Genomic DNA, 461,373 nt, shown 5'->3' with positions numbered 1-461,373 from the left:
ATCAAGTACACGACCCCGTTTAGGTACGGAAGCAAACCGGGCTAATAATACGGCATCCATCGAAAAACTAAACACTTCATCACTTTGAATGATTCTTAGATCATGAGAGAGCAGATCATCAATCCGCTCTGACTCATGTAACACAACTTCATTTGCTTTCATATGTTACGCTCATCCTCCGGTACTCTATATCTCATGTTCGTTTAGTTTAGGTTTATAACCTTGAAAAAAAACCGTAGGGGATCCCTACGGTCACTTCATTTATTCAAAAAAGACAGGCAGAACAGACAATCGCCTTCCGTCCGCAAATGTCCATAATAGACGTTGCAGATATGGAAGCCTTCGTGATACAACCGAGCCAGATTATCATACCCTTCACCCACAACATCCTCGCCTGTAGCCGGACCTGCTGGTCTTGCTACAGGAGCGAGTGCTGAGGAGATCGGCAGATCTGCCGGAGCCTCACGTTTGAGCAGTTTGCGTAACTGCTCATTCTCGATGGTAAGCCGCTGATTATCCTCAAGCAGCTCCTTCACAATCATTTTTAACTCTCCTAAATCACCGTGCAACTGACCCAGTTGGGTTTCCATTTCATGAATGTGCGTAAACAGATTTTTCTTTTCCAAGTTTCCACCCCGAAGCAACCTTTATGGTTTACTTGATAACGACGTCATCCAGCGGAAGTTCTTTGACTTTACTGATGTCGAACAGTTGAACATGGACTGTGCGGCTACCGGCATTAATTCCGACAACTTTTCCTTCACCCAATGAGGTGACGACCAATTTGCCTACAGCTGGCAGTTCTTCTCTCACACTTTCATAGTTATCATGCTCAAATTTCAGACAGCACATGAGTCTTCCGCACAACCCTGAAATTTTCGTCGGATTCAGTGACAGGCTCTGATCTTTAGCCATCTTGATTGATACCGGCTCAAAGTCTCCCAGCCAGGAAGAACAACACAACACACGGCCGCAAGGTCCGATTCCGCCAAGCATCTTCGCTTCATCACGTACACCAATCTGTCTCAGCTCGATTCGTGTCCGGAATATGCTTGCCAGATCCTTGACCAGCTCCCGGAAATCAACTCTTCCTTCAGCTGTAAAATAAAATATAATCTTATTGCGATCAAACGTAAATTCCACATCGACCAGCTTCATTTTGAGGCCATGGTCTTTGATTTTATTTAAACAAGTACCGAATGCTTCCTTCGCTGCACGCTTGTTCTCATCAACCACACGGGCATCTGTCTCGCCCGCAACGCGGATGACTTTCTTCAGCGGCAACACCACATCGGACTCGCCCACTTCCTTCTTACCTACGACAACCTTACCGTACTCAACCCCCCGCGCTGTCTCCACGATAACGCAGTTTTCTTTCTCAATGGGAAGGTCCAGGGGATCGAAGTAATAAATTTTGCCCGCTTTTTTGAAACGGACACCCACTACACTGTACAAAAAATTAACCCCCTTGTAAGCCAACCCCACTTCGTCTGAAGCCCCGTCTTCTTAGGGAACCGGCCGAAGTTATAACCGTTTGCATATGATTGGAGCTAACTTTGCCCTCTCCCAGTCTTATGCCAAACCGATCAAAAATTGCTCCAGACAAAGCTGGCCATTGACGTTGAAACGCAATTTTTTTCTGCATGCTGCGGCCATATCCATATAGGAGACCCACTGCTCTGTGCTGCGGGTATGTGCCAACTGAGATAACATGTCTAACTGATCTATAAAAACGATATGTTCATGCCTATCGTACTGAACATACAGCATGTCCCTAAACCATAGATGGAACAAACTAAGTAACATGTCCAGGTGTTCAGAGAGTCCGGTTTTAAAAAGCTTCTGCTGTGCAGAGATCAATGATGTACTTCCTCTACCCAGGGACTCCTTCCCTAATTGTAACATTACGTTTCTAATTTCTGCAAACCAATTCTGCTGGAGAATTTCTCTACATGCTTCCAATCCTGACGCTAAATGGACGGCAGAGCGAGCCAGATTGGCAGGGTGCCCTTCCTCAATTAGTGATTGCAGCATCTCTTCCGGATTCAGTGCGCTGAACGGCACCAATTGGGAGCGTGAGCGGATCGTTGGCAACATGGCCTGTCCATTATCTGTAATCAGGATGCCGACTGCTGGTACCTGCGGTTCCTCCAGAAATTTGAGCAAACTGTTTGCTGCCTGCACCGTCATTTTCTCGGCTTGTTCTATAATATATACTTTGGGATGTCCTGCCTCAGATCGGTATGAAAAAATACGCTGCAGATCCCGGATTTGATCTATTTTAATGTTGTTTCCATCTGGCGCAAGCATGGTTAGATCCGGATGGTTACCGTGATCTACCTTACGGCATTCAAGACACTGCCCGCATGCGTCATCTTCAAGCTCTGTACAGAATATTGCCTTGGCAAAAGTAATTGCCGTCTTCCGTTGCCCGCTACCAGCTGGACCGCTAAACAAATACGCATGGCTTATTGCCTTACGTCTCAAACTGCTTTGTAACATTTGCTTGGCCGCTTGTTGACCCATAATCTGTTGAAAGGACATACTTCCTCCTCAGAAGCTTAAATTAATAAGCATCCCCCGAATTTCGCCTACTTGTTGTAATAGAGAGATTTTTCCTTCTTCTGTATCCAGCAGTGCATCAGCCATGGATAACAGAGCGGAGTCAATTTCATCAATCAGCTTATACCGCTTGCCTCTGCCACGACGATCCCAACCCCTTGTCTCTTTCATGGATACACCGCGACGAACGGTCTCTTCCAGGAACCTTTTAACAAGTTGCTTATACGCCTTCAGTTCACGAATCGTCATGGAACGTGCCAAGCGATCGCCCTGAAGCTGGATTTCACTAAACCGGCGATTCAGTTCAGCTTGTGAGGCCCGTTCCCCCTGGTGATTCATCATATCAGAGAAATTTTTGGATTGAACCGGTTTGGAACCTGAATCAGTAGAACTGATCCCGCTCTGAATCGGTCTGAATCCAGGATTGATTTTCATGGATACGCCCGCTTTCTATCATAGATAGCCAATCGCCCATCAGCACAGTGCGCGTTGCGCCTGTGCGTGAGAATGAGGCTTTTATATATGCTGATCACACTCTATATATAATGGTAAATACACATCACCATCAAGGACTTGTTCTTTGTAGTCAACCTCTTTCCGAGATGAACCATTCCCCAGCTAGGAAATGCTCATCCGGAAAGAGTATGCTGATTCTTCTCGTCAAGAAAGGCGTTCCGTAAGTGGCACGCACGAACGCTGTTAACTCTTCTTACATCCATCGTTTCCAACATGCTATCGATCATGAAGGATCCTCATAAGATCCATGCAATAGGTTTAATTAGAAATGTTCGAAGCGATCTACCGGGAGAACAAATACAGTAGCTCCGCCTACTTGAACTTCAACAGGTAGCGGCAGGTAAGAGTCGGTTGTTCCACTCATCGGTGTGACCGGAGTCACGAGCTGTTCACGAACCTTACAGCTGCTGCGAATGACGTTCATTACGGATTCGACTTGACCATCATCGACACCGATCATAAACGTCGTGTTGCCTGCCTTCAAAAATCCGCCCGTACTGGCAAGCTTTGTTGCCCGAAAGTTTGCTTTGACCAATGCGCTGGATAATCGGTTGCTGTCTTTATCCTGTATAATCGCAACAATCAGTTTCATCCTGCATAACCTCCTTTAGAATAAGCACCTTTATCAAATGCCCTGTCTATATATTAGACAATTACTCGTCAAAATCCTTCAAAATCCCTGTCTCCAGCGACAAAATCATCGCTGCCAAAACATCCTCCTGCTTCATGGAAGCATCGATAACTCTGATTCGTTCCGGGAACTGCTCTTTTAATAGGAAGTAACCCTCTCGTACTTTACGGTGAAACTCCAGATTTTCCAGATCCAGACGGTTCACTTCGCGGCCATCATGAGCATCGATCCGGGCAAGCCCCACTTCAGGCTCAATGTCCAGATATAAGGTTACATCCGGCATGAGATCACCAATCGCAAAGCGATTAATGGCCCATACATTCTCTATCCCGAGTCCACGGGCGTATCCTTGATAGACCAGACTGCTATCGACAAATCGGTCACAAATGACTGCTTTTCCAGCTCTCAGAGCAGGCTCTACTTTCTCCGCCAGATGCTGGCTGCGTGCAGCTGCATACAATAGTGCTTCGGTTCGAGCATCCATTGCCGTATGAAGAGGGTCCAGAATAATGGAACGTATTTTCTCCGCAATCTCAATTCCACCAGGCTCTCGCGTAACTACGTAAGGTATACCCCGTTCTTCAAAATAAGAACCTACTCTACCGATCATCGTTGTTTTACCGGAACCCTCTCCCCCTTCCAGCGTAATGAATTTACCTCTGCCCTGCATATGCTTCCCTGCTTTCTATGTCGATAATTGCATCTATTGCTGCTGTAATTGAATATGCTTAGACCCTCTTGCTACAAGATATGATATCCCCCGCCCAGAGGTGTATAGCTACAGCTATATCGGTACGTATTAATAACACCAAGATCATACAAGCTTGTTTCTTTCTATCATACTATAGGTCAGCGGTTACTCCAACATGAACAACAAAGTAAAGCGTTCAACCGTAGATAATCCATACCCATAATGGAAGCATAATTGATCCGGCAATAGCACTGACAATCATGGAAACTGAACTGAGGGCTACCGCATTCTCTCCATATTCAAAAGACCTTGCCATGCCGAGGGCATGAGATGCTGAACCCAGTCCAATTCCATAGGCATGTTTACTGCGGACCTTGGCCCATTTCAAGAGCATCGGCCCCAATAATATCCCTGAGAATCCTGCAATCATCACAAACAGCGATGTAAATGAGGCATTCCCCCCAACCTGATTAGCGAGTTGAATAGCCACAGGAGTTGTCACTGATTTTGGCAATAAAGCGATGACCATCTCTTGCGGATAGCCGAGCAGAATGGCGATTAAAGCGCCTGTAGCGATACCTGTAATACTGCCTCCGATTGTTCCACCCACAATTGGAATGATATTTTGCTTCAGCACATGCAGATGTCTGGACAAGGGAAAGGCGAGAGATACAACTGCTGGGCCCAAAAGCTCCTGTATCCATTTGCCACCCAGCATGTACGTATCCAGCTTTATACCGGAGATCACCAAAATCAGGATCAGTATGGCAGTCGTTGTGAGTACAGGCATAAGTATCGGCCATTTCAGCCTTTTATATAGACGAGTGGCTGGAATATATACAGCGATGGTTAGCGCGATCATTCCAATTCCGAGGATGAATGCTGACAAGTGATCGCCTCCTTTTTGCCTGAATGAGACGATCTCCATGTCATAAGCCATTCACTTAATTTGGCAGATATCAGACAGGTGATTAATGTGCTAACAATCAAACCAAGTACCAATAACAATGTGTTGGCTCTAAAAAAATCAAAATGATTCATAATACCCACAGTTGGGGGGATGAACAACAATTGCAGATGAGATTGAAGCCACGTCGACCCTTCTTCTCCCCAGCTCATTTTGATCCATCCCAGTTGAATGGTGACAAACAATACGCCTGTTAACGGCAGATGTAATACAGCTTGAATCAAGTTGCCAATCCAATAAAAACCGTACATCAACAAGACTTGCAGGACTATTCCTGTATATTTTTTTAGCGGAATACCCAAAGTGTTCCCTTCTTTCTTATGTCTATCTATATAAGTTGAACTAAATCGTGTCTTCAAACTGAATGTGTCTGGAGCAGGGCACGGAGCGGGAGGGCTAGCTATGATGAACGTAACCGCAAAAAATAGCCCTCCATATTGCTGCACATCGTAGGTTAAAATGGACAGTAAGAAGACCACCATTTCAGAGCTACACAGCAAAGGAGAGCTATCCCTATGAAGTCTACCACAAAATTCATTGGTTTAGATGTATCCAAAGAAAAAATTTCTGTCGCTATTGCTGACGAGGGTCAAGACAAGCCGCGGTATTACGGCACCATTGCTCATGCGCCTGCTGCCTTACGCAAACTCATCAAAGAATTGGGTCCGGCAAGCTCCCTCTCGTTTTGTTATGAGGCCGGTCCTACAGGATACGAAACCTACCGCTGGATCGAATCCATGGGGGCCCATTGTGTCGTCATTGCCCCTTCACTCATCCCCAAACGCTCCGGCGATCACGTGAAAACCGATCGACGGGATGCCGAGCAACTGGCACGTCTGTTCCGTGCAGGCGAGCTTACGCCGATTTACGTTCCAGCACGTGAAGATGAGGCGCTTCGTGAATTGGTTCGGGCACGCGAATCGGCAAAAGAAGATGCTCACCGGGCTCGTCAACGCGTGCTCAAATTTTTATTGCGTCACCAGATCCATCCGCCTGAACAAATCAAACGTCGCTGGACGAAAAAATATCGCGTATGGCTTGGACAACTGACCTTCCCGAATGCGCCTATGCAGATTGCGTTTACGGAGTACCTTCATGCCATGGACGAGATCGAGCAACGCATCGGTCGACTGGAAAAAGCCTTGATTGAAGAGGCGGCGACCAGCTCTAAAGCCGATTTGATTCAAATTTTACAGTCTCTGCGTGGCATTGGATTTCTCACGGCCGTCACGCTTGCTGCGGAGATTGGTTCCTTTGCCCGTTTCCGTTCCCCTGCTCAGCTCATGGCTTACTTGGGCCTGGTTCCGCGTGAGCATTCGTCTGGAGTCCGTACCCAACGAGGCTCGCTCACCAAAGCGGGAAATGGACGATTGCGTCGCACCTTGATTGAATCGGCATGGAGTTACCGCCATCGGCCTGCGATTAAAGGGGACTTGGCCCGCCGTTTGGAAGGTCTGCCTGCGGACATACAGCTCATTTCCTGGAAAGCTCAGGAACGGCTGCACCGAAAATTCCGCCGTTTAGTTTATGGATTAAACAAACACAAAAATGTCGCGGTCACCGCGGTGGCCAGGGAACTGACCGGGTTCATTTGGGCGGTCGCCCGAACGTTGGAGCTACCGAACGCTCAGTAATCTGTTATTCATCTTGAAGAGACGGATGGTTTAAAAGGAAAAAGGGGAAAACTCCGGAGCCTTAGGCCCGGGAGTTCATGGAAGGTTCAGGAGAGAATGTACGAGGTTCGTTTGCACTAGGCTTTTAATGGGCTGAACGTGCGTGGCTAGCTTGTAAAAGCTCTCCTTGACGAAGGCATACCATGTGGTAACCAACCCACGGATAGCAGCGTGCCAACCGTCGCTCGCATATGGACTCCCGCGCTTAGGGCTTCGGGGAAAAGCAGCTTTTTGTGATGGGCTTGACAAAAACGTTCATAGCAACGACCCTGTGACGTCTTATTCAGCGATTTGAAGCGCCCGCAGCAATCTAAGGAATCTGAAACACGGTATATTGGAATAACCAGCCGTTTACAGCGTGTTTGTTAGGTCAATATGGTTAATAACGTGTCTCAGGTTCCTTACAAAATAAAAGGAGGACTCGAAGGCTAAATAAGACGTCCTCGGTTTCTTAGAAAATCGTCTGGACAATTCGCCAGGATCAGCAATCCTTGACTTCAAGCTGTTGGACCCTGACATCCTTCAACGTATTGCATGCCTGATTATGAAGACACACCCTAGCAACTAGATTAATGACTAAGAGACCCTCACATGTGTAGGGTCCGGTATCGCTATCCGTATTGGTCATATTGCCTACCTATTGGTGAATGCAATTCAGATCCTCATGTGTTCCCTTCATTCCTTCATAACCTTCAATGACTGTAGAGATGCATCGGATACCCCATGAAACTTTGCACCCTCATCCCGCAGCAGTTGTATACGAGCCACCATCGATGTACTAATACGTTCACCCGGATATACAAGCGGAATCCCTGGAGGGTATGGAATAACCATCTCGGCTGATCGACAACCCGCGCTTTCTTCTATCGGGACATTGATCGTATCCGTCTCCACAATCGGTTGCAGTGTAAAGGGGATCGGTTCCGAGTAGCGAGTTTTTTCTTGTAAATTGTTCCACGTGGAAATATAATGCGCCGAACCTTTCGCAAGCTGATGAGATGACTCTGCATTAGATTGGACCTGCTCATGCCCATCGGCAGAGCTGATATGGTGTAAAGCTTGCAACAGGTGCTGAGCATCTTGCACCGTTGAGCCCAGGCTGAAGAGCAAGACGACGTACCGTTCGTCGCTCATCTCGGGCACACAGCCGCATGCTTCCAGCTGTTGCTGTAGCCCATAACCGCTCAGCACCCCTGCGCCGTCATAGATGACGGCCTTGAATGGGTCCTGAGCGGTATACCCCGCGGCAGATGGCATTGCCGCCGCGGTCAGGCCCTTCCGTGTCTGCTGCGCAGCGGACACGGGCATGCCAGCCGGCTTCGCAGCTCCGGCTGGCGGTTCTGGCTGCAGCGGCTGTGCAGGCTGCAGCAACTGGAAGCGCGGCAGCTCCGCGAGGCCGCGCTTAAAGGCATTCACGGCGGCGAACCCCGCCGTGAATGTGTTCGCGCCCTGCACGTGCAGCAGCCGGCGCGCCAGATCAAGCGAAGCCATCACCGGGTATGATGGGCTTGAGCTTTGCACCATGGCTAGGCGTTGCCTTAACAGGGACCGGTTTAACAGTGGTCCCTGAATGTGCAACATGGCACCCATGGTGAAAGCCGTCAGCATCTTATGCGTCGACTGCACGACACCGTCTGCTCCGCACGACAGTGCAGAGACAGGCAGCTCCGGATGCTGCCCATAATGCGCGCCATGCGCTTCATCCACGAGCAATGGTATGCCAGCGGCGTGGCATACCTCGGCTATGGGCGTCAGATCAGCGCCCATGCCGTAATAATTGGGCAACGTGACTAATACTCCCTTTGCCTCAGGATAGGACTGGACAGCAGCCTGCACCGTCTCCACAGACGGCATGACCGCAAGTCCAGACACAGGATCGACCCACGGCTCCAGAAATACAGCTCTTGCGCCTGCCAGCATTAACCCGTGAATAACGGATTTGTGCACATTCCGTTGCACCAGTACAATACTGTTTGGCTCATCACACACAGTTAGCAATAGAGACAAATTACCTGCCGTACTGCCTCCCACAAGGAAGAAACTCTCCTCAGCACCAAAACAATCTGCCGCCAGCTCCTGTGCTTCCTGGATCACACCTTCCGGATGATGCAAATCGTCGGTGCCCGTAATCTCCGTAACATCCATCTCCATCATCTCCAGAAATGAACGATCTGGCACCAATCTTATTTCCGAATGAGCCCCTTCGTCACCAAAATGTTTCCCACTCTCCGGATCAGCCCCATGTTCATCCACCGAACTGAAACGCTCTACCTTCTGGTTAACATTCTTTTCTCCATTATTCTGAATCTCGCCGTTGTGCTGGTGTTCCTCATTGACGATATCCTTAACAGGAAATTGTCCTGCTTCTGCTTGTTCCAGCAAATGTCGGTAAGCTTGTCCATTTTTATGCCCAGGCACATGAAAGGAACGCTGCTTCGAATCACGATACGCAAGCAACGCTTCATATAAAGGGGCACTACTTAATTTATTTTTATGTTCCATGAAATAACCATCCTGTACATATATAATGTGCGCCCTATGCGCTCCAAAAGCTTCCTAATCCAAGGAACGCTCTTTTTCCCTATCTCCACACGCATTACTGCAAATGATCTATACCATTATATCAGCATACGCCTTCCCAAGATGGCAAACAAGACATTCTCTCCTCTTAAAAACAGAAAAAGGCCCATTGGGCCTCTATACACATCAGCATCGTTACAATGTGTTGTTTCGCTTCTACTTCTATTAGCAACATTCATTATGCGTTTTTTTGTACCCAAATTTGCTTCATTTGATGAATAAAATAATTGTACTTGGCATCCTGCGCGTCGGTATGAACCATTTCTGCTTCACAAGTGTCACATATGAATTCAGATACAATAAAAATGCCTTCTCTTTTTCTTTGCTCGCAGATAATACATGTGTGTTCGGCATGTTCTTCCATGAACCATCCCACCTTGTTTTACGTTTACTATCAGTATTGCACAGTTTCTATTATTTTAAACATTTTCATAGTGCTTTCTTTCTATAAAATATATATATTCGCCCACCCCCTCTTGGGTGTCTGTACCGAAAAATACATTCATTCTCCCTACAAGAACATTCACCTGCTTATGTATATACAGTTATCCTGCATTCCATCGCATTTACCTCTACATCACGTATCCCTTGGCCTGACTCAAACTTATATTCGATTTCCTTAAAAAAACATGGAATCCCAGCCGATATATAATACATGATAACGATATCAAAGCCTGACAGTCCGTGTATTCGGGAGTATACTGAGATAAGCTCCGTCGAATCTCAATATCTTGTACAATCGTCATGGCGTGAGATACAAGGTTCATATATACATACATGTATGATTCATTCTCTTTTACTCGTGTAAGAAAAACGAATACCTACCCCACACAACGTGAATCCGAAGGAGGATATATAATCGTATGATCGCCGAACCGGAGAATAAAGCAACATTTTATCAATACCGGCTTCTGAAAAAAAAGGCTATCGCCCGCAGTGTCATTTACAGCTATCTGTGTCTGCCGGTCATCATGCTCTTATTCAATCTACTCGCATTCTCCTGGACTGGCCTCTTCTTTTTTGTACTGGCAGGTCCAATCACCATCTGGATTCATTATGTCATCGCCAGAACGATATTACTTCTGGTCCGTACCTCTTACGCCAAACGCTGGCGCTGGAATATGCGTATGCCCTGGTTAGGTTATATCCCTGATCAGCATTTTAGCTTCCGTATGTTTGTCCGGGTACACCTTAACATGAGCTGGATTGGATTATGTATCATTACAGTATGTTTGATATGGTCGCCATTGTCCTTCACCCTCTCGCTGATCTTCTGGCATTTGTGGTTGCTGGGTCCTCGCTTGTATGTTGTAATGGTGCTCTCCCGTGAGCGCAAAGACGGACTCATCAAATTGAATGAACAAGATGTCTCATACTATCTGCAATAACGCTCCCTCGTTTATGCAATACTCAATGAACCTCACTTACCTGTAATACATAACCGCTGAGCCCTTCGAATAATCTGTTACAAAAACATAATCGTGTATCGTTCAATTGACTCAGCCTCACATGCTCAAATAAAGGTTATCCACAGTGGATAACCTTTATTTATTGTTCCTTTCTCATCCATTATCCACAGCATGGGTATAGTTAAATGAGTTATCCCCACTCGAGGCTCCGTTCTTCTCTTCTTTTCCTCCCGCTGCTCCATATCCTCATAACCCCAGATATCTCGTAGAACTTACGCCTTGAGCGATCTCTCACTCAGTCTCAGCTCTATATGTCCTCAAGCTCTTTCCATCAGAAATTCATTACCTCAATACCTTTATGCAACATATATCTCTCCCCCTCTACTTTTAGCGCTCTACACTCCCCTATGCTTCAAGCACACATACCACCTATACATGTACGGAAGAAACTACTCATTCCTTCCTTCTGTACCTTTATGACCTCTGATCCACCATACGTGATGGGTTCTCCCATCATTACTAAAGCCTACTTCTCTAAATAACAAAAAGCCCCCGATCAAGTACACGGGAGCTTTACTATATTATAAGGAACATCACAACGTTAATTAATCATATGCAACCTTACCCGCAACAGCTCAATCGTCTTCAGCCAATGATTTAACTGTCGCTTGAGTAGCATCATTTCTAGGAACCATTAGTGTAAAGGAACCATCATGTACTGCTAAATGCACAGTATGTCCTTCCTTTGCAAATACACGCAAGGTACTGGATTCATTGGATGTACCCTTGGCTTGCTTCTCTGTCCAACCCCAGCTTTTAATCTCGTCTAGATATACCTCAGGCAAGCTAGTACTCTCACTAATACCAGACAGCGTATATCGAACATAATCCATATCCGAATTATTTTCAGACTGGTCAGATTTATTCGCTACTTTCGGCACCGGAAAACTCTTCTCGTTCACCGCACCTTCATATGAAGTCCATACAGATCCTGAAGCTTCACCGCATCCTGCTAGAACAACGGTCAAACAAAGCAACAGAAATGATTGTAGTCCAAGTCTCCGCCAACTTAACACACACACCCTCCTTTTCACAGCTGCACATTCCAGCTCTGTGGTCAGGTACTTTTAGCATATTTAACATAGTCCTATTATACTGGTTTTGCCGCTGTTATCCGTAACAAAAATGTTACCTTCCAGTATCGATCGTGTCAGAGCTTCCGCTCATCGTTTCTAATCCTTATAAACAAATAAAAACCACCACCGAATAACATCGGCAGTGGTTCTTTGCTTGGCGGCGTCCTACTCTCCCAGGACCCTGCGGTCCAAGTACCATCGGCGCTAGAGGGCTTAACGGTCGTGTTCGGGATGGGTACGTGTGGAACCCCTCCGCCATCGCCACCAAACGCATAGCTTAGCTTACATTTCAGAGATCGTTCTCTGAAAACTAGATTCGAAACGAAACACGCGAATTACAACTTGCTATTGGATAAGCCCTCGACCGATTAGTACTGGTCAGCTCCATGCATTGCTGCACTTCCACCCCCAGCCTATCTACCTCGTCGTCTTCAAGGGGTCTTACATACTGGGAAATCTCATCTTGAGGGGGGCTTCACGCTTAGATGCTTTCAGCGTTTATCCCGTCCGTACATAGCTACCCAGCGGTGCTCCTGGCGGAACAACTGGTACACCAGCGGTACGTCCATCCCGGTCCTCTCGTACTAAGGACAGCTCCTCTCAAATTTCCTACGCCCACGACAGATAGGGACCGAACTGTCTCACGACGTTCTGAACCCAGCTCGCGTACCGCTTTAATGGGCGAACAGCCCAACCCTTGGGACCTACTTCAGCCCCAGGATGCGATGAGCCGACATCGAGGTGCCAAACCTCCCCGTCGATGTGGACTCTTGGGGGAGATAAGCCTGTTATCCCCAGGGTAGCTTTTATCCGTTGAGCGATGGCCCTTCCATGCGGTACCACCGGATCACTAAGCCCGACTTTCGTCCCTGCTCGACTTGTAGGTCTCGCAGTCAAGCTCCCTTATGCCTTTGCACTCTTCGAATGATTTCCAACCATTCTGAGGGAACCTTTGGGCGCCTCCGTTACTCTTTAGGAGGCGACCGCCCCAGTCAAACTGCCCACCTGACACTGTCCCCGCACCGGATTACGGTACCAGGTTAGAACCTAGATACGATCAGGGTGGTATCCCAACGTTGCCTCCACGCAAGCTGGCGCTCACGTTTCAAAGGCTCCCACCTATCCTGTACAGATCGTACCCAAATTCAATATCAAGCTGCAGTAAAGCTCCATGGGGTCTTTCCGTCTTGTCGCGGGTAACCTGCATCTTCACAGGTATTAAAATTTCACCGGATCTCTCGTTGAGACAGCGCCCAAGTCGTTACGCCATTCGTGCGGGTCAGAATTTACCTGACAAGGAATTTCGCTACCTTAGGACCGTTATAGTTACGGCCGCCGTTTACTGGGGCTTCGGTTCACAGCTTCGGATTGCTCCTAACCACTCCCCTTAACCTTCCAGCACCGGGCAGGCGTCAGCCCGTATACTTCGCCTTACGGCTTCGCACAGACCTGTGTTTTTGCTAAACAGTCGCTTGGGCCTTTTCACTGCGGCCCCCTCGTGCTATTCACACTACCGGGGCACCCCTTCTCCCGAAGTTACGGGGTCATTTTGCCGAGTTCCTTAACGAGAGTTCTTCCGCGCGCCTTAGAATACTCTTCTCGCCTACCTGTGTCGGTTTGCGGTACGGGCACCTTCACCTGGCTAGAGGCTTTTCTTGGCAGTGTGAGATCATGACCTTCGCTACTATAATTTTCGCTCCCCATCACAGCTCAGCCTTACAATGTGCGGATTTGCCTACACATCAGCCTTACTGCTTAGACGGACATCCATCAGTCCGCGTCACTACCCTACTGCGTCCCCCCATTGCTCATAACGGCTTACGGTGGTACAGGAATTTCGACCTGTTGTCCTTCGACTACGCCTTTCGGCCTCGCCTTAGGTCCCGACTTACCCTGAGCGGACGAGCCTTCCTCAGGAACCCTTAGGCTTTCGGCGGATCAGATTCTCACTGATCTTTTCGTTACTCATACCGGCATTCTCACTTGTATAATGTCCAGCGCTCCTTACGGTACACCTTCAACCCTTATACAACGCTCCCCTACCCCTGATGCAAAGCATCAAGCCATAGCTTCGGTGGTGTGTTTAGCCCCGTTACATTTTCGGCGCAGAGTCACTCGACCAGTGAGCTATTACGCACTCTTTCAATGGTGGCTGCTTCTAAGCCAACATCCTGGTTGTCTGTGCAACTCCACATCCTTTCCCACTTAACACACACTTGGGGACCTTAGCTGATGGTCTGGGCTGTTTCCCTTTTGACAATGGATCTTAGCACTCACTGTCTGACTCCCGGAAGTAAGTCTATGGCATTCGGAGTTTGACTGAGCTTGGTAACCCTTGCGGGCCCCGCACCCAATCAGTGCTCTACCTCCACGACTCTGTTTTCCGAGGCTAGCCCTAAAGCTATTTCGGGGAGAACCAGCTATCTCCGAGTTCGATTGGAATTTCTCCGCTACCCCCACCTCATCCCCGCATTTTTCAACATGCGTGGGTTCGGGCCTCCAGTGCGTGTTACCGCACCTTCACCCTGGACAGGGGTAGATCACCCGGTTTCGGGTCTACGTCCACGTACTAAGTCGCCCTATTCAGACTCGCTTTCGCTGCGGCTCCGGCTCTTCACCTTAACCTTGCACGGGAACGTAACTCGCCGGTTCATTCTACAAAAGGCACGCCATCACCCCTAAAACGGGCTCTGACTTTTTGTAAGCACACGGTTTCAGGTTCTATTTCACTCCCCTTCCGGGGTGCTTTTCACCTTTCCCTCACGGTACTGCTTCACTATCGGTCGCTAGGAAGTATTTAGCCTTGGCAGATGGTCCTGCCGGATTCATACGGGGTTTCACGTGCCCCGCACTACTCGGGATCCGTCTCGGAGGGAACAGACTTTCAACTACAGGGCTTTTACCTTCTTTGGCGGGCCTTTCCAGACCTCTTCGCTTAACCGGTTCCTTTGTAACTCCATGTGAGACGTCCCACAACCCCAAAGAGCAAGCTCTTTGGTTTGGGCTTCTCCGCGTTCGCTCGCCGCTACTGACGGAATCACTATTGTTTTCTCTTCCTCAGGGTACTTAGATGTTTCAGTTCCCCTGGTATGCCTCTACACAACCTATGTATTCAGTTGTGAGTAACTGGAAATTACCCCAGCTGGGTTTCCCCATTCGGACACCCCCGGATCAAAGCTTGCTTACAGCTCCCCGAGGCAGTTTCGTTGTTCGCCACGTCCTTCATCGGCTCCTAGCGCCTAGGCATCCTCCGTGTGCTCTTAGTAGCTTAACCATTTTGTTCCGGTTTCGGTCGTTCGCTTCCCTTGGTTTGGACTACGTCCAAATCCAAAAGTCGCTCTCACCCGATACCATCACAAAAGCAATTTAACTACCTTTATAAACACTTCACTTGTTTACACAAGATCAGCTTAAAGGAATGTTCTAATTCGCGTTTGTTTCGTTTCGATATCTAGTTTTCAAAGAACAAGCTCCATGCAAAAGCAAGCTGTTTGAGAGTTTGAGCTCTCAAAACCGAACAACGAGTGAGTGTTTTTGCAGCTAAGCTGCATATTTGAATGTTTCCGTTGCAGGAAACGATTCTCCATAGAAAGGAGGTGATCCAGCCGCACCTTCCGATACGGCTACCTTGTTACGACTTCACCCCAATCATCTATCCCACCTTCGGCGGCTGGCTCCTTGCGGTTACCCCACCGACTTCGGGTGTTATAAACTCTCGTGGTGTGACGGGCGGTGTGTACAAGACCCGGGAACGTATTCACCGCGGCATGCTGATCCGCGATTACTAGCAATTCCGACTTCATGCAGGCGAGTTGCAGCCTGCAATCCGAACTGAGACCGGCTTTGTTGGGATTGGCTCCATCTCGCGATTTCGCAGCCCGTTGTACCGGCCATTGTAGTACGTGTGTAGCCCAGGTCATAAGGGGCATGATGATTTGACGTCATCCCCACCTTCCTCCGGTTTGTCACCGGCAGTCTATCTAGAGTGCCCACCCGAAGTGCTGGCAACTAAATATAAGGGTTGCGCTCGTTGCGGGACTTAACCCAACATCTCACGACACGAGCTGACGACAACCATGCACCACCTGTCTTGAATGTTCCGAAGAAAAGGTACATCTCTGCACCGGTCATTCAGATGTCAAGACCTGGTAAGGTTCTTCGCGTTGCTTCGAATTAAACCACATACTCCACTGCTTGTGCGGGTCCCCGTCAATTCCTTTGAGTTTCAGTCTTGCGACCGTACTCCCCAGGCGGAGTGCTTAATGTGTTAACTTCGGCACCAAGGGTATCGAAACCCCTAACACCTAGCACTCATCGTTTACGGCGTGGACTACCAGGGTATCTAATCCTGTTTGCTCCCCACGCTTTCGCGCCTCAGCGTCAGTTACAGCCCAGAGAGTCGCCTTCGCCACTGGTGTTCCTCCACATATCTACGCATTTCACCGCTACACGTGGAATTCCACTCTCCTCTTCTGCACTCAAGTCACCCAGTTTCCAGTGCGATCCGGGGTTGAGCCCCGGGATTAAACACCAGACTTAAATGACCGCCTGCGCGCGCTTTACGCCCAATAATTCCGGACAACGCTTGCCCCCTACGTATTACCGCGGCTGCTGGCACGTAGTTAGCCGGGGCTTTCTTCTCAGGTACCGTCACCTTGAGAGCAGTTACTCTCCCAAGCGTTCTTCCCTGGCAACAGAGCTTTACGATCCGAAAACCTTCATCACTCACGCGGCATTGCTCCGTCAGGCTTTCGCCCATTGCGGAAGATTCCCTACTGCTGCCTCCCGTAGGAGTCTGGGCCGTGTCTCAGTCCCAGTGTGGCCGATCACCCTCTCAGGTCGGCTACGCATCGTCGCCTTGGTGAGCCGTTACCTCACCAACTAGCTAATGCGCCGCAGGCCCATCCCCAAGTGACAGATTGCTCCGTCTTTCCAATTTCCTTCAGGCGAAGAAAACAATTATTCGGTATTAGCTACCGTTTCCGGTAGTTGTCCCAAACTTGAGGGCAGGTTGCCTACGTGTTACTCACCCGTCCGCCGCTAACTATCAGAGAAGCAAGCTTCTCTTCAAGTCCGCTCGACTTGCATGTATTAGGCATGCCGCCAGCGTTCGTCCTGAGCCAGGATCAAACTCTCCAATAAAGTATTGAAAAGAGCGATAAGCTCATTTTGAATCTGACGAGATTAAAAATCTCATTTGTGCTCCAGTCGATTCAAGCCAAGGCTTGTCTCAAACTTTCGCGTTCATTCTGCAAGCAGAATGTTTACTCACTCGTTGTTCAGTTTTCAAAGATCAAACTTATTTCGTTACCGAATGTCGTTCTCTTCAGCAACTTTTATATCTTATCACATCCGAACCAACTTTGCAAGCTCTTTTTTTAAGTTTCTTTCGAAGCTTATTTCATTTGCTTGCCGCACCGTGTAAACCGTGTTTTCTTGGCCGGAATTAGAATATACCATGTACAGATATTGAATGCAAGTCTTTTTTATTAATTATATATCTTTCTATAATCTTTTTGTTTTTTTCTACATTTCCACATTTATCTCACGTAAAAAGCCTCTCTATAAAAGAAAGGCTCTCTCATCAAGTTACTTTAATATCTATTGTTATCCGATAACCTCTTGGATGTGAAGCTGCCGTTGCTGCATCAGGTTAATGATGGTTCCTTCTACTGACACCATAGGCCGTGTAGGATGATCTCGATCAGAGAATACGATCTCTCCAATCTGGTTATTGCTGAGTTTCACTCGGATGCCATTATGGATCTGGGTCGACCGTTGAACAAATACACTTACGATTGCAGGGTCCAATTTCCCAAATGCCTCACTTTGGATCTGTTCTAGGACTAGGTATGGTGATTGTGCCTTGCGGTAGATCTTCTCCAGCGTCATGGCGTGGAAAATATCAGCGATAGCTACAATCTTGGCATAAATATGAATCTGCGTCCCACTAAGCTGCAACGGGTAGCCTGAACCATCCACTTTTTCATGATGTTGCAAAGCTGCAAGTCTGGCTCCCTCATTAATGGCCTTTGCCTGTTTAAGGATCTGATAACCATATTTCGTATGCTGACGAATCTCTTCCTGCTCTGTAGCCGTCAACGTGGATGGTTTATGGAGTATCTGCGGATCTACCTTGTTGTTACCAATATCATGGAACAAGCCTGCAAAAGCCACTTGCATCCAATCCTTGGAGGGGAGATCGATCCATTGAGCCAGTTGATAGGATGTGATCGCACTCAGTACGGCATGGTGATATACATAATCATGTTCTTGCATTACTCGTGGACTGAAGGTAAGCACATTATATTGTTTGAGATGTGCAAACACAGCCTCCAACTGTGTACGTAACTCATAGACCGGTAATTCAGCCGCCAGAGAGGACAGGAAAGCATTTTTGGTTAGTCCGATCATCTTCTCATACTCATCCTGCAAAGACGTTACTACAGGAGCTGTGGTGACGTTCCCTGTCTTCCCTGTCCGTTCACCATTGTTGTCATTGGCAGAACTTCCTGCGGACACAGATGCACCTTTGATTCCTGTACTACTCGACACCGTTCTTTCTTGTTCAATATCTACCTGTTGAATCATAAAGGCTCTGAGCACTTCCATATCCTTGGGTAAAATGACTTTTCCCTTCTGAAGCAGAACGTTGCCGCGAAGTGTTTGCACATCACTCCCAAGTTTGAGTCCTGGTTTGACTTCTGACAGGGTGATTAATCCCATGTGTATTCCCCTCACTCATCGTTCTTCTATGTTAATACAAACAAGACCATAGTCCCGGTTTTTCATGATATTTCCCATTATATTACTCAGGAATCAGGCTGTACATCCCAGATTCGGAAGAATAAAAGAAGAGATCCCTTTATACAAACAAAAGGGCTCCCCGTGGGAGCCCTCGCAATCTTCTTCCAATCTCAAAGAGATCAGTCTTTATAAAATTCTATTTTATGCTTCCGAACCGGAATCGTCGTCGCCCTCAACTTCATTAACCTCAGCGTCAGAAACGGTGCCTTCTTCCAAGCTTACTACCGGAGCTTGGGACTCCTCGCCTTCCAAGCCTTCAAGCGACTCATCGTCTGGTTCCTCTTCATTTTTGTCAATTCGGCTGACTGTAGCTACTGAATCCTCGTCACGAATATGAATCAGCTTCACACCCTGCGTGTATCGACCCATAGTGGATATGCCTTCCATGCTCATCCGGATCAACGTACCGCTAGACGTGATAATCATCAGATCCTCTTCGGTTTTAACCATTTTGAGGCTGACTACTGAGCCGTTCTTCTCAGTGACATTAATAGTCTTGATCCCTTTACCGCCACGAGTCTGCATCCGATAATCATTGACAGGTGTACGTTTACCGTAACCTTTGGCTGTAACGATCAGAACATCAAGCTCTTTATCAACTACATCCATGCCGATAACAGCATCCTGTTCATCCAATGTAATCCCTTTGACCCCGGTTGCGCTACGTCCCATGGAACGTACATTACCTTCCGAGAATCGAATAGACATTCCGTGAGCTGTACCCATGATGATCTCTTGCAATCCATCGGTCAGCTTAACATCGATCAGAACGTCATCATCACGTAAGGAAATACCGATCAAGCCGCCTTTGCGGATATTGGTGTAATCCTCAAGTGGCGTCTTCTTCACAACCCCTTGGCGGGTAGCAAAGAACAAATATCTGTCACTTTCGAATTCCTGGACCGGAATTACGGCATTGACCGATTCGCCCTGCTCGATCTGGATCAGGTTGATAATCGGCGTTCCCCGAGCGGTACGTCCAAGCTCTGGAATCTCGTAAGCTTTGAGACGGTACACTTTACCTTTGTCAGTGAAGAACATGAGGTAATTGTGGGAGTTGGTCACAAACAAATGCTCGACAAAGTCGGTATCTTTCGTATCCATACCCACGACCCCACGTCCACCACGTTTCTGGCTGCGGTATGTGGATACCGGCAGACGTTTCACGTAGCCTGTATGAGTAATCGTAATGATAACCTCTTCACGTGGAATCAGGTCCTCATCCAGAATGCTCTCTTCGCCTACAGTGATCTCTGTACGACGATCATCGCTGAAGCGGTCGCGGATCTCTTGCAGCTCCGTACTGATAATCTCAAGCACCAGATGCTCATTGGCCAGAATTTCGCGATACTCTCTGATTTTGACCATCAGTTCGTTATATTCATTTTCAATACGTTCGCGTTCCAGACCTGTGAGTCGTTGCAGACGCATATCGAGAATAGCTTGAGCCTGATCATGACTGAGTGAGAAGCGCTCAATCAAACCTTCTCTTGCTGCATCCGCATTACTGGATGAACGAATCAACGTAATAATCTCGTCGATATGATCCAGCGCAATACGTAAACCTTCTAGAATGTGTGCACGAGCTTCAGCCTTTTTCAGTTCAAACTGCGTACGTCTGCGAATAACCTCAATCTGATGCTGCAGATAGTGATACAACACTTCACGCAAGTTCAGAATTTTAGGTTCTTTATTAACAATCGCAAGCATGTTAATCCCGAAAGTGGATTGCATCGATGTATGTTTGTACAGGTTGTTCAGGACAACCCCCGGATTCACGTCTCTGCGAAGTTCAATTACAACCCGCATACCATTACGGTCAGACTCATCACGAAGGTCAGTAATACCATCAATCTTTTTATCACGTACCAACTCGGCGATTTTCTCAACAAGTCTCGCCTTGTTTACCTGATAAGGCAACTCTGTAACGATAATTCGCGCCTTGTTGTTGTTCTCTTCGATGTTGGTTTTAGCCCGCATCGTTACTGAACCACGTCCGGTCTGATACGCCTGGCGAATGCCTGAACGGCCCAAAATGTAGCCGGACGTAGGGAAGTCTGGTCCTTGAATGTAATCCATGAGTTCCATGGATGTAATGTCCGGATTTTGAATCATGGCCTGTACACCATCAATGACCTCACCCAGGTTATGAGGAGGAATATTGGTAGCCATACCTACCGCGATCCCGCCGACCCCATTGACAAGCAAGTTAGGAAAACGAGCAGGCAGAACGATTGGCTCATGTTCTTCACCGTCATAGTTTGGTTGGAAATCAATCGTATCCTTGTTGATATCTCTGAGCATTTCCATAGCAATCTTGGACAAACGTGCTTCGGTATAACGCATGGCTGCTGCCATATCACCATCGACCGATCCAAAGTTACCATGTCCATCTACATGCATATAACGCAGGGAGAAATCCTGTGCCATCCGTACCATCGTCTCGTAAACAGCAGAGTCACCGTGTGGGTGATACTTACCGATAACTTCGCCGACGATTCTGGCTGATTTTTTATGTGGTTTATCGGGTGTCATGCCGAGCTCTGACATCGCGTACAGAATACGCCGGTGAACCGGCTTCAATCCATCACGCACGTCAGGTAAGGCACGGCTAACGATGATGCTCATCGCATAATCCATAAACGATTCACGCATCTCGACGCCTATATCCCGATCTGTAATCTGAGAGTTCATTTCTTCCGCCATGCTGGACCTCCTTCTTGTCCTTCAACAAACGTTCCATTCCGTCATGCAAAAAAGTTGATTATATGTGAAAAGCCTAACAAGGCTAAAACCGCGCAAGAACGCTACTCTTTATTATATTACTTTCACAAAAGTTACACAATTAAACGTCCGCTGGGCAATAGCCTTTCTTCCGGGAACTTCTGCGTGTCTGGGGATACGCCCTGCCTTCCTCCCCAATTGCACATACAATGCTAGAAAAACGGCATATGTACTGTGCCTACCGAGGCTAAAGCCATTCCCGTCCTACGATCAAACTGCAAATTGTGCAGCTCATCGCACAAAACGCCATATTTCTCTATTATACCACTGAAATCGTCTCTTGTCCTTTGATTTCTCCGTGTCTGGTCCCTCTTTAGAACTGAAAAACATGAAAGGACTGATGAATCTTGGGTATCCAACGCGTCTCCAGCAAATGGGCCAAAACAGCCGTGTTACAACGCAGTCGCATTGTGAATGAATATATCCCAGTGACCCGAAAATATAGCCGTCAAACTCTGGAACGAATGACTGAATTATTTGAGTCCAACTATATCAAACCGGACCGTGGCACTTACGGTAATGGCGTTATGCGGGTGAGAACAACCCGTTTATACGAACCTGTTGTTAATTCCGAAGATTCCACCACAGATGCAGAGGTTTCGGAAGAAACCAATGATCGAAACCTGGCTGATGAACCCGAAGCAAGTGCTGTTATCTCCAGAGCTACCTATCTCACAACAACATATCATCTCCAATACGGTACAGAGGAGAGATCATTTCATTCCCTGGACGAACTCGAACGAGCACTGAATGATCGCATTCAGGAACGTGAATATATCATTCAACAGGGAATCTCGCTGATGAAGCATGAAAATTTGCCTTTTGACTTGCGTGTGTTAACTCAGAAAAATCTGCTACACAACTGGGAAACAACAGGTGTTCTGGGACGTGTTGCTGCCCCGGGTAAAATCATCACCAACATTCATGGCGGTGGGCGATTGGCCACGTTTGAAGAACTCGTACTCCCCCATCTTCATCAGGATGGCTTCAAAAAACTTCGCACTGAGCTGTACCGCTTAGGTATTCATACCGCTGTGCAATTGCAAACATCATTTCCAAGACTTAAAGAGATTGGTATTGATATTGCGCTAGACGAAGCAGGGCGTCCCTGGATTCTTGAAGTCAACACACTGCCAGGCATTTACGCCTTTGGCTTATTACCGGACAAGGAGGCGTACCGGAAGATCAAACGTTATGCGATTGCGTACGGTCGTTTGCCCTCCAAAAAGGGTAAGAGCTCCCGGCCATCCCCTAAAGCACAGGCTTCATCTGCCAAAAAACGTGTACGCAGATAACAAAGGGATATGGAGATCTAAGTATACGCCTTCCCTGTTCCATAGCTTCCCTAATATAAAAAAGGCGCCCTCTCAGGCGCCTCTTCGAATATGTTAAATGTCGAGGTTTTTCACGTATTTTGCATTTTCTTGGATAAAGTCACGACGCGGTTCAACGTTATCCCCCATCAGGGTGTCAAACATGGTATCAGCAAGTATGGCATCATTAATCGATACTTGCATCATGGTCCGGCTCTCCGGATCCATCGTCGTTTCCCACAATTGTCCGGCATTCATCTCGCCAAGACCTTTGTAACGCTGAACGTTGAATTTCGCATTTTCGCCGAGCGTTGCAATAATTTCATCGCGCTCTCTCTCGGAACCGGCATAACGAATCACTTTGTTACGCTCAATCTTGAACAATGGCGGTTGTGCAATATATACATAACCTGCCTCAATGATTTTACGCATGTACCGATACAGGAATGTCAGCAATAGTGTTCGGATATGAGCACCATCAACGTCGGCATCGGTCATCAAAATGATTTTGTGATAGCGTGCTTTGGCAATATCGAAGTCATCACCAATACCCGTACCCATTGCCGTAATAATTGCTCTAATCTCCGCATTACCCAATATTCGGTCAAGACGAGCTTTTTCCACGTTCAAAATCTTACCACGCAGTGGCAAAATCGCTTGGAAATGACGATCCCGACCTTGCTTTGCTGATCCGCCTGCAGAGTCACCTTCGACGATGTACAATTCGCTGATTGAAGCATCCTTGGATGAACAGTCTGCCAGTTTACCTGGAAGTGAGCTCACTTCGAGTGCACCTTTACGACGTGTCAGTTCACGGGCTTTACGGGCAGCTTCACGCGCACGTGCTGCTTGCAGCCCTTTTTCCAAAATGCGACGGGATACGGAAGGATTCTCTTCCAGGAACTCCTGCAGCTTCTCGGCAAACAAGGATTCGACAATCCCACGCACTTCGCTGTTGCCCAGCTTGGTCTTTGTCTGTCCTTCAAATTGCGGTTCCGGAATCTTGACCGAAATAATAGCTGTCAAGCCTTCACGCACGTCATCCCCGGAAAGGTTCCCCGTGCTGTCCTTGATTACCCCAGCCTTACGGGCGTAGTCATTGATAATCCGCGTAAGGGCACTCTTGAAACCTGATTCATGCGTTCCGCCCTCATGCGTGTTGATATTGTTCGCGAAGGAATAGATATTCTCGGTGTAGTTGTCATTGTATTGCAGGGCAACTTCCACCTGGATGTTATCTCTGGAACCTTCAACGTAAATTGGATTTTCATGCAGTACTTCGCGCTTCTGGTTGAGGAAGGAGACGTATTCGATAATGCCGCCTTCATACAGGAATGAGTTGGTTGCACCTGTACGCTCATCCGTCAGTGTAAGACCAATACCCTTGTTCAGGAACGCCAGCTCACGAATACGGGCCAGCAAGATGTCATATTCATAAACTCTTGTTTCCGTAAAAATTTCAGGGTCCGGATGGAATCTAACCGTTGTTCCTGTTTCGTCGGTTGTACCGATCACTTTCAGGTCGTACTGTGGAGCTCCACGGCGATATTCCTGTTGATAGATATGTCCCTCACGTTTAACCGTTACAACCACTTTTTCAGAGAGTGCATTCACAACGGACACACCAACACCATGCAAACCACCGGATACTTTATATCCGCCGCCGCCAAATTTCCCCCCTGCATGGAGGACAGTCATAACTACCTCAAGTGCAGGACGTTTCATTTTGGTATGTTCGCCGACAGGAATACCCCGTCCGTTATCGACTACAGTCACGCTATTGTCTTCATGGATACTGACCTCAATGTGGTCGCAGTAACCTGCAAGCGCTTCGTCAATACTGTTGTCCACTACTTCCCAGACCAGATGATGCAGGCCCTTGGAACTGGTGGAACCGATATACATGCCCGGACGCTTCCGTACGGCTTCCAATCCTTCAAGGACCTGAATTTCATTCGCATCATATGACGGTTGATTCATAGACATGCCTTTCACCTACTTCTATAGATTCAATATCGTAAATATGCGTTAACTAATAATTGTTTGCTGAAATAGGCAACGTCCTTCATTTCAGCAGCTATTCAAATTTAAAGACAAGCAGCAAAAGAGACATCTTTTATGCCACACAACGCTAGAGATCCGGAAAAATGTGAGCCCGCTTTTTCAGCGTGGCTGAGGAAATAGGCGAGTAGTACACAATGTTTTTGGTCACCACAATGGACTTGGCTTCCTCTTCGCCGATGTGTTCCACTGTTTTTTCCTGCTCGGCATGCGTGACATACTGCTTGGAGATCTTTGAGGATTTTTCAATCGATATATCAAAAATAGCGACCAATTCGGAAGAACGGATGATCTTCTCACCGCCCAGATGAATGTACATAAGCCCCTCACTCCTTAGCGTTCAACCTGTCCGGCATGAACGTGATAAATACTGGCATCTTTGAGCTTGTCAACGTTCAGGCTCTCGATCCCCGTAGCCGTAATAAAGGTTTGCACCTTGCTCTGGAACGTTTCGATCAGCTGCGTCTGGCGAAAAGGGTCCAGCTCGGACAGAACATCATCCAGCAACAGAACTGGATATTCTCCGATTTCTTCATGAATCAGTTCAATTTCCGCAAGTTTAAGGGACAACGCCGTTGTGCGCTGCTGCCCCTGCGAGCCATATGTTTGTACTTCCCGATCGTTAATGAAAAAGGACAGGTCATCCCGATGCGGCCCACTAAGGGTTGTGCCTCGGCGAATCTCCTGCTCTTTCATTTGTGATAATTTTATCATAAATTGGTCCATTAAGACAGCTTCATCTTCCTCAGCGGCTTCGCTGAAGGAAGGAAGGTAGGCCAGCCGCAAGACTTCTCCGCCTCCGGTGATCCCCTGATGAATCGTTTCTGCCCACTTTTGCAGTTTCTTTATGAATTGTTTCCTTTTTTTGACGATTTTAACACCATGCTCGACCAGTTGTTCGTTCCACACCTCAAGCATAGTCTGGGCCGATGCCCCTTTTCCCCATAACTGCTTAAGCAAATTGTTTCGTTGGACGAGCACTTTTTGATATTGCTGCAGGTGGTACAGGTAGCCAGGTGCAACCTGTCCAATCTCCATGTCAAGAAACCGGCGGCGGACCCCCGGTGTGCCTTTTACAATCTCCAGATCCTCCGGTGCAAACATCACAACATTGAGCGCTCCGACAAAATCACTTAACTTGCGCTGCTCCAGGCCGTTAATCTTTGCTTTTTTGCCTTGTTGCGACAAAGATAGTTCAAGCTTGACCGATCCGTACTTTTTGTCGACCTCTGCTGCAAGTCTGGCACGTTCCTCACCGAAACGAATCAGCTCCTTGTCACGAGATGTACGGTGGCTCTTGGTGAGTGCAAGGACAAAAATCGCCTCTGCAAGATTGGTCTTTCCTTGGGCATTTTGCCCGATCAACAAGTTTACGGGACCAAAAGAATCCAGTCTCAGATGTTCATAATTGCGGAAATTCTGCAGATCAATGCTGTTCACAAACACGCGGTAACCTCCCTTTTATCCCGTCCGTCAGGAGGCAGCAGGATCGAACTGGTCTTCTTATTCTGCAGCAACTTCGAATGTGCCTTCTCCGTCCACTTCAACGATATCCCCAGGGTATAACTTACGTCCCCGGCGTTCCTCAGGCTCTTTATTCACACGTACAAGTCCTTCCTGAAGCAAAGCTTTGGCCATACCTCCAGTTGGGATGCAATCAGCCAGTTTCAAAAATTGATCAAGCTTAATATATTCCGTACGAATCGTAACTTGGTTCACTGTGATCTTCCTTTCGTTAGTTGGTCGTCCGATATGGCAATATCACGTAAAGGCTGTGACTGTCATCCAGCGGTTTCAAGATAATTGGACTCATGACTCCTGTAAAAGCGATCATCAGCTGCTCACTTTCAACAACTTTCAGCACATCCAGCATGTATTTGGAGTTGAACGAGATTTTTAACGGATCTCCTGTAAACTCGGCAGGTTCGATTTCTTCTCTTACTTTACCTAGCTCGGAAGAGCTTGAAGAAATTTCAACGGATCCTGAATCCATCGTTTGCATACGCACGATGTTTGTTTTCTCTTCACGCGACAGCAAATAAGCCCGGTCAATGGATTCACTTAATTTTTTTGTATCTAAAACAAGTTCTGTTTTGTATGACGTTGGAATAATTCTAGAAGTATCCGGATATGTTCCGTCCAAAATACGGGAGTAGAACAATACACGGTCGATTTTGAACAGGACCTGGTTATCTGCAACAACGATATCCACAAGGGTATTTTGATCCGGAACAATTTTGCTGAGCTCGTTCAGCGTTTTACCGGAAATGACCACGTTGTTGAAGCGGATACCTTCTGCATTATCCAGCATTGCTGATCGAGTAGCAAGACGGTGACGGTCTGTTGCCACAAATTTCAATTCGTTGTCACCCAAACTCCAGAGTACACCTGTCAGGATTGGAGTAGTCTCATGTGTGGAAATGGAGAAAACCGTTTGTTTGATCATATTTTTCAGCAAATCTCCTGGAATGGAGACCGTTTGGTTTTCTTCGATGCTTGGCAGTACCGGGAATTCTTCCGGATCAAGACCTACCAGTTGAATTTCGGTAGCACCTGCGGAGATAAAGGTGTTGAAGTTCTCTTTGACTTCCATGTGCACTTCTTGCGATGGCAGCTTCTTGATGATCTCCACGAAAAACTTGGCTGGCAAAACTACACTGCCCGGTTGATCTACCTGAACTACGCTTTTATCTCCATCTTCAAGCGGGATGAAGGATTGAATGGATATATCGGTGTCACTTGCTGTCAACGTTACACCTTGATGATTCACGTCGAATTTGATACCGCTCAGAATCGGAATCGTCGTACGGCTCGAGATCGCTTTGGATACTTGCTGTATGGAATCGTTTAAGTAGTTTTTCATTATGCTGATTTTCATGGTTTCACTCCTAGCTGATTTTTTGGGTGTTGGGGTGTTAAAAGGTGTTTTTCAAAGGCCGAAGGCTAAGCTCCGAAATGGCTATTTTGGAGATGATATCTTTAAGATCTTTTTAGTAATAATAGTAATAGGGGCACTGAATATGTGGATAAGTGGGTATAAACCCGTACACCCAAGCCTATCCACATGTGTATACGTTGTGCATAGGCTTGGGACTTGTTCAGGTTGGATTCTTAATTTTTTCGGTTAAGTTGTTGATAACTTTATAGAGATCCTGATCGTTTTTAATCGCTTGGGAGATTTTTTCGTGAGCATGTATGACAGTGGTGTGATCTCGTCCTCCGAATGCTTCCCCAATTTTGGGCAGAGAAAAGTCTGTCAGTTCACGAGAGAGATACATGGCAATCTGTCTTGGAAAAGCAACTGCCTTGGTCCGTTTCCGTGCTTTGAAATCTTCAAGCTTAAGGCTATAATACTCGCCGACCTTTTGTTGGATGTCATGAATAGTGATCATTTTGGGACGACTGGAAGGAATAATATCCTTCAGTGCTTCAGCTGCCAGATGAGTGGTTACATCTTGATTAGTCAGTGAAGAATAAGCAACGACCCGAATCAGGGCGCCCTCCAGTTCACGGATGTTGGTGTCAATCTGGTTGGCAATGTACATCATCGCTTCATTCGGAATATCCAAGTTTTCCGCACGTGCCTTTTTCCGCAAAATTGCGATCCTTGTCTCCAAATCTGGAGGCTGGATATCCGTGATTAACCCCCATTCAAAGCGAGAACGAAGCCGTTCTTCCAATGTCGGAATTTCCTTCGGTGGTCTGTCGCTGGAGATGATAATCTGCTTCCGTTCCTCGTGCAGCGCATTAAACGTATGGAAAAATTCCTCTTGTGTTGATTCTTTTCCCGCCAAGAACTGAATATCATCAATGAGCAAGATGTCGACGCTCCGGTATTTGTTACGGAAGCTCTCCCCGCGGTTATCACGGATCGAGTTAATGAATTCGTTCGTGAATTTCTCAGACGACAAATAAACGACTTTGCTGCCCGGATCATGCTCCAGAACATAATGTCCGATCGCATGCATTAAGTGAGTTTTACCGAGACCTACTCCTCCATACAGAAAGAGAGGATTGTAAGCTTTGGCGGGCGCTTCAGCGACCGCCAGCGATGCGGCATGGGCAAAACGGTTGCCCGGCCCGATGACAAATGTATCGAACGTATATTTCGGATTGAGCATGCTGAGTACGGCTTCTTCCTGTACAACTGTAGGCGTTGGCGCCGGCAGTTGCGGGTCCGGTTCAGCAGGCTTGTTCTCTTCGATGACAAATTTCACATCGACTTGCTTGCCAAGCAACTCGTATACCGTCGAGCCAACCAATTTGGTGTAACGGCTCTCCAGCCATTCGACGGCAAACGTGGTTGGTGCGGAAATGACGATTGAACGGTCATTCAGCTTGGTGGCTTTGGTTGCTTTGAACCAGGTGTCAAAGCTGGGTTTGCTGAGTTTGTTTTGTATGATTGATAAAATTTGCTGCCATAAATCAGAAGTATGGCTGTCCACAGACTGTCACTCCTTTTACATGTTCCAAGTGTGGCTTAAGCCATGATGCAGTGTCGAAATACGAGATATATTGTTGAATTTATCCCCAAACCCCCGCAGGTCGAAAACAAAAAAAGTATGAACAACGGAAAATTGTTCACAACTTTATCCACAGGCTGTTGATAATATTATGGGTCAGATCACATATTCACATCCAAAAGTAATACAATCATAGCAAAAGAAACCCCGCATTTCAACGTATCGCGTGATTTTATCCACAAATTCAATAACTTGTGTATAATTTTTAGTCACAACACAATATATTGTTTATAAACTGTTTAATTTTCGACAGAATGACCCAAAAACCAAAAATGTTTTATACACAGGTTATCCGTCAAATGATGCCAAATTGTGTGTAAAAGTATTCTTCGTTTGTGAATAACCTGTCTGTGGATAACCGTGAAGTGAAAACGAAGCATGATTGAGATCGGAAAAAGAGCGACCTCTCACCCTCGTGTTTTTCTTGCCAATGGGGCGATGGTGAAAGCGACGAATTCAGTGTCTGGATGGGAGACGGAGAGGGGAGTAAACTCATGCTTTTAATTGAACAAGATCAGTGGTGTATTTTCTAAGTAGATGGTAATTCTGTGATGACAATGTATAAGGATAATGGACATAGATGACTTCATTTTGAGACATATGTAATGAAAATTATCAGGATCAAGAGGTAAGCTGATGCTCGAATATGGAGGTTGAAGTGTATGAATGTATAATATGAAATCAAAGGATAGATTATGCGTGTATAGCAAAAGAGGGTGTCCTCTAAAACCGATTTTTGGTTTTAGAGGACACCCTCTTTTTTTGGTGCAGGGACGAAGTATGGATTGATGATTTAGAGACGGGGAAGGGACATCTTACGCTGGAATTCAGCGATATCTGCGTATTCCTCTTCCAGTTTGCGAGAGATCCGAATAAAGATGGGCAGCAGCTCCTGGTAAAGTACAGCATTCTCTTTGACAGGGGTATGCCGATGCGTTGTACCGACCATGGAAGAAACGGCATGAAGCGATTGGATCCGCCCTGTAGCGTACAAACCAAGCACGACGGCACCCAAACAGGAACTTTCGAAGCTCTCGGGTACAACCACTTCCTGATTGAAGATATCAGACATCATCTGGCGCCAGAGAGGAGAGCGTGCAAATCCACCTGTGGCTTGAATGGAGGTAGGTTGCCCAATCTGTTCTTCCATGGCGAGCAGTACCGTATATAGGTTGAAAATAACCCCTTCCAGGACAGCACGAATCATATGCTCTTTCTGGTGATGGAGTGTTAAGCCAAAAAAGGAGCCACGGGCATCCGGATTCCATAAAGGGGCACGTTCGCCCGAAAGGTACGGATGGAACAGAAGCCCTTCCGATCCCGGCCGGACACGTTCGGCAATTTTGGTCAGTACATCATAGGAATTGATGCCAAGTCGTTTCGCTGTCTCCACTTCAGACGCGGCGAATTCATCCCGCACCCAACGAAACAGCATGCCACCGTTATTCACAGGTCCACCAATGACCCAAAGATTCTCTGTGAGGGCATAACAGAAGGTTCGACCTTTGGGATCGGTAACCGGACGGTCCACGACAGTGCGAATGGCCCCGCTGGTTCCGATGGTTGCTGCGACAACACCAGGTTCAATGGCATTTACGCCGAGATTGGATAAAACCCCATCACTTGCGCCAATAACAAAGGGCGTAGAGGGGGAGAGAGCCATTTTTTCAGCCGATTCGTGATTCATTCCTTCTAATATATGTGTTGTAGGTACAAGCTTCGAGAGATGGTCGGGTGTAATGCCTGCAACCTCAAGGGCCTCTGCGTCCCAGTCCAGTTGTTCCAGATTGAGCAAACCTGTGCAGGAAGCGATGGAATGGTCGACGACATATTGTCCGAATAGACGGAAGAACAGATATTCTTTAATCGAAATAAATTTGGCGGTACTCTCAAAAAGTTCAGGTTCATCGTGACGCAGCCACATTAATTTGGTCAGCGGTGACATGGGATGGATCGGTGTACCTGTGCGCAGATAAATGCGATGGCCCAATCCATTCTCTTGCAGCTTGGCAGACCAAGCTGCACTTCGATTATCCGCCCAGGTGATGCAACGGGTTAAGGGTTTATTATCCTGTCCCATGGCAATGACACTATGCATAGCCGAGCTGCAGGATACAAACAGGATCTGCTCGGCAGCAACACCACTCTGATCCATGACTCCTCGTACAGAGCGGAGGGCCGCTTGTACAATCTCTTCAGGGTCCTGCTCGGCAACATCGGGTGCTGGGGTATACAAAGGATATTCCTGCGTTGAGGTACTGACGACAGAGCCTTGCTCGGTAAATAATACGGATTTGGTACTGGTGGTACCAATATCGATCCCAATCATATAGTTGTTCATATATTTAATCCTTCTTTCTCTAGAAAGCGATGAGATTTTAATTTCTTTCTACTATAGATACTCCATTTATACCACTGTACTCAGGAGCAAAATAAAGATCAGTCCCACTACAGATAATAGTGTTTCCATAACGGTCCACGTTTTCAATGTCTGGGAAACGCTCATATTGAAGAATTCTTTGATCATCCAGAATCCTGCATCGTTTACATGAGACAAGATGAGTGACCCCGCACCTGTGGCGAGTACAACCAGCTCAATATTGGCCCCTGGTGTGAGTGCAAGCACTGGAGCGACAATACCGGCGGCTGTTGTCATGGCTACGGTTGCTGAACCGGTAGCTACACGAATGAGCCCAGCGACAAGCCAGGCAAACAGGATCACGTTGATGTTGGCATGGGTAGCGACTTCAGCAATGGCGTTACCTACACCACTATTGATCAATACCTGTTTGAAGGCACCGCCTCCGCCAATAATGAGAATGATGGTCGCCGTAGGCGCCAGACATTCACTGGTGAAACGGGAAATATCGTGTTTGGTGAATCCACGTGCAAAGCCGAGTGAAAAGAGGGCAAATACAACTGAAATGAGCAAAGCAATGATCTCATGACCGATAAATTCACTAAAAACGGTGAAACCGCTCGTAGCATTTGGGTCAATGATGCTTGCTATGGAACCAATCAGCATCAAAATAACCGGCAGCAATATGGTAAACAGGGTAATACCAAACCCAGGCATGTTGCTGTTTGTTTTGGTTGCGAATTGTTCAGCCAGTTCTGCTGGCGGTTCGGTGTGTATTCTTTTGCCAATAAATTTACCAAACAAGGGACCTGCAATAATCGCTGTAGGAATACCAACAATAAGAGAGTACAAAATGGTTTTACCCAGATCCGCGCTGAAGGCTTCAATTGCTATCATTGGCGCTGGATGGGGTGGAACCAAACCGTGTACAGTCGACAGACCCGCCAAAATGGGAATACCAATCTGCAGCAAAGACATGTTGGTTTTACGTGCAACGGTGAAAATGATGGGGATCATCAAAATCACGCCAACTTCGAAGAAAACGGGAATACCAACGATAAATCCAACAATCATCATGGCCCAGTGCACACGTTTCACACCGAACCGATCAACCAATGTAGTTGCAATGCGCTCGGCACCGCCAGATTCGGCCATCATCTTACCAAGCATTGTACCGAGCGCAATAACAATTGCGATGGTTCCAAGTGTGCCGCCAAGTCCCCCGGTAATGGAAGAGATTACATCGGCAGGTTTCATACCTGTAAGCAAACCGAGCATTAATGCGGACAACAGCAGGGTGATAAAGGGATTCCATTTATACTTGGAGATCAAAACGATCAGAAAAACGATCGCAATTAACGTCCAAACCAATAATGTTGCGTTGTGGGATAGTCCAAAAAGAGTGCTCATGATGTTGTGTGCTCCTTTATTTCTGATATAGAACGCTTACAAGTGAAATTATCGTCAACAAATAAATGTGTACCAGTATCGCAGAAGGTGTTGGCGAAAAATGTAGTTTTATCATGCCCAAATTTGAAACAAAATCGCATTTTGTATACTTGTCGACAAGTTAAGCCGCAATCATTCACGACGGATATGATTGCAAACACCTGCACCCATTAGGAATCAAAGCTTTCGTGCAGGGTTTTGCCAGAATCTTGGAAATACGTGCGGACTCCAGCCTGAATGAGCATCTTGTCACCTGATTCAAGTGCTTCAACGAGCAAACGGTGTTTCTCAATTACAGCGCTTACTTTCTGCTCACCTTGAACAAATACTCTGCGCGTTGTAAGCAGCATAACGGTCATCACAACATATCGAATACTCTTCCATAGATGTGAAATACGGGAATGCTGAGCAGCTTCAATGATGGTCTCGTGGAAAACGAGATCCTGATAGGCGAATTCGACGGCGTCCTGATGCCGTCCAGCAAGTTGCATTTTGTCGATCACGTTACGCAACTGGGTGATTAATGATTCTGGGACATCACCAGCAAGTCGTTGCTGCACAAAACTTTCAATCAGGAAACGGACATCATACAATTCTTCGACATCCTTGATTCGTAGTCCAATGACAACGACACCCATACGTTCAAGTCGAATAAGTCCTTCATTGGACAATGTTCGTAACGCTTCACGGACAGGTGAACGACTGCTGTCAAAATCAGCCGCAATTCGGTTTTCCGACAAAATCTCTCCAGGTCGTAGGGTACCGCTGATGATCCGCAGCCTTAATTCGCAGGCAATGGCTTCACCACGGGAAGCCCCTTGAAGCCAGGAAGAAGGAAATAACATATGGCTAACGCTCCTATTAATAAGTAATCAGTTCATTACTGATCATAGCATAACTATTTTGCGGACTGGACATTTGGACTGGACATTTGTTTGAATCTTAAAATGTACTGCATCTAGTAAGTACTCTTTCATTGAGAATTTTCAAAATTATGGGCCCTTTCACTCATTGCTGCCCATACAATGTTAAGTTCAATGAAATACCCTATAGGTATACTTGTATTTTTTATAATATTGCTTTTCAAGGAAATTGTAAATCTTCATTTTCCATTAGAAAATATTAATTTTAAAATTCAACGTAAAAAATATAAAGATATAACCAACTTTTCTTAAATACAATTGTTTACTAAATAGGTTCTGAAATAAAATTTGAGAATATTTATAAGGTAACTAAGGAATCTGTAATCATTATAAACTTAAATTCAAACTTTTTTCAGCAGTATATTACTTTGGTTTATTGATAAAAAAAGAAAATGTTTGAAAAAATACAATATAGTGTTAATATAATAATGTAATAACCATAAAATATTTTATTGGAGGTATTTGTATGAAGAAAAAGATACTATGTTCTATATTGTCACTAGGATTAGTTGGCTCTTTCGCACTATCTTCTGTCTCAGCTGAGAACTTATCTGAAGGTGTACCAAGTGAAGTCGCAGCTAAAAGAGCTTTTGCAGAACAGTACAGCCACGAGTTAAAAGTAGATTTGAGCTCAAAAGAAAAAGTAGAATATAGGGAAGAACTTGATTCTACTATTGCTAAACTGGTTGCTCAGGGAGCAACAGAGAACGAGATAGATAAGGTAATTCGTCAATTTAACGCTCACGTTTTCAAAACTGAAACTAACCCAGATAAAAATGAAGTATCACCGTTCTCACAAGCTTCTAATGTTACATTAACCAAACCAATAATAACTTATTCTGGTACAACTGGTGAATGGACAGTAACAGGTGGCGGCCATTGGAATAATGAAGCTTGGAAAGCAGATACACCTGGTGTATGGGTTCCTATTACAGGCCAAACAAAAATAATTGGTGGGCCTGACTCTATTGGGTTAACTTATTACAATAAGAGTGGAACCTATAATGCTAAAGTCCTTAGATCAGCGGGTTATTTATATGATGGTAGAGGGAATGAGGTTAAAAATCCAAATCCTACTTATGGGAGTGGTGCAGCAGGAGTCGCCTTTGAAATTCAAGATTATATGAAACTTGTTAATGCAGGGACAGTTGATGTCGCTTACATGGGTAACAATTTTGCTGCCCAAATAACATATGATTCCAATTTTAAGAATTTACACGGAAATGCTCGAACAATGTATGTACACACATGGGACACAGCGAAAATAAGTAGTATTAATTTAGGTGTGTCTGGTGGTAACTTCGGGGCGAACGTAACAATTTCTAACGCTGCAAAAAGTTTCACAGTGTTTAATAATGCTGATGCAAGTTTTTAAAGTTATGTAGATAATATGGTTTTTACTCATATTAAGATAGCGTTTGGTTACAAAGCTATATTTTTAGTGTAGCTATCATTTATAAAAATATGCAAAATGAAGCCTCCAAGCCCGTTTAAAAAAATGGATTTGGAGGCTTTAGTGTATAAACTTATTGTGATTAAAATATTTATAAGTTGAGTCAAGTTGAAATTCTATTTCGCCTGAACTCGGAGATATATCGAAAATTATAGTGTGGATAATATCTAACTGTATTAAGTTATCCACATGTTAATAATTTTTTCTAACTGTGTTCAATCCCCATAGTTGACTTTTATAGATAGGTCATGATAAGATTTATAAAGGTGTTTTCTGTGAAGATGAAAGTGATTCATCACATAAGTATTTCCTTGTGAGGAGGTGCAATACATTGAGACCTACATTCAAACCGAACGTTAGCAAACGTAAAAAAGTTCATGGTTTCCGGAAAAGAATGAGCACGAGCAACGGCCGTAAAATTCTGGCTGCACGTCGCCTTAAAGGCCGTAAAAACCTGAGTGCTTAATGCATTGAAGACCACCGAGGTGGTCTTTTTTTCTTAGCTCAAATTAGACTGGATGCTGGTACAGGTCAGGTCTGAATGGTCTGCGAAAAAGTTCTGAAAACACACGATGTATGTTGAGTGAGTTTTCCATTGTTTCGAAAACTTACCTTATATAATGATAAACGTTTATACGGTTTAATTAACCAAGTAACAATCATTCCAAATGAAGTTATCGCCAAGACGGTTTACCGTTATTTAAGAAAGCCTATACTAAATCAGTAATGAGGCCTCCGTCAATAACATTGGTGGAGAAGAGCAAGGAGAAGCGCCGTGTATAAAAGACTGCGTCTACGAAACCGGGCGGACTTTAGCCGTGTATACCGGTATGGGAAATCGTTTGCCAATCATCAATTCGTGGTGTATGGCTGTCGCCGTAAAGATACGGAACAATTTCGGGTTGGCGTATCATGCAGCAAGAAAATCGGAAACGCTGTCGTACGCAACCGGATGAGACGCATGATCAAGGAAATTGTTCGTCATCATGAGCATGAAATTGTCACGCAGATGGATCTGATTTTTATCGTCAGAAAAGGTGCACTGGACATGCCCTATAAGGAAATGGAAAAAAGCCTGCTACATGCGATGCGAAAGGGCTCTCTTTTGAAGTCGAGCAAGCGGTAAGCTTCGGTTTATTTGTCCTCCTAATTATGGTATGATTTACGGTGGAATGGAATGGTTAAGAGAGGGGTTATGAAGTGTCGCGATTGAAGACATCAAAAGGGAAGTGGATTCTCCTCATTGCAGTCATTGCAATGGTCACCGTACTAGCCGGTTGTACTCCACAAGGGACAGTTGGAGTCACCACGGAAGATCTAAAGAACAGTGAGTCGTTCTGGAAAAGTAATGTCGTTTATTGGTTTTCCTTAGCACTTGACGAATTTGCAAATTGGTTCAATGGTGAATACGGTCTCTCAGTTCTTCTAATGGTTTTAATTGTAAGAACATTAATCTTACCGTTAACTATGAAGCAGGTACGGAGTTCCAAGGCGATGCAGGCTATCCAGCCGCAACTGAAGGAGATCCAAGCCAAGTATAAAGATACACCTGAGAAGGTTCAGCAAGAAACAATGAAGTTGTTTCAGGAGAACAAAGTTAATCCGATGGCGGGTTGTCTGCCACTTCTGATCCAGATGCCGATTTACATTGCACTTTATAGTTCAATTAATGGAAACTCCAGTCTGAGAACACATGATTTCTTGTGGCTCCAGCTCGGATCACCCGATCACCTGTTTATTTTGCCAGTGCTGGCTGCCATCACAACATTCATTCAAACATGGATGATGATGCGTATGAACCCTGCACAGCAAGTGGGTCCGATGCAGTTTATGCTGTGGGTGTACCCGATTTTGATCTTCGTGATGTCTTATCAGTTCCCGTCAGCACTTCCGCTGTACTGGTTCTACAGTAACATCTACACGATCGTGCAAAACTATTTCCTTTACCGGAATAATGATAAAATCGTGGCTGAGGTCAACGTGAAGCAGAATAGCTCTTCCAAAAATGGAGCTAAACGCAAAAACGGTGGCAAAGCGACCGTATCTGGAAAAGGGTCGAAAGGGGCCAAAAAATCGAAATGACCAAAGTCATTACGTCAGGAAAAACCGTTGAAGATGCTGTAAACCAAGGATTGACCGAGCTTGGCGTAAGTCGGGACAAGGTCGAGATACAAGTGTTAGAGCAGCCGTCAAAAGGATTCCTGGGTTTGTTCGGGGTGAGGGCGGCCAAAGTTGAAGTGAAATTATTGCCTGTACCGGAAGTTGTTCCACAGCCGATCAAACCAGCTGCATACAAATCTGAAGTAGATGCATTACTCGAGGATGTTGCAGCTAAAAATCCCTATGAAGAAGCGGCTGCTTTCTTGAAAGAGGTCGCAGCAGGTATGGGACTGGATGTTGAAGTGCATATCAAAAAACAGCGGGATGGACATATCTTCAATATTGCCGGCGAAGATCTGGGCATGATTATTGGCAGACGTGGACAGACGCTGGATGCGCTTCAGTATCTAACGAACATTGTAGCGAACCGATATTCGGAAAGCTTCGTTCGAATTGTGCTCGACGCGGAGAATTTCCGTCAACGTCGGCGGAAGACACTGGAGGATCTGGCTGAACGGTTGGCTGGACAAGCAATCCGTACCGGTAAGGAAGTTGTACTGGAACCAATGCCTCCGCTCGAACGAAAAGTCATCCATGCAAAACTGCAAAATCACCCGCAGATTAAGACGTTAAGTAAGGGCGAGGAGCCTAATCGGCGTGTGGTTATTACGACGAAATAACACGAAATTGAAGACGCAATGGCTTCCTGCCCGGTGCAGAAGCCATTGCTTTTTTCGTACAGAAGCAATTTGATAAGGTGCGTAGAACAAGTAAAGAGTGAACTTAATACGATAAGCAGCATGTCATATTTTATATCATTAATAGATTTGAAAATGGATATGGCGCCCCCCAGAGGGACGGCAATTTAAAATAGAGCAAGGAGAGATAACTATGATCAGTGATACGATCACAGCGATATCAACGGCTGTCGGAGAGGCGGGTATTGCCGTGATCCGGGTCAGCGGCCCGGAAGCAGTGTCGGAGACGGAAAAGATTTTTCGCAGCAAAACCCCTTTAACTCAGGCAGCATCTCACACGGTTCATTATGGTCATATCATAGATCCCGTTAATGGGGAAAAGATTGAGGAAGTATTGGTTACGGTCATGCGAGCACCACGCTCGTTCACAACAGAAGATGTGGTGGAGATCAGTGCGCATGGCGGTGTAGTGTCTGTTAAACGGGTCATGGACCTGTTGTTGCAGCTTGATATTCGTCTGGCTGAACCCGGTGAGTTCACGAAGCGTGCTTTCCTTAATGGGCGGATTGACCTGTCTCAGGCGGAAGGTGTCATGGATCTTATTCGTTCCAAGTCGGACCGAGCTTTCTCGGTTGCGCTGAAACAGGTTGAAGGCAAGCTGTCCTCCAAATTGCGTGATCTACGATATACACTGGTGGAAACACTGGCACATATTGAAGTGAATATCGATTATCCCGAGCATGATGTGGAATCGTTAACGTCTGATTTTATTAAAGAAAAGTCCAGTCAGGTTATGACTGAAATTGATAAATTGCTGACTACAGCAGAGCAAGGAAAGATCCTGCGAGAAGGTATCACGACGGCTATCGTTGGACGACCTAACGTAGGTAAATCCTCATTGATGAACACACTCGCTCAAGATAATCGGGCTATCGTCACGGACATTCCAGGAACAACTCGTGATGTGATCGAGGAGTTCATTACGATCAATAATATCCCGCTCAAGTTGCTTGATACGGCAGGAATACGGGAAACGATGGACGTTGTAGAGAAGATCGGGGTAGAACGCTCTCGCTCTGCGGTAAGTGAAGCCGATCTGATCTTGATGGTTGTGAATGCTGCGGAGCCACTTCATCCCGATGAGATTGAATTATTGGAACAAATCCGCGGTAGACAATCGATAATCATTATGAATAAAATGGACTTAACGCCACAGGTAGAACGTGACGTGCTGCTTCGTTACATTCCGGAAGAACGGCTTGTACCGATGTCGGTGAAAGATGATCTGGGTGTGGATCGACTGGAAGATGCCATCTCTACGCTATTCTTCAGTGGTAAACTGGAGTCCGCAGATCTGACCTATGTCAGTAATGTGCGTCATATTGCTTTGCTCAAAAAAGCGAAGCAGTCTCTGGTTGATGCCTATGAAGCAGCAGAGCAGTTCATTCCGATCGATATGATACAGATTGATGTTCGTTTGGCGTGGGAGCATTTGGGCGAGATTGTTGGAGATACAGCACATGATGCATTAATTGATCAGATTTTCTCCCAGTTCTGTCTAGGAAAGTAAAAATAATATACTGCCGATTGAGTTAAATCGTAGTGTATGATGGAGAGGTACAATTTCTGCCTGTTGTCAAAGGATAGAATGATATTGTAGCCATTACGTGTTGGTTTCATATAGATAGGAATGCAAGTTCCGATGAACGGTTAGAAGTAGTTTCATTATTGTAGAACATGATCCGTCTGCGTGAGTTACACCAAATGCAGCGGAATAAGGAGGTAAACGGGAATGGCTTTTGATGGCGGCAGTTATGATGTAATCGTCGTTGGTGCAGGGCATGCTGGTGTGGAATCCGCGCTGGCCGCAGCTCGTATGGGGTCCAAAACACTAATGATTACGATCAATCTGGATATGGTGGCTTTTATGCCTTGTAACCCATCTATTGGGGGACCGGCTAAAGGACATGTTGTCCGTGAGATTGATGCACTTGGTGGAGAAATGGGACGGAATATCGATAAAACCTTTATTCAGATGCGGATGCTTAACACGGGTAAAGGGCCTGCTGTTCACGCGCTTCGTGCTCAGGCAGATAAATTCTCCTACCAGCATAAAATGAAGGAAACAATGGAGAATGAACGTAATCTGACGATGCGTCAGGGTATGGTTGATTCACTGATCGTTGAAGACGGAAAATGTGTAGGCGTTGTGACTCAGACCGGAACAGAGTATCGGGCCAAAGCGGTCGTTCTGACAACAGGCACATACTTGCGCGGTAAAGTGATCATGGGTGAGTTGATGTATGAGAGTGGACCGAACAATCAACAACCCTCTCTTAAATTGTCAGAGAATCTGCGTGAACTGGGCTTTGATCTGGTTCGTTTCAAAACGGGTACACCACCACGTGTGCATAAGGATACGATTGATTTTAGCAAAACCGAAATTCAGCCTGGCGATGACAAGCCGAAGTTCTTTTCCTATGAAACAGAATCTTCCGATAATGAGCAGTTGCCTTGCTGGTTGACGTATACATCTGTGGATACACATCAGATTATTAATGATAATCTGCATCGTGCTCCGATGTTCTCGGGTCTTATTGAAGGAACCGGACCACGTTATTGCCCTTCCATTGAAGATAAAATTGTTCGTTTCAGCGACAAGCCGAAACATCAGATATTCCTTGAGCCGGAAGGCAAGAACACATCCGAGTATTACGTACAGGGGTTGTCTACGAGTATGCCAGAAGACGTCCAACTGGCTATGCTGCGTTCAATTCCAGGTATGGAAAAAGTGGAAATGATGCGTAATGGTTATGCGATTGAATACGATGCGATAGTGCCTACACAATTGTGGCCTTCACTGGAAACTAAACGTCTACCAGGTCTGTTTACGGCGGGTCAGATTAATGGTACCTCCGGTTATGAAGAAGCAGCAGGACAAGGTGTTATGGCTGGAATCAACGCTGCACTCAAAGTACAGGGGAAAGAGCCGGTAATACTGGATCGTTCCCAAGGTTATATTGGCGTGCTGATTGATGATCTGGTGACAAAGGGTACAAATGAACCGTATCGTCTGTTGACTTCACGCGCTGAGTATCGTCTGTTGCTTCGCCATGATAATGCAGATATGCGTTTGACGGAAATCGGACATGACATTGGCCTGATCCCTGAAGAGCGTTATGCGAAATTCCTGGATAAAAAGGCGAAAGTCGAGCAGGAAGTTGCACGTCTGAAAGTGGCTAAAGCTCGCCCAGTTGAAGTAAATGCCAAGCTGGAAGAGTACGGATCTACACCTATTCAGGATGGCAGTACGTTGCTTACCTTGCTGCGCCGCCCGGAGCTGGGGTATGAACTGATTGAACAGCTCTCACCATCTGAGGTAGAACTGACAGCAGATATGAAAGAACAAGTGGAAATACAAATTAAATATGCGGGTTATATTGAGAAACAATTGATCCACGTGGAACGTTTGCAAAAGATGGAGAAAAAGAAAATTCCGGACACCATCGTATATGATGAGATTCATGGTCTTGCTATGGAAGCCAAACAGAAGCTCGCTACGATCCGTCCAATCTCGATTGGTCAGGCTTCTCGTATTGCTGGAGTTACTCCTGCCGACATCTCCATTCTGCTGGTCTACCTGGAGCATTATAACCGTGTAACCGCAGCAAGGGGACAATAATGGACGATATTCAACAGCAACTGCAGCGGCGGTTAAAGAAACATGGATTAGAGCTGGGCGAACTCCAGTTGGAGCAATTCGAACTGTATTATCAGGAACTGGTATCCTGGAATGAAAAGATGAATCTGACGGGCATAACGGATCGGGAGCAAGTGTATACCAAGCATTTCTATGATTCGGTATCGCTGGCCTTTTATACAGACATGACCAAAGTGAATAAGCTTGCTGACATTGGATCTGGAGCGGGTTTTCCTGGATTGCCACTGAAAATCTGTTTCCCGCACATTAAGCTGACGATCATTGATTCATTAAATAAACGGATTGGCTTCCTACAGCATGTGGTAGATATCCTTGGCCTGACAGACGTGGAGTTGGTCCATGGACGTGCTGAAGAGATTGCACGCAAAGAAGGGTATCGTGACAGCTACGATCTCGTTACGGCGCGTGCAGTAGCCAAGCTGGCTGTGCTGAATGAATTCTGTCTTCCTTTTGTTCGTAAAAGTGGAATATTCGCTGCCATGAAGGGCGGAGACCCGCGTGAAGAAATGAAGGAAGCGGAGTTCAGCTTCAATCAGCTGAAAGGAAGGGTTAAGGCCGTTCATCCTTTCCAGCTGCCGGTTGAAGAATCAGAGCGTCATATCATTCTGATTCAGAAATTTGATAAGACACCATATAAGTATCCGCGCAAACCAGGCACTCCAATGAAGACTCCGCTGATATAGCTGTGTGATGGTTTTGAAGTGAGTCAAAACAAAATAGAATTTTAGACATAGATAAAGAGGATGTTTCACGTGAAACATTCTCTTTTTTTTGTTTTCTGAAATGGAGGACTCGATCAACATCGCGGACACTCCGTATTACATATCTCTTAAAGAACCTGTAATGATGAATTTCACGCACAGTAGCTCATGAACAATTTCATTAATTGAATGTGTGCAAGTCGTCATATTTCCAATATTCACAAAGAAAAAGCAGGAAAATTAGCAGAGTTTAAAGAATAGGTAAGCATAGGATTATGATAGAAAAGATGATAGAATAGAAGTATCCGATCCTGGGTCACAGCGATCATAGATTATATGTATAGATAGATGGATATGCGTTCGATGTTGCATGACAGAAAGCGTTATGAAAGGCAAAACTTATTCCAAGAACGATGCATGTGAAAGGTCGCTTATTGAATAAGAAGCACCTGCAAAGACTGTGGGAGCTATTACGAAACTAGGTGGTAATCTGCGGAATGAAAGAACAATTTTCGAAGTTGTTTGGTTTGGCGGAGCGCAATAACGGAGATGAGATCAAACAGATTCCGGTTAATGAAATTGTGAGCAGCCCATATCAACCCCGTACTATTTTTGATGATGATAAAATTGATGAGTTGTTGCAGACGATCAAAACACATGGTGTAATTCAGCCTATTGTCGTTCGCGTGCGAAATGGATCATATGAGATTATTGCCGGGGAACGTCGCTGGCGTGCAGTCCGAAAATTGGGTTTGGATACGATTCCGGCTATTGTGCGTGAATTCAACGACTCTCAGGCCGCATCCATTGCACTGATTGAGAACTTGCAGCGTGAAGGATTGACCTCAATTGAGGAAGCTGTCGCTTATCAGAAGCTGATCGACTTGCATCAATTGACACAGGAAAGTCTGGCACAACGACTCGGCAAAAGCCAGTCAACCATCGCGAACAAAATTCGTTTGTTACAGCTTCCGGACGGCATTAAGGCCGCATTGATGGAACGCAAAATTTCTGAACGGCATGCAAGAGCATTACTTTCTCTGGATACGGAAGAACTGCAGATGAAGTTGCTCGGTGAGATTATCGAAAAAGAATTGAATGTGAAACAGACAGAGGCACGTGTTGCCTTCTACAAGGAATCTTCCAAGATTAAAAAATCTAGACGTGTTTCCTTTACCAAGGATGTAAGGCTCGCACTTAATACAATTCGCCAATCCATTGATATGGTAACTGGCTCTGGTCTGGACATCAAAACCAAAGAAGCAGACCATGAGGATCATTATGAGATCGTTATCCATATTCCAAAACGCAAATAATTGAAGCTTATGGCGGCAAAAGGCCGCTTTTTATGTCTATAAAGCAAGTTAGGTCTGACATGTTTAAAGAACGGTCGGTATATTGATGGAACGGTAGTTGTTGTTTGTGTGGACGATAGCCGCCTGCTTTTTGTTAACAATATCTCACAACCTACAGAAAAGACTCCTATTTTATTTGAGGTGAAGTAATTGTCTAAGATTATGGCCGTAGCAAATCAAAAGGGCGGTGTGGGGAAAACGACGACATCTGTTAACTTGGGTGCAGGACTAGCTTCACTCGGGAAAAGAGTATTGCTTGTCGATATTGACCCTCAGGGGAATACAACCAGCGGAGTCGGAATCAATAAAGCAGATGTGGCTAATTGTATATATGATGTCATTATTAATGAGGTTCCTCCTCAAGAAGCAATTTTGGAGACTCAGATTGAAGGCCTTCATATCATACCTGCAACGATTCAGCTTGCCGGAGCCGAGATCGAATTGGTGTCCACGATATCACGGGAAGTTCGCCTGAAAAAATCACTCGCCATGGTGAAAAAAAACTATGATTACATACTGATCGATTGTCCACCATCTCTTGGTATGTTAACGATCAATTCGTTGACTGCTTCCGATTCGGTGATTATTCCGATTCAGTGTGAGTATTATGCACTTGAAGGATTAAGTCAGTTGCTCAATACAGTTCGTCTGGTACAGAAACATCTGAATACATCCCTGCAGATTGAAGGGGTATTGCTGACGATGTTTGATGCGCGGACCAATCTGGGGATTCAGGTTATTGAAGAAGTGAAAAAGTATTTTCAACAAAAAGTATATCAAACGATTATTCCGCGTAACGTACGGCTTAGTGAAGCACCATCTCATGGTCAATCCATTATTACGTATGACCCTCGTTCAAGAGGGGCGGAAGTGTATTTAGAGCTCGCAAAGGAAGTGATTTCTTATGAGTAAGCGGCTTGGAAAAGGTCTTGATGCCCTCATTCCTTCGCTTTCAATTAATGACGATGATAAAGTCGTAGAAATCCCGATTAGTCAACTGCGGGCTAACCCCTATCAACCACGTAAAGTATTTGATGAGGGCGCAATACATGAACTGGCTGAGTCCATTCGTCAGCATGGTGTCATACAACCCATTATTGTTCGTCCTGTATTACGAGGTTATGAGATTATCGCCGGAGAACGACGGTTCAGAGCTTCGCAATATTGTGGTAATGCCACGGTACCGGCTGTAGTCCGCAACTTCAGTGATCAGCAGGTAATGGAGATTGCATTGATCGAGAACCTGCAACGGGAGAATCTGAACGCCATGGAAGTTGCAGTTGCTTATCAGGGGTTAATGGATCAATTCGCGTTGACTCAGGAAGAGTTGTCTGTAAAAGTAGGTAAATCACGTTCTCACATTGCTAACTTCTTGCGTCTGTTATCATTACCCGAAGAAGTAAAAGACCATGTTTCACGTGGAACATTATCTATGGGACATGCACGTGCGATCGTGGGTGTGAAGGACGAGGTTATGGTGAAGCAACTTGCGAAACAGACCATTGATCAGCAATGGAGTGTACGTGAGTTGGAGGAAGCTGTTCAACAACTGGATCGCTCCAAAACAGGTGAGTCTAAAGCCAAATCGAAGTTGAAAAAGAAAGATCCATTCATTGATACATTGGAAGAATCTCTTCGTGAACGTTTCAAAACCACAGTGAAAATTAAGCACAATAAAGATAAAGGTAAAATTGAGCTCAACTACTACAGCCAACAGGATCTGGAACGGCTATTGGAATTGTTACAATAACAGTCGGGTCTATGATTCATTAACAACATGCGGGGCTTACTCATGTCATGACATATCGCCTCTGTACCATGGAGAAACGATATGTCATTCTTTGTTTATAGGGTTATATGTGCAGTATGTGCAGGCGAATTATTAATTTATGGGACAGAGGTGGTTGTGAGGTGGAGGGAGTTATCTATCTAGATCATGCAGCAACATCTTGGCCCAAACCACCTGCTGTCGGTGATGCGATGTTGAGTGCATTGGAGATTGCCGGAGCTAATCCTGGCAGAGGAAGTCACCGTATGGCTGTTCAGGCAAGTCGTGTATTGTTCGAGGCGAGAAAATCCATATCCAATATCTTTGGAATCAAAAATGCGAATGATATTGCATTCGGATCAAATACGACAGAAGCGCTAAATCTAGCTATTCAAGGCTCGCTCAGAGAGGGCGACCATGTGATTGCCACCATGGCTGAACATAACTCAGTCAGACGACCACTAGAGTATATGCGCAGACTCCGAAATGTGGAGATTGATTATGTACCTGTTAATGCTTCGGGAGCCATTGATCTGATGCAAATGGAACGTATGTTTCGTTCCAATACCAGATTGGTGGTATGTACACATAGTTCGAATCTGCTTGGCAGTATTCTTCCTATTGGAGAAATTTCGCTCCTATGTCGTAAACATCAGGCGATCTTATTGGTAGATGCAGCTCAGAGTGCTGGGGTTATACCTGTGAATGTACAACAATTGGGCATGGATATGTTGGCTTTTCCAGGGCATAAAGGACTGCTTGGTCCTCAGGGTACAGGGGGCTTGTACATTGCTCCAGAGCTCGATATAGAGCCTTTACTTCATGGAGGAACAGGAAGTCAGTCAGAAGCTCTGGAGCAGCCAAAGGTGCGTCCTGATCGGTATGAAGCGGGGACGCCGAATACAGTCGGGATCGCAGGGCTGAATGCGGGTGTGAAACATGTACTTGAGATGACACCCGCGTTCATCTACCAACATGAGTGGGAACTGACCCAACATATAATGGATGGGCTGTCATCCGTTAAGGGTATACGAATGCTTGGTCCAGAGATTGGACAGCCACGCACTGGATTAGTATCTTTTACTGTAGATGGGTATGATTCAGCACAACTGGCCTTCCGTTTAGATCGGAATTATGGGATTGCGGTTCGCTCCGGTTTTCATTGCACACCGCTTGCACACGAATCTGCTGGTACAACCGCTACCGGAGCAGTAAGGGCCAGTGTGGGGTACAATTCAACTAGAGAACATGTGGAAGCACTCGTTAAGGCAGTGTTGGAATTGACTGGGGCAGACTAGATTAGAGTTGAAATGATGAACTCATTTGATATAGGGTTGCTTGATTAAGCTTATGGATATCGGGTTGATTTATAATGAATGATAATATTACAGGACAGACGTTAATCTGATCAAAAATATAGAGGGGTAGTTGCAATTACATGGCTGAATTAAACGAGCTGATTCTGGAACAGCTGTTATGGATTATTGGCGGAATGGCATTACTTACGGTGATCTTGCTGATTGTGAGTATTGTTCAAGGGGCAAAGTTACGAAAGTTTAAACGTAAATATGAAGCCATGATGGCTGGCAGTGGAGTAGAGGACCTGGAATCGTTGCTGGTTAATCTGAAAATTCAGATGGACAGCATTGAGGATGAACACAAACTGCAAACGAATCAGCTGCAAGTTGTCATGCAAAAGCTGACCCGCATTCAAGGTAAAGTTGGCGTGAAAAGGTACAATGCATATGGAGAGCGTGGCAGTGATCTGAGCTTCTCAATGGCCATGATTAACGATAGCCAGGATGGCATGATCCTTACGGGGATATATAACCGTGACGGTTCTTACGTATATGCCAAACCTCTTAAAGGGGGAGAGTCCACGTATACTCTGTCCCCAGAGGAAAAGGAAGCTATTACTCTGGCACAGCAAGCAGAGTAGAACGTGTATGCCATTCCCGGATGGCCGAGTACAGACTGCTGGATATAATCTCGGACATGCGCATAACAAGACTGAGCCGTGTGTTCTGTAGAACAAAGTATTCCATAAAGCCGCCGACGTTAACGATACCTGTCAGATGGATATCGCCGACCGGCGGTAATTCTTTATTTACCCCCGCACCCGGCTTGAGTGGACCATTCACAACTTGAATGCATCCCACACTGGATGATTGTCCAAGACAGGCGTCAATGCCAATCACATAAGGGTTATGGTGTGTTTTCTGTATATTATGGAGTGTATCTTGCAGGTTCATCGCATGGACTGGTTCATCCAAGGTACCATATAGATGGAATAAAGGGCTGTCCCACTTGGAAAGGGCTGATCCGACCAGAGGACCAAGGCAGTCGCCTGTTGAGCGATCTGTGCCGATGCAGACAATCACTACATTTTGCAGAGAATGGGCTTTATAGAGATGGAACATTAAACGATGGGTAATGGCCGAGTGAATACCTGGATCGGTATGGGGGATTTTCAAACTGGTCATGTCTTGTGATGAAAAGGAACGCGAAGTAGGATTCATAGGATCTATCCTTTCCCTTGGAATAGTAGTAACAGTATATGGAAAGGTAGAGCGTTTTATACTTCACGAGGACAAGCTTTTTCTCTAGGGTTGGACGTATGGCGAAAGGAGCCGGACATGGACGAATGGATTAACGATTGGATGCTGATTGCATTTGATTCAACCCAGCAGGCACTGCGTGCTGAAATGCTGCTGGAGTTTGCCGAGATAGAGATTGATTTGTTCCCTACACCAAAAGAAATTACAGCAGGGTGTGCGTTATGTATCCAGTTTCCAAAGGAGGATCTGGAGCGAGTGCAAAAGATCATTCTTAACGAGTTCGTAGAGATTCGAGGCCTCTATTTCAAAACAGAAGACAGCTATGATAACATACCGATGTAGAGGAGGAATGATGAATGTTGTCATTTCAGTTTGCTCAAGGGGATGATGGCGGCGGTGCGGTAGCGGCCGTCGGTGAAGCCCTTCGATGGACGGATAAAGTATGGAACAAAATTGCAGATCCAGAAATGTGGCTTAATATTATGTTCAGCTCAATCCGGATCATCATTATTTTTATCATCACCCGTATTGTCATAAAGGTCGTATATCGAATTATAGATCGTTCCATGGAACGCAAGCAGGAAGGCAAGATTCGCGTGAATCCGCGCAGATTCGTAACTGTAGGGGAACTGTTGAAAAATGCGACCTCCATAACATGTAATTTTATTATGATTCTGCTACTGTTATCTGAGATCAATATCCAAGTTGGGCCGCTACTGGCGAGTGCCGGTGTGCTCGGGCTTGCCATTGGTTTCGGTGCACAGGGTTTGGTCAAGGATGTTATTACGGGTTTCTTCATTATATTGGAGGATCAATTCGCTGTGGGGGATGTTATTCAGACGGGAACCTACAAGGGAACGGTTGAAGTGATCGGACTTAGAACAACGAAACTGGTCAGCTGGCAAGGTGAAGTGCACATTATCCCAAACGGGGCGATTGCAAGTGTAACGAACTACTCCATGTCGAATTCGCTGGCTGTAGTGGATATTCCGATGAAGGCGGACTTGAGTCTCGATGAGTCTGTACATCTGGTGAAAAAGTCTTTGGTCGGGATTGAAGAGCGTGACCTAAATATTGTGAAGGTGCCGGATGTGCTCGGTATACAGTCAATGTCTACATCTGAGTATGTGGTGCGAATTGTGGCTGAATGTATGCCTAACTCTCGTGCTTCGGTGGAACGTCAGATTCAGGGCGATGTGAAAAAAACGCTGGAGTATCATGAGATGAGCAATCAAGCCGTATTGGAACAGGCAGTAGCTTTGGAGAAAGATGAGGGGGATGGCACAGGTGGAGCGTAAAAGTTTCCAGCTTGGGGATATCGTGCAGATGAAGAAGCAGCATCCCTGTGGCAGCAATGAGATGGAGATCATTCGTATGGGTATGGATATTCGGATTAAGTGTGTCGGATGTAAACACAGCGTGTTGATTCCAAGAGCGAAATTCGAGAAAAACATGAAGAAGGTACTGCGTTCAGCCGAAGATTCCACTGAATCCTGAGCTTGCAATAATTCGGTATGCAGTATGCATAATAACGTTTACATGCAGGCTCCGTAGGAGTATTGCGTTCTGTAAATGATCATGCTATAATCAATATTGCTGCGGAAAGGTACCCAAGAGGCCCAAGGGGGCTGACTCGAAATCAGTTAGGCGTGTCACAGCGTGCGTGGGTTCGAATCCCACCCTTTCCGCCACTTCAATTGTAACTTACTCAATACACATTGAGTTTAATAAAAAGATCGATAAGAAGACTTTCCATTAGGAAAGTCTTTTTTTTGTATAACGTTTTATTGAATATGTATTGAACATGTATCCATATCAGATGCATCATTAATGACTCGAACGAAAAACAAAGAGCCCCGAAGGGCTCTTTATCCGGCGGTGCATTTGTTTGTTAGGAAACAATCGGTCGTAACAATCAGACACTTGGTGTACTGCACGTAGCAATACGCGTGCTTCAGACGAAGGGCCTTACTACACATAACCACTTGCTTCTTAAATTACGTGATGAATCTCCAACAGCGAATGATCGGCTTCGTTGTCCAACGGAACCACACCTCTCTCGTGCACCGCCTGATTGTATTATGTGCTTTATTCCGTTTTATATACATGGATCGTAAAAAAAGTATTGCGATTAATGGACGCGGGCTTTGGTCAGCTTCTTCCACTTGCGATTATGATTGCTTGTTTCGGGAAAAGCTTCACCTTTTTGCAGCGTTACCCGCTTAGGGTTCTGAATTTCCGTGACAAAGCTTTTTTCCCCAACTTCCGTATACTCTCCATCGTTTGGGGCTTTGTCTCCTGGTTCAAACTCGGTTTTTTCACCCATGATAAAACCTCCTCTGCAGATTATGTTACTTTGTTGCTTCTGTAGTGTGCTCCATAGCCGGGCTGATCATGTGCCAATATGTACAGGGAACGTTTGCTTGCACTTTGACTCGGTATTTGTTATATTAATATAGTTCGAGTTTGTGCTCGTTCCTTGCTCTCAACCTAGATTGAGGGCCAGAGTCCATAAGGAGGTGAAAATTATGCGCAAATATGAAGTGATGTACATTATTCGTCCTGACATTGAGCAAGAAGTTGTTCAAGCTACAGTCGATAAATTCCAAGGCATCATCTCCAACGGCGGTGGTGAAGTTACAGCTCACGACGTTATGGGTAAACGCCGTCTTGCGTATGAGATCAAGAAATTCCGTGATGGTTTTTATGTTCTGGTACATTTCACTGCTGAACCAGCAGTTGTAACTGAACTTGAGCGTCTCATGAAGATTTCTGACGAAGTAATTCGTTATCTCATTACCAACGACGTTAAGTCTGCTTAAGACTACTCGTGATTAACGCACCAATACGCTCTGAAGGAGGGGATTACATTGTTGAACCGTGTCATTCTGATCGGACGGTTAACCCGGGATCCTGAGTTGCGTTACACTCCAGCAGGAGTGGCAGTTACGCAATTTACTTTGGCAGTGGACAGACCGTTTACAAGCCAAGGGGGAGAAAAGGAAGCCGATTTCATTCCGGTCGTAACCTGGAGACAGCTTGCCGAGACCTGTGCGAACTACTTGCGCAAAGGACGCCTGGCTGCAGTCGAAGGACGCATTCAAGTACGGAACTACGAGAATAACGAAGGAAAACGTGTATACGTGACCGAAGTCATTGCCGATAATGTCCGTTTCTTGGAGTCAGCTAACCGTGATAATAGCGGTGGCGGCGGTGGGCAACCAATGCGTGAAGAGCCTTCTTATGGAGGCGGCGGACGCGCGAACAATAACAATAATTCGCGTAGCAACAATCAGGATCCTTTTTCCGATGACGGAAAACCGATTGATATATCGGATGATGATTTGCCATTTTAACATGAACTGATACTCTTAGGAGATATGGGTTACATGATAGGAAAGGACTGAAAAGCATGGGCTTCAAGCAAAGAGAAGGCGGAGACAACGATAAAAGACCGGCACGTCGTGGCGGCCGTAATAAACGTCGTAAAGTGTGCTTCTTCACAGCTAACAAAATTACTCACATCGATTATAAAGATACGGACTTGCTTCGTAAATTTATCAGCGAACGTGGAAAAATTTTGCCACGCCGTGTAACAGGTACTAGCGCTAAATATCAACGCATGCTGACGATTGCAATCAAACGCTCCCGTCAAATCGCATTATTGCCATACACAACTGAGTAGTTTTTACTCAGCTTGCATACGAAGCAGTCGGCTTATAGCCGGCTGCTTTTTTGTATATAAATGAAGTAATAGAAATAACAGATCCACTCTAACAAATGGAAGAATTCAATACTGTGGTGATAGAAGCATTCATGGCTCAAATGAATTATAATAGAGTCTAATCTACTGAAAAGGTTCAGGCAGCAGGAATAGCTGTTTATTTCAGAATAAACACCAGGAGTGGATATGAATACATCAAAACGTAAAGGCAAACAGAGAAAAAAGAGCAGTCTGAAAGCCTGGATTATAGCTACTCTTTTACTTTCCATTATATATGTATGGTTACAGCAAAAAGGTGATATAGATAACATGTGGCCCGGGACAACAATCCAAGAAGCTCTGCCAATTACCGGCCTACATCCTGTGGTAGCAGAGAATGAGAAATTATTGGTACGTAAGGCAGCCAGACGTGGAATAGAGATTATCATCACCCACGGCTACCGAAGTTCCGAGGAACAAGATGCACTATTTAACCAAGGACGCTCAAGCGCAGGCAATATCGTTACTAATGCGCGTGGTGGTGAGTCATATCATAACTACGGATTAGCAATTGATTTTGCATTGAGGACGCCTGAGGGTGATGTGGTGTGGGATATGGAACGGGATGATAACGGCAATGGCAAGGCAGACTGGATGGAAGTTGTGGATCTCGCTAAAGAGTTAGGTTTCACTTGGGGTGGAGATTGGGCAAACTTTCCGGACTATCCTCACTTGCAGATGGATTTTGATTTGAGTATTAATGAGTTAAAACGTGGTAAAAGACCTCCTGACTCTCAGTAAAAGGTGTTATATATACATTTAAATGAATAATTATTAGATAAGCTCTGCATTTTGCAGGGCTTTTTTCTTTCTTTTGTAAAATAAATGATAAAAGATGACAATTTGGTCTTTACATTAGCAAATAAATAAAACTATACTAGATTAACTAGATTTTTTACTCTGATCGCACATATTATTTCAATTGTAAGCATAACGGCTCCGGTTCAATAAAATTCAGCTATAGATTGAGATATAATCATCACTCATATATGTAACATTTACCTCACGCAAAATTAAGAATGTCTACTTAAATCAAAGCATACACATACACTAGATGTAACTATTATGTTATGTATATGTTATTTTGACCATTTGCCTATTTTCACCTCACAGCCAAAAACAAGATAACACCTCTCAAAATTCCTGCTATATGCCTTTATAGTATTACTAATATCCAAATCTGTAGTATAAAAAACATTTATACCAAAAATCTCAAAATAAGCATTGACGTTAGCTAAAATTACACGTATGATTACATTAATTATTTTGATATATAATTCCGCTAGGAATTATCAACATTAATTGACCAATGGTCTAAATATAAGTCTCTTAAACTTGTTTCTCCTAACAATTTGGTATTTTGTATAAGCTATTGTTCGTTATCTTCAAGAACTTGGAAATATACAGTGGATGCATTTCTCTACACACGAATACAATCTACGGAAATTATGGGGTTAGGGTGATTGATTTGAATACAGAGCTATTGGAAGTCAGAAATCTAACAACATCATTCAGAATTGAAGATGACTATTATGCAGCAGTGGATCACGTTAACCTTACGGTGAAGAAAAATGAAGTGTTGGCGATTGTAGGTGAATCCGGGTCAGGTAAAAGTGCTTTTGCATTCTCTCTTATGGGTTTGCATAACAAAGCAAAGATCGAAGGCCAGATCCTCTATAAAGGACAAGATATTGCCAACATCTCCCCAAGCAAGTTAAACAAGCTACGCGGCAAAGAAATGGGCATGATTTTTCAGGACCCATTGTCCGCACTAAATCCTCTAATGATTATTGGTGAACAGATTGAAGAGATTCTCACACTTCATCAGTCCAAGCTGTCTTCCAGAGAGAAGAGAGAAAAGGTCATTCACTTATTGAATCAAGTAGGGATTCCACGTCCCGAACAAATATACAAGCAGTATCCCCACGAACTATCTGGTGGTATGAGACAGAGAATTGTTATTGCCATTGCGATTGCCAACAAACCGGAATTACTCATAGCCGATGAACCAACGACGGCGCTTGACGTTACGATTCAACTACAGATTCTGGAGCTGATCCGTGATCTGAAGAATGAAATTAACGCAGGCATTATTCTGATTACACATGATCTGGGTGTCGTAGCTGAGATGGCTGATCGCGTTGCAGTTATGTATGCAGGCGAAATTGTTGAAGTCGCAGATATCTTCACATTGATGAACGATGCGAAGCATCCATATACCCGCTCACTGTTGAACTCTATTCCCACACTGTCTGAAGAAAGATCCAAATTACATGTCATCCAAGGCATCGTACCATCACTCAAAAATCTTCCTCGCAAAGGGTGCAGATTCAAAGCCCGAATTCCATGGATTAGTGAATCGGCTCATGAAGAGAACCCGCAGATGCATGAAATTGCACCAGGTCACTTTGTAAGGTGTACCTGTTACCAGCACTTTCATTTCCCTGACCAAAGCTGAGGAGGAATAACATAATGGCATTACTCGAAGTAGAAGGGCTTAAGATACACTTTCCGATTCGCGGTGGATTGCTTAAACGGGAAATTGGCAGTGTAAAGGCTGTTGATGATGTTAGCTTCTCCATTGAACAAGGACAGACCTATGGTCTGGTTGGCGAATCAGGTTCAGGAAAGACAACAACAGGCAGAGCCATTATTGGGCTAAACCATGTCACTGACGGAAAGATTCTGTTTAACGGCAAAAATCTGGCTACGGAGCGACGTAAGAACAGGCAGCTCCAGCGGGATGTACAAATGATTTTTCAAGACCCTTATTCATCATTGAATCCAAAGAAGCGGGTTATCGATATTATCGCTGAGCCGTTTCGTAACTATGAGCGTCTTACAGCTACCGAGGAGAAAAGACAAGTAAGAGAATTACTTGAAAAGGTTGGCCTGAGTCCGGAATCAATCTACAAATATCCGCATGAATTCTCCGGCGGACAGCGTCAACGGATTGGCATTGCACGGGCTATTGCACTGAAGCCGAAGCTAATTATCGCGGATGAACCTGTATCTGCACTTGATGTATCGGTACAGGCCCAGGTACTCAACTTCATGCAGGAGATTCAAAAAGAACTAAATCTGACCTATCTGTTCATCAGTCACGATCTCGGCATCATCCGTCATATGTGTGATCAGATTGGAATTATGTATAAAGGTCGATATGTGGAACAGGGCACAACAAATGATATTTTTGAGAATCCACAACACATCTATACCAAACGTCTCATTGCAGCCATTCCGGATATGGACCCAACCAAACGAGAGGAAATGGTAGCCTTCCGTCAACAGGTCAAATCCGAGTATGAACATTCATACCGAAATTTCTTTGATGAGGAAGGGCTTGCATACTCGCTCAAATCCATTTCCGATACTCACCGAGTAGCTCTACCTCAGAAAGGTTGAAGGCCATATGTGGAAAATAATAGTACGAAGAATCATGATTATGATCCCTCAAATCTTTTTACTAAGTCTTTTGGTATTTTTGATGGCCAAAGCCATGCCAGGAGATGCACTAACCGGATTGCTCGATCCAAGTATTGATCCTAAAGCTTTGGATGAACAGAGGGAACGACTTGGACTTAATAATCCATGGTATGTACAGTATTGGGACTGGATCAGAAATGCCGCGCAGGGCGACTTCGGACAATCTTTCCGATTCAAGATGCCAGTATCTGATCTGATTGGTCAAAGGATTGCAAATACATTTTGGCTGGCTTTTGCAACACTTGTCTTCACATATTTAATCGCGATCCCACTTGGTATTATCAGTGGTCGTTATAATGATACTTGGTCTGACCGATTAATTACGGGTTACACCTATCTGGGGTTCGCAGCACCGTTGTTCATTTTTGCGCTGGTTATGTTATGGATTTTTGGTTTCCACTTTGGGTTATTCCCAACGGGGGGAAGCGTGGCACCTGGACTTACACCAGGAACATTCAGTTACATTACAAGCAAATTCTATCATCTGTTATTACCGGCATTATCCATGGCACTGATTACTACGGTATCAACCGTTCAATACTTGCGTAGCGAAATTATCGATATCAAGCATAAAGAATTCGTTCTTACTGCGCGAGCCAAGGGCGCTTCGGAGTCACGAGTTTACAACAGGCATATTTTAAGGAACTCTCTACTGCCGATTGCCGCATTCTTCGGTTATGAGATTACAGGACTTATCGGAGGTACTATTTTCATTGAGAGTATATTCAGTTACCCAGGCATGGGGCAGCTGTTCCTTAACTCAATCTCTCTTCGTGATTTCAGTGTTGTAACCGCACTTGTCCTGCTATTTGGTATAGCTACAATCCTGGGTTCGCTGTTATCTGACATTATTCTGGGATTAGTAGATCCGCGTATACGGATCAAGTAAGAACTTGAAGATTTCGGGGTGAATAAGATGAGCAAGGCCAATGATGTCGTTGTAACTTCACAGAAGATTGATAAGAGCCCCTCCAGCTTGAGTATCTTATGGAGAGAGCTTGTCCGGGATAAGGTGGCACTAATCTCGCTCATATTTTTGGGACTGGTTTTATTAATAGTCTATGGAACTGCTCTGATCCTGGATCAAGATGAAATTGTTAAAGTGGATCTATTCGCTTTGTATGAGCCGCCTTCTGCCCAATACTGGTTAGGAACAGATTACGGAGGTCGTGATGTATTTGGACAACTAATCATCGGAACTCGGAACTCGTTATCGATTGCCATTCTAGTTACGGTAATGACAGGTTTCTTGGGGATCGTAATCGGTATACTGTCTGGTTATTTCGGAGGACTGATTGACAATGTATTCATGCGTATCGTGGATTTCTTCATGATTCTTCCGTTCATGATGATTGTTATCGCGTTTGTTACAGCAGTACCCAAATATAATATAGTTTCGTTCTCGCTAATCATGACTGCCTTCCTATGGATGGGAATTGCTAGATTAATTCGGTCTAAGGCACTGCAGGAGAGAGAACTTGAATATGTAAAAGCTTCAAAAACATTGGGATCATCCCATCTCAAGATCATTTTCTCACAGGTTCTTCCGAATCTAAGCTCTATTATTATCGTAACGATGACATTGAATCTCGCTGCCAACATTGGCCTCGAATCAGGGTTATCTTTCCTGGGATTTGGTTTTCCCGAAAGTACGCCTAGTCTTGGAACACTCGTAAGTTATGCACGTAATCCGCAAACCCTGGAATCCAGATGGTGGATATGGCTACCCGCATCGGTACTGATTCTGGTATTGATGTTGAGTATAAATAATGTCGGTCAAGCCCTAAAGCGTGCGACTGATGCAAGACAAAGAAGAGGTTAAAAAAAGGGAGGAAAGGTTCATGAAAAAGGGATTATTTTCACGGGGACTATTTTTCACGATGATGTTGGTCTTTGTATTGGTGCTCGCAGCGTGCTCTGAGAAAGAAGCAGCTACTCCAGCTCCAGCTTCCAACACAGAAGAGGGAAAAACGGAGGAAAAACCTGCTAATGAAGAGGGCGTTTACTCCATTGAAGACTTCAACAATGTCAAAACGAATGAAGGTACTGCGATCGAGGGTGGATCAATTACATTCGGACTTGTATCGGATACTGCTTTTGAAGGTACACTGAACTACAATTTCTATTCCGGTAACCCGGATGTACAGGTTCTTCAATGGTTCGACGAAGGCTTGCTGACTTGGGATAAAGACTATGTATATACCAACGATGGTGCAGCAACATATGAAACTTCTGAAGATGGCAAAACGTTCACACTGACTATTCGTGACAACGTAAACTGGCATGATGGCAAGCCGGTAACGGCTGAAGATCTGCAATTTGCTTATGAAGTAATCGGTAGCAAAGGCTATGATGGTCCTCGTTACGACTCCAACTTCACTAGTGTAGTAGGTATGGACGAGTATCATGCTGGAAAAGCAAAAACAATCTCTGGTATTAAAGTGCTGGGCGACAAACAAATCAGCATTACGTATAAAGAATCTACTCCGTCCCTGCTGACAGGTGGCGTATGGACGTATCCACTGGCTAAACATATCTTCGGCGATATGGATGTAGCAAAAATGTCTTCTTCCAAAGAAGTACGTGAAAAACCAATTGGTTTTGGTCCATTTAAAGTGGATGTCATCACTCCGGGTGAGTCTGTAACTTATGTTAAGAACGAAGACTACTGGCGTGGAGCTCCAAAACTGGACAAAGTGACTCTGAAAGTTATCAACCCGACAACGGTTGTTCAAGAACTGAAATCTGGCGGGGTAGATCTCGTGGATGCATTCCCGACAGATCAATACAAAGATAATGCTAACCTGTCCAACGTAGAATTCCTGGGAGCAATCGATCGTGCTTATACGTACATCGGTTTCAAACTGGGTACGTGGGATGAAGAGAACGGAAAAGTTGTAAGCAATGCCGAAGCAAAAATGGGCGATAAAAACTTGCGTAAAGCAATGTGGATGGCTGTAGATAACGATCAAGTAGGTAAACGTTTCTATAATGGCCTACGTTGGAATGCAACAACCTTGATTCCACCGTCTCACCCAGAATTCCATGATTCCAGCAATCCGGGTGTAGCATATGATCCAGAAGCAGCGAAAGCATTGCTCGACGAAGCTGGTTACAAACTGGATGGTGAATTCCGTACGAATCCGGATGGAACACCACTCGAAATCAACTTTGTATCCATGACTGGTGGCGACACAGCTGAACCATTGGCTCGTTATTATGTTCAATCATGGGCAGCTATTGGTTTGAAAGTAAACCTGGAAATGGTTGAGTTCAACAGCTTCTATGACCGTGTAGGTAACACGGGTAAAGATGATCCAAAAATTGATGTGTATCAAGCAGCATGGGGCGTTGGTATTGACGTAGATCCATCTGGTCTGTACGGCCGTGATGCACTCTACAACTTCTCCAGATTCTCCAGCGAAGAGAATGACAAATTGCTGGCACAAGGTATCTCTGCTGAAGCATTCGATGTAGATAAGCGTAAAGAGATCTACAATCAATGGCAGCAATACATGGTAGATGAAGTTCCTGTATTCCCTACACTGTATCGTGCAGTTGTAGCACCAGTTAACAAACGTGTAATGAACTATGCGATTGGTGATGGAACAGGCGTTTACCTGAGCGACCTGCAAGTTAATGCCGACAAAGCAGTTGTAGCTGAGTAACACATTCTTGAATTAGCAGCTGTAAGGATTGGGGTCCTTTAAGAAGTCGGTTGCTAGATTATAATGAAGAATTCTCCTGGGAATTTGAATAAAAGTGTCTTTAAAAACATGGATTCTGTACACTCTGGCATGGGTGTATGGGGTTCATGTTTTTTTTGTAACCAAAAAATAAAAAAAATTTAACTTTTTTTCAAAAAAGTGCAGACAAAATGCCTCTTTACTTCGTCTATATAGGTAAGAGGTGATCATCTTATGAAAAAATGGTGGAAACGGGCAGGTATGCTGCTAGCTCTCTTGCTTATTATATATTTGGGTGTGAAACCGGACATGCTGGTAGGCAAACCGGGAATTAAAGCTGAATCTGCGGTATTAATGGATATGAACTCTGAACAGATCTTAATGGATTTTAACGGCTCCGAAGAGATTGCTCCGGCAGGCGTCAGTAAGTTGATGACAGAACTGTTAGTAATGGAGGCCGTGATCAATGGTGATATAGGCTGGAATGATCTTGTTAATGTGAGTCTGTATGCCAGCTCCGTGGGGGGCAGCCAACTGACCCTGAAACAGGGAGAGCAATTCACCGTTCAGGAGTTGTTTGAGATCGTAGCTGTCTATTCAGCCAATGATGCAGCGGTTGCTCTGGCTGAACATATCAGTGGTACAGAGCAGAAGTTTGTGCAACAGATGAATCAAAAAGCAACTCAGATTGGGCTGTCTGAGGATACACAATTCACGAATTCAACGGGCCTCAGTGAAAAGCTGCTTGGTCCTAACCGTCCAATGGATATACAAGGGCAGACCTTAATGACGGCTATAGATGCATGCAAGCTTGCGCGATATCTGCTGAATAACCATCCCGAGATTTTAAGAATCTCCAGTCAAATGCAAGTATCAATGCACCAAAAAGGGATGTACATGAGTAATACGAACTGGATGTTGTCCTCTATTGGTGGGCCGTATGCTTACGATGGGAATGACGGATTAAAGACCGGGTATGATGAAGATTCCGGATATCATTTTGTGGGGACAGCTGAACGTGATGGCAAAAGACTGATATCAGTTGTATTTGGAACAGATACTCGTGAAGGGCGTTTTGTGGAGACTCGGAAGTTGTTCAACTATGGGTTTTCGGGCTCAAAATGAAAGGGCGTACATAGGCATTATCAAAGAGACCTTCAGGGCGCCATTGATCCACGTGTCAAACAAACCGAGTCAGACCAGATCATTGATGCATTACGCAAGCGTTAGTACGTTAGATAAGATATGAGGGCTGTCTCACAGGTTCGCCCGAACCTATGGCAGCTCTATTTTATCGAATCGGAGGTAAATTGATCCATATAACCATATTATTAAATTGACATATGGTTTTCTTTTGTTTTAAAATGACCAGTGAGTCATTATTATTCAACTAGGTTTAATATATATGTACCAAACCAACTGTACGATACTGAATTTACGATCTGATCGGGAGGTAACATGTGATGCCAAAAAAAATGAAATGGCCGCTAATCCTGTTCGCCATAGGGGTATTTATGGCTGCGCTGGACAACGGGATCATCACCTCTTCACTGACCACCTTAAATGCATCATTTGGTGTGTCGCCAACATGGGGAGCATGGACAATTACGCTTTACACACTTGGGCTTGCGGTGAGTGTACCTATTGCGGGCAAACTGTCGGACCGTTATGGTCGCAAGAAACTATTTTTGATTGAAGTGGCGTTGTTTGGGATCGGGTCCCTGCTTGTCGCGCTGAGCACATCGTTTACCTTTTTTCTAATTGCTCGTGTCATTCAAGCTTTGGGCGGTGGTGGGATTTTTATCATTGCCAGCTCATACGTATTAAGCAAGTTCCCGGCGGAGCGACAAGGTACAGCCCTGGGTCTGCTGGGAGGGATGAATGGTGTTGCCGCTATATTGGGACCCAATGTCGGTGCTTTTATACTGGACCTTACGGGCAACTGGCATTGGTTATTCCTGATCAACGTGCCTATCGCCATACTGCTGTTCATTGCAGGTATTCGATTTATTCAGGAAGAGCAGGAACTGAATCGTGCAGCAGTGGACTGGAGCGGTATTGCTGTCCTGACGTTGGGTGTACTCAGTTTAATGTATAGCTTCAGCAATCTGGACGGTGTGAACATGCTTCAAAGCCTGGGATCACCGATGTTCTACGGCTTTTTCTTGGCAGGTGTGATCATTCTGGTACTCTTTTACTTCATGGAAAAAAGGCTGGAAGGCTCTGAACGTGAACCTGTTGTATCGACACAGCTTCTGGGCATTGCGTCCTTTCGCTGGACGCTGTTGATTGCCTTTTTCTCCGGAGCCATTCTGGCCTCGGTGATCTTTATTCCCGGATTTGTTGAACAATATCTCGGCGTATCCAATACAGCTTCCGGGTACTGGTTTACTCCACTCGCGCTGGCATCCGGCATCGGGGCAGGTGGAGGTGGATACCTCGTTGACCGCAAGGGGCCAATCTGGACGTTATCGGTTGCGGGCCTGCTATCTGCCATTGGATTCCTGCTGTTCCCGCTATGGGTGGAGCATATCTGGCAATTTGTCATCGCGAGTACACTCGTAGGTATCGGTTTCGGCATGATGCTTGGTGCGCCAGTTAACGTACTTGTCACGGAACAGGCGGGGGAGAACAACAAAGGCATCGCGGTAGCGACCAGCTCGTTATTCCGCCAGATGGCGATGGCTATTGCACCTACCATTTTCGCTGGATTCCTGGCACGTTCTTTCATTAATCTGGGGTCCAACATTCAGGCAGGATTCGCTGACAAAGGCATTCAGGTGCCGCCTGAAATGCTGGAGCAATATGCCTCGGGTGGAGCATCAGGGAGTGATGTCTCCAGTCTGACAGAGGGCCTGTCCCAGATTCCTGATGAAGGTATCCGTGATGTGTTGCTCCAGGCAGTGCATCAAACCACAGGACAGGGTTATAATGGCCTTTTCTGGTCTGCGGTGGTATTCAGTGTGCTTACGCTGGTAGCTGCTCTTATAACGGGACGTCTGCGTCAAAAAGAGAAGAGCCAACATGTGGAAAGTATATCCACAAACTGATTCGATAACGTTAGAAATAAGAGAACAGTGTACCTTTTGTAGCTAAAAAGGTACACTGTTCTTTTCAATTTAACCGGATTGTAACTTTTCTTGCTCTCGCAATGATTACAATAGAACGAGCGTAAGCGGTGTCTTGATTCCAGAGAGAGAAAACTTCAGAGAACACCGAGTCACAAGGCATCCCAGACGTTTAATTGGTATTATATAAGTTGAACGAATCGTTACACTTCATCACTGCGAGTTCAGAATAACCTTCCGATCGCTGTTATCCCCAGATTTTTTTTAAACTACCTTATTCAAAAGGTAAAAATCCGTTGATAAAGGCGAAGCGTATTCTTTCGATGCAGCTTTCTTTCAGAAAGCTTTTAGCTACGCTTCTTCAGGTTTTTTCTGACCTCTCCGTTATTAGTGTAAATATTAGATGAAACTTATATAGAAGAGGCAGTATCATTTCGATAGTGAAGAAGGAATCGATGGATGAAAAGCAGAACTAAAGATAAGAAGAAGAAAAGAAGAAAAGGCCTATATATAACGCTCGTTTCACTTGTTGTTTTGTTATTCGGAGGTTATTTGTTCCGTCAGCAACTGGCTGTAGCGGCATTTGATCTGTTTCTCGCCGGTTCGGTAGAAGATCAGTTATCCCGTTCTTATGTACCGCAAGAAGGCAACAACACGCCTGATCCAACGGTATACCGTAAGGAACCATTCTCCGTATTACTGCTCGGTTCGGATAAACGAGCCTATGAGAAAACGCGTGGACGTTCCGATACCGTCATCTATGCTGTAGTTCGTCCCAAGGAATCCCGTGTGCTGTTGGTATCCATTCCACGTGATACGTATGTGCAGATTGTAGGACGGGATGCCAACAAGGACGGAGAAGATGATTATGATAAGCTGGCGCATGCCTATGCTTTTGGTGGGGAGAATATGTCCATCAATACCGTGGAGAAATTTCTTGATGCTGATGTGGGTTATTATGCAACGATCAACTTCGATGGAATCAAAAAAGTGGTTGATGCGCTTGGTGGTGTAAAACTGCCAATTGATGAGGACATTGTGAACAAGAATCCGGATCACGTGCAATTCACGATTGAAGGTGGTAAGCCGATCTATGACGGGCAGGAAGCACTGTATTATGTAAGATACCGTGAGGATAGCGATTTTAATCGTACCAAGCGGCAGCAGATTTTCCTGAACGCGATGGCGAATGAGATGCTGAATTTGAATCAAATCGCCAAAATTCCGGAATTGATTCAGATCATGGGAGACAGCTTCCAGACGGATATGCGAGCTTCTTTCATTATTGATCTGGCTAAACAAGTGCTTACTCAGGAGAAACCACAGATTTCAAGCTTCACCATCCTGGGTGAGGGGATGAAAAAAGACGGTATCTATTATGGTCAGGCTGACGAGAAAGATGTCCAATATGCCAAAGAGCTGATTAACAACTGGATGGATCAATCGACCCCAGCCGGTGAAGTAATGATCCCTGACCGGCAAAAGATTGAATAACCAATTCCATACCAATGATGTGTTGTAGACCACAATCAGCAGTACGTTTATTCGCGGGCTGCTGTTTTTTTTCTTTGTATTGAGAACTATTATCCTTTTGGAACATCCTGCGTTCTAATCCGTATAATATAAGTTGAGCGAGATAAGTTGAACGAAGAAATTCACAAGGAGGATACACAAGGGTATGAACATCGCATTTTTTTTGCTACCCAAACAAGAGGTTACGTGCGTGACGTCGGATTCTACGCTGCGGCAAACGTTGGAACGGATGGAATATCATCGTTTTACGGCGGTACCCATTTTGAATAAAGAGGGCAAATATATTGGTACGGTGACCGAAGGCGACTTACTGTGGTATATGAAGAATGCCGAGGGAAAGATTTCATTTGAAAACGCTTCAAAATTCTTGCTCAAGGATGTTCCCCTTCGCTTGGATATTAAACCTGTATCCATTAACGCCAACATGGAGGACCTGATTAATCTGGCTAAAGTTCAGAACTTTGTTCCTGTAGTCGATGATATGGATCGGTTCATTGGTATTGTCAGACGGAGTCAGATAATTGAGTACTGCGAGGGCATTGTAGCCAAAGAATCGATCAAGGCTAAGTAAGGCTGTTACGAATTTAAACATTATTGTGTCATGAGGGATAATCACAGCCGTCCGGTATCATGTTAAACTTAAGAAGTCCTGAACCAGGGGCGCATTTGAAGTTTTTTAACAAATATATAGGTCGATAGGATGTACGGAGGACTCCGCATAAGTACCTAACATCAGTTTCGGAGAACTTCTCCGTTTTTTGGGGTAATTTTGCGGGCCCTCTTTTTATGCTATAATCGAGAATAAAGCTTTTTCGGGGGAGAGTGACTTTCGCCAATATGCCTAAAGAACTGGATGTAGCCAAACGCGCTAAAGTGATTGAATGGCTGAAAACCGAAGTACTTGATCAGGTATCCCGATTATTCAAGGCGTTATGGGAAGGCAGTACAACTCGAATCGGGGACAGTCTTGCCAGTTTGATTATGAGTAGTTACATATTGGGCCGCAGGCTCGGTATTCCTTTCAAGGATCTGGATGCACTGCTAGTTGAGAAGTTGAAAAAGCATAAACAGGAAGGTCACCAGCTTGAAGACTGGTACCAGGATATTTCCGCGCTAGAAGATCATATGCGTAAGAGGTGAATTTGTTGAAATTTAGCTTTAAATCAGCTGTTTGGAGCGCAGTCTATCTGCTCTTGCTACTTTCGCTGTTAACTCCTTTATCGGTACTTGCCATATTTTTTATGATGATTCCGGGAGTTATTTTGTATGCTTCATTATCTTTAAAATCATTTATATGGCATCTCGTGCCCGTAGCCGTTATTTTGGTCGTATTCCACCCCATCTATCTGTTACTATTGCTCATCTTTACCCTGCCTGCAATCGTTATGGGTCACGCGTATAAAACACGCAAATCGGCCCTGTTCGCCCTGATGGCGGGAAGTGGCATGATGTTGGCAGAATACTTGTTGTTGCTCTTGGTCGGCAGTGTCATTTTCCAATTCGACCTGTCCAGTTATATTGAAGATGTGGTCAAATTGACCATTGAACCGTTAACCAATACATCGAATCAGATGATCAACGGGTTTGCATGGACACCTGAGATGACCGAGGATGTTGCCAAACAAACACAGCTTATGATTCCGTTTGCTCTCGTTGTCACGTCGATGGTAATGGCCTTTATTACACACGCCATAGCTCGTCCGATTCTGAACGTGATGGGTGTGGTGGTATCGAAGCTTCCACCAGCGAGAGAGTGGCGTATGCCGCGTGCATTGATCTGGTATTATTTCCTTGCTCTGTTGATCGAAGTGATCTCCAGACAAAGTGATGGAACATACTGGACCATGATTGCCATGAATCTGTCCCCGTTAATTAATCTGGGCTTCATGATTCAAGCGATCGGTTTCTTCTTCTTTCTCTCACATACAAAGAAATGGAATCCGGTTATACCATATTTCCTGGCGGCAGCGGTCTTCTTCATTGGTCCGCTTCGGATTATCGGAATTATCGATCTGGCGTTCCCGCTTCGTGAGGCAATATCGAAATCAAAACGATAGGGTGATGAGTCATGCCTAAATTTCTGAAGAAACGCTGGCACGGCTACTATACCGTATGGGCGTTCATACTGCTGCTGTTGCTCGTTATGTTCGTTACCATTTATAACTGGACGCTTGGTTTGATTAGTCTGATACTGGCTTCGGCGCTGGGAATCGTCATGATTAAGGCGGAGCTCGCGTTCCGCCGTGAGCTTAACGACTACATTAATGGCCTATCTATTCGGATCAAACGGATGGAGGGGGAAGCGGTCAGCATGCTTCCATTCGGAATTGTGCTGTACAGCGAAGATCGTACGGTAGAGTGGCATAACCGCTTTGTCGCGGAGATGTTCCAGGAGAAGACAATGGTGGGTAATCCGCTACTTAATTTGTTTCCCAAACTTCCTCAGCCTAAAGAGAAGAAGGATGGGACGAAGGAACATTCATCCAAGGAGTTCCATGACGAATTCCAGTTGGATGATCGGCATTATGGAGTAATTCATAACCCGCAGGAGCGGTATGTATATGTATACGAGATTACGGAGTTAGCCATTCTTCGTGATAAATATGAAAATGAACGCCTTGCATTGGGAATTCTCGTTCTGGATAATCTGGACGAGGCTGCCCAAGGCATGGACGATCAACAGCGTACAGCACTGATTGCCCGAGTGACCAGCGAAATTACGTCTTGGGCCAAGCGGTACGAAGTGTACCTGCGCCGTCTGTCTTCTGATCGTTATCTGTTGATGCTGAATCATAAGTCTTTGCAGGAACTGGAGCAGAGCCGATTTGTCATTTTGGATGAAGTTCGGGAGATGACTGCTGACCTCAAAGTGCCAATGACACTCAGTGTTGGACTGGCGTTTGGATCGGATAGCATCAGCGAGATGGGAGAATTGGCACAGTCCAGTCTGGACATGGCACTTGGACGTGGTGGTGATCAGGCTGCCGTGAAGTCCGGACAACGCCTGTCTTTCTATGGCGGTAAGTCTAATGCAGTGGAGAAACGGACACGGGTAAGAGCCCGCGTTATTGCGCACGCGTTGCGTGATCTGATGCAGGAGAGCGATCGGGTGCTCATCATGGGGCACAAAATTCCGGATATGGACGCGATCGGCGCATCCATCGGAGTGTGGAAAGCGGCCAGTCTGTACAATGTGGAAGCACGGATTGTTCTGGATGGAATTAATCCATCGATTGAACGCATGATGGAGCAAGTGAACAAGGACGAGAAGTTGTCCAAAGCATTTGTATCACCGGAACAGGCAACCCAGATGATGACCGAGCACACGTTGCTGGTGGTGGTGGATACCCATAAGGCCTCCATGACCATGGAGCCAAAACTGGTACAGTCTGCTACCCGTGTCGTAGTAGTGGATCACCATCGCCGGGGCGAAGAGTTCATCAATGACGCAGTGTTGATCTATCTGGAACCTTATGCGTCCTCTGCTGCCGAATTGGTAACCGAACTCTTGCAATACATTCATGATAAGGTACAATTCACTCCGCTGGAAGCTACGGCTCTACTTGCCGGGATTACAGTGGATACGAAGCATTTTGCATTGCACACGGGGTCCAGAACGTTCGAAGCGGCAGGCTTCTTGCGCCGTAGCGGTGCGGACACCATTATGATCCAGCGGTTGATGAAAGAGGATCTGTCAGAATATATTGCTAAGGCAGAAATCATAAAGCATGCTAAAATGGTATACGGGAACATTGCGCTGGCGGTCACGGACCCTGGCAGCAAGATTCCACAGATGATGATCGCCCAAGTGGCGGACACATTGCTGAATATGACCGACGTGGTCGCTTCATTTGTGATTAGTGAGCGTCCGGATGGACTGATTGGCATCAGCGCGAGATCGCTGGGGCGCATGAATGTTCAGGTTGTCATGGAACGACTGGGCGGTGGCGGACATTTGACGAATGCTGCCGTTCAGCTTGAAGGAACGCTTGGAGAGGCAGAAAAACGGCTGACGAACGTACTGGCTGAAATCGAAAAGGAAGAGGGGCTGTTCGAATGAAAGTCATTTTTATAAAAGATATGAAGGGTCAAGGCAAGAAAGGGCAAGTGAAAGAAGTATCTGAGGGTTACGCACAGAACTTCCTACTGCCACGGGGAATCGCACGTCTGGCATCAGACGGCAACATGAAGACACTGGACAACCAGAAGGCGGCTGAAGAAAGACTCAAACAGGAAGAGAAAGCGGAAGCGGAAGCACTTGCCAAAAAGCTGGAAGCAGAAGTGACTGAACTGAAAGCGAAGTCCGGCGAAGGTGGTCGTCTGTTTGGCGCCATTACCAGCAAACAGATCGCAGAAGCTTTGTCTAAAAAGGGTCTGAAAGTAGACAAACGTAAAATTGAGCTGGACGAGCCTATTCGTACACTCGGCGTAACACAAGTAACTGTCAAGGTTCACCCTGAAGTGAAGGCAACCTTGAAGGTACAGGTAACGGAAGAGTAAGATGGGCGGAGAAATGTTATTCGACCGGATTCCCCCGCAGAACCTGGAAGCCGAACAGGCCGTGCTGGGTGCAATCCTGTTGCAGGGCGAGGCCCTGATTACAGCGATGGAACGGGTGCAAACCGAGGATTTTTATGATAAGCCCCATCAATTAATCTTTGAAGCGATGATCCAGCTTGGTGAGGGAAATCAACCGATTGACCTCGTGACACTGACTTCGCTTCTGAAGGATAAAGGTGAGTTGGAGGACATCGGGGGCGTTAGTTATCTGGCTAAGCTAGCCCATGGTGTACCTACAGCCGCGAACGTAGACTATTACGCTCAGATTATCGAAGAGAAATCGATGCTGCGTCGCCTGATTCGTACGGCAACACAGATCGTGAGCGAAGGATATACAGGCGGCGAAGATGTTGCAGCGATGCTCGGAGAAGCTGAACGTCGCATTCTGGAGATTTCCAACCGTCGCTCCAGTAGTGGTTTTATAGCCATTCAGGACGTACTGATGGAAGTATTCGATCGTGTGGAAACACTTCATCAGAACAAGGGAACAACGACAGGTATTCCGTCCGGGTTTATCGATCTGGACAAGATGACTGCCGGATTCCAGCGCAGTGACTTGATCATTGTAGCGGCCCGTCCTTCCGTAGGTAAGACGGCCTTCGCCCTGAATATCGCTCAGAACGTTGCCATTCGGGCACAGGAGACGGTAGCCATCTTCAGTCTGGAGATGTCAGCTGCCCAGCTGGTGCAACGTATGATCTGTGCGGAAGCCAACCTGGATGCCAGCGTGATGCGTATGGGTGATTTCAAGGGTGATGAAGACTGGCAGAAGCTGACGATGGGTATTGCAGCTTTGTCAGAAGCCAACATCTTCATAGATGATACGCCAGGGATTACCGTAGCGGATATTCGTGCCAAATGCCGTCGTCTGAAGAAAGAGAAAGGCCTTGGCATGATCCTGATCGACTATCTTCAACTGATTAGTGGACGTGGTAAAGCAGGGGAGAACCGTCAACAAGAGGTATCCGAGATCTCACGTACACTGAAACAGATTGGCCGGGAACTGGAAGTTCCGGTTATTGCCTTGTCCCAGCTGAGCCGGGGTGTAGAGCAACGTCAGGACAAACGTCCAATGATGAGTGACTTGCGGGAATCGGGTTCGATCGAGCAAGATGCCGACATCGTAGCGTTCCTGTACCGGGATGACTACTATAATCAGGAGACCGAGAAGAAAAATATTATTGAGATCATTATCGCCAAACAGCGTAATGGTCCGGTAGGTACGGTGGAACTGGTCTTCCTGAAAAACTTTAATAAATTCGTCAATTACGAGAGGGCGCACAATGACGCCTTCGCGATGTAACGGGCAGGTGCTGACGGCTTCGATCAGGAAGCAAAATCGTCTGTCCCGAAGATCAACCATTAGAGTAACTGAACGCAAACATGTCTTATAAATACCAGATATAGATTCACATTGAAATGGGTATCCTTGAACCGGTGATAGCAGTCAAGCAAGCTTGGACTGAAGTCTCCGGTTTTTTGTGTCGAAATAATGGGTAAATCCCGAACATTACGGTTGTACTATATCTAATTGTTCGCCATTTGATTTGACTTTGAAAAAGGGTACTGGTACACTAATACTGCTGCGTTAAAGCAGCACAAACCTTCCCTTGAATGTAACGGAAGGACATTTTTACTGTCCGTTAGCACGCTTCTCAGTCGGTTTATTGCGTAACACGCCTGCCGGGATAGAGGACGGACAGACCAATACAAAGGTGCGCAAGGCACCCACGGAGGAATGTTAACTATGTCAACGGTAGTTGTAGTGGGAACGCAATGGGGAGACGAAGGAAAAGGTAAAATTACGGATTATTTGGCGGAGAGCGCTGATGTGGTGGCTCGTTATCAAGGTGGTAACAATGCGGGTCATACAATTCTGATTGATAACAAAAAATATAAACTGACGATGATTCCATCAGGGATTTTCTACACGGATAAAGCGTGTGTGATTGGTAACGGAATGGTTATCAACCCGAAGGCACTCATCGAAGAAATTAATTATATTCATGACAATGATTTCACAACGAAGAACCTGTCCATCAGTGAGCGCGCACATATCATCCTGCCATATCACATGGTACTGGATGCACTCGAAGAAGAGAGCAAAGGTCCGAACAAAATTGGTACGACTGGCAAAGGAATTGGCCCATGTTACATGGACAAATCAGCCCGTATTGGTATTCGGATGGTTGACCTGCTGGATGCTGAAGACTTCGAACTGAAACTGCGTCATCTGGTCAAAGAAAAGAACCGTGTCATCGAGCAAGTCTATGGCGGCCAGCCTGTTGATGTGGAAGAGATTCTGCAAGATTACCTCGGATATGCTGAAATTCTGCGTCCTTACGTACGTGATACATCCGTTGTTCTGAACGAATATATTGATGAGGACAAAAAAGTATTGTTTGAAGGTGCACAAGGCGTTATGTTGGACCTTGATCAAGGAACTTATCCATTTGTTACATCATCCAATCCGTCCGCAGGTGGCGTATGTATCGGTTCTGGCGTAGGCCCGGCTCGTATTCAGCAAGTCATTGGGGTAGCGAAAGCTTACACAACCCGTGTAGGAGATGGCCCATTCCCTACGGAATTGCATGATGCAATCGGTGACCAAATCCGTGAGACTGGACATGAGTACGGTACGGTAACTGGACGTCCACGTCGTGTAGGTTGGTTCGATAGTGTTGTTGTTCGCCACGCGCGTCGTGTCAGTGGAATTACAGGTCTGTCCCTGAACTCTCTGGACGTAATGACAGGTCTGGAAACCGTAAAAATCTGCACAGGATACAAATTCCGCGGCGAGGTCATTACACACTATCCGGCAAGCCTCAAAATGCTGGCAGAATGTGAAGCGGTATACGAAGAGATGCCAGGCTGGAGCGAAGATATCACTGGAGCGAAGAAACTTGAAGACCTGCCAGTGAACACACAGAATTATGTAAAACGTGTATCCGAACTGACAGGCATTCCAATTGCCATCTTCTCCGTTGGTCGTAACCGTGAGCAAACGAATCAAGTTCTTCCAATCTACGAGTAATCGAAGAAATAGAGAGATTGTTTTTTGAATTATAAAATAGAATCCTCTGCCGACTTAGGCATGTTAAGCCTCCAGTTGTTGCTTTTATAGCGATGACTGGAGGTTTTTTGTATGTTTATCGGATATAATCCCGAGATTTCCGTCAATACTGGTTAACAGTAGAGTCACAGACCCCGACATGCGCATGTTAGACGGGTGGGATAATCGGAGGGAGAGAACGGAATGAAGTTGCTTGTGTGGTTTGTTAAAATCGTGCTAACCGTGTTGCTGGTCAGTTCACTGACACTGCTCACGACCGGATTAATTGTACAGTCATATGCGAAGTCGCTACTCGCGAGTTTCAATATTCAGTGGGAAGGTCAACCCATGGGGTTAACCGCCATTTTCCAAGGTGCCTTGGGCGGTAAAACTAGCGAGGGGAACAAATCAGGAAATGGGACAACAGATCAGCCGACAGGAGCGGACGAAGAGCAGGTTCCGGAAGATGCTGTTTCAGTTATGGGGAATGGGACAGAGAACGGTCAATCTGGCATAGATGCGGGCAACAATGCGTCCCAAGGGAGCGGCTCAAACGAGGGCACAGGGGAAGGTTCAGGTACAGATACGACCGTAGGATCAAACTCAGGCACAAGTGCAGGCAATGGGACGGATACGGGCACGGGTAATGACTCAGGAACAGATCAGGGTAGTGGTTCAGCTTCAGGGAACGGAACCGGAGCGACCAGCGGCGGTGCTTCTTCAGGCAATGATGCCATTGTTGTATCACCGGATGACATTACAGGAGCGAAGGACAAGCTGCCAGCAGAGGAGAAAGAAAAAATCTTCAGTCTGCTCATGAACAAGCTGCCGCAGAAAGAAATGCAACAGATCTCAGGCGCCATGGAAGGTGGCCTAACGGAACAGGAATTACGTGAGATTGAACAGGTGATCTCGAAGTACCTGACCAATGAAGAGTACGACAACCTGATGGAAGTGCTGCAAACAGAATAAGATTGGAAGGTAAAGCAGGCGTGCTCCTAGACGGGTATCGCCTGATTCATAATGTAATGGACTTGTCGAGGATGATTGAATATAATTTATTTAAATAAATACTGGAAATGCCTGTAGGAGGGAACAGTGTATGAAATATAAAGGTAAAGAACACAACATATAAAAACGTTCAGGCAACATTGCAGAAACCTCCAGTCCAATTCGTGGACCTCCGTTCATAGATGCATTCAAGAGATCCGGTGGACTTGTGTTTATGAATACACTAATTGGAGGTTGTATTGAACATGAACTTATATCATTCTAATTCAGAACCATCATTAAAAAAGTTTACCGAGGCGACGAATGAGCGATACGAGCAAGGGTTGCGAGAGGCGGATCAGCCGTTTATTGGCTGGGATTTTAGCTATGTAACAGGGAGTGGGCGGCTCCAGAGCGGAATGTTGCCTTGGTCATATGGAACAATGGCGCGCCGATTGTTGAATCAAACAGAACGATTGCTCGACATGGGGACTGGTGGAGGAGAAATGCTGTCCAGACTCCTTCCACTTCCTCCATACACATGTGCGACCGAAGGTTATCTCCCCAATATACCGATTGCAGAGGAACGTTTACAGCCGCTCGGTGTGAAGGTGCTTCCAGTGACTGATGATTCGCAGCTTCCTTTTAAAGATGCGGAATTCGATCTGATTCTTAATCGGCATGAGTCGTATGATGAGCAGGAAGTTAAGCGGATTCTATCGGTAGGGGGAATGTTTCTAACTCAACAGGTAGGTTGGTCAGATTGCAGGGAGATCAATGATCGGCTCGGCATTCCTATGCCAGTGGATTACGATGGATGGGAGCTGGATCGTGCCGTTCTTCAGCTGGAACAGTGTGGATTCCGTATTCTGGAGCAACGGGAAGCAACTCCCGCGCAGCGTTTCTATGATATAGGCGCACTGGTCTATTATCTAAAGACTATCCCGTGGCAAGTACCTGATTTCAAAGTGGAACAGTTCCGTCAGCCGTTAATGGATATTCATATGGAGATGGAGCACAATGGATTTTGGGAAGTACAGCAAAAGCGATTTGTAATTCTTGCAGTCAAAGAATAGAGACATAAAAGTTAATTTCTATTGTGGCATGAGATGAAATCCAGTTTAAGATAAACCACAAACAGGTTGTTTACGTAATCCCTTATCAGAGTTGATCTGGTGAGGGATTTTATTTGTATTTTTATGAAAAATAAAGCATATTTCACTGGGTCTTAGAACCTAGTCTTAATTTGCGAACAAAAGTACATAGTACAGCGGATGTTGAGGCATAATGGGTGATGGACCAGCCGTACTATCTTATGGATAATTTAGGGAAAGCAAGCGGGGCGTGGCTTTGCGGTGTGACGTGTAGAGTTGAAATGAGTGTAAAACCTGTGTTAAAGTATACGGGTGTAATAAAAGGTTAAAATTTTGACACTTTTACGAGCGCAGCTAAAGTCCTGATTTTGCGGACACCCAATACAAGTATCAACGAGCAGGGGACAGACACGATGGGTGATGTCTTGACAGAAATGCGAACTGAGAAGTGCTGAAAAGGAGAGAATCATGAAAGGTTTCAGAGGCATACGCCAACCGGGCAAAGACCGGGTACACGAACAATCCGGGGAACACCGGACGGCCGAAGACAAAAACAACATGAGCATGTCCACCTTCAGTGTGAATAAGAAGCGCGTTCTGGCCTCGCGCAAATGGATCATTACAGCAGCATGTGGTGTATTCATCGCAGCATCGCTCGGGTTCGCAGGCAAACAATATGTTACTGCAAACACCGTACCGTACTATAAAGTAATGGTTAAAGGTAGCGAGATTGGTACCATTGCAGATGAGGCACAATTACAACAACTATTTACAGACAAAACTGAGGAATATCAACATAAATATCCGGATGCAGAGATGGTGCTGAACACAGATGGCATCACAACCGAAACGGTAAGAGCGTACAAACCTGAAGTGAACAGTGACGAGACGCTGGACAAACTGGGTGACATGCTGACAGCCTACGCCAAAGGTGTGGAGCTTAAGGTAGATGGTGAAGTCATTGGTATTGTGAAGGATCAGGCAACAGCTGATGCAATCCTGGAACAAGTGCAGAGCAAATACATATCGGCATCGGCTGTGCGAAGTTCGCTTAAGACGAAGTCGGTATCGGCTAACTCCTCGAAGAAAGACGAGGGACCAAGCACAACCCTGAAGTCGGTAGGCATCAAGGAAGATGTAGCGACAGATGTGGTGAAGGCTGATCCAAATAAAATATGGGATGTGTCCGAGGCGGTTAAAGCTTTAACCGTTGGTAAAGACGCGCCTGTAACTTATGTGGTTCGTGAAGGAGATACGATCTCTTCGATCGCTGCCAAGTATGAAATAACACAAAGCGAGATTCGCCAGCATAATCCGGGCATCAAGGAAACGTCGCTTCAAATCGGAGACGAACTGACCTTGACCGTTCCGAAACCGGCGGTAACCGTTAAATCGGTTGAGCAGGTTGTTGAACAGATTGAGATCAAACCACAAGTGGAAGTGCGCAAAAGTGACGAGTTGAAAGCAGGTACAACAAAAGTCGTGCGCCCAGGACAAAGCGGCTTGAAAAGCATGCAGTACCGTATAACCAAAGAAAATGGTGAAGTGGTTCAGGAAGAGTGGCTTGGTCAGGAAGTGATTAAAGCAGCTGTAACTGAAGTAGTCCTTAGCGGAACAAAAGTTGTTGGTGAGGGCACAGGTGAATTTGCTTGGCCGGTATCAAATGCAACGATGAGTAGCAGCTTTGGACAACGTTGGGGTCGCCAGCACAAAGGTGTCGATCTGGTAGGTAACCGCGATGTGAAAGCGTCTGATGAGGGTGTAATTACTTTTGCAGGACAGAAAAGCGGTTATGGTAATGTCATCATTATTAACCACCGTAACGGATACGAAACACTGTATGGACATTTGAACAGCATTGGCGTTAAGGTTGGACAAGTGGTTGAAAAAGGCGAGAGTATCGGCGTTATGGGCAACACGGGTCGTTCGACTGGAACACATCTGCATTTTGAGATTATTAAGAATGGAACGGTAGAAAATCCGTTAACGTATTTGAACTAATATAGAGCTTAAGTGGAGCAAGGTTGGCTATAATGCTGGCCTTGTTTTTTGCTGCTGTAAAAAATTTTCAGATGAAAGACCTTCCAAGCCCCTGATCGGGATGTGACGGTGCTTCAGGTATGTTAAACTAGAGAGTATAAACAACAAACTAGAGAAACCAATCAAGTAGGCTTGGTACAAGCTAAACATAGAAGAGAGATATAAACGCTAATGCGGATTAAGCAGGATATAGGGGTGAACTTAGCCGATGCAGGGGAAGATTTTGGTGGTGGACGATGAACAGCCCATCGCGGACATTCTGAAGTTTAATTTGGAAAAAGAGGGGTACGAGGTCATCTGTGCATTTGATGGCATTCGTGCGGTTGAACTGGCGTTATCCGAGAAACCGGATCTGATGCTGCTGGATCTGATGCTCCCGGGCAAGGACGGTATGGATGTCTGTCGTGAGGTGCGCGCTCATCTGGAGATGCCGATCATTATGCTTACCGCCAAGGATGGCGAGATCGACAAGGTGCTTGGTCTGGAACTGGGTGCGGATGATTACGTGACGAAGCCATTCAGTACGCGTGAGCTGCTTGCACGGGTGAAGGCACAGATGCGCAGACGGCAAAAGCTTGCGATTACGGCCGAAGCGCCGGAAGATGAGGAAAAGCAGGTCATGCGACTATTTGATCTGGCGTTTGATATGGACATGTATACGGCTTACAAAGGCGGGGAACCGCTCGATCTAACCCACCGTGAGTACGAACTTCTCTATTATATGGCGAAGCATTCCGGCAAGGTTATGACACGAGAACATCTGCTGCAAGCGGTGTGGGGATATGAATATTTCGGCGATGTACGCACCGTGGATGTTACGATTCGTCGTCTGCGTGAGAAGATTGAGGAGAATCCGAGCAAACCGGAAACGATTCTGACTCGCCGCGGGCTCGGTTATCTCGTGCGCAGTGCCAAAAGCGTGGGGATATAATGGGCCGATTCGCGCGATTCTCGTTCTTCCGAACGATTCAGGCGAAATTGATCATTATCTATGTACTGCTGATTCTGATTGCGATGCAATTGATCGGGGTTTATTTTGTGAGCGCGATGAAGAACTCACTAACGAGCAACTTTACGGAAGACTTGCAGGCGCGTGCGGAGATGCTGTCGGTTCTCGTGGGGGAGACGATGGCGGGTGGAGAAGCAGAAGCTGGCGAGGACAAAACGGAAAATCTGCGTGTGCTGGTGAACAATCTGTTCAACATTAATGGTGCCGAGATTCAGGTGCTGGATGCCAGCGGCAAGGTACTCACGACCTCGCTAAGTTCACATTCGGATTATGTCGGGCGCAAAAACACCCAGACCGTCGTCAGCCGTGCGCTGCAAGGCATTCGGGACAATGAGGAATATATCGTGGACGAGGATAATGTTCGCAAAAAGGTCGTCGCCAAGCCGGTGCTGTCCGGCGGTAAGATCATTGGTGCGGTCTACATCGCGGCATCCATGAACGAGCTGTATTCCACGATGGAGGGAATCAACAAAATCTTTATCTCCGGCATTCTGATTGCCTTGTTGTTAACGGCGGTGCTTGGCGTGATCCTGTCCCATACGATTACACAGCCGATTAAAGAAGTCACTCGGAGAGCGACAGCGGTCGCAGAAGGTAACTTTGATCAGCAGACACCTGTATTTGGCACGGATGAGATTGGTCAGCTCAGTCGGGCTTTTAACTATATGACCAGCCGGCTTCGGGATGCACTTTCACTGAATGAAGAGGAGAAGGAGAAGTTGACCTCCATTCTGACGAATATGAGTGATGGTGTGGTGGCTACGGATGAGTACGGTAAAGTCATTCTCGTAAACCGTCGTGCCAGCAGCATTCTGGGTATGCATCCTGCGGATATTGAAGGAAGACACTTTGCCATATTACTCGGCATTGATCCGGAGGATGCGGAAGCCCTCGCGAGTGGCTTCACAGGTTCAACGCTGCTGCAGATTGCACCCGCTGGACAAGAAGAGCCTGTGGTTATTCGGATGACGTTCACACCGGTTCATCGACGTGAACGGGGGATCACGGGAACCATTGCCGTACTTCAGGATGTTACTGAGCAGGAAGAACTTGAAGCATCCCGGCGTGAATTCGTAGCCAATGTATCCCATGAACTGCGTACACCACTGACCACGATCAAGAGTTACGCGGAAGCACTGGATGACGGTGCACTGGAAGATCCGCAACTTGCCGGTCGTTTCGTTGGTGTTATTCAGAACGAGACGGAGCGAATGATACGACTGGTTACGGATCTGCTGCATCTATCTCGGCTGGATTCCAAAGAGGCTTTGCTACGTAAACAGCCAACCGATATCCTGGAAATGCTGGAGGAAGTGACGGATCGATTCTCGTTTCAGATGCATCAGAAGGATATTCAGCCTGTGCTGTCTGTAGAGAATGATATTCCGGCTGTTCCGCTGGATCGTGACCAGATTGATCAGGTGCTGGATAATGTCGTATCCAATGCGCTGAAATATACATTGGAAGGCGGCACCATTACGATTGCGGCTAGACGCAGTGATGAACACGCACTTGCCATCTCGGTATCGGATACCGGAATGGGTATCCCACAGCGCGATCTGGATCGCATTTTTGAGCGGTTTTATCGGGTGGACAAGGCTCGTTCCCGCAGTATGGGAGGCACAGGGCTAGGACTGTCCATTGCCCGGGAAATTGTGAAGGCACATGATGGAAGCATCTCTTTGGAGTCTGAAGTAGATGTGGGAACGACAGTAACGTTCACACTGCCGATGCGGGAGAAAGGGGGTGAGCACCGTGAAGGAACGGATTAAATCCTTGGTGCTTGCTGCCCTTGTTGTAGCCAGTCTGGTTCAGAGTTGTTTTCTGATCTACCGTTTGCCCGGAGGCGGGGATTCCATTGTGACGTCAGAAACGAACTATGTGAAGACGGAAAATATGGGTCAGGAACGCAATATTGAAGAATTGATCTTCCCTGATCAGATGATTATTCATCTGGGTGAGGATAAACATACGGTGTTTTACCCTGGCAATACGTTCTATCAGTTAATCTATTCGCGGTTACAGGGGCGGGCGTTCGATGATTTTCAGCGCCGCAGTGTGCAATCGGTGAACTGGGATCAGATTCGCAAGGAGAACCCTGGGTTTGAGCTATTGTTCAAAGAAGGTATTCCCGTAGCATTGTTACAGCGGGTGATGAGGCTTGGGACGGATTCCTTATTTCAAGGGGAGACGATTAACCGAATTTCGATCTATACGTCCAAAAATGAAACGAAGGCCCATGCGCTGTTCTTCAGCGCCAAGGGAGACGTGGTATACGAAGCAACGCAGGCGGACCTGACAGTACAAGACGTGCAACAGCATGTTGACTTCGGTACGAACTGGACGCCATATACGCTGATGGATGGCGGGTATTATATCCCAGCCGAAGCTCTGGAGACGATTGAGGCAGATGTGCCGACAGGGCAGTTCACGGTTGAGCAAATGCAGCGTAGTCTGTTTTTCGATCCAAGCATGACCCGGAATATCCGGGAAAAAGATGGATCGGAGATCTACACGGATAGTAAACGTAGTCTGCAGGTAAAACAGGAACAGCGCTGGATCAGTTACACCGATCCGGCGGCACCGCCTGCGGGACAGATTGATCCCGCGAAGGATGCGTTGTCTGCGGTTGACTTTGTGAATCAGCATGGTGGCTGGAAAGGCCGTTCGCGCATGATGCTGGAGACCGCCGACAGCAAGACGCAGCTTGAATTCCAACAGTATTATGGTAGCTATCCGATTATGGATTCCATGCAGTTCCGCTTTGGCACGATCAGTATGGAGATGCAGCAGGAGACGGTATCCAGTTATGAGCGATCACTGGAATACCTGAACGAAGGTGCAGAGACGAAGAAATCGGTAAAGTTGCCTGGCGGAGACAAGCTGAAGGCTCTTATTAAAAAGGTCGCAGGTGAGAATCGTCAGGTCGTAGACGTGTACCCGGCATATCGTCCTTCTTCGATTGAGGACGGACTAAAGCTGATCCCGGTATGGGTGATCCGCTTTGGAAACGGGGAGGAAACTACCGTATCTTGATAGGTTATAGTCTTTGAACCAAAGAGTAGCTGTACTTTATCACTACGCGTGCAGAATAACCTTCCGGTCTATAGATGTGAACTGCCCAAGTGGGATGATAGGTTCCCTTGGGCAGCGGGCTAATGGCTAGCTATGATGAACGTAACCACAAAAAAATAGCCCTCCATATTGCTGCACATCGTAGGTTAAAATGGACAGTAAGAAGACCACCATTTCAGAGCTACACAGCAAAGGAGAGCTATCCCTATGAAGTCTACCACAAAATTCATCGGTTTAGATGTATCCAAAGAAAAAATTTCTGTTGCTATTGCTGACGAGGGTCAAGACAAGCCGCGGTATTACGGCACCATTGCTCATGCGCCTGCTGCCTTACGCAAACTCATCAAAGAATTGGGTCCGGCAAGCTCCCTCTCGTTTTGTTATGAGGCCGGTCCTACAGGATACGAAACCTACCGCTGGATCGAATCCATGGGGGCCCATTGTGTCGTCATTGCCCCTTCACTCATCCCCAAGCGCTCCGGCGATCACGTGAAAACCGATCAACGGGATGCCGAGCAACTGGCACGTCTGTTCCGTGCAGGCGAGCTTACGCCGATTTACGTTCCAGCACGTGAAGATGAGGCGCTTCGTGAATTGGTTCGGGCACGCGAATCGGCAAAAGAAGATGCTCACCGGGCTCGTCAACGCGTGCTCAAATTTTTATTGCGTCACCAGATCCATCCGCCTGAACAAATCAAACGTCGCTGGACGAAAAAATATCGCGTATGGCTTGGACAACTGACCTTCCCGAATGCGCCTATGCAGATTGCGTTTACGGAGTACCTTCATGCCATGGACGAGATCGAGCAACGCATCGGTCGACTGGAAAAAGCCTTGATTGAAGAGGCGGCGACCAGCTCTAAAGCCGATTTGATTCAAATTTTACAGTCTCTGCGTGGCATTGGATTTCTCACGGCCGTCACGCTTGCTGCGGAGATTGGTTCCTTTGCCCGTTTCCGTTCCCCTGCTCAGCTCATGGCTTACTTGGGCCTGGTTCCGCGTGAGCATTCGTCTGGAGTCCGTACCCAACGAGGCTCGCTCACCAAAGCGGGAAATGGACGATTGCGTCGCACCTTGATTGAATCGGCATGGAGTTACCGCCATCGGCCTGCGATTAAAGGGGACTTGGCCCGCCGTTTGGAAGGTCTGCCTGCGGACATACAGCTCATTTCCTGGAAAGCTCAGGAACGGCTGCACCGAAAATTCCGCCGTTTAGTTTATGGATTAAACAAACACAAAAATGTCGCGGTCACCGCGGTGGCCAGGGAACTGACCGGGTTCATTTGGGCGGTCGCCCGAACGTTGGAGCTACCGAACGCTCAGTAATCTGTTATTCATCTTGAAGAGACGGATGGTTTAAAAGGAAAAAGGGGGAAACTCCGGAGCCTTAGGCCCGGGAGTTCATGGAAGGTTCAGGAGAGAATGTACGAGGTTCGTTTGCACTAGGCTTTTAATGGGCTGAACGTGCGTGGCTAGCTTGTAAAAGCTCTCCTTGACGAAGGCATACCATGTGGTAACCAACCCACGGATAGCAGCGTGCCAACCGTCGCTCGCATATGGACTCCCGCGCTTAGGGCTTCGGGGAAAAGCAGCTTTTTGTGATGGGCTTGACAAAAACGTTCATAGCAACGAATCTGACACGCTTTAAATGCCGAATTAGCCTAGAACGCAAAATCTAACGAACCTCAGCGACGTTATTCCGGCAGAAAACGAGTGAAAACCGATGGAATGCCTATGAATGATTGAAATAACTTCTCTCAGATTCGTTAGATTACAAACTTGCGGAAAATGGAGCATATAAGGCGTGTGCAGTTCGTTAGCGAGCAGGCTAACGTGGATAGAGATCAATTTTCCAAGAGTGTTTGAAAGTATTTCAGCCAGTTAACTGAGGGAGGTGAACGTTTTGGATTGGGGACGGGCGAAAAATGTGTTGATCTATGCCTTTCTGCTGCTCAATCTGGTGCTGGGATACCAGATCTGGATGGATGCGCGGGAGACGGCCGGAGCCAATCTGGACTTCACCTCACTGGCAGATAATACACAGCAGGCGATGGAAGAGAAGGGCATTCAGGTGCTGGCTCCGATTCCGAATGAAACGCCGAAGCTACCGAAGTTGTCCTATGAGTTCATTGAAGAGGACAAGGCTGGCGTGGATATGGAACTGGAACAGCCTGTAGATAGCAAATTGATCTTCTCGCAGAGTGAGCTGGAAGATGCATTAGAGCGTGAGATTCCACAGATCGGGACATACCGGCTGGATCAACTGATGGCCGAGGATGGGGCTTTTGTGCTTCACCCACTGGTGGATGGCAAATGGCCGCTCTTCAATGTGAGTCTGGAGCTATTCTACAGCGACCAGAAAATAACGGGTTACCGTCAAACTCCAGTGCGGATTACAACCGCAGAGGAGAGCGATCAGCAGGTGCTTCCGGCGTCGAAGGCGCTGGGAACGCTGATCGAGAACTTTTTGCCAAATGATGCAATTGTCAAAGATATTCAGCTGGGCTATTACGGCCAGTTGTTCAATTCAGATATACAGGTAGCGATGCCGGCATGGCGGTTCGTGCTGGAAAGTGGCGAAGTGTTGTATGTGCAGGGCATCAGTGGGGATGTATTCAGTCCCAAGACAGACAAACCAGGGGAGTAATGCGTTATGGGGATATATTTTACCGTGTTATCCAGCGGTTCGACAGGTAATGCCACAGTCATACAGCATGGGGGTACCTCTCTCATGATTGACGCGGGTCTTAGTGCGAAGCGATTGGATGCACTGTTTCAGGAAAGGGAGATTTCTGGGGCAGAACTGGACGGGATTCTGGTTACACATGAACATTCCGATCACATTAAAGGACTAGGCGCGATGTCTCGGAAATATAATTTACCAATCTACGCGAATCTGAATACGTGGGCGGCACTGGAGAAGTCGGTTGGGGCGATTCCAGAGGAAAACCGGAGGGTATTTGAGACGGGTGAAAAGCATGATTTTGGGTCACTGCGCGTGGAATCCTTCGGGATCTCGCATGATGCGGCTGAGCCGGTAGGGTACACATTCGATGATGGTACGGAGAAGCTGTCTGTTGCAACGGATCTCGGGTACATGAGCGACAAGGTTCGCGATGCAATCTCTGATTCCGACGTGCTGGTGCTGGAGGCGAATCATGATGTCGAATTGCTGCGTATGGGGCGTTATCCATGGAACACCAAGCGCCGGATTTTGAGCGACATTGGGCATCTGTCGAACGAAGCGGCAGGTGCAGCGCTTAGTGAACTGATGAACGGACGCATCAAGCGCACGTATCTGGCACATCTTAGCCGAGATCATAATATGATGGACTTGGCGAAAATGTCGGTGCGCGACGCGATGGAGAGCCGTGGATGTTTTTATCGGGATCATGAGTTCAAACTCTGTGATACGTATTACGACCGTCCTACGCCATGGGATAGGGTGGGTGAGCCATAAAGCTGTCGAGTTCGGCGGCTTTGCGCTCGACTTCCTCACGGGTCAGAATGCCTTTATCGATAAGTAGTTCAATGATGGTACTGAGTGCAAGCGTGTTGCGATAGTGCTCTTCCTTGAGATCGGCCAGCTTGGCCGCCATATGAACTTCATCCATGGCTGTGAGTGTACGTGTGCGATCCATATATATCCTCCTCTATGAAGCTTCGAATTGTCTTTTACTATTATTGTAGTCAGGCTTGATGGAAAACATTCCTCTTTTTGCCGCTAACATTTGTGTGATGAGACCTGTATGCTGAACCTGTGACTATGCAGGGGTGAAAAAGTTCTTCAAATTTGCCAAAATGGCGCTTAGCGGACCGGATTTTGTGGTGATAGATACTATGGACCTTTATTGTTAAGCGCGTTATAGCGGAAATTTGCTTTAATTTTCGTAAATATGCAACTTTTTGTGATTTGACGTGTTTAGTATATGAGGAGCATTGTGATTTTGGCTGTTTTGCGTGTGAAATGGCATGTCATAGAATGCGAGAGCATGATTGATAGAGTCACTGACAGAATGGCGTGTCCGTTCTGTTGTACATAGACGCTGTATCTTGATTTGATGCCGGGATGCGGCGATATGCAAGACCATTTTATAAAATTGCAAAAAAGCATGGGAAAACGAGAGGTTATTTACGGTACGCACGTAACGAAAGACACAGAACGAAGCTGGAGAAGCGTAGCGTTCGCCGGAAAGCTTTCTGAAGGAAAGCTACTTCGAGAGCATACGCGATGAACAAATTTCACCCTGAAAGTGGGATGGGAGTTTGTGAGTAACAGCGATCGAAAGCTCGGCTGTGGCTGGAGTGGGGTAACGTAAGAACACCATCGTTGATCCATGCGACAACTTAGGCGGCAGTCAGGGTCTTGATGCGTGACAACGAAGGGGAGAGGATCACGATGGGATTGTTTGGAGACGATTTTTATTCAACCAAAGTATCAAGACGCGCCGAACCTGAACAGAAAGGCAAACTTCAGATCATCCGCCCTGGAGGCAGAGCACGTGGACGTGACCGCTGGAGCAATCCGCGCAGATCACGTACGGGAATCAGTTCCACAGTTAAGGTAGCTGTGATTAGCTCAGTGATCAGCTCCATCGTGACCGTCATGCTGTTTAGCTTCATCACACAGCCCGCTTCGTTACCGCTGGCTAATGCTACAGGTAATGGTGGTGGAGGCGGTGCACAGACAGCGCAGGCAGCTGATCCATACGACCGGATTATCCAGGCAGCAGCACACGTTCGTCCTTCCGTGGTGAGCATTGTGAACCATAAAACGGGTAGCAGTCTATCGATGGAAGATTCGGCGCTGGGCTCAGGGGTCATTTTCAAGAAGGAAGATGGCAAAGCTTATATTATGACCAACCACCACGTTGTGGAGGGTGCGAGTGATCTGGAGATTGTGACCGTAGATGGGGAGACACACAAAGCGAAGCTGGTCGGTAAAGACCGTGTAAGTGACATTGCTGTACTATCCGCAGAGGATAAAGGGCTGGGTGCAGTGGCGGAGATCGGTGATTCCAGCAAGCTTCAGCGTGGTCAAACGGTGCTGGCGATCGGAAATCCGCTCGGTCTGGGTGGTACGCTTACATCCGGTATTGTCAGTTACACGGATCGTATTCTACCGGTATCGATTAATCAGGACGGGGTGTACGACTGGGAGCAAAACGTGATCCAGACGGATGCGGCGATTAATGAAGGTAATAGCGGCGGTGCACTCGTCGATCTGAACGGCAAAGTGGTCGGCATCAACACGATGAAGATCTCGGATACCGGCGTTGAAGGTCTTGGCTTTGCGATTCCGATGAACGAAGTGATGAAAACGGTCGATTCTCTGTTACTGAACGGTAAAGTATCTCGTCCATATCTTGGCGTGTACACGGTGGATCTGAGCAACCCTTATGCACCACTGGATGACGAGCAGCGTAAGGATCTGAAGCTGCCATCTCATGTGGACAGCGGTGTGGTTGTGCTGGAAGCATCTGGTCCAGCATCCGAAGCCGGCATGAAGCTGAATGATGTCATTACGGAATTTGACGGGCAAAAAATTACCTCCACGCTGGATCTACGGAAATATCTGTACGATGAGAAGAAGATTGGGGATACGATTGAAGTGACCTTCTACCGGGATGGCAAAGTGGAGAAAGTATCGGTGAAGCTGACGGATAAACCGGAGTAGGGGAGATCAACGAGCGAGCCCATACTGTTGCGTGGATTGAAATAGGGAATGCTAGAAGAGTGATCAGATCAACTGACCACTCTTTTTTAGTTGTTGGATGATGAGCATTACGCAATGCTTGGTTGTAAGGGGTGAGCTAGATTGTAATTACATAAGTCAGGACATCGAAATAACACTGGCTGTAATAGGGATTGGACGTGTTCGTTCGACAGTAAATGAGTAGATTAACCATTTACATCTTCCCATGATCAGTTAGACCCGGAGCCAAAGGAGCAGATACATAAGACTTGTGCTGTGGTAAACTGTTGTCAATATGTTGGAGACGGTCGCTGATGCAATAACATCTGTTTGTCGATCTGATTTTATTTCAGAATGGAAGGGGTATTTCTAATGAAACATTTGAAGAAAAAGATGCTTGGGGGAACGAGCTTGGCGCTGTCACTGTTTGTGCTGTCGGCCTGTGGATCTGAGGTAGCTACGACAGGAGCATCTGTAGATACAAGTGCTCTGCAAGAGAAGATTGCAGGGCTTGAGAAGAAACTGGTGGAGCAGGGAGCCAAGAGCGTTGAGCAGGAGCAAAAAATCGCAGCACTGGAGACCAAGTTGAATGAACTGAGTACAAATGTGATTGCGGTGGGTGAGGCTGGTGGTCAAACGCCTGTAACATCGGGAAACAACGGATCGGCTGGGAAAGGCGATGGGGTGCTGATTACCTTTGCCCAGTATGAGAAGCTTGAGGTTGGCATGTCGGTGGGAGATGTCATCGAGATCCTCGGAGGCGAAGGTGAAGCGCTGAGTGAAGCGGAGAATATGGTGGTGTACAACTATAAAGGCACTGCTGGCAATGGTGCCAATGCTGTTATTGCTTTTCAAGGTGGGAAGCTGTTGACGAAGGCGCAGTCGGGGTTGAAGTAAAGAGTTCGGGATAGAAACAATTCATAGATTGGAATGGAACAGGGCAATAAGTAACTCTGTATTCGTAATTCAGGGGCAGGAGCAAGATTCATTCGCTATGTGAAGTGATTGTTAATGTTATAAGAGCATTCTTTTCGTAGTACCGTAGAGGTATCGGGAAGGATGCTTTTGTGTTCTTTTACGGTGAATGGAGAGGTTTGGTGGAGGTTGGGCACGATAAATTAGGGCTGGGGGTTTCTTTTCGGCGGCAGGTGTGATAGAACTGAGAAGTGGCTATCCTGTAATGGGATAAGCGGTTGTGAATCGGGAACATAGCTGGTTACAGAAAGGATGCTTAACGGATGTACGTTGTATGCAAAGAACACGTGGACATTGCCATCGATATGTTTGTCGATGAGTATGAGGACGCTCCAGATATCGTTGATTTGAAGGAGACGGAATTTGCCGACTGGGACCCGCCTGCGAAGTGCGCCGAGTGCGAACAGCACGCGGAATTCCTCGTCGTTTAGCGTACTGTAGGACTTAGACGGCTGGAGGCGTGACTTAAGGTGGCGCTTCGGGCTGACTTTCCATCCGGTATGAACATCACAGCAAGAGGCCAAGGAGAGCGTGATGAGCGCTCTTTTTGTCTTTGTGTGGGCAATTGGTGGTGATTGTTAGGCAGCGTGGAGCTGGGTGGGGACGTAGGGGTTAACGTGGGAGTAGGCGAGGGTAAGGGAAGATTAAGGTAGGTAGGTGCCGAGTTCCGAGTTGGGAGTGAGCTAGGTTGTAGTAAAGGTGCAAGTTGTAGGTAAGTAGAAATGGAAGCTGCTGGGGCGTGAGGAAAGTAAATTTGGGTGACAGCAATGTGGTTAAGGATGTAGGTTTGGTTGGGCCGAGTAGCTATAACGAACCGGAGACGCCTTATTTGAGGCAAACACCGCCTGGTTGAAATCTAACGAATCGTAGACACGTTATATTACAGAAACGGCCTCGAAAGTGGTGGGGAAAGCTCGATTTGACTGGGATAGCGTGTTTCAGATTCGTTAGATTTTAAAGTAGCCGAAATGGGGCTGATTAAGGTGTGTGGGATTCGTTAGAATTTGGAGAAATGTGTAGTATAGGTATAATACAGTTGGAACGAACGATGCGATGAAGCATCTTACTTATAGAATATCTCGCAAGACAATTTAGGAGGAATGGGTTGTTATGTTTATTCAGATTATTGGCGTAGGCAAATTGAAGGAAAAATATTTGACGCTGGGCATTCAGGAATATGCCAAGCGCCTCGCCCCGTACATCAAGTTTCAGATGATCGAGGTCGCAGACGAAAAGGCGCCCGATACCCTGAGCGAAGCTGAGGTTCGGGCGGTAAAAGAGCGCGAGGGCGAACGCATCCTCGCGCATGTGAAGAGCGAGGCGCATGTTGTTGCGCTCGCGTTGGATGGCCAGCTCTGGAGTTCCGAGGAGCTGGCATTGGAGATCGACAAGCTCGGCACGTATGGGACGAGCCATGTCGTATTTGTCATCGGAGGAAGCCACGGGCTCTCCGATGAGGTGTTGCGCCGCGCGAAGCAGCGCTTGAGCTTCGGGCGCATGACCCTGCCGCATCAGCTTATGCGGCTGGTGCTGGTGGAGCAGATTTATCGCGCTGTGAAGATTAATCGCGGGGAACCGTACCATAAATAGGACGAAAAGTTGAGTTGAAGGTTGAAGCTTTAATGCTAAATATATCAGGAATAATTCTCCATCATTTGATATAAATAATTTCGAAAGTCTTCAACATAGGACTTGGGCTCTACAACTTTTAGATGAGTGCCGAAGCTTGCTAACAATTGAAATCCCATATGATTTTGTGGGACATAAATAGTTGCTAATAAAGATCCACCATTATGGTCTTCAATACTTCTTCGACCATACCTTTCGATGATTTGATCTTTTATGCTAGGCGATATCCATGCCTTAATCGTGACGAATTGCGGTAGATAACTTGCAACGCGACCTTGCTCTGACCAATCGTCTCTAGGATTAAACGTACGTTCATCCATCGTAATATGATCGATCCGCGATAACTTGAATGTTCGATATCCCTGTCGATGTAAACAGAATCCTTTCAAGTACCAACTCGATTCGTTGAAATGCAGCTCATAGGGCTCGACCATTCTATTCGTTACAGCCCCGTCTTTATCTGTATAATCAAACGAAACCAGCCTTTTTTTAGAAATGGATTCTTGACATATCTTTAAGGTTTCAAGAATCTCGGACCGACCTTCCCAAACATAAAACGACAGTTGAATGGAACGATTCAGAGACAATGGACTAACCATTGCCTCTATTTTTTTATCGTTCTTTCCACTTCTTCAGTAAGGAGGAGTTGTTCCAATCCGCCGAGCGCAACCAATATATTCTGTAAATCGGAGCTGCTTAGAAGGCGTTTATCGACCTTGTATTCGTCCATTATGCCGTAGCCGCCTTTGACGCCATTGACAGAGTAGATTGGGATGTTCGATAAGCTCAATGTTTCCATATCGCGAAGGATCGTTCTTTTGGAGACATTGAATAGTTGTGAGAATTCCGTTGTAGAAACAATCTCTTTCCTCAGCAATATCATGATAATCGAAATGAGTCTCTCCACTTTGTCCATAATTGCCCTCTTTTTTTACATGATTTTATAAAGGTGACACTAAGGTGTCACCTTTTATCCATTATACTACATGTATTACAAGAAGGAGGTTTTAATTCAATGTTTAATCCAACCGATTTTCCCAAGCCCACCCTTATTTCAGTCAACAGTGTGGAACTCGAAGTGTTTGAAGCAGGCCGAGAAAACGCTGGAAAACCTATTGTACTCTGCCACGGCTGGCCAGAGCATGCCTATTCTTGGCGCCATCAGATGGACGCACTTGCCGCAGCAGGCTACCATGTCATCGTCCCCAACCAGAGGGGTTACGGCAACTCATCCCGTCCAACCGAAGTGACAGACTATGACATTGAACACTTGTCGGGTGATCTCATCGCGCTTCTCGATCACTATGGATACGAGGATGCTACCTTTGTCGGTCATGACTGGGGTGCATTCGTCGTTTGGGGACTGACCTTGTTGCATCCAAACCGCGTCAATAAAGTGATAAATCTGAGCTTGCCTTATCAAGAGCGCGGAGAAAAACCCTGGATCGAGTTCATGGAAGAAATACTTGGCGGCGATTTCTATTTCGTCCACTTCAATCGACAGCCAGGCGTCGCGGACGCCGTATTCGAAGACAATACATACAGGTTCCTTCGCAACCTTTACCGGAAGAACGAGCCTCTCAGAGCACCTGAGCCAGGTATGGCGTTGATCAATCTCGCCAGAGCAGAAACACCGCTCGGTGAGCCCGTATTGAGCGAAAGCGAGCTGGCCGTTTACGTCTCCGCTTTTGAAACATCAGGGTTCACGGGCAGCATAAATTGGTACAGGAACCTTGACCGCAACTGGCGCTTATTGGCGAAAGTGAACCCAATCATCCAGCAGCCGACCCTCATGATCTACGGCGACCGGGATGTGGTTGCGAAGTCTGAAAACCTGACAAAGTTCGTGCCCAATGTGGAAGTGGTTAATCTGGATTGCGGTCATTGGATCCAGGAAGAAAACCCGGAAGAAACAAACCAAGCGATTTTAAAATGGCTGGAACAATGGGAGATGTAGTTTTTTTCAAAAACCAAGAAGAGTTTAACGATTGGTTAGAAGAACATTATGCTGAAGCTAGTGAAATTTGGGTGGGCTATTTTGGGATAAGTACAGGGCATGCAAGCCTTACTTGGTCTGCATCAGTAGATGCCGCTCTTTGTTTTGGGTGGATTGACGGTATACGAAAAACCATTGATAAACAAAGCTATAAGATTCGCTTTACTCCGCGCAAAGTAAATAGTGTATGGAGTGCTGTGAACGTAAAGAAGGTAAAAGCACTAATACAGCTTGGAAAGATGAGACCAGAAGGAATGCACGTCTTTAACAACAGAACCGATGCACAAGGCTATTCCTCTGAACAAAGAAACGTGGAACTTGCCAAAGAATATGAAGAACAAATCAAGGCAAATCAAACAGCCTGGTTATTCTTCACTAATTTATCACCATCCTATAAAAGAGATTCTATCTTGTGGGTAATGAGCGCCAAGAAAGAAGAAACACGATTAAGAAGGCTTGGAATGTTGATCGCTTCATCTGAAGAAGGGTTAAAATTTCAACATTGCAAAAAAATATATTACAGAATAAGGAAATATAAATAACAAAAGAATCGTTAAAAGGGATTTTTGGTACTACTTACATCTGGGTCTATTGTTTCCCAGATCTTTAGGAGAGAGGAGCTACTGTATTTCTCAAACAATTAGGGCGAAGGTCTTTCCTACGAAAGTATTGAAGAATCATTTACTCAAGAACATAGATTCATTTGTAAGTCACCTCGAGTTTTCCGATGTGACTTTTTGTGTGAAAGTTGATTCTAATCAAATTCTGCATATATCTCATTTGGCACCTCTTGTTACCATAGAAGTAAAGGGGAGAAATTATATGGATAAAAAGATTAAACTACTATTCACAAAAGATATATTGAAAGAGTCCGCACAATGTTTTGGAATACGTGAGAACTCCATTATCGAATTAAATGGGTTTCAAAATTTCGTTTATTCCGGCGTCGTTGGAAATAGAGAAGTCATTTTAAGAATTACGCATGTCACCCATCGAAATGAATTATTAACAAGAGCGGAACTAGATTTCATCATGTTTCTGGCTGATCGCGGAATGAAAGTAGCAAGGCCTATTCAATCTTCATCAGGGGATCTTATTCATATCATTGACGGGTCCTTTATCGTGACAGCTTTTGAGAAAGCACCAGGCAGAAATGCAGTAATCGCCGAGGAGAGCAATACGTTTTATGAAAATATTGGACAAATGGTCGGGAAAATACATAAGTTATCGCTTAATTACTCGACCCAAAACCCACGCCATGAATGGAGTGGTAATACTCTATTAGAATCTTTTAAGAAGTATTGTCCGTTAGAATTACACAGTAACTATGATCGTTTAATTAATGAAATTAGTGCCCTGCCCAAGGAAAAAAATACATACGGTCTTATTCATGGGGATATCAGCCCTGGCAATTATCTTAATGATGGGGACAAAGCCTTTATTATTGACTATGATGAGGTGGAATATAGCTGGTTTGTTTCTGATATTGCTACACCATTATTTTATGAAATCCCAATTCCTTGGGTTGTGTCTGGAGATGTGAGGAAGGAGATTGCAAAACGCTACTATTGCAACTTCTTAAATGGCTATTGCAAGGAATACACTCTAAGCCAAAGCCAGTTAAACAAAGTTCCACTATTTATAAATTTAAGGCAAGCTAGAGTTTTAGCTGCGCTCTATAGAAGCAGAGACTTTAACGCTCCTGATTGGACTGAATGGTATGAGCAAGCCCGACGCTTTTACTATGAAAATTTATTAAATAACACGCCTTATATTGATATGGACTTTTTGAGTTAACCGGTGAACCCTGTCACAATTAGCGGAGTAGAGGCTTTACACATGATAAAGATCCAATCACCTAAGATGACTGGATCCTCAAGAATAAACTAAATTTCAAAATCAATCGTACCCTGTTCGGTTATTTCAAAGGGACCAGGTGTGACAACTGCATCGGGTCTCTTTGTTCCGAAGAAATCAGAGTCAAAATGATATGGAGTGCTGTCCGGCTCCTCAAACTTCATGTTGGCGTGATAAGTCTTTCCAAGCAGATTCGTGGTAACTAACATTGCAGAGGTTCCCCGAAGCAGTTCGGGCTCATTGATTTGAATGTGCACCCTACCTTGCGTAGGGTCAATCTCAATTTTTACGCCCTTCTGTGCAACTATCTTCGCTTGGGGTTCGTGACGACTTGGAACCGCATCGTTAAGATATAAATTTCCGCCCATAGCCACCGGAAGAACGGCATTGCCTATAAAGAAATCCTTCGCCGCATCGCCAAGCTCAAGAAGCTCCTCTTTGGTGTATTCCCACCATTTTTTATCTTTCACATCAGGATGTTGATCGTAGCCGCCAAGTCCCACAGCATGCAGATAACATATGGAATTGTCCGGAACACCATCCATGACCGTCTTCCCGTCCTCTCCAACTTCATCTCTTGGTTTAAGCGGAAGATGCTCAAAAAAGGTGATGGGCACAGGCTCCTTATTAGGATCATTGTCACCTATAAAGATATTGTTGTAGTACCTGTCATCGCCTCCAGTGATATTAGAGTATCCGGCCATAGCCGTTTCGTGAGGGAAGTGATATGGCGTAATACGAGTAATTTCGGAACGAACTACAAATCGGCCTGCAAACAAATTATGAGCAAATGCCCCGCCCTGAGCCATATTTCTGAAATTCATCGGAGAGAGAAATAGGTTGTGATCGACCATATACGGACCATGGCAAACCTCAACGAAGAGGTCCTCCGAAAGATTGTCAAAAAATACATTACGGCTGATGCGAGTGCCCTGTGCCTGCCAGTCCAGCCAAAGCGCACGGTAACAGCTATACATTATATTTTCGCTAATTTGAGTATCCAGTGAAGCATGCAGTTTAATTCCCGCAACTTCGGCACCGTGTCTGAGTCGTTTGTGGTGAATATTATAAATACGGTTTTGATAAATGCGGCTGAAGACTGCTCCCATATGACCCACAATGCCTGCCTGTTCACAATCATGAATCACATTACCTCGAACGATGTGACTGCCGATGTTATCCTTATGCCAGCCGGAGCGTAATGCTCGTAAAATAACCTCCTGCTCGCGTTGAGTACCGCCTTTACTATGCTTCTCCAAAGAGTTGCTGTGACCTGTACCGATTTCGGTACCCAGACTAATACCAACGCATTTGGATTCACTGATTATATTGTTTTCAATAATCCAGCCCTTGCTCCAGTGAGGTCCAATCAATCCTTCCTGGTAGTCTGTAGGTGGCGCCCATTGGGGGGAGGCCTGACGAAGAGTGAAACCGCTTACGGTAATGTAGTTAACTCCCGGTTTCTCAGGCCAGAAGCAATAAGGACGTACATTAATTTCTACATTTTCCTTACGAGGATCCTTTCCGCCAAAATGGGCCCATATTTTGGTTGTCGTAGAACCAACCTCGGCATACCATTTTAACAATGAATCCTTGGGATACTTGGCTTCAGACCAAACTATAGGGTTGTGAACGCTTTCAATACTATCGCATTCATACAATGATTTGCCATCCAAATAGACATCGCCGAGATGAATTGGGAAGGGCCCGTCAAACAACCAGTCTCCACTGAGCTCTACCTCATAGGGATTGCGAACGGAAAAGAGGGAATTGAGCACTTCTGTGCTCCAGACATGGTTTCCTTCAGAATTCCAGTTGGTAATCTGTTCAGCTCCTGTAATCACGACTTCCCCGTCTCCTGCGGATCGATATACGATTCTATGCTCCGCTGTTCCTCCATTAGCCGGGTTAACCCATTCCCTGTATACTCCCGCATGAACAATAACTGTATCACCGGCCATGGCATGAGCCGCAGCGCGTGATATGGTACGAAGGGGTTGATCCGCTGTTCCTTTTCCTTGATCATTCCCATGTATGGATACATGATATTCCATAACAACTCTCCTTCTATTTTAAAATTATTGTTGTATCCCGTTATTATACTAGAAAATAATTATAATGGCAGAGATAGGAAGGTGTATGTTAGCCTGAATTGATATTGATAAAAGGTAAAACCACATCCACTACCCTATGAAGTTGTGGATTTTTGCGTATTAAAGTTTTCTAGCTATTGTTAAAAGCTATGACTAGCCATGCTTTTTTCATATAACAAGCATTCCTTTCCATCATGCTATACTCATTAGACTAAAAAGTTAGAAGGAGAAATAGTTATGATACCATTTCGTAATGATCATGTAGGTAGCTTTCTACGTCCTGCAGATTTAAGTCAGGCACGTGAACAATATAAATCAGGCAACATCACATATGAGGAATTAAGAGCTGTGGAAGATAAAGAGATTACTCGAATTATTGAAAAGCAAAAGGAAAATGGCGTATTGGCAGTTACGGATGGTGAATTCCGCAGAAGCTGGTGGCATTTTGATTTTCTGGGCGGCTTGGATGGCGTAGAGTTGTATGAGCAAATAGACGGACCGAAATTCCATAATATGCAAACGCGCAAGGGCGGGATTCGTGTTGTGGGTAAAGTTGATTTCTCGAGTCATCCCTTTGTTGAGGATTTTGAGTTTTTGAAAAAGCATGCAGGTGACGCAGTGGCGAAACAGACCATTCCAAGTCCCAACATGCTTCTATATCGGTTGGAAAATGGCGCCAATATCTATACGGACCGGGAGCAATTCCTTCAGGATACGATTGCGGCGTATCAAAAAGCCATTCAAGCTTTCTATGATGCGGGGTGCCGATACCTGCAATTAGATGATACCGCTTGGGCAGACCTATTCTCAGAAGCTGGTCATGATAAGCTGCGTGCCAAAGGTCTGGAACCGGCAGAAGAGTTGAAAACGATGCAGCGAATGATTAACGAAACTTTGGCTCATAAACCGGCGGATTTAGTTGTGACGATGCATATTTGTCGTGGTAACTATAAATCAAATTATTTCTCAACGGGTGGTTACGAGTACGCTTCTGAAGTTATCTTTGGTGGCTTAAACGTAGATGGATTATTCCTGGAATTTGATGATGAGCGCTCAGGTGGCTTCGAGCCTTTACAATATGTGAATCGAAAAGATTTGAAAATCGTGCTTGGTTTACTTACTTCGAAAACAGGCGAGTTAGAGGATAAAGAACAGATTAAAGCTCGGATTGCAGAGGCGGCAACCTATGTACCACTTGAGCAACTTTGTTTAAGCCCACAATGCGGCTTTTCTTCCACGGAAGAAGGCAATATTTTAACGGAAGAACAACAATGGCGTAAACTTCGTTATGTGAAGGAAATTGCAGAAGAAGTTTGGAATTAATCCATCTAAATAACGGAGGGGATGCAAAATGACGACGCAAGCAGACCAAGAGACAGTTATCGTTGAAGCGTTCATTAATGGTCAAAATGTAAAATCCCTTTCGCAGTTAGCAAAAGAGAATCCGACAAACCCATCCGAGATCGTAGGCTATTTCCCTGTTACTACGAAAGAACAAGCGGTTGAAGCGATTGAAGCAGCGGCAGGGGCTTTTAAAACATGGAAGCAGACCTCTATTGATGAACGCATTATTATGATGCGAAATGCGATCGAGAAGATTAGAGCAGCTGAGAATGAAATTGTTCATTTGCTGTCCAGAGAGCATGGCAAGCCCCTGTATGATGCACACGGTGAAATTTATGTTTCGTTAATGTGGATGGAATTTGCTTGTAATGAAGCCAAATCGGCTTTACAGGAAGAGATCAAAGAGCATGAGAATGGTAAAACGATTCTTTCCTATGATCCAATTGGTGTGGTGGCAGCGATTAGTCCATGGAACTATCCCATTGCTTTATCTACCATTAAGATCGCTCCTGCCTTGCTTGCGGGCAACACGATTGTGCTTAAACCAAGCCCGTTTGCACCACTGGCGGCAGCGAAGGTAGCAGAGATTATTGCGAGTGAGTTCCCGGCTGGTGTAATCAATGTCGTTCATGGTGATGCGGATGTAGGCGTTGAATTGACTACCAATTCTCATGTCACAAAGATCGCCTTCACAGGTGGCACCGCGACCGCTAAGCATATTATCAAAGCAGCTTCGGAAACGATTAAAGATATGACGCTTGAGCTTGGTGGTAATGATGCGGCTATCTTCTTGGAAAGCTTTGATGTTCATGATGAGCGAGCAATGCGCCGCATTGTCATTTCTAATTTCTTGACAGCAGGACAGATCTGTATGATCGCCAAACGTGTGTATGTACACCGTTCTATTTATGATGAGTTTGTGGAAAAATATATCGAGGCGGCTAATCGCTGGATTCGAATCGGTGATCCATTTGATCCAAATACGACAGTAGGTCCGGTTAATAACCTGAAGCAGAAAGATTACGTGCTTGGTTTGGTTGAAGATGCACAAAAGCGCGGGGCTAAGGTCATCCCTCTCGGTCAAATTTTGGATCAGAAGCTGTTTGACCAAGGTTACTACCTACAACCTACGCTTGTTCTGGGTTGCGATGTTCATGATCCGATTGTAGTAGAGGAACAGTTTGGCCCTACGGTTCCGATTCTGCCATTTGACGATGAAGAGCAGGTTATTCATCTACACAATGAAAGCATATATGGATTGACGAGTTCTGTGTGGGGCAAAGAAGAGGATGCCATCTCCGTCGCACGTCAACTCGAAGCGGGAACGACAATGATCAATACTGCTGCTGTTCAAGGTCTGGATGTTCGCTTCCCTTTCGGTGGGGTTAAGCAATCTGGTATTGGTCGTGAATACGGCGCGGAAGGTATCCGCACGTATACAGAAAAGCATGTCATCAACGTTCCAAAGACACTGGATCTTCCTTATATACCAGAGTAAATCTTATAGCACACAACTTTGACATCGTACGAGGAATGTACATGTGAAATTAAATGTAGGCTATTTCAAAGTGCTAAAGAGTGAGATGAAATCTGGTGACAATCAAAATAATAAGAAATAAAGAAGCCACTCCATTTTTTTGGAGTGGCTTTGTATTCAGCTATGTTACGGTGAACGGCGGCTATCTTCTACCTAGTGTCTCCCAAATTCCATGGAGCCAGGAGTCGAACTCAGCATCTTTGTCGCCCTCGTAAGTATCATAGAGATCCAGACGTGTCTTTTGCAGTTTTTCCTTAAATTCCTCAAATGTATGACCTTCAGGAAGGCTTTTTTTGATCCGCAGCAAAATTTTGTTAGTACCTTTAAACAGCTCGCCTTTGTTTTTGGCAGGCATTTGTACATCTTCATCCAACTGTTTCAGCTTGTGATATGCGGCTTCACGCACCTGGAACACTTGATCATTTTTCAAAACATGCTGAAGTAACTTAATGGTAGGGGCTGTATCCCAGTTTCCCAATTCGTTCACCGCATTCAGTCTGTCTCTCCAGCTTGACGTCCGGTTAGCCGCTCGTTTGAGCTCTTCAAAGTTCTCCGGTAGTTCGTTCACTGCTCCAACTTCATGGTTGTTCGTCAAAATTCAATCTCCTTAATCATCGCCATCTCGGCAGAATGATGAATGTTATTAAACACTATTATAGCACGAACCTGACTAAACTACTCCTATGAAGCCGATTGGTTAGCCTTTTCCTTAACGAAGTCTACCATGAACACCCAACCAATCAGTCCACATAAGACAAAACCAAACGCATGCAGAGCTCCGTAAATGGGAATGAAATCGCGTATGGTTAATGAGTACATATTTTTCAGTAACGGATAGAAGATGGAAATGACAACCACCGTGTAAAAGGCTAGGCAAGAAAGGCCTAAAAAGATGGTTGCCTTAATATCCAAAGCGTTTTTCCTCAAGTAAGTAAGGAGATAAGCGGTGTAAACCACAATATTACAGGCGAACAAAGCGACACCAATGTATTCAATCGGCTTGGAGAAAATCATACCAATCGCAATCAAGATGGGTCCGATGATATCGATGGCAACAACCCAGGGATACCAGCTTTTCTTCATCATGATGCGTCCCAGTTCACCAATGAAAATTGGAACGATTGCAGATGAGAAATGAAAGTGAACCGAGCTTAACGCGTGCGTTGCAGGATTAGCTTGGAAAAGGTTCAATTGATATTGATATAAGGTAAACCAAATGCCCCCGATGAAAAAATAAACGAGCCCCGCACCAATTGCTATTTCCGCTGCTTTTCCTTTAGCGATCACAATAGTGGTCAAGCCATAGATGCCAAGCAGCAGTGTGAACAGTAGCCACCCAAGGGACAGAATTCCTGGGATTGCCGTACTTTCTAACCCCCACACCTTACTACTCATTACCGAAGCTAGAGTAAGAAGCGCAGCGGGAAATTGAAGCCACTTCATAGCAACATACATCAATCGTTGATATATATTCTTCGCGTCATGATCCAAAAGTAAAATCACAAGAGGCACAATAACGAAAGCCGCAAACAGCAGAAATTTTTCAACAAGTTCGAATTGAAAGTAATCTAGATAAAATATCAGAATGGTTATGATCCCACCGGGAAACGCTGGTGTTAATAATGAATTCATTAGTTGTTTCAAGGAACTATTCATGGGGCTTCCTTTCTAACTACGTTTATCGTAATACTTGCCTGCATCCAGTTGTGTAGCGTTCTATAGTATAGATCGGCAATTCTTCTTTTAGTAGTCTAACATATTTATTTGTCAATATATGCAAATAAGCTTATCTTACTGCGAGAAGGATCGATATGGGGGAATATCAGTCAGATTCGTTGAATGGTGTACTGAGACTAAACTAGAGTGATTTTTTTTGTCTCTAGAATCGGTGGAAAAACGTTTAAAAGTGACCTTGTGCTACTCTCTTTTCGCATTTTCACTATTTTTATATGTAAAATCAACATTTTCTACTTTACAGTATAAAAATACCAGTTATATAATGGAAAATGTATCTTTTGTCCTAGTTAGCAGTGAAAATAGTATCATTATCATAGGAATGAGGAATGATAGAATTGCAAGAATGTAAGAAATGTGGGTCAACAGTCATGACTGGATATAGGTTTTGTAAAAGCTGTGGGACCCTAATCGATGTAGAAGAAGTAAAATCAGCACCTCATCACGCAGTAAACCATGAGGTAGAAGTGATAACTTCTTCGTCGGAACCGAAGCTTGACCAGGCAGCAACCAAACAAGTGGAGAATATGTCAATCAAATCCACGGATAATCTTATCCCGTCAATTGTATCAGAGTCCAGTCCCGTATTCCGTAAAGGAAAGCTGCGTACAAGAATCATTTGGGTAGTATCCCTGTTTCTATTTGCAGTATTGCTATTAGGGGGTTACCAACTTGGAAGCTACTGGACATCGGATGGAAGGCTAATTAGCCAATTCGAGAAATCGATCCAATCACAAGATTATAAAGCAGTAGCATCTATGTTTACTTCCGATGAAGAGAAACTGGTTATTAACGAGCAGACTGTTAAGGGTTATGTAGATTACTTGAAGGGAAATAAGGACCTAGTAAGCGATGTAGTAAAAGATTTAAGGAAGCAAGCTTTCGCTCTTAAGAGCGGCGGCGAAACGGACAGCAACATCAGTCATGAAGTACTGCTTCAGCAAGAGGGGAAGACTGCACTTATTTTCAAAGAATATAAGCTTCGTATCATACCCGTACATATCAATATTACAACTAATTATAAAGACACGATTATTAGAATCAATGGTGAAGAAGCTGCTGTTACAGATAAAGCTAGTTTTGATCAAACCTTCGGCCCATACTTCCCTGGCACATTCGAGCTTGAAACGGTGCTGCGTACAGATTGGATCGATCTGGAGCGAAAAGAAATGGCGACAGTTATGAGTGGATGGCAGGATTATATCGCAAACATGGAGCTGGACGGCACAGAGGTTACAATCAATACCGGCTATTACGATGTATCGACTCTTAAGGGAGACCTTCTTGTGAACGGCACTTCAACGGGCTTAAATCCATATGAAAAACAGACCTTCGGACCAGTTCCTACAGACGGCACTGTGAAACTATCAATTGATACGGAGCTACCATGGGGAAAAATGCGAACGGAAGAAGTACCAGTCGAGAGTAGCGTTGTGTTAATTAACATAGGAGATTTTCAAGATACTGCTTTCGAGAATGAAATGATCGAGCAAATCGTACAGTTTAATCGTGATGAGGTAGAAGCTATGGCGACAGGTAATTTGGCCTTGCTGGGCTCGGTAACGGATAGGATATTAAGCTATGAACAGACGATCGTGGATCAAAACAGGCAGAGCACAACACCGCATCGAGTGACCTATTTAAGCTCGACATTTGATCTGGATTCCTTTGTTATCTATCAGATTGATGGAGTATGGCAAGTAAGAGTACAAACGACAGGCAAGTACAACTATGAGTACAAAGAAGGGGGAGAATGGGGAGGTGGTGTTGAAAATTCGCAAGGCAGATATTTCACGCTAATCTATGATGAGAATCGGAAACAGTGGCTGATGGATGCTGTAGATATCTTCTACGATGGTGGAGAGTTCAGCGACAACCTCAAGGAGTTCGTTGAGCAAAAGGCGGTTGCGCATGAAGCCGCGGTACAAAGTACGTCGAAGCAGGCAGACCTGCCGTCTTTGGAAATGTTTATACATGACTATCTGACATCATACGTAAATGCTATCAACAGCAGAGATTTCAGTCTAGTATCGGTACTATTGGATACAGCAGGTCCTGCATACAAGGAGTCGGAGAAATATATCTCCTATTTGGAGAAGAAGGGCATTACAGAAGAGATTCTGAATGTAGAAGGCGTTTCTTTCCGTGTATTAGATGAAACAAGCGTTGAGGTCAGGACCAATGAGACCTTTAACATTATAGATAAGGACGGCAATCTGAAGGAAAAAAGCTACGTGAGTACATATAAACTTGTATCGCATAACGGTAATTGGAAGGTTCATACGCTGATTGAAACAAAAGAAATATAATTTTGAATAAGGTGGCTCATAAAATGTACTGCGGACAATGTGGAAACAAACTTCAAGAACATGCGAGGCAATGCGACAACTGCGGCAAACTGGTTAGGAAATCAGCTGAGGTTAAGATAACAACAATTAATTTTAAAAAATGGGGTATAATCGTCGTTGCTGCTATTTTGGTCCTCATCTTTATTCCAAAAATGTTCAGCATTGGAGGGGATATGTCCAGTCCTAAGGGAACGGTAGCAGGATTTATTAAAGCTTTCCAAAAACAGGATGTCGACAAGATGTACAAGTTCTTTGTTCCGGATAAAGATATCAACCAGTCTGATCTGGCTTTTTTTAAAGATCAATTGAAAGAAATGATCAAGGAGCAATCCAACCAGGTCAAGGATTATAAAATCCTTGATGTGGAAATCGAGGGAAAAGAAGCGACGGTTGACTATATGATTAAGTTTCAGCGTGGGGACGAAGTGAAAACGACAGAGGACTCTTTTGATTTAATAAATGTAGGAAGTAAGTGGTACATTAATGACAGTTTTTCTAACTTTTAATCTCAAGGAGGAACAATAATGCAGCAGTTTTCAAAAGTAGTAACAGAACTGGGCAACTGGTTCCAGACAATGAAGTGGTACCCGTTCATAAGGGCAATCGAACTGCAACTATTATTTGGAGCATTGGTCATTAAGCTGCTACGGGAGTTGTTGTATACTTTCCTACCGGTAAGCACATTTAGTACATTGAACACGATTTTCTATACTATCCCAGTAGCGGCGCTGGTACATGTTGTGTTTTTACTTACAGTATGGACGACGCTTGTGTCGAATAATGCAAAATATACACCTTATGCATTGTGGGCCTATGCATTTATTATGCTATTCCCTTTTACGGGTCTTTCCTTGTCGGGCATGATTACGCCAGCTGTATATGTATACTTGGGTTATGCGTTGTTTAGGTATTCTGCGTCATCCTATGCCTTGAAATAACGAATAGAGTTGGAGGATTAGATGATGAGCTTCTTGAATAAAATGAAATCAGGTATGAATCAGGTAAAAGATAAAGCTGCACAAACGGTAGAAATTACCCGCTTAAGCTCACAAATTTCAAGCATTCACAAAGAGAGAGCTTCCCAGCTGGAGAAGCTTGGGGAGATTGTTCATCAAGCAAATCAAAGAGGAAGGATGCAGGAATCAATAGAGCAAATTCAGCAGCATTCTAATGCTATCACACAGGTGGAGTTAGAGATTGAATCGTTGGAAGCGCAGTTACTTAGAGTCAAAGGGGGGAAACAGTGTAACTGTGGTGCTGTAATCCCCGCAGAATCAAGGTTTTGCAATACTTGCGGCAGTGAATTTAAAGCAGAATACGTTGTATCTGAACCAGCTCAGGTTGAAGCAGAGCAGCAAACGAATACCTTTTGCACCGGCTGCGGTTTGCAGCTAGAGAGCGATTCCGTATTCTGTACCTCTTGCGGAGCGAAGACAGAATAATCGCAATAACCTTAATCCGCCATATTTGTTATGGATCGGGTTGGGGTTATTTTTTTGCTGCGAAGTTAGAAGAGGATGGAGAGAGTGAACGATGAGAAAAGGACTATCAATGATTTTATTTACTTTGTTTATAGCAGCGGCGATCATTTACCCGATGGTTGAGAACAAGAATAAAGCGATTGAACAGACGATTGAGCCGTTCGATTATGATGAATGGCTCGCCACACAAGATGAGGTAGTCGAAGCCAAGCTCCCTTTTGAAGCAGAAATTCCGATCTTCTATATGGAAGAATTGAATCTGGGCGGACTATCTTCTCAGTACCAGGGCTCGGTAGTTTCGGAGCAGACATCTTTTAATAGTGATACGAAAGCCCTCTATTTCTACTCAGACCTTTATCTGCCCACAGAGGATACTCAGTTCTTGGTTCTCAGCAAAACATATGCAATGGACATCCTGCTTGAGGACAACGTGTATAACATGAATCAAAAGGGAGACTTTAAGGTTGCTCCTATTGAGTTGGAAACTTCGGATATGCCTAATCCGATTAGGAATGAACAGAGATTATTGTTGAATGCCATCTATGAAGTGAAACTTGCGGATAACGGAGTGGATATGATCGTTAACTGGTCCTATGGTGAGCAAACCAAGCAGATTATCCTTCAGCCTGGACAAACTGAGGTAATTAATCGGGAGGACAAGGGACTTCGTTCTCGTATGCTGTTTATTAATTATGGCAAATGGAATACCTCCAACATGACCTATGTAGAGAATACACCAATATAACCTTCAAGGAGGGAACATGGTATTAACCACACTTGGCAGTAGATGATTCTATTATATAAATAGAAAGGTGGGGCAGGGCTTGAGGAAAATAGGCATTTTGTTAATATGTTTTCTGCTATGGAACGCAACCATACCTTTGTCGTTCGGAAATGTACAGGCATCAGGTAGTAAAATCGTGCCGGTAGTCATGGTACATGGCTACAATAACAACGCAGAGGACTGGTCGGGATCGGATTTTAAAAAGTGGCTCGTTCAAAACGGTTATTCCAGCAACCATCTCTTTTATGTGGATTATGGGGAACACAGTCGCAATGATGTTACGGGCACAGCTGCGCAGAACATCATTGATGAGACTATAAGGAGTGCAATTAGCAGAAGTAAGGCGCTTGGCAACAAGGACGGCGAAATCGATATTGTCGTACATAGTATGGGCGGGTTGATTACAAGGTGGTACTTGTATGACCAGAAGGATGAAAAGCTGTTCGATAGCATTCGCAAGGTCGTTTTCATCGGCACGCCGAATCGCGGTTCTCAAGTTGCTTTCTACAATCGTGTATCCGATATGTTTGATGATCCGTCTGACTATTTCGGTAGCCTGGAGGATTCTAGCAATCCGGATGCACAAGATATCAAGAGGTATACGGAACTGTACGCGGAATACATAGACTTCACCTTTCAGAACCGGAAAGCGCTGAAGACATACGAAGAATGGCTTTACGATACCCATACCGAGGTCATAGCAAGAATCAAAGGACTTGAGAAAACAGGCGCAAATCCGTATAAGCAGATTGGTACGAAACCTCTGGATAGCGGGTATGCATATCGGTATTCAAAAGGGTTCGCTGAATATGTCAAATTGATGTATGGGCGTATGCTAACGAAGAATCAACTGTTAGAGATAGAAACTTATGACGTCTATACTGATAAGACGGCTTATCCGGAATCAAGTAATATTGATGAAGGTACTGGGACGATTGAGTATATAAAAGGAAAAAAACAAAGCAGTACTGCAAAAAATATTGTACAGGACCGATTGATGTCGGAATCCTTCTCGATTTTTACCCAACTCAACAAAAAAGGCCAGAAGGAACGAGATGTTATTACGGCCAATCTGTTCTTGGATACCTTGAATCGAAGCGAGGCGGCCTATCGGTATGAGCGGGTACGGTCGGGCAAGACAGTGCCTCAGTATATTACAATAGCGACTAAGACGGATCATTGGGGGACGTGGTTACCGAATCTGGACTACATTGTTGTGGAGGCGTTCATGGACAATCAGCGCTGGGGTTTATGGAATTATACGCTCGACAGTGTAATCCATCATGATAGTGTGGTACCAATAGGTAATGTACATCTGCCACACGTGCTGACAGATCGGCATGTGTATAATGCAAATTTGGATATCCTACACAGCGATCAACGGGATGCGGTTGGGCTACTGTCTGCTCAAATGCTCCATCCGTTGACGGGTTATAATGACGATGCCAAATTGATGACGGTTAGTGAAGGCCAGCCTAGTGTGATGGATGCCCCGCTGATAGTCGTCTCTGCGGATGATACGTTACGAGGCCAGAAGGTGCAGATCAAAGTCAGGAGCAATAGCTATGGTGCACTGGGTGCCTACGTGTTGGGAAGAGACAAGGAGGGAGTGGTACGTCATATTAGTCTGTTCAACAGATGCAGTACATGTACTGTGTTTTCTGCAAATGTTGAATTGGACTTTCAGCAATATGAGGATTACGTCATTCTCAATCCCGATAGCGATGATACATCTATGAGCAATGATCTATTTAATGACCACCTCCGTTATACGGTGGAGTACTCAGGGCAAGCAGATGAGAAGAGTAAGGACGTGGACTTGACCTTGATTCGCGACGAAATAAATAATGGCATTCGCAGCATTACTGTTAAGGCAACAGACCCTATAACTGGGGAGCCACTGAAGGATCTGATTACGGATGATTTTGATGTTGACAATGGATTGAAATATTACGTGAATCGTAAGCAGTGGGCTGCGATTAGCAGGGATGGTAGCCTTGCAGTCGTTTTGGATTATTCTAGCAGTATGGATGGATTGCCCCTTGCCCAGTCGAAGCAGGGAGCAGAGCAATTTGTGATGAACTTGCCCAAAGACATCAATTTAGGTGTTTATGGATTTGCAGATACAACAAAGCAGCTCATTGATTTTACGTCGGACCATGAAGCGGCAAGCCACTCGGTATATGCCAACTTCACCGGAGGCACTGCCATTTACGATACGATTGAACGTGTTGTAGCTGATTTGTCCGAAGAACCCGGTGAGAAGTCAATACTGCTCATGACTGACGGCGCGGACGAGAGCAGTAGCACGACATTGGAATCTGCCGTTGCAACGGCAGCGGCTCATCATGTCGCTATTCATGTTGTCGGCTTAGGCGATGTGGATATTCCGGTACTTACTGAAATTGCTAATCGGACGGGAGGATTACTCTTTTTTACAGCTGATCCGGGACAGTTAGCTGCAATTTATGAGACAATCGCTGATTCCCAGTCATTGACCTACGATATTGTCATGCCTAGCGATAGCCAGTCGAAGCAGCAAGGACTGAACATTACGCTCGGCGGCGATAAGCACAGCATGCTCAGCCTAGGAGGATCAGAGGATGGCTTGCTGAATATTGCGAAAGATGAGGGGCCTGCGAGCAGTTTGCAACAAATAGGGGGGAGGTTGACACTGGGATGGTGGAAGTAATGGAAAAAACATCGCAAGGACGGCTAAGTAGGCTCGTACGATTGGTAGATGAGCGCATGCTGTATAGCTCGATTTTGATTGGGCTTGCGACGTATTTTCTAGGTCTAACCATAGGGATTTCACTTTATTTTCTTCTATTTATTGAATTGACGGTGAGAACCAAAGCCTCGCTTCACATGCTGATTACATTCATGGTTGTTTCCGGTGTAACTTTACTGTCGATAACACAGTTTCGATACAGGGAGATTACGTATATTGCATTGCATCTCTGGGCTGTTATTATCATTCTGTGCATTATACGCTGGATAGCGGACCTAAAGGTGTTTTCCTATCTCGGAGCCGTCATTGCTAGAACAACAAGACTTGATCGGCTAGGCGGCCACATCGCTGCTTGGGCGCTGGCGGGTATTGCGGTCGGATATGGCACGGTACAGCTATGGTACAATACGACCACCACAGACTGGGGAGTTCTTACGATCATTGCGGTATCGCTACTACTGCCTGCTGAATCCCGGATGGTGACTCTGTTCCTTTATACGAGCGTGGGTGTTTATGCGCTACTCACAACATTGATACTGTGGAAAGGTTTACTGATTATTCAATCCGATTTTTTGTTTTTTGTTCAAAGTTACTTGCCCGACCTCATGCTGCCATTTTTGCTGGTATTCAGTTATTCGAGACTGTCTTCGAAAAATAAACGCGGAGACTATCAGAATAAAAGTGTCGAAGATTATAAAGTTGATATAAATGAGTAACATGTGTAATTTCCTCTATGTAGGAAAAATCCCTCAAGAAAATGAAAAATTCAAATGCAACGCGCTATCAAGCGCGGAAGGTGGATCTACGTTCTGGGAAGACCTCTTTTCAATTTGTGGTAAATCTATCAACTTCCTTGAAAAACAAAAAAGAGCCGCGCACCATGCGGCTCTCCCTCTAATTTTAGCGCCCACCCGTATTGGAAGCCCAGACAGGAATCCAACTGTTCGGATAATAATCATTGGTCAGGGTTGTGTTATAGAGAACCAAATTCCCATCACTTTGCATGATCAGTGTATCACCTGTTGTGTTAGTTGGTAAGCTGCTTCCGTGATGACCCGGAATCCATGAGGTGGTATTGGGAGACCAAGCAGCTACTTGTACAGAAGTATCGATCACCAAAACTTTATCCCATCCCCAACCGGTGTAATATTCGAATTTACCTGTAGCCGGATTAAAACCAAAACGATAACCATATTGGTAAACATCTTGATATTTCATTCCATATTTATACATGACAGGTTTCCCGTATTGTGGTTCAAACTTGAACGAGAGAGCACCGCTGTTACTAGTTCCGCTACTCCAGAGAGAAGAACCGTTTTGATAGATAACGAAGTTCCCGTCATTTTGCCAAATGGCTGAGAACCTGCCATCTTGGGAGGTAAGATAGTCACCCTTTGCCATGCTTTGGCCGATCGTGAGTTTATCTCCAAGATAGCCAGCAGAAGCCGTTGCTGGCACGGCAAATGCAAGAATCAACAAGCAAGCCATAAGAATTCGAAAAGATCTGGGGAAAAGTTGTTTGTTCATTGGACACGCTCCTATGTTTTTTTAATGGTTGAAGCTAAATGCATAGAACTACAAATCCTTACAGCTATTACATGTTTCTGCGTTGTATTCAGTCAGGAGCGGTGAGGTAACACGTCCCCATCTGGTGTAAAACGGGAACTAAGATCTAAAATGCTCCCAACGGTCACCTCCTTTAATAGAAGTGTGAAAATCTTTGATACATATTATGTAATGGGATGTGTGTTTTAGGAGATGGAAGCTAAGCGTTTTTTAGTAGAGGAGTTATATCATCAAGTGAAAATACATACTTTATTTTCCATTATAGCAACAAAAAATATAAAAGCCATATTTTTCTATATGAAATTTTGAATCTATTACTTACGTTCAATGCGTCATAACTTCTCGTCTCCTATACCAGAATAAAACCTAGTAATCGCTTGAATAAATTGAAGCTAAACACTAATTTTGGTGCAGATCGAGACATAGGTATTCATCTCCTCTATCAATCTCCCAACTTTTTTACATACATTTTATATATTTTATGATTTTTATGAATTGAACTATGGTAAAATATCTCAGGATCTAAAATTGGAGAGGGGTTTTTTCATTCATGTTTTGGAAAAAAGTTTTGGGTAAAAGCACACTGCGTGTAGCTACCGCTGCACTATTACTCACGCAACTATTGGGCGCAGCGGGTTCTGTCTCTGCCGCAGGTAACGATGTAGAAGTACACTTGATTGGAATCAATGATTTCCACGGTCAGTTAGATACCACATCAATCGTGGGTGATAAGAAGGCAGGAACGGCTCCAATTCTAGCAACCTATCTCAAAGAAGCGCAAGCCAAATATGAACACTCCCTACTCTTCCATAATGGAGACTCTGTTGGTGCATCTGCTCCAGCCTCATCTTTGGATCGTGACGAGCCTACCATGGAATGGATGAATATGATGGGCTTTGATGTAGGCTCCTTGGGTAATCATGAATTTGACCAAGGTGTCGCTGCTTTGAAAGCACAAATCTTTGGTGGCCTTGATCCAAAAGAAGGAAAAGTAACGCATGCCGGTGCAAAATTTGATTACGTCAATGCAAACGTGATTGAAACTGCCACAGGAAAAACATTGATTAAGCCGTATGTGATTAAAGAAGTGGGCGGAGTCAAAATTGGATTTATCGGACTAGTGACGAAATCCACACCTGCCAAAGTATCTCCATCTGGGACAGCTGGCGTACGTTTCTTGAGCGCAGAAGAAGAAGTGGAAGCTGTTAATAAATATGCTAAAGAATTGCAAGACCAAGGCGTAGAAACGATCATTGTTTTGGCACATGATCCAGCAACAACCAAAGAAGGCGTAACTACTGGAGAAGCAGCTGATCTGGCAAAAGCTTTACCGGCGGATTCCCCTGTTGACGTTATCGTTGCAGGTGACAATCATGCATTGGCTAACGGTGAAGTGAATGGAAAGTTGATCGTTCAAGCTTATTCCTATGGTACGGCGTTTGAAGATATCAAGTTGATGATTGACCCTGCTACCGGGGATGTAACTGAAAAATCAGCGACTGTTACAACGACTTTCCAAGAGGGTGTAAAAGAAGACCCTGAATCTTTAGCTATTATTAAAAAATCATTGGACAAGCATCCTGAGCTGACGAAGCCAGTAGGTACAACGGATGGTTCTGTTACCCGTACAGATGCTTATAATAACGAAGCCCCTCTAGGCAACCTCATTGCAGATTCAATGCGTGAAGCAGACTTTGGGGATAAGGCAAGTGCTGCTGACTTTGCATTTATGAATCCAGGCGGTATTCGTGCGGATCTGCCACAAGGCGATGTGACCTTTGCTGATCTTGCCAAAATCCAACCGTTCGGTAACACTCTAGTGAAGCTGGAACTGACTGGCGAACAAATTAAAACTTTGTTGCAACAACAATGGGGTACCAACGCTGACGGTACACCTAATACCAAAACACTTCAAATCTCTGGTTTGAAATACACTGCAGATTTCAATAAGCCGGTCGCAGAACGTGTTACTGGTCTTAGTCTTGAAGATGGTACACCTATTGATCCTGCAAAAACATATACGGCTGTAGTTAACAACTTTATGGCTGCAGGTGGAGATAACTATAAAGTGCTGCTGGATGCTAAATCATCCCTGGCAGGTCCTATCGATCTGGATGTATTCTACCAGTACATCGTAGATACGTATAAAGGCGGTAGCATCGAAGCTAAAAATGAAGGACGCATCACAAACCTGGCTGCATCTACCGAGCCAACAGAAACACCTGTAACAACAGAAGTCATTTCTCGTGCTGAATTTGTAAGTGCTCTGGTCGACATGTTGAAACTTAACAAAGTAACCACAGCACCTGCATTCAAGGATGTTGCCGCTAATGCTGCATATGCAGATGCGATTGCTGAAGCTACGCATGCTGGATTTATTCAAGGGTATGGTGGAAACTTCTATCCTGATCGGGATATTACGCGTGAAGAAGCTGCTACCATTCTTGCTAAATTGGTAAAAGATCAAGCGACTGATAAAGACGCTGCTACGATTATTGCTAGTTTCGAAGATGGTAAATCGGTGTCTGCCTATGCAATTAAACCTATGGCAAAATTGATTGACAAAGGTATTTTTGCTGGAACAGATAAAAAATCACTTCAACCTAAACAAGGTCTTACTACTAACGATGCAAAAGCATTGATTGAAAAAGCTGTTGCAGCAAAAGCTTCATAATGTAGAACTTATTCAAACTTTATATGAGAACAGGAAAACACATCCAATTGGGAGAAGTCTATATCCCAATTAAGGATGTGTTTTTTTCATGCTTACATGTGGTCGACCTCTTCTACGCTGCTGGGCAGGATATTGAATATGCTCCTAGAATTATGTTTTGGAAGGCTGTTTATCAATATTGATGTTGAAAGGATAGGGCAAATGACTGAATACAGAATGGCAACTCCAGATGAGCGTGAAGAATGTATCGATTTAGCCAACTATGCTTTTCACTTGGATTTTGAAACCCTGATACCCAAAGGGTACGGGAAGAATGTAGATTCTTCTGCCATGCATAAGGTTGCTGTAGATGAGGAAGGTAGGCTGCGCGCGCAGGTAGCTGTTTTTCCAGAGCCTCTGACGGTATGTGGCTATACCCTGCGAACCGGCTATTTGGGTACTGTATCGGTCCATCCACGGGCGCGTGGCGAAGGACATATGAAGGTGCTCATGGACATGTGGCTTGAGGAACTGCGCAATACGTGTGATATGGTTGTATTATATGGTCAGCGGCAGAGATATGAGTATTTTGGCTTCACGCTTGGTGGTGTAAAGCTTAAGTATATTGTGGGAGAGGCCAATGTGCGCCATGGCTTAAAACATGTGAACGACACAGGAATATCCTTCAGGCCGTTCTTCGAGATTGAAGGAGCAGAGTCCGTTGCACTTAGCATCAACACCTCGCGGCTTGCTTATGTTGAACGTACAGTGCAGCAATTGCCGCTTATTTTCAGCAGCCTCCATCAAAAGGCGCTGGGCGTTCTGGATCAAGGTAAACTGATTGGGTATCTAATTGTAAATGAAACAGGCGATGAAATATCTGAATTTGCGTTGGAAAATGAGGCAGATATTTCGCGGACGATTAAGGCTTATATGGTACATAGCAGATCGGATCGTATATCTATATTTACGCCGGAATATGACATTCCGCTGAATACGACACTTGGCAACATTGCGGAAGACTATGTTATTGAGACATCGGATATGTATCATATTCTGGACTTTGCCAATGTATTGGAGGCATATCTGACACTCAAATTCAAAACCACAGGGATAGTGGAGGGAGAATTCTCAGCAGTTATGGACGGTCAGCCGATTACTGCGCGAGTGGATGCGAGTGGTGTGACTGTCGAGCGATCTGCTAAGACCGATGCCGTTGTCCTTGATAAGCGGCAGGCTCAGGCGCTTCTACTTACACAACATGGCCGTTATATGGCAGTTGCTGCGCCCATTGGGTGGTTTCCACTCCCGATATTCTGGTACAAGATCGATAAATTCTGACGAATCCAACGAGTATTAAGGATATATAAATTAGAGATGAGGACATGAAGGCCACTCCACGTTGGGTGGTCTCTATGCTAATCAACGATGCGGACAGGATGGAGACACTTTTGATCATATTATGGGGTTATATCGACAAAAGGATGTTTCTATGATAGGGTGGAGGCATCCCATAGGCATTCTACTCTTCGGAGTAGAGTGCCTTCATGTATATTATGGGAGCTTACATTAAATGTATTTTAAAATCAATTGGATCGTATATGGAGGTGGTGATGCTATGTTTCTCTCTTTAGCCCCAACAGGGGATGGTTGGATGAGTATTAAAAATGTGAAAATATCATTTAATAAAGAGGAGCGAACATAGCATGACTACTAGTTTTCAGGCGGAGACCCGCATTCCATTAAATTCTTCTCGACTTAAGGATCTACGTAAATCCGGGCGTTTGCCAGGTATTGTTTTTGGCAGAAATACGGAGAATGAGATGATTCATATTCCAACAATAGAATTTCAAAAGTGGTTGAAGCAAGGAGCGTCTGGTTTTATCGAATTGCAGTTTGAAGAGAAAGGCCCATTGACCGTATTATTGGAAGACCTTCAACGTGATTCGGTTACACGTGATTTGATTCATGTGGATTTTCAACAGGTGCAGACCAATGAGATCATGCGCACTAAAATTCCTGTCAAGTTCAACGGCACACCGATTGGCACAAAACAGGGCGGTGTCGTGCAAGTTCAATTAGCTTCTATTGAAGTGGAGGCATTGCCGAGACACTTGCCAACGTCGATTGAATTTGACATTAGTACTATGGAACTTGGAGAAACGTTACATGTAAGTGATGCAACGTTTGCTCCAGATGTAACGGTGATCTCTGAGGGGAATGAGTCTCTTCTCTCTGTAGTTAAACCTTAACAATTCCAAATTCGCAGAGCTGAATAAGTCAAAATTAGCCGTACGGGTGATCATCCGTACGGCTAATTTGTGCTGATCACGATATGTTGGCGTGCCCCCATCCTCACAAAGCGGGTAATCTAAAATTCACCTTACGTATGTCTTTTGCTTGCGTACAGGCGCAATGATCCTGATATTTCGATACCCTTTCAAAGTTCATTCGCAAAATTCAGGTGTAAAGTAGGTAGACTCAGGAAAGGTAATCACTATAATGGAAATAAGATACATATAAGTTGATATATAAGAACAGATGTGGATGAATTAACGCTCAATATAGAGATAGAGATAGAGATAGAGATGAGGAAGAGCGGTGGGTAAACCTGAACTGCTAAGGTCAATGGCATAACATTTCTAAACAGGGCGGTGAGCGAAAAAAAATGGACAAATTAAAGAATAGCGGATTCTATAAACTGAGATTCTTCATCACTCCTGAAGAGTTTAAAAGCCTTTTGCAGCTTTTGGAGCATCGGCAAGCGCAATTCTATCGTACCAATGCTGCCCGAACAGAGCATGATTATAATCAGGTGTACGAGGAGTATCAGACGTTCTATCAGTATTTTGTGGCAGGAGAAAAGAGAGATGACATCCATCCCTTCTTTGTTTACTCTATTTCTATTGCATCGGATCAAGAAAGTTCAGGATTTTTTGTGAGAAATGAAGGGGTTTCTTTTCCATATCACGGACAATGGGCAGAGGATGAACTGCCGTGTATCTTGCTTTCATTTCCGAAAGGTTTTCAAGTTAATTTGGAAGATGAAAAAGGAAAGTACTATATATATGAGGATATCCGGGACCATAAGCCGCTAACCTATGCGCTTTTCGATGAAATAAGAGACTCGATCAAAAAAATGACCAAACCCCTTCGCTTCTCAGCCCATGATGCAGATGCGATGAAGGAGCAAAAGCCCTCTGTGCGTATAAGCCATGATGCAATGCACGACTTGAGTCAATCGTGGATATTCAGTAAATATGGTCTTGTGATTCATGGCAAATAGGAGGGGGACGAAATGATGTTCGCCCTAAAGCTTATCTGTACCTGGGTACTGCTAGTTGCCTCATGTTGCGCAGTGTGGTGGAGCTTTAGAACAGAGAAGCTTATAACCATCTCATGGCTGGCATTTCTGCTACCGGCTGTCTTCCAGCTCGCTACCGCTTTCCGGATCGGTCCAGGCCAAGCAAAGTCACTCATCGTGTTCGGCTGCATTAATCTAGTGTTTGCTATCCTTGTGGGTGCGGGTGTCTGGTATCTAGTCCAAATAGCCAATTCATATCGAAGGGGCAAATGATCAACGAATGGAAAGGGGAACTCCAATCATGAAGCCAATGCAAGAAATAGAGACACTGGCCATAGAGATCGCTGCTGCCGCCAGAACGTCTTTTTGCACTCTTTTTGAAAATGGTGAACGTTACTATTATTGTACGTTATACACTACTGGCGAAGGACATGCGCCAAGCATCTCTGCCTGGTCGTGGGAAGCTTTGGCGTTGGAGTCGGCTAGGCAAGCAGAGGAAAGTGATACGCCGGTCTCCACGATTGCGGATCTCATCAAATGGTCGTATGCGGATTCGCCCTATTGTTGTTTTCAGGATGATCACTTTGACGATGTCAAACAACGATATAACGAGCGTCCTTTCATTGCGGAACTGGAGAATGATGATTGGAATCGCGAGTTGGATGTGAGGTTGAGCGCTATGGAGCTGGCGATGAAAATGCTCGATGATGAAGGCATATTTGCCTTAAATCAACTGCGAGAGTCGGTATGTATCCTTGTTGAAGTCATGCCGCCGGATAAGATCAATACCGAAATTGCTTTACGTTTGAATCGGGCAGAATCTCCGGTGTTGCAAGCATGGTTGGCGGAGGCGGCAGAATAAGATGATTATGATAATAGGACTATAATTCTCGAACCACCTTTGCACATGAAAGGGTGGTTCTTTTTTATGTCTGCGCCCCTCGGACAAACACACTTTTTCTGCCTTGTCCACATTTATACCTCACCAAAACTATTTAATTGCATCTAATAGATTATCAATAAAAAGGAGGTTTTGAGAATGGGAAATAGAAGACCTGGAGCACCTAGTGGTTATGACCCTGTTCAGATCTATAACTCGACTTCGTTTAATGCGAGTGGAGTAGTGGAGTATGCATCCATTTTTTGTAGCAACGATAGATATAGTGTTCAGCGTGATGAGACTTGGAGATCTTCCGGCCGTGGTGTGTGCCTGGTAACTAGAATCACTGCGACGGTTAGAACACCGAGTGGAAATATTGAGGCTGAACCGTATACCTCTTCTGGTACTTCATACAGCCAGTTCGCCATTATACAGGTAGGGGTAAATCAGTTCCGAGTGACACGTGTTACAAGTGCGATTAGAAAATGCCGGAAATAACCGAAGAGGGTTAATATCAAGAACAGGTACTAAACAGGATGAGACGACTGGCCATGAGTAAAAGGCTGGTCGTCTTCTTTTGCTTTAATGTTCTTTGTACCATAATATTCTGCGGTGCATCGAGGAATCTTTTAAAAGTCGGAAAGGCCGTAAGGCTGGTTGATAATTGCCTTCGATAATCCAAATTCGCCGTTTCTTGTCGATGGCTATATCGAATCCAACTTGTCTAAGCATAGGGTAATGCTCTCCCAATCGTTTGGCAGCTAATCGTGCAACTTGTTCCGCTCTGACAAGTAAGCGCCGATCTCCAATTCGAGCCAGTCTCAGTGCTTTAAGAACTGGAATGGGGCGGTTATTCACATTGGTGACTTGGTATCCTTGTGCAGCGACTTTAGCATAGGAACCGGTCACGTTCCAAGTGGACGAGGAACCCTTTTTGCGCTGAACCATGATCCGAATGTCGAAAGGCCTGTGTTTAATTTGAGCAAGCTGCAGACGCTTTTGGACAATATATTCATCACTTTTGATTGTTTGTTCGAACCATTCCAGTAACTGCTCGTTGTCTCTCATGGTGACTGTGTTATTTTCATTTTGAATACGATAAGCATTTGCACCGCTTCGTTTAATGAACAGGATACCCCTTCCGTAACTGCCATTACGAGGTTTCAGTACAACGCTGGGATATTGAAGAAGCATCTTCGTTAACGTATCCTTCTCAAGCAACTGTGTTTCTGGCAAACGTTCAGCGAGAGAGGGCTCATCGCGCAGAATGCCATACTGCAACCATTTGTCTCTTTCGAATAATATTGGAATCACAGCCTTTTAACAGACTTCTACGGTAATTCTAATTCAAATCAGTGATCAGCATAAGCGGCCATTCGTCTATATTTATGATCAAAGGATCTCACCGATCATCATAGATGTGCTCTGCAATTTATTGAAGGTTGAATCACAGAACCGGATCTCACGAAAAGAGCAGCACGAGGTGGGAGTCACCCGTGCTGTTCTTTGTTCCAATACGCAGACTTCTGAATCACAGGGAATCAGACTCGAAAACGATCCTCCCAAGCTGCATGTTAAGTACTTGCGGTATAAACATCCGCAACAAAGGATAGCCCGGCAGGGTCGGGATAGGACATGTATTGAAGATAGTTTACAACTGTAAAGGAAACGATCACTTTATATTCGCCAGCAGGGAGCGGACCAGTGGGGATAGAATAAAAGCGTATATTTTGCCAATTGAAGGGGAAATCGAGAACGACAGGTGTGGGGTCCATGCTTCCATCTAATAGTAAGACACCTAATGGTGGTGTCGATATAATGGTATTCGTTGTTGCGTCCACCAGATCGATCTGTGCCTCCATGGCATTATCAGCGAATGCCGTTAAATTAATCAAAACTTCCCCTGTGGCAGCTAACGTAAAGGAATCTGTGGTTGCGGCAAAGCCAAACACTTGTCCCGGAGCTGTCGTTGCATCCCATACTATAACTGGATTGGGAACGGCTCCGAATACAGGATTATTGTCATTATTAAATTCCGTTAAGATGCTCCAAAGCGGAAATTGGGCCACCTCTACAGCCAGCGTACCGGTTCCCAAATTAGCAGCGGCTACGGCTGTATCACGGTCTGCTGCTACATATACATTCGTTGCACTGCTGCTTAGTCTCTGGACAGGGGCGATAAGTGAAGTTGGGATAAACGGGTTTTCAACAAGAAATGGAATATACAGAGTTACCAAGTCTGGATCGATGATTGCTTGACCCGTACCTGGTCCCCCACCGTTGACGTTGGGTCCACTCGGATCGCCCCACCAGTTATTCGTGGCATCGAGATTCAAATTCGGCGCTGTATTATTGTAACTTCCTGTAGCTACAGTTAAGCCAGCCACCGTATTCCCTACGATACTGTTATGTTTGACGCGGATATTAGAATTGAGGACAGCGGTAAAATCCAGTTGAACGTTAATTGCGTTGCCCGTATTGAATTGCAAGATATTGTTCAAGATCGTAATTCGATCATTTCCACCCGATAAAAAAATGCCGTCAGACGTATTGTTACTAATCGTATTATTTAGAATACTGATGTTTTGACAAGTAAGCATAAAAATTCCGCCATCCGTAATAATCTCATTGTTAGAAATGATAACATTCTCGAAGGCCGTAGTTTCACCACCTAATAAGGTCATCGTCCCCTGATTATTGGTAAATTTATTATTGTCGATGAGGGCATTGGAGAATCCTTGATCGGAATAAATACCGTTTCCGCCCCCGGGTCCTGCCTGATTGTTGTTGTTAATAAGATTTTGTTGCACCAAGCATTCGATGGAACCGTTCGAGTTTAGGTATAAGCCGATGGTATTGTTCTGAATGATGTTATTGAGAAACCAGAACCCCGACTGGGCTCCATTGGCGTTGATTCCGGTACCTAACGTATTGTTTTGTATGGTGAACCCGTCGATGACCACACTACTGCTGTCAACGCTGGAAATAAGGAAGAAAATGCCTGAATCTGTACTGCTTTGTACCACAGATTCTTCAGCAGGATTACCTGAGCGGGTACGCGCGTCAACCCCATATTGAGCACCGTGCAGTTGAAGTGGCTTATCGATATCAACGGATTCATTATAGACTCCAGCCGCTACCTGTACGGTTCCTTGGGGAGCTACTGCAGCTACGCCTTCTGTAATTGTACCGAATGCATTAGTTCCAATGATCATTCCCGGACCTACCACGGTCCCAACGGGCAGTCCGATCCATGCGCTATTAACAAAAACCTCCTGAGGCATTCCTGTGCACTCCTCTCATGACTACCTTTTTGTAAATCCATCGGATTACAGATTGAATAGATGAAATTTAATGTCCACTTTGTTCATTTTATGAAATGGTAAATGAAAGAATACATCATATTTATCGCTATAGCATTGAACAGACAACCAACATTCCACAGTCCTATTCCTAGTGCTTTTTACCTATAAATTAGCTTATAAAAAGTGCGACTTTTTTACCAATATATATACAAATTATTCGTTTACTGTATGCCTTTTCGATGTTATACTCACAATATTCAAAAAAAATGTTGAAATATGTCGAATTGAGGCTTATCACGATGATTATGGGTAAACAAAACGGCGAAACGATCATCCTCATTCCATCACTTGAACCGGATGAGAAACTTCCAGCCTATGTACGGCAATTGCGAGAGTATGGCTTCAGCAATATTGTTATTGTGGACGATGGATCAAGCGAGGCCTACCAGTCGATTTTTGAGGAGCTTCGTGAGAACGGTTGTGCTCTGCTGACACATACGGAAAATCAGGGGAAGGGTGCAGCACTCAAGACCGGATTTCAGTATATTGGGAAGCAATTCGACGCATCTTCCTTCGTCGTAACCGCTGATTCAGACGGACAACACGCAGCTGAAGATGTATACCGCATAGCCCAAGAAGCAAGGCTTCATCCGGATTCGTTGGTGCTCGGGGTAAGGAACTTCAGCGAGGGGAATATACCCCCAAAGTCCCTGTTAGGCAATCGGATGACCTCCTTTATTTTTGCCATGCTGTATGGTAAAAAACTGTCAGATACCCAGACTGGGCTTCGTGCCTTCGGTCCAGGGTTACTTGCGTTTATGCAGGATGTTCGCGGCACTCGATTTGAATATGAGCTGCAGATGCTTATCTCGTGCATTCAGTCTGGCATACCGATTCATACCATGCCAATCCAAGTCATTTATGAGAATGGCAATGCAGGCACTCATTTTAAAGCGATCCAGGATAGTGCTCGGGTCATGGGGGTGTTGTTCTCCAATTTCCTGCGGTTCATCTCATCGTCGGTGGCCAGTTCTGTTGTGGATTTGGGCATTGCCTGGTTTTTGATCGACGCGTTGCGGCCCGTGTTGGGTGAGCAGCACTATTTAAGAATTCTGCTTGCAACCGTGATTGCGAGAGTTATTTCCATTGTGGTCAACTATGTACTGAACAGACACTTTGTATTCCGCAAGGAGGATAGCCAGGGCAGTCTATGGCGTTATCTAACGTTATGCGGAGTGGTGATCTTGCTGTCCAGTACCGGTGTATATATATTCCATACCGTTCTCTTCGTAGATGAGAAATTGGCGAAATTCGTCTGTGATGCCTTGCTGTTCCTGCTCAGTTTCCAATTGCAGCGAAGATGGGTATTTGCAGCAAGGAGGAAGCAGTTGTAGTGCAAAACGAAAAAAGGCAGAATATCTTTTTTGTCATCACGATGATCCTGATGTCGATTTATTTGGTATGGCGTACGTTCTTTACGTTGCCATGGGGGGAAGGCGTTCTAAACGTCATTTTTGGTATGCTGCTGATTGTGGCTGAAACGGTCACCGTACTGACAACCTTTGAATTATTCTTTCAAAAGATGCAAAAAGAACGTACACAGCTCGACTTTCCAACCGTTCCGCCGGAGTATTATCCGGATGTGGATGTATTTATTACTACGCATAATGAGCCTGTTGATCTGTTATATAAAACCGTTAATGCCTGTACGTTCATGGATTACCCGGACAAGCAGAAGGTTCATATCTACCTCTGTGACGATGGAGCGAGACCAGAGGTGGAGGAGCTTGCCAGACAGTTTGGCGTGGGATATCTGGGTTTCCCCGGAAACAAGGATGCCAAGTCTGGTAATCTGAACAATGCACTGAGCAAAAGCTCTTCGCCGCTCATTGCAACGTTTGATGCGGATATGATTCCACAGCACACCTTTTTGATGAAAACGGTACCCTATTTCATGCTCTCCACGTTTATTAAGGAGAATGAGGTATGGCGTCCTCGCCGAGAGGACGAGATGGACCCTAAGTTCAAGCTTGGTCTGGTACAGACCCCGCAAAGCTTCTACAATCCGGATCTATTCCAGTTTAACCTGTATGCAGAGCAAGGTATTCCGAATGAACAGGATTTCTTCTCCAGAGAAGTGAACATCCTGCGTAATGCCTCCAATGCGGTAGCCTATACAGGAAGTAATACGATCATTTCCCGGCAGGGCATGGAAGATATCGGAGGTTTTCCACTCAATACAATCACCGAGGACTTTGAGACAAGCATCCGCTTGCAGCAGGAAGGTTATATTACCTATGCGACTCAAGAGGTTCAAGCTGCCGGGCAGACAACAACAACAGTGAAGAGCATGATTAAACAACGGATTCGTTGGGCACGGGGTATCATTCAGAGCCTGCAGAATACGCGTGCACCCTTGTCTGGCAAGCTTCCTTTCTGGACGAGAGTGACCTACTTAAGCAGTTTCTTATACTGGTGGTCCTTCTTTAATCGGTTGATTTTCATTTTGGCACCTATTTTATTTGCGTTATTCGACTTCCAGATTGTGAACACAACCTTCTGGCAGATCTTAATATTCTGGCTTCCCTCTTATTTCTTCTACAGTGTATCCATGCGATATCTGTCCAGCAATATTCGGAATCAGCGCTGGAGTCAGGTTATCGATACCATATTCATGCCTTATCTGATCTGGCCGGTTCTCCTGGAGACGCTGGGTATTCGTGAGAAAAAATTCAAGGTTACCAACAAAAGCAGAGCAAGCGGTCGACAATGGATGTCTGCTCTGTTATATGCACTTCCGCATATCTTCTTGCTGTTGCTATCCATTGCAGCCGTGATTCGGTATGTGAATGGCAAGTACGGCATCGCGCTGTTCTTCAGCAGTATCATTATTTTCTGGCTGATTCATAACATGATTGCGCTGTGTTACGCCCTGTTCTTCATGATCGGCCGCCGTGCGTACCGGGAGACAGAGCGGATTCGGGCGCAGGAAGATGTCACGATTCACGACCAAGCCAACAATCTGCGTTATCAGGCTAAGACGGTGGATGTATCCGAACAAGGTATTGCCTTTTATGTCCCTTATCCCATTTATTTGGCTGAGCAAAAGATCATCTCTCTGGTCGTCAAAACCGAGCGATATGAGGCCAACCTCGATGCAGTCATCGTTTATGTGAAACAGGATGGAGAGGGCTGGCGTTACTCCGCAACGGTTCAGCCGATTGATGAGAATGATAACCGCCAATACATGCAAATCATCTACGACCGTAAACACTCATTGCCAGAGCAGATGAATCTGTGGGATACGGCTTATGACGATATGTTACGTAATGTGAAAAAACGGATTGTTCAACCCAGATCGGATCAGCGAAAAATGCCGCGGCTTTCCCTTCAGCTTCCAGTTCATTTCACCAATGATGCTAGCTGTACGCTGCGCAGCTTCAATTATCGTTTCTTCTCCGCGACGGGTTTCCATGGTGATATTGCGGCAGGAGCGGTCGTTACTTTTTATACAAAGAGTAATATTGAAGTCATTTTGCAACATACGGGAAAAACGACAGCCCGTGAGCGCGAAGTGCTTCTCTCGGTGGAGAATATCGATGATATTGTGGAGAAGGGCCTGATCGACCAATTGCTGACGGATCTGATTCAGCCACATTCCGATCGTTCCACCAGAGAGGGTTAGGAGAGATAGAGATGCTCATTGTGCTTCATTTTGTGATGGGAGTTTTATTGATATTCTCCTTTCTTGGTTATATGCAGTTTGTACGGAAGGCACTTTCACTACGTTGGGAGTTCATCCCTGTATTCGTGTTTTCATCGATTGCCTGCTTTGTATTTCTGAGTGGTTTGGCAGGGCAGCTCTTTACGGGCAGCCTTGTCATCCTGATTGCAGGTTTGCTTTTGTATGGGGGAATGTTGTTTCTCAGGCTGCGCCGAGGGGCATCATTACGTATGTCCTTTTCCATATTCCAATTTTCATTCCTGGCAGGAACTTTTGTTTTCTTGCTGGTACTCTTTCAGAACCAAATAACACATTACGATAATTTCTCACACTGGGCTATCGTATTGAAGCAGATGTTGAGTACAGATGCCTTTCCGACGCCAGACTCCAACCTGATTGATTTTAAAAACTATCCGCTGGGGACTTCGTCGTTTATTTATTATGTCTGTCGCTTCATGGGGCACTCCCAGTCCGTAATGCTCTTGGCACAGGGATTGCTTATCTTTTCCTGTTTTTATGCTGTGTTTGGCATCGTTTCGGAGAAGAAACGCTTTCTTTTGTACGCTTTTCTAGGACTTGGTTTATCTACGCTTTCGTTTTTCAATCTTACGATTCGGATCACCAATCTGCTCGTGGATTTCTTGCTTCCGATCTACGCACTCGCGATCTTGGCGGTGATCTACCAATATCGTAATGAGATCCAAAAGGCATGTATTGTCGTTCCTCCGCTTGCGGGATTACTGACCATTATCAAAAGCACGGGTATTATTTTCGCCGCGATCGGTCTGATATTCCTAGTGTATACATGGCTAAAACATAAACAAAAGTTCGATTGGAAAACAGCGCTCGCTGTAGTGGGTACGATCTGCGTTGCGCTCATTCCCTACTTCGGCTGGAGCTGGCGAATGGCAACGGTGTTCCAAGGGATTGATAACAAGTTCGATGTGGCTACCTCGGGGATACAGGCTGGCAAAACGCCAGAGCAGATGCGTGATATTCTGTGGACTTTCCTCAAGGCCAGTACGGATTTGACGACACGGCCAGTGATCGGCATTGTTATTTTCCAGCTTATCGCAATTGCAGCATCTGTATTTGCCATCGTTGTGCTTAAGAAGAAGTGGAACTTGTGGAAAGCATTGATTGCACTGGACGTTGTACTGTTACTGTACTATGCGGGTATTCTGGCGTTGTATCTCTTCTCCATGCCATTGGATGAAGCAATTGTCCTGGCTGGATTTGAGCGTTATGCGTCCAGTATAGTGGTACTGTTCGCCGGTGGGCTGGTGTTGTGCGCTGCGATCGACCTGGAGCGATCATTCCACTATCGGATTGGTGAAGTGCCTGATTATCAGTCCTTTAAGACCGTTGAGACAAAAGGTCATTATCAAAAAGGCATCATCGGTTGTATGGCGGTTGCGGCCACCATCCTTTTGTCCGAATATAATGGTATCGTGTCTATCGCCCAAAGTTATGATACAACGCTCCCTTACAAGATTCATGCGGTTACTGGTGATCGGTGGTACTCAGGTGGACAAGAGGATAATAACAGATATCTCTTCTACGCCTCAGACAGGGACCAACAGGTCACGAACTATTACATGCAATATGTAGGGAAGTATTTCTTGTATGCTCCTCATGTGGACGGGATTGTGTTGTTCTATGAGGATAATATGGACAACCTTCTGAGCGGCTACGATTATCTGGTGGTCGTCGAGACGGATCTCAACGCCAAGTGGTTGCTGAAAAAGCATTATGGTATCGACATGCAAGAAGGTATCTACAAAATCACTCGTTCCGGGGATCAGATCGTTCTTACGTTGACCAAGGTATAGCTTGAGTAGGTCATAAGCGATAGCTTATTGAGAATAGCCAGATGTCATCAACAACGATTCCATATGAAAGAGGCAATTGTGCGTAATAGCGTGCAATTGCCTTTTTTACTAAAGTTGCCTCTGAATCGAGTACATGGCGCGTAGGTTCACAGGCAAAAATGATAACAAATATATTATATTGACTGTTCGAGCAAACAGTAATACAATAAGATCATAAGTTGACTGTTCGAACAAACAGTATAGGAGTGAATACGTCATGACTAACATCCAACCGCCCAATCAAGACGAGCGAAGAAACGCGATCATGCAAGCGGCTTTTACATTATTCGGTCAAGTGGGCTACACTAAATCAACAATGAAAGAGATTGCAGCGAAGGCGGGTGTAGCCCAAGGGCTGATCGGATATCATTTTGGCACGAAAGAAACGCTATTGGTGGAAGTGGTCAGAGAATGGATGATTAATAAAGGGATGAAGGCTGCCTTCTCGAAGCTGGATTTGGAGGTATCTCCTGCAGAAATTCTTCAGCAGGGGTTACTGCACGTAGTCGAATTTCGAAAAGAAAATCGGGAATGGTTCACCTTGTTGATTAACCTCTGGACGGAGAGTGTCAACAACGAGAAACTTGCCACAGAGTTGGTGATGCTATATAAGGAAATGAAGTTGGGCATAATGGAGATCATTGATCGGATGGCACTGCCATTGAACACGCACGAAAAAGAGATGCTAGTGTCACTGATTCAGGCTGTATTCGATGGCTTGACACTTCAGGCACCTGTAATGTTGTCCGCAGAGCCTATCAACCACGAGCAGGTATCACGGGGTATTGGATGGATGCTTGATGGCATTACCATGCAGAAAAAAGGGGAATGACATGAATAATCAAATACTGATTAAGATAGAAAATGCTATCGTTGCCGCGCTGGGCACTTATTTCTACTTTTCCTACGGTTACAGTTGGTGGGTTTTCCTGCTTTTGCTGCTTGCTCCCGATATATTTATGTTCGGATATGCATTTGGCAACAAGGTAGGAGCATACGTGTATAATATAGCTCATACGTTCGTAACGCCGGTGCTCTTGCTATTGGCAGGACACATGTTCTCTATCTCATTCCTGACTATGATCGGCTTCATCTGGTTAGTTCATATTGGTGTGGATCGCACGGTGGGCTACGGTTTAAAATACACAACCGATTTCAAAAATTCTCATATCCAAAGAATATAGTCTTCATTGCCATCACAGTAAGATGCGATGGAAATGGATTTTATTGAAATCCCCTGGCAGCTTTTATATGCCAGGGGATTGGTTCATTATAGAAGGACGCTCCATAAGCTGGATGTGTGCACAGTAGCTATTAGTCTATTTTGCATGATATCGCCCTCTCGGCACTACCATGGGTGATCTCGAGGGGTTCTAATAATTAGGATGAAGATAATATCCATGTATTACATTCCAGATCATGGTATATTTGTAGTATTAAATAATGTAAGGAGATTCTACATGCATAATCAATTCATCAAAAAGTTGATCGTACTTTGTTTGGTTTTTGTATTATTACCGGCAACGAGCGTTTTGGCTGCGTCGTCGCTTATTAAGGACCCGGTCTTGGCCAAAGTTATTCGAGCAGATTTGAAGTTATCGGCTAAGAAGGAAATAAAGGTTGCCGATTTGAAAAAATTAAAATCCCTATATGCTATGGAAACAAAAAGTAAGATTTCTAATCTACAGGGTCTTGAACATGCCGTTAATCTGACGGATTTATTCTTGCCTGGTCAAAATATAAAAAATATTAAGCCACTCCACAAGTTAAAGAAATTGACGTTCTTAGCTGTTGAAGGCAATCAGATTGCAGATATCTCACCACTTTTAGGTCTGACTAATCTGAAAAATCTGGTTATGGACAATAACAAAATAAAAAGCCTGGCTCCATTAAAAAATATGCGTAAGCTGACCAGTTTACTCGCCAGTGGGAATCAGGTGACCGATCTAAGTCCTCTTCAAAAATTAAAGTTGGAATGGGTCATTATGAATGATAATAAAATTCAGGATCTGACACCTTTAAAGAACCATCCAACCTTGGAGTATCTATATGTAGAAGATAACCTCATTGAGGATATTTCAGTGCTCGAAACCATCCCACATCTAACAGAGGTATATTTGGCTAATAATCCGTTGAATGAGCGTGCAGAGCAGGTTGTGAAAAAATTGGAGAAGAAAGGCGTCGTTGTAAGTCTGGTAAGCGAAGAAGCGGATCAGTCGAAGTAGTTTCGATTAGAGAAGATGTATATGTATATGTAAGAAGAAGTAATCCCTCATTAATAGTGAACAAAAACAAAGAAGGCCGCAGATATTCTGACGACCTTCTTTAAGCATGTTGGAAAGTGACGCTCGGTAACAACTTAACGCCCATCCCGCAACAATATTATTCCACTACGATCTCCTTCACCGTCTCTCCCTCAACCAGTACGGGCTGATAGTAGGTGTTTGTCGGCAGATCCTTTTTGCCTTGCAGGTTCTTGATCACCCAGTCGGCAGCATCGCGGCCCATTTGTTCTTGGGGATGGGTTAGCGTTGTTAGCCTGATGTTGGCGTTCTTGGCGATGTACGAATTGTCCTGCCCAATGATGGATAACTCATCCGGGATCGAGATGCCCAGTTGCCTGCAGGCGTTCACGACCTCCAGTCCCACCTCATCGTTGTAACAGACAATCGCGGTGAGCGAATCCCTGTTTTCGTCCAGATACGTTGCTACATTAGAGGATAAATCCGGTTTCGATGCGGTATCAAAGGAAAGCACTTGCTCAGGATGGAACCGTAACTTCGCTTCACCCAGCGCCTTGATGTACCCCTTCATTCGGTACTTGCCTTGTAGATCATCCATTTTGGCAATAATGCCGATCTGGGTATGGCCTTTGGCGATCAATTCCCGTGTGGCAAGATAACTGGATTGCACGTCATCCAGGCAGAAGAACGGAACCTCCAGCTCCTCATAAAATGCATTAATCATCGTAAACGGCACATCCTGCTCCTTGAACGACAGGTAGTACGCAATATTGGGATTATACAGATTACTTTTGGTCGGTTCGACAATCAGGCCATCCACGCCGTAGGAGAGCATCATTTCGAGTGCTTTTTTCTCCTGTGCTACATCATTATTAGTACTGGCCAGTAGTAAGGAGTAGTTGTCCTCATTCAGACGACTCTCAATACCGCGAATGATGGACGGAAAGATGTAATCCGAGATGTATGTCGTGATCACACCAATCGTTTTCTTCGATGTATTGCCACCTGATCGTGATCGATACTGATTGCTAACGTAAGTTCCTGAACCCTTTTCGCTTCGTAAAAACCCTTCGTTCGATAACTCCAAAATAGCCTTCCGCACCGTCTGGCGACTTACGGTGTAGCTTTCCTGTAATGCCAACTCGGTGGGGATCTGTTCGCCTATGCTATATGTCCCCGAGAGGATATGACTCTTTATATCATCAATGATGACCTGATATTTTGGCTTCACGTAGTCCACTTCTTTCATCGTTACTCATCTATATAAACGTTGTTGTTCAAATAGTTGTACGTACATATTTTAGCATGATTCAGATAGGATGAAAATAAAACCGAACATTTTTCGAAATAAACCGTACATATCCAGCCTTTTTGGATGGAGGTGTACTTTACAGCATAGCCATTTTATAGCCATATAAGACCTTTGAATGGTCAAATAGAGTACATTTTGTGTCCTATGTAAGTATAACTATTATATATTATTGACAAATGTACGTACAAAAAATATACTAAGGCTGTCAGAAAAGGAAAGCGCATTCTTTGAAAAACACAACAGGAAGCATGTATACAAAATTCATTATTAGCTACTGCCATAAGTAAAAGCTTCACCTTATATATACATCCTTTGGGATGTGAAATCGCGACCGGAGAGGGGATACACGTGATTATGAGTCAATTGGACTTGAAAGAAGCCATTACCAAGGGCGCTACTTCACTTGGAATTGAATTTGGATCAACGCGGATTAAGGCGGTGTTGATTGACGAACGTTTTGAAACCATCGCGTCAGGCAGTTATGAATGGGAGAACCTCCTGAAAGATGGATATTGGACGTACAACCAGGAGGATATCATCACAGGTCTGCAAACGGCTTATCGTGAGATGAAGCAAGATGTGGAACAGAAATACGGAATCACGCTGCGCACGGTCGGGTCTATCGGATTCTCGGCCATGATGCACGGATATATCGCTTTGGATAGCGCTGGTGAACTGTTGGTACCTTTCCGCACGTGGCGTAACGCTACGACGGGAGCAGCTGCAAGAGAGCTAACGGAACTTCTGCAATTCAATATTCCGGAACGCTGGAGCATTGCCCACTTGTATCAAGCGATTTTGAACGAAGAGGTGCATGTGCCACAGATCGATCACCTGACAACTTTGGCTGGATACATCCACTGGTTGCTGACGGGCAATAAGGCGATTGGGATCGGCGATGCTTCAGGCATTTTCCCAATTGACGAGTCTACACATAACTATCACCCATCCATGATCCAACAGTTCGATGAACAGATCGCAGGCAAAGGCTATTCGTGGAAGGTTGAAGATCTTCTTCCCAAAGTGTATCTCGCTGGTGAGAATGCAGGTGAGTTGACGGAAGCGGGAGCCAAGTTGCTCGACCCTTCACAAGATCTGCAAGCAGGCATTCCGCTCTGCCCGCCAGAAGGCGATGCAGGAACGGGTATGGTGGCAACAAATAGCGTGAGAAAACGTACGGGGAACATCTCCGTCGGTACATCCGTATTTGCGATGATTGTACTTGAGAAGGAATTATCCAAAGTGTATCCCGAGATCGATATGGTCACCACGCCGGATGGCAGTCCAGTAGGGATGGTGCATGCCAACAACTGTTCCAGTGATATCAACGCTTGGGTAGGACTGTTCCGTGAATTTTCTCAAGCGATGGGATATGAAGTGGATAACGCCAAGTTGTTTAGCGTGTTGTTTAACAAGGCTTTGGAGGCAGACCCTGATGGTGGTGGCTTGCTCAGCTACGGTTACTACTCAGGCGAGAACATTACGGGACTTGAGAAAGGCCGTCCATTGTTCGTCCGCTCCCCGGAAAGCAACTTCAATCTGGCAAACTTCATGCGGACACATCTGTTCAGTGCATTTGGTGCACTCAAGCTGGGTATGGACATTTTGACGGAAGAAGAGAATGTAGCCATTGACAGCATTTTGGCTCATGGTGGCCTGTTCAAAACGCCTGTCGTCGGGCAACGGATTGTAGCTGCTGCGATGAACGTACCGGTGTCGGTAATGTCTACCGCTGGTGAAGGCGGCGCATGGGGCATGGCGCTTCTGGCATCGTACATGATCAACAAGGATCAAGAGGAGAGCCTGGATGTGTTCCTGGAGCAGAAAGTCTTTAACGATGTGGAGGGTGTCGAAGTGGCACCGGATGCATCGGATGTGAAAGGGTTTGAAGCATTTATCGAACGCTACCGGAATGGGCTCACAATTGAGCAGGCAGCTGTAGATCATCTGGTAGAGGTAGTTCAAAAAGACCGCTTTTGATTACGAAGGATGCCTAGTGGCATCATCAACATCGAATATGGAATTCAGCCGAAATGTCCGTGGCTCACGTAGCTCTATCTACGCTCCGCTACTCCATTTCTAGCTTCATCCCATCTTCTCGGTACTGAAAACCGACTTTTTGAACACGCACTATTAGAGAACGGGAGGGAATAACATGTTAGAACAACTGAAAGAAGAGGTATTCCAGGCGAATCTGGAACTGCCAAAGCATGGACTTGTAAAATTCACATGGGGTAACGTCAGCGCAATCGATCGGGAAAGCGGTCTGTTCGTGATCAAACCAAGTGGCGTTAGCTACGATACGATGAAAGCAAGCGACATGGTTGTAGTTGATCTGGACGGTAATGTGGTGGAGGGTGAGATGAGACCTTCCTCGGATACCGCAACACATGCCGTACTATATAAGCATTACTCGGAGATTGGTGGCATCGTGCACACACACTCCACATGGGCGACCATCTGGGCGCAAGCCGGACTGGACGTACCTGTAATGGGAACCACACATGCGGACACGTTCTATGGAGCAGTGCCTTGTGCACGTTTCCTGAATCAGGACGAGGTTGATCGCGGATACGAAGCGGAGACAGGACGCGTCATTATTGAAACGTTTGAACAGCGTGGGATTGATGTTATGGCAGTTCCGGCAGTATTGCTCCATGGTCACGCGCCGTTTACATGGGGGAAAGATGCCAAGTCTGCGGTGGTGAACAGTGTCGTGCTGGAGGAAGTGTGCAAAATGAACCTGTACGCGCGGCAATTGAATAACTTCGCGAAGGAACTGCCACAAGGCATTTTGGATAAACACTATCTGCGAAAACACGGAAAAGACGCGTATTACGGACAGAAGTAATTAGGTTATAACAGTGACTGGAAGCATGTTCTGGCTTCCAAGTGGTTTAGTGTGGGAATGATTTGTTCAACTATACTTTTTACACGATAACGGAGAAGACAGAAGAAAGCTGGAGAAGCGGAGCGTTCGCCTTTATCACAGGATTTTCCCTTTAAAAAAAGGGAATCAAAAAAATCCGGGGATAACCAGCGATCGAAAGATTTTTCTGGCTGCGCAGTGTGCTAGTGTAAACCCATTGGTTCAACTATAAAATAATGAAATGAGGATGATTATATGTCAGCAGCAAAAGAATTCTGGTTTGTCGTCGGTTCACAGCACTTGTACGGAGAAGAAGCACTGGGTGAAGTAAAAGCCAACGCACAGAAAATCACGGATGCGCTTAATGCAAGTGGCGTACTGCCGTACCCGCTCGTATTGCAGGATCTGGCGGTAAGCGCAGATAAAATCACGAGCACGATGAAGGAAGTCAACTATCGCGACGAAGTAGCAGGTGTGATCACGTGGATGCATACGTTCTCCCCGGCGAAAATGTGGATTCGTGGTACGAAATTGCTGCAAAAACCTTTGCTGCACTTGGCAACCCAATTCAACGAAAGCATTCCTTGGGCAACCATCGATATGGACTTCATGAACTTGAACCAAGCGGCACACGGTGACCGCGAATATGGCTTCATCAATGCCCGTCTGAGAAAACAAAATAAAATCGTTGTTGGCTACTGGGAGCGCCCAGAAGTGCAACAACAGGTTGCTGACTGGATGGACGTAGCGGTAGCTTATAATGAGAGCTTTAACATCAAAGTAGCGCGCTTCGGTGACAACATGCGCAACGTGGGCGTAACCGAAGGTGATAAAGTAGAAGCACAGATCCAATTCGGATGGACGGTTGATTACTTCGGCATTGGCGACCTCGTGCAATACGTGAACGCTGTAACAGAGCAGGAAATCGATGATTTGATTGCTCAGTATGGAGACCTCTACGAATTCGATTATGGCACGAACAGCAAGGAAGCTTGGGAAGCCAGCGTACGTGTGCAAGCGAGTTATGAGATTGCGATCAAACGTTTCCTGGACGAAGGTGGATATACTGCCTTCACTACGAACTTCGAGGATCTGCATGGCATGAAACAACTTCCGGGCTTGGCAGTGCAACGCCTGATGGCTCAAGGGTACGGATTTGCCGGTGAGGGTGACTGGAAAACAGCTGCGCTGGATCGCTTGCTGAAAATCATGGCTCATAACGAGAACACAGGCTTCATGGAAGATTACACATACGAGATGGCTGCTGGACAGGAAGCGATCCTGCAATCTCACATGCTTGAAGTAGATCCTACACTCGCCAGCACCAAACCGAGAATCATCGTGTCCCCACTGGGTATTGGTGATCGTGAAGATCCGGCACGTCTCGTATTCGATGGTAAAGCAGGCGAAGGTGTCGTGGTATCCATGGCAGACTTCGGTACACATTACAAATTGTTGATCAATGAAGTATCCGCATTTGAGCCAACCGTTCCAGCACCGAACCTGCCGGTAGCACGTGTTCTGTGGAGCGTTAAGCCAAACTTCCAGGACGGGGTAAAAGCATGGATCGAAAATGGTGGTGGTCACCATACGGTTGTATCCTTGAACTTGACGACAGATCAGATCGTGACGTATGCGAAGCTGGTGAATCTGGAGTACGTTATTATTAAGTAAAAGTGGATTGGTAGCTACTGCCTGAACTCATACAAATTCTTTCTCTGTGGCCGGGGGTTAACCCTCGGCCCTTTGTTTGTTATGCTGAGAAGCATGATGTGAAGCTGAGCAAGGATTTGCTTTTTCATCGAAAGGATAAGAAATGAAGGAGGAAGGACATGTATACAAAAGAAAGCTTGATACAGCAATTAGAGCAGCTCGGTTTGGATGGGCAAGGCACGTTGCTTATTCACTCTTCAATGAAAAGTATAGGCGAGGTTGACGGTGGAGCAGACACGGTGTTGAATGCCTTTAGCGACTATATGAAAGAGGGATTGTTGGTGCTTCCCACTCATACGTGGTCTACCATTAATGCGGATAACCCAGTGTTCCACGTGGAAACTTCTTCCTGTTGTGTGGGTATTCTTCCTGAACTATTCCGTAAACGTCCGGGCGTGGTTCGTTCGTGGCACCCTACACACTCGGTAGCGGCACTGGGAAGGGACGCAGAGGCATTTACGAAGGACGATCATCTCTTCGATACACCGTGTGCGAGAGGTTCAGCATGGGGGAAACTGCTTGACCGTAAGGCGACCATTCTTCTGGTAGGCGTTGATTTGAAGCGGAATACATTCATTCATGGGGTCGAAGAGTGGGTGGACATACCTGGCAGAATGACAGACGAGCATGAGATGCTGTATACAGTTTTACCGGATGGAAGTCAGATTTCAGTACCATCCCGCAGACATTGTGGGTTGCCATGGTCAGAGCATTTCTGGAAAGTAGACGAGGTATTGGTTCGCGAAGGTGCGATGCGTAAAGGAAAGCTCGGTGATGCGGTTGTTAGAGTGTGTGATGCGACTAAGACAGCAGAGGTAATTACGGAAATGCTGAAGGATAACCCCGATCTATTCACGGACAACCTCCCTCTAAATGCAGTAACCGAATGATATAAGGGCCGTCCGATAGCCGGATGGCTCAATATGAATTACTTGATGATGTCTAATACCTCCCGAGCAGATGATGTACTCTCCTGTTTTGTACTCCAAACCTTCAAAAGCATTCACAAATAATCAGAAATAGATCAGTATTTCGATCAGAGGTTGGTCGGACTTCCAGTGTATGGGCTACTCACCCTTATGGTGGTGTGATAAGATATGGTTAAATTAACCAATAAGTTTGGCGTAGCAGTATTGTATAGGTGTTTATTGAAGTTATATATAAGTATCACATAGAATCATGAACAACCACGTTGTCATTGTAGCATCTAAGAAGGAGAAGATTCGTGAACCCATTAGTATGGTATGATCTCTTTTTATTTGTCCTATTGTTCGGTGTAGGTGTATATGTGTTTGCTACGGTTAGAATTACGAACTTACATAAGGTGTACTTTTTGTTTCACGGGTTGATGATGCTCTGGCCTTTCTGCCAATTTGCGAGTACACTCACGGACGATTCCGGTCTGCAGTTGTTCTATGTGACGTTATCTTTTGTCGCGGTCTCCTTGCTTGGGAGCGGGTGGCTTCTACTGACGATCTTTATTACCGGTTATTCAGAGCGGTTGAGTGCAAAAGGAACGTTCCTGCTATTTGTCCCTGCGGTGATCGGGGCTATAGGCGTGGTCGCAAATCCATGGAACGAATTCGTCATTCCACTGGAGGGCGGGTACATCGAGCGGGATTACGGCCTTTGGTTCTGGGTTGTGATGACTATTCTGGTGAGCTATTTCTTGACTTCTCTCGTGGTTCTATTCCGGGCGGTGTATTCTTCGCAGACGTCTGCCATGATCAAAAAACAGGTGAGAATCACCCTGTTGGGCATCCTGGTCTTGGCTGTCTTTGCAGCGATTGATGCGATTCTGAATGTCGTTCTAGCCCGGTGGTTGCCGATCATTCCTGGCATGACTTCGCTGGGGATCTTCCTGTCGGACCTGTTCTTTGTCTATGTGATCAAAAGATACAATGTGTTCGATCTGGTCTCCATCGCCCATGAGGATGTAATCAATACCATTCCATATGGCATCCTGGTACTGGATGAGAATGAAGTCATTGTTGAAGCGAACAAAGCCTCACGATCCTTTATGGATCTGCATGTGGGAGATTCTTTTGATATGGAAGCCTTTCTGGAGTCTGTTCATGTTGTGGGCAGTTGCCGGGAGTTCGTGAATCACTATAAGAAAAAAGAAAATACCCTCTCTCACATTGAAGTGATCGTGGAGCGGGACAACAATATCCGGCACTATATCCTGCAATCTTCTCCGATTGTGGATTCGGCTCTTGTGCCGATCGGTCATATTCTCACGTTCCAGGATGTCTCGCAGGAGCGTTTCTACGTGAAAGAGATGAATCGCCAGAACGTAACGCTACAGGAGCGAAATCAGGCGCTAGACCTGATCCGTCAGGAGTTATCCGAGGCCAATCGCAAACTGGAGGAACTCGCGCTGACGGACAGTTTAACCAACTGTTACAACCGCAGATATCTGACCCAACATCTTAACCACGAGGTCATTACCAATATTCAATACAAAACACCATTCTCACTCCTGCTGCTCGATATCGACTACTTCAAAGCGATCAATGATCGCTACGGACATGTCATCGGGGATGAAGTGCTCGTCCGCACGGCGGAGGCCGTTAAACAATCGATTCGCAGTACGGATATCCTGACGCGTTATGGCGGGGAAGAGTTCATGATCTACCTTCCGCATACCGAGCATGACTTGGCGAACCAAATCGCAGAGCGCGTGAGAACAGCTGTGGAGTCCAACCACATTATGGTGGATCACGAGATTATGCAAGTGTCGATTACGATTAGTATTGGGATTCTATCCTTTGAGGACTTTGAAGTTGTGCATGTGCCGGACAATCCGGAGGGGTATTTGACCCAGCTGTTCGCTGCGGTGGATAAGGCCTTGTATCAGGCGAAGCAGAATGGGCGTAATCGGATTGAGTTTGCGGCGTTTGAGCGGGGAGTTGTATAGGTCATAAGAGCAATGACGTTTTATGGATGCAAAGAATATAATGAAAAATAATCTATATTGTATATTTCTGGATTGGTTACTCCCTGCCAAGGGAGCCACTTATGATGGTGGACAATGCATTAAAAAAGACTTAGGAAGAATATTTCGTTACAAAAAAAGTGAATTTAATTTACTTCAAAATTTTAGATGTGTTAATGTTTAGAATGGAATAAAAATGTTATACTTATGATAGGATCCAAGGAGTGTTGTGAACTTTATTTTCATTTGGATCCCGAAGGAGAGGTGAAATATGAGATATCAACATAAAGACTTTTGGGTTCCTAATATATCAAATATTCCAAACACAAAGGGACGTTTATATAAACTTCTAAGTATATTTGATTCTGAGTGTTATTCAATGAATGAGTTATACAAAAGAGATTTTCCAGAGGAGTTTAAATTAAGTAATGAAACTTTTAGGAAAATGATTAATCATAGTGCAATATTCGGGATACTTACTTATCACGATCAACTTTACAGCTTATCAGAGCAGAGTTTGAAGTTTTTGAGGAAAGAGATTAATTCAGAGAACTACTTTATTAAACTTATCAAAGAGAATGATCAGATTTTTAGAGTCGTTACAATAATAATATTACTTTTAAAGCTGTTTTCTCCCTCATTAAAGATGAAATCTATTTACTCGATATTTACTTATATAGGAAAAGATAGATTAGACGAAAGTGCACAAGCATCTACTGGTAGGAATTTAAGGGCTATTATGTCATTTCTGAAAATCATGAATTTAATTGCTAAAAAAGGTGACGAAGTTTATATCAATGATGGGTTACTAGCTGAACATTTTTTGCCAAGTGATGTATCAGCATTAAAAGATAAATTTAAAAAAGACATAGTAAATGTAAATGAAATTTCAAGCTATCTATATAATTTTTTTGATAAGAATAGCACAGAAAAATTATTGTCTTGTGTTTCCACATACGAAATTTCAAATTTTATATGGTCTAAAAGTAGCCTTTATAAAAATAATGGTGAAATAAAAAACTTTTATGGAGAGTACATTATGACAGTAATTATAAAAAGGGGGATTTAAAAATGAGCACTGTCTTAGAATCATTGAAAAGATCTCTGGATAGGACTGTTCCTATATCAGATCCAGATTATATAGTTGGAGAGAAAGAGTCTTTAAGTGCCTTCGGTGGTTGGGTAAAGAGCTGTATGGAGGGACAACAAGGATTTATAGGGACTGTAATTCTAGGTCAGATCGGAAATGGGAAAACACACTTTTTAAGGTTTATCAGGAAGAATGAAAAAGAAAATATGATAGGTATATATATCCCAAATATGTTTATTAGTGGCCCACTAGTTGATGCTTTAAATGATCTTTACAAATCCTTTTTTTATGCACCTGGAAATAACTCATTAAAGAGCTTTTACTCTGACTGGGAAAAGTTTAAGAATGCCAGTGGGGAATTGACTATTGAAGGATATGGAAATCAAATATTTAGATATTTGCTCCGGTGTAATAATAAGGAAGAGGCTGAGGTGGTATTAGATTATTTCTCAGGATTGGACCTCTTTCCAGATCAACTTAAGTTTCTAAAAAACAAATTTGGTGCAAGAAAGAGTTTTATCGTTAACGAAATTGATTTTGCACAAGCCTCAGGGGATGCTCTGCAATTTATTCAACTAGTTAGTGAGAAACCTATTTTATTATTATTCGATGAAGTTGATAAGGTATATTCTTTCGAGACAAATTCGGTGACTCTTACAAGAGTTGGTTCTCGTATCCTAACATCGTATCGAGCCCTATTTGACCATTTAAATACCAAGAATTTAAGAGGCATAGTTTGTGTGGGAGCGACACCTGAAGCATGGGATGTACTGTCAAAACAAACTGCTTTTGAGCGTCGCTTTAAAGATAGAAAGTTACTTCTTAAAGTGCCAAAGACAAAGGAAGATTGTTTGGATTTTGCAATAAATCGTTTAGAAGAAATAAATTACTCACCTAATCCTATTGAAGTAGCTGTTATAAAAGATGTTATTAGTGATTTAAATGAAGAACGATTGAAAACTTGGGCTGATGTGATTTCTTTATTACGCACAACTCAGGAAAATAAGTCAGAGATGAAAGTTACAGAAGACCCTGCGGTAGAAATTTTGGGGATTTTAGATAATTCCATAGTACCTCTAACGTGGGCCAAAATACTTGAAAGGAGTACATTGCTACAGAAAATGTACCCCAAGTCTCAGCCAACTCCCGTATTAAACAAGTTAGTTAAAGAAGGAAAGGTGATTGTTAGTTCCGGCCGGCCTAAAACTTATGAGTCTTCTTCTTTAAGTGAGGAATTTTAGAAATGGATATCAGTGAAACGAGAAACGAAACAATTTATGAATCAGATATTATCAGACGCAGAGTAGCAAGAATGCTGGGCGAGGAGAGCATTGAGAGTTATGTTGGTGAAAAATATGGGCCAGCTGTAAAAGAATGCTTAGATATTTTGGATATAGGTTATACTGTTACGGCAGTAGGTGTTTTAGGAAAAGCTTTGGAGCTATGCACTAAGGAATATTGCGAAATGAAAATTAAGAGGAAAACGGCATTTATTTTAAATTCAGCCAACTTACCTATCAGCTCTATACGTAAAAAATTTTGGGGGAGCAAAAGTAATCAAGAATCGCGTCTAAAATTACTTAATGGGCAAGTAGTAGTAGCTAATACAAATTCTTTCAAAGTTCGGAAGGTACTTTTAAAAAAAGAGTATTATGATGCACTGGAAAATATTAGATCTGCAAGGAACAACGCCTTCCACGGATGCACAGAGGATGAATTTAAAGAGCTCGAAGCAAAATCAGGACACTTTATTGAACACGGTATTATAATACTGGTTAAGTTGGTAAAAGAGATTTCTTAAGATATAAAGACCCATCTGGAATTTATGTTTAATCTCATATATATTTAGCATTTGATAAAGTAAAAAATTTCACCCTTTAAAAGCCTGTTCCATTCCGGAATAGGCTTTTAAATTTATGGTAATAAAAGCATTTTTTAAAATATAGATTCTTGTTTTGTTTATAGCAGAACATAAAATGTCTGTGAGTAAGGGGGAGGGAATATAGCTCACGTATTGACGAGAAAGTAAGTACATTAAAGGATTAAAAACAGTAGGACAAAGTAATAGAATTGACTATTTGAATGATTTTGAAATTTCTTGGTTAATTTTTATTATTGCTTCGATTTGATGATCTTTTAGTCCGTTAATAATTGTGATGAATTCGTCAATAGATTTTTGGCGTAGATCTTCTTTTTGAATATCACTAGAAATCATTAGTTCTGATAAATTTATATCTAAGGCAATTAAAACTTTCTCCAAAGTATCAATGGAGAAGTTTCTTTCGCCTCTTTCTAATGCTCCAATATATCTATAATCTAACCCAGCAATATCAGCCAGCTTTTGTTGAGTAAGTCCTTTGGCATTTCGCATTGCTCTAATTCGTGTACCTATTAATTGGCGTAACTCTGACATTTAAATCACCTCATACATAAGCTTAGATAAGATGAGTCATAAAAGTCAGGTTAAAATATATAGCAATAATGGTGTTATTTACGCATTTTAAGTAGTATAATGAACTGATATCGTTACTTCTCAGGAGTAATTAGAAATTCTGTTCGCCTATACTATCAAAGGAGTGCTTCTCTTTGCGTAAATCTATCCTAAAATCACTCAAACCGGACATCATTGTTGAAATGTTGGACATGGCTGTGGCTTTTGAAAATTGGAACAAGGTGATGGAGAGGGCGGACATGTTATATCTATGTGTGCAGTCGATCCATGAAGAGCGGCAAGAGTATCAGTCAAAGGGGATACCTACTCCGTATATACATACCGAGCGCCCATTGGTCTACTATTACGGGTTCAGTCATTTAATGCGGGGTATGGCTCACCGGAAGATGGGACAGGTAGATCAGGCGCGGGCATGTATCGATCAGTATGCAGATCTGGGATGGATGGAGGATCTGGATGAGGTAGGTATGCAGGTGGTGCAGGAGTTCAAGCATAAGGCACAGGTGAATCGGTATGCTCTTGAGATTGAAGCCGGGCAGGTGCAACTGCTGGAGGAGTTTGTGAACTTTTTGCTTGAGCATCCGGAGGAATGGTTGGTGGGTCTGAAGGTGATTACGGAGGCAGCAGTGCGGCATAGATGGAAGATTGATCGGGTTTTACAGGTGTTTGAGGATCAGATACAGGGCGATGGCATAGAAATGGATTCTTTAAACAACGACGATATGTACCATTACTGTTATCAGAGGGCTTTGTACGAACAGTGGAAGGGAAGGCCACAGGAGGCCGTGGAATTCATTTTGCAGGCGATTCGGTTAGCGGATAAGCTTGGGATGGATCGGTATTTTATAAGGTGCATGGCATTGTTGGAATCATTGCGGGAAGAGGCGACAGCGGAGCAGATTGGGCGGTATCGGGCGATGTTGGAGGAAATGAAGTAGGAAAGGTATTTACTGAAACTGGTAGGATATGCCTTGAAGTGGGTATATGCATATAGGACCATAGCACCGATGAGGAGCACAGCTTGTGTTTTTACCATGGTGAAATCAGGATGTTAGCCGGATAGTTTACATATTACACTTCTGCTAACATAGGATAATCCTATTTCAAATGAGCGGAGAAACGTATGAGTACAATCAAAGTTACCCCTGAACAACTACATCACGTATCAAATCAGGTGGATCAAGCCAGACAACAGTTGGAGAGTATACGAAGTGATCTGACGAGACAGATCATGTTCGTTCAGATGATGTGGATGGGCGCGACGCAGGAGCGATTTTACTATGAGTTCGAGCAGTCACGACCTATACTGGATAAAGCGCTGGAGAGTATGGTGAAAACATCGAAGGAATTGACGGATATCGCCACGCGATTCCAAGATGCAGATGCTCAGAAGGTAAGTCTGGGTGGTGCGATTGGAGCAGTCGGTGCCGCAGCTATGATGACCAAATCAACAGGTGATTCAGGTTCGGGTGACAAGGGCTATCGGATGGCGCAAATCAATATGTTTGGTAAATTGCTATGGATGCCTGTCAACGAGAATGGTGTTGCGGATCAGGCTGCTCTTCAGGCGTATCAGAGGGATCAGGGAAATCTGGACTTTAATCGCATGCAAGCTGTGAACGTTGAACCGCCTGGGGAAGATATTTTTGCGTTACAGATCAAGGCATTTGAGATGGGGATTCATCCTACGACGGGAGAGCCTGTATCCGATAAGTATGCTCAGATGATGGTGACCTCTCTGAAGTTTAGTCAGATATTCATGGCGATTCAGATGGTTCGTGGGAGTATGCCGGGCGGTAAAGGACCTCATCGATTGCCTGCTTCTAATCCCGCAGTGGCGAAGATTAAGCAGCATATTGAGGCTGCTAAGGCGAAAGCAGAGAAAATCCAGACAGACTCGAATGAGAGAACAAAGGCGGGTCAGAAGTTCACTGGATCGGGAATGAGAGATTATGACAAAGCAGCAGAGGCAGAGTATGAATCAATAAGACAATTGAAAATGAAAGATGTCGATGTTGTAGCTTCCAATACAGGAATGAGCGTTAATGAAATAAGAAGCATGAAAAAGCACTTGTTCTTTGGCAAACATCAAGTTCCCCAACCTGGTGGTAAAGAGTATAAAATGGAACGCTTTATTGCTGATGATGAAATAGCATATGCATGGAAAACGGCACAAAAGGGTGAGCTATCTATTGAGCAAAAAGCATGGTTCAAGCAATTGGCTGAACATGAACTTGCTGAACGAAAGTTTATGTCACAAGGCCAAAAGTATCGTACGTTAGAATCATGGAATCACGAAAAAGGGAGATATGATGGATTTCCACCAGGAGCCCACGAGAACGCACCGAAACAACCTAATAATGCATTTCCTGGTTACGAAGAATATTTCTTTAATAAAATGTTTAAATAAATGGAGGATTGTATGGGGCATTTATTAAATAAAGCTGTAGAACGTTTATCGTTCATTCCATTTGAAGATTTAGGGAAAAATTCACTAGAGTCATACCATGTTCTAATTAAAGAGTACCTTAGACGGGTCAATCATTTCTTAAATGAGATGGATACGTCAGTAGATCGATACCCCGTATTTAGTTTCGCTAAAACTATTGGTGAAACTGTAGATGAAAAAGTATATCAAGCCTGTCCGAGTCTTGGTATTCTTCAAAATCCGTATATGAAGGCAATTTGCTACTGTTATTTAGAGATTACAGAACTAGCAGATCAAGGCACAAATCAAGCAATTAAATATCTTAACTTGTATGAACCCATTATAAAATTCATAGAAAGAGGCGGGAGCTTCACGATAAAACAAGGTGAAATGATAGTAGGTAATGCTGCGTATCCATTAACTTATTGGAGAGGTCTGGATATTGAGGAACAGGATATCAGTGATATTGCTTTAGAGAGAGTTGATAATAAAGGGATATAAATGAAGTTAAGTTTGCATGGACCGTCATGATTGTATTAAATCGGAGACGGTCCTTTTCTTTGGACACGAGTGGACACCAGTTCTATGTAACAAAAAACATGAAGAATCCGCTCTCATCCGAGAGTCGGATTCTTTCTCGTTCTAACACCAATATAACTCTTGTCAAAACGTAATCATTACGATATGATAATACTCATTGTTTAGATCATAATGATTACGATTAAGAGAGAGGGGCATTACCTTGAATAAAAAGACGCCACTGCTAGCGCTGGTCTCCTTGGCCTTGAGCGTTGGACTGTTGAGCGCCTGCGGATCATCTGAGTCCAGTCCCGCTGCGCAACCATCCACCGATAATAAAAATGTTCATTTCCTATATAACTTCTCCACCAGTTCGCTAGATCCACATGTGGATTCCAGCTATGTGCCGCTGCGCGCGGGCATTACGGAAACGCTGGTTCGTCTCGATGAAGATAACCTGACGGTTGCTCCATGGCTCGCCGAGAGCTGGGAGAGCGAAGATGGGCAGCATTGGACGATCGACCTGCGAGATGATGTGAAATTCCAGAACGGCAAGCCAATGACGGGTGAATCCGTTAAGGCATCCCTTGAGCGGGCACTGGAAGAGAATGTAGCCATCCAGAACGCGCTGAAGATTGATACGATTGAAGCCGAGGGCGACAAATTGGAGATCACTACAACTCAGCCGTTCCCGGAGTTCGCTTCGGAACTGGTGAACCCCAACACGGCGATTATCGACGTGAGTGAGCCGGACATTGTGAACAAGCCCATTGGTACGGGCCCGTTCAAACTGACCTCTTTTACCCCAGGCAGCAAGCTGCAACTGGATCGCTATGATGAATATTGGGACGGAGCATCGCCTCTGGATTCCATCACGTTCTCATTCAATGAAGATGCCAATGCCCGCACACTAGCGCTCAAATCTGGGCAGGTAGATATCGTATACCGTCCGGAAGTCGAAAGCCTCGAATCGCTCAAAGCGATGGACGGCATGACCGTTGAATCTACATCGACGTTCCGCGTGCATCAACTAACGATGAACATGCAGCGGGAGAGTATGAAGGACCTTAATGTTCGTCGTGCGCTGGACGCGCTGATTGACCGTCAGGGTATCGTGGACACGATCCTGCTCGGCTATGGCGAAGCAGCCATCGGGCCGTTCCTGCCATCGCTGCCATTCGCACCAACCTATACGGATACAGCAACGGAATCCGGAGCTGATGTCGCTGTAAAATATCTCAACGAAGCAGGGTACACGCAGCAAAACGGCTTGATGACCAAGGATGGCAAACCATTGCAGCTGACGTTGCTGACATATTCAGCTCGTGCCGATCTACCACTGATCGCTCAAGTTTTCCAATCTGATGCGAAGAAGATCGGTATCGACGTGCAGATTCGTCAGATTGACACGCCAGAAGATTATATGGCGTCTAATCGCGACTGGGATATTGCAACGTACAGTAATTTGACGGCCCCTCGTGGAGATGCTGGTTATTACCTGAATGCAACATACCATCCGAAGGGTGCCCTTAATTTTAGCGGATCGGAAGATCCAGAGCTGACCAAGATCATCGACGAACTGAATCACACAGTTGCACCGGAGAAGCGCGCAGAGCTTGCCGAGAAGGCAGCCAACTATGTGCATGATAACGTACTGAATTCATTCGTGCTGCATCCAGGTACGATCGTTGCCTACAACGGCAAGAAGATCAAGAACTGGGTTACCACTCGCAGTGAATATTACATGATTACCAATAAGCTGGATGTGATGTAATGTTTCGCATTTTGCTTCGGAAGTTCCTTGAGGTATTTATCTTTCTGTTGTTCATTATGTTTGTGAGCTTCCTGTTCATTCGCCTGGCTCCGGGTGATCCCGTGCTGACGATATTGAACGTGGACGAACTGTCCGTTAGTCAGGAGCAGGTCGAAGCTGTACGCGAGGAGATGGGCTTCAATGAATCGCTTCCTGTCCAGTTCGGCAACTGGTTGCTCGATTTTGTCCGTCTCGACTTCGGCGTATCGTATTCAACAGGCCAGCCAGTTATGCAGACCCTGATGCGTGCGCTGCCTGCTACGGCTGAACTGACGATTGGCGCACTGCTGGTCATGCTTGTTATAGCTATCCCGCTCGGCTCGCTATCAGCACTCCATCGTGACAGTTGGATTGACCGGGGCAGCCGGATGCTCTCCATTGTGGGTGCGGCGGTGCCAAGCTTCTGGCTGGGTCTGATCCTAATCGACATGTTCGGCGTACGCTTTGGCAATCTGCCGACCATGGGCCGGGATGGATTCACATCACTTATTCTGCCATCTCTGACGCTGGGACTTGCCATCTCCAGCGTTTATGTGCGTCTTTTGCGTTCCAGCCTGCTAGATTCTCTTAGCCAGGAGTTCGTTCGATCCGCCCGGGCAAGAGGGTTATCCGAAGGCCGGATCTTCATGCTTCACGCCTTCCGGCACAGTCTGCCGCCTGTCATTACAGTATTCGGCGTCAGTCTCGGTAGCCTGATTGGCGGAGTTGTTGTAATTGAAGTGTTGTTCGCTTATCCGGGTATTGGCAAGCTTGTCGTCGACGCCATCCGCCAGCGTGATTATCCACTGATTCAGGGTTACATTCTGATCATGGCTATCGTGGTATTCCTCGTGAATACAGCGGTTGATCTGTCTTATCGTTATTTGAATCCCGAAATGAAACTGAAGGAAAAGGAGGCCAACCGATGAAAACCATACCCCTGCCCATTCCACCTACAAAATTTAAAAAACATAGCTGGCAGGCGATCATTGGTCTGCTGTTTGCACTGCTGGTCATCGCGGCCTCCTTGTATGCTTTTTTAGTTCTGAAACATGATCATACTTTAACCGATCTGCGCGGACGATTGCAGGGCGCAAGTGCTCTTCATCCGTTTGGCACCGACCACCTGGGCCGCGATGTACTGACACGTCTGCTGCTTGGCGGCGGCCAAACAATGGGTTATAGCTTGCTGGCAATCGGTGCTGCATTGCTGATTGGCATTCCGTTTGGTTTGATCGCGGGTTACAAACGTGGCTGGGTCGATAAGTTGTTCATGCGGATTGCTGATGCCTTTCTTGCTTTCCCTGATACCATCGTGGCGATTGTGCTAAGTGGCTTGCTTGGCGCGGGAATCGGTAATCTGGTATTGGCGATTGTGATCGTAAAGTGGGTCAGCTACGCCCGTCTCGTTCGGAGTACAGTTTTATCGGAGTCCCAAAAGGATTACATTCGCATCGCCCGGACCAACGGATTGTCTGACGGTCGTATCATGAGAAAACATCTGCTTCCACATATCGCAGGCCATGTGCTTGTGCTGGCCAGTCTTGATCTGGGTAAAATTATTTTACTCATCTCATCATTGTCCTACATTGGCCTTGGCGCACAGCCGCCAACACCTGAATGGGGTGCGATGCTGAACGACTCACGGCCTTACTTCCAGTCTCGGCCGGAGCTGATGATCTATCCGGGCCTTGCCATTGTCTCGGTAGTGTTGCTCGCCAACATGCTGGGCGACTATCTAAGAGACCTGTTTGACGTGAAGAAAGAGGTGCAGCCATGATTCTCTCCATTGAGGAACTGAGCATCTCTAGTCGGGATCGTACGATTGTAGATCAAGTCTCTCTGGCTGTTCGCGAAGGCGAGTTCATGGCATTGGTTGGACAGAGTGGTAGTGGCAAAAGCTTGCTCTCGCAAGCGATTGGTCGTCTGCTGCCGCCCAACCTGCATGCGTCGGGGCGAGTCATGTTCGAAGGTAGCAACCTGCTCGAACGGAAGCCAAAGGAGATGCGCGCCCTGCGGGGAAGCCGCATCTCATATATTTTTCAAGACTATCAGGGAGCATTTACGCCCTTTCGCAGTATTGGTGGGCACTTTGATGAATACCAGAAGGTACACGGGGAAAAGTCTTCAGCCATCCGCAAGAAACGAGCGGAGGAAGCGCTGGAATCGGTTGGCCTTGGCGCTGAATTGCTGCGCCGCTATCCGTTCCAGTTGAGCGGTGGACAGCTTCAACGGGCATCAATTGCCACATCGCTGATGCTGTCTCCTCGCCTGTTGATTGCTGACGAAGCAACAACGGCACTGGACAGTGTGTCTGGGCATCGCGTGTTGGAACTGCTGGCACGCAAACAAGCGGAGACGGGATGTGCCATTTTGTTTATCACGCATGATTGGCGCCATGTACGTCGCTATGCCAACCGCTTGGCTGTGATGAAGGAAGGGCAGATCGTCGAATCTGGCGGGAAGCATCGCATTCTCGATCATCCCCAACATGAATATACGCGCCAGCTGATTGATGCGGCTCCCGTTCTGAGTCGTTCGCTGAAGTCGGGATTGAAGGAGGCAGGAACCGAATGAAGACAACCGCAAATGATGAACACCGTGGACTCATGCAGTCCGAAAAATCTGGTGTGCGAAGCCAAGATTTTGCTAAAGACTTAAACCATGTAGACACAGACAATGTAATCATAGATACTGCGGGTACAGATCATACGGATATAGATGCGGATATAGATATTGCCGGTTCAGACAATGCTTCATCGCTCAGCACCCCTGGCAATCCTGTGCTTCACGTGGAACATCTGAGCCGAACGTACGCAGGTGCAGACCGACCGGCTGTGAATGATATTTCCTTCGCCCTGAACCGTGGCGAATGCCTTGGCCTGGTTGGCGAGAGCGGCTGTGGCAAGAGTACACTCGCCCGCTGTCTGTTGAGGATCGAAGATGCAGATGCAGGCTTGATTACACTGGTTGGACAGGATATTGCACGGCTGAGCGGCCGACGGTTGCGGCCACATCGCCGGAAGATTCAGATTGTTTTCCAGAATCCAATGGCAGCACTAAACCCGAAGCTCAAGATTGCCGATTCGCTAATCGATCCGTACGAACAACTTGGACGGAACGCCGAGTTGTCCCACTTTACCTACACATCGAAGGAGGCATACGTCCAAAAGCTGCTTGAAGCGGTCGAGCTTCCAAGCGATTTGGCTGGGCGATATCCGCACGAGCTAAGTGGTGGACAGCGTCAGCGCGTCACGATTGCACGTGCTATTGGCATTGAACCGGACGTTGTCGTTCTGGATGAACCGACGGCCAGCCTGGACGTGATCTCGCAAGGAGCAGTTTTGCAGTTGCTCACCGATCTGCGCACATCGCTTGGTCTGTCATACGTGTTCATCTCGCATGATCTGGCTGCGGTACATCGCATGAGCCAGCGCATCATCGTTATGCGGGAAGGTCAGATTGTTGACCGCTTTGGTGCAGATGCGTTGTTCGCTGAAGAACGCCATCCGTATACGAAAGAGTTAATTTCGATCTTCTGAGTACTCCCGGAGACGCCGGGGGTGGTAATCGTTAATTTATATATGAAGCCGCCTTACGAAGAGATTCGAGAGCGGCTTTTAGTGCATCCATTTGATCACCCAAGTCCCCCTAAGACCGGGTTCCTTTCTTTGTTTTGAACAAATATATCTTTCAGGCCTATAACCGGGCTAACGTTCCGATGTAAACTAGCGTATACTGATGGAATAGCAAATATCTTGAAATTGCATATTTAAATTGCTCTATATTATTGATACACTAGATCAAGGTTATAATCATTCAGAGAAGGTGCGATCCCGTTCAAGAATGGGCTTGCTGCAAATGCCAAATCGATAACGCTTACATCCTTTTGGCAAATATAGGATATAAGGACGGTAGACATGAGCCAGGGACAAACGAGTACAGATGTTATCTTGATTGGTGCCGGAATTATGAGTGCAACTTTGGGAACTTTGCTAAAAGAATTGGCACCAGACTGGAATATTAAGGTTTTCGAAAAGCTAGCCACTGCAGGAGAGGAAAGCTCCAACGAATGGAATAATGCCGGAACCGGGCATGCTGCATTGTGCGAACTTAACTATACCGTTGAACGACCAGACGGAACCGTAGATATTAGCAAAGCGATTAAAGTGAATGAACAATTTCAGATCTCAAAGCAATTTTGGTCCTATCTCGTCAATAGCCGTCTGATTCGTAATCCGCGGGACTTCATTATGCCGATTCCTCATTTGAGTTATGTACACGGAGAGAGCAATGTCCAGTTTTTGAAAAGACGTTATGACTCCTTGTCGAATCACCCGTTGTTCGCAGGCATGGAATTCTCGGATGACAAGAAAGAGCTGGCGAAATGGATGCCGCTGATGATGAAAGATCGTACCAGTAATGAACCTGTTGCAGCGACCAAAATTGACTCCGGTACGGACGTTAACTTTGGTGCTTTAACGCGTATGCTGATCAAACATTTGAAGGAACAACACGTGGGCATCCACTACCAACATAGCGTGAAGAATATGAAACGCACCAGCGATGGACAATGGGAATTATCCGTGAAAAACCTGAAGAGTGGTGCAGTCGAACGCCATAAGGCAAAATTCGTCTTTATCGGCGCGGGCGGCGGAAGTTTGCATTTGCTCCAGAAGACGGGCATTCCGGAAGGTAAACATATCGGCGGATTCCCGGTCAGTGGGATCTTTATGGTGTGCAAAAATCCAAAAGTCGTGGAACAGCATCATGCCAAGGTATACGGCAAGGCTTCGGTAGGGGCTCCGCCGATGTCCGTTCCGCATCTGGATACCCGTTTTATCGACAATAAAAAATCACTGCTGTTCGGGCCGTTTGCGGGGTTCTCACCGAAGTTCCTGAAGACGGGTTCCAATGCCGACTTAATCACGTCGGTTAAGATGCATAATTTGCTTACGATGCTCGCAGCAGGTGTCAAAGAAATTTCTTTGACCAAGTACCTGATCCAACAACTGATGTTATCCAAAGAACAACGTATGGCAGAATTGCGTGACTTTGTTCCGGGTGCGAAGAGCGAGGATTGGGATATGGTTCTGGCGGGGCAGCGTGTGCAGGTGATCAAGGATACCGTTCAAGGTGGCAAGGGAACGTTGCAATTTGGTACGGAAGTGGTCACGTCTGCAGATGGAACGATTGCGGCTCTGTTAGGTGCATCACCGGGTGCATCCACTGCCGTTCAGGTCATGCTTGAGATTCTTCAGCGGTGCTTCCCGCAGCATATGGAGGCATGGGAGCCAAAGATCAAGGAAATGATTCCTTCTTATGGCATATCCCTTGTGGAGAATCTGGATCTCCTCAAAGAGGTTCATTCTTCAACAGCCAAGGCGCTGGGGTTATCGGATGAAAAACATGTCCTGCACGTATAACGTTTAGCTTATCGTGTTAGATCATAATGAAGCCATAGAAAAGAGAGCTAAGCCGGGACGAAACCCGTGCTAAGCTCTCTTTTGGTTTATTTGGTATGTCAGAACCTGAACTTGAACTCGAGCCTGGGCTTGAACTTGAGCTTGGAATTGAACTTGAACATGTCCGCTATCATCGCTTTCCCCGCTTTCCCCGTAGACCTTACACAAAGCAAACGGATATGGATCGTACAGTATGCCGCTGTAGAGTTATAGAACGATCTTATCTCTCAGCCTCTCATGCTGCGGTCCAAAGGGATGACAAAGGAAACTTTCGTACCTTGGCCCGGCGAGCTGACGATGGTCAAACCTTGTCCATACATCTGGGTCAACCGGCGATGTGTATTGGTTAATCCAATGCCTCCAGTTCCACCGGGACCTTTCTTGGGCCACGCTAGTGCCCGTTCGATCTGCTCGGGCTGCATCCCCACACCGTCATCCTCGATCTCAATCAAGGTGGACGCTGTTTGGTTGATGATTCGGATATGCACGGTTCCACCCTCAACTTTGCTGAGAATACCATGTCGAACAGCATTCTCAATGAGCGGTTGAATGGTGAGTGGCGGCAGAGATAGATCAAGATCATCGGGAATATCCCAGATGACGTTCAACCGATGCATGAATCGTTCTTTCTCAATGTAGAGATAGGCGCGGGAGAGATCCAACTCATGAGTGACCTCAACCATTTTCTCCGAATTAACAAAATGAAAACTGGTCTGAAGGTACTCGATAAAAGCATCGCCCAGTTTCTGCATTCGCTCCGTGTCCATCTCACTAAGAACCATGATTGAATTGAGCGTATTAAAAAGAAAATGGGGCTGAATCTGTGCTTGTAAGTAAGCAGCCTCCATGCGCAGTCGCTCATCAATGGATTGTTTCAGTACGATCAGAGACCCGATGCGATGCCTTAATTCAACGGCATCCACGGGCTTGGTGACATAATCCGTAGCACCGGCCATGAATCCGGCGTATACATCCGCTGGTTCGTTACGGGCTGTCAGCAACAGGATGGGAAGCTCGGATACCGAATAACGCTTGCGTACGTTCTCGGTCAGTTCATAACCGGACATATGAGGCATCATGACATCGGCAATCAGTAAGTCCCACGGCTCTTTATCCAGTAACTCGAGTGCCTCAAGCGCCGAGGCCGCGGGTTGAATATGATACGGTTCATTCGCAAGCATGGAGATCAGTACTCGCAGGTTTACAGGATCATCATCGACGGCAAGAATTCTTGCGGCAGTCTTATCTTGAGAGACGGTCTGCTGCTGCGGCTCTGCAATCGCAATTTCATCGAAGCTGTGAGCGTCCCATTGCTGCTCAGTCTGGTCCGATAACGATGCGGTGTCTTCCCGTGGAAGCGAGATCTGGAAGGTCGATCCTTGCCCAGGTACGGATTGCACGGTGAGTTGGCCGCCATGGAGTTCTGTGAGCTGCCTGCTGATATTGAGACCGAGGCCGATTCCTCCGCTTAAACGAGCCTCTGGGGTCCCCTGTTCATAGGCCTCGAATATTCGCTGTTGTATCTCCTCACTCATACCAACACCTGTATCTGAAACTTGAATCAAGACGTACTCTCCATGTTCACGAACGGACACGGTAATTGTACCCTCATCGGTAAATTTGAGCGCATTATGCAACAGGTTGTAGAGCACCTGAACAAGTCTTCTCTCATCTGCCTGAATCAACGGCAGTGATTCTGGAATATCCACCTGCATATGGATGGGCTTGCCCTCTGCCATGAATCGGAACATACCGATCACGCCTGGAATGACAGATGCAAGAGATAAAGGTTTCTTCTGAAGCGTAATACGTTTTTCTTTCAAACGAATGACATCAAGGAGGTCATCCACCAGTTGGGACATGCGTCGGCCGATAGTAACTAACAGCTTCATGTCTTCTGCCTGCTGCCCACCTGATTTACGACGTTCACGAACCGCGATGCTCTCGGCGATATTGATGATCCCGTGCAGCGGTGTACGCAATTCATGAGCCGTATTCACAAGAAACTGATCCTTCTGGCGATCCTCTTCTTTGAGCTGTTCGTACAACTTCTCGATCTCACTTGAATTGCGGAAGTATTTTCTGAACCAATAGGCGGAGAAGCCAAACATGGCCGCAATCACATCGATCGGATAATACACGTTGGTAATTTCGCTATGTGAGTTCACAATTCCCCATAACACGCTTGATAGGCTGCTAGTAGCCGCAAAGAGCAAAAAGCTTGCGTCCCTTCGTTTCTCGGCTGCCATTCGGAAGAATAGGTACACAGACCAGCCGATGGCAAACAGATAAAGGAAATCAGAGAGCCCAATCTCAAGTACATGATAGATCAAGGTCACTGGTGCGACGAGTAAAAATAAACAGTAAACGCCAAGCACGCTGGCATAGATACGGAACAGTTTACGCCATTGTAGACTATGGGAGAAGCTTCTAGCCATCTGTAAAAGAAAGAATGCGAACAACGGATAGGACAACGCTTTGGCCTTAACGATCCAAGTGAAGTTGAGTGGAATCCAACTTAATAACAGATTGTCATGGTCGGAAGCGACCGTTAGGGCAGCTACCAGCGTTAGCATCGAGAACGTCAGCAGAGCTCGTTCCTTCCGGATAAACAGAAACATGACAAAAGCGTATAGGCTGTGCAAAAGCAATATAGCGAATGTAATCTTTTGCAAGTCAATGGATAGCCCTCGTTCACTGCCAATGGCTTCTGGAGAACCAAAATAGAGAGAGCGCGTGATCCCTCCGCTATAAGGATCGTCAAAATTGGCTGTTTGCACCAAAAGATTGAGTTCGGTAGAACCGTCAAGCACATAGGAAGTTGTAAATGCAGTCCTTTCTGGTCGATAGGCTTCGGCATGAGTGGCAGGTTGGCCGAATTGAGCAACAATGGTCCCGTTCATCTCGATGATCGATGATGTCTGGATTTTCTGAGCCCAGAGAGAGACTTCCTCCACAGATGGATCTAAAAGTATACGAAGACGGTATGTCCCATATCCAAACGACGATGAGGATTGTGGTAATGCATTACGCCAGTCACCGGGAACTTGAATCGGTGTGGATGGGTTATCCGCTATTTTCACGTCACGATTAGAGATTAACGTCTGGGGATAAAACTCCCATTCTCCATCCAGGGATATAGGTGAAGTGTTGGCTAGGTCCCAGCCTCGAAGGTCTAACAAGCCTTCAATGGGTTCAGGATGTGCGGGTATAGTGAAAGTCTCGGACCATATCCAGCGAAAGCCAAGCAAAATAGTCAGGAATAGAATCGACAGCACTACATATCGGGGTATCTTTTTATAGGTTATTGGTTTCATGGCAGACTTTAGTTTTCGACAGTTTACTTCAAATTCCTGCATGCCCTCTGCCAAAGATGAACATTTTTTTGAATACCGGAACATAGATTCTATATTTAAATGATAGCGGTCCCACGTCAGGATTTATGGTAAAATTATAGATTAAAGGGTGATCAGTGAGCCAGAGGAGTTGTGCATATGAGAGTGATTTTGGTAGATGATGAATATCTCGCTCTGAGCAGGTTGAACAAACTGTTGCAAGAGAGAGAGGATTGCGAAGTTATCGGCTCTTTTCTGACGGCACAGGAAGCCATAGATCAGATCGAAATTCATCTGCCGGAAATCGTCTTCATGGACGTTCAAATGCCGGGGATGAACGGGATCGAGGCGACCGAACGTATCCATGAGGTTTCTCCTGGAACAGAAGTTATTTTCACAACCGCATATAACGAACATGCACTGACAGCCTATGGGCTTGAAGTGCTGGACTATATTATGAAGCCTGTAACGCGTGACCGTTTGGAAAAAACGATGAAGATGTATCAACGCCGAACGGTGTCAGCAAGTCTGAATATAACAGAAGGGCCATCCATGTTGATCCGTTGTCTGGGGATGCTCCAAGTCCAAGTGCACCCAAATGAGCCACCAAAACATATGAAGTTCAGAACAACCAAGATTAGAGAGTTATTCGCCTATTTGCTCCACCATCGGAACAAACCGATTAAACGGGATACGCTACTTGAACTGTTGTGGCCAGAGTTGGATGAGCGGAGAGGTATATCCAATCTGCACAGTGGGATCCATCGCTTACGCAGCATGATGAACGAATTCATGGGTGAGGACAAGATGGTCATTCGTTATCAACAGTTTGGTTATCTATTGGAAACGGGTGAATTCAGGATTGATGCGGAAGAATGGGAGAGTCGTCTTACCCGATTGCCTCTATTATCTTCGTCTACAATAACTGAACATCGGCAGACCTCAGATCAATATGAAGGCAAATATTATGGTGAGGACGATTACGTATGGGCTGAACTGGAGCGTCAGCGCTTGCATGCACTATGGCGTAATCATGCCATGCAACTTGCACAATATTACATCGAACTGGGACAGAATACGGAAGCACTCACGTTATATTACCGGGTACAGCAATTTGAACCATCATTGGAGGAAGTCGGACTGGCCTTAATGAAGACCTACGATCGATTAGGCAATAAAGATCCTGTGGTCGCTCAATATAATCAGTTGGTTATCGCTTTAGAACAAGAGGCAGGAATACGTCCTGGCCTGGAAGTTGAGTTATGGTACCAACAATGGAAAAATTCGAATAGTTAATTGGAAATATACAGCCTTGCAGCTTCATTTGCAAGGCTGTTTTTTGTTGTATTTGCTAGTGAAAGGTTTGGTAAGAGTTTGGTAAGAGGCCATGTGTAGAATAAGCAAGATGAGGGTAGATATGATGTTTTGAGTCAGTAAGCAGTCCAAAAATAACATATTAAGTAGGAGGAAACTATGTACACAGCAAAAATCCGGAAGAAACCATGGCAAAGAATTTCCATGCTGGTTCTTTCCTTTATTCTAGCGATTGGAACGTTGCCCATGAGTTTGGCTCAAGCGGAGTCGACTAACCAGACTCCTGTTGGTCCGGGCGGAGTTGGATCCCCTTCACTATGGCTACGACCAGAGCGGGTAAGCGGAGTTGCCAGCGGCGAAAAGGTGAGTATCTGGGAAGATCAAGGCAGTAAAATAAACAATGCAACCCAAAGTACGGAAGCTAATCAACCGACCTATTGGGATGATAAAAATCATAATATCAATTTCAATCCGGTATTGGAATATAACGGCACGAGTAGTTTTATGAATCTGGATGTAAGTAAGCTTCCTCAAGGGAAGAGCCCCAGATCGATCATTACCGTTAGCAAAACCAATAAAACGGGAGGCCTCAATTATATTATTTCATGGGGAGTACAAACACCGAATGCTTATACGGGAATGGGGATGCTTCAGAATAATACAAGGGGCGGCTTGACGACATTTAACAGTGATAGGAACCAAACATTATACACCCCTGAAGGATTCTTGGGCACGACTTTCCCGAACGAGCAATTTGTTACTTGGACAGGCGGAGATACTGGTATAAACCAAGCTAGATTGTACAGTAAAATGAAGCAGGTACAGCAACTAAATGACTGGGGAAAAGATAATGTTAAGCTATGGGATACTGGTAACTCTGGCGGAGCAGTAGTCGGTAAGCTGATCCCAGCAGCTACGGGCATTGAACATTGGCAGGGTACGATTGAAGAAATTATCGTATTTGACCATGCTCTTACGGACGCAGAACGCCAAAAAGTCAGCACATATCTGGCGATCAAATATGGCTACACGATGGATCAGACGACAGCAAATTCATATGTCGATTCAAACATGGCTACGATCTGGGATGCCCAGGAGAACGCAGTCTATACCCATCGCATTACAAGCATCGGTCGAGATGATCAGAGTGGCTTGATGCAGAAACAAGCCAAAGCGCAGGCACTGGGGTCCGTAGTGACGATTGCATTGGGCAACAGTATCGAGGAAACAAATTCTGCTAATGAAAATGAATTCTCAAACGATTCTTCTTTCTTTACGTTTGGTGACAATGGAGCAAGTACTGAATTCAAGAAGCCAATTATGAAAGATGAGAAAAAACTGCTTGGGATGGAGCGTATCTACAAGGTACAGAAAGCAAACTGGACTGAATCACAGATTACACTTCAGGTAGCCGAAACGGGAGGTAACCCGGCGTTACCTCAATATGTTGTAATCAGCGATGATGCTCAATTTGATGACCAAGACTCATACCATTTAATTGAGAACGACCAAGTAACCCTTAATACCTCAAATTTCGGTCCAAATTCATACTTTACCATTGTGACTGCTGCCACTCCTTTGTCGGCGCCAGACATCACACTGACTGACGATGAGTTGAAATGGGAAGCAGTTGAGCATGCAGATAAATATGAGGTGACAATCGAACTGGAAGACGGCACAAAGCGGACAGTGGAGGTGCCTGGAACGGTACTTAACCTTTCGCAATTGGACCCGCCGCTGGAAGCTGGAGCCTACACGGTGACAGTAACAGCGAAGACGAACAATCCAGCATATGCAGATTCAGAAGCATCAAATACGAAAAGTTATGTTGTTGTAATTGATAAGGCGAAGTTGAAAGCCAAAATCGATGAGATTAAAGATAAGATCGAAACAGGTGAACTGGACGAAGAGGAGTACACACCAGCGAGCTGGACAGCACTGGATAATGCGATGAATGAAGCAAATCGAGTGTTGAATGATCTGACAGCGACCCAAGCGCAGGTAGATAAGGCACTTCAGGATCTGACAGATGCAAGAACGGGCCTAATCCCTACAACATCTGTACCCGTTGTCGATAAATCAGTTTTGCAAGCGAAAGTAACTGAAATTACAGGTGAAAGCCTGGAAGAGTCAGCGTACACACCAGCGAGCTGGGAAGCACTCAAAGATGCGATGAATGAAGGAAATCGAGTGTTGAATGATCCGACAGCGACCCAAGCGCAGGTAGACAAAGCACTTTTGGATCTGACTGATGCAAGAACGGGCCTAATCCCTACAACATCTGTACCAGATGTAGATAAATCAGCTTTGCAAGCGAAAGTAACTGAAATTACAGGTGAAAGCCTGGAAGAATCAGCGTATACGCCAGCGAGCTGGACAGCACTGGATGATGCAATGAACGAAGCAGAGCGAGTGCTGAATGATCCAACGGCAACCCAAGCGCAGGTAGATGAGGCGCTTCTGGATCTGAGTAATGCAAGAACGGGCCTAATCCCTACAACATCTGTACCAGATGTAGATAAATCAGCTTTGCAAGCGAAAGTAACTGAAATTACAGGTGAAAGCCTGGAAGAGTCAGCTTATACACCAGCGAGCTGGACAGCACTGGATAATGCAATGAACGAAGCAGAGCGAGTGTTGAATGATCCGACAGCGACCCAAGCGCAGGTAGACAAAGCACTTTTGGATCTGACTGATGCAAGAACGGGACTTACAAAAGTGATTGGTAATGACATATCAACGTTACAAACGCTGGTCCCTTCCGTGGGAAGTTTGTCCCCGGCATTTGATCCAGCTAAAGATACGTACACCATCTCTGTACCGAATAGCGTATATCAATTCCAGTTAACGCCAACGGCACTTGATCCAGTTGGGAAGATTGAAATTGCTGTTGGAGATGGAGAATGGAACGAGGTTACAAGTGGTAGTGCAAGTGAGAATCTACCTCTTCAAGTTGGCGGAAATAAGATCGTTGTTAGAGTAACGGATTCAATTGGCAATGTTACGACGTATAAAATCAACGTGACTAGAGCATCCAGTGACAATGGAAACAACAATGGAGGCAACAATGGCGGCGGTGGAAATACAGGAGGTAACAGTGGAAGTACACCAGCACCTACACCTACACCTGCGCCAGTACCAACGCCAACTCCGGCACCCGTGAAGGATAATCTGGAAACAACTCGGGATGGTAACCATCAACCATTTGCTACATCCAAACCATCTGACAACAAAGAAACATTGGTTCAAGTTGATCCAGCCAAGCTGAATGTTGCCATGTCACAAGGCACAGGCCAGCAGTTCGCCATTCATTCACCGAATGATGGGGATATGAAGGTGGACGGTTTAACCCTCGAAACACTGAAACAATTAGTGGATCAAGGTTCCAAACTAAACATTAGCAATCCGCTGGCAATCTATCCGGTACCTGGCGGTAAAATGGACGTGAATGGTGTGTCCAGACAGCTTGGCAATGCAGCGTTGAATGATATTGATGTCCATGTTGATATCGCACGTTCCTCGGATGCTTTGATTGACAGCGCCGAGACAAGAGCCGCATCCCAAGGATACGAGCTACTTGTTACACCGGTTGATCTGGATCTAACGTTTACGAAAGATGGACAGACCGTGCGATCCGGCCAGCTGAACGGTTATGCACCGAAGTATATTGCACTTCCTGAAGGTATCGACCCGAACCGGATTACAACAGGCGTGATTATCAACCCGGACGGTAGCATTTTCCATGTACCAACGGTTGTTACGAAGATCAGTAGTCGTTACTATGCGCTCATTAATGACTTGCGTAGCAGCGGAAGTTACTCGGTAATCTGGAATCCACAGGATTTTGAAGATGCCAGATCCCATTGGGGCAAAACCGATGTGAACAACATCGCTGCGAGATTAGATCTGCAAGGTAACGGAGATAACACATTCTCACCGAACCGTCAGGTTACTCGTTCTGAGTTTGCAGAGATTGTTGTGCTTGGACTGGGCTTAATGCGTCAGGATGCACCACAGAATCTATTCCCTGACGTTAACGATTCCGCATGGTTCCGCTTTGCGGTAGCTCTTGCAAATGAATTCGGTATCGTTCGCGGTTACGATAATGGGAATTTCAACGGTAATCAGGAGATCACACGTGAGCAAGGATTTGCTATGGTTGCTCGTGCCTACCGTCTGATTGAACCGGAAGCGGCAATCAGCCCGGATCAGATGAACTCTGAACTGGAACGTTACAGTGATGCAGCCGATGTATCGAATTGGGCAAAAGAAGATGTAGCCCAGTTGATTGCAGCCGGAATCATCCAAGGTAATGGGCCGGAGGTGCTGAGTCCGAAGACCACGATGACTCGTGCCGAGGTCACTGCATTGATTGCAAGAATGTTGAAGGTAACAGACTTGATTGATCAATAAACACAATCTAAAATGAAAAGCCTTTGCTGACATTGGGGGTCGGCAAGGGCTTTTTTCTTTTTTCATTAAATTCTTAAATTCATGTCGTAATACTTTCGCCCTGTTGGCAGATCGTGGAATTTGAGATGATGGGTTCACCAGAGGTTCGGGTGACAAACTTCGAACCGCTGGTCTTCAGGCTATTGCGATCCTTCCTTCTAACTTCATTGGCGAAAATAGGGTCGTAGCTCTCCTGAAGATTTCATTTCAGAGAGGAGGCGTCCAGGCTATCACATTCCTTCCTTCTAACCCTAACCTTTCATGTTATATAGGGATGTGGCTTTCCTGGACTCTTTTATCATGAACAATACAATCTATTTGCGCAGAGCGAACAAACTCATTATCGAATCAAACGAAGGGAAGCATCAGTTGCCGAAGACACACCTCGCGACTGCCCTCAAAAATATTGAAGCACTCGGATACACCTTCTCGGATGAGTTAATGCAGGCGATGCGGCAGCTGTCCAAGGAGCAATTTGAAGCGGTATATATTCAACTTGTGGCTGATCTGAGAGTGATGGTTGGCGCACATGTGAAGTACACACCGATGTATGCAGGATTCCCAATGCAGGTGATGCAAGCAGATGAGGCCGAGTTATATCTCAATGCGATTATTCATTATCTGACCAACCTGACTGTGGTCTATCCGGATCAACAATCTGTGGAGAGAATGCCTTTGCTGGAGAAGACGGACTTGAAAGTCATTGGACTGGGAAACCAGCAAGCATTCCAGACACTCATCCGTCAGATCATTGAAGCAAAAGGTTCCATCTCGGAAACAGACAAGGCGGATATCGACACGGTATTGGAGCATGCGGACCCGGAAGACGTGGATGCGCTATTACCCGCTGAGATTCCGTTCAAAGAAAATGTGGGCTTCGTGGTCGCCTCGCTGTTGAAGCATGAAAAAGCGAACATCGACCGGATGGGTCCATATTTCAAAACGGCAAGTGATGTCCTGCGTCTGGCTGTTGCCTGGTCCGATGGTGATGTCAGCCTCGCAATGGCTTCTCCCTTCCGAAAATTCAAACGCCGTGAGAGACGCCTTTTGCTCGGATTATTGGAGCAATGCGGCTCCATCACGGAGGATATGCTGCGATATAAGGATCGCTGGATACGCCTTGGCGAAATTCTGCATCCTTCGGAATATAAGCTTCGGTATCCGCAATGCGAAGAAGCCTTTGCTATTTTGCGTAATAATAAGCCTTATTCGACCTTCAACGGAAGTGTGGAGCTTGCCTTCCAATATCGGAATGTCTGGAGTCTGATCGATCTGTTGTCACAGCGTCCAGGTGAATTCGCGAGAAGACTGGATCACTTGCTGCGGATGACCGAAGATGAAGCGTATGTACTGCTGGCATTTGTTGAGGTACTGGAGCAAGTCTCTACCCCGGTGTTATTGCAGGTGAGACAGCATTTTGCACAGCGTAATGAACCGCAGGATCTGCGTGTCTTCTTCCCGAAAGGCAATGTAGCCAAAGCTTTTGCTGTTCCCAATGAGCTGCCAGAGATCGATGAAGCCGCGTGTCAGAATGTCGTGCAATTGTGCGAACAGGCATTGGTAGAGCGCTTCGCTGCCCTTGCCCCGCTTGGAAAGACCTATGTCGATCCGCAGCTTCATGATTATCTGGTGCCCTTTTCCCAGAGATCGGCGAGCAAGGCTCTGCATACTATCGTACGTGGGAGTCGTGTGCCGATGGCCGAGGGAGATACGATTCGTTTCTTCAACTGGTGGAAAGAGGGGGACGTGGTTGGCAAATCTACAGGGCGCGTGGACATTGACTTGTCTGCGGTGATGTACGATAAGGATTGGAACTATGTGGAGCATATTTCCTATACGAATCTGCGATCCTCTAACTATAAGGCTGTCCATAGCGGAGATATCGTGACTGCACCTAACGGAGCAAGTGAGTTCATTGATCTGCATATTCCATCCATTGTGGCTTATGGTGGGCGATATGTGGTGGCGACACTGCTTTCGTTCACGAGTCACCCGTATTGTGATCTGCCGGAATGTTTTGTGGGCTGGATGATGCGGAAGAAGCCGGGTTCTGGCGAGATCTTCGAGCCGTCCACCGTAGCGAACAAAATCGATATTACCGCGGATACGCAGATTGCGATCCCTGTCATTATGGACCTGGTTGAACGTAACGTCATCTGGACAGACCTGGCGCTGACAAGCCATCCGGATTACTACAATAACGTAGAGGGGAATCAGAAAGGTATAGTCCTGATGGGTAAAGCACTAACGACTTTACGCAAACCCGATCTGTATGACTTGTTCATGCTGCACGCCAAAGCGAGAGGTGAGCTGGTGGACACGAAGGATCAGGCCGATACCATCTATGCGGTCGATGAAGGCGTGACGCCATATGATATCGAGCAGATTATGGCGGAGTATCTTGCCTGAGCAGTGTGGGACGAGTTGGAACAGAGTGGTGTGATTACAACTGAATAAGTGGAAACACGACTAGAGTTAGACCTAATTACAGATATGGAACAAATATTTGTTGTAATTCATTAAGAAAGAGAATGCACCTTTCAGTATTTCCTTGGGTGTATTCTCTTTCCGGCTTACTCACAATTAATTAGAAATATATCCTCCATAGGTAACTGTCCAAGTGTAGCCAGTTTGACGGTCCATTGATAACAACTGCAAAACACCATACATGTCGTTTTCAGCATAGTTCAATGTTGTAGGGATATCCCCGAGAGTAGGATATAGAGACTTCGGTAAAATTTGTTGAATTTTAACATATTTAGTGGCGAAAGGAGCAGCATGTACACTTTCCACAGCGTTGTTGTTTGGTATAGTGACACTAGTTGCAAAAGAAGTTGAACCAATAGTCATGCATGCAACGGCAGTTAACAGACCAATCATAATCTTCTTTTTCATCTTAATCTCCCTTTCTTTATTTGGAATACAAACCCAGTATATAGCATTATTATCCATAAATATATACGTATTAACATATAATTTTTATTCAATGAATAATGTGTGAACTAACAGGAAATAAGGAATTTCTGTTTAATTATTATAGAAAGAAATGCAAAGTTTTATCTGGATTCTAAGAAATGCCCGACAGAAACTAGCGAAGAAGGAGTAGCCGCAAGGTAGTTCCTTTTTGGCTGACTCAGAAGACAGAGGATGAAAAGAAATATAGTCAGAAGATAAACAAGAACATATCGAATGAGAGATTCATTTTCATCTGACATACAAGCTAATGAAACGTGGAAAATCGAATTGTGATTGATTGCAGCCCTCGGGTTCCACATGCTGACGTTCCACTGTTAACATGACTTCATTTGACTACGAATTCCATTTTATAGTAACCTTGGCGTGACTATGAGGTTGTTGCTTTCTTTTTCAAAGGAGTGATCTACAATGAACAAAAATACAATGATGGATTCCATATTGAGCCAGTATGCATTTAACGAGCATTCATCAACTCATGAGTTGATAGAGTATACATTAAAATCACTGCGAGACTTGTCGCCACTCACTGGCTTCAAGTTTATCAAATCCCGCAAAGCACTCGAGATGAAAACGCAGGAATTGTTGCTATCCATCTATCTTCAGGGAACAGATATAATGCAGCAGGAACGAGTATAGAAGTTATGGTGCACTGTAAAGTTACGCATAACAAGCGAAAGTCACATGCAGGTCTGCCGGAGAGCTACTATCAGCATTCGGAGCTGACATGGTATGAATTATTCGGAAAAGAGGCATTTAAGGACAGCATCCTATCGATTACTGATTATATTACACAGCACGAAATGCCATTGATCGAGCAGCTTGTATCTGATCCTTCATGTGTCATAGAAGAAAAGGAACAGATGCCCAAATGGATACTCAGCCCGTATTTTTACTATCGCTACGGCACAGAAGTGCAGTTCGAACAGGCGAGACAGCGATACATTGCGAGTTTAAGCGAGATGCAGAAACAGCAGTATGACGATGCGGTCATCAAGTTTCAAGACGATGGAAGCAGTCCGATCAGGCGTGGAGAAGATTGGGCATATGTGACGGTGGCCAAGGCGGCGGGGTATGAAACATGAGTACCGTTCCTGTCTTTCTAGCCGCGGGAGTTGATATGTTTTTCTGACGGTCAATGCCGTTGTGGTAATATGGAATATAATGTATTATAGTGTTGTGATTGTAAGTAGTTCATTCGATCAGCCCATAAAATACTTGGAACAGGGGGGACAGGTGGCAAAGATGCAAACGAGTAACATGTAGTGGTTCTGTAATATCTGACCTCATATGAAACGCGTCTATGGGAGACACACAGAAGATCATCCTAGAAGCTCTGCTATACACTTAAATGTAAGCGCTTCATTAATATGATCTATCAGGAGGGTATTTGCGTGACTCAACGTTTCGTTAAAAAGGGAATAGGTATGCTTTTGCTCATCGTCATGTTTTCCACGATCCTGGTTTTCCCTGCCTCCACAAGCCATGCAGCCACCATCCAGGTCACAGACAATGGCTCCAGAATTGAAGTAAACACTGGTTCAGGGTTAGTCTATGTGGTGAACAAAACCAATGGGGATATTATCTCAGCCAAAATGAACGGTACGGAGCTGAACAGCAATAGAGGATCACACATCGGTTCAGGTTTGGGTTCCTCCGCCAATGTGACGTGGAATACCTCTCCTTCAGGATCAACCGTGTTAATCACGGTTTCCACAAGCACACTGACTCACTATTATGCTTCGCGTGGTGGCGAGAACATCATTTACATGGCAACGCATATCACGGCTCAACCTTCGATCGGGGAGCTGCGATACATTTTCCGTGGCAATGGTAGTGTGTTGACAGGTGTTCCGGCGAATTCCAATAATCGGGGTAACACTGGAGCGATTGAAAGCCAGGATGTGTTCGGGTTTGCAAATGGACAGTCGGCCTCCAAATATTATGGAAATGATCAGGCCAAAGACTTATCCGTTCGTGGAGTTACGGGTAATGGCGTCGGTGTATTTATGGCCTACGGCAATCGGGAAAAAAGCTCTGGTGGTCCATTCTTCCGCGACATCCAATTCCAAAGTGGAACCGAGACGGAAGTATATAACTATATGAACTCGGGACATGCACAGACGGAGAATTGGCGCCTGGGTCTGCATGGGCCGTACGCTTTAATCTTTACAACCGGAGGTACGCCAAGTGTACCCGACTTCAGTTGGATGTCTGGTCTGAATCTGCAGGGTTGGGTATCCAGTCGGGGGAACGTAGTGCTTAATGGCCTCTCCGGGATGGATACGGGTTATGCATACACAATTGGCTTCGCCAATAGCAATGCCCAGTATTGGGTGGGGGCGTCTTCAAGTGGGGCCGCCGCCAAATACAGTATGATCCCGGGCACGTACACTATGACAGCCTATAAGGGAGAACTGGCCGTATATACGGAAACGGTTAATGTCACCGCAGGGCAAACGACAACACTGAATACACGTACGATCAACAATGACCCGAGTAAAGCCTCTAACATCTGGCGAATCGGTAACTGGGATGGTACACCACGGGAGTTCCTGAATGGACAGACGATTCCGATCCGTCACCCTTCCGATAGTCGCAACCCAAGCTGGGGACCTGTCACCTATGCCACCGGTAGCGCGACCAATCGATTCCCGGCAATCCAGTTCCGTGGTCAGAATTCTCCAACCACAATAACGTTTAATTTGAATGCATCTCAAGCGGCATCTTCTCATATGCTCAACATCGGTATTACCGCAGCTTACAATAATGGCAGACCTAGTGTAACGGTTAATGGACATGCTTTAACCAATCCTGCTGCATCTTCACAGCCCAATTCTCGTAGCTTCACCATTGGTACGTATCGTGGGAACAACACAACCTTTAGCTGGAATGTTCCAGCATCCTACTTCGTGAATGGTTCCAATACCATCACGATTACGCCGATCAGCGGTTCCAGTGACTTAGGTAACTGGTTAAGTGCAGGCTGGGTCTATGATTGTGTTGAGTTGCTGAATTGAATGAAGAATTCAATATAGTGGAAGGAATAGAGGAGGTAGCCTGCCTGGTTTTCTTAACCGGGTTCAGGTTACCTCTTTTAGCTTTGTCATCCGAAATGAAAAGATATCGATTCATGAGATCCCTAAGGATCTTGCTTTGCTGGAGATGGTGATCCGGATAGTGGTATAATTTTCAATACGTAATCATGAGTGAATGAACGGGGAGGAAAAAGGAATGAGAGACGATCTGTTGGTTCAATTGCAAGAGTGGCATGAAGAAGATGAATTTCAGGAAATTGTAGATGCAATTCAAGCAATTCCTGTGGAAGAAAGAGATTATGAGCTGGTTAACCATTTGGGACGAGCGCTGAATAACCTGGAACAGTATGAAGAAGCGGTTGAACAATTCCTGACGGTTGCTAAAGAGGGCACAGGTGACCCACTCTGGCATTATCGGATTGGACTGGCTTATTATTATCTGGAGCAATATGCGCATGCACTGCAGGCGTTTGAAAGAGCGGATGAATTGGACCCTGAAGATGAAGATACGCTGGAGTTTCTGGAATGGATTCGAAGCAAGACAGCAGAGGAACCCACAGAGGTATCCGCAGAGAAGCTCGTGGATAACGTCCCATCTGTCTATGAACTCTCAACCCCACCTGTTAGCGTTAGCCATCTGGAACCAATGGGTTTTTGGAATGACAGTGCTGAAGCCGTGGATAAATATGTGTTGGCCCCGCCTACCGATGAACAGGTCGAGTCAATGGAGGAGCAGTTGGTGTTCAAGCTGCCAACTTCCTATGTTAACATGATGAAATTACATAATGGGGGTGTTCCCCACTATAGGCATTTTCCTGTTAAACAAGCAGAGGCTGCCAAGAAGGTCCGCGTTGAGGTCGCGGGTATATTGGGTATTGGGCGGGAGAAAGCACATTCGTTAGGTGGTGAAGCTGGCAGCCGATTTATCATCGAGCAGGGGGGTTACCCCGAAATCGGTGTTGTTATCTGTGAGTGCCCTTCTGATTCGGAGGTGGTGATGCTGGATTATCGTGAATCCGGCAATGCTGGTGAGCCCGAGGTTGTTCATGTGGATAAAAAAGAAAGCTACAAGATTACTTGGCTTGCGCCCAATTTTGAAACCTTTATTCAAGGTCTGTTGAATGAGGAAAATCAACCTGCAAACCTTGAAGGTTCACTGTAAGTAAGGGTATGAGCTTCTCTTGATACGAAACGTTGAAAAGGCTGCATCCGTAATGACGGATGCAGTTTTTTTGTTGCCTAGTTATGCGCGATAAGTCGGAAATGTCGCCCAAACCGAGCTTTTTTCAACTGCGTTAGCTTCGCTAAGATATCCAAAATAAGTATATAGAGCTGTACTCGTTGCATTAAGGCAGTTACTTTGCTAGTATTTAGACATGTAATAATTAGTCATCTAAATATTATATGTCTAAATACTTTGGTTTCTTCAAGAAAGGGGCTTATGCATCATGTTAAAAATGAAAGACAAAGTAGCCCTTGTTACTTACAAATAAATAAAATACGTTAGGAGTAATTCACATGGGAAAATTAGAGAATAAAGTAGCCATTATTACTGGCGGAGCCTCGGGAATCGGGGAGGGCATGGTTGATCTTTTTGCGCAGGAAGGCGCCATCGTCATTGCTGCAGACATTAATGAGGAAGCACTGGAGAGAGCAAGCCAAAAAGAGAATGTGTACGGACTGAAGTTGAATGTATCTTCGGATGAAGATTGGCAGGCACTGGCGAAAGTAGTGAATGAACGTTTTGGGAAAATTGACATTTTGGTCAACAATGCAGGAATTTCTTCGGAGAAACCATTTGAGGAAATCAATGCACAGGATTGGCAGAAAATGCTTTCCATTAATGGTTTTGGCCCATTCGCTGGCATGAAACATGTCACTCCTTATATGGCAGCCCAGAAGAAAGGTTCCATCGTCAATATCTCATCATACACCGCTTTAATTGGACAAGGCTTTAACCATTACTCGGCATCTAAAGGCGCGGTACGTGCATTATCCAAAGCCGCTGCGACCACCTTCGGACGTCAAGGTATTCGGGTGAATGCTCTTTTTCCTGGGATCATTGAAACACCTATGACCCAATCCTTGAACACATCAAAGGAACTGCTTGAACGATTAATTCAGGCAACGCCTTTGCAGCGTCTGGGCCAGGCTATCGATATTGCCAAAGCAGCGTTGTTCCTGGCGTCGGATGATTCTTCGTACATTACAGGATCTGAACTGGTGATCGATGGTGGCTACTCAGCCCAATAGCGTGTAAAATGATGACAGCCCTTAAGTTAAATTAGGGCTGTTGTTTATTTTTTCGAGGAGGATCTAATGGAAGAACAGAACATTTTTGAGCTTATACACAACATGGATAATTTCACTAATAAATTGATCATACAATGGAACAAATCATTCAATGAGGACCTCGGTGTTTCTCATGTGCTTGTACTCAGCCATCTCCATCAAAATGGAAAAAGCCGACCTTCGGATATTGCAAAAATGTTAGGGTTCACTCCGCCTACACTCAGTTATTTATCTGACAAGATGGTAGCCAAGGAATTAGTCGTCAGAATGGTAGATGAAGCGGACCGTCGCATTATTTATTTGAACATTACGGATAAAGGGGCCGAAGTCCTCGGAAGAGCAATATTGGAGGGCCAGAAGCTGCGCAAGAATTTATTCCAGAAATTAAACGAAGAGGATCGAGCGCAACTAGTCCATATTTTTGAGAAGATGAATCGGGAAGATTGATCAATAGCTGGAAGGGAGACAGAAGGTGATATGGAGGAACCGCTCAAAGTATATAACACCGCAGTGGAAGCTTTTCTTGAAGTGATCGGAGGAAAGTGGAAGCCTGTTATTCTATTCCATCTTACCTTTGGTAAGAAACGTAATGGTGAGCTGATGAAACTGATCCCTGCGATCACTCAGAAAGTGTTGACTCAGCAACTTGGTGAACTAACGGAGGCGGGGGTCATTGTCCGTATTTCCCATCACCAGGTCCCGCCTAAAGTGGAGTATGAGTTAACAGAGTATGGGTGTAGCCTTAAAGAGATTCTTCATCTGATGTGTAGGTGGGGCGATATACACGTGGAGAATGTTTATGGTGATCGAGGAAAAATTCTGTTTAAGCCTCCGACTACTACGGACCGTTGAGTGACATTTATAAGCCGACTCTGAAATTCAGGGATCGGCTTATTATGCATTTTGTTTAATTTACGGAAGGATCTTGCGATCACGTAGATTTCTGAAAATATCCATAAACATAGTCTCAGTGTCAATGAAATCATAGAATCCGAAGCGGCGAGCTTTGGAACCATCTGCGAAGAAATCGTAATCCCACGAGAAGACAAAGTCACCAAATGCCCAAGAAGAGACATCATCATAAGGGGTGTGTACCAAACCATACTTTTCAATCATGGACTTCCAAAGATTTTCTTTATCTGTCATCACTGTTGCAAGTGAAAGGGGTAGTGGAGGTGCTGTTTCCAATTCGAAAAACGCAGCGATTTTGGGCCATAGCTCATTCCAGCGAAACAGATCACCATTGGTGATATTAAATGCCTGATTGGCACAGCGAGGTTCGGTTGCTGCCCATACGGTTGCATGAGCCAGCAATGTCGCATCAGTCATTTCAAGAAGCGAATGATACGCTCCTGGTTTCCCAGGAAATCGTAATGGCAAGTTAAGCTCCTTGGAGATAGACGCATACACGCCAATAACCATGGCAAGGTTCATTGGATTACCCAGGGCGAATCCACATACCACAGAAGGGCGCAGAGCTGACCAGGTCCAGCTGCTTCCGGGTTGCCGATCCTCGAGAAACTGTTGCTGATCGACATTGAATTCAGGGGGCATATGATATGCGTCCGTTTCTTTGGCAGGTGTTTTGAAAGGACCCAGATGTGCGCCGTACACTTTATATCCTTGCATTAGGCTAATATGTTCGAGATTTGGAGCGATCGGTTCGATGGTATTCACCACATTAACGAGCATGGCCAAGTTGGGCTGTACCAATTCGGCCCAAGTTGGACGATCCTGATACGCGGCGTAGAAAATATGCGTAACGGTCGTTAAATGACTCAGTTTGTCTTGTGTGTCTGCTTCGTTCAGTAAATCAGCTGATATATAACGTAACCTAGGGGCATCTTCCCCTCCGCGGCGAGATACACCAATGACATTCCATTGCGGAAGTGTCATCAGATAGTCAATAAGGTTTCTTCCAATGACGCCTCCGGCACCAATGACAAGTGCGGTGTAACGGGTAACGGATTGTTCGGGTTTCAATGGACATGCTCCTCTCTTCTTCTGTTCATATTGTGGGTCAGAAAAAGAAGGATGAGAAGTACGCACCTCAAAGTCATATACGTACTTTGAAGTAATATATGAGCCTGGAGCAGGATATGAGCGTTATAATTGCACTTCAATGGATGTTACTTGCCTATAACCACAAGAAGCTGTAAAAGGACCAATCTTCCTTTCACAGCTTAGAGGTGTGTGTATATTCGTCCAATAGATCTGTTGGTAAATATCGTTTACGCCGGGAACCCGCCACCTGGAGGCGGCCATGCGCCGTAGAAGCGACGCAGCAGAACAATCTCACCCAGATGGTACGAGTTATGGGATGCGATATTGCGTAGAAGCCCTGCTTTAGTTTCACCCGGGAAATAGAGCAGTGGATCATCCAATTGTGCAGTTTCTGCAATGGCTACGGCTTGATCAACCCCATCCAAGAATGCCTGAATATCTGCCTTCCACGTGGCTTCGTCCTGTGGACTCTTCTCCTCAGGCCAGCTCTCACTCACGTTAGCAGGGAGCTGTGGCTTGCGTCCTTCCAAGTGTTCTAGCATGAATTGCTGCCAATAATGCATGTGCTTCACCAACTGATAGATCGTATATGGCATAGCATCGTGCGTACGAGCAGCAAGTGTGACATCGATATCGGGTAGAGCACGGGCGATGCGGATATGACCGCGTTCCCCCACTAATGATTTGACAAGGGCTTGACCAAAGCTTTGATTAGCATCTGACATATGGTACCTTCCTCTCTTCCAAGACTGGATCTGATAACCTGTCTTCTATTTAGTATTATACAATTAAATTGCTAAAAATTAAAAATGGATAACGAAGAACCCTAAATACTTAAAATGCCTATGATATAATAGTGAAAATAAATCTCAAGACCTCAGGGTCGAGGAGGAAGCTCCTGTGAAAGTGATATTGGTTGACGACGAACGTCTAGCGTTGATAGGCCTTCAAAAATCACTAGAAAAAGAAGTAAGCGGCATTGAAATTATCGCTACATATATGAATCCAACAGAGGCTGTGGCGGGTATTGTGGAGCACCGTCCTGATGTTGTATTTCTGGATATTCATATGCCGGAGATGGATGGTATGGATCTGGGAAGACAGATTCAGGCGGCAACACCGGGTATCGAAATTATATTTGTGACCAGTTACGATCAATATGCGGTGCATGCTTTCGAACTACAGGCTTTGGACTATGTGATGAAGCCCATCCAAAAGGATCGATTGAAGCAGACAGTGAGCCGAGTCCGGGAGAAACTGAGCGTAAAACGGGAGCAGCGGTCAAAGGATACAAATGTACCTTTAATTTTATGTTTTAATCAGATTCAGTTTAAGCTTCCAGGAAAGGATATTCAGGTTGCCAAATGGCGTACAAGCAAGGCGCAGGAGCTGTTTGCATACTTGCTTCACCACCGGAACCAGGTTATCCATCGCAGTGTCCTGCTGGAGCTTCTGTGGCCGGGAATGGAAGAGGAGAAGACGGCACACCAACTTTACACTGCGATGTATCATGTCCGCCAAACCCTGAAAACTTGCAACATGGATATGATCACGATTCAGAGTGGACACCTGGAGGCAGGTTATCGACTCGAACTGGGTGAGGCTCAGTTGGATAGTGAGCAGTGGGAACGGGAAATCAGGCAATGGAAAGTCGTAGACGCAAGTACGGTTCATGCCTATGAGCAAGCGCTTCATCTATATAAGGGTACCTATCTTGGCAATTATGAATACATGTGGGCTGAACCTGAGCGGGAAAGATTACGCTATCTGTGGCTGTATCATATGAGACAACTAAGTCTGTATTACCAGCAGCATGGGCTGGCGGAAAAAGTAATTGAGAGTACACGACGTATTCAGCATATGCTTCCGGATGAGGAAGAAAGTTATTTTATTCTAATGAAGTTATATGATGAAATGCACAACGATCTCGGTGTGGAGCAGCAGTATCGTCTCTTAACCACCAGAATGGAGCAAGATTTGGAGATACCGATCAGTGAGGATATTACCGAATGGTATCAGGACTGGAAGCTCGGTTTAACCAAAGTCATGAAAAAATAATTAATGAAATTACTTCAAACGAAACGTATGGACCGTTACAGATATTTGTTCATTATGCTGATCATTTTTGCATTGTTAATTGGCATGCGCTCGGTATGGTCTGAGCTATTCCACACAGTAGATGAGCATCGCGCCGTTAACGGGGTGCTTGATTTGAGAGATGTGGATCTGGATCAGTCCCCTGTCATGTACTTGAATGGGGAATGGGAACTTTACCCGGATGAGTTGCTGACCCAACAAGATATTGCGAAGAGGGATGGCGGTGCGAAGACCGTTCAGGTCCCTGGGGACTGGAAGAGTGGACAGAGTCAGGAACAAGAGAGTTCGTTCGGATACGGAACGTATCGATTGCGCATTTTGACAGATCCACTTCAGAATCCGGTAACCTTCTGGTTCAAGGGAATCCGAAGTTCATCCGAGGTTGAGATGAATGGAGACGCGGACGGGGGCATGGGTGAGGTCTCCACGGATAGCAGTACATATATACCCAGAAGCACTTCATATACAGCGACCTACGATCAGGAAGGAACAACCTCCATTGAATTATTGGTCCGTGTAGCCAATTACGACAGCCCGTATATGGGCGGAATTAGCAAACCTGTTCGCTTTGGTTCACAGGCAGCTGTTGATTTTTCGCGTTGGTATTCCATTGGTTTTCAGATGCTCACCTTTCTGGTTATGCTCCTCCACGGCATGTATGCCTGTATTCTTTACGCATTTAATCGACAGGAACGTTCCTTGCTGGTTGGAGCCGTATTAACTTTATCTGTTGGCATCACGGTTACGATGGGTCATGACAATATATTGATGTTATGGCTTCCAATTAATTATACCTGGGGCATTAAAATTCGATTGATCTCATTGTTGCTGCAAAATGCTTGTATCCTTCTGTTATTCCAGAGATTAACGATGGTTCATGTACGAAAGGCATGGCTACAGTGGCATGTTGTCATGACCTTGATCTATACGGCCGTGATTGTGGTGATGCCCATTCATATTACATATGCCATGATCCATTACAACGTCATTAACCTATTCTTTCTTGTCTCCATGATCTGGTTTCTATACATCGTCGGAACGATGATCTTCAGGAAACAGGCGGACCGGGATATTGTTTTTCTGCTGCTTACTGCAGGAGGCATTACATCCAACCTGATATGGAGTGTGGCCGAGACAGCCAAAGATGTGACAACTGTCTATTATCCTATCGACATCATCTTTGCGATTACGGGCTTCTCTGCCTATTGGTTCAAGAAATACTTCAGGAATGTCAGGGAGAATATGAAGCTGAATACAGAGCTGCAGAAGGGCGACAAAATTAAAGATCAGTTCTTGGCGAATACATCACATGAACTGCGGACTCCACTGCACGGGATCATTAACATCGCTCACAACGTGGTCACCCGAGAGAAAAACAGGCTGGATGAACGGAGCCTGGAGGATATGGAGTTGCTGATTACGATCGGTCGACGGATGTCACATCTCCTTGGTGATCTACTGGATGTAGTCCGGCTGAAGGAGCACCGCATTGAGTTACGTCAGGGGCCTCTTTCCATACAGTCTGTTGTGCCTGGCGTTATCGCCATGCTGCAATTCATGGCAGAACGAAAACCGGTTCGCCTTCATATGGAGATTCCAGAATCGTTCCCTCAGGTCATGGCTGATGAAGAAAGGCTCGTTCAGATTTTGTATAATCTGCTGCATAACGCGCTTAAACATACAGAGGAAGGAACGATATCCGTAAGTGCCGAAATTCGTGAAGGACATGCTCTGATTCATGTAACGGATACAGGCATTGGCATGGATGAGGATACACGGATGCGTATTTTCCTTCCGTATGAACAAGGGTCGTATGGAATCAGTGATGGACAAGGCATCGGGCTTGGACTGAACATCTGCAAAGAGCTTGTAGAACTGCACGGCGGGGCACTTACGGTTCGCTCGGAACTCGGAAAGGGCTCGGTATTCAGCTTCGATCTACCACTCGCGGATGAAGCCGCCGATCAGGCTCAGTCGCAGCTACCTCTAATTTGGGAACAGGCCGCGGAGATGATGGAAGATGCACCTAGCGGATTCCTGTTACCCCGCCCAGGTATGGGGGACGCGGAAGCCTTGGCGACAGCAGAGATGGCTCCTTTGCTAAAAGAAGGGAGAGCTACCATTCTGGCTGTCGATGATGATCCGGTGAATCTGGATGTGCTGGTCAGCATCCTTTCGACGGAACCATACGATATAACTACAGCAGGTTCGGGTCAGGAAGCGATGGAATTGCTCGGCACACGTCAGTGGGATCTGCTCATTACAGATGTGATGATGCCCAATATGTCCGGATATGAGTTAACCCAGAAGGTGAGGGAACAATTCTCAATGTCTGAGCTTCCTGTGCTGCTGTTGACGGCACGAAGTCAGCCGCCAGATATCTACACGGGGTTTGCATCGGGGGCCAATGATTATGTCACGAAGCCTGTAGATGCGGTGGAACTAAAATATCGGATACGTGCATTGACCATGCTAAATCAGTCTATCCAAGAGCGCCTGCGCATGGAGGCCGCTTATTTACAGGCTCAGATTCAGCCTCACTTCCTGTTTAATACGTTGAATTCACTTATGGTTTTAAGTGATATTGATACAGAGCATATGCGGAAGCTTGGCGATGCTTTTTCATCCTATTTACGGATCAGCTTCAACTATCTCAATACAGGCGAACTGGTGAAATTATCATACGAGCTGGAACTCGTGGAAGCCTATCTTTTTATTGAAAAAACACGATTTGAAGATCGATTGTCGGTGGTATTAAACGTAGAGCCGGACCTTCCGTTGCTTCTCCCGCCGCTATCAATTCAGCCTTTGATTGAAAATGCCGTCAGACACGGTCTATTAAGCCGCAATGTAGGCGGTACGTTATGCCTATCCATCACTCGTCATGAGGGTTATACCCGTATTGAAGTGAAGGATAATGGCAAAGGAATGGAACCGGAGAAGGTTGCAGAGCTGTTACATGCTACGCCAGGTGGAAAAGGCGGAATAGGTATTGTGAATACAAACCGCAGATTGTTGCAACGGTATGGTCAGGGATTATCAATCGTAAGTGAGCCGGGTGAGGGCACGATGGTATCATTTGATATTCCGGATGAGATATAAGGAAAAGGCCGCAGAAGTGAAGACTTCCGGCCTTTTTGTGTTGATTGCATGTTCATTCCCTAATTTTAATTATTTCTAATGCATCTTTCATATGTTAGTATATTTAACATTAGAAGCGCGGGTTCCGGCATTGCGCGCTAAACGTTGTTATAGTGGGTGAAAAGATCGATGCGCAATTGGGTCAAAAATGAGAATGTACAGATGACGGCCATTGCCTTTGCCACTGCGGTAGGGGCGCAATTCAAGATAAATCCGTTCCGGGAAGATTACTTCCGAATCGGGCTGGGGGTTAGCATCCTTTTATTTCTGCTGATGATCATGCCACACTTGTCTTATGTGAAGACAGGAATCCTGACAGGCATCGCGAATTTGCTGTTTCAGTCGGCAGATCTCATCAATCATGTACAGACCGTGTCCATTCTGGAAAGCATGCGGGACAATCTGGGGGCAGGCGTATATTATGTGGTCTTTGCCTATGGGCTTAGCAAGTTCAAGCATCGATTCCATGAGATGCAGCCTCTTCTGCTCGGCGGGTTAATCACATGTATCGATTTCTCCTCTAATCTTGTTGAGCTTCTTCTTCGCGGAATGTTAAGCGGGACCAATATCTTTTATATGAAGGAATGGTTGTATCTGCTTGTGGTAGGCGGCCTGCGAAGTTACTTTGTGATTGGGCTCTATAACAGCTTTGCGGTGAGGCAGATGCGGCTTTTACATGCAGAACAGGAGAAGCGGATGGAGCAGATGCTGAGTGTGAACTCGGGTCTGTATGGCGAGGTTTTTTACCTCAAGAAAGCGATGAATACGATCGAAGGCATTACGGCAGACAGCTATGATCTATATCGCGATCTCCGAGAGCACGACATGAATCAATACAGTCAGCGCACGCTGGGCATCGCTCAGCAGATTCATGAAGTGAAGAAGGATTCACAACGCATTCTCGCGGGTCTGCTGAAGCTGTATGATAACGAAAAAGCGGTTAACATGAGCTTATCCGAAGTGCTGAACTTTGCCAGTAAAGCAAACCGAAAATATAGTGAGATGCTGCATAAGCAGGTCGAGATCAACATCGAGCAACAGTATGATTGTGAGTCTCCGTATTACATTCCTCTTCTAACGGTAATGAATAACCTGATTGCCAATGCGGTAGAGGCGATTGAGCGTGACGGGACGATCCGAATTCGTGTGTATGAGCAGGACGATGACGTGCATTTGGTTGTGATGGATACTGGAAAAGGTATACCTGAAGCCAAACGGGATGTTATCTTCGAACCGGGCTATACAACAAAGTTCAATGAAGTCGGCATTGCCGCGACGGGCATTGGCCTGTCCCATGTACGTGATATCGTTCAGTCGTTGGCGGGACAAATTAAGGTAGAGTCGGCGCCTCAAGGAGAGACAGGGACAACATTCGCTATAACTATTCCCAAAATGAATCTAATCAAGGGGGCCGATGTCGATGACACTTTCTATCATGATCGTGGATGATGATGTGGTGAGCCGGAGTATGCTGCATGATATCATTGAATCCTGTGGAATCGGCGAGCTTGCAGGCATGGCAGAGGGCGGTATAGAAGGGGCGCGCATGATTATGGATCTGCGTCCCGATGTGGTGCTGATTGATCTGCTGATGCCGGATCAGGACGGGATTGAGACGGTAGCGAAGCTGAAGCACGGCGGTTATACCGGGAAATTCATCATGATCTCTCAGGTGGAGAACAAGGAGATGGTAGGGGCGGCCTACCAGAACGGCATTGAATTTTTCATTCATAAACCGATTAATCGGGTGGAAGTGGAGCATGTGCTCAGCAAAGTGAATGAACAGTGGAAGTATGAACGTTACGTGCTGGAGATTAAACAGTCGATGGCCCGATTGAATCTGGTGGAAGCGACGGCCCCTGCCCAAGGTCGTACGGTGCGAGAGGCGGCACGAAGCATTCTGATGGATCTCGGGATCATCGGGGAAAGTGGTAGCAAGGATATTGTGGCCCTTATTGAGTATGCGATTGATCAGAAGCGTGCCGGGGAGTGGCCGCCACTGAAGGAGTCGTATGAAGCGGTGGCCCAGACGTACAAGTCTACGCCCAAGGACGTGGAGAAAGAGTGCAAGTCGATGGAACAACGTATTCGCAGAACGGTAATTGCCGCACTGACCAACATGGCCTCGATTGGACTCACCGATTATAGCAACCACAAGTTCGAACATTATGCTCCCCTCTACTTCGACTTCCAGGATGTTCGAATGAAGATGAGAGCGATGGAAGAAGATCAGGCAGGCGACAAAGGCAAGGTTAATATCAAAAAGTTCCTGCATGTGTTCTATATGGAGACGATTGAAAAGATGAATAATTAAACAACTGAATAACTAAATAGTAACTGAGATATTCTTTCTCTTATCCAAAAGCCGGATTCCCGAAGGTAACACCTTCACGGATTCTCGGCTTTTTTGTTTTTTACTTTCCTTATTGTTATATAACCTTACATAAAATATCGAAATCGGATCTTTTTTTAGCGATTTTTGCACGTTTTCCTATCTTAAAACATTACATGTTAATTTAAATTTCATAAGTTGTAATTATTTTGTGTAGGATCATGTAAGTTGGCGTAGGGAGCGAACTACAATACGTACATAAATACAAATGGTCGATTCGGTCGATCCCAATCTAATTCGGAAAAGGGGTTTTTCTATGAAAAAGGTAGCATCCATTGTAATGGCGTCAGTTCTTGCTCTAACACTTAGTGCCTGCGGTGCAGCAAAGTCCGGTGAAGAGAGCAATGCACAATCGGCAAATGGTTCAGCTGTTGAGAAATACATATTTGGTACCGATGCAACGTATCCCCCTTTTGAGTTCCAGAAGGACGGTAAATATGTAGGGATCGATATTGACCTCATGAACGCAATTGCGGAAGAAGAGGGCTTTGAAGTAGAGATCAAACCTATGGACTTCAAAGGCATCATTCCGGCTATTACGGCGAATCAGTTAGACGGAGCCATTGCAGGCATTAGCATTACGGACGAACGTAAAAAAGTCGTGGACTTCTCGGACCCGTATTATCAGGCCGGTCTGTCCCTAATCGTACATGAAGATAACGCGGACATCCAAAGTCCTGAAGATTTAAAAGGAAAAATTATTGCGATTAAAAAAGGAACCTCAGGTGCCAATCTCGCAGATGAATATGCGAAAACCTATGGGGCAACCGTGAAATATTTTGATGACAGCCCATCGATGTATCAGGAAGTCGCGAACAAAAACGCAGATGCTACGCTGGAGGATTTCCCGGTCATCTCCTATAAGATTGCCATCGATCCGAACGCCAAACTCAAAATCGTTGGAGACCGATTGAATGGTGACTTCTATGGTATTGCTGTTGCCAAAGGCGATGCGGAGTTGCAGAAGAAGATTAATGATGGACTGAAAAAATTGCAGGAAAGTGGAAAGTACGACGAGATTGTTGGCAACTATCTCGGAACAACGGCTAAATAGAAGGGAATGTGGTACGGATGGACTCCTCCTTACAAGTCATAATAGACGCACTGCCTCTTCTGTTAGAGGGTACAGTCGTTACGTTAAAACTAGTCGTGATCTCACTCATCATTGCGATGGTGATCGGTTTGATCTCAGGTCTGATGAGCACTTCTTTGAATCGATTGTTGCGGCTGGTAGCTACACTTTACGTGGATATCATCCGTGGTACCCCCCTTCTGGTGCAGGTATATTTCATCTACTTCGGGCTGCCTGTGTTCCTGGATATGCGTATTCCGGCGATGACCGCAGGGATTATTGCAATTAGTCTGAATGCCGGAGCGTACATCTCGGAGATTTTCCGGGCGGGGATTAATTCAATTAGCAACGGGCAGCATGAGGCGGCGCGATCCCTGGGCTTAACGCGTTTCCAGACGATGAGGCTGGTTGTGTTACCCCAAGCAACCCGGCGCATGATTCCTACCTTTGTGAACCAGTTCATTATTACAATTAAGGATACCTCGCTGCTGTCCGCGATCGGTATCGCCGAATTAACACAGAGCGGGGAGATTATTATTTCCTCCAACTTCCGGGCATTCGAAATCTGGGGTGTGGTGGGTATATTTTACCTGATCATCATTGTGCTGTTGTCCCGGGCTTCCCGGTTCATTGAGAGGAGGTATGCGATCCGATGATTACCGTACAAAACCTGAAAAAGCAGTTTGGTGCCAATGAGGTATTGAAGGACATCTCCACAACGATTCAGGAGAAAGAAGTTGTATGCGTCATCGGGCCTTCCGGGTCTGGTAAAAGTACCTTCTTGCGTTGTCTCAATCTGCTAGAGGGTGTGACGTCTGGAAAGGTGACGATTGGTGGTATTGAGGTCACTTCACCCAAGACGGATATCGATCAGTTACGAACCAATGTGGGCATGGTGTTTCAACAGTTCAACCTCTTCCCGCATCTGACCGTGCTGGAGAATATCATGCTCGCGCCGAAGCATATCAAGAAACTGAGTAAGGCTGAGAATGAGAAGAAATCAATGGAACTGCTCGGCAAGGTTGGGCTGTCTCAGAAGAGGGAGGCTTATCCCGAGCAGTTGTCGGGTGGACAACAACAGCGTGTGGCCATTGCGCGTGCACTTGCCATGAACCCAAGTGTGATGTTGTTCGATGAACCTACATCTGCACTGGACCCGGAGATGGTTGGAGAAGTGCTGCAAGTCATGAAAGACCTCGCTCATGAGGGAATTACGATGATTGTTGTTACACACGAGATGGGCTTTGCCCGTGAGGTGGCGGATCGGGTGATCTTTATGGATGGCGGATATATTGTGGAGGAAGGCACGCCTGAAGAGCTCTTTCAGAATACCCGGCATGAGCGGACCAAGGCATTTCTGGGTAAGGTTTTATAACGTATATATGAATGAATAGAAATAGCCTTTCAAATAAAGTCCTCCAAGGGACTTTGGTTGAAGGGCTTTATTTTGTATATGTTCTTTTATAGTTCAGAAGTAGATGTGTTGCCCGTCTTCAGGAATCACAACCGAATCTAATAACTGATGCAGTTCTATGTAGTGTGACAGGTGCTCTCTTGATGTGGTGCAATGACTAATGGCATCCATATGTACGGCCACGACTTTGGTTGAGGGTGAAATCTTCAGTATGGTAACGACATCCTCAGGCGTCATCGTAATGACGGAACGGAGTAACAGTTTAGCACTTGGTGCGTTTACGATGCAGATCGGAGGTCTGTGCTGGTCGAACACGTGTTTAATCTGTTCCGTAAGAACACAATCGCCCACAATATATAGCGATCCTTCAGCGGGAGTGTTCAAAATAAAACCGGATACGGGACCTAGCAGTCTGGAGATGTTCCCTTTTGCGTGTTGCCCCTGAACTCTTGTAAAATGAATGCCCTTCCAGTTCCTAGTCTCCTCTATAGGGAATACATTCTTGAACCCCCAGGAAGTAATGCGTTGTTGATCCTCCGGCTGGCACAGTACAGGAATCTTTTTGTTGAGTATTTTCTTTGCCGTTTTGTCGAAATGGTCAAAATGTAAATGTGTAACGAGTATCGCATCAATATGTTCAAAAGTTTCAAGCGGTACAGGCAATGGGGCGGTAGGGTTCCTGCGAATTTGATGTGTGAAGGGGACAGGTGGAAGCTCTCCCGTGTCACTTAACATCGGATCGAGCAGAATAGTTTTCCCTTGTATGGTGATTAGGGAGGTGGCATTACGAATATGTTGAATGGCTAGCGTCATGGCGGAAATTCTCCTTAGATATAATATGTATTTGCTTAAATAATACCGACCGGTCTGTTTAAAATAACATAAATCGTACCTCTCATGCAAGGGACTTCCGTTTCATGTATTTCATACGGATTCATGCGTGCTTGTGTTCTTTGATAGGCGTATGATATTTTAAGACCAATTGGTATGAATAGAAAAGGAGGGAGTATTTTGCGCAAAGGCCAAATCACCAAAGAACATATTATTCGTGAGTCGGCAGCACTTTTTAACACCAAGGGATATACTGGTGCCTCCCTGTCTGAGATTATAGAACGTTGTGGCATTCGCAAGGGCGGAATTTATAATCATTTTGAAAGTAAAGATGAGATAGCACTGGCTGCTTTTGATTATTCGGTATCACAGATGCTGCAATTTCACTCACAGGCTCTGGAAGGCGTCAAAAGCTCCAAAGACAAACTACTCGCCATATGCGGTGTTTATATTGATATGATGGAAAACAATACGCTGGAAGGGGGATGCCCCCTATTAAATACAGCCGTTGAAAGCGATGATGCACACCCGTTGCTGAAAGAAAGAGCACAGCTTGCCATGACCAATCTGCTGAATGAACTGACACAAGTCTTGATTCAGGGTATGGAGCAAAAGGAATTCAGAGCAGATATTGCACTGGAGGAAGTGAGTAGTAATATCATCGCCATAATCGAGGGAGGTGTTATGTTAAGCAAGCTTTATGAAGATAGCAAGTATATTCGAAATGCTGTAAATCATATTACTCAATTTATGGATGACCGAATGTTGGTCAGGTAATTACACTATGAATAACGCAATGAAAAACTTATTTTCTTTTTGAAAACAAGGAGGAATGCATTGTGAAAGGTAATGAGAAAATGATGACGTACGCATTGTCCGATGTTCATAACCTCAAAGTGCATGGCAGAACAACTGGAGAGTTGTCACCGTTGACATTATTTTGGACGGGGAGTGCAGTTGAACTCAATGTACGGGGCTCCGAACTATGGGTTGAGGTAGAGTCGCAGTATGACATGTATGAGTCATGGATAAGCATTCTGATCAACGATGTTCCGGTGAGCAGACAGATGTTAATGGCGGGAAGGTACTGGGTCTGTGTATTCCGGGGCATGAACGCAGATGTGGTGAAGAATGTACGGATCGTCAAAGATGTTCAAGCGATGAGTGGTGACCCGGGTTGTGCCTTGCAGATTCATGCGGTGAAATCGGATGGAGCGTTCCTGCCTGTGCAGGAAAAACCGTACAAGATCGAGTTCATTGGTGACAGTATTACATCTGGCGAAGGTGCGATTGGAGCGAAAGCGGAGGAAGATTGGATTCCGATGTGGTTTAGCGCTATACATAATTATACGTTTATGACAGCAGAGGCATTGAATGCAGAGTATCGGGTCATCTCGCAAAGTGGCTGGGGTGTGCTGACAAGTTGGGATAACAATCCAAAAGGGAACATCCCCGAGTATTACGAGCAGGTCTGTGGCTTGCTTACTGGTGAGCGTAACGAAGCGCTCGGTGCAGGAGATCAGCATGATTTTGGTTCGTGGCAGCCGGATGTGGTGGTCGTGAACTTGGGCAGCAATGATGGAGGTGCATTTCAGTCACCTGAGTGGAAAGATCCCGACACTGGCAAGGTGTACAAGCAGCGTTTGAATGAAGATGGTACATATCATGAAGAGGATCTGACCGCTTTTGAGAAGGCAGTGGAGCAGTTCCTGTTCAAACTTCGGAAAAACAATCCGGATGCACAACTCGTATGGGCTTATGGCATGCTTGGTTTTCCCATGATGCCTGCCATCTACCGCGCGGTTGATGCGTATACAAAGGGGACAGGAGACCGAAAGGTCTCAATCATCCAGCTTCCTGATACAACCGAAGAGACGGTAGGGGCGCGCACCCATCCAGGCGAGTTATCTCACCGTAGGACGGCAGATGTGTTAGCGGAATATGTACGAGGAATGCTAGGATAGCTTGATACTTGATACTTGATACTTGATACTTGATACATGGTAATGGAAAGACCACTCTTTCATGAACGGTACCCCAATGGTTAGATGTGTCTCACGGAATGGGGGCCCTTCATGATAAGAATGGTCTTTTTCCTTTTCTACTTATCTAGACATTCGAAGGTGTGTCCGCTGTGCCGGTGTTCTGTACCTCATAACGAATCGAAATGATCTGTCCCAGCGTCTGGGTCCGGACCATTTTGAAGTGACTGGGCACAGTGCCTGTCGGGAATAAGGGGATGCCTTCACCAAGAATTTTGGGAATGATGGCGACTTCAATCTCATCCAGTAATTTTTTGGCTAACACAGCTTGAACCAATATGCCGCCACCCACAATCCACACGTCTCCATCAGAAGTTTGTTTTAACTGGGGAATGAGTGTATCTACCTCCTCGGTTGTAAACTGTACATTCGGAGCGGGCGGCTGTTCCGAGCGAGAAAGCACATATGTTGGCCGATCCGCATAGGGGAAATCTTCGGAAAGTGTGAGCACCTCTTCATACGTATAACGTCCCATAACAACGCTACCGATCGTTTCATAAAAGGCAGCATATCCGTTATCTCCTCCGTCACCCTCCACATCAAATAACCAATCTACCGAACCGTCCAGTCTTGCGATATATCCATCCAAACTCATAGCAATGTACAAAATTGTTTTGTTATCAGACATGTTCATCGCTCCCTTCTACAATGTATGATACACTTTAACTATGACAAAAGTTGACGTAGTTAGGATGTTGAATAAATGAATCATCGGAAACTGGCGATCATGCGCCTGATGGATTCCAGACAGAAGTTCACTGCTAGAGAACTGGCAGAACGTTTCGACGTCTCGGTTCGTACCATTCAGCGAGATCTGGATGCATTGCAGGCACTGGGTTTTCCCTTGTACACCGAAGTTGGCGTGAACGGTGGATACCGGGTATTGCCCAATCGGATTTTGCCACCTCTTCAACTGACACAGCAGGAGGCATTAGGGCTGTTTATGATGCTGGAATATCTACAGCAAGTCCCGGATTTTCCATATGGATCAATGCGTGGACATCTGGCTGAACAGTATTTCTCTACTTTGCCTGAGGATGTACAGGATCTGATTATGCGAATGAGGGAGCATATCACCTTTGTCCAGCACCCCGGTGGGCATTCCGAGCTTTTAACAACCGAGATATTGGGTGCAGCGGTAGAAAAGAGAGAAATTGAATTTATGTATCATGCCCGCAATGGGCATAAAAAAGTCCAGGTCTTTCCCTATGGTATCTACTATGAACAGGGACATTGGTACATGCCAGCCCGAAATAAGGACCGCGTATTATTGTATCGGGTGGATCGCATGCAGCAATTGACGGTTATGGAATCAGTGGATAAATCTGTTCCGAGCCTGAAGGCATGGCTAGATGCCAAAGAAGATAGAGCAAGCGTAGAAGTGGTGCTGCAATTCACGGAATTTGGAGCAAGGATTGCTGCGTCAGATGTGTTGTTCAAGTCGGTTCAAGATAACGAATGGCGCGGACTTGTTCCGCCGGAGGAGTTTTCTTTTACAGCCCGGAAATTACTCTCCTATGGGCCGGAAGTGAAGGTGGTGTCTCCGCTCGAACTGCAACAGCAGGTTAGAGGGATGCTGGAACGGAGTTTAAGCCAGTATGGTGGGGGATAAGAGCTTTCAAACGCTGGATATTAGGGTATCAAGGAAGAGATAAGAAAGGTGTGTAGATAAATGAGCGAAGTTTGGACTAAAGACATCATCCCAACTGTATCCGATAAAGTAGTGATTGTGACAGGTTCGAACGGCGGGTTAGGGTATGAAACGGCATTAGCGTTAGCTGAAAAAGGCGCAAAAGTTATCATTGCAGTTCGTAATCTGGAAAAAGGTGAAAAGGCAGCTAATAAAATAAAGTCGTCTGTGCATGTAGCTGGAGAGGTAATCGTTATGCAGCTTGACCTTAGCGATTTAGCTAGTATTCGTAAGTTCGCAGCCGCTTTTCTTGAGCAATACGATTCTTTGTCCATTCTCGTTAATAATGCAGGAATTATGAACCCTCCATTCCAGTTGACGAAGGATGGCTTTGAATTGCAGTTTGGTAGTAATCATCTAGGCCATTTTGCGCTTACGGGTCTACTATTAGCTCGATTGATCTCTACTCCGAAATCGAGAGTTGTCACTGTAAGTAGTATGGCAGCTCATAATGGTGCGATTGACTTTAATAATTTAGATGGCTCCAAAGGATATAATCCCATGAAGTTCTACAGTCAAAGCAAGCTAGCCAATCTGATGTTTGCGAGAGAGCTGCAGAATAAATTTAATTCCGCCCATATTGATTCCATGAGTATCGCCGCTCATCCAGGAATTTCGCATACCAATCTATTTTCCTTCGGTTCGGGGAAACAGACCAATATATTCATGCGCAGTCTTTTGAAAATCATTAGTCAACCGGCACATATGGGGGCATTACCTACCTTATATGCTGCAGCAGATCCGACGATCACGGGAGGGGAGTATATTGCTCCTAGTGGTATGGGCGGCACTAAGGGCTATCCCAAGAGCGCTAAGATCATCGAAAAATTATATGATGCTAACATCTCAAACAAGCTATGGAGCGTATCAGAAGAATTAACAGGGGTATATTACAGATTCGACGTGTAGATTTTGCCATGAAGGAAAGTAAACCTTATTATGGTATAGACAGTTAAAAGTTCTTCAGCACGAATAAGATTAACTGAATGGGGGGCTACCATGATTCGATTCATAAGAAGTTTCACGATCCGCTCTATGCAGAGTCCATGCGATGAACAACGGCGGTTGTTTGTATAGAGCGTGAAATCCATTTCCGCCATATCATTGTAGTGCATATCCAATGTGTTCATTGTACGACTCTGCTGCCTTAAAGATTTTAACTTTTAAGGAGTGGAGCAACGTGAAATATATTAATGCGGATACAATCTTCCCGGAAGAATTACTCAAAGAAATACAGCGTCATATCTCTGGTGGCTTGATCTATATTCCGAGGCCCAAGGATGCCCACAAGAAGTGGGGCGAGAATTCGGGTGGCAGAAGGATTGTCCGGGAGCGGAACGACGAGATCCGCCAGCTTTTTGCTGCCGGAACAACCATCGATCAGCTTGCGGACCAATACTGTTTATCCATCGATAGCATCAAGAAAATTGTGTATTGCAAAAAGGGATGAAACTATAGAAGCCATGTTCGAGCAATCGAATGTGGCTTTTTCCTGTAAGGATAAAAAATGGTTATTAAAGGTTTTTTATATATTCGAGGTTGTTAACTGCGCGTACAATTCATTTGATGGTGCAAGGATGCGCGATGAGAGTTCTTGAAATAAGTTTTCAAATCATCTGGTAAGGTTGGTGAATATGAATATAGAAGTGAAATTAACGAATAAAGATGAGGCGTATGTGATTAAAAATATGTACCCGCTATACCTTCATGATCTATCCGGACATTATGGTCCAGGTGGAGAGCATACCCCGAACGAACATGGCATTTTTGAACCAGGTCCTGATTACAAAACGTTACAGGATCAGTATGATGTACAGAACATTTGGTGGGAAAAAACGGAGTGTCTTTATCCGTTCCTCATGATTGTGGATGGCATACCGGCAGGTTTTACGTTCATAGCTACTCCGCCATATTGTTCACAAGGCACGAATTTCTTTGTACATGACTTCTTTCTGATGCAGCCGTTTCGAGGTGTAGGCGTTGCTGAACACGTGGCATCAACGATCTTCAGCATGTTTAGAGGAAACTGGGAGTTGTTCACCAATCCATCGGAGAAAAATAAGATTGGCCAATCTTTCTGGCGAAAAACAGTGGATAATTATACTAAAGGTAACTATCGGGAGATGTACGGGCAAACGTTCGATGGTTATAAATTGATTTTTCAATTCTCCAATATATAAAAAGAGAGACCGTCTCCCTTTGCAGAAAACGATCTCTCTCTACTGCCTTTTATAAACTACCGTTGAAATAGTGATACTCAGAATTCACTTCAAAACCAACACTGCGGTACAGATTCAAAGCACGTTTGTTCTCGGTAACAACGGATAAGCGAATATCTGTGTAACTTTGTTTCCTTAGGAGATCAACCAGGATGCTAAGCGCAGTGCGCCCCAGTTTCTGTCCCTGATAAGCAGGCAAGATACAGAAGTTATGAATAAATGCGGTTGTTGCATTAATAGAGTTGACCCGTACCAGCCCAACAGGCAGTTGATTCTGCCATGCAATATAGGTGACTCGGCTGGGTTCATTTGTTTGCATAAAGTACTCGCGTGTCCAGTCCTCCGAATCTCCAAAGGCTTGGGAGGAGCAAGTGACCATAAATTCCATATCCTCGGCTTCTGCCAAGGACAACGTTAGTTCAGGCGGCTCCACAACCAAAGGGACCTCATTCACAAATTGCATCGAGTATTCCGCACGATCATAAATGGCTCCGAGGGATTGGGCAGTATGAACACCCGGAGATAAGCCCTGAGGAACGCGATAACTGAGTTGGTTAATTCCTTGTGGTTTCATATCCAGGATGGCTCTTTTCAGTAGGCTGCCGAACACACCTTGGCGACGAAAATCTGGGTGTACGATGGCATTAATATTCCCGGTTACGCCGTCGGATGGATACCAACTGAGGAGTCCTACCAAATCACCGTGGCGATAACAGAGGAGTGCATGGTCTCCGTCTTTTTTGCTGATATGGTCAAGGTCTGCCTTTAGATGAATGGAATCAAGCTGTTTACATTGTTGTTCGAGTAAAATAATAGCTTCAATCTGTTCCTTGGAATCATAGATCATAGGAACGACTTGATAAGTTGACATAGCTTTCACACCTTCATTGTTGAAGGAAACACGCAGTTATTGGACCCGCAGGCGCTATCCTTCGAGAGTTGGTCCAGTTGTAATTTTGATCATCATCATTATCTCCTCCAAATCACTTCCCGATGACTATAACACAATCTATGATGAAGATGACACCCAATGGATGTAATTCACTGGGTGTCTGTTCAGATGTGTCCAATAACTGGACATTATATCCTATTGAAGGGATAATTGAGAGTAATACTGACGAGAAAGGGAGGGGTTAACCATGCGCAAGTTGGCATATGTGATGGGTATATTATTTCTTTCCGCCGCCATGTTAATGGGATGTACATCATCTGAACCAGCGGAAAGCACTGAACCCGTCACTCCACCAGCAACGGAACAGCCAAGTGATACGGGGGACCAGAAGGCGACTGCGGAGGAGCAGCAACAAGCGCTCGAAATGTCACTGGAGTATAAGACAACAGAACTCACTGTGGATGGCAAGGACTATGAGGATACGTTAGAGATGGAAGGGTTATTGGCCAAAGGAGACACCATGAAGCCGTTCCTGACCTCCAGGAATTATGAGGCTTATATGGCTAATCGATATATTGTCTTGCCTCTTCAGGTTGCACACATCGAACAAGCGAAACTGCATCCTGAAAATATACAAACCAAGATCAAAGATAACAAGAGCGACTGGATTCTTGTGGAGTACACGCTAGATCTGAAATTTACAGACGAGAACGGCAAGGAGTTCAAGTCTATTCCGTTATCGGGCGATATCACCTTTTTGCAGGATCAGGGAGAATGGCGGATTCAGGATGATACGTACAACATGAAGCCCTTCACAGAAATCATTAATAATTCACTGTAGTTCATGAAGTGTCTGTGAATCTGGCAAACACCTGCTCTTTGGTTTGTCCGCAACCCAAAGAAGGCTGCTTCTCAGAAGATTCTGTTCTGAAGAAGTGGCCTTTCTTGGTTAAGACGTAGATTCTGGTGTCCAACGTTCAGTTCATCCCATTACCATCCAGTTAGTTCATTAGAAATTGGTTCGCCCAAACGTAGCATCACTCTTCACAGTCGAGCTGCTGGATGCGGTGATCGCATCGAGCTGTAACACGTAGTCATAATGCCGGATGTAATATCCGGGTTGACTGTACGATTGAAGGGATACTTTGGTGCTATCAGCCCAACCAGGACTGCTTAGGAACGTAGTATCTCCCTTATAGGCAGCGGTGTTGGCGTAAGCTTCAAGTACAATTTTGTTGCTGGCATTACGCTTCAGAAAGTAGCCTGGGAAGTTAATGGACTCCAATGAAATTCCCGTGGAGCTTGCAAGACCTGGTACGACGCGGAACTGTGAATCCAGAACAGGGGAGACGTTGGCATCCACGCGAGCGGTGTAATTGGCATGACGGATGTATCGATCCGGAACGTTGTGTGAACTGAAACGGCTGTAACCTGTGGCTTCCGGTGTTGCAGGACCCAACATTTTGACCTCGTGCAGGGTTGGGGTGTACCAGTTCCCCGGATTATTCCATAAGACCGCGTTCACCATATTAATCCGCACATAACGGGCTGTGAAATGCACAGCATCGGTCGTAAAGCCATAGGTCAGATTGTTGGTGCGATCCAAGGTGGAGTAATTGACTCCATCGTTGCTAATTTCAATTTTGTATTTGTAGTACCCTTCGGAACCTTTATACATAAACCAGGACGTATCGATCTCGGTGATCGTCTTCGGTGCGCCGAAGTCCACCTGCCACCAGGCAGGCCAGCTATTGGAGGAAGCCACCCATGAAGTCTGGTAATTGCCATCATTGACGTTGGATGCAGACGAACCGGAGGCTGTGGAGATAGCGGTAGCTGTTTTGCCTTGGGCATGGTTGACGAGGGCAGGTGGTGTTACTGCACCCGTTACTGCATCGATATTCCATGTTGTATACCACTCCAGTGATGCTGTTCCGTTCGAATCATTCAAGTTTAGCGGCAGCCAGATATGTTTGTGCTCTCCGAGGTTCATCGGATTCCAGCGATCCCCCATGTAGATGTAGGATGTGGAGTTGCTGCCTGTAATCGTGGCAATATCATGAATCTGCGAACCGAAGGCAGATGGATTGCCATATGGCGTAAGCGCAGTCCATGGACCCGTCATGGAAGTTGCTGTAGTATAAGCACCCTGATTCGGATACCAGCCAGCGGCTTGGGAGGTGAAGAGGTAGTAACGGTTGCCTTTTTTCACAACGGCAGGTGCTTCACGGTAGGCGTTCTCGAACAGCCAACCCTCGAAGGATTGTATTCCGGTATAACTTGCATTCATTTTAAAAATAGCCATCGTATCATTGGCACCGCCATTCTTGCGTGAAGCAGTAACCAGATAACCGGTGCCATCTGTATCAACAAAGACGGTCATGTCACGGGATTCATAATTCATTGGGCGGAAGCTGCCTTCATACGTGAATTTGCCATTCGGGGTATTGCTTGTTGCGACCGCTACACGCCCGAGGTTGTAGTCCGTACCGTTCTCATAGTGTGCCCAGAGCACATACTGGTTAGTGGAGGCGTTATAGATGACTTTGGGGCGTTCAATTTTGCTGGAGGCCAGCTCGGTTGCAGAATCTTTCGTCAGGATGGCGTTGCTGAAAGTCCAGTTCTTCAGATCGGTGGAGGTGTAGACGTTCACGCTGTCGAACCTGCCGCCCACCGCATGTTCACCGTACAGATAATACGTCGAGCCTACCTGCAGAATGTTGCCGCTGTTCGCATGGATGGGGTTGCCTGCGGTATCGAGCCAATCGGTACCGTTGGTTATCGTGATACTTGCTGCGCTTGTCCGTTCAGGATGAAGTCCAAACAGGGTGAACGTGAGTGCGAAGACCAGAAACCAGACGGCTTTCCTGTTACCCATTACATACACCTCCCGAAAGATATCAGATTAAATGTAGCGCTTTCATTTACATTTTAGTTGGGTCAGACTCTTTTTCAAGTGAACAATCCATCCATTGCTGAACAAACCGGCATTTCAACGGGGCTGAGCGGTGAGAGCAGAGGAAATGTTCCTAAATATCAAGTACGATGATGTAGAGAGGATCAGATACACACGTTAAAATAAAGCTAGACTGAATTCACATCATGGTTGGAGGGTGGACCGTCATGAACAAGTTTATTGTAGATGAAGACCTTCAAGTAAAATTGCATAATGACGAGGATGGAACGAACACTCCGATTAAGGGAGGCATTACCGCTCAGGATTTTGAAGTCATCTCTACTTATCAAAAGGGATGGTTGACCTTCGCCTATCTGCGTGATCGTCAGGGAATATGGTGGTTCAATGCCCGCAAGAATAAGGCGAGTTTGTTCAGCCAAGATACGGAAGCTCTTCGTGTGATCGATGAAGATTACTGCTGCGACTCTCAGTACGTCTATCTGGAAGATCAGGCAGTGCCTGACTCCGATCCGAACAGCTTCCGGCTGTTGCCGGATACGCCCTACTTTGCTCAGGACCAACGTTATTTATATGTGAAGAGCAGCACGCATTTTCATCTATTTGAGGATATCGATACAAATGCTGTGATTGCTCATCACGATTATTGTACCGACAAGGACCACTTGTTCCATCTGTCCAGCTCTCTTCGTTATGCGAATGGGGAAAAAGATGAGGTGAGGGCATGGCTGCAAGAACATCATGCCGACGTACATGGCTGGTGGCATGCGCATTATGCCCACAGTGCAGAGGGCGCTACACAGATCACAGGGAATTGGGTTGAGACTGCGTCGTCTATTTTTTATAAAACAGAATGGGGCGGTACGGCTCATCGAGAAGCAAAAGCGGTATTCAACCTTATTCGTGGAGCAGAAAGGTCTACCTTTGAACCGTTGGATGAGCAGTTTGCTCGGGACCGGGAACGTGTTTATTTTCAGTGGCATACTGTAAAAGGAGCAGACCCGGATACGTTCCAGTCACTAGGTGGACCTTTTGGACGTGACCGCAATCATGTGTATTACAACGGATACCGTGTCGACGAGGCAGATGCTCAGCATTTTGAAACTTATGCCGGAACGGAACACCTTGGCCTTTCCAAAGATCAGCATCATGTGTATCGTGCCGAGGTTGTTCGGACAAGTCAGCCCTTCGGTCATCCTGACGATGTGCTTCAGATTATCAAGGGGGCAGATGCAGCAACGGTTGAGTTAATAACACCTTCCGGTAGCTGGGCAGTGGATGCCAATCGTGTGTATCTATGGGGTAAACCAAATAAACATATCGATCGAGCCAGCTTTACACATCTATTCGATGCCGATCCCCAGAGTTGGGCCACGGACAAGAATGGTCTGTATAATGCCAATGGAAACCGCACAGTGAAGGGAGTTAACGGCAGTACATTTGTCATGCTGAATCAATATTGGGGCAAAGATGAGCGTGTGGTGTTCAGCTTTGTGACGGGCGGGGTTTATAAGTCGGGAGATGCAGCGACGTTTATGGTTACGGATGATATCGGGGGCGCCGAAGATGCGCTATTTCGGTATACGGTGGAAGGCGGTACAGTGCGGAAAAAGAAGAGGTAATGAAAAAAAGGGATGGTAGACTTAGAAAAGAATCCACTATCCCTGTTTGAATTTCTATTTATTTGACCGTGTTTACCAAACTATTTGTGACCTTTGCGAACCTTGAGCTGCATCTTTTTGATCGTTGTATTCTGCATGAGCTCCAGTACGAGGGGGCCTTTGCCGTTCAGGATCTCTACATCCGTCACATTATCCAGAATCGTAATGATCCCGATGTCGTCTGCGGTTACACCTTCAAGCTTGGCGATGGTACCTACAAAGTCAACAGCGCGCAGTTTCTTCTTCTTGCCTCCGTTGAAGTTCAGCTTCATGATCTGTTGGTTCAACTGTTCACGCTTGTCCTTTTTGCGTTCAGGCACAATCTTCAATCGCTTCTCAAAATCTTCTCTGCGGCGATCTACAGCTTCTTCGGAAGGTGCTTTCACGACAGGAATTTGGAATCCGATATAGGATTCAATCTCGGCGAGACGTCTGCCATCTTTCGGTGTAATCAACGTAATGGCTTTACCTGTTTTGCCTGCGCGACCCGTACGGCCTGTGCGGTGAACATATCCCTCTTTTTCCAAAGGAATATCGTAGTTGATGACATGAGTAATATTGGTGATATCAATACCACGTGCAGCTACATCTGTCGCGATCAGATAACGGAATTGTCCACGTCGGAATGCGTTCATTACTTCGATCCGCTCATCCTGCTCCATGCCACCATGGATACGATCTGCTGGGTAGTCCAGGTCAGCCATGACCCGGAACAGTTTATCCACATTCTCCTGCGTACGGCAGAACACAATGCAGCTATCGGGATTTTCCACAATGAACAAGTCCTGAAGCAGCGCGGTTTTGTTCACCTCTGGCACGTTAATCACAGCATGTTCAATCGTGGCTGTTGTCAGTCCACTTGCCTTGATCTCGATCTCTACCGGTTTGTTCATGTATTTGCGTGACAGCTTGGCTACATCTTCAGGGAACGTAGCGGAGAACAACATCGTTACTCGCTCCTGCGGCAGTTTCTGAATGATGGACTGTACTGTCTCAATAAAGCCCATATTCAACATCTCATCGGCCTCGTCAATGACGAGATAGGCAATCCGTTCGAGTGGCAGCGTGCCGCGTTCGATATGATCCAGTACCCGACCTGGTGTACCAACAGCCACGTGGGTTCTTTGTTTTAACTCTGCTTTTTGGATATGAAAAGGGGACTGTCCGTATAGTGCGGTTGCTTTAATACGCTTAAAGCGGCCGATATTCGTAATATCTTCGTTAACCTGCAAAGCCAGTTCCCGGGTTGGTGTAAGAATCAAAGCCTGTGGCTTATTCTCATTCCAATCCACCAGCTCACAGAGCGGAATGCCGTAGGCGGCTGTTTTACCACTGCCTGTCTGTGATTTGACCACAAGATCCTGATTCTCCAGTGCTACCGGAATAACTTTAGTCTGTACCTCGGTTGGTGTCTCATAGCCCAGACTGTCCAGTGCTTTTACGATCTCTTCACCAAGTCCATAATCTTTAAATTGTTGCTCGCTCATCGTTTACCTCTTTTGCGTTAGTTTTGAATACTCTACATACAAGCATTGCACCGTACATTTATCGTATACCTCTTCATTATACTCTATATGCAGGCAGGCTAACGGAGTAAATTGAAATGGATCATTAGATTATTAGGTACGTTCCGCGTGAAACGAAATGTAGCAGCTCAATTATCGTTTTGTTTATCCGAGTTGGAATGGAAATCGGAGTATGCTAAGTGTCAGTGTTTAACAGAACAGAAGGATGCGTGTGATCCAGTATTCTGATTGAGATAGCTTGGCCAAAACTAAGTTTGCGAGTCTACGTACAGTCTGTGTGCAGCTAATCGTGTTCGAATGGTAAATTACATTTATGTAACTAGTCATAAAAGAATCACTTTGACATTAGTAGTTCTTTAAAATACTACATTATGTATAACGAGCATTAGATACATCTAATATCTATATGAAATGCTAGGCATGATTGTCTTTGTTTATTTAGGAAAAGGGAGTATACCTGACATGACAGAGTTTACTTTAAATAAGCATCTTAGATATCAAAAGAAATTGCTGGGTCTTGGCTGGACAAGGAACTTCTTATCGCTGCAAAATCCTTAAGAGTCAAAGAGTAAAGTGTGGATTTTGTAGCTTTGTGACCGATTAATAGGACAACAGTTATATGCCAGTCGGTTTTCTTTGCTCTACTATGAAAATTTTCAAAAGAAATATTAAGTGTAATGTTTGGAAATTAAATATAATTTATGGTATTGTGAATTTTCTAATAATAGTTATAAATCAGATAATAACGAGGGAGGGAAGATGGTTTTGAATTTGATTTAAAATAGAATGGGAGAGAACTCTGTGGATAAACCTAGTCGGACAAATAGCTCTGAATTCGAGAATTTCCTCGAAAGACTGACGGTACAAGTCAATAGATTAAAATCAACATACCCAACATTGAAAAAAATTTACAATGGCCCGTACTCAGTTTTGAAAATAATAGCTTCAATAATAACGTTATTCTCATCCTTGTTCTTTTATTTTTACATATTGGGTTATTGTTTTATTTATGGATATTACTTTTCGGGAAATATTGAAAACCTTCCTTCAATTTTGAACATCACTATAAATCCAGTACCGATTAAGTTTCACTCAGTTTCATTGATTTCAATATTTTTATTTTTAGCTTTTATTAGTTTATTTTCTTTAATGAATATTTCTAAGTTGAAAAATTTATTTGCTATTTTGATGAGTGCCATATTGATAATCTTTGTTTTGCATCTGGGAATATCGATTTTTTTTGTTCCTGGAAACGACGTTATTAATAGATTTGTAACTTTCTTACCTGTTTGGATTATCCCGATTCTACTAGCGGGGTTAATTATGTCTACAGTAGTAATGATAAAAAATCCAATGATGTTTTTTTCCGGAATAGTATATGGAATCTTTATTGTGATTTTATGTATGAATGTATTTGAAAAAATATTTGGCATGGTAGATTCGTTCTCATACTTTATGGAAAAGGCATCAATTCTCATTTTAATTATATCTTTTTGCGTAGCCTCTATTTTTGTTATTTTGGTCAATAAAATAAATAATCTCAGAGTAGTTGTATCAATTGCTATATTCCCATTTATTTATATTGTTTTTTTTGTTTTGAATCATTACTTCACTCTAACTTTGCTTAAGAGAATAGACATATATCCTGTAGGGATAATTATTACTTTTATCATCTCTTGTTGCGTTTCTTTTTATAGTTCAAAAATAGTTCTTTTTACTAGAAACAAACTTTTCAATTCCGACGATACAATTGCAAACAATGAACCCAACGAGAGTTTTAAGAAGAATTTAAGAATTTTAATAATGTGCACAATCCCATGTTTTATAATTTTTGTGAGTGTTGTATTTTCATATATTTCTTTGATTACTGGGAACTATATTAGAACTATGTCTCCGGAAGGATTCAGACAGTTTGAATTAATTGAGGATTATAGAGAAGGGAAAATAATAAAAGGTAATACTATTAAAAATGATGAGAATACATACTACATCTCCAATGAAGAGTGGGAACTTGAAATTTTGCATAGTGATCATGTGCATATTAGAAACAAGGATTAATAGTTTGATGTTATTTAAAAAGAAAGTGGTCCCATTATATAGGAAGGATATCCACTTTCTTAATTCTTAAAATTTATAGCGTACTACTTCAAAATACTCACATATTTCCCGTATACAAATGCTACACGTCCATCCAGCTTCACTTTTACCCAGCCATATTTGTCTGTACTGATCACCTCAAGTAGGGTACCTTTCGGTACGGCAGCAACGACCTTCGCTTTGGATGAAGCGCCAGCGCGTACGTTCAGGTAAGACGCTGTAACCTTGGCTTGTTTGCCTTTGGTGACAGTTCCTGGTTTACCCGTGCTTGGTGTGGATGGTTTACCAGGTTTCGACGTGCCTGGAGTTGGTGTTGGTTTTGGTACTGTTGGCGTTGTCGGCTTCTCAGGTGTAGGAGTAGTTGCTCCCTCACCACTACCTACTGCTTTGCGAGCCTTGTTCAGCTGTTGATAGAATGCTCCCTTGTTTTTCACGCCTGCGAATTGTGCTGCACTCACACCTGCTTTGGCAGATAGTGTATCAATCTCTTCTTGAGTCACCTCATCCAAAATGTTAATGGAGGCAATGTTGGTGTACTTGCCATCTTCCGTTGTTGCCACAGACATAATGCCATCGTTAATTAACTCGACCACATCTGCACGCTCTGGTGCAGTCAGGTCTACGCCAGTGATTTTCCAGTTGTGTTGAATCTTCGGTTCGTAGACACCTTTCATGACATCTTTCAGATAGGCGATGGACAGGTTGCGAATCGTGCCTTGAATCTCACCGAATGCCGAGGCATCCTTGGAGGACCAGAGCTGCTTGAACTTACGTCCTTCCATGGCACCGCCTTTGGCAATCAGAGCTTCCATCCGGTAGGCATTCATACCGAGCTTTAGCGTATCGTCTTCTTTGACAACGGATCCATTGCTGTACTTGAGATTCGTAATCCGACTGCCGTATGGCTTGGTCAGGTCAATCTCATACGTCACGCCGCCGAAGAAATCATCGGTGCTGTATTTGGAAGCACGTCGTTTCGGATCAAAGCTGACGGTCACATCACCCGGGCGTGTGGAGTTGAAGTACCCCGCAGACCACTCCATATAATCCATCAGATCACGTCCGGTCACTTCATACACGGTTACTTCACCGAAGGTGTATTGGTAGTTGAATGCAATATCCTTTTTCTTAATCGGGCCTACATCCAGCTTGGCTTTGTCGTTATCAATCTGGTGCGCGACCACATCGGCATCACTGTAATGCAACATCACTTCGGTGAAAAAGTCAGACAAAGGTGTTTCCTGAATCTGCACCGCAGGGATACCCTTAATCTCATCAGCAGGGACCAGGTTCGTTCCTTTTAGTTCAGCCACTTCGATGTTGGCATCGGCACGAGCGAACTCGTGGAATGGATGCAAGGTCTCTTCCAGCGCAGGATCAGAGACTTCATATGTTCCGTCTGCTGCTTTTACAGCGAGAGCTTGAGCTTCCTTGCTTTTCAGCAAAACTTTGTCGCCATCTTTTTCAAATGTAAGGTCAATTCGAGAGATATGTGAGCCATATTTATTCGGTTCGGAGATCAATACACCGTTAACCGTTTGGGATTCAATCAAGGTATGCATGTGTCCGGCAAAAATGGCAGCCAGCTCCGGGTTGGCGTTGGCGATATCCGTCACTCCGGTGCCCGGATTTCCGTTCTCGTTATCCAATCCCATATGCATGAGTCCAACCATGACATCAACTTTGCCTTTCAGCTCAGCAATGGCCTTCTTGGTCTCTTCCACAGGATCTTTGACGATGATGCCGTCCAGGTGATCTGTACCTTTCTCGAACTCGGTAATCATAGGTGTGTTCATTGCGATAACACCCACTTTGATTCCGTCTTTCTCGATAATCGTATAGGCAGGCATGTAACGGTCGCCGTTTTCTTTGAAAATGTTACCCACGAGAGGCTGTCCATTGAATTGGGAAGAGATCTTCTCCAGTACGTCCAGCCCAAAGTTAAACTCATGGTTACCCATAACCCATGCGTCATATTTCATCTCGTTCATTGCAACCATCATGGGAGATTGAGGTTGATCATTGAACAACTCAGCCGAGTTATCCTGTATCATGTCTCCTGCATCCAGAAGGATCGTGTTGGGATTCTCAGCACGGACTTTTTTCACAATGGTGTAGAGCTGTGTCATGCTGCCGGTTGGGTTTGGACCGTCCAGAGCATAGTCCCACGGCATGAATCGACCATGAATATCCGATGTGCCGAGCAACGTAATCTTGGTTTCCTTGTCTGCCTCAGCAGCCTGAACCGGAGTGGAAGCAAAAGGGGCGAACAAAATGGAGGCACATAAGAGGAACGATAAAGGCCATCCGGCGAAACGTTTCGTTGAAATTTTGCGCATGTTGTAATCTCCCTTGTTATCTAGTGTGTGTAAAGATATGTATCATTTCATACTAGATAAACATCTGGTGAATGTAAACTCCAATGTAAGAGTTATGTTGGATTTAAGAGTGTGATTCTATAAATAACTTCAGAAAAGGCACTGAATTCTACTTTTTTACAATAAAATACTATAATTTGACAGGTGTTAAAAACCAAAATTATCCAGTAAAATGATGTTTGTAAGCGCTTTACAAAAATGAATCTAAGGAGGAAAATCATTGATTAAGTCTAAGTGGTTCAAAACAGTCGGCTCACTGGCGTTGGTAGGGATTCTCGCTGCTTCAGTTGCGGTGGGCAGTGTGAGTGCTGGTTTGGCGAAAGGCAGCAAATTTTTGGGAAATATTATAGCTAGCCAAGTTCCTTCGAATTTTAGCCCCTATTGGAATCAAGTAACTCCGGAGAACTCAACCAAGTGGGATGCTATTGAAGGCACACGCAACGTAATGAATTGGGGCCAGGCGGACATGGCCTACAACTATGCTAACAACAACGGATTTCCGTTCAAATTCCATACGCTCGTATGGGGAAATCAACAGCCAAATTGGATTAACAGTCTCTCAGCCGCTGATCAGAAAGCTGAAGTGACACAATGGATTAAAGCCGCAGGACAGCGGTATTCGAAGTCTGCCTTTGTTGATGTTGTGAACGAACCTCTGCATGCGAAACCATCCTATCGCAATGCCATTGGTGGAGATGGGGCAACGGGTTGGGACTGGGTCATCTGGTCATTCCAACAGGCGAGACAAGCCTTCCCTAACTCCAAATTGTTAATTAATGAATATGGTATTATCGGTGATCCCGCTAAAGCGGACCAATATATCCAGATTATCAACCTTTTGAAAAACAGAGGTCTAGTTGATGGTATTGGAATCCAAGCGCATTACTTCAATATGGACAACGTTTCTGTAAGCACGATGAACACGGTATTGAACAAGCTTGCAGCGACAGGGTTGCCAATCTATGTATCCGAGCTGGATATGACAGGTGACGATAATACACAATTGCAGCGTTATCAGCAGAAATTCCCTGTGCTTTGGAAACACTCTGCTGTTAAAGGTGTAACACTGTGGGGCTACAACCAGAATCAAACCTGGGTGAGCGGCTCCCATCTGGTCAATAGCAACGGTACAGAACGTCCGGCTATGCAATGGCTGAGAAATTACCTGGCGAACAATCCTTAAGCCCGGGTATTGATGAGTCTGAGCATCCCTTGAAATCCGGTAATTATATAACACCAGATAGCGCCTGTCCCTCATGGTAAGCATGGGAATATGGCGCTATTTGGTGTGCGAATCTTTTGGCTCCTTTGTTTGGTGAATCACTCGTGGAGGGAGCCTAGAATCCGTATGAGGGCCGTCCTGGAATTTAAGCGACCGAGGATCGTGAAGAGAAGAATTTAATTTTAATCCAAACCAATACAAAAGCGATCAGTGCAAAGATCATTCCGCTCCAGATCAATTGATGTATTCCCAGGTTTGCGATGAACCAGCCGCCGATGGCAGTACCCAAGGTAATACCTAGGTTGGAAAAGGATACATACAAGCTGTTGCCGAATTCAGGCGCATCCTGCGCCTCAGCGGTTAACCAGGTTTGGCTTACAATCAATCCTCCTGAATGCACGGATGCCCAGAGGATGACTACAATAACCATCCACATGAAGTGGGGACCGGCCCAATAGACGAGTGCGTAAGCTGCTACATACAGCAGGGGGAACATGAGGACAGTTCGGACCACGCTCTTACGCAGAAACTGTCCAAACCCCAAATTTCCGATAATCATGACGACACCAAAGACGGTCAGCATGACACTGATCCATGATCCGCTCATGTGAGTGACCTGTCCAAGGTACTCGGCAAAATAGCTGTACACGGAGAACATGGCGGCGAATATAAAAATGACTGCGGCTACATTCAGCCATAATCCAGGTTTGCGCAGAATACCAAGCTGCTTACCATAGGACATCTTTTCCTTCACGGGCATGGAGGGTAGCCAGATCCATATGCCGATCAAAGCAACTACACTGACTATCGCTCCAAACAGAAAGGCGATTTCGAGGGATAGCCGTTCAGCAAGATACGATGTCAGTGGCACGCCAAAGGCAAAGCCTGCGGTAACTCCGGTGAATACTTTGGCGACGGCCTGACTACTTTTCTCTACTGGTACGAGTTGGGCACTGGTGACCAGGGCTACGGAAAAGAAGACGGGATGGAATAACGCGGGAATGATACGGAAGATAAGCATGGTATCAAATGTTGTGGCGTAGGCATAGACGACGTTCGAAATGGCAAACATCAGCACAGCGGTTAAAAGGATGATTTTGCGATTAATTCCGGACGCCAGCAAGGTGAGAAAGGGACCCGCAATGGCTACGACCAGCGCAAATACACTGACCAGCCAACCTGCCTGTGCAGCCGTAATGTTGAATTTATTCGCAACCTGAGGCAGTACCCCCACGATTCCCATTTCTGTTGTAATAATTCCGAATACCCCGAGTGCCAGCATCAAGATAAGGAGTGGATTGACCTGTTGTGATTTCATGTAAAGCGTACCTCCAATAAATTTAAATATACAGAAAAATAGATATATTATGCTGAAATGAGCCTGCCTTGCCTCCTATAATATGATGGACATGAGAGTAAGTTCTCTGGATTACATTATATCTAGATTTATAGATTTGTAAATATAAAAAGTGAAACGTCATATCTTTAAGTCGTCTTCAGCTTGTGTTCTACAGGAGTAATTATGCTGACAATATGCATGGTCTGGCCCATAAAAAAATAGCGCCGGCCCGGGGAATCCTTGGGGGCTGACGCTATTGATATCCACGCTTTTACCGATGTGTTGGATTAGTTATTTCGGTTGAATAACCATGCTGTTGAATGAATCGGCTTCCAGCTCCATGTGTAGGGTCTGTCCTTCTTCAAGGGTTAGATACAGGTCACGACGGTCCTGGAATGGATTGTTGATGACAATGACGAGACTGTTATCCGGGTTGCGGAAAGCAACGGATTTCCCGCTCCACGCGCCAGACAGACCGACTCTTCGAGCACCAGGCACAATATGATGAGCGAAGTGTTTCATCACATAATACTCGGGGTTCCGAGTAACCTCCTTATTGTCCGGATCTACAGTGATCATGGAGTTCTGCTCCCAGCCCCATGTGCTGCGGCCTTTGGGTTCCAGAACCATGTTCCAGTAGATGTACGCGTTCACTCCGTTGCTGAAGTAATGCTGGTAGAGGTTATATACATATTTGGCGTAGTTCCATGAGTTGTTGCCATCACCGCATTCGTTCTCGGTCTGCATATAACGAAGCTCCGGATAACTCGCCGCGGTACGTTGAATGGCATTTTTGCCTGCCCATTGATACCCAACACCTTTGATATAGGAATAGGCCTTTGGATCACTCAGGACAAGCCCGGCGTACTCATCGAAGTCATTTGTTTTTTTCTTGATTAATTCCTCCCATGGATCAGGGGCGTTGATCGTTCCCAGCCAGATCTCCGTATCCAGACCGTGTTTGTCAAAAGCCGGGCCCAGATAATCGGCAATAAACTCACGAAGCTGCTCGCCTGTCCACATGCAAGAAGGAAATTTCTGATCTGCAATCACTTCGTTCTGCACATGCACCTGATGGATCGTAATGCCTGCGTCACGGTAAGCCTGTACAAACTTTACGAAATACAGGGCGTAGGCCTCCAGAATATCTTTCTCCCAGCGCAGTGTCCCATAGTTATAGGCTTTGGGCGACTTCATCCACGTTGGCGGACTCCATGGCGAGGCGAAGAATTGCAGGTTCGGGTTATAAGTCAGAGCTTCCTTGATGTAGGGAATCAGATATTTGAAATCACGTTTGATCGAAAAATGTTCCATGGCCACGTCGCCGTCTACCTCGTTGTGGCTATACCACTGCTCTGCATAATCACTTGCGCCGATCGGCAGGCGACAGATGTTAAACTTGTGCTCGCCCTCGGGATGGAAGAGAGAGTGAAATACCTCATGGCGCTGCTCCTCATTCAAGTGGGACAGAGCAATATATCCAAGTTCGTTGAAACAACCGCCAAACCCTTCCACAAGTTGGTGCTGTTCACCCGTCAGTTTTAAGTTAGCGCTTTCATTAGTCGGCACAAAAGATAGCTCTCTCCACGGGCTGTCTTGGGTTGTGGAATAACCAGTGAGCGTGAATGTCATGTGAATTTCCTCCTCGCTTGAACCTCAGTTGTCATATATATTACGTTCAGTATAACAACTCCCACGGCAAAAGAAGATATGCTAAACCGTGTGAAATTTACCCTAATCGAAGATGGAGTATCACGAGTTCGTATTCGCATAGACAGATCGTATGCTGTATTTGCTTGTGATCGGCGATGTCCATATACCATTATCCAATGTCATAATACAACTGTCATGGCACAACAAAATCCCCGCTGATCGTTCAGACGGGGACTTTGCTATGTTTCTCATATTCTCTTATGGCTGGAAATGAACGTGAGACACTATTTAAGGCTGTACACTCTCACCAAGCTGTTTATTTTCAAAAATCAGAATTGTTTTGCTGCTTCCGATGTAACCAACAGAGGTATTGAATTGCTCTGAAATGAAGCGTACCGGGACAAATGCTTTACCATTTTTCATCAGAAGAGGAGCGTCATTGATCGCAAGCTTGTCATTCACGACAACTTGTTTGTTACCCACGCTCCAGCGGATGGTCTTGTCATTCTGTGTGATCACAGCTTCGCGCGTACCGCTGTTCCAGTTCACACGGGCGTTTAACTGCTCCGAGACAAAACGCAGAGGCACATAGGTCCGGCCTTCATCGATAAAAGGTGCAGCATCCAGTGCATAAGCACGATCCCCGACATAGGCGGTGGTGGACCCTTCAATCAGACGTTGGAAGCTGCCCTGCGGCGTTCGTTTCTGCTCCCGCACATTCATCCGGTTCAGAAGCTGCATCGTATGACTGCCACTCACAACATCCAGATAATTGTTCTGCACCGTGAGTCCGGCAGGCTCAACCTCTGAGACAGAAGTCTGAATACCGGAGGATAACGAGGTAGACGCCGAGATATCCTGTATAACATTTGTCGCTGATTGATCACGGGTAAACGTAAAACCTGCGATCGGTGTCAGATCCCACACCCGGTTGTTGGATAATTTCAACACGTCCAGGCTGGAAAGCTGCCGTAAAGGTTCCAGATCATAGATCTGATTGGACTCTGCATTCAGTTCCGTCAGCCCAGTTAGTCTCTCAAGCCCCTTGAGATGCTGTACTTGGTTACCAGAGATATCAAGTGTCCGAAGGCGTGTCATGTGCTCCAGTGGTGTCAGATCCGTGATTTGGTTACCTGCCACATTCAGATTCCGCAGTGTATTTGGCAGTTCAGCCAGTACGTCCAGCGTCTGAATCTGGTTGTTTGCTACATTGAGTTGCTGGAGTCGGGTTTTACCCATGAGCGGTGTCAGATCGCTAATGGTATTGTTCGAAATCTCAAGCCACTTCAGTGCATCCGCATCCGAGAGGGCCGAAAGATTGTCAATCTGGTTACCGCTGGCGTGGAACGTATGTAATCGGTTGAACCCACGTACAACCTCTATGGAAGAAATGGAATTGTTGCTGATGTACAGCCGTCCCAAGTCTTTTAATTCAGTAAGTGCGTCTATGGATGTAATGTAATTATTGCGAACATCGATCTCGCGAAGCTGGGTTAGGTGCGCCAGCGGTGTGAGATCCTCAATCTCATTCCCATATAATCGGAGGTGTGTCAGGTTGGTTGCATATTCGAGACCGGACAGGCTGTGAATACCTGCATTGCTCAGATCCACCACCTCAAGCTGCTCCAGATCCGTTGAAGTTAATGGCATATCCAGAGGTTTGTTCAGGATTAACTTCAGTCCGTCCTCCAAAGCGGGATCTTCAATGATTCCCTCGCCCAAGTCCGTAGTTGTGTAAGCCATGGCTTGCCCCGATGCCCCGAGACTCAGGATGAATACTAGAAATAATAGCGTCATTCTTCTCATTGCATGCATTCCCTCCGATTTTTAGAATTATAAAATCATCCGAACAGATTGAGTTAGATAAGTATATTGAATCAATTTCATAACTCACTAAAATGGATTTTTGTAACTAGATATAGACAAATTAAACCATTTTGATCTATATCTAGCCTTGATTGAAGCAGCTAAAGGTATTATGAAATTGATTCTAGTATCTACACGATAACAGCGACCGGAAGGTTGTTCTGCCCACGGGAGTGTTCAGTGTGAATTGAAGAGTTTAACATATGCAGGTTCGGCTCAAAGCACATCTATAGTTATTAACCCGTCAACAGGGAAAAGGAACAAGAAATTTCGTAATGGGTATTTCTCTACTTCTATTCTATATGAAACAAACCCTGCTCTGCACTCTTCAGAGACATGTTTATCAAAAAAAATAAAACATCTCCCGCAGACCCTATTCAACCCACCCTTGAAACGGGTAAAGATGAAGTAAAGATGCCAATTTGGAGGGGAAGATGTGAGTATGCGCCAAGCCATGATCATTAGTAATCCATCGTCAGGTAAGGAAGAGGCCGAGCAGTATGTGTCCCAAGTCAGAGAAATTCTGGAGTCACAGCAGTATGAGGTGGTGGTTAATGAGACGGCCGGGGAAGGTGATGCCACCAACTACTGTCTGAGCGCCTGCAAAGACGGCTGTGATCTGGTCATCTCCATCGGAGGCGACGGTACACTGCATGAGACGATTAACGGCATGATGGATCAGGATCATCGCCCCCGATTAGGCGTTATACCGCTAGGTACGGTGAATGATTTTGCACGTGCGCTGAATATCTCGCTTGACCCGGAAGAAGCCATTAGGCAGTTACGTTCGAATCAAACGCATATCGTGGATTTGGGGAAAATCAATGATCGCCTGTTTGCCAACGTTGTGGCTGCGGGTTCTTTGGCGGAAGCTTTGTTCTCCGTATCCTCGGAAGAAAAGTCGAAGTTGGGATCATTCGCATATCTCAAAGAAGGCTTGAAAGACCTGGTGAATACACCAGCCAATCATCTAACCATTGAATATGACGGACAGCTCTGGGAGGGGGAATCGCCACTTTTTCTGGCGGCGCTGACCAACTCGGTCGGAGGATTCGAGAAGTTGTCCCCGGATGCAGAGGTGGACGATGGTCTGATACATTGTTTTGTTGTTCGTAATATCAGTGTGTTCAACAGTCTGACCCTCGGCACTTCCCTTTTCTTTGGTAGTCTGAAAGACCATAAGGACGTGGACTATTTTACAGCCAAAGAAGTTCATGTTCGCTCAGACGAAGCCATTCGCACCAATGTAGATGGGGAAGAAGGTCCTTCCCTGCCGATTCATATCCGTGTCCTGCCAAGGCATATTGAGGTCATTGTACCGGAAGAAGTATAGTTTATTCTTTCGGATCTATAGGCTAGAATGAAGAACCTATCATTTCTCCATATGAATGTAGGATAAAGCTATTGAAACCGATTGCAGATATATGTCACAATCAAAGGTAAGATACACGATAATATTCGAATATGGAGGGAAAACATCTTGAGAACGATTAAATTGGGCAGCAGTGCACTAGAAGTACCTGTAGTCGCGGTGGGCTGCATGCGGATTAATTCACTAGACGGTAAGGAAGCCGAACATTTTGTTCGTTCTGCAATGGAGGTTGGGGCAAATTTCTTTGACCATGCCGACATTTATGGTACAGGAGCATGTGAGGAGATTTTCGCCGAAGCGGTACAGATGAATCCCCAAGTTCGTGAAAATATGATTCTTCAATCGAAATGCGGTATTCGCAAAGGCATGTTTGATTTCTCCAAAGAGCACATCCTGAATTCAGTCGATGGCATCCTGCAACGTCTGAAAACGGAATATCTTGACGTTCTGCTTCTACACCGTCCAGATACATTGGTTGAGCCGGAGGAAGTGGCTGAAGCCTTTGATCAACTGGAGCGCGAAGGCAAAGTGCGTCACTTCGGGGTGTCCAACCAGAATCCGAACCAGATCGAATTGTTGAAAAAATACGTGAAACAGCCACTGGTAGCCAACCAGTTGCAGATGAGTATTACCAATACGACGATGATTGACAGTGGCATCAACGTGAACATGGAGAACGATGCCGCGGTTAACCGTGACGGTAGCATTCTTGATTACTGTCGTCTGCATGATATCACCATTCAGCCGTGGTCCCCGTTCCAGTACGGATTCTTCGAAGGTGTATTCCTGGGTAGCGACAAGTTCCCGGAATTGAATGCAAAGATCGACGAGATTGCTGCGAAGTATGACGTGAGCAATACAACGATTGCAATCGCATGGTTGCTTCGTCACCCTGCACAGATGCAACCTGTGACAGGCACGATGAATATTGAACGTCTGCAAGACTGTGTAAAAGCAGGAGATGTTCATCTCACGCGTCCAGAGTGGTATGAAATTTACCGTGCGGCAGGTAATATACTGCCTTAAATCCAAGTTACAGTGAGCATGGTGACTGCTGAGTCAGTTGAGAACACGAGCCCGTAGATGGCTCGTGTTTTTTGTCTATTTTCAGGTTTGATGTCAGGCGCGTTTTCGATATAAAATAAGGATAGGAGTGTCCGTTTTATAAAAGGATTAAAATGGTTTTAATACAAATTAGTTGAAATTATTATATTGACCGATACTTTCTAATTACATATAATTACTTTTGCATACCGATAATCCTGTTTATGTTTTTTTATTTTGGAGGGTGGTGTTCGTTTGGAGTCGACAACCACGATACGCGATCACTTGGAAAGTTATCTGAAGCGTGAACAGATGTCCATTAGTCATTTTTCGGAAACGTCAGGGATTAATTCGGGTACGCTCAGCAATATTTTGAATAAAAATCGGCCGATTGCCATGCAGCAGTTGGATCGCATTACTTCCGCCATGAGAATGGAAGAAGGTTACTTCTATGAGTTATACATAGATGAGTGTTTTGTACACGCGACCCCGGACTGGCGAAGACTGGGACCCTTCCTTCATCGCTGTGCCGAGTTGGACAAGTTGGACTGTATTGAAGAGGTTATTCGTCTGATGATGGATAATCTATCCTATATTCCTTTATTATTTGATGTGGCTGAAGAATTCTTCCAAGCGGGTAAATTCAAACCGGCAATTCTTCTATATGAAAACATTGCTGAAAGCGAGAAAATGCAACATTCCGAGCGGCTTGCACTCTGTCAGTATCGACTGTTCCGGTTGGGACTGACGAATGATCAGCACCGGAATCTGATTATTGCATCTCGGTTCGAATATTATGTGGATCGGCTGGATGAACGCTACCAGTTGGATGCGCTTAACGAACTAATTAATGCTTTTGGAGCATTGCATAGATGGGACAAGGTTCAGGAGTTATCTGAAAAATTGAAAATAAAAGCGTCCATCCATTATGAGATGAATGGCCGACGGAAACAAGAAGAGACCAAAAGACCAATTGTTTTCTATATTCTATACTCCGATCTAGCTGCAGGAAGTGCCTGTTATCAATTGAAGGACTACATTGGGGCACTTAAATATGTTTCTTTATATTCGGATAATCGTTGGGTGAGGAACCCGGATAAAGATGAAATCGTAGTAATGAATCAGTTTCAAGAATGGGCTGAAGCTAATCGATATATATATCATTTAATGGGTGGACAGTTTGAGGTATTACCAGATTACCTGGCGTATATCTCGACGAAGGAAAATGAGATATTCCCAGCGCTGTGTGATATTGTAACAGCGGCTAATCGTTATGATAAGGATATTGATCATGTTCTCAAACAGTATGAATCGTACTTCACTTATCAGGAACAGAGTAACCGAATTGGCAAAGTGAGCAGACAGGTTACGGATGATCGATATTTACGACTTTTAGCAGATTTGGGTGCATATTATCTAAAGAAAGACGAGTATCATTTAGGTATAGAATTTGTGCTAGATAGTTTAAAATTTTCTATTGAAATTAGCAGTGGACGAGGTATGCTTAGAGGTGTCGGACTGTTTGAGCAATACCGGGAATTTGCATCTGAGACGGCGAAACAGCAATACAAAATGATAATTAGTGAGGTGCAGAAACTCAATGAAGAGAAAGTTGGCTTTGCTGATAGCTACCTGTAGTATCGTTGTATTCATCGTAGCTCCTGCTACGGAACCTGTCCCAGGCAAGGAAAGCCCGAATCCCGAAAGCCCGAACCCCGAAATTATGAGACCCGCTGATCATGGATTTGGAACTTAATGAAAGTAAAGAACGCTTCTGATTTATTCAGAAGCGTTCTTTTTTTGTGTATTAAAGTGGAAGAATAAGTATGTCGTATCTCACATGCGCTTATGATTGGCATAATACACTAAAATATGACAAAAAGGAGGGATACTATGGATCGCCTGGATTTGATATCACGGATCGAAGATGCCAGACAGTTGTTATATCGCATGCATATGGAATACGGCAGTCTGCTTCATCCGGAAGTGATCCAGCAATCCGTAGTCCTGGACGGGCTTATTAATCAATACAACAGAGTCAAGGTAGGAAAGGCGATGAATTAAGTTCGCCTATTTACATTTGCGTCTTTGTATACTATAGTTAGTTACATGAGTAACTAACCGACTAACCGACTAACTGACTAATGAATACGTATGAAAGTTGGAAGCACATGAAATCGACTTTGGATGAATCTCAGCCTATTTTTCATCAAATTGCTACGATGATTATGGACGATATTGTGGAAGGCAGATTGAAGGTGGAAGAACAGGTTCCCTCAACCAATGAACTGTCACGCTTCTACAATATCAATCCGGCTACAGCCCGCAAAGGATTGCAGGAGCTCGTGGACAAGGGGATTATATACAAACAGCGAGGTGTTGGAATGTTTGTTGCAAAGGGAGCAAGAGAAGCATTGCTCGTTGAACGGAAGCAAGATTTTTATGAAGAATACATCAAGCCTTTACTTGAAGAAGCCAGACGGATTCACATGAATGAAGACATGATCATTGATCTGATTCGCGGCAAGAAGGATAAGGAGAGTGAGTTATGATTCATATGGAGCAGGTCAACTACAGCTACCAGAAGACGCCTGTTCTGAAGCAGGTTACGCTACATGAGAGTGAGCCAATCATTAGTGCAATCTGGGGAAGAAATGGAGCGGGTAAAACAACCATGATGAGTTTACTGGCAGGGCATAACCGCCCGGACAGTGGAACCGTTCAGATCATGGGTCAAGACCCCTATAATAATCTGGCTGCCCAAGAGCATCTGTGCTACATCCAGGAGAATCATCCCCTGGGGAAAAACTGGACGGTTAGTGACATGGTTCAAATGGGGCAATATTTTCATCCGCATTGGAATCAGGAGTTGGCGGAACGTTTAATCGATGTGTTCGAACTACCGGAGAAGAAAAAGATCATTAAATTTTCGAAAGGCATGAAGACTGCCACCCAGATTATATTAGGTCTTGCCAGTAATGCAAAGATAACCATTCTCGATGAACCCACCAATGGACTCGATGCGGAGAAGCGTAAATTCTTCTACAATGCGCTACTGGAAAGTTATGAAGATAACCCGCGTCTGATTCTGATATCCAGCCATCATATTGAGGAGATTCAGCCTTTGTGTGAGTCCCTTATCGTTTTGCAAAACGGAGAGGTATTGTTAAATCAATCGATGGAAGAGATGCGCGAAAAAGGAGTTCTTCTAACAGGGGAAATTGATGATATCAACCGAGTCACAGCAGGTGTTAAAGTTATAGAGTCTTCCCAGATGGGATCGACTGTGAAAGTAATGATTGATGAGCCCTACTCGAAAATGTGGAAGGATATCGCTCATTCGCAGGGTCTTTCCATTGAGAAAGCGTCATTACAAGATTATTTGGTTAACAGGACCCGTAATCAAGAGGGGGTTAAACCATGAACGCAGTAAAAGGTACGAACCGACTGATTCGTGATGATATGCGTTTGTATCTGGGCATATTTTCATCCATCGCTCTAATGCTCGCCGTTGTATATCTGGCCATTGGCTTCATATTTGATGTCTCGTATGCTACGCAACTGTTTGGTCCCATGTACGGAGGGATATGTACGTTTGCAATCGGGGGAATTATTACACTGTTTCCGGTTGCGATTGGAATGGGCAGTACACGAATTCAATTCATGAAATCCTTCTATATGAATTCGGTATGGATGGTTGCGGGGACCATGATCATTCTGCATATGGCGTACTTCCTCTTACACCTGCTTCAGGAAAAAGGAATTGTTGACGTAACCCTTTATCAACCGGGCATGTTGTATTCAAGCGAATATCATTTTTTATCCTACTTGTGGATCGATCTGATGTGCGGCTTTCTTGTACTGGGAATCTCTGTCTTCCCGACGGTTTGTTGGATGCGCTTGGGGATGCGTAACTTCTTCATTATGTTCTTTGGGGTAGGCCTAATGATCACTCTGATCGTTGTCTTCGCAGATTTTGGGGAGTGGATGAAGTGGTTTGCGAGTGTGAATATGATGACATTGTTTACCGTTCTGGGGTGTATTGGTGGTGCGCTACTTCTGTCTACGTACCCGATGATGAAGAATGCACCGCTTACCATGAAATCCAAAAAAGACTGACAGGAAACAGTTATAAAGGAACTCAAGGAATCTAAGCGAAATCTCCGAAATCAGAAAACACGAGTGCGAACACGCCTCGTGTTTTTTGTATCATATTAAATCACTGAATATACCTATTCAACAATCTTTGTGCGGAATTCCAAACTGAAATGTGTATGAGTTAAGCCTGAGCCTGCGGTTTGAATCCTTCGTCTTTGAGGTACTCGCCGGCTTCGCTACGCGACTCAAAAGCCATATCCAGATTAACACCGGAATACACATACCACATGTCATCTTCGTATTTTAAAGTCAGCGTATGTCCCTCTTCATCGATCCACGTTCCGCCACCCGTAGAGGTTGTAGACAATGCAGGAGCAGCAGCTTTTACTTGTTCTGGCTCTTCGAATTCAACTGCGTTGGGATTGTGAGACATCGCTTGGATCGTTTCATCTAACAATGTGCGCAGATCTGCTTCGGAGTAATCACGAATATTGACAAATCCTTTAGCATCGGTCTCATAGTTAGGCAGTAGTCCTGCATAGATATAACCGTTACCGTTAGGGTGAATATGGAGAGCAACAATTTTTTTATCATACGCACTATCCTCGTAGTGGAAATTAACTCGACCGAGAGAAACATCTTTGCGTTGCAGTTGGGGATACGATTGTAGCACTTCTAGCTTTTGTTCCACGTTAAGCATAATTGCCTCCTGTAAATGTTCAATAGAGGTGATTATAACATGCCCTCCTGTTAATTTCCCGATAAAATGTTTCTCCCCAGTTCTTTTAGGTGTTCCATAGCTTGCAGATAAGGATAAGGTCCATAGCTTACGCGTGCAACACCTAGTGCGGCAAGTTGTTTTGGTGAAGGATCAGGAGAAGTAACCATAACGTTAATTGGCAGCGGTGAACGCTCACACAATTCCTGAATCAGTCGGTGATCCTGCAAACCGGGTACAAACAAACCACTGGCTCCTGCATCTGCATAATGGCTCGAACGTATAAGTGCTTCCTCCAGGAGAGAGTGGTTATGGTGTTCAGGTGCATGTTGCAGAAAAATATCTGTGCGGGCGTTAATGAACAACGGGATGCCTGCCTGCTGCGCAGCTTCCCGGGCGGCGGACAATCTCGGGCATTGCTCCTCCACAGTGTACAATCCCAAGCCAGCGGGAAGTTGATCTTCCATGTTGATTCCTACAGCACCATGATCGATGACTTGCAGGATATTTCGCTTCACTTCTGACACAGACCTCCCATACCCTCCCTCTATATCGATCGTTACAGGTAGATCCACGCTCGCTGTAATCCGTGCCAGATTGGCAAGTACCAGATGGAATGGCATGGCTTCACCATCGCGTTCACCGTGGGCCGCAGCAACGGACCAGCTTCCCGTAGCAATGGCCGTTGCTCCAGCGGATTGGATGGCTTGTGCGCTTCCGGCATCCCACACATTGACCAGAACAAGTGGTTTTCCTTTCACATGGTATTGTTGGAACAACGCTGCTTTTTCTTCTAAGGTACTCATATTATGTTGACTCTCCTTTGTTATATCATGCATTCCTGTGGACATTTGATGCGTACTTCATTACTTCATTCTGTTTTTCAGCTACCCTGTTTTTGTTTCTCGTGAGTCAACAGCCAGTTTTTGCGAGTTAATCCCCCGCCATATCCACCCAGTTCGCCACTGGCATTAATTACACGGTGACATGGAATCACAATCGCAAGCTGATTGGCCCCATTCGCCTGTGCAACAGCTCGGCAAGCAGTCGGTTTTCCCAGTGCATTTGCAATCTCCTGATATGACCTCGTTTCACCAGCCGGAATGGCCAGCAACTCGTCCCACACACGCTTTTGGAATGGTGTTCCTAAACAGAACAACGGTGTGTCGAATGCTGTCCGAATACCTTGAAAGTACTCGTTTAGTTCACGTTCAATGGACTGGATGGGAGCTGTAGTGCCGGGTACAATCGCTGATTTGGTTCGTTTGCGCAGACGCTCAACTTCGCGCTCCAGACCTCTGCGGTCCACAAATTCCAGTAAATATAGCGACTCCTCATCTGCAATGGCCATCATCGGGCCAAGGCGGGTGTCAATCCAGGACGCTTTTAGGATATGTCCTTCATCGACTTGTGTAGGGGCGGCGCCCATGATCCGTGAAAAGGCATCGCGGAAGCCGCTGCTTGACTCATATCCGGTAGATAATTGGCTATCAATCACGGTGCGGCCGGAGCGAATATTTTTCAGGGCAAGTCCCATGCGGCGAGCGCGAGCATATTCCACAAAGGTCATGCCGAACCGCTTCTTGAACTGTCGGCGCGCCGTGGATTCATCGATGGAGAGTTCCTTGAAATCCTGTCCTTTCCAGCGTTTCTCCGGATTGTTCTCCACAGCTTCCACTAATATGCGAACGACATCGGATACTTGGTTGGGGTGAGAAAGCGGGCGACAGCGCTGGCAAGGGCGATAAGAGGCCAGAAGTGCCTGCTGAGCCGTCTCATAGAATTCGCAGTTTTCGAATTTTGGCTTTCGCGCAGGGCATGTGGGACGACAGAACACACCCGTGGTTCGGACTCCAACATAGAATAAACCCTCGTATTCCGAATCCTTGGCCACAAGCGCCTCGTAATATTGTTCCTTCAGATCAGCAGAAATCATGGGGGCACGTCCTTACTTCAATAGATGTATCAATACAAAACGAACCATAAATTACACTGTGTCAAGACGACTGGGTTCACATTCCCCGTTAGCGTGTATATTGTAGGTTCACTGTAAATTGATTATAAAAAAACGATGCACATGGCATCGCCGAAAATCAGGCATGAATATTTTTATTTCATCATTTTTATCATTGGATTGTTATCGCTTTTGGGTACACGTCCAGTTTACCAGAAAGAACGCCAGGAATATGCATAACCCACCGAAGAATGGAGTGAGAAACAGGAAGGCACTGGTCTTCCCTGGGCCACCCTTACTTAATAGCTGTACTTGCCCAAAATTAGTTCAATGAAATGTAAATAGAGACACACTTGACTCTCTGCGTAAAATAGAAGTACCACCAACCACCCCACGCAGAGGAGAACAAGATATGTCTCATACGTCTACTTTATCACAAGAAAAGCACTGGAACAATCGGTTAGGCGAGTGGAAACTTCCGCTATAGTTCTCCAAACCTGCTCTTCACCACATCAAGCACTTCGTGGATGGGATGCTTTCCACCGGTTTTACAGGAACGTTAACGGATATTCACCGCGAAAGCCTTCAAGAGAGAGATCGCCGGACATTGAGTCATTTCTTAACTCATGGGAACTGGGATGCTTCTTACTTGAAACGCGTGGTTCAACGTGTCGCTTTTCAGCAAACTGAGGCGTGCGCTCGGCGAGAATGTAGTCCCATGTTTGTTATTCTGGATGACACCTTGTGTGAAAAAACCAAGCCTTCGTCACAGGCTACACACACGATTCAAGGGGCTTCGTTTCAACATTCTCACCTCAAGCGGCGACATGTTTACGGGCACGCTGTCGTTCAAACGCTACTTCTATCAGGGGATCAGGTCTTTCCTTTTGCCACAGCGCGTTACGACCCACAAGGAGAAAGTAAAATCGAACTCGCGGGTGATATGATTCAGGCCGTCCCGATGTCTTCCTGCCGAACCTACGTCCTGCTGGATTCGTGGTATCCATCTGCTTTCGTACTTCAAACCTGTGCGAAGCGTGGATTTCACGTCATTAGCGGCTTGAAAACGAACCGCATTTTCTATCCGCAAGGCATCCGGCAATCGCTCCAAAGCCTTGCTTCGTACATCTCGAAATCGGACACCGATCTAGTGACCATCGGTTCCTCCGCTTACCGGATATATCGCTATGAGGGCAAGCTTAACTTGGTAGAAAACTCCGTTTTGCTCCTGTGTTGGACCGAGGGAGAAAACTTTGGTCCCAAGCAGATGAAAGCTTTTCTAAGTACAGATGTTTCCCTGAGTAATGAAGAAATATTGAGCTGTTACAGCAAACTTTGGGCCATTGAAACCTATTTTCGTACGGCGAAAGTTCAGCTGGCCATGGATCGTTACCAGGTTCGCTAGGCAAAGGCCATTGACCGTTACTTGACTCTGCTTCTGTTTGCTGCACTGTGTTGTACGTATCGTAACCATGGAAGCTTAATTTACGGGATACATGGCTACCGCTTTCAGAAAAAGCACGACATGATTGAATATATTTACAACCAAGCTCAGCGCGAGGCCACATTAGACCAAATTAAAACGCGGCTCAGAATCGCATAGGGATACTGTCAGGTTTTTTAACTCACAAATATTTAAAGCGATAATTGCCAAGTGCAGTTAATAGGTAATACCACATTCAATTTGACATTTATCGCATATTCTTTAGTGTCTATTCCAATCCACATATGGCTTATGTCATCACGAACGAAATCGAGACGAAACGCTACACATTAATTGTGGTAGAACAGAAAACCATTTGCCGTACCCTGCGGCACAACAACTGTTAGACATAAATTATTTATGTTTCAAATAAAACACTTACGTATACGTAAGTGTTTTTGGTGTGTAGGGGGGAAGTATCTTTCCACCTAATTCGGTAGAGACACTGCGGAGGTATATCGGTACGTCCAAACGAATAATAAGCTATATTCATTATTTGACGGAACTGTATGAAAGCATAGAAAAGAAAGACTAAGAGAAATAACAAAAATCAAAACCCCAATAAATCGCTGTTTTCAAGGAAGCTTAGTTAACACTAAGCTTCTTTTCCTTTGTTCCCACGTTTCAGCTATCTCCCGGTTCACACGTTCTCTTTTTTAGGATTTTTTTGTAAAAAAAGAAATTCATTTCTCTTTATAAGGTAGGAGCGATCTCTTCAAAAAGGACAGAGGGCTTATATTGAAAACGGATAATGAATTGAATCGTCATTTTATCACGTATATAGCCAATCTTATATACTATAACTCTGTAAATAATGACAAAAAGAGACGAATGAAGGAAACCGATTTCCTCTGACCTTAAACAACGATGAAAACCTAGAATCCAGCTTACTTACCGTTTATAATTCAAAATCTGCACCCCAAAATCTAGAAGATCATATTACGGATCTTTCCCTTTTTAAAGCTTATAAATCCCTACCGGCCCAGCAAAAACAGAGTCTCTCTTTTGCGTATGTACAAAAGCTAAATGACAATCAGATATTAGTAGTCGGGCCCATTTGGAATAAAACTTTTTCCTAATGTTGGTTATTGTATTATCTGTATAGAAAGGTGGGCATCTAAACAATTTTTTATGCCCTTATCTCAGAAATTGTAATACAACTTATCTGTCCACTCTCTTAACGAAACGAGTCAAGAATAGAGTGTACAAAGTATTTACAGGAATATTTTTCTATGTTATTGTATGTGATATACATCTAAAATATGGATGTATAGTATAATATTACTGGAGGGAATTATATCATGAATCTTAAGTCCATTTTCAAAGGAGTAGTGTCATCTGCTCTTGCAGTTGGTCTAATTACTGGAGTTAGTACTTTACCGACTTTTGCGCAGTCGACTGAAAGTTTGTCGGAAAATTATGCAACTGAAAGAGGAGTAATTCAACCTTATGACATGGATGTTTCAAGTGGCACTTATTCAGGAACAGGATTTTCGACTTCATACAAATTATCAAGTGCTAATGGGAAAAACGTAAATTTCTTTATTAAGAATACTGGGGATGTAAGCGTAAAAATTACAATTAATGGAGGTTCTGAAGCCACTTTCGCAGCAGGTAAGAGTGGCCACATTAGTGCTCCAGTTGGTGTCTTCGCTAGCGAATATAAATTTAAAGCTTCAGCAACGCCTAATGGTGGTGATATTAGTATAGAATATAAGATTGCTCAAAGAGACTGAGGAAACTCCATAAATAGAAGAGCCGATTTCCTGTAAGTTAAGGGAAATCGGCTTTTATTTTGTATAAGAAAACCCCCAGTTCGACTGGGGGTTCCGGAAAGCTTATAGCTATAAGTAGTCCATCTTTTGACCTTCATGATAAAATGAGTGCCGGTCTGCCAACCGCACGGATGAAATCAAGGAGGGAGAAAGATGGACAAAAGCAGTCTAGCACATACGAAATGGAACTGCAAATATCATATTGTATTTGCGCCTAAATATCGAAGACAAGTGATCTATGGGAAACTGAAAAGGGAAATTGGGAAGATCATTCGAGAGTTATGCGAGAGAAAAGGTGTAGAAATATTGGAAGCGGAAGCTTGTGTCGATCACATACACATACTGGTGAGTATTCCGCCAAAACTGAGTGTGTCTGGAATTTATGGGTTATCCAAAAAGGGAAAAGCTCGCTGATGATTTTCGATAGGTTTGCCAATCTGAAATATCGATATGGCAATCGACAGTTTTGGTGCAGAGGATATTACATGGACACGGTAGGAAGAAACAAGAAAGTGATCGCCGAATACATTCGGAATCAGCTAGCGGAGGATAAGAACTACGAACAGCTGACCATGAAAGAACTATTGGACCCGTTTAAGGGTGAGTCTGTGAAAAAAGGCAAATAATAAGCCCCTTTTAGGGGCAAGCCCGGAACCGCTCGCGGTTGGCAGACTTTCAGTGCGCCTTCTTAGGCGCAAGCTAGTACCATGCCCTTATAGGGCTGATGGAAGCCACCGGCTAAGCCGGTGGTTATGACTAATTTAGGTACTTATTTTCCTGGCTTTCATCTATGAGCATTTTGCATGAGCTCCTCAAGTCTAGTACGTAATCTTTTTTTTACTCTATGTCTGCACCGAATTACCAGATTACCATCTCGGATTCAGGAGCCTTATAAAAAACTAAAAATATCTTAAGCATCAATTTTAATCTCTTTGAGCAATACGATAGTCTATACTAATTTTACCACCATTAGGCGTTGGTACGGCTTTAAATTTATATTTGCTACTTAAGGAACCAACTGGAGCACTAATGTGGCCACTCTTACCTGGTGCGAGAGTTCTTTTCTGATCTCCATTAATTGTGATTCTTACGCTTACATCCCCATTATTTTTAATAAAGAAGTTTACTTTTGCACCATTACTCTTTTTTAATGGGTTTGTAGCCTGAAATTCAGTTCCTGAATAACTGCCACTTTTAGCTGCATAATCTTTCGACGAACTTTCAGTCGACTCCGCAAAAGCAGGTATAATAATAGTTCCAGCAATTAGACCAACTGCAAGAGCAGATGACACTACTCCTTTGAAAACGGACTTAAGATTCACGATAAAGCACTCCTTATTAAAGATATTTGTAATTATTCCGCCTTTATTTCAAATTACATGTCTATACATTCCTGTTTCCGTAGAGGTAGTTCCGTAACGGAGTGCCCTTATTTGTGTTGTCTATCAATTAAGATCGTAAGAGGCTAAACATTTACAATTTTTTTAATTATAGAAACATAAATCCTCTTATATAATATTTTTTTATTCAATCATATTTTATACATATATTACATTTAATGATATAGTAAAAAAGTACCAGTCTGAACTTTTTAGATCTGGATTATGCAAAATTCGATTCGGGCAGTGCAGAAGAAGAAAATGCTTATCTGAAAGTGCAGGTAGAATATCTAACAAAAGCTCAATCCAAATTTGCACGGAGAGGGAAGCTGGATTTCGAAGCTCGGTGCCCAGTCCGGTCGAGAAATAAGCAAGTGGGCACCTGTGGTCTGGCTGTGTAAAATTGCTGAAATTTCGCGTGCAGGTTACTACAAATGGAAGAAGAATATCGCCCTCAAAGAGAAACGAGCAGAACGGGATGCGGTTCTGAAAGCACATATTTTAGGCATCTACCGGATTCGTCCTTATTTCGGTACGCGAACCGGTTTAGAAAAGAAAGGTTTTTGCTTAGCTCTCGGTTGTGATGGATCTGAACAACAACGAAATTATAGCTTGGAAACTCTCCGAGCGAAATGACTTAAAACTGGTGACAGACACGGTGAAGAAACTGAAGTGTGGACCTTTCTTGCTCCATTCGGGCCAGGGGTTTCAGTATACAACACAGAGTTATGCGAAGTTACTTGAAGAGAAAAAGCTCACAGGGAGCCATTGTCAGCGTGGGAACTGCTATGACAATGCTTGTATTGAGTGGTTCTTCTCCCACTTAAAGACTGAGAGTTGTATTTGGAGAAACCTCAGAATTTGGAGCAAGCAAGGAGCCAAATTACGGAGTATATTTTATTTTACAACAGGGAACTTTTCCAAAACAAACTGGGCGACCTCTCCCCGATTGAATTCCGAGAAAAAGTCGCCGCTTAATAAAACTTCTTTTTTTTATTATCTACTTGAATGGGTTATGACCAAACATTTACATGATCCGACAGCAAATAAACCCCACTGTCTATAGCGTTCTGATTCTCCACTGCTAACGCCTCCATAAAATAGATTTAATTCACTAAAAGGAGTCTCTTAATTGTAGCCAAGAAGTAATATCATCCATTTAATTATAAATATACCCAATAATTTAATGTAAAATTAATTTAGTATAGAGAAGTTTGATTATGAAACTATATATCTACAAAATATTTTTTATTTTTTAATATATTTACATTATAACCAATGATGCTTATAGGGACAGTATTTAAAAATTTTGGATCTTTTGGTGGCTATAATACCTATCAGCTATTGTCTACACTTCTTATTAAGAGGAGTAGATGACTTATATGAATCAAACAATGGCTGTACAGATTGTTGCTATCATAAGGAAATTAAGAACTGAACAGCGATTAACACAGCAAGCCTTAGCCGATGAAATAGGCTCATCTTTCTCCTTTGTCGGTAGAGTTGAGCGCGGTGAAAGCAACGTCACATTAGAGACTATCATAAAGATTTGGAATGTCCTGAAATTGAGTTTTTGACCTTATGAGTTTAGGAAAAAAATAAGACAGCGAGGATATTCTGGCAATCCATGCAATACTGCTAAAAAGAAACGAGAAAGAGCAAAGAATAGCACTTAATATTTTGAAAGAAGTATTTGATTGGGACGAGGTGTGAAACTATACAATAGCTTGACCTGAAATGTGCAGTATCTCATAGAATTTATTTTTCGGATACTTTACCAATATTAGTTGATCCTGAACTTCAATTTAATCATTTAACTCGACCTATAAGAAGAGCCCCATACATCCTACCTGCTTCTACCTCTAGAAATAATTTGTTAAAGAACTGGGTGGAGGCTGTTGAGCAGAGGGACGCTTCGAATAGAGTCGAAAAATCAAGAGAAGATATCCGTCAACAAGCATATGAAGAAATAGAAATGGCGATCCAATCCTTAGAAGATATGCATCAAGTAAAACGAAAAAAATGTTGACTAATTTGTCTGTTTAGGATAAAAGTACATTAGGTAATAAATGTAATTAACTAATGGCCCATGGTGGGCCTCAGACCTTCGCCTTTAGCGGAGGTTTTTAATTATCATCATAATTATCTTCAGTAGTTTCCGGAAAGTAACCAAGTCTACTTTTACAGATTGGGCAAAGTACTTCTGATGTACGATTAAGAGCATTAGCAGCCACCCAAGTGGTCTCTTCAGATAAAGCATCCATAATGAATTCTATTTTTCCATAACTACAATTACGATGGTCATATGCAGAAATTACCCCATACCTCAACCAGTTACAACCTATCTTATATTTCCCGATTATGTATGTTTTGTACCTGATGTACTGTGTTTTTTATGGACGTTAATGATTATGTATTTCATACGGTATAAAGCAGCCAAGCTGAAAGAGGATATCAAATCAAGTTTAAAGAAGGGATCACTACTTGCTTTGATAATGAACATAGAGGAATAGGTGGACCTCTGTCAAGAAAGTAGACACCTATGCTACGGATTTTTCGGTAAATTGCTGTGCAAAACGGACAGGGGAAAGGTACCCCAGTGCGCCATGCATTCGCTTGCGGTTGTAATAAAACTCAATGTATTGGTAGATGGCCATGTAGGCCTCTTCCGGTGTTTTAAAGCGTGGATTACAGTAAATGAGTTCCTTTTTCAAAATACTGTGCCAAGACTCGATGCAGACGTTATCGTAACAGTTTCCTCGACGGCTCATGCTGGATTACGTACCTTAGACACTTAATTGATCAACGTATTCTTTGGATGTGTATTGGGACCCGCGATCCGAATGATGGAGCAAACCCTGACCAGATCGTTTGGCAGTGTAAGCAGCTTTTAAAGCATCCAGCACCAAGCTAGTTTCCATATGGTTCGATAAACGCCAACCCACAATTTCACGCGTGCACAAATCCAGGACACTGGGGAGATACAAGCGTCCTCCTCGGCACGGGATGTATGTGATGTCTGTAACCCAGACGGTGTTCGGTTTGAGCTTCTTAAACTGTTGATTCAGCGTGTTGGGTGCGACCGGATGGTTATGCATGGAGTCCGTGGTCTGGACACGATACATCCGGCTAACGACGGAACGGAGCTTCATTTGGCGCATGTGCACACTCACCGTACGTTCGGTAATCTTAAACCCTTCCAGATGAAGCAACCGAGTAATTTTGAGGCTACCATATTGCTTATTGTGTTCGGAAAAATGGTACTGAATTCGCTTCATGATCTGAGATTTCCGAAGCTGCTGCATGCTTGTTTTGTTTATGCGCCATTTGTAGTACCCGCTCCGTGAGACCTGCAGGGTTTCGCACATCTTCTCCAAGTGGAACTCGGAGCGATGGTTCTCCACGAACTGGAATCTCAGTTCTTTGGTTTGCTGAATATGTGCACCGCTTTTTTACAATAGCCAGTTCCTCTCCCGTATCGGCAAGTCGATGTTCTTTCTCTTGGAGTATACGACGCATCTCTTTCAGCTCTGCTTCAAGTTCCTTAACTCGGTCCATACTGGCAGCAGGTTCGTTTTTGAGCTCACGATATTGGCTCGTCCATTGATGTAACGTACTTTTCGGGATGTTAAGCTCTTCCGCCAGATCACTGAGTGTCTTCGTCTGTTCTTGAATAAACTTGACCGTTTGCTTTTTAAATTCTTCATCGTATCGTTGCCGTTGTTCTCCCATGTGGACACACCTCCGTTAGTCTTATTATCCTTCTGTCCGTTAATGGGTGTCCACTTTTTATTCTAGCTCCAAGGTTACTTTAAAGTCTGTTTAACCATGCAAATTTTTAATGAACAGTTTGGTAGTGGTTGCTGTATTTCACGATGATGATTAACTTTTTGAGGTATTTACATAATATTATGGATCTTTATGAGGGACGATAGGGTGTAGTGATTACTAAAGAAGGTGCTGAGTGCAAAGCGTTCTTTGGAATTAATGCATCATGCTTATTACTTTAGATGAACATGGAGGGAGTTCCAATGATGAAATTCAATACAAATACATCTGTGCTCTGGGTATCTGCCTTATGTATCTTGCTGCTGACGAGTGCCTGTGGTGCCAAGAATAATAATGAATCGGTTCAGGAGCATGCCTATCCACAATCGAAGCAACCCATAGAGGAAGCTGGGGAAAGCTCTGTTCCAAATGCGGATGCGAAGAATGACAATGATCAAGGTAGTGCGAGTGGTAATGAGGGCAAGCCTACGGCGCAATCGGAATCCACGGAACCGTCGGAGCAGATTGATATCGTCATTGACCAGTCCGAGAAACCGAGCGAGGGTAACAGCTTTGATTTTGGAATTAAACAAGTTCCGAAGGGATATACACTAACGGAGATGAGATGGACGTCCAACACGGTGACGATTGTGAATTCGCTACAGGAAGCCATTGAACATGGTGGAAATGGTGAAGAGGGGTTTTACTTTAGCGGTAATGGACAATTCTCTGGATTTATCTACTCGGATGAGATGAAGGGTGAGCGCGGCAAAGCGACATTTGTCTTCACCAATGATGAGGGGAACGAAATCATGTCCGAGAAAGAAATTACGTTGAAGTAGCAGACATATCATGAAGGCTCCGTCTGGAGCCTGTTGAACAGGGAAAGCAGCCACTTGGGCTGCTTTTTTTGACATACATGATTACAAGATCGCCGAACTATCTGTTCTGTTGCTACATAAAGTCAAAGAAATAACGGACCACGTGGAACATAACCGGCGAGGTATAGGTCAGGCTGTCGACCCGGCTCAGGTAGCTTTTTTTGAGCGAATCGAACTTGTTGTCATCTCCAATTAACAGATCGCGCTTCAGTACAGACACCGTCAGACTGCCGAAGAATCCGGCCAGACTGATCAACACCCCGATGAACAGCGAGAATTTCCAATCAAATGGCGTCAGGTAGGGATGGATAAAATAAGACGTTGCTGTCGTTACAATAAATGCACACGCGAACCCTTCCCAGGTGACAAAAGGATTGGCGGTAGGCACCACTTTTCGTTTGCCCAGATAGAGAGAGACCAGATAGTGCACCACATCATTAAGCTGTGTTAACACGACCAGGAACAACATCAGCTTGGACCCGTACTCCGGTGTGGCAAATGGAAAATAGGCTAGGTGGCTCAGCCCAAACACCATCAGCATCAATCCCCATTGTGTGGAGCTGACACTGCGCAGGAAACCGACCGTACCTTTGTTAATCAGGCGTGGCAAGGGCAGCACCAGGAACACATATAGTGGAATAAACACGATAAACATGCCATACCATCCAATGTAGATCCAGTAAAACTGAACCGGAATCGCCAGATAGGCCCAGAGGAACAGCCTGCGGTCGGCTTTGCGTGTACTGCGAATCATGGAGAAGTATTCTTTAAGTGAGAAGAATGCAAGCACCATAAGGGAGATGAGGGACACGATGGGGTTAAAAAGGGTAGCGAGGCAGAAGATCACAAACATACCCCACCAGGTTTTGATTTTTTGGCCGATGCCTGAATAGTCTTTGCTTGGCTGAAGTTTTGCAATAATTTTGTACACGATATGTATCACAAGTAAAGCTGTGAAGATTAACGTTAGTGTAAAGAGTGAACTGCTCACGTACCGATCACCTGCTTATTCAAAGTAAGATTCCATTATAGGGTACCTATGTTATTATGAAGGAATAGTGCCAACTTGATAAGGGGAAATTTTGCTATGACAGATGAACGCTCCATCTATATCCTGCTTACGAATACAGGAACGCTGTTTACTAAGGTTATTCAAAGCTATACCCGAGCGCCATATAATCACGCATCGATCTCATTTGACCGGGAGTTAACCGAGCTGTACAGCTTCGGCCGCAAGCATCCGAGCAATCCGCTGAATGGCGGCGCTTTGTGAAGGAAAATATTCAGACAGGTACATACAGCAAGTATCCCAATACCACATGTGTCATATACAAGCTTCAGGTGACGGATCGGGAAGTGGAAAAGATGAAACGTGTGCTGCACATCTTCATCCGCAGCCGCCAGAAATATATGTACAATCTGCTCGGCGTGATCGGCATTACGCTCAAGGAGCCGGTGGAGTTCAGCAACTCCTACTTCTGCTCCCAATTTGTAGCCGAGATTCTACAGCGTTCGGGAATCAAACTGTGGAACAAGCTGCCTGCGCTGGTGACACCGGATGATTTTCGCCAGAGTGAACGATTGCAACTGGTTTATGAAGGGAAATTAAGCGAGTATACGCTGGGGAATGCAGAGCAAGAGTAGGGTAGGTGTGTGTGCTGATGCTTGCCAAGGAAATCGAACCATGAAATAGCCTGCTGCCACGAATGACGAGGCAACAGGCTGTTTGTGTACTTCATATAGATGATGGTGAGGATGAGGATCGGTCAAAATCAACCTCTTCAAGGAATTCGATCACTTCACCATTCGGACTGTGGACGAGCGCATTTCTAACCCGAAGTGCAGGTTCGCCAAGCGATATCCAATCCGGTTCAACGTAGGCCTTGGCTCCATGGGCGAGCGCTCGCTGATAGATATCTTCTACATCATGCACGTAAAAGGCGAAATGTAACAGTGCGCCGTGCCGGACCGCTTCAGGAGAGGTGGCAGGTTCACCCTCGGCGGGAATGACGGCTTTTGGGTCAAATACCTCAATACAGGTGCGCTGATCCGGAGAGATCAGCATACATGCCTCGGTAATGTGAAAGGAAGGCAAACTCCAGGAGTGACCGACCTTGAATCCCAATACTTTTGTATAAAACGCCAGAGTATCTTCGTAATTACGAGCCTGAATGGCTACATGTGCAAGTCCAATAACACTCACATTACATCGCTCCTTTTTCAGATTGTATTCTAAATTATAGGGTTGATATCGCATTGGAACCATACAATATCAAAGGATATAATGAGATGAAATCTAACTATTTTTAGCTAATTCATTAGAAAAACCTTATTAAATAAGTCGACGACTCGGAGGTCTTACAAATGGAACACATGATAGATGAAATCGATCAGCAGATTATGCGCTTGCTGCAACATCATGCACGTATCCCCATTGCACAGATAAGCAAAGAAATTAACATGTCCCAACCTTCGGTTAAGGAAAGAATTCTGAAACTGGAGGAGAGAGGTGTAATAACGGGATATTCGACCATCTATAATCTGGCACAATTGAACCGTGGAACCACGACGTTTATTTTACTCAAAACAGAGCATTGCGACGAATTGGTCCAGTTCTGTGAACAGGCCATCGAAGTCACGGATGTCTATCGGATTAGCGGTGAGTATAACTATCTGATCAAGGTACAGACGGCGTCCATTGAAGAACTTGCCGAATTTCAGGATTCACTGGTGAAGCTGGGACCCTCCAAATCCCATATCAGCATGAAAAATATTATGGAAAACCGTGTTCTCCTTTAAGATATGAGAGAGACTAGAGAGAAGACATTTGTTCTGGCACCGGATTCGTTCAAAGAAAGCATGACAGCAAAAGAAGTATGTATCGCGATGGAAAAAGGTTTGCGTAAAATATACCCGACGGCACGCTATATTCATGTACCTATGGCAGATGGTGGGGAAGGTACGGTGCAGTCCCTTGTGGACGCTTCCGGCGGTGTCCTTCACCAGCAAGAGGTCAGCGGACCATTGGGTCAGACAGTCACTGCACAGTATGGCATTCTGGGTGGCGGAACAACGGCGGCCATCGAGATGGCATCGGCCAGCGGCATTCACTTGGTTACCAAGGAGACCCGGGACCCGCTCCGGACGACAACCTATGGAACAGGCGAGTTGATTCGCGCATGTCTGGACCTTGGCATACGCAAGATCATCATTGGCATTGGTGGTAGTGCGACCAACGATGGTGGGGCTGGCATGGCTGAAGCGCTTGGTGTGAAGTTTCTGGATGCAGAGGGTCAGCCGCTTGCGCGTGGGGGCGGGGCTTTGGATCAACTGGCTCAGATTGATGTATCTGGTCTGGATGAGCGTTTGCAAGAAGTGGAGTTCATTGTGGCCTGTGATGTGACCAATCCCCTATGTGGGGAGCATGGCGCATCAAGGGTGTTTGGACCACAAAAAGGGGCTACTCCAGAGATGGTTGAACAGCTGGATGCGAATCTGTCCCATTATGCAGATGTGGTGAAACAGCAACTTCATAAAGATATCCGAGATGTACAAGGAGCCGGAGCGGCTGGAGGGTTGGGCGCGGGACTTTTGATTTTTACACAGGCTGTGTTACGTAAAGGGATTGAGATTGTCATTGAATATACTGAGTTGCGTGAAAAGTTGATTACTGCGGATGTGGTATTTACGGGCGAAGGTGGTATTGACTTCCAAACGAAATTTGGCAAGACCCCCTATGGTGTTGCTCGGGCAGCCAAGGAAGTGGGTAAACCTGTGATTGCTCTTGCAGGCTGTGTGGGCGAAGGGATCGACACCCTCTACGCGGAAGGCATTGATGCCATATTTGGTATTGTGCCTGGGGCAGCAAATCTGGAACGACTGTTGCGAGAAGGCCCGGAGAATGTGGAACGTACCGCCGAGAATATTGCAAGAGTACTGAAGCTGGGTCTACTTTCTTAGGTCAGCGACCATCGGGATCGTATGGGGCCGGATTGGAATGTGATGTGACAAAGACGGGATGCGGATATGCCTGATATCAGGTGATCTGTCTCTCGTTTTTTTTGCTGTGAAGTTCCATTGTATAGTTGTCGTTCAGGTCGCTTCGTTCGCGTTATTTTTACCCTTGATGGCACCTTGTGTGCTGTTCAGGTAGTTCAGATGTGCTTTGCCCCAACCACACATGCCGTCCAATAACGTACCGATGGTCTGGCCGTGTTCGGACAGGCTGTATTCTACCTTTGGTGGAACATCACCATAGAGCGTGCGCACAATAATTTGATCCTGCTCCAGTTCACGCAGTTGTTTCGTTAACGTGCCCTGAGATACATCAGGAATCATGCGTCGTAGTTCACCGAATCGCTTCGTACCTTCCTTTAATAAAATAAACAAGATAAGGGGTTTCCACTTCCCATTAATGGTCTCCAGTGTTGTCAGTACTCCCTGTAACCTTGGTTCTTGTAAATTCATAGTAAACACCTCGATTTATATGTCTATATGTATCTCCATCATACCGGATTTTCTCTATCTCTGCTTGATCGACTCTGTGAAAAGAGGGGGGATAGCCCTCGTAATCCCGTCCCAATAGTACGAATATTCGTACTAGGTACGATGTAAATGCGTACTATTCAACGTCCTTCATTTCATGAATAATGAACACAACGTGAGAGCACAAGCACTTACATCACCGGAGATGAGAGGATGATCATAGATGAATCAGTATACATTGGAGAATAAAAGGGTCGTTGTTATCGGAGGGAGCTCGGGCATCGGACTGGCTACGGCAATTCAGGCAGCTGCCGCAGGTGCGGATGTGATTATTGCAGGAAGATCGGCGTCCAGACTGGAGGAAGCAAGGGAACATATTACGAAGGCTGTGGGCACAGGCATCGCTGGAGAAACGGTGGTGGAAGTTCATGTATTGGACAATCAGGATGAACAGCAACTCGAAGCATTTTTCGCCCGAATCGGAACGTTCGATCATCTCTTCACACCAGGAGCAGCCTACACTCGAGGACCACTGACTTCAGATCGGGAGACAGCAGAGAGTTGCTTCAAAGGCAAGTTCTGGCCCCAATACTTTGCGGCTAAATACGCTGCGCCGTCTCTTTCAGTTTCCGGCTCGATCACCTTAATGTCTGGTGGATTCAGCCAGCGTCCATTGGATGGCGGTGCTTCCTACGCTGCATGTAACGGTGCAATTGAGAGCCTGGGTAAAGCACTCGCGGTGGAACTATCACCGGTTCGTGTGAATGTTGTATCCCCCGGAACCATCTGGCGGGAGGGGCAAGAAGGAACGGCGCGTGGTGATCATTTTAAAGATTATGAGAAGCTGTCTCTACTCAAGCGGGTTGGCTACAATGAAGAAATTGCACATACAGTTACGTATCTGATGACCAATACATTCACGACGGGCAGCACATTGTATGTGGATGGCGGGTACACCTTGATTTAAGAGCTGGAGTTATATAGGTCCAAAAGAATACTTTTTTAAAAATAAAATGATGAAATATGGCGAAAAAAGTTGAGATCTATCCTGTTTTTATACTACAGGATGGATCTTTTTCCTTTTATTTACTCTTTTTGTTTAGATTCTGTTTATCGCAGTGCACTACAATAGGCCTTACGTATCAGAGGGATTGAATTTATATGTAAAAAACATGAGACAGGGAGGATCAAGTACATGAATTACAGAAAGCTGATAAGCTGCCTTTTAATTGCGGTTTTGTTATTACAGGTGGTTAGCGTGGGTGGTGTTGCAAGTGCTGACCCGGTTACTCCGTTGGACCAACTTAACTACATCAGAAGTTCAGATGATGATATCGATGTAGCTATTTCAGATGTTCAAAGCTTGTTGGAGAGCGGCAGTTTAATAGATATGACCGATATCTCCACCACTTATGACCTGCTGAATGATGAACAGAAGAAAGAATTGGCACGAGGAATGATTTTTTTGCTGCCACGGGAAACGGATTATGAGAGTCAAAGCCAAGTTGAGTATGTTTTCTCAGTGTTATATAACTTGTCAAAAATCCCTAAATTTATGAATGAAGATAATGCTCAGGACCTTTTGGATGAGATCTATGGTCTGTATAGTCAGGCAGAAGGCTTTCTACCTTTCGACGAAGCGCAGTACATGGTTGAGGCCAGTGTTGGCTACAGCATATTGAGTGGTGCTGATAAGCCATTGTTTAAGAATATTGCTATGTTTGGAGCTTCCATAAACAGATCACAAGTTTTTGTATCTTATGTTTCACAGCTTACTTTGATGAAAACATTAATCGAGGAATATCGACCAATTAATACTGCTAATGATTTATCAGGTATGAACGTAGCACTTGACTCCATGATGAAACATAATCGAATGACCAGAATGATGAGTGCCATGGACCCCAGTATAGTCCCTTTTCCAGTTCAGATGGAGAAGATGGAAGATATTGAAGACGATAATCAAAAGAGAGAAGAACTTGCACAGTGGATGATTGATCATAAGCCGCAAAACGGTTATGAAACAGTATCCCAGGTTCAAACTGCGTTTGATGCGTTCTTTAATAAGGATACACCGCTGACCAAGTATAACGAACTGAAGAAAGAAGCAGATCGGGGTAACAGCAATGATTTTATCCAAGATATGATTGCATTACTGCGCGATGAACAATTCATCACTGAGCCTGATTTCAAGATGCTTTCTGTCAAAGATCAGGAGGATATCGCAATATACTTACTGGATATAGATCCACCAACGAATGCTGGATATGAGAATAATAAACAGGTCCAATTCATGGTGCAAGTAGCCTTGAAGGCACTTGAAGTCATTCGCGAAATTGATGGACCAAACGCAATAACTGCACTTGATGAGTTTTATAAAAAGCAAGCAAAACGAGTAGATTATTTCAAGGAGCCCGATGCAGAAGGGGAATACTACCGACTTATTGATACTTACCTCACATCCTCCGAAATGGACAAATGGATGACTAAGTATCGATATGCAATTAGGCTAAAAGGGAAAGAGTCCATCTCCCGAGTAGTCAAATTCACGGACACTGCTGTTGAAAGAACACCTTATCTTAACCAGGCCTTAACGGAAGCAGAAGTGTTGGAGTCTTTGGAGCAACTCCGATCTATTCAGAAAGATGTTGAGAAATATAACTCCGATTACCCAGAAAGTCCGTTGGATGCTTTCCCTCTGAACTTTGCCGAAATCGATACCTTAACAGATGAGTATAAGCAACAATTAGCGGACCTTATACTTGAACTCCGACCAATCGGAGGGTATGTAAGCTATAATGCAATTCAGACTGCATTTAATAAATTTTTCCCTGATGATAACGAAAGCGATCCATTGACTGTCTTAAATACTGCAAAGAGCAACAGTAATATAGCGGCTATGCGTGTAGCTATGGAAGATCCTGATCTGGGTATTACTTTACCTAACGGTTACGGTGCTTTATCCTTGCAGGTTAGAGATTTCATTGCAGGATTCCTGATTGAATATGTAAATAAAGATTACAAAAATAAAGAACAAGTTCAATATATGATGGAACTTGCTGTTCTGGCCCAATCCATTTGGGAGCAGAGGGAACTCAGTGTTCTTCAGAACAAGCTGGATCTACTCGCACAGCAATTGGTAGATGGACCTGATCACTTTATTAATGACCAGCAGACATATGTGTTACGTAGCATTGGACAACAACATTTGGAACGTAGCAAAGTAGATAAAGGTGTACTGGCATATAATTACTTGCATCTAGTTGCATTCGAAAGGTTGGAAGGAGTGTCTAAAGGGGATATTGTTGATCCTGATATTGTCCTGAATCTCCTCTCTATGCCTATCGATTCATTTGAGCAAGCTACTTCTATACCGCGAATGGATCAATGGCTCGATAAAGCAATGAAAGATCAGATTAAAGGTGAAGCATTCTTCAGCAAATACAAATTTAATCTTAGAGGCGCTCTTGATTTATCCAAAAGAGCAGAACTTAGTCCTGAAGGCCAGAAGGAATTGGCTGAATGGGTCCTAAATGAACAAGACAGTTACGAGGATGTTGGGAATCTACAAAATGTATTTAACCGATTCTTTACGGCTCCTAATGTGAAGGGGAATGACATCAATAACACCCTAACGGGCTTGGACAGCACGATGGAGATTTCCTTTGACAATAAGCTGCACTGGATTGATGTTGCCTTCATTCAAAAAATGGACCTTAGCGGCAACAAAACGGTATGGGTTCGTTACAACGCAATCAGCGATGAACTGCCAGGCCGCGCTGTGAAGTTTGTCTTTACACAAAATGGTGATAGCAGCACAGATAATGGCAATACTCCAACGCCTAACCCGGGTGGTAGCACAGGTGGAGGTTCGTCCACGACTACACCAGTAACGTCTACACCTGCACCAACAACGAAACAAGAGCAGATCGTGGTTGACGTTAATGGAACAAACGGCACCAACCTGACCAAAACGCCGATTACCCGTACAACCGAAACCAACGGTACGATCAAAGATCTGGTGAAAATGACCGAAGCGATTGCCAAGGAATCGGTAGAAAAAGCGAAGAAATTGAACATGAACACCGCACGCATTGTTATTCCAGATACCAAAGATTCCGTGTCCGAGACACGTATTGAACTGCCTAAAGCAGCGGTAAAAGAACTGAATGATGGTTCGCTCAAACTTGAAATCTCTACAGAGAATGTAGTGATTTCCGTTCCGACGAATTCCATCGCCGGATTCGATCAAGACTTGTACTTCCGCGTTGTACCTTTGAAAAAAGAATCGGAGCGCAAAGAAGTCGAAGAACGTGCGAAGAAAGAGCAGTTGATTCAACAAGTTGCTCCGAATACGAATGTGCGCGTACTGGCTCGTCCGGTAGAGATCGACACGAATATGCAGAGCCGCGAAGTGACACTCACATTGCCACTGCGTGACAGTCTGCCAACTGATCTGGATGCTCGTCAGCAAGCATTGGACAATCTGGCAATCTATATCGAACATAGTGACGGCACAAAAGAATTGATTCAAGGCAAATTGGTGCAACTCGCGGATAACAGCGAAGGCATCGAATTTACCGTAACAAAATTCAGTACGTTCACCCTTGTTGTTGTGGATGGACTGAAAGTTTCGCAAGGTACACATCAACCGTACATCCAAGGATTTGGTGCAGATTTCCGCCCAGATGCATTCGTAACACGTGCACAGATGGCAGCCATGCTAGCTCGAAATCTTCCAACTGAAGCAGCAAGTTCCGCGAATAGCGTGAGCTACAAGGATGTATCTGCGACACATTGGGCAACAAATGAAATTCAAAAAGCGCAATCCGCTGGTATCATGAACGGCATGAGCGCAACTCAATTTGCGCCGGAAGGTTCGATCACCCGTGCACAGATGGCGACGATTGCTTATCGCTGGACGCAGCAACAAGCGAGTGCAACAACCGTGAATGGTACAGCAGTGTCCTTCACAGATGTATTCGCAGACCTGTGGGCAGCAGAGGCGATTGCATACGTGCAATCCGCTGGCCTGATGGTTGGTTACAACGATGGTACATTCAAACCCGATAGTAAGCTGACACGTGCTGAAGCTGTGAAAGTGTTGAATGTATTGTTCAACCGCACACCACTAACTGGGGCAGCTACGCCAACGTTCAGTGATGTACCAGCTACACACTGGGCATATGCAGATATCGAAGCGGCAGCGCAAAAGTAGTATTTTCACAGGATGCAAAGGAAATAAAAGTAGTAAAAAGTAACCCTTTGAGGCAATAACATTAAGTTAAAACCCAGAGCCAAAAAATGAAGAAAAGAGCAGGTTATCAAAAAGATAACCTGCTCTTTTTCTGATACCTATGAGGTCAAGAAAGGGCGAACCCGAGGTTCAACCGACACACCTTTGAATTCATGGTAATTATTTAATTATTGAACAGGGGTTCTGTTCGGAGCAAATAGTTACCCCTTACCTCTGCAGCCCAGTATGCAAAGACCTCTCTCCATTGAACACTGTTAAAGAAATCCTCTACGGATTGGTTTTCGGAATCCCAATCCACAAATATGTTGAGAGGTGTAATTCCTCCAGCCCAAATTCCATTACTGACGTCAGTTCCCGTCTCTCTAACTAATAAGATTGGAATCCCGAATTGAAAAGCCATGGCAGGCTCGATTTGAGAAAAAGTAGATCCTTCCCAGAATGGAGTGTTTGTTGGTGGCCCTCCTACATTGGATTTAAGAATTTGAACAAAAAATCGTTGGAAGTTGATTGCGAGCAAGCCATAGCTCGAAAAAACCAAGCGCCGTATATTGGTCAGGATATTTTCCGGATATTGTTCGCTTACGGGCAATGTGCGGGGGAAGAGCAATGCATCTTCAATTTCCGCAATAAGACGGTTCAGAAATTGTCCTTGCAGGTCATTTACCGTGTTGGTTGTACTCAAAAAGGTCGGAATACGAAAAGCGCGATCCACACATTCATTGATAGCCGAGGATGTATCTTTTTCATAGTAGATGGGCTTAGGATTTGAGGAGGAAGTTCTCACATTACCGCGGACGGGTGGGAGCTCCGATATCATGCTTACGGGAGCAATTTTTTTCATGGGAATTTGTTGAGTCTTAACCTTATTTTTTGTATTACTCAATGTTCACATCTCCAATGTATAAGAATCTGGTTTTTATTTAGTCCCAGTCTATGCATTAGCCCATTTTGTGTGACCGATTGCCCAAATATAATGCCGATGGCGACGTAGTCGTTAGTCCATTAAGAAATGGTCCTTGTTTGTATCAAAAAACGGCACAGGATTTTTTCCCATACCGTTTTGGAATTCTTACTTTTCCTATCTTGCTTTAAGCTGATCTCGATTCTCTTTCACTACCGCACATTAGTCGTTCTTCGAAGGAGAATTCTCGTAAAACTTACCATCCCGCAACTGATCCACAAATCCTTGTAGCCAGATATAATACTGCTCCGCGTGTTGGAGTTTGTGCAGATCACGCAGTGCATCATCTCGATCTACGGAAGAGGTATGTTCCGAAAGGATCATTGCCGACAGGTCAGGAATGACCTCACGAATGCCTTCTAACATGACATCTACTTCCCGTTGGAGCTTGGCCCCGAAGAAATTCTGGAACGTACGATAAAAGTCAGTCTCAGCCAGATATTGATCCTGGCGCTCCTTCTTTTCCTCCAGTTTATAGATCATCTGTGATTCCGTAAGCGAACGAACCGCATAGCTCATGTTGCTCTTGCTCATATTCATCGAGTTTTTCATCTCTTCAAGTGTCATCGGTCGATCCTCAAAATACATGATGCCGTACAATTTGCCAAACGTGTGATTAACCCCATATAGATCCATCGTATTGGCGATAGCCTCAATAACTCTCTCCCTCAGCGCATGCCGATCAGGTAACGAAGAATGATTCGGGTTCCCGGCGGTTTCTTTTCCCACAATGTCACCTCTGGTTTATGATAGCGTTCCCACTAGCTGCCTCATATTTTACATGACTTGCTCCAATTTTAACATAAGCCGGAATTAGAATTTTCAATACGAGTGTACAATCAATTTTGTACAGAAGAAATATAAAGCTGATTATACTCAAAAATTCCCAATCATTAAATAAAAATTGGACAGTAAGGAGTGGGGGATTTGCGTTTAAAACTATGGAGGGAGTCTGAGGCGGTACTATTCACGCTGCCAGCTCTAATCCCATTGCTGATCTTCTGGCTGGGACCTCTGGGATATATCGTTTATCTCAGTTTCACCGATTGGGACTTCATGAGCCCGGACAAGCTGTTTGTTGGTTTGGACAATTACAGTTATCTGCTGACAAACTCTGAATTCTATCGATCACTGAAAGTAACCTTGTTATTCGGACTTGGAAGTGTAATCCCAACCATTGTGGGCGGATTGGCACTTGCGATGCTCATGAATAGCAAAATCAAATCATCCGGCATCTTCCGGACATTACTCTTCTCACCTTGGGTCACCCCAACAGTTGCGGTGTCCATTGCGTGGTCCTGGATCTTCGAGCCCGAAGTGGGACTCGCTAATCTGATGCTGGGCTGGGTAGGCGTATCTCCGATCGGCTGGTTGCGTGACGCGGACTGGGCATTGGTTGCTGTTCTGATCGTCACGCTCTGGAAGTCCATTGGGTGGGCGATGGTATTTTATCTCGTTGCGCTACGAAATCTACCTTCCGATCTGCTCGAAGCAGCTTCAATCGATGGGGCAAACGGTTGGGACAAATTCAGAAGTATCACATTGCCGCTGATCTCACCAACGACGTTTTTTCTCTCGATTATTCTTACTATCCAGTCCTTACAAGCCTATGACCAGATCAATGTCATGACGCAGGGCGGACCGGCGGGATCAACGAGAACGTTGCTGTACATGTATTACCAGTCTGCATTTGAATCCTTTAATGTAGGTGAAGCTTCGTCCATCGCCGTTGTGATCATTCTGATCTGCGTGTTGCTGTCGGGAGTATCCTTCCTGCTTGGCAGACGTCTGGTGCACTACTAATGACAATGACATTGCCCAACAAAAAGTCTAAACGGATGAAGCGCAAGGAGTTGCAGAACGTGTCACAACCGAATTTTAAAATAAGTAAAATGATCCGCTACCTTCTGTTAGCCATTATCGCGCTGGGTACAGCCTTTCCCTTCTATTGGATGGTCATCAGCGGATTCAAAACCAATGATGAGATCTGGCAGTTTCCGCCGACCTTTTGGCCGGAGACGTTCCTATGGAGCAACTATGTGGATGCCTGGAACGCGGCACCATTAGCACGTTACATCCTGAACAGTACCGGGGTAGCCTTAGCCATCTGTCTATTTCAGATCGTCAATTCCAGTATGATGGCGTACGCCCTGACACATATGAAATTCCGTCTCAAAGGTGTACTGACATCCCTGATTCTGGTGGGTTATATGATACCGAGTACAGCCGTGTATTTGCCAAGTTACCTGGTACTTAGCGAACTTAACCTGCTAGATTCCTACACGGGCTTGATTGTATCCAACTGTGTCAGCGTGTTCTCGATCTTCCTGATCCGGCAGGCGTTCATGCAGGTATCTCATGAATTGGTGGAAGCCGGACAGCTGGACGGTGCATCCCACTTCCGGATTCTCTGGACGATTATCACGCCGCTTGTTCGCTCAAGCTTCGCCGTGATGGTGCTGATTACGTTTATTGAACAGTACAACAACTATTTCTGGCCTATGCTCATCACCAAAGACCCTGATTTACAGCTGGTATCGGCGGGTCTGCGCAGTTTCTTTGTAGAGGGCGGGGCATATGGACTTGCTTGGCCTCAGATTATGGCTGCGAGTGCCTTCACCATCGCACCCCTACTTATTCTCTTCCTGTTCACCCAGAAGACGATCATGCAGAGCGTGAATATTACGGCTGGTGTGAACAAGAACTGATATGCACTACCATTCACCTAAAACGGGAGGAACAACAATGAACTGGAGTCAGGCAAGCATGACATGGAAAAAGAGATTGAGGTTGAACTGGAAGGGTGGCATGTCGCTGGTACTCGCGACCAGCTTTGCTCTACTGACGGCTTGTGGAACACAAGCACCCGCAGAATCAGGCACGACGGCTGCCGCCAGTGGAACCGAAGCTCAGGCGAAAGATCCGGTGGAGATTGAGTTCTGGTATGGTCTGGGTGGTAATCTGGGCGATAACATGAAAAAGACGATTGATGCGTTCAACGCCTCACAGAACGAAGTCGTTGTAAAAGGGATTGTACAAGCAGATTACACGGAAACGGAACAGAAGCTGCAAGCAGCAATTGCTTCCAAGAAGGTTCCAGCCGCTGTACTCAGCTCCAATATAGACTGGGCACGTAAAGGATATTATGCACCTATGGATGAGATGATTGCCGCTGATCCGAATTTTAAGAAAGACGATTTCATTCAGACATTCCTGAACCAGGGACAGGTGGATGGAAAGCAATACTTTTTGCCAATGTACGGTACAACTCAGATCATGTACTACCGTATGGATACGTTCAAGGAGAACGGAATCGACCCAGCAACTCTGACGACATGGGAGAAGCTGGCTGAGGCGGCTGCGAAGATGAGCAAACAAGAAAATGGCAAGACCACCTTCTACGGTTGGGAACCGATGTGGGGTAGAGACAATATGATTGATGCCGTGCTGGGTAAAGGCGGACAGATTCTTAGCGACGATGGCAAAACCGTTATGATCGACTCTCCGGAATGGATCGAGACATGGGACTTGTTCCGTAAATGGATTAACGAAGACAAGATTATGGGCATTCATTATGGAGGTCAGGGCTGGGAGTACTGGTACAAAACGATTGATGATGTGATGAAAAATAAAGCAGCAGGTTACACCGGATCTAGTGGTGACCAAGGCGACTTGGACTTTAGCGTAGTCGCTGCAATGCAACAACCAGGCTGGGAAGGTATTGGTGAAGGAAAACCGGTAGCAAGTGCCATATCGGCAGGTATTCCGTCAGCTGCAACGCCTGAACAACAACAGGCAGCATACAAATGGCTTACGTATTTCTCTGAAACTTCGAACACAGCTTCATGGTCCATGAACACTGGATATATTGCAGTACGTCAATCGGCTCAACAAGATCCAGAGTTTATGAAATTCAGTGAGGAAAATCCACAGATCACTGTACCACTGCAACAGGCAGCTCACGCTTCGGCTCCATTCCAGGATCCAACAGGTGGCAAGATCAATGATGCTTTGAAAGATGCAGCTGATCAGGTACAGATCAATAATATGCCAGCGGAACAAGCGCTGAAGGAAGCGAAAGAGAAGGCGCAGAAGGAACTGGATCGGGTAACGAAGTAACGATATCGACAAGAACTGTTTCCAAGAGACTCGGTCGTGAACCTGACCAGATTGTAAACATAACGTATCACTAATCACTATAAGTAACTCACGCGATAAGGGCGGTACATGCTGTACCGTCATTTCCGTTCATACAAGATCGCAGACAAGGAGTTTAACCAATGCAAGATGAGATGTATGTGGACGGATTACCAAATCCGGTTGAAGCCGTTTTGTTTGACAAGGACGGGACATTGCTTGATTTTACGGGAATGTGGGGATTCTGGACCGATTGTGTGTTGAATGACTTCAGAAAACAGTTAGCGACTAGAGGACTCCGTATCGACACAGATGAATTCCCACAGATCTGGGGTACATTCCACGATGATCAAGGCCGAATGAATGGGTATGATGTGCGGGGCCCGCTTGCGATGGGCACGATGGATGAAGTGTATGCCGTGCTGACGTGGCATGGATATCGTGCGGGTCTCAGCTGGGCGGAATCCAAGATTATGGTCCGGGAGTGTTTGGCGCGAGCGGAGGAAGAGATGGAGCAGCATCGTCCGGCACGTCCGTTACCGGGAGTTCAAGAATTCCTTGAACAGTGCCGTAGCGAAGGTGTCGCTATGGGTGTCGTGACGGCAGATGATACACCCAGTGCAATTAAACATTTACAGTGGATGGGACTGGATTCCTTTTTTGACGTGGTGATTGGTACAGATCTGGTGGAGCGGGGCAAACCTTTTCCCGATATGCTACTGCTTGCCTGTGAACGGTTGGGTGTATCCGTGCAGTATACCGTGGTCATTGGAGATACGGACGGAGACATGGAGATGGCACGAACCGCTGGTGCGGGGTACAGGATGGGCATTGGAGAACCGGGAAAAATCCGCTTGGCGGATAGAACGATTCAATCCTTCCATGAATTGCTGAATGGTGGGCTGAATCGATGACAAACAGTCACGCCTACTTGGGCTGGGTACTGTTGGCACTGGCCATCGGGCTGGAGCTGAGCGCTACCATTTTGCTGAAAGTATCGGATGGATTCTCGCGGTTATGGCCTTCGGTGTTGATGTTTGTTTGTTATGGAGCAAGCTTTACCTTTCTCAACTTTGCAGTGAAGTATATGCCGCTGGCTGTGGCCTATGCTATCTGGTCTGGCGTGGGCATTACGCTTATTGGCGTCGTAGGGCATTACTATTTTGGTGAACGTCTGCGGCTCACGTCGATGGTCTGGATCGGTTTTATTCTGATTGGCATTATTGGACTGAAATGGAGTGATTCTTGATGGGAAATGAACATACACCGGAGCAACCTATTGTTAGCTTCCAGGTCATTACAGACACACATGTGCGAGATGAGGCAGACCATATTCATAACCGGCATCTGGACCAAGCATTAGCCGACATAGCTACATTCAGTCAGGGGAGTAGCGGGATTATGCATGTGGGCGATGTGACGGATCGGGGGCTGCCGAGCGAATATCGTGAGTTGCAACGCATATGGAAGCGACATGCGGAGAGTTTGCCAGACATCCGGTACACGGTAGGTAATCATGATATTGGAGCCGTGGTATGGCAAGATCCGCCGATCGTTTTGCTTGAGATGAAAGAGGATGAAGTAGCCGAGTTGTTGGAGCAGGAAGCAGATATGGAGCTGGTCACAAAACAAACCGCTGCTGAATCAGCTGCACTGATTGAGCAGTTATCCGGCGGAACCTATACGTTGTCTGCTGTAACTTCTGAGCAGGAGGGCCAAGGCGGGGGACCGATCTCTTCAGGAGTAGACCCCATTACAGTCGCCGGGTTATGGCAGCGTCGATTAAGTGATTTTGAAGGGACAACAGGTATGAGAGGCTCTTACCATGATCATTGGATCGATGGGTATCATTATATATTCCTGGGCACCGAGCAACCTCATCCGAAGGATTGTGATATGTCGGCCGAACAATTGGAGTGGCTGGATGCAAAATTGTCTGAGCGTGCAACACTAGATCACCCCATCTTCATTTTCTTACACCAGCCGCTTATGGATACGGTGGCAGGATCGATGAAGGAACAAGGCTGGTATGGTGTAAATCAGGATGCGGAACTCAAGGCCGTTCTAGCCAAATACCCGCAAGCGATCCTTTTCTCGGGACATACCCATTGGCAACTGGAGGCACAGCATACGATGTACGATGGTGCAGGCAAGATGCCAACGATGTTCAATGCGTCGTCTGTAGGTTATCTCTGGACGGATCAGGATGAACATCTGGAGGGCAGCGAAGGGCTTCATGTGGAGATTTATAAGGATCGAGTGGTTATGAAGGGACGGGACTTTGTAGCGGGTGAATGGATTGAGGGTGTTGAGTTTACGGTGCGTTATCCTGTAAAAGGGTAGTTATTTGGGTGGTGAAAAGGACAGGGTTACTCTAAGGGTCAATGCCATTAAGACAAGTTAAACTTGATGACATTGCTTAATGGGTGGCCTTTTTGGTATCCATCTTAAGGATTTGTATCAGATCATCCACCCCATAAAGTTCCACGTGAAACGTAGCAGGGGAGGCTAGAATTGGGTAAAGTTGTAAATGGGTATGACTACAAACTATACTAAAATAAGTACACATGATATGCACTTAATCGTTAATTTAACCTATTTACGGAGAGGAAGTAGAAGCGGCATGAGAGAACTTCAGGTTCAAACGACATATGGTACCGTTCAAGGCGAACTTTTGCACGATGCAAGCGTATGGAAAGGCATTCCCTATGCGAAACCTCCAGTAGGTGAGCTGCGTTTCAAGGCTCCGGTACAGCCCGAGTCATGGGATGGAATCAGACAGGCCACGCAATTTGGACCTGAGAATATACAACCACGAAATCATCAACCAGAAGGCCAGACAGAAATTCCGAATGAGTCAGAAGATAGTCTATATCTGAACATCTGGGCACCTCAGGAAAAAAGAGCAACACCACTGCCGGTCATGGTATGGATTCACGGTGGTTCCTTTGTAACAGGTTCAGGTAGCCAGCCGATGTATGATGGTACACAGTTAGCGGTTCGGGGGGACGTCATCGTTGTGACGATCAACTACCGATTAGGACCTTTGGGTTTCCTGCATATGGCTCCATTAGGTGATTCATATGTATCCAATGCAGGTCTGCTGGATCAGGTTGCGGCATTACAGTGGGTGAAGGATAATATCTCTGCTTTTGGTGGTAACCCGGATCAAGTTACGGTGTTCGGCGAATCAGCAGGCAGCATGAGTATTGCAGCACTGATGGCGATGCCAGCGGCCAAAGGACTGTTCCAACGTGCCATTATGGAGAGCGGTGCATCCCAGTTCATGCCGGCAGAGCAAGCTGCAGCGTTGCGGGAAGGGATGTTAAAGATTCTTGGGGTGGACCGGGACAACCTGCAGAAGTTAAATACAATTCCTGTAGAGCAGATTATTGCAGCCGGTGATACGGTCAAACAGCAGAGCGGGGCAGGTATGGCATTATTCTTCCAACCTGTATTGGATGGGCAGACACTACCACAGGTGCCACTTCAGGCAGTGAGCGAAGGCTCAGCGCAGGATATTCCGGTGCTGATTGGTACGACATTACATGAGGGTGCACTGTTCATCCAGCCACATGTACCTTTTTCAAAAGAAATCGATATGGTTCAGGGCGTAGACTTTATGACGCCAGATCTGGAGAACCGGGTAGCCATCGCGGATAGTTATCCAAAAACGGCAGATGGACAAGCCCAAGTCATGACCGATATGTTCTTCTGGCGTTCAGCGCTGCAATATGCTGCGGCACAGCAGAAATATGCCCCGGTGTGGATGTATCGATTTGATTGGGTGATGCCGGAACATCCCTTGTTAAAAAGAGCGATTCATAGCATCGAAATGTTCTTTGTGTTTAATACACTGCATGTCCTCAAATTCATGAATGCGGAGCCGGATGAAGCTGCGGCGGCACTTGCCCTCAAGGTACAGGATGCCTGGATTTCCTTTGCCAAGAATGGTCAACCTGAAGTTGCAGGTGTGAACTGGCCTGAATATGAGCAGGATCGTGCGACACTAATCTTCAACCATGAGATTGAGATCGTACATGATCCGGATGCAGCCAAGCGAGAGCTGTTAGGGTTATAATCCAGGTGGGTTATTGTGTATAAATACTCTGAAAAACTGCTATGAGCCCGATCAAAAGAGGACGTTCATCTCATAATGAACGTCCTCTTTTTGTAATCCGGCTGAATAATAAGCAGAACGTAAGCACTGAATAGAGGTACATTATGCCTTGTTATACTCCAAACATTATTTACGAGAGGCACGTGTGCGGGACACCTCATCGAAGTAGAAGGAACGTTTTCCACGGGAGAAGAGCACGATCAAGACATGAACAAAGAGCACGGCGTAGACTAACATATAGATACCGAATGTCCCCAAGGAGATCCACATTTGATAAGGTTGAAGCATAACATCCTGATGACCTGAAAAAGCATAATCGTTGACCAAGCGAATGATCGTAACGAGCAGCCATGGAACATAGAGTGCGGCAAATCTTTTGAATAACGATTCACTGGTGGGTGTGCCGGTCTGACGATTCACATAGCGGAATCGCAAGATGGCCGAGCCTGGAGTTACCCCATTTCGCACCCAAGGTATGAAGAACAGCACAATGACCATAGCAATGGATGTACTTAGCGCATCACTGATCACATCAGACGCTGTAAAGATGGAGATTAGATTCGAAAGGAAGACAACAACGACTCCATCGATAATTAACGCGAGCAATTGAGGCATAGTATACACTCGGTTTTGCTCCACGATCTGTTCACTCTTCGCCTGAATGCTTGCACGTGATGGGAATAAAGCAAGCAGGATGGGCGCTGTGAAAAATCCAATGACCGCTCCCGAAGTATTCAACAACAGGTCATCCACATCGAAGAGACGGTAAGGACAATTATAATACCCGTAGAATCCGGTGATCTGGGTAATCTCGAAGAATAAGGAAAGCCCGAATCCGCCTAGCAGGGCGTACTTCCAGAAGGCTCTTCTTTGAAAAAAATAACGGATATATACACCCAGCGGCATAAGGAGCAGGACGTTAAATAGAACTTGTAAGAAGGCTCTGCCCTGAATCATTCCGATATAGCTGGATGGCTGGGTCCATACAATGGGTGTTTCTTTCATGATGTCTTTGACAAAAGTGAATGGAACCAGATTGTAGTAGATCGTGTCAGCGGCTTGCTGCGCACAGGTATCTCGCGTAGTCGGAAACGGGAGAATGACGGGGCAATAGGCGGCCAGAATATAAAAGATAAACGAAAAGCTGATGCCAAACCGTGACCAGCTGAAGAAACCGTCTTTACGATAACCATAGATCAACCACGGCACCAGCAAGAACATGGCCACAAATACAAAGATCAAAAAAGCCGTTTGCACAGGGAAAACATATGAGGACATGAGCAGGAACTCCTTTGGTATTAAATATAATAACATTCATATAGACATTAAAATTCATGTATGTGTAGTGCGTATCTAATAGTTACATCATAAGTAGTTACCCTTAAAGTGAGGGATGCATGAACCTTAAATTTGGTTTAAATCCATCCATGCAGTGACCAAGCGTATGGAATATACCGTCGAAATCCCGTATACTTGCGGGAATGCCAATCGTAGAATGGAGAGTTTAATACATATGTCTAATTTGCCTAACTGCCCCAAATGTAATTCAGAGTACACGTATGAGGATGGTAACCTGCTGGTTTGCCCGGAATGTGCGCATGAATGGTCTTTGGAAGCAGACAATGATAACGCAGAGGATGCAAAAGTAATCCGCGATGCCAACGGAAATGTGCTAAGTGATGGTGATACCGTTACCGTCATTAAAGATCTGAAGGTTAAGGGTAGCTCACTCGTGGTCAAACAGGGCACGAAGGTGAAGAATATCCGCCTGATTGATGGAGATCATGATATTGATTGCAAGATCGACAGCTTGGGTGCAATGAAGTTGAAGTCTGAGTTTGTGAAAAAGATATAAGATCGAAAAACGTTCAGTTCCGCATTCAATGGGAATTGAACGTTTTTTTGTTTGACAGGAAATATTTAGTAGATATATACTGGTTGGAATTTAATTTTTTTGAACATGGATGAGTAGTCTACATATAAGAAAAGGCAGGTGTCAGAGCGATGAAGAGAGATCACATTATTGAATATTATTCCGGGTTTGATGAGTGGGGCAGACTGGAGCGGGAACCAATTGAATTCATCATTAACATGCATTACATCAGAGAGTATCTTCCTGCCAACGGTCATATTCTGGATAATGGCGCAGGACCAGGAAAGTATGCCATGGAGCTTGCGAAGCTGGGGTACCAAGTCACTTTATCGGATCTGACACCTTCCTCCGTGGATACTGCGCGGCAAAAGGCTCAGGAGTTTGGTTTGACACAGCAATTCGATGGATTCCATGTTCTCGATGCGACTTCGCTCTCCGGTATGGCTGACGAGACGTACGATGCGTCCCTCATGCTGGGGCCGTTGTATCATCTGCAGACAGACGAAGAGCGCACGGCTGCTGTACGGGAGTTGTACCGTGTGACCAAGCGAGGGGGCGTGGTGTTTGTAGCCATGCAGAGCCGAATGCGCATGAGTATCAATTCGTTGCAATCTCCGCAGCACTGGAAACCGAATGATAACATGGCAGCCATCCGTTCTTTTGTGGAGAAGGGTATATTCAATCATCAGGATCAAGGACGATTTACGGGAGCATACTATTTTAATATTCAGGACGTTATGCCCTTCATGGAGCAACATGGATTTGAGTCCGTTGATTTGATTGGATCATCCAGCCTTAGAGCGATGCTCACGGATGAGCAGCAGCAATATTGGAAAGAGCGTGGCGAGTATGATGAACTCATGCAATATATGATTGAAGCCGCCAAAGACCCTTCCATATTGGGAATCTCGTCTCACCTGCTGTACATTGGGAGGAAGAAATAATAGACTTACAGGCAATGCTTTAAAAATCTATGTATTTTAGAATATCAGCCCGTGGAATACTGTTTCCACATGATATAATATTTCTATCTAATGGTCTGGAGGTGTCACTATGCAATGGAAGGAAGTTCAGGAGCGATTCCCTAATGAATGGGTCGTTTTTGAGGCAACCAAGGCGTACTCTAGAGAAGGCCAGCGTTACATTGAAGAGATGGCAGTGATTGATTCATTTGATGATTCTACAAAGGCACTAAAACGTTATGGTGAATTGCATCAGGAAGATCCCAGACGGGAATACTGCTTTTTTCACACTTCACGTCCAGAAGTTGTGGCAAGAGAACGATATGTTGGCATGAGAGGTCCTCGATGAAAATTTTAGAGATTTATGGTTTACCCTTCATAAGCATAAAACTTGAATTTAGAGGAAAAGTACTACTTTTAGAAAAAGTCCTTTTGGATACGGATCAGCCAGTACATTGTTGAATGCAGATGTAGTTCGGGAAGTAGGAATGGTTCCTGAAGAGAATGATCTCGTTGAGATTATAAGAGGTGTAGGCGGTATAGAGTATGTTTATACCAAGTCGCTCGATTCTATAACTGTAGATGGAACAACGATTAATGATTTTCAAGTTGAAATAGGAAATATGGATTATGGTTTGGAGATTGACGGAATTCTGGGATTTAATTTTATGAAACAGACCGGTGTTGTAATTAATGCCAACCTGATGGAACTAAGTATAGGTAAGCCATAATCGATAGAAAATAAACATAAAAGTGCCCTCTGGAAACAGAGGGTACTTGTGTTTTTCATCAAAATAGTTCAATATTAAGATACATAACAAAAGGTGATCTACTTACAATAGGTAAGATGAACAACGGATCGCTTCATACCAGGGAGGAACAGACAATGGAAATCGGAATTAGTACATTTGTGGAGACGAATCCGGATGTAAAAACAGGAGAACTTATCAGTCATGCGCAGCGTATTCGGGATGTTGTTGAAGAGATTGTTTTGGCAGATCAGGTGGGCTTGGATGTATACGGCGTGGGAGAACATCATCGTGCTGATTATGCCGCTTCATCACCAGCTGTCATTCTGGCGGCAGCAGCTTCACAGACCAAGAATATTCGCTTGACGAGTGCGGTAACCGTGCTGTCATCGCATGATCCGGTACGGGTATATCAAGATTTCGCGACACTGGACGGCATTTCGAACGGACGTGCAGAGATTATGGCAGGGCGGGGATCATTTATCGAATCGTTCCCACTGTTTGGCTATAATCTGAACGACTACGATGAGTTATTCGACGAGAAACTGGATTTGCTTCTCAAACTGCGTGATTCGGAAAAAGTAACTTGGGAAGGCAAACACCGCCCTTCCTTTAACAATCTGGGCATCTACCCGCGCCCGGTACAGGAGAAACTTCCGGTATGGATTGGCAGTGGCGGTAATCAGGAATCCGTAGTTCGTGCAGGATTGCTGGGTTTGCCATTGGTGCTTGCCATTATCGGTGGCCGTCCGGTGCAATTCGCACCACTGGTGGAGCTGTACAAGAAAGCAGCTGCACATGCGGGACATGATGCTTCCAAACTGACCGTTGCTTCTCACTCTCACGGCTTCATTGCCGATACAACAGACGAAGCTGTGGAGAAATTCTTCCCGCCAGCGCAAGCGGTCATGAACATACTGGGTCGTGAACGTGGATGGGGACACTACAGCCGTGCGACATTTGATGCGGCGCGCAGCCTGGAAGGTGCATTGTATGTAGGTGATGTGGAGACCGTAGCTCAGAAAATTATTTACCTACGCAAAGAAGTTGGGATTACACGCTTCATGTTACACACCCCACTCGGAACCATGCCGCACAACGAGGTCATGAGAGCAATCGAGCTACTTGGTAAAGAAGTCGCTCCAATCGTGCGTAAAGAAATTGCACGTTGGGAAGCTGAGAACGAAGAGGCACGTTAATCGACTGAAACCGTTATGGAACTATAATAGAGCGAACAAAGAAGAAAAGGAGCATGCCCTAGGCGTATTACGCCAATGGGGCTGCTCCTTTTTCGTTTATCTTCTAAAAGTATCTAAAACAGCACAGGTTTAATGTCTATCCATTGGCAGATGTACTCACAAGGGAGTGTATAACCATCGACAACGTATGATCATAAAGGGTTTTGGCAGCTTCTTCGCTCTCAATATGGCCTCCCAAATACAGATGAATAACACCGTGTAAGGGAGCCCAGATCATCCGAACCGCAAGCAGGGGATCTTGCACCTGAAGCATTCCCTGTTCAATCGCTATCTCCACCAAAGCAGACACTTGTTTCAGTGCAGTTGCTGTTCCCTGTAAGGTCTCTCCATCTGGTTTGAATTCGGAAAAAGATCCTCCAAACATCAGCTGATAGAAGCTGGATTGAGAAATGCCGAAGTCCCAGTAGACGTGGGCAAGATCACGGAAATATTGTTCAAACGATGCCTGCCGGGGTATAACTTCAAAACGCTGGGCCATGAGGGAGCATCCCTCTAAATACAGATGTTTGGCTAACCCTTCTTTTTTGCCGAAGAGGTTATATATTATTTTGGTGGAGCACTCCATGCGTTCAGCTACACGGCGTACCGTGACGGCTTCTGGTCCATGCTCTTGCAGTAAAGCAGCAGCAGCATGCACAATATTTTGCCGCAGATTATCCGAGTGCTGCAGTCTGGCTTCCTGAAAGGTTGTTACCGTATGTGCAGATTCCGTGGAACCCGAATTAAGATCCTTCATTGATTTCATCCTCGTAACCGTATTGTTGTTGAACAGAAACTACGTTTCCTTTTATGGTCATTCTACTGTTTTACGCCGGATAACGTCAATTTAATCCGAGTTTAATAAGTAAGCACCACGTTCTAGGTTCAAATTTAACAAATGTATTTGACAGCGTCATAGATTTTGGTTACGATGATTCTATACAGAAACAGTGTTTCCTAATGAAAACAAGTGTTTAAATTATGCACAGAGGATGGATGAGAGATGATAAAGGAACAGCATCAATGGGTACTTATTACAGGTGCTTCTTCAGGTATTGGGGAAATTTTTGCACTCGAAATGGCTTCCAAGGGTAAAAATATCGTGCTGGTGGCCAGAACAGAGTCCAAACTGAATCAATTGGCAGAACGTATAGAACGTACATATCAAGTAAGGGCTGAGGTAATTGTATCGGATCTCTCCGAAGTAGAGGCACCTCAGAACGTATATGAGGAATGTCAGAATCGGGGAATACACATCGATATGCTGATCAACAATGCGGGATTTGCTACCCATGGATGTTTTGAACAACTGGATGGTTCCCGGCAACAGGAGGAGATTATGTTGAACGTGCTCGCCTTGACGAACATGACGCATCTTTTCTTGCCAGGCATGTTACAGAAGAAAAATGGTGCTGTCATTAATGTATCGTCGACGGCTGCCTTTCAACCTGATCCGTATATGGCTGTGTATGGAGCGACAAAGGCATTTGTACTTTCTTTTACAGAGGCATTATACGAAGAAAACAGGAAGCGTGGCGTTCAGTTTTTGGCACTATGCCCAGGCTCAACCGAGACTTCGTTTTTTGATGTGGTGGGTGCTGATGAAGCCTCGGTGGGCAAACGTGATACACCTGAGCATGTCGTGGCCGTAGCCATGAGGGCGCTGGAGTCAGGCAAACCTTATGCTGTGCCAGGGGCCAGGAATTATTGGACAGCACAGTTCACCCGTCTCATACCACGCAAGTCCATGTTGCGAATCGTAGGAAGTATGCTCCGTCCACGTTCCGAGGGTGTTAAACCAGAAAAAGTACAAGCCTGATTAGTGGTATAGGGTAAAAGCTTTAGGCCAAAATGCCTTTGGCCCGAGCTTCCTTTATCCAACCTGGAAATTCAGTGAGGAGACGATCGTACAATTCTTCATCGCTGATCTTGGAGATGTCGTCGAGAGCAAAAAAGTCAGCATTATCGATGAAACGTCCAGTCATATCATCTAGTTTCTCAAGGATACCGTAATTGGCTTGGCCTAGGCCAACAAATTGCCAGAACAGGTTTTTGGTTGAGCTTTCGGTAATAAGCCGCATGATTTTCCCTTTTTGACTGACTCCACCATCGCTAAAAAAGATAATATACGTTGGAATCTTCACATCGGGTTCCTCGATCGTATATTTGCGAATGACATCCTGCATCACAGGAGGTTCGTTATTGGTACCGCCTTTGCTTCCCAGCGTATATGTGCGTTCAATATAATTCTCGAAATCCCTGGCGGTGACGCTAGGTGCACGCAAGAAGTCTTTGGCGAAGAACCAGACGTCCAGCTCTCCGTTATCATCAAAAGCGGATGCAATCGCCAGGATACGCTCGAAGGCTTCTTGCACGATGCCTTTACGATACAGATGGTACATGGAGCCTGATGCATCAAATACAACGGCAACACGTGCCTGTATAGGTTCGATCTTTTTCTTTTGCAGAGACAGGGTTACTTTACGCTTGAGGAGATCGATCTTGGTCAGGTTAAGCGGCGGATGAATCGTGTTTGGTGCAGCAACAGGTGACAAGACTTCTGGAGAGGCCGCTGCTACTTCAGCTTGTGCCGTGAGAAGAACTTGTTCGGCTTCCGAGGTGTCGTTACTCTCAATTTCAACACCGAATGACTCTGCCAGCGGCTGCAATCCACCAAAGAAACCTCGTCCAATCGCACGAACTTTGAACCCGTCACGATACTTATAGATTTCAATGAGAATAAGTGCTGTTTCCGCAGTGACCTGTGTGATCTCATAGGTGATCTGCTGGGAACCCGCTTGTACAATCGCCTGACATGCCTGAACATCGGCGAAAGTCCCTCCCGCATCCAGAGTAGCCGTAAACACACATTTTTCCACAGGGGCCTGCCGTAATTGATTTGTATCCAGTACAAAAGAGGATTTCAGTTCCTCTGCCTGTTGCAGAAGCACACTTTGATGGGGATCGGCCTTCTGATTATAAAATACAAAATAGTCGTCAGATGGGACCTTTCCCTCTTCGTTCACCATAAAGCAACTAACATCCAAGGGAGAAGGAGATGATGTACATTGAATGGTTACCTGAAGTTGGGTGGATTCGTTGATACTGATATTCTGGCCTGTGTTTAAGTGGATGAACGAATCTGTCATAATCGGATGCGCCTCTCTTCTCCAATATAATGGTTGAAAATGTACAGTAACAAGATCGATTCTGAGACAAATGTTTCCATAAGTCAATCTTTTCACCGTTGATCCTACGCCTCATCAGACTCGTACTTTTCCCGATGCTCCTTCTTCATCTTCACATAGTCTGGATCCGTCTTCGCAATCTCCCATTGTGTTTTGAATATAGCCGCGGCTTCTGCCTTCACCTTATCATTCTGATAGGGCAAGATTGAGCCATCCTCCTTTGAGTATTTGCGTCCTCCTTTGTGATTTGTATAACGTCTGGCCCGTGTATAACCCATCTGGAGAAATTTGCGAGCCATATCCATACCGACGAAATCACCCTTTTTCTTATACTCCAAAAATAGCTCATAGATCTTCTCCGATGACTCCGTCGCAATCTCGGGTGTTTTGAACCGCCAGTGTGGCAGAATCTCGCCCTTGTATGGCTCAACCATGAGAACACCTTGCTCTCCCCGGCCTACGGTGTACAGCTCAGGATGTTTGCGCAGATCCAACTCATCATAATTGAGACTGTAATCAAATTTTTTCATGTATACGCCCTCCTTGATAGGGATTACCCCGATTCTGAACCAACAAGCACGGTTAATGGGGAACAATAGAAGGAATTACACAGGAGGGGTAGCGGTATGGGAATGTCCGGCAGATATCTTGTGGTTACGAAGGAGCTAGTTGAATCCATCAAGTCAGGTGAGATCAGTGTGCATGATTGTGCAGTGGATCTGGATATCGATAAAACATGGCAAATGCTGCAGTTCACGCTGAACGGTAACTTGGTAGAAGGGGAGCCGCCCCTGGGATATGTGGTGCCTCTCGCAGGTGAGCAATACTTGGGAAACTATTCGGATATGGATCTGTTTTTGCTTAGTAACGAGCAGGTGCTGGAAGCCTACATGGCATTGGAGCGGCTCACACCGGAAGAATTAAAGGAGCGGTATAGCCTGGACCATATGATCGCTGAAGGCGTCTATCCTGTCATGGAAGATTGGGACGCGGAAGAGACATTTCAGGAGATCGTTCAGACTGTGGATGATATCCAGGCCTTATTTCAGGCCACGGCTGCAAGTGGGAACGGCATCATCTTTTATGTTTTCTAAATGAGCAATTATGATGGAAAATGTCATGCCGATATTGAGGCAGGTTTGAACTACGCCTATTCGGGTTATTGATAGACACAAGGCTCAGGCCTTGATGACATGACAATCCGGTAGAAGAGAGGGAATGCGATATGACACAGGATCAGAACGAAGAAAACAAAGCGATTCAAGAGGACGAGCCGGATCAATTCGAGACTCCCGCAACTGCGGAAGATGAAGAAACGGATGAGAAACTCGCAGAAGATCAGGAGCAAGAATAACTCCCAGCATTGCACAATGAAGCAGGATGTTTTATCGAAACATACGATATGCTGAAATATAGATAGACCAGAGGTCGGACATGTTCCGGCCTTTTGGTTTATTTTTTTGCGTATCCGTTTACAAGAATTACCTATACCTTCATAATGGAATTGAACCATATTTTTCTAAGGAGGAGTTCATATTACGAATCGGAAGTTAGTCCAATGGATGGCAGTGCCACTAGTACTTTTAATGGTTGTTCTTACAGGATGTCAGGCTGTGGGTGGAGTAGACGTTGGCAAAGCAATGGCCAATGGCGCGAGTATCAAGTCCGGTGAATCCAGACAATCCATGAATATAAACATAGAACCGGCTAAGGAATTTGCTACAGAAAAAGACCTTGAAATGATCGAACTTATTAACTCCATATCCCTGGATATTGATCAAGCCAAAATGAAAGATGCGAAGACAGCATCGATCAAAGGTACACTGAGCATGGAGGGAACGAAGTTACCTTTCCACGTGTCCATGAATGAGTCCCAATTGGTCATTGATCTGGACGGAGCCCAGAAACCGCTGTACATGTCTCTGGATACGTTCCAGGATGCACAGGCGCTTCCGATGGTAGATACGAAGGCTCTGGAGAAACAACTCGAGGAAATTTCCCCGAAACTGTTCTCTTTTGTCCTGAAGCATCTGTCCAATCCGAAGAACATCTCCGTAACACCGGTACAGGAATCCGTGAATGGCGAAGCACTTAGCCTCTCCAAGCTGCATCTGGAAGTGAGTGGTGAAGAGATGCTTGCCATGGTTAAACCTTTCCTGACGAGTATTTCGAAGGATGAGCAAGGACTGAAAGATTTGATTGGCGATCTGTACGATGTGTTCTACCCTGTACTGGAAGCAGTGAATGAGGTAGAAGGTGGGGGAGATGACACGCTGAATTCGATCGTTCCTGAATCGAAAGATGAAGCCGTTGCGTCACTATATGCCATCATCAAAGTAGGACTGGACAGTATGCTGGTCAATTATGATCAGGAGCTGAACAACCTGTTGAATGAGACTCCTGAATTCAAAACGGTATTTGGCACAGATACCAAACTGAAATTGGATTTTTATCTCGACAGCAAGCTGGATGTTCGCAAGCAAAACTTTGAACTGAAAGTAGCACTGCCTGCTTCCGAAGATCTGCCGGTGAAGTCCGTAACGGTAAGTGGAGACAGTGAACAGTGGAATATCGGTGGCACAGTTGCAGTTGATGAAGTGGATGTTTCGGGCGGCGTTATGGATCTGATGAAGGATGATATTACGCCTGGACAGATGCTGCGCAATTTTGATTCCAATTCACTGGCATACCAATTGCTGAAAGATGAAGCTGGAATCACGAGTAAAAGTGTAGTGCTCTTCCCGGATGATGAATACGCTGGGGCGATCACGGTTAAGAACACAACATTTGTTCCGCTTCGCTACGTGTCTGAAGAATTGGATGCTGAAGTGAAATGGACCAAAGGCTCAAACCAAATTGTTGTCATTGACGACATCACTGGTGATGAGATTGTCCTGACCGTAGGTTCCAAGAAGGCAACCGTTGCTGGTAAAGAAGTGACTATGGTGGAATCCGCTTATGTAGGCAAAGACGGCAAGACGTATGTGCCGCTGCGCTTTATGGCTGAATCCCTTGGAGCTACTGTAGATAAGGAACAAGAAACAGGCTGGATTTACATTGACCGTCCTTAATTTCTTATGACTTAAAATAATGAAATGCTGGGGAGTGCCTCTATTAGAGGTGCTCCTCTTTGTCATGTCGTACCAGGTCTCGCGAATGGCAGGCCCATACGGAAGCATACTAATCTGGTTGAGATGCTGGTTGTAACAGATCCCCGTTAGATTAGAGCAAATGAAGAAATGGGTATTTACGTATGGAGGATCTCAAAAACAGCAAAGGGAGGTCTATGGATTATGACTGAACGATTTGCGGGTAAAGTGGTCCTGATTACAGGTGGTGGCTCCGGTCTTGGACGATCAGCTGCTGTGGAAGTTGCACGTGAAGGCGCAAAACTTGCCTTGGTGGATGTGAACATGAAGGCGCTGGAAGAGACCAAGCGTGTGATCTCGGAAGAGGTACAGCATGCCGAGTTTCTGCTAATTGAAGGTGACGTAGCTGACGAAGAAGCTGTGAAGAAGTATGTTAGCGATACGGTCAATGAGTTCGGACGTATTGATGCATTTTTCAACAATGCAGGCATTGAAGGCAAGCAAAACCTGATCGAGAACTACGAGACAGAAATGTTTGATAAAGTTATCGATATCAATCTGAAGGGTGTATTTTTCGGGTTGAAGCACGTCCTGCCTGTGATGAAAAAACAGGGCGAAGGATATATTGTGAACTCGTCGTCTGTCGGTGGCATCCGCGCCGTGCCAAACCAGATTGCCTACGGAGCGAGCAAACATGCCGTAGCTGGCATGACCAAAGATGCAGCGATTGAATACGCCGAGCATGGGATCAGCGTTAATGCAATTGCACCCGGAGCCATTCTGACAGATATGGTTATAGGCTCGTTCAAACAGATCAATCCGAATGACTGGGAGTCAGCATCCAAAGAGTTCGTGAAGGACAACCCGGCGAAGCGCTTGGGTGAACCGAAGGAAGTAGGGCGTCTCGTTGCCTTCCTGCTGTCTGGCGAAGCACCATTTATCAATGGAGCCATTATTCCGATTGATGGTGCGCAGTCAGCCAAATATTGATCCCATAATCATCAACAGCACATCAATGCGACATAGATATATACTGAAGAACGCCCTTTTTCGCCAAGTTGCGGATTGGGGCGTTCTTTTTTGGGTTTGATATTCAAGGGGGCGTATCCCGTATCCGGCAGGTTAAGTGTGCTGTAAAATCTGCGGCTTTTTGCTAAACCCGGTACTCCCGGCTATAAAGCCCATCTGGCGATAGAATTCATGTGCAGCTTCACGTTCTGGGCGATTGCCACTGTTCAGAGACAAGGAATCCACGTTATGCGTGGCTGCCCATTGCTCAGCTTCAAGAATGAGCTGACGGCCGATGCCTGAGCCTCTGAATTGGTCGTGCACAACCAATGCCAAGATACGGCAGTGTCTTCCATTCTTTTCATACAGATAAGACGTCTGTAATCCGATCAGTCCAACTACGCGTCCGCGTGCTTCAGCAACCAGTGTAGTAAAGTTTGCGTCCGCAGAGATATGGGTATAGCGCTCTTCCATCTCGGCGTACGTGGTGGGATAACCGAGTTGATCCATCAGAATGACCATATCTTGAAGATCTGTAGTGGAGCTATGTCTAATCGTCACATCCAGGCTCATAATGTTGTATCCTCCTTGGGTCTTTCCTTCAATGAAAGTTCAATAATGGTATCCAGCAGCTCTGCAAAAGAAATGCCTGCAGCGGCTGCACTTTTGGGCAGCAGACTGTTACGGGTAAGACCCGGCAGCGTGTTCACTTCAAGCACATACGGCATGCCTTCCCGAATCATCATATCCACGCGAGCGTAGACGCTGCATTTGAGCACCTGATAGCAGGCCAACGCGGCGGCTTCAACGCGATGGTGAAGTTCCAAAGGCAATTGCACAACCTGTTCATCGGCCCCGTGGTCATCATATTTGGAGGCATAATCGAAAAACTCGGCGCTCGAACGAATGGAGATCACCGGCAGCATCTTACCATCCAGAATGGCACAGGTAATCTCTTCACCTTCGATATACTGTTCAATCATGACCGTATCATCCCAGGCGAGGGCAGCCTCTACAGCAGCGGACAGGGCGGAAGCTTCCTTCACCACTTGGGTACCGATGCTGGAACCGCCTGAATTGGGTTTGACTACCACGGGGTACGTTAATTGTTGAACAGCAATAGAGGACAGTTCCTCGATATGACTCACTCGCAGCCATTCTCCGGTAAGCACACCTGCATGCTGCATGAGTTGTTTGGACATGTCTTTATCCATGCATACACTGCTCGCAAGCACGCCACAACCTGTGTAGGGAATACCCAGGGATTCCAGTGTGCCTTGAACCGTACCGTCTTCGCCGTATTTGCCATGCAGGGCAAGCAGTGCCACATCAATCCCCGCTGACTTGTCGATTAGATCGCGCTTGGTATTCAGCTCAATGGGTACAACCTCGTATTTGTCTCTATTCAGGTTTGCAATCATCTCCTGTCCGGTGAGCAGGGAAATATCCCGCTCTGAAGATGTACCGCCCATAATCACGCCAACTTTCATGTGAAATCCTCCTTATCTCATTTGAGCTGCTGTCTCGCCAATGATGCAAATGCCTTTACGTATATTTTCATCGCTGACTCTGGAGAAACCCAGACGCATCGTGTTTACACCCTGACCAGGTTCCAGATAAAAGGTATCCCCTGGTGTGAACGTTACACCTTTCACTTTACAGGCTTCCAGCAGTTCACGGGTTCTGTATTCGGACGGGAACTGCACGAACAGATGCAGACCACCCGCACCGGAAATTCGGCACATTGGCAGATGCTGCTTCAGGCAACGCACAACCAATTCATATTTTCGCTTATACTCTGTGCGAGCTCGCTTCAAATATTTCTCGAAATTACCGTTGCTCAGATATTGATACAATAACGATTGGTCCAGCGTGGAGGTATGGATGCTGCGTGCCCGTTTCATACTCTCCAGATAATCAATCAGCGCCGCATCCGCAATAATCCAACCTACCCGCAGACCTGGGAACAGGACTTTAGAGAAGCTGCCCAGATACACCAGTGCATTGCCTTTGCCCATGCTGGCGATCAGGGGAGATACATGGGAACCGGAATAGCGCAATTCTTCGTTGAATCCATCTTCAATGATGGGAACCTGATACTTGTTCATCAACCGGATGATCTCTACCCGTTTTGCAGGGGACGTCACAATCCCGGTTGGATTGTGATAGGAGGGCACAAGATATGCCAGATCATATGGACTTGCCTCAAGTTCATGTTCCAGTTGTTTCAAGTCCAGGCCATCCGGCTCCATATTCACACCGGTCAGGTGGAACTGGTGTAATTTTAGATTTTTGATCGCCGTGTGGTGCGTTGGATTCTCACAGAGCGCTTTTCCGCTTTTTTTACGCAACGCTCCAAGCACCAGATCGAAACCTTCCGTGAATCCGTTGGTGATAAGAATATCCTTGCCACGGAGGTCGACACCTTTGTTCTCCATATAACGTAATAAATAGTTCATCAGCGGTCTATATCCTTGCGCATATCCGTAATTCAGCAGTACTTCGCCTTCAAGTGACATGCGATCCAGAAAAGCCCGTTTCACGTTGTGCAGATCAAACAGCTTTTCATCCGGTGCTATGCTGGTAAACGATATCTCACCGCGCTCTGCTCCGGAGCCATGCTTCATCAGATCGTATTGCTCTGCCTGAATGGCATACTCGCTTACCTCTGTCGTCCAGTCCAGTTTCCAGCTTGCTGCTGCCTCAGGTGTTTCGATGGAGGCACTGACGTAATTGCCCTTGCCTTTGACTGCATAGATCAGTCCCTCATCTTCAAGCTCGGCATAAGCGAGCAGGACCGTACTTCGACTAACCTTCATGAGTGTGCTGAGTTCACGGGTCGACGGCAGTTTTTGTTTGGCTTGCAGGCCGCCTTTGAGCATCAATCGCTTCATATAATCTTTGACTTGTATATATACAGGGCGGTCCTCCGTCAGTTGCAGATCGGAATACATCCCATCACTCCCTCTATTGGTATCTTGCCATATTATAAACCCAGCAGAAAGAACCACGATACCTCTGTTTCCCTGAGCGTGTGGTTGGTTGTTCGCACAAACGCAAAAAAGCCCTGGCAGTATGCCGGGGCCTGGTGGTGAAACTTGATCCATTTTCTATAGTACTGCTGCTATAATTTCTACAGTTGCATTGCATGACTAGTCTCTCTAGGATCGATAGCTATCTGACCTTCTACGTGTGTCTATTAACTTCAGTACGACTATAATTGCAGGCTTTCTAGGTGATACTTAAAATCTACAGTGAATCATGAATCTAGGTCTTTCTAGGTTTGCTTGCTGCAAGGGTCGAGTAGATGATGAATCCACAATCTATAAGCTAGGGTTCTTGCTAACTGTACTCTTGTCGTGATCACGTAACAGAATTCAGCATGAAAAAGATATTCAATCATAGGGTACAATAGACGGAGGTAGATATAAAGACGTATGTCTCAGTGCCCAATTTCTTCCTCATACCCCTATAGTACCACTTTGAATCAGGGAAGTTAACCTTTTTTTTGAAATATTTGTCGTAATAGCGAAAATTGCGTGAATTGTACTTCATATAGATTGAAATGGTGTCCCTTTATAATATGTGATAGGATGTAAACCTATAGATAATGAGGAAGTGAGCCTATTGATTAATATTACCGTGCCAACACCGGATGTAACCATCACAAAGCAGGCTGATCCACAGCTTAGCCACATTTATGGATTTACTGATTTTCACCTGATTACCCGGGAACTAGGCGGGATTTTCATGTTTTACAATGCCGCTGGAGAGTTGTTATTTGTCGGGAAAGCACGTAAATTAAGACCACGTATCAAAAAGCATTTTGAAGACACGGTATCACCAATTAAGAATCACCGCGAAGAAGTAACGAAGATTGAAGTATGCCTGGTTGAAGATCCGGTAGATCGTGAAATTTACGAGACGTATATCATCAACACGATGCGTGCGAAATACAATGTAGATAAAGTCTTGTACAAATAAGACACTTAAAAAGCACATGAACATGCAATGTCTGGGACATATGTCCTAAATGTTGCGCCAGTGGGTACGGATGTAATCGAAGGATTGCATCCGATTCCTTCTGGTGCCATCCCGATCTTTTCGAGGGAGTAGCTTGTAGAATTGAACCGTAGTACGCCCAAACTTAGTATCACAGATATATCAAATACATATGAAGAGGTGATTGTGTTGATCGGTCGTAGCGGTAACCCTACACTTAAAGACAGCACGTTTGAAAACAGAGGATATGGAGAAGATCGGTATCAGAATTACATGACGATCAACGGCACGGTGAACAAAGCGTTTATTACGCTAGTGATCCTGCTGGCTAGTGCTTTTGCAACCTGGATGATGTTCTTTAACGGACAAGAAGTGATGCCGCTCGCTTATGGCGGATTGATCGTTGGTTTCATTCTGGCACTTGTGATTTCGTTCAAACCCGTAGCGGCACCTTATCTGGTACCCGTCTATGCTGTGGCAGAAGGTTTGTTCCTGGGAGCACTCTCGGCGACCTATGAGTCACTGTATAACGGAATTACCTTGCAGGCGGCCCTGTTGACCATGGCTGTATTCATTGCTCTGTTGATGGCATACAAAACCAGATTGATCAAAGCTACGGAGAACTTCAAGCTTGGGGTCGTGGCTGCAACTGGCGGTATCATGATCATGTATCTGCTGAGCTTTGTACTTGGTTTCTTCGGAATTTCGATTCCTTACCTGCATGATAACAGCTTGATCGGCATTGGTATTTCGGTCGTTATCGTGATTGTGGCTGCCCTCAATCTGGTCCTTGATTTCGACTTCATCGAGGGTGGTGCTGAACGTGGTGCGCCCAAGTACATGGAGTGGTACGGTGCATTTGGATTGATGGTTACACTGGTATGGCTGTACATTGAGATCATCCGTCTGCTTGGCAAATTGCGGAGCCGGGATTAGTTCTATTCGATACGTCAGAGACGTAAACGTAGTGTGAATGTAAAGCTAAAAAGCTAACGCGTGATACTCACGTCGTTAGCTTTTTTGGTATATGAGGACGAGACTGCGGGGCGGTCCGTAAGACGGGTGGCTGTTGTTGACCACGATTGCTTCTGGATATCTCCGTACTGGAGATCTTCCTGCCACTGACGACTGGGGCCAGAGTGTATATCGCGCAAAGGACCAAAGAGAATGAAATCATTATCATTGGTGCAGGAATGATCGGTGCAATCAAAGAATAGGTCCTGTTATCTGAATAAACACCAAAAATCCCTGACGTTTTCGCCAGGGATTTTTGGTGTTTATCTCGACATGATTGCTGGTTGGTATATCTACAATAAAAATCTAAAAGCTTATAATTGCTATGTTCATCCATGTATTGCTTTGGTTTTAAGCTGCTCGAGCAATAATCTGGTTACTTTCCAGAACTGCTTGAGCTTCAGCGTTTGAAGGACGGTAGCCTTTTTCGAGCAACTCTTTAATGTAGATTTTGTTGTAAACGAAAGAGAATACGATCCCACTAATCCATGCTCCGAATCCTACAGTGAAAATACCAACGGCTACGGAGATCAAGAACATGATGGCAGCCCATTTCAAATCACCACGGAACAACGCAGGGAAAAATCCGAAAAATAATGTTGTCCAGCTGAAACCTACTTTCACGTTCTTGGTTACACCTGCACTGTTTTGCAAAAAGATATGCATCTGTCCACTTCCTTCTAAAATAATGAATCGGAGAGAGAATCGAGTATTAACAAGTATGTAGTATAATTCTAGTCACAAATACCTGATTATTATTACCTATTCTTCTTCCTTTTGGTCCTATAGTACCATTAACTGGACAGGATGTTAATCTTTTTTTGAAAATTATGGTTTTCTATGAGATATATGCTCTTTTTGATTTTTGATCAATAGTAAAAATAAAGGAGGGTCATTGACCTCTCCTTCATCATAATGCCAGATGTAACGAATCTCACAACTCTTAATCGAGGATTTTTAGTGTTTAGTGAAACCTAACGAACCTTAGATACCTTATTTGTACAGAGTTCAGCTATAACAACGTGAAATAGAGCATGTAGAGGGAATTAGCGTGTGTAGGATTCCTTAGAATACCAGAGTCGTGTATTTTTAGTCATTAAGGTGTCTCAGATTCGTTACAGCTCGACCTTGACTTAAACTCCAAAAAAACCCAATTAAGCCCCACCTAGCCGCGCACTAAATCAACTCTGTATATAGATCCTCCAAGGTGATGATCTCGGGCTGGCTTGGCAGCTCTCCACCAGCCGAACATGCCGCAAGCATATGTCCTTCATCCAGTCGCTGACTGAGAAAGAGATAAGTCTCGGCCTGTTTGCAATGCCAATCTTCCCGCTCATCAGGTAGGATGGCGAAGGAGTCCAGTGGTATGGACAAGCCCATACCGACTGCCTTGATATAACTTTCCTTCAGCGTCCATAGACGGTAGAAGGTCTCCAGCCGACGATCGTCAGGCTCGGCGGCCAAGAACTGGCTCTCCTTAGGAGAGAAGAAACGCTCTGCAATCTGCATGTCAATTGGAGCTATTTTTTCCACATCTACGCCCAGTTCATCTGTACTGCCAGAGATCAGAGCAATCCAATCACCAGAATGGGAGACGTTGAATTGTACATCCGAATGGTGATTGAGCGAAGGTTTGCCGTAGGAATTACGGGAAAAAGAAAGATCAGCAGGCCTTAGGCCGATTAACTTGCTCAAAGTCACGCGAGTCAATATCTCGCCCAGCACGGAGCGATACGCGTCAGCCTGACGCACAAAACGCGAAGCCTGAGCACGTCGATCGGCAGAAACTTGCGACAAAAAGTGGTTCCAGTACGCCTCGGGCAATACTTCTGGAACTTGGAGCACACGAATAGTTATCATCATTTATCACCTGAATACGTATTCGGCGCAGTTCAGTAACTTCCCTTTATATGGAACGTCCCCTCAACTCTTCCTCCCAAATCATCACTATACGGATGCCCCTAACAAGCAAGCCGGTTGTCTCGCTTTTCATGTTAAGATTTCAGGTAATGCATCTTTATCTCATGCTTCTTGCGCTTGTTTCCATTCTATATGCGCAGACTGCACTCGCTCCCACATCTCTTGGCATTCCAGTTCGTTGTAATTCACCAAGGGTTCATGGAATATTTCAGTTAATACGTTGCGCCACTCGGTATAATTCCGGATCTCCGTTTTCCGGATTCCTTCGATATCATGAGTTCGGAGCATACATCCACGTAATTCATGACTGCGATTCTTATCCCGCTGACGAAGCAAAAATACGTTATGCCAAGGTGATTCGGCCGCCCGACTGTAGAATTCATGTTTGGGGATGAACTCCTCCAGATCGTGGACTACCTCGGGAGCATAGTCGACTCCTTCACTTGGCCCATTCGGCTCGTACTCAAGCCGCCATCCCCCAGCCACAACAGAAGATGGCATCAATTGGTACGTAAACGGAGCTGAACCATAGGTTCCATAACGAAGTGGCAGAGGTTCAAAGGGCATTCCGCCCAGACCTACGTCTACAATCCAGCGCTCAACTGTCAGGTCAGCATCCGGCAGAAGCACAGATAGTCCGAGATGGAATGAGTTCACGCGGGGTTGTTCCCCATGAGGCTGTACTCCACCGCGATGCCAATCAACCGTATAACCCAGCGAGCGGAGAAGAACACTAAATGCACCATTTAGATGAAAGCAGTAGCCGCTGCGTCCCTGTAATATAAGCTGTATTGAATCTTGAAGACCGATTCCCGCAGGACGACCTGCAAAAATATCGACCGTTTGCCAGGACAAATATTGCACATGTGCCCGCTGGAGTTCAAATAAGAATTCCAGTGTAGGTTCCTTTATATCATCTATGCCGATCCGTTTCAGATAGGCCTGTATTTCAGCTGTATTCAATAGTTCAATCATTCAGAGTCACCTCACGTCATATGGTGGGCTGCATGTGGTAGTTATAAACTTCTGCTGCCCTGAGTTCATTGTAAAAGTGAACGGATGAAAACAACATGATCAGTTGAGTAGATTGTAACGGTACAATTATTGAATAAAGCCTTGAAATTCATTTCAAAAGATGGACATGGTTTTGATCTCATTGAAATACAATATATGGATGAGCTATTTCTTTTTCCGGGGTATGCTAACCCTTTGGAGTGGATATAGGTTAGAATATAGATAGATAGCAGGATTAGGAGATGGAAAAATGGCTAATGATGAAGTGATTTTGACACAGGAAGGCTTGGAAAAGCTGGAGGACGAACTGAAGGATTTGAAGACGGTGAAGCGTAAGGAATTGGCAGCTCGTCTGAAACTCGCGATCAGTTACGGTGACCTGAAGGAAAATAGTGAGTATCATTCAGCCAAAGATGATCAGGCCTTTATGGAGACCCGAATTTTGATCTTGGAGAAGATGCTGACAAAAGCAAGAGTCATTTCTTCAGACAATATAGACTCCAACAAAGTGAGCATTGGATCGACGGTGTTGCTTAATGACATTGAGTTCGCCGAGAAGATTGAATATAAAGTGGTTGGCCCTGCCGAGGCCGATGTTGCGGATAATAAAATTTCGTACGAGAGCCCGCTGGGCAAAGAGATAATGGGCAAAGAAGTGGGCAGCGTCATTCATGTCAATGCTCCGATGGGCGTTATCAAGTACGAGTTACTTCAAATTAAAGTGTAATTCAAAAAGAGAGGTGCTCCGCAGTCATCCAAATGGCTGAGGGGACACCTCTTTTTGATTCTATTGGGTTTTGAACGGTTGGGAATACGGATTTGTTGAAACTTCATACGGTTGGACTAACGGACTTTATCACATACTGTGTTTAAGGAACTTATGAGATGAAGATTTCCGTGTGTTTTATATGTAAAAAAATAACATTTCGACAAATTTCGAATTTCGAATGACCTGACAAGTTGAGTAGTATATAATTACGGGAAAACTTTAAAGTGATGGAGTAGATACGATGAATTTTAGTAAGCCTAATCTAGATCAAGACAACGCTGGCAAAGGAGAACGTTTCTCCCAAGCTGGATTTATCCTGGCGGCCATTGGTAGTTCGGTTGGTCTGGGCAACATGTGGAAATTCCCGTACATTACGGGTGAGAACGGAGGGGCTGCGTTTTTCCTGCTCTTCATCGTCTGTTTGCTGCTGATTGGTCTGCCGGTGCTACTGGCGGAACTTGCGATTGGTCGCAGTGGCAGAGGTAGTGCAGCTACTGCTTTTATCAAAGCAGGTGGACATAAGGGCTGGCTCGCAGCCGGTTTGCTGCAAGTACTGACTCCTTTTATCATCCTTTCTTTTTATGTCATTATTGCTGGCTGGACCTTGCAATATGCAATTACGTCATTCAGTGGAACATTGTTTAACAATCCGGATTATGCGGGACAATTCAATTCCTTCATAGGCGGTTATATGCCGATTGTGTGGCAACTGGTTTCGGTTCTGATTACAGGCTGGATTGTTGCCAAAGGGGTATCTAACGGAATCGAGAAGTTCAACAAGGTACTGATTCCAGCAATGTTGGTACTGCTCATTATCCTGATGATTCGTGCAGTTACATTGCCGGGTGCAGGTGCTGGGGTATCCTTCTTCCTGAATCCGGACTTCTCGCAGCTTACAACCGAATCAGCACTGGTAGCGCTTGGACATGCCTTCTTCTCCCTGTCACTCGGGATGGGTATCCTTGTAACCTATGGTTCGTATGTCGATAAAAATCAATCCCTCGGTGCGGCAACCGTCGCCGTTGGTGCAGGTGACCTGATCTATGCATTCATTGCGGGTCTGATCATCTTCCCAACAACATTCTCGTTTGGTATTGCACCGGACCAAGGACCGTCACTGATCTTCGTGGCTCTTCCGGCGGCCTTCTCGGCGATGCCACTTGGCTTCTTGTTTGGCGGACTGTTCTTCATCCTGCTGGCTATTGCGGCATTAACGTCAGCAGTATCCTTGCTGGAAGTTCCGGTGAAATATTTCATGGAACGTTTGTCCTGGAGCCGCAGTCGTGCGGTATGGGTTATATCACTCGCGGTCTTCATCGTAGGACTTCCTTCTGTATTGTCGCTCGGCTTGCTGCCTGAATGGACGATTGGATCGAAGAGTGTGTTCGACTGGATGGACTTTGTAGCATCCAACATCCTGCTGCCTGTAGGTGGACTGCTTGTAACGATTTTTGCCGGATACTTCTGGAAAACGGCTGCTGAAGCTTCCGGTCTGCGTTCCGGATGGTTCCGGGTGTGGCTGTTCATGTTGCGTTACGTAGCTCCGATCCTGGTTTTGCTGGTTCTACTGCACACATCCGGTATCATTCACTTCTAATGGTGAAGGCCCGTTAGGGTGAAATATGGTCTGTTGTGCAGATTTACCATGGATAAAACCTCTTGGAAGAAATGCAAAAGCCCTTGTTTTCCCTCGACAATTTTGGGACAATACGGAGTAGAGGTTTTTTGGGTAGGACCGATAAGCCATATGCTTTTTTGCGAAAAGAGGATTATACAATGAACAAATCATCCATATATGGATTAACATTAGAGCAATTACGTTCCTGGCTACCGGAGCATGGGCAGAAAAAATCCCGTGCTTCCCGGATCTGGGAATGGTTATATCAGGAGCGTGTACACGATTTCCCCGCGATGTCCGATGTCCGTCAGGAATGTCTGGACGTTCTCTCCGAGCATTTCACAATGAACTCGCTGAGCGAACATGTGAAGCAGGAATCGACAGATGGTACCGTGAAGTTTCTGCTTCGAATGCAGGACGGCAATCTGATTGAGACCGTATTGATGCGGCAAAAATACGGACTTACCGTCTGTGTGACCACACAAGTGGGTTGTAACATTGGCTGTAGCTTCTGTGCGAGCGGTCTGATCAAGAAGAGCCGTGACCTGACCGCTGGAGAGATTGTAGAACAGATTATGCATGTGCAGCGGCATCTGGATGCAGCGGGTCAAGACGAGCGGGTAACCAACGTGGTTGTGATGGGGATTGGCGAACCATTCGACAACTTCCAGCACATGAGTGATTTCATCGAAGTCATCAAGGATCGCAAAGGACTGGCACTTGCCGCCAAACGGATTACTGTGTCCACGAGTGGCCTTCCGGACAAAATCAAGGAATTTGCAGACAGCAGTCTGCAGGTTAACTTGGCGATCTCTCTGCATGCACCGAACAATGAACTGCGTACACATATCATGAAGATCAACCGGGCTTTCCCGATTGAGCAATTGATGGATGCGGTGGATTATTATCTGGCTACAACGAACAAACGCATCATGTTTGAGTACATCCTGTTACGTGATGTTAATGATCAACGTGAGCATGCCGCGGAGCTCGCTGAACTGTTGTCCAGTCGCAGAAGTATGGTCAGTGTGAATCTGATCCCATACAACCCGGTGGATGAGCACAGTCAGTATCAACGGAGTACAGAAGAATCGATTCTGGGCTTCTATGATATGCTCAAAAAGAACAACATCAACTCCACTGTACGTATGGAACATGGTACGGATATCGATGCCGCTTGCGGACAGTTGCGCAGTAAACAAATGAAGAACAACACTGCCGAATCTGAGCCAGGCCGTCTGGCACTGGGATAAGATACAACGCGGATCTGGCAAATAAGTTAGGATACTTGGTTGTTATAAATCAGTGCCTGTACTTTGTACGTGCCATTTATCGTTGTTGAGTTCGCGAATGCGTTGCCTGAATGTAAAACGCCTCTGTATATCACTGAGAAGTGATAACGGAGGCGTTTTTTGGTGTCATTATTTCAGTTTTTTGGTCATCAGCAGATGGGGAATGCCATCTTCCATAAATACTTCAGACGCGGGTTCATATCCGAGACGTTCGTAGAACCCGGAAGCTTGTACCTGTGCGTGCAGCTTGGCTTTCTCAAGACCATCAGCAACAGCCATTTGCTCCAGCTTGTCGATCAGCACACGGCCCAGGCCGTGTTTGCGGTAATCAAGCATGACACAGATCCGTTCCAATTTGGCGACCTGTTCCACAATGCGCAGTCTGGAGGAGGCAGCCGGTACACCATCTACGTAGAGCAGAATGTGGCGCGCGTCCGCGTCTAATGCATCATAAGCGTCGAATTCATCCTCTGCGGGTACGCCTTGTTCTTCGACGAAAATAGCAGTACGAATGGCGAAGCAGGCATCGAGCAATTCCTGATTAGTAACTTCAACAATCGTTGTATTCATGAATGTTTCTCCTTTGGACGATAGTAATCATATCCGGGCATGATAAACTGGTATATAGCATAATCATTGCAGCCGTTCCATGTGAGTATCATGGTTAAAATTTAATCCAATTTAACTGTAGTTATATCACTATTTATGTTGTGAATGCAACAATTTTATAAAAGGACGTGAGCGCATTGACTGATAAAAAAGAAGTGTTGCGTGAAATTGGCATGATTGCCCGCTGTCTGGATTCGATCAGCAATGTCGAATTTCAACATCTGAACTTGTCCCGAGGCCAATATCTGTATCTTTATCGCATATGTGAGAATCCGGGCATTATTCCCAACCAGCTGGCTGAACTAATCAAAGTAGATCGAACGACAGCGGCCAGAGCGATTAGCAAACTCGAATCCGATGGATTTATTGTCAAACAGTCGGCAATAGACAATAAGAAGAACAAGTTGTTATATCCGACAGAAGCTGGCCTGAAAGCATGGGAATTCATTCGTAAAGAGGGCGAGCATTCCGACCAGGTGACGCTGGACGGCTTTACGGATGAAGAGATAGAGACAACGGTTAAGCTTCTCCGCCGAATGCGCCACAACATCGAGGTAGACTGGAAATTTGTCAAAAAGGGCGGCCGGCGGTCCTACATGGATATCTTAGAATGAACAATACCTCTATCCTTGACCCCTACATCTCAGACCCTAGCCGAACCGATCTCAAGGAGCAGAGTCATTATCTCACAATAGCAAAAGTACAGGAGGGAATCATGAAGAGAATGAACCGGAAAACAGTAACGTGGTTGGTCATATTGGTGGTCAGTATTGCAGCAGCGTTCATTATTTTCATGAAGGAGCGGTTCGTGATGAATGAATTATCCCCTACAGTATCCTTTGTACAAGATCATATGACCAATCCCAATGGTTTACTTGCGTCCTATTTGCAGGATGCCACATCCGAAAAAGCGGATATCGTAGCAGGCAGAGAGGTTTTATCTGAATCACTTGGTCTTTGGATGCAATATGCTGTGGCCAAGAACGATCAGGCGTTATTTGAGCAAAGCTATGAGCTGCTGACGACCTATTTCCTCATGCCGCAAAAATATATTGCCTGGAAGCTGGATGCTGAGGGAAAATCTCACGTGACCACCAACGCGCTCGGTGATGATTTCCGAATTGTCGGTGCCTTATTAAAGGCAGCAGATCAATGGCAACAGGGAAGAGAAGCCAAACTGGCAACGGCCTCGGATATTTCCCGTACACTGACGCAGTCGGTTCAGAATAAAGGATATTATGTTGATTTTCACGATTTTGGCAACGGTTACTCCGCGGATATGTTAAGCCTGGTTTATGTGGATCTACCGTCTCTCCAATTAATGGAGAAGCATGAAATGCTGGAGCCGGGCACATATGCCAAGTACGAATCCATGTTGAAGAGTATGCCGGATGACGGGATATTTTATCCGAAAACATTCAATGTGGGGACGAAAGAGTATACATATGATGACACAGTGAATCTGATTGATCAGCTGATCGTAGCGAACCATCTAACTGCGACCAGCCGCAAACCGGACAAGCTCATTGCTTTTTTGAAAAAAGAATTCAATACCCGTCATCAGCTGCCGGGACAATATAAGCGTAGTACTCGCACACCTGCGGTATCTTACCAATCTCCATCCGTATATGGACTCGCGATGCTGCTTGCGGTTCAGTCAGGTGATCCAAAATGGGCGAAACAGCTGTATAAGCATATGATCAGCATGCGTAGTCTGGACGCCAGTTATCCAGGCGGATATGTATTTAGTGGAAACACACATATGTTTGATAACCTGTTTCCTTTGCTTGGGGAGACTGAATTACAAAAGTTACTTAAAAAGTAATAAAAATGTCATTTAATATATTCAACAATGTGTTAACATGATGTTTGTCTATTCATGTCATATATTGTTTACTCGAAATATCACTAACCAATCTACTGGAGAGAAGAAACCTATGAGGAATAAAGCACCCATCCTTCGTATTGCATGGGGATATGCGAGTTTGATTGGATTAGCCGTAATCCAGCAGCTCGTTGTCTATCTTAAGATTTATATGAATCAGAGTTATACTACACTGGATGTGGTGTTTAGCATTGTGTCGCTTGGAGCGCTGATCCTGGGTTTTGTGATACCTGTCGGGGTATCTGTCGTCGCCGGATTTATCTATCTGGTCTCTTATTTTGTATGGCTTGTTACCTACGCGGATGTAAGTGTACTTACGTTCTCTTGGTGGCTGCTCATTCCAGCCAATGTGGCTGTGGCTGCTTTTATCAAGGCAAGTCTTGTGCGCAATGCGCGTGTCATGGAGCGTCTGCAGGAGCTTCAGGAGCGTAATCCGGAGATTGATCTGGATACCTCTCTGGGCAATAAGGATGCACTTGCGGATACGCTTGTTAAGCAAAGTAATCTAGCCAGACGTTATTCGGAGCAATATGGATTCAGCATGGCGATGTTCAAGATCGAGTTTTTGCCGTTGGTACTGGAATCACTCGGTTCCGTACGTTATGCACAGTTCCTTCTTGAACTATCCACTACCATACAGAAGCAGATTCGGTTTGAGGATTATAAATTTTTTGTGGATCGAGGACGTTTTGTGATTATCTGTCCAATGACCAATGTGGAGTACCTGCCCATCCTGACACAACGGATCAAAAAAGCCATGATGGATCTGCAAATCATCGATAAAAAGGGAAATGAGTTGCAGACGGTTATTCGATCGGGTGCACTGGTATTTCAGAAGGAACAATTCAGTAAGTATGAGGATATCGATGCTGTTATTGCGGCACTGGAACGGAACACAGAGACAGATCTCATTGGTGAATACATCTAGATGCTATGGGGGAGGAGTATTTCTGTGAATTATTTAACATGGTTTGTTCCATTATGTATTGTAGTTAGCAGTTTCTTTGCCATTACGATTCTTATATTAACCTTTGCGACTCTTCGTTTTCGAGGGAAAATTAACAGGAAATATGATCGGAGGAAATTGAATGGCTGATTTCCTGCTGTTGATGTCCATCCTCAGTATTTGGATATCCGTCACCGAGTCGATTGTCATTATGGCTGGAGCTATTCGTTTCATTAACAAACAAGAAAAAAAGGGAATTCAAATTCCTGAAAGTATGGATGATTACCCCACTGTGACTGTCATGGTGCCTGCGCATAATGAAGGGGTAGTTATCGTGTCTACCGTTGAGCATATATTGCGTCTGAACTACCCTGAGCATAAAGTTCAAGTTATTGTTATTGCAGATAATTGTACAGATAATACAGCAGAGCGCCTGAAGGAACTCAAGGCCAAGACGAGTTATGCAGATCGTGACTTTACCATTCTGGAGCGTACCGGTACAGGTGGGAAGTCGGGAGCTTTGAATGATGGCCTTAAACTGGCGTGGGGAGAATGGATATGTATCTATGACGCAGATGCGGCGCCTGAGCGGAATGCATTGATGTTTTTGACACAAAAAGCATTGGAAAACCCGGAGAAGTATGGTGCTGTATTTGGTCGAAACAAAGCTCGTAATCGGGGTCAGAATTTTCTCTCCCGTTGCATTAATCTGGAACTTGTAACGGTCCAACGTGTTCACCATACGGGGCTATGGGAGTTATTCAAACTGGGCACGATTCCTGGTACGAACTATATTATCAAGGCAGCACTGATCCGTGAGATTGGTGGATGGGACCCTGATGCGATCACGGAAGATACGGCCGTGTCGTTTGATATTCTTACTCGGGGTCAGCTTATTGCATTAGCGCCACAAGCAGAGGCTTACCAGCAGGAACCTGAGCAATTATCGGTATATATGAAACAGCGCCAGCGCTGGTCCAAGGGAAATTACCAGGTTGTTATCGACAATGTGAAGCATTTATTTGACCGTACTAGCTGGAGAATTAAACTGCATGTTCTGTACTATGCTGCAAGTTATTTCTGGTTTATGATCGCTATTATTGTATCGGATATTATTTTTGTCTCGAATCTAGTGTATCAGGTTATTGCATTATTTAATCCGAATGTCATTTCTCCCTTCCAGTTCTCAGGGGATGTTTACGTGTATCTCGTAATAGCATGGGCATTAATGTACTACATTTATGTACTACAAATTAATCTCGCACTCTCAGCAGATATTGGGCAAAGCAATACGCAGAATTTTATTGTGGCCTGCCTCTCCTATTTCACATATGCCCAGTTATTTCTGGTCATATCCGTCAAAGCATTTATCTCGCTTATTGGAGATAAGCTATTCCGGAGAGAAACCAAATGGTACAAAACGCAGCGTTTTGGCTGAGAAACATCAACTTATAAATGAAGGGCTGTTTTCTGGATTCGTTCAGAAGGCAGTCTTTTTTACTATGGAAAGATTGGTTGGCATTATGTATACTCTTTCAGGCTGTACATATTGAACGTTGCATAAAGGAAACGGAGGCGTGTGGAATGGGCTACAGGGGACCTGAGTTTTACGATAATGAGGAAAACTTTGAGAAGTATATGGAACGCCGCCAGTGGCAGGAGAATGCCAATGATACGTTAGAGAAACCCGTTATGCTAGAGCTGATCGGAGACGTTGCGGGCAAGAGCATACTGGATCTTGGCTGCGGGGATGCGAGGTTTTGCGTAGAATTGCTCCGTTCTGGTCAAGAGGGTACAACTTACACGGGAGTTGAAGGTTCACTGAATATGGTGCGGGCAGCTAACGAATCGGTTAAAGGCACGAATGCACAGATTGAACAGGCATTCATGGAAGACTGGACCTACCCGACCGGAGTGTACGATCTGGTTATATCGAGACTGGCTGTTCACTATATTGAAGATGTGGAGAGCCTGTTCCGCAACATATACAATACTTTGAAAGAGAACGGGACATTCATATTTTCGGTAGAACATCCTGTGATCACGTCCAGTCTGCAACCCTCCGGGACTCGAACGGATTGGGTGGTTGATCAGTATTTTGTAGAAGGATATCGGGAGCAGCAGTGGCTGGGCGGTTCTGTGAAATAGATGCACCGGTCCATTGAATCATACTTTATGGCATTGCAGCGGACAGGGTTCCGTGTAGAACATTTGCGCGAGTCAGCACCACAACGTGCTTATTTTGTAAACGAGGAAACCTATCTGCGCAGGCAACGCATTCCGCTATTTCTGTTTTTAGGTGTGCGGAAATAGGATAGTGGTAAAACGTATAGATAAATAGATGAAACCGTAAAGTTATACTCATAAATTAGAAAGTTCTACACAGAAAACGGTGGATAACACTAGATATAGCAGTAAAAAGCCCAAAATCTATCCACATGTGGATAAGATTTTGGGCTTTTTACTGTTATGTTTCTACACCTATGCTACTTTTGCTGTGTATAACCCCGCAATTATGAGTCCGCCGCAGCTCTGACATAGACACGTTCTCCGTGCCGATCCACTTCAACAGGTGCCTCGAAGAAGTTACTCAGCACTTCCGTGTTCATCAGATTGTTAGTTAATCCGCTATGGACTATTTCACCCCGGCGAAGCAGGAGGCTGTGACTAAAGACAGGCAATATTTCCTCGGTATGATGGGTGACATAGATGAGTGACGGGGTATCTGGACGCTGTGATAGTTCACGGATGCTATCCAGCAGTCGCTCTCTTGAGAACAGATCCAGTCCATTGCAAGGCTCGTCCAGAATGAGTACGCGCGGATTGGCCATCAGTGCTCGGGCAATGAGAAGTTTCTGTTTCTCGCCTTGAGAGCAGGTACGATATTCGCGATCCCACAGGTGCTGACAACCCAGCGTTTGCATCAATTCCTGTGCCTGATCCAGATCATCATCTGACAGCTTGTCATACAGGCCAATGGTGGCGTGTTTGCCGCTGATCACGACATACTGTGTGCGGTCTGTGCCATGCAATTTCTCTTGCAGAGATGAACTGACCCAGCCAATGGATTTGCGAAGCTGTCTCAGATCCACATCACCATATTCATGGCCTAACACGGATATCTTGCCTTCGGTCGGCCAGAGATATCCGGTGATCATGTTCAGGAGTGTTGTTTTTCCGGAGCCATTCAGGCCAAGCAACGCCCAGTGTTCACCGTCATTAACTTGCCAGCTTACATCGTTCAGCAGGGTAAGGGGTCCCCTTTTCCAAGTGACATGCTGTACATCAATAATCATGCGTTATTCCTCCCTTCTGTTATCCTCGAGTGTCCTAGATGTATTGTAGTCACAAAATCAGTGAGGTTTCAACGGTTATCACGCTGTTCTTGGTTGGTCCTTGCGCAGAAATACAGCACACACACCAAGCAGTGGCAAAAAAGAACATAACTTGATAACAAACGCAATGCTAGTCACGTCAATTAAGGAACCTAACACAACCGAGCCAAGTCCAGCCATGCCAAACGACAGGCCAAAAAACAATCCGGATACCGTTCCAATATGACGAGGAAGCAATTCCTGTGCATAAACAATGATGACGCTGAAGCCGGACATCAGGATTAGTCCAATCATTCCGCACAACACCATCGACAGGACGGGGCCCGCATAAGGTAGTAGTAGGGAAAACGGTGCAGTGCCTGCAATGGAGAACCAGATCATCGGTTTACGTCCATAGCGATCAGCGAGTGGGCCACCGAGCAAGGTTCCGACCATGCCTGCAAATTGCAGAACAAATAGACAGATCTGTGCCTGGGAGAGAGGCAAGTCATATGCATCGGCGTAATAGAAGGTGTAATATCCGGTCATACCAGCAATATATACGAATTTGGAGAACAGCAGCAGGATGAGAATTCCCATTGTAAAAGCGATGAATCCCCTGCTCACAGGCCGAGCTGCTGGCTCTGCGCCACTTGATTTTAGAGGGCGTTGCTGACGAATGCGAGTCTCGGCAAGCTTGTCTCTGTACCAACGACTGACAAAAGACTGAATAAAGATGCCGATCAGGGCAAAGCCCATCAGCCATAGAAAACTACGCTGCCCATGTGGCAGCAGGATGAAGGCGACCAGTAATGGAGCAATGGCCTGTCCCGTGTTGCCTCCCACCTGGAAGATTGACTGCGCCATTCCTCGTCCACGGCCAGCCGCCATATGAGCCACGCGTGAGGATTCGGGGTGGAGGATGGATGAGCCTATGCCAATCAATGCTGCCGAAACAAGCAGCATCCATAACTCGGAAGACAAGGCTAAGCCGAGAACACCGATCAGGGAGAATAACATGCCTCCGGGAAGCAGGATCGGCATTGGCTTCCGGTCTGACATATAACCGACCAGTGGCTGAAGGACGGATGCGGTAATATTCAGGGTGAAGGCAATCCAGCCCATCTGGGCGAAACTGAGCTGCATGGTCTGCTGGAATAGCGGGAAAGCAGACGGAACCACTGTCTGCATCGCATCATTCAGCAGGTGGGCGAAGCTGACTCCGGCAAGTGCCCAATTGGCGGAGGAGTTGATTTGCATTTTGCTTAAAGTGGCCTGAGCCATGGGAGATCACCTCGAATTATTTTTTTCTATGATAAAAGATGGGAGCAGATCATGTCTTTGTGAAAAGTGCTTGGAAAGTGAGCACGATTTGCTATAATGTCAGCAGGTGAGCAAACGATGGAATTAAACATGACGCTAAATGGGTTGGAATTATGGAAAGCTACCGGAGGGTTTGCGAATGAGCCGCATGTACATGACGACTGGTATCAGCTAACGCTGCCGGTCAGAGGTCAATGTCATCTGGTACAGGAACGGCATGCATACCCGCTAAAAGCAGGCATAGGGATTATTGCTCATCCCCAGACGGAGCATTATTTTGAGATAGGGTCGGATTCGGCTGTCATTGTGATCAAATTCCGTAAACCACCATTAGGTAGTTTAGAAGGGGCGGAGTTAAGTGGGGGGCGAGCTGAGTTTCGACCTACCCAGACTTTTGATCCTTCTGAGATCAGCAGTCTATTTCGAAGCTGGAATTCCATTTTGTTGGATGACGTGCCCGACTTGCTGCAAGTGCAGGAAACCGAGCTGGCGGTCGAGACGTATCTAAGACGCACGTTGACGGGGCAGGAAAATGGTAAAGGGACTGTGGATCACGGTACATTCATTGACCCTCATCTCCAACGAGTGTTGGATTACATTCACAGTGCCTATACAAGCCCAATGGATATTGATTCGATGGCGATGGTTGCGCATCAGAGCCGGTATCATTTTATGCGTTCTTTCAAAGCTCTTACGGGAACAACACCGTATCAATATTTGCTGAATTTGCGCGTAGAAGAAGCGTCCAAGAGGCTTCGCCATACAACAGATTCAGTGACCACAATCAGTTATGAACTGGGGTTTTCCAGCGTCAGTCAGTTTTACAGAGCCTTTCAGCGAGTGTATGTTATGACACCGATGGAATATCGGAATCACATTTAGATTTTAACGGGCAGTCTCGCATATGCGAGACTGTATTTTAGTACGTTACAGCATGCCACTCATTTTTGTTGTTGCCAAACATTGAAGAGTTTGCTAAGATGGGAAAAAGTTTATGTAAGCGTATACATTTAGGTTAAAATTACAACGTTGTAATTATGATTATGACAAGTATTGAAAAGAAAGAAATACGGTGTGAGGGGGACTAATTCAAGCTAATATATTGTTATTATGCAGAATAATATAGGTTGTTACAAAGTGTGAATGAAATGAATAACAAATACGTCAGTGAAATGACAATTCTTTTTTATTTAAAAATTCAAACGTTGTAATTATGTAGCGAAGGGGAGTGTTTCACGTTGAAAAAACGCATGTCCACGCTGTTCAGCCTGATCAGACGGGATAAGTATTTGCTACTGATGTTTTCGCCTATCTTTCTGTATTACCTCATCTTCATGTACCTTCCGATGCCTGGCGTGCTGTTGGCATTTCGTAATTTTCTGCCGGGGCAGGGCATGCTCAGCGGGGAGTGGGTGGGACTGCGCTGGTTCGACCAGTTCGTGAATTCCATCTACTTCTGGCGACTGCTGCGTAACACATTTTTGCTCGCCTTCCTGCCGCTCCTGTTTGGTTTCTCCATTCCGATTTTATTCGCTGTCTGCATCGTAGAGATCAAGAACCGGACATTCAAGCGATTTGCCCAGACGGTTACGTACCTTCCTCACTTCATCTCCACTGTTGTTGTAGCTGGCATGATTATTAACTTCCTGTCACCAACAGACGGTATCGTGAACACCCTCATCGCGAGTCTTGGCATGGAAAAAGTGAACTTTATGATGGATGCGAGCTGGTTCCGCACCATATTCACGAGTTCCGACATCTGGCAGAGCTTTGGCTTCAGCTCCATCATCTACATTGCAGCCATTATGGGGATCGACCCCGAGATGTATGATTCCGGCAAAATTGACGGCGTCAACAAATTCCAGGAGTTATGGCACCTGACCCTTCCCAGTATCAAACCAACCATTGTCATTCTTCTGCTCCTGTCGCTTGGCGGCATTATGAGTGTAGGTTTCGAGAAAGTATATCTGCTCTACAACGGAGCCACCTATGAAACGGCGGATGTCCTGTCCACCTATGTATACCGGATGGGGATTGAGGGCCAGAATTACGGCTTCGCCACAGCGGTCGGCTTGTTCAACTCCGTGATCACCTTTGTCCTTGTGTTTGCTGCCAATTCCATGACCCGCCGCCTGACCAAGATGTCACTCTGGTAAGACTATAACCCGGACCAAAGGAGACCTGTATGCAAAAATCGAGAAGTGACCGTTTGTTCTACGGATGTGTCTACCTGCTGACCATACTGGCGGTTGTTGTCACGTTGTATCCCTTTCTGTACGTCATTAGTATTTCATTCAGCTCGGTGGATGCCATCGACAAACAAAAAGTTGTATTGTGGCCCGTTGGATTTACCCTGTCAGGTTACCAAATGGTACTGCAATACAAGGAGTTGTGGGTTTCGTTCTACAACACCCTCTGGTACACCGTGGTAGGCACACTGTTGAACATCGTGGCAACATGTCTTGCGGCGTTTCCATTATCCAGACAGCAGTTTTTCTTACGTCGCAAGCTGAATTTCTTCATCGCCTTCACCATGTATTTCTCAGGTGGACTCATTCCGGTCTACATGCTGATTACCTCGCTTGGGCTGTACAACACTCGCTGGGTTATGGTGCTGCCTGTGCTGGTGATTACGTTTAACGTCATGATCTGCCGCTCGGCCTTCGAAGGCATTCCGAATGAAATTTTCGAAAGTGCCAGTATCGACGGGGCCAACGAGATGACGATGCTGTATCGTCTGGCGGTTCCGATCATTAAGCCAACACTGGCTGTGCTCACGCTGTACTATGCGGTATTCCACTGGAACAACTTTTTCACGGCCCTATTATATCTGGGCAAACAGGATATGCAGCCCTTACAGATGTTCCTGCGAAGAGTGCTGATCATGGCTTCGCCGGAAGTGATGCAGAAGATGGGTGGTACGATGACATCTGGTGCGCTGGCGGTCTCCTCCCTTCAGGTTCGTTATGTATCCATTGTGGTCAGCATTCTGCCTATTGTTACGATCTACCCGTTTATCCAACGATACTTCGTTAAGGGAATTACCCTCGGAGCCGTGAAAGGATAGCTTTACTTACTTAAGTGTCATGTCATTCAAGGGAGTTCAAAATGGTTCATACCAAGGAGGAATGATGGATGAGATTTAAAGGGGCAGGAAGAAAAAGTGTAATCGCAGCGATACTGGCAATCAGCCTGGCGGGATGTAGCGGCGGAACAGGGGCGGGAACCGATGCGGGGAGCACCCCGTCCAGTTCGGAGCCAGCCTTCAATTATACCGGAGCAGGGCCGGTGACGGATCAACCGGATGCCAAGCTGTCTATTCTCGGCACCAACGCTTGGACGACCAATGTGGACTTGTCCACCGCAGCCATCGTGAAGAAAATTGAGAGCAACGCTGGTGTGACGGTGGATTGGGATCTGATTCCGCCGCAGAACTATGCGGATGCCGTAAATCCGAGACTGGCTGCCGGTACCGGCTTGCCCGATATCGTGTATCTGCCGGATCAGGATCAGCTGATGAAGTACATTAACAGCGGTCTATTCATTCCGATTAATGAACTGGTAGAGAAGTACGGCGTGAATCTCAAAAAAATATATGAAAAGTCGCCTTCGGTCAAAGCCAGTTTAACAACGCCAGATGGTAAAATGTATTATATCCCGCAGCAGACGTTAACCCGCAACTACATGCCGGTATTTATGGTCAATGTGCGCTGGCTTGATAAGCTGGGATTAAGCGAGCCGACCACGCTGGATGAATTCACGGCGATGCTGCGCAAATTCAAGACAGATGACCCGAACGGCAACGGAAAAGCCGATGAGATTCCGCTGTCCATGGAAGCAAAATTTGTGTCAATGGCCTTTGGCCCGGCATTTGGACTTGATCTGTCCAACCAGTTTTATGCAGACGATCAGGGCAAAGTACATTTCAGCTATTATGAGCCTACCTATAAGGAGTACTTGACCTATCTGAACGGACTGTACAAGGAAGGTCTGCTTGGGGTGGATTATGCGAGTACCACGAGTGATCAGGTCACGTCGCGCATCTCTCAGGATGTGACGGGAGCAACGTTTAATTTTAGCTGGTATATGTCGATGGTCTACAGTCCGTTGTTCAAGGATTACAATCCGGAAGAGCCAATCATCAAAGGCATTTTACCACTGAAAGGACCGCATGGGGATCAGTTCTACGTAGGACGTACACCAGTGAGTGGCATCTTTGGCATTACACGTGATAGTAAAAATCCCGAACTTGCTTTCCGTTTCCTGGACTATGCCGTAAGTGAGGAAGCACAGACGTATTATACGTGGGGCATCAAGGATGACACGTATACGGAAGAGAATGGCGTGAAGACATTCACGGACAAAGGCAAGGACAATGAATACATCCAGAAGCTTGGCATTGGTCCGGTGAATCTGCCGAACATCCAATCCACCGATTCTGCTGATTCCGTCGTAGCCCCTTGGCATGCGAAGATGGATAAGGAACTGGAGCCGTATGTGCGCGAACCTTTCCCGTTTGTCTATGCCCTGCCGGATGAAGCGAGTGTGGAAAGCATGGCGATGCCTGACATCACCACATATGTGGAAGAGATGAACTTTAAGTTTATTAGCGGGGACGCCAGTCTGGACCAGTTTGACAGTTATATTGAGACGTTGAAGAAGATGAATATAGAGCAGGTTATTGCGGGCAGACAGGCACAATATGATCGTTATAAATCTGCACAGAAATAGGAAATTAGGGTTTTAGGCGTATGAGAGGTGTTGATTGATTTTGATAACCATTAAAGACATTGCCAAACTGGCGGGGGTGAGCTATAGCACGGTATCAAAGGCGCTGAATGATGATCCCCGAATCAAACCGGCAACAAAGCAGAAGGTGCTTGCGGTCGCGGAGAAACATCAATATCGGAAAAACATGCTGGCCCGGCAGCTCTCCACCGGTAGAAGCAACATCATCGGTTTTGTGCTGGATGAGCTGAGCAATCCGTTATTCTCGAACATCTCCGGCCGTCTGCATACCGAGCTGAAGAAGCGGGGATATCAGATGATCCTGGTTGTGGCGGATGATGGTGTGGATGTCTTCAGCCAGCTGCGCGTGGACGGATGTATTCTGTGGGACTATGCACTGGACAATCGGGAGATGTTCTGGAAAAAGTTCGCAACACTCAACATGCCATGTTTTGTGTTGGGTACAGATGAAGCGCCGAACTCTCCTTACATCAAGATTGATCGCAAAGAAGGACTGTTCAAAGCAGTGGAGCATCTGAAATCGCTGGGCCACAGCCGAATCGGATTCATCGGCAACTCCCAGAATATTAAACTGGAGGGATACCGGGAAGCGTTGCAGCGTACGGGTCTGGATTTTAACGAAGACCATGTGCTGCCAGCGCATTCCTCCTGGGAAGACGGGTATTTTGCCATACGTAATCATGCGTTTGGGGCGGATTCGCCGACAGCTTTTATTGGACTGAACAACCTGGTCACCCGAGGTGCACTACGAGCTTTACTTGAGGCAGGTTACAGTGTTCCACGCGATATCTCGTTAATCGGGTATGATGATCTGCCGGATATGCAATATGCGGAAGTGGCCTTGACTACAATTGGCCCGCCTCTGGATGAACTGGCCGTGCAGGCAGCAGAGCTGATTGTATCGTTAATCCGTGATGAACAGGTCGATGTTCCGGTAGTCATTCAGCCTAAGCTGAACCTTCGCAATTCAACAGCAGTTAGTCATACATGTATTAGGTGAGTACAACATTCAAGGAGGAATTGCTTATGCAGGTACAGACACAGTTATCCTGGTCTGAGCGAATTGCAGCAACAATCATCCAGCAATGTGACGGGGACGGTTATCATGCGTTCCCTTCGGGACGATGGGCATACGTGGAAGGCATGACCTTGATGGCGATGGCACGAACCGGGCAGTATTATGGCAAGCAAGAGTATGCTGATTTTATGAAAAAACATATGGACCTGTATATCCAGCCCGACGGCTCTATTGGCACCTATACTTTGGAAGAATATAATCTGGATCAGATTAATCAGGGGAAAAACCTGTTTGCATTACTGGATGGTGCTGAAGATCAGCGTTACTCAGAAGCGGCTCATCTCCTGGCAGCACAACTTGCAGGGCAACCCCGCACGTCGGAGGGCGGCTTCTGGCACAAAAAAATTTATCCATTCCAGATGTGGCTGGACGGCCTGTATATGTCCTCTCCCTTTTTGTCCGAGTATGCAAAGACATTTCATCATCCCGAGTTATGGGATGAAGTGGCACATCAGATTCTGCTGATCGAACGCCAGACCCGTGATCCGCGGACCGGACTGCTCTATCATGGCTGGGATGAATCGAAGGAACAGGTCTGGGCAGATTCATCGACAGGGTGCTCGCCACACTTCTGGAGCCGGGCGATGGGCTGGTATGCCATGGCGATTGTGGACAGTGTGGAGCATTTCCCCGTGAATCATCCAAAGCGCGGAACCATCATCGGTATCTTTGAACGGATGTGTCATGCTTTGGTGCGCGTGCAGGAGCAGGAGAGTGGGTTATGGTTTCAGGTGCTGGATCAGGGCTTCCGCAAAGGCAACTATCTGGAAGCATCCGGGTCAAGCATGTTTGTATATGCACTTGCGAAGGGTGTGCGACTAAGGTATCTGGAGCCGCATTTCAGAGCTGCGGCGGAGAAAGGATGGCAGGGGCTCTCCTCCAGATTGGTGGAGGAGACGGCTGACGGCGTTCGGTTAAACGGGATCTGTCATGGTGCAGGACTAAGCCTGGATCGGGATGGCTCGTACAACTACTATGTAAGCGAAGCAGTTGTAAGCGATTCCTTTATGGGGGTGGCTCCGCTTCTGCTAGCAGCGCTGGAAATGGAGCGATTGCCATGACGCAGCAGAGATTGCCTGATACAGCATTGGAATCATCGGCTCCCTGTCTGACTGTTGCTTCAGACGGGACTGGGGATTATGTGACGATTCAGGCTGCAGTTGATGCGCTGCCGGAGAATGGCATCGGAACTGTTCCAATTCGAGTGAAGGCTGGTGTCTATCATGAGAAGCTGCATATGGAGAAGCCGGGCATCCACCTGATTGGTGAGGGGGCGGAGCAGACGATCATTACGTATGATGATTATGCACTCAAGAAGTTCCCGGATGGTTCGCCATATCATACGTTTCATTCCTATACGGCTTTCATTGGTGCCGATGATTTCACGGCAGAGGGAATTTCCTTCGTAAATGCTGCCGGGCCGGGCAAGCAGGTTGGTCAGGCGCTGGCCGTTTATGTGGATGGAGACCGGGCGGCATTTCGCCGCTGTCGTTTGATCGGTCACCAGGATACGATCTTCACCGGCCCGCTGCCTGAGCAGCCCATGGATCGCAGTTATTTTGGCGGGCCACGCGATGGTGCCGAGCGGCGCAAACTGCGGCAGTATTTCGAGGAATGTTACATCGAAGGTGATATCGATTTTATTTTTGGCTCAGCTACCGTGGTGTTTAAGGGCTGCGAGATCTTTACGAAGAATCGCCTGACTGAAGCGGAGGCTGCGGATGGACAAGTGAACGGTTGGATTACTGCAGCCTCTACGCCGGAGGATGTGCGTTACGGCTATGTATTTCTGGACTGTGATCTGACCAGCAATGCTCCGCCGCAGTCGGTGTATCTGGGCAGACCGTGGCGTCATCATGCCAAAGTCTGTTTTCTGAACTGCTGGATCGGCGCTCATGTGAAGCGAGAGGGATGGCACAACTGGAACAAGACAGATGCAGAGCAGACCGTACAGTATGCGGAATACAACAGCGCCGGGCCTGGTGCCGGAGGTGCTGCTGATCGTGTGCCTTGGGCCAAAATACTGACCGAACAGGAAGCGGCCGAGTACACTGTACCTCTGATTCTGTCCGGGGTGGATGGATGGCAGCCTTTTGAAGGGAGAGGGGAGTAGCGGCGGTAAGATACGCCCTCTTCTCTGCGCAATATCTAACACAGGTTTTCTTTCAAGTCTCCTAAGGAGTTGAAAGAAAACCTTTTTTGTGCGCTATATTACATTTTTCGCCCCCAATAGAACTATTTTATCCCTTATCTCTTTTGCATTTTACTGATTAAATACAGGGTGAGGATCTGTAAATTCCCTGTAAAATTTGGATGGTGCCTGCAAAAAAATAACACGAGAGGGAAGGTCCATTTTGGTAAGGGAAGGGAGTGAAGTGACACGCAACATCAGATGGCTGAATGAAGCTGGCTCTAATCGATCACAGATCAGATGCAGGTGGACAATTGAAGTTTTGTTTGCAAGGTGAACGTATCCTTAGTACAGGAGGGATTTTGCTTGAATCAAGCTGTTCGATTCCGCCCGGTCATTACATTTGCTTTGGCATTTCTTCTACTTATTACATGGTTTGCACCGAGAGCCGATGCCGCCGCCCAGTGGCAGGCAGGCACCGCATACAAGAAAGGAGACCTCGTAACATATCAAAATAAAGATTATGAGTGTATTCAGGCCCACACGGCGTTGACCGGATGGGAGCCCTCTGTTGTGCCCGCGTTGTGGAAATACGTCGGGGAAGGTTCGGGAGGGGAAACGCCAACGCCAGATACGGCACCACCTTCTTTTCCAGCCGGCCTGACTTCATCCTCCATCACGGACACCTCCGTGAGTCTTTCCTGGAATGCATCCACGGATAATGTGGGCGTAGCGGGGTATGAGGTGTACCGGAACGGCGTTCTTGTGAGAAGTGCTTCAACTACAACGGCTGTAGTCACGGGACTGACAGCCAGCACGACTTATGCTTTTACGGTAAAAGCCAAAGATGCCGCAGGCAATATATCCGCTGCGAGCACCTCCCTCAGTGTGACAACTTCCTATGGATCTTCTAATCCTGGGCCAACCGGCAGCAAATGGCTGATCGGCTACTGGCATAACTTCGACAATGGTTCAACGAATATCAGACTTCGTAACGTATCAACAGCCTATGACGTCATTAATGTCTCCTTTGCCGAACCGATTTCACATGGCAGTGGAACGCTTGCTTTTACTCCATACAATGCAACGGTAGCCGAATTCAAATCCGATATTGCCTACCTTCAAAGCCAGGGAAAAAAAGTACTTCTCTCTATGGGGGGAGCCAACGGTACCATTGAGCTTACCGACGCAATCAAGAGACAGCAGTTCGAAGATTCGTTAAAATCAATCATTTCCACGTATGGTTTCAATGGTCTAGACATCGATCTGGAAGGAAGCTCGCTGTCTCTGAATGCAGGGGATACCGATTTCCGTAGTCCAACTACACCGAAAATTGTTAACCTCATCCAAGGTGTGAAAGCGGTTAAGTCACACTTCGGCGCCAATTTCATCCTGACGGCTGCGCCGGAGACGGCCTATGTACAGGGTGGATATTTGAGCTACGGCGGTCCTTGGGGAGCATACCTTCCAGTCATCCATGCCTTGCGAAATAACCTGACCCTGCTTCATGTGCAGCACTATAACACGGGCTCCATGGTGGGGCTGGATGGGCGCTCTTACGCCCAAGGAACAGCTGATTTCCATGTGGCTATGGCGGAGATGCTGCTTCAAGGCTTTCATGTAGGCGGCAGCACAGGCCCATTCTTTAGTCCCTTGCGACCGGATCAGATTGCAATCGGTGTGCCGGCTTCCCAGCAGGCTGCCGGAGGCGGTTATACAACGCCAGCCGATCTGCAGAAGGCATTGAATTACCTGATCAAAGGTGTGCCATACGGCGGTTCCTATACCTTGCTCCAGCCTGCGGGCTATGCGGGGATAAAAGGGATTATGACCTGGTCAATCAACTGGGATGCATATACAAATAACCAGTTTTCGAGCGCACATCGTCCGTTCCTGAACGGGCTGAGTACGCAAACGACAAAGGAGGTTGTGTATTAGATGATACATTTAAATAAACACACTGCTGTCAAGAAAACCACGAAGTTTCTCCTGGGTCTATCCCTGCTCTTATCCGTCATTATTCCTTCTTTTGTGCTCCAACCTGCTACGGCAGCAGCTGCAGATTCTTATAAAATTGTTGGTTACTACCCGTCCTGGGCTGCGTATGGGAGAAACTATAATGTAACGGACATCGACCCAACCAAAGTCACGCATATCAACTATGCGTTTGCCGATATTTGCTGGAACGGTATTCATGGAAATCCGGACCCTTCGGGCCCTAACCCGGTGACCTGGACGTGTCAGAATGAGAAGAGTCAGACAATCAATGTACCAAATGGAACGATTGTGCTTGGCGATCCATGGATTGATACCGGCAAGACATTTGCAGGGGATACGTGGGATCAGCCTATTGCAGGCAATATCAATCAGCTTAACAAGCTGAAACAGATCAATCCTAATCTGAAGACAATCATCTCCGTGGGAGGATGGACATGGTCCAACCGCTTCTCTGATGTAGCTGCGACTGCTGCAACGCGAGAAGTATTTGCAAACTCTGCCGTCGACTTCCTGAGGAAATACAATTTTGACGGGGTAGATCTGGACTGGGAGTACCCGGTATCAGGCGGACTTGATGGTAACAGCAAACGTCCTGAGGATAAGCAGAATTACACGCTGCTTCTGAGCAAAATCCGTGAGAAGCTGGATGCTGCCGGAGCTGTGGACGGCAAGAAGTATCTGCTTACGATTGCAAGCGGTGCATCGACGACCTATGCTGCGAATACTGAGCTTGCCAATATAGCTGCCATCGTCGACTGGATTAATATTATGACATACGATTTTAACGGGGCCTGGCAAAAAGTCAGCGCGCATAACGCGCCGTTGAACTATGACCCTGCGGCTTCGGCTGCTGGGGTGCCGGATGCCAATACATTTAATGTGGCTGCCGGAGCACAAGGGCATTTGAATGCTGGCGTACCGGCCGCTAAACTTGTGCTTGGTGTTCCGTTCTATGGACGTGGCTGGGATGGATGCGCACAGGTGAGTAATGGTCAGTATCAGACCTGCACGGGAGGTTCTTCCGTTGGAACATGGGAAGCAGGCTCCTTTGATTTCTATGATCTGGAGACCAATTACATTAACAAAAACGGGTACACGCGTTACTGGAATGACACGGCCAAGGTGCCATATCTCTATAATGCGACCAACAAGCGATTTATTAGCTATGACGATGCGGAGTCTATTGGATATAAAACCGCTTATATCAAAAGCAAAGGACTCGGCGGCGCGATGTTCTGGGAACTTAGCGGTGACCGGAACAAAACACTCCAAAATAAACTGAAAGCCGATCTGCCTACCGGAGGTACAGTGCCTCCAGCAGATACGACGGCGCCAAGCGTACCCGGTAATGCCCGTTCGACAGGTGTGACGGCAAACTCGGTTACACTGGCTTGGAATGCTTCAACGGATAATGTAGGGGTTACCGGTTATAACGTCTATCATGGCAGTAATCTTGCAACATCCGTCACAGGAACAACAGCCACGGTCAGTGGACTTACCGCAGGTACTTCTTATACTTTCACGATCAAAGCAAAAGATGCCGCAGGCAATCTGTCTGCAGCCAGTAATGTTGTAACCGTGAGCACTACGACTCAGCCGGGAGGTGATACGCAAGCGCCAACTGCACCGACGAACCTGGCATCAACGGCGCAAACAACATCCAGCATAACGCTGAGCTGGGCGGCATCCACCGATAACGTGGGTGTAACGGGTTATGATGTGTACAACGGAACGGCTCTGGCGACATCCGTGACCGGAACAACAGCAACGATCAGCGGGCTTGCAGCGGATACCTCGTATACATTTACGGTGAAAGCAAAGGATGCGGCGGGGAATGGTTCTGCTGCGAGCAACGCGGTGACCGTGAAAACAACAACAGGAACGACGAATCCGGGCGTTTCCGCCTGGCAGGCGAATACAGCCTATACTGTAGGACAGCTGGTCACCTATAGCGGTAAGACGTATAAATGTTTGCAATCCCACACATCCTTGTCTGGGTGGGAACCATCCAATGTCCCTGCATTGTGGCAGGTTCAATAGTTAAAAAATGGATTACAACATTTTGAATTGAAGCGTGCAGTTTTAGCGAGGTTTGGCTATAGGGAAGAGAATATAACGAAAAAACACCGGCTCCTGGTCCGGTGTTTTTTCGTTATGCTATGTCAAACAAAGCAGGCTCCAAAAAGGATATTCATTAGAAATCGAAGTTGTCCGGGTCAGGTCCAACGCGTACATCTTCGTTCAGAGCACTAATCTGATTCATCTCTTCATTTGAAAGTTCAAAGTCGAAGATGGAGGCGTTCTCGATAATCCGGTTTTCCTTGGTGGACTTCGGAATGGTAATGACTCCATTTTGCAGATCCCAACGCAGGATGACTTGTGCAACCGATTTGCCTTTGGCTGAAGCAATCGCCGTGAGTACTGGGTTGTCCAACAGCTGACCTTGCATCAGAGGCGACCAAGCTTCAAGCTGGATACCATGTTTTTCACAGAAAGCCTTAAGCTCAACCTGAGTCAGGCGAGGGTGGTATTCCACCTGATTGATCATCGGTTTCACTTTGGCATCCTGCATCAGGTCTTCGAGATGATGAATCTGGAAGTTGCTTACGCCAATAGCCTTAATGCGGCCGGCTGCGTACAGTTCTTCGATTGCTTTCCAGGCTGCTTTGTATTTGCCTGCCTTAGGCCAGTGAATCAGATACAGGTCAAGGTATTCCAGTCCCAGTTTGTTCAACGTTGTATCAAAAGCCGCAAGAGTCTCTTCATATCCGAGGTCTGCATTCCATACTTTAGATGTAACAAACAGTTCTTCGCGTTTCAGGTTGTTTTCTTGCAAAGCTTCGGCAATCGCTTGGCCCACACCGGCTTCATTGCCGTATATTGCAGCAGTATCAATGCTGCGGTAGCCATGTTTAATCGCATTTTTCACAGCTTCAATCAGTTCAGATCCTTCTTCTACCTTAAATACACCAAGTCCGAACCAAGGCATAGAAACACCGTTATGCAGAGTTACTGTGGATTGTAAATGTTGTGCGGTTTGAGCTGTTGTCATGAGATTTCCTCCTTAAAGTGTGTAAAAATCAGTGATTTTAAGCTGAATTTTCGTTTTTTCATCATACAAAATTAAATCATAGTAGATCAAATTGGGTTCAACGTATTATAGTATAATAAAATACCATGTGAAACCGGTTCCCCTCGAAGACTGGAACTGATATATATAAGAGTGAGACCTATGGTCGGAATGGAAATTAGAACGAAGCTTTCTCCATTTCGACTGATGCATGTTGATCCTTGCTTTCCAGCATTTTAGCCCATGCTGTCAGGATTACAGCAACGAGAACCATCAAGGCTCCGACCCATGTCGTGTGAATCAAACCAATGGAGTCATTGATCACTCCACCCAAATAGGCACCTATAGCGATCCCTGCATTAAATGCGGCGATGTTAAAGGCTGAGGCTACATCCTTGGCCTGTGGTGCATATCGTTCAGCCAAGGTTACAACGTACATCTGAAGACCGGGCACATTCATGAAGGCGAGCAGACCCATACCCATAATGGTGAGCAGTGCTGCCAACTTAAACGGGACGGTGAAGTACATCACGCCGAGAATGATGGTCTGAATGATGAACATGTAGAAGAGCGCCTTGAGCGGGTTGCGATTGGCTGCTCTGCCGCCGATGATGTTGCCAACAGCAATGGCGATTCCGTACAACAACAGAATGAACGCTACCGTTTTCTCGGAATATCCGCTGATATCATGCAACAACGGGGACAGATACGTAAAGACTACAAATGTTCCTCCGTACCCAACGGCAGTGATGGCAAAAGCAAGCAGCAAGCGTCCACCTGTAACGAGCTTCAGCTGATCCCGAATTGCCGTTCTTGTTCCTCGCTTCAACGTGGATGGCACGAGTATCAGGTTTCCGATCATTGCAATAATGCCAACCACAACAATCAGGATAAAGGCAGCGCGCCAGCCCCAATGTTGACCAATGAGTGTACCGAGAGGTACACCGGTTACTGTGGCAATGGTAAGACCGGAGAACATGATCGCAATGGCACTTGCCCTACGGTTTGCAGGCACCAGATCGGCTGCAATTGTGGAGCCAATGGACATGAACACCCCGTGTGCCAGAGCGGATACTACTCTTGCAATGAGTAACATGGTGATGCCCGTCGATAGTGCAGCCATCGTGTTACCCGCAATGAAGACAATCATGATGGCAAGCAATAGCGTTTTGCGTGATATGGTAGACGTCAGTGAGGTCAGCACAGGAGCCCCAAAGGTAACGCCTAATGCATATAAAGTAACGGTCAGTCCCGCTGTAGTTACGGAAATGCCCAGGTCATCTGCAATGAGGGGCAGTAGCCCAACGCTGATAAACTCTGTGGTACCGATCGCGAAGGCACTAATGGCCAGTGCTAGCAGTGCCCACGTGCTGCGCTTTGAATCTTGTAACATTTCTTGCTCAACTCCCCCGAATGTAGATTTACGTACCGGCAAATGCTATTATGAGTTATTCGGTATAGATTGAATAGTACGTACTTTTTAGTACCCTACGTACTTTTTGGTGCCTATACAGCATGCGACGGATGTAATTCAATTCATCAGGGAGGAAGCAAGTTATGGTTAGAAAAAAATATAACATCTCGGTTGAAGCTACCTTAGAGGTGATCGGTGGCAAGTGGAAATGCGTTATTCTCTGTCATCTGACACATGGGAAAAGACGAACCAGTGATCTCAAGCGTATTATGCCCGCAATTACACAGAAAATGTTAACACAGCAACTGAGAGAGCTTGAAAACGACGGAATCGTAAACCGAATCGTATATAATCAGGTCCCTCCCAAAGTAGAATACGAATTGAGTGATTACGGGAGAAGTCTTGAACCAATTCTCAATGCGCTCTGTAATTGGGGAGATCAACATATTGTGAAGGAATACGGAGACAAATCAGCAGTTCTGGAAGATAATGGACTCAATGATTTTAACTCTGACAATAGGGAGCTGGTGCAACCGTGAACTATGAGATTTTATATGATGGTGCTTTTGCGATGCTCAAGGTACATTTGCAGCGGGGAGAGCGGTTCAAGGCCGAGAGCGGTGCGATGGTATCCATGACTCCTACGGTTGAACTGAAGGGTTCAGCAGAAGGTGGAATGTTTGCCGGGTTTGGTCGGATGCTGAGCGGGGAGAAGTTTTTCTTTCAGGAATTGACGGCTGCGGGCGGGTCGGCAGAGATTCTGCTCTCCCCTTCAAGCATGGGTGATGTAGAAGCTGTTGAATTGGACGGTTCCTATTCACTCTATGTACAGAAAGATGGATTTCTGGCAGGAACCGAGGGCATTCAGGTGAATACCAAAATGCAAAACCTGAAAAAAGGTCTCTTTTCGGGAGAAGGTTTCTTCATTATTGAGATCAGTGGACGTGGAACTGTATTTCTGTCTTCCTATGGTGCCATCCATGCGATTAATCTGGCAGCAGGTGAGGAAATGATCGTGGATAACGCCCATTTGGTGGCATGGCCTCATTATGTAGATTACCGTATTGAGAAAGCTTCACAGGGCTGGTTATCCAGTGTTACAAGTGGAGAAGGACTGGTATGTCGGTTCCGGGGAGAAGGAACCATTCTTATACAGAGCCGCAATCCGCAAGGATTCGGACAATGGGTGAAGCAGTTTATCCCTGCGCGCTAATTATTTTTTTGAGAAAGAACACACAGAGTTGCAACGGATATGTTTCCATCATCGTTATATGAATAATGGATTTACTTCATTGACTGACGGGTATATATTCTGTTGCATAAGGTCGCACATCATGGAGGTATGAGATGACAAGCTCACGGTATAAAAACGCACAAGAAAGTCCGGGATATCTGTTATGGCAGGTTACAGCCATGTGGCAAAAGGAAGTACGCAGGGTGCTGGAGCCCCTCGAACTGACACAACCTCAATTTGTATTATTGCACGCCTGTTTATGGCTCAATGAACACGATGAGGAAGGCAAGGGAGTTACTCAGGTTCAAATTGCTCAGTTTGCCAAGGTGGATGTTAACGTGACTTCTCAGGTTCTACGTGCGCTTGAAAAAAGGGGATTAATTACCCGCGCTCGTCATCAGACAGATACGCGTGCCAATATTATCACAACAACGGAAGAAGGAACCCGATTGGCTGTGGAGGGAATCCATCTTGTCGAGGAATCGGACAAGGTATTCTTCGAAACTTTGGATCATCGTAAGGAAGAGTATATGGAGATCATGCAAGAGTTTCTTCGCCAAAAAACAGAGAGTTGATCCGTAATATATCTTTTTTTAATGTATTAAACTACAGAATGTAGTGGAACTGGAAAATTTTCTGATTATTAATAATTATAACACCTCGGTAAAATACAAATAGACCTCCTGACTTCATCTTGTCGGGAGGTCTATTTTGGTTGCTCAATCGATTCGATAGGACGCAAACGGTTCGCGGCGACGGAAAGAGTCACTAATCTGGTCCAGATCGGCCAACAGCTCATCGGGCAGTGACATGTCCATACTAGCCAGATTATGTTCCAGCTGTTCGGTGCGTGTAGCGCCCACAATCACTGTGGATACAGCTGGACGTGTCAGTAGCCATGCGAGCGAGAGCACACTCGGGGAGCAACCATATGAGGCAGCTTTAGCACTCACTTGTTCACTCAGTTGGATATTATGCTCCAGCAGGAAACGGTTGAAGGACGGATCGGTGTCTGCTCTGGAACCAGAAGGCACACGGGTCTGTCCGTTATATTTACCTGTCAGAATACCACCTGCCAGCGGGAAATACGGGATAATGCCTACACCCTGATCGAGACACATCGGCACCAGTTCCAACTCAGGCGTACGGTCGGCCAGGGAGTAGCTGGTTTGGGTGGAGATGTAGCGTACATAACCTTTCTGTTCACTGATGCCCAGAGCTTTCATCAGCTCCCAGGCTGCGTAGTTGGAGGCTCCGATGTAACGGACTTTGCCGGAAGTGACCATATCATCCAGTGTGCGCAGTGTCTCATCCAGCGGTGTATGCGGATCAAAAGTATGGATCTGGTACAGATCCACATAATCCGTTTGCAGACGCCGCAGGCTATGTTCCAGCTCTTGTTGCAGATGGTAGCGGGAGGAACCCCGCCCATGGGGACCATCATGCCGGGGTAATCCGGCCTTGGTAGCAAGCACCGCGTTTTCCCGTCGACTTGTGAGAGCCTGTCCAATAATACGTTCCGATTCCGTGCCTGCGTAGATATTGGCGGTATCGATAAAGTTGATGCCCTGATCCATTGCTGCATGAATAATGCGGGTAGAAGTTGCTTCATCCGCGCGTTTGCCAAACGCATTGGTGCCAAGCCCCAGTGCCGACACACGCAAACCACTATCGCCCAAACGTCGATACTCCACCATTCATCGCTCCCTTTATGTACATTTATGTAATGCAGATTATAACGTAATCTATTGAAAACGTGTTATTAATATAGTTAAATGAATCTAAGAACCCGTTATTAAAGGAGATATGATGGAAAACAGTGCCGCACATTTAACAAGACGGAAGCCGAAGAAACCGAATAAGAAATGGAAAAAGCCATTAATCATCACCCTAAGTGTGCTGCTTGTGTTGGGAGGACTCGGATTTATCTATCAAAAGCAACTCGTCGTGTTTGCCTTTAATTTGTTCGCTTCAGCTACGGTGAAGGAAGCCTTGGATGACTCCTTTGTACCAGCTGGCGATAAGGATGCCCCTGTTGTGGAACATACGGACCCGTTCTCGCTCTTGCTGCTAGGGATTGACCAACGCGATAACGAACCAAGCCGTTCGGATACCATCATCTATTCCGTCGTGCGTCCAGAAGACAATAAAGTGCTGCTGCTGTCCATTCCACGTGATTCCTATACCGAGATTGTCGGCCGGGATGTGAAGTCAAAGATCAACTCAGCGTATGCCCACGGTGAAGCCAAGATGGCGATGGATACGGTGGAGAATTTGCTGGGGAACAAAGTGGATTTCTATGCTGCGATTAATTTTAACGGGCTCAAGGATATTGTTGATGCGGTGGGTGGTGTTGAACTGCCGATCAAAAAAAATATTGAGAACAAACTCAAAATTCATGAGAAGCTGTTTGTTGAAGCGAATAAACCTATCTATAGCGGTGAAGAAGCGCTTGGTTATGTGCGTTACCGGGAAGATTCCGATTTCAATCGGACGATGCGTCACCGGATTTTTTTAAGTGCCTTCATGAATCGTGCGCTGGAAGTCAAAAATCTGACCAAGATCCCGGACGTAATCCAGATTGCCGGATCGAATTTTACAACCAACATGACCTCGGACTTTATCGTGAAATTTGCCGAGTCCTTATATATGAAAGATAGCATACCAACGATCAGCAATTACATGCTGAAGGGTGAGGGTGCAACGCGCAGTGGCACATGGTACTACGATCTGTCGGAGGACGATCTGCAGTATGTGCGTGGCATGATCGCCAGTTGGCTGGACCCGGATGCGACCGAGATAATTGAGCCCGAGTCAGCGGACCAATCAGAGACGAGTGATGCGGCATAAGCATCCATTCTTGTGCAAATGCTCATATGAATATAAGTCCGGCGAAGCAGTTGCTTCCCGGCTTTTTTGCGTTTGAGATCCTGCGGATGAAATATTGCACAGATATATCTAATGTTTAAACCTCTTTTTATGGCATACATATAGTAAAATATAGGGAAAAGATTAAACATCAAGCAACGGAGGAAGCTCATGAAGGAGTTTAAGGATCGGCTTCAACAGGTTCAGGAGCAGCAGAAACAGTTGGCGAAGGAGTATCACGCCTTGCTCCAGGAATACCAGTCCGATGACCTGATCGTTCAGAATGAACAGTTACAGGAACAGTATGAAGCTCATAAGCTCAAGCTGCAACAGCTCGAACTTCGCTCGCGCAAGATGGAAGAAGAGAATGCACGTCTTCGCATGGCGTTATCTGAACAGATGCTGGATGAGAAGCTGAATTTGATCCGGGTATCGCGGGAGAAGATGGAGACCTATTTTCAAGGGAAAACAGCGGTACATAATGATCGAATTGCATTCCATGAACATCGAACCAAATCCAATCTGAACGCGCTGTACAACCAGGCCGCACAGGAGTTGCAAGAGGACTCCCACGAGGTGAAGGAGAGGATTGCTTACCTTGCGGCAGAGGTGAATGAGCGCATTGAATCGCACAGACGAGCTGTGCGGGATAGAGAAGAGGCTCTGCGTGGGCACATGGAACGTGGATATGAGCATATGGCGGAGGAAGGTTTGAGCGAAGAGACTATTCAACGCCGGATCAAGCAGAATCGCATGGAGATGAAGATTGGACTCAGCTGGATCAACAAAGTAGCCATCTTGCTCCTCATTCTGGGCGTTGGAGCAGCATTCCAATATTCGTACTCCACTTGGTTTAATGACGAGATGAAGAGCGGAGCCTTTTTCCTGCTCGGTGCACTGATGCTCGCCGGAGGAGAGTGGCTGTTCCGCCGCAAAAGGCAGACGTTTGCGATGGGGCTGCTCGGCGGGGGGATATCCGTGTTGTTCGGCTCCGTCTTCTATAGTTACTTTTTACTGCATATTATCGGGTTATATACGGGACTTGCCCTGTCTGTATTGGTATCGGCAATCTCCGTTTTGTTGTCCTTGAGATACCAGTCGAAGACCATCTGTTCACTAGGTTTGGTGGGCGGATATCTTCCGCTATTCTCCTACATGTTCTCGTTCGGACTTGAAGGTCCGGCTGTCTATGTAGCCATGATCTATCTGCTGCTCTTAAACGGGATTATTGTGTTCATTTCGTTTGGCAAACGGTGGCCGGTGGTGCACTATATCAGTTTCCTGTTCAACACACCATCCATGCTCATCCTCTTATGGCTGTCGCCAAGTGAGAAAATTGGCATGTTGTATTCCATTGTGACGTTTGCATTATATCTGGGCATTACGCTGGCATATCCGTTCAAACACCGGATGAAGTTAACCTGGTGGGATTTCGCTCTACTCGCCATGAATACGAGCATTAGTTGTCTGATGTTATACGTGTTATTTGATGTGGCGGGTTGGAATGATGCTCAGGGCTTGCTGGCGTTGATCTTCTGCGTGGTGTATCTGGGCCTCGCACGATTCGTCCAGCGCCATATGGCTCAGGAGAAACAGACGATATTACTCTTCTATGTCACTTCCCTGACCTTTGCCATTCTGATTATTCCGTTCCAATTCGGGGCCAAGTGGTTATCGATGGGCTGGTTAATCGAAGGGGTTTTGTTGGTTACGCTTGGACATCTGAAACGGCTCAAATCGGTGGAACGTGCCGGATGGGGCATCGTGCTTCTATGTCTAATCACTTTTTTGTACTACGATCTGCTGGCGCTATTCTTCATCGGGGAACGTTCTTTCTTCATGTTAAAATACTCCAGTATCACGCTGGGAACCTTGCTTATTACACTGTATTATGCCTGGGCTGTTCACAGCAACTCATCTTCCAGAGAGAGATTCCAATACAGCCCGCTGGAGCTGGGTTTCCTAAACGGATTCAAGTATGTAACACTTGCGAATCTGTGGTTATACGTGCTGTATGAGTCGAATGAATTGTATACCAGAGCTGTCGATGGGACGTTCCTGTTATACATGTTCTACAAGTTACTCATGTTCGCAGCGCTCACCATTGCATTGGCCTATGGACTGAACAAGGTGAATCTGCTGCGTGATCGATACGTGCAGGTGTATACCACCTTCTTGCATGCCATTGGCTGCTGTATTGCACTGGCCGTAACCTTAACCATGCCAGCGCTTCAGCCGGAAGTTCAACAGCATACAGCGGCGGAGATTGTTGGTTTGCTGGTGCTAATTATCTTTAACGTAGGGGTATTTTTTGCAGGAAGGGATCTGCTGATTGCAGGCATCCGCGGGCAGTTCAAGAGCATTGAATGGTACCCGGTTATCGCAGGGGTGTATCTGCTGGGTGTCATCACCGTCTTCCTGACGATTCAGTTCCAATGGGGCGATATGGGGCTGATGTTCAGCCTGATCTATCTGCTGCTCGCGATTCTCTATATTGCCTATGGATTCCGTAGAAAATATGTCATGATTCGGCGTCTGGGCCTAGGACTAACGATGTTCGCTACGGGGAAGATGGTGTTCTATGATGTGGGGATGCTCACCTCAGGTAGCAAAATCTTTGCCTATTTCAGCTTCGGCGTTCTATTGCTTGGGATCTCTTACCTGTATCAGAAGGTGTCCAGCCGGATGGAGGAAGTACAGTCCAGAGTGACAGCGAAGCCTGACGACGAGCCGACTGTGCCGGAGGAAGACCAAGATTGATTTGGGTTTTGAACGATTGTAGTTACCTTTGCGATCATATGGGGAGGGATTCGTAAGATGGGATTCGACCTGAAAATTATGCTTTGGCAACTGTTATGGATTGCTGGCCCTGTAGCTCTTGTCGTGTATGGCTGGAGGAAATTTGGCGCCAAAAAGAAGCGGCATTGACGTGAGTGCGGGTGAGATGGTGGAATGTCCGCTGTACACTTCACTTCGTTTAGGCAAATAAGTCGTTATCAGTGTTGTTCAAACGGATAGACGATCTTTTGTGTAGTATAGATTTTTTGGATTAAAATGAGGCTCCGGGCTGCTGTTACCAGCAATCTGGGGCCTTATTGATGTGAGTCTATGGCTTCGCCTAATATGACATTCGTGAAACGTTTTGCGCGGAGATCACGTTATAATAGAGTAGACTAGGGCTGGATTTTCATTTGTAACCATGAGGTTTCGGCAGCTGATGTGCCTTTCAGTGATTCTCCGCCATCATCGTTCATACGGGAGAGCACGGTTAATGTCATGGACAGGGCAAAGGCGAGCAACACGTATATGAAAATATTTTTTTTGTTCATTAGAAGGTACCTCTCTTGTTGAATGAGCTAAAGTTGACATCCGGCCGTCATGAGAAAAAAAGCACAACGTCTGGTATAGTAGAGTGAGTAGAACCGAACATAAATCGTTCCTGTATACCACTATATTGAACTATAGCGGTGCAAACAATGGAACAAATCTGATGATTTTATCATTATTGTTACAAAATGTTTATAGAGATCGAGTGAGTGATCATTGAAGGTGGGAGAATAACATGCGGGAGACGGCAAAAATCGTCATTCGTACGCCAGGACAGGAAAGTGACGGCTCATTCGCTTATGTAAGCCAGGGTCGCTCCATTACGGTGGGACGTTATACAGGCGGTAGTGAATTGGACTTGTCTGTTTATAATCAGATGATATCGAAGCGGCATTGCCGCATTCATTATGATGTACAGCAACAGTTATGGATCGAGGATCTGGATAGCAAAAATGGAACCGAACTGAACGGGCAGCGCCTCGTTCCTTATGAGAAATATCCGTTTGGCGAAGGAGACAGCCTGACGTTGGTCAACGGCTTGATTCAGCTTCGCACGGAAGGCGATCTTGGAGAGACGAGGGAATATCGGGTGTCGGATCTGCTGGGTGAGGGCGTACGTTTACTGGATCACCTGCAAACCGTACAGATCGGCGAAGTGGAGATTCCGCTGTCCAAGAAGGAGTATCAGCTGTTCAAGCTGCTGTATAGTCAACTGGACCACTTTGTGACAAGGGAACAAATTGTGGCTCAGGTGTGGCCGGAGCGTAGTATGCTGGAGAGTGAAGCGGTAGGGATTGACGAGATTAACTCGCTAATCTATCGGACGAATCGTAAGCTGGGTGTACACTTTACCATCAAGTCCGTTTATAAAAAGGGTGTATATATGAAGTCTCATGTGCCGGAATGAATGAGTGATAACAAAGGGATGAGTTCATGTTCATCATTTACCTGATTCCATGGCTTATTGCCGTGGTGACATTGATATGTGTCATATCCATCGTACTTGTCAGTTGGAAAAACGGGATCTCCCCGATGCCCACATCCAGTCGTGTCAGACAGGTGGTCATTCAGGAGGTAAACCGTATTCCAGGGTACGGGGATGTGCTCGAAGCCGGCTCCGGATGGGGTACATTGGGAATGGATGTTGTAAGGCATTGCCCTGGTAAACGGCTGACCGGGATTGAGAATTCGAGAATCCCCTTATGGTCTTCCCAGATAATTGCCTATCTCAGTGTTCGCTTACGTCGAGCCAAGGGAAACAAGCACTCTCTCAAGGGCAGACTGCGCTTCATGCGCGGGGATATCTACACCAGTTCCTATGAACATGCGGATTGTGTGATCTGTTATCTGTTTCCGGGAGCGATGACCCGACTTCTGGACAAGTTCAGTCGGGAGCTTCCGCCGGGTGCCAAGGTGATTAGTATCTGTTTTGCCCTGCCGGGCAAGGAACCGCTACGCACAATAACATGTCGAGATGCCCTACGTACCAAAGTGTATGTGTATGCTTTTTAATGAAGAAGCTTATGATTGGAGACAGGAGAAACCGGAGGAATGAGACCCTCATGTTTCTGCTTTTTTTCAATGCATGTTATAACTCACGTGGGGTGTATATAGCTATGAATAAACAAGAACAAGTGACTGATCATTTCAGAGAATTATTTAATAAAATGGTCTGGATTAACAAGTCGAAGATGGAAGCCAGTCTTCGTGGTTATAAGTCTTCCGAAGTTCATTGCATTGAATATATTGGAAAGAATATCGATCCCAATGTGACAAAGCTTGCAGAGTCGCTGTATATGACCAAGGGTGCCATAAGTAAATTGACGAAGAAACTTATCGAAAAAAAATTGATTGAAGTCTACCAGAAGCCGGATAACAAGAAAGAGGTCTATTTCAGACTGACCGAGAAAGGGGCCGTTGTATTCGGTATTCACGAGGAACTTCACCAAGAATTTCAAAAGCGGGATCAGGCTGTGTTTGAGCAGGTAACCGAAGCGCAATTGGAGGGAATGCTCAGGTTTATGGAGCAATACAGCAAACATTTGGACGCAGAGATAAAGAAACAGGGTTTGGACATTTAGATAAATGTGTGTAATTAAGAGTAACACAAAAAGCAACCTACTCTAATCGAGGGTAGGTTGCTTTTTTATTTGAATAATTATTGTTGACAAGGAAACTAAAAAGAGTTACATTTTTTGTTGAATAGGAAACAATAATACAAAGAGGAGACACATATGACTAAAGAAAACGTCAAAACCACTGAATTACCCAAAGAGGTGCTCATTGCAGCCTGGGCTATAGCTCTTGGAGCCATTGCACCTTTGCTTGACTCTACCATGGTGAATATTGCCATAGATCAATTAACACATGATTTCAATACAACTTTGACCATTATTCAATGGGCCATTACAGGCTATATTCTTGCTCTTGCCATGGCAGTTCCCATCTCCGGTTGGCTTATGAACAAGTTTAATAGCAAGAAGATTTTCATCGGCGCTGTTATCCTCTTTGGAGTTATTTCTTGTTTAGTAGGTGTTAGCTGGAACATTTCGAGTTTTATCTTCTTTCGTTTACTTCAAGGGTTCAGCGCAGGGGTGATTACGACCCTCATGTTTACCCTCTTGGTGAAAACGGCAGGGAAAGATCACTTGGGAAAAGTGATGGCCATCGTAAGTACGCCTATGATCTTCGGCCCTATTCTGGGTCCAGTCCTTGGAGGATTCATCGTTCAGGTGGCATCCTGGCAATGGATTTTCTTCATTAACGTGTTTATCGTGTTGATTGCTGCGCCAGTAATGATGAAAACAATTCCTGACTTTGAACCTTTCAACAAAGAGAATAAGCTTGATCTGTTTGGCATTATTAATTTGTCTTCCATGAGCGGGGCTTTAATCTACGGGATAACGAGAGCTGCGGAACATGCTACGTTTAACAATAATGAAACGATCTTATGGGTGGGTATTGGTGTGGGTTTGGCTGTCATATATATGGTTTATAATCTCATTCGCAAGAATCAAACGGTCCTGCCCATGAGTTTGTTTACTTATAAAAGTTTTGCTGCTTCAAGCGCCGGCTTGTTCATGGCAAATATTGCTCTTATGGGCCCGATGTTAATCCTCCCGCTATTCTTTCAAAACTTTCGCCATTTTACGGCGATTGAAACAGCAGTTGCTCTTATCCCACAAGGGGTTGGGATGCTTGTTACTCGGCCTTTACTTGGAAAAATGATTGATAAAATTGGACCCAAATATGTAGTGATCGTCAGTTTATTTCTTTCTCTCATTGGTTCAATTCCGCTTATTTTTATCTCTGATAAAACAAGTATGATCTGGATCTCCGTTATATTGTTAATTCGTGGTGCGAGTATTGGAGGAATTAGTCTGCCGTTAACAAGTGAAGCATACACCGGGCTTGATAGCACACAGCTCCCCGAAGCGAGTGTGGGCATTAATATGATTGAGAATCTTGGTTCAAGCTTTGGCTCAGCTATTATCGCAACGGTTGTTGCAACGGTCATACAAGGGTTGCAACCAACGGTCATAAATGAGTTGAAGGGGTACCATGCTGGATTTCTATTATCCAGCGTTATTCTTGTAATTATTCTAATCCCTAGTTTGTATCTTACAAATAAAAGGAACGCATGAACAGTTACTCATGTTCTTCCTGAAAAATAAAAGCACTAGGCCCCGAATTCACTGTTATCGTGATTTCGGGACCTAGTGCTTCTTATTATACACTTAACTACAAATTATGATTATTTTGCAGAATCAGTAGTGCCTGTGCTGTCGGAGGTTGTACCCGATTGGGATCTGTTTCTGCCGCCTCCGAATCCACCTTGTCCACCGCCGCCACCAGGACCGCCCATACCTGTATTGGCTGTGGTTACACCAGATTCATTCACCCAAGTCACATTACTGGTCGATTGGAATGCAACTACTTGAGTTCCGCCACTGTAGGTACCGTCTGTGTAGAGTCCATCCACCGCTTTACCTGTAGACGTACCACCGGAGTAGATCACATAGGAGCCATCTTTTTTCAGATCCGGGGAGCTGACAACCACGGTTTGATAATCTTTTGCCGGAGCAAAGGTCAGGATGTTGTTGCCTTCGCTGTCTTGTACATGTACAAGTGTTCCAGCCTTTTGTGTTGCAGGGAACGTCATCACAATGGTATTTTGCGTAGACGCATTGGATGTTCCTTGTGCCATACCAGAGCTTCCGGCAGCCACGAGGTATCCACCGCTGATTTCAAATGTACCGTCATAATCCAATGCTCCGTTGCCGCTATCCGTTGGTCCGTTCACAATAACCGTTCCGCCAGTCATGTTGATGGAACCATTGGAATCCAGTCCGTCACCACCTGCGTTCACGGTGAGGGAACCGCCGTTAATGTGGAACTCGTTATTGCTTGCTGCTGCACCACCCATACCGCCCGGTCCACGTCCTTGCTGATCAGCAGCTGTACCTTGGGATGCCTGATCGGTAGTTGATGTTGTGCCTGTCGTTTCGGTTACAGAGATGTTCGATGTCGTTGTTGCATCGGTTGCTGTAGTCGCGCTATCTGTACTTGCCGCTGTATTCGCAGCTGTTTCCGTCTCGCCACCTGCAGCATTGACGCCATCATCGGATGCCGTTACATCTACATCCCCATCGTTCAGGGTGATCATTGCACCTTCAAGTCCTTCATAGCTCTTCGCAATCGTGATTTTTCCGCCGTTAATCGTCAGGGCCTGATCGGCATGAATGCCGTCATCACCAGATTCAATGTTGAGTGTTCCGTCGTTAACGGTCACGTTATTGTTGCTGTGCAGGGAATCATCCATGGAATCAATGGTATACGTACCGCCATTAACCGTAAGGTCTGTACCTGCTTTGAATGCTTTGGCACTTGTGGACTCGGTTGCTGTTGTTGCAGTGTCCGCATCAGCATTGTTATCCGTTGTTGTTGTTGTTGTTGTGTTGGCAGAGTTGGATGCTGCTGCGCCGTTTGTAGTAGCACCTGTATTCGTACCGCTGTTAGTAGGCATCTCCGGCATATCTGCAGGAGGTTCGCCATCCGGTGGTGTGCCCATATCGGTTGGAGGTGTTCCGCCACCCCATCCACCGCCACCGCCGCCAAATGGACCTTCTTCTACTTTGGCTGGTGCATTGGCGCTACCGCCGCCTGTTACAATGTTGTAAGTGCCGCCATCTGCCACGAGTGCGGTTTCGGCTTGAATACCATCATTGCCACTCTGAATATCGAAAGTACCTCCAGCGATAGCAACGTAGCCTTTAGTGGTATCCGTGTCATTGGTCGATTTGATGCCGTCGCCTTCGGATTCAATGGTAATCGTACCTGCTTGAATGGCGACCATATCCTTACCTTTGATACCGTCATCGGCTGCTTTGACACTGATGTTACCACTAATGATTTTCAGATCATCCTTGCTCGTAATACCTTCATTATAGTTACCTGTAACGGTCAATTGACCTGCACCGTTGAATGTAAGATCCGCTTTGCTGAAGATCGCAGCATCGGGCTCGTCTGTCGTAGCGTCGGCGTAGACATATGTTTTACCATCGGAAACGGTATTTTTTGTTCCTTTTTCGAGCGTAATTACCGCTTTACCAGCCTTCTGAATGTAGATTGCGGCGCTGTCGTTATCATGGATCGTTGCTCCGTTTAATACGAGATGCACAGTACCCTTATCGGCAACGTTAACCACGATCTGGCCGTCCGTTAGCTCACCGCTAAGTACATAAGTGCCTGCTTCCGAGATGGTTACCGAACCATTCGCGGCTTTAGCGCCCGAACCGGTCACCGTTGCAGTTGTGCCATTCAGCTTAATCGCTGTGGAATCTGCCTCACTCCAGCTAATGTTGGTATCGTCAGCATCCAGAGAGACCAGATCCGCGTATTTTACAGAAGTTTGCTCGCTGACAGATACCGTTTTGGTTGTTCCTGTCGTTGACGTTGCGGCATTGGCTGTTGAGCTTGTGGTTGCTGGTGAACTGCATGCTGCGAGTAGGCTGGTAATCATGGCGATAGACCAAAGTTTGCTACCTGTTATCATTTTCTTCTTCATATAGATCTTTCCCTTCCAATTACAAATTAATATTCCGTTGTTGGACTCATGGTTAATGAGATATCCAGATTGCCGTTCCGTGTGCGGATCGCATCGAGGAATTCCTTTTGGCTAACACTTTCGTGAATGGTTACACTGTAGACCAGCTCATATAGACTGCCGAGTTCGGTCGTTCTGATTTTTTTCAGATCAAATGGTACGTTGAATTTATGGAACACTTCATTAAGTGCTTCTTCATAGCTCAAGTTCTCGGGAATGGTGACTTTCAGCGTTTTCAGCTGACTCTTCTTGCCGCCGAAGTTGAAGCGACTCAGGACAAACATCAGCACACACAGGATAATGGTGAACAGAACCGCGTATCCAAAAGCGCCTACACCGCAGGCAAGACCGGAAGCCATCGTGAACAATACATAAGCAATGTCCTTCGGATCACCAGGTGCACTGCGGAATCGGATGATCGAGAAGGCACCTGCCAAGCTGAATGCTCGAGCGATGTTGCTGCCGATGAGCAGAATGATGATGGCTACAATGACGGGCAGGACAACCATCGTTAAGGTAAAGCTCTGGGAGTATGTGCTTTGGTTAGTCTTCATGTAGGTGAGGCTGATGATTAACCCCAGAATGATGGCAAGACCAATGGTGATGACTGCGTTGTTAAACGTTAAATTGGTATCGGTCAAAGCTGAGTTGAAGATGGAATCAAGCATATATTACACTCTCTCTTTCTCTAATTAATTGTTCTTGTTCTATGGATGGGGCGAAATCGGTACCTGGCACAAGAATGCGCTCCGTCTGGTAATTCAGGTTGGTTGTTCTCACCAGATGTCTGAACTCGTTGCCATATTTCGAAAATCCGGTGCGGTAGAGACCATGCTCACAGAGCAATTGCGAGAGCCACAGCGGAACGGTTTTCTCGGCTTTCACTTCCATCAGCCATCGACCGTCCTTCACCAGCGGTTCACCGTAATCTCCCTGTTCCAGCTTCAGATCGTATCTGCGGCTGCGAATGTTGGTGTCAAAGGTAATGCGGAGATCCCGGCTGTTCTTGTCGAAGAGTGCTTTGCGTTCATACGCCAGATACACTTTCGGTTCCAGATCGTAGAGGCGAAGGAAGTATTTGATCTCCTCCACAACCTGTTTGTTCATATAATCCGCCAGCTCCGGTGCCTGTCCCGAACGGACAAATTCGTAAGCTTCATCCAGCTTCAAGGCTGTTCTGCGCTTGTTCACCAGGCCAAATACTTTCTTTTTGATCTCCAGATACACCTTGGCATTCTCTTCAGGTACTCCATAAGCCCGTAGTCTCAGCTTCTCCTTGTATTTTGGTTTGGAGAGACTGGCGCGAATCAGGGAATCCTGTGGAGTGTCGAAGTACAGGTTGCTGATGGAGTAGTACTCATGTTTCTTGTTGTAGGCATCCAGCTCCATGTATTTCAGCAGGTCGTTGTAGAAATGTGCGTACTGCTCATCCGTCAGAAGGTATTTGCTCTCGTATCGATTGAATACTTCAATAGCCATGTGGGACTCATTCCTTTCGTTGGTGGGTTGTATGTTTTGTTGCATCGTGTATTGCTTCCATGTCTGTATCTTAGAGCGCCAACCTTGAATGAATCTTAAATGATTTTACATTGCGTTAACATTTTTTTACCTTCCTATAATAGTACGCGTGCACAAAATGCATTAAGATTGATTCAAGGTTTAATTGATAGAATAAGAACATATAAAACAAGCCCATTGAGAGAAATAATTCAAGCAGAGGAATGAATAGAGCATGAGAATATTAATTGCGGAAGATGAGGTTCATTTGGCAGAGGCTGTATCGCAGATTTTGAAAAAAAACAACTACTCCGTGGACATGGTCCACGACGGCAGATCAGGACTCGATTATGCGCAGAGCGGCATCTACGACCTGTTACTACTCGACATCATGATGCCGGAGATGGACGGGATCACCGTCCTGAAGAAACTTCGCAGTGAAGGCAATCATACGCCTGTCATTCTGCTTACTGCCAAGGGTGAACTATTGGACAAAGTCACAGGCCTCGATTATGGTGCCGATGATTATATCGCCAAGCCTTTTGCCACAGAGGAATTGCTGGCCCGGATTCGTGCAGCTTTACGACGGAAGGGCGAAGTGGTTCCCGAGGATGGGTTGAAGTTTGGCGACATTGAGCTGAATACAACCCAATTGAAGCTGAGCGTACAGGGTAAGGAGATCAAGCTGAATTTGAAGGAGAATGAACTGCTGGAGCTGTTGATTGCCCGCAAACAGGCGATAACTTCCAAAGAGCAGATTATTGAGAAGTTATGGGGATTTGATTCGGAAGTGGAGTATAACAATGTGGAGGTGTACATCTCGTTTTTACGCAAAAAATTAACCTTCCTGAACTCTGCTGTCCGCATTAACACGATTCGGGGTGTGGGGTACGTGCTTGAGGTGACGTCCTGATGTTCAAGAAACTCCGAAATCGATTCCTGATCGTGAATCTGGTGTCCATATCTATTATGATGCTGGTGGCATTTGCGACGATCTATACGATTACGTATCAGAATGTGCAACGTGAGACAAATATGGAGTTGTACAAGATGTCTGATTTCTATCACGGTCCTTATAATTCATCCAAGATGCTGCGTGGGGAAGATGGGGGGATGGGGACGGACTCTGGTACAGGTTCAAATTCAGGTTCGTTGCCCTCCGATGCCATGGGTGGTGATAATGGAAGACCATGGGGTGATCCCAACTCACCTCCGGCACGTTCCGTTTCGTTCATGATCAAGACGGATGACCAGTGGAAGGTTACGGATACGCATTCTCAATTTGATATGGAAGATACGTTTTATACGGAGGCGCTGCAAAAGGTTGACCAGAATAAAGTTGGTGATTCGGAACGGCAGACGGGACAATTTACGCTTGATGGAACGGACTGGGCCTATGTAGTTGATCCGAGCGGTGACGGGCATATGATTGTATTCATTGATGTGACGGCACAACAAGGCATTCTGACGAATCTGATCTATACATTTGTTGTTGTTGGATTAATCATGTTGATTGTGATCTACTTCCTGAGCCGTTATTTTGCCAATCGATCCATTGCACCAGTCAGAGAAGCGTTTGAGAAGCAAAAACAATTCATCGGTGATGCTTCACATGAGCTGAAGACACCTCTGGCGATCATCAATACCAATGCTGACGTACTGCTTGCGAATCAGGAGGATACAATAGCAAACCAGGCGAAGTGGCTGCACTATATCAAGTCGGAAACCGAGCGCATGACCGGGCTTACGAATGATCTGCTCTATCTGACACAGATGGACGACTCACGCTCCACGATGATTCATGCGAAGTTTAATATGAGCGATGCGGTAGAGAGTATTATTTTGCCAATGGAGGCCGTTATTTTTGAGAAAAACATCTCCCTCGATTACAACATTGAGCCGAATCTTACAGTTCATGGGAACAGTGAGCAGATCAAACAGGTCATTCTGATCCTGCTCGATAATGCTGTGAAGTATTCCGGTCCCAAAGGGTCGGTAAACGTCACCCTCCAGAAACAGAATAATGATATCGTGCTGGCCGTGTCCAATACAGGGGAAGGCATTGCGCCGGAACATCTGGATCGGATCTTTGATCGATTCTATCGTACCGATTCTTCAAGAGCTCGCAAGCATGGTGGGCATGGACTGGGGCTGGCGATTGCTCGTTCCATTGTGGATCAGCACAAAGGAGAGTTGTACGCTCGAAGCGTGGTCGGAGAGGGTGCTACATTTTACGTGCGGTTGTCGTAGGGGTGGAGTGATGAGCTGGCTCCACACTAACCTTCGATACCGCTCTATAATCGTTCGTCAGGCATAAGTTCTGCCTGTAATGGGTTAACCTATGCTACAATGGCAACAGTATGTATGAATCAAGGAGATGACTGAACGTGGCAGAAGCAAACGCAATTAATGAACAAGAAATGATGCAATATATTGCAGATAAAACGAAGGCAAGCCAGGCGAATATCGCTCTTGTGTTGAAGCATGAGCAAGCGTACATCAACAAGGCGCACGAAAATTCCAAAGGTAACGATGTGGATATTGACGGCGATGATCTGGCTGACTATATCCTTAGTCGTAAAGATGTGAAGCTGGATGAGTTGACCGTGGAAAGCATCCTGGATGCGGAGATGGACTACTTGATGGACAAGGGTCACGCGGGATACGTAGATTAAGTTAAGTGTGGATTTGGAGCTTGGACTGTGGCGTGAGGTTTAATGAGATTTTGTATCGATGATCGGCGCATGAGGGGCTAGATTATTGGTGTGCAAAGGTGTTCAGTCCAGCGATTAAGCCTTTCTGTGATCCGGGCAAAATCTAACGAATCTCACATGCGCTATTCGGTCATTTCTCGCTCGGTCGAGAATTTGACGAATCTGAGACACGTTATTCTCTGGATTACAGGAATTTTCGGTGCAATTGCAGCATTTCTGCGGAATTAGCGTTTCTGAGATTCGTTAGTTCGGGAAATAAGCTCTATTAACCGATATAAGGTATCCTAGGTTCGTTAGAGTATGACAGAGTGCAACGAGACGTTAAATGGCTGTTTCAAAAGTGAAATCTCACAGATGCAGCCTAATGCATGGCAAGTGTTGTACTGTAAAAAAGACCTCAACTCCACATTACTGTGGTGTTGAGGCCTTTTTTAGATTGTAGCGACCAGGCATTCCTTCGGGAACACCTGTCGGTATAACTTTTCTAAGGATGGACTTGAAGTTCTATCGGACCGGATCCTACAGTTTACAGCTTCTTATTGACCCACCATACCGCCATCTACGGTGTAGAGGGAAGCTGTTACATAGGATGCTTCTTCGGACAACAGGAAGTTCATTACCGCAGCGACTTCTTCCGGTTCGCCGTAACGGCCCATTGGAATGCTGGACACGGTTGCTGATTGATAGTCTTCCACGTTACCGGAATTTGCTTCGATCTGGCGCATCATGCGTGTATTGATTGTACCTGGCAATACAGCGTTAACCCGAATATTATAAGGTGCCAGTTCATTGGCAGCGGTACGCGTGAGGCCAACTACGGCATGTTTGGACATAATATATGGAGAAACAGCAGGTGCACCCATCAGACCCGCGAGGGAAGAGGTATTAAGAATCGCACCGGATTTTTGTTTTTTCATCACTGGAATGACATTTTGCAGACCCAGGAATACCCCACGAATGTTGACGTTATATACGGTGTCGAGTGCTTCAACACTCAGGTCTTCGATCAGTCCTGTTGGACCTTCAATACCGGCATTGTTGGCAAAATAATCGATTCGGCCAAAAGCATCCAATGCTTTTTGCACATAGTTTTTCACGTCTGCTTCTTGGGATACGTTCGCTTTTACGGCGATGACGTGCTCTTTGTCGAGGTTCAGATCAGTAATCGTCTGTTGGATGGCTTCTTCATTCAGGTCCACCAGAACCAAGTTGATTTTGCGCTCAGCCAGGCGGCGTGCCAATTCTTTACCAATGCCTCCGGCTGCTCCTGTAATAACGGCTGTATGTGTATAAGATGTACTCATGATATATCCGCTCCTTATTCATTATTGGCAGGTATTTCTCAAAAAAAGTTTCAACCTGTCGTCTATCTTTCCTGTCTCAATGTTAAGATATACATAGCAATGTGACAATAATCATTGACAGCGCATATGTCAGCTATCGGACAGAGGTGTAAGCGGTGTTCATTTATATTACAATAATGAACAAAGGAGGCGAAAATGTTGATCATTGAACATCCTCAGGACCGGAGAGCACGAAGAACGCAGGATGCGATCATCGCTGCGGCGGTTTCTTTGATATTGGAGAAGGGAGCGGATGCCCTCACAATCCGGGATATTACGGAACGGGCGGATTACAACCGGGGAACCTTCTATTTACATTTTCCCGGCAAACCGGAGTTGTTGCAGTTCATTCTGGATGATTTCATGCAGGGAGTGGGGCGAGCTTATGCAGAACCATATGCACAGCTCAAAGAAGTGGACATGACTGTATTGCTGCCATCCACGATGCCTGTATTCGAATATATTGAAGCCCATCAGGATATCTTTCGTGCATTAATAACGATGCATTCAGATATGAGCTCCCGACTGTGCAATATGTTTAGAACGTATCTAACCGAAGATTTTGTATTGGTGACCGAGGATAGTGAATGGACGATTAATTACGACATCATGTTAAGTTATCTGGTATCTGCAACGGTAGGTGTAATCATGCATTGGGCAGAGATTGGATTCAAGTATTCTGCGCATTATATGGGGGAGCAGCTTACGGCGCTGATTAACATCAAACCGACCCGTCTGCTGATTGAACCAGGGCAGAAGGGTCGGACTATTCACGAGCGTATGCTATTGGATTAAGTACCGGATTATCCGGTCATGGAGGCATTAGCGGCCTGTTGCATCTGAAGCAACTGTTCGCGGATCAGGACCGACTCGCCGACCATAATTAATGCCGGGTTATTCACTTGATGTGACAGGGCGAGGGAGTGGAGTTCGGCAAGTGTGCCGGTAATAATGCGCTCCTCCGAAGTGGTTCCACGTTCGATTAAAGCCGCAGGGGTGTGTCCGCTTTTGCCATGGTGAAGCAATTCATGTTGGATCTGGGGCAGTTGGCTAATAGCCATGTAGATGACCAGTGTATCCACACTATGGGCAAGCAGATCCCAGCGGACCGAAGATACACTTCCGTCACTGCCGGTTCCCGTGACACATGCGAACGATGAAGCAACCCCGCGATGGGTTAACGGAATAAGGGATGAAGCGGATGTACCTACAGCTGAAGTGATGCCAGGAATGATCTCGAATGCAATCCCTGCTTCCGCCAGCACAAGCGCTTCTTCACCACCACGGCCAAAGATGAACGGATCGCCACCCTTGAGTCTTACGACTTGTTTGCCTTCCGCTGCATGTGCAGCCAGCATCCGTCCAATCATCTCCTGACTCATGGAGTGAAGGCCTGGAGCCTTGCCGCAGTAGATGCGGAGTGCTCCTTCACGAGCTTCAGCAAGCAATTCATCATTCACAAGCCGATCATACATAATGACATCTGCGGACTGAATACGTTTCAGGGCTTTTACCGTAATCAGATCCGGATCTCCAGGACCAGCGCCAACAATACTAACCAGGCCCCGGCTCATGATCGTGTCCCCAATTTGGATGCAGCATCGGAACTTGCTAATCCTGAACGCCCGCCCTGAATGGTTGCCAGTTTGGTCGATAGTTTCACTGGATTCCCCCAGTGGTGTGCAGCATATAGACCGAGGCCTGTAAATACAGCTACGCCAATGAGGTTACCGACCAACACCGGGATCTGATTCCACAGCCACCAGTCAGCGACACTGACCTGTGCACCGAGCATCATGCCTGCCGGAATGACGAACATATTTACCACAGCATGCTCAAATCCCTGAGCGAAAAATATGGTAATGGGCAGCCACATCGCTACGATTTTGCCCAGTGTAGAAGTGGACGTCATTGCCATCACTGCCCCGAGTGTGACCATCCAGTTACATAGAATGGCTTTGATGGTGACCAGTACAATGCCAGCCCCACCCAAGTGCTGATATCCCAATGTTTTGGTTTCACTGGTCTGGATCAGCGTTTGAATTAGAGGGTTGCTCATATCCGTACCCATCTTGGTAATGGTCAAGCCGTACAACAGAGCATAGAATGCACATCCGAGCAGATGTCCTGTGATCACCCAGAAATAATTTCGGAGCATATCCATCCATGTAATTCTACGTTTCAACACTGCGAGTGGAAGCATCGCAAAGTTTCCTGTCACCAATTCGAGACCCAGCAGAATAATGATGACAAATCCCGCCGGGAATATCAGTGCACCTGCCAAACCAACGGAAGTTTGAGATACAGCGGTATATGCCAGTGTGGTTGCAAAGGCAAGGATAGCCCCCGCCAGAAAACCGCGGATCAGCATCTGTACCCGATTCATTCTGGCTTTGCTCTCACCAGCTTCGATCATCGATTGCAGCACTTCTGCAGGTTTAACAAAATCCATAGCGCACGCCTCCTTGATGTCAGGGTATCTCTAGCCTTTAACCCGCAATTGTGATGTAGATTTCTCCGCTGTTGCCGTCTACTTCTGTTTTGTAGGTATTCAAGCAGCCTTCATCGGGCTCGTGTACCTTACCGTTACGCAGATCAATCTTCCAATCATGCAAAGGACAATGAACCGCTGTCCCGCACACCATGCCTTCCGACAGCTTGCCGCCCTTGTGAGGGCAGCGATTCTCGACGGCGTGCAGACTTCCGTCGCTCAGTTTGAAGACTGCAATTTCGGTATCCTGTATCAGGAAGGTCCGTGCTCCCTTTTCATCAATATCTGCAAGGTGTCCAATCCGGAATTTGTTCATCGCTGTTCCTCCTCTTCTAGTGGGTTACCGGCTCGGCACCGGACAGTGGGGTGAAGTTTTTACGCAATTTCTCGTCTTGAATGATTTCTTTCCAAGGATCAACCGTGTGACCCAGTGTAACTTCCAGGCGTTCGACCAGAGCGAGACGTACATCCCGATCCGCCAAAGCTTCCTTCACATGATCCAGACCTACCCGTTCAATCCATGCCGCTGTTCTCTCATTCCATTTTGCGTTCTCTCTATAATATTGCAGGTAAGAATAAGTCCACTCTTCCACTTCGGCATCGGTCTTCACCGTACAGAGTAGTTCGGCTGCACGAACCTTGACTCCCGCGTTACCACCAACATGAATCTCCCAAGCGCCATCAATGGCGACAACACCCAGATCCTTGATGGTCGCTTCGGCACAGTTCCGCGGACATCCAGAGACAGCGAGTTTCACTTTGGCTGGAGCCACCATCTTGTCGAGTTTTTTCTCTAGACGAATACCCATCTCAATGGAATCCTGTGTGCCGAATCGGCAGAACGTATTACCTACACAAGTCTTCACCGTACGAAGCGCCTTACCATACCCGAAACCGGAAGGCATATCGAGTTCTTCCCAGATCTTTGGCAAGTTCTCCTTCTGTACACCAAGCAGATCGAGTCGTTGTCCACCCGTGAATTTCACCAACGGCACATCATATTTCTCTGCGACAGTTGCAATCTTGATCAATTCCGCCGGGGAAGTGACACCACCATAGATCCGTGGAATAACGGAGTAGGTACCGTCCTTCTGGATGTTGGCGTGATAACGTTCATTGGTGAACTTGGATACACGCTCATCTGTGTATTCAGCCGGCCAGATCATACCGAGATAATAGTTGAGGGAAGGGCGGCACTTGGAGCAACCTTCCGGTTCATTCCAACCGAGAACATTCATGACTTCCTTGATGCTTTTGAGTCCCATCTCCTTGATCTGTGCAACAATCTCATCCCGATCATAGGATGTACAGCCACAGATGCCTTCTTTAGTCTGTTCACCTACATTATCACCGGCATAATATGTGAGCAGGTTTTCGATAATAGGTTTGCACCCACCGCAAGAAGCGGAAGCTTTGGTACAGGATTTGATTGCACCGAGTGTATTACAGCCTTTATTCAGAACGGCGTCCCCGATGGAAGCTTTGGTCACACCGTTACAACCACAGACGATCTCGTCATCCGGCATACTCGCCATTCGTTCTGCGACAGATGGACCCGAGCCTGAACCACCGGAAGGTACACCGAGCAAAATTTCTTTCTCCCGACCACTGATGTTCTCACCACTCTTAATGAGGGAAAACAGCGATGCGCCATCCGTGGTATCCCCGAACAATACAGCTCCGATCAGCTGTCCGTCTTTGATCACCATCTTTTTGTACACACCATCAACGTCATCCTGAATACGAATGCTGCGAGTGTCCGCAGCGTTTTTGAATTGTCCGGCAGAGAATACGTCCACACCGGATACTTTCAGTTTGGTAGAAGTGACTGAACCTACGTATCCTTCGGTTGCCGCGCCAGCCAGGCGTTTTGCGAGCACCATACCTTGTTCATATAATGGAGCAACCAGTCCGTAGGCAATACCGCGGTGTTCTGCACATTCGCCGACGGCAGATATACTAGGGATGCTGGTATGCATATAATCATCCACAATGACTCCACGATTCACATCGAGACCGGTATTGCGAGCCAGTTCAATCTGAGGGCGAATCCCGACAGCCATGACAACCAGATCCGCTTCAAGCACCGTTTGATCAGTAAAACGAATGGCTTTTACTCGTTGTTTGCCTGTGATTTCTTCGGTATGTTTGTTCAAAAGGAACTTCATGCCCTGATCTTCGAGCTCACGCTGGAGCATCAGTCCTGCCGGGAGATCCAGGTTCCGGTCCATCAGATGACCGTTAATATGGATGACTGTGACGTCCATGCCCAGATTGAGCAGCCCCCGCGCTGCTTCCAGTCCTAGCAATCCACCTCCAATGACGGCTGCGTTTCTAATGGCTGAACGTATGAAAATGGAAAACGTCGAGGAACTGGAAGCTTTTGTTCATGCTTGTCGTAACAGTGCGGAACGTTTCTCCATATTTCAGGATGGATTAGATTGCGCGGGTCCTTATGATGGACGGACAAAGTCGTTCATGGCCACGTTTCCGGTTGCATTTGTACTCGCGGCGGCTGGGTTGCCGGTGACTTTACATGGGAGTGATCCTTTACCACCCAAGTGGGGCGTCACGTTGTCTGTACTTTTGAAGGAAGTGGGCATTGATACACACAAGATGGATCGGGAAGATGCCCGGAGCGCTGCATTGCGTTCGGGTGTCATGTACGTGTCCTCCGAGGATTGGTGCGCACCTCTTCGTAAGCTTCGTCCGTTACGGGAAGAGTTGGGCTTTCGAACGGTGTTTAACACAGCAGAGAAACTGATTGATTATAACCATTCACCGTATCTGGTGTTTGGTGTGTTTCATAATACCTTCCTGGATCGGATTGCGAAGTTGCTCACCCGGTTTAACTATCTGCGTGCTTATGTTGTACAGGGGATGGAAGGTTCTGAGGACCTGTATATTGATCGGCCAACCCGCGTATACGTTGTGGAAGACGGCGATATGAAGTTGGAATTGGTTGATCCTGCAGCCTATGAACTGGATATGCCCGTGCCGGAACTGGTCTGGACGGCTGCGAAGCAGCTTGAAGTGGCGGAAAGTGTATTAAGCGGTGAGGGTCATATTGCTTTTGTGAATCAGGTTTTGTTAAATGGAGGTTTCCGCTTATACGTGGCGGGGCGTGTCAATTCCATCGAAGAGGGCATATACACTTGTCAGGGATTGCTGGAGAGTGGGGCAGCATATCGCCTCTACCAACAGTGGTGTGTCTCCATGGGTGGCGAACTGCCGGATAGCAGAGCGGTGTCCATCTATCCGGCATCGTCCAGATAATGTAATGCTGGTGTTCAATCTTGTTATTTTTGAGCGTGTTTTTATTCCCAAGGATAAGTAACGGTCAGGAAGTCAGCGAATTTCTTGCTCTCTTCCCGCCGTTGTTTCCGCATGGCCGCCCGATCCGGAGCGGTCTCGTATAGTTTCTTCTCTTCTTCCGTCTCCGGGATAATGCGGGGTACGATCAGTTTGCGATTATTTTCGTCCAAGGCCACAAAGGTCAGAAATGCCGTCGCTGCAATTTTCTTCTCTCCGGTCTTCAGATCCTCTCGAATCACCTTCACAAAAATCTCCATAGAACTTCGTCCTGTCCAGGACGCGAACGATTCAAGTGTAACCGAATCCGTCGGGTTAATAGGGTACAAGAAGTCGACCGAGTCGGTTGAAGCCGTTACTGTATTGACCCGGCATAACTTGGAAGCGGCGATGGATGCAATATCATCGATGTAGGACATCAGCTTGCCGCCGAATAACGTATTATGATTGTTGACATCGGTTGGGAACACCCGTGCCGTCTTGAAACAACGTGTTTCGCGTACATATTTTTTCTCCACCTGATCCATCTCCGTTGGTTTCGGTATCTCTCTCATGTTTTTTCCTCCTTACAGTATGGCTGCTGTGACATTTCGTGTGTTGCAGGGTCTTTTTTGGGTCTATTATCCCTAGTATAGGTGTCGGTCAGATACATATTCAATGAAGTCAGGCTGCAAAAAAACCGCCAGGCGCGGACCGGCGCGCTGGCGGTTTACTGCTGTATATTAAGCCTTGGGTTTGAAAATGCCGGACGGTTTGCCGATCGGCAAGAACGCATACCCGAAGTGAGCGTTCAGTACCGAAGCACCTGTACCATACAGGGACACAATTCCGATCGCCAGTTCAGCATAAGCTGCAATGGTGTGGAAAATGTGAGGAGCTACGCCGAAAGCGTCAAAGGTCAAGCCAAGGAACAGGAAGTCAATCAGAATGAAGATGATAAGCAATACTTTATTCGCTTCAATAGCACCGATCGTCATGAACAGGGTGAATACGAGGTATCCGGCAAAAGCAAATCCGAGCTGCTTGCCATCGGCCTGTTCAGCGAGCGTGGAGCCAAATACGCCCATTTTGATCATCCAGTTGGCAGCCATGGCAAACCAGAAGAATGCGTACGCGCCAAAAGCCGTTGTGCCAAAGGTGTTGTTACGTTTGGAATCTTGAATACATGCGAATAGCTGGGCAAAAGCACCCAGGAAGATCGCCCAAGGAATAGCGTAGCTAAGTCCTTCTGTAATGCCAAGCTTTTGGGAAGAAGCGACCAAGGTTACGATAGCCAACCCAAATAATCCCATTGCGCTGGGATCGGCGTTAACAATTTTGACTTTAGTCTGTGAATCGGTCTGCATGGTGATGATAAGCCTCCAATAATATCAAATCAGGATCAATGGCCGTCGTTGGCCATCCTCTAAATTACATCATTTGTATCCGCCGGGTCCGGACACACACATCGCCCTATTGTACCTGAATGACCCCATTATGGAAAGGGATTTTATTACCTTTTGAACCAATAGACTTTTTGTTTTTTCAATATACACATTTACGACACAATCCGTTCTGGCGGTGAATGATGAGGCCAGACGCTAGAAGCCAACCCTCGTTATTACCACTAAAATTGCGTCATATCAGCCATTTTCGGATAAGCTCTAGTGTGATAAAATAATCTTTATCAAAATTTGGAGAAGAATACAAAACATCCTTGTCTCCTATGCCATATGTTAATCCAACTATAGATTGACAGGAAAAACTAAAATGGTTCACAGAATAAGGAGGTATCAGGGGTCATGGTTATGAGTTTGGATTTGAAAAATAAAATAGAGAAGGCCAGACATAACCTTCATATGCTGGTAGAGCATAACAAGGGTGGTCTTGGGCATCCCGATGTGATTCGGCAGTCTATGGCATTGGACGAATTGATTAATGAGTATAACCGAATTAGCCGAAACCATTCACGGGCCTGAACCCGAAGGGATTTTGATTTTAAATACAGAACGAATCACATAGATAAGTAACACTTGATCGTACAGACGGGCATGAATATGGCCGGAATGGATAGCCTCGGTTGAAGAGGCGGTACCATACCGGCATAATATTCATGCCCGTTTGTTTTGCTAAATATCAATCATCTACCTGTTTAATGCAGCAATCGTTTGGCTTCCAAGTATAGAACCTGTACGAATTTTTTCGTATTAATGCGTGTCTGGGACAAGGAAGGCTCCACATTGTTTTGCAGCTCCAGCATTTTCTTGCGAATTTCGGTGAAATCAAAAAATTTGGATGCATAGTTCTCGAACTTGGGATGTGTATAATCTGTTAATCCCAGAGACACCACATGACTCAGAGTCTGGAAGATGGCTCTGCGCACACGTTGTTCCGATGCCTTGATCTCCTTGTTCACCTCTGCGAGTGATGCGTTGTCTCCCAGCTTGCGTATCGCTACGTTCTGGAAGATGTCCTTGAGGGACGGGAATGTATAGGGCGACAGCTTATGTTCATCTGTCTCTACCTGTTCCAGATATTCCAGCATGTCCAGCAGATCCCTGCTACCCGCTTCGCCGATCATGCCCATCTCGGACAGCAGGAAATGTCCTGCTGTAGTAATTGTTTTGTCCGGAACCGGAGCCGCAGCACGTTCGGTAGAATTCAAACTGGATAATCCCTGCAATGTCCGCTGAATATCTGCGATGGATTGCTGCATCCGAAGCCTTTCGCTCACCAGCCGCAGAACAGATAGAATCTCCAACCGGTTAATCGGCTTCGTAATATAATATTCAATGCCTAGTGAATAGGCTTCGCCGATCATATTTTTCGACTCGATCTGGGAGATCATGACGATCTTGCCCTCGAACCTTCCTTCAAGCGCTCGCACGGTCTGAATCCCGTCTCGTTGGGGCATCAGCAGATCAATCAGCAGGACATCCACCTTATGCAGCTCCAACAGTTCCGCGTGAATATGTGCTCCGTCCTCAGCTTCCCCAGCAATATCGCCAAGGCCTTCATCCTCAATAATATCCATCAACATGGAACGAACGCCAGGATCATCATCCACGATAAAATAACGCATGTCAGTCATTCCCTTTCTCTGCGAATGGTGTGATTGATAAATCTATGGTAAAGGCGGTTAACTCCGCCATGAACTCTCGTTCCAGTGTAATCGTTCCTTTCCTTCTTGCATAGAACCTGACATGTCAGGTTCTATGACAATGTTTGGGCGATCAAAGCCCGTTTTTAAAATAAATGTAGGAATTGCATGTAGGTATTTGTCGATTTTCGTAGATGCCCTTGTAGTATAAGTAACATCCCGAAGTCTGGGGCTAGTGTTGTGCAGAATGGTACAAACTTTTCACGTGACCATCTCTGTGCTTGAAATACACCATAAAAAGGGGCATACCGATGGAGCAAACAATACAAGATATTGTCGTCATTTTCAATGATTTTCTATGGTCCAAAGTGTTAATTATACTATTGGTAGTATGTGGTATATACTTCACCACCAAGACCCGATTCATGCAATTCCGCATGATTGGAGATATGGTGAAGGTGCTTCTAGAGCCGAAAAGCAAGGAACCAGGCAAAATTTCACCTTTTCAGGCGTTCTGTATTAGTATGGCGGCCCGTGTAGGCACAGGCAATATTACCGGTATTGCACTGGCGATCGCACTGGGGGGACCCGGGGCTGTATTCTGGATGTGGGTTATTGCGATTATTGGTTCTGCCTCCAGTTTTGTGGAGAGCACGCTGGCTCAGATCTATAAAGTGAAGGATAAGGGCGGATTCCGCGGGGGTCCGGCGTATTATATGGAGCGTGGGCTAGGAAAGCGCTGGATGGGGATTTTATTTGCCATTCTCATCACACTTTCATTCGGTTTGGTCTTTAATGCGGTGCAGTCTAACACGATTACCGTTGCATTTGAGAACTCATTTGGAACGGATCGGTTAACGGTAGGGATCATTATGGCCGTGGTATTTGCAGGAATTATTATGGGCGGTGTCAAACGGATTGCCAAAGCGTCGGAATACATTGTCGTTGTGCTTGCTGTATTGTACATTGGGGTAGCGGCTTTTGTGGTGTTGGCGAACATTACCCAGCTTCCGGCCATGATTGCATTGATCGTCAAAAATGCCTTCGGCATTGAACAGGTGGCTGGCGGAACGTTGGGCGCTGCACTGATGAACGGTGTGAAACGTGGATTGTTCTCCAATGAGGCGGGGATGGGTAGCGCCCCGAATGCTGCTGCAACGGCGGATACAACACATCCAGTGAAACAGGGACTTATTCAGGCATTTGGCGTGCTTACAGATACGTTAGTGATATGTACAAGCACAGCCATGATTATTTTGTTATCCGGGGTGTACAAAGGTTCCGATCTGGGTGGCATTGAGTTAACTCAGGCAGCATTAAGTGTACATATTGGTTCATGGGCATCGGGATTCTTGGCGGTTATGGTGTTCCTGTTTGCCTTCAGTACACTAATCGGAAATTATTACTACGGAGAAACCAACATTGAGTTTATCAAATCCAACAAAGTCTGGCTGTGGGTATACCGTATTTGCGTTATCGCGATGGTGGTGTTTGGTGCGGTAGCCAAAGTGCAGCTGGTATGGGATCTGGCTGACCTGTTCATGGGGCTCATGGTGGTGGTGAACCTGATTGCAATTCTGATGCTGTCCAAGGTGACTTTCGAAGCGTTGAAGGACTACAAGAAACAAAAGGCTGAAGGACGTGATCCCGTCTTTACCCGGGACCGAATTCATATTCCGGGTGAAGTGGAATGCTGGCAGTCGGAAGAAGAAGTTATTGGAGATAAATCAATACATGTAGCCAATTAAGATTTTATCTGAATGTAGTTGGTTATATACAAATGGGCACAACAAACAACAGGACTTGGATTATCCATCATGGGCAACCCGAGTCCTGTTTGTTGCATATAAAATGTTTCTTTGCACTAGCGAAAGTTCATCAAAAGATATATTTTGATTACTTTTTAACTGAGTAACTGATTAGTTGTTCGGATAGAGTTTTCATTCGTGCCCCTGTTTCGTTAAGCTGCTCAATAACATCCGTAAAGGATGCTACAAGCGTTGCTTGTTCCTGTGAAGAGGCTGCTATCTGTGAGACTTCAACTTCCATCTGTTTGATGACCTGTTGTACATCTCTCAGGCTGGTATCGATATCACTTGTAGCTTGTTTGGCATCCACAGAGAGTTTGCGTACTTCGGATGCCACCACGCCGAAGCCAGCGCCTGCCTCACCAACGCGAGCGGCTTCAATAGCGGCATTCAGGCCAAGCAAGTTGGTTTGTTCAGAGATTTCACGAATGAACCCGGCTACTTTGTTGATTTGGGAAGAGTTCTGAACAGCAAGTCTTGTGTTCTGCAAGATCTGTTCACTGGTTGCTTGCAATTCTTCGGCATGAGCGGCGACATGTTGCACCATATCAACGAGGTTACCATTGATGGTTTGATTTTCTTGTATAATATCCTCAAGTTGGTTCTGGTTAGATTGGTCGTAAGATACACAGAAAACAGCAACAACGTTCTGGTGATCATCAAAGATCGGAATGTTCAAAATATCCAGTTCGATACCATAAACTTCCTTGGAAAGAGTAGATAGAGTAGCTTCTCTTCCATTTTTTAAGATGGAAAAGTTTTGATACGATTCCAGAAGTGTCATTCCTTTTTCAAAACCAAGATCAAATTTATCTGTCATAATGACATCTAATACTTTTTCGTGATCATAAAGAGTTAAACTAGCTGGTTCTCTGAGGATCAGGCTGATATAAGGCATTACTTTAAGCAGGGCATCTACAACGTTCATGGAAGAGGACCATCCTTTCAATATTTGAATGTATTATTTTTATCGATCTATGGAATGCTCTATCTTTCATCGGACGGAAAGGGCTTTTCGTGAACGGCATTTTGTATGAAAGAATGAACATTTTATGATTAAATTTTTAAATATTTACCATTTGAACTGATTTATTGGATATAAGTGTTAGTTGTAACTATTTTTATATCAAGATATTTGTACGAGTGTATATCAATTATAGGACATATGTCCTTTTGCATACGTTATATACGACAACGGAGGGGAAGTCGGAATGAAGGAAATTATGGACTTTGGACTTGTGCGGCAACTTGCCCGTGAGAATGGGTTGGATCAGGTGCTGGACGAGTCTGCACTCGCGGAGTTGCGACTGCTTGAGGCTGCGAAGGGCGAGATGATATGTGCCAAAGGTGAGCGACCCGAGCGATTGTATTTTCTCGTGCAGGGCAAGCTCAAGATCTATACCACCCTGCCTAACGGCAAGTCTCTGTTGCTTCGTTTCAGTACACCACTTGCGCTTGTGGGAGATTTGGAACTGGTAAATGGCAAGGAGGCTATGAATACGGTAGAGTCTGTGAGCAAAAGCCTGTTGCTGGGTATCAGTTATCGCGCTCTCCAGAATACCTATGCAGAGAATCCTAAATTTCTCCACTTTATGCTGAGTCAAGTTACACACAAATTGTATACCTTCTCCAACCTGTCGAGTCTGAACATGTTATATCCGGTCGAGAGCCGATTTGCCAGCTATCTGTTGTCCACAATGGGCCAGGACGAGTCCTCTTCGGAAGAGATCCAGACCTCCAAGCTCACCGAACTGGCGGATATGCTGGGCACCAGCTATAGGCATCTTAATAGAGTCGTTCAAGATCTGTGTAATCGAAATATTATTCACAAAGTGCAACGAAAGCTTGTTATCTGTGATCTGGAACAGTTGCGTGTCATCGCGGGAGGCAATATATATGAGTGATGGCATTTTAAATAAAGACCAAGCCTGCATATCTATGCGACATGACGCGACACAATAAAATACAATATGGCATAACAAAGAGCACCCTCCCGAATATCCCAAGGGGTGCTCTTTTTGCTCTGCACTTCAAGTGGATTAGATATCTCCGCTTTGCTCGAACAATTGAGCGATCTCTACAATGACACGGGTTGCCTTCACCATATTGTCTACCGATACATATTCGAATTTGCCATGGTAGTTTTCACCGCCAGTGAAGATATTTGGTGTTGGCATGCCCATATAGGATAGCTGGGAACCATCTGTTCCTCCCCGGATGGGGCGAATAACAGGTTCGATGTCCAGTCGGGTCATGGCTTCATGGGCAATGTCGACGATCTGGCGTACGGGTTCAATTTTCTCGCGCATATTATAGTACTGGTCATTCAATTCAACCGTGATGCTTTTCTCTCCATACTTGGTCTTCAGTTCGTTTGCGATATGGAGCAGATTTGTTTTGCGCTCTTCAAACTTCTCCCGGTCGAAATCACGGATGATGTAGCTCATCTTTGTCAGCTCAACGTCACCATCCAGAGACAACAGATGGTAGAACCCATCATAACCGTCCGTGAATTCAGGAGCTTCCTCCACAGGCAGGCGTCGATTCAATTCCATTGCAATTTTCAGAGAGTTCACCATCTTATCCTTCGCAGTTCCAGGATGTACATTGGTTCCTCGTACCGTAATTTTGGCGGCAGCTGCGTTAAAGCTCTCGTATTCCAGCTCACCAAGCGGTCCGCCATCAACTGTGTACGCATATTTGGCTCCAAAAGCAGCTACATCGAACTTGTGCGGTCCACGGCCAATCTCTTCATCCGGGGTAAAAGCAACCCGAATCTTACCGTGTTTCACTTCCGGGTGTTCAATCAGATAGGCCATCGCCGTCATGATCTCAGCAATGCCTGCCTTATTGTCTGCACCAAGCAACGTTGTACCATCGGTTGTGATCAGGGTGTGGCCTTTATACTCATGCAGCTCCGGGAAATCCTTGTTGGACAGTACTACATCCAGTTCCGAGTTCAGCACAATGTCAGCACCGTCATAGTTATTGATAACCTGTGGTTTGACATTTTTGCCTGTAAAGTCGGTCGCTGTATCGAGGTGAGCCAGGAAACCAATTACAGGAACATCCTTGTCGGTATTGGATGGCAGTGTAGCCATGACATAACCGTTCTCATCCATCGTCACATCTTGCAGACCAATGGAGGTACACTCTTCAACGAGCAGTTTGCCCAAGGCCAGTTGGCCGGGTGTGGAAGGGCATGTCTCGCTATTTTCATCGGATTGGGTATCCATCTGAACGTAAGTACTCAGTCTTTGAATTAATATATCTTTCATATATAACCTCTCCCTAGCTTGAGTAGTATATAAGTTGAGCTACTTGTTTTACACTGATCCACTACGAGGCCAGAATAACCTTCTGATCGCTGTTATCCCCAGATTTTTTGATCCACTTTTACAAAGGTGAAAATCTGAGGATAGCGTATGCTTTCGAAGCAGCTTTCTTGGAGAAAGCTTTTAGCTCCGCTTCTACAGGTTATTTCTGCCCTCTCCGTTATCGTGTAACCGTTAGTCACAACTTATGTAAATTGGGTATAGTAATTATTGTGGTTCTCTACGGTTATCATATCATGTTTTGCAGTCATTTCCAGAATGCAGCAGAACCGAAATATGAGGATTTCTAGGTATCAAAAAGGGTACTAGGTCACAAAAATGTACGTACTTGTATTTCTATAACTGAGGTTCATAATAAATGATGAAGAAAGGATGAGTTCAAGACATGCCATTTATCACGGTTAAGGTACTGGAAGGCAAGTCGGTTGAGCAGAAACGTCAGTTGATTGAACGTATGACTCAGGTGGCTTGTGAGACACTGGATGTTGATCCGAGCAAAGTCTTTATCTTCATTGAGGATTTGGAGAAGGACAATTACGGCAAGAACGGAAAACTGTTTTCGGACTTAGACAAATAAGTAAGGCTTCATATATATCATGATCATGGAACAGGAGATGTAACATCAATGACTGAACAATTATTTTCCCCTTATCAATTCAAGAGTCTGCAATTAAATAACCGTGTCGTTATGGCACCGATGTGCCAATATTCTGTCACTGCGAAGGATGGCATTCCGAACGATTGGCATCAGGTTCACTATGTGAGCCGTGCGGTTGGAGGAACAGGACTGATTGTAATCGAGATGACCGATGTAGATCCGGATGGACGTATTACGGATAATGACTTGGGTATATGGTCAGATGAGCATGTGCCTGCCTTCACCAAACTTGTAGATGGAATTCATGCCTACGGCTCCAAAGTAGCTATTCAGATCGCACATGCGGGACGAAAAGCAGAGGATGCTCCGCAGCCGGTTGCCCCATCGGTAGTTACATTCCCGGGAGAAAAGTACAAGGAACCACGTGCGTTAAGTACGGAAGAAGTAGAAGCTATGATGCAAAAGTTCGCAGACGGTGTTCGCCGCGCAGTGCAGGCTGGAGTAGATACCATTGAGCTGCACGGTGCACATGGATACCTGATCCACCAGTTCCATTCCCCGCTGATGAACCATCGTGAGGATGTATATGGGCAGGATCTGTCCCGTTTTGGAGTAGAAGTCATTCGGGCAGTGAAAAAAGAAATGCCAGCAGATATGCCGCTGATTTTGCGGATTTCGGCTGTAGAATATGCGGATGGTGGATACGACATCGACCACACCATCAATATCGCTCGTGCCTACCAAGACGCAGGTGTGGACATGTTCCATATCAGTTCAGGTGGCGAAGGTCCTTCGGGACAGCGGAAACCGGGGAACTATCCGGGGTATCAGGTACCATTTGCCCGTCGTTTACGTGAAGAACTGAGCGTTCCTGTAATCGCAGTGGGTATGCTGGAGGATGCAGCATTGGCTCAGGCGGTGATTGGCAACGGCGATGCGGATTTGGTTGCCGTTGGCAGAGGTATGCTGCGTGATCCGTACTGGGCGAACCATGCGGCTCTGGAGCTGGGTGTCAGCAAGGATCAAGCTGCCATTGCGGAGCAATATTCTCGTGGATACTAATTTGCTCTAAATTATACTTACACTTGCCACTCCGATGACAGAATAACCTTCCGATCGCTGTTATCCCCAGATTTTTTTGATTCACTTGTTCAAAGGTGAAAATCTGAGGATAAAGGCGAACGCTCCGCTTCTTCAGGCTATTTCTGCCCTCTGCGTTCTCATGTAAATGTTATTGCAAATTTTATATAGTAAAATAGGCCACAGCAGGGGATAACCTTTGCTGTGGCCTAATTTTTTTATAGTGAGAAGCATCAGCATATCCATCCAATTACGGATGGCTACGCTCTTCTAGTTGCTTCATATACGAAATTTTGATTGGACTGCGTGGGTGGTTGATCCGGGTTAAAGTCGGCGTACACTTTAATGTCAGAGAAACCAATGTGTTCGAGAATTAGGCGTAACTCTTCTATGCCGTACCAACGTAGAGTGAGTTCTTGCAGCTCCGTAGCAACAAGAGCACCCTGATGCCATTGTTCGTATCGGATCAGACTCACTTTGTACTGTTGAAGAAGGTTCACTTCAATGGTTTTCACTTCTACCGTGATCGTATCACCATCGGGTAATGAAACGGTTGATGTTTCTACAGAAGAGGGTTGTGTCACATCGGGAAGAAACAGATCAAACACGAGCCTGCCGCCAGGTTCTAAATGCTGAAATAGATTACGTAATACGTTAATCGACGCCTGTCTGTCTTGGATGAGGAGCAGAGAACCTCCGGGAATGATAATTGCCTCGTATCGATATGGAAGGTCAAGCTTCTCCAGATCGGCAACGAACAGCTCAGGCATGGGTAATGCCCGCTCCATACAACTGGAACGGCAAGAGTCAATCATATCGGTTGAATAATCAATTCCATCCACCTTCAAGCCTGCTTCAAGCAAAGGAATGAGCACTCGGCCTGATCCCGACATGGCTTCAAGGATACGTCCTTTGCAGCGCTGAAGATAATGGCGATAGAATTCAATGTCTCCTCCCAAGGAGTGTCCCACAGGTTTCGTGAGATCATAAACGGCGGTGCATAACGGACCATAATAACTGAATGACATAGTATAGGTGTCCCCCACATTTTGATGTAATGAATTGCAACGTGGAAGGGGACTCGTTAAGTTTATCCCTTCCAGCAACGGTTGGAATTGGATTTTTCAGAGCAGACTATCATAGGAATCACGCACCTTTTATGTAATATGTTCCAATTATAGGGTGGAGATAAAGCGGAGGTCAACTTCTATTCGGGTAGTATACGAAATGATGTATAAGGAGGTGATTCGAATGGATTCATCATCAAGTTCATCAAGTGCACTGCCAGATATCCGGCAGGAACTGGTGCTCCATGCACCTGTAGAGAAGGTGTGGGAAATGGTCTCAACCGAGCAGGGACTGAAAACCTGGTTCATGCCAAGCAATCTGGAACCCGTGGAAGGTCACGAGTTTATATTGGAAGCAGGCCCCTTCGGCCAATCACCATGTCAGGTGACGGAAGTTCTTCCACTGCAAAAGCTTTCATTCCGCTGGGGTAAGGACTGGACGTTGACGTTCCAACTGAATGAACAGCCCGAAGGTACGGATTTTACACTGATTCATAGCGGTTGGGATGCAGATAAACTGACCGAGTTTGGACAGGCCCACGCTATCGTACGCGAACGTATGGAACAGGGATGGGCCGGAATCGTTCAGAAGCTTGCTCAAGTTGTTAAATAAATCTTCATTCAATCAACCCCAGGCCATTTCGCCCGTTCATTCCGGTGAAATTCGGCCTGGGGTTTCTTGGTGTACCAGGAGCTGGCGAAAACAGATAGAGATCCTTAAAATTATAAGGAAGTTGACCGATTATGATACGGAAACTATTTCCGTGAGCACCAGAAACGTGTAACATGAATTAAAATGATAAATCGACAGAATTAGACGTCTCTCGCCATTGTGGATGGAAGGAATACATAGATGAGAAAACACTGGATTATGCTGACCATAAGCTTCATATGTATTGTCATTGTTCCACTGGGTTGGATCGCCCAGACGTTAATTAGCGAGCAGAGTAACCCCCAGGCTACAGATGGAAAAATTGACCTGACCCAATGGGACTTTGATCGCAAGGGTGCAGCGTCTCTAAAGGGTGTCTGGGATTTTTACCCTGGGCAGTTGCTGAGTCCGGCAGATATTGAAGCAAGTGTATCCGGTCGCAAGCCATTGCCGGCTTCGTCTGGTACTCAGGTTCCTGCCCGATGGAACAAATCTCTGGGGCAAGCGCATGGGTATGGAACCTATCACCTGCAAGTCCAGCTTACACCCCGGACGATGAAAAATGATTATGGTATACGCACACAGAATATACGCATGGCCCACCGGATATTTATCGATGGTAAAGAGATTGGCGGCAAAGGGCTGCCAGGAAAGACCAAGGCGACAGATATACAATTAAATCTGCCCTTTACAGGATTCACGTCCATTGAGGGCAATACAGCTGACATTATCATTCAAGTATCAAATTATAGTTACTCGTCTGGGGGCATTGTAGCGCCCATTTTGTTTGGAGACGAGCATAGTATTCTGAAAAGTCAGCAACAAGATTGGCTCAAGGATCTGATGGCCTTATTCGGTTTTATCTTGCCAGCCGCCTTTTTTCTACTTCTGTTCAGATTACGACGTACGGAGAAGGAGCTTCGTTTTCTCGGATTATTCAGCCTTTCTGGTGCGGTATACGCTCTTACACATGGGGAGAAGTTACTGGGTACGTTTGTACCGTTCCTGACCAATAATGAGATACTTCGGATTCAGCTCCTTAGTTCAGCCTTTGCCTATTACTTTTTGCTTCGGTATATGGATGCCCGTGTGCCAGGAGCAGTTCATCAGTGGTTTGTTCGTCTGGCTGTAGTGCTAATTATTACTCAGACCATTGTGGGTATTACGCTCCCTCCCACGCTTTTCTCGTCTCTTGAGCTTCCCATGTTGCTGATCTCGCTTGTTGTCATGTTCTATACGCTGCGAGCCATGTTCTATTGGTTGAAAGGACGACCGAATGATAGCCACTTTGCACTCGTGAGTATGATGAGCATACTCATGGTTGTTGTGTTGTATACGCTTGGTGCGTTCACTACCCTAGACACAGCGTTCTTTGCGCTGATTGAACTTTTATTATTTGTATTTGCCCAGATGATTGTGACCGCAATCCGCTTTGCACAATCATTCCGAGACGTGGAAGCCCTGTCGGAGCGTTTGCTGGCCATCGACAGCCTGAAGGACGAGTTCATGGCGAATACGTCTCATGAGTTGCGAACTCCCCTGCATGGCATCATTAATATTGCGCAATCCATGCTGGAAGGGGCGGCTGGAGCAGTCACGCCCAAGCAAGCGAAAAATCTCTCCATGATTACTTCAACCGGCCAGCGCCTTTCACTGCTGGTTAACGATATTTTGGATTTTGCCAAATTAAAAAATAGTGAGATCGAGTTAAAACGGGTAGCTGTTGATCTGGAATCCGTTGCTCGTACTGTGGTTGAAGTCTCGGGTTTCACGTTTGAGGACAAGCCGGTTATATTGATTCAACAATGGCCACAGTCCTTGCCACTTGTTGAGGCAGACGAAGATCGCCTAAGGCAAGTTCTGTATAACTTGCTGGGTAACGCCTATAAGTATACGGAGCAGGGTGAGATTCGATTGTACGCCAGTGTTGAAGGGGATTGGGTGAAGGTATCGGTCGCTGATACAGGGGTAGGCATTGCCTTGGACAAACAGGAGGATATCTTTCAGGCGTATGAGCAGAGTAACGGCACGATTGAGCGATTGAATAATGGAACCGGACTGGGTCTGAGTATTACGCGAAAACTCGTTGAGCTTGGCGGTGGTGAGATCTGGGTTGAATCGGAGCCGGGGCAAGGTTCGACCTTTCATTTCACCCTGCCTGTTATGAAGATGCCACTTTTGCAAACTCATTCGAAACCAGCTGCCGCCCGATATGTTGCTGCACAGGGGGCAGGGGCGAAGGAGCTTGTTACAAGAGAGTCAGATGAGCAGGATGATCTTACGGAAGCGGAGCATACGATTCTGATTGTAGACGATGATCCCGTCAATCGACAGGTATTGCTTAATCTGTTATCGACGGAACGATATCGCGTGCTCGCAGCGGACAGTGGGTCCACTGCATTGAAACTCCGTGAGGATTTCCCGTCCATTGATCTTGTTATTACGGACTGGATGATGCCTAAGATGTCCGGGCTTGAGTTATGTCGCAAACTGCGCGAGCACAGTTCCTTGTCGGAGTTACCGATTCTGATGCTGACCGCCCGTGGGTTGCCTGAGGATATCAAACACGGATTCCAGGCGGGAGCCAATGACTTCCTGAGTAAACCGGTGGATGCCGGTGAATTGCGTGCCCGGGTTCGGACGTTAATTGAGATGCGGAGCTCAGTACAGGAAGCTATTCGGACCGAAATGGCCTTTTTGCAGGCCCAGATCAAGCCACACTTTCTATATAATGCACTCAATGTGATTATCGCGACCTGTGCAGTGAATCCGGACAAAGCAACGGATCTGCTGATTGAATTGAGTCATTACCTGCGCGGAAGTTTTGACTTCCAGAACAGGGAGCAGCTTGTTCCTTTGACCAAAGAGCTGGAATTGGTGGAGTCTTATGTGCATCTGGAACAGGCCAGATTTGAGGAAAGACTGGTGGTTGAGTATGAGGTGGAATCGGACGTACATCTGTATCTGCCACCTCTCAGTATTCAGCCACTTGTGGAGAATGCCATTCGCCACGGCGTGATGGAGCGGGCAGCCGGCGGGACAGTTCATCTTAGGATTTTCCAAGAGAGCGAGCATGTAGTCGTACAGGTCCAGGATGATGGTGTAGGTATCCCTCCTGAGCGTATGGCTCAGGTCAAGTCTGGGCGTACCGAAGGTCCGGGAGGTGTGGGGCTGCAAAATATAAACCGTCGCCTGATGTCTCTCTATGGTCAGGGACTGGAGATTCATAGCCATGTGGGTAAAGGCACGCAGGTCCGATTCCGTATCCCTGTGCAAAAGGTGGATTATTCCAAATAATTTGCCGAGTGAAGCAATTATGGTTAACAGACAGCGGATGCCGATAAAATCGGTATTCCTATTGAATCTTTCATGGCAGGAGGCTGAAAGAACGGTGAGAGCCATTGTGATCGATGATGAGAAGCCAGCGCAGCTTCATCTGGAGCGACTACTACGAACGGACGGACGAATTACACCCGTGCAATGTTTTTCAACAGCTCGTGATGGTCTGCATTTTCTGGCAAACGAACGTGTAGATGTTGTATTTTTGGACATTGGAATGCCGGAGATGAATGGCCTGGAAGCGGCTGAATATATACAGCAATTGGATCAGAGTATTCGTATCATCTTTGTTACGGCTTATGCGGACCATGCAGTGGAAGCATTTGAGTTGCATGCACTGGATTATGTACTGAAACCGGTCAGCTCGACCCGATTGGCCAAAACCGTTGATCGAATCGCGGGCATAATGTCGCATAATTCCCAAATTGCAGCCACCGCCGAGGTACAGGGATCGGAACCTGTGCCTGTGGAGTTGGATACTGAAGTTCCGGGGCTGCTAACGTTCAAACATCTGGATATCTACAGAAGTTTGGATCAGGGTGCCAAGAAACATAAATGGCGCACAACCAAATCACAGGAATTGTTTGCTTTTTTGTTTCATCACAGGGAAGAATGGGTAAGCAAGGAGATTCTGCTTGATAAGCTATGGGGTGATGTTTCCCAGGAAAAGGGATTAACCCATCTACATACTTCCGTGTACCAGATTCGAAAGCTGCTTAAGGAATGGAACATGACAGGCAAGCTGGAGTACAATATGAACCGTTATCGTCTGTTATCAGGCAATCTGGTAAGTGATGTGGATCAATTTGAAAAAGCCATGGTCTACCACGTCATCACATCAGACAATGTCGATGACTTGAGGCATATGATTCCGCTTTATCGTGGTGATTATCTGGAAGAACATGATTATCGTTGGGCACAGGCCAAAGCAAGGGAACTCAGACGCAAGTATACAGGGCTGGTTATGAATATCGCGAGATGGGACATGGAGCATGGTCGTGGCAAGGAAGTGATTGAGCAATTAACGATATTGCAGGAACGGGAGCCTTACTCGGAAGAGATCTGTCGACTCATGATGGAAGTGTATGCATCCATGGATGATCAGCAAGGCATACTTCGTTTATATCATTCATTTACATTGACATTAAATGAGGATCTGGGACATCAGCCGGAACCGGAAACAAGCAGGTTATATCAGAACCTGACGGATAAATAAACGTATGTAACTTAAGTTCAGACAGGAGGGTGAGGCATGAAGCTATTCATACACCGCAAAGACTTGCGTATGGATGATCTGGCCGCATTTGATTATTTGCGGGAACACCAAGAAGAGAGTGTGCATGTTCTCATCTATGATCCATTCCTCCTGCGGCAAGGCCGAGAGAAGGAACACAGCGGTGTGAATTTCAGGCAGCATGCAGCGGAATTAGGCAGACAGTATTTTGAAGCCAAACGAAAACTGCATGTTGCTTACGGCAAACCGGCTGAAGTGGTTGAATTCATCCTGAACGAATTCAAAGATGAGATTAACGAGATTGTGGTGCATCGGGACATGACGCCATATGCAATCGAGCGGGATAGGGCCATACGCAAAGTTAGTGAGGCGCACGAGGTTTCGTTCACACAACTGACGGATCATCTGCTGATGGATCTGAATGGATTTGCCAATTTTACAGGCAAGTCGGAGCCTTATAAGGTATTTGCGGCTTTTCATCGGCGTTGGGTGGAATTCATGAATGAACATCCCAACCCTCCTTCGGCAACAACGGTTGCAGAGTTGAAGGTGAGTGATCGTCAGATTGAATGGCCGGATGCAATGCAGGTACCTCCGGAGTTGCTGGAGGGCAGTGGTTCGAATGACGAGGACCCGCATCTGCTGTTGGATCAATTTTTGTCGGATCGAATTGCTGAATACGGGGATCATCGGGATGAATATGAGGCGTACGAGCCGAGTCATCTCAGTTCTTACGTAGCTGTGGGAGCTGTATCCATTCGCAAAATGTATGATGCGGCGAGTCGCACGGCTGAGGCTGGGGAATGGATCAGGCAGTTGTGCTTCCGCGACTTCTATCTGTATCGAGCGGTCTATGAGAGTCACTATTTTACATATGAAAAGGTGTACGATCTCTCGGCTCTCCATGATGATCACTTTGAACGGTGGTGCAAGGCGGAGACTGGCATCCCGATTATTGATGCAGCGATGACGGAACTGAATGAAACCGGACATATGCCAAACCGGCTGCGGATTCTCACGGCGATGTTTCTCACCAAAAACCTGCAATGCCCGTTCACTTTGGGTGAAGCCTATTTCAGGCGCAAGCTGAGTGACTATGATAACATTCAAAACCGTGGTAACTGGCTATGGTGTGCCTCGCTTGGTGAGAATGCAGCTCCGTATTTTCGCGTGAATAATCCGGTAACGCAATCCGAGAAATATGATCCGCAAGGTGATTATATTCGCAAGTGGTTGCCTGAATTGAAGGATCTGCATAGCAAGGACATCCATCAGCCGCGCAAGGATGCCATTGTGGATCTGAAGGCATCGAGACAGGCAGCTATCGACGTGTATAAACAGATTTTGGCGAGTCGTGGGAAGTAGACTCAGTCAGGGGCGTGATCATGCCCAAACCCAAATTTACCATTCTCATCCGGTTGATCCAATATTCATTTGGTTGAGAGCAGGATGTTCCACAGACCGCGTACTCGCGGTCTTTTTTACATATATAGACATGAAAATAGTGTGAAATGTGTTGAAAATTTAGGAATTGTTAAGAAAATGGACTATCCATCTTAAGCATTATGGCTTTTAATAGATAGAGAGCTTTATTGTATTAAGTCATATCTGACATATTGACGAACACATTAAGGAGAAACGTAAACATGAGTGAAACACTGAAAAGAGAGCGAATTCCAGAGCTGAACCTGGTTCGTGCCTTGGCAATTATCGGCGTACTCAGCGTGCATTCCACGTCCTATGCGACGGTGGACATGACGGGCTCAGGCTACTACTGGCTGTACAATTTTATTAATATCTTTATGAAATATGGTACGCCAACCTTTATTTTTATGAGCAGTTTTGTGCTGTTCTATAACTATTATTCTCGTCCGCTGGATAAGAAACTTGTGAGTAACTTTTACAAGAAAAGATTTGTGTATATTTTGCTTCCGTACTTCCTGTTTTCATTGATGTATTTTGTTTTGCTGCATTTCACGCATTATCAAGGCCGGCCTTTCGGCGAATCGGCAGTTAGTTTTATCACAAAATTGTTTACAGGTAAGGCCTACACACATCTGTACTTTGTGTTTATTAACATGCAATTTTATCTGTTATTCCCATTAGTGTTATGGCTGCTTAAGAAGTATCCTTCCGTGGTGAAATGGTCTGTTCCGATTGGACTATTGATTCAATGGGCATTTATTGTAAGTAATAAATATGGATTCCAGGTACCCAACAAGGGAAGCTGGGCGTTCTCATACTTTTCCTATTTCATGCTGGGGGCTTTTATCGGGGTGTATTTCCCTAAAATCAAGCAATGGTTTGTCATCAGTCGGGCCAATGCAACCAAAGGACGCGTAGCTTCATGGATTCTGCTCTGGGCGGTCTGGATCATTGCCGGACTTGGCCATGTGTATATCTATTACCTGCTGCGTCTGAAGATCGCAACGTATAACACACTGTGGTATGAATTTTTCTGGAATGTGCATACCTTTGCTTGTGCGCTGGTACTTATCCAGATTGCCTATCTGCTCTATCGCAAAGGGCCATCACTGATCGTCAAGCCGCTGAATCGGCTTGGGGCACTGTCCTTTGGCATCTATCTGATTCATCCATTCTTCCTGCTGGTGTATCGGAATTATCCACCTCAAACAGGAGTATCGTGGTTAGTGCATCTGTGGTATGCCGGAGGATTCGGTGTAGCTCTGATCGCTTCGTGGATCGTTGTTGGATTGACGGCAAGGTTTGTTCCATATGCATGGGTCATCTTTGGCAATCTGCCAAAACCCAAACCACGTCTCGTCCCACAACAGAACTCGGGCCAACTGGACGTTCGTTAAGATGGTTTTCCAACACAGGAATAATAAACCGTTTCTTGGTCGACCTTAGGGGAGAGCAGGGAACGGTTTTTTCGTCTATACAGATGTGCTGGATGTGGGGAACGAGTGTTTCTTTTTCATGTATGAGGGGTAATCATAAGGCGGAACGATAATACATTATGGATAACAGGATTAAGGTGAATATAATGACAACATGCGAAAAATGCGGGAGACCGATGCAAGATATATTGGAATATGTGGAACACATTCTTCACGAATGCAGTGAACAGACTCAGGAGTACAATTCAAAAGATTATCAGGCTTTTGGCCATGAGGGTGTTCGCGAGCAGATGTGATACAATAGAAAGAAACCGGATTCATACGGAACCGAGGTGACAACATGGAGACGGGTCCAGCCCCTTTCCGGCAAGGAAAGACGGAACAAGAAGCGCGACTGAGCAAAACGTGTATGTATTGCGGACAACAGCGGCCGATGTCCGAATTCCGGCGCAGAACCGGAAAGCGGGCAGGTCCCGGAGCCAGGCGGGGAGCCTGCCGCAGCTGTCGCCAGCTCGGTGGACAGGCTGACCATGATGCAGGTTCAAGCGTGGGCGGGCAAACGAATGAACGGATCGGGCGTCAACGGGATGGCTTGGAGACACGTGCTGTTACTGCCAGACCCTCTGCATCTGCGAGAAATGTGGCAGGTCGTACCTCCCATGGTATGGAGCAGGGATCTGGTACGTTGGCTGAGTCTGACAGAAGTCTGGTGTCTCAACCTTCAGTAGAATCGTCATCTTCGAATGACGATGAACATGCTGACTTGGTGACTTCCTCACCCTCTTCTTCGGGTATTCGGAAGAAGAGGAGAAGACGGAGAAAGAGCAAGCGATCAGAGAGCATAGCGGGCAATGAACTGAGAGAGACGAGTCTGGAGCAGGATGGTTTGGCAGGTGAGGTAGGAGATGGGACACAGCCAGGTGAGCGCTGGCGTGGGGAAGAAGGGCATTCGCAGGGGCATGCTGCTGCGAATGAGAAGGGCAGTGCACAGCGGGCTGGCGAGCGAGCAGCCGCTGCAGTGCAGGCCGCCGAGCAGACTGCGGCGGCCCACCAGGCTCTGCTGCCGGCTGAGCCGCTAGGCCCGGCAGCAGAGCCCATGGCTGCGGATCAATCGACCGCAGCCAAACGCAAGCGCAAGCGGCGCCGCAAGCGTGCTGCCGCGCTCGCGCCCGGCGCAGGGCAGGCCCGCAGCGTAGCTGCTGAGGCACATGCGCCGGCCCTGAGCGACCGTGGCGATGCCACCACGGTCGCTGCACCTACGGCGGCGGAGGCACAGCCTGCCGCCACCGGGCGCGAGCCTGGGCAAGCGCCGCCGGGGGCTGCTGCGGAGGCAGGGCCTCCTGCGCCCGTGCGCCAGCCTGGCTCGCCAGGGTCCAAGCCGCGCCAGGCGCGCAAGGAGCGTGCGCCCAAGGCGAACGGCGAAGACGCTGCCCGCGTTACATCCGGGCAGCGACCCGCCCATGCCAGCCGTAGTCACGGTGCTGGCACGGATGGCCGCCCCCGCCGCCAGACGCCGTCGGCCCCGGTCGCTATCGACCCGGAAGATCCGGCTTCGCTCCGGACCAATCGGCAAGGCATGGTACGGATGAGGGGTAAGACGGACAAGGGCAGACGTTGGCATCAGGAAGTGGACATGGAGCTTGCGGTCACGCTGGTGAAGGAAAAAGCCGCTGTGGTGGTCAATCGGTACACAATTCGCCGATTGTTCAGCAACAAGGATTTCAAGCGGTATATTCTGACCCGGGATCACTACACCTGTTACTTCTGTGGATCGTATGGAGATACGATTGACCATCTGCTGCCGCGTGCCAAAGGTGGACATACCACCCCGCTCAACTGTGTCTGCGCCTGTAATCTGTGCAACCAGTCCAAAGCAGCGATGGATGCCGAAGAGTTCATGCGTTCCGGTATTCCCGAATGGAATGCTGCACATCAGGCAGAACTGATTGAACTGGCAATGCAGGAAGCGCAGCTGGAAGAAGGATAAATACCCCCAAAGAAGGATCGGGGTTTCGATATGAAGAGCACACCAAGACCACAAGAGGTCGAGGTGTGCTTTTTTGATTCAATTTTGATTTGGGTGGGAAGTGAGTTTGCTGTGCAATAATTTCTTCAAATTGACAACGGTGTTCATCGAAGATGTACGTTATACTGGGAGGGAGTTACTAAAGAAGCTTCATCATCCATATGGATGATGAAATGTATAGTGAACATCAAGCCTAAGAACTTAGAATGTATAGATTGGATGGATGCAGATGACCCCAGCAGCATTAGACATTATGTCATATATTACGGAAGAAAATATTCGTTTCTGGCTGGAGAAGTTTCGCTCCCTGGGCCCGTTACCGGGAATTTTGCTTACGTTTATGAAATCATTTGTACCGCCGCTTCCAACGCTGTTGATTGTGGGCGTAAACGGTGCGGTATATGGTCTGTGGGCAGGATTTATATATTCATGGATCGGCATGGTGCTCGGTTGTACCGTTACATTCCTGATCGTACGGGAGATCGGGAAATCTGCTTTTGTAGAGCGATGGGCACGCAAACCTCGTGTGCAACGCAGCATGGTATGGATTCGAAGGAATGCATTCAGTTATGTTTTTCTGCTGAGTATCTTCCCAGTAGGTCCGTTTGTCATTATTAATGTGGCGGCAGGTATCGCGCGAATGCGATTATTATCTTTCCTGCTTGCGGTGGGCTGTGGTAAAGCGATCATGATTTTCTCTGTTACGTATATTGGTTCCAATGTGGAACAATTTTTGGAGCACCCAATACGCTGGGTAGGCGTATTGCTGTTTATTGCGGTATCCCTGTGGGCAAGCCGCAAACTGGAGCGACACTTTACCCGTTCATCGTCAGATGGAGAAGATCTACATGATCTGAATCAACCAACAGGAAAGTCGATTTCCTCCTAGTTTCGGGGTACAGTGATTTATTTATTTGGTATTTATGAATTACCCACGATGGAAGGTAGATCATATGCAATGAGGTACTACAGTACCGATTTGCGAGTATGGAACGGACTAAAAGTTGAAGGCATGTGATAAATTAGGCATTAGAGAAAAACAAATAGACTGTTCAACCGGTGAGTAACTCCTACATGTCCGGGGAACAGTCTATTTGTTTCTCGTTAAATACTGAACCAACTTCACTTGTGCATTGTCCAATAACATGCCTCTTTATGATCTTCATTTGTATTATGATTTCTGCCCATTCCAGATTTCTAGTAGCGGTCCGTGCTGCCCATAGACCGGATCGGTATCCGGGATCGGAACCTCTTGAATCTCCTGAAGAGCCTTGTGTCGCTCGCCTTCCTCACCTGTGCGTGTGTTGTAACTCATGCCGCCCGGATAGGCACCGGCAATACGAAAATCAGTGCTGGACTCCAGACGTTTATGCCCTGTTCCAGGGGGAAGCACGACAACGTCGCCTGTCTGAAGGTAAACTTTCTGTCCATTTTCTCCGCCTAAAATCAGTTCCACGAATCCACTCACCACAGCAAGAGCCTCATGAGCATTACTATGATAATGATGATAATTGAACACACCATTCAACCAGCTATTTCCCCATCCATTACGGTTCAGCAACGATTCTGCATGAAGAGCCTCTTCAGCCCATACATTCTTATACAAAAGCACAGGAAGGGTCGGATGATTGGGAATTACACCGTCATCCTGAAGGAATAACGTCTCTATGTCCTTTTTCCGTTCATTCATCTCACATCACCTCGCTATAAATTACCCTATAAACTCAAAGACGAACAAAAAATAAACATGTGTCATCGCAAGATCGCACTCAGTTCATAAGTTCTACAACAAGGGAAACGCGCAGTTTCATTATCGATATGGCAAGATACGCAGTTCCAGCAGTATAGAACGCACAAAAAAAGCCAGGGAAGGGTGTATTGAGTAACACCTTCCTTGGCTTTTTTGCGCCTCCGTCTCATTTTCGAATTTCATCCGAACACGGACGGTCAGGCTATTTTAAAACGATCTATTGCACGAAATCTTCGTGCTGTTGGACCTCACATTAAAAGGATCTAGTGATGATCTTTTTTAATGTCGGCAATTTTATCCTGTACAGCACCTTTGGCTTTGTCTTTTTTACCCTCAGCCTGAAGGGATCTGTTGTTGGTTGCATTACCGATCTGATCCTTCACTTCGCCTTTGGCTTTATTTACGCCTGCTTTGATTTTGTCGCCAGTTGAATTACTCATATCGAACATCTCCTTCGTTTCTGGTGTAGTCCTTATTAACCGGGATGTCCGCATTCTAAACGTTCACTATTTCGTGGCGGTCAGAAATTTGTTCTGGATATTCTGTCAGAAATGATCTGTACGAAGAGTCAGTATAAGTATAGGCATTGCTTAATTGCGTGCTTCATTAAAGGAATGAGAGGATGTTATGATATGAGCAATTATATTGGAAATGGTGCGTATTGTTACGCCAATTCAGCTTCAATGCTGCTGTCGTCCATTGGAGAAAAGATAGATCCCGGTCTGCTTGAAACCATCGGTGGCTTTTCACTAGGGGCCTTTCGAACGCAGGAAGATATGCTTTTTTTTGATAACTGTACCTCCAGTCCTGATCTGGCCATCAGCAAGGCGATGAGCATTCTGGGATTTAGTGTGCGCGAAAGTGTGCAAGCACGGGGTACAGAGATGCCTGTAGATGAGCTAAGAGAGGCTTTGAAGCAGGGCCCTGTGATGATGGGGCCGCTGGATATGGGCAAACTCGTCTACAATCCCAACTCTCCCAACCTGGGTGGTTGCGATCATTATGTAGTTGCGCTCAATATGAGGGGCGATGAAATATGTCTGCATGACCCGGCTGGATTTCCGAATGTCTTCCTGACACTGGATAAACTTGAGGAAGCATGGAAGTCTGAATTCCCATGGAGTAGTGGTGTGTATCGACGATGGTGGAGTCCTGAACGCATTGAACATCCTGATCTGGAGGAGATTAACCGCCGGGCTTTCACTTGGTTCAAATCAACCCTTACAGAACAGACCCATGATATTGCTGCACAGGAAGGACGAACCGGAGCTTCAGCCATTCTGCATAAGGCGGAACAGGTTCGTGCTGGAGCAATCGATGGTAATGAGTGGGCTCATTATGTGTATTTTGCTCTGCCAGTAGGCGCGCGTCGTGCCCATGATTATGGTTTGTTTTTTAACACAATCCATCCTGACCTTTCTGCTTTGAAATACGCACAATCCCGCCAATTCGGTGAATGCCAATCCCGTCTGGTCTCTCGGAACTGGGAGGCTGCTGCGACAATCATGGTGGCACTCGCGGAGACGGAAGCCATGATCGCAGCTTCTATTTTGAAGATGGAGTAATGAAAGTGAAGCGACGCTATAAGAAAGGGAGATATACATGGATGGATTAACTAACAATCGCCATATCAGGCCAGGGGAAGATGAGATATTAGAGGATCGGCAAAAGGAGCCGGATATCGCGCTTATCCAACGAGCCCAAACGGGGGATACAGAGGCCTTTGGAGAGTTGATTCACCGTTACCGTGGGCAATTGTTTCGTTATGTGCGAGCGCTTACGTATGATTCTTATCTCGCAGAAGACATTTTACAGGATGGGCTTATTCGTGCGTTCATTCATATGGGACAGCTTCAGAATGCTGAGCGTTTTATGGCCTGGATGCAGCGTATTGTACGTAATCAGGCGTACTCACATATGCAGCGCCAAAAGCAGCAGCGGGAACAACATTTTTCTTCGTTCTTTGCATTTGGATTCGGAGCCGATGATGCCTCATGGAGCGATCAAGACTCGCTCGACATGACGCTGAATCATCTTTTGAATGACTCAAATCGAAGCTCGCAGGAGACAGGCAATGATCCGTATCAAGCTGTTGCTCAGCAGGAAATGAGGAACAATCTCCACAGGCTGTTGGGTTGTCTGAATGAAAGAGAACAACAGGTCTTCACATCATATTGGATGGAGCAGCTGTCACCGCAAGAAATGGCCTGCAAATTCAACCTGACAAGTGCCAATGTGTATCAAATTCTGTCCCGTTCACGTAAAAAAGTGTCTCAGCTTCATATTCATTTATCTGTAGAAGAAATGCTGGCCGAGTGGAATTCACTCGGGCAAAATCGAGTGACTCTGGAGGAACCCCTCTCGTTTCGGACTCCCCAAACCTGGAACTCGGCAGCAGCATCCATTCACGAGATGTTAGGTTATATCGATCCATCTCCGTCTCTCCCCATGGTTATGGGGATGAGTGGACTTTCTTTTCGTTTGACCATCCTGCCTCAGGACATACATATTGCTGGACCTACCGCCTATAACTTCAAAGAGGTGCTTACAAGAGGATTGCAACATATGGGTTATCGTTCCCATGCGGTTGAGGCTTTGGCGAGCGAAGCGGGACTCAATGCCAATCTGGTCGATCCTTCGATGCTAGAGGAGAAAGCGAAGGGGAAAAGGTTGCTTAATCCAAGACTTGTTCAGGCACTCTCCCTGATACGTTACGCCATTCATCGGGGAATTCCGGCCGTCGTGTGGGACCTGAATATTCCCGAATTCGGGTTGATCTATGGCTATGATGATGCAGCCCGGATCCTATACGGTACCGATTTCATTAAATCAGGAACAATTGCCTATGATCATGTAGGCCGGGGCGTGAATCAGGAAGTATTTGTACTGGTAGCGGAATCAGATGGCATGATACGAGAAATGAACTTGCGCGCGGCACTGACAGCTACGTTGGCTCATTATCTTGGAGAGGACCCGTATACCTTGCCGAACACAGTCAGTGGTGTGGCTGCCTATGCAGTCTGGAGAGAAGCCCTACAATACAGACGGGTAGAACCGAATGGTCACGCCTATAACATTGCGGTTTTGTGGGATGCAAGACGTTATGCAAGTGAGTTTTTCAAAGAACTTTCACTAAAGTGGGCTTCGATTGCCAGCTATTCCAGCTTGATTCCATTCTGTCTTCAGGCAGAAGAGTTATATCGAAACATGTCCCAAAAGTTAAATACACTCGCAGAATTATTTCCTTTTCCAGATGGAGGACTGCCTAATGAGAAGCTTCATGCGGATCAGGCCATCTCGATACTGCTGGAAGTGGAGGAATTGGAGCGAGCCGCCGTCGTTGCAATAAAAGCATTGCTTGAAGAAATGGATCAGTATTCCCCAGAAATAGTTATGGTTTGACCTAATTGTACCGATCAGATCGGGCAAAAAGTGAAAACAAGTATCAGGAGGCAGGGCGATCCGTCAGGCCTTCTTTCTGTCTTTTTTTTGCATTCGTGACGCAAGAGGTTCATACTTGAAATAGAAAAGATGTCTCAATGTTGGAATAAGGCTGAGCCCAACGCTGCATAATAACGATAGTGACCAATTTCGTTGCATGAAAATTGTGATATTGGAAAACAATTCCTGAACATTTGGATAAACAAATCCTTCCTTGTGTACATATCGCACATCTGGTCATATGTGATCTTGTCTTAATACCACATGTGGTAGGAATACGGATCTTGGACAGGAGGATCGGCGGTGTTAGCTTGCCTTCATGGGTTGACAAAAAAATCGATTTTGTTACAATGTTCACAATATCTTCACAAGTGTAAAAAATTTCTTTTTCATGTTCATGTGTAAGAGGTGTAATATAAGGGTATAGAGTTCGGTTTCGGCCTGCTTGTCGTTTTGTGCGTCAACACATGTTGTCCGCAATAGATCCAAGATACAATGCATGATACGGGAGTGGCCCTGAGCTACGCTCATCCTATTGTGTGAAATTTGGTACATTTAAATGTATTCGATGTATTTTGTGGTTCGGCTCTGCTTGACAGGCATCATGAAAGTCGCGGACTTCTATCCCAAAGTAAAGGAGGACTTTCTCTTATGTCACAATCGCCTACTCAACAAGAGGTGCCAGTTACAGAAGGTGCCAACGTTTCCGAGCGCCAGTCCTTGGACGTTCTGGATCAACTGATGAAGCCTGAGGTACAGGAGTCTTTAACCGTTCTGGTGGAGAACCTGCCTAAATTGGCTGAAATGGTTACTGCTATGACAAAAGCTTATGACTTTGCACAAAGTGTAGCAACAGACAAAGTTCTGATCAGCGACACAATGAGCGCAATGGGCGAGTTCGCTAAGCCTGTTGTAGACAAAGCTAAAGGTGTAGCTTCTGCTGCCATCGAAGCCAATGACCGTGCGCAAACAGAGCAAACTTCAGTTGGCTTGTTCGCTATGCTGAAAATGCTTAAAGATCCAAACGTACAACAATCGCTTCGTTTTGCTCAATCTTTCTTGAGCATCTTGAACGAGCGTCAACAACCGAAACGTTAAGACTTAGAAGAACGGAGGATGGATATGTCGAAGCAAATTTTGATCTTGGGTGGAGGATACGGCGGTCTGTTGACTGCATTGACTGCGCGTCAATACTTGTCTCCGGAAGAAGCGACAATTACTGTCGTGAACCGTTACCCTACACACCAAATTATCACGGAACTGCACCGTCTTGCAGCGGGAAGCATTGCTGAACAAGCAGTTGCTCTTCCACTTGAAAAATTGCTGCGTGGCAAAAACGTGAACTTGAAAATCGATACGGTGGATACAATCAAGCCGGACGAGAAGAAAGTTCTGATGACCAGCGGCTCCACATACTCTTACGATGCACTTGTTGTTGCCTTGGGCAGCGAAACGGCATTCTTCGGAATTCCGGGATTGCAAGAGTACAGCTTCACGCTCAAATCGGTTAGCGATGCAAACCGTATTCGTGCACACGTTGAAGCACGTCTTGATGCTTACAAACAGTCCGGCAACAAAGCAGACGCTACGTTTGTTATTGGTGGCGGCGGCTTGACAGGTATTGAGCTTGTTGGCGAATTCGCTGACCTGCTTCCTGCTGTATGTCAAGAAAAAGGCATCGACTTCAAAGAAGTATCCCTGTACACAGTTGAAGCAGGTCCTTCCATCCTGGCAGGATTCCCGCCAGAGCTGGTTGAACGTGCTAAATCAAGTCTTGAGAAACGTGGCGTTAACTTCATCGTTGGCGTAGCGATTACCGAGATGAAAGAAAACGAAGTTCTGCTGAAAGACGGCAGCTCCATCCCTACGAACACACTCGTATGGACAGGTGGCGTACAAGGCAACGCTGTTGTTGCTAACAGCGGAATTGAAGTGGATCGTGGCCGTGCGAAAGTTACGGAAGTTCTGCAATCTACTTCTCACAAAGACGTGTTTGTTGCTGGTGATAGCGCAGTGGTCTTCCCTAGCGAAGGCGCTCGCCCTTACCCTCCAACAGCACAATTGGCTTGGCAAATGGGTGAGACTATTGGTCACAACTTGGGCGTTATGTTCAAAGGTGGCGCAATGGAATCCTTCACACCAGTATTCTCCGGTACGCTGGGAAGTCTGGGTCGTAAAGATGCTGTCGGCATGATCGGTGGCAACCAGACTCGTCTGAAAGGTCTGCCTGCAACCATGATGAAAGAAGCAAGTAACATCCGTTACCTGGCTCACATTCACGGTTTGTTCGCACTGGCTTACTAATCTTAATGCCATTCAAGGGCGCCCTTTTGGGCGTCCTTTTTGGTTGTCACCATTACAAAGAATAACAGATATTCAGATGAAAAAGGTGCGGCAGAAGTGGTCGATGTGAGGTCGCGTATAAAGTACCTAGGGGATATGGCATATTAAAGGAACGATGGAATCCTTCACATTTCATAGAGGTACTGAACGGGCATGGACATGAAGCCGGCGCTTAGAAGCGCCGGCTTTCGTTTAAATTATAGGATGAGTATCTTTAAATAAAAAGAACGGGGAGCAGCAACAAGCCATCCGTTCAACTGAGAGGAGAATGACGTATGAACGTTTTAGTTATAGGAGCAAATGGACAAATCGGAAAGTTTGTGGTGGAACAGCTGGCACAGGAAGGCAAACATAAAGTAACGGCTATGATCCGCAAACTGGAGCAGGCGGATGCACTGAAGGAACTCGGTGCAGATGTGGTGATTGGTGACCTGGAGGGTAGTGTAGAGGATTTGGCTCAGGCAATGAAGGATCATAATGCCATTGTGTTTACGGCCGGTTCTGGCGGATCTACCGGTCAGGACAAAACACTGCTTATTGATCTCGACGGTGCGGTGAAAACGATGGAAGCCGCAGAGCAGCAAGGAATCTCCAGATATATTCTGGTCAGTGCGTATGGCGCAGATTAACGGGAGAAATGGTCAGAGTCCATTAAGCCTTATTACGTGGCGAAACATTATGCGGATCGTGTGTTGTTTGCAAGTGATCTCAATTACACGATTATACGTCCAGGTGGTCTGAAGAATGAACCGGGCACAGGTAAGATCGCAGTTGGAACCGATCTGGAGCCAGGAAGCATCCCGCGTGAAGATGTAGCCCGCGTAATCGTGGCTTCTTTGCAGGAAGAGAAGACGTACCGAATGGCCTTTGATCTAATTGCCGGGGAGCATCCGGTTGAAGATGCCTTGGGCAAATTGTAGATGTTATTGTAAGATAACGGGAGAATGAAATGATGGGGATGAGGGGGAGCGCTGCATGAACGAAGCCGTGCTGGTCATAGAGGATGAGCCCAAAATAGCACGTCTGCTGGAACTGGAACTACAGTATGAGGGGTATCAGGTGGGCAAGGCTGGTAGTGGAACAGAAGGACTGGAGAAGTATGCTGAAGGACAGTGGGATCTGATTCTGCTGGATGTGATGTTGCCTGGTCTGAGTGGAATTGAAGTGTTGCGGCGAGTTCGTGCCAAAGATGCTACGGTTCCGATCATTATGCTCACTGCCAAAGATTCCGTGGAAGACAAAGTATCCGGCCTGGATCTAGGAGCCAATGACTACATCACCAAGCCGTTCCAGATTGAAGAGCTACTTGCCAGAGTTCGGGCTGCATTGCGGCTTAGTGCAGTGGCGTCTGTTGTTTCTTCCGCTTCTTCGTCTACACCTGCTGATACGGGGAATGACTCTTCTGGGCATCAGGCCGAAGCTGAGGCGGGCTGGTTGACGGCTGCCGGGTTGAAACTAAATGAAGGAACGCGAGAGGTATCCCGAGATGGTGTGGCCATTGAGCTTACTCCACGTGAGTTCGACCTGCTCGTGTATCTGCTTCAGAATCAACGTCAGGTGCTCAGTCGTGATCAGATTGTGCAGGCCGTGTGGGGATACGATTATTATGGAGATACTAATGTGGTGGATGTGTACATCCGTTATGTGCGCAAAAAGGTGGATAACGGATTCACACCACCCTTAATACATACCGTACGGGGCGTAGGATACGTCCTGAAGGAACAGTTATGAGCCTGCGCAGTAAAATCTACGGATATTCGTCTGTATTATTTGCTGTGCTGTTAATCGCGGTGAACCTGTCGGTCTACATCGTGTTTGAACGGATGTCGATTGATAACGAGGTTAATCGGGTGGAAGCGGAAGCGGAGTCTATTGTCAAAGGAGTGCGTCAGTCTGCCGGCTCCATTCCGCCGGATGACTTGTTACGGGCCTACGCGCCTGTGAACGGCATGCTCCGGATTGTTAATGAAGACGGCACCAGTTCCCCGGTGACAACAACAGCAGCTTCCGAGCAGCTGAGCAAGCTGCCTTATAAGTACGAAAGTGAGAAGAAATCGGAGTATACCCAAGTTGAACAGATTGGTTATGTGTGGGTATCAGTCCCGGTCATCTGGCCTGATGGCGAGGTGGTGAATGTACAGGTCACCGAGAGCATTGCAGAGACGGAGAATCGTCTGTCCGTACTGCGAACTGTGCTTGTGGCGGTCACGATTATTGCTCTCATTCCAGCCATTATCTCCAGCCGGATTCTGGCGAATCGAATGACCAGACCGATTCAGCAGATGACACGCACGATGACTGATATCCAGTCCAGCGGCCAATTCAAGCGTCTTCCACTGGAGGAAGGGTCTAAGGATGAACTGAAAACGATGGGACAGACGTTCAACCGGATGATGGATCTGCTCGAATCCAACTTTGTGCGACAGGAACGGTTTGTATCCGATGCATCTCATGAGCTCAAAACACCGCTGACCATTATTGAGAGCTACGCTAGTCTGCTACAGCGGCGAGGAAAAGAGCGGCCCGAGGTATTTGATGAAGCGGTAGAAGCGATTCTGTCCGAATCGGTTCGTATGCGGGAGATGACCGAACAGCTGCTACTGCTCGCGAAGCAGCCAGAGCAGTGGAATGTACAGTTGGCGCGTGTGGATATCACGAGACTGGCTACAGACTCCACACGTGCGTTTCGCGAAGCCTATCACCGTGAAGTCCGGTGTGAAGATCCAGGTTCAATATGGGCGATCAGCGATGAGAGTAAGCTGAAGCAACTGTTGTTTATTTTGCTGGATAATGCCCGGAAGTATAGTGAAGATGCAATTGAAGTCAGACTAGAAGCCAAGGGACAAGAGTGCCGTATTCGGATTGTGGATACCGGGATTGGTATGCGGGAGGACGAGCTGGAGAAGGTATTTGACCGATTCTACCGGGTTGATCCGGCCAGAACACGTAGCTTAGGTGCAAGTGGTTCAGGTCTGGGATTGTCACTTGCCAAAGAGCTTGCAGGAGCAGTTGGAGCACGGATCGAACTGACCAGCACCGAGGGTGAAGGCACCGAGGCTTCGATTATTTTGCCTTTATCGGTTCACGGGCCGCTCTCATGAAATTCTCATTCTTCTCTTATATACTAAATAAACTGAACTAAAGATTGTTCACACTGACACTACGATGACAGAACAACCTTCCAATCGCTGTTATCCCCAGATTTTTTTGATTCCCTTTTCTCAAGGGGAAAATCCGGGGATAAAGGTGAACGCTTCGCTTTTTCAGGTTTTTTCTGTCCTCTCCGTTACTGTGTAAAAGATTAGTTCATTTTATGTAGTAGCCATTGGAAACTAAACTCAGACCGAATATATAACAGATGAACTCGGGCTATTGGGAGAGTTATAAGGGGGAAACGTGATGACAGAGCATGAGCAGCGACCACCGGAGATGAAACGGCATGAACAAGGGAACATTGGATGGGCGAAATCGCGAAGGTCACTCTGGTGGGGTGCAGGGCTTCTCGTTGTGCTGATTGTGGCAGTTGTGGTGTGGTGGAAGCCTTGGCAATCGACGGGTGCGGTACTTACGGCAGATGCGGCAGCACAATCGGTGCTTGATCAATATCCAGGAGAGATTGTAAATTCGACGTTGAAGGACGGGACGTATATCATGCAGCTCCGTTCGGAGACCGGCCTATATGATGTGCAAGTGGATGCCGTTACAGCTGCTGTGAATTCCATTAAACGGCTGGAGTCGAACCCGCAAGCGGAAGAGAAGACGTTATGGAGCCGCGAGCAGATCAAGACGGCGTTGTTAAAACAACAAACAGATAACCAATTGGTCTCGCTAGAACTTGTCGAGCAGCAAGGCAGTCCGGTATACACCGCGGTCGTGAAGGCGAAGGATAACAGCCGTGAAGAACTCACGATTGATCCATACACGGGAGAGACGATATCTTCCAAAACAATAACAGCCCCGACAACTGAACCAACCAAGGATGATCCCAAACCTCAGTTTCTGAGCGAGAAACAAGCCAAACAGAAGGCACTTGCGGAGGTTCCGGGGGAAGTGGACGACATCGAACTGCGTGGAACCAACAGCGGGAATCCGTATTATCTGGTTGAAATTGATTTGGAGGATGGCCGGGAGGCTATTGTGCAAGTGAATGCCATCTCAGGAGCAATTCGTTCGGTGACTTGGGATGAGGACGATGATTAAACATGTTGCAAGGAACACATTAAATATAGTGTTAAACTGCTTTAGAGAGATGATTCCTAGTTTAGGGGTCATCTTTTTCATTTCTTTTTCTTTTAGATTACATACATAATGAACACTCATTAAATGAGCATTCTCTTCATTTTCTCATCAAATTCTAATCTAACTCTCGCTGATCTCTCATTCCTGCAGGTTATTCTATAAATGTAGACGAGAACGAAACAACAACAACGAGGAGATGAATGATGATGATGAACAAACATAAACTTTGGATTGGTAGCTTGTCAGCAGCAGTATTACTTGGTGGATCGGCCGTAGCGGCTAGCGGGAATGTGAACGGACAATCGGTGCAAACTGCACCAACGTCAACAACACAATCTGCAACACAGAATCAGAACAGCACAGGTAAAATGCTGAATGCATCCCAAGCGAAAGCGTTGGCGTTAAAAGCAGCCGATGGTAAAGTGGATGACGTGGATCTGGAGCGTAGAAACGGCCAAACGTTCTATGAAGTTGAGATCGACAGAAAAGGAACCAATGATGTTGTCGTTCGTCTGGATGCTTATACAGGCAAAATCCTTGCGGTCGTGAATGATGAAGACTACGATGATGACGACGATTATAAAGGTACTGTATCAGGCAACACATCTAATAACTCTACTTCCAAGCAGGTCAAATTGACGGCATCCCAGGCTTCAAACATTGCGTTGAAACAAGTTACGGGTGGTAAAGTAACCAAAGTCGAGCTGGATCATGATGATGGTCGCTATGTGTATGAGATCGAACTGAGAACTGCTCAAGGTGAAGCAGATGTAGATATCGATGCCAACACAGGTAAAGTGTTATCGTTTGACCAGGATTTTGACGACCAAGATTAAGCAATAAGGGCGAGTATACGCCGATAAAACATCATATAAAAACCGCCTATGAACAGCCGCACACAGTTAGAGATCGTTACATCATGGAGGGGCAGGGCAGGTATAGCAGAGGACGCTTCGGGGGAAGCGTCTTTTTGTTGTTGATCGAGAGAGCGGAGTATAAAATTGTACATCTTCCGCCGGATTGTTCACTATTCGAGCAGGAACGTGGCGGATACAATCGGAATCAGGGAGGTGAACGCCCAGCCAGTATTACCAGGAATTCTAATGCTGAAATGCATCATCGATCGGAGGCAGATAAGACATATCGATTTTATTTTATGTAAGCGCTTCACAAAAAACATGGAGGTGCATTACGATATGGCTATGAACGATGGATGGTTGAAAAAGAATACACAATCACGTCGCTTTACCCGCCGCTTAAGTTATCTGCTTGCTTTGGTTTTGGCGCTGCAATCCATAGGTATGCTGCTTGCACCCGGACCGAATGCTTCAGCTGCTCCACTTAGTGTAACGAACGGGATACAGTTCAAGGATACCAATGGCAATGTCGTTCATGCTCATGGGGGCGGGATGATTAAGGCAAATGGGTATTATTACTGGTTTGGAGAGAACCGCAATACGAATGGAACGTTCAAGGCAGTGTCCGTGTATCGTTCATCGGATCTGAAGAACTGGGAGTATCGTAATGATGTGCTGACCAGCAACTCGGCTACCGAGCTAAATATCTCTAACATTGAACGCCCAAAGGTCATCTACAACAGTGCTACCGGCAAATATGTGCTGTGGATGCACAAAGAGAATGGTCTGGATTATGGCGAGGCCCGAGTGGCGGTAGCTACTTCGAATACAGTTGATGGCAACTACACGTATGTGGGCAGTTATCGTCCACTTGGGTATGATTCCAGAGATATGACGGTGTACAACGATAACGGAACGGCTTATCTGATCTCCGCGACCCGAGTGAATGCAGATCTGAATATATATAAGCTGACCCCGGATTTCCTGGGTGTGGAATCCCTAGTCACAACGCTGTGGCCCGGACAATATCGTGAAGCACCAGCCCTATTCAAAAAAGACGGCGTCTACTTCCTGATCACCTCGGGTGCGACCGGCTGGAATCCGAATCAGGCCAAATATGCCACAGCCTCCAGCATTACAGGCACATGGAGCGGCCTCAGTAACTTCGGCGACAGCACAACGTATGGTTCTCAATCCACCTATGTTGTTCCAGTAGAAGGTTCACAGACCACATCTTATCTCTACATGGGTGATCGCTGGGCTGGTGCATGGAGCGGACCGGTGCAGGATTCCAAGTATGTCTGGCTGCCACTTTCATTCCCGAGTGCAACCAGTCTGGCGATGAACTGGGCCAGCAGTATTACGATTGATACAGCAACAGGGACTGTGACCGGAGTGAGTACACCGGATGTATGGGACCCGAATGCTTCATATCAGCTGATTAGTCGTAAGAGTAACAAATTGCTGAATGTCATTGGGGGTTCTTCCGTCAACGGTGCGGATCTGGAGCAGCGAGCAGATTGGGGAACAACCAGTCAACAGTGGCAAATTACCGATGCGGGTCAAATTACCGATGCGGGTGGCGGTTATGTCAAAATCATCAACCGTTCCAGTGGCAAGCTAATCGGTGTGGAGAATGGTGCCACGACGGATGGGGCTGTCATTGAACAGTGGAATGATGGTGGCTGGGCCAGCCAGCAATGGCAACTCGTCAGTGTAGGTGGTGGTTATTATAAACTGAAGAACCGCAGTACAGGCAAGGTATTGGATATCTCCAGTCAATCCCTGGCAGATGGGGCTGCGGCCATCCAGTGGACGGATAATGGCGGTACGAATCAGCATTTTCAGATTGTTAAGGTGCAGTAAGACGTTTTAAATATTATAAAATAAGGTTCAACATAAAGTGGAAGCCCTTGTCTCTTACCATAAGGTGGGACAGGGGCTTTGTGATGTGTTCGCGCTTGTTACGTGATGCTCATACTCAAAGGGGATATCCAGATAATGACGTACATCATGACCTATTTCCGATCATTACCATCCCAATCTGTGGTAAACTAGTAGAATTGTAGAAAAAGATAGAGACAGGAGCTGGATAACGAAGTGAGTGAACAACAAGTGCTATCCATTGAAAGCTTGCGTATGAGATACAACGGACGTTATGTGCTGAACGGCATCGATCTGGAAGTGAATCGCGGTGAGATGATTGGATATATTGGTCCCAATGGGGCTGGCAAGAGTACAACGGTTAAGATTTTACTCGGGCTGGTTGAAGGATATGTAGGCACGGTGCGAATCTTTGGTAAAGATATTGCAGATGGGGATGTAGAGTATAAACGCAGAATCGGCTATGTTCCGGAGGTCGCGGAATTGTACGAACAATTAACGCCTGCGGAGTATCTGACTTTTACGGGAGAGTTATACGGCATGTCCTATGAAGATGCGGATTACAAAGCCAAGCTATTGATGGATTGTTTTGGAATGGAAAAATCATATCATTCCCGCATTGCATCCTTTTCCAAAGGTATGCGTCAGAAAGTGCTGTTAATCTCTGCGCTGCTACATGACCCGGATCTGTTGTTCCTGGATGAACCGCTCAGCGGATTGGATGCCAATAGTGTGATGGTGGTCAAAGAGATTTTGTCACAATTGTCAGCCAAAGGCACAACGATCTTCTATTCGTCACACATCATGGATGTGGTGGAGAAGATCAGCAGTCGAATTGTACTGATCGCTGAAGGACGCGTAGTGGCAGACGGTACGTTCAAGCAGCTTCAACAGCAATCCATGGAAGGTACGCTGGAGGAAGTATTCAATCAATTAACGGGCTTTAATGAGCACAAAGCCATTGCGGAGCGATTTGTATCGATTGTGCAGGAGGTGTACTGATATGGAGGAATCCTCCGACTTCCGCACACTCAAGATTCTGGATCGCTTTCGTCCGCTTATCGCCAGAACAGGGGCGGATTATGATGTGCTGCGCCTGATTTTGCGAGTGAAGTTCCAGATGGATCAACGCAGAGTACCTACCATTTTGTCCAACAACTCAGGGAAAAAGGAGCGCAAGGAAGGGAATCAGTTTCTTCGATCCCTGTGGTTGTATGCATTAATGGGACTGATGATGGTTCCCTTCATCGTCTGGGATACGGGGCATTTCATGCTTCAGATGGGTCTTGTGTTTGGTATCTTAATGTTTATGATCATGACGTCCATGATCTCGGATTTTTCCTCCGTACTGCTGGACATTCGGGATCGTAATATTATTATGACGAAGCCCGTTAATGGGCGAACGGTGGGGATGGCCCGAGCCATCCACGCAGGCGTTTATCTGCTATTGCTGACGGGTTCATTAACCGGTATACCGTTAATTGCTGCGTTAGTGACGCATGGGATCGGATTCTTTCTGATTTTCCTTGTAGAACTGATTCTGATCAATATGCTGATTCTGGTGACAACGTCTCTGATCTATCTGTTCATGATGAAGTTTCTGGATGGTGAGAAGCTGAAGGATATGATCAATATGGTGCAGATTCTGCTTTCGGTGGGGATTGCGATCGGTTATCAGCTGGTGATTCGTTCGTTCAGCATTATTGACTTTGGTATGGTATTTACCCCGGCTTGGTGGCAGTTGCTTCTGCCTCCGTTATGGTATGCGGCCGCCTATGAATGGTTATTCGCGGGCGGTGGGAATGTGTGGATCTACACGTTCACAGCCCTTGGAGTTTTGGTTCCTGTGGTAAGTCTGATCGTATATGTGAAGCTTATGCCTTCCTTTGAATTGTATTTGGAGAAAATGGCACATTCGGGTCAGTCCTCCGGACGCAGACGTGGAAGATGGGATCGGTTGATCTCCAAGGTGGTCAGTCGTTCCAGAGAGGAGCAGGCTTGCTTCCGTCTGTCAGCCAGCATGATGCGTAATGAACGGGAATTCAAGCTGAAGGTGTATCCGTCGCTTGGTTTATCATTTGTCTTACCTTATGTATTTTGGTTTACCGAATTGCAGTCTTCTACCTGGGCTGAGTTTAGGCAAAGTTCGTTTGTATACACTTTTTATATCGTACTAATGCTGGTTGTAACGGTTGTAGTCATGCTGAAATTTTCAGGACAATATAAAGCGTTCTGGACCTTCCGCGCTGCGCCGATGGCGAATGATAGCGCGTTATACAAAGGCGCTCTGAAGGCGTTCCTGTGCAACATGTTCCTGCCTATTTTTCTGGCAAATGCCGTTCTGTTTACCTGGACATTCGGATCACGGATACTGCCGGATATTGCGATAATTTTGTTGACGGCGACCGCCCTTGTCCCACTGGCAGGCAAGTTGTTGCTGCGTAAGCCACCGTTCTCCCAATCCTTCAGTATGGCGCAGCAAAGTGATGGCTGGTATGTATTCGCCGCCCTCCCTGTGCTCGCCATGTTATGGGGAGTCCATGTCTTTTTCCGTTCGGTATCGGGGGGCGTGTGGATCTATGGTGCGCTATTGATCGTAGCGAATGTGTTGCTGTGGACGCTGCTGTTTCGAGAGAAGAAGACAGTGAAGAAGAGGCCGGTTGCAGTTTAAGAATTGAGTAGTAGAGTAAGAGAGTAAGAGCGCTAAACGATAAGAGAGGGTAGAAGAGCTAACCTAGACACGGATGTCGGGGTTAGCTCTTTTTGATAGGTGATACTACCCCATAGATACTACCCCAAAGAAACCTTCGGCCGCAGCGCTAACGAACCTGAGACAACCTATTCAGGGTAAAAATCTGAAATATAAATTCTAACGAACCTCAGGAACGTTATCCTTCGGAAAAGTAGCTATTTAGCTTGAAAAAGGACCAAATTAGGCGTAATAACGTGTCTGAGATTCGTTAGATATTAGATCCATGCCAAAAGGGGCTAATAACGTGTATCAGGTTCATTAAAATGGAGTTAAGCAGTGGAGGCTCACTTTCGGTACATCGAAATATCGAAATCGAGCGAAGCCCACGATGAGTTCCAAGTAATATTATAACTTTGAGCCAATAGCGTGGCGGCGGATGTGTTGGCGGTATGAATATACTTAGGTGACAGGATGTTTGCATACAGAAGCTGTACCTAGTCAGTAATAAGGACTAGCAGTAGCGTCGCGCCCAGGAAGCAAATATTAGGTTCAGGTGTGTGAGAACGCATGAGTACACAATCACCACCGTGAATTGTAGCGAAGTGAGTAAGCCAATACGGGATGCTTCTGAACTTGTATACAGCTTAGGGGCCAGCTATTGGAGCGGTTCTTGATCTGCATCTTTGGGCAGAGTGGGGTGCCCTATTTTTTATCGCCTGCTCGGAGGATGGATTCCGCCAGCCGATCGGCTGCATCGGCTGTGGAGATCGCAGATTGCGTAGCCTCTGCGTATACCTTGCTCAGCGTGCCTGCAATCCCCGCCACTTTTTGGCGGATCAGGTCAGGCCCGGCGCCTTCCAGCTCGTAGGCGGTGGAGATGATTCCGCCTGCGTTGAGCACATAATCAGGCGCGTACAGGATGCCGCGCGCCTGCATGCGGCCTGCAACCAGCTGTCGTTCACTCAGCTGGTTGTTGGCCGCCCCGGCAACGATGGAGCAGCGCAGCTCCTCCACCGTTGCCGGGGTCAGTACGCCCCCTAGGGCACAGGGGGCGAAGACCTTGCAGTCAGCGGCGTGGATATGGGCCGGATCGGCCGGGATGGCGCCGCTGAACTGCACAAGGGCACGTTGTACACGCTCCGGTACAACGTCTGCCACAATGAGCCGTGCCCCGGCTGCATGCAGGTAACGGCACAGGGCATACCCGACCTTGCCCAGTCCCTGGACGGCAACGGGAATGCCCTGCAAAGATGCAATGCCTTGCTGGCGCAGCGAGGTCACAATGCCGATGTGTACGCCGTAGGCGGTCATCTCGGCAGTGAAGTCATCTTGCGCCCCAAGCGAACCCGTGGTGTCCGTCACATGTGCGGTCTCCAGTCGGATCTGGTCCATGTCTGTCGCCGTGGTACCCAGATCAAGACCGGTCACGTACCGTCCGTTCAGCCGCTCCAGACAACGACCCAGTGCGCGAAAGCGCTGCGCCCGCTTGGATACGTCCGTATCCAGGCTTTTATCTATACGATCAGCACCCTGATCGGCGACGACTTCCCGTTCAGCGCCCTTTTGCTGCTCTACCCCTAGATCTCCAGCGACCTGCTCAGCACTTTGGGATCCGCAACCATCCTCATCCGGTTTTGCATTCTTCGCAAAAGGCACATTCCATATGACCACTTTCCCGCCACCATACGGCAGTCCGGAGATTGCATTTTTGTACGTCATGCCTCTGGCAAGTTTCACAGCATCCCGAACAGCTTCTTCCTCGGACGCATACGTCCAGTAGCGACATCCGCCGAGCGCAGGTCCAAGGACCGTGTTATGAATGGCAATGACCGCCCTCAATCCACTATCTGCATCATGGCAAAAAATGAGTTCCTCCATGCTTTCCCGCTCCATCTCCTGCCATAGCTGCATGACGGCACCCCCTTTTTGTTTTGACCCATCCATCCTGGTTTTGACCTGATATCCTGTGCCAGCGTGCTTGGCTTTATGATGATACAGCATATTCAAAGACCCCCGTTTTCGCCCCTGGGACCTCCGCCGGGTTGATAATCGGTACAAACGGTTCTATAATTGCAGTTCCGGCATGCCAGAGAGCAGAAAATGCCTACGGATTTACATTCAACCGTTTAGAATGAGGGCATAACGTCCAATGATGGAGATAGAGCGAACATACAGGAAGCATAGATGAAACGAAATCGTCGAGTATATGCAGCAAAGGGCCAATTCCGTTGTGAGGGCCAGGAAAGAGGGATTGTGATTGTTTAAAATATTGGTATTTATCTTTTTGATCCAGATTGTGTACGTATCCGCTTATACACTCCGGATGATTCTGACACTCAAAGGACAGAAATACATCGCCGCACTGATCAGCATGGGTGAGATTGTGATCTATGTACTCGGTCTGAATCTTGTGCTCCAATACCTGACTCAGCCTTCGGCCCTGATCGTGTACGCGGTGGGTTATGGACTGGGAGTGTTGCTCGGTGCGTGGATTGAAGAGAAGATCGCGCTCGGTTACGTTACCGTTAAAGTCATCTGTAACCAGATGGGCAATAACGTCGCGAATGCCCTGCGAGATAAAGGATATGGTGTTACTGCATGGGTGGGCAGTGGACGTGATGGAGATCGGCTTGTGATGGAGATTCTGGCAAAACGTAAAAACCAGAAATTGCTCTACCAGACGATTCTCGATCTGGACCCCAAAGCATTTGTTATTACCGTGGAGCCTAAACAGTTCCATGGCGGCTTCTGGACACGTTCCATCAAAAAGTAAAATCGAGCAGGTCTGCGGCAGATGCAGTCCTGCTTTTTTAATTTCATCCCATCTGGAATGTTCTTGTTACCACGATATATTCCTGAAACCTTACTCCCCAAGTTAACTCTGTACGATTCAAGGTTGCTTACAGTACAAACCCTTACCATACCAGCCTTTCCTAACCACATGTGAGATAGGGATTATTGTTGTAATCGCTTTCAACACTTACATTGAGAACATGTCCTTCGTAACTTGGCATGGCAGCGATGGGCGAATGTAATCATCATATATTGGGAGGAATGGAATCGATGAAAAGCAAATTTCGAAGCCTATGCAGCACAGCTCTGGCTCTAACGTTGGGGTTAACTTTATTGTCCGGCCCGGCAAGTGTGCAGGCAGCGGGTAACGCAGACTACAATCTTACAGGCTTCTCCCAAGGGAATGCGGGTGGCGGTATCATCAGCGAATCAAACACAGCCACGTATAAGAAAGTGTATAATGCGACCGATCTGGCACTGGCACTGAAAAAGAACTCCGGTGTCAAAGTTGTTGAGATCATGAACGATCTGAATCTGGGATGGAATGAAATTCCGAGCGCAGCGCAGACTTCTCCTTTTGCCAAGCATAATGATGCGCTGACACATCCCGTATTAAAACAGACCGGTGTCAGCAAGCTCACGATTGACGGTTTCAATGGACTCACGATTTTCTCCACCAATGGTTCCAAGATCAAACACGCTGCGATCAGCGTGAAACGAAGCTCAAATGTCATCATCCGCAACCTGGAGTTTGATGAGTTATGGGAATGGGATGAATCCACCAAAGGTGATTACGACAAGAACGATTGGGATTACATCACCCTGGAGGAGAACAGCAACGTATGGATTGATCACTGCACATTTAATAAAGCCTATGACGGACTCATCGATTCGAAAAAAGGAACCAGCGGCGTGACCATCTCCTGGTCCCTCTTCAAAGGGGATGACGGCAGCTCGAACAGCTGGGTCACCCAGCAGATTAACGAATTGGAAGCAAATAAGGCTTCCTATCCCATGTACAACTACCTGCGCAGCAGTGCTGTAGGTCTCAGCAAAGCCGATATTATCGCCATCTCGGGACCACAAAAGAAAGGACATCTGGTCGGTTCGACCAGCCTGGAATCAGCTAACGCCAACCTGTCCATGACCCTGCACCATAATCTGTACAAAGATATTCAGGATCGGATGCCACGCCTGCGTGGAGGCAACGCACATGCATATAACATCGTGATGGATGCGACAGGGGCACGTGCCGCTAAAGCCAAAATTACAACGGCGATGGCAACAGCGATTGCATCCAAAGGTTATAAATTCGATATCATTGGCAATGGGGCAATCTCCACAGAGAGCGGAGCCGTATTAGTTGAGAAATCAGTCATCAAGGACGTGCTGTATCCTGTGCGCAACAATCAGACCGATCCGGCAGATCCAACCTATACCGGCAAAATCAGAGTGACCGATACCATGTATTCTTTGGATGGAAGCTCATTCCGTGGCAGCAGTGATACGTCTGGCAGTCCACTGGCGCCAATCCCGGCCGTGGTGAAATCGTTCTCCTGGAACGGCTTCTCGACACTTCCTTACAGCTATACCACGGATGATCCATCTACGTTGAATGCACGCCTCACGGCTTCCAATGGCGCGGGTTCGGGTAAACTGACCTGGTCCAAGGACAATTGGTTGAAGACAAGTTATTGATATCAAAGTAACCTGTTGCTTTTACGTTCTTCAAATAAGGAAAAGAGTGCTCCTGCAGCTACGATAGCCGGGAGTGCTCTTTTTATATGAATCGGCTCCATAAACAGTTTGGCGGGCCGCTTGAAAAGTGACTCCTTGTTAGGGTGGATCATCTCCAGCTACAGCATGTGTTGGTCTCGCCGGTGATCGTTGTGAATCTTTATTTATCTTCATTACCTTTGTGAGTAATTTATGACAAATTAACCATTTATACAAGTACGCCTTGTAATTTTACTTACCGGTAAATATAATTTATTAGAATTGACTCATAAGGATGGTGAAGCAACTTGGATGTATGGATATATTCCGCACTTACGCTTGTTTATTTGATACTTGTTGTTTGGATGGCCTTCGATTTAACCCAGAGGAAGCAATGGCTCGCGTATTCCAGTTTTCAGCTATTTGTAGCGTTCAGCTTGGCATATGACAATGGAATTATTGCTGTAGGTAATTTGATAGGGGATGGGGAAGTGTTAATGGTTCTCAGTAGCCTTCGATTTTGGCTACATGCCTTTGCTACCCCTACCCTTATTCTTGTTGGCTACCATATCTTGCGCAGCTCAGGTACCAAGTTTGCCAATAGAAGTATAACGAGTGTGGTAGCATGGCTGATAACTTTAGGTCTGGTTATCTACCAGATTGTAGGCTTTACTTTATCTGAGGTTAAAAATCTCAAAGTTACAGAAGAGTATGGAGTACTGAGATATATGGCAGAAGGTCATGGAGGTCCGCCGATGATGGTGATCATCGTGGGGATTGTTCTGTTATTTGTTAGCCTGGTCGTTCTTTTCAAACATAAATGGGTTTGGCTGTTTGTTGGAACTGCCTTGTTGTTTGTAGGGCAGTTAATCTCCTTGCCAGTGGAAACCGGAGCTTTAACCAATGTGTATGAGCTGATCCTCATCCTCTCGATTTGGAGAACGACTACATTTTTGAAAAATTCAACAGATCATCGCCGTCGTTAAGCTCCGATGCATCAGAAAAGACTGGCCCGTAAGATAAAGGCCAGTCATCTGTGTTCGTTTATTTCATTTTTTAATTCAAATATCCATAGTATCTGATGAGGCAGACACAGCACTCACCGAGTCACGATAGATGATGTTGCCTTTCACGTGTACACGGCCGAAACTGCGGTTTGGGTTGTCGACCTTTTTGAGCATGGACTGAACTGCCGTGCGTGCCATCTGTTCCACATCCACTTCGACGGTTGTGAGCTTGGGATCGGAGAGCGTGGCATAGATATCATTATCAAAACCAACAACAGAGCATTGGCCAGGCACCTGAATATCCATGGAAGTCAGTTTCTGAACGAGCAGATGAGCGACCTGATCACAGTTGCATACAAAAGCGGTTGGCAGCTGTTCCGGCAGATCAATCTCAATAAACGTACCCCGTTCATCCCGATCATTCAGAACCAGATCCGGATTCATCGGCAAGCGATGTTCCAGCAAGGATTTGTAGTACCCGAGGAATCGGTCCTGGATGCTGCTCGTGGAATACAAGTTCCCTACATAAGCAATGTTACGGTGGCCCTGCTGAACCAGATAGTTCGTCAGCTCATAGGCAGCGTAGAAGTTATCGGTAACAACGGAATCGATGTCCGAATGTTCATCGTAGAAGTCGAGAAACATTTTGGGAACTTCCATCGATCGCACCAGTTCAATATACTCTTTGCTGATCTGTCCGAGCACGATGAAACCATCGACCTTGTTGTCACTGTACAGCTTGGGCAACGTTAATTCTTCCTCATCCTCCACATTCAGAATGTGCAGAATGCCGTAGTAGCCCTGTTCCTCCAGATGTTTGGTGATGCGCTGGAACACGCGTACATAGAACGACTGCGTAGGTCCGGTAAAACGCTCCGGGATAATTACGCCAATATTATGGGTTAAGCCTTCCTTCATCGAACGGGCAACAGCATTATACCGATAGCCCATTTCAACAGCAAGCACTTTAATTTTTTCCTTTAATTCGCCACTCACGCCATCTTTATCATTCAATGCTTTCGAGACGGTCACACTGCTGACCCCGAGCCTGTCGGCGATATCCCGCATGGTGATATTGTTCTTCAGTATGGTCGCCTCCTTCAAGCCGGTATAGGCACAATGTGCTGTCACTATGATGAACACTTTCTTCCAACATAATAACAATCCATATCAGTATACATCGTTACCCACTTGGAATAAAGCCATTCTGGCTGTTGTTTAGCTAATTTTCAGCACATTGCAGGTTTACCTGAGAGGACGCTCTACCGATGTTATGTCAATTGTTTCTGTAAAAGCTTCTCATTCTGTTCAATCAGCTGACCCCGCTGGCTAGCACAATCCAAGGAACGATATGGATCAGCCGGTGTATTGAACGTATAATCGACTAGTTTTTCGAGCGTCGTTGTTGCCACATGACAGCGGGTATCACTGGAAGCGTAATAGATAAAGACCTCGTCATCTTCATTGACCACAGCACCGTTGCAGAAAATAACATTGGATACATCGCCTACACGCTCATCGTCATAAGGGGCAATGAAGTGGCCGCCCGGCTTGGCGATCATACGCGCCGGATCATTCAGATCCGTAGCGAAGGTGTATAACACATAACGCAGGCCTGCCGCGGTGTTCCGAACTCCGTGAGCAATGTGAATCCAGCCACGATCCGTCTTGAGCGGAGCAGGGCCTTGACCGTTTTTGACCTCATATACCGTATGATATTGCCGTTCGTCGATAATTGTCTCTTCATGAATGACAGGGTTCAAGATATCCTCACACAGACCAAAGGCGATTCCGCCGCCGCTGCCTGTCGAGATGAATCCGTCCTGTGGACGTGTGTAGAAGGCATATTTTCCATCCACGAATTCCGGGTGCAATACGACATTGCGCTGTTGAGGGGAATTCGTTGTGATGTTGGGCAACCGTTCCCAGCTTGTAAGATCCCGTGTACGAACCAGTCCTGCCTGTGCAACTGCGCTGGATGTATCAAATGCAGGAGCCTCCGGGTCTTTGCGTTCCGAGCAATAGATGCCATAGATCCAGCCATCTTCATGTTGAACAAGGCGCATATCATACTGATTGGTTTCATCCGCATCGATATCATTCCAGACCAATGGTTTATCCGTGAAACGGAACCCGTCAATTCCATTGTCACTCTCGGCGAGTGCAAAGATTGATTTGCGATCCAATCCTTCCGTACGGATGACCATGATGTATTTGCCATTGAAATAGATGGCTCCCGGATTCAGTGTTGCGTTAATGCCCAGGCGTTCCATGAAATGCGGGTTTGTCGTCTCATTCAGATCGAATCTCCAATGCAGCGGTACATGATGGCGAGTGATTACCGGATATTGGTACCGATCATATATGCCGTTGTAAAAGGAAGAATTGATCTCATTAGGGCGACTAAGTAGCTGCTCCTGTTTCTCCAGTAACTCCTTGTATTTCGGGTGTATCATTCTGATCCCATCCTCTCGATTAGTTCAATACAGAATCTGCTATTGTGATACGGGCATTTCCACGGTCCGGCAATTTCGCTCTGATCCGGTGTTCCGTTGCGGTCAACCGACCAGTACCATTCCCCGCCAGCGCGCTGATCAATGATGTTTTCTTTTGTATAAGTCCACAAGCGTTCCACTCTCTCCAGAAACAGTGGATCACCTGTACGCTGATACGTATTATAGAAACCAACCATCGCCTCTGCCTGAACCCACCAGATTCGCTTCTCATCGATATGTTCACCTTCTTGTTCATTTAGCAGGGAACCATCGGCATTTACGGCCACGTTGGAGATGTTATAGGCAATATCCGTTACCATCGCCGCATACTCCGGATGTTGTTCCAGTCCCAGCACTTTCAGTGTTTCGTCGATCAGCCAGCTGGCTTCAATGTCATGTCCGAACGAGCGCAGATCGATGATGGATTCCCACTGTTTGTTGAAAAATACCCCGAGAAACTTGGTGTCTTGGTCATACACCCGTTCATATAGAATTCCGAGCAGGCGTTCCAGCGCTGCCTTCACTTGTTGATCCGGCCACACTCTATAGAGCGTGGTGTAGGCCTCTAACACATGGATATGCGTATTCATTGTGTAATCCGCAATCACCCCATTTTCGCTCAGCATTTCATTGGGCTGTTCCTTCCATGTGCGATCAAATTGTTCCTTGTACGCAGGTAGTTCGGCATCCAGACCTTTGTCCTCGATTAGAGCAAAAAGCGTTTTCGCAAGTTCCAATGCAGAAGCATCCCCGGTAGCACGATAGTACTCACTGAGTGAATACACGCCGAATGATTGCGTATACACATGTTTGCTCGTGTCCAGTGCTTCCCCTGTGTAATCTACCATCCAGTACATACCGCCATATTCGGTGTCCATCACATGATCAGCGAGAAACCGATAGGCGTGCTCCGCGTGATCGCGCCATCTTTCGTTTCCGGTAACCCGATAGGCTGCTGCAAAAGACCATAATTGCCGTGCCGTGGCGATCCCGCCTTTGGGCGCCTGTTGATTAACCTGAAGATCATTGCCAACCCAACCGTAGAATCCACCGTGGGTTGTATCCTTAAGGTTGGACCAGAAGGGTAAAATCTGCTTCTCCCAATGCTCCTTAATCTCAGATTGAAGTTCAGTTGTTTTTGTATTCATAAGTGAGCGCTCCTTCAAAATAGTGCATCAATCTAATTAAATTAAGTTATCGGTAACTTTATTAATCCATATTAGTGCTCTAAAAAACAGATGTCAACGAAATGCATCGCAATTTTTCTTGTTAAGTTATAAATAATTTAATTGACAGGTAAGCGTTACCATAATAGAATTCATTTTGTAACCTTAACGATAACTTAATTAACTTAAGAGAGGGGTCGAAACAATTGAGAAAAAACAAAGGTTGGATGATGTTGCTGACGATGCTGCTCATCACTTCACTACTTGCTGCATGTTCATCCGGAGGTGGATCTTCGCAGGCAGGGGAGGAGATCAGTACAGATCCGGCAGATATCAAAGGTGAAATAACCGTTCTGACGCAACGGACAGATATTGTGGATACCGTATTCAAAGATTACGCGGCAGAATTCAACAAGGAATATCCTGATGTAAAAGTAAACTTTCAGGCGCTGGCCGACTACGAAGGACAAGTGAAAATCCGTATGAGCACCAAGGATTATGGTGACGTACTGATGATCCCGACCAGTGTTCCGATCGCAGATATCCCGGACTTTTTCGAGCCGCTCGGCACGTACGATGAATTGAAAGACAAATACACCGCCATTGAAGAACGCATGGTGGATGGTCAGGTCTACGGTATCCCTACCGTGATCACGTTCTCAGGAATCATTTATAACAAACAGGTCTTCAAAGACGCAGGCGTTACCGAATTGCCAAAAACACCGGAGCAATTCCAGGCTGCACTTCAATTGGTCAAAGACAATACAGATGCGGTTCCGCTCTACACCAACTATGCATCCGGCTGGGCTCTCACCCAATGGGAATCCGATCTGCCAACCGTTGCAGGCAGTGTGGATTACGTTAACGTGGACCAACCGAACACAGATGAGAACTTTGTGCCTGGTCAGCCGCACTATGAACTGTACAAAGTGCTCTATGATGCAGCCAAGAACGGTCTAATCGAGAAAGATCCAACAACAACCGACTGGGAAAGCTCCAAAGCGGATCTCGCCAAAGGCAAAATTGCCACAATGGCACTGGGCTCTTGGGCGATCACACAGATCCAAGGCATGACGGATACCCCGGACGACATCGGATTCTTACCTTTCCCAACCAATGCAAGTGAGGTTGTGGTTCCGCTCTCCGCAGACTATAACATCGGCATGAACGTGAACAGTGAGAACAAACCTGCTGCCAAAGCCTGGATTGACTGGTTCCTGGCGAAATCGAACTATGCAGTTGAACAGGGCGGCGGTATGGATGCAGACAAGAATGCTGAATTGCCACCGATTTTGGATCAATATAAAGATGTGAAATTCTCCACGCTTACACCTGCCAAAGAAGGTCAGGAAGGTCTGGTCGACAAGATTGATAACGAAGGCGAAATCGGTCTCTGGCAGCCTGACTTCAAGAAACGCATTATCGAAGCAGGTATTGGGAACCGCAAGGAATCGTATGACGACATCATGAAAGATCTGAACGACAAATGGGTCAAAGCAAGAGCAGAACTCACGAAATAATGGGATTAACGTAAGTGGATCAGGTGATGAATGGACTGCGGGGATATAGGAATCCATTTGTGAATGGAGTATGTGGTATTTGAAAGCATGATACCCATACTCTTCCCCGGCAGTTATTCCGCAGGAATTCCATTTGACGGGAGTCTTTCGATATATAGGCGGGTGAACCGCTTGGAGGTGTGGAGAGCATGAAGTACTTAAAGGTTTCGAATTGGGGTTACTCAGCGCAACGCATATTTATCATCTGTGCCTTCTCAATTATTCCGCTGGCGTTGCTGTTCACGTTTGCATACTTACCTGTCATCAACATGTTCAAATACAGTTTTACCGATTGGAACGGATACAGTAAAAGGTTTGATTATGTTGGGTTTGAGAACTATACGCGCATCTTCAGTGATCCCGAATACTTCAAAGTATTTATTGTCAGCTTGTACTACTTCGTGGCTACGTTCTTACAGATGGGCTTGGCGCTTTACTTTGCCACCATTCTGAGTTTCAAAGTTCGAGGCAAAAACTTTTTCAAAGGCATACTGTTCTTTCCATATTTGCTGAACGGTGTAGCCATCGGTTTTATCTTCCTCTTTTTCTTCAAACCGGACGGTACACTCGATATGCTCATGCATGCTGTAGGGCTGGGACAATACACGCAGCTCTGGCTCGGTAATCCGAATATTATCAACGTGTCACTCGCAGGTGCATCAGTATGGAGATACATGGGCTTCAACTTTATCATTTTCCTGGGTGCAATCTCCTCCATTCCGAAGGATGTGTATGAAGCATCCGATATTGATGGTGCCAATCGCTGGCAGCAATTCCGCCACATCATCCTGCCAAGCATTACACGCATCCTGCAGCTCAACCTGATCTTGGCGATTAGCGGCGCAATTAGTGCGTTCGATATTCCATATATCATGACCGATGGTTCCAACGGCAGTATGACATTTGTAATCCAGACGGTTCATTTGGCGTTTAAATACGGCAAGCTGGGACTGGCATCCGCCATGGCTGTGGTGCTGCTCTTGATCGTTATTCTCGTTACGCTTGTGCAGCGCGTCACCATGAAAGGGGAGGAATAAACGTGACACAACTCAAATACACCCTTGCGAGCGTGGTTAAATATGCTTCCCTGGTTATTGCGGCGTTTATCGCGCTTTTGCCCATCGTGGTCATCCTGTTTGCATCTCTCAAAACGAATGCGGAATACGCTACCAGCAGCCCGCTTGCTCCACCAGCCAACTGGCTGAACTTTGCGAACTATACGAAGGCTTTTGTGGATGGCAACATGCTGGTCGGTTTCAAAAATACAATTATTATCCTGATCATCTCCATTATAGGAGCGACTTTAACCGGTTCCATGATCGCGTATGTACTGGATCGGTTCAAATTCAAGGGCAAGAAAATTATGGTCGCGGCATTTCTGCTCGCTACCCTGATTCCAAGTGTTACGACGCAGGTTGCTACATTCCAGATCATCAACGCGCTCGACCTGTTTAACACACGCTGGGCGGCCATCGTGATGTACCTGGGTACAGATATCATCGCGGTTTATATCTTCCTGCAATTCCTGGGCTCCATCTCAAGTGCACTGGATGAATCCGCCATGCTGGACGGCGCGTCGTACTTCACGATCTACTGGAAAATCATTCTGCCACTGCTGAAACCGGCCATTGTGACGGTCATTATCGTGAAGGGTGTGAACATCTATAACGACTTCTACACACCGTTCCTGTACATGCCAAAGACCGATCTACAGGTCATATCCACCGCCTTGTTCAAATTCAAGGGACCTTTCGGATCGCAGTGGGAAGTCATCAGCGCCGGCATCATGATCGCCATTATACCAACCATGATCATCTTCCTTTTGTTACAGAAGTACATCTACAATGGCTTCGCGCAAGGCTCAGTTAAATAAAAAAACGAAAGGCTATATGAAATGCATATGAGAATGCACAGGAACGAAGAGGACAGAAAAAAGCTGGAGAAACGGAGGGGGCGCTAAAAGCTTTCTGAAAGAAAGCTCGCTCCGGAAGCATACGCTATCCCCGGATTTTTCCCTTTTATAAGGGGATCAAAAAAATCTGGGGATAACGGCGATCGGAAGGTTGTTCTGTCATCAAAGTGGTCTAGTGCAATTTTAAGTATTCATTTCATAAAGCCTAACCTAAGGGAGAAATGAAAAATGTCAGTTGCCGAAACGAAAAACGTACACATTGTTGGGGACGCTTTGCCGAATATGCCATGGGAAGCCAAACCGGAGGGAACGGAAGGCCCGGTATGGAGACACTCGGCGAACCCCGTGGTTCCGCGTAACCCGGTCAAAGGCGTTGCCCGTATTTTCAACAGTGCCGTTATTCCCTATGAAGGAAAGTTCATCGGGGTATTCCGCGCCGAAACCGTTAATGGCCGTCCGCATTTGCACATGGGTGCAAGCGAAGACGGTTTGGAGTGGACAATTGAAGAGGAACGCATTGCATTTGTAGAAGAAAATGGCGATCCGTTCATGCCGAACTATGCGTACGATCCACGTTTGGTCAAAGTCGAAGACACGTATTACATCATCTGGTGTACAGACTTCTATGGCGCAGCACTGGGCCTGGCCAAAACAGAAGACTTCAAAACATTTGTCCGCCTCGAAAATCCAATGCTGCCGTTCAACCGTAATGGCGTATTGTTCCCGCGTAAAATCAACGATAACTATGTGATGTTGTCCAGACCGAGCGACAGTGGACATACCCCATTCGGAGACATTTTCCTGAGTGAAAGCCCGGATCTGGTGTATTGGGGCAAGCATCGTCATGTGATGAGCAAGGGCGGCCAAGGTTGGTGGCAATCGGTCAAAATTGGCGGCGGGCCCGCTCCGATCGAAACGTCCGAAGGCTGGCTGATGTTCTACCACGGCGTAACTGGAACCTGTAACGGTTTTGTCTATAGCATGGGGGCGGTCATTCTGGATCTGGATGAGCCGTCCAAAGTAAAATATCGTTCTTCTAACTTCGTACTGACACCGGAAAAATGGTACGAAGAACAAGGCTTCGTTGATAACGTCATCTTCCCGTGTGCAACACTGCATGATGCCGAGACCGGACGTATCGCCATCTATTACGGCGCTGCCGACACGTATGTGGGCGTGGCTTACACAACCATCGAAGAAATCGTGAACTATGTGATCGAGACGGACGAAGTCATTGCAGGAGACCATGAAGAGGGCAAGCTGTAATTAAAGTGAAATTGCAGAACCAATCTGAAGAAGCGAAGGGGTCGCATAACGGCGATCGGAAGATGGTACTGCAATCGTAGTGAAAGTGTATATATTCGGTCATTGTATTTACATTAAGTGAACAGAAACATTAGGGAGCAATGCATATGAAGTACATCAAGGGATTTACATTTGGCTGGATGAGTGGCAAGGGCGACTTCCGCAAGCCGGAAGCCAAAGAATCCTTGCGCCTGATGGCTGAACGTACAGGCAGTTCTCATGTCATTTTTGCACTGGCTGCACATCAGGATCATCCACAGGAGGTAGAGGTCAAGTATCGGGGTGAACATCTGGTGGAGGATGATGAACTGATCGACATGATTCGTTATGCCCGTACACTCGGGCTGCGTATCATTCTGAAACCAACCGTTAACTGCACCGACGGCACATGGCGTGCACACATTAACTTTTTTGATATCGATGTGCCTTGTGAGCCGAAGTGGAAGGATTGGTTCCGCAGTTACACGGCATTTCAGAAGCATTATGCAGGGATTGCAGAGCAGGAAAAGTGTGAGATGTTCATCGTAGGCTGTGAGATGGTGCAATCCGAGCGTCGGGATGAAGAGTGGCGCGAGGTGATCGCCGCTGTGCGTGAAGTGTACACGGGACTGGTGTCATACAACACGGACAAATATCAGGAAGGTCATGTGAAATGGTGGGATGCCGTGGATGTCATCTCTTCCAGTGGTTACTATCCCATCGGAGATTGGGAGGCGCAACTGGATCGTATTGAACAGGCGATTGATCCCTATGGTAAACCCTTTTTCTTCGCGGAAGCAGGCTGTCCCAGCCGTAGCGGATCAGCCCAGGTACCAAACGATTGGGGACTGGAAGGCGAAGTGAATGCGGAGGAACAAGAGCGTTTCTATGAGGCGATGTTCCGGCATGTCAGTCAGCGTGACTGGGTACGCGGATTCGGTCTGTGGGATTGGAGTGCAAATCTGCACACGGAGAAGGATGCGCTGACCGATGACGGATATGGAGTTTACGGTAAGCCAGCGGAGCAGGTGATTCGTCGGTTCTATGAGGGCATCGCTGTAGAAGTTTAAATGAGAAACAAGAAGGCGTATGAAGATGGAATTCAGTAATATATCTGCATATGTACTTTCGTGATTTCCATGTTGTGAGCAAGGAATAACAGATTATGGTGGAGCTTATTTTTTCAGTTGTAATTCACATTCATGTCAAGAAGCCTTTCCTCCTACAGGAAGGGCTTTTTTGGCATATTTAGTAGTGATGCATACTATGTCGAATTTTGTTGACAAAAGGAGGGCTCCTGCCTATTCTTAATGGATGAATATGATAATCATTATCATAAAATAGAGAAAAGGGGTTCAACATCCATGTCTGTACAACATCGCAAATCTTCGGCCCTCACGCTGGCAACTATGCTCTTGTTGTTATTCGTTATTGTGGGTTGCAGCAATACAGGAAGTGGAGATGAATCCTCATCTGCTGCTTCGGATCAAACATCTACGAAGTCGATTACGATGTCATGGCCACGTGATATCGGTACAATGAATCCGCACACGTACAATCCTTCGCAATTATTTGCCCAATCCATGCTCTATGAGCCGCTGATCAGTTACCAGAAGGACGGAAAACTGGAACCTGCTCTGGCAGAATCATGGACCATCTCCGATGACGGCAAAGTATATACATTCAAGCTTCGCCAAGGTGTGAAATTCTCAGATGGTACACCATTTAATGCTGAGATTGTGAAAAAGAACTTTGATGCTGTAATGAAAAATAAAGATACACATAGCTGGCTGGGCATTGTAGGTGTGCTCGACAAGACCGAGGTTGTGGACGATCAGACTTTCCGCATGACACTCACAGAGCCGTATTATCCTGTTCTTCAGGACTTGTCTGTGGTCCGTCCGTTCCGCTTCCTGGGTGAAGCCGGATTCCCGGATGACGGAGATACATCCCAAGGCATCAAAGAGCCGGTTGGAACGGGCCCGTGGATGCTGGCTGAATACAAGCAGGACGAATATGCTGTTTTCAAACGCAACCCGAATTATTGGGGAACAGCACCAAAGGTGGATCAGATTACGGTCAAAATCATTCCTGACGGTGAAACTCGTGTCCTTGCTTTTGAAAAAGGCGATCTCGACTTGATCTATGGTGAAGGTATGATCAGTCTGGATGCGTTCCAGGAGCTGCGTGACAATGATAAATATGTGACCCAATTGTCTGATCCGGTGGGTACTCGCAGCTTGCTGCTGAACTCTTCCAATCCAAAGCTGTCCGATGTCAGAGTGCGGATGGCGCTCCAGCAAGGGTTTAACAAAAAGGCGATGGTGGAAGGCGTGACTTCCGGTTTGGAAGAACCAGCCGATACCGTATTGTCCAAAAACTATCCGTACACCAATGTAGACCTGGAACCGATCACGTATGACGTGGAGAAATCCAAAGCTTTACTGGATGAAGCGGGTTGGAAACTGCCTGCAGGTGGTACAGTTCGTGAGAAAGACGGGCAGCAGCTTGATTTTGAGATGATTTTTGACAAGACCGATCCGATTCAGAAAGCGATGGCTGAGACCATTCAGGCAGAATGGAGCGAGCTTGGGGTTAAGGTAAACCTCACTGGACTGGAACTGACGGTACAGATCAAACGTTTGAAAGCCAATGGTTTCGACCTGTATTTCTGGTACAACTATGGCGCTCCATATGATCCACATTCCTTCATTAATGTTGTAGCAAGCCCTGGATTCGGGATTTCCGAGACCCTGAGTGCGTTGCCGATGAAAAAGGAACTGGACGATCAGGTGCATGCAGCCCTGTCATCCACAGACGAGACGAAACGCCAAGAGTTATATGGCTCTATCCTGAAAACACTTCAGGAGCAATCGGCGATCGTACCGATCTCTTATATTAAGAAAACGGCTGTATATCAGAAGAAAATCTCCAACTTTATTTTTCCGGCGAACCGTGACGAAAATCCGTTTGTAGGAATCGAATTGGGCAATCAATAAGTCGTATTTACTTTAATTTCGGAAGCGGTAAGGCCTTGGCAAGGTCATGTAGCTTGATAAAAGGGGGAACGTTTGGTGATCAGTTATATCGGTAAACGAATGATCGCAATCATTCCTATCGTTTTTATCGCTACACTTGTTACCTTTGCGCTTATTCATATTTCACCGGTTGATCCAGCCGAGGCTTATCTGACAGCCGCTCATATCTATCCCACACCTGAGCTGCTTGCGCAAAAGCGGCATGAATTCGGTCTGGATCAGCCTTTGTTAACCCAATATGCGCATACGATCCAGAAGATTACCAAGCTCGACTTCGGCACTTCGTATCTCACCAATAAACCCGTATGGGATGAAGTGAAACTAAGGCTTCCCGCTACGGCTGAGCTAGCCTTCTGGAGTATGTTGTTATCCGCTTTGGTGAGTATTCCATTGGGAATACTGGCCGCAGTGTACAAAAACAGCTGGATTGACATGATCAGCAGGGCGATTTCCTATTTTGGCGCGTCGATCCCGCAATTTTGGCTCGGTTACCTGTTGATTTTTTTCTTCTCGGTGAAACTGGACTGGCTGCCTGTGGAGGGGCGTGGCTCGTGGGAGAATCTGGTTCTGCCTACGATTACACTTTCCTTGATTCTTATTGCGGTCTACACCCGATTGTTACGTTCCAGTGTACTGGAGCAATTGCAGGAGACATATGTACAGTATGCGAGAACACGCGGGATTCGCGAAAGAGTGATTATGCTCAAGCATGTCCTGAAAATCGCCATATCGCCCCTTATTACGGGGATGGGGATGAGTATGGGCAAGCTGCTCACAGGCACCATTATTGTAGAGCAGGTGTTTTCCTGGCCTGGGTTCGGACGTTATTTTGTCGATGCGATATTTAATCGGGATATTCCCGTTATTCAATGTTATGTCTTCCTGGCGGCCTGCCTGTTCATCGTATGCAATCTGCTCGTTGATCTGGTGCAGCTCGTTATGGACCCACGGATTTCAGCGAAAGGACGGGCAGAACATTGATAAACAAATGGCGTGCGGTATTTAAAGGACAGAGAGCCATCCAGATCTGCTCGGTGATCATATTGCTTTTCTTCGTGATCGCGTTACTAGCTCCATGGATTGCTCCTCATGACCCTGTGAAGGTGAATCTGTTGCAGAAGCTGGCGAGTCCATCGCTTGAGCATTGGCTCGGAACGGATCATCTGGGACGCGACAATCTCACCAGACTGATGTATGGAGCGCGGGTGTCGCTCGGATTTGCCACCCTGATCTTTCTGTCTTCTTTGCTCATAGGTGTCATTGTAGGTTCAATCTCCGGTTACCTTGGTGGCTGGGTGGACAGTCTGTTGATGCGCTTGTGTGAAGGCATTATGGCGTTTCCGAATCTGGTGCTTGTGCTGGGTATTGTGGGGATTTTTGGTCCAGGTCTGATGCAGGTGCTTCTGGCCCTCATGATGGTGCAGTGGGTATATTATGCACGTATCTGCCGGAACATGGTCGTTAGTCTGAAGGAACGGAACTTCATTGCGGCGGCGCGGGTTAGCGGCTCTTCTTCGTGGACGATTATTCGCAAACATATCATCCCCAACGTGCAGCGTCCGATCGTTGTGATGGGTACGCTGGAGATGGGATGGGCGATTATGGATATATCTGCTCTGTCATTCCTAGGACTCGGTATTCAACCACCAAATGCAGAATGGGGAGCCATGATTCATGAAGGAACAGGTTACATTCGCAGTCATCCGGAGTTGATGATCTACCCGGGTGCATTGATTCTGCTGGTAGTCATTACGTTCAACATTTTGGGAGAAGCGTTATCTGAGCGTTATGGCATTGCAAAAAGGTAGTGAGTCGGAACCGAAGCATACGAGGGGTGAACGTAACGATGGATGATGTAGCGAAGGTACTCGAAGTTCGTGGTCTGCAAGTGAATCTTAGAACAACAGAGGGTTCAGTCCCGTTACTGGAGCCCATTGATTTTGAATTAAAAAAAGGTCGTGCCTTCGGTCTGGTCGGCGAGAGTGGCAGTGGTAAGACCGTTACATGTAATGCCTTGCTCCATCTGCTTGATCCACGCAGGATGGAAGTGTCGGGCAGCATCCGTCTGAATGGACGGGAGCTTGGCTCGTTGTCGGGTGAGGAGATGCGACGCATCCGGGGCAAGGACATCGGATTTATTATGCAGAATCCGATGAATGCTTTTACACCCGTATACACAATTGGATCTCAGTTCATTGAAACCTTGCGTACGCATACGGGAATGTCCAAAGCAGCTGCCAGAGAGCGGGCCATTGCTGCCTTGGCAGATATGAACTTACCCGAACCAGCTAAACTGATGAAGCGATATCCCTTCCAACTGAGTGGAGGTATGTTGCAACGGGTGATGATCGCCATATCGATGTGCCTGCGACCGGCTTTGGTTATTGCTGATGAACCAACGACGGCACTGGATGTCGTGAATCAGTTCAAGGTGCTTCAGGAATTGGATCGGCTACGTACGGAGTATGGCACATCCATCTTGCTCATCTCCCACGATCTGGGTGTGATCTCGCAAATGGCCGATGAAGTCGCGGTCATGCAGAAGGGACGGATTGTGGAGCAGGCGGATGTGTACCAACTGTTCGATCACCCGCAGCATGAGTATACACGGATGTTGTTAAATGCCAGACCCAGTATGTCTTTGGGACGATAGTCAATCACAGATGAGTTGAATTGTTCAGTGAGTGTATGTGTAGAGCGGGAATACACTGTGTTTTGAGTGGGTAGGCGTAGGGGTGGAATGAACATGGTGATGTGTAATTTCAGCTTCTTCGGAGATTGCTTCTGCCAAGTACAAAAGAGGAGGGTGACCTGATGCTTCAGGTACGTGAAGTAAGCCATAGCTATGGCAAACGCAACTGGCTGGATCGTTCGGGAGCGCGTCCTCCTGTGCTGGCAGATATCTCACTTACGATAGAAAAGGGTGTGTGTCTGGGGCTCCTGGGTACGAGCGGGGCAGGTAAAAGTACCTTGGGTAAAATCATTCTTGGTCTGGAGAAGCCCAGCCAGGGTCAGGTTTTGTTTCAGGGTCAGGATATCTATCGATCCAGCAAACCCGTGCTTAAGGGATTACGGCGCGATCTGCAGGTCGTGTTCCAGGACTGTTATTCGGCTGTGAATCCACTCATGACTGCCGCGCAGATCATCGGGGAGCCGCTGGATAATTACGAGCGATTTTCGGCAAAAGAACAACTTCGTGTGATTGGACAACTGCTTGAGCAGGTCGGACTTACACCAGAGGATGCAAACAAGCTTCCGCACCAGTTCAGCGGTGGGCAATTACAGCGAATTAACATTGCACGAGCCATCGCGCTCAAGCCAAAGTTAATCGTATTGGACGAATCGATCAGCAGCCTGGATATGGTGCACCAGACGCAAATCTTATCTCTATTGGCTGAGCTAAGAGCGTCCTACGGGTTATCGTATCTCTTTATTACACATGACATTCGGGCCGCCATGACGATCTGTGACCGCATTGCCGTAATGGATCAGGGGAAGCTGGTCTATAGCGGTGATGCTGGGGGTTCGGTAATGCAGTCGGATCATCCGGCTGTGCAACAGTTGGTTACAGCTATTTTGCCTGAGCATCCGTCGGGTCGTATTTCGTTTAGGTAATGCGTTGTTTGTATTTGTTGTAGATGGCTGTTCATTGGGGCGCTAACCATGGTTGTTTCCATTGCATTACTGATGCGAAGTCGACTTTCCAAAGGCGGGCGATTGGCGTATGTAGTGCAGATTTGTCTCTCTAAGTGCAGGTCGCTAACGAACCGAGTCAGTGTTAAATGGCGATTTAGCGTGGAATGCAAAATGTAACGAACCTCAGTGAAGTTATTCCGGTGCAAACTAGTTTAAAATCATAAAATGATACACAGATCGAGGATATAACGCGTCTACGATTCGTTAAACCTCAGACTTATCGGAAATGGCGCTAATAGCGTGTTTACGGTTCGTTAGATCATAATGAATGCTAAAAGGGTTGTCCCCTACGTCTTGAACAAGACGTAGGGGACAACCCTTTTTTTGTAACTGGGAATAGGCACATTTCCTGTTTTCTGATATAAGTCAGACTATAAATACAATTGCACCACTCGTGGATTACAGGACTACCTTCACATTGCGCGTATCCACAGATTTTTGATTTAACTTAAAACGTGAAAATCTGGAGAGAAGTATATACTTCCGATGAGATTTTCTTGCAGAAGAGTGTTTACCCCATCTTCCGCCCAAGCTGCTCAATCTTATCAAGCCAATTCTTTCTCTGTTCATCTGACTTTTTACCAACTTGATCTACAGGTGTTATCCGCACAGGTTTGATGCCAGTCAGTGCAAATGTGGAGATTTTCATCATTTTATGTGCAGGCTCACCTTGGAACCATTTGAAGTACCAGCTCGGACCATCCATCGTGGTGATCATGCGAGCGGTGCGGCCTTTGAGCAGTTGATCCGGGAAAGGTTTTCCTTTTTGATACTTGAAGGCGTAACCTGGCATGAAGATTCGGTCAACGAAACCTTTCAACAGGGCAGGCGGTCCTCCCCACCAGATTGGGAACACCCATACGAGATGCTCGGCCCACTTTATTGCTTCTTGGGCCTCCAGCAAATCTGGTTCAAGTGGAAGTTTATTACGATATCCTCCTTCCAGATTCATGTTGAACGTCAACTCGTTCAGGGTGATCATGCGGACGTCGGCACCCGCCTGCACCGCACCTTTGCGGTAAGCTTCGGCTAGTGCGTCGTTGTAACTGGGGGAGACGGGATTGCCTTGAATAATTAATATTTTTTTCATGGAAGATGACACATCCTGACTATTTTAGTTAATGAACACTAACCTCATGTGCAAAAAGAAAAGGTCACGTATGACCCGGTAATCCATTCGTATATCCTAATGGTATGCTAACGATTCTCTTTTAAAAGTTGTTCAAAAAGTCCGCTTTTGATTACGAATCATGCCTAGCGGCATCATCAGCATCGAAGATGGGATTCAGCCGAAATAAGCGGAAACTTACGAAGGTTGTTTCCTTCGGAAACAATGTAGTTGCTCACGTCGTTTTCCCTACGCTCCGCTAATCCATTTCTAGCTTCATCCCATCTCCATTGTTACTCCTGGGGTACCTGCCCTAACATCGATGCAAGTCTGTGAACCGTTTCCCCCGTATAAGGTACCAACAGCTCCGGTAGTTCACCTTGCATACTGGAGACCGCCATACGTGTAATTGCACCGATCACCAGCACGGCTGTGAGCCGTGAATCCTGCTGAGGCAGTTCTCCCCGCATCATTCCCTGATCGATCAGATCCATTAACGCATCCAATGGCTGACGGTAATCCTCGCTGCTTCCGGCTTCAATGAATATTTCATGATTCTGTGAAATTAGCAGCAGCCCGTATGGATCTTCATCATGCAGATGCAGAACCTCGGTAACCAGTTGCTTGAAGCGTTCCAACACCGGACCTTCCTGTCGAACATACCCATCAATTAGTGCAGTATAGTCGACACAGTATTGGGTGAAGGCTTCCAGGGCAACGGCATCTTTGTTTTTAAAATGTTTGTAGATCGCCGCATCGGTTACTCCGGCGGCGTCACCGATCTCTTTGACGGATATGCCGTCAACGCCTTTGGTTGCGAACAAGCGCATCGCCGCTTGTAGGATATCTTTCTTTTTGCTATCCACATGAGATTTGTTCTTCATGATTGTATAGTAAGTGATTACTAACCAAAATGCAATAAGCAATTTTGAAACTCTGAATTGAGACACTGAATAAGCGCTTACGACCAAAGCTTGCAGGCTTGTGAACAGCAACGTATGATGAATAGAAATCAACATCGGAGTAGCAGGGAGAACGAAATGGAGGGTGGGTAGCGTGAACGAAGAGTTGGATGCATACAGCTGGGTGACGCCCGAAGGAATGCTGAATGATCACTATATAACAAGCCGCGAACAGTTGTATAAAGGAATGAACGGACGATATGTGGAGCGATTCACTGTTTCTACCGGTGAAAGTTATATTTTCAAACCACTGACGAATCCTGCACAGCATGGACGGGAACGATGGATGTACGAGCGTGTGATGTCTGGTCTACCTCCAATCTATCCGCAACTCATTGCAGTGTCGGATCTTACCATTGCACCGGCACAGAGCTGGATGATCTACGAGGATCTGGGGCAACTGGTGCATGATTCACAAGAAGCGACGATGCTCGGTGCAGCGGTACATATGGCAGCGTGGCATGCACTGCCTGTTACGGATTGGAGCGAACTGCCTCGCGTAGGCCAGAAACCGTCCATTCGCACGATGCTGGACGAGTTGCAAATGTATAGGCAATCTACGGATGAACTGTTATCCAGATTGAATATGCAGCTATCCGCATCCGATTGGGATAAGATCACTAGGTTGATCCTCACGGCAGAGGAAGAACTTCCTACTGTTTTGTGTCACGGAGACCTGCATCCAGGTAACATGGCGGAGGTGGACGGCAGACTGGTCATCTTGGACTGGGAGCATGCCCATCTGAATACGCCACTGTGGGATATATATCACCTAGTGGATCTCTCGCATCCGCTGTTTCCCAGAACGGTTACGCCTGCATTGCGAGAGCGGGTCATGGATGTTTATTTGGACAAACTGGGGAGCCTGGGCATGCAGATTGAACGGGTTTCTTTTGCAGAATGGTACGACGCTTATGCTATTGTATTCTCACTCTGGATGCTGCGTTTGATTGATGGTGACCTGAGAAGTGAGGAATGTGTGTGGCCGAAGGAACAGTTGCGTAACCAGTGGCATGAGACGGCAGCAACGCTTGAACAGTGCATGAAGCTCATGGCTGAGGAATAGAAATGAGGGGTGAGAAGCTTGCGTAAAGTCGGACTTGTTATGCGTAAAATTCAATTCACGGAAGCACAGGGGCCACGCGTATTTGCGGATCGGCTGAAGCAGATTGGTCTGGAGCTGGGCGTGGATATTGTGTTCATCTCACCGGAGCGTCATGTCAGCGGATACGACTGGTTGCCGGGTTATGAGCATGAGAAAGGTGACCTGGTGAACTACGATATCGTGCTGGACCAGATTCATAGCCAAAATATAGAGCATGTTATCTACACCGTATCCGGGTTTACGTTTTTGAAGATGTTCTTACCAAAGAGTGTATTGTTCCCGCACAGTTTCCCCGATCCCGCGCTGACGGGATATGAGATGATGAAGCCATTTTATACAATGGTGGATAAAGCGATTGTGCAGACGGAGTTTTTGAAAACAGAACTGTGCCGAAATTTCGGTGTACATGACGTGAACGTCATCCCGATTGGCTTTAGCGAAGAGCTGGCGAATCGGCACTATGATCCGAGTCAGGTTGTGCATAATCGGGTGCTTTGGATCGGTCGGGATGAGGCGAATCGTCGCCCAGATCTAGTTTTGGAATATGCGCGGCAGAACCCGGACAAGGAAGTATATATGGTGTTTGGCGGTGTACGCTATAAGGAAACCATGAAGATGTACGACATTCCTGCCAACGTGAAGCTGAAGTTTGCGCTCACGCAGGATGAGATATTTACGTTGATGAACTCATCCAAGGTGTATTGGAACTGTTCGGCCTTTGATACGTTTGCGATGCCGCTGACGGAAGCGATGGCGATGGGCAAAATGGTTGTGAAACCGGAGCATGCCTGCTACGGTCACATTCGATCCACGCATGCCTTTGCAGGCAACGAGGATAACTGGTTTGAACTGGTGAACATGGCTGCGGATGCGCCGCGCAGTGTGTCAGAAGACAACCGGGAGTATGCGTTTGGTGCCTTTTCGCGCACGAAGATGAAAGAAGGGTACCGACACTTTTTCTCGGATTGGTTGAAGTAACGTAAGGTCTGTAACACAGGGCTTGATCCATCCAGCAACAGGAGGGGAACCTTATGGAAGTACTGATCTTGTGGACATTGGGAATGTGGGCGGTGCAGCTGCTGATTGAATGGCTTATCTACCGGTTGCAAGGACGCCGAATGACGTGGGTACAATATATATTGCCATGTGTGGCCTTGCTCGGCGGTGCCGTTGTAATCATGATCAGCATCGATATTGGCGGGTGGAACGGCATCGGATATGCCCTGCTCGGCGCATCACTGGGTACCTCGGGAATGTTAACACTTATTACGGTGGCGATCAGGGATGTAATGCTTCGGCGACGGGGCAGGAATTAAGCGTAAGAATGAAACTACTGTACAGTATGATTGAATTGGGCGATAGGATGGTTGCAGGAATGCATTCGTCTGTGATATATTGACATTAATTATGACAAGGGAGGTGAAGACAGGTGAATCACGAGATGCTTAACAACCGTATTAGCCAGCTGCCGATTGCTATGGCTGGCATTGTTCATACTTTTCTGACCAAGGGGAGAAGTCTGTCCAATTTTGAATATACGGAAGTTAACATTTGCGAGAAGATGCCTGCCTTGACCTCTTTCGGACGATAAGCGATATTGCTTGAATTCTGAAGGGCCGCGGAGCTAACCTCCTGCGGCTCTTTTTGTGTTGCGGTCAGGATCTTCCATACCATAGGAGGAACCTTATTATGATAATGATTAGCGCGCAACAACTGACTCAATACCACGGAGCACATCTGGTGCTGGACGGCATTACGTTTGAAATTATGGAAGGTGACAAGGTCGCCCTAATCGGCCGCAACGGAAGCGGCAAGACCACACTTATGCGCCTGATGGCAAGGCTGAACAAGCCGGATGAAGGACAATTGATGATCAAGAAAGATACACGAATGGGTTACGTGGCCCAAGTTCCAGAAGGACTGGATGACCATACCGTTCTGGATGTACTGAGTCTTGGATTCAAGGAGCTTATGATATGTCGCACGCAAATGAAGGAAATGGAGCAGCAGATGTCCGATCCGGCATGTGCAGCAGATCCTGATCAATTGGAGCGCCTGCTGAAACGCTACGCGGCACTGCAAGACCAGTTCGAGCGTGAGGGTGGATACGAAATGGATGCCCGGATCGATCAGGTGGCGGACGGTCTGGATATCGCCAAGGCGCATTATGAATGGCGCTTCGGTTCCCTGTCCGGTGGGGAACAGACCCGGGTTGTGCTGGCCTCGCAGCTGATCGTAAAACCTGATCTGTTATTGCTGGATGAGCCGACGAACCATCTCGATCTGGAGCGGGTCGAGTGGCTGGAGGGATTTTTACGAGAATACCCAGGCACCATTGTCCTGATCTCGCATGATCGCTATTTTCTGGATCGGGTCGTGAATCGAACACTGGAGCTGGAGGATGGAGAAGCAGAAACGTCTGCTGGCGGTTATACGGAATATATGAAAGTGAAGGAACAACGGCTGTTGCAGCAATTCGAGGAGTTCAAGGAGCAGCAGAAGGTTATCAAGAAAATGAAGGAAACAATTCGCCAACTGGAGGAATGGGGTCGTGTGGGCGGCAATGAAAAGTTCTTCAGACGGGCGGCTTCTATGCGTAAAGCCATCGAGCGGATGGAACAGGTGAAGCGTCCTGTACTGGAGCGCCGCAATGCCGAGTTCGATGTGCGTCCTACGGATCGAACGGGTAAACGGGTAGCGGTATTGGAACAGGTCGAGAAGAGCTATGGTGAGCATGAAATTCTGCGCGGAATCTCGGGTCTGCTGGAATATGGGGATAAAATTGCACTCATTGGCCGCAATGGCTCCGGCAAGACGACCTTGTTCAAACTGTTGCTTGGTGACGAGCAGCCCAATGCGGGCAAGCTGGAGTGGGGAGCACGCGTGGATGTAGGGTATCTGGCTCAACAGGAGGAACCCACGAATCCGAAGCTGAATGTACTCGAATACTTCCGTCTGGAGGCAGGCGTGGAAGAGGGAGAAGCCCGCGGAATTCTGGCCCGATATCTGTTCTATGGAGCGGATGTATTCCGCTCTGTCGGGCAATTATCTGGTGGGGAATGGACGCGTCTGCGGCTAGCTCTTCTGGTGCAACGCAAACCCAATGTACTGCTGCTCGATGAGCCAACCAACCATCTGGATATCGCGTCGAGAGAAGCGTTGGAAGAGTCACTGGTTGATTTTGAAGGAACCGTACTTGCCATCTCGCATGATCGGTACTTCGTCAATCGCCTCGCTTCCCGTGTCTGGGAACTGGAGGACGGACAGATGACCGCTTATCTGGGAGACTATGAGGCGTATCGTGAGAAGAAGCTTGATTTGCAAGCTCGTGCGGCGGCGACAACTCAGGCTACAGCAGGCGTGGGCGTTTCTTCTCGTGGGAACGCCAAGTCAGAGATGAAGTCAGGTTTAACGTCCACGCCCGGCGGGACTGCCAGATCAGGGAAGAAGCCAGGAGCAACCTCGACAATTAACGGATCCACTGTTGTAGCTGCCGGTGGAAGTCATGATCATAAAGCTTCTACTGAATCAGGTAAGGCGTTGACCCCTTCGGCAACAGCTGCATCTAATCATAGAAGTGGCAATGGCAACAAACCGTCTGCGGAGAAGCTGGAACAGACTTTGGCTCGTCTTGAGGCACAGATTCAGGTGCTGGACCAACAGTTGGAAATGGTACAGAACAATCCGCTCGAACTGGAACAAATCTGGAATGATCGCGAGCAATTGTCCGCTGAATATAATGATGTATTGGCACAATGGGCTGAGTTATAAGTCCGAATGGCATGAGCATAAGATTGAACAAGCGAGGTCGGAGAATCATCTCCGGCCTTTTTGAACTGAATTACATACCAAAAGTAGAAAACAGTATGTTATTTCCTGCTTCCTTAAATTGAGAACGAAGGTAGCCAATATGTTCTTTATTACATGTCATGGGGAATAGAATCAATTTCATAAATCACTAAAAATGGAGTTTTGTAACTAGACATAGACAAATTAAACCATTTTGATCTATGTCTAGCCTTGATTTGAAGCAGCTAAAGGTACTATGAAATTGATTCAATAGTGTAACTTTTTACCTCCACTTGCGTTAAATACGTTTGTATGAATTGAAACGGCTCACCTAAGAGCTCGCAAAAAGGGAGGTTATCGGTATCTATTATTCATTGACGTATCGGAGTTGGTCGGATGATCGACAGGCGGAGACGGGAGTGCTGGAACAGACTTCAGTCACGCGAGATGAACTGTTCATGCGCAAACTGGTGGATGCCACTCTGGTGAAAAACAAACTCTGGGCGCATCTGTCCAATGAATGCCAGGATGGGCGGGAACATGCAGTATATGTAACGGCGTATGAGCAACAGATGCCGGATGAGTACGGTGCAGCCATTGCGGATGCTGCGCTGGCGATGTGCAAAATGTCCTCCATGTACAGTGCAGAGTATATGTTGTGGAATGGACGTTCATTTCAGGAGTTGGAACTCACAGCGTCATCCACCTATACGATGGAGCTTGCCGAGCAACTGCTGGACCATTACATGGTTCAGGGTGGCAAGACGTATGAATTCCTGTATTCCGTGCTGGATGCGGATCGCAAGAAAGTGTTGTTTTATATGAAAGAGGTGGATCTGTAATGAGTGACCAAGAGCGGGGGCAAGCATCGAAACCCGGTTCAAAAGCAAAGCTGGTTGCGTTCTCCCTGATGCTGGCGGTTCCTGCCGTGTTATCCGGTTGTGGCAGCAACAATGATGAATGTGACCCGGAGTATGATACCGGATGTGAATATGATTCCAGTAGCGGACACTATTACTACGGTGGGTCGTCGTATCGAAGCAATAAGGACAGTAACAGCTCCTATAGCAAATCCAAGTCCAAATCAAGCGGCTTCGGTAGCTTCTTCCGCAGCTCGGGAGGATAACCGGATGAGGCAAGTGGTTCAACTGCCGTTAAGTCACGAAGAGGTATTTCAGGGTGAAACGGAACAACAGATTCCATATCATCGAATGTACGGGAAGCAATATTGTGTGCCAGCATTAACGGTCTATTCTCCCTCGGAGGTACAGGAGCTGCGTATTGCAGCCGAGGCGGTAGACGGCATTTACTGTAAAGTGATGCGATTTATCCAGCAATACATGCCGGATTCTTTTTTGGAGCATCAGCTGGGTATCCATCCCGGGCTTATTCCGACGGCACGTATGGAGTTGGTAACTGGAGGCATTACCCGTCAGGACTGGATTATCGGAGAAGCTGGGCCCAAGTGTATTGAAAATAATACGGACACTCCTACGGGTATACCGGAGGTTGCTGCATTGGAAAATATCCTGGTCGGTCTTGCTGATGATGCTACGCTAACTGCACCATCTGCCGAGATGGATACACGTATTCGGGAGTGTTTCAGGATATGGCTCGAATTCTACGCAAACCAAGGATTGAAGGGTCCGGTGACATTCACTTCTTTTGGCGAACATGTCGAAGATCGTACAAATACGGAATACCTGATGAAACGCTGTCAGGAAGCGGGATACGAAGTTTTCTATGCTCCACTTGAGGAACTGGAGATTGTTCCGGGAGAGGCGCTTTACCATAGGGGGCGGGAGATTAACTTGCTGTATCGCCTTTATCCGCTGGAGTATCTGATCGATGATCGGGATGAGAAGACAGGGGTGGACATTGGGGCTGCGCTGCTTGAACTTGTACGTGAGGGACGACTGGGCCTGATGAATCCCGTTCAGCATGTACTGATGCAGAGCAAAGGTTTCATGGCGGCAATCTGGTCGCTCTACGAGCGTAACGAGCAAACCCCGGAATATTGCGGGTTTACCCTCTTTGATGAAGCAGAGATGGACGTGATTTCCCGATATCTGCTGCCCACCTATTTTTCGGCTGAGCCCTTCGAGCTGAACGCCACGCCATATGTAGCCAAAAGCTATTGGGGACGCGAGGGCAGAGGTACTCTTTTGCTGGATGGAGGTACGGACAATGCCTTTAGAAAGCAGGATATGGAGCATCCTCTTAATGAGGCGCTGGAATCCAATCTTGCAACTGGGTCAACAGACGAGGATGAAGAGATTACAGCTTATTACGAAAATCAGCCCAAAATCTATCAGCAGCTGGTGCCGATGGAACAGGTTGTGATCGAGACGGAAGATGGAGCGTACAGCGGTTATCTGCTTACAGGGGTGTTTGTTATCGCTGGGCGTTTGGCTGGGTTGTTACCAAGGGTCGGGGAGAAAGTAACCGGAGATATGGCCTATTATTGCGCAGCTGCGGTTCGTGAACGGATGAATGATGAGGAGGAGAAGATGGAATGGAGAACTTGGGATTAAATCTCGTGAATGTGGCGGTGGGTGTAGGCATTCTGCTGGTGGTATTGGTATGTGGATATTTCGCTTTTAGCAAATTGACCCGGTATAACGATAGTGAGGAGATCGCCAAAGGAAACGAAGCGGCGGGCATGTACATGGGCAGCAAATTATTGGGACTGTGTATTATTGTGGGCATGGTATCTTTCTCGACGCATTCGTGGTTGGATATGCTGCTGTGGTCGGCGTTTGGAATTATTGTGCTGTGCCTGGTCTATATTATATTTGATTTCCTGATTCCGAAAATGCGGGTATGTGACGAAATCGCACGAGGCAATATGGCGGTAGCCCAGCTGCTCCGTTCGATTATCATCGGCGTTTCCATCGTCATCGGTACGTTTTTAATGTAAAATAAGCCTAGAGGTAAACGATAATTTAGAATGAATATAGTGTTTACACGTAAACGAAGAGGACAGAAAAAATCTGGAGAAGCGAAGCGTTCGCCTTTATCATTGGATTTTTACCTTTGAAAGGGTATATAAAAAAATCTGAGGGTAACAGCGATCTTAAGATTGTTCTGTACGCAGAGTTATTAAGTGTAATGTTGTATTTTTGTTCTAAATGAATATCAGACGGAAGAAGGAGCGCGGCATCATGAGAAGAGTCATCATCGATACAGATACAGCAGGAGACGATACGATTGCGATCCTGACGGCATTGCATCACTTTCAGGTGGAAGGCATCACCATTACGGGCGGTAACGTACAATTCGACCAGGAGGTTGAAAATGCCCTGTACACGGTACAGGTTGCTGGACATGGCGGCAAGGTGCCTGTGTATAAAGGTTGCGAGCGTCCGCTAATGGCCTACGGTAAAGCTCAGCACCGCACAGTGGAAGATGTGCATGGGGATGATGGTATGGGCGGCGCGCATTTCCCGAAGGCAGATCAGCGTCCCGAGAGCGGGCATGCGGTTGATTTTATCATTGAGAAGGTGCATGCACATCCAGGTGAAATTGAACTTCTGGCGATTGCCCCGCTGACGAATATTGCAATGGCGATCCAAAAGGACCCAACGATTATTCCGGAGATTGCTCATCTGTACATCATGGGTGGAACGAATAATGCACTGGGTAATATCACACCGGCAGCGGAGTATAACTTCTACGTGGACCCGGAAGCAGCGAAAATTGTACTGAATGCAGGCATTCCGATTACGATGGTTGGCTGGGAGATGTGCACGCAATATTCAGTGATGGATGATGACGATCATGCAGAGATTGCAGCTCTCGGTACATCGGGTGCCGATTTCTTCACCGCAATCAACAAAGTGGTTATGCAGTTCAACAAGTCGGTACATAAGCTGAATGGCACCACTCATCCCGATACGTTGTTGATGGCTGTTGCGGCAGATGAATCCATCATGACCAAGTCGGGTCAATATTATGTGGATGTGGAAGCGGCAGGAGAACTGACACGTGGATACAGTGTAGTTGATATCAACGGACGTTTTGGCAAAGAGCCGAATGTACGTGTCTGTGAAGCCATTGATCGGCCCAAATTCAAATCCATGCTGCTGGACGTTCTCTCAGCGATCCAATAAACGCAGGAATTTAACTACAGGAAAAAGAAGAAAATCCGTGCCTATCCCAGGTACGGATTTTTTATTGCCCATTTTAATCTAACTCTGCTGCAACAAAAAAGAGCGGATTCCTGTCGTGACCAGATCATGGTCTTCTTCATCAGGCAAACCCGATACTGTAATGGTGCCGACTTGTCCCTCATTTTCCAGAATAAGCGGGAAAGCGCCACCAGCCAGGACATAGTCCGATGAAGGCAGATTGAAGTCTTGCTCAAGTGTTTGATTTTCGCTTCTCAACCGCAGAGCCGTGTGCCAAGAGCTGGAGGAGAAATGATTCACCACGTTGTTCTTGCGTCGAATCCAGTCTTCGTTGTCGGGATGAGTGCCTTCCATCGCATGCAAAAAGAGACGATGTCCCTTCAGGGTTATGTCGATGGTCACGGCTTGGGAACGACGCTTCGCTTCTTCAACCAGATGCTGGCCAAGTTGGAGTGCTGTTTCAGAATCAAATGTGTCAAATAGCAAGTCCTTTTCTTCCTGTTGCATTTCCTTTAATTTCTCTGTCGTGGTCAGGTTCAAATTACAGGCAGCCCCTTTACATACATATATGATTGATGTCTACATTCGACATGGATTGGTGTAGTCCCTTCTGGATGCAGTCTGAACGATGTTAGTGGACGTTATTTGCGTGGTTAAAGACCGTTCATTTGGAGACCGTACATCGGCTGTGTTAAAGTGAAGGGAACCTAATATACATAACTCTTAAAGTTAAAATAAGTTATTGCTACGTAGGCAGGAGGAGAAGCACGATGCTGTTTTATTTTGTAGCACTGCTGGTGACTTTGGTGGACCAGGGAACCAAGATTGCAGTGAGGATGTATATGGAAGTTGGCGACGTCATGAGACTGGGTAACTCGGGCATGCAGTTACAGCATTACGAGAACAGTGGGATGGCTGGCAGCATGTTTCAGGGAAATGCGCGTCTGTTCGGTGTGATTGCTGTTCTGTTCATAGCAGGCATGCTGTATTACCGGAGTAAAGGTGAGATTCGCGGTTTCTGGATGCAAGCTGGCGCGGGTTTTATGGTTGGCGGGGCGTTGGGAAATGCAATCGATCGATTTATCTATGCCCGGGTAACGGATTTCCTCGTATTTCCGTCAGGACGCGGGATTTTGAATCTCGCTGATGTCGCAATTAACATTGGTGTGGTCATGATTATCATTGGCATGTTGATTCGTGCATATCAGAGTTATCGAGCCAAGCGTTTACGCAATGCTTTGCCGAAAGCAGAACGTTCGTAACATGCAATAAAGGCTTACACGTAAGCTGAAAAAATGAGGGACATTGGATATCATCCAGTGTCCTTTTTGTTATGCCCAATTCGGGTCATGGGAAGAACTGCCGTGATTCATTTTTACCGAAACCGTTTTAGAAATAATAAAGACCTATATCATCCATTCAGATTGAAGTCGGTTTGGAAGGATTAACCAAATGGTTATTTCACCATTTGAATGGGTAAATTCTTACGTATAAAGCTGAGGGAGGTACAACATGAGAACAACGCTTACCAAGGCTCTCGGGACAATGTTGCTGTGTGGAATGATGGCTGTACTTTTATCTTCCTGTACCAGTGGAGATAGCGCGAATGGCAAAGTGCAGATTGAATTTTTCCAGAACAAGCCTGAAGCCAAAACAACCTTTGATGAATTAATTAAAACGTTTAATGCGGAGCATGACGATATCCAAGTGACACAGGTGAATCCGCCCGATGCGGAGACAGTACTGAAGACGCGTGTCGTCAAAAATGATATTCCGGATATTATGGCCATGGGGGCAACCGACACCTATTCCATTCTGGCTCAGAGTGATATTTTCACCGATCTGACGGATAGCACATTACTCCAGACGATTGATCCGAACTACATACAAATGCTGAATGATCTCACAGGCATGGACGAAGTGACAGGTATTCCTTACGCGACTAATGCAAACGGCATCATGTACAACAAAACGCTGTTTAAGGAAATGGGATTGGACGTGCCCAAGACGTGGGATGAACTCATTGCGACCGCCCAAAAGATTAAGGATGCAGGTGAGATTCCATTTTATTTCACATACAAGGATGACTGGCAGACGAGCCTGCCGTTCAATGCACTGGCCTCCAATCTGGTCGGTATTGATTTCTACCAAGAGCGACGCGATAACAAAGTGACGTTCAAGGAGAAGTACCGCGAGGTAGCTGAGAAGCAACTGGAACTCATGAAATACGGTCACGGCGATAACTTTGGTAAAGCTTATTCGGACGGTAACCGTGCCTTTGCTAACGGTGAAGCCTTTATGTACATCCAGGGAACCTGGGCCATCTCGGAGATTCGCAAAGCGAACCCAAATGTCGATATCGGTTTCTTCCCATTCCCTACGGGCAACGATGCAAGCGAGATCAAGCTGGTGAACGGGATCGACTCCCTGTTTACCATTGCGGCGGACACGCCTAATCGCGAACAGGCAGAGACGTTTATTGCGTTTCTATTAGAGCCTGAAAATATCGGAAGATATATTGACGAACAGACGCTGTTCTCTGCGGTAGAAGGCGTGAAGCAGGATGATCCTGCCGTACAGGAATTGATGCCATATATCGAGCAGGGCAAAGTTATTGACTTTCCCGATCACTATATTCCGGCTGCGGTGCAGCTGAATTCCATCGTACAGTCCTTTTTGCAGAACCAAAACATCGACAACTATCTAGATACACTCGACAAAGAATGGGACAAGGTTGCTAATCGGCGCTAAGCCTTGTCAGAAGGAGGATGGAGTATGAACAAGCGTATCGCACCTTATTACTGGATGACGGTTCCGGCGGTTGTATTGTTCTTTGTATTTATGACACTGCCGGCCCTCCAGGGCATCTATTATTCATTTACGAATTATAACGGATTCGGGAAAGATTATGATTTTGTTGGCTTTAAAAACTATTTCAACTTGTTCCAAGATGACAATGTAGGCAATGCCTATTGGTTTACGTTCAAATTTGCGATCGTGGTGACGATCCTGACCAATATTCTAAGCTTACTCATTGCACTCGGGCTGAATGCCAAGATTAAGTTCCGTAATTTCTTCCGCGGCATCTACTTCCTGCCCAATATTCTGAGTGTACTGATCGTAGGTTACATATTTAACTACCTGTTCTCCAACGTATTTCCGATCTGGGGACAAAATCTGGGCATCAATGCGCTATCCACCAACATTCTCGGCAGCGAGAGTCTGGCTTGGATCGGTATCGTCATTGTTGCAGTATGGCAATCGGTGGCCCTGAATACGATTCTGTATTTGGCTGGTCTGCAAACGATACCAACGACACTGTACGAGGCATCCAACCTCGACGGCGCAGGCAAATGGCGTGAATTCTGGAGCATTACATTCCCACTTATTGCCCCATTTTTCACCATTAATATGGTACTGGCGATGAAAAATTCACTTATGGTCTTTGACCAAATCGTAGCCTTGACCAACGGTGGTCCCGGACGGGCGACGCAGTCCATCTCCCATCTGATCTACACCGGTGGATTTGAAGGCGGCGAATATGCATATCAATCTGCGAACTCGGTTATTTACTTCATCGTTATTGCGGTGATTTCAATTCTGCAAATCCGGTTCCTGCAAAGAAGGGAGATGGATCTGTAATGAGAAGCCGTACACGAATCAATTGGCTCGTTATGCTGCTTGTTGTGCTGGGTACCCTGTTTATCCTGTTCCCATTATATATGACCGTTACGATTGCTTTGAAAAATCCGGAACAGATGGCCCAGTCGGTCTTTGCCATTCCGACCACACTTCACTGGGAGAATTTCGCGAGAGCTATCGACATGACAAACTTCTTCCAATCGTTCCGTAACAGTGCGATCGTTACCGCATCAACTGTGCTTTTGACGTTGCTCAGTAACTCGATGGTGGCCTATGCGATTGCGCGGAATATGGAGAAACGCAAGTTTTTCAAAGGACTGTATTATTACTTCGTCAGCGCGATGTTCATTCCGTTCCCAATCATCATGCTGCCGATTGTTAAGCTGACCGCATCGCTGGAGATGACAAATCTGGTAGGTCTGATCTTGCTGCACACGGTATATGGCCTGGCATTCAACGTATTTGTGTACGTGGGATACATCCGGTCCATTCCGGTAGCGCTTGAGGAAGCGGCGTTTGTGGATGGGGCGACAACCTGGGGCACATTCTGGAAAATTATTTTCCCGCTCATGGCACCCATCAGTGCCACGGTTGGTATTTTGACCTGTCTGTCCACGTACAACGACTTCTTGCTGCCACTCATTATTATCAGTGATCCGGGACAGTACACGCTGCCGCTGGTACAGTATGTATTCCAAGGACAGTTCAATACTGAATTTAACCTTGCGTTTGCATCCTACCTGCTCGCGTTGCTTCCGATGATTATCATCTACCTGTTTGCGCAGAAGTGGATCATCAACGGGGTTACCCAAGGGTCCGTGAAATAACTGAAGATGTGTCACAGAAAAGGATATGTTGTGAAGGGATATGAAAAAAGAGAGGTGGACTTTAAAAGACCCCTCTCTTTTTTTGATCCTTGTCATCTAACTTTTGGGAACTCTTCGGGAGGATTGATTAACCTGTAAAACTATGCTATTTTTTAGTCGTTAGTTTAATCGATAAACAAAGACTAGAAGAGAAGAAGATTAAGTTTCAATTATGCAAGCGCTTTAACGAGAAAAACTGAATACGTAGATAAATCCGGCATCGTTTGTACCCAGTCTTCAAGAGCACGGGCGTAAGGTGGTGGGTTCTTTTACATGCCAAAAAGAGAGGAGAATGGGGAAGTTGCACGGGAAAAAAGGACATTTTAACTCACTTCGCAATCAGATCTTCATTGGTTTTGTTATGGTGATGCTTGTTGTTCTTTTGCTCGCAGGCATATCGGCCTATGATCGGGTAGCTGCCCTGCTGAAAAGCAATGCGGAGAAACATATTCATCAAACCGCTGTCCAAGCCAGTGGCAGATTGGATGCACTCATTGCACAAGTGAATTCGCTGACCGCCCAAGTGGCGGATGATTCATACGTGCAGCGTCTGCTTAGCGATGAGAAGCAAGGCAACCCGGCAACCTTTAATCAGCGCCAAGCTCTCTTGCAGATTGCAGGCAGTTATCAGTCTTTCATTAATGGCGCACAAAGTATGGAGATATACACTACGGGTTATAACCGGATCTTTCCGATGGATGACCGATCCCTCGATCTCAGAGTGGAGCGCAACTGGATCAGCTTAGCGGATGAAGGAAAAGGCAGACTGGTATGGGCAGGCGCTGACCCTGAAGATCCGGGTGTGCTCCTGGCTATTCGGCGGATTAACCTGCTGGATCATTCTTTCGAACACGGAGGTTATGTGGTGGTGCGGATGCAGCGTAGTTTTTTTCAACTCAATGATTCGAATGGGACAGATGGTTCGCAGGACTCTATCATGCTCTTGGATGGTGCAGGCGAAGTGGTGAGTTCCGATCTGGAAATTAATCTCGATCCAAAGGCCATATTGGACAGCGGATCAGTCGTGCAGAACGGGGAGGAATCCTATATCGTTGTCAGGCAAAAATCGGAGTTAACGGGATGGACACTTGCTGTCCTGACCCCGTTGCGGGAGACAACGGAAGGTGTATCCATCCTGAGAACAGCGTTGCTCGTCTCGGGAATGATTGGTGTTGTTCTGTTCCTTATCATGTCCTTCTTCCTGTCCACCATGATTACACGTCCACTCATACGGCTGATGCGGGCCATGCGCAGTGCAGAGCCGGGAGCAATGAGACCTAATCTAATGGTTAGCTCTACGATGGAGATCAATGAACTTAACAACGTATATAACCAGATGGTCTACAGGCAGAATGAATTGACCCGTGTGGTTCATGAGAAGGAAGTCATGCAGTCCCGGGCTGAGCTGAAGGCGTTGCAGTCTCAGATTAATCCCCATTTTCTATTCAACACACTGGAGGCATTCTATTGGTCCCTTGAGGAGAAGGGAGACGAGGAGATGGCACGTATGGTTGTGGCGATGTCCCGATTATTTCGTTATATCATCTCCAGTTCGCAGCAGGATGAATGGGTTACGATTGCCGACGAGCTGGAACACGCCGAGCGTTATCTTCAAATTATGCAGATGCGGTTGGGAGAGAGAATGCAATGGGAGATTCAGCTGAGTGATACGGTGCGTAAGGTCGCAATACCGAAACTTCTTATACAGCCCTTGGTCGAAAATGCGATTCTTCATGGGATTGAAAGTAAACTGGGACCGGGAAAAATAAGCATCCATGTGGATGCTTTGACCGAGAAAAATCTAGTTTGCATTAAGGTTCGGGATGATGGTCCCGGTATGGATGAATTACGGCTTCAATCTGTCATTCATACTTTACATGGCGGGCCGGCTGTGTCCAAGAAGGGGACAGGTGTAGGTCTAATCAACGTACATCGGCGACTGATGCTTTACTTTGGCAGCCAACTTGGTGAACGTTGTAAGCTTTCCATAACAAGTAAGGTTGGGGAAGGAACTGTCATTTGTTTTGAGATTCCCATGGGAACGGAGGGTGCATATGATTCATGACAAAACAATTCTTATCGTGGATGATGAGCCGCGTACAAGAGAGGGTATTCGCAAAACACTGGAAGGATGGTCGGCAGGGAGAAATCACATTCAGACTGCAGAAAGTGGCGTCGAGGCTGTGGAATGGCTCAAGAAAAAGCCGGCAGATCTGTTAATAACGGATGTTCGCATGCCGGAATTCTCTGGCTTGTCTCTGATTGAAGCCATTCAACATTTTTCGAACAAGCCTGTTGTCCTGATTATGTCGGGGCATGCCGATTTTCAATACGCCCAGCAGGCCATTAAGCTGGGTGTTGTGGAGTATATGTTGAAACCGATTGATAAGGAACAATTGCTGCAGACCGTCGAAAAAGCCCTAAAGTTCAGCGAACAACAGAGACGTATTCAAACGATGCAAGAAATGGTTGACCCCAAGCTGCTGGATGTTAAGGAGCGCGGAGAACAAAGGCTCAATAGCCAGATCAGTGAAGCTTTGACCTATGTGGATGCTCATCTGGGTGAACATGTGACCATGCGTGAAATTGCTGATCTACTCCATCTCAACTCCAGTTACTTCAGCGTATTGTTCAAGGAACAGATCGGCATCAATTTTAGTGAATATCTTACCCGCAAACGCATTCAGCGCGCGAAGGAGTTGCTTGTGCAGACAACGATGCCAATCTCGGAGATTGCTGAACAGGTGGGTTATCAGACGGATAAGTATTTTATCACAGTATTTAAAAGTCTTGAGGGGCTAAGTCCAAGCAAATATCGGCATTCCCTATCTGAACGAAGTAACAAATAACCTCAAAAAAGTGGAGTTTTTCCAAATTGTTCTGGTCTTATAGGTGTGATAGGCGCGTGCTACAATTTGGTTAAAGCGGTTACATTAACCGATAAAACCAAGGGGGTTGGAATAATGAGCAAAAAGACGATGGCCATTCTTCTGTCATGGACGCTGGTTCTCGCCGTAATTTTATCCGGATGTAACAGTTCAAGTTCGGATGAAGAGGGTGAAACAGGCAGCAACGGCACAGATGGGAAAGTAACCCTCAAATTTATGCACCTCTGGCCAGCAGGCAGTTCCGCACAGCAAAACAAACTGGTCAACGATATCATCAAGCAGTATCAAACGGATCATCCGAATGTAACCATTAAGCAGGAAGTGCTAGAGAATGAACAATATAAGAACAAATTGAAAATCCTGTCTGCATCCAATGAACTTCCCGATGTGGGTGTAACTTGGGCTGCTGGATTTCTGGAGCCTTATGTGAAGGGGAACCTGTTCGCACCGGTCGATGATCTTCTGAGCGACTCGCTGGGCGACAAATTCATAGCCGGAACAACAGAAGCTTATGCGATAGACGGTAAAACATATGCGCTACCAATCGAGTTGAATATCTCCCCCATTTATTATAACAAAGCCATTTTTGCAAAATATAACTTGCAGCCGCCAGCAACGTATGATGAATTCCTGAGTGTGCTGAAGACACTGACAGAGAACGGTGAGGTGCCGATCGCACTGGGCAATAAAGACCGCTGGACCGGCTCACTCTGGTATATGTATCTGGCGAATCGGTTAGGTGGAGATGCACTGGAAAAGGCCATCAATGGCTCTGGCAAGTTTGACGACCCTGCGCTGACTCAAGCTGCTGCCGAGGTACAAAAACTGGTGGATATGAATGCTTTCAACAAAGGCTTTAACGGGTTGTCTAACGATGAGGGCAAATCCGAATTCATGAACGAAAAAGCTGCTATGTATCTGATGGGTACCTGGGAACTGCCAAACTTCACGACTAACCCGGACATCCCGCAGGAATTCAAAGACAAGATTGGATTTTTCAAATTCCCAACAATGGAAGATGGCAAGAGCGATATTAATAGCTGGGTAGGTGGTCCAGGTGTAGGGTTGTTCGTGGCCCAGAACTCCAAAGTGAAGGAAGAAGCGCAGAAGTTTGTGCAATACTTTGTGGAAAAATGGGGTGAAAGTTCGGTAACTGAAGCAGGCGTCATCCCGGCTACCAAAGTGGATACGGCGGCAGTACAGTTGCCACAGCTCTATATTGACCTGCTGAACGAATTGAATCAGGCCAGCAGCCTTACGCTCTTTGCAGACGTACAGATGAAACCGGCAGCCGCTCAGGCACATCTGGACATGATTCAGGCATTGTTTGGCAAAGCGGTAACACCGGAGGACTTTGTGAAGAATCATCAGGCTGCAATTGATAAAGGCAATTGACGTACACACGTTTGAACGCTTGAAGGGAGGATAATGTGATGGACAAAGTCATGTCCAACCGTCTCGTTGCTGCGTTGTACGTGCTTCCTGCACTGCTTCTGCTGCTGGTCTTGGTGTACATCCCGATCGTGCTCACCGGGTATTATGGGTTGATGCAATGGGACGGGATCGGTGCAATGACCTTTATTGGATTGGATAATTACGCCAGACTTCTTCAAGACGGAACATTCTGGCAGAGTGCGAATCATACCTTTTTGCTTGCTTTGTTCTCTGCGCTGAGTCTGATCGGTTATCTGATGATCGCTTTGGTGCTGTCAGGCAAGATCAAGGGGGCCAATCTGTTCCGTAAAATATATTTGATCCCGATGCTGCTGTCTTCGGTCGCGATCGCTCAGTTATGGCTCAAGATCTACCATCCAAGCAATGGTGTGCTGAACACCTTTCTGGAAGCGATTGGCTTCAGCAATCCGCCAGCCTGGCTGGCGGAGCCATCACTGGTGCTGTATGCACTGTTCGTACCGATTCTATGGCAGTATGCAGGCTTCTATATTTTGATCTATTATGCGGCCCTCAAAAATATTCCGGAATCTCTGGTGGAAGCAGCCCGGATTGATGGGGCAAGCCCTTGGCAGATCGCTTTTCGAATCAAGCTGCCGCTAATTACTGAAGTCATCAAGGTGACCGTTGTACTGGCTGTGGTAGGCTCACTAAAGTATTTTGATCTCATCTACGTGATGACCGATGGCGGACCGAACGGCTCCAGCGAAGTGATGGCCTCCTATATGTATCGTCAGGCGTTCCGTAGCTTCGACTTTGGTTACGGTAGTGCTGTAGGGTTCTTCCTACTCTTGATCTGTCTGCTGGTTACCTGGCTGCTTCGTAAAGCGACGGCATCCAAAGATACGATCCAGTATTCCTGACGCTAGTTCGTGTCTGAAAACTCGCTGAAGTGCATCTTTTACCGCCTTTTCGCCCCCTGCTGCGTCACTTTCCCTTGACGTGCCCCGGCACGCCTGCGGAAAATTTCCTTGCTTGGAACGAAAATTCGGCAAAATCTGCCACCTTCGGAGTTTCCAGACACGCCCTAGTGAAATGAAAGGAGGTACATCCCGGTGAAGACGGATACGGCCGTTAGATTGCCAACTTACCCGGGGACAGGCCGAGGTTCGGCATGGTTAAGGAGATTCGGATATATTCTGCTGTATTTCCTATTGTCCCTGGTAGCTTTGCTGCAAATTTTACCCTTGGTATGGCTGCTGTTGTTCTCGCTTAAAAATAATCAGGAAGTATTCGACATGGCGCCTTTTTCCCTTCCTGCTACCCCGCGTTGGGAAAACTATGTCAAGGTATGGACAGAGGGAAATATCAGCTTGTACTTCTTCAACAGTGTATGGATTACGGTGGTCTCGGTGGTGGTCACCGTGCTGTTTGCCAGTCTGGTGACCTTTGCCATTACACGTATGCGCTGGAAGGGTCGTTCGCTGGTGCTGGGGCTATTTATGGTGGGTCTGATGATCCCTGTACACTCCACGTTGATCCCGCTGTTCAGCTTGTTCCTAAAGCTTCATCTCACAGATCATCCTTTGTCAGTCATCCTGTCTTACATTGCCTTTAATATGCCAATTACCATTATGATACTACTGGGATTCTACTACGCGCTTCCCCGTGAAGTGGAAGAAGCCGCAGTGATGGATGGCTGCTCCGTGCATCGGATTTTCTTTCGGATTGTGCTGCCGATGACGTCTTCGGTCATTTCCACAACGGCCATCATCAACATGATCTATAACTGGAATGAGTTCATCTTTGTTAATACGTTCATCAGTACAGATTCGTACAAGACCTTAACTGTTGGGGTACAGAACTTTATCGGTCAATATACAACAGATTGGGGAGCCATTGGTGCGACGCTAATGATTAGTATTTTGCCGATCCTGATTGCATTTCTCATCCTGAGTAATCGAATCGTGGAGGGAATTGCTGCGGGTTCTGTTAAAGGTTAAAAGGCTGAGGGTCTTAAGGCCCTTCCATTACTTGCTTAAAAGCGAGTTGGGAGGGGCCTTTTTTGTCTTCTAAAACCTCTGGCAGGTGTACAGACACGGAGCTTGATGAAAACGCTGAAAATACCTATTTATGGAATTGCAAAAAACTTTCAACTATTTTCGCAAAACTACTGCATTTTCAAACCACCTGTGCTAACATACCCTAAGAATTAAAGCCCACATGGGAAAGGTGAGAAAATGACAGCAATATCCTCAACCAAAGAGTCCCTTCGTTCTGATGCCAAGGATCTGAATCTGATTCGACTTACATGGCCTATTTTCCTGGAACTCTTCTTATTTATGTTGATGGGGAGCGTGGATACGCTCATGCTCAGCTCGGTATCCGATAATGCGGTCTCTGGCGTTGGAGCAGCCAATCAGATTATTTCTATCGCTATCCTTGTATTGGAAGTCATTGGACATGGTGCTGCGATTGTAGTGGCACAATATATCGGATCGAAAAAGTTAAGTGAAGCAGCACAGGTTACAGGTAATGCGATCACACTGAATCTTATCGTAGGTCTGGTCCTGAGCGGAATCTTCCTTCTGTTCGGAGGACATTTGTTATCACTCCTGAACATTCAAGGCGAAATTTATGATTTTGCCCGTTCGTATATAAATATCGTTGGTGGCGGTATCTTCCTTCAGGCGCTCATTAATGCGCTGGCTGCGACGATTCGTACACATGGTTATACCAAAGAAACGATGTATGTCGCTGTATTCATGAACGTGATTCACGTTGTTGGTAACTATGCATTGATCTTTGGACACTTCGGCCTTCCGAAGCTTGGAGTGGAAGGGGCAGCAATCTCTACGGTGGGAAGCCGGTTTATCTGCCTGCTGATCTTCTTCTGGTTGTTGTATCGTGTGAGCGAGGTACGGGTGGATTTTGAATACTACATTAAGTTGTCCAAGAAATTCATTGGCAAAATTCTGCGGATTGGCATTCCGTCTGCGATGGAGTCCATGGTATATCATTCCTGCCAGCTCGTGTTCACGCTGTATGTGACCTATCTGGGCGCAGAAGCCATGGCAACCAAGCAGTATGCGGGTAATATCTCCAGCTATATCTACTTGTTCAGCATGGCGATTGGTATGGGGACATCGATCATTGTAGGCCGGCTTGTAGGTGCGCGGCGCAAGGATGATGCGTACAAACGTGTTTTTGACAGTGTAAAATGGGCCCTTCTGGCCACGGTTATCATTGATGTAATCATCATTTTTTTCCGTGTGCCTCTGATGAGCATATTTACGGATAATCCGGAAATTATCAAGCTGGGGGCTCAGGTAATTTTGCTCAGTCTTTTGCTCGAAACCGGACGTACCTGCAATATTGTTATCATTGGTTCCCTGCGTGCGGCAGGGGATGCAAAGTTCCCGGTATACATGGGGCTGATCTCCATGGTCTGCATGAGTCTGCCACTCGGATATCTGCTCATATTCAAGCTTCATCTGGGGCTCGCTGGTGTGTGGCTTGCCATTGCGGCGGATGAGTGGACCCGCGCGGTTATTATGTACTTCCGCTGGAAGAGTAGAGCCTGGGAGAAACATGAATTGGTGGAGCATGATGATGAAGAGGTTGGTGCACAGCCGGTACCGGCTGTCTGACGAAGAATGTTGTGCAAAGATATAAATGAACCTGCTGTAGATCAATGAAGTGGCTCTACAGTAGCCACAGGGCAGCAGTTTCCCAGAAGAGTCAATTACGGAAAGGATTCAATCCGTGATTGGCTCTTTTTGCATCTCCGGCAGAGGTAAGCAGAAATAAAGATAGCAAAAATGATCAAAACGGCGGTTACACCATTCACGTATAGTAAGGATATGGAAGGGGGCTTTACCTCAGTTGAGCCGTTACCGTGCAATGATTCAGCAAAGTTTGTTTTATATTGAGACTCATCTGCATGAGCAGATTGGGCTGGAAGAAGTAGCATCCGAGGCGTTGTTGTCGCCATATCACTACCATCGAATTTTCCGTAATGAGGTGGGCATGACCGTGGTGGATTATATCCGAAACCGTCGGATGAGTCTGGCGTCCACGACCCTCCGATCGACGGATGCGGGCATTTTGGACATCGCTCTGGCGTGTGGCTTTGAGAGTCAGGAAGCCTTCACCCGCGCATTCCGCAAATTATATGGCATGCCACCAGGACGTTTTCGCAAATTATTTGATCTGAAATTATTCGAAGGAAGAACCAGAGGAGGAGAATTACAGATGAATCAGACGTCAACAATTACAGGTTGGATGTTAACCGGAAGTCATCCGCAGAATTATGAGATGGGCATTGATCCGGCCGAAGTGCATCAGGGAAAAGCATCAGGATATTTGAAGGCCGTTACGCCGATGGAGCCTAACGAGTTCGCAACAATGATGCAACAGTTCAGAGCGGACAAGTATGTGGGTAAGCGGATGAAGTTATCGGGATTCGTGAAGACCGAGCATGTGGATGCGTTCTGCGGATTATGGATGCGTGTGGATAATAACGCCCATGATGTACTTCAATTTGATAACATGCATGATCGGCCAATTACGGGTACGCAGCCATGGAATCAGTATAGTATTGTGCTTGAGGTACCGGAGGGCAGTGCGGTCATTTCGTTTGGGGTTATTTTGAACGGTAAAGGAAAAGTGTGGGTCGACAGCTTCCGCTTCGAGGAGGTTGATCTGAACACACCACTGACACATATGGAGACAGAGTACGAGATGTCGGACGAGCCGCTGAATCTGTCATTTGAGGAGTAAATGCAATTTAAGTGCAGATCCATTATCAAGCTGAGGCTATATGGGAATTATGATATAATGCTGGTGAGAATGGAGCTGATGCTGAGTGACGGAATTACTCGATCCACGAGTAGATTTTGTGTTCAAACGCATTTTTGGAAGTGAGCAAAACAAAGATGTTTTGTTAGCTTTTCTGAACAGCACGTTTATAGAGACCGGCGAATCTCCTCTTACGGAGATCACTGTGGTTAACACGTATACAGATAAGGATAGTCCAGAGGATAAACAATCCATTCTGGATATTAAAGCAAAGACGTTAGAAGGCAAACTAATTAACATTGAAATGCAGCTGTTTAACCCGTATAACATGGAGAAAAGGACGTTGTTTTATTGGAGTGAGATGTACTTTCATCAGATAAAAAAGGGTGAAAACTATAGTCTACTCAAAAAATGCGTGACTATTAATATACTCAACTACTCCTGTCTGGATAATGAGCGATATCACAATGTTTTTCATTTACGAGAAGATCATACAGGTATTGGTTTGACGGATGATATCGAAATACATGTGATGGAACTAACCAAATTGGATGAGTATTCTGTTCCGATGGAAAAAGGCGGACTCGTAAATTGGTTATTATTCCTTAAAGGAATAGATACATCAAACTGGGAGGTGCTGGCCATGAATGAACCGATGTTGAAAAAGGCGATGGATACGCTGGAATTTCTGAGTCAGGATGCGTCCACCAGAATGGCCTACGATGCTCGAATGAAAGCATTGAGTGACGAAAAATCAATGATTGAAGGCGCACGAGCTGAAGGAGCGGCTGAAGGCAAGAGAGAAATGGCTCGTGAGTTACTCACACTTGGCGTAGATCTCTCAGCTATAGTTAAAGCATCTGGACTCTCTGAAGATGAAATTAAGAAGTTATTGCCTAAACAGTAACATGAAACGGGAATCTATAGATTAAGGGCTGATCCAATCACGGGTTGGCTCTTTTTGTCGTCATTGGGGTATAAAGAAAGTAGAGCCAAGTCCAAGCTGAGAGGATACAAGCTTCTCATACAAATTGTAAACTCATCCATAGCTAATTCGCACGGACCTTGCTAACATAGACCCATAAACCAACTCATGACATAGATAAAGAGGATGAACCCTATGAATAAAAAAGTGCTCGTGGTAGATGACGAATCAAGCATCGTCAGTGCCATTGCTTACGCGCTGCGGCGCGAAGGATATGAAGTAGATACTGCGAGTGACGGCGAAGAGGCCTTGGTTAAGGTCGCATCGTTTCACCCGCAGGTCATGATTCTGGACGTGATGATGCCCAGGCTTGATGGATACGGTGTATGCCGCAGGCTGGAGGACCGCGAGGATATCGGCATTATTTTGCTGACTGTCAAAAATGATATCGTGGACAAAATCGTTGGCCTGGAAATGGGTGCCGATGATTACATGACCAAACCGTTCGAGATCCGCGAACTGCTCGCAAGGGTAAAAGCATTGATGCGCCGTGTCGAGAAAAGCAGTCCACCACCTGACGATTCGAAGAATCAGGCCATCGTGAATGGCACACTGCGTATTCATGTTGCTCACCGCACGGTGACCGTGAATGAGGAGAAACTGGATCTGACACCAAAAGAGTTCGACCTGCTGACCATTCTCATGTCCAATCCCGAGCGTGTGTACACACGAGACGATCTGCTGGATCGGGTGTGGGGTATGGAATATGCAGGTGGCACACGGACCGTGGACATTCATATTCAGCGTTTGCGCAAAAAAATCGGAGATACGGATCAGCAGAAATTGCAGACCGTATACGGGATTGGTTACAAAGCATCTGCACCTGAAACAGGCGGGGCCATATGAGAGTCAGCATCAAGCTGAAGTTCAGTGTTTTTCTGGCAGCATTGCTTATCCTTACCGTGGTTGTGCTTAGTACACTGGTTCTGCGCGGTATTGAACGCAATCAGCAGTCACAGATTGAAGGTATTTTATCACAGCAGACACGGCTGGTGAATCTGAATGTGCGACAGTCCTATTATACGGAGTCCGTTCATCTCGAACAGGACGTTTTTTTACAACAAAACGGCCGCAGGCTTGCACAGGAACTGGCCAACTCTACCGGATTGCCAATTGCTCTCTATGATATGAAGGGCCAGCAGGTTGGCTCATCGATCAGCTCTGGGGAGAGTGCGATTGTTCAGGATACGCTCAACTATGCACTGCAAAATAAAATTGCCTATCATGAACAAGGGGATACCTTGCTCTACGCCGCACCACTGGACGGTCCGGATGGACAGATGGGTGCTGTATGGATGCAATATCCGGTCCAAAGCTACCATGAATTCTATACTCGCATCCTTCAACTGTTCACATGGGCAGGAATTACCGTTGTTGCGTTGAGCTTCATATTAGGTTATCTGTTCTACAATCGGTTTGCCGTTGCGATTACCCGACTGAAGAGGTCCGCAGATTCCATTCGCGAAGGGAATTACATTACGGAGTCTCCTTTAAAGCGCAAGGATGAGTTGGGGGAGCTGGGGCAGGGCATTTATTATATGAGTACATCCATTCAGCAAAATATCACAGCCATGCATGCGGAGCAGCAGAAGCTGCAACTGGCGATTGAGAAACTTCAGGCGCTGGAACAGCAGCAGAAACAATATATCGGTAACATCAGCCATGAATTCAAGACACCACTGACATCGATCAAAGCTTATGTGGAGCTGCTCGACATGTATAAGGATGATCCGCAACTGCTTGATGATGCCACGAGTAACATTGGCAAAGAAACGGAGCGGCTGTACGAGATGGTCGAGAAAGTCTTACATTTATCTGCTCTGGAGAAGTATGACTTCGAGAACCAGGCCGAAGATGTAGAGGTCAGCGCTCTGCTGGAGGATGCCTGTGGCCGGATGCGGGGGAAAGCCGAGAAATTTGGGCTGAACATGGAACTGGATCTTGAACCGGCGGTGATCCGCAGCGATCGGGAGAGTCTTATGCATATTTTCATCAACATGCTGGATAATGCCATCAAATATAACGTTCCGGATGGTGTGATCCGGGTGAAGAGTGAACTGCGGATGCAGGAGCGTCAAGCGATCATTCGCATCTATAACTCGGGTACGCCGATTCCGGCAGAGGCGCGGGAGAAGATTTTTGAACCCTTTTACACCGTGAACAAAGACAGAGCCAGAAAAACCGGCGGAACCGGACTGGGGCTATCTCTCGTGAAGCAGTTTGTTGAAAAACAGGGCGGTACAATCACCTTGTTACTAAGCAATCCGGGCGATTCAGAGGATAGGGAAGGTGTGACATTCCAACTCGTATTTCCTTTGTCTGATGCAAGTTTACAAGTTCGAAACAAGTCTGAATAACTTTGGAAGTATGCGATGTGTATGCTTGGTCTATAGCAAGAGAAACCAGGGGGGACCATCATGAAGTGGAAACAAGCAGCTTTGGGCACGTTCGGGGCTATTGCCCTGTTAACGACAGCAGCATGCGGGGGAACAACGGAGCCGGGGGGCAACGCACAAGGCGGGAAAACGGGCACGGATATTACGGTAAAAGATAATACCAACACGTCCGTGTACCAGAACTTCAAGCTGGAGAAGATTGATAAATTGCCGAATATGCGCGGAATTGCATGGCTTAGTGATGATTGGATTGTATCCGACAAAGAGAACAAGTCCTTGAAACCCGTCACGGTTGAAGGCCAGGAAAGATACCCGCATAACTTATATATGTATGATCTGACGAAAGGCACAGACACGCCGCTCAAAGAAAGTGAAGCCAGTCTGGGTGCACCGCTGGTATCACCGGATGGTCAGTACCTGTTCTACCGCGAGCCGGAGGAAAATACGGGCAAAGGCTACTTCCTGAACCTGCATAACGGGGAGACAACCCCTGCTGGCAAGGAGGATGGATTTATCCAAGAAGGCGCATGGCTGGATAATGAACATGTCGTTTTTCCCAATATGAAGGGTGATCTGATCTCGGCAAGTGTGGACGGTACAACAAAGATACTGGTGGAAACAGGTAATTTCAATGTACGGAGTATCAAGGTGTCAGGCAATATGCTCTATTATATTACGGGCGAAGATGGCCAGTTGAATGCATACGATGCGAAGACGGGTGACGTGAAACAGGTGCTGAAAAGTGTGGAGTGGGTCATCCCTTCTAATGATGGAACAAGGCTTGCGATTGTGAAAAGAACAGCGGATACCAAACGGGCGCTGGTGCTCACCGATCTGGAAGGCAATGAGAAGGCCACTCTCGCCAGAGGTACACAGGTTTTCGGCACAAGCTGGTCGGGTGATGATTCCAAGATTGCATACACCATCAATTCTGAGAATGATAATGAGAAAGGGCTATTTGTCTCCAACACGGAGTCGGCAGAACAGTTCCAGATCTCGGTCGATATGGACAACGCTTCTGACCCACTCGCCTGGAGCCCGAAAGGCAATAAAATCCTGTTATCGCAGGCGGTATTGGAGAATGAATCGTATCACTTTGTAACCTCGGTCATTACGATCTCGGAATAGGGTGAATGGTGCAGAAAGATATGTTCCATATCTTTCATGCCTTTCTATACATTTATATTGACTAAGCTGTTCCGCTTCCGATAAACTAGAATGCAGGAATAAAAGTCGAATGTCAGGCAGCAGTTCGAGACGAAGTTTCGGGCGGCTGTTTCTTTTCTTTTTACAAGTAAGGGTGCAACGTAGTCGTCTTGCCGGATGATCCGGCTAATAACAACATGGAATAGGAACAGGTGATATACATGTGTAACAGCGCGTACCGCGTGCTTTTATATTATAAGTTCGTGAAGATTGAAGACCCTGAGACGTTTACACAAGAGCATCTGCAATACTGTAAGGACCTGGGTGTGAAAGGCCGTATTCTGATCGCATCCGAAGGCATTAACGGTACGGTATCCGGAACGCCAGAACAGACGGAACAGTACATGAAAGATATGCTGGCTAATCCGCTGTTCAGCGACATGGTGTTCAAGATTGATGATGTCGAGGAGCATGCGTTCAAAAAAATCTTTGTTCGTCACAAAGCAGAGCTGGTAACCTTCCGTGTGGAAGATGAACTTGACCCAAATGTGACTAGCGGCAAACGCCTTTCGCCGAAAGAGTTCCATGAACATCTGCAACGTGATGACGTTATCGTTATCGATGGTCGCAATGATTATGAATACGAAATTGGTCACTTCCGCGGGGCTATTCGTCCAGATGTTGAGTCGTTCCGTGAGTTTCCGGAGTGGATCCGCGAGAACCTGGGTGACATGAAGGACAAAACGATTATTACCTACTGCACTGGCGGTATTCGCTGCGAGAAGCTGACCGGGTTCATGATCAATGAAGGATTCCAGGACGTGGCTCAATTGGACGGCGGTATTGTCACGTACGGTAAAGATCCTGAAGTACAAGGCCATCTGTTTGATGGCAAGTGTTACGTGTTTGATGAGCGAATCTCTGTGCCGATTAACCGGACAGACGAGGATATTGTCATTGCCAGCTGTTATCACTGTGGAACGACACATGACCGATATATTAATTGTCCAACCTGCAACCTGCAGCACGTAAGCTGTGAGGATTGCGAAGAGACGCATAACCGCTTTTGCTCGGATGCCTGCCGGGAGGCAGCACCGGTACACGCATAAGCAGGAGAGCAGGTGCTGATCGTGAAGCGCGAAGAGGAACGAACGACGCGTGAACGGATTTTGTTCATGCTGAAGCAGCAAGGTACATTGACCGCGAGGGAAATGACAGCTGATCTGGGTCTGACCGGCATGGCCATTCGCCGTCATCTGACGGCACTGGAGCAGGACGGCTGGATCGAGGTTCGGGAGGCCCGGGCTACGGCCGGACGTCCGTCCTCGGTGTACCAATTGACGGTACGCGGGGACAGCTTTTTTCCAAAATCCTATTCCTCCCTTACGCTGGAACTTCTTGAAGAATTGTCTGACTCTGCCGGTAGCGGTGTGGTGGATGCATTGTTCGAGAGTCGCCGGGACAAACTGCTTCGTAGCGGATTGCCACAGATGGAGGGCCAGGATCTGGCCGGACGGGTGGAGGAACTCGCCCGAATCCAGAATGCCAACGGATATATGGCGGATGCGTCCAGAGAAGAAGATGGAACCTACGTTATTACGGAAATGAACTGCCCGATTGTACAAGTTGCGAGTGTCTACAAGCAGGCTTGCCGCTGTGAACTGGAACTGTTTCGCTCGCTACTTCAAGCTGAGGTGGAGCGTACCGAATGTTACGCCGATGGCGGCAAAAGGTGCAAGTATGAGATTCGCGAAGCGTCGGGAAATTAACTGGTTTATACAAAGAGATTGTTTCGATTCGTCGGAATAGTCTCTTTTTTTGAATAAAAATGACGTAAACACGTTATATTTATAATGAGATGCGTGATATAATTTAAAATAACATCCAGATGTTTTATACATAACTCAATATTAGATGGGAGGCGTTAATGATGCACGAACCCGAACCGGCTTTGAAAAAGGCCATGAATCTATTGAAGGAACTGAGCGAGGATGAAGAGTTCCGCCAACAATATGAAGCACGTCAAAAGTTTTTACGGGATCAAGTATCCATGATGGAAGGCGCACGAGAAGAGGGTCTCAAGAAAGGTATCGAGGAAGGAATCAAAGAAGGTGAAGCTGAGAGCAAGCGGAAAATCGCAATGAATATGCTCAATTTAGGTCTTGATCGAGAGACCATTGTCAAAGCGACGGGACTAACCTCTGCTGAAGTGAAAGCAATCCAGCAAGAAAAATAAGCTATATATACTAGGCAACTCGCATAACTTGTGGGTTGCTTTTTTTTCGTTATGTAATGTTTTCTATCACAACCATACGATGAAAGTAAATTGGAAGCGGTTCAACCATTGACGGATATCGGGACGCCCCTTAATATTAGGGGAACAATAAAACACCAACACGGGTCATGGACTTCAGTCGCATGAGAAAAGTCTATATTTGTCTGCTTTTGTCGATCAAAGCAACAATGCGTTGAAGCGTTTGTTTTGTCCCGCCCTATCGTGCCAATGGAATCTCGATAAGGGTGACTACATTTTATAAGATGGAGAGGGGTTCTCACACATGAAAAAGAAATTTTGGATGTCACTGATGATGGTTGCTTCAATGATCGTTGCAGCAGGTTGCGGAAATAACAGCGGTACAGGCTCGGAATCCGAAGGATCGGGGACTACAACAGGTGGAGGCAGCGAGGAAAAATCATACCAGATTGCCATCTCCCAAATTGTTGAACATCCATCCCTGGATGCTACACGCGAAGGTTTCATCGCAGCCCTGAAGGAAGCAGGCATTGAAGAGAACAAGAACCTCAAAATTGATTACAATAACGCGCAAGGTGATTCGACGAACAACTTGTCCATTGCACAGAAAATCTCGGGTGATTCCAAAAATGATCTCGTACTCGGAATCGCAACACCATCTGCGCTGGCTCTGGCTCAACAAGTGAAGGACAAGCCATTGTTGTTTGCAGCAGTGACAGACCCACTGGGTGCCAAACTGGTGACCGATATGGATAAGCCGGGCGGCAATGTTACAGGTGCATCCGATACGAATCCGGAGGCTATTGTACAATTGGCTGACTTTATCGCTAAAAATCTGCCGGATGTGAAAACGGTGGGCTTGGTCATTAACGAAGGTGAACCAAATGCCGTGGTTATGGCAGATAACGCAGAAAAAGCGCTGGCAACACATAATATCAAGCTGGTGAAAGCACCAGTTACGAATACATCTGAAGTAAAACAGGCAACGGATTCTCTGGTTGGCAAAGTAGACGCCTTCTACATTACACTTGATAATTCTGTCGTGAGTGCGGTGGATACGATCATCCAAACGGCAAACAGTAATAAAATTCCGTTCTTCTCCAGTGATCGGGATACCGTTGAAAAAGGAGCTTTCGCAACGGTTGGCTTCAAATATTATGACCATGGATATCAGGTGGGTGAGATGGCTGCAGATATTCTGAAAAATGGCACGAATCCTGGTGATATGAAAGTTACCGTTCCGGACAAACTGGATCTGATCCTGAACCTGAAAGCAGCTGAAGCCCAAGGCATCACGGTTACGGATGAGATGAAAGCCGAAGTAAAAGACCAGGAAAACAACATTATTCAATAGAATCAATTCATAAATTTAATGAGTTATGAGATTGATTCAATAATCTGACCGAAGTGTAATCCGGCAGTATGGATGCGAGGCGAACGTGCAACGGGTTCGCCTCATTCTTTTCGATAGACAGGGAGGAAGTAGCGTGAGTATAAGCTGGAATTCAATTGAAGGAGCAATCGAGCTGGGGCTTTTATATGCACTGATGGCACTGGGTGTATACATTACGTTCCGCATACTCGATTTTCCTGACCTTACCGTAGACGGAAGTTTTACAACAGGAGGCGCAATCGCGGCGGTTATGATCTCCAATGACTTCTCTCCTTGGCTCGCCTGTTTGGCGGCAATGGCTGGCGGCATGGTGGCCGGGGCTTGTACAGGTCTGCTTCATACCAAAGGCAAAATCAACGGATTGTTATCCGGGATTTTGATGATGATCGCGCTTTACTCCATTAATATGCGTATTCTTGGCGCACCGAATAAATCCATTATGGGTATGGATAATCCATTCTCAGGTGAGCATGTCATGGTGTTAATTATCATCGTCGTGCTGGTGTTTAAAATCATGCTTGATCTGTTCATGAAAACAGATGTTGGACTGGCACTCCGCGCGACAGGTGATAACAAACGCATGATTCGCAGCTTTGGGGCAAATACGGATGTGACTACCATTGTAGGTGTCAGCTTATCCAATGGATTGGTTGCACTGTCTGGTGCGTTCATTGCACAGCAATCAGGTTTTGCGGACATCACGATGGGCATCGGTATGATCGTTATCGGACTGGCTTCCGTCATTATCGGTGAGGCCATTCTTGGAGCAAGAACGGTATTCTGGGCTACACTTGCAGCGATCGTTGGTTCGATTATTTACCGGATTGTGGTTGCACTTGCCCTACAGGTCGAATGGTTTGATACATCTGATCTGAAGTTGATCACCGCGGTGATCGTCATTATTGCCCTTGTATTCCCAACGATGCAGCGCTCCATGAAGCAGCGAAGTCTGGCTCGCAAACGAACAGAAGAGTTGATGCGATCCGGGGGTCATCAGGCGAAGGGAGGTATGTGATCATGCTGGAGATTACGCAAGTAACCAAGCTGTTCAACCCAGGTACAACGGATGAGAAGACCGCGCTGGTTGGCGTGAATCTGACGATGAATCCGGGAAATTTTGTGACGGTGATTGGCAGTAACGGAGCGGGTAAATCCACGCTGATGAACATCATCTCGGGTGTGATGAAGCCGGATATGGGTGATGTACTGATCAATGACCGCTCCATTAAAAATCTGCCGGAGCATAAACGCAGCAGCTGGATTGGCCGGGTGTTTCAGGACCCGATGGCAGGAACAGCACCACATATGTCCATTGAAGAAAATATGGCGATGGCATACAAACGTGGTAAAGGACGCGGACTGGGCTTCGGAGTTACCCGTGCCAGACGAGAGATTTTCAACACGCAACTGGAGAAGCTGGGAATTGGACTGGAGAAGCGTCCGAATGCAAAAGTGGGTCTCTTGTCTGGCGGGGAGCGGCAGGCACTCAGCCTGTTGATGGCGACCTTTACCCAGCCGCAGATTCTGCTATTGGATGAGCATACGGCAGCCCTTGACCCATCACGTGCCGAACTGATCACGGAACTAACGGAGACACTTGTGCGTGAGATGAGACTGACTACATTGATGGTGACGCACAATATGGAACAGGCCATTCGTCTGGGTAACCGTCTGATCATGATGGACAAAGGCCGAATTATTCTGGATGTCAGCGAAGAGCGTAAACGTACGTTGACTGTGCCTGAGTTGCTTGGTGAATTCGAACGTATTAGTGGCAAAAAGATGGCAGATGATCGTGTCGTGCTGGGTTAAGACAAGGGAACACTTGTTGGAAGAACAGATATACGTACCGTAATCCACAATCTAAGCCATCTATAAGTTAGACGATAAAAACCTTTTGCGTTCTCGCAAAGGGTTTTTATGGTATGTTGAAGACGATGAAAAAATGGAATGAATCTATACGATTTCGGATCAGCGAATTATACATAGTAGGAGGAACCAGGCATGTCTTTGCAATTGGATGAAGGGACATATACGGTAACGCGGCGAACGGAATCCATTCGTCTACTCGCCAAGGAATTTGCACTGCTGCATTTTCTGTATGAAAACAAGGAAAAAGCCTTCACCCGCAGTCAACTGCTCGATCGGGTATGGCCGCTGGAATATCCGGTTGAACGCACCGTGGACGATCATATCTATCGCCTGCGCAAGAAATTGAAACGCTGGGATGAGATCAGTCTGGATACGGTACGGGGTTATGGATACCGGCTTGCTGTGCAGGAGAACAAGTCCGCTCTACCCGCTAGCCCTTCTGCTCAGGACCCAGAAATGCAGGAAGTCATTCACGGATTACTTCGTAAATATCACTTGTTTGGGCAGGGAAATGCCATACAGACCCTGGTTCAACAGCAGGAAGCGCTTGGCATTCAGATTGTCCCGTATTACCAGTTGTATATTCACTTTATACAGGGAGATCTGGAGTGGCTGATTACAACCAAAGAAATTGCTTTTGAGGAGCGACTATATTGGCTACTGATTTTCGTGCACCCCCTGATCGAGCCAGCGGATAGTATTCAGTTGTATGAACAGGCGCTGAATTCAGCTGCATTATCTGCCGATCAGCTTCGCGAACTCCGCATTCTGAACATCGTTGAAGTCTATGTAGAGGTGGGCCAATATCAACGTGCCAAAGAGCAGCTTGAGGAAACGTACCGTGTAATAGAGACTGACGAGCTGAAGAATTTCAGACTTCCTGTAGCACTTGCCGCGTTGTATGTGGAACTGTGGGGAGGCAGCGGCGAAGCTGTTGAGGCTCAGATGGCAGTCCTGCGGTCAGGATTGAAGGATGCCCCATATCTGCGGGAGATCGGACGTTTTCAGGTGATGGAGGGGTTATGGTTACTTCGGCAAGGACGAGTTCGTGAAGCGGAACTTAGAATGGATGATGGGCTGGACGTATTAAAGATGTCGCTGAACGCACCGCTATATCTGAATGCTGCCTTTCAGATTCTCCAGTTCATGGCTCAACATCGAATTGAAGGCAGAATTCGGAGTAAGTATCGTCAAGTGTACTCAGAAATCGGCAAAAGTTACGGTGTTCCCACATATGGACAACCCATTGTAGATGAAATACGTAAATTTTTATCTCCTATCTCCCCATCCTCTGATCTTCCTCTGATATAACTCCTTTATGATTACAGCCAAGGAACATACAGACCGCTAACGGCTGTAATCAAGGGAGGAAGTACATGTATGACCGTCATTTCAAATGAACCCACATCCAATGAATCTACCGAATCACCCGCCTCATCTGCGGAATCTTCCAAAAGCTTATGGACCAACCTCCGGTTTGTGCGCATGTTTATCGCATACTCGCTGGCTACGTTTGGAGACTGGTTCGATGCACTTGCCATCCAGGTGATGGTGGCCTACCGTTGGGGCGCCGATCCACTGATCATTGCACTGATTCCTGTATGTATGGCTGTCCCAGGCATACTGCTGGGCTCCTTTGCAGGTGCTCTGGCTGATCGACTTCACAAAGTGAAAATCATGATCCTGTGTGATGTAATCACCGTGGGATTAACCGTTGCTATTTTATTCGCAACCAGCCCGATATGGTTGCTTCCACTTCTTGCCCTGCGGGCCATGATTGGAGTTTTTCACGTTCCAGCTCAGCAGGCGTTAACCCGCCAGGTGGTGGCAGAGGAGCATCTGTTTCAGGCATCGTCCCTAAACGGTTTTGTGAGCCAGTGTTCTAAAGTGGCGGGACCACTTCTGGGTGCAGTCATTTTGGCCATCTTTTCACCTCAAATCTGTATTGTCATTAATGCCTGTACCCGCCTGTTGTCGGGTGCGGTATTATGGCCCTTGCGGCGTTTGGTGGAGAAGTCGGAATCGGTTGAATCAGACGGAAGTGCTGCTAGTGGAAAGGATAGATCGGAATCTTTGTTCTCCCAGTGGAAGCAAGGCTGGCGTTTTATACGTAGCAGTCGCACCGTGCTGAGTACGATTTTGTACGGCTGTTTTGGACTCATGGCCATTCTTATGATTGATTATCAGTTTACGACCCTGTTTCGGGAGATCAAGCCAGGTAACGAATCACTGCTCGGCTGGTTGGGTTCATCGGCAGGAGCAGGGGCAGTCGTCATCATTTTGTTGTTAAATCGCTTGCCGAGAATTGGGTATGGGTGGGGACTGGGTGGAGGATATCTGTTCGTGGGTGCCGGAATCGCTGCGCTGGGGTGGATCGGCCCACAAACACCTGAAATTTGGGTCATTGTCTGGGGCCTGTGCATTGGGCTGGGCAATGGACTCTTTATGGTAACACTGAATTATTTGTTGCAAAAAGAGACCCCTTCTGCCTATGTAGGGCGCGTCTTTGGCATTCAAAACTCGTTATCCAGTGTTGTACTGGTTGTAGCTCCACTTGCAGGTGGAGCGCTCATTCGAGTTGCGGGGCCGAGCCCCACCTTTCAATATATCGGTCTCGCTACGCTGGTAATTGGTCTTGCCGGCATTCTTCTACAGCGTATCTTGTGGGAAGGGAAGCAGCCTCTCATATCTGATGCAAAAGAGACTATTCCGCAGGAATCGGCCTGACAGCCTTGTCCGGACATTTTTTATCATCATTGCATCTACTATAAAGCGAACAGCCGCTTCCGATATTCATGCGAAGGCGGTTGTTTGCACTTTGCATTTGTTATACATCGTTGAGCGATCACACTTCCCACCAAGCAAAATAAGCAGTGGAGGCCATCAGTCCACCAACCGAAAGTGATCCGCTGACAGAGAGGTTAATGGCTTGACCCGGAGGAATCACATAACGGCCAAATTCATTGGACAGAAACGGCCCTGCTTGAAGGGGCATAGCCATCAATGGGGTCGCTCCTGAAGGCGCAGCAGAGAATCGTACGATGGCTACGCTGGTATTGCTGCTGGAAAGATTGCTGTTCACCGATGTTAGTGTACTGGGAGAACTTAGCGTTCCATTTGCGGTCAGACTCATGGAACCGCTGAAGGATGACAACAGATTCAGTGCAACCGTGATTCCGCCAGAGAGCCGTGATACGTGTAGGGTTTTCCCACTACCTGCTGGATTAGCCAGTTGTACAGTGGCGATAACTGTTCCTCCCAGTAACCCCAGTGTTGTGGAGTTGGTGGAACCTGCATTGTACAGATTGCCTGTACTGCCAGCATTATTCTCCGGAGGTGCAACAATGCCGGGAGAAATATACGTGTTGGTGTTGGACGTATAGACGGGCAGATTTAATGGATTAAATACATTATTGTTCGGCACAGTATGCACCTCCTTTTATCAGGATCAAACTCAGAATTCCCACCAGAAGAGATTAATGGCCGCAGTCTGACTCCCTGTTCCTAAACTAATGGATAGTGATTGTCCCGGCGGAACAACAATGGAACCGTTTAAATCCAAAGAATACATTCCCGCAGTAAGAGGTATGCTGAGCAAGCTTGTGAACGTACCCCCAAGAGTGCCGGTATTTTGCCTGGTGGTCACGATGCTGGTGTTGGCGTTGCCAAGCAACGTATTGACGGGTACAGGTGTAGTTCCTACGGTCACAGTGCCGCCGGAATAAACGACCAGTGTAGCTGCAGCAGTTGTACCTCCCGAAAGGCTGGCAATACGTACTGTTCTGCCACTTCCAGTCGCATTCAGGATTTGAAGAAGAAGGTTTTGGCTGGAAGGAATCGATATATTATTTGTCGTCAGGGCAAAAAAACTGCCTGCCGCAGCCGCACCGGTATTTACCGAAGCCTCAATACCCGGGGCTGCATAGGTGTTGGTCAGTTGAGTGAACAGGGGCCCATTAGACTGGTTGAATACATTATAGTTGGTCATCTCATCCACCTCCCATAGACCAGTTCAATTGAGCAATACTCCGGTTGATTCGCATTTCATTGTACTTGCAGTGTATGTAAAAAGAAGCAAAATGGATTGGGGACTGAGCCGTATATCTGGAAATAAAGGCGGTTGCCGTGCCCGCATATACAAACCGGGCATACGATGCGTAAGCACATTTTTTAAGGGGAAATCGAGATGAGTCGAACAGCGAAGCGAAGCAAGAAGAGAACGAAGCAACCAACTAAATATGTCAGTCGCCGCCGCTCCCGTCATTCCTGCCGCGCTAAATTGCTGAAACCCCCTTGTTCCCGGATTACTCGTCCCCGGTTCAAGCAGGGTGCTTCCTCACGCACGAAACTCCCTGGTGCTATTCATTGTTTTACAGAGCATACGTATGTCGGAGCCGAAACCAGTAGCAGCATGGATTTACTCCCGGCACAAGACACCTCATCACTCAGCATGTATACCTATGGCGTTGTGAATCGGGGAAAACATCCGGCTCTTGTACAGATTCAGATCAGCCCAAATGCCGTGGATTATGCTGTGGACAGCCAGGAGGTGGTCGCGGGAGGCCAGACCAAAGCGCTGGTACCATTGCGATTTTTGCACTATACCCGGCTTGCAATTCGATCCGTTGAACCGGATCAACCGACCCGGCTCGATGTTTACTTTCAGGCACAGCGTATGCCGTAAGGGAGTTATGATCTCACAGATTTGACCAGGGAGGAGGACGAGGCACATGCCTAACTTTACAACGTTTAATACGAATCCGGATAATCTGAGAACGTTGATTTTTGGCCAGGATAGTACAGGCACAGCCCATCCTGTCAGAACGGATACAAGCGGGAATGTGGTTGGCATTATTTTGGACGGAACCATCAGTAACATCTCAGGTCTGACTACCGTTACAATTAACGCCGGAACCATTACCAACATTCTGAACGGAACCATCACAAGTGTACTTGGAGCGACCATCACGGCAGGTACGATCAACAGTGTGCTTGGAGCCACAGTTACAGCGGGTACATTAACGAACTTGCTAAATGGTACGATCACAAGTGTATTGGGAGCAACGATCACGGCCGGAACGATTACCAGTGTACTCGGAGCCACGGTGACCGCAGGAACACTGACGAACTTACTGAATGGTACGATCACAAGTGTACTTGGGGCGACGATCACAGCCGGAACGATCACCAGTGTACTCGGAGCTACGGTGACAGCGGGAACACTGACGAACTTGCTGAATGGTACGATTACCAGTGTATTGGGAGCGACCATTACAGCTGGAACCATCACAAGTGTGCTCGGGGCCACGGTGACAGCGGGAACATTAACGAACTTGCTGAATGGTACGATCACAAGTGTATTGGGAGCGACGATTACCGCCGGGACGATCACCAGTGTGCTCGGGGCCACGATTACAGCGGGTACCATCACAGGTATACTCGGAGCGACAATAACAGCAGGAACACTGACGAACCTGTTGAACGGAACCATTACCAGTGTACTCGGTGCAACGGTAACAGCGGGTACGTTGACGAACTTGCTGAATGGTACGATCACGAGTGTATTGGGAGCAACAATTACCGCCGGAACACTGACGAACTTATTGAACGGAACCATTACAAACGTACTTGGCGCAACCGTAACTGCTGGTACATTGACGAACCTGCTGAATGGTACGATTACGAGTGTACTCGGGGCAACGATCACCGCAGGAACACTGACAAACTTGTTGAACGGAACGATTACCAGTGTGCTCGGAGCCACAATTACAGCGGGGACACTTAGCAGTGTGACGTCCATTTCACAGAAGAGTTTTCAGGAGTCTCAACTCATAAGCACTCCGACCGCCAACACCTTCACAGCACTTCCAGCGGTTACGACCAGTGTATTTGGCACGTATTCTTTCTTTGTATATAACCGGGGGCCGGGTGTGAACCGGGTAGATGCTCTTGTTGAGATCAGCGCCAACGGAACAAACTGGTACACGGATGTGACGACAGTAACGGGCATTTTGTCCGGGTCAGTCGATGTATTGGTTCCGCAGCGTTTTCTCAAATATACGCGTCTTTCCTACCGCTCCAGCCTAATCGGCGCACCTAGCACGATTGATGTGTTCTTCAATGGACAAGGCACATAACCCATTTATTTGTCATATAGGTACATGGAGTTCCTTTGGTGGACTTCATGTACTTTTTTGTATTGGAGGTGGTTGCATTGAAGAACCGTTTACTTGGAATTCATATGATTGTGCAAAATGAAGAACATCACCTGCCCCGCTGTCTCGACAGCTTGAAGCATATCAGCACGGAATGTTTTATCACCGATACTGGCTCATCTGACCGTACACCCGAGATCGCCAGAACGTACGGAGCAACGGTCTTGCACGCCTGTTGGGAAGATGACTTTGCCCATGCACGAAATATCAGTCTGCCTCTAGCAGGCACGGAATGGGTCCTGTGTCTGGATGCCGATGAATACGTCACGCAGGGGCTGGATGAACTGCTAAATTATTTGCCCAAAGTCCATAAAAGCATTTCAAGATTACGTATTACCATAGAGAATCGATACGGTGAAGGGGTGGAAGAGAGGGTAATCTCCCGGCCGGTGAGACTATTCCGTGCTCATCAAGGATATCGATACAAGGGGCGTATTCATGAGCAATTGGTTCGTAGTGGCCCAAGCGAGCTTGTCCAAGAAGTGGCTGGTGATATGGATAAGAGCGAGACCTGTACAGGAGAACAAAGCCAATTGATCGAGACTGAACCGCTTGCTCCACTATGTCTAATTCATGATGGATATCTGGCTTCAACGATTGCGCAAGAGCATAAGCCAAGACGTAATTTGAAACTGATTGAGCGGGAACTCGCAGATGAGCCTGCACAGCCTTTTCACCTGTACAATCTGGGAGTAACGTATTGCCAGCTTGGTCAGGTCGAAAAGGCAATTGAAGCGTTCCGTGAATCATTGCGCCTGGCAGAGTCGCTCGCGCCATATCGTTCTACACTGGTTAGAGATTATGCAAAGACCCTTGTAGGATCGGAACATTACGACGAGGCGCATGCAATTCTGGCTGTGGAAAGACAGCGTTATCCATCCTATGCTGATCTGCATCTGTTGTATGGGGAGACGTTGGAGCAGCAAGGTTTGGAGGAGTGTGCATATCAATCGTATGCCCGAGCAACGAACTGCCGGGAGGGAATAGACCGTGTTGGACACAGTGATGGCGGTAGCGCTTTAGACGCGTCATATGTAATGGAAGCCGGTTCTGACAGTTACAGAGCTTATACCGCCATGGCAGAACTTGCACAGAAACGGGGATTCCTGAATGAGTCTGCACATCTGTACGGGCTGGCTCTGGACAGCATGTTCACATATGCTCCGGCATGGGCAGGGTTGGCAGATGTGCTGCAACAATCCGGTGAAACCGATGAGAACATAGCAGAAACATTGCTCGCCAGATGCCGAGGATTCGAGGAATCGGGTCACGGTAATTCGATTCGTGGTGAAATGCTCCATTCATATGCAGTGACAAATGAGGACCATCTGGTGAAGGTGATTTATGTTCTAGCAGGCTGTGGGGCATATGAACAGGCATTGAAAATGCTGGATACTGATGTGCGTACCGCTCGTATCCATGTAGCGGATCGAATACATTGGATGTTATGTGCGAATAGGGTTTCCGAAGCGCTGCAACTGGCAGAAGAACACTGGAGCGCAGGGTGTGTAAATGAAGTCAATCTGCCGGCTGAGCACAGAATGGATTGGGCACTGGCTTGTTGGACCAACGGATTACGATTATCCGAGGCGTTCCTCGCAACTACGCTTCCACAAGAAAAGAACGTTTGGAAGGTCATGGATCGACTGCTGAATCAGCTATCGAAAGAGCCGCGAAGCATGAAACCTGCTTCACAAGAACAAAAGCTTATGCAATGGGGTCCGCAGGCAGAGATGGTAGCAGAGAAGGTTGTGCAGCAAGCCGTAAAGACAGGACAGCTTACACTTGCTGAGCAACTGCATGAGTTGCGGGCAATGATGATGTGTGATCATTGGGGAACGGCTGTAACTTTACGACGGGAGTTTGCAAGTCTGCTGTATCGTCAGGGGTATACCATGGTAGCCGCGAACATCCTGATTCAGTGCATGACCGAGAGTGAGTTGGATGCTGAAGGGTTATTCTGGCTGGGTGAAACGCTGTATACCAAAGGCCACAATGATCAAGCGCTGTCTCTGTTCGAGCAAGCTCTGGAGCGGGAGCCTAATATGCGGCAGGCCCGAGCTGGAGCTGCTGTATGTTACATGCGGTTGGCAATGGAGGCCATCCAGCAGGAAATGGTTCGTTCTTCGTCTTCAGGTGTACTCTCTGCACAATATACTGCACTGGAACAAAGGCTGCGAACGACCGAAGGCATCCCATGGCGTACGCTTTTCCAAGCGAAGGAAAGGAGGAATCAGCTTGCGAGCGGAACGAATTTCTCTATGCATGATAGTGAAGGATGAGGAAGAGTTGCTGCCTCATTGTCTTGCCAGTGTCCAGGGAGCGGTGGACGAAATGATTGTAGTGGACACCGGTTCGTCGGACCGCAGCGCGGAGATTGCGAAGCAATATGGAGCGGTGGTTGTGGCATTTGAGTGGTGCGAAGATTTTGCCGCAGCACGGAATGCTGGCCTGGAGCGGGCTTCCGGCGACTGGATTCTCTTTCTTGATGCGGACGAGGCGCTCGATAGGGCTGCGCGTGAGCAGCTCAGGAGCTGGACGGCGGTCAGCGGATGTGACGGATTGTTTTTAAACATTCATAACTATACAGGTACGGGTCAGCAGGGAGTTACCGTGAATCCAGTTTTGCGTCTCTTCCGTAATGCCTCGGAGTATCGGTTCGAAGGTCGAATTCATGAGCAGATTGCGGCGGCGATTTGCCGTAGGAATCCAGAGGCTGCTTTTCATGTGACGGACATGGTCATCCATCATTATGGGTATCAGACGGCGATTGTGGAGCGCAAAGATAAGGTAAACCGTAATGTTCGCCTGCTGCAACAGGCAGTGGAGGAAGAGCCGGATCAGCCGTTCCATCACTATAATCTGGGTGTCGAGTATCTGCGTGTGGGGGAAGCGGAGCAGGCTTTGGAGACGTTTGGTGTGGCTCGGATGGGGATCGATCCAGCAGTGACCAGTTACGCACATTTGCTGTTCAAATATGAAGTTCGTTGTCTACAGCACTTGAATCGCTGGCAGGAGGCATTGGATCGAATCGATGCTGCGCTTGAACTATTTCCAGAGTACACAGATCTGATGCATCATCGCGGAGTCTGTGCAGACGCATTGGGGGATGCAGATCGGGCAGAATTATCGCTGCGTGAAGCGGTTCGCATGGGGCCACCTCCACCCATATATCATACAGAAGAAGGCATCGGCACCTATCAGACGTGGTATACGTTAGGCCGATTGCTGGAAGGAAAGGCCGATCTGGAGGGTGCGGTGGATGCTTACGTGGAAGCGGTGCGCGCCAAATCCAGTCTGCTACCGCCGCTCTATCGGATATTCCGAATTATGCGAGTCTCCGGGCAGGAACATCAGATTCCAGAGCTGGTGGTGGAGCGTTTTGCGCTCGGATCGGAAGAGGCTACACACAAAGTATTGGGCATTCTGGAGCAATCCCGTTGTTATGATGCCGCTCTGCAATTGTTATCGGGTATATCCTCACAACCTTCCGCAGAGATGAGAGAGCGCTTATCGGTTGCTGAAGCGATGCTCCAAATTCAACAGGGAAGATGGAACAAGGCGCGTCTGAAACTGGAACCTGTGAGGCGGAAAAAAGGGCTGCTTGCGATCTCGTCTGCCCGATGGCTCGAACGGTTGGAGTGGATCGAGGGCAAGGAAGTCAACGGAGATGATCCACTGACGTTGTGGTTGAAGCGTAGTTCGCAGCTAGGAGCAGTAACGAATGAGGAAGTGAATGTGCAGACAGGGCGAACGGTGGGTCTGAGAGCAACAACGAAGAAGGACATGGGCTCCAGCATAGACGGAACGGTTGCAGGAACAGAGTATGATGGCTGGCAGGAGCTTGGACTGATGATGGAAGGATGTGTACAGTCAGGGAGATGGAAAGAGCTGCATAGCCTGATTCAGATGTGTCGACAGCAATTGGCTGGAGAAGGGTTATCGGTGGAACAGAGCGTTCGAGTGGGAGAGAAGGAGAAAGCGATGGAAGGGAAAAAGGAAAACGGGAAGGCCGGTGACATGGAGTCGTTCCCTGGGGCTTCGGATACCCTGACGGGAACAAGCTGGCTGGTGAAAGGATTGGTCAGTGCTGCGGACCATCATCTGGAGGTGTTCGCTCAGCATGCAGATGGACAGCGGCACCGTTGTTGGCCTGTCGTTCAGCATATTCGGCTGGAGTTGCCGGGAGCGGACGGGTTTGAGAGCTGAGAGGGATCAGGTAGCGGGAGTTCAACTTAATTCAGCGGGCTAATTGATGAGTCTGAACTCCTTTGGTGAGGGGTGGTGATGAATATGGGCATAGGGATTAGCTTGTGTATGATCGTGAAGGATGAAGCGGTGTCACTCCAGCGGTGCTTGAATGCAGTCAAGGATGTTGTGGATGAGATCATCGTTTTGGACACAGGTTCGGTAGATGATACAACTGAAATTGCGCGTCTCCATGGTGCCGTTGTAATTCGTACGGAATGGAACGGAGATTTCAGTGAAGCCCGTAATCTGTCACTGGCCGCTGCTACGAAACCGTGGATTCTGGTGCTTGATGCGGATGAGGTATGGGTACAGACCCCTCAGATGAAGACTGAACTCGTGCAGTTGTTAGCGGCAAGCAAGGACAACGTATGGGGGTACTGGATACAGGTCACGAGTCTGTTGGGTATGTCTGGTGAAGAGCGTGTGACAGATGCGGTGTGTCGTTTGTTCCGAAATGATCCCCGAATTGCCTTTCAGGGCAGAATTCATGAAGAGATTGCTTCATCTATCATGGCACTGGCTCCGCAAGGTGTGCTTCATTCTGGACTTGAAGTCATTCATTACGGATATCTGGAGCAGGTGATTACCGCCAAAAATAAAGGCGCACGGAACATGCAGTTGATTCGTTTCGCGTTGAATCAGGAGGGAGATCAACCGGAGTTGTTATATGCTCTGGCCGCAGAATGGTTTCAGCAAGCGAAGTATGATGAAGCACTCCGATTGTTGCAGCCATTATTGGCACAGCTTACACCGGAGTGCGGATATCACTCGGATCTGGTGCTGAAAACGGCTTACGCATGGCGAGAGAGTGGCAGCCCGGAGAGGGCGCTTGCTGTGGTGGAAGCATGGGCGCCCGTGTATGAGGATTTTCCGGATTTGTTGGAACTTGGTGCTGTACTTGAACTGGATCAAGGGAGAGAGGATGTGGCCTTGGACTGGTTAAAACAGGCTAAATCAGCTGCTTCTACAGCCAGCAGGTATACATCAGTCTCTGGTGCTGGGACCTATCGCAGCCTGACGCTGGAAGGCATGGCATATGAGCGGGCTGGCCGTTGGGCAGAGGCAGAAGCCGCGTACATAGCGGCGCTGGGCATGCAACCCGGCAGCATGGCAGCATGGCAGCGGCTGTTGTTGCTGGCCGCAGCGACAGGGCGGCCGCATGCCATCGCCAGCGCCGCCGCTCGGGTAAGCTTGCCGCCTGCGGCATGGCAAGCGTTGATCTCGGCCGCGCTGGCTGCGCATCGGCCGGAGTGGCTGCTGCGCCATGCGGCGGCGCTTGCTGCCCCGCTGCGGGCACAGCCGCTGGCCGCCGGGCTTGCGCTGGCCCAGCTGGGCGAGGACGCCTCGGCTCGGGCGGCTTTGCAGCCCTGGGCTGCGCATGCGCAGCACGGGCCAGAGGCGGCGCTCGCGCTGTGGGCGCTGGGCCACAAGCAGCCCGGCAGGCGCAACGCCCGAGCGGCGGCTCGCCAGCAGGCAACGCTGCCCGCAGCGGCCCACGCCGCTGAGGCGCTGCTGCTGCGCGGGGCGATGGCCGGGAGCAGCGCCATGGCGTGTAGCAGCGGCGCAGCGTCCGGCAGCCCGCCCCGCGGCGCAACGCCCAGCGGCCCGGCCACGCCTGCGCCAGGCGACGTGCTCGCCGCTGCGCAAGCGCTCGCCGGCGTAGGCGCCTGGGCCGCATGGCTACGCCTGCTGCAAGCCCTGCCGCCCCGCGGCGCGCTGGCGTTGCTTGCAGCGCTTCCGCCTGCGGCACGCTGCGGGCTGCTGCGCGCACCCGCGAGCGTCCGCGAAGGGCTGCTTGCGCTATGCGGCACGCCTGACGGCGCGCAGCAGCCCCACGCGGACGAAGTGCCCGCCCCGGAGCGTACCGCTCACGCGCTCCTCGCGGGCACGCTCGCGCTGCTCGCCGGGCGGCAGAACCTGGCGCGTGAATGGGCCGAATCGGCCCAACTCACTGTGCGGCAACCTGCCGCCACAGGTCGCCCGGCGACGACAATCCCGCCGGGCCTGCACACCCTGCTGCGCCTAACAGCACCCGGCGCAGCCTATGCCAAAGAGTACACCAACCAGTGCAACATGTTACTGGTACACCTATAATTTCCTTTGATCTTTGATCTTTGATCTTTGATCTTTGATCTTTGATCTTTGATCTTTGATCTTTGATCTTTGATCTTTGATCTTTGATCTTTGATCTTTGATCTTTGATCTTTGATCTTTGATCTTTGATCTTTGATCTTTGATCTTTAATCTTTAATCTTTAATCTTTAATCCCTAATCTCTGATTTCTAGTCTCTAGTCCCCAACCCATGTATGTCCCCACATATTCCCGCAATAGCCCATCCCATTGAAATTGCAAAAGCAACGGAGCTACCGGTAATCGGAGCATTCCCGAACCGTGTATTGTTCCGTTGCTAATGGGTCGAGCCCTTAAGCCCTCAATTTTCCACTTTGCACTTAGCTCAACGCAACCCAATTTGTCTCAACCTTTGCATATCACCGCTCGAAAACAGCGGATCGGCGTGCCGTACATATCAGACCAGATGGCATCGTCCGGCTCTACCACATTCAGCTTATCTTCAATGGTTAATCCGGTGACAGCCATGATTGTCTCCAGCAGATCAGGCCGCATCTCGGGTACATCGAAGGTAGCGATTAACTGTCCGTTAGGTTTCAGCACCCGAGCGAATTCCCGAAACGCCCGCAGCATCGTGCCTGTATCCAGATGCTCCAGTACAGAGATACAGAACACCCGATCAAACTTACCCGACTCGTACGGAAGCTGTGCCAGATTAGCCTGTGCACGGTGCAATCGGACGAGAGTTGATTCCGGCAGATCCTGGGCGGCTTGCTCGCCAAAATCAGAAACGATATCCAGTCTTATCGCCTCTTCAGACAAAATACGTTCATCCCAGTCACAAGCGTGAACCTCGCGGCAGTGTTCTGCAAGCCAGAATTTGAATGGATGGGAGATGCCGCAGGCTGCATCAAGGACCACATCATCTGGACGTGCAAATCGCCGGGCCCATTCATATTCGTAAGGACGGCTCCACCATGCCGGATGCAGCGGGAAGACCAATGTGTCCGTTTTAGGGTCACTTTGCCGAATGTATCTTGATTCCATGAATTCCGTTGCCTTGGGCGTATCCATCATCCCCGAATTCCCTCCTTTAATCCTGTCTCTGCCAAAAAAGATTCCAACACCGTGCTCCACCGGCTCCGCCACCTGGCAAGATCATACGACAGTGCAGTCTCTCGCGCATAGATTCCCAGTCGTTCTCGCTCGGCCCGATCCTGTACAAGACGCACCAGTGCAGCGGTTAGTTCCTGCTCACCAGGAGGTACCAATAGCCCGTTAAAACCATCCTGAATCAGATCATTCAATCCGCCAACATTGGAGGCAATCACCGGAAGTCCACAGCTCATTGCTTCCAGACAGGCATAGGAGGTGCCTTCCGAGAACACGGTTGGAATTACGGCGATATCTGCCTGATGGTAGGCCTCCCGAATATCCCGGAAATCATACGTGCGCTGGTTAATTCGCTCCGCATGTGGATGAGTACGGTGCCAGTAACGAAAGACTCTCCCGACTGTGCTGCCTTCGACCAGTTCCCCGGCAAATTCAACCTCCAGATCCGGAAAGGCTCCAAGTAGTTTATCTGCCGCCAGCATCATTGGAATAATACCCCGTTCCATGCTGATGCGGCGTGGATAGATAATGCGAATTGGGCGGGGAGAGGTCATCCGGGCATCCACCGTTTTCTTTTCAACCTGTCCCTGAATCGGACCATTAATCTGATACTCAGCATCTGCTTCTACTTGAATCTCCGTAGCCCAATCCTTTGAATTCCGGTGGTTACGAGCAACCGTATACGATTCGCCATCTGCCTCGACTTCTTCCAGTTTCGATAACTGTAAATGGAGTTCTACCGTTCCTTTCCCCTCTCGTTCTTGACCGCTATCTGTATCCCCACCTCCATCTCTGTTAGCCTTACCACTGCTAGCTCCAGCACCACTTGTTACAGCCTTGCCTTCTACAGCTTGCACCCCTGATATAACTGCTCCAACATTTTCTTCATGACTCGCCAGATCATTCTTCCATGCGACAAGCCATTCGTCTTCCTGTTCTTGCTCGAAGGTTCGCGTTGGTGGGGCAGGTGTGAAATAGGACGTATCCACTGCATTGGGAATCAGGACAACCTGCCTTGGATCGGTATAGGTGCACGCAGACCGGCAAAAGGTCTGGAAATGTGAATCCACAGACACGATGCGCACAAGTCCATCCAGAGCCAGCTGAATGTGTTCTGCTACTTGTTGTTTTGTCTCCAGTGGCAGTCCGGGACGATCCCAGTTAATGCCGTGACAGATGCCAAGACTGCCGGGTTTGTAGGTGATGGGTTGCCACAGACAGCTGGCATAGATCACTGGGCCGCGCGCTGCGGCTGCCATCCGGTCAAAGGCTTCCGGTACATTATCCATGTCGTACGAATAACCAAATACGTCAATCTGCTCCGTCCGAGTCTGGAATTCTTCAAAATAAGAGAGCTGATGAACCTCGGGAATATGCCCGAGTCCTCGGATGACACTGCACAGATCCAGAATATATCGCTCCAGTCCACCACCAAATACACGACTGAATTCCCGGTTGTACCCGTCGGTGAAACTATGCGTCAGAATACTCACCACGCCCATCTCACGGTCCCTCCTTCCAGGGAATCAGCCGAGGTTCCGGATCAAGGATCGACTCGTAATGTGCAAGATTGCCCCACTCACCGCCAGGATCAATGCGCTTGTAACGCAAATATTTACGAACCCGGTCCTCCAGACTGCCTGCCCAGCCAAGATGCTGAACCTTCAGTTCCGTACTGACCCCAGGCAATACAGTGCAGGACAAGGGAAGACGGGGAACGTGATGATTCTGTTGTGGATAAAAATAAGGATATCCAGGCATATATCGTACAAGTGAAGCGGTATGCCGTTTGTGCAGAGACCAGAGATCATCTTCCCGGTAGTGGGTCCGGCCACCCCACATGTCGTAGAATCGAAATGCAAACCAGTCCGCATACTCCTGATTAATCAGAGTGCGTATGGCTTTCTTGGCCTCTGAGCTGTACAGCTCATCCGCATCAACCGAGAGCAACCAGTCGGGACGTGTTCCCGCAGCCGCTTGCCATAAGGTGTTTCGAAGGCGCCATTCCTCGGCGAACAGTGGTTTCTCCAATACCTCCAGACGGACCACCTTTGGATAGGCTTTGCATATGTCCGGTGTTCCGTCTGTGCTGGCATCGTCCACAATCACGATCTCATCCACGAACCCACTCAGATCATGCAATACTTCTTCAAGGTATCGGCCGCGTTCATTGCGAACCTGGAGCATGGCGGTCAGCTTGTTGCCTTTGCTTTTGCGAACCCGACGAATGGAGAAGGGCTCTTTGAATACACTTGTTTCCTCTTGTGTTATAGCTGCACTCTGTTCTTCCTGACCTTGTGTGTCGCCCCAGTGATGCACTTGGCTTCGGATGTCCTGCGTTGGTTGTGCATGATCCGGGGTGTGATCTCCATTTTCCAATGCGTCTGTATATGTTTGATCGGCTGTTTCGGTTGGCGTGTAAGTGGTTTCGGTTCGGATATTCCTGTGCACCATTGGCCCATTCAACTGTTGTCTACGCTTCTTTGGGTCCAGCATCATGGCACCTCCCCAAGCAATTGCTGTACAGCATGATCCAACAGCTCCAGCTCGACAATCCGGGCCAGCGCATCTTCATCCTCCAGTGCCGTTTCGAGAAAATGTCGGACTGCCCCGTGCCGTTCCCCTCGCAGTGCCAGCGCACTGCCGGATAATTGCTGATAATCCCGGCGACTGGCATCATCCTGAATATCGACTGCATGCACCAGAGCCAGTGCCTCTTCCACACGTCCAGTCTCCTGGTAGATGCGGAATTTCCAATGTCTCGCCGTTTCTCCGCCAAGTTCGTCCAGGATACGCAGGGCATTTCCGTAATCATCGTTCATACGCAGTAGTTCCGCTCGTACAAGTTGATCTTCTCCCGCCTCCAGCCAGCGACATAACTGTTCATAATGATGCCGTTCCTGTTCATCGGATGCGCTAATTCCGTACACTCGCAGGGCGTCCTCCAACTCTCCAGCCCGGGCATGAATGGCAGACAGGAATCGATAATGGGAGATCACACAATCACTGCGACCATTCATGACCGCATGGGTGAAGGCCTCTTGCAACGAATGGACGGCCCGCGGATCTTCAAGCAAGTACTCATAGGCTGCCAGCAAAAAGGATATCGTCTCATGTGGGCCTGCTTTGGCACGAAGCTGGCGGTAGAAGTCGGCACGTACACTGCATTGAAGCAGGGTGACGCTATCCGGAGTGCCTGACAAGACCTGCCGCAGCGCATGCAGGAAGAACAGTTCGTAGTCCCGGAGAGGGACTTCGAGATCATCCTTTTGCATCGTACCCGCAGGTGCAGGGTCTTCGCCGCCCAGCCAGATAACACGTACGCCTTGGAATAACAGCTTCATATAACGTGTTTCGGAGGATGTGCCTACCAGATCGGCGATGCCGACCAGTTTGGAAATACTGCTCTCCCATAGCGGAGATTCTGCTTCGTTTCCAGCAGGCTCAGGGAGCAGGGCAATACATAGCTCAGGCTCCAGCGAAGCCGTAGCTATTAGCCAGTAGGGATGGGCGACCACGGCTACGGTGCGAGGTTCCAGCAATAGCTGCTCTGCCTCAGGGAGGGAGATGGCGGTAATGACCGGAGGTACATCTTCTGTTTGCGTCAGGCTGCTGACATAGTAGACCTCTCCCTCGATCGACAGCAGTGCAGCAATATCGGGATAGGGAAAGGATGACCAGCCTCCTTTGCGAGGGAAGAGAACATACCGGATAGGGGGCTGTGTTGTACTGGCCTTATCCAGGCTGGCTTCGGTGTCTTCACCTGGCAGTGGTGCAGGTTTTTCCATGAATAGTTCACCTCACCTTGACTGTAATATGGAGCGTCATTCGCTCTGCATGTGCTTCATGCTTTCACTTCATATGTAAAGCCCTCACGGTACTTCGCATGATATGCCTGAGACTAACATATGGGCATTCCGTCCCAAACATGAGTATCTTCCATGAATAGATGCAGTTGGCAAGCTGTGATAATAGGCTGAATTTTATCTTTTGTGTGACCAGGATCACTTTTTTTTGCTCTAGAGAGGAAGATTGTGATAATTCTCACATGTATAAAATAGGTAATCTGGCACAATACGTTCATCAACGTATTTGGCGGACAGACAGCGAAGGTGCAGCTTCAATGCCAAATACGCATACTGCGAAGTGAACAGAAAGAAGGGGTAACGGTATGGATCCGATTATGTTATCGCGTATCCAATATGCACTTACAACGATTTTCCATTTCTTTTTTGTCCCGCTATCCATCGGTCTTGTACTGTTGGTTGCGATCATGGAGACGTTGTACGTTGTTAAGGGTAAGGAAATCTACAAAACGATGGCCAAGTTCTGGGGCAAGCTGTTCCTGATTAACTTTGCCGTCGGGGTAGTCACAGGTATTTTGCAAGAGTTCCAGTTCGGTATGAACTGGTCCGAGTACTCCCGATTTGTCGGGGACGTGTTCGGTGCGCCACTGGCTATTGAAGCGCTACTGGCGTTTTTTATGGAGTCTACATTTATTGGATTGTGGATATTCGGATGGGATCGTTTGTCCAAAAAAGTGCATCTGGCCTGCATCTGGCTGGTGTTTGTTGGCACATTCCTGTCTGCGCTGTGGATTCTGGCAGCCAATTCATTTATGCAACATCCGGTCGGGTTTGAGATTAACAACGGCCGAGCCGAGATGAATGATTTCTTTGCACTCATCACGAATGGTCAGTTGCTCGTCGAGTTCCCACATACGATTTTTGGGGCATTGATGACAGGGGCCTTCGTCGTAACCGGGATCAGTGCCTACAAATTGATGAAAAAGCAGGATGTGGAGATCTTCCGCAAATCGTTTAATATCGCGATCATTATCGCTCTTGTTTCCTCGTTTGGTGTAGCTTTCTCCGGACACTTCCAGGCTCAATATCTCGTGGAGACACAGCCGATGAAGATGGCAGCCAGTGAAGGAACATGGACAACGACAGAAGATCCGGCACCATGGACGGTGGTCGCTTTTATCGATCCGGATAAACAGGAGAGTACGGGTGAGATCAAAATCCCTGGATTGCTCAGTTACCTGTCCTACAGCAAGTTCTCTGGTAGTGTCAAAGGCATGAAGGAGCTTCAAGCTGAGTATGAACAGACGTATGGACCGGGGGATTATATCCCGCCAGTACGGACAACGTTCTGGAGTTTCCGTATCATGATTGCAGCGGGTGGTTTGATGATTGCACTGGCGCTATACGGTACGTTCCTAGCCATGCGTAAGAAGCTGGAGGTCGCTGGGAAGTGGTTTATGCGTCTGATGGTATTTGCTATATCCTTGCCGTTTATCGCCAATACATCAGGTTGGATTATGACCGAGGTTGGAAGACAGCCATGGACGGTATTTGGTTATATGACCACCGAAGCCGGAGTCTCACCGAATGTATCCGCAGGAATGATCCTGTTCTCGACCATTGCGTTCACAGCTGCGTATACGGTTCTCGGTATCGTGATGGTATACCTGTTCGTACGTGAGATCAAGGCAGGGCCGTTTGCGGTCGAGAAGCCAGAAGATCACGATGAATCGGCCGATCCGTTCGGCGTGGATGGAGGTTATTCCGTTGTCACTAAGTGAGTTGTGGTTTTTGCTGATTGCCGTATTGTTTGTTGGTTTCTTCTTTTTGGAAGGTTTTGATTTTGGTGTGGGGATGTCTACAGGTATTATCGCCAAAACGGACCGCGAACGTCGGACTCTGATCAACTCGATCGGTCCGTTCTGGGATGGTAATGAAGTATGGCTGATTACGGCAGGGGGCGCGATGTTTGCTGCCTTCCCGCACTGGTATGCCACATTGTTCAGTGGTTTTTACCTGCCACTTGTAGTGGTGTTACTCGCCTTGATTGGTCGCGGAGTTGCTTTCGAATTCCGCAGTAAAATGAAACAGCAGCGCTGGCGCAAAACGTGGGACATCATCATTGTTGTCTCCAGCGCGCTCTTGCCTTTCCTGTTCGGCGTGGTCTTTGCCACATTGATGAAAGGTCTGCCCATTGATGGGGAGATGCAGTTGCGTGCAGGATTCCTCGATATTGTTAATCCGTACACCGTGATTGGTGGCTTAAGCGTAACCCTGTTATGTCTGGTTCATGGATTGCTGTTTGCATCACTACGAACAGTAGGTGATCTCAGAGAGCGTGCCTTGAAGACAGCGCAAAAATTAATGCTGCCGCTGGCCGCACTGCTCGCTGTTTACGCGTTAATGACGTATTTCATGACCGATGTGTTCGCCGTACGCGGCTGGGCTCTTTGGATTATGGTTGTACTCGGCGCAGTTTCGCTTGCACTTGCGGCATACTTTGTTCGTCAGAAGCGGGAAGGCTGGGCTTTTGGGATGACTGGGGCAGTGATTGCAATTGCTTTTGCCTCGGTCTTTATCGGACTTTTCCCAAGAGTGATGGTGAGTTCCTTTGGAGCGGCATATGACCTGACTGTATACAATGCCGCATCGGGCGCTTATTCATTGAAAGTAATGACAATTGTTGCCTGCACACTGCTGCCGTTTGTTCTCGGTTATCAGATCTGGAGTTATTATATCTTCCGCAAACGTCTGAACGAGCAGCACCACCTGGAGTACTGATATGGGACGGGGGCTGATGAAGCTGCCGGGCATCCGGCCTGTACTGGCGCTGGCATCAGCGCTGGTACTGTTGCAGGCGATGACGATCATTATGCAAGCCAAATGGCTGGCACAGGCCATCACGGCATTGTTTGAAGGTTCATCCGTAACGGAGCAGTACCCAGTACTGCTGCTGTTCCTGGCTGCTTTTGCCGCCCGCTACGCCTTATCCTTCTGGTTACAACTCGTGACCTCACGATATGCGGAGAGGACAGGGACTGATCTGCGCAGACAGATGGTGGAGCAGTGGTTCAGGCTCGGGCCGCGTTATGCCAAGACGGAAGGCACAGGCCATCTGGTTACCCTGGCACGTGAGGGAACAGCTCAATACAAGACGTATCTCGAACTATTCATTCCTCGCATGCTGGGCATAGGATTCACACCCATCGTCATTTTGCTGTATGTGTTCAAGCTGGATCTGATGTCCGGGGTTATTCTGATGCTGACACTCCCAATCCTGATCGTATTCATGATTCTGATTGGCCTCGCAGCTCAGCGTAAGATAGACGGACAATTCAGATCTTACAAAGCACTCGCTAACCATTTTGTTGATACCTTGCGTGGACTAGAAACGCTAAAAACATTGGGACAGAGCAAAACACATGAAGGGTCCATTTTGCGGGTCAGTCAGCGGTATCGGAAAGCAACGATGTCTACGCTGCGCATGGCTTTTCTTTCTTCGTTTGCACTCGATTTCTTTACGATGTTGTCCGTTGCTTCCGTAGCAGTTGGTCTGGGATTACGTCTGACAGAAGGGCATATGCTACTTGGCCCTGCGCTGACGGTACTGATCTTGGCACCCGAATATTTCCTGCCTGTACGTATGCTCGGCGCTGATTATCATGCCACATTGGACGGTAAGGAAGCTGGAGCGGCTATCAACCAAGTGATTGAACGGGGGAAAGCTGCTGAACAGAAACAAAAAGAAGCCTATGCAAATGTTGTTGCGCATGCGGACATGGCAGAGGATGGGACGGGATATGCATCATTGTCTTTGGGTAAAAGGAAAGCCGCTACTTCGACCATACGTGTCGTGTTGAATGATAAAATGGCTGCGGGGCATCTTGCTCCTGATTCTGCTTCTGTTTCTACTACTCCTGAGCTTGTTTCTTCCTCTTCCTCAGTGTTCTCTTGGAATGAGAGTAGCAGACTAGCACTAACGGATGTACAGGTACGACACGATGATGAAGGTCCTTATTCGCTAAAGGATGTCACATTTCAGATCACGGGTCTTGGCAAAATCGGTATTATTGGTGCCAGCGGAGCAGGCAAGTCCACGTTGATTGACGTATTGGCTGGATTTCAGCTTCCTACTTCAGGCCAAGTATTAGCCAACGGACAGCCTGTGACACAGGATATGCTTGAATCCTGGCGAAGACAGACGGCAGCTATCCCGCAGCATCCGTATATCTTCAGCGGAAGTCTGGCGGATAACGTTCGTTTCTACATGCCGGAGGCTTCGGATGCGGAAGTGGCCAAGGCCATTAGCGCTGCTGGATTAACCAAACTACTGTCTTCATTATCCGGTGGGCTGCATGAGCCAATTGGGGCTGGGGGCAGACAGCTCAGTGGCGGGCAGGAGCAACGCGTGGCGCTGGCAAGGGCCTTGCTTAGTAAACGAAACATCCTGCTGCTTGATGAACCGACAGCTCATCTGGATGTAGAGACAGAGTATGAACTGAAACAGACAATGCTGCCGCTGTTTGATGGCAAACTTGTATTTTTAGCTACCCATCGTCTGCACTGGATGCCACATATGGATCGAATTATTGTCATGGATGGCGGCACAGTGGCAGAGACGGGAACACATCAGGAATTGCTGGCAAGACAAGGTGTATATTATCAGATGATTCAGGCCCAGATGGAGGCGATATAAAATGAAGTCCGGATATGAGCATATGGAGACCGTCCGTAACGAAAAAGAAAAAAATAGCTGGATTGCTCCGTATGTGGCACAGTACCGATGGAGATTCATCGCAGTTATTGCGCTAGGCACTTGTGCTGCACTGTGTGCGGTGCTGTTGCTGTTTACCTCCGGATTTCTGATCTCCAAGTCTGCGCTGCGTCCTGAAAATATTTTGATGGTGTATGTACCTATTGTTGGTGTACGTGCATTTGGGATATTCCGTGCTGTCTTTCGATATATCGAGCGATTGGCAGGACATGATGCCGTACTGCGTGTGTTGGCCGATCAACGGGTGAAATTATATCGCATTCTGGAGCCACAGGCTCTGTTCCTGCGCTCGCGTATGCAGACCGGAGATGTGCTTGGAGCACTCGCTGATGATGTGGAGCGGCTGCAGGATATTTATCTGCGTACAGTCTTCCCCGCCGTTACCGCGCTTGTGATGTACGGTGGGGCTGTGATTGCCTTTGGCAGTGTTGATCTGGGATTTGCGGTGTGGATGGGCTTGTATATGTTATTTCTCGTTGCCGTGTTACCTGCGATCTCCCTGAAAGTGACGTGGAAATGGCGTGTGCGGCTGAAAAAGGAAAACAGCAGGTTGTATACCCGTCTGACCGACGGTGTACTTGGACTGGGAGATTGGCTTGCAAGTGGACGAGTGGCCGAATTTGTTCAGCAGCAGGAAGAAGCGGAGGAACAGGTCGACGCGATTCGTCGCAAGTTGCGGCGCTGGACACGCTGGCGTGATCTGATGGCTCAGTCTGTCATTGGCCTGCTGGTGGTATCGGTTACGTTATGGGCCGGAAATGCCGCTTCTATCGGGCAATTGCCTGCCGTGATGATTGCTGCTTTTGTATTGGTATTATTTCCGCTCACGGAATCAATTCTGCCTGTAGGGGATGCGGTGGAGCATCTTCCCCAGTATCGAGAATCGCTGGATCGCTTGAAACAGCTCGAAGGGAAAGGGTATCTTCCGTTGCAGAATGGAGTTGGTGATGCGGATGGAACGGGCGAATCGATCTCTGTAGTAAAAAACGGCAACGTGATGGCTGGACAGACATCGGAGTCCTTGCCAGCTGCGAATGTTATCCCAGACAGACGAATTCGTCTTCGCATTCCACCCAAACTCAGAGCAGACATCGAGATTAATCGCGTAAGTTATCGTTATGCAGCGGATGATTCCTACGCCGTACAGGACGTATCCCTTCATCTGCCACAAGGCAAACGATTAGCTATTCTTGGAAGAAGCGGCGGCGGCAAATCAACCTTGTTGAAGCTGATTCAGGGGGCATTACTTCCGTCTGCGGGGAAAGTTCTGATCAATAATATGCCTGTGCAGACCCTGGGTGAGAGTGTCACTGATGTCATCGCGGTGCTGAATCAGAGTCCGCACTTGTTCGATACCACTGTAGCGAATAATTTGCGGATCGGACGTCCGAAAGCAACGGATGAGGAGATTCGTCAGGTAGCCGCGCAAGTAGGTTTATCTAGTCTGATCGAATCTTTGCCGCAAGGATATGATACGCCGATGTTGGAGACGGGTCTGCGTTTCTCCGGTGGGGAAAGGCAACGGATTGCTCTGGCCAGAGTACTGCTCCGGGAGACGCCCGTTATTATATTGGATGAACCAACCGTTGGGCTTGATCCAGTGACGGAACGCGAGTTGATGCGCACCATTCTGGACAGCTTGCAAGGCAAAACGATGATCTGGGTCACCCATCACCTGATTGGTGCGGAGCAGATGGACGAACTTATTTTTATGGAAAGTGGACAGATTGCCATGCAGGGTTCTCACGAACAATTGCTGGCTGGGGAAGAGCGATACTGCCGTCTTATTGAACTTGATCGGCCGGGGTGGTCTGACTTGCAGACAGTAAAGGGCAAGCTGCCTACTGCCGCTTCCAGATAGCAGGGACTTTCTCGGCAAATGGAAGCGAATAGTGTGTCTCAGGTTCATTAAAAACAAAATAATACGAACAAGGGATGTCCCCCTGTCATATTCATGACTTATGGGACATCCCCTTTTTGCTTCTTGGTGTGGACTATATAAATTGAACTAAAGAATATTTACACTTGCCACTCCGATGACAGAACAACCTTCTGATCGCTGTTATCCCCAGATTTTTTATATTCGGCTTTAAAAAGGAGAAAATCTGGTGATAAAGGCGAACGCTCCGCTTCTTCAGGTTATTTCTGTCCTCTACGTTCTCGTGTAAATGTTTAGTTCATTTTATATAGTATGAAAAATTCGCTATGCCCAGGATGTGAATTGATCTGCAGCAGCCAGTCCCAAGGACTTAACGCTCAGATTTCCTGTGCCAGCAGCATGGCTGTGCCACAGGATTGACGCACAACCAGTTCCGGCTCTACTTTAATGCAACGATTATCCATTTGTTTGTTCATCAGATCAAACAGAATCATGGCAGCAAGGCGTCCAATTTTGTCCGTATCCTGCTTGACGGTTGTTAGCGGTGGATCGGTATAACGGCAGGCTTCGATGTCGTCACAACCTGCCACAGCTATATCTTCTGGAATGCGTAACCCCACTTCCTTAAAGGCGCGAATAGCTCCAAAGGCAAGTAGATCTGTGGCTGCAAACACGGCACGTGGCAGAGTCTTGCAGGCAAGCATTTTCTTGGCCGCTTCGTATCCATCCGCTGCGGCATAATCTTTGCTGTATACAACCCACTCGGGCTTTTCATCAAGACTAAACTGATTTAGTGAACGTTTGAAAGCCATCTCTCTCTGTTGCATCACAAGAGAGGCGCGCTCCAGCCCGATAAAACCAACATCTCGATAACCGTTCATATAAAATTGTTCTACAACTTTGGTTGAGATCTTATCGTTATCGGACATGATGTAACAGGAGCTTTGTCCTGTTAGCTCGATATCTATTCCGATACAAGGAATCGGGCTGGCATCCAGGTCGAATATGCTGCTCTCGACCTCATCCCCCGCAATAATAATACAGCCATCCACTTGAAAATACTTGGATCTCGCCAAGTAGTCCTCACCCTGATCCAGAAACTTCTCATTTGAGAAGAAGAGTAGATCGTATCCAAGCAAGCCAATTTGTTTCTTAAACGCATTGATAACCTGTACGAAGAAAGGGTGGCTGAAATCCACGTTCAGCTTCCCTGCAAACACAACGCCAACGAGGCTGGATTTTTTGGTTGCCAGTGTTTTGGCTGAAGAAGATGGACGATAGCCTGTCTCTTCCATAATTTTAAGCACACGCTGGCGCGTTTCCTCGCTAATATCTGGATAGTTATTGATAATCTTGGACACCGTGGCTACAGACACGCCGGCTAAACTCGCTATCGTTTTGATATTCATAAACATCCCTCGGATTCCTAAACTGGTTTCGTAAACTGGGGCTGTATCGGTTTTTTCGCTTTCTTGCAAGTATTCTATGCTACATAGACCGGAGAGTCAACAGCAGAGAGAGGGTTGCACACTTGAAATGATATGCATCTATAGGTTTGAAGTGATCAAGGAGGCTTGTCGCGAAAATAAAGACTAATTTCAGCTCGTAATCTTAATTGTTTTACAGATTTTTAGTCCATTTAAAGGAATACCGGGCTATCTGGGGCTGTATATGAAATTATGTCATGTGCTGTGTTTCGTAACTTTCGTAACTATCGTAAAGGTTACCTTGATTTCAACGTATACAGCAATAAATAAAGCTTTTATCAAGCGGGTTGGAGCATGGAAATCAAAAAAAAAAAATGACTATTTACAAAATAAAGATCTGAAGTCATAATAAGGGTGAAATTAACGAAACTGATTTCGTGGATTTAATTCAAAAATATGGGGGACAACGAAAATGAAGAAAATGACTTTAGCCTTTGTACTTGTATCCGCTTTATTATGTGTGCTCGCCGCTTGTAGTAGCAGCTCTTCGGAATCAGAAGGAACTCAGGCTACAGACAGCAGCAAAAAAGTTACCTTGAAGATCATTCACTGGCAGCAAGAGAATATTAACAACTACATCAAAGAGTTTAATACGAAATTTGAAGCGAAATATCCGGACGTAAAGGTGGAGTATACTACCGTTCCGGCAGACGCGACTTACGATCAGTTGATGCAAACACGGATGAACGCCGGAAGTAATGGGGACGTGGATATCATTCCACTCAAATCAAGCTTTGTAGGCGCTCCGCAGGAATGGTCCAGTGGTGCTGCTGATCCGATGTGGAAGCAATGGATCGATGCCGGGTTAATCAGTGATCTGTCTGATCAATCTTTTATCAAAAACTACAATGAAGCGGATGTACAGAACGCAATGACGTATAACGATAAGGTGTACGGTGTAAACATGGGCAAGGTGGCATTCACAGGACTGTTCTACAATAAGGAACTCTTCGCAAAATATAATCTGGAAATCCCTACAACCTGGGATGAATTGCAACATGTTATCAAAGTGTTCAAAGACAATGGTGTCGAAGCGCTGGGACTGGCGGGTAAAGATGTATGGCCAATAGGTCTTGCGGTGCAAGGGCTTCAGGCCTCTATTCATGAAGATCAGCTTGCTTATATCAAAGGTCTATGGACTGGTGAAACCAAGCTGACTGATCCGGTTCAACTTGAAGTCTTGCAGAAATCTCAGGATCTGATGAACAATGCAATGCCTGGTTTCATGGGTATTGACTACGGAACATTGCCCAGTTTGTTCGCTACAGGCAAGGTGGCTATGATTGCTGACGGCACTTGGGATGCAACAACAATTCAAACGGCCAACCCTGATCTGAAGTTTGGATATTTCCCAATTCCAGGTAGCAATGATGCAGCCAAGAACAAAAATCTGGCGGGTAAATACGATATGACCTGGATGGTGGTGGATAACTCACCGAACAAGGATTACGCAATGAAATGGCTTGATATGTTATCGGAGAAAGAGAACTACACGGAATTTGTGAATGCAGCCGGCTTCCTGCCTACACAGCCTGATGTGGAGATGACAAGTGAGTTTATCCAAGGCATTCAGCCTTACCTGGAGGACTTTAAACTTTCTTGGGATCAGTTGTTCATTAACCGTCAGAATGTAGGACAGTACATTTCTGAGGCCAGCGTTCACGCAGAGATGCTCAAGCCAGCCGGACCGATTGCAACACCGGAAGAGCTTGCAGGTAAATCCCAAGCGGACTGGGATGCTGCTGCTCCAAAGTAATTCATAATCATTCATATTCATGGCACAAGTTGGCCGCATGCGCCGGAATAGCGCTCGGGTCTGAGCCTTCAGGCCAGACAAGGCTGTTATTCCGGTTTTCTTATGTCTTAGTTTTACCCCATGAAAGGTGTGAGGACGATGTATCCGTTTGGGAAAGGTAAGGCAAGACTTATTCCTTATCTGTATTTGAGCATTCCGTTGTTACTTTATGTCGTGTTTGGCTTCGGTCCATCACTTGTGACGATACTGTTTTCGTTTACAGATGCTACTGGTGTTCGGGGCCAGGAATGGAGTTTTATCGGCTTTGAAAACTATAAAACATTTTTTGGTGCATCCAATGCTGGAGACCGAATGGATGCTATTGGGCGATCCTTATACTTTGCGTTTGCTGTTGTGATCATACAAAATGCAGTGGGTTTGTTTATAGCGATTTTGATCAATAAAAAGCTTAGAGGCGATAAATTATATCGCGCGGTATTCTTTTTGCCAGTGGTGCTGGGGGTTACTGTGTCTGGACTCATTTGGCAACTCGTTGCAAATCCGCTGGGCGGACCAGCCCAGTCCTTTCTGAATTTCTTGGGTACCAGTTCCAACTTTTTTGGCGATTATAATATCGCCTTTGAACTGATTATTTTTGTTCAGATCTGGATGTACATGGGTTACTCCATGACGATTTTTCTTGCAGGTCTGCAGTCCATTCCGAGCGATCTGTATGAGGCGGGTTACATGGATGGTGCTTCGGGATGGAAAGCATTTACGAACATTACATTCCCCATGATTGCTCCTGCATTCACCGTTAACATGCTCTTGTCTATCATAGGGGCATTGCAAACCTTTGATATTATCTATGTACTTACAGGCGGCAAGTTCAATACAACGACGCTTGCGTTTGATGTTTATGCTACGGCATTTGGCACAGGAACGGCTGATTACGGTTTGGCTTCTGCTGTGGCGATGATTCAGTTTCTCTTTGTATTTACCATATCGATGGTCGCTTTATTTTACCTTCGCAGAAGAGAGGTGGAAGCGTAATGAAACAGAGCCAAACGTCCAGAATGGTCAGCTACGTTATCGTTCTGCTCATGCTTGCGTTGTACGTTTTCCCTCTATTCTATCTGTTCAATGTATCCATGAAGACACAGACAGAGTATCTGCTCGATCCTGTAGCTCTTACTGAAGGGATCCGGCTTGAGAACTTTTCCGAAGCATGGAACAAAGGGAACTTCTCTCAGTATATGTGGAACAGTGTGCTCTATACAGGGATGTCCACCCTGCTGACGTTGATTTTATCTATATTTGCTGCATTCCCGCTCGCACGCAGATATGTTAAATTCAGCACACTCATTTATATTTTCTTTCTGATTTCCATGTACCTTCCCAACCCGCTCATTCCGCAGTTTTCCCTGATCAATAATCTGGGTCTTTACAATACCCAAATCGGGTACATCTTATTGAAGACGACAGGTACGGGCATTGCCTTTCTCATGTTTGTGGGTTATATCAAATCAATATCGCGTGAACTGGATGAGGCCTCTGCCATGGACGGGTGCGGGTATACAAGGTATCTGTTCACTATCCTTGTTCCGTTAATGAAACCAATCCTGGCAACAGGTATTATTCTTACCGCGATTGGTGTATGGAACGATATTATCGGGCCGACCATTTATTTATCTGATCCGAATTATCAGCCGGTAACCAAAGGACTCTTTACATTTTATGGACAGTACATGAACAACTGGCCGCTGCTCGCGTGTGGCATTCTGATTGTTACCTTGCCACTGGTTGTCCTGTATGTTGCTTTGCAACGTTTCATTGTTGGAGGTGCTATGGCAGGGGCTGTTAAATCGTAAGTTAGAATCACTCCGCTTTAACTGAAACGAAAAAAAGGCAAGCGATCCAAAAAAACATCATAAGAAAGCCACCCTCAACGCAATGAAGGTGGCTTCTATTATTTTCATCGTTATTTTGGTTTTATAACTCCACTAACATCAGAATAATGGAGGATAGACACAGACATGTGCTGACTAGATACAGTACACCCACCACCTGATTTTGATTCAATCCGGCACGCAGCAACCGATAATGAGCTTGACTTGCATCGGCCTGATAGATCGCTTTACCTTGAATGAAACGTTTGATAACGACAAAGATGTTGTCGAAGATCGGTACACCCAGCGCCAGAATCGGAATGAAGATGGACAACATGGTTGCTTGTTTGAATGCACCATCCAGAGCGATAACCGCCAGAATGAAGCCAAGGAACGTAGCGCCTGCATCACCCATGAACACTTTGGCAGGAGCTTTGTTGTACTTCAGATAACCAATCGTTACACCGACCAGAATGATCGACATGAGTGCGGAATCACTTTGACCTTTGGCGAGCGCCACGATGAACAGGGTAATTGCCGAGATGGCCGATAACCCGCCAGCCAGTCCGTCCATGCCGTCCGAGAAGTTGATGACTGTTGTCACCCCGAAGATCCACAGGATCGTGAGAATGAATTGCAGCCAGATCGGAAGCATGACATATTCCGCGTTGAAGGGATTCACAAATCCGGTGAACGCAATGCCAGAAGCAAATACGAGTACTGCCGCAGAGACTTGTACGAGCATTTTGGGTAGGGCAGGAAAATCTTTGCCTTTTGTTTTGTACCAGTCGTCGACGGTACCAATCGTTAGCAGAAGCATACCACCAGCGACCAGAGCCGCTGTTTCCCATGTGATTTCTTTGGTCAGAGCAATGTATGTCAGGAAAAATCCAGTAAATATCGCGTAACTCGCCGTGAGCGGGATAGGTTGCCTGTGTAGCTTACGCTCCACATCTTCCCGAGGCTTGTCCACAAAATCGAGCCGGTGAGCCAATCGACCAAGCGGTGGAATAAGCAGAACCACGACAGCAAAAGACACTATAAAAGCCAGTATGTATACCATAAACTCGCTTGTTTCACTCCCATCTACCAATTTCCCCTTATTATACGAGTTAAACAGGAAATCTGTCGATGTCATTATTGTAACCAGACGTACGCAAAGGTGAGCAAAAGTTCAGGTTTTATTATATTTGAGGAAGATAGGAGCCGAAATAATGTTTTACGGCTTCTGTATGATATCCATCATCACCTTGCCAGGTTGCTGCAAAGACAAAATCGCTGGAACCACCTTTGCCTTTTCTCGGTTTATCTCCAGGAGCCAGTATTCCGGCTGCAGCCCAGATTTCTAGCAGGGCATCTCGCTCCTGTTTGCTGGAAGGGAAGAGATCCTTCCACTTCTTCTCAAGTGAGCGAGCACTGTCTTTGGGGTCTTCCGTCTGAGCTGCTTCAAGAAGGTTGATCAGGATAACTTGGTCTTCAGGAGTTACTTCATAGTTCGTAGCGTTGTCCTGAAGCAGTAATTCCAGATCCATCAGGCAATAGATAAGCCAGCCATGACGAACGCCGCCCCACTTGATCCGTTCAAAGTTCAGGACGTTTAAGTCGATGTTGGAATAATCCTTGTCTGACTGCAAACGCAGGAAGTTACAATCTCCACAGGCACTGGTGTTAGGGTGAAGGGCAGGGCGTTCCGCATAGGTGTGTAAAGGCATGTTCGATGTTAAAGCCCAGCTGGATAATGCGCTGCGCAGATAGACTTTTTTGGTGGACAGACTATGTAAAAATGCCGAAATCACCCGTTCCTTGAACGAGTCATCCTGATGCATGTCGTATAGACGCTGGACGATCTCGTCATGCGTGATCGTGAGTGGATCGAACATAACGCCTTTGCTTTTGGCATATTCAAATTCATCTCCAGAGAAGGGTAGAGAGGTTGTTTTCCAGCCTCCACCTCCCCAGAACGTGCTCAGCAGTATCTTTGCTGCCTTTTTGTCCATTAGTTAGCCTCCTTTATGGGAATTGCAATTATGATCATTGTGATGCTTTGATCTATAAGATTGAACTAAAGAGTTTTTATCCTTGCCACTTCGATGACAGAACAACCTTCCGATCGCTGTTATCCCCCGAATTTTCGATTCACTTTTGAAAGGTGAAATTCTGGTGATAGCGTATGCTTACGATGCAGCTTTCTTGCAGAAAGCTTTTAGGCGAAGCTTATGCTTTCGAAGTAGCTTTCTTGCAGAAAGCTTTTAGCTCCGCTTCTTCAGGTTATTTCTGCCCTCTACGTTCTTGTCTAAAGGGTCAGTTCAATTTATCTGGGGCCTGTGTTACGTATTCCTCGGTTGTATTCAGAATCATCTCAACGAGGCCTGGAAAACGTGTGTTTAGTTCGTCCTTTCGTAGGGAGTAGAAGTGCTGTTTACCTTCAATGCGTGGCTGGATTACGCCAGCTTCACGTAAAATTTTGATGTGATGGGACAACGTGGATTTGGAAATATGGTCTACTTCAAAGGCGGAACAGTTTTTCTCGCCAGAGCTGGCCAGACAGTGTGCAATTTTCATGCGGATCGGATCGCCCAATGCATTGCAGACCGTGGTCAGCTTCAATTCCGAAGCCATAGGTATCGTTGGAGTTCTCATATCTATGACGTTAGCATATTCGGCTTTCTCTTTCAATGTTTGAAAAATTTCGAACTATCTCTTGCAGGCAGTATAAGAAGTATGATACATTTCTTTTCAATAGTTCGAAAATATTCGAACTGAAAGATTGGAAAACTGCTTTTTATTTTAGGAGGAATATAAATGAGTACTATGAGTACCACTACACTGTTGAACAACTATTTCCGTTTATTTGATGCTTCACGCACAGACGCGCGCGCCATGCAGGACTTATTGTCCCTGTTTACACCGGATGCAGAGATTGTGCTTAACGGCACCAGCAGATCAGGGTTTGATGGTTTTATGAAAGCTTTCTACGAATACAATAAGGATGTAAAACATATGTGGGACGGGTGGGTGCAACAGCCTGACGGCAGCTACCAAACCAACTGGGCGGTATGCGGACAAGCGGCAGACGGAACGGTATATGCCAAAGCAGGCATCGATATCGCACGTGTAAATGATGCGGGACAGATTGTGTATCTGGAGAATGTACAGGCCGACCAGAATGCGTTCAGCAAGTATAATCAGTAATTAAAATCTAGGATTTCAGTTCTATAGTTGTTAGAAATCTGAATCAATAAAAGATAGGAAACCCTAACTCCACCGCTTTTTCATGCTGTGGGGTTTTGTTATACCCAACATGCTCAATCATTCTTTTTAGGGTAGGATTAGAATAAAGGGATGAACGTTATAATTCTTATTTGTTGGAATAAAGAGGAGTGAACTACATGAACGAAGTTGGGAACCGAAACGTTATAGAACCTTTAGAGGTCATACCCATGGTCGGTATTGGACCATTTAAGTTGGGAATGAGTAAATCAGAGGTAGAAGAGATCATTGAGTGCATCACCCCCGAGATTAGTCAGCTCTACAACCAAATGGAGTATGATTCGGAACATAAACTCTATTTCATTGAAGTAACTAATCCACACGATTATCCACCTGATGAATCTGATGTTGTCCTTACATATGATAATATTGATGTTTTTCGAACAAAGGCTGATGATCTCGTTAAGCTAATAGATAGTAAGACACCATATACTCGAGACATCGATGCGGAGTTGGGATTTTCTTTTATTTTCAAAGACATCCAATTGGCTTTGTGGAGACCTAGCGTGATGACCGAAGAAATGATGAATTCAGTTGAGTTTCTGACCGAGTTTACGCCAGAGAATCAGGAACTGGAAAAGAGATTTTTCTATTTTAGGACGGTTGCTGTGGCGGCCCCTGGATACTTTAATAGAATATAAAGGGAAGCTCCAAGTATGATGAGAGATAAATTTGATCCAATCTAAATAGAGTTTATATAGTCTGTGCATGAAAAAAAAGCCCATTCCCATATGGACATAACCATGGCGGGGTGGGTCTCTTTAACTTACGGCATCTCGTATTAATTCTAACGAACCAGACGCACGCTATTGGAAGGTATTTGGCAAAAGTAATTTTCTAACGAACCACAGACACGTTAATAGGCTAAATTTTCAGTTCTTGTGCAGGTTTTTGCCCATGAAAGCCGATATAAGGTGGCTCAGGTTCGTTAGATTTTGAAAACATGCTAAAAGCTTCAAATAAGACGTCTACGATTCGTTAGCGTATTCCATGTTCAACGTTTTGACCCTCCGACGTGTAACATCTCACGCCTTCCCTACCCTTGCATCGTCTTATTCTGAAAAGCAGCAATATCCGCATACTCTTCTTCGAATTTGCGGGAGATGCGGATGAAGATCGGCAGCAGTTCACGGTACACGCGGACACTGTCCGGGTCTGGTTGGTGCCGATGCGTTGATCCGATCATGCCGGAGACGGCGCTCAGGGAATCGATGCGGCCAAGGGCGTACAAGCCCAGTACGGCTGCGCCGAGACAGGAGCTTTCGATACTTTCGGGGATGATGACATCCTGATCGAAAATATCGGCCATCATCTGGCGCCACAACTCAGAGCGGGCGAAGCCGCCTGTCGCCTGAATTTTTTTCGGACGGCCAATCTTTTCTTCGATTGCCAGCATGACCGTGTACAGGTTAAACAACACACCTTCGAGCGCAGCGCGAATCATATGTTCTTTCTTATGATGCAGCGTCAGGCCGAAGAACGAACCGCGTGCATTGGGATTCCAGAGCGGGGCCCGCTCACCTGTCATGTACGGATGGAACAAAAGGCCTTCCGAACCCGGAGGTACGTTTTCTGCGACACGAGTGAGCACTTCATATGAATCAATGCCAAGTCGCTTGGCCGTTTCCACCTCGGAAGCCGCAAACTCGTCCCGAATCCAACGGAAAATAACACCACCATTGTTCACCGGTCCGCCAATGACCCAGGCATCCTCCGTGAGCGCATAACAGAAGAAACGTCCTTTGGGATCGGTCACCGGTTTATCTACGACTGTACGAATCGCTCCACTGGTACCAATGGTCACGGCCACGACGCCCGGATCAATGGCGTTAACACCCAGGTTGGAGAGCACGCCATCACTGGCCCCGATGACAAATGGTGTGGTGACCGCAATGCCCATCTCCTTGGCGTATTCCGGGTGCAATCCATGTTTCAGCACATGTGTGGTTGGGACCAATCGGGACAAGTGTTCCGGCGTAATGCCCGCCACATGCAGCGCTTCTGCATCCCAGTCGAGTTTCTCCAGATTCATGAGTCCGGTGGCGGAGGCCATCGAGTGGTCGATGACGTATTCAGAAAATAATTTATAGAAGACATATTCTTTCATGGATATGAATTTGTGCGTCTGTTGGAACAGTTCCGGTTGATCCCGGGTGAGCCACATGATCTTGGTGAGAGGGGACATCGGATGAATCGGCGTACCTGTTCTCAGATAGATTTCGTGACCATTCATCTCCGATTTGAGTACTTCGGTCCACTCGGCACTGCGATTATCTGCCCAAGTCATGGCCCGCATCAGCGGTTTGCCGTGTTGATCGACAGGCAGAATGCTGTGCATGGCCGAACTGAACGATACAAACAGGATGTCCTCTGGCTTCACTCCCGCTTTGGAAGTGGCCTGTTTAACGGACTCGATGACTGCTTTGAAAATATCTTCCGCATCCTGCTCCGCAATCGCAGGTGTGGGGGTGTGCAGCGGATAATCGGCACTGCCTTGAGCCACAATGGTTCCGTTCTGTTCGAACAAGACGGCCTTGGTGGAGGTCGTGCCGATATCTACGCCGATCATATAGGGTGAAGAAGCCATTTTGTCATCCCTCTTTCTTGAATATATAAGTGAATGAATGCTGTTACACGTTAACACTTCGGGTACAGAAAGCCTTCCGATCGCCGTTATCCCCAAATTTCTTGATCCCCTTTTCAAAGGGAGAAATTTGGTTATAAATGCGAACATTTCATTTCTTCAGGCCCTTTCTGTCCCCTTCGCGCACGTGGTGCTATTCATCCAACTTATATGGCATCTGTTATTTCATCTATAGATAAGAATATCAGACTTGAGGGATGGATCAAAATGCCACAATCTTAGTCCTTCACTGCTCCTGCCGCGATATCCGAGATAAACTGGCGGCTGATGAACAGGAACATAACGATGAGCGGAATGACGGCAAGCAACGTACCAGCGATAACCATTGCATAGTCTGTGTTATACAACCCGTTTAATTGAGACAACGCAATCTGCAACGTGTATTTGCGTTCATCCGTCAGGACGATCAAAGGCCACAGATAATCATTCCATACGCCGATAAAGGTGAACGCGCCGAGGAAAGCAAAGGCAGGTCGCAGAATTGGCAACGCCACGTTCCAATAAAGTCGGAAGAAATTACAGCCGTCGATCCGGCCAGCATCCAGCAGATCGTTCGGAATCGACTCGGTCGCATACTGGCGAATCCAGAAGATACCGAAGGCGTTCACCATGCCCGGAATAATGAGGGCTTTGAAGGAACCGACCCAACCGAACGTAGCCATGAGTACGAAGGAAGGCACCAGCGACAGCTGGGAAGGTACCATCATGGTGGCGAGCAGCAGGATGAAGAGCCACTTTTTGCCGGGAAATTCAAACTTCGCAAACGCAAACCCCGCCAGTGAGTCAAAAAACAGCACCAGAATGGTCACAAGGCCTGACACAAACAACGTATTCAGAAAGGCGCCCCAGAAGTCAATCTGCTGCAACACCCGCGTAATATTATTCCACAGTTCACCGCCGAACCAGAGCTGGGGTGGGAACTTGTAGATATCGGACGTTGTCCGGGTGGACATTACAATCAGCCAATAGAACGGGAACATGGATATGAGCATGCCCCCGATAAGACCGGTATACAACACCAGCGATTTGAGGTGTTTGGTCGCCATGTGCGCTCCCCCTTATCACATCAGGATGATTTGCCTTGAACAAGCTTCCAGTTCACAATCGAGAACAGGGCGATAATGAGGAACATGCCCCAACCAACGGCAGCGCCATATCCGAAGTAATTGTTAATGAAGGATTCACGGTAGAGGTACAATACAATCGTCATGCCTGCTGCACCTGCGCCACCATCATTACCTACCAATACTTGCGGCTCGGTGAACAGCTGCATACCGCCGATCGTTGACGTAATGACCGTGAACAGGATAACAGGACGCAGCATCGGAATTGTAATTCGGAAAAAGGACTGTATCGCTGAGGCGCCGTCAATCTTGGCCGCTTCGTATAATGTCTGCGGAATACTCTGAAGCCCGGCCAGATAGATGACGGCGTTATATCCGGTCCAACGCCAGACCACCATGGAGGAGATTGCGACTTTGATGCCCCATGGTGCATTAAGCCACTCCACAACAGGTAGCCCGACCGACTGCAACAGATAATTGAGAAAGCCATAATTGTTGGCAAATAAAGCACCGAAGATAATGGCTACCGCCACAATGGATGTGACGTTTGGCAGAAAATAACCGACCCGAAACAGGGTACGGAACTTCACAAATGGTGCATGTAGCAAAAAGGCAATAATCAGGGCGAAGAAGAGCATCGGAATCGTCGAATAGATCCAGATCATGAACGTGTTACCCACGGCTTGCCAGAACTCGGCATCGGTCAGCATGTATTTGAAGTTGTTGAGTCCGTTAAACGTCATGACACCGATGCCATCCCATTTATGAAAAGCCAGATAGAGTGAGAACCCAATCGGGAACAGGCCAAATACCGCAAACAGAATATAAAACGGCGATATCGCAACATAAAGTGCACGATGCTCCCACATCCTGGACCACAGTGACTTCTGCCGATCCAGATCAGGTCTTGCATTTCCCGGATCGGGAGTAAGACGAGGTTCAGTTACAGCCATATGAATTCCTCCTTTGCGGATAACGAAACCACACGTTGTTCAGGTTAACGCTGCAATTCCCGCTCGACGCGGTGTACCGTATCTGTCCAGACCTGCTGTGGATCGGCATTTTGCTTCGCGACATCATTTAGCCGTCGGGTGATAATGTTGTGTACGGATGGATATCGTTCGCCAAAGAAAGCATTCGGCACCTCCTGTGCCGATTCGGCAAATACAGGCCCTGTCGCCTGTCCACCGAAGAAAGGTTCTTTTTCTTTCATGGCAGGATCATCAAATACACCAGGTGCAGAAGGGAACAGGTTCAATGTCTGGTATTGCTCCAACTGATTTTCGGGACTTTGCAGCCAGCGAATCAGTTCAAAGGCTTCCTGAGGATGTTCACTCGACTTCAGAATGGACAGGAATGATCCTCCGTTATTGCCATCTCCCCCCGGTGCCCGAGCGACCCGCCACTTCCCGGATGTATCCGGAGCGGCTTCCTGAAGAACTTGTTTCATCCAGACAGCACCTACAAAAGAGGCGATTTCGCCATTATTCATCGCGGCGTTCCAGCCTGGAGTCCAGCCATCTGCATTGGCTAGCAGTCCCTTCTCTTTGAAAGCAACGGCCGTATCCCAGCTCTTGCGCACAGTAGCGGAATCCATGCCGATAAAGGACCCGTCCGGCCGGAAATAACGCTCCGCAGACTGCGATATGACTTGATTGTAAACGGTTGCAATATTGTCGGTTAGAAAAACCTTGCCTCCGAATTTCTCCTTGATCTGTTCTCCGGCAGCAGCATATGCATCCCAGCTGTTGATCTGACGTGTAACGTCTTCGGGATCAGATGGCAGTCCGGCCTCCTTGAACAGATCTTCTCGGTAGAAGAGGGCTGTTGGCCCCGTATCCATCGGGAAACCAATCATCTGTCCGCTTGGCGTAACGCCTTGCTTCCATTTCCACGGCAGATATTGGTCTTCAATATCTCCTGCACCGAGATCATACAGATTATAGAAACGGTCCTCACTGGGGAATAGCTCCATGATCCAGTCGTTCAATGCCACAATGTCTGGTTCACCTGAGCGTGCAGCGAGTGTTGTTTTGAGTTTTGCTTTGAAATCACCGCCGATTTTCTGAGCTGTCAGTTCGATATTGGGGAACTTTTCCTTAGCCCTGGCAATCAACTTATCATCGATGGAACGATTCCAGTACCATAATGTAAGCGTTACCTTTTTGTTGTTCGCTGAATCGTCCTGTCCGGGCCAGATGGAGCATCCGCTTGTGAGCAGGACGCAGACCATCAGTATGGCTGTCCAGCATGTTCTTTTCCGGCGGATCATGTGTATTACCCCCTCATCGTTAAGTTCGAGGCATGAAGTGCTTTGGACTACAACATTAGTGTATGAGCAGTTTATAAACTCATACCCAATATTCCTAAAATGAAACACATATTTGTGTCGATTGCGTAACATAAATTGGGTAGTTACTTTAAAAATAAAAGTTACTTGACACATTATAATTTTTATTCTAAACTAACTTACATAAAGTAACTAATGATGATGAGAATAATATAGATACGTACTATATAACATCCAAGTGATCCAATTTCGCTCTGGATGCGAATCAATCAACATACAAGTTGGCCTAAACAGGAGGAACGACAATGATCAATTCACATATTATTCAACTGCTTGCCCCCAAAATTCAGACTTTTCCGAGTGGAAAAGAGTTCATATACCTGGTGGGACCAATCAAGCTTCCGGTTAACCTCGATGGGGAGACCAAGACATTCCAGTGGTACAGCTGGATGAAATCGGACAAAGAGTTGGAGAGCGGCGAGTTAATCGAATCCCTTGCTGAGGCTGAACTAGCAGAGCGTCAACAATCCAGTGTTCTGGTGTACGGTGACTTTGCTGAAGCACAAGAAGCGCTGATCCGGATGCATAGCATCTGTCATACAGGCGACATCTTTGGCAGCAAACGCTGTGACTGCGGCTTCCAATTGGAGCAATCCATGAAAATGATCGCCGCTCATGGAGCGGGCGCACTGTTCTACCTTGCCAACCATGAAGGACGTGGCATTGGTCTGTTCAGCAAAGCCATGGCGTACATTTTGCAAGAAGAAGGTCTGGATACGGTAGATGCAAACTTGCAGCTCGGATTCACAGACGATGCCCGCAATTATGACGATGCGATTGCCGTATTGCGTGCGCTTCGTTCCGCACCGGTTACATTGATCACCAACAATCCACGGAAGCTGGCTGCCTTGCAGGAAGCGGGATTGAATGTGGGCGGACGTGTGCCACTATGGGGAGATCGCTCTGCTTTCAACGAGAAATATCTGCAAACGAAAGTGAACCGTTCCGGTCATTTGGCAGAAAGTGATGGTTGGGCCGGGGCAGAGACGCTGCTTCCGCATGCGCAGGGTTAATCTTTACTCATTGAACATATACGATTAGTGAATTAGTCGTTGTAGTACTCTTCGTTAAGGAGAAGTACAGCAGCGGCTTTTTTGTATGGAGGATAGGGTAGCGATCAGGTTTTCCTGATTCACGGAATGGCTTGCCGTTCCCGCAGTGCGGATTATACAATATAGGCATCTGATGAATGCGGGAGGAACGAAGGTGCCATTTGAGGGACAACGTATATTGCCGGCTGCGAAGAGCATGAAGCAGTTTGAAGCGATGATTGAAGGCCCTTATACCTATGGGGTGATGCTGGAAACGCATATTGCACAGCTTCAGAGTGTAATGGACGAGGCTCGGCGATACGACAAAAAGATACTTTTGCATGCAGATCTGGTCCAAGGATTGAAGAATGATGAGTATGCGGCAGAGTATCTGTGTCAGCACATTCGCCCGGCAGGACTGATCTCTACGCGAGCGAGTGTCATTCAGAAGGCAAAGCAGAAAGGCATTACAGCGATTCAACGTATTTTTCTGCTGGATACCCATGCACTGGAGAAAAGTTATCTGTTGCTGGCCAAAACCCAACCGGATTATATTGAAGTATTACCTGGCGTCATTCCGCATATTATTGCGGAAGTATCTGTGCGTACAGGGATACCCATTATTGCAGGGGGATTGATCCGTTCACCGGAAGAGGTTGAACTTGCGCTTGGCGTCGGGGCTACGGCAGTGACCACATCCAACACGGATCTGATCCGACACTTCGAGAAATCGCTTACACCGTAAAAAGAACCCACAACAGGAGGTTGGCTGTATGGAAAAATATATATTGGCTCTGGATCAGGGAACAACAAGCTCCCGAGCTATTCTATTTAACCGTGGCGGGGAGATTGTGCACATTGCACAGCAGGAATTCCCTCAATATTTCCCCAAACCGGGCTGGGTAGAGCAGAATGCCAACGAAATCTGGAGTTCCATTCTTGCCGTGATGGCTTCATGTCTGGCAGAGAGCGGAATAAAACCTGTCCAGATTGCCGGAATTGGAATTACGAATCAACGGGAGACTGTTGTGGTATGGGACAAAGAAACAGGCAGACCCATCTATAATGCAGTGGTATGGCAATCCAGACAGACCGCAGATATCTGTGAAGAATTGAAGACGCAGGGTCTCGGGGACCTTTTCCGCCGTAAAACAGGATTACTGATCGATCCCTACTTCTCGGGAACAAAGGTAAAGTGGATTCTGGATCATGTCCCTGGTGCCCGGGAGCGGGCAGAGAAGGGTGAATTGCTATTTGGCACGATTGATAGCTGGCTGATCTGGAAACTGAGCGGGGGGACACATGTCACGGATATATCCAATGCCTCACGTACTCTGATCTATAACATCTATGATCTGCAATGGGATGACGAATTGTTGAATATCCTCGACATTCCCAAGGCCATGTTGCCAGAAGTGCGAGGTTCATCCGAGGTGTATGCACACACAACAGACTATCATTTCTTCGGTCATCGGATTCCGATTGCGGGAGCGGCAGGAGATCAACAGGCAGCGATGTTTGGTCAGGGGTGTTATACCAAGGGCAGTATGAAAAATACATATGGTACCGGTTGTTTCATGCTTATGAATACGGGAGAGAACCCGGTACAATCCAATCATGGACTGATTACAACGATTGCCTGGGGGATGAATGGCAAGGTTGAATATGCGCTCGAAGGCAGCATTTTTGTTGCAGGGTCTGCGGTTCAGTGGCTGCGTGACGGATTAAGAATGCTTCGTTCTTCAAAAGATAGCGAGGATTACGCCTCACGTGTGCCTTCGACAGACGGTGTTTATATGGTACCTGCATTTGTGGGACTGGGCAGTCCGTATTGGGATAGTGAGGTTAAGGGTGCAGTGTTTGGTCTGACCCGAGGCACGACAAAGGAACACTTTATCCGTGCTACACTTGAGGCGTTGGCGTATCAGACCAAAGATGTACTGGAGGCAATGGAATCCGACTCGGGTATTCCCGTGCATGCTCTGCGTGTGGATGGCGGGGCGGCGGCCAATGATTTCCTCATGCAATTCCAGAGTGATATTCTCGGCATTCCTGTCGAACGCCCAACGGTGAATGAAACGACTGCATTGGGTGCGGCTTATCTGGCAGGATTGGCGGTTGGATATTGGACGAGTGCGGATGAATTGACCGATCATGAAAATACGGAGCGTGTCTTCCAGCCTGTTATGGCTGAGCAACAACGAACAGAACTGTATGCAGGCTGGAAGCGTGCAGTGAACGCAGCAATGGCTTTTAAATAAAAGGAATGAAATGAATATTTCTTGGTGTGGGTATTTGTACTTTTTAACTAAATATATGTTATAAATGATATTTACTGGTGGAAAATGATACATTATTTACAGGGTTATTCTTCCTGGAGAAGGCAAAATATATACCCACTATAAGGAAAAAAACAAGGTTAGTGGATTCATTTGAAATTCCATCCTTTGGCAGAACAACTTTTTGAATTTTTTTTGAATAATGTGTCATTTCAGGACTTCACGCCGTCAAAAATCTGTGATAGGATAAAGGCACAAGTTAAAAAATGATGTCTGGAGATCGGGAGGGACCACGTGCCGCTCAGCAATTGCTGAGCGAATGACGTGGTCCTTTTTTTGTTTTTTTACGGAAAAATTGAGGAAATCGATAGGAGGTTCAAGAATGACAGAAACGTTCTCGTCAGCACACCGGACCGAATATTTGCAAAGCATGGCGAATGCACATTTTGACGTATTAATTATTGGCGGTGGGATTACAGGCGCAGGGATTGCATTGGACGCGGCTTCCCGTGGATTGAAGACAGCGCTTGTAGAGATGCAGGATTTTGCAGCAGGTACATCCAGTCGTTCGACCAAACTTGTCCATGGCGGATTACGTTATTTGAAGCAATATGAAGTGAAGATGGTTGCTGAGGTAGGACGGGAGCGGGCTGTCGTTTATGAGAATGGGCCACATGTGACCACACCGGAACCGATGTTGTTACCGATCTATACGGCTGGCACGTTCGGCCGCTTCAGTACATCCATTGGACTGATGGTGTATGACCGGCTCGCCGGGGTGAAGCGCAGTGAACGGCGCCAAATGTTGAATGCCGGAGCGGTGTCAGATAGTGAACCTCTGTTACGCAAACAGGGGTTGTTGGGTGGTGGACTCTATGTGGAGTACCGGACTGATGATGCCAGGCTCACCATTGAAGTTATGAAAGAAGCTGTCAAACGTGGGGCACAGGCCGTGAACTACGTTAAGGCGAAAGGTTTCCTGAAGGAGAATGGCAAGATTACAGGTATTGAAGCTATGGATCAGATCGATGGGCAGACCTATACGCTAAAAGCAAGCAAGGTGATCAACGCTTCCGGTCCATGGGTGGACGGTCTGCGGGAATTGGATGGTTCGCGCCAGGGGAAAACGCTGCAGATGACCAAAGGCATTCATTTGGTCTTTGATGGTGAACGATTCCCATTAAGACAGGCCGTCTATTTTGATACACCAGATGGTCGAATGGTGTTTGCTGTCCCACGTGATGGCAAAACCTATGTAGGTACAACCGACACTGTATATCAGGATGATCCTGCACACCCGCAAATTTCCGACGCGGATCGCGATTATGTGATTGATGCAGTTAATGGCATGTTTCCAGATGTACACATTGGTACCGAGGACGTGGAATCCGGATGGGCGGGTGTACGTCCACTAATTCATGAGGAAGGCAAGAATCCTTCCGAAATATCACGTAAAGATGAAGTCTGGGTATCCGAATCCAATCTGATTACGATTGCCGGGGGCAAGTTAACTGGATACCGTAAAATGGCCGAGATGGTTGTTGATCTGGTCGCACGCCAGATGGAGCAGGAGAGTGGACATTCCATAGGCCCATGTGTAACGAAGAAGATGCCCATCTCCGGCGGTGATGTAGGGGGATCGGCTGGATTTGTATCGTATGCGGAGCGCAAGATCAAGGACGGTGTTGCCCTCGGGCTTGCCCGACCTGCTGCGGAGCGGCTGGTTCGCACGTATGGTTCCAATGTGGAGGCACTGTATGAGCGAATGCCCGATCCACGCACCAAGTCCGAGCTTCATGGCATGCCACAGGAGTTATTGCTTATGCTACATTACGCGATTGATGAAGAGATGGCTGCAACCCCGTCTGACTTTTTGGTACGAAGAACAGGTGATTTATTCTTCCGTATTGATGAAGTTCGTCGCTATAAAGCAGCGGTTATCTCGTATATGGCAGGTCGTTTGAACTGGTCTGAAGAGGAAGAGGTTAAACATACACAGGAACTGGATCAGCTGTTGCTGGAAGCATCCGGCAAAATCTAAGGCAGGATTTCAAGATCGAGAGTCGAATGGAACATGTAAGCGTGTAACATAGAGAGGGGATTACATCCATGACATTACAGATCGGAATCATTGGAACAGGCTGGTTCAGTAAGGTACACGCGGATATTCTCGCACGGATGGAAGGTGTTCGTGTTGCGAGTGTCTGTGGAACTTCGCTCGAAAAGGCAGAGGCTATGGCCTTCGTTTATGATGCTGTTGGTTACGGGGAACTTGAACATATGCTGGATGGTGAGAAGCTGGATGCGGTGTATATCTGTGTGCCTCCGATGTCTCACGGATCAATTGAGTCCGAATTAATCCGCCGCGGTATTCCATTCCTGGTGGAGAAACCTTTGAGCACCGGAATGGATGTTCCGCGTCAGGTGTTGGATCAGGTGCAAAAGAGTGGGTTGTTAACCTCTGTAGGATACCATTTCCGTTATCAGGAGGCTGCGCAGGTCCTGCAGCAAGCGATGAAAGAACAGACGGTCGGCATGGCTCTTGGCCGCTGGATGGGCGGAATGCCAGGGGTCGCCTGGTGGCGGCGTCAGGACGGTTCAGGAGGACAATTCGTAGAGCAGACTACACATATTGTAGACTTGCTTCGGTATTGTGCAGGAGAAGTTACGGAGGTATATGCTGTAGCAGCTCAGCGAAGCATGCATGAGAAGCATGAGCATGTGACCGTAGCCGATGTGGCAAATGTGACGCTCAAGCTGGAAAGTGGAGCGATTGCCAGTATCGCCAATACATGTCTGTTGCCAGACGGAGAGGGCGGCGCAGGACTCCAGTTCTACACGGATGCAGGTGTGTGGGATTGGACGCCAGAACGTTTGCTTCTGCCAAGTGCCGCAACACATGCGATGGCAGGTCTGGAGATTCCGGCAGGACATAACCCATACGAGCGTGAGAATGAAGCGTTCATTCACGCCCTGCGTACGGGAGACCGTTCACGAATTCTGTCCGATTATGCGGATGCCTGCCGTACACAGGAGATTACGACGGCGGCGCTGGCATCGGCAGATTCCGGTCTGCCGGTACAGCTTCAGCCTTCAAAACATCTCTCTCATTAAAAGGTTGAAGGTAATATAAATACGCCTGAATCAGGGAATGATCCGCAGATCAGCCTGATTCAGGCGTATTTGTGTTGAGTAGAGATTATTAAGTAGCAATTCAACTACTCGGATTTCTGCTGTTTCAACCAGTCGGATGACCAACTGTAGATCTGATCAATGACAGGTTCAATGGCTCTGCCTTTCGGTGTCAATTCATACTCTACACGGGGAGGTATCTCGGGAAACATGTGTCGGGTTACGATACCTTCCGTCTCCATTTCCTTCAATCTCTCCGATAAAAGTCGTCCACTGATCGCCATCTCTGCTTCAAGTTCCGTAAACCGCTTGGGTCCAGACAACAGTTGGTACATGATTAATAGTACCCACTTCTTGCCTATGATGTCTATGGCTTGAGTGATCATACAGGGACTTGGTGATTTTACTTTTTTCAGCTTCAACGTGTTCACCTCGATTCATAATGATTTTCTTCAAAGTTGTATATGAAAGGACATGATTTCTGCCGCTTTAAGAATATAGGACATCCAAGTAAATGAGGGTTACTACAAAATATACTGTAACATACCTTTTGTATGTATTATACATCATACAGTGAAAAATTACTTGAAGAAATTATATTATTATTATATACTAACTTCACAAAAGTAAGTTGGTGATAAATAATACGTATAATATGAACACGTACTATTCTGAAAATTGAACTGGGCTGAACGGTTGAAAACAGAGTGACCTTTGGGAACTTTTACATAGATTCTTTTTTTACAATGTGCAGTAAAAATAATCATTACATAGTAGGAACATGTAATTTGTTACAGGAGGATCTACATATGAACAAGATTTTGGGTTACGTTTTTCTGGTTGTGTTAGCAGGTGTCTTCGTCATGACGGGGTTTAACAAGATTAGTGGAGCAGACATGATGATTCAGACATTCGAAAGTTTCTCTTATCCTACATGGACGATGTATCTGCTGGGCGCTGCGGAGTTGCTTAGTGCTGTAGGACTGCTGATTCCACGGACTCGCATCCTGGCTTCTGGCATACTGACCTTCATTCTGATTGGGGCCGTGGGAAGTCATCTGATCTATGCACAATACGCTGCTGTTCCGTTCCCGGCTGTGTTGTTGGTAGCTAACATTATTGTTTTGGTTGTGGGCATGCGCAGATTGGAAGGGGAAGAAGAAGGCCAAATGGACGCGATTCAGGCGTAAGTTAAAGATAAGAGGGAACGTAATTGGGCTGTTCAACGTGGAAAAGGTATTCCTGTCAAAAGGAATGTAAACGCGGATGCCTATGCAGAAGATGACCACTGCCAGAGAGCGGTGGTCATCTTTTTTTATGTAAGACTTCGCGTGGCACGTGTAACGATTCGCCGCGTATGTTTGGTATCCGACTGCTGAGTCCAAGTGGCACAGACCTGCCGCACCCACTCTGGATTGGTCTTGCTGGCGTCGTTCAGCCAGTTACTTACCGAATCCTGTACATACTTATGGGCATCGAATTTTACTGCGTCAAGCAAGGGAAGGGCCATGGCCGGATTTTCTTTTAACTCCTGAATATGCTTGGCCCAGACGCCACGAGGTCTGATTGATTCTATGGCAAATCGACGGATCAGTGGATCAGGGTCAACGCTCCATGGGATTAACTGCTGAAAGGCTAAGGATAATTCGGCAGAGATGGACTCCCGTAGAGCCATCCAGGCGATTTCTCTTACACCAAAGTGATGATCTGCTGCAAAGGGCCGAATATGCTCCAACTTTTCAGTCAGGTTCAGACCGGAATCCAGCCCAATGATATAAGCCGCCCAGCAGCGAACACTGTCTGAATGATGCTCTGCAATGGAACGAAAGAGATTCGTTTGTTCATTGACTGATGGACGTTTCAACAGATCAAGCCATTGCATGGCTATGGCCGGGATGATTTTCATGATCCGCTGCTCATCCATCTGTGTTAACTGCTCTGTAATTGCTCTGGTTTCGGCATCCATTCCCCATTCATGGGTAACCTTCTGAAAAAGAGAAACATGATCTACAGCCAGCCATTCAGTCAGATTGACCGATTCGATATGTCCTGCTTGTAGCCAATTGCGGATATGCTCAGGAATTTCCGTTGCTTTACGGGCACCTTTGCGAAGAAAAATGTCTTCTGGGATAAATAGATCTGGCTTAGCATTCAACAGTATATTCCTCCTTGGTTGTATAACATCATGAGTTATACAATACAACTGGCTGGAGAACAGGGATGTAAGGCATCTTACAAGTGGGCAGTGATTTTCCGGAGGTTAGCGATTTCGTCACGATGAAGGGAGACTGATTTGAATCCGGTACGAATACGGCCTGCTCTTGCCAAGTCCTGCATGACAATCGTAACCGATTCCCGTGTGGCTCCTGCCATCCAGGCAATCTCCTGATGGGTAAGCCCGAGTTGAATCCGGCAGTACTCATCTTCTTCGATCCATCCCATCTGTTCAGCCAGCCGGAAGAGATTATGTATCACCTTTTCATGCAGGTTTCCGAGTGCAAGCGTCTGTGTCAACTCGCTCATTCGTTTGATCCGCTCGCTTAGTACGTTCATCAGTCTCATCATAAATTCTGGATGTTCAATCAGAAACTGTTCAAAACGTTGTTTGTTCATCAGGCAAATATCACACTCCTCCATCGTTTCGATATAAACGGCGCGTGTTCCGAGTGAGATTCCGTTCATTTCTCCAAACACGTTACCTTCCGTCAAAATATCGAGAGTGAACTGCTTGCCCTCCGGATTTAATGTATATAAACGAACCTTTCCCCGTTTTACAAAATAGAAACCTTCTGTAAACGTATCGGGTGTCTGGATCTGTCTGTTTTTAGGTATGGTCGTAATAGAAGTCATCCCATCCATTTCAATCAGGTCTGCCTCGGATAAGGAGGACATGAGGTCGAATTGTGATAAATACAGAATTTTATCCATAGAACTCCTTTCCATTACAATATGAATATAAAAAAAGAAGAACCCACGAAAAACAACGGGTTCTCTTGCAGCGGGACTTCCTGATCGGAAGGTCTTCTGACTATAAATGATCAAATGCCATTTTGATTATAGTAACTTTTTTAATTGAGAGACGCGTCCTTGGCTGATGCCAAGCTTTTCCGCAATTTGCTGTTGAGCCAAACCGGGATTCTGTTCAACAATTTCTTTCATCTGTTGCAGCATACGTGCCGTCTTTGGCCGCAGGTCCGGGTATTCTTGGTTGTCAGCTGTGGTCCCTTCTTCCCTAGCGGGAGATGAGACTGGGGCGGATTTGGAAGCAGGACGCTCCACGGGTGCAGGAGCCTGTTTGTTCTGAGGTACGAACCAGTCGGGAGAGTCATCCGGGTGTTTTAATTGAATTGCACAAGTCCGGCAGATGAATTGTTCTTTGAAATACATTTCCGTATCTACATCACCGCAAAAAATACATAATGTTGATTTGTACTTTCTTAAAATCAACTCTTTTCCTTCAATGAAAAACTCAAGCGGATCGCCGATATGGATTTCCATCGTATCCCGCATTTCTTTGGGAAGGACAATTCGTCCAAGACGGTCCAGAGATCTCTTCATTCCGGTTCTTTTCATCGCATCTCCCCCGCAATATTCACAATTAAAAACCTGTCCTTATTGTAAGGAAGAAAGGGCTTTAATACAACAATAATATTTCAAAAAAGTGGATAATTCCATCCATTATGGGAAAATAAGTTTAGAAAGCACGGGTGCAACCGCTAAAGTGAACAATGCAGCGAGCACCATGGAGATGCTGGAGATGGTACCGGTCAGGGAACTCAGTTCAAACGCCTTGGATGTCCCTGTGCCATGGGCACCGGTTCCAAACAGTGTGCCTTGTGCAATCTCCCCATCGATGCGCAGCATTTTGACAATCGAAGGTCCCATAATTACTCCGAGCAGACCGGTCATAATAACAAAAACAGCTGTCACTGCGGGTATGCCACCGATTGTGGCGGATACGTTCATGGCAATTGGTGTTGTAATGGAGCGCGGGATCAAGCTGTGGATTAGACCTGAATCCAGGCGCAACCATTTGGCGAGCAGGGCAGAAGAAAGTACGGCAACAACCGAGCCAGTCATGACACTGAAGACAATCTCGGAAATATGTTTTTTGAGTACATGGAAAAATGTATAGAGCGGTACGGCAAAAGCCACCGTGGCCGGTTGAAGAAGCAGACTCAGCCATTTGCCACCACTGCTATACGTGGCATAATCCGTTCCGGTTGCAAGCAATATGCCAACAACAAGAAGCGGCGTAATGAGTAGCGGAGACAGATATACTTTAGGCAGATTGCGATACATTCGTTTGGTAACCCCATAGATACCGACGGTTAACAACAGGCAGAGAAATCCAATCATCCGGTGTGACGCTCCTTTCGTTTGGCAATTCGTGTAGCCACCAGGCCTGTGCAGGACATGACCAGGAATGTGCTAAGCAGTACGATGAATAAAATCTGTAGTCCGTCATGCTCTAACATGGGCATATAGTTCATAATGCCAACGGCTGACGGGATAAAAAATAACAATAGTTCACCGAGCAGCCAGGCAGCTCCAACTTCAATCCAGCGCAACTTCACGACACGAGTCTGAAGCAGAATGAATAACACAACCATACCGAGTATTGAACCTGGTACAGGAAGATGGAGAGTACGGGCCAGCAGGTCCATGAGCAGTGAAAAAACCATTAAGAGTGCAACTTGTGCAATACCAAGGCCCCATTTTTTCACTTCAATCCCTCCTTATATAATCAACGTAATCCTTTGAGTTATTATGAAAATGAATGGAAACGTTACTTGATATCACAAATTTTACATTGCATTCTTTCATGAGTAAAATGCATATTAAGAATGTTTACTATTCCATTTGTCTATGAGAGGTGGGGGTCAACCGATGGATATCCGCCATTTGCAATATTTTCTGGAAGTTGCCCGGCAGCAGAGCTTCACAAAAGCCGCCGAAGTCCTGTATATCACCCAGCCCACGATCAGCAAGACGGTCAAGAGTCTTGAAGAGGAATTGGGTATCACTTTACTGGACCGTTATGGGAAGAAAGTTGAACTAACCGACGCGGGCCATGTGTTTTTTCGTCAGGCACTGGAGATTGAAAAATCATTCCGCAGTCTGTCGTCCGAATTGGACGATCTGATGAACTTGAAGAAAGGCCATCTGCGGATTGGCTTGCCGCCGATGGTAGGGTCCAGCTTTTTCCCCATGATTATTGGTGAATTTCACAAAGCCTACCCGCAGGTGACCATTCAACTATTTGAGGATGGTGCCAAAAAAGTGGAGGCCGATGTGATCAGTGGTGCTCTGGATATTGGCGTTGCCGTACTGCCAACCGTGGATGAGTTGTTGGATCATTTTGTGTTTGTGAAAGAGAAACTGAACCTGCTTGTACACCCTTCACATCCACTTGCAGGGAAAGAGGCGGTTGCGCTGCATGAACTGGAAAACGACGCCTTTGTGCTGTTTCGGGAGGATTTTGCGTTGCATGACCGGATTATTGTGGCCTGTCAGCATGCGGGGTTTCAGCCCCGGGTGGTATATGAGAGCTCCCAGTGGGATCTGCTCAGCGCGATGGTTGCCGCCAATCTGGGAGTGGCCTTACTACCGGAAACGATCTGTCGTGAGGTAGACCACATGCGCGTGCGTATTATACCGGTAGTGGAACCGGTGATTCCATGGCAGCTCGGTATGATCTGGCGGAAGGATCGTTATTTGTCTTTTGCCACGAGAGAGTGGATTGGATTCACACAGTCGATGCTGGGTGAGTAAGGGATTGATCGGAAGGTTGTTCTGTCATTGCAGTGCCCGTTGCAAATACTCTTTTGTTGACCCCGGATCGTTGTTACAATGGAAGCATAATAATGGTGGAGGTGTACGAACATGAAACTGCGGGTATCCGCTGTACAATACCAATTGCACACAATCAGCTCGTTTGAGCAGTTCGCCGCTCAGGCTGAGCATTACATACGGACAGCGAGCGAATACGGAACCGAATTTGTGCTGTTCCCGGAATTTTTCACAACGCAATTAATGTCCATTGGGGACAAACAAGGCAATGCACTGACAATTGAGGATCTGCCAAACTTTACAGAGCAATATGAACAACTGTTCACGTCACTTGCTGCCAAATACGGTATGCACGTTATCGGGGGAACCCACGTCATTCGCCGTGAAGGGAAGTTGTATAATACAGCCCACATGTTCTACCCAGATGGTCGCATCGCTCGCCAGGACAAGATTCACATTACACCAACCGAAGTTCAGGAATGGAATATGGCTCCCGGAGAAGGACTTGAGGTGTTCGATACCGATAAAGGCCGTATTGCCATGCTGACCTGTTACGATATTGAATTCCCGGAAATTGTACGGATGAGCAAAGCCAAAGGCGCTGACGTGATTTTCTGTCCTTCCTGCACGGACGATCGTCATGGATTCTACCGTGTGCGTTATACGAGTCATGCCCGCGCGGTGGAGAATCAGGTGTATGTTGTGTTAACCGGAACAGTGGGTAACTTGCCAACCGTTGATTTCATGCGTGCCAACTACGGACAGGCTGCAATTATTACGCCGAATGATACCCCATTCCCGCCACGTGGCATTCTGGCCGAGGGTGAGATTAACAACGATATGATCGTGAGCGCCGATCTGGATCTGGATTTGCTGTATGAGGTACGTGAACGTGGATCGGTAACGACTTGGCGTGACCGCCGTACTGATCTGTATACCGATTGGGAGTAGGCAACCTTATAGAGGTTGTTCAAAAAGCCCGCTTTTGATTACGAAGGATGCCTAGTGGCATCATCAGCATCGAATATGGAATTCAGCCGAAATGTCCGTTGCTCACGTAGTCTTCCCTACGCTCCGCTACTCCATTTCTAGCTTCATCCCATCTTCTCGGTACTGAAAACCGACCTTTTTGAACACATAATTAAAACCGAAGCAAAACAGAGTTTTGGAGTTCATTTGTCAGTGGAAAGGGGTGAACCGGCAACATGTATACCAAAGAAATGCTGATCACCGACCCGGAGCGAAGTGGTAAAAGGGTAAAAGCAGTCGTTCGCAATTATGTTGCATCCGACTTTGAGGAACTCATTCGCATTCAGGCGGAGAGTTTCCCTCCTCCTTATCCGGAAGAGCTGCTCTGGAGTCAAGAGCAGCTCACCAGTCATGTGCAGCATTACCCGGAGGGTGCCATCTGTATTGAAGTCGATGGAGAATTGGCTGGCTCGATGACCTCGCTACGGATGCAGTGGGACCCTGCACATCCAGCAAGTCATACCTGGGCCGAAGTAACGGATGACGGTTATATTCGTAACCATCAGTCGGATGGCAACACGCTGTATATTGTTGATCTCTGTGTTCGTCCAAAGTACCGCAAATGGGGACTGGCTCAGCTTATGATGCAGGCGATGTACCACCTTGTCATCGCTCAGGGGATGGATCGGTTACTAGGTGCTGGTAGAATGCCAGGTTATCATCTGGTTGCAGACCAACTGTCTGCACAGGAATACTTGGATCAGGTAGCAGCAGGAGAGAGGCGTGACCCGGTGATATCGTTCCTGCTTCGCTGTGGCCGCATGCCTGTTGGTGTGACCGCAGACTATCTGGACGATGAGGAATCCTACAACTATGCAGCCCTGATGGAGTGGCGGAATCCGTTCAGATAAAGAAATGTTAAACGAAATACATCATCAATCGAGGGGGTATTTATTCATGGAATTCACGCGTATTACATCCATTAAAGATCCATTGTTTGCCCAAATGCACAAGTTGATGCAGGAGATTTTCCCGCGGGAAGAAGTGCTGGACTTCCCACTGTGGGAAGAACCACTGGAAGATCCGGGTATTCGGGTGTTCGTGGCTGTGCATGAGGGACAGGTTGTTGGAGCGACAGAGTACCGTTATTACGAGGACTGGAACGTAGCCATGACGGACTTCACGATTATTGGGCGTGAAGGTCTGGGGATCGGCAGTTTCCTGGCGAATCACCGCAAGCGTGATCTGCAAAAGCTGGCTGCAGCAAACGGGAAAGAATTGTTCGGCATGTTTGCCGAAATCTATAACCCTTATCTGAGTCAGGATCACGAGTTTGGCGGCATCAAGCCGATGGACCCGTATGTGCGTCGCGAAGTGCTGTCCCATCTGGGATATCAGCGTCTGGACTTCCCGTATGTTCATCCATCCTGGCAAGGGGACGGGGAAGCGGTTGGCGGATTGGACCTGTGCTTCATGCCAGGTGATGAGTCGCTTGGTGAACTGCCAGCAAGCCTAGTGGCTGATTTCCTGAATCGATATTATGCGGTGTTACCGAATAAACCGCAAGAATGGCTTGCCATGGTGGAGCAATTGACTGCTCGTAAGTCGGTTGCGTTACTGCCGTTGTAATCATATGAAAGACCCGAGCCTGGACTAACAGGTTCGGGTCTTATTTAGTTTATTTTTCAGAACGAACAGGATACTCTTTTTTTATATGGAATATGTTACCATAAATGTGGAAGATATGTGTTTGTGTTCATTCATTTTATTAAGGAGGAGATTAGATGAGAAAAAGCAGAATCTTGTTGATATGGATGCTCGCTTTATTTTTAACAGCCTGCAGTTCAAGTGACGATGCTTCACTACCAGATGTACAGGAGAGGGAGCGCAAGGATGCCATAGATAACGAACAAATTCAGAAGGAAAAAGATGCAAAAGACACAAAAGAGCAGGAAGAAGTAGAAAGTTTAAGAGAAACGCTGAACATAACGTTTAAACTGATGGCGGCGATGCAATCGAATAACTATACATATCTTGAATCGGTGTCTTCATCGAACATAGAAATATCGCAGCAGAACAATACCATTATTTCGAAACTGGAACAGGGGGATTACGAAGTCCCTTTTCTGCAAAACGTTAGCCTGAATAATTTGGAGTATCGTGGATTTAATCCTCTGGATTCAGATCGTGTCATTTTACATATGGCTATAGTATGGTCTGATGGAAACAGTGCATTGGATTTCTATTTCATTCGTTCCGAGGAAGGCAACTGGCTCTTTAATGGTCTGCTCACGAATGGATAGGCCACTAGTCTGGTTCCGTAATAGAAATAGCGACCGTTCTCTCTATGGTAAAGAGGAAGGTCGCCGCATGGATGAGTTCGAGTGAAAAGATTCAATTATTGTGTAGTCTTTCGATCCGGTAGCTGGCTCAAATAACTGTTGGACAAGTGTGCAAGATCCAATGCTCGATCGTACTGTTCCTTTGTTATAAACCGTGAAGAAGATACCTCACTGTTATTGGGTGTGGTGAATGCTGGAGGTACCTTGTCCGCCGAAATTTTCGGTACCTCTTCTGACGGAACATTCAACTGCTTTTGCACGGCATCCTGTCTGCCCGCATCAGCTAGGGAATAATGCGTTCCATCCCCGTATCCTTTCGCGGGAATGAAGAGAGAAGCATCGTTTAGCACGGACCCGGAAGGAAGGTAATATCGTTCCGGTAGAAGATTTCCGCCTTCACGCAGCAAATCCTGTCCGAAATGTAATTGTTCCTCCAGTGATACTCCGGTGAGTCCGGCAATCGTTGGCAGAATGTCCACCTGACCTCCGATCTGTTCCAGTTGTACACCCGGGGTAACGCCCGGTGCCGAGATAATGAGTGGGATATTAATCATATCTGCTGATGTGTATTCCCGACCATACAACTCTTTCATAAGGACTTTGTCATCCCGATCCAGTGAATAGATGGGAAGTCCCAGGTGATCCCCGTACAAGACAAACAAGCTATTTTCCCATAATCCCTGTTCTTTCAATCCAGCAATCAACTGTCCAACCGCCTGATCTGCATAATGCTGTGATATCAGATAATCACCGGGCAACGTATCCTTGTAACGCTCTGGCAGCGTCAGTTTCACCTTGTTTTTAGGCAAAGTGTACGGGTGGTGGGCTGACATGGAGATGATATGGGCATAGAAGGGATCGCCCGAAGACTGCATGGATTCCAGCTTATCCAGTGTTTTGGAATATAGGACTTCATCCGAGGCCGAAAAGGCGATAGAGTCCTGTGTGCCAAAATAATCAATATCATAATACTGGTCGAATCCAAGTGCCTTGTATAACTGATCCCGATTCCAGAAACGAACATCATTCGTATGGAATGTTGCTGTCTTATATCCGTTTGCTGACATCAACTTGGGTAGACTTGGCAGAGCTTTATCTGCATATACAGTTGTTGCTGCCCCGTTCGGCGGGGTGTAGAAAGATGTGTTCACAACAAATTCTGCATCCGATGTATTTCCCTGTCCCACTTGCTGATAAAAGTTCGGAAAATACAGGCTCTGTCTAGCCAATTGATTCAGATTAGGCGTAATCTCCTGTCCATCTACCTCTAATCCAATCAGAAAGTTCTGAAACGATTCCAACTGGAGCATAATCACATTGCGTCCGCTCGCGGCACCCTTCTCCAAAATCGCAGGAAGCTCGGTCGTTTGCTTCAGTTGGTCGATGTCAGTCTGATCAATGTGAGCGATGGGCACAGGTTTATCAGGTCGATCCAGGATGGTATACGCCTCGTAACCGAGGATGCCCATCTGTTCTGCTTGTGTAAGCTCACTCATGCTGGCCCGATTGGGATAGATGTTAAGCATGCAGAGGATCATGGACAGGGTCAGAATGACCGAAGCAACACGTCTTCTGGCACGTCGTTCAAGCGGAATGCGGTTCGGGCGTTCTGTACTCCCGAGTTTGATCCGACGACGAATGAGTATCCCCCCAATGATCAGCACGTCTGCAAAAATAAACAAATAATAGGGATCAAGCAAAGAGAACATGCTGCTCTTGACCGAAGTCACCTGATTCACCTGTGCCAACGCATGATAGTTAACGATTACACCATAGTATTTGTAGTACATGATGGCTGCAAAGAAAATCCCTGAGAGCAACAAATTCATGGCAAGGTATATCCACATCCGCCGCTTGGCAGCAAACCACTCAATTAGACAGAATCCGATCCAGATGAGCGGCAATTCGGTCAGCAGTGGTTTCCAGACAGGGATGTCATCGAAGATAACAATCCAGGCCAGTGAACTTTTGATCATCATGATAATGGTAAAGAATATAAACGGTCCGCTTAGAAATCGGGTGAGTGAACTGCGTGACAAGGTACCGCCTTCCCTTCCGAAGTTTCATTTAACAAGTATTATCCTATCTCAGCATGGCTGTGTCAAAAATGAGAGCCATCTACAATTGACGGCAAAAAAACCTCTTCCATGCAGGAAGAGGTTCGAAAAAACATGGGCTATTGCGATAAAAGCCAGATGTGACCCAATTCGTTATTCTATAGTGTACGTTGTGACGTAAGAAGGTCTGGGGAACATGGTGGGCTTCTGTGCGGTCAGGCCTTCGCTTGTACTGCGGTTACGGTGAGCGTGACTATATGCTTGGGATTCCTGCCAGCCTTTGAAATGTTCCTCCGACTGCCAGAGTGTAAGTACGACATATGTGTCATCCTTCAGAGGACGAAGCACACGAATACCGACAAAGCCAGGCTCGTCTTCTACCTTGCGGGCACGGTTCTTGAACCGTTCTTCGAAATCATTACGACCATCCTCTGTGACAGGGATATTGTTGAGAACAGCATAACCACCGCCAGTCCAGGAGCCTGCGGCATCAAAAGCTTCATATGCGGCTACTTTATCATCAGACTCAATATTCATCAGGCGTTCTGCGGATTCAAGAGCCAGACGCACCTGCTCTTCGCTTCGCAAAGTCAGATGCGGGTATGCAGCAAGTGCATCTGGAATCGGTGAAGGAACCAAATAGATATACATAGAAGCTGCCTCCTCATTAAGTACATTCTATTTCAAGAT

General features: G+C 46.4%; 399 protein-coding genes, 1 tRNA gene, 3 rRNA genes and 9 pseudogenes (1 of these 412 cut by a window edge). 286 read left to right on the top strand and 126 right to left on the bottom strand.

All coding sequences use genetic code 11. The features are described 5' to 3' along the window. The 9 genes from BS614_RS03150 to BS614_RS03110 all read right to left on the bottom strand — a co-directional run. On the bottom strand, positions 1–162 hold the 5' end (the start) of the coding sequence (locus tag BS614_RS03150; protein WP_074092913.1) for a tRNA1(Val) (adenine(37)-N6)-methyltransferase. It extends 618 nt beyond the left edge of the window; 162 of the gene's 780 nt are visible here — the first part of the coding sequence; the start codon lies at positions 160–162; the stop codon falls past the left edge of the window. A 95-nt stretch (positions 163–257) separates the two neighbouring features. Then, positions 258–626, bottom strand: a complete 369-nt coding sequence (gene yabA / locus BS614_RS03145) for a DNA replication initiation control protein YabA (protein WP_017691386.1) — start codon at positions 624–626, stop codon at positions 258–260. 28 nt (positions 627–654) lie between these two features. Further along, complete coding sequence (locus tag BS614_RS03140; RefSeq protein ID WP_053778939.1) at positions 655–1,455, bottom strand: PSP1 domain-containing protein; 801 nt, start codon at positions 1,453–1,455, stop codon at positions 655–657. 117 nt (positions 1,456–1,572) lie between these two features. Next, entirely contained in the window at positions 1,573–2,544 is a 972-nt protein-coding gene (gene holB / locus BS614_RS03135) for a DNA polymerase III subunit delta' (protein ID WP_074092912.1), read from the bottom strand. A gap of 9 nt (positions 2,545–2,553) precedes the next feature. Then, positions 2,554–2,997 carry a YaaR family protein gene (locus tag BS614_RS03130; protein WP_074092911.1) on the bottom strand — a complete coding sequence of 148 codons (444 nt, stop codon included), beginning with the start codon at positions 2,995–2,997 and terminating at the stop codon, positions 2,554–2,556. A 343-nt stretch (positions 2,998–3,340) separates the two neighbouring features. Continuing rightward, positions 3,341–3,670: a cyclic-di-AMP receptor gene (locus BS614_RS03125; protein ID WP_017691391.1), complete on the bottom strand. Its 330-nt coding sequence runs from the start codon at positions 3,668–3,670 to the stop codon at positions 3,341–3,343. A gap of 61 nt (positions 3,671–3,731) precedes the next feature. Beyond that, positions 3,732–4,379, bottom strand: a complete 648-nt coding sequence (gene tmk, locus BS614_RS03120) for a dTMP kinase (RefSeq protein ID WP_074092910.1) — start codon at positions 4,377–4,379, stop codon at positions 3,732–3,734. A 217-nt stretch (positions 4,380–4,596) separates the two neighbouring features. Continuing rightward, the gene (locus tag BS614_RS03115) at positions 4,597–5,289 is read right to left on the bottom strand and encodes an LrgB family protein (RefSeq protein WP_083685168.1); all 693 of its coding nucleotides are present in this window, start codon (positions 5,287–5,289) and stop codon (positions 4,597–4,599) included. Beyond that, positions 5,259–5,669, bottom strand: a complete 411-nt coding sequence (locus tag BS614_RS03110; RefSeq protein WP_074092908.1) for a CidA/LrgA family protein — start codon at positions 5,667–5,669, stop codon at positions 5,259–5,261. The genes BS614_RS03115 and BS614_RS03110 overlap by 31 nt, the downstream gene beginning before the upstream one ends. Positions 5,670–5,882: 213 nt before the next feature. On the opposite strand from BS614_RS03110, the gene BS614_RS03105 reads away from it, so the two are divergent. Beyond that, complete coding sequence (locus tag BS614_RS03105; RefSeq protein ID WP_074092907.1) at positions 5,883–7,001, top strand: IS110 family RNA-guided transposase; 1,119 nt, start codon at positions 5,883–5,885, stop codon at positions 6,999–7,001. Positions 7,002–7,715: 714 nt separating this feature from the next. Here the strand turns inward: BS614_RS03105 and BS614_RS03100 are convergent. Next, positions 7,716–9,542: an aminotransferase class I/II-fold pyridoxal phosphate-dependent enzyme gene (locus BS614_RS03100; RefSeq protein WP_074092906.1), complete on the bottom strand. Its 1,827-nt coding sequence runs from the start codon at positions 9,540–9,542 to the stop codon at positions 7,716–7,718. A gap of 256 nt (positions 9,543–9,798) precedes the next feature. Then, on the bottom strand, positions 9,799–9,984 hold the full coding sequence (locus tag BS614_RS03095) for a sigma factor G inhibitor Gin (RefSeq protein ID WP_017691396.1): 186 nt from the start codon (positions 9,982–9,984) through the stop codon (positions 9,799–9,801). A 499-nt stretch (positions 9,985–10,483) separates the two neighbouring features. Here BS614_RS03095 and BS614_RS03090 point away from each other — a divergent pair, with 499 nt between their 5' ends. Beyond that, positions 10,484–11,008, top strand: coding sequence for a hypothetical protein (locus tag BS614_RS03090; RefSeq protein ID WP_036606136.1), 525 nt, complete (start codon positions 10,484–10,486; stop codon positions 11,006–11,008). Between the two features lie 656 nt (positions 11,009–11,664). Here the strand turns inward: BS614_RS03090 and BS614_RS03085 are convergent. The 6 genes from BS614_RS03085 to gyrA form a co-directional block, all read right to left on the bottom strand. After that, complete coding sequence (locus tag BS614_RS03085) at positions 11,665–12,105, bottom strand: hypothetical protein (protein ID WP_084174380.1); 441 nt, start codon at positions 12,103–12,105, stop codon at positions 11,665–11,667. A gap of 212 nt (positions 12,106–12,317) precedes the next feature. After that, positions 12,318–12,434 (bottom strand): 5S ribosomal RNA (gene rrf / locus BS614_RS03080). A gap of 79 nt (positions 12,435–12,513) precedes the next feature. After that, positions 12,514–15,439, bottom strand: a 23S ribosomal RNA gene (locus BS614_RS03075). 315 nt (positions 15,440–15,754) lie between these two features. Next, a 16S ribosomal RNA gene (locus BS614_RS03070) occupies positions 15,755–17,307 on the bottom strand. The 16S, 23S and 5S rRNA genes sit together here, the layout of an rRNA operon. A gap of 465 nt (positions 17,308–17,772) precedes the next feature. Further along, on the bottom strand, positions 17,773–18,891 hold the full coding sequence (locus BS614_RS03065; RefSeq protein WP_074092905.1) for an HD-GYP domain-containing protein: 1,119 nt from the start codon (positions 18,889–18,891) through the stop codon (positions 17,773–17,775). Positions 18,892–19,113: 222 nt separating this feature from the next. Next, on the bottom strand, positions 19,114–21,678 hold the full coding sequence (gyrA, locus tag BS614_RS03060) for a DNA gyrase subunit A (RefSeq protein ID WP_074092904.1): 2,565 nt from the start codon (positions 21,676–21,678) through the stop codon (positions 19,114–19,116). 425 nt (positions 21,679–22,103) lie between these two features. Between gyrA and BS614_RS03055 the strand changes: the two genes are divergently transcribed. Continuing rightward, positions 22,104–23,051 carry a YheC/YheD family protein gene (locus BS614_RS03055; RefSeq protein WP_074092903.1) on the top strand — a complete coding sequence of 316 codons (948 nt, stop codon included), beginning with the start codon at positions 22,104–22,106 and terminating at the stop codon, positions 23,049–23,051. A gap of 93 nt (positions 23,052–23,144) precedes the next feature. Here BS614_RS03055 and gyrB read toward each other — a convergent pair whose 3' ends face one another. The 9 genes from gyrB to BS614_RS03010 form a co-directional block, all read right to left on the bottom strand. Continuing rightward, complete coding sequence (gyrB, locus tag BS614_RS03050) at positions 23,145–25,055, bottom strand: DNA topoisomerase (ATP-hydrolyzing) subunit B (RefSeq protein ID WP_047841032.1); 1,911 nt, start codon at positions 25,053–25,055, stop codon at positions 23,145–23,147. Positions 25,056–25,200: 145 nt separating this feature from the next. Continuing rightward, the gene (remB, locus tag BS614_RS03045) at positions 25,201–25,449 is read right to left on the bottom strand and encodes an extracellular matrix regulator RemB (RefSeq protein WP_017691405.1); all 249 of its coding nucleotides are present in this window, start codon (positions 25,447–25,449) and stop codon (positions 25,201–25,203) included. A 14-nt stretch (positions 25,450–25,463) separates the two neighbouring features. Beyond that, positions 25,464–26,576, bottom strand: coding sequence for a DNA replication/repair protein RecF (recF, locus tag BS614_RS03040; protein ID WP_017691406.1), 1,113 nt, complete (start codon positions 26,574–26,576; stop codon positions 25,464–25,466). Positions 26,577–26,633: 57 nt separating this feature from the next. Beyond that, a complete protein-coding gene (gene yaaA, locus BS614_RS03035; RefSeq protein WP_036611994.1) occupies positions 26,634–26,849 on the bottom strand; it encodes a S4 domain-containing protein YaaA in 216 nt (71 codons plus the stop codon). A gap of 16 nt (positions 26,850–26,865) precedes the next feature. Continuing rightward, complete coding sequence (dnaN, locus tag BS614_RS03030) at positions 26,866–28,008, bottom strand: DNA polymerase III subunit beta (protein ID WP_017691408.1); 1,143 nt, start codon at positions 28,006–28,008, stop codon at positions 26,866–26,868. Positions 28,009–28,228: 220 nt separating this feature from the next. After that, positions 28,229–29,575, bottom strand: coding sequence for a chromosomal replication initiator protein DnaA (gene dnaA, locus BS614_RS03025; RefSeq protein WP_036611990.1), 1,347 nt, complete (start codon positions 29,573–29,575; stop codon positions 28,229–28,231). An 871-nt stretch (positions 29,576–30,446) separates the two neighbouring features. Next, the gene (gene gntK / locus BS614_RS03020) at positions 30,447–31,994 is read right to left on the bottom strand and encodes a gluconokinase (protein ID WP_074092902.1); all 1,548 of its coding nucleotides are present in this window, start codon (positions 31,992–31,994) and stop codon (positions 30,447–30,449) included. Positions 31,995–32,060: 66 nt separating this feature from the next. Next, complete coding sequence (locus BS614_RS03015) at positions 32,061–33,422, bottom strand: GntT/GntP/DsdX family permease (protein WP_036671886.1); 1,362 nt, start codon at positions 33,420–33,422, stop codon at positions 32,061–32,063. 209 nt (positions 33,423–33,631) lie between these two features. After that, positions 33,632–34,306, bottom strand: a complete 675-nt coding sequence (locus BS614_RS03010; RefSeq protein WP_017691412.1) for a GntR family transcriptional regulator — start codon at positions 34,304–34,306, stop codon at positions 33,632–33,634. 544 nt (positions 34,307–34,850) lie between these two features. Here BS614_RS03010 and BS614_RS03005 point away from each other — a divergent pair. The 13 genes from BS614_RS03005 to BS614_RS02945 all read left to right on the top strand — a co-directional run bounded on the left by BS614_RS03005 (position 34,851) and on the right by BS614_RS02945 (position 48,119). Next, positions 34,851–35,759 carry a hypothetical protein gene (locus tag BS614_RS03005; RefSeq protein WP_074092901.1) on the top strand — a complete coding sequence of 303 codons (909 nt, stop codon included), beginning with the start codon at positions 34,851–34,853 and terminating at the stop codon, positions 35,757–35,759. Positions 35,760–36,168: 409 nt separating this feature from the next. After that, positions 36,169–36,303 (top strand): 50S ribosomal protein L34, encoded by a 135-nt coding sequence (rpmH, locus tag BS614_RS03000; protein WP_017691413.1) that lies wholly within the window; start codon positions 36,169–36,171, stop codon positions 36,301–36,303. Positions 36,304–36,612: 309 nt separating this feature from the next. Next, entirely contained in the window at positions 36,613–36,963 is a 351-nt protein-coding gene (gene rnpA, locus BS614_RS02995) for a ribonuclease P protein component (protein ID WP_036611981.1), read from the top strand. Positions 36,964–37,037: 74 nt separating this feature from the next. Then, complete coding sequence (locus BS614_RS02990; RefSeq protein WP_074092900.1) at positions 37,038–37,919, top strand: YidC/Oxa1 family membrane protein insertase; 882 nt, start codon at positions 37,038–37,040, stop codon at positions 37,917–37,919. Continuing rightward, on the top strand, positions 37,916–38,617 hold the full coding sequence (gene jag / locus BS614_RS02985) for an RNA-binding cell elongation regulator Jag/EloR (protein ID WP_036611977.1): 702 nt from the start codon (positions 37,916–37,918) through the stop codon (positions 38,615–38,617). The genes BS614_RS02990 and jag overlap by 4 nt, the downstream gene beginning before the upstream one ends. A gap of 211 nt (positions 38,618–38,828) precedes the next feature. Continuing rightward, positions 38,829–40,205, top strand: coding sequence for a tRNA uridine-5-carboxymethylaminomethyl(34) synthesis GTPase MnmE (mnmE, locus tag BS614_RS02980; protein ID WP_036671881.1), 1,377 nt, complete (start codon positions 38,829–38,831; stop codon positions 40,203–40,205). Positions 40,206–40,427: 222 nt separating this feature from the next. After that, a complete protein-coding gene (gene mnmG, locus BS614_RS02975; protein WP_074092899.1) occupies positions 40,428–42,317 on the top strand; it encodes a tRNA uridine-5-carboxymethylaminomethyl(34) synthesis enzyme MnmG in 1,890 nt (629 codons plus the stop codon). Then, positions 42,317–43,039, top strand: coding sequence for a 16S rRNA (guanine(527)-N(7))-methyltransferase RsmG (gene rsmG, locus BS614_RS02970; RefSeq protein WP_074092898.1), 723 nt, complete (start codon positions 42,317–42,319; stop codon positions 43,037–43,039). The genes mnmG and rsmG overlap by 1 nt, the downstream gene beginning before the upstream one ends. A 515-nt stretch (positions 43,040–43,554) precedes the next feature. After that, complete coding sequence (noc, locus tag BS614_RS02965) at positions 43,555–44,373, top strand: nucleoid occlusion protein (RefSeq protein ID WP_036611968.1); 819 nt, start codon at positions 43,555–43,557, stop codon at positions 44,371–44,373. A 189-nt stretch (positions 44,374–44,562) separates the two neighbouring features. Next, positions 44,563–45,324 carry a ParA family protein gene (locus BS614_RS02960; protein ID WP_036611966.1) on the top strand — a complete coding sequence of 254 codons (762 nt, stop codon included), beginning with the start codon at positions 44,563–44,565 and terminating at the stop codon, positions 45,322–45,324. After that, positions 45,317–46,162: a ParB/RepB/Spo0J family partition protein gene (locus tag BS614_RS02955; protein ID WP_074092897.1), complete on the top strand. Its 846-nt coding sequence runs from the start codon at positions 45,317–45,319 to the stop codon at positions 46,160–46,162. Before BS614_RS02960 ends, BS614_RS02955 begins: the two co-directional genes overlap by 8 nt. Positions 46,163–46,323: 161 nt before the next feature. After that, positions 46,324–47,478 (top strand): aminotransferase class V-fold PLP-dependent enzyme, encoded by a 1,155-nt coding sequence (locus BS614_RS02950; protein ID WP_074092896.1) that lies wholly within the window; start codon positions 46,324–46,326, stop codon positions 47,476–47,478. 140 nt (positions 47,479–47,618) lie between these two features. Then, a complete protein-coding gene (locus BS614_RS02945; protein ID WP_036611960.1) occupies positions 47,619–48,119 on the top strand; it encodes a DUF4446 family protein in 501 nt (166 codons plus the stop codon). Here BS614_RS02945 and yyaC read toward each other — a convergent pair. After that, complete coding sequence (yyaC, locus tag BS614_RS02940; protein WP_036611957.1) at positions 48,094–48,699, bottom strand: spore protease YyaC; 606 nt, start codon at positions 48,697–48,699, stop codon at positions 48,094–48,096. The genes BS614_RS02945 and yyaC overlap by 26 nt on opposite strands. 117 nt (positions 48,700–48,816) lie before the next feature. Here yyaC and BS614_RS02935 point away from each other — a divergent pair, with 117 nt between their 5' ends. The 4 genes from BS614_RS02935 (at position 48,817) to BS614_RS02920 (ending at position 50,429) form a co-directional block, all read left to right on the top strand. Further along, entirely contained in the window at positions 48,817–49,080 is a 264-nt protein-coding gene (locus BS614_RS02935; RefSeq protein ID WP_210436962.1) for a putative Se/S carrier protein, read from the top strand. Positions 49,081–49,094: 14 nt separating this feature from the next. Further along, complete coding sequence (locus BS614_RS02930; RefSeq protein WP_157116008.1) at positions 49,095–50,036, top strand: mechanosensitive ion channel family protein; 942 nt, start codon at positions 49,095–49,097, stop codon at positions 50,034–50,036. After that, the gene (locus BS614_RS02925) at positions 50,026–50,235 is read left to right on the top strand and encodes a DUF951 domain-containing protein (protein ID WP_036611950.1); all 210 of its coding nucleotides are present in this window, start codon (positions 50,026–50,028) and stop codon (positions 50,233–50,235) included. Before BS614_RS02930 ends, BS614_RS02925 begins: the two co-directional genes overlap by 11 nt. Positions 50,236–50,338: 103 nt before the next feature. Then, a tRNA-Ser gene (locus tag BS614_RS02920) sits at positions 50,339–50,429 on the top strand. 440 nt (positions 50,430–50,869) lie between these two features. On the opposite strand, the gene BS614_RS02915 is transcribed toward BS614_RS02920, so the two are convergent. Further along, complete coding sequence (locus tag BS614_RS02915; RefSeq protein WP_036671877.1) at positions 50,870–51,064, bottom strand: YjzC family protein; 195 nt, start codon at positions 51,062–51,064, stop codon at positions 50,870–50,872. A gap of 202 nt (positions 51,065–51,266) precedes the next feature. Between BS614_RS02915 and rpsF the strand changes: the two genes are divergently transcribed. The 28 genes from rpsF to BS614_RS02775 all read left to right on the top strand — a co-directional run bounded on the left by rpsF (position 51,267) and on the right by BS614_RS02775 (position 83,554). Continuing rightward, a complete protein-coding gene (gene rpsF / locus BS614_RS02910; protein WP_036611944.1) occupies positions 51,267–51,560 on the top strand; it encodes a 30S ribosomal protein S6 in 294 nt (97 codons plus the stop codon). A gap of 48 nt (positions 51,561–51,608) precedes the next feature. Further along, positions 51,609–52,094: a single-stranded DNA-binding protein gene (gene ssb / locus BS614_RS02905; RefSeq protein WP_017691432.1), complete on the top strand. Its 486-nt coding sequence runs from the start codon at positions 51,609–51,611 to the stop codon at positions 52,092–52,094. 56 nt (positions 52,095–52,150) lie between these two features. Continuing rightward, entirely contained in the window at positions 52,151–52,423 is a 273-nt protein-coding gene (gene rpsR, locus BS614_RS02900; protein WP_017691433.1) for a 30S ribosomal protein S18, read from the top strand. Positions 52,424–52,648: 225 nt separating this feature from the next. Beyond that, positions 52,649–53,242 carry a M15 family metallopeptidase gene (locus BS614_RS02895; protein WP_074092895.1) on the top strand — a complete coding sequence of 198 codons (594 nt, stop codon included), beginning with the start codon at positions 52,649–52,651 and terminating at the stop codon, positions 53,240–53,242. Between the two features lie 727 nt (positions 53,243–53,969). Beyond that, entirely contained in the window at positions 53,970–54,959 is a 990-nt protein-coding gene (locus tag BS614_RS02890; protein WP_074096664.1) for an ABC transporter ATP-binding protein, read from the top strand. A gap of 14 nt (positions 54,960–54,973) precedes the next feature. Next, positions 54,974–55,906, top strand: coding sequence for an ABC transporter ATP-binding protein (locus BS614_RS02885; RefSeq protein ID WP_074092894.1), 933 nt, complete (start codon positions 54,974–54,976; stop codon positions 55,904–55,906). A 7-nt stretch (positions 55,907–55,913) separates the two neighbouring features. Next, positions 55,914–56,876: an oligopeptide ABC transporter permease gene (gene opp4B / locus BS614_RS02880; protein WP_074092893.1), complete on the top strand. Its 963-nt coding sequence runs from the start codon at positions 55,914–55,916 to the stop codon at positions 56,874–56,876. Positions 56,877–56,903: 27 nt separating this feature from the next. Next, positions 56,904–57,809, top strand: coding sequence for an ABC transporter permease (locus BS614_RS02875; protein ID WP_062836533.1), 906 nt, complete (start codon positions 56,904–56,906; stop codon positions 57,807–57,809). A 19-nt stretch (positions 57,810–57,828) separates the two neighbouring features. Further along, positions 57,829–59,655 (top strand): oligopeptide ABC transporter substrate-binding protein, encoded by a 1,827-nt coding sequence (locus BS614_RS02870; RefSeq protein WP_074092892.1) that lies wholly within the window; start codon positions 57,829–57,831, stop codon positions 59,653–59,655. A gap of 252 nt (positions 59,656–59,907) precedes the next feature. Next, entirely contained in the window at positions 59,908–60,798 is an 891-nt protein-coding gene (locus BS614_RS02865; protein WP_074092891.1) for a D-alanyl-D-alanine carboxypeptidase family protein, read from the top strand. A gap of 338 nt (positions 60,799–61,136) precedes the next feature. Then, entirely contained in the window at positions 61,137–62,723 is a 1,587-nt protein-coding gene (locus tag BS614_RS02860; protein WP_074092890.1) for an MFS transporter, read from the top strand. A 477-nt stretch (positions 62,724–63,200) separates the two neighbouring features. After that, positions 63,201–64,235 (top strand): LCP family protein, encoded by a 1,035-nt coding sequence (locus BS614_RS02855; RefSeq protein ID WP_074092889.1) that lies wholly within the window; start codon positions 63,201–63,203, stop codon positions 64,233–64,235. Positions 64,236–64,419: 184 nt separating this feature from the next. After that, complete coding sequence (locus tag BS614_RS02850) at positions 64,420–64,845, top strand: CBS domain-containing protein (protein WP_017691444.1); 426 nt, start codon at positions 64,420–64,422, stop codon at positions 64,843–64,845. A 266-nt stretch (positions 64,846–65,111) separates the two neighbouring features. Further along, a complete protein-coding gene (locus BS614_RS02845) occupies positions 65,112–65,414 on the top strand; it encodes a MazG-like family protein (protein WP_017691445.1) in 303 nt (100 codons plus the stop codon). A gap of 5 nt (positions 65,415–65,419) precedes the next feature. Then, positions 65,420–66,331 carry a DUF2232 domain-containing protein gene (locus BS614_RS02840; protein ID WP_036612044.1) on the top strand — a complete coding sequence of 304 codons (912 nt, stop codon included), beginning with the start codon at positions 65,420–65,422 and terminating at the stop codon, positions 66,329–66,331. A gap of 11 nt (positions 66,332–66,342) precedes the next feature. After that, a complete protein-coding gene (locus BS614_RS02835) occupies positions 66,343–68,334 on the top strand; it encodes a DHH family phosphoesterase (RefSeq protein ID WP_074092888.1) in 1,992 nt (663 codons plus the stop codon). Further along, on the top strand, positions 68,331–68,774 hold the full coding sequence (rplI, locus tag BS614_RS02830; RefSeq protein ID WP_074092887.1) for a 50S ribosomal protein L9: 444 nt from the start codon (positions 68,331–68,333) through the stop codon (positions 68,772–68,774). The genes BS614_RS02835 and rplI overlap by 4 nt, the downstream gene beginning before the upstream one ends. Before the next feature lies 1 nt (position 68,775). Then, on the top strand, positions 68,776–70,137 hold the full coding sequence (gene dnaB, locus BS614_RS02825; RefSeq protein WP_036611922.1) for a replicative DNA helicase: 1,362 nt from the start codon (positions 68,776–68,778) through the stop codon (positions 70,135–70,137). Between the two features lie 444 nt (positions 70,138–70,581). Next, positions 70,582–71,868 carry an adenylosuccinate synthase gene (locus BS614_RS02820; RefSeq protein ID WP_036671866.1) on the top strand — a complete coding sequence of 429 codons (1,287 nt, stop codon included), beginning with the start codon at positions 70,582–70,584 and terminating at the stop codon, positions 71,866–71,868. A 222-nt stretch (positions 71,869–72,090) separates the two neighbouring features. Beyond that, positions 72,091–72,858: a hypothetical protein gene (locus tag BS614_RS02815; protein ID WP_074092886.1), complete on the top strand. Its 768-nt coding sequence runs from the start codon at positions 72,091–72,093 to the stop codon at positions 72,856–72,858. A gap of 284 nt (positions 72,859–73,142) precedes the next feature. After that, positions 73,143–73,952, top strand: coding sequence for a class I SAM-dependent methyltransferase (locus BS614_RS02810; protein ID WP_074092885.1), 810 nt, complete (start codon positions 73,143–73,145; stop codon positions 73,950–73,952). Positions 73,953–74,438: 486 nt separating this feature from the next. Then, positions 74,439–75,971 (top strand): peptidoglycan DD-metalloendopeptidase family protein, encoded by a 1,533-nt coding sequence (locus BS614_RS02805; RefSeq protein ID WP_036671864.1) that lies wholly within the window; start codon positions 74,439–74,441, stop codon positions 75,969–75,971. Positions 75,972–76,218: 247 nt separating this feature from the next. After that, a complete protein-coding gene (yycF, locus tag BS614_RS02800) occupies positions 76,219–76,941 on the top strand; it encodes a response regulator YycF (protein WP_074092884.1) in 723 nt (240 codons plus the stop codon). Next, positions 76,941–78,791: a cell wall metabolism sensor histidine kinase WalK gene (gene walK, locus BS614_RS02795; RefSeq protein WP_074092883.1), complete on the top strand. Its 1,851-nt coding sequence runs from the start codon at positions 76,941–76,943 to the stop codon at positions 78,789–78,791. The genes yycF and walK overlap by 1 nt, the downstream gene beginning before the upstream one ends. After that, positions 78,775–80,055 (top strand): YycH family regulatory protein, encoded by a 1,281-nt coding sequence (locus BS614_RS02790; protein WP_074092882.1) that lies wholly within the window; start codon positions 78,775–78,777, stop codon positions 80,053–80,055. Before walK ends, BS614_RS02790 begins: the two co-directional genes overlap by 17 nt. Before the next feature lie 246 nt (positions 80,056–80,301). Further along, positions 80,302–81,420 (top strand): IS110 family RNA-guided transposase, encoded by a 1,119-nt coding sequence (locus tag BS614_RS02785; RefSeq protein ID WP_074092881.1) that lies wholly within the window; start codon positions 80,302–80,304, stop codon positions 81,418–81,420. A gap of 577 nt (positions 81,421–81,997) precedes the next feature. Next, positions 81,998–82,741 (top strand): two-component system regulatory protein YycI, encoded by a 744-nt coding sequence (gene yycI / locus BS614_RS02780; RefSeq protein WP_036612041.1) that lies wholly within the window; start codon positions 81,998–82,000, stop codon positions 82,739–82,741. Positions 82,742–82,747: 6 nt separating this feature from the next. Further along, positions 82,748–83,554: an MBL fold metallo-hydrolase gene (locus BS614_RS02775; protein WP_036671861.1), complete on the top strand. Its 807-nt coding sequence runs from the start codon at positions 82,748–82,750 to the stop codon at positions 83,552–83,554. On the opposite strand, the gene BS614_RS02770 is transcribed toward BS614_RS02775, so the two are convergent. Then, positions 83,523–83,735: a hypothetical protein gene (locus tag BS614_RS02770; RefSeq protein ID WP_036611899.1), complete on the bottom strand. Its 213-nt coding sequence runs from the start codon at positions 83,733–83,735 to the stop codon at positions 83,523–83,525. The genes BS614_RS02775 and BS614_RS02770 overlap by 32 nt on opposite strands. Positions 83,736–84,493: 758 nt before the next feature. Here BS614_RS02770 and BS614_RS02765 point away from each other — a divergent pair. The 4 genes from BS614_RS02765 (at position 84,494) to rlmH (ending at position 88,354) form a co-directional block, all read left to right on the top strand. Further along, on the top strand, positions 84,494–85,771 hold the full coding sequence (locus BS614_RS02765; protein WP_074092880.1) for a S1C family serine protease: 1,278 nt from the start codon (positions 84,494–84,496) through the stop codon (positions 85,769–85,771). 390 nt (positions 85,772–86,161) lie between these two features. Beyond that, the gene (locus BS614_RS32065) at positions 86,162–86,686 is read left to right on the top strand and encodes a hypothetical protein (protein ID WP_244898258.1); all 525 of its coding nucleotides are present in this window, start codon (positions 86,162–86,164) and stop codon (positions 86,684–86,686) included. Positions 86,687–87,027: 341 nt separating this feature from the next. Then, positions 87,028–87,195, top strand: a complete 168-nt coding sequence (locus BS614_RS02755; RefSeq protein WP_017691462.1) for a CxxH/CxxC protein — start codon at positions 87,028–87,030, stop codon at positions 87,193–87,195. Between the two features lie 679 nt (positions 87,196–87,874). Further along, positions 87,875–88,354, top strand: a complete 480-nt coding sequence (rlmH, locus tag BS614_RS02750; protein WP_017691463.1) for a 23S rRNA (pseudouridine(1915)-N(3))-methyltransferase RlmH — start codon at positions 87,875–87,877, stop codon at positions 88,352–88,354. 44 nt (positions 88,355–88,398) lie between these two features. On the opposite strand, the pseudogene BS614_RS02745 reads toward rlmH, so the two are convergent. Continuing rightward, a pseudogene (locus BS614_RS02745) lies at positions 88,399–89,309 on the bottom strand (helix-turn-helix transcriptional regulator). A gap of 99 nt (positions 89,310–89,408) precedes the next feature. On the opposite strand from BS614_RS02745, the gene BS614_RS02740 reads away from it, so the two are divergent. From BS614_RS02740 to BS614_RS02730, 3 genes are all read left to right on the top strand, one after another. Continuing rightward, a complete protein-coding gene (locus tag BS614_RS02740) occupies positions 89,409–90,350 on the top strand; it encodes an alpha/beta fold hydrolase (RefSeq protein ID WP_074092879.1) in 942 nt (313 codons plus the stop codon). Next, positions 90,326–90,931 carry a YdeI/OmpD-associated family protein gene (locus BS614_RS02735; RefSeq protein WP_244898257.1) on the top strand — a complete coding sequence of 202 codons (606 nt, stop codon included), beginning with the start codon at positions 90,326–90,328 and terminating at the stop codon, positions 90,929–90,931. The genes BS614_RS02740 and BS614_RS02735 overlap by 25 nt, the downstream gene beginning before the upstream one ends. A 280-nt stretch (positions 90,932–91,211) precedes the next feature. Beyond that, positions 91,212–92,186, top strand: coding sequence for a phosphotransferase enzyme family protein (locus tag BS614_RS02730; RefSeq protein ID WP_074092878.1), 975 nt, complete (start codon positions 91,212–91,214; stop codon positions 92,184–92,186). 89 nt (positions 92,187–92,275) lie between these two features. Here the strand turns inward: BS614_RS02730 and BS614_RS02725 are convergent, their stop codons facing one another. Then, the gene (locus BS614_RS02725) at positions 92,276–94,300 is read right to left on the bottom strand and encodes a right-handed parallel beta-helix repeat-containing protein (RefSeq protein ID WP_074092877.1); all 2,025 of its coding nucleotides are present in this window, start codon (positions 94,298–94,300) and stop codon (positions 92,276–92,278) included. Positions 94,301–94,576: 276 nt separating this feature from the next. On the opposite strand from BS614_RS02725, the gene BS614_RS02720 reads away from it, so the two are divergent. Together BS614_RS02720 and BS614_RS02715 are read left to right on the top strand one after the other, a co-directional pair. Beyond that, the gene (locus tag BS614_RS02720; RefSeq protein ID WP_074092876.1) at positions 94,577–95,662 is read left to right on the top strand and encodes a 5-methyltetrahydropteroyltriglutamate--homocysteine S-methyltransferase; all 1,086 of its coding nucleotides are present in this window, start codon (positions 94,577–94,579) and stop codon (positions 95,660–95,662) included. 28 nt (positions 95,663–95,690) lie between these two features. Further along, positions 95,691–97,181 (top strand): aldehyde dehydrogenase family protein, encoded by a 1,491-nt coding sequence (locus tag BS614_RS02715; protein WP_074092875.1) that lies wholly within the window; start codon positions 95,691–95,693, stop codon positions 97,179–97,181. Positions 97,182–97,362: 181 nt separating this feature from the next. Here BS614_RS02715 and BS614_RS02710 read toward each other — a convergent pair whose 3' ends face one another. Together BS614_RS02710 and BS614_RS02705 are read right to left on the bottom strand one after the other, a co-directional pair. Continuing rightward, a complete protein-coding gene (locus tag BS614_RS02710) occupies positions 97,363–97,815 on the bottom strand; it encodes a HEAT repeat domain-containing protein (protein ID WP_074092874.1) in 453 nt (150 codons plus the stop codon). 86 nt (positions 97,816–97,901) lie between these two features. Continuing rightward, entirely contained in the window at positions 97,902–98,876 is a 975-nt protein-coding gene (locus BS614_RS02705; protein ID WP_074092873.1) for a YndJ family transporter, read from the bottom strand. 545 nt (positions 98,877–99,421) lie between these two features. Between BS614_RS02705 and BS614_RS02700 the strand changes: the two genes are divergently transcribed. From BS614_RS02700 to BS614_RS02670, 7 genes are all read left to right on the top strand, one after another. After that, on the top strand, positions 99,422–101,263 hold the full coding sequence (locus BS614_RS02700) for a zinc ribbon domain-containing protein (protein ID WP_074092872.1): 1,842 nt from the start codon (positions 99,422–99,424) through the stop codon (positions 101,261–101,263). A 23-nt stretch (positions 101,264–101,286) separates the two neighbouring features. Continuing rightward, the gene (locus BS614_RS02695; RefSeq protein ID WP_074092871.1) at positions 101,287–101,808 is read left to right on the top strand and encodes a zinc ribbon domain-containing protein; all 522 of its coding nucleotides are present in this window, start codon (positions 101,287–101,289) and stop codon (positions 101,806–101,808) included. An 18-nt stretch (positions 101,809–101,826) separates the two neighbouring features. Then, positions 101,827–102,240, top strand: a complete 414-nt coding sequence (locus BS614_RS02690; RefSeq protein ID WP_074092870.1) for a hypothetical protein — start codon at positions 101,827–101,829, stop codon at positions 102,238–102,240. Between the two features lie 21 nt (positions 102,241–102,261). Further along, positions 102,262–102,744 carry a zinc ribbon domain-containing protein gene (locus BS614_RS02685; protein WP_084174378.1) on the top strand — a complete coding sequence of 161 codons (483 nt, stop codon included), beginning with the start codon at positions 102,262–102,264 and terminating at the stop codon, positions 102,742–102,744. Between the two features lie 91 nt (positions 102,745–102,835). Beyond that, entirely contained in the window at positions 102,836–103,528 is a 693-nt protein-coding gene (locus tag BS614_RS02680; RefSeq protein ID WP_074092868.1) for a hypothetical protein, read from the top strand. 79 nt (positions 103,529–103,607) lie between these two features. After that, positions 103,608–106,259, top strand: a complete 2,652-nt coding sequence (locus BS614_RS02675) for a VWA domain-containing protein (protein WP_074092867.1) — start codon at positions 103,608–103,610, stop codon at positions 106,257–106,259. Then, positions 106,247–107,014, top strand: a complete 768-nt coding sequence (locus BS614_RS02670; RefSeq protein WP_074092866.1) for a hypothetical protein — start codon at positions 106,247–106,249, stop codon at positions 107,012–107,014. Before BS614_RS02675 ends, BS614_RS02670 begins: the two co-directional genes overlap by 13 nt. Before the next feature lie 184 nt (positions 107,015–107,198). Here the strand turns inward: BS614_RS02670 and BS614_RS02665 are convergent, their stop codons facing one another. Continuing rightward, positions 107,199–107,825: a hypothetical protein gene (locus BS614_RS02665; protein ID WP_074092865.1), complete on the bottom strand. Its 627-nt coding sequence runs from the start codon at positions 107,823–107,825 to the stop codon at positions 107,199–107,201. 589 nt (positions 107,826–108,414) lie between these two features. Here BS614_RS02665 and BS614_RS02660 point away from each other — a divergent pair. The 6 genes from BS614_RS02660 (at position 108,415) to BS614_RS31355 (ending at position 115,199) form a co-directional block, all read left to right on the top strand. Beyond that, positions 108,415–110,538, top strand: coding sequence for a 5'-nucleotidase C-terminal domain-containing protein (locus BS614_RS02660; protein WP_074092864.1), 2,124 nt, complete (start codon positions 108,415–108,417; stop codon positions 110,536–110,538). A 201-nt stretch (positions 110,539–110,739) separates the two neighbouring features. Then, positions 110,740–111,858 carry a GNAT family N-acetyltransferase gene (locus BS614_RS02655; protein ID WP_074092863.1) on the top strand — a complete coding sequence of 373 codons (1,119 nt, stop codon included), beginning with the start codon at positions 110,740–110,742 and terminating at the stop codon, positions 111,856–111,858. A 365-nt stretch (positions 111,859–112,223) separates the two neighbouring features. Continuing rightward, positions 112,224–112,769 (top strand): 50S ribosomal protein L25, encoded by a 546-nt coding sequence (locus BS614_RS02650; protein ID WP_074092862.1) that lies wholly within the window; start codon positions 112,224–112,226, stop codon positions 112,767–112,769. 416 nt (positions 112,770–113,185) lie between these two features. Further along, positions 113,186–113,803, top strand: a complete 618-nt coding sequence (locus BS614_RS02645; RefSeq protein ID WP_074092861.1) for a hypothetical protein — start codon at positions 113,186–113,188, stop codon at positions 113,801–113,803. A 319-nt stretch (positions 113,804–114,122) separates the two neighbouring features. Beyond that, entirely contained in the window at positions 114,123–114,683 is a 561-nt protein-coding gene (locus BS614_RS02635) for a DUF4303 domain-containing protein (protein ID WP_074092859.1), read from the top strand. A 177-nt stretch (positions 114,684–114,860) separates the two neighbouring features. Further along, positions 114,861–115,199: a hypothetical protein gene (locus tag BS614_RS31355; RefSeq protein WP_074092858.1), complete on the top strand. Its 339-nt coding sequence runs from the start codon at positions 114,861–114,863 to the stop codon at positions 115,197–115,199. 84 nt (positions 115,200–115,283) lie between these two features. Here BS614_RS31355 and BS614_RS02625 read toward each other — a convergent pair whose 3' ends face one another. Both BS614_RS02625 and BS614_RS31070 read right to left on the bottom strand, forming a co-directional pair. Then, entirely contained in the window at positions 115,284–115,982 is a 699-nt protein-coding gene (locus tag BS614_RS02625; RefSeq protein WP_167544373.1) for a YheC/YheD family protein, read from the bottom strand. A 293-nt stretch (positions 115,983–116,275) separates the two neighbouring features. Beyond that, complete coding sequence (locus tag BS614_RS31070; protein ID WP_084174376.1) at positions 116,276–117,985, bottom strand: right-handed parallel beta-helix repeat-containing protein; 1,710 nt, start codon at positions 117,983–117,985, stop codon at positions 116,276–116,278. Positions 117,986–118,305: 320 nt separating this feature from the next. On the opposite strand from BS614_RS31070, the gene BS614_RS02610 reads away from it, so the two are divergent. The 6 genes from BS614_RS02610 to BS614_RS02585 all read left to right on the top strand — a co-directional run bounded on the left by BS614_RS02610 (position 118,306) and on the right by BS614_RS02585 (position 125,826). Beyond that, complete coding sequence (locus BS614_RS02610; protein ID WP_167544372.1) at positions 118,306–119,400, top strand: bifunctional glycosyltransferase family 2/GtrA family protein; 1,095 nt, start codon at positions 118,306–118,308, stop codon at positions 119,398–119,400. After that, the gene (locus tag BS614_RS02605) at positions 119,400–121,691 is read left to right on the top strand and encodes a glycosyltransferase family 2 protein (protein ID WP_167544371.1); all 2,292 of its coding nucleotides are present in this window, start codon (positions 119,400–119,402) and stop codon (positions 121,689–121,691) included. The genes BS614_RS02610 and BS614_RS02605 overlap by 1 nt, the downstream gene beginning before the upstream one ends. Positions 121,692–121,702: 11 nt before the next feature. Beyond that, positions 121,703–123,562 carry a hypothetical protein gene (locus tag BS614_RS02600; RefSeq protein WP_074092856.1) on the top strand — a complete coding sequence of 620 codons (1,860 nt, stop codon included), beginning with the start codon at positions 121,703–121,705 and terminating at the stop codon, positions 123,560–123,562. Positions 123,563–123,818: 256 nt separating this feature from the next. Then, the gene (locus BS614_RS02595) at positions 123,819–124,433 is read left to right on the top strand and encodes a TetR/AcrR family transcriptional regulator (protein WP_074092855.1); all 615 of its coding nucleotides are present in this window, start codon (positions 123,819–123,821) and stop codon (positions 124,431–124,433) included. Position 124,434: 1 nt separating this feature from the next. Further along, positions 124,435–124,785 carry a DUF4260 domain-containing protein gene (locus tag BS614_RS02590; protein WP_074092854.1) on the top strand — a complete coding sequence of 117 codons (351 nt, stop codon included), beginning with the start codon at positions 124,435–124,437 and terminating at the stop codon, positions 124,783–124,785. A gap of 276 nt (positions 124,786–125,061) precedes the next feature. Further along, the gene (locus BS614_RS02585; protein ID WP_074092853.1) at positions 125,062–125,826 is read left to right on the top strand and encodes a leucine-rich repeat domain-containing protein; all 765 of its coding nucleotides are present in this window, start codon (positions 125,062–125,064) and stop codon (positions 125,824–125,826) included. A gap of 157 nt (positions 125,827–125,983) precedes the next feature. Here BS614_RS02585 and BS614_RS02580 read toward each other — a convergent pair whose 3' ends face one another. Beyond that, positions 125,984–127,075, bottom strand: coding sequence for a GntR family transcriptional regulator (locus BS614_RS02580; protein WP_036671907.1), 1,092 nt, complete (start codon positions 127,073–127,075; stop codon positions 125,984–125,986). A gap of 435 nt (positions 127,076–127,510) precedes the next feature. On the opposite strand from BS614_RS02580, the gene BS614_RS02575 reads away from it, so the two are divergent. From BS614_RS02575 to BS614_RS02535, 8 genes are all read left to right on the top strand, one after another. Continuing rightward, entirely contained in the window at positions 127,511–129,136 is a 1,626-nt protein-coding gene (locus tag BS614_RS02575) for a xylulokinase (protein WP_074092852.1), read from the top strand. A 175-nt stretch (positions 129,137–129,311) separates the two neighbouring features. After that, complete coding sequence (locus tag BS614_RS02570) at positions 129,312–130,007, top strand: L-ribulose-5-phosphate 4-epimerase (RefSeq protein ID WP_036611813.1); 696 nt, start codon at positions 129,312–129,314, stop codon at positions 130,005–130,007. A gap of 273 nt (positions 130,008–130,280) precedes the next feature. Further along, positions 130,281–131,699, top strand: a complete 1,419-nt coding sequence (gene araA, locus BS614_RS02565) for an L-arabinose isomerase (RefSeq protein WP_074092851.1) — start codon at positions 130,281–130,283, stop codon at positions 131,697–131,699. A 158-nt stretch (positions 131,700–131,857) separates the two neighbouring features. Beyond that, entirely contained in the window at positions 131,858–132,628 is a 771-nt protein-coding gene (locus BS614_RS02560) for an AAC(3) family N-acetyltransferase (protein ID WP_074092850.1), read from the top strand. Positions 132,629–132,963: 335 nt separating this feature from the next. Then, positions 132,964–134,658, top strand: a complete 1,695-nt coding sequence (locus BS614_RS02555) for a histidine kinase N-terminal 7TM domain-containing diguanylate cyclase (protein WP_074092849.1) — start codon at positions 132,964–132,966, stop codon at positions 134,656–134,658. A gap of 289 nt (positions 134,659–134,947) precedes the next feature. Continuing rightward, on the top strand, positions 134,948–135,745 hold the full coding sequence (locus BS614_RS02545) for a hypothetical protein (protein ID WP_074092847.1): 798 nt from the start codon (positions 134,948–134,950) through the stop codon (positions 135,743–135,745). 2 nt (positions 135,746–135,747) lie between these two features. Continuing rightward, complete coding sequence (locus tag BS614_RS02540; RefSeq protein WP_074092846.1) at positions 135,748–137,007, top strand: P-loop NTPase family protein; 1,260 nt, start codon at positions 135,748–135,750, stop codon at positions 137,005–137,007. 2 nt (positions 137,008–137,009) lie between these two features. Then, complete coding sequence (locus BS614_RS02535; protein ID WP_074092845.1) at positions 137,010–137,567, top strand: hypothetical protein; 558 nt, start codon at positions 137,010–137,012, stop codon at positions 137,565–137,567. Between the two features lie 273 nt (positions 137,568–137,840). Here BS614_RS02535 and BS614_RS02530 read toward each other — a convergent pair whose 3' ends face one another. Beyond that, positions 137,841–138,179: a helix-turn-helix domain-containing protein gene (locus tag BS614_RS02530; RefSeq protein ID WP_074092844.1), complete on the bottom strand. Its 339-nt coding sequence runs from the start codon at positions 138,177–138,179 to the stop codon at positions 137,841–137,843. Between the two features lie 173 nt (positions 138,180–138,352). On the opposite strand from BS614_RS02530, the gene BS614_RS02525 reads away from it, so the two are divergent. From BS614_RS02525 to BS614_RS02485, 9 genes are all read left to right on the top strand, one after another. Next, positions 138,353–139,156 carry a DNA-binding protein gene (locus tag BS614_RS02525; RefSeq protein ID WP_084174374.1) on the top strand — a complete coding sequence of 268 codons (804 nt, stop codon included), beginning with the start codon at positions 138,353–138,355 and terminating at the stop codon, positions 139,154–139,156. A 185-nt stretch (positions 139,157–139,341) separates the two neighbouring features. Further along, complete coding sequence (locus BS614_RS02520) at positions 139,342–140,628, top strand: WXG100 family type VII secretion target (RefSeq protein ID WP_074092843.1); 1,287 nt, start codon at positions 139,342–139,344, stop codon at positions 140,626–140,628. A 12-nt stretch (positions 140,629–140,640) separates the two neighbouring features. Continuing rightward, entirely contained in the window at positions 140,641–141,147 is a 507-nt protein-coding gene (locus tag BS614_RS02515; RefSeq protein WP_074092842.1) for a hypothetical protein, read from the top strand. 241 nt (positions 141,148–141,388) lie between these two features. After that, positions 141,389–142,939, top strand: coding sequence for a nickel ABC transporter substrate-binding protein (gene nikA, locus BS614_RS02510; protein ID WP_074092841.1), 1,551 nt, complete (start codon positions 141,389–141,391; stop codon positions 142,937–142,939). Continuing rightward, on the top strand, positions 142,939–143,886 hold the full coding sequence (gene nikB / locus BS614_RS02505) for a nickel ABC transporter permease (RefSeq protein WP_074092840.1): 948 nt from the start codon (positions 142,939–142,941) through the stop codon (positions 143,884–143,886). The genes nikA (BS614_RS02510) and nikB (BS614_RS02505) overlap by 1 nt, the downstream gene beginning before the upstream one ends. After that, the gene (gene nikC / locus BS614_RS02500; RefSeq protein ID WP_084174373.1) at positions 143,883–144,737 is read left to right on the top strand and encodes a nickel transporter permease; all 855 of its coding nucleotides are present in this window, start codon (positions 143,883–143,885) and stop codon (positions 144,735–144,737) included. The genes nikB (BS614_RS02505) and nikC (BS614_RS02500) overlap by 4 nt, the downstream gene beginning before the upstream one ends. Then, on the top strand, positions 144,734–145,534 hold the full coding sequence (locus BS614_RS02495; protein WP_036671813.1) for an ABC transporter ATP-binding protein: 801 nt from the start codon (positions 144,734–144,736) through the stop codon (positions 145,532–145,534). The genes nikC (BS614_RS02500) and BS614_RS02495 overlap by 4 nt, the downstream gene beginning before the upstream one ends. Beyond that, positions 145,531–146,499: an ABC transporter ATP-binding protein gene (locus BS614_RS02490; RefSeq protein WP_342351885.1), complete on the top strand. Its 969-nt coding sequence runs from the start codon at positions 145,531–145,533 to the stop codon at positions 146,497–146,499. The genes BS614_RS02495 and BS614_RS02490 overlap by 4 nt, the downstream gene beginning before the upstream one ends. A gap of 378 nt (positions 146,500–146,877) precedes the next feature. Then, positions 146,878–148,383, top strand: a complete 1,506-nt coding sequence (locus BS614_RS02485) for a malate:quinone oxidoreductase (RefSeq protein ID WP_074092839.1) — start codon at positions 146,878–146,880, stop codon at positions 148,381–148,383. Positions 148,384–148,649: 266 nt separating this feature from the next. Here the strand turns inward: BS614_RS02485 and BS614_RS02480 are convergent, their stop codons facing one another. Further along, complete coding sequence (locus BS614_RS02480; RefSeq protein WP_084174372.1) at positions 148,650–151,781, bottom strand: hybrid sensor histidine kinase/response regulator; 3,132 nt, start codon at positions 151,779–151,781, stop codon at positions 148,650–148,652. A 135-nt stretch (positions 151,782–151,916) separates the two neighbouring features. Here BS614_RS02480 and BS614_RS02475 point away from each other — a divergent pair, with 135 nt between their 5' ends. The 3 genes from BS614_RS02475 (at position 151,917) to BS614_RS02465 (ending at position 159,932) form a co-directional block, all read left to right on the top strand. Then, complete coding sequence (locus tag BS614_RS02475) at positions 151,917–153,053, top strand: response regulator (RefSeq protein WP_074092838.1); 1,137 nt, start codon at positions 151,917–151,919, stop codon at positions 153,051–153,053. A gap of 177 nt (positions 153,054–153,230) precedes the next feature. After that, on the top strand, positions 153,231–157,484 hold the full coding sequence (locus BS614_RS02470) for a DUF8202 domain-containing protein (RefSeq protein ID WP_074092837.1): 4,254 nt from the start codon (positions 153,231–153,233) through the stop codon (positions 157,482–157,484). A 339-nt stretch (positions 157,485–157,823) separates the two neighbouring features. Then, positions 157,824–159,932 carry a TerD family protein gene (locus BS614_RS02465; protein ID WP_074092836.1) on the top strand — a complete coding sequence of 703 codons (2,109 nt, stop codon included), beginning with the start codon at positions 157,824–157,826 and terminating at the stop codon, positions 159,930–159,932. Between the two features lie 174 nt (positions 159,933–160,106). On the opposite strand, the gene BS614_RS02460 is transcribed toward BS614_RS02465, so the two are convergent. Then, positions 160,107–160,418: a hypothetical protein gene (locus BS614_RS02460; RefSeq protein WP_074092835.1), complete on the bottom strand. Its 312-nt coding sequence runs from the start codon at positions 160,416–160,418 to the stop codon at positions 160,107–160,109. 489 nt (positions 160,419–160,907) lie between these two features. Here BS614_RS02460 and BS614_RS02455 point away from each other — a divergent pair, with 489 nt between their 5' ends. The 7 genes from BS614_RS02455 (at position 160,908) to BS614_RS02425 (ending at position 166,678) form a co-directional block, all read left to right on the top strand. Further along, the gene (locus tag BS614_RS02455; RefSeq protein WP_074092834.1) at positions 160,908–161,135 is read left to right on the top strand and encodes a hypothetical protein; all 228 of its coding nucleotides are present in this window, start codon (positions 160,908–160,910) and stop codon (positions 161,133–161,135) included. A gap of 5 nt (positions 161,136–161,140) precedes the next feature. Next, a complete protein-coding gene (locus BS614_RS02450; RefSeq protein WP_074092833.1) occupies positions 161,141–161,581 on the top strand; it encodes a hypothetical protein in 441 nt (146 codons plus the stop codon). Positions 161,582–161,890: 309 nt separating this feature from the next. Then, positions 161,891–163,516, top strand: a complete 1,626-nt coding sequence (locus BS614_RS02445) for a rhamnogalacturonan lyase B N-terminal domain-containing protein (RefSeq protein WP_074092832.1) — start codon at positions 161,891–161,893, stop codon at positions 163,514–163,516. Positions 163,517–163,730: 214 nt separating this feature from the next. After that, positions 163,731–164,696 carry an SMI1/KNR4 family protein gene (locus tag BS614_RS02440; RefSeq protein WP_074092831.1) on the top strand — a complete coding sequence of 322 codons (966 nt, stop codon included), beginning with the start codon at positions 163,731–163,733 and terminating at the stop codon, positions 164,694–164,696. Between the two features lie 356 nt (positions 164,697–165,052). Next, positions 165,053–165,787, top strand: coding sequence for an SDR family NAD(P)-dependent oxidoreductase (locus BS614_RS02435; protein WP_074092830.1), 735 nt, complete (start codon positions 165,053–165,055; stop codon positions 165,785–165,787). A 66-nt stretch (positions 165,788–165,853) separates the two neighbouring features. Next, positions 165,854–166,273, top strand: coding sequence for a MarR family winged helix-turn-helix transcriptional regulator (locus BS614_RS02430; protein WP_074092829.1), 420 nt, complete (start codon positions 165,854–165,856; stop codon positions 166,271–166,273). A gap of 30 nt (positions 166,274–166,303) precedes the next feature. After that, positions 166,304–166,678, top strand: coding sequence for a winged helix-turn-helix transcriptional regulator (locus BS614_RS02425; RefSeq protein ID WP_074092828.1), 375 nt, complete (start codon positions 166,304–166,306; stop codon positions 166,676–166,678). Positions 166,679–166,738: 60 nt separating this feature from the next. On the opposite strand, the gene BS614_RS02420 is transcribed toward BS614_RS02425, so the two are convergent. Beyond that, complete coding sequence (locus BS614_RS02420) at positions 166,739–167,809, bottom strand: SDR family oxidoreductase (protein ID WP_074092827.1); 1,071 nt, start codon at positions 167,807–167,809, stop codon at positions 166,739–166,741. Positions 167,810–168,057: 248 nt separating this feature from the next. Continuing rightward, a complete protein-coding gene (locus BS614_RS02415; RefSeq protein ID WP_074092826.1) occupies positions 168,058–168,555 on the bottom strand; it encodes a DinB family protein in 498 nt (165 codons plus the stop codon). Positions 168,556–168,730: 175 nt separating this feature from the next. On the opposite strand from BS614_RS02415, the gene BS614_RS02410 reads away from it, so the two are divergent. The 7 genes from BS614_RS02410 to BS614_RS02380 all read left to right on the top strand — a co-directional run bounded on the left by BS614_RS02410 (position 168,731) and on the right by BS614_RS02380 (position 177,907). After that, complete coding sequence (locus BS614_RS02410; RefSeq protein WP_074092825.1) at positions 168,731–169,888, top strand: response regulator; 1,158 nt, start codon at positions 168,731–168,733, stop codon at positions 169,886–169,888. A 3-nt stretch (positions 169,889–169,891) separates the two neighbouring features. Beyond that, positions 169,892–173,029, top strand: coding sequence for a hybrid sensor histidine kinase/response regulator (locus tag BS614_RS02405; protein WP_074092824.1), 3,138 nt, complete (start codon positions 169,892–169,894; stop codon positions 173,027–173,029). A gap of 168 nt (positions 173,030–173,197) precedes the next feature. After that, entirely contained in the window at positions 173,198–174,517 is a 1,320-nt protein-coding gene (locus tag BS614_RS02400) for a sensor histidine kinase (protein ID WP_074092823.1), read from the top strand. Further along, positions 174,489–175,382, top strand: coding sequence for a response regulator (locus tag BS614_RS02395; RefSeq protein ID WP_074092822.1), 894 nt, complete (start codon positions 174,489–174,491; stop codon positions 175,380–175,382). The genes BS614_RS02400 and BS614_RS02395 overlap by 29 nt, the downstream gene beginning before the upstream one ends. 334 nt (positions 175,383–175,716) lie before the next feature. After that, positions 175,717–176,514, top strand: a complete 798-nt coding sequence (locus BS614_RS02390; protein ID WP_074092821.1) for a transporter substrate-binding domain-containing protein — start codon at positions 175,717–175,719, stop codon at positions 176,512–176,514. Positions 176,515–176,531: 17 nt separating this feature from the next. Beyond that, the gene (locus BS614_RS02385; RefSeq protein WP_074092820.1) at positions 176,532–177,188 is read left to right on the top strand and encodes an amino acid ABC transporter permease; all 657 of its coding nucleotides are present in this window, start codon (positions 176,532–176,534) and stop codon (positions 177,186–177,188) included. Next, positions 177,185–177,907, top strand: a complete 723-nt coding sequence (locus BS614_RS02380; protein WP_074092819.1) for an amino acid ABC transporter ATP-binding protein — start codon at positions 177,185–177,187, stop codon at positions 177,905–177,907. Before BS614_RS02385 ends, BS614_RS02380 begins: the two co-directional genes overlap by 4 nt. Before the next feature lie 93 nt (positions 177,908–178,000). On the opposite strand, the gene BS614_RS02375 is transcribed toward BS614_RS02380, so the two are convergent. Further along, complete coding sequence (locus BS614_RS02375; RefSeq protein WP_074092818.1) at positions 178,001–178,759, bottom strand: MBL fold metallo-hydrolase; 759 nt, start codon at positions 178,757–178,759, stop codon at positions 178,001–178,003. Between the two features lie 198 nt (positions 178,760–178,957). Here BS614_RS02375 and BS614_RS02370 point away from each other — a divergent pair, with 198 nt between their 5' ends. Both BS614_RS02370 and BS614_RS02365 read left to right on the top strand, forming a co-directional pair. Then, positions 178,958–179,554 (top strand): TetR/AcrR family transcriptional regulator, encoded by a 597-nt coding sequence (locus BS614_RS02370; RefSeq protein WP_074092817.1) that lies wholly within the window; start codon positions 178,958–178,960, stop codon positions 179,552–179,554. Between the two features lie 62 nt (positions 179,555–179,616). Then, entirely contained in the window at positions 179,617–180,741 is a 1,125-nt protein-coding gene (locus BS614_RS02365) for an SGNH/GDSL hydrolase family protein (RefSeq protein ID WP_074092816.1), read from the top strand. A 145-nt stretch (positions 180,742–180,886) separates the two neighbouring features. Here the strand turns inward: BS614_RS02365 and BS614_RS02360 are convergent, their stop codons facing one another. After that, the gene (locus BS614_RS02360) at positions 180,887–181,453 is read right to left on the bottom strand and encodes a dihydrofolate reductase family protein (protein WP_074092815.1); all 567 of its coding nucleotides are present in this window, start codon (positions 181,451–181,453) and stop codon (positions 180,887–180,889) included. Between the two features lie 69 nt (positions 181,454–181,522). Here BS614_RS02360 and BS614_RS02355 point away from each other — a divergent pair, with 69 nt between their 5' ends. From BS614_RS02355 to BS614_RS02340, 4 genes are all read left to right on the top strand, one after another. Beyond that, positions 181,523–182,431, top strand: a complete 909-nt coding sequence (locus tag BS614_RS02355; RefSeq protein ID WP_074092814.1) for a helix-turn-helix transcriptional regulator — start codon at positions 181,523–181,525, stop codon at positions 182,429–182,431. A gap of 60 nt (positions 182,432–182,491) precedes the next feature. Continuing rightward, the gene (locus BS614_RS02350; RefSeq protein WP_074092813.1) at positions 182,492–183,418 is read left to right on the top strand and encodes an oxidoreductase; all 927 of its coding nucleotides are present in this window, start codon (positions 182,492–182,494) and stop codon (positions 183,416–183,418) included. 271 nt (positions 183,419–183,689) lie between these two features. Further along, positions 183,690–183,959, top strand: a complete 270-nt coding sequence (locus tag BS614_RS02345; RefSeq protein ID WP_036611734.1) for a CD3324 family protein — start codon at positions 183,690–183,692, stop codon at positions 183,957–183,959. A gap of 184 nt (positions 183,960–184,143) precedes the next feature. Continuing rightward, positions 184,144–184,689, top strand: a complete 546-nt coding sequence (locus tag BS614_RS02340) for a hypothetical protein (RefSeq protein WP_074092812.1) — start codon at positions 184,144–184,146, stop codon at positions 184,687–184,689. Between the two features lie 49 nt (positions 184,690–184,738). On the opposite strand, the gene BS614_RS02335 is transcribed toward BS614_RS02340, so the two are convergent. Beyond that, on the bottom strand, positions 184,739–185,599 hold the full coding sequence (locus BS614_RS02335) for a GNAT family N-acetyltransferase (protein ID WP_074092811.1): 861 nt from the start codon (positions 185,597–185,599) through the stop codon (positions 184,739–184,741). A gap of 268 nt (positions 185,600–185,867) precedes the next feature. Here BS614_RS02335 and BS614_RS02330 point away from each other — a divergent pair, with 268 nt between their 5' ends. Continuing rightward, positions 185,868–186,461 (top strand): hypothetical protein, encoded by a 594-nt coding sequence (locus tag BS614_RS02330; protein WP_074092810.1) that lies wholly within the window; start codon positions 185,868–185,870, stop codon positions 186,459–186,461. A 168-nt stretch (positions 186,462–186,629) separates the two neighbouring features. Here BS614_RS02330 and BS614_RS02325 read toward each other — a convergent pair whose 3' ends face one another. Continuing rightward, a complete protein-coding gene (locus BS614_RS02325) occupies positions 186,630–188,498 on the bottom strand; it encodes an AbfB domain-containing protein (protein ID WP_074092809.1) in 1,869 nt (622 codons plus the stop codon). A gap of 245 nt (positions 188,499–188,743) precedes the next feature. Here BS614_RS02325 and BS614_RS02320 point away from each other — a divergent pair, with 245 nt between their 5' ends. After that, positions 188,744–190,156, top strand: coding sequence for a DKNYY domain-containing protein (locus BS614_RS02320; RefSeq protein WP_074092808.1), 1,413 nt, complete (start codon positions 188,744–188,746; stop codon positions 190,154–190,156). An 80-nt stretch (positions 190,157–190,236) separates the two neighbouring features. Here the strand turns inward: BS614_RS02320 and BS614_RS02315 are convergent, their stop codons facing one another. Next, positions 190,237–191,682 (bottom strand): DEAD/DEAH box helicase, encoded by a 1,446-nt coding sequence (locus tag BS614_RS02315; RefSeq protein ID WP_074092807.1) that lies wholly within the window; start codon positions 191,680–191,682, stop codon positions 190,237–190,239. A gap of 840 nt (positions 191,683–192,522) precedes the next feature. On the opposite strand from BS614_RS02315, the gene BS614_RS02310 reads away from it, so the two are divergent. Further along, positions 192,523–193,779, top strand: coding sequence for a hypothetical protein (locus tag BS614_RS02310; protein WP_167544370.1), 1,257 nt, complete (start codon positions 192,523–192,525; stop codon positions 193,777–193,779). Positions 193,780–193,862: 83 nt separating this feature from the next. Here BS614_RS02310 and BS614_RS02305 read toward each other — a convergent pair whose 3' ends face one another. Next, positions 193,863–196,157, bottom strand: a complete 2,295-nt coding sequence (locus BS614_RS02305) for a 5'-nucleotidase C-terminal domain-containing protein (RefSeq protein WP_074092805.1) — start codon at positions 196,155–196,157, stop codon at positions 193,863–193,865. Positions 196,158–196,416: 259 nt separating this feature from the next. Between BS614_RS02305 and BS614_RS02300 the strand changes: the two genes are divergently transcribed. Next, positions 196,417–197,379 carry an endo-1,4-beta-xylanase gene (locus BS614_RS02300; RefSeq protein WP_074092804.1) on the top strand — a complete coding sequence of 321 codons (963 nt, stop codon included), beginning with the start codon at positions 196,417–196,419 and terminating at the stop codon, positions 197,377–197,379. A gap of 184 nt (positions 197,380–197,563) precedes the next feature. On the opposite strand, the gene BS614_RS02295 is transcribed toward BS614_RS02300, so the two are convergent. The 3 genes from BS614_RS02295 to BS614_RS02285 all read right to left on the bottom strand — a co-directional run bounded on the left by BS614_RS02295 (position 197,564) and on the right by BS614_RS02285 (position 202,216). Beyond that, positions 197,564–198,736, bottom strand: a complete 1,173-nt coding sequence (locus BS614_RS02295) for an MFS transporter (RefSeq protein WP_074092803.1) — start codon at positions 198,734–198,736, stop codon at positions 197,564–197,566. 312 nt (positions 198,737–199,048) lie between these two features. Next, entirely contained in the window at positions 199,049–200,389 is a 1,341-nt protein-coding gene (locus BS614_RS02290) for a glycoside hydrolase family 30 protein (RefSeq protein ID WP_074092802.1), read from the bottom strand. A gap of 309 nt (positions 200,390–200,698) precedes the next feature. After that, a complete protein-coding gene (locus tag BS614_RS02285; RefSeq protein WP_167544369.1) occupies positions 200,699–202,216 on the bottom strand; it encodes a leucine-rich repeat domain-containing protein in 1,518 nt (505 codons plus the stop codon). Positions 202,217–202,718: 502 nt separating this feature from the next. Between BS614_RS02285 and BS614_RS02280 the strand changes: the two genes are divergently transcribed. From BS614_RS02280 to BS614_RS02250, 7 genes are all read left to right on the top strand, one after another. Further along, positions 202,719–203,609 (top strand): diacylglycerol/lipid kinase family protein, encoded by an 891-nt coding sequence (locus BS614_RS02280; protein WP_074092800.1) that lies wholly within the window; start codon positions 202,719–202,721, stop codon positions 203,607–203,609. 147 nt (positions 203,610–203,756) lie between these two features. Continuing rightward, positions 203,757–204,674 (top strand): aldo/keto reductase, encoded by a 918-nt coding sequence (locus BS614_RS02275; protein WP_074092799.1) that lies wholly within the window; start codon positions 203,757–203,759, stop codon positions 204,672–204,674. A 273-nt stretch (positions 204,675–204,947) separates the two neighbouring features. Then, the gene (locus BS614_RS02270) at positions 204,948–206,330 is read left to right on the top strand and encodes a transcriptional regulator (protein WP_074092798.1); all 1,383 of its coding nucleotides are present in this window, start codon (positions 204,948–204,950) and stop codon (positions 206,328–206,330) included. Between the two features lie 255 nt (positions 206,331–206,585). Then, the gene (locus BS614_RS02265; RefSeq protein ID WP_074092797.1) at positions 206,586–206,756 is read left to right on the top strand and encodes an aspartyl-phosphate phosphatase Spo0E family protein; all 171 of its coding nucleotides are present in this window, start codon (positions 206,586–206,588) and stop codon (positions 206,754–206,756) included. A 107-nt stretch (positions 206,757–206,863) separates the two neighbouring features. Then, a complete protein-coding gene (locus BS614_RS02260; protein WP_036611682.1) occupies positions 206,864–207,244 on the top strand; it encodes a GntR family transcriptional regulator in 381 nt (126 codons plus the stop codon). Next, positions 207,241–208,116: an ATP-binding cassette domain-containing protein gene (locus BS614_RS02255; protein WP_074092796.1), complete on the top strand. Its 876-nt coding sequence runs from the start codon at positions 207,241–207,243 to the stop codon at positions 208,114–208,116. The genes BS614_RS02260 and BS614_RS02255 overlap by 4 nt, the downstream gene beginning before the upstream one ends. Continuing rightward, positions 208,113–208,811: a hypothetical protein gene (locus BS614_RS02250; protein ID WP_074092795.1), complete on the top strand. Its 699-nt coding sequence runs from the start codon at positions 208,113–208,115 to the stop codon at positions 208,809–208,811. Before BS614_RS02255 ends, BS614_RS02250 begins: the two co-directional genes overlap by 4 nt. Before the next feature lie 160 nt (positions 208,812–208,971). Here BS614_RS02250 and BS614_RS02245 read toward each other — a convergent pair whose 3' ends face one another. From BS614_RS02245 to BS614_RS32525, 4 genes and pseudogenes are all read right to left on the bottom strand, one after another. Further along, a complete protein-coding gene (locus tag BS614_RS02245; protein ID WP_074092794.1) occupies positions 208,972–209,490 on the bottom strand; it encodes a hypothetical protein in 519 nt (172 codons plus the stop codon). Positions 209,491–209,540: 50 nt separating this feature from the next. Continuing rightward, complete coding sequence (locus BS614_RS02240; RefSeq protein WP_074092793.1) at positions 209,541–210,314, bottom strand: isocitrate lyase/PEP mutase family protein; 774 nt, start codon at positions 210,312–210,314, stop codon at positions 209,541–209,543. Between the two features lie 77 nt (positions 210,315–210,391). Continuing rightward, positions 210,392–211,444: a bifunctional transcriptional activator/DNA repair enzyme AdaA gene (locus tag BS614_RS02235; RefSeq protein ID WP_074092792.1), complete on the bottom strand. Its 1,053-nt coding sequence runs from the start codon at positions 211,442–211,444 to the stop codon at positions 210,392–210,394. Between the two features lie 201 nt (positions 211,445–211,645). Next, a pseudogene (locus tag BS614_RS32525) lies at positions 211,646–211,768 on the bottom strand (DMT family transporter); the annotation flags it as partial. Between the two features lie 106 nt (positions 211,769–211,874). Between BS614_RS32525 and BS614_RS02230 the strand changes: the two are divergent. From BS614_RS02230 to tnpA, 3 genes and pseudogenes are all read left to right on the top strand, one after another. Further along, positions 211,875–213,065 (top strand): annotated as a pseudogene (locus BS614_RS02230) (IS701 family transposase). A 1,181-nt stretch (positions 213,066–214,246) separates the two neighbouring features. Next, a complete protein-coding gene (locus BS614_RS02225; protein WP_017691558.1) occupies positions 214,247–214,681 on the top strand; it encodes a hypothetical protein in 435 nt (144 codons plus the stop codon). A gap of 192 nt (positions 214,682–214,873) precedes the next feature. Continuing rightward, a pseudogene (gene tnpA / locus BS614_RS02220) lies at positions 214,874–215,346 on the top strand (IS200/IS605 family transposase). A gap of 297 nt (positions 215,347–215,643) precedes the next feature. On the opposite strand, the gene BS614_RS02215 reads toward tnpA, so the two are convergent. Further along, positions 215,644–216,042, bottom strand: a complete 399-nt coding sequence (locus tag BS614_RS02215) for a hypothetical protein (RefSeq protein ID WP_074092791.1) — start codon at positions 216,040–216,042, stop codon at positions 215,644–215,646. Positions 216,043–216,483: 441 nt separating this feature from the next. Between BS614_RS02215 and BS614_RS31755 the strand changes: the two genes are divergently transcribed. From BS614_RS31755 to BS614_RS32060, 4 genes and pseudogenes are all read left to right on the top strand, one after another. Then, complete coding sequence (locus tag BS614_RS31755) at positions 216,484–216,735, top strand: hypothetical protein (RefSeq protein WP_167544367.1); 252 nt, start codon at positions 216,484–216,486, stop codon at positions 216,733–216,735. Beyond that, a pseudogene (locus BS614_RS32520) lies at positions 216,683–216,826 on the top strand (IS3-like element ISBth8 family transposase); the annotation flags it as partial. The gene BS614_RS31755 and the pseudogene BS614_RS32520, both read left to right, overlap by 53 nt. A gap of 110 nt (positions 216,827–216,936) precedes the next feature. Beyond that, positions 216,937–217,077 carry an IS3 family transposase gene (locus tag BS614_RS32515; RefSeq protein WP_425320290.1) on the top strand — a complete coding sequence of 47 codons (141 nt, stop codon included), beginning with the start codon at positions 216,937–216,939 and terminating at the stop codon, positions 217,075–217,077. Positions 217,078–217,481: 404 nt separating this feature from the next. Beyond that, the gene (locus BS614_RS32060) at positions 217,482–217,676 is read left to right on the top strand and encodes a helix-turn-helix domain-containing protein (RefSeq protein ID WP_167544365.1); all 195 of its coding nucleotides are present in this window, start codon (positions 217,482–217,484) and stop codon (positions 217,674–217,676) included. A gap of 963 nt (positions 217,677–218,639) precedes the next feature. On the opposite strand, the gene BS614_RS02200 is transcribed toward BS614_RS32060, so the two are convergent. The 3 genes and pseudogenes from BS614_RS02200 to BS614_RS32055 form a co-directional block, all read right to left on the bottom strand. Then, positions 218,640–218,870 carry an IS3 family transposase gene (locus BS614_RS02200; protein ID WP_074092789.1) on the bottom strand — a complete coding sequence of 77 codons (231 nt, stop codon included), beginning with the start codon at positions 218,868–218,870 and terminating at the stop codon, positions 218,640–218,642. A 15-nt stretch (positions 218,871–218,885) separates the two neighbouring features. Continuing rightward, positions 218,886–219,467 carry an IS3 family transposase gene (locus tag BS614_RS02195; protein WP_074092788.1) on the bottom strand — a complete coding sequence of 194 codons (582 nt, stop codon included), beginning with the start codon at positions 219,465–219,467 and terminating at the stop codon, positions 218,886–218,888. A gap of 196 nt (positions 219,468–219,663) precedes the next feature. Then, positions 219,664–219,831 (bottom strand): annotated as a pseudogene (locus tag BS614_RS32055) (transposase); the annotation flags it as partial. A 299-nt stretch (positions 219,832–220,130) separates the two neighbouring features. On the opposite strand from BS614_RS32055, the gene BS614_RS02185 reads away from it, so the two are divergent. Beyond that, positions 220,131–220,709 (top strand): hypothetical protein, encoded by a 579-nt coding sequence (locus tag BS614_RS02185; RefSeq protein WP_244898256.1) that lies wholly within the window; start codon positions 220,131–220,133, stop codon positions 220,707–220,709. A gap of 112 nt (positions 220,710–220,821) precedes the next feature. Here the strand turns inward: BS614_RS02185 and BS614_RS02180 are convergent, their stop codons facing one another. Then, positions 220,822–221,739 (bottom strand): phosphatidate cytidylyltransferase, encoded by a 918-nt coding sequence (locus tag BS614_RS02180; protein ID WP_074092787.1) that lies wholly within the window; start codon positions 221,737–221,739, stop codon positions 220,822–220,824. A gap of 96 nt (positions 221,740–221,835) precedes the next feature. Here BS614_RS02180 and BS614_RS02175 point away from each other — a divergent pair. Continuing rightward, positions 221,836–222,392: pseudogene (locus BS614_RS02175) on the top strand (hypothetical protein). A 91-nt stretch (positions 222,393–222,483) separates the two neighbouring features. Here the strand turns inward: BS614_RS02175 and BS614_RS02170 are convergent. Further along, a complete protein-coding gene (locus BS614_RS02170) occupies positions 222,484–222,951 on the bottom strand; it encodes a VOC family protein (protein ID WP_074092786.1) in 468 nt (155 codons plus the stop codon). 161 nt (positions 222,952–223,112) lie between these two features. Here BS614_RS02170 and BS614_RS02165 point away from each other — a divergent pair, with 161 nt between their 5' ends. After that, positions 223,113–223,547, top strand: coding sequence for an Lrp/AsnC family transcriptional regulator (locus tag BS614_RS02165; RefSeq protein ID WP_074092785.1), 435 nt, complete (start codon positions 223,113–223,115; stop codon positions 223,545–223,547). A gap of 3 nt (positions 223,548–223,550) precedes the next feature. After that, a complete protein-coding gene (locus tag BS614_RS02160) occupies positions 223,551–224,708 on the top strand; it encodes a glycerate kinase family protein (protein WP_074092784.1) in 1,158 nt (385 codons plus the stop codon). A 132-nt stretch (positions 224,709–224,840) separates the two neighbouring features. On the opposite strand, the gene BS614_RS02155 is transcribed toward BS614_RS02160, so the two are convergent. Then, on the bottom strand, positions 224,841–225,215 hold the full coding sequence (locus BS614_RS02155) for a winged helix-turn-helix transcriptional regulator (RefSeq protein ID WP_074092783.1): 375 nt from the start codon (positions 225,213–225,215) through the stop codon (positions 224,841–224,843). A 241-nt stretch (positions 225,216–225,456) separates the two neighbouring features. Between BS614_RS02155 and BS614_RS02150 the strand changes: the two genes are divergently transcribed. Both BS614_RS02150 and BS614_RS02145 read left to right on the top strand, forming a co-directional pair. Continuing rightward, positions 225,457–226,200, top strand: coding sequence for an SDR family oxidoreductase (locus BS614_RS02150; RefSeq protein WP_074092782.1), 744 nt, complete (start codon positions 225,457–225,459; stop codon positions 226,198–226,200). A gap of 228 nt (positions 226,201–226,428) precedes the next feature. Continuing rightward, on the top strand, positions 226,429–230,451 hold the full coding sequence (locus BS614_RS02145) for an S-layer homology domain-containing protein (RefSeq protein ID WP_074092781.1): 4,023 nt from the start codon (positions 226,429–226,431) through the stop codon (positions 230,449–230,451). 202 nt (positions 230,452–230,653) lie between these two features. Here the strand turns inward: BS614_RS02145 and BS614_RS02140 are convergent, their stop codons facing one another. Together BS614_RS02140 and BS614_RS02135 are read right to left on the bottom strand one after the other, a co-directional pair. Further along, a complete protein-coding gene (locus BS614_RS02140; RefSeq protein ID WP_084174370.1) occupies positions 230,654–231,373 on the bottom strand; it encodes a hypothetical protein in 720 nt (239 codons plus the stop codon). A gap of 240 nt (positions 231,374–231,613) precedes the next feature. Then, positions 231,614–232,180: a GbsR/MarR family transcriptional regulator gene (locus BS614_RS02135; protein WP_074092780.1), complete on the bottom strand. Its 567-nt coding sequence runs from the start codon at positions 232,178–232,180 to the stop codon at positions 231,614–231,616. A gap of 198 nt (positions 232,181–232,378) precedes the next feature. Here BS614_RS02135 and BS614_RS02130 point away from each other — a divergent pair, with 198 nt between their 5' ends. The 7 genes from BS614_RS02130 to BS614_RS02100 all read left to right on the top strand — a co-directional run bounded on the left by BS614_RS02130 (position 232,379) and on the right by BS614_RS02100 (position 239,669). Beyond that, the gene (locus BS614_RS02130; protein WP_036671737.1) at positions 232,379–233,254 is read left to right on the top strand and encodes a carbohydrate ABC transporter permease; all 876 of its coding nucleotides are present in this window, start codon (positions 232,379–232,381) and stop codon (positions 233,252–233,254) included. Between the two features lie 89 nt (positions 233,255–233,343). After that, complete coding sequence (locus BS614_RS02125) at positions 233,344–234,159, top strand: carbohydrate ABC transporter permease (protein ID WP_244898372.1); 816 nt, start codon at positions 233,344–233,346, stop codon at positions 234,157–234,159. A 37-nt stretch (positions 234,160–234,196) separates the two neighbouring features. Then, the gene (locus BS614_RS02120) at positions 234,197–235,570 is read left to right on the top strand and encodes an ABC transporter substrate-binding protein (protein WP_074092779.1); all 1,374 of its coding nucleotides are present in this window, start codon (positions 234,197–234,199) and stop codon (positions 235,568–235,570) included. A gap of 161 nt (positions 235,571–235,731) precedes the next feature. Next, positions 235,732–236,502 carry an HAD family hydrolase gene (locus BS614_RS02115; protein WP_244898255.1) on the top strand — a complete coding sequence of 257 codons (771 nt, stop codon included), beginning with the start codon at positions 235,732–235,734 and terminating at the stop codon, positions 236,500–236,502. Next, entirely contained in the window at positions 236,499–236,837 is a 339-nt protein-coding gene (locus tag BS614_RS02110) for a DMT family transporter (protein ID WP_051447260.1), read from the top strand. Before BS614_RS02115 ends, BS614_RS02110 begins: the two co-directional genes overlap by 4 nt. Then, positions 236,837–237,931 carry a metallophosphoesterase family protein gene (locus BS614_RS02105; RefSeq protein ID WP_074092778.1) on the top strand — a complete coding sequence of 365 codons (1,095 nt, stop codon included), beginning with the start codon at positions 236,837–236,839 and terminating at the stop codon, positions 237,929–237,931. The genes BS614_RS02110 and BS614_RS02105 overlap by 1 nt, the downstream gene beginning before the upstream one ends. A 280-nt stretch (positions 237,932–238,211) precedes the next feature. Continuing rightward, on the top strand, positions 238,212–239,669 hold the full coding sequence (locus tag BS614_RS02100) for a carboxylesterase/lipase family protein (RefSeq protein ID WP_074092777.1): 1,458 nt from the start codon (positions 238,212–238,214) through the stop codon (positions 239,667–239,669). Between the two features lie 165 nt (positions 239,670–239,834). On the opposite strand, the gene BS614_RS02095 is transcribed toward BS614_RS02100, so the two are convergent. Further along, positions 239,835–240,986, bottom strand: coding sequence for a VanZ family protein (locus BS614_RS02095; RefSeq protein ID WP_074092776.1), 1,152 nt, complete (start codon positions 240,984–240,986; stop codon positions 239,835–239,837). 235 nt (positions 240,987–241,221) lie between these two features. Between BS614_RS02095 and BS614_RS02090 the strand changes: the two genes are divergently transcribed. From BS614_RS02090 to BS614_RS02070, 5 genes are all read left to right on the top strand, one after another. Continuing rightward, a complete protein-coding gene (locus BS614_RS02090; RefSeq protein WP_017691576.1) occupies positions 241,222–241,563 on the top strand; it encodes a zinc ribbon domain-containing protein YjdM in 342 nt (113 codons plus the stop codon). A gap of 149 nt (positions 241,564–241,712) precedes the next feature. After that, complete coding sequence (locus BS614_RS02085) at positions 241,713–242,525, top strand: class I SAM-dependent methyltransferase (RefSeq protein ID WP_074092775.1); 813 nt, start codon at positions 241,713–241,715, stop codon at positions 242,523–242,525. Positions 242,526–242,634: 109 nt separating this feature from the next. Beyond that, entirely contained in the window at positions 242,635–242,892 is a 258-nt protein-coding gene (locus BS614_RS02080) for a hypothetical protein (protein WP_074092774.1), read from the top strand. 139 nt (positions 242,893–243,031) lie between these two features. Beyond that, positions 243,032–243,274, top strand: a complete 243-nt coding sequence (locus BS614_RS32050) for a pepsin/retropepsin-like aspartic protease family protein (protein WP_244898254.1) — start codon at positions 243,032–243,034, stop codon at positions 243,272–243,274. Between the two features lie 155 nt (positions 243,275–243,429). Continuing rightward, a complete protein-coding gene (locus BS614_RS02070; protein WP_074092773.1) occupies positions 243,430–244,491 on the top strand; it encodes an LLM class flavin-dependent oxidoreductase in 1,062 nt (353 codons plus the stop codon). 136 nt (positions 244,492–244,627) lie between these two features. Here the strand turns inward: BS614_RS02070 and BS614_RS02065 are convergent, their stop codons facing one another. Then, complete coding sequence (locus tag BS614_RS02065) at positions 244,628–245,287, bottom strand: TetR/AcrR family transcriptional regulator (protein WP_074092772.1); 660 nt, start codon at positions 245,285–245,287, stop codon at positions 244,628–244,630. 246 nt (positions 245,288–245,533) lie between these two features. Between BS614_RS02065 and BS614_RS02060 the strand changes: the two genes are divergently transcribed. Continuing rightward, complete coding sequence (locus BS614_RS02060) at positions 245,534–246,349, top strand: SDR family NAD(P)-dependent oxidoreductase (RefSeq protein ID WP_074092771.1); 816 nt, start codon at positions 245,534–245,536, stop codon at positions 246,347–246,349. A 22-nt stretch (positions 246,350–246,371) separates the two neighbouring features. Here the strand turns inward: BS614_RS02060 and BS614_RS02055 are convergent, their stop codons facing one another. Together BS614_RS02055 and BS614_RS02050 are read right to left on the bottom strand one after the other, a co-directional pair. Further along, positions 246,372–247,679: a VWA domain-containing protein gene (locus BS614_RS02055; protein WP_074092770.1), complete on the bottom strand. Its 1,308-nt coding sequence runs from the start codon at positions 247,677–247,679 to the stop codon at positions 246,372–246,374. 104 nt (positions 247,680–247,783) lie between these two features. Then, entirely contained in the window at positions 247,784–248,248 is a 465-nt protein-coding gene (locus tag BS614_RS02050) for a DUF4385 domain-containing protein (RefSeq protein WP_074092769.1), read from the bottom strand. Positions 248,249–248,344: 96 nt separating this feature from the next. On the opposite strand from BS614_RS02050, the gene BS614_RS02045 reads away from it, so the two are divergent. The 4 genes from BS614_RS02045 to BS614_RS02035 all read left to right on the top strand — a co-directional run bounded on the left by BS614_RS02045 (position 248,345) and on the right by BS614_RS02035 (position 251,797). After that, a complete protein-coding gene (locus BS614_RS02045) occupies positions 248,345–248,812 on the top strand; it encodes a YfbM family protein (protein ID WP_074092768.1) in 468 nt (155 codons plus the stop codon). A 131-nt stretch (positions 248,813–248,943) separates the two neighbouring features. Then, a complete protein-coding gene (locus BS614_RS32335) occupies positions 248,944–249,072 on the top strand; it encodes a hypothetical protein (protein WP_017691584.1) in 129 nt (42 codons plus the stop codon). A 208-nt stretch (positions 249,073–249,280) separates the two neighbouring features. Then, positions 249,281–250,789, top strand: a complete 1,509-nt coding sequence (locus tag BS614_RS02040; protein ID WP_074092767.1) for a copper amine oxidase N-terminal domain-containing protein — start codon at positions 249,281–249,283, stop codon at positions 250,787–250,789. Positions 250,790–251,011: 222 nt separating this feature from the next. Beyond that, positions 251,012–251,797 carry a glucose 1-dehydrogenase gene (locus BS614_RS02035; protein WP_074092766.1) on the top strand — a complete coding sequence of 262 codons (786 nt, stop codon included), beginning with the start codon at positions 251,012–251,014 and terminating at the stop codon, positions 251,795–251,797. 132 nt (positions 251,798–251,929) lie between these two features. Here BS614_RS02035 and BS614_RS02030 read toward each other — a convergent pair whose 3' ends face one another. The 3 genes from BS614_RS02030 to pdxR are packed head-to-tail and all read right to left on the bottom strand — an operon-like array spanning position 251,930 to position 254,769. Beyond that, positions 251,930–252,388, bottom strand: a complete 459-nt coding sequence (locus BS614_RS02030) for a GNAT family N-acetyltransferase (RefSeq protein WP_074092765.1) — start codon at positions 252,386–252,388, stop codon at positions 251,930–251,932. Beyond that, on the bottom strand, positions 252,385–253,305 hold the full coding sequence (locus BS614_RS02025; RefSeq protein WP_074092764.1) for a D-alanine--D-alanine ligase: 921 nt from the start codon (positions 253,303–253,305) through the stop codon (positions 252,385–252,387). The genes BS614_RS02030 and BS614_RS02025 overlap by 4 nt, the downstream gene beginning before the upstream one ends. Before the next feature lie 12 nt (positions 253,306–253,317). Beyond that, a complete protein-coding gene (pdxR, locus tag BS614_RS02020) occupies positions 253,318–254,769 on the bottom strand; it encodes a MocR-like pyridoxine biosynthesis transcription factor PdxR (protein ID WP_074092763.1) in 1,452 nt (483 codons plus the stop codon). Positions 254,770–255,442: 673 nt separating this feature from the next. Here pdxR and BS614_RS02015 point away from each other — a divergent pair. The 3 genes from BS614_RS02015 (at position 255,443) to BS614_RS32330 (ending at position 257,034) form a co-directional block, all read left to right on the top strand. Beyond that, entirely contained in the window at positions 255,443–255,799 is a 357-nt protein-coding gene (locus BS614_RS02015; protein ID WP_036612270.1) for a nucleotide excision repair endonuclease, read from the top strand. 207 nt (positions 255,800–256,006) lie between these two features. Continuing rightward, positions 256,007–256,753 carry a Bax inhibitor-1/YccA family protein gene (locus tag BS614_RS02010; RefSeq protein WP_074096651.1) on the top strand — a complete coding sequence of 249 codons (747 nt, stop codon included), beginning with the start codon at positions 256,007–256,009 and terminating at the stop codon, positions 256,751–256,753. A 146-nt stretch (positions 256,754–256,899) separates the two neighbouring features. After that, on the top strand, positions 256,900–257,034 hold the full coding sequence (locus BS614_RS32330) for a hypothetical protein (protein WP_280523082.1): 135 nt from the start codon (positions 256,900–256,902) through the stop codon (positions 257,032–257,034). A 148-nt stretch (positions 257,035–257,182) separates the two neighbouring features. On the opposite strand, the gene BS614_RS02005 is transcribed toward BS614_RS32330, so the two are convergent. From BS614_RS02005 to BS614_RS01995, 3 genes are all read right to left on the bottom strand, one after another. Continuing rightward, on the bottom strand, positions 257,183–257,497 hold the full coding sequence (locus BS614_RS02005) for a hypothetical protein (RefSeq protein ID WP_074092762.1): 315 nt from the start codon (positions 257,495–257,497) through the stop codon (positions 257,183–257,185). Positions 257,498–258,007: 510 nt separating this feature from the next. After that, complete coding sequence (locus tag BS614_RS02000) at positions 258,008–258,694, bottom strand: 4'-phosphopantetheinyl transferase family protein (RefSeq protein ID WP_084174369.1); 687 nt, start codon at positions 258,692–258,694, stop codon at positions 258,008–258,010. Between the two features lie 159 nt (positions 258,695–258,853). Continuing rightward, on the bottom strand, positions 258,854–259,726 hold the full coding sequence (locus BS614_RS01995; RefSeq protein ID WP_074092761.1) for an arylamine N-acetyltransferase family protein: 873 nt from the start codon (positions 259,724–259,726) through the stop codon (positions 258,854–258,856). A gap of 289 nt (positions 259,727–260,015) precedes the next feature. On the opposite strand from BS614_RS01995, the gene greA reads away from it, so the two are divergent. The 3 genes from greA to rlmN all read left to right on the top strand — a co-directional run bounded on the left by greA (position 260,016) and on the right by rlmN (position 263,405). Continuing rightward, positions 260,016–260,492, top strand: coding sequence for a transcription elongation factor GreA (gene greA / locus BS614_RS01990; protein ID WP_036612258.1), 477 nt, complete (start codon positions 260,016–260,018; stop codon positions 260,490–260,492). A 283-nt stretch (positions 260,493–260,775) separates the two neighbouring features. Beyond that, positions 260,776–262,131 (top strand): sodium-dependent transporter, encoded by a 1,356-nt coding sequence (locus tag BS614_RS01985; protein WP_074092760.1) that lies wholly within the window; start codon positions 260,776–260,778, stop codon positions 262,129–262,131. Between the two features lie 179 nt (positions 262,132–262,310). Next, on the top strand, positions 262,311–263,405 hold the full coding sequence (gene rlmN, locus BS614_RS01980) for a dual-specificity RNA methyltransferase RlmN (protein ID WP_074092759.1): 1,095 nt from the start codon (positions 262,311–262,313) through the stop codon (positions 263,403–263,405). Between the two features lie 168 nt (positions 263,406–263,573). On the opposite strand, the gene BS614_RS01975 is transcribed toward rlmN, so the two are convergent. Beyond that, positions 263,574–264,014 (bottom strand): GNAT family N-acetyltransferase, encoded by a 441-nt coding sequence (locus BS614_RS01975; protein ID WP_074092758.1) that lies wholly within the window; start codon positions 264,012–264,014, stop codon positions 263,574–263,576. A gap of 212 nt (positions 264,015–264,226) precedes the next feature. Between BS614_RS01975 and BS614_RS01970 the strand changes: the two genes are divergently transcribed. From BS614_RS01970 to BS614_RS01950, 5 genes are all read left to right on the top strand, one after another. Next, positions 264,227–264,667 carry a MarR family winged helix-turn-helix transcriptional regulator gene (locus tag BS614_RS01970; RefSeq protein WP_074096649.1) on the top strand — a complete coding sequence of 147 codons (441 nt, stop codon included), beginning with the start codon at positions 264,227–264,229 and terminating at the stop codon, positions 264,665–264,667. Between the two features lie 101 nt (positions 264,668–264,768). Further along, positions 264,769–265,878: a glycosyl hydrolase family 8 gene (locus tag BS614_RS01965; RefSeq protein WP_074092757.1), complete on the top strand. Its 1,110-nt coding sequence runs from the start codon at positions 264,769–264,771 to the stop codon at positions 265,876–265,878. Between the two features lie 112 nt (positions 265,879–265,990). Beyond that, the gene (locus BS614_RS01960) at positions 265,991–266,866 is read left to right on the top strand and encodes a diguanylate cyclase domain-containing protein (RefSeq protein WP_036612242.1); all 876 of its coding nucleotides are present in this window, start codon (positions 265,991–265,993) and stop codon (positions 266,864–266,866) included. A 160-nt stretch (positions 266,867–267,026) separates the two neighbouring features. Continuing rightward, positions 267,027–268,322 carry a glycosyltransferase family 2 protein gene (locus tag BS614_RS01955; RefSeq protein WP_074092756.1) on the top strand — a complete coding sequence of 432 codons (1,296 nt, stop codon included), beginning with the start codon at positions 267,027–267,029 and terminating at the stop codon, positions 268,320–268,322. Between the two features lie 146 nt (positions 268,323–268,468). Further along, the gene (locus tag BS614_RS01950) at positions 268,469–269,032 is read left to right on the top strand and encodes a class I SAM-dependent DNA methyltransferase (protein ID WP_425320267.1); all 564 of its coding nucleotides are present in this window, start codon (positions 268,469–268,471) and stop codon (positions 269,030–269,032) included. A 365-nt stretch (positions 269,033–269,397) separates the two neighbouring features. Here BS614_RS01950 and BS614_RS01945 read toward each other — a convergent pair whose 3' ends face one another. Both BS614_RS01945 and BS614_RS01940 read right to left on the bottom strand, forming a co-directional pair. Beyond that, on the bottom strand, positions 269,398–270,180 hold the full coding sequence (locus tag BS614_RS01945) for an ABC transporter ATP-binding protein (protein WP_074092755.1): 783 nt from the start codon (positions 270,178–270,180) through the stop codon (positions 269,398–269,400). Between the two features lie 78 nt (positions 270,181–270,258). Further along, on the bottom strand, positions 270,259–271,482 hold the full coding sequence (locus BS614_RS01940; protein ID WP_074092754.1) for an MFS transporter: 1,224 nt from the start codon (positions 271,480–271,482) through the stop codon (positions 270,259–270,261). A gap of 117 nt (positions 271,483–271,599) precedes the next feature. On the opposite strand from BS614_RS01940, the gene BS614_RS01935 reads away from it, so the two are divergent. The 9 genes from BS614_RS01935 (at position 271,600) to BS614_RS01895 (ending at position 283,517) form a co-directional block, all read left to right on the top strand. Beyond that, positions 271,600–272,403, top strand: a complete 804-nt coding sequence (locus BS614_RS01935) for an AraC family transcriptional regulator (protein ID WP_074092753.1) — start codon at positions 271,600–271,602, stop codon at positions 272,401–272,403. 356 nt (positions 272,404–272,759) lie between these two features. After that, complete coding sequence (locus tag BS614_RS01930; RefSeq protein ID WP_244898253.1) at positions 272,760–273,677, top strand: ABC transporter permease; 918 nt, start codon at positions 272,760–272,762, stop codon at positions 273,675–273,677. 29 nt (positions 273,678–273,706) lie between these two features. Beyond that, on the top strand, positions 273,707–274,588 hold the full coding sequence (locus BS614_RS01925) for a carbohydrate ABC transporter permease (protein ID WP_036612222.1): 882 nt from the start codon (positions 273,707–273,709) through the stop codon (positions 274,586–274,588). Between the two features lie 68 nt (positions 274,589–274,656). Beyond that, positions 274,657–276,252 (top strand): extracellular solute-binding protein, encoded by a 1,596-nt coding sequence (locus BS614_RS01920; protein WP_074092752.1) that lies wholly within the window; start codon positions 274,657–274,659, stop codon positions 276,250–276,252. 40 nt (positions 276,253–276,292) lie between these two features. Further along, on the top strand, positions 276,293–277,270 hold the full coding sequence (locus tag BS614_RS01915; RefSeq protein ID WP_074096647.1) for a LacI family DNA-binding transcriptional regulator: 978 nt from the start codon (positions 276,293–276,295) through the stop codon (positions 277,268–277,270). A gap of 26 nt (positions 277,271–277,296) precedes the next feature. Continuing rightward, entirely contained in the window at positions 277,297–278,409 is a 1,113-nt protein-coding gene (locus tag BS614_RS01910) for a glycoside hydrolase family 88/105 protein (RefSeq protein ID WP_074092751.1), read from the top strand. Further along, positions 278,406–279,461: a pectinesterase family protein gene (locus BS614_RS01905; RefSeq protein ID WP_157116001.1), complete on the top strand. Its 1,056-nt coding sequence runs from the start codon at positions 278,406–278,408 to the stop codon at positions 279,459–279,461. Before BS614_RS01910 ends, BS614_RS01905 begins: the two co-directional genes overlap by 4 nt. A gap of 384 nt (positions 279,462–279,845) precedes the next feature. Next, the gene (locus tag BS614_RS01900; RefSeq protein WP_074092750.1) at positions 279,846–281,417 is read left to right on the top strand and encodes a chitinase; all 1,572 of its coding nucleotides are present in this window, start codon (positions 279,846–279,848) and stop codon (positions 281,415–281,417) included. Then, positions 281,418–283,517, top strand: a complete 2,100-nt coding sequence (locus BS614_RS01895; RefSeq protein WP_074092749.1) for a glycosyl hydrolase family 18 protein — start codon at positions 281,418–281,420, stop codon at positions 283,515–283,517. A 154-nt stretch (positions 283,518–283,671) separates the two neighbouring features. Here the strand turns inward: BS614_RS01895 and BS614_RS01890 are convergent, their stop codons facing one another. Both BS614_RS01890 and BS614_RS01885 read right to left on the bottom strand, forming a co-directional pair. Next, the gene (locus BS614_RS01890; protein WP_074092748.1) at positions 283,672–284,529 is read right to left on the bottom strand and encodes an aldo/keto reductase; all 858 of its coding nucleotides are present in this window, start codon (positions 284,527–284,529) and stop codon (positions 283,672–283,674) included. A gap of 196 nt (positions 284,530–284,725) precedes the next feature. Then, positions 284,726–285,940: an MFS transporter gene (locus tag BS614_RS01885; protein WP_074092747.1), complete on the bottom strand. Its 1,215-nt coding sequence runs from the start codon at positions 285,938–285,940 to the stop codon at positions 284,726–284,728. Positions 285,941–286,104: 164 nt separating this feature from the next. Here BS614_RS01885 and BS614_RS01880 point away from each other — a divergent pair, with 164 nt between their 5' ends. The 3 genes from BS614_RS01880 (at position 286,105) to BS614_RS01870 (ending at position 287,770) form a co-directional block, all read left to right on the top strand. Then, the gene (locus BS614_RS01880; protein ID WP_017691613.1) at positions 286,105–286,500 is read left to right on the top strand and encodes a winged helix-turn-helix transcriptional regulator; all 396 of its coding nucleotides are present in this window, start codon (positions 286,105–286,107) and stop codon (positions 286,498–286,500) included. Beyond that, complete coding sequence (locus tag BS614_RS01875; protein WP_017691614.1) at positions 286,497–287,174, top strand: TIGR00266 family protein; 678 nt, start codon at positions 286,497–286,499, stop codon at positions 287,172–287,174. Before BS614_RS01880 ends, BS614_RS01875 begins: the two co-directional genes overlap by 4 nt. 134 nt (positions 287,175–287,308) lie before the next feature. After that, a complete protein-coding gene (locus BS614_RS01870) occupies positions 287,309–287,770 on the top strand; it encodes a MarR family winged helix-turn-helix transcriptional regulator (protein ID WP_074092746.1) in 462 nt (153 codons plus the stop codon). 144 nt (positions 287,771–287,914) lie between these two features. Here the strand turns inward: BS614_RS01870 and BS614_RS01865 are convergent, their stop codons facing one another. After that, positions 287,915–288,889, bottom strand: a complete 975-nt coding sequence (locus tag BS614_RS01865; protein ID WP_074096645.1) for an aldo/keto reductase — start codon at positions 288,887–288,889, stop codon at positions 287,915–287,917. 112 nt (positions 288,890–289,001) lie between these two features. Between BS614_RS01865 and BS614_RS01860 the strand changes: the two genes are divergently transcribed. Then, positions 289,002–290,045, top strand: coding sequence for an LCP family protein (locus BS614_RS01860; RefSeq protein ID WP_340028094.1), 1,044 nt, complete (start codon positions 289,002–289,004; stop codon positions 290,043–290,045). Between the two features lie 189 nt (positions 290,046–290,234). Then, the gene (locus BS614_RS01855) at positions 290,235–292,823 is read left to right on the top strand and encodes a DUF2339 domain-containing protein (RefSeq protein WP_074092744.1); all 2,589 of its coding nucleotides are present in this window, start codon (positions 290,235–290,237) and stop codon (positions 292,821–292,823) included. A 413-nt stretch (positions 292,824–293,236) separates the two neighbouring features. On the opposite strand, the gene BS614_RS31345 is transcribed toward BS614_RS01855, so the two are convergent. Then, positions 293,237–293,392, bottom strand: coding sequence for a hypothetical protein (locus BS614_RS31345; RefSeq protein ID WP_017691624.1), 156 nt, complete (start codon positions 293,390–293,392; stop codon positions 293,237–293,239). Between the two features lie 233 nt (positions 293,393–293,625). Here BS614_RS31345 and BS614_RS01850 point away from each other — a divergent pair, with 233 nt between their 5' ends. The 4 genes from BS614_RS01850 (at position 293,626) to BS614_RS01835 (ending at position 297,034) form a co-directional block, all read left to right on the top strand. Continuing rightward, entirely contained in the window at positions 293,626–294,297 is a 672-nt protein-coding gene (locus BS614_RS01850; RefSeq protein ID WP_036671661.1) for an FHA domain-containing protein, read from the top strand. A gap of 26 nt (positions 294,298–294,323) precedes the next feature. Then, positions 294,324–294,902 (top strand): class I SAM-dependent methyltransferase, encoded by a 579-nt coding sequence (locus tag BS614_RS01845; RefSeq protein ID WP_074092743.1) that lies wholly within the window; start codon positions 294,324–294,326, stop codon positions 294,900–294,902. Positions 294,903–295,006: 104 nt separating this feature from the next. Next, entirely contained in the window at positions 295,007–295,471 is a 465-nt protein-coding gene (locus BS614_RS01840; protein ID WP_074096644.1) for a MarR family transcriptional regulator, read from the top strand. A gap of 153 nt (positions 295,472–295,624) precedes the next feature. After that, on the top strand, positions 295,625–297,034 hold the full coding sequence (locus BS614_RS01835; protein WP_074092742.1) for an MDR family MFS transporter: 1,410 nt from the start codon (positions 295,625–295,627) through the stop codon (positions 297,032–297,034). A 110-nt stretch (positions 297,035–297,144) separates the two neighbouring features. On the opposite strand, the gene BS614_RS01830 is transcribed toward BS614_RS01835, so the two are convergent. The 3 genes from BS614_RS01830 to BS614_RS01820 are packed head-to-tail and all read right to left on the bottom strand — an operon-like array spanning position 297,145 to position 300,975. Then, positions 297,145–299,457 (bottom strand): carbohydrate-binding domain-containing protein, encoded by a 2,313-nt coding sequence (locus BS614_RS01830; protein WP_074092741.1) that lies wholly within the window; start codon positions 299,455–299,457, stop codon positions 297,145–297,147. A 26-nt stretch (positions 299,458–299,483) separates the two neighbouring features. Beyond that, positions 299,484–300,164 (bottom strand): DUF4956 domain-containing protein, encoded by a 681-nt coding sequence (locus tag BS614_RS01825; protein ID WP_074092740.1) that lies wholly within the window; start codon positions 300,162–300,164, stop codon positions 299,484–299,486. Further along, entirely contained in the window at positions 300,157–300,975 is an 819-nt protein-coding gene (locus BS614_RS01820) for a polyphosphate polymerase domain-containing protein (protein WP_074092739.1), read from the bottom strand. The genes BS614_RS01825 and BS614_RS01820 overlap by 8 nt, the downstream gene beginning before the upstream one ends. A gap of 253 nt (positions 300,976–301,228) precedes the next feature. On the opposite strand from BS614_RS01820, the gene BS614_RS01815 reads away from it, so the two are divergent. The 3 genes from BS614_RS01815 to BS614_RS01805 all read left to right on the top strand — a co-directional run bounded on the left by BS614_RS01815 (position 301,229) and on the right by BS614_RS01805 (position 303,668). Next, the gene (locus tag BS614_RS01815) at positions 301,229–301,906 is read left to right on the top strand and encodes a response regulator transcription factor (protein WP_074092738.1); all 678 of its coding nucleotides are present in this window, start codon (positions 301,229–301,231) and stop codon (positions 301,904–301,906) included. Further along, a complete protein-coding gene (locus tag BS614_RS01810; RefSeq protein ID WP_074092737.1) occupies positions 301,906–303,243 on the top strand; it encodes a sensor histidine kinase in 1,338 nt (445 codons plus the stop codon). Before BS614_RS01815 ends, BS614_RS01810 begins: the two co-directional genes overlap by 1 nt. 137 nt (positions 303,244–303,380) lie before the next feature. Continuing rightward, positions 303,381–303,668, top strand: a complete 288-nt coding sequence (locus BS614_RS01805) for a hypothetical protein (protein ID WP_370511430.1) — start codon at positions 303,381–303,383, stop codon at positions 303,666–303,668. Between the two features lie 575 nt (positions 303,669–304,243). Here the strand turns inward: BS614_RS01805 and BS614_RS01800 are convergent. Then, positions 304,244–305,011, bottom strand: coding sequence for an SDR family NAD(P)-dependent oxidoreductase (locus BS614_RS01800; protein ID WP_036612166.1), 768 nt, complete (start codon positions 305,009–305,011; stop codon positions 304,244–304,246). 195 nt (positions 305,012–305,206) lie between these two features. Between BS614_RS01800 and BS614_RS01795 the strand changes: the two genes are divergently transcribed. Beyond that, positions 305,207–305,845 carry a TetR/AcrR family transcriptional regulator gene (locus tag BS614_RS01795; RefSeq protein ID WP_036671653.1) on the top strand — a complete coding sequence of 213 codons (639 nt, stop codon included), beginning with the start codon at positions 305,207–305,209 and terminating at the stop codon, positions 305,843–305,845. Between the two features lie 8 nt (positions 305,846–305,853). Here the strand turns inward: BS614_RS01795 and cobA are convergent, their stop codons facing one another. From cobA to nirB, 4 genes and pseudogenes are all read right to left on the bottom strand, one after another. Beyond that, positions 305,854–306,624 carry a uroporphyrinogen-III C-methyltransferase gene (gene cobA / locus BS614_RS01790; RefSeq protein ID WP_074092736.1) on the bottom strand — a complete coding sequence of 257 codons (771 nt, stop codon included), beginning with the start codon at positions 306,622–306,624 and terminating at the stop codon, positions 305,854–305,856. Then, positions 306,621–307,502 carry a formate/nitrite transporter family protein gene (locus BS614_RS01785; RefSeq protein WP_074092735.1) on the bottom strand — a complete coding sequence of 294 codons (882 nt, stop codon included), beginning with the start codon at positions 307,500–307,502 and terminating at the stop codon, positions 306,621–306,623. Before BS614_RS01785 ends, cobA begins: the two co-directional genes overlap by 4 nt. A gap of 37 nt (positions 307,503–307,539) precedes the next feature. Beyond that, positions 307,540–307,857 carry a nitrite reductase small subunit NirD gene (gene nirD / locus BS614_RS01780; RefSeq protein WP_074092734.1) on the bottom strand — a complete coding sequence of 106 codons (318 nt, stop codon included), beginning with the start codon at positions 307,855–307,857 and terminating at the stop codon, positions 307,540–307,542. A 16-nt stretch (positions 307,858–307,873) separates the two neighbouring features. After that, positions 307,874–309,877 (bottom strand): annotated as a pseudogene (nirB, locus tag BS614_RS01775) (nitrite reductase large subunit NirB); the annotation flags it as partial. 1 nt (position 309,878) lies between these two features. On the opposite strand from nirB, the gene BS614_RS01770 reads away from it, so the two are divergent. After that, a complete protein-coding gene (locus BS614_RS01770; protein ID WP_074092733.1) occupies positions 309,879–310,817 on the top strand; it encodes an anthranilate phosphoribosyltransferase in 939 nt (312 codons plus the stop codon). A gap of 41 nt (positions 310,818–310,858) precedes the next feature. On the opposite strand, the gene BS614_RS01765 is transcribed toward BS614_RS01770, so the two are convergent. Together BS614_RS01765 and BS614_RS01760 are read right to left on the bottom strand one after the other, a co-directional pair. Further along, positions 310,859–311,371 carry an acyl-CoA thioesterase gene (locus BS614_RS01765; RefSeq protein WP_026081401.1) on the bottom strand — a complete coding sequence of 171 codons (513 nt, stop codon included), beginning with the start codon at positions 311,369–311,371 and terminating at the stop codon, positions 310,859–310,861. Between the two features lie 204 nt (positions 311,372–311,575). Next, positions 311,576–312,199, bottom strand: a complete 624-nt coding sequence (locus BS614_RS01760) for an acetate uptake transporter (RefSeq protein ID WP_036671640.1) — start codon at positions 312,197–312,199, stop codon at positions 311,576–311,578. A 435-nt stretch (positions 312,200–312,634) separates the two neighbouring features. Here BS614_RS01760 and BS614_RS01755 point away from each other — a divergent pair, with 435 nt between their 5' ends. Beyond that, positions 312,635–312,811, top strand: coding sequence for an aspartyl-phosphate phosphatase Spo0E family protein (locus BS614_RS01755; RefSeq protein WP_017691636.1), 177 nt, complete (start codon positions 312,635–312,637; stop codon positions 312,809–312,811). Positions 312,812–312,984: 173 nt separating this feature from the next. Here BS614_RS01755 and BS614_RS01750 read toward each other — a convergent pair whose 3' ends face one another. Next, complete coding sequence (locus tag BS614_RS01750) at positions 312,985–313,914, bottom strand: response regulator (protein ID WP_074092732.1); 930 nt, start codon at positions 313,912–313,914, stop codon at positions 312,985–312,987. Positions 313,915–314,243: 329 nt separating this feature from the next. Here BS614_RS01750 and BS614_RS01745 point away from each other — a divergent pair, with 329 nt between their 5' ends. After that, positions 314,244–315,680 carry an alanine/glycine:cation symporter family protein gene (locus BS614_RS01745; RefSeq protein WP_074092731.1) on the top strand — a complete coding sequence of 479 codons (1,437 nt, stop codon included), beginning with the start codon at positions 314,244–314,246 and terminating at the stop codon, positions 315,678–315,680. A gap of 148 nt (positions 315,681–315,828) precedes the next feature. Here BS614_RS01745 and BS614_RS32510 read toward each other — a convergent pair whose 3' ends face one another. Continuing rightward, entirely contained in the window at positions 315,829–316,287 is a 459-nt protein-coding gene (locus BS614_RS32510; RefSeq protein ID WP_244898370.1) for a methyl-accepting chemotaxis protein, read from the bottom strand. A gap of 664 nt (positions 316,288–316,951) precedes the next feature. On the opposite strand from BS614_RS32510, the gene BS614_RS01735 reads away from it, so the two are divergent. Then, positions 316,952–317,644, top strand: coding sequence for a Crp/Fnr family transcriptional regulator (locus BS614_RS01735; RefSeq protein ID WP_074092729.1), 693 nt, complete (start codon positions 316,952–316,954; stop codon positions 317,642–317,644). 135 nt (positions 317,645–317,779) lie between these two features. Here the strand turns inward: BS614_RS01735 and pepT are convergent, their stop codons facing one another. After that, positions 317,780–319,018, bottom strand: coding sequence for a peptidase T (pepT, locus tag BS614_RS01730; protein WP_074092728.1), 1,239 nt, complete (start codon positions 319,016–319,018; stop codon positions 317,780–317,782). A 442-nt stretch (positions 319,019–319,460) separates the two neighbouring features. Here pepT and BS614_RS01725 point away from each other — a divergent pair, with 442 nt between their 5' ends. Together BS614_RS01725 and BS614_RS01720 are read left to right on the top strand one after the other, a co-directional pair. Next, complete coding sequence (locus BS614_RS01725) at positions 319,461–319,652, top strand: tautomerase family protein (protein ID WP_017691642.1); 192 nt, start codon at positions 319,461–319,463, stop codon at positions 319,650–319,652. A gap of 48 nt (positions 319,653–319,700) precedes the next feature. After that, positions 319,701–320,735: an NADH:flavin oxidoreductase/NADH oxidase gene (locus BS614_RS01720; RefSeq protein ID WP_074092727.1), complete on the top strand. Its 1,035-nt coding sequence runs from the start codon at positions 319,701–319,703 to the stop codon at positions 320,733–320,735. Between the two features lie 278 nt (positions 320,736–321,013). Here the strand turns inward: BS614_RS01720 and BS614_RS01715 are convergent, their stop codons facing one another. Further along, positions 321,014–321,781, bottom strand: a complete 768-nt coding sequence (locus tag BS614_RS01715; protein WP_074092726.1) for a class I SAM-dependent methyltransferase — start codon at positions 321,779–321,781, stop codon at positions 321,014–321,016. A gap of 223 nt (positions 321,782–322,004) precedes the next feature. Here BS614_RS01715 and BS614_RS01710 point away from each other — a divergent pair, with 223 nt between their 5' ends. From BS614_RS01710 to BS614_RS01680, 7 genes are all read left to right on the top strand, one after another. Beyond that, the gene (locus BS614_RS01710; RefSeq protein WP_074092725.1) at positions 322,005–322,433 is read left to right on the top strand and encodes an SRPBCC family protein; all 429 of its coding nucleotides are present in this window, start codon (positions 322,005–322,007) and stop codon (positions 322,431–322,433) included. A gap of 240 nt (positions 322,434–322,673) precedes the next feature. Then, positions 322,674–325,769 carry an ATP-binding protein gene (locus BS614_RS01705; RefSeq protein WP_074092724.1) on the top strand — a complete coding sequence of 1,032 codons (3,096 nt, stop codon included), beginning with the start codon at positions 322,674–322,676 and terminating at the stop codon, positions 325,767–325,769. A gap of 94 nt (positions 325,770–325,863) precedes the next feature. Beyond that, positions 325,864–327,027, top strand: a complete 1,164-nt coding sequence (locus BS614_RS01700) for a response regulator (protein WP_074092723.1) — start codon at positions 325,864–325,866, stop codon at positions 327,025–327,027. Between the two features lie 36 nt (positions 327,028–327,063). Then, a complete protein-coding gene (locus tag BS614_RS01695) occupies positions 327,064–328,410 on the top strand; it encodes a cryptochrome/photolyase family protein (protein ID WP_074092722.1) in 1,347 nt (448 codons plus the stop codon). 281 nt (positions 328,411–328,691) lie between these two features. After that, the gene (locus tag BS614_RS01690) at positions 328,692–329,867 is read left to right on the top strand and encodes an acyltransferase (RefSeq protein ID WP_047840877.1); all 1,176 of its coding nucleotides are present in this window, start codon (positions 328,692–328,694) and stop codon (positions 329,865–329,867) included. Positions 329,868–331,254: 1,387 nt separating this feature from the next. Beyond that, the gene (locus BS614_RS32700; RefSeq protein ID WP_483406827.1) at positions 331,255–331,893 is read left to right on the top strand and encodes an HNH endonuclease; all 639 of its coding nucleotides are present in this window, start codon (positions 331,255–331,257) and stop codon (positions 331,891–331,893) included. 268 nt (positions 331,894–332,161) lie between these two features. After that, a complete protein-coding gene (locus BS614_RS01680; RefSeq protein ID WP_074092721.1) occupies positions 332,162–332,821 on the top strand; it encodes a TVP38/TMEM64 family protein in 660 nt (219 codons plus the stop codon). Between the two features lie 282 nt (positions 332,822–333,103). On the opposite strand, the gene BS614_RS01675 is transcribed toward BS614_RS01680, so the two are convergent. Then, positions 333,104–333,622 carry a cupin domain-containing protein gene (locus BS614_RS01675; RefSeq protein ID WP_074092720.1) on the bottom strand — a complete coding sequence of 173 codons (519 nt, stop codon included), beginning with the start codon at positions 333,620–333,622 and terminating at the stop codon, positions 333,104–333,106. Positions 333,623–333,945: 323 nt separating this feature from the next. Continuing rightward, positions 333,946–334,122, bottom strand: coding sequence for a CsbD family protein (locus BS614_RS01670; RefSeq protein ID WP_074092719.1), 177 nt, complete (start codon positions 334,120–334,122; stop codon positions 333,946–333,948). A 192-nt stretch (positions 334,123–334,314) separates the two neighbouring features. Here BS614_RS01670 and BS614_RS01665 point away from each other — a divergent pair, with 192 nt between their 5' ends. From BS614_RS01665 to BS614_RS01605, 12 genes and pseudogenes are all read left to right on the top strand, one after another. Then, positions 334,315–335,247: a hypothetical protein gene (locus BS614_RS01665; RefSeq protein ID WP_074092718.1), complete on the top strand. Its 933-nt coding sequence runs from the start codon at positions 334,315–334,317 to the stop codon at positions 335,245–335,247. 37 nt (positions 335,248–335,284) lie between these two features. After that, positions 335,285–337,084, top strand: coding sequence for an RNA polymerase sigma factor (locus BS614_RS01660; RefSeq protein WP_074092717.1), 1,800 nt, complete (start codon positions 335,285–335,287; stop codon positions 337,082–337,084). A 690-nt stretch (positions 337,085–337,774) separates the two neighbouring features. After that, entirely contained in the window at positions 337,775–338,221 is a 447-nt protein-coding gene (locus BS614_RS01655; RefSeq protein ID WP_017691658.1) for a DUF1641 domain-containing protein, read from the top strand. Between the two features lie 24 nt (positions 338,222–338,245). Beyond that, on the top strand, positions 338,246–339,427 hold the full coding sequence (locus BS614_RS01650; protein WP_036606574.1) for an NAD(P)/FAD-dependent oxidoreductase: 1,182 nt from the start codon (positions 338,246–338,248) through the stop codon (positions 339,425–339,427). A gap of 314 nt (positions 339,428–339,741) precedes the next feature. Further along, positions 339,742–340,386: pseudogene (locus tag BS614_RS01645) on the top strand (SDR family oxidoreductase). A 55-nt stretch (positions 340,387–340,441) separates the two neighbouring features. Next, complete coding sequence (locus tag BS614_RS01640) at positions 340,442–341,197, top strand: response regulator transcription factor (protein ID WP_074092716.1); 756 nt, start codon at positions 340,442–340,444, stop codon at positions 341,195–341,197. Beyond that, positions 341,194–342,567, top strand: coding sequence for a sensor histidine kinase (locus BS614_RS01635; protein ID WP_074092715.1), 1,374 nt, complete (start codon positions 341,194–341,196; stop codon positions 342,565–342,567). The genes BS614_RS01640 and BS614_RS01635 overlap by 4 nt, the downstream gene beginning before the upstream one ends. A 298-nt stretch (positions 342,568–342,865) precedes the next feature. Further along, positions 342,866–343,666, top strand: coding sequence for a PepSY domain-containing protein (locus BS614_RS01630; RefSeq protein WP_074092714.1), 801 nt, complete (start codon positions 342,866–342,868; stop codon positions 343,664–343,666). A 239-nt stretch (positions 343,667–343,905) separates the two neighbouring features. Then, the gene (locus BS614_RS01625; protein ID WP_084174365.1) at positions 343,906–344,541 is read left to right on the top strand and encodes a PepSY domain-containing protein; all 636 of its coding nucleotides are present in this window, start codon (positions 343,906–343,908) and stop codon (positions 344,539–344,541) included. Between the two features lie 360 nt (positions 344,542–344,901). Then, positions 344,902–346,428 carry an RICIN domain-containing protein gene (locus BS614_RS01615; RefSeq protein ID WP_244898252.1) on the top strand — a complete coding sequence of 509 codons (1,527 nt, stop codon included), beginning with the start codon at positions 344,902–344,904 and terminating at the stop codon, positions 346,426–346,428. Positions 346,429–346,662: 234 nt separating this feature from the next. Then, positions 346,663–347,448: an ABC transporter ATP-binding protein gene (locus BS614_RS01610; protein WP_036606587.1), complete on the top strand. Its 786-nt coding sequence runs from the start codon at positions 346,663–346,665 to the stop codon at positions 347,446–347,448. A gap of 1 nt (position 347,449) precedes the next feature. Beyond that, on the top strand, positions 347,450–349,117 hold the full coding sequence (locus BS614_RS01605; RefSeq protein ID WP_074092711.1) for a hypothetical protein: 1,668 nt from the start codon (positions 347,450–347,452) through the stop codon (positions 349,115–349,117). A 723-nt stretch (positions 349,118–349,840) separates the two neighbouring features. Here BS614_RS01605 and BS614_RS01600 read toward each other — a convergent pair. After that, positions 349,841–351,049, bottom strand: coding sequence for a Leu/Phe/Val dehydrogenase (locus BS614_RS01600; protein ID WP_280523092.1), 1,209 nt, complete (start codon positions 351,047–351,049; stop codon positions 349,841–349,843). Between the two features lie 346 nt (positions 351,050–351,395). Here BS614_RS01600 and BS614_RS01595 point away from each other — a divergent pair, with 346 nt between their 5' ends. The 3 genes from BS614_RS01595 (at position 351,396) to BS614_RS01585 (ending at position 354,633) form a co-directional block, all read left to right on the top strand. Beyond that, positions 351,396–351,911 (top strand): DUF2179 domain-containing protein, encoded by a 516-nt coding sequence (locus BS614_RS01595; protein ID WP_036606590.1) that lies wholly within the window; start codon positions 351,396–351,398, stop codon positions 351,909–351,911. A gap of 290 nt (positions 351,912–352,201) precedes the next feature. Beyond that, positions 352,202–353,629, top strand: coding sequence for a pectate lyase family protein (locus BS614_RS01590; RefSeq protein WP_074092709.1), 1,428 nt, complete (start codon positions 352,202–352,204; stop codon positions 353,627–353,629). Positions 353,630–353,955: 326 nt separating this feature from the next. Then, positions 353,956–354,633: a hypothetical protein gene (locus BS614_RS01585; protein WP_074092708.1), complete on the top strand. Its 678-nt coding sequence runs from the start codon at positions 353,956–353,958 to the stop codon at positions 354,631–354,633. A gap of 75 nt (positions 354,634–354,708) precedes the next feature. Here BS614_RS01585 and BS614_RS01580 read toward each other — a convergent pair whose 3' ends face one another. From BS614_RS01580 to BS614_RS01570, 3 genes are all read right to left on the bottom strand, one after another. Next, entirely contained in the window at positions 354,709–355,785 is a 1,077-nt protein-coding gene (locus tag BS614_RS01580; protein WP_244898251.1) for a substrate-binding domain-containing protein, read from the bottom strand. Between the two features lie 140 nt (positions 355,786–355,925). Continuing rightward, on the bottom strand, positions 355,926–357,110 hold the full coding sequence (locus BS614_RS01575; RefSeq protein WP_074092706.1) for a glycoside hydrolase family 130 protein: 1,185 nt from the start codon (positions 357,108–357,110) through the stop codon (positions 355,926–355,928). Further along, positions 357,107–358,297, bottom strand: a complete 1,191-nt coding sequence (locus BS614_RS01570) for an AGE family epimerase/isomerase (protein WP_074092705.1) — start codon at positions 358,295–358,297, stop codon at positions 357,107–357,109. Before BS614_RS01570 ends, BS614_RS01575 begins: the two co-directional genes overlap by 4 nt. A gap of 224 nt (positions 358,298–358,521) precedes the next feature. Between BS614_RS01570 and BS614_RS01565 the strand changes: the two genes are divergently transcribed. The 10 genes from BS614_RS01565 to nikE all read left to right on the top strand — a co-directional run bounded on the left by BS614_RS01565 (position 358,522) and on the right by nikE (position 369,723). After that, the gene (locus BS614_RS01565) at positions 358,522–359,835 is read left to right on the top strand and encodes an ABC transporter substrate-binding protein (protein ID WP_036606600.1); all 1,314 of its coding nucleotides are present in this window, start codon (positions 358,522–358,524) and stop codon (positions 359,833–359,835) included. A 188-nt stretch (positions 359,836–360,023) separates the two neighbouring features. Continuing rightward, positions 360,024–360,911, top strand: coding sequence for a carbohydrate ABC transporter permease (locus BS614_RS01560; protein WP_074092704.1), 888 nt, complete (start codon positions 360,024–360,026; stop codon positions 360,909–360,911). A gap of 2 nt (positions 360,912–360,913) precedes the next feature. Next, positions 360,914–361,747: a carbohydrate ABC transporter permease gene (locus BS614_RS01555; RefSeq protein WP_074092703.1), complete on the top strand. Its 834-nt coding sequence runs from the start codon at positions 360,914–360,916 to the stop codon at positions 361,745–361,747. A 267-nt stretch (positions 361,748–362,014) separates the two neighbouring features. Next, positions 362,015–363,052: a glycoside hydrolase family 130 protein gene (locus BS614_RS01550; RefSeq protein ID WP_074092702.1), complete on the top strand. Its 1,038-nt coding sequence runs from the start codon at positions 362,015–362,017 to the stop codon at positions 363,050–363,052. Positions 363,053–363,198: 146 nt separating this feature from the next. After that, positions 363,199–364,140, top strand: coding sequence for a glycoside hydrolase family 113 (locus tag BS614_RS01545; RefSeq protein WP_074092701.1), 942 nt, complete (start codon positions 363,199–363,201; stop codon positions 364,138–364,140). Positions 364,141–364,434: 294 nt separating this feature from the next. Then, positions 364,435–366,069: a nickel ABC transporter substrate-binding protein gene (nikA, locus tag BS614_RS01540; protein WP_074096642.1), complete on the top strand. Its 1,635-nt coding sequence runs from the start codon at positions 364,435–364,437 to the stop codon at positions 366,067–366,069. A gap of 75 nt (positions 366,070–366,144) precedes the next feature. Next, positions 366,145–367,089, top strand: a complete 945-nt coding sequence (gene nikB, locus BS614_RS01535) for a nickel ABC transporter permease subunit NikB (RefSeq protein ID WP_017691682.1) — start codon at positions 366,145–366,147, stop codon at positions 367,087–367,089. Continuing rightward, on the top strand, positions 367,086–367,916 hold the full coding sequence (nikC, locus tag BS614_RS01530; protein WP_074092700.1) for a nickel ABC transporter permease subunit NikC: 831 nt from the start codon (positions 367,086–367,088) through the stop codon (positions 367,914–367,916). Before nikB (BS614_RS01535) ends, nikC (BS614_RS01530) begins: the two co-directional genes overlap by 4 nt. 38 nt (positions 367,917–367,954) lie before the next feature. Then, the gene (locus BS614_RS01525) at positions 367,955–368,761 is read left to right on the top strand and encodes an ABC transporter ATP-binding protein (RefSeq protein ID WP_074092699.1); all 807 of its coding nucleotides are present in this window, start codon (positions 367,955–367,957) and stop codon (positions 368,759–368,761) included. Positions 368,762–368,922: 161 nt separating this feature from the next. Then, complete coding sequence (nikE, locus tag BS614_RS01520) at positions 368,923–369,723, top strand: nickel import ATP-binding protein NikE (RefSeq protein WP_074092698.1); 801 nt, start codon at positions 368,923–368,925, stop codon at positions 369,721–369,723. 592 nt (positions 369,724–370,315) lie between these two features. Here the strand turns inward: nikE and BS614_RS01515 are convergent. Together BS614_RS01515 and BS614_RS01510 are read right to left on the bottom strand one after the other, a co-directional pair. After that, on the bottom strand, positions 370,316–370,894 hold the full coding sequence (locus tag BS614_RS01515) for an NAD(P)H-dependent oxidoreductase (protein WP_074092697.1): 579 nt from the start codon (positions 370,892–370,894) through the stop codon (positions 370,316–370,318). A 311-nt stretch (positions 370,895–371,205) separates the two neighbouring features. After that, positions 371,206–371,796 carry a TetR/AcrR family transcriptional regulator gene (locus BS614_RS01510; protein WP_036671691.1) on the bottom strand — a complete coding sequence of 197 codons (591 nt, stop codon included), beginning with the start codon at positions 371,794–371,796 and terminating at the stop codon, positions 371,206–371,208. Between the two features lie 172 nt (positions 371,797–371,968). Here BS614_RS01510 and BS614_RS01505 point away from each other — a divergent pair, with 172 nt between their 5' ends. The 10 genes from BS614_RS01505 to BS614_RS01465 all read left to right on the top strand — a co-directional run bounded on the left by BS614_RS01505 (position 371,969) and on the right by BS614_RS01465 (position 380,880). After that, positions 371,969–372,940 carry a phosphotransferase family protein gene (locus BS614_RS01505; protein WP_084174364.1) on the top strand — a complete coding sequence of 324 codons (972 nt, stop codon included), beginning with the start codon at positions 371,969–371,971 and terminating at the stop codon, positions 372,938–372,940. A gap of 18 nt (positions 372,941–372,958) precedes the next feature. Further along, the gene (locus BS614_RS01500) at positions 372,959–373,957 is read left to right on the top strand and encodes a glycosyltransferase (protein WP_074092696.1); all 999 of its coding nucleotides are present in this window, start codon (positions 372,959–372,961) and stop codon (positions 373,955–373,957) included. Positions 373,958–374,010: 53 nt separating this feature from the next. Beyond that, complete coding sequence (locus tag BS614_RS01495; protein WP_074092695.1) at positions 374,011–374,295, top strand: hypothetical protein; 285 nt, start codon at positions 374,011–374,013, stop codon at positions 374,293–374,295. A gap of 113 nt (positions 374,296–374,408) precedes the next feature. Next, positions 374,409–374,570, top strand: coding sequence for a hypothetical protein (locus tag BS614_RS31735; RefSeq protein ID WP_167544363.1), 162 nt, complete (start codon positions 374,409–374,411; stop codon positions 374,568–374,570). A gap of 98 nt (positions 374,571–374,668) precedes the next feature. Further along, positions 374,669–376,750 (top strand): ribosomal protection-like ABC-F family protein, encoded by a 2,082-nt coding sequence (abc-f, locus tag BS614_RS01490; protein WP_074092694.1) that lies wholly within the window; start codon positions 374,669–374,671, stop codon positions 376,748–376,750. Between the two features lie 437 nt (positions 376,751–377,187). Next, complete coding sequence (locus tag BS614_RS31910) at positions 377,188–377,610, top strand: hypothetical protein (protein WP_244898250.1); 423 nt, start codon at positions 377,188–377,190, stop codon at positions 377,608–377,610. After that, a complete protein-coding gene (locus tag BS614_RS01480) occupies positions 377,610–377,894 on the top strand; it encodes a hypothetical protein (protein WP_036671603.1) in 285 nt (94 codons plus the stop codon). The genes BS614_RS31910 and BS614_RS01480 overlap by 1 nt, the downstream gene beginning before the upstream one ends. A gap of 4 nt (positions 377,895–377,898) precedes the next feature. Then, the gene (locus tag BS614_RS01475) at positions 377,899–379,302 is read left to right on the top strand and encodes a glutathionylspermidine synthase family protein (protein ID WP_074092693.1); all 1,404 of its coding nucleotides are present in this window, start codon (positions 377,899–377,901) and stop codon (positions 379,300–379,302) included. Further along, entirely contained in the window at positions 379,284–379,688 is a 405-nt protein-coding gene (locus BS614_RS01470; RefSeq protein ID WP_017691702.1) for a DUF350 domain-containing protein, read from the top strand. Before BS614_RS01475 ends, BS614_RS01470 begins: the two co-directional genes overlap by 19 nt. A gap of 244 nt (positions 379,689–379,932) precedes the next feature. Further along, the gene (locus BS614_RS01465) at positions 379,933–380,880 is read left to right on the top strand and encodes a nucleoside hydrolase (RefSeq protein WP_074092692.1); all 948 of its coding nucleotides are present in this window, start codon (positions 379,933–379,935) and stop codon (positions 380,878–380,880) included. A 78-nt stretch (positions 380,881–380,958) separates the two neighbouring features. Here BS614_RS01465 and BS614_RS01460 read toward each other — a convergent pair whose 3' ends face one another. After that, positions 380,959–381,438: a heme-degrading domain-containing protein gene (locus BS614_RS01460; protein ID WP_084174362.1), complete on the bottom strand. Its 480-nt coding sequence runs from the start codon at positions 381,436–381,438 to the stop codon at positions 380,959–380,961. 230 nt (positions 381,439–381,668) lie between these two features. Here BS614_RS01460 and lspA point away from each other — a divergent pair, with 230 nt between their 5' ends. The 23 genes from lspA to BS614_RS01345 all read left to right on the top strand — a co-directional run bounded on the left by lspA (position 381,669) and on the right by BS614_RS01345 (position 407,259). Continuing rightward, the gene (lspA, locus tag BS614_RS01455) at positions 381,669–382,160 is read left to right on the top strand and encodes a signal peptidase II (RefSeq protein ID WP_036606631.1); all 492 of its coding nucleotides are present in this window, start codon (positions 381,669–381,671) and stop codon (positions 382,158–382,160) included. A 298-nt stretch (positions 382,161–382,458) separates the two neighbouring features. After that, on the top strand, positions 382,459–383,649 hold the full coding sequence (locus BS614_RS01450; protein WP_425320289.1) for an ABC transporter substrate-binding protein: 1,191 nt from the start codon (positions 382,459–382,461) through the stop codon (positions 383,647–383,649). 24 nt (positions 383,650–383,673) lie between these two features. Beyond that, entirely contained in the window at positions 383,674–384,540 is an 867-nt protein-coding gene (locus tag BS614_RS01445) for a carbohydrate ABC transporter permease (RefSeq protein ID WP_074092691.1), read from the top strand. Further along, positions 384,540–385,367: a carbohydrate ABC transporter permease gene (locus BS614_RS01440; RefSeq protein ID WP_036606635.1), complete on the top strand. Its 828-nt coding sequence runs from the start codon at positions 384,540–384,542 to the stop codon at positions 385,365–385,367. Before BS614_RS01445 ends, BS614_RS01440 begins: the two co-directional genes overlap by 1 nt. Before the next feature lie 340 nt (positions 385,368–385,707). Next, the gene (locus BS614_RS01435) at positions 385,708–387,471 is read left to right on the top strand and encodes a cache domain-containing sensor histidine kinase (RefSeq protein ID WP_084174361.1); all 1,764 of its coding nucleotides are present in this window, start codon (positions 385,708–385,710) and stop codon (positions 387,469–387,471) included. Next, positions 387,461–388,255, top strand: a complete 795-nt coding sequence (locus BS614_RS01430; protein ID WP_074092689.1) for a response regulator transcription factor — start codon at positions 387,461–387,463, stop codon at positions 388,253–388,255. The genes BS614_RS01435 and BS614_RS01430 overlap by 11 nt, the downstream gene beginning before the upstream one ends. A 114-nt stretch (positions 388,256–388,369) precedes the next feature. Beyond that, the gene (locus BS614_RS01425; RefSeq protein ID WP_074092688.1) at positions 388,370–389,689 is read left to right on the top strand and encodes an extracellular solute-binding protein; all 1,320 of its coding nucleotides are present in this window, start codon (positions 388,370–388,372) and stop codon (positions 389,687–389,689) included. Positions 389,690–389,727: 38 nt separating this feature from the next. Next, the gene (locus BS614_RS01420) at positions 389,728–390,609 is read left to right on the top strand and encodes a carbohydrate ABC transporter permease (RefSeq protein ID WP_036606643.1); all 882 of its coding nucleotides are present in this window, start codon (positions 389,728–389,730) and stop codon (positions 390,607–390,609) included. A 216-nt stretch (positions 390,610–390,825) separates the two neighbouring features. Next, positions 390,826–391,689 (top strand): carbohydrate ABC transporter permease, encoded by an 864-nt coding sequence (locus BS614_RS01415; protein ID WP_074096637.1) that lies wholly within the window; start codon positions 390,826–390,828, stop codon positions 391,687–391,689. Positions 391,690–391,926: 237 nt separating this feature from the next. Beyond that, positions 391,927–393,336, top strand: a complete 1,410-nt coding sequence (locus tag BS614_RS01410) for an MATE family efflux transporter (RefSeq protein WP_036671595.1) — start codon at positions 391,927–391,929, stop codon at positions 393,334–393,336. Positions 393,337–393,571: 235 nt separating this feature from the next. Continuing rightward, the gene (locus tag BS614_RS01405) at positions 393,572–394,468 is read left to right on the top strand and encodes a helix-turn-helix transcriptional regulator (protein WP_084174360.1); all 897 of its coding nucleotides are present in this window, start codon (positions 393,572–393,574) and stop codon (positions 394,466–394,468) included. 85 nt (positions 394,469–394,553) lie between these two features. Continuing rightward, the gene (locus tag BS614_RS01400) at positions 394,554–395,393 is read left to right on the top strand and encodes an Rpn family recombination-promoting nuclease/putative transposase (protein WP_036671594.1); all 840 of its coding nucleotides are present in this window, start codon (positions 394,554–394,556) and stop codon (positions 395,391–395,393) included. A 213-nt stretch (positions 395,394–395,606) separates the two neighbouring features. Beyond that, positions 395,607–396,317 carry a response regulator transcription factor gene (locus tag BS614_RS01395; protein ID WP_036671592.1) on the top strand — a complete coding sequence of 237 codons (711 nt, stop codon included), beginning with the start codon at positions 395,607–395,609 and terminating at the stop codon, positions 396,315–396,317. Next, complete coding sequence (locus BS614_RS01390; RefSeq protein WP_074092687.1) at positions 396,314–397,828, top strand: sensor histidine kinase; 1,515 nt, start codon at positions 396,314–396,316, stop codon at positions 397,826–397,828. The genes BS614_RS01395 and BS614_RS01390 overlap by 4 nt, the downstream gene beginning before the upstream one ends. A 60-nt stretch (positions 397,829–397,888) precedes the next feature. Then, positions 397,889–398,995, top strand: coding sequence for a TolB-like translocation protein (locus tag BS614_RS01385; protein WP_074092686.1), 1,107 nt, complete (start codon positions 397,889–397,891; stop codon positions 398,993–398,995). 239 nt (positions 398,996–399,234) lie between these two features. After that, complete coding sequence (gene trhO, locus BS614_RS01380) at positions 399,235–400,122, top strand: oxygen-dependent tRNA uridine(34) hydroxylase TrhO (protein ID WP_074092685.1); 888 nt, start codon at positions 399,235–399,237, stop codon at positions 400,120–400,122. Positions 400,123–400,134: 12 nt separating this feature from the next. Then, on the top strand, positions 400,135–400,782 hold the full coding sequence (locus BS614_RS01375) for a helix-turn-helix transcriptional regulator (RefSeq protein WP_084174359.1): 648 nt from the start codon (positions 400,135–400,137) through the stop codon (positions 400,780–400,782). A gap of 158 nt (positions 400,783–400,940) precedes the next feature. Beyond that, positions 400,941–401,249 (top strand): Rpn family recombination-promoting nuclease/putative transposase, encoded by a 309-nt coding sequence (locus BS614_RS01370; protein WP_084174358.1) that lies wholly within the window; start codon positions 400,941–400,943, stop codon positions 401,247–401,249. Between the two features lie 322 nt (positions 401,250–401,571). Continuing rightward, positions 401,572–402,621: an ABC transporter substrate-binding protein gene (locus BS614_RS01365; RefSeq protein WP_074092683.1), complete on the top strand. Its 1,050-nt coding sequence runs from the start codon at positions 401,572–401,574 to the stop codon at positions 402,619–402,621. A 193-nt stretch (positions 402,622–402,814) separates the two neighbouring features. Further along, positions 402,815–403,675, top strand: a complete 861-nt coding sequence (locus BS614_RS01360) for an ABC transporter permease (RefSeq protein ID WP_051154091.1) — start codon at positions 402,815–402,817, stop codon at positions 403,673–403,675. A 2-nt stretch (positions 403,676–403,677) separates the two neighbouring features. Beyond that, positions 403,678–404,472 carry an ABC transporter ATP-binding protein gene (locus BS614_RS01355; RefSeq protein WP_074092682.1) on the top strand — a complete coding sequence of 265 codons (795 nt, stop codon included), beginning with the start codon at positions 403,678–403,680 and terminating at the stop codon, positions 404,470–404,472. 192 nt (positions 404,473–404,664) lie between these two features. Beyond that, positions 404,665–405,843, top strand: coding sequence for a winged helix-turn-helix domain-containing protein (locus tag BS614_RS01350; RefSeq protein ID WP_074092681.1), 1,179 nt, complete (start codon positions 404,665–404,667; stop codon positions 405,841–405,843). Between the two features lie 69 nt (positions 405,844–405,912). Then, complete coding sequence (locus BS614_RS01345; protein WP_084174357.1) at positions 405,913–407,259, top strand: MFS transporter; 1,347 nt, start codon at positions 405,913–405,915, stop codon at positions 407,257–407,259. Between the two features lie 118 nt (positions 407,260–407,377). On the opposite strand, the gene BS614_RS01340 is transcribed toward BS614_RS01345, so the two are convergent. Both BS614_RS01340 and BS614_RS01335 read right to left on the bottom strand, forming a co-directional pair. Next, positions 407,378–407,956: a hypothetical protein gene (locus tag BS614_RS01340; RefSeq protein WP_074092680.1), complete on the bottom strand. Its 579-nt coding sequence runs from the start codon at positions 407,954–407,956 to the stop codon at positions 407,378–407,380. A 30-nt stretch (positions 407,957–407,986) separates the two neighbouring features. Next, complete coding sequence (locus tag BS614_RS01335) at positions 407,987–408,520, bottom strand: hypothetical protein (protein ID WP_074092679.1); 534 nt, start codon at positions 408,518–408,520, stop codon at positions 407,987–407,989. Between the two features lie 198 nt (positions 408,521–408,718). On the opposite strand from BS614_RS01335, the gene BS614_RS01330 reads away from it, so the two are divergent. The 5 genes from BS614_RS01330 to BS614_RS01310 all read left to right on the top strand — a co-directional run bounded on the left by BS614_RS01330 (position 408,719) and on the right by BS614_RS01310 (position 417,092). Continuing rightward, positions 408,719–409,216, top strand: coding sequence for a DUF6385 domain-containing protein (locus tag BS614_RS01330; protein ID WP_074092678.1), 498 nt, complete (start codon positions 408,719–408,721; stop codon positions 409,214–409,216). A gap of 46 nt (positions 409,217–409,262) precedes the next feature. Then, positions 409,263–410,669, top strand: coding sequence for a DUF6385 domain-containing protein (locus BS614_RS31040; RefSeq protein WP_244898248.1), 1,407 nt, complete (start codon positions 409,263–409,265; stop codon positions 410,667–410,669). A 77-nt stretch (positions 410,670–410,746) separates the two neighbouring features. Then, on the top strand, positions 410,747–413,029 hold the full coding sequence (locus BS614_RS01320) for a glycosyltransferase (RefSeq protein WP_167544362.1): 2,283 nt from the start codon (positions 410,747–410,749) through the stop codon (positions 413,027–413,029). After that, positions 412,986–414,956, top strand: coding sequence for a glycosyltransferase (locus tag BS614_RS01315; RefSeq protein WP_167544361.1), 1,971 nt, complete (start codon positions 412,986–412,988; stop codon positions 414,954–414,956). Before BS614_RS01320 ends, BS614_RS01315 begins: the two co-directional genes overlap by 44 nt. Positions 414,957–415,064: 108 nt before the next feature. After that, entirely contained in the window at positions 415,065–417,092 is a 2,028-nt protein-coding gene (locus tag BS614_RS01310; protein WP_167544360.1) for a glycosyltransferase family 2 protein, read from the top strand. A 382-nt stretch (positions 417,093–417,474) separates the two neighbouring features. On the opposite strand, the gene BS614_RS01305 is transcribed toward BS614_RS01310, so the two are convergent. The 4 genes from BS614_RS01305 to BS614_RS01285 are packed head-to-tail and all read right to left on the bottom strand — an operon-like array spanning position 417,475 to position 421,970. Next, positions 417,475–418,146 (bottom strand): class I SAM-dependent methyltransferase, encoded by a 672-nt coding sequence (locus BS614_RS01305; RefSeq protein WP_074092674.1) that lies wholly within the window; start codon positions 418,144–418,146, stop codon positions 417,475–417,477. Beyond that, a complete protein-coding gene (locus BS614_RS32035; protein ID WP_244898247.1) occupies positions 418,143–419,684 on the bottom strand; it encodes a glycosyltransferase family 4 protein in 1,542 nt (513 codons plus the stop codon). Before BS614_RS32035 ends, BS614_RS01305 begins: the two co-directional genes overlap by 4 nt. A gap of 1 nt (position 419,685) precedes the next feature. After that, positions 419,686–420,681, bottom strand: coding sequence for a glycosyltransferase (locus BS614_RS01290; protein ID WP_244898246.1), 996 nt, complete (start codon positions 420,679–420,681; stop codon positions 419,686–419,688). Further along, positions 420,678–421,970: a tetratricopeptide repeat protein gene (locus BS614_RS01285; RefSeq protein ID WP_074092673.1), complete on the bottom strand. Its 1,293-nt coding sequence runs from the start codon at positions 421,968–421,970 to the stop codon at positions 420,678–420,680. Before BS614_RS01285 ends, BS614_RS01290 begins: the two co-directional genes overlap by 4 nt. Before the next feature lie 383 nt (positions 421,971–422,353). On the opposite strand from BS614_RS01285, the gene BS614_RS01280 reads away from it, so the two are divergent. From BS614_RS01280 to cydC, 4 genes are read left to right on the top strand one after another with little or no spacing between them, the layout of a single operon-like run. Further along, positions 422,354–423,769 carry a cytochrome ubiquinol oxidase subunit I gene (locus BS614_RS01280; protein ID WP_047840834.1) on the top strand — a complete coding sequence of 472 codons (1,416 nt, stop codon included), beginning with the start codon at positions 422,354–422,356 and terminating at the stop codon, positions 423,767–423,769. Further along, a complete protein-coding gene (gene cydB / locus BS614_RS01275) occupies positions 423,714–424,769 on the top strand; it encodes a cytochrome d ubiquinol oxidase subunit II (protein ID WP_244898245.1) in 1,056 nt (351 codons plus the stop codon). The genes BS614_RS01280 and cydB overlap by 56 nt, the downstream gene beginning before the upstream one ends. 1 nt (position 424,770) lies before the next feature. Beyond that, entirely contained in the window at positions 424,771–426,684 is a 1,914-nt protein-coding gene (gene cydD, locus BS614_RS01270) for a thiol reductant ABC exporter subunit CydD (RefSeq protein ID WP_074092671.1), read from the top strand. A 1-nt stretch (position 426,685) separates the two neighbouring features. Further along, positions 426,686–428,623, top strand: coding sequence for a thiol reductant ABC exporter subunit CydC (cydC, locus tag BS614_RS01265; RefSeq protein WP_084174353.1), 1,938 nt, complete (start codon positions 426,686–426,688; stop codon positions 428,621–428,623). 395 nt (positions 428,624–429,018) lie between these two features. On the opposite strand, the gene BS614_RS01260 is transcribed toward cydC, so the two are convergent. Then, positions 429,019–430,050, bottom strand: coding sequence for a LacI family DNA-binding transcriptional regulator (locus BS614_RS01260; protein ID WP_036667984.1), 1,032 nt, complete (start codon positions 430,048–430,050; stop codon positions 429,019–429,021). 490 nt (positions 430,051–430,540) lie between these two features. On the opposite strand from BS614_RS01260, the gene BS614_RS01255 reads away from it, so the two are divergent. The 3 genes from BS614_RS01255 (at position 430,541) to BS614_RS01245 (ending at position 433,734) form a co-directional block, all read left to right on the top strand. Then, positions 430,541–431,884 (top strand): ABC transporter substrate-binding protein, encoded by a 1,344-nt coding sequence (locus tag BS614_RS01255; RefSeq protein WP_074092670.1) that lies wholly within the window; start codon positions 430,541–430,543, stop codon positions 431,882–431,884. Positions 431,885–432,022: 138 nt separating this feature from the next. After that, the gene (locus tag BS614_RS01250; protein ID WP_036613007.1) at positions 432,023–432,916 is read left to right on the top strand and encodes a carbohydrate ABC transporter permease; all 894 of its coding nucleotides are present in this window, start codon (positions 432,023–432,025) and stop codon (positions 432,914–432,916) included. After that, a complete protein-coding gene (locus BS614_RS01245; RefSeq protein WP_074092669.1) occupies positions 432,916–433,734 on the top strand; it encodes a carbohydrate ABC transporter permease in 819 nt (272 codons plus the stop codon). The genes BS614_RS01250 and BS614_RS01245 overlap by 1 nt, the downstream gene beginning before the upstream one ends. 121 nt (positions 433,735–433,855) lie before the next feature. On the opposite strand, the gene BS614_RS01240 is transcribed toward BS614_RS01245, so the two are convergent. The 3 genes from BS614_RS01240 to BS614_RS01230 form a co-directional block, all read right to left on the bottom strand. Then, complete coding sequence (locus BS614_RS01240) at positions 433,856–434,815, bottom strand: MraY family glycosyltransferase (protein WP_036613004.1); 960 nt, start codon at positions 434,813–434,815, stop codon at positions 433,856–433,858. Positions 434,816–434,936: 121 nt separating this feature from the next. Next, the gene (locus BS614_RS01235) at positions 434,937–435,749 is read right to left on the bottom strand and encodes a hypothetical protein (RefSeq protein WP_074092668.1); all 813 of its coding nucleotides are present in this window, start codon (positions 435,747–435,749) and stop codon (positions 434,937–434,939) included. A gap of 304 nt (positions 435,750–436,053) precedes the next feature. Further along, positions 436,054–436,392, bottom strand: a complete 339-nt coding sequence (locus tag BS614_RS01230) for an ArsR/SmtB family transcription factor (RefSeq protein ID WP_074096630.1) — start codon at positions 436,390–436,392, stop codon at positions 436,054–436,056. Between the two features lie 162 nt (positions 436,393–436,554). Between BS614_RS01230 and BS614_RS01225 the strand changes: the two genes are divergently transcribed. Together BS614_RS01225 and BS614_RS01220 are read left to right on the top strand one after the other, a co-directional pair. Next, positions 436,555–436,944 (top strand): nuclear transport factor 2 family protein, encoded by a 390-nt coding sequence (locus BS614_RS01225; protein ID WP_084174352.1) that lies wholly within the window; start codon positions 436,555–436,557, stop codon positions 436,942–436,944. A gap of 197 nt (positions 436,945–437,141) precedes the next feature. Then, a complete protein-coding gene (locus BS614_RS01220; protein ID WP_084174351.1) occupies positions 437,142–437,663 on the top strand; it encodes a hypothetical protein in 522 nt (173 codons plus the stop codon). 395 nt (positions 437,664–438,058) lie between these two features. Here BS614_RS01220 and gntK (BS614_RS01215) read toward each other — a convergent pair whose 3' ends face one another. The 4 genes from gntK (BS614_RS01215) to BS614_RS01200 form a co-directional block, all read right to left on the bottom strand. Next, positions 438,059–439,609 carry a gluconokinase gene (gene gntK / locus BS614_RS01215; protein WP_074092667.1) on the bottom strand — a complete coding sequence of 517 codons (1,551 nt, stop codon included), beginning with the start codon at positions 439,607–439,609 and terminating at the stop codon, positions 438,059–438,061. A 275-nt stretch (positions 439,610–439,884) separates the two neighbouring features. Then, positions 439,885–440,712, bottom strand: coding sequence for a carbohydrate ABC transporter permease (locus BS614_RS01210; RefSeq protein WP_036612996.1), 828 nt, complete (start codon positions 440,710–440,712; stop codon positions 439,885–439,887). Positions 440,713–440,732: 20 nt separating this feature from the next. Continuing rightward, positions 440,733–441,599 carry a carbohydrate ABC transporter permease gene (locus tag BS614_RS01205; protein ID WP_036613110.1) on the bottom strand — a complete coding sequence of 289 codons (867 nt, stop codon included), beginning with the start codon at positions 441,597–441,599 and terminating at the stop codon, positions 440,733–440,735. Positions 441,600–441,727: 128 nt separating this feature from the next. Next, entirely contained in the window at positions 441,728–443,002 is a 1,275-nt protein-coding gene (locus BS614_RS01200; RefSeq protein WP_074092666.1) for an ABC transporter substrate-binding protein, read from the bottom strand. A 323-nt stretch (positions 443,003–443,325) separates the two neighbouring features. On the opposite strand from BS614_RS01200, the gene BS614_RS01195 reads away from it, so the two are divergent. The 5 genes from BS614_RS01195 (at position 443,326) to BS614_RS01175 (ending at position 449,504) form a co-directional block, all read left to right on the top strand. Then, positions 443,326–444,093 carry a GTP cyclohydrolase II gene (locus BS614_RS01195; protein ID WP_074092665.1) on the top strand — a complete coding sequence of 256 codons (768 nt, stop codon included), beginning with the start codon at positions 443,326–443,328 and terminating at the stop codon, positions 444,091–444,093. 193 nt (positions 444,094–444,286) lie between these two features. Continuing rightward, a complete protein-coding gene (locus BS614_RS01190; RefSeq protein ID WP_074092664.1) occupies positions 444,287–444,856 on the top strand; it encodes a glycerol-3-phosphate responsive antiterminator in 570 nt (189 codons plus the stop codon). Between the two features lie 28 nt (positions 444,857–444,884). Beyond that, positions 444,885–446,372, top strand: coding sequence for a glycerol kinase GlpK (gene glpK, locus BS614_RS01185; RefSeq protein ID WP_074092663.1), 1,488 nt, complete (start codon positions 444,885–444,887; stop codon positions 446,370–446,372). A gap of 400 nt (positions 446,373–446,772) precedes the next feature. After that, the gene (locus tag BS614_RS01180; RefSeq protein WP_074092662.1) at positions 446,773–448,431 is read left to right on the top strand and encodes a glycerol-3-phosphate dehydrogenase/oxidase; all 1,659 of its coding nucleotides are present in this window, start codon (positions 446,773–446,775) and stop codon (positions 448,429–448,431) included. Positions 448,432–448,499: 68 nt separating this feature from the next. Further along, positions 448,500–449,504, top strand: coding sequence for a Gfo/Idh/MocA family protein (locus tag BS614_RS01175; protein ID WP_074092661.1), 1,005 nt, complete (start codon positions 448,500–448,502; stop codon positions 449,502–449,504). Between the two features lie 104 nt (positions 449,505–449,608). Here BS614_RS01175 and BS614_RS01170 read toward each other — a convergent pair whose 3' ends face one another. Then, positions 449,609–449,908 carry a winged helix-turn-helix transcriptional regulator gene (locus tag BS614_RS01170; protein WP_026081419.1) on the bottom strand — a complete coding sequence of 100 codons (300 nt, stop codon included), beginning with the start codon at positions 449,906–449,908 and terminating at the stop codon, positions 449,609–449,611. Between the two features lie 423 nt (positions 449,909–450,331). Here BS614_RS01170 and BS614_RS01165 point away from each other — a divergent pair, with 423 nt between their 5' ends. Continuing rightward, positions 450,332–450,712, top strand: a complete 381-nt coding sequence (locus BS614_RS01165; protein WP_074092660.1) for a DoxX family protein — start codon at positions 450,332–450,334, stop codon at positions 450,710–450,712. A 125-nt stretch (positions 450,713–450,837) separates the two neighbouring features. Here the strand turns inward: BS614_RS01165 and BS614_RS01160 are convergent, their stop codons facing one another. The 5 genes from BS614_RS01160 to BS614_RS01140 all read right to left on the bottom strand — a co-directional run bounded on the left by BS614_RS01160 (position 450,838) and on the right by BS614_RS01140 (position 454,249). Continuing rightward, complete coding sequence (locus BS614_RS01160) at positions 450,838–451,677, bottom strand: DNA alkylation repair protein (protein ID WP_084174349.1); 840 nt, start codon at positions 451,675–451,677, stop codon at positions 450,838–450,840. Between the two features lie 77 nt (positions 451,678–451,754). Beyond that, entirely contained in the window at positions 451,755–452,450 is a 696-nt protein-coding gene (locus tag BS614_RS01155) for a Crp/Fnr family transcriptional regulator (protein ID WP_074092659.1), read from the bottom strand. 126 nt (positions 452,451–452,576) lie between these two features. Continuing rightward, positions 452,577–453,095 carry an AbrB/MazE/SpoVT family DNA-binding domain-containing protein gene (locus BS614_RS01150; protein ID WP_047840820.1) on the bottom strand — a complete coding sequence of 173 codons (519 nt, stop codon included), beginning with the start codon at positions 453,093–453,095 and terminating at the stop codon, positions 452,577–452,579. 105 nt (positions 453,096–453,200) lie between these two features. Then, positions 453,201–453,881, bottom strand: coding sequence for an LrgB family protein (locus BS614_RS01145; protein ID WP_074092658.1), 681 nt, complete (start codon positions 453,879–453,881; stop codon positions 453,201–453,203). Further along, positions 453,878–454,249 (bottom strand): CidA/LrgA family protein, encoded by a 372-nt coding sequence (locus BS614_RS01140; RefSeq protein ID WP_017691758.1) that lies wholly within the window; start codon positions 454,247–454,249, stop codon positions 453,878–453,880. Before BS614_RS01140 ends, BS614_RS01145 begins: the two co-directional genes overlap by 4 nt. A 163-nt stretch (positions 454,250–454,412) precedes the next feature. Between BS614_RS01140 and cidR the strand changes: the two genes are divergently transcribed. The 5 genes from cidR (at position 454,413) to BS614_RS01115 (ending at position 458,587) form a co-directional block, all read left to right on the top strand. Further along, positions 454,413–455,297, top strand: a complete 885-nt coding sequence (gene cidR / locus BS614_RS01135; RefSeq protein WP_074092657.1) for a cidABC operon transcriptional activator CidR — start codon at positions 454,413–454,415, stop codon at positions 455,295–455,297. A 111-nt stretch (positions 455,298–455,408) separates the two neighbouring features. After that, a complete protein-coding gene (locus BS614_RS01130; protein WP_074092656.1) occupies positions 455,409–456,266 on the top strand; it encodes a carbon-nitrogen hydrolase family protein in 858 nt (285 codons plus the stop codon). A gap of 254 nt (positions 456,267–456,520) precedes the next feature. Next, entirely contained in the window at positions 456,521–457,195 is a 675-nt protein-coding gene (locus BS614_RS01125; protein ID WP_074092655.1) for a GNAT family N-acetyltransferase, read from the top strand. 46 nt (positions 457,196–457,241) lie between these two features. Further along, positions 457,242–457,913 (top strand): hypothetical protein, encoded by a 672-nt coding sequence (locus BS614_RS01120; protein ID WP_047840815.1) that lies wholly within the window; start codon positions 457,242–457,244, stop codon positions 457,911–457,913. Positions 457,914–458,068: 155 nt separating this feature from the next. Next, a complete protein-coding gene (locus tag BS614_RS01115; protein ID WP_074092654.1) occupies positions 458,069–458,587 on the top strand; it encodes a hypothetical protein in 519 nt (172 codons plus the stop codon). Positions 458,588–458,682: 95 nt separating this feature from the next. Here BS614_RS01115 and BS614_RS01110 read toward each other — a convergent pair whose 3' ends face one another. Further along, positions 458,683–460,605 (bottom strand): LTA synthase family protein, encoded by a 1,923-nt coding sequence (locus BS614_RS01110; RefSeq protein ID WP_074096626.1) that lies wholly within the window; start codon positions 460,603–460,605, stop codon positions 458,683–458,685. 231 nt (positions 460,606–460,836) lie between these two features. Beyond that, positions 460,837–461,334 (bottom strand): antibiotic biosynthesis monooxygenase family protein, encoded by a 498-nt coding sequence (locus tag BS614_RS32320; protein ID WP_074092653.1) that lies wholly within the window; start codon positions 461,332–461,334, stop codon positions 460,837–460,839. Positions 461,335–461,373 lie beyond the last annotated feature (39 nt).

This window comes from Paenibacillus xylanexedens, assembly GCF_001908275.1.
GTDB classification, from domain to species: domain Bacteria; phylum Bacillota; class Bacilli; order Paenibacillales; family Paenibacillaceae; genus Paenibacillus; species Paenibacillus xylanexedens_A.
This window is presented reverse-complemented; position numbering and strand designations above follow the sequence as displayed.

What these genes read in the sequence shown, in the direction of transcription:
- holB (WP_074092912.1), bottom strand. Translation starts at nt 2,544, where the DNA reads ATGTCCTTTCAACAGATTATGGGTCAACAAGCGGCCAAGCAAATGTTA.
- BS614_RS03130 (WP_074092911.1), bottom strand. Translation starts at nt 2,997, where the DNA reads ATGAAAATCAATCCTGGATTCAGACCGATTCAGAGCGGGATCAGTTCT.
- BS614_RS03125 (WP_017691391.1), bottom strand. Translation starts at nt 3,670, where the DNA reads ATGAAACTGATTGTTGCGATTATACAGGATAAAGACAGCAACCGATTA.
- tmk (WP_074092910.1), bottom strand. Translation starts at nt 4,379, where the DNA reads ATGCAGGGCAGAGGTAAATTCATTACGCTGGAAGGGGGAGAGGGTTCC.
- BS614_RS03105 (WP_074092907.1), top strand. Translation starts at nt 5,883, where the DNA reads ATGAAGTCTACCACAAAATTCATTGGTTTAGATGTATCCAAAGAAAAA.
- BS614_RS03100 (WP_074092906.1), bottom strand. Translation starts at nt 9,542, where the DNA reads ATGGAACATAAAAATAAATTAAGTAGTGCCCCTTTATATGAAGCGTTG.
- BS614_RS03095 (WP_017691396.1), bottom strand. Translation starts at nt 9,984, where the DNA reads ATGGAAGAACATGCCGAACACACATGTATTATCTGCGAGCAAAGAAAA.
- BS614_RS03090 (WP_036606136.1), top strand. Translation starts at nt 10,484, where the DNA reads ATGATCGCCGAACCGGAGAATAAAGCAACATTTTATCAATACCGGCTT.
- BS614_RS03065 (WP_074092905.1), bottom strand. Translation starts at nt 18,891, where the DNA reads ATGGGATTAATCACCCTGTCAGAAGTCAAACCAGGACTCAAACTTGGG.
- gyrA (WP_074092904.1), bottom strand. Translation starts at nt 21,678, where the DNA reads ATGGCGGAAGAAATGAACTCTCAGATTACAGATCGGGATATAGGCGTC.
- gyrB (WP_047841032.1), bottom strand. Translation starts at nt 25,055, where the DNA reads ATGTCTATGAATCAACCGTCATATGATGCGAATGAAATTCAGGTCCTT.
- remB (WP_017691405.1), bottom strand. Translation starts at nt 25,449, where the DNA reads ATGTACATTCATCTGGGCGGTGAGAAGATCATCCGTTCTTCCGAATTG.
- dnaN (WP_017691408.1), bottom strand. Translation starts at nt 28,008, where the DNA reads ATGAAAATCAGCATAATGAAAAACTACTTAAACGATTCCATACAGCAA.
- gntK (WP_074092902.1), bottom strand. Translation starts at nt 31,994, where the DNA reads ATGAACAACTATATGATTGGGATCGATATTGGTACCACCAGTACCAAA.
- BS614_RS03015 (WP_036671886.1), bottom strand. Translation starts at nt 33,422, where the DNA reads ATGAGCACTCTTTTTGGACTATCCCACAACGCAACATTATTGGTTTGG.
- BS614_RS03010 (WP_017691412.1), bottom strand. Translation starts at nt 34,306, where the DNA reads ATGTTATTTCCTTCTTCCTGGCTTCAAGGGGCTTCCCGTGGTGAAGCC.
- BS614_RS03005 (WP_074092901.1), top strand. Translation starts at nt 34,851, where the DNA reads ATGAAGAAAAAGATACTATGTTCTATATTGTCACTAGGATTAGTTGGC.
- jag (WP_036611977.1), top strand. Translation starts at nt 37,916, where the DNA reads ATGACCAAAGTCATTACGTCAGGAAAAACCGTTGAAGATGCTGTAAAC.
- mnmE (WP_036671881.1), top strand. Translation starts at nt 38,829, where the DNA reads ATGATCAGTGATACGATCACAGCGATATCAACGGCTGTCGGAGAGGCG.
- mnmG (WP_074092899.1), top strand. Translation starts at nt 40,428, where the DNA reads ATGGCTTTTGATGGCGGCAGTTATGATGTAATCGTCGTTGGTGCAGGG.
- rsmG (WP_074092898.1), top strand. Translation starts at nt 42,317, where the DNA reads ATGGACGATATTCAACAGCAACTGCAGCGGCGGTTAAAGAAACATGGA.
- noc (WP_036611968.1), top strand. Translation starts at nt 43,555, where the DNA reads ATGAAAGAACAATTTTCGAAGTTGTTTGGTTTGGCGGAGCGCAATAAC.
- BS614_RS02955 (WP_074092897.1), top strand. Translation starts at nt 45,317, where the DNA reads ATGAGTAAGCGGCTTGGAAAAGGTCTTGATGCCCTCATTCCTTCGCTT.
- BS614_RS02945 (WP_036611960.1), top strand. Translation starts at nt 47,619, where the DNA reads ATGGCTGAATTAAACGAGCTGATTCTGGAACAGCTGTTATGGATTATT.
- yyaC (WP_036611957.1), bottom strand. Translation starts at nt 48,699, where the DNA reads ATGAATCCTACTTCGCGTTCCTTTTCATCACAAGACATGACCAGTTTG.
- BS614_RS02935 (WP_210436962.1), top strand. Translation starts at nt 48,817, where the DNA reads ATGGACGAATGGATTAACGATTGGATGCTGATTGCATTTGATTCAACC.
- BS614_RS02930 (WP_157116008.1), top strand. Translation starts at nt 49,095, where the DNA reads ATGTTGTCATTTCAGTTTGCTCAAGGGGATGATGGCGGCGGTGCGGTA.
- BS614_RS02915 (WP_036671877.1), bottom strand. Translation starts at nt 51,064, where the DNA reads ATGGGTGAAAAAACCGAGTTTGAACCAGGAGACAAAGCCCCAAACGAT.
- rpsF (WP_036611944.1), top strand. Translation starts at nt 51,267, where the DNA reads ATGCGCAAATATGAAGTGATGTACATTATTCGTCCTGACATTGAGCAA.
- rpsR (WP_017691433.1), top strand. Translation starts at nt 52,151, where the DNA reads ATGGGCTTCAAGCAAAGAGAAGGCGGAGACAACGATAAAAGACCGGCA.
- BS614_RS02895 (WP_074092895.1), top strand. Translation starts at nt 52,649, where the DNA reads ATGAATACATCAAAACGTAAAGGCAAACAGAGAAAAAAGAGCAGTCTG.
- BS614_RS02885 (WP_074092894.1), top strand. Translation starts at nt 54,974, where the DNA reads ATGGCATTACTCGAAGTAGAAGGGCTTAAGATACACTTTCCGATTCGC.
- opp4B (WP_074092893.1), top strand. Translation starts at nt 55,914, where the DNA reads ATGTGGAAAATAATAGTACGAAGAATCATGATTATGATCCCTCAAATC.
- BS614_RS02875 (WP_062836533.1), top strand. Translation starts at nt 56,904, where the DNA reads ATGAGCAAGGCCAATGATGTCGTTGTAACTTCACAGAAGATTGATAAG.
- BS614_RS02870 (WP_074092892.1), top strand. Translation starts at nt 57,829, where the DNA reads ATGAAAAAGGGATTATTTTCACGGGGACTATTTTTCACGATGATGTTG.
- BS614_RS02865 (WP_074092891.1), top strand. Translation starts at nt 59,908, where the DNA reads ATGAAAAAATGGTGGAAACGGGCAGGTATGCTGCTAGCTCTCTTGCTT.
- BS614_RS02860 (WP_074092890.1), top strand. Translation starts at nt 61,137, where the DNA reads ATGCCAAAAAAAATGAAATGGCCGCTAATCCTGTTCGCCATAGGGGTA.
- BS614_RS02855 (WP_074092889.1), top strand. Translation starts at nt 63,201, where the DNA reads ATGAAAAGCAGAACTAAAGATAAGAAGAAGAAAAGAAGAAAAGGCCTA.
- BS614_RS02850 (WP_017691444.1), top strand. Translation starts at nt 64,420, where the DNA reads ATGAACATCGCATTTTTTTTGCTACCCAAACAAGAGGTTACGTGCGTG.
- BS614_RS02845 (WP_017691445.1), top strand. Translation starts at nt 65,112, where the DNA reads ATGCCTAAAGAACTGGATGTAGCCAAACGCGCTAAAGTGATTGAATGG.
- BS614_RS02835 (WP_074092888.1), top strand. Translation starts at nt 66,343, where the DNA reads ATGCCTAAATTTCTGAAGAAACGCTGGCACGGCTACTATACCGTATGG.
- rplI (WP_074092887.1), top strand. Translation starts at nt 68,331, where the DNA reads ATGAAAGTCATTTTTATAAAAGATATGAAGGGTCAAGGCAAGAAAGGG.
- dnaB (WP_036611922.1), top strand. Translation starts at nt 68,776, where the DNA reads ATGGGCGGAGAAATGTTATTCGACCGGATTCCCCCGCAGAACCTGGAA.
- BS614_RS02820 (WP_036671866.1), top strand. Translation starts at nt 70,582, where the DNA reads ATGTCAACGGTAGTTGTAGTGGGAACGCAATGGGGAGACGAAGGAAAA.
- BS614_RS02815 (WP_074092886.1), top strand. Translation starts at nt 72,091, where the DNA reads ATGAAGTTGCTTGTGTGGTTTGTTAAAATCGTGCTAACCGTGTTGCTG.
- BS614_RS02810 (WP_074092885.1), top strand. Translation starts at nt 73,143, where the DNA reads ATGAACTTATATCATTCTAATTCAGAACCATCATTAAAAAAGTTTACC.
- BS614_RS02805 (WP_036671864.1), top strand. Translation starts at nt 74,439, where the DNA reads ATGAAAGGTTTCAGAGGCATACGCCAACCGGGCAAAGACCGGGTACAC.
- yycF (WP_074092884.1), top strand. Translation starts at nt 76,219, where the DNA reads ATGCAGGGGAAGATTTTGGTGGTGGACGATGAACAGCCCATCGCGGAC.
- walK (WP_074092883.1), top strand. Translation starts at nt 76,941, where the DNA reads ATGGGCCGATTCGCGCGATTCTCGTTCTTCCGAACGATTCAGGCGAAA.
- BS614_RS02785 (WP_074092881.1), top strand. Translation starts at nt 80,302, where the DNA reads ATGAAGTCTACCACAAAATTCATCGGTTTAGATGTATCCAAAGAAAAA.
- BS614_RS02775 (WP_036671861.1), top strand. Translation starts at nt 82,748, where the DNA reads ATGGGGATATATTTTACCGTGTTATCCAGCGGTTCGACAGGTAATGCC.
- BS614_RS02770 (WP_036611899.1), bottom strand. Translation starts at nt 83,735, where the DNA reads ATGGATCGCACACGTACACTCACAGCCATGGATGAAGTTCATATGGCG.
- BS614_RS02765 (WP_074092880.1), top strand. Translation starts at nt 84,494, where the DNA reads ATGGGATTGTTTGGAGACGATTTTTATTCAACCAAAGTATCAAGACGC.
- BS614_RS32065 (WP_244898258.1), top strand. Translation starts at nt 86,162, where the DNA reads ATGAAACATTTGAAGAAAAAGATGCTTGGGGGAACGAGCTTGGCGCTG.
- BS614_RS02755 (WP_017691462.1), top strand. Translation starts at nt 87,028, where the DNA reads ATGTACGTTGTATGCAAAGAACACGTGGACATTGCCATCGATATGTTT.
- rlmH (WP_017691463.1), top strand. Translation starts at nt 87,875, where the DNA reads ATGTTTATTCAGATTATTGGCGTAGGCAAATTGAAGGAAAAATATTTG.
- BS614_RS02740 (WP_074092879.1), top strand. Translation starts at nt 89,409, where the DNA reads ATGTTTAATCCAACCGATTTTCCCAAGCCCACCCTTATTTCAGTCAAC.
- BS614_RS02735 (WP_244898257.1), top strand. Translation starts at nt 90,326, where the DNA reads ATGGCTGGAACAATGGGAGATGTAGTTTTTTTCAAAAACCAAGAAGAG.
- BS614_RS02730 (WP_074092878.1), top strand. Translation starts at nt 91,212, where the DNA reads ATGGATAAAAAGATTAAACTACTATTCACAAAAGATATATTGAAAGAG.
- BS614_RS02725 (WP_074092877.1), bottom strand. Translation starts at nt 94,300, where the DNA reads ATGGAATATCATGTATCCATACATGGGAATGATCAAGGAAAAGGAACA.
- BS614_RS02720 (WP_074092876.1), top strand. Translation starts at nt 94,577, where the DNA reads ATGATACCATTTCGTAATGATCATGTAGGTAGCTTTCTACGTCCTGCA.
- BS614_RS02715 (WP_074092875.1), top strand. Translation starts at nt 95,691, where the DNA reads ATGACGACGCAAGCAGACCAAGAGACAGTTATCGTTGAAGCGTTCATT.
- BS614_RS02705 (WP_074092873.1), bottom strand. Translation starts at nt 98,876, where the DNA reads ATGAATAGTTCCTTGAAACAACTAATGAATTCATTATTAACACCAGCG.
- BS614_RS02695 (WP_074092871.1), top strand. Translation starts at nt 101,287, where the DNA reads ATGTACTGCGGACAATGTGGAAACAAACTTCAAGAACATGCGAGGCAA.
- BS614_RS02690 (WP_074092870.1), top strand. Translation starts at nt 101,827, where the DNA reads ATGCAGCAGTTTTCAAAAGTAGTAACAGAACTGGGCAACTGGTTCCAG.
- BS614_RS02685 (WP_084174378.1), top strand. Translation starts at nt 102,262, where the DNA reads ATGATGAGCTTCTTGAATAAAATGAAATCAGGTATGAATCAGGTAAAA.
- BS614_RS02680 (WP_074092868.1), top strand. Translation starts at nt 102,836, where the DNA reads ATGAGAAAAGGACTATCAATGATTTTATTTACTTTGTTTATAGCAGCG.
- BS614_RS02670 (WP_074092866.1), top strand. Translation starts at nt 106,247, where the DNA reads ATGGTGGAAGTAATGGAAAAAACATCGCAAGGACGGCTAAGTAGGCTC.
- BS614_RS02665 (WP_074092865.1), bottom strand. Translation starts at nt 107,825, where the DNA reads ATGAACAAACAACTTTTCCCCAGATCTTTTCGAATTCTTATGGCTTGC.
- BS614_RS02660 (WP_074092864.1), top strand. Translation starts at nt 108,415, where the DNA reads ATGTTTTGGAAAAAAGTTTTGGGTAAAAGCACACTGCGTGTAGCTACC.
- BS614_RS02655 (WP_074092863.1), top strand. Translation starts at nt 110,740, where the DNA reads ATGACTGAATACAGAATGGCAACTCCAGATGAGCGTGAAGAATGTATC.
- BS614_RS02650 (WP_074092862.1), top strand. Translation starts at nt 112,224, where the DNA reads ATGACTACTAGTTTTCAGGCGGAGACCCGCATTCCATTAAATTCTTCT.
- BS614_RS02645 (WP_074092861.1), top strand. Translation starts at nt 113,186, where the DNA reads ATGGACAAATTAAAGAATAGCGGATTCTATAAACTGAGATTCTTCATC.
- BS614_RS02635 (WP_074092859.1), top strand. Translation starts at nt 114,123, where the DNA reads ATGAAGCCAATGCAAGAAATAGAGACACTGGCCATAGAGATCGCTGCT.
- BS614_RS31355 (WP_074092858.1), top strand. Translation starts at nt 114,861, where the DNA reads ATGGGAAATAGAAGACCTGGAGCACCTAGTGGTTATGACCCTGTTCAG.
- BS614_RS31070 (WP_084174376.1), bottom strand. Translation starts at nt 117,985, where the DNA reads ATGCCTCAGGAGGTTTTTGTTAATAGCGCATGGATCGGACTGCCCGTT.
- BS614_RS02610 (WP_167544372.1), top strand. Translation starts at nt 118,306, where the DNA reads ATGATTATGGGTAAACAAAACGGCGAAACGATCATCCTCATTCCATCA.
- BS614_RS02600 (WP_074092856.1), top strand. Translation starts at nt 121,703, where the DNA reads ATGCTCATTGTGCTTCATTTTGTGATGGGAGTTTTATTGATATTCTCC.
- BS614_RS02595 (WP_074092855.1), top strand. Translation starts at nt 123,819, where the DNA reads ATGACTAACATCCAACCGCCCAATCAAGACGAGCGAAGAAACGCGATC.
- BS614_RS02590 (WP_074092854.1), top strand. Translation starts at nt 124,435, where the DNA reads ATGAATAATCAAATACTGATTAAGATAGAAAATGCTATCGTTGCCGCG.
- BS614_RS02585 (WP_074092853.1), top strand. Translation starts at nt 125,062, where the DNA reads ATGCATAATCAATTCATCAAAAAGTTGATCGTACTTTGTTTGGTTTTT.
- BS614_RS02575 (WP_074092852.1), top strand. Translation starts at nt 127,511, where the DNA reads ATGAGTCAATTGGACTTGAAAGAAGCCATTACCAAGGGCGCTACTTCA.
- BS614_RS02570 (WP_036611813.1), top strand. Translation starts at nt 129,312, where the DNA reads ATGTTAGAACAACTGAAAGAAGAGGTATTCCAGGCGAATCTGGAACTG.
- araA (WP_074092851.1), top strand. Translation starts at nt 130,281, where the DNA reads ATGTCAGCAGCAAAAGAATTCTGGTTTGTCGTCGGTTCACAGCACTTG.
- BS614_RS02560 (WP_074092850.1), top strand. Translation starts at nt 131,858, where the DNA reads ATGTATACAAAAGAAAGCTTGATACAGCAATTAGAGCAGCTCGGTTTG.
- BS614_RS02545 (WP_074092847.1), top strand. Translation starts at nt 134,948, where the DNA reads ATGAGATATCAACATAAAGACTTTTGGGTTCCTAATATATCAAATATT.
- BS614_RS02540 (WP_074092846.1), top strand. Translation starts at nt 135,748, where the DNA reads ATGAGCACTGTCTTAGAATCATTGAAAAGATCTCTGGATAGGACTGTT.
- BS614_RS02535 (WP_074092845.1), top strand. Translation starts at nt 137,010, where the DNA reads ATGGATATCAGTGAAACGAGAAACGAAACAATTTATGAATCAGATATT.
- BS614_RS02530 (WP_074092844.1), bottom strand. Translation starts at nt 138,179, where the DNA reads ATGTCAGAGTTACGCCAATTAATAGGTACACGAATTAGAGCAATGCGA.
- BS614_RS02520 (WP_074092843.1), top strand. Translation starts at nt 139,342, where the DNA reads ATGAGTACAATCAAAGTTACCCCTGAACAACTACATCACGTATCAAAT.
- BS614_RS02515 (WP_074092842.1), top strand. Translation starts at nt 140,641, where the DNA reads ATGGGGCATTTATTAAATAAAGCTGTAGAACGTTTATCGTTCATTCCA.
- nikB (WP_074092840.1), top strand. Translation starts at nt 142,939, where the DNA reads ATGTTTCGCATTTTGCTTCGGAAGTTCCTTGAGGTATTTATCTTTCTG.
- nikC (WP_084174373.1), top strand. Translation starts at nt 143,883, where the DNA reads ATGAAAACCATACCCCTGCCCATTCCACCTACAAAATTTAAAAAACAT.
- BS614_RS02495 (WP_036671813.1), top strand. Translation starts at nt 144,734, where the DNA reads ATGATTCTCTCCATTGAGGAACTGAGCATCTCTAGTCGGGATCGTACG.
- BS614_RS02490 (WP_342351885.1), top strand. Translation starts at nt 145,531, where the DNA reads ATGAAGACAACCGCAAATGATGAACACCGTGGACTCATGCAGTCCGAA.
- BS614_RS02485 (WP_074092839.1), top strand. Translation starts at nt 146,878, where the DNA reads ATGAGCCAGGGACAAACGAGTACAGATGTTATCTTGATTGGTGCCGGA.
- BS614_RS02480 (WP_084174372.1), bottom strand. Translation starts at nt 151,781, where the DNA reads ATGCAGGAATTTGAAGTAAACTGTCGAAAACTAAAGTCTGCCATGAAA.
- BS614_RS02475 (WP_074092838.1), top strand. Translation starts at nt 151,917, where the DNA reads ATGAGAGTGATTTTGGTAGATGATGAATATCTCGCTCTGAGCAGGTTG.
- BS614_RS02470 (WP_074092837.1), top strand. Translation starts at nt 153,231, where the DNA reads ATGTACACAGCAAAAATCCGGAAGAAACCATGGCAAAGAATTTCCATG.
- BS614_RS02465 (WP_074092836.1), top strand. Translation starts at nt 157,824, where the DNA reads ATGAACAATACAATCTATTTGCGCAGAGCGAACAAACTCATTATCGAA.
- BS614_RS02460 (WP_074092835.1), bottom strand. Translation starts at nt 160,418, where the DNA reads ATGAAAAAGAAGATTATGATTGGTCTGTTAACTGCCGTTGCATGCATG.
- BS614_RS02455 (WP_074092834.1), top strand. Translation starts at nt 160,908, where the DNA reads ATGAACAAAAATACAATGATGGATTCCATATTGAGCCAGTATGCATTT.
- BS614_RS02450 (WP_074092833.1), top strand. Translation starts at nt 161,141, where the DNA reads ATGGTGCACTGTAAAGTTACGCATAACAAGCGAAAGTCACATGCAGGT.
- BS614_RS02440 (WP_074092831.1), top strand. Translation starts at nt 163,731, where the DNA reads ATGAGAGACGATCTGTTGGTTCAATTGCAAGAGTGGCATGAAGAAGAT.
- BS614_RS02435 (WP_074092830.1), top strand. Translation starts at nt 165,053, where the DNA reads ATGGGAAAATTAGAGAATAAAGTAGCCATTATTACTGGCGGAGCCTCG.
- BS614_RS02430 (WP_074092829.1), top strand. Translation starts at nt 165,854, where the DNA reads ATGGAAGAACAGAACATTTTTGAGCTTATACACAACATGGATAATTTC.
- BS614_RS02425 (WP_074092828.1), top strand. Translation starts at nt 166,304, where the DNA reads ATGGAGGAACCGCTCAAAGTATATAACACCGCAGTGGAAGCTTTTCTT.
- BS614_RS02415 (WP_074092826.1), bottom strand. Translation starts at nt 168,555, where the DNA reads ATGTCAGATGCTAATCAAAGCTTTGGTCAAGCCCTTGTCAAATCATTA.
- BS614_RS02405 (WP_074092824.1), top strand. Translation starts at nt 169,892, where the DNA reads ATGAAATTACTTCAAACGAAACGTATGGACCGTTACAGATATTTGTTC.
- BS614_RS02400 (WP_074092823.1), top strand. Translation starts at nt 173,198, where the DNA reads ATGCGCAATTGGGTCAAAAATGAGAATGTACAGATGACGGCCATTGCC.
- BS614_RS02395 (WP_074092822.1), top strand. Translation starts at nt 174,489, where the DNA reads ATGACACTTTCTATCATGATCGTGGATGATGATGTGGTGAGCCGGAGT.
- BS614_RS02390 (WP_074092821.1), top strand. Translation starts at nt 175,717, where the DNA reads ATGAAAAAGGTAGCATCCATTGTAATGGCGTCAGTTCTTGCTCTAACA.
- BS614_RS02385 (WP_074092820.1), top strand. Translation starts at nt 176,532, where the DNA reads ATGGACTCCTCCTTACAAGTCATAATAGACGCACTGCCTCTTCTGTTA.
- BS614_RS02380 (WP_074092819.1), top strand. Translation starts at nt 177,185, where the DNA reads ATGATTACCGTACAAAACCTGAAAAAGCAGTTTGGTGCCAATGAGGTA.
- BS614_RS02375 (WP_074092818.1), bottom strand. Translation starts at nt 178,759, where the DNA reads ATGACGCTAGCCATTCAACATATTCGTAATGCCACCTCCCTAATCACC.
- BS614_RS02360 (WP_074092815.1), bottom strand. Translation starts at nt 181,453, where the DNA reads ATGAACATGTCTGATAACAAAACAATTTTGTACATTGCTATGAGTTTG.
- BS614_RS02355 (WP_074092814.1), top strand. Translation starts at nt 181,523, where the DNA reads ATGAATCATCGGAAACTGGCGATCATGCGCCTGATGGATTCCAGACAG.
- BS614_RS02350 (WP_074092813.1), top strand. Translation starts at nt 182,492, where the DNA reads ATGAGCGAAGTTTGGACTAAAGACATCATCCCAACTGTATCCGATAAA.
- BS614_RS02340 (WP_074092812.1), top strand. Translation starts at nt 184,144, where the DNA reads ATGAATATAGAAGTGAAATTAACGAATAAAGATGAGGCGTATGTGATT.
- BS614_RS02335 (WP_074092811.1), bottom strand. Translation starts at nt 185,599, where the DNA reads ATGTCAACTTATCAAGTCGTTCCTATGATCTATGATTCCAAGGAACAG.
- BS614_RS02330 (WP_074092810.1), top strand. Translation starts at nt 185,868, where the DNA reads ATGCGCAAGTTGGCATATGTGATGGGTATATTATTTCTTTCCGCCGCC.
- BS614_RS02325 (WP_074092809.1), bottom strand. Translation starts at nt 188,498, where the DNA reads ATGGGTAACAGGAAAGCCGTCTGGTTTCTGGTCTTCGCACTCACGTTC.
- BS614_RS02320 (WP_074092808.1), top strand. Translation starts at nt 188,744, where the DNA reads ATGAACAAGTTTATTGTAGATGAAGACCTTCAAGTAAAATTGCATAAT.
- BS614_RS02315 (WP_074092807.1), bottom strand. Translation starts at nt 191,682, where the DNA reads ATGAGCGAGCAACAATTTAAAGATTATGGACTTGGTGAAGAGATCGTA.
- BS614_RS02305 (WP_074092805.1), bottom strand. Translation starts at nt 196,157, where the DNA reads ATGCGCAAAATTTCAACGAAACGTTTCGCCGGATGGCCTTTATCGTTC.
- BS614_RS02295 (WP_074092803.1), bottom strand. Translation starts at nt 198,736, where the DNA reads ATGAAATCACAACAGGTCAATCCACTCCTTATCTTGATGCTGGCACTC.
- BS614_RS02290 (WP_074092802.1), bottom strand. Translation starts at nt 200,389, where the DNA reads ATGACATTCACGCTCACTGGTTATTCCACAACCCAAGACAGCCCGTGG.
- BS614_RS02285 (WP_167544369.1), bottom strand. Translation starts at nt 202,216, where the DNA reads ATGAGAAGAATGACGCTATTATTTCTAGTATTCATCCTGAGTCTCGGG.
- BS614_RS02280 (WP_074092800.1), top strand. Translation starts at nt 202,719, where the DNA reads ATGCGCCAAGCCATGATCATTAGTAATCCATCGTCAGGTAAGGAAGAG.
- BS614_RS02265 (WP_074092797.1), top strand. Translation starts at nt 206,586, where the DNA reads ATGGATCGCCTGGATTTGATATCACGGATCGAAGATGCCAGACAGTTG.
- BS614_RS02260 (WP_036611682.1), top strand. Translation starts at nt 206,864, where the DNA reads ATGAAATCGACTTTGGATGAATCTCAGCCTATTTTTCATCAAATTGCT.
- BS614_RS02255 (WP_074092796.1), top strand. Translation starts at nt 207,241, where the DNA reads ATGATTCATATGGAGCAGGTCAACTACAGCTACCAGAAGACGCCTGTT.
- BS614_RS02250 (WP_074092795.1), top strand. Translation starts at nt 208,113, where the DNA reads ATGAACGCAGTAAAAGGTACGAACCGACTGATTCGTGATGATATGCGT.
- BS614_RS02245 (WP_074092794.1), bottom strand. Translation starts at nt 209,490, where the DNA reads ATGCTTAACGTGGAACAAAAGCTAGAAGTGCTACAATCGTATCCCCAA.
- BS614_RS02240 (WP_074092793.1), bottom strand. Translation starts at nt 210,314, where the DNA reads ATGAGTACCTTAGAAGAAAAAGCAGCGTTGTTCCAACAATACCATGTG.
- BS614_RS02235 (WP_074092792.1), bottom strand. Translation starts at nt 211,444, where the DNA reads ATGATTTCTGCTGATCTGAAGGAACAATATTACGAGGCGCTTGTGGCC.
- BS614_RS02225 (WP_017691558.1), top strand. Translation starts at nt 214,247, where the DNA reads ATGAATCTTAAGTCCATTTTCAAAGGAGTAGTGTCATCTGCTCTTGCA.
- BS614_RS32060 (WP_167544365.1), top strand. Translation starts at nt 217,482, where the DNA reads ATGAATCAAACAATGGCTGTACAGATTGTTGCTATCATAAGGAAATTA.
- BS614_RS02200 (WP_074092789.1), bottom strand. Translation starts at nt 218,870, where the DNA reads ATGAGCCGTCGAGGAAACTGTTACGATAACGTCTGCATCGAGTCTTGG.
- BS614_RS02195 (WP_074092788.1), bottom strand. Translation starts at nt 219,467, where the DNA reads ATGTGCGAAACCCTGCAGGTCTCACGGAGCGGGTACTACAAATGGCGC.
- BS614_RS02185 (WP_244898256.1), top strand. Translation starts at nt 220,131, where the DNA reads ATGATGAAATTCAATACAAATACATCTGTGCTCTGGGTATCTGCCTTA.
- BS614_RS02165 (WP_074092785.1), top strand. Translation starts at nt 223,113, where the DNA reads ATGGAACACATGATAGATGAAATCGATCAGCAGATTATGCGCTTGCTG.
- BS614_RS02160 (WP_074092784.1), top strand. Translation starts at nt 223,551, where the DNA reads ATGAGAGAGACTAGAGAGAAGACATTTGTTCTGGCACCGGATTCGTTC.
- BS614_RS02155 (WP_074092783.1), bottom strand. Translation starts at nt 225,215, where the DNA reads ATGAATTTACAAGAACCAAGGTTACAGGGAGTACTGACAACACTGGAG.
- BS614_RS02150 (WP_074092782.1), top strand. Translation starts at nt 225,457, where the DNA reads ATGAATCAGTATACATTGGAGAATAAAAGGGTCGTTGTTATCGGAGGG.
- BS614_RS02145 (WP_074092781.1), top strand. Translation starts at nt 226,429, where the DNA reads ATGAATTACAGAAAGCTGATAAGCTGCCTTTTAATTGCGGTTTTGTTA.
- BS614_RS02125 (WP_244898372.1), top strand. Translation starts at nt 233,344, where the DNA reads ATGATCCGCTACCTTCTGTTAGCCATTATCGCGCTGGGTACAGCCTTT.
- BS614_RS02120 (WP_074092779.1), top strand. Translation starts at nt 234,197, where the DNA reads ATGAACTGGAGTCAGGCAAGCATGACATGGAAAAAGAGATTGAGGTTG.
- BS614_RS02115 (WP_244898255.1), top strand. Translation starts at nt 235,732, where the DNA reads ATGCAAGATGAGATGTATGTGGACGGATTACCAAATCCGGTTGAAGCC.
- BS614_RS02110 (WP_051447260.1), top strand. Translation starts at nt 236,499, where the DNA reads ATGACAAACAGTCACGCCTACTTGGGCTGGGTACTGTTGGCACTGGCC.
- BS614_RS02105 (WP_074092778.1), top strand. Translation starts at nt 236,837, where the DNA reads ATGGGAAATGAACATACACCGGAGCAACCTATTGTTAGCTTCCAGGTC.
- BS614_RS02100 (WP_074092777.1), top strand. Translation starts at nt 238,212, where the DNA reads ATGAGAGAACTTCAGGTTCAAACGACATATGGTACCGTTCAAGGCGAA.
- BS614_RS02095 (WP_074092776.1), bottom strand. Translation starts at nt 240,986, where the DNA reads ATGTCCTCATATGTTTTCCCTGTGCAAACGGCTTTTTTGATCTTTGTA.
- BS614_RS02090 (WP_017691576.1), top strand. Translation starts at nt 241,222, where the DNA reads ATGTCTAATTTGCCTAACTGCCCCAAATGTAATTCAGAGTACACGTAT.
- BS614_RS02085 (WP_074092775.1), top strand. Translation starts at nt 241,713, where the DNA reads ATGAAGAGAGATCACATTATTGAATATTATTCCGGGTTTGATGAGTGG.
- BS614_RS02080 (WP_074092774.1), top strand. Translation starts at nt 242,635, where the DNA reads ATGCAATGGAAGGAAGTTCAGGAGCGATTCCCTAATGAATGGGTCGTT.
- BS614_RS32050 (WP_244898254.1), top strand. Translation starts at nt 243,032, where the DNA reads ATGGTTCCTGAAGAGAATGATCTCGTTGAGATTATAAGAGGTGTAGGC.
- BS614_RS02070 (WP_074092773.1), top strand. Translation starts at nt 243,430, where the DNA reads ATGGAAATCGGAATTAGTACATTTGTGGAGACGAATCCGGATGTAAAA.
- BS614_RS02065 (WP_074092772.1), bottom strand. Translation starts at nt 245,287, where the DNA reads ATGAAGGATCTTAATTCGGGTTCCACGGAATCTGCACATACGGTAACA.
- BS614_RS02060 (WP_074092771.1), top strand. Translation starts at nt 245,534, where the DNA reads ATGATAAAGGAACAGCATCAATGGGTACTTATTACAGGTGCTTCTTCA.
- BS614_RS02055 (WP_074092770.1), bottom strand. Translation starts at nt 247,679, where the DNA reads ATGACAGATTCGTTCATCCACTTAAACACAGGCCAGAATATCAGTATC.
- BS614_RS02050 (WP_074092769.1), bottom strand. Translation starts at nt 248,248, where the DNA reads ATGAAAAAATTTGATTACAGTCTCAATTATGATGAGTTGGATCTGCGC.
- BS614_RS02045 (WP_074092768.1), top strand. Translation starts at nt 248,345, where the DNA reads ATGGGAATGTCCGGCAGATATCTTGTGGTTACGAAGGAGCTAGTTGAA.
- BS614_RS32335 (WP_017691584.1), top strand. Translation starts at nt 248,944, where the DNA reads ATGACACAGGATCAGAACGAAGAAAACAAAGCGATTCAAGAGGACGAG.
- BS614_RS02040 (WP_074092767.1), top strand. Translation starts at nt 249,281, where the DNA reads ATGGCAGTGCCACTAGTACTTTTAATGGTTGTTCTTACAGGATGTCAG.
- BS614_RS02035 (WP_074092766.1), top strand. Translation starts at nt 251,012, where the DNA reads ATGACTGAACGATTTGCGGGTAAAGTGGTCCTGATTACAGGTGGTGGC.
- BS614_RS02030 (WP_074092765.1), bottom strand. Translation starts at nt 252,388, where the DNA reads ATGAGCCTGGATGTGACGATTAGACATAGCTCCACTACAGATCTTCAA.
- BS614_RS02025 (WP_074092764.1), bottom strand. Translation starts at nt 253,305, where the DNA reads ATGAAAGTTGGCGTGATTATGGGCGGTACATCTTCAGAGCGGGATATT.
- pdxR (WP_074092763.1), bottom strand. Translation starts at nt 254,769, where the DNA reads ATGTATTCCGATCTGCAACTGACGGAGGACCGCCCTGTATATATACAA.
- BS614_RS02005 (WP_074092762.1), bottom strand. Translation starts at nt 257,497, where the DNA reads ATGCATATCTTTTTGCAAAACAGTGCAGGTGTAACCAAGAACGTGAAA.
- BS614_RS02000 (WP_084174369.1), bottom strand. Translation starts at nt 258,694, where the DNA reads ATGATGATAACTATTCGTGTGCTCCAAGTTCCAGAAGTATTGCCCGAG.
- BS614_RS01995 (WP_074092761.1), bottom strand. Translation starts at nt 259,726, where the DNA reads ATGATTGAACTATTGAATACAGCTGAAATACAGGCCTATCTGAAACGG.
- greA (WP_036612258.1), top strand. Translation starts at nt 260,016, where the DNA reads ATGGCTAATGATGAAGTGATTTTGACACAGGAAGGCTTGGAAAAGCTG.
- BS614_RS01985 (WP_074092760.1), top strand. Translation starts at nt 260,776, where the DNA reads ATGAATTTTAGTAAGCCTAATCTAGATCAAGACAACGCTGGCAAAGGA.
- rlmN (WP_074092759.1), top strand. Translation starts at nt 262,311, where the DNA reads ATGAACAAATCATCCATATATGGATTAACATTAGAGCAATTACGTTCC.
- BS614_RS01975 (WP_074092758.1), bottom strand. Translation starts at nt 264,014, where the DNA reads ATGAATACAACGATTGTTGAAGTTACTAATCAGGAATTGCTCGATGCC.
- BS614_RS01970 (WP_074096649.1), top strand. Translation starts at nt 264,227, where the DNA reads ATGATTGCCCGCTGTCTGGATTCGATCAGCAATGTCGAATTTCAACAT.
- BS614_RS01965 (WP_074092757.1), top strand. Translation starts at nt 264,769, where the DNA reads ATGAAGAGAATGAACCGGAAAACAGTAACGTGGTTGGTCATATTGGTG.
- BS614_RS01960 (WP_036612242.1), top strand. Translation starts at nt 265,991, where the DNA reads ATGAGGAATAAAGCACCCATCCTTCGTATTGCATGGGGATATGCGAGT.
- BS614_RS01955 (WP_074092756.1), top strand. Translation starts at nt 267,027, where the DNA reads ATGGCTGATTTCCTGCTGTTGATGTCCATCCTCAGTATTTGGATATCC.
- BS614_RS01950 (WP_425320267.1), top strand. Translation starts at nt 268,469, where the DNA reads ATGGGCTACAGGGGACCTGAGTTTTACGATAATGAGGAAAACTTTGAG.
- BS614_RS01945 (WP_074092755.1), bottom strand. Translation starts at nt 270,180, where the DNA reads ATGATTATTGATGTACAGCATGTCACTTGGAAAAGGGGACCCCTTACC.
- BS614_RS01940 (WP_074092754.1), bottom strand. Translation starts at nt 271,482, where the DNA reads ATGGCTCAGGCCACTTTAAGCAAAATGCAAATCAACTCCTCCGCCAAT.
- BS614_RS01935 (WP_074092753.1), top strand. Translation starts at nt 271,600, where the DNA reads ATGGAATTAAACATGACGCTAAATGGGTTGGAATTATGGAAAGCTACC.
- BS614_RS01925 (WP_036612222.1), top strand. Translation starts at nt 273,707, where the DNA reads ATGCAAAAATCGAGAAGTGACCGTTTGTTCTACGGATGTGTCTACCTG.
- BS614_RS01920 (WP_074092752.1), top strand. Translation starts at nt 274,657, where the DNA reads ATGAGATTTAAAGGGGCAGGAAGAAAAAGTGTAATCGCAGCGATACTG.
- BS614_RS01910 (WP_074092751.1), top strand. Translation starts at nt 277,297, where the DNA reads ATGCAGGTACAGACACAGTTATCCTGGTCTGAGCGAATTGCAGCAACA.
- BS614_RS01905 (WP_157116001.1), top strand. Translation starts at nt 278,406, where the DNA reads ATGACGCAGCAGAGATTGCCTGATACAGCATTGGAATCATCGGCTCCC.
- BS614_RS01895 (WP_074092749.1), top strand. Translation starts at nt 281,418, where the DNA reads ATGATACATTTAAATAAACACACTGCTGTCAAGAAAACCACGAAGTTT.
- BS614_RS01890 (WP_074092748.1), bottom strand. Translation starts at nt 284,529, where the DNA reads ATGACAACAGCTCAAACCGCACAACATTTACAATCCACAGTAACTCTG.
- BS614_RS01885 (WP_074092747.1), bottom strand. Translation starts at nt 285,940, where the DNA reads ATGTTACAAGATTCAAAGCGCAGCACGTGGGCACTGCTAGCACTGGCC.
- BS614_RS01880 (WP_017691613.1), top strand. Translation starts at nt 286,105, where the DNA reads ATGGTTAGAAAAAAATATAACATCTCGGTTGAAGCTACCTTAGAGGTG.
- BS614_RS01870 (WP_074092746.1), top strand. Translation starts at nt 287,309, where the DNA reads ATGACAAGCTCACGGTATAAAAACGCACAAGAAAGTCCGGGATATCTG.
- BS614_RS01860 (WP_340028094.1), top strand. Translation starts at nt 289,002, where the DNA reads ATGATGGAAAACAGTGCCGCACATTTAACAAGACGGAAGCCGAAGAAA.
- BS614_RS01855 (WP_074092744.1), top strand. Translation starts at nt 290,235, where the DNA reads ATGAAGGAGTTTAAGGATCGGCTTCAACAGGTTCAGGAGCAGCAGAAA.
- BS614_RS31345 (WP_017691624.1), bottom strand. Translation starts at nt 293,392, where the DNA reads ATGAACAAAAAAAATATTTTCATATACGTGTTGCTCGCCTTTGCCCTG.
- BS614_RS01850 (WP_036671661.1), top strand. Translation starts at nt 293,626, where the DNA reads ATGCGGGAGACGGCAAAAATCGTCATTCGTACGCCAGGACAGGAAAGT.
- BS614_RS01845 (WP_074092743.1), top strand. Translation starts at nt 294,324, where the DNA reads ATGTTCATCATTTACCTGATTCCATGGCTTATTGCCGTGGTGACATTG.
- BS614_RS01840 (WP_074096644.1), top strand. Translation starts at nt 295,007, where the DNA reads ATGAATAAACAAGAACAAGTGACTGATCATTTCAGAGAATTATTTAAT.
- BS614_RS01835 (WP_074092742.1), top strand. Translation starts at nt 295,625, where the DNA reads ATGACTAAAGAAAACGTCAAAACCACTGAATTACCCAAAGAGGTGCTC.
- BS614_RS01830 (WP_074092741.1), bottom strand. Translation starts at nt 299,457, where the DNA reads ATGAAGAAGAAAATGATAACAGGTAGCAAACTTTGGTCTATCGCCATG.
- BS614_RS01825 (WP_074092740.1), bottom strand. Translation starts at nt 300,164, where the DNA reads ATGCTTGATTCCATCTTCAACTCAGCTTTGACCGATACCAATTTAACG.
- BS614_RS01820 (WP_074092739.1), bottom strand. Translation starts at nt 300,975, where the DNA reads ATGGCTATTGAAGTATTCAATCGATACGAGAGCAAATACCTTCTGACG.
- BS614_RS01815 (WP_074092738.1), top strand. Translation starts at nt 301,229, where the DNA reads ATGAGAATATTAATTGCGGAAGATGAGGTTCATTTGGCAGAGGCTGTA.
- BS614_RS01810 (WP_074092737.1), top strand. Translation starts at nt 301,906, where the DNA reads ATGTTCAAGAAACTCCGAAATCGATTCCTGATCGTGAATCTGGTGTCC.
- BS614_RS01800 (WP_036612166.1), bottom strand. Translation starts at nt 305,011, where the DNA reads ATGAGTACATCTTATACACATACAGCCGTTATTACAGGAGCAGCCGGA.
- BS614_RS01795 (WP_036671653.1), top strand. Translation starts at nt 305,207, where the DNA reads ATGTTGATCATTGAACATCCTCAGGACCGGAGAGCACGAAGAACGCAG.
- cobA (WP_074092736.1), bottom strand. Translation starts at nt 306,624, where the DNA reads ATGAGCCGGGGCCTGGTTAGTATTGTTGGCGCTGGTCCTGGAGATCCG.
- BS614_RS01785 (WP_074092735.1), bottom strand. Translation starts at nt 307,502, where the DNA reads ATGGATTTTGTTAAACCTGCAGAAGTGCTGCAATCGATGATCGAAGCT.
- nirD (WP_074092734.1), bottom strand. Translation starts at nt 307,857, where the DNA reads ATGAACAAATTCCGGATTGGACACCTTGCAGATATTGATGAAAAGGGA.
- BS614_RS01770 (WP_074092733.1), top strand. Translation starts at nt 309,879, where the DNA reads ATGGCTGAACGTATGAAAATGGAAAACGTCGAGGAACTGGAAGCTTTT.
- BS614_RS01760 (WP_036671640.1), bottom strand. Translation starts at nt 312,199, where the DNA reads ATGCAGACCGATTCACAGACTAAAGTCAAAATTGTTAACGCCGATCCC.
- BS614_RS01755 (WP_017691636.1), top strand. Translation starts at nt 312,635, where the DNA reads ATGGTTATGAGTTTGGATTTGAAAAATAAAATAGAGAAGGCCAGACAT.
- BS614_RS01750 (WP_074092732.1), bottom strand. Translation starts at nt 313,914, where the DNA reads ATGCGTTATTTTATCGTGGATGATGATCCTGGCGTTCGTTCCATGTTG.
- BS614_RS01745 (WP_074092731.1), top strand. Translation starts at nt 314,244, where the DNA reads ATGGAGCAAACAATACAAGATATTGTCGTCATTTTCAATGATTTTCTA.
- BS614_RS32510 (WP_244898370.1), bottom strand. Translation starts at nt 316,287, where the DNA reads ATGGTGCAACATGTCGCCGCTCATGCCGAAGAATTGCAAGCAACCAGT.
- BS614_RS01735 (WP_074092729.1), top strand. Translation starts at nt 316,952, where the DNA reads ATGAAGGAAATTATGGACTTTGGACTTGTGCGGCAACTTGCCCGTGAG.
- pepT (WP_074092728.1), bottom strand. Translation starts at nt 319,018, where the DNA reads ATGAAAGATATATTAATTCAAAGACTGAGTACTTACGTTCAGATGGAT.
- BS614_RS01725 (WP_017691642.1), top strand. Translation starts at nt 319,461, where the DNA reads ATGCCATTTATCACGGTTAAGGTACTGGAAGGCAAGTCGGTTGAGCAG.
- BS614_RS01720 (WP_074092727.1), top strand. Translation starts at nt 319,701, where the DNA reads ATGACTGAACAATTATTTTCCCCTTATCAATTCAAGAGTCTGCAATTA.
- BS614_RS01715 (WP_074092726.1), bottom strand. Translation starts at nt 321,781, where the DNA reads ATGTCATTCAGTTATTATGGTCCGTTATGCACCGCCGTTTATGATCTC.
- BS614_RS01710 (WP_074092725.1), top strand. Translation starts at nt 322,005, where the DNA reads ATGGATTCATCATCAAGTTCATCAAGTGCACTGCCAGATATCCGGCAG.
- BS614_RS01705 (WP_074092724.1), top strand. Translation starts at nt 322,674, where the DNA reads ATGAGAAAACACTGGATTATGCTGACCATAAGCTTCATATGTATTGTC.
- BS614_RS01695 (WP_074092722.1), top strand. Translation starts at nt 327,064, where the DNA reads ATGAAGCTATTCATACACCGCAAAGACTTGCGTATGGATGATCTGGCC.
- BS614_RS01690 (WP_047840877.1), top strand. Translation starts at nt 328,692, where the DNA reads ATGAGTGAAACACTGAAAAGAGAGCGAATTCCAGAGCTGAACCTGGTT.
- BS614_RS01680 (WP_074092721.1), top strand. Translation starts at nt 332,162, where the DNA reads ATGACCCCAGCAGCATTAGACATTATGTCATATATTACGGAAGAAAAT.
- BS614_RS01675 (WP_074092720.1), bottom strand. Translation starts at nt 333,622, where the DNA reads ATGAATGAACGGAAAAAGGACATAGAGACGTTATTCCTTCAGGATGAC.
- BS614_RS01670 (WP_074092719.1), bottom strand. Translation starts at nt 334,122, where the DNA reads ATGAGTAATTCAACTGGCGACAAAATCAAAGCAGGCGTAAATAAAGCC.
- BS614_RS01665 (WP_074092718.1), top strand. Translation starts at nt 334,315, where the DNA reads ATGAGCAATTATATTGGAAATGGTGCGTATTGTTACGCCAATTCAGCT.
- BS614_RS01660 (WP_074092717.1), top strand. Translation starts at nt 335,285, where the DNA reads ATGGATGGATTAACTAACAATCGCCATATCAGGCCAGGGGAAGATGAG.
- BS614_RS01655 (WP_017691658.1), top strand. Translation starts at nt 337,775, where the DNA reads ATGTCACAATCGCCTACTCAACAAGAGGTGCCAGTTACAGAAGGTGCC.
- BS614_RS01650 (WP_036606574.1), top strand. Translation starts at nt 338,246, where the DNA reads ATGTCGAAGCAAATTTTGATCTTGGGTGGAGGATACGGCGGTCTGTTG.
- BS614_RS01640 (WP_074092716.1), top strand. Translation starts at nt 340,442, where the DNA reads ATGAACGAAGCCGTGCTGGTCATAGAGGATGAGCCCAAAATAGCACGT.
- BS614_RS01635 (WP_074092715.1), top strand. Translation starts at nt 341,194, where the DNA reads ATGAGCCTGCGCAGTAAAATCTACGGATATTCGTCTGTATTATTTGCT.
- BS614_RS01630 (WP_074092714.1), top strand. Translation starts at nt 342,866, where the DNA reads ATGACAGAGCATGAGCAGCGACCACCGGAGATGAAACGGCATGAACAA.
- BS614_RS01625 (WP_084174365.1), top strand. Translation starts at nt 343,906, where the DNA reads ATGATGATGATGAACAAACATAAACTTTGGATTGGTAGCTTGTCAGCA.
- BS614_RS01615 (WP_244898252.1), top strand. Translation starts at nt 344,902, where the DNA reads ATGGCTATGAACGATGGATGGTTGAAAAAGAATACACAATCACGTCGC.
- BS614_RS01605 (WP_074092711.1), top strand. Translation starts at nt 347,450, where the DNA reads ATGGAGGAATCCTCCGACTTCCGCACACTCAAGATTCTGGATCGCTTT.
- BS614_RS01600 (WP_280523092.1), bottom strand. Translation starts at nt 351,049, where the DNA reads ATGCAGCTATGGCAGGAGATGGAGCGGGAAAGCATGGAGGAACTCATT.
- BS614_RS01590 (WP_074092709.1), top strand. Translation starts at nt 352,202, where the DNA reads ATGAAAAGCAAATTTCGAAGCCTATGCAGCACAGCTCTGGCTCTAACG.
- BS614_RS01575 (WP_074092706.1), bottom strand. Translation starts at nt 357,110, where the DNA reads ATGATACACCCGAAATACAAGGAGTTACTGGAGAAACAGGAGCAGCTA.
- BS614_RS01570 (WP_074092705.1), bottom strand. Translation starts at nt 358,297, where the DNA reads ATGAATACAAAAACAACTGAACTTCAATCTGAGATTAAGGAGCATTGG.
- BS614_RS01560 (WP_074092704.1), top strand. Translation starts at nt 360,024, where the DNA reads ATGAAGTACTTAAAGGTTTCGAATTGGGGTTACTCAGCGCAACGCATA.
- BS614_RS01550 (WP_074092702.1), top strand. Translation starts at nt 362,015, where the DNA reads ATGTCAGTTGCCGAAACGAAAAACGTACACATTGTTGGGGACGCTTTG.
- BS614_RS01545 (WP_074092701.1), top strand. Translation starts at nt 363,199, where the DNA reads ATGAAGTACATCAAGGGATTTACATTTGGCTGGATGAGTGGCAAGGGC.
- nikA (WP_074096642.1), top strand. Translation starts at nt 364,435, where the DNA reads ATGTCTGTACAACATCGCAAATCTTCGGCCCTCACGCTGGCAACTATG.
- BS614_RS01525 (WP_074092699.1), top strand. Translation starts at nt 367,955, where the DNA reads ATGGATGATGTAGCGAAGGTACTCGAAGTTCGTGGTCTGCAAGTGAAT.
- nikE (WP_074092698.1), top strand. Translation starts at nt 368,923, where the DNA reads ATGCTTCAGGTACGTGAAGTAAGCCATAGCTATGGCAAACGCAACTGG.
- BS614_RS01515 (WP_074092697.1), bottom strand. Translation starts at nt 370,894, where the DNA reads ATGAAAAAAATATTAATTATTCAAGGCAATCCCGTCTCCCCCAGTTAC.
- BS614_RS01510 (WP_036671691.1), bottom strand. Translation starts at nt 371,796, where the DNA reads ATGAAGAACAAATCTCATGTGGATAGCAAAAAGAAAGATATCCTACAA.
- BS614_RS01495 (WP_074092695.1), top strand. Translation starts at nt 374,011, where the DNA reads ATGGAAGTACTGATCTTGTGGACATTGGGAATGTGGGCGGTGCAGCTG.
- abc-f (WP_074092694.1), top strand. Translation starts at nt 374,669, where the DNA reads ATGATAATGATTAGCGCGCAACAACTGACTCAATACCACGGAGCACAT.
- BS614_RS01480 (WP_036671603.1), top strand. Translation starts at nt 377,610, where the DNA reads ATGAGTGACCAAGAGCGGGGGCAAGCATCGAAACCCGGTTCAAAAGCA.
- BS614_RS01475 (WP_074092693.1), top strand. Translation starts at nt 377,899, where the DNA reads ATGAGGCAAGTGGTTCAACTGCCGTTAAGTCACGAAGAGGTATTTCAG.
- BS614_RS01470 (WP_017691702.1), top strand. Translation starts at nt 379,284, where the DNA reads ATGGAGAACTTGGGATTAAATCTCGTGAATGTGGCGGTGGGTGTAGGC.
- BS614_RS01465 (WP_074092692.1), top strand. Translation starts at nt 379,933, where the DNA reads ATGAGAAGAGTCATCATCGATACAGATACAGCAGGAGACGATACGATT.
- lspA (WP_036606631.1), top strand. Translation starts at nt 381,669, where the DNA reads ATGCTGTTTTATTTTGTAGCACTGCTGGTGACTTTGGTGGACCAGGGA.
- BS614_RS01450 (WP_425320289.1), top strand. Translation starts at nt 382,459, where the DNA reads ATGATGGCTGTACTTTTATCTTCCTGTACCAGTGGAGATAGCGCGAAT.
- BS614_RS01445 (WP_074092691.1), top strand. Translation starts at nt 383,674, where the DNA reads ATGAACAAGCGTATCGCACCTTATTACTGGATGACGGTTCCGGCGGTT.
- BS614_RS01440 (WP_036606635.1), top strand. Translation starts at nt 384,540, where the DNA reads ATGAGAAGCCGTACACGAATCAATTGGCTCGTTATGCTGCTTGTTGTG.
- BS614_RS01430 (WP_074092689.1), top strand. Translation starts at nt 387,461, where the DNA reads ATGATTCATGACAAAACAATTCTTATCGTGGATGATGAGCCGCGTACA.
- BS614_RS01425 (WP_074092688.1), top strand. Translation starts at nt 388,370, where the DNA reads ATGAGCAAAAAGACGATGGCCATTCTTCTGTCATGGACGCTGGTTCTC.
- BS614_RS01420 (WP_036606643.1), top strand. Translation starts at nt 389,728, where the DNA reads ATGGACAAAGTCATGTCCAACCGTCTCGTTGCTGCGTTGTACGTGCTT.
- BS614_RS01410 (WP_036671595.1), top strand. Translation starts at nt 391,927, where the DNA reads ATGACAGCAATATCCTCAACCAAAGAGTCCCTTCGTTCTGATGCCAAG.
- BS614_RS01395 (WP_036671592.1), top strand. Translation starts at nt 395,607, where the DNA reads ATGAATAAAAAAGTGCTCGTGGTAGATGACGAATCAAGCATCGTCAGT.
- BS614_RS01390 (WP_074092687.1), top strand. Translation starts at nt 396,314, where the DNA reads ATGAGAGTCAGCATCAAGCTGAAGTTCAGTGTTTTTCTGGCAGCATTG.
- BS614_RS01385 (WP_074092686.1), top strand. Translation starts at nt 397,889, where the DNA reads ATGAAGTGGAAACAAGCAGCTTTGGGCACGTTCGGGGCTATTGCCCTG.
- trhO (WP_074092685.1), top strand. Translation starts at nt 399,235, where the DNA reads ATGTGTAACAGCGCGTACCGCGTGCTTTTATATTATAAGTTCGTGAAG.
- BS614_RS01370 (WP_084174358.1), top strand. Translation starts at nt 400,941, where the DNA reads ATGATGCACGAACCCGAACCGGCTTTGAAAAAGGCCATGAATCTATTG.
- BS614_RS01365 (WP_074092683.1), top strand. Translation starts at nt 401,572, where the DNA reads ATGAAAAAGAAATTTTGGATGTCACTGATGATGGTTGCTTCAATGATC.
- BS614_RS01360 (WP_051154091.1), top strand. Translation starts at nt 402,815, where the DNA reads ATGGCACTGGGTGTATACATTACGTTCCGCATACTCGATTTTCCTGAC.
- BS614_RS01355 (WP_074092682.1), top strand. Translation starts at nt 403,678, where the DNA reads ATGCTGGAGATTACGCAAGTAACCAAGCTGTTCAACCCAGGTACAACG.
- BS614_RS01350 (WP_074092681.1), top strand. Translation starts at nt 404,665, where the DNA reads ATGTCTTTGCAATTGGATGAAGGGACATATACGGTAACGCGGCGAACG.
- BS614_RS01345 (WP_084174357.1), top strand. Translation starts at nt 405,913, where the DNA reads ATGACCGTCATTTCAAATGAACCCACATCCAATGAATCTACCGAATCA.
- BS614_RS01335 (WP_074092679.1), bottom strand. Translation starts at nt 408,520, where the DNA reads ATGACCAACTATAATGTATTCAACCAGTCTAATGGGCCCCTGTTCACT.
- BS614_RS01330 (WP_074092678.1), top strand. Translation starts at nt 408,719, where the DNA reads ATGAGTCGAACAGCGAAGCGAAGCAAGAAGAGAACGAAGCAACCAACT.
- BS614_RS31040 (WP_244898248.1), top strand. Translation starts at nt 409,263, where the DNA reads ATGCCTAACTTTACAACGTTTAATACGAATCCGGATAATCTGAGAACG.
- BS614_RS01310 (WP_167544360.1), top strand. Translation starts at nt 415,065, where the DNA reads ATGATCGTGAAGGATGAAGCGGTGTCACTCCAGCGGTGCTTGAATGCA.
- BS614_RS01305 (WP_074092674.1), bottom strand. Translation starts at nt 418,146, where the DNA reads ATGATGGATACGCCCAAGGCAACGGAATTCATGGAATCAAGATACATT.
- BS614_RS32035 (WP_244898247.1), bottom strand. Translation starts at nt 419,684, where the DNA reads ATGGGCGTGGTGAGTATTCTGACGCATAGTTTCACCGACGGGTACAAC.
- BS614_RS01290 (WP_244898246.1), bottom strand. Translation starts at nt 420,681, where the DNA reads ATGATGCTGGACCCAAAGAAGCGTAGACAACAGTTGAATGGGCCAATG.
- BS614_RS01285 (WP_074092673.1), bottom strand. Translation starts at nt 421,970, where the DNA reads ATGGAAAAACCTGCACCACTGCCAGGTGAAGACACCGAAGCCAGCCTG.
- BS614_RS01280 (WP_047840834.1), top strand. Translation starts at nt 422,354, where the DNA reads ATGGATCCGATTATGTTATCGCGTATCCAATATGCACTTACAACGATT.
- cydB (WP_244898245.1), top strand. Translation starts at nt 423,714, where the DNA reads ATGAATCGGCCGATCCGTTCGGCGTGGATGGAGGTTATTCCGTTGTCA.
- cydD (WP_074092671.1), top strand. Translation starts at nt 424,771, where the DNA reads ATGGGACGGGGGCTGATGAAGCTGCCGGGCATCCGGCCTGTACTGGCG.
- cydC (WP_084174353.1), top strand. Translation starts at nt 426,686, where the DNA reads ATGAAGTCCGGATATGAGCATATGGAGACCGTCCGTAACGAAAAAGAA.
- BS614_RS01260 (WP_036667984.1), bottom strand. Translation starts at nt 430,050, where the DNA reads ATGAATATCAAAACGATAGCGAGTTTAGCCGGCGTGTCTGTAGCCACG.
- BS614_RS01255 (WP_074092670.1), top strand. Translation starts at nt 430,541, where the DNA reads ATGAAGAAAATGACTTTAGCCTTTGTACTTGTATCCGCTTTATTATGT.
- BS614_RS01250 (WP_036613007.1), top strand. Translation starts at nt 432,023, where the DNA reads ATGTATCCGTTTGGGAAAGGTAAGGCAAGACTTATTCCTTATCTGTAT.
- BS614_RS01245 (WP_074092669.1), top strand. Translation starts at nt 432,916, where the DNA reads ATGAAACAGAGCCAAACGTCCAGAATGGTCAGCTACGTTATCGTTCTG.
- BS614_RS01240 (WP_036613004.1), bottom strand. Translation starts at nt 434,815, where the DNA reads ATGGTATACATACTGGCTTTTATAGTGTCTTTTGCTGTCGTGGTTCTG.
- BS614_RS01235 (WP_074092668.1), bottom strand. Translation starts at nt 435,749, where the DNA reads ATGGACAAAAAGGCAGCAAAGATACTGCTGAGCACGTTCTGGGGAGGT.
- BS614_RS01230 (WP_074096630.1), bottom strand. Translation starts at nt 436,392, where the DNA reads ATGAGAACTCCAACGATACCTATGGCTTCGGAATTGAAGCTGACCACG.
- BS614_RS01225 (WP_084174352.1), top strand. Translation starts at nt 436,555, where the DNA reads ATGAGTACTATGAGTACCACTACACTGTTGAACAACTATTTCCGTTTA.
- BS614_RS01220 (WP_084174351.1), top strand. Translation starts at nt 437,142, where the DNA reads ATGAACGAAGTTGGGAACCGAAACGTTATAGAACCTTTAGAGGTCATA.
- gntK (WP_074092667.1), bottom strand. Translation starts at nt 439,609, where the DNA reads ATGGCTTCTTCACCCTATATGATCGGCGTAGATATCGGCACGACCTCC.
- BS614_RS01210 (WP_036612996.1), bottom strand. Translation starts at nt 440,712, where the DNA reads ATGGCGACCAAACACCTCAAATCGCTGGTGTTGTATACCGGTCTTATC.
- BS614_RS01205 (WP_036613110.1), bottom strand. Translation starts at nt 441,599, where the DNA reads ATGTGGGAGCATCGTGCACTTTATGTTGCGATATCGCCGTTTTATATT.
- BS614_RS01200 (WP_074092666.1), bottom strand. Translation starts at nt 443,002, where the DNA reads ATGATCCGCCGGAAAAGAACATGCTGGACAGCCATACTGATGGTCTGC.
- BS614_RS01195 (WP_074092665.1), top strand. Translation starts at nt 443,326, where the DNA reads ATGATCAATTCACATATTATTCAACTGCTTGCCCCCAAAATTCAGACT.
- glpK (WP_074092663.1), top strand. Translation starts at nt 444,885, where the DNA reads ATGGAAAAATATATATTGGCTCTGGATCAGGGAACAACAAGCTCCCGA.
- BS614_RS01180 (WP_074092662.1), top strand. Translation starts at nt 446,773, where the DNA reads ATGACAGAAACGTTCTCGTCAGCACACCGGACCGAATATTTGCAAAGC.
- BS614_RS01175 (WP_074092661.1), top strand. Translation starts at nt 448,500, where the DNA reads ATGACATTACAGATCGGAATCATTGGAACAGGCTGGTTCAGTAAGGTA.
- BS614_RS01170 (WP_026081419.1), bottom strand. Translation starts at nt 449,908, where the DNA reads ATGATCACTCAAGCCATAGACATCATAGGCAAGAAGTGGGTACTATTA.
- BS614_RS01165 (WP_074092660.1), top strand. Translation starts at nt 450,332, where the DNA reads ATGAACAAGATTTTGGGTTACGTTTTTCTGGTTGTGTTAGCAGGTGTC.
- BS614_RS01155 (WP_074092659.1), bottom strand. Translation starts at nt 452,450, where the DNA reads ATGGATAAAATTCTGTATTTATCACAATTCGACCTCATGTCCTCCTTA.
- BS614_RS01150 (WP_047840820.1), bottom strand. Translation starts at nt 453,095, where the DNA reads ATGAAAAGAACCGGAATGAAGAGATCTCTGGACCGTCTTGGACGAATT.
- BS614_RS01145 (WP_074092658.1), bottom strand. Translation starts at nt 453,881, where the DNA reads ATGATTGGATTTCTCTGCCTGTTGTTAACCGTCGGTATCTATGGGGTT.
- cidR (WP_074092657.1), top strand. Translation starts at nt 454,413, where the DNA reads ATGGATATCCGCCATTTGCAATATTTTCTGGAAGTTGCCCGGCAGCAG.
- BS614_RS01130 (WP_074092656.1), top strand. Translation starts at nt 455,409, where the DNA reads ATGAAACTGCGGGTATCCGCTGTACAATACCAATTGCACACAATCAGC.
- BS614_RS01125 (WP_074092655.1), top strand. Translation starts at nt 456,521, where the DNA reads ATGTATACCAAAGAAATGCTGATCACCGACCCGGAGCGAAGTGGTAAA.
- BS614_RS01120 (WP_047840815.1), top strand. Translation starts at nt 457,242, where the DNA reads ATGGAATTCACGCGTATTACATCCATTAAAGATCCATTGTTTGCCCAA.
- BS614_RS01115 (WP_074092654.1), top strand. Translation starts at nt 458,069, where the DNA reads ATGAGAAAAAGCAGAATCTTGTTGATATGGATGCTCGCTTTATTTTTA.
- BS614_RS01110 (WP_074096626.1), bottom strand. Translation starts at nt 460,605, where the DNA reads ATGATGATCAAAAGTTCACTGGCCTGGATTGTTATCTTCGATGACATC.
- BS614_RS32320 (WP_074092653.1), bottom strand. Translation starts at nt 461,334, where the DNA reads ATGTATATCTATTTGGTTCCTTCACCGATTCCAGATGCACTTGCTGCA.